General features: G+C 27.5%; 451 protein-coding genes, 3 pseudogenes, 6 riboswitches and 4 other annotated features (2 of these 464 cut by a window edge). Of the genes and pseudogenes, 83 read left to right on the plus strand and 371 right to left on the minus strand.

Annotated elements, in window-relative coordinates:
- Together ACN6I1_RS06950 and ACN6I1_RS06955 are read left to right on the plus strand one after the other, a co-directional pair.
- Positions 1-197, plus strand: partial view of an N-acetylmannosamine-6-phosphate 2-epimerase gene (locus ACN6I1_RS06950; protein ID WP_419743243.1) — the final stretch only. 448 nt of this gene lie to the left of the window's left edge; only the last 197 of its 645 coding nucleotides appear in the window; its start codon lies off the left edge, out of view; it ends in the stop codon at positions 195-197.
- 99 nt (positions 198-296) lie between these two features.
- Positions 297-1097: a MurR/RpiR family transcriptional regulator gene (locus tag ACN6I1_RS06955; protein ID WP_419743244.1), complete on the plus strand. Its 801-nt coding sequence runs from the start codon at positions 297-299 to the stop codon at positions 1095-1097.
- Between the two features lie 69 nt (positions 1098-1166).
- On the opposite strand, the gene ACN6I1_RS06960 is transcribed toward ACN6I1_RS06955, so the two are convergent.
- The 3 genes from ACN6I1_RS06960 to ACN6I1_RS06970 all read right to left on the minus strand — a co-directional run bounded on the left by ACN6I1_RS06960 (position 1167) and on the right by ACN6I1_RS06970 (position 2536).
- Positions 1167-1328, minus strand: a complete 162-nt coding sequence (locus ACN6I1_RS06960) for a hypothetical protein (protein ID WP_419743245.1) — start codon at positions 1326-1328, stop codon at positions 1167-1169.
- Between the two features lie 93 nt (positions 1329-1421).
- Positions 1422-1967, minus strand: coding sequence for a GNAT family N-acetyltransferase (locus ACN6I1_RS06965; RefSeq protein ID WP_419743246.1), 546 nt, complete (start codon positions 1965-1967; stop codon positions 1422-1424).
- 62 nt (positions 1968-2029) lie between these two features.
- Positions 2030-2536: a hypothetical protein gene (locus ACN6I1_RS06970; RefSeq protein ID WP_419743247.1), complete on the minus strand. Its 507-nt coding sequence runs from the start codon at positions 2534-2536 to the stop codon at positions 2030-2032.
- Between the two features lie 333 nt (positions 2537-2869).
- Between ACN6I1_RS06970 and ACN6I1_RS06975 the strand changes: the two genes are divergently transcribed.
- The gene (locus ACN6I1_RS06975; protein ID WP_419743248.1) at positions 2870-3352 is read left to right on the plus strand and encodes a DUF2975 domain-containing protein; all 483 of its coding nucleotides are present in this window, start codon (positions 2870-2872) and stop codon (positions 3350-3352) included.
- 10 nt (positions 3353-3362) lie between these two features.
- Positions 3363-3575, plus strand: a complete 213-nt coding sequence (locus ACN6I1_RS06980; protein ID WP_419743249.1) for a helix-turn-helix domain-containing protein — start codon at positions 3363-3365, stop codon at positions 3573-3575.
- Between the two features lie 127 nt (positions 3576-3702).
- Here ACN6I1_RS06980 and ACN6I1_RS06985 read toward each other — a convergent pair whose 3' ends face one another.
- The 14 genes from ACN6I1_RS06985 to ACN6I1_RS07050 form a co-directional block, all read right to left on the minus strand.
- On the minus strand, positions 3703-4176 hold the full coding sequence (locus tag ACN6I1_RS06985) for an ASCH domain-containing protein (protein WP_419743250.1): 474 nt from the start codon (positions 4174-4176) through the stop codon (positions 3703-3705).
- A gap of 295 nt (positions 4177-4471) precedes the next feature.
- Positions 4472-4948 (minus strand): GNAT family N-acetyltransferase, encoded by a 477-nt coding sequence (locus ACN6I1_RS06990; RefSeq protein ID WP_419743251.1) that lies wholly within the window; start codon positions 4946-4948, stop codon positions 4472-4474.
- Positions 4949-4984: 36 nt separating this feature from the next.
- Positions 4985-5755, minus strand: coding sequence for a class I SAM-dependent methyltransferase (locus tag ACN6I1_RS06995; protein ID WP_419743252.1), 771 nt, complete (start codon positions 5753-5755; stop codon positions 4985-4987).
- 37 nt (positions 5756-5792) lie between these two features.
- Complete coding sequence (locus tag ACN6I1_RS07000; protein ID WP_419743253.1) at positions 5793-6020, minus strand: hypothetical protein; 228 nt, start codon at positions 6018-6020, stop codon at positions 5793-5795.
- Between the two features lie 26 nt (positions 6021-6046).
- Complete coding sequence (locus ACN6I1_RS07005) at positions 6047-6889, minus strand: class I SAM-dependent methyltransferase (RefSeq protein WP_419743254.1); 843 nt, start codon at positions 6887-6889, stop codon at positions 6047-6049.
- Positions 6882-7688, minus strand: a complete 807-nt coding sequence (locus ACN6I1_RS07010; RefSeq protein ID WP_419743255.1) for a nucleoside phosphorylase — start codon at positions 7686-7688, stop codon at positions 6882-6884. The genes ACN6I1_RS07005 and ACN6I1_RS07010 overlap by 8 nt, the downstream gene beginning before the upstream one ends.
- Positions 7689-7742: 54 nt before the next feature.
- Positions 7743-8390 (minus strand): class I SAM-dependent methyltransferase, encoded by a 648-nt coding sequence (locus ACN6I1_RS07015; protein ID WP_419743256.1) that lies wholly within the window; start codon positions 8388-8390, stop codon positions 7743-7745.
- A 27-nt stretch (positions 8391-8417) separates the two neighbouring features.
- Positions 8418-8987 (minus strand): GNAT family N-acetyltransferase, encoded by a 570-nt coding sequence (locus ACN6I1_RS07020; RefSeq protein WP_025163062.1) that lies wholly within the window; start codon positions 8985-8987, stop codon positions 8418-8420.
- A 152-nt stretch (positions 8988-9139) separates the two neighbouring features.
- Positions 9140-9601: a 6,7-dimethyl-8-ribityllumazine synthase gene (gene ribE, locus ACN6I1_RS07025; protein ID WP_021429252.1), complete on the minus strand. Its 462-nt coding sequence runs from the start codon at positions 9599-9601 to the stop codon at positions 9140-9142.
- 38 nt (positions 9602-9639) lie between these two features.
- Positions 9640-10836 carry a bifunctional 3,4-dihydroxy-2-butanone-4-phosphate synthase/GTP cyclohydrolase II gene (locus tag ACN6I1_RS07030; RefSeq protein ID WP_419743257.1) on the minus strand — a complete coding sequence of 399 codons (1197 nt, stop codon included), beginning with the start codon at positions 10834-10836 and terminating at the stop codon, positions 9640-9642.
- 21 nt (positions 10837-10857) lie between these two features.
- The gene (gene ribE / locus ACN6I1_RS07035) at positions 10858-11511 is read right to left on the minus strand and encodes a riboflavin synthase (protein ID WP_419743258.1); all 654 of its coding nucleotides are present in this window, start codon (positions 11509-11511) and stop codon (positions 10858-10860) included.
- Positions 11512-12609 carry a bifunctional diaminohydroxyphosphoribosylaminopyrimidine deaminase/5-amino-6-(5-phosphoribosylamino)uracil reductase RibD gene (gene ribD / locus ACN6I1_RS07040; protein WP_419743259.1) on the minus strand — a complete coding sequence of 366 codons (1098 nt, stop codon included), beginning with the start codon at positions 12607-12609 and terminating at the stop codon, positions 11512-11514.
- Positions 12610-12790: 181 nt separating this feature from the next.
- Positions 12791-12907: riboswitch (FMN riboswitch) on the minus strand.
- Between the two features lie 59 nt (positions 12908-12966).
- On the minus strand, positions 12967-14433 hold the full coding sequence (locus tag ACN6I1_RS07045) for a glycosyltransferase (protein ID WP_419743260.1): 1467 nt from the start codon (positions 14431-14433) through the stop codon (positions 12967-12969).
- 115 nt (positions 14434-14548) lie between these two features.
- On the minus strand, positions 14549-14974 hold the full coding sequence (locus tag ACN6I1_RS07050; protein ID WP_025163057.1) for a hypothetical protein: 426 nt from the start codon (positions 14972-14974) through the stop codon (positions 14549-14551).
- A 163-nt stretch (positions 14975-15137) separates the two neighbouring features.
- Here ACN6I1_RS07050 and glsA point away from each other — a divergent pair, with 163 nt between their 5' ends.
- Complete coding sequence (glsA, locus tag ACN6I1_RS07055; protein ID WP_419743261.1) at positions 15138-16067, plus strand: glutaminase A; 930 nt, start codon at positions 15138-15140, stop codon at positions 16065-16067.
- 48 nt (positions 16068-16115) lie between these two features.
- On the opposite strand, the gene ACN6I1_RS07060 is transcribed toward glsA, so the two are convergent.
- The 5 genes from ACN6I1_RS07060 to ACN6I1_RS07080 form a co-directional block, all read right to left on the minus strand.
- Entirely contained in the window at positions 16116-17639 is a 1524-nt protein-coding gene (locus ACN6I1_RS07060; protein WP_021433044.1) for a YfcC family protein, read from the minus strand.
- A 148-nt stretch (positions 17640-17787) separates the two neighbouring features.
- Positions 17788-18903, minus strand: coding sequence for a hypothetical protein (locus ACN6I1_RS07065; protein WP_419743262.1), 1116 nt, complete (start codon positions 18901-18903; stop codon positions 17788-17790).
- Positions 18904-18924: 21 nt separating this feature from the next.
- Positions 18925-19266, minus strand: coding sequence for a hypothetical protein (locus tag ACN6I1_RS07070; protein WP_021429244.1), 342 nt, complete (start codon positions 19264-19266; stop codon positions 18925-18927).
- 241 nt (positions 19267-19507) lie between these two features.
- Positions 19508-20194 carry a sporulation protein gene (locus ACN6I1_RS07075; protein ID WP_419743263.1) on the minus strand — a complete coding sequence of 229 codons (687 nt, stop codon included), beginning with the start codon at positions 20192-20194 and terminating at the stop codon, positions 19508-19510.
- Between the two features lie 563 nt (positions 20195-20757).
- Positions 20758-21954 carry a S41 family peptidase gene (locus tag ACN6I1_RS07080; protein WP_419743264.1) on the minus strand — a complete coding sequence of 399 codons (1197 nt, stop codon included), beginning with the start codon at positions 21952-21954 and terminating at the stop codon, positions 20758-20760.
- 507 nt (positions 21955-22461) lie between these two features.
- Between ACN6I1_RS07080 and ACN6I1_RS07085 the strand changes: the two genes are divergently transcribed.
- Both ACN6I1_RS07085 and nhaA read left to right on the plus strand, forming a co-directional pair.
- Positions 22462-22779 (plus strand): hypothetical protein, encoded by a 318-nt coding sequence (locus ACN6I1_RS07085; RefSeq protein WP_021433050.1) that lies wholly within the window; start codon positions 22462-22464, stop codon positions 22777-22779.
- 396 nt (positions 22780-23175) lie between these two features.
- On the plus strand, positions 23176-24309 hold the full coding sequence (gene nhaA / locus ACN6I1_RS07090) for a Na+/H+ antiporter NhaA (protein ID WP_419743297.1): 1134 nt from the start codon (positions 23176-23178) through the stop codon (positions 24307-24309).
- A gap of 48 nt (positions 24310-24357) precedes the next feature.
- Here the strand turns inward: nhaA and splB are convergent, their stop codons facing one another.
- The 21 genes from splB to ACN6I1_RS07195 form a co-directional block, all read right to left on the minus strand.
- Entirely contained in the window at positions 24358-25380 is a 1023-nt protein-coding gene (splB, locus tag ACN6I1_RS07095) for a spore photoproduct lyase (protein ID WP_419743265.1), read from the minus strand.
- A gap of 128 nt (positions 25381-25508) precedes the next feature.
- Entirely contained in the window at positions 25509-25751 is a 243-nt protein-coding gene (locus ACN6I1_RS07100) for a small, acid-soluble spore protein, alpha/beta type (protein ID WP_419743266.1), read from the minus strand.
- 141 nt (positions 25752-25892) lie between these two features.
- A complete protein-coding gene (fsa, locus tag ACN6I1_RS07105) occupies positions 25893-26537 on the minus strand; it encodes a fructose-6-phosphate aldolase (RefSeq protein WP_419743267.1) in 645 nt (214 codons plus the stop codon).
- 21 nt (positions 26538-26558) lie between these two features.
- Entirely contained in the window at positions 26559-27842 is a 1284-nt protein-coding gene (locus ACN6I1_RS07110) for a NupC/NupG family nucleoside CNT transporter (RefSeq protein WP_035116088.1), read from the minus strand.
- A gap of 129 nt (positions 27843-27971) precedes the next feature.
- Complete coding sequence (locus ACN6I1_RS07115; RefSeq protein ID WP_419743268.1) at positions 27972-28793, minus strand: purine-nucleoside phosphorylase; 822 nt, start codon at positions 28791-28793, stop codon at positions 27972-27974.
- A 63-nt stretch (positions 28794-28856) separates the two neighbouring features.
- Complete coding sequence (gene deoC, locus ACN6I1_RS07120; RefSeq protein WP_419743269.1) at positions 28857-29522, minus strand: deoxyribose-phosphate aldolase; 666 nt, start codon at positions 29520-29522, stop codon at positions 28857-28859.
- A 39-nt stretch (positions 29523-29561) separates the two neighbouring features.
- Positions 29562-30866, minus strand: coding sequence for a pyrimidine-nucleoside phosphorylase (locus ACN6I1_RS07125; RefSeq protein ID WP_419743270.1), 1305 nt, complete (start codon positions 30864-30866; stop codon positions 29562-29564).
- A gap of 12 nt (positions 30867-30878) precedes the next feature.
- Positions 30879-31943 carry a BMP family ABC transporter substrate-binding protein gene (locus ACN6I1_RS07130; protein WP_195946067.1) on the minus strand — a complete coding sequence of 355 codons (1065 nt, stop codon included), beginning with the start codon at positions 31941-31943 and terminating at the stop codon, positions 30879-30881.
- Between the two features lie 168 nt (positions 31944-32111).
- Positions 32112-32861: a response regulator transcription factor gene (locus ACN6I1_RS07135; RefSeq protein WP_419743271.1), complete on the minus strand. Its 750-nt coding sequence runs from the start codon at positions 32859-32861 to the stop codon at positions 32112-32114.
- A 9-nt stretch (positions 32862-32870) separates the two neighbouring features.
- On the minus strand, positions 32871-34583 hold the full coding sequence (locus ACN6I1_RS07140) for a cache domain-containing sensor histidine kinase (protein WP_419743272.1): 1713 nt from the start codon (positions 34581-34583) through the stop codon (positions 32871-32873).
- A gap of 145 nt (positions 34584-34728) precedes the next feature.
- The gene (locus ACN6I1_RS07145; RefSeq protein ID WP_419743273.1) at positions 34729-35385 is read right to left on the minus strand and encodes a 4Fe-4S binding protein; all 657 of its coding nucleotides are present in this window, start codon (positions 35383-35385) and stop codon (positions 34729-34731) included.
- A gap of 98 nt (positions 35386-35483) precedes the next feature.
- The gene (locus ACN6I1_RS07150; RefSeq protein WP_419743274.1) at positions 35484-36188 is read right to left on the minus strand and encodes a C40 family peptidase; all 705 of its coding nucleotides are present in this window, start codon (positions 36186-36188) and stop codon (positions 35484-35486) included.
- 98 nt (positions 36189-36286) lie between these two features.
- Complete coding sequence (locus ACN6I1_RS07155) at positions 36287-37036, minus strand: alpha/beta hydrolase (RefSeq protein WP_419743275.1); 750 nt, start codon at positions 37034-37036, stop codon at positions 36287-36289.
- Between the two features lie 131 nt (positions 37037-37167).
- A complete protein-coding gene (locus ACN6I1_RS07160; RefSeq protein WP_419743276.1) occupies positions 37168-38445 on the minus strand; it encodes a ClC family H(+)/Cl(-) exchange transporter in 1278 nt (425 codons plus the stop codon).
- 674 nt (positions 38446-39119) lie between these two features.
- The gene (locus ACN6I1_RS07165; RefSeq protein ID WP_419743277.1) at positions 39120-40445 is read right to left on the minus strand and encodes a sensor histidine kinase; all 1326 of its coding nucleotides are present in this window, start codon (positions 40443-40445) and stop codon (positions 39120-39122) included.
- A 186-nt stretch (positions 40446-40631) separates the two neighbouring features.
- Complete coding sequence (locus ACN6I1_RS07170) at positions 40632-41828, minus strand: NupC/NupG family nucleoside CNT transporter (RefSeq protein WP_419743278.1); 1197 nt, start codon at positions 41826-41828, stop codon at positions 40632-40634.
- Positions 41829-42061: 233 nt separating this feature from the next.
- Entirely contained in the window at positions 42062-42388 is a 327-nt protein-coding gene (locus tag ACN6I1_RS07175) for a hypothetical protein (protein WP_021430476.1), read from the minus strand.
- A gap of 139 nt (positions 42389-42527) precedes the next feature.
- A complete protein-coding gene (locus ACN6I1_RS07180) occupies positions 42528-43232 on the minus strand; it encodes a YczE/YyaS/YitT family protein (protein WP_419743279.1) in 705 nt (234 codons plus the stop codon).
- A gap of 23 nt (positions 43233-43255) precedes the next feature.
- Positions 43256-43996 carry an elongation factor P 5-aminopentanone reductase gene (gene ymfI / locus ACN6I1_RS07185; RefSeq protein WP_419743280.1) on the minus strand — a complete coding sequence of 247 codons (741 nt, stop codon included), beginning with the start codon at positions 43994-43996 and terminating at the stop codon, positions 43256-43258.
- Positions 43997-44132: 136 nt separating this feature from the next.
- A complete protein-coding gene (locus tag ACN6I1_RS07190) occupies positions 44133-44849 on the minus strand; it encodes an SDR family NAD(P)-dependent oxidoreductase (protein WP_419743281.1) in 717 nt (238 codons plus the stop codon).
- Between the two features lie 46 nt (positions 44850-44895).
- Complete coding sequence (locus ACN6I1_RS07195) at positions 44896-45615, minus strand: SDR family oxidoreductase (protein ID WP_419743282.1); 720 nt, start codon at positions 45613-45615, stop codon at positions 44896-44898.
- A gap of 140 nt (positions 45616-45755) precedes the next feature.
- On the opposite strand from ACN6I1_RS07195, the gene ACN6I1_RS07200 reads away from it, so the two are divergent.
- Positions 45756-46103, plus strand: coding sequence for a winged helix-turn-helix transcriptional regulator (locus tag ACN6I1_RS07200; RefSeq protein WP_025163093.1), 348 nt, complete (start codon positions 45756-45758; stop codon positions 46101-46103).
- 22 nt (positions 46104-46125) lie between these two features.
- Here the strand turns inward: ACN6I1_RS07200 and ACN6I1_RS07205 are convergent, their stop codons facing one another.
- From ACN6I1_RS07205 to ACN6I1_RS07225, 5 genes are all read right to left on the minus strand, one after another.
- Positions 46126-47103: an HD domain-containing protein gene (locus ACN6I1_RS07205; protein WP_419743283.1), complete on the minus strand. Its 978-nt coding sequence runs from the start codon at positions 47101-47103 to the stop codon at positions 46126-46128.
- 85 nt (positions 47104-47188) lie between these two features.
- The gene (locus ACN6I1_RS07210; RefSeq protein ID WP_419743284.1) at positions 47189-50758 is read right to left on the minus strand and encodes an AAA family ATPase; all 3570 of its coding nucleotides are present in this window, start codon (positions 50756-50758) and stop codon (positions 47189-47191) included.
- A 21-nt stretch (positions 50759-50779) separates the two neighbouring features.
- Positions 50780-51685, minus strand: a complete 906-nt coding sequence (locus ACN6I1_RS07215) for an HD domain-containing protein (RefSeq protein ID WP_419741421.1) — start codon at positions 51683-51685, stop codon at positions 50780-50782.
- A 179-nt stretch (positions 51686-51864) separates the two neighbouring features.
- Positions 51865-52770, minus strand: a complete 906-nt coding sequence (locus ACN6I1_RS07220) for a DUF4097 family beta strand repeat-containing protein (protein WP_419741422.1) — start codon at positions 52768-52770, stop codon at positions 51865-51867.
- Positions 52771-53048: 278 nt separating this feature from the next.
- Positions 53049-53318 (minus strand): ArsR/SmtB family transcription factor, encoded by a 270-nt coding sequence (locus tag ACN6I1_RS07225; protein ID WP_021430732.1) that lies wholly within the window; start codon positions 53316-53318, stop codon positions 53049-53051.
- 159 nt (positions 53319-53477) lie between these two features.
- Here ACN6I1_RS07225 and ACN6I1_RS07230 point away from each other — a divergent pair, with 159 nt between their 5' ends.
- Entirely contained in the window at positions 53478-54014 is a 537-nt protein-coding gene (locus ACN6I1_RS07230; RefSeq protein ID WP_419741423.1) for a deoxycytidylate deaminase, read from the plus strand.
- Between the two features lie 42 nt (positions 54015-54056).
- Here the strand turns inward: ACN6I1_RS07230 and surE are convergent, their stop codons facing one another.
- The 9 genes from surE to ACN6I1_RS07275 form a co-directional block, all read right to left on the minus strand.
- Positions 54057-54815 (minus strand): 5'/3'-nucleotidase SurE, encoded by a 759-nt coding sequence (gene surE, locus ACN6I1_RS07235; protein ID WP_148550379.1) that lies wholly within the window; start codon positions 54813-54815, stop codon positions 54057-54059.
- Positions 54816-54830: 15 nt separating this feature from the next.
- The gene (locus ACN6I1_RS07240) at positions 54831-55703 is read right to left on the minus strand and encodes a MurR/RpiR family transcriptional regulator (protein WP_021430735.1); all 873 of its coding nucleotides are present in this window, start codon (positions 55701-55703) and stop codon (positions 54831-54833) included.
- Positions 55704-55834: 131 nt separating this feature from the next.
- Entirely contained in the window at positions 55835-57085 is a 1251-nt protein-coding gene (gene gltS, locus ACN6I1_RS07245; RefSeq protein ID WP_419741424.1) for a sodium/glutamate symporter, read from the minus strand.
- A gap of 241 nt (positions 57086-57326) precedes the next feature.
- Positions 57327-57866: a 2-oxoacid:acceptor oxidoreductase family protein gene (locus tag ACN6I1_RS07250; RefSeq protein ID WP_021430737.1), complete on the minus strand. Its 540-nt coding sequence runs from the start codon at positions 57864-57866 to the stop codon at positions 57327-57329.
- A gap of 18 nt (positions 57867-57884) precedes the next feature.
- Positions 57885-58697, minus strand: coding sequence for a 2-oxoacid:ferredoxin oxidoreductase subunit beta (locus tag ACN6I1_RS07255; protein WP_021430738.1), 813 nt, complete (start codon positions 58695-58697; stop codon positions 57885-57887).
- A complete protein-coding gene (locus tag ACN6I1_RS07260; RefSeq protein WP_053831970.1) occupies positions 58679-59827 on the minus strand; it encodes a 2-oxoacid:acceptor oxidoreductase subunit alpha in 1149 nt (382 codons plus the stop codon). The genes ACN6I1_RS07255 and ACN6I1_RS07260 overlap by 19 nt, the downstream gene beginning before the upstream one ends.
- An 18-nt stretch (positions 59828-59845) precedes the next feature.
- Positions 59846-60043 carry a 4Fe-4S dicluster domain-containing protein gene (locus ACN6I1_RS07265; RefSeq protein WP_021430740.1) on the minus strand — a complete coding sequence of 66 codons (198 nt, stop codon included), beginning with the start codon at positions 60041-60043 and terminating at the stop codon, positions 59846-59848.
- A 405-nt stretch (positions 60044-60448) separates the two neighbouring features.
- Positions 60449-61033, minus strand: coding sequence for a tRNA (mnm(5)s(2)U34)-methyltransferase (locus ACN6I1_RS07270; protein WP_021431386.1), 585 nt, complete (start codon positions 61031-61033; stop codon positions 60449-60451).
- Positions 61034-61048: 15 nt separating this feature from the next.
- The gene (locus ACN6I1_RS07275) at positions 61049-61765 is read right to left on the minus strand and encodes a pseudouridine synthase (protein WP_025162463.1); all 717 of its coding nucleotides are present in this window, start codon (positions 61763-61765) and stop codon (positions 61049-61051) included.
- A 155-nt stretch (positions 61766-61920) separates the two neighbouring features.
- On the opposite strand from ACN6I1_RS07275, the gene ACN6I1_RS07280 reads away from it, so the two are divergent.
- A complete protein-coding gene (locus ACN6I1_RS07280; protein WP_419741425.1) occupies positions 61921-63015 on the plus strand; it encodes an AI-2E family transporter in 1095 nt (364 codons plus the stop codon).
- A 43-nt stretch (positions 63016-63058) separates the two neighbouring features.
- Here the strand turns inward: ACN6I1_RS07280 and ACN6I1_RS07285 are convergent, their stop codons facing one another.
- The 5 genes from ACN6I1_RS07285 to ACN6I1_RS07305 all read right to left on the minus strand — a co-directional run bounded on the left by ACN6I1_RS07285 (position 63059) and on the right by ACN6I1_RS07305 (position 68054).
- A complete protein-coding gene (locus ACN6I1_RS07285) occupies positions 63059-63670 on the minus strand; it encodes a hypothetical protein (protein WP_025162465.1) in 612 nt (203 codons plus the stop codon).
- 115 nt (positions 63671-63785) lie between these two features.
- The gene (locus ACN6I1_RS07290; RefSeq protein ID WP_419741426.1) at positions 63786-65156 is read right to left on the minus strand and encodes an MATE family efflux transporter; all 1371 of its coding nucleotides are present in this window, start codon (positions 65154-65156) and stop codon (positions 63786-63788) included.
- Positions 65157-65169: 13 nt separating this feature from the next.
- Positions 65170-65589: a MarR family winged helix-turn-helix transcriptional regulator gene (locus ACN6I1_RS07295; RefSeq protein ID WP_419741427.1), complete on the minus strand. Its 420-nt coding sequence runs from the start codon at positions 65587-65589 to the stop codon at positions 65170-65172.
- 141 nt (positions 65590-65730) lie between these two features.
- Complete coding sequence (locus tag ACN6I1_RS07300) at positions 65731-67380, minus strand: hypothetical protein (RefSeq protein WP_419741428.1); 1650 nt, start codon at positions 67378-67380, stop codon at positions 65731-65733.
- Positions 67381-67490: 110 nt separating this feature from the next.
- Positions 67491-68054, minus strand: a complete 564-nt coding sequence (locus ACN6I1_RS07305; protein ID WP_021431393.1) for a hypothetical protein — start codon at positions 68052-68054, stop codon at positions 67491-67493.
- 381 nt (positions 68055-68435) lie between these two features.
- Between ACN6I1_RS07305 and ACN6I1_RS07310 the strand changes: the two genes are divergently transcribed.
- The gene (locus tag ACN6I1_RS07310) at positions 68436-68600 is read left to right on the plus strand and encodes a hypothetical protein (RefSeq protein WP_021431394.1); all 165 of its coding nucleotides are present in this window, start codon (positions 68436-68438) and stop codon (positions 68598-68600) included.
- Between the two features lie 19 nt (positions 68601-68619).
- Here ACN6I1_RS07310 and ACN6I1_RS07315 read toward each other — a convergent pair whose 3' ends face one another.
- Positions 68620-69180: a TVP38/TMEM64 family protein gene (locus tag ACN6I1_RS07315; RefSeq protein WP_053831962.1), complete on the minus strand. Its 561-nt coding sequence runs from the start codon at positions 69178-69180 to the stop codon at positions 68620-68622.
- A gap of 265 nt (positions 69181-69445) precedes the next feature.
- Here ACN6I1_RS07315 and ACN6I1_RS07320 point away from each other — a divergent pair, with 265 nt between their 5' ends.
- From ACN6I1_RS07320 to ACN6I1_RS07350, 7 genes are all read left to right on the plus strand, one after another.
- A complete protein-coding gene (locus ACN6I1_RS07320) occupies positions 69446-70306 on the plus strand; it encodes a YitT family protein (RefSeq protein WP_114543828.1) in 861 nt (286 codons plus the stop codon).
- 57 nt (positions 70307-70363) lie between these two features.
- Entirely contained in the window at positions 70364-70756 is a 393-nt protein-coding gene (locus ACN6I1_RS07325) for a lecithin retinol acyltransferase family protein (protein ID WP_419741429.1), read from the plus strand.
- 352 nt (positions 70757-71108) lie between these two features.
- Positions 71109-72512: an alanine/glycine:cation symporter family protein gene (locus tag ACN6I1_RS07330; RefSeq protein WP_419741430.1), complete on the plus strand. Its 1404-nt coding sequence runs from the start codon at positions 71109-71111 to the stop codon at positions 72510-72512.
- Between the two features lie 105 nt (positions 72513-72617).
- On the plus strand, positions 72618-73442 hold the full coding sequence (locus ACN6I1_RS07335) for an alpha/beta fold hydrolase (RefSeq protein WP_419741431.1): 825 nt from the start codon (positions 72618-72620) through the stop codon (positions 73440-73442).
- Between the two features lie 107 nt (positions 73443-73549).
- The gene (locus ACN6I1_RS07340) at positions 73550-74410 is read left to right on the plus strand and encodes an SDR family oxidoreductase (RefSeq protein WP_419741432.1); all 861 of its coding nucleotides are present in this window, start codon (positions 73550-73552) and stop codon (positions 74408-74410) included.
- Positions 74411-74695: 285 nt separating this feature from the next.
- The gene (locus ACN6I1_RS07345) at positions 74696-74911 is read left to right on the plus strand and encodes a hypothetical protein (RefSeq protein ID WP_419741433.1); all 216 of its coding nucleotides are present in this window, start codon (positions 74696-74698) and stop codon (positions 74909-74911) included.
- The gene (locus tag ACN6I1_RS07350; RefSeq protein WP_419741434.1) at positions 74911-75261 is read left to right on the plus strand and encodes a hypothetical protein; all 351 of its coding nucleotides are present in this window, start codon (positions 74911-74913) and stop codon (positions 75259-75261) included. The genes ACN6I1_RS07345 and ACN6I1_RS07350 overlap by 1 nt, the downstream gene beginning before the upstream one ends.
- Positions 75262-75294: 33 nt before the next feature.
- On the opposite strand, the gene ACN6I1_RS07355 is transcribed toward ACN6I1_RS07350, so the two are convergent.
- The 10 genes from ACN6I1_RS07355 to ACN6I1_RS07400 form a co-directional block, all read right to left on the minus strand.
- The gene (locus tag ACN6I1_RS07355; protein WP_419741435.1) at positions 75295-75879 is read right to left on the minus strand and encodes a hypothetical protein; all 585 of its coding nucleotides are present in this window, start codon (positions 75877-75879) and stop codon (positions 75295-75297) included.
- Positions 75880-76480: 601 nt separating this feature from the next.
- Positions 76481-77740 (minus strand): DUF4041 domain-containing protein, encoded by a 1260-nt coding sequence (locus tag ACN6I1_RS07360; protein ID WP_025162472.1) that lies wholly within the window; start codon positions 77738-77740, stop codon positions 76481-76483.
- 192 nt (positions 77741-77932) lie between these two features.
- Positions 77933-78538: a hypothetical protein gene (locus tag ACN6I1_RS07365; protein ID WP_419741436.1), complete on the minus strand. Its 606-nt coding sequence runs from the start codon at positions 78536-78538 to the stop codon at positions 77933-77935.
- Between the two features lie 362 nt (positions 78539-78900).
- The gene (locus ACN6I1_RS07370) at positions 78901-79410 is read right to left on the minus strand and encodes a hypothetical protein (RefSeq protein WP_021431401.1); all 510 of its coding nucleotides are present in this window, start codon (positions 79408-79410) and stop codon (positions 78901-78903) included.
- Between the two features lie 381 nt (positions 79411-79791).
- Positions 79792-81420, minus strand: a complete 1629-nt coding sequence (locus tag ACN6I1_RS07375; protein ID WP_419741437.1) for an ABC-F family ATP-binding cassette domain-containing protein — start codon at positions 81418-81420, stop codon at positions 79792-79794.
- Between the two features lie 175 nt (positions 81421-81595).
- Complete coding sequence (locus tag ACN6I1_RS07380; protein ID WP_142729689.1) at positions 81596-82612, minus strand: molybdopterin-binding protein; 1017 nt, start codon at positions 82610-82612, stop codon at positions 81596-81598.
- Positions 82613-82622: 10 nt separating this feature from the next.
- Positions 82623-83198, minus strand: a complete 576-nt coding sequence (gene mocA / locus ACN6I1_RS07385; protein WP_419741438.1) for a molybdenum cofactor cytidylyltransferase — start codon at positions 83196-83198, stop codon at positions 82623-82625.
- Between the two features lies 1 nt (position 83199).
- Positions 83200-83910 (minus strand): selenium cofactor biosynthesis protein YqeC, encoded by a 711-nt coding sequence (gene yqeC / locus ACN6I1_RS07390; RefSeq protein WP_419741439.1) that lies wholly within the window; start codon positions 83908-83910, stop codon positions 83200-83202.
- A 15-nt stretch (positions 83911-83925) separates the two neighbouring features.
- A complete protein-coding gene (locus tag ACN6I1_RS07395) occupies positions 83926-85092 on the minus strand; it encodes a MalY/PatB family protein (RefSeq protein ID WP_419741440.1) in 1167 nt (388 codons plus the stop codon).
- Positions 85093-85293: 201 nt separating this feature from the next.
- A complete protein-coding gene (locus ACN6I1_RS07400; protein ID WP_021431419.1) occupies positions 85294-86487 on the minus strand; it encodes a pyridoxal phosphate-dependent aminotransferase in 1194 nt (397 codons plus the stop codon).
- A gap of 245 nt (positions 86488-86732) precedes the next feature.
- Here ACN6I1_RS07400 and ACN6I1_RS07405 point away from each other — a divergent pair, with 245 nt between their 5' ends.
- On the plus strand, positions 86733-87578 hold the full coding sequence (locus ACN6I1_RS07405) for a sulfurtransferase (protein WP_220797475.1): 846 nt from the start codon (positions 86733-86735) through the stop codon (positions 87576-87578).
- 54 nt (positions 87579-87632) lie between these two features.
- Here the strand turns inward: ACN6I1_RS07405 and ACN6I1_RS07410 are convergent, their stop codons facing one another.
- From ACN6I1_RS07410 to ACN6I1_RS07505, 20 genes are all read right to left on the minus strand, one after another.
- Complete coding sequence (locus tag ACN6I1_RS07410) at positions 87633-87926, minus strand: hypothetical protein (RefSeq protein ID WP_247011127.1); 294 nt, start codon at positions 87924-87926, stop codon at positions 87633-87635.
- A 78-nt stretch (positions 87927-88004) separates the two neighbouring features.
- Positions 88005-88811 (minus strand): aminoglycoside N(3)-acetyltransferase, encoded by an 807-nt coding sequence (locus ACN6I1_RS07415; RefSeq protein WP_419741441.1) that lies wholly within the window; start codon positions 88809-88811, stop codon positions 88005-88007.
- Between the two features lie 119 nt (positions 88812-88930).
- Complete coding sequence (locus ACN6I1_RS07420) at positions 88931-91195, minus strand: xanthine dehydrogenase family protein molybdopterin-binding subunit (RefSeq protein WP_419743298.1); 2265 nt, start codon at positions 91193-91195, stop codon at positions 88931-88933.
- A gap of 3 nt (positions 91196-91198) precedes the next feature.
- Entirely contained in the window at positions 91199-91648 is a 450-nt protein-coding gene (locus tag ACN6I1_RS07425) for a (2Fe-2S)-binding protein (RefSeq protein ID WP_419741442.1), read from the minus strand.
- A complete protein-coding gene (locus tag ACN6I1_RS07430; protein ID WP_419741443.1) occupies positions 91642-92433 on the minus strand; it encodes an FAD binding domain-containing protein in 792 nt (263 codons plus the stop codon). Before ACN6I1_RS07430 ends, ACN6I1_RS07425 begins: the two co-directional genes overlap by 7 nt.
- A gap of 174 nt (positions 92434-92607) precedes the next feature.
- Complete coding sequence (locus ACN6I1_RS07435; RefSeq protein WP_419741444.1) at positions 92608-93843, minus strand: cation:proton antiporter; 1236 nt, start codon at positions 93841-93843, stop codon at positions 92608-92610.
- Between the two features lie 86 nt (positions 93844-93929).
- Positions 93930-95279, minus strand: coding sequence for a uracil-xanthine permease family protein (locus ACN6I1_RS07440; RefSeq protein WP_220797480.1), 1350 nt, complete (start codon positions 95277-95279; stop codon positions 93930-93932).
- 242 nt (positions 95280-95521) lie between these two features.
- Entirely contained in the window at positions 95522-95683 is a 162-nt protein-coding gene (locus tag ACN6I1_RS07445; protein ID WP_021431304.1) for a hypothetical protein, read from the minus strand.
- 23 nt (positions 95684-95706) lie between these two features.
- Positions 95707-95889, minus strand: coding sequence for a hypothetical protein (locus ACN6I1_RS07450; RefSeq protein ID WP_021433114.1), 183 nt, complete (start codon positions 95887-95889; stop codon positions 95707-95709).
- A gap of 422 nt (positions 95890-96311) precedes the next feature.
- The gene (locus ACN6I1_RS07455; RefSeq protein ID WP_195946027.1) at positions 96312-97373 is read right to left on the minus strand and encodes a lysylphosphatidylglycerol synthase transmembrane domain-containing protein; all 1062 of its coding nucleotides are present in this window, start codon (positions 97371-97373) and stop codon (positions 96312-96314) included.
- A gap of 121 nt (positions 97374-97494) precedes the next feature.
- Positions 97495-98139 carry a peptidylprolyl isomerase gene (locus ACN6I1_RS07460; RefSeq protein WP_419741445.1) on the minus strand — a complete coding sequence of 215 codons (645 nt, stop codon included), beginning with the start codon at positions 98137-98139 and terminating at the stop codon, positions 97495-97497.
- Positions 98140-98151: 12 nt separating this feature from the next.
- Entirely contained in the window at positions 98152-99162 is a 1011-nt protein-coding gene (locus ACN6I1_RS07465; RefSeq protein WP_419741446.1) for an acyltransferase family protein, read from the minus strand.
- Between the two features lie 18 nt (positions 99163-99180).
- Positions 99181-100002 carry an alpha/beta hydrolase gene (locus ACN6I1_RS07470; protein ID WP_419741447.1) on the minus strand — a complete coding sequence of 274 codons (822 nt, stop codon included), beginning with the start codon at positions 100000-100002 and terminating at the stop codon, positions 99181-99183.
- Between the two features lie 66 nt (positions 100003-100068).
- Positions 100069-100698, minus strand: a complete 630-nt coding sequence (locus ACN6I1_RS07475) for a DUF4397 domain-containing protein (protein ID WP_419741448.1) — start codon at positions 100696-100698, stop codon at positions 100069-100071.
- A gap of 409 nt (positions 100699-101107) precedes the next feature.
- Complete coding sequence (locus ACN6I1_RS07480) at positions 101108-101404, minus strand: hypothetical protein (protein ID WP_021433120.1); 297 nt, start codon at positions 101402-101404, stop codon at positions 101108-101110.
- Positions 101405-101556: 152 nt separating this feature from the next.
- Positions 101557-102501: an alpha/beta hydrolase gene (locus tag ACN6I1_RS07485; protein ID WP_419741449.1), complete on the minus strand. Its 945-nt coding sequence runs from the start codon at positions 102499-102501 to the stop codon at positions 101557-101559.
- Between the two features lie 167 nt (positions 102502-102668).
- On the minus strand, positions 102669-102887 hold the full coding sequence (locus ACN6I1_RS07490) for a hypothetical protein (RefSeq protein ID WP_419741450.1): 219 nt from the start codon (positions 102885-102887) through the stop codon (positions 102669-102671).
- Positions 102888-102993: 106 nt separating this feature from the next.
- Complete coding sequence (locus ACN6I1_RS07495; protein WP_419741451.1) at positions 102994-104409, minus strand: YfcC family protein; 1416 nt, start codon at positions 104407-104409, stop codon at positions 102994-102996.
- Between the two features lie 212 nt (positions 104410-104621).
- Positions 104622-105419: a Cof-type HAD-IIB family hydrolase gene (locus tag ACN6I1_RS07500; protein WP_419741452.1), complete on the minus strand. Its 798-nt coding sequence runs from the start codon at positions 105417-105419 to the stop codon at positions 104622-104624.
- Between the two features lie 114 nt (positions 105420-105533).
- Positions 105534-106127 (minus strand): DUF3793 family protein, encoded by a 594-nt coding sequence (locus ACN6I1_RS07505; protein ID WP_021433124.1) that lies wholly within the window; start codon positions 106125-106127, stop codon positions 105534-105536.
- A 205-nt stretch (positions 106128-106332) separates the two neighbouring features.
- Between ACN6I1_RS07505 and ACN6I1_RS07510 the strand changes: the two genes are divergently transcribed.
- Positions 106333-107409 (plus strand): M24 family metallopeptidase, encoded by a 1077-nt coding sequence (locus ACN6I1_RS07510; protein WP_419741453.1) that lies wholly within the window; start codon positions 106333-106335, stop codon positions 107407-107409.
- A gap of 130 nt (positions 107410-107539) precedes the next feature.
- Here the strand turns inward: ACN6I1_RS07510 and yiaY are convergent, their stop codons facing one another.
- Positions 107540-108709, minus strand: coding sequence for an L-threonine dehydrogenase (yiaY, locus tag ACN6I1_RS07515; protein WP_419741454.1), 1170 nt, complete (start codon positions 108707-108709; stop codon positions 107540-107542).
- A 206-nt stretch (positions 108710-108915) separates the two neighbouring features.
- Here yiaY and ACN6I1_RS07520 point away from each other — a divergent pair, with 206 nt between their 5' ends.
- Positions 108916-109323: a GtrA family protein gene (locus ACN6I1_RS07520; protein WP_021433127.1), complete on the plus strand. Its 408-nt coding sequence runs from the start codon at positions 108916-108918 to the stop codon at positions 109321-109323.
- 33 nt (positions 109324-109356) lie between these two features.
- On the opposite strand, the gene moaA is transcribed toward ACN6I1_RS07520, so the two are convergent.
- From moaA to alr, 4 genes are all read right to left on the minus strand, one after another.
- Positions 109357-110313, minus strand: a complete 957-nt coding sequence (gene moaA, locus ACN6I1_RS07525) for a GTP 3',8-cyclase MoaA (RefSeq protein WP_419741455.1) — start codon at positions 110311-110313, stop codon at positions 109357-109359.
- Positions 110297-110797, minus strand: coding sequence for a MogA/MoaB family molybdenum cofactor biosynthesis protein (locus tag ACN6I1_RS07530; protein WP_419741456.1), 501 nt, complete (start codon positions 110795-110797; stop codon positions 110297-110299). Before ACN6I1_RS07530 ends, moaA begins: the two co-directional genes overlap by 17 nt.
- Positions 110798-110928: 131 nt before the next feature.
- The gene (locus ACN6I1_RS07535) at positions 110929-111858 is read right to left on the minus strand and encodes a S66 peptidase family protein (protein WP_419741457.1); all 930 of its coding nucleotides are present in this window, start codon (positions 111856-111858) and stop codon (positions 110929-110931) included.
- Between the two features lie 2 nt (positions 111859-111860).
- Positions 111861-113000, minus strand: coding sequence for an alanine racemase (gene alr, locus ACN6I1_RS07540; protein ID WP_419741458.1), 1140 nt, complete (start codon positions 112998-113000; stop codon positions 111861-111863).
- A gap of 137 nt (positions 113001-113137) precedes the next feature.
- Between alr and ACN6I1_RS07545 the strand changes: the two genes are divergently transcribed.
- Complete coding sequence (locus ACN6I1_RS07545; protein ID WP_419741459.1) at positions 113138-113935, plus strand: M55 family metallopeptidase; 798 nt, start codon at positions 113138-113140, stop codon at positions 113933-113935.
- A gap of 24 nt (positions 113936-113959) precedes the next feature.
- Here the strand turns inward: ACN6I1_RS07545 and ACN6I1_RS07550 are convergent, their stop codons facing one another.
- The 3 genes from ACN6I1_RS07550 to ACN6I1_RS07560 form a co-directional block, all read right to left on the minus strand.
- Positions 113960-114514 carry a flavodoxin domain-containing protein gene (locus ACN6I1_RS07550; RefSeq protein ID WP_419741460.1) on the minus strand — a complete coding sequence of 185 codons (555 nt, stop codon included), beginning with the start codon at positions 114512-114514 and terminating at the stop codon, positions 113960-113962.
- Between the two features lie 67 nt (positions 114515-114581).
- Positions 114582-115805 (minus strand): MDR family MFS transporter, encoded by a 1224-nt coding sequence (locus tag ACN6I1_RS07555; RefSeq protein ID WP_419741461.1) that lies wholly within the window; start codon positions 115803-115805, stop codon positions 114582-114584.
- 172 nt (positions 115806-115977) lie between these two features.
- Positions 115978-116874, minus strand: coding sequence for a DMT family transporter (locus tag ACN6I1_RS07560; protein ID WP_419743299.1), 897 nt, complete (start codon positions 116872-116874; stop codon positions 115978-115980).
- 270 nt (positions 116875-117144) lie between these two features.
- Here ACN6I1_RS07560 and ACN6I1_RS07565 point away from each other — a divergent pair, with 270 nt between their 5' ends.
- Both ACN6I1_RS07565 and ACN6I1_RS07570 read left to right on the plus strand, forming a co-directional pair.
- Positions 117145-117528, plus strand: a complete 384-nt coding sequence (locus ACN6I1_RS07565) for a hypothetical protein (protein ID WP_419741462.1) — start codon at positions 117145-117147, stop codon at positions 117526-117528.
- A 125-nt stretch (positions 117529-117653) separates the two neighbouring features.
- On the plus strand, positions 117654-118217 hold the full coding sequence (locus ACN6I1_RS07570; protein ID WP_025162627.1) for a manganese efflux pump MntP family protein: 564 nt from the start codon (positions 117654-117656) through the stop codon (positions 118215-118217).
- A gap of 49 nt (positions 118218-118266) precedes the next feature.
- Here ACN6I1_RS07570 and ACN6I1_RS07575 read toward each other — a convergent pair whose 3' ends face one another.
- From ACN6I1_RS07575 to ACN6I1_RS07595, 5 genes are all read right to left on the minus strand, one after another.
- Positions 118267-120057, minus strand: coding sequence for an ABC transporter ATP-binding protein (locus tag ACN6I1_RS07575; protein ID WP_419741463.1), 1791 nt, complete (start codon positions 120055-120057; stop codon positions 118267-118269).
- Positions 120058-120073: 16 nt separating this feature from the next.
- The gene (locus tag ACN6I1_RS07580) at positions 120074-121786 is read right to left on the minus strand and encodes an ABC transporter ATP-binding protein (protein WP_419741464.1); all 1713 of its coding nucleotides are present in this window, start codon (positions 121784-121786) and stop codon (positions 120074-120076) included.
- Positions 121787-121909: 123 nt separating this feature from the next.
- A complete protein-coding gene (locus ACN6I1_RS07585; RefSeq protein ID WP_021431338.1) occupies positions 121910-122047 on the minus strand; it encodes a hypothetical protein in 138 nt (45 codons plus the stop codon).
- Positions 122048-122118: 71 nt separating this feature from the next.
- Entirely contained in the window at positions 122119-123243 is a 1125-nt protein-coding gene (locus ACN6I1_RS07590) for a putative manganese transporter (RefSeq protein WP_419741465.1), read from the minus strand.
- A 204-nt stretch (positions 123244-123447) separates the two neighbouring features.
- Complete coding sequence (locus tag ACN6I1_RS07595) at positions 123448-124080, minus strand: hypothetical protein (RefSeq protein ID WP_035115854.1); 633 nt, start codon at positions 124078-124080, stop codon at positions 123448-123450.
- 214 nt (positions 124081-124294) lie between these two features.
- Here ACN6I1_RS07595 and ACN6I1_RS07600 point away from each other — a divergent pair, with 214 nt between their 5' ends.
- A complete protein-coding gene (locus ACN6I1_RS07600; protein ID WP_419741466.1) occupies positions 124295-125521 on the plus strand; it encodes a sodium/glutamate symporter in 1227 nt (408 codons plus the stop codon).
- 93 nt (positions 125522-125614) lie between these two features.
- Complete coding sequence (locus tag ACN6I1_RS07605) at positions 125615-125860, plus strand: hypothetical protein (RefSeq protein ID WP_419741467.1); 246 nt, start codon at positions 125615-125617, stop codon at positions 125858-125860.
- Positions 125861-125879: 19 nt separating this feature from the next.
- Here the strand turns inward: ACN6I1_RS07605 and ACN6I1_RS07610 are convergent, their stop codons facing one another.
- On the minus strand, positions 125880-126254 hold the full coding sequence (locus ACN6I1_RS07610) for a hypothetical protein (RefSeq protein WP_419741468.1): 375 nt from the start codon (positions 126252-126254) through the stop codon (positions 125880-125882).
- Between the two features lie 176 nt (positions 126255-126430).
- Between ACN6I1_RS07610 and ACN6I1_RS07615 the strand changes: the two genes are divergently transcribed.
- Positions 126431-127015: a hypothetical protein gene (locus ACN6I1_RS07615; RefSeq protein ID WP_419741469.1), complete on the plus strand. Its 585-nt coding sequence runs from the start codon at positions 126431-126433 to the stop codon at positions 127013-127015.
- 38 nt (positions 127016-127053) lie between these two features.
- Here the strand turns inward: ACN6I1_RS07615 and ACN6I1_RS07620 are convergent, their stop codons facing one another.
- From ACN6I1_RS07620 to ACN6I1_RS07650, 7 genes are all read right to left on the minus strand, one after another.
- Positions 127054-127233, minus strand: a complete 180-nt coding sequence (locus ACN6I1_RS07620; protein WP_419741470.1) for a hypothetical protein — start codon at positions 127231-127233, stop codon at positions 127054-127056.
- A 498-nt stretch (positions 127234-127731) separates the two neighbouring features.
- Positions 127732-127954, minus strand: a binding site (T-box leader).
- Between the two features lie 65 nt (positions 127955-128019).
- Positions 128020-128880 carry an FxLYD domain-containing protein gene (locus tag ACN6I1_RS07625; RefSeq protein WP_419741471.1) on the minus strand — a complete coding sequence of 287 codons (861 nt, stop codon included), beginning with the start codon at positions 128878-128880 and terminating at the stop codon, positions 128020-128022.
- A gap of 119 nt (positions 128881-128999) precedes the next feature.
- A complete protein-coding gene (locus tag ACN6I1_RS07630; protein ID WP_419741472.1) occupies positions 129000-129689 on the minus strand; it encodes a radical SAM protein in 690 nt (229 codons plus the stop codon).
- Positions 129682-130269: an ECF transporter S component gene (locus ACN6I1_RS07635; protein ID WP_419741473.1), complete on the minus strand. Its 588-nt coding sequence runs from the start codon at positions 130267-130269 to the stop codon at positions 129682-129684. The genes ACN6I1_RS07630 and ACN6I1_RS07635 overlap by 8 nt, the downstream gene beginning before the upstream one ends.
- Positions 130270-131238, minus strand: a complete 969-nt coding sequence (locus ACN6I1_RS07640; RefSeq protein WP_419741474.1) for a nucleoside hydrolase — start codon at positions 131236-131238, stop codon at positions 130270-130272.
- A 99-nt stretch (positions 131239-131337) separates the two neighbouring features.
- Positions 131338-131382, minus strand: a riboswitch (PreQ1 riboswitch).
- A 453-nt stretch (positions 131383-131835) separates the two neighbouring features.
- Positions 131836-132522, minus strand: a complete 687-nt coding sequence (locus ACN6I1_RS07645; RefSeq protein ID WP_419741475.1) for a hypothetical protein — start codon at positions 132520-132522, stop codon at positions 131836-131838.
- Entirely contained in the window at positions 132443-132799 is a 357-nt protein-coding gene (locus tag ACN6I1_RS07650) for a hypothetical protein (protein ID WP_419741476.1), read from the minus strand. The genes ACN6I1_RS07645 and ACN6I1_RS07650 overlap by 80 nt, the downstream gene beginning before the upstream one ends.
- Before the next feature lie 890 nt (positions 132800-133689).
- On the opposite strand from ACN6I1_RS07650, the gene ACN6I1_RS07655 reads away from it, so the two are divergent.
- Positions 133690-133947, plus strand: coding sequence for a hypothetical protein (locus tag ACN6I1_RS07655; protein WP_419741477.1), 258 nt, complete (start codon positions 133690-133692; stop codon positions 133945-133947).
- Positions 133948-134174: 227 nt separating this feature from the next.
- On the opposite strand, the gene ACN6I1_RS07660 is transcribed toward ACN6I1_RS07655, so the two are convergent.
- The 4 genes from ACN6I1_RS07660 to ACN6I1_RS07675 form a co-directional block, all read right to left on the minus strand.
- Complete coding sequence (locus ACN6I1_RS07660; RefSeq protein WP_419741478.1) at positions 134175-134354, minus strand: hypothetical protein; 180 nt, start codon at positions 134352-134354, stop codon at positions 134175-134177.
- A 251-nt stretch (positions 134355-134605) separates the two neighbouring features.
- On the minus strand, positions 134606-134827 hold the full coding sequence (locus tag ACN6I1_RS07665; protein ID WP_419741479.1) for a hypothetical protein: 222 nt from the start codon (positions 134825-134827) through the stop codon (positions 134606-134608).
- Positions 134828-134830: 3 nt separating this feature from the next.
- Positions 134831-135430: a hypothetical protein gene (locus tag ACN6I1_RS07670; RefSeq protein ID WP_419741480.1), complete on the minus strand. Its 600-nt coding sequence runs from the start codon at positions 135428-135430 to the stop codon at positions 134831-134833.
- A gap of 270 nt (positions 135431-135700) precedes the next feature.
- Positions 135701-136078, minus strand: a complete 378-nt coding sequence (locus tag ACN6I1_RS07675) for an NUMOD3 domain-containing DNA-binding protein (RefSeq protein ID WP_419741481.1) — start codon at positions 136076-136078, stop codon at positions 135701-135703.
- 387 nt (positions 136079-136465) lie between these two features.
- On the opposite strand from ACN6I1_RS07675, the gene ACN6I1_RS07680 reads away from it, so the two are divergent.
- From ACN6I1_RS07680 to ACN6I1_RS07695, 4 genes are all read left to right on the plus strand, one after another.
- The gene (locus ACN6I1_RS07680; RefSeq protein WP_419741482.1) at positions 136466-136921 is read left to right on the plus strand and encodes a hypothetical protein; all 456 of its coding nucleotides are present in this window, start codon (positions 136466-136468) and stop codon (positions 136919-136921) included.
- A gap of 162 nt (positions 136922-137083) precedes the next feature.
- A complete protein-coding gene (locus ACN6I1_RS07685) occupies positions 137084-137539 on the plus strand; it encodes a hypothetical protein (protein WP_419741483.1) in 456 nt (151 codons plus the stop codon).
- Positions 137540-137633: 94 nt separating this feature from the next.
- Positions 137634-137957 carry a hypothetical protein gene (locus ACN6I1_RS07690; RefSeq protein ID WP_419741484.1) on the plus strand — a complete coding sequence of 108 codons (324 nt, stop codon included), beginning with the start codon at positions 137634-137636 and terminating at the stop codon, positions 137955-137957.
- Between the two features lie 867 nt (positions 137958-138824).
- The gene (locus tag ACN6I1_RS07695; protein WP_419741485.1) at positions 138825-139277 is read left to right on the plus strand and encodes a hypothetical protein; all 453 of its coding nucleotides are present in this window, start codon (positions 138825-138827) and stop codon (positions 139275-139277) included.
- 56 nt (positions 139278-139333) lie between these two features.
- On the opposite strand, the gene ACN6I1_RS07700 is transcribed toward ACN6I1_RS07695, so the two are convergent.
- The 8 genes from ACN6I1_RS07700 to ACN6I1_RS07735 all read right to left on the minus strand — a co-directional run bounded on the left by ACN6I1_RS07700 (position 139334) and on the right by ACN6I1_RS07735 (position 146089).
- The gene (locus tag ACN6I1_RS07700) at positions 139334-140677 is read right to left on the minus strand and encodes a TldD/PmbA family protein (RefSeq protein WP_419741486.1); all 1344 of its coding nucleotides are present in this window, start codon (positions 140675-140677) and stop codon (positions 139334-139336) included.
- A gap of 2 nt (positions 140678-140679) precedes the next feature.
- Positions 140680-142071: a TldD/PmbA family protein gene (locus tag ACN6I1_RS07705; protein ID WP_419741487.1), complete on the minus strand. Its 1392-nt coding sequence runs from the start codon at positions 142069-142071 to the stop codon at positions 140680-140682.
- 318 nt (positions 142072-142389) lie between these two features.
- Entirely contained in the window at positions 142390-143013 is a 624-nt protein-coding gene (locus ACN6I1_RS07710; protein ID WP_419741488.1) for a DUF4004 family protein, read from the minus strand.
- Between the two features lie 10 nt (positions 143014-143023).
- Positions 143024-143746 carry a polymer-forming cytoskeletal protein gene (locus ACN6I1_RS07715; protein ID WP_419741489.1) on the minus strand — a complete coding sequence of 241 codons (723 nt, stop codon included), beginning with the start codon at positions 143744-143746 and terminating at the stop codon, positions 143024-143026.
- A 21-nt stretch (positions 143747-143767) separates the two neighbouring features.
- Positions 143768-144451 (minus strand): polymer-forming cytoskeletal protein, encoded by a 684-nt coding sequence (locus ACN6I1_RS07720; protein ID WP_085281841.1) that lies wholly within the window; start codon positions 144449-144451, stop codon positions 143768-143770.
- A 116-nt stretch (positions 144452-144567) separates the two neighbouring features.
- Positions 144568-144948: a DUF134 domain-containing protein gene (locus ACN6I1_RS07725; protein ID WP_053831902.1), complete on the minus strand. Its 381-nt coding sequence runs from the start codon at positions 144946-144948 to the stop codon at positions 144568-144570.
- A gap of 87 nt (positions 144949-145035) precedes the next feature.
- Positions 145036-145506 carry a methylated-DNA--[protein]-cysteine S-methyltransferase gene (locus ACN6I1_RS07730; RefSeq protein WP_053831901.1) on the minus strand — a complete coding sequence of 157 codons (471 nt, stop codon included), beginning with the start codon at positions 145504-145506 and terminating at the stop codon, positions 145036-145038.
- Between the two features lie 28 nt (positions 145507-145534).
- Positions 145535-146089 carry a helix-turn-helix domain-containing protein gene (locus ACN6I1_RS07735; RefSeq protein WP_419741490.1) on the minus strand — a complete coding sequence of 185 codons (555 nt, stop codon included), beginning with the start codon at positions 146087-146089 and terminating at the stop codon, positions 145535-145537.
- A 200-nt stretch (positions 146090-146289) separates the two neighbouring features.
- Between ACN6I1_RS07735 and ACN6I1_RS07740 the strand changes: the two genes are divergently transcribed.
- Positions 146290-147402, plus strand: coding sequence for an alanine racemase (locus ACN6I1_RS07740; RefSeq protein WP_419741491.1), 1113 nt, complete (start codon positions 146290-146292; stop codon positions 147400-147402).
- 70 nt (positions 147403-147472) lie between these two features.
- On the opposite strand, the gene ACN6I1_RS07745 is transcribed toward ACN6I1_RS07740, so the two are convergent.
- The 11 genes from ACN6I1_RS07745 to lysA form a co-directional block, all read right to left on the minus strand.
- Positions 147473-148684, minus strand: coding sequence for an NAD(P)/FAD-dependent oxidoreductase (locus ACN6I1_RS07745; RefSeq protein WP_419741492.1), 1212 nt, complete (start codon positions 148682-148684; stop codon positions 147473-147475).
- Between the two features lie 107 nt (positions 148685-148791).
- Entirely contained in the window at positions 148792-149904 is a 1113-nt protein-coding gene (locus ACN6I1_RS07750) for an NADH:flavin oxidoreductase (protein WP_419741493.1), read from the minus strand.
- A gap of 160 nt (positions 149905-150064) precedes the next feature.
- A complete protein-coding gene (locus tag ACN6I1_RS07755; RefSeq protein WP_419741494.1) occupies positions 150065-150583 on the minus strand; it encodes an ECF transporter S component in 519 nt (172 codons plus the stop codon).
- Between the two features lie 11 nt (positions 150584-150594).
- Positions 150595-151185, minus strand: a complete 591-nt coding sequence (locus ACN6I1_RS07760; protein WP_419741495.1) for a class I SAM-dependent methyltransferase — start codon at positions 151183-151185, stop codon at positions 150595-150597.
- A 132-nt stretch (positions 151186-151317) separates the two neighbouring features.
- On the minus strand, positions 151318-152397 hold the full coding sequence (locus tag ACN6I1_RS07765; protein WP_419741496.1) for a M24 family metallopeptidase: 1080 nt from the start codon (positions 152395-152397) through the stop codon (positions 151318-151320).
- Positions 152398-152584: 187 nt separating this feature from the next.
- Complete coding sequence (locus tag ACN6I1_RS07770; protein WP_419741497.1) at positions 152585-152965, minus strand: DUF2809 domain-containing protein; 381 nt, start codon at positions 152963-152965, stop codon at positions 152585-152587.
- Positions 152966-153073: 108 nt separating this feature from the next.
- Positions 153074-153571 (minus strand): N-acetyltransferase family protein, encoded by a 498-nt coding sequence (locus tag ACN6I1_RS07775; RefSeq protein WP_419741498.1) that lies wholly within the window; start codon positions 153569-153571, stop codon positions 153074-153076.
- A 242-nt stretch (positions 153572-153813) separates the two neighbouring features.
- Positions 153814-153975, minus strand: coding sequence for a hypothetical protein (locus tag ACN6I1_RS07780; protein ID WP_158088024.1), 162 nt, complete (start codon positions 153973-153975; stop codon positions 153814-153816).
- A gap of 129 nt (positions 153976-154104) precedes the next feature.
- Positions 154105-154842 (minus strand): TIGR02206 family membrane protein, encoded by a 738-nt coding sequence (locus tag ACN6I1_RS07785; protein WP_419741499.1) that lies wholly within the window; start codon positions 154840-154842, stop codon positions 154105-154107.
- A gap of 228 nt (positions 154843-155070) precedes the next feature.
- Complete coding sequence (locus ACN6I1_RS07790) at positions 155071-156321, minus strand: dicarboxylate/amino acid:cation symporter (RefSeq protein ID WP_419741500.1); 1251 nt, start codon at positions 156319-156321, stop codon at positions 155071-155073.
- A gap of 36 nt (positions 156322-156357) precedes the next feature.
- Positions 156358-157656 (minus strand): diaminopimelate decarboxylase, encoded by a 1299-nt coding sequence (gene lysA / locus ACN6I1_RS07795; protein WP_419741501.1) that lies wholly within the window; start codon positions 157654-157656, stop codon positions 156358-156360.
- A 108-nt stretch (positions 157657-157764) separates the two neighbouring features.
- Positions 157765-157942: riboswitch (Lysine riboswitch) on the minus strand.
- Between the two features lie 403 nt (positions 157943-158345).
- On the opposite strand from lysA, the gene ACN6I1_RS07800 reads away from it, so the two are divergent.
- Positions 158346-159611, plus strand: coding sequence for an SLC13 family permease (locus ACN6I1_RS07800; protein ID WP_419741502.1), 1266 nt, complete (start codon positions 158346-158348; stop codon positions 159609-159611).
- Positions 159612-159633: 22 nt separating this feature from the next.
- Entirely contained in the window at positions 159634-160107 is a 474-nt protein-coding gene (locus tag ACN6I1_RS07805) for a hypothetical protein (protein WP_419741503.1), read from the plus strand.
- Between the two features lie 67 nt (positions 160108-160174).
- On the opposite strand, the gene ACN6I1_RS07810 is transcribed toward ACN6I1_RS07805, so the two are convergent.
- The 6 genes from ACN6I1_RS07810 to ACN6I1_RS07835 form a co-directional block, all read right to left on the minus strand.
- Complete coding sequence (locus ACN6I1_RS07810) at positions 160175-160597, minus strand: hypothetical protein (protein WP_419741504.1); 423 nt, start codon at positions 160595-160597, stop codon at positions 160175-160177.
- A 209-nt stretch (positions 160598-160806) separates the two neighbouring features.
- Complete coding sequence (locus ACN6I1_RS07815; RefSeq protein WP_419741505.1) at positions 160807-161538, minus strand: CPBP family intramembrane glutamic endopeptidase; 732 nt, start codon at positions 161536-161538, stop codon at positions 160807-160809.
- 349 nt (positions 161539-161887) lie between these two features.
- Positions 161888-162667, minus strand: coding sequence for a CPBP family intramembrane glutamic endopeptidase (locus ACN6I1_RS07820; RefSeq protein ID WP_419741506.1), 780 nt, complete (start codon positions 162665-162667; stop codon positions 161888-161890).
- Between the two features lie 323 nt (positions 162668-162990).
- Positions 162991-163563, minus strand: coding sequence for an NAD(P)H-dependent oxidoreductase (locus ACN6I1_RS07825; RefSeq protein ID WP_419741507.1), 573 nt, complete (start codon positions 163561-163563; stop codon positions 162991-162993).
- Between the two features lie 69 nt (positions 163564-163632).
- Positions 163633-165042, minus strand: coding sequence for an MATE family efflux transporter (locus tag ACN6I1_RS07830; protein ID WP_419741508.1), 1410 nt, complete (start codon positions 165040-165042; stop codon positions 163633-163635).
- A 176-nt stretch (positions 165043-165218) separates the two neighbouring features.
- Positions 165219-165548 (minus strand): hypothetical protein, encoded by a 330-nt coding sequence (locus tag ACN6I1_RS07835; protein ID WP_021431384.1) that lies wholly within the window; start codon positions 165546-165548, stop codon positions 165219-165221.
- Between the two features lie 153 nt (positions 165549-165701).
- Here ACN6I1_RS07835 and ACN6I1_RS07840 point away from each other — a divergent pair, with 153 nt between their 5' ends.
- Positions 165702-166664 (plus strand): calcium/sodium antiporter, encoded by a 963-nt coding sequence (locus tag ACN6I1_RS07840; protein ID WP_419741509.1) that lies wholly within the window; start codon positions 165702-165704, stop codon positions 166662-166664.
- Between the two features lie 40 nt (positions 166665-166704).
- On the opposite strand, the gene ACN6I1_RS07845 is transcribed toward ACN6I1_RS07840, so the two are convergent.
- Positions 166705-167091: a DUF4870 domain-containing protein gene (locus tag ACN6I1_RS07845; RefSeq protein WP_419741510.1), complete on the minus strand. Its 387-nt coding sequence runs from the start codon at positions 167089-167091 to the stop codon at positions 166705-166707.
- Positions 167092-167243: 152 nt separating this feature from the next.
- On the opposite strand from ACN6I1_RS07845, the gene ACN6I1_RS07850 reads away from it, so the two are divergent.
- The gene (locus tag ACN6I1_RS07850; RefSeq protein ID WP_419741511.1) at positions 167244-167753 is read left to right on the plus strand and encodes a thioredoxin family protein; all 510 of its coding nucleotides are present in this window, start codon (positions 167244-167246) and stop codon (positions 167751-167753) included.
- A gap of 42 nt (positions 167754-167795) precedes the next feature.
- Here the strand turns inward: ACN6I1_RS07850 and ACN6I1_RS07855 are convergent, their stop codons facing one another.
- Positions 167796-169166 carry an MATE family efflux transporter gene (locus tag ACN6I1_RS07855; RefSeq protein WP_419741512.1) on the minus strand — a complete coding sequence of 457 codons (1371 nt, stop codon included), beginning with the start codon at positions 169164-169166 and terminating at the stop codon, positions 167796-167798.
- A gap of 86 nt (positions 169167-169252) precedes the next feature.
- On the opposite strand from ACN6I1_RS07855, the gene ACN6I1_RS07860 reads away from it, so the two are divergent.
- Positions 169253-170086 carry a MerR family transcriptional regulator gene (locus tag ACN6I1_RS07860; protein WP_419741513.1) on the plus strand — a complete coding sequence of 278 codons (834 nt, stop codon included), beginning with the start codon at positions 169253-169255 and terminating at the stop codon, positions 170084-170086.
- 31 nt (positions 170087-170117) lie between these two features.
- Here ACN6I1_RS07860 and ACN6I1_RS07865 read toward each other — a convergent pair whose 3' ends face one another.
- The 3 genes from ACN6I1_RS07865 to ACN6I1_RS07875 form a co-directional block, all read right to left on the minus strand.
- Positions 170118-170336, minus strand: a complete 219-nt coding sequence (locus ACN6I1_RS07865) for a hypothetical protein (RefSeq protein WP_419741514.1) — start codon at positions 170334-170336, stop codon at positions 170118-170120.
- Between the two features lie 27 nt (positions 170337-170363).
- The gene (clpB, locus tag ACN6I1_RS07870) at positions 170364-172967 is read right to left on the minus strand and encodes an ATP-dependent chaperone ClpB (RefSeq protein ID WP_419741515.1); all 2604 of its coding nucleotides are present in this window, start codon (positions 172965-172967) and stop codon (positions 170364-170366) included.
- A gap of 243 nt (positions 172968-173210) precedes the next feature.
- Positions 173211-174713 carry an ATP-binding protein gene (locus tag ACN6I1_RS07875; RefSeq protein ID WP_419741516.1) on the minus strand — a complete coding sequence of 501 codons (1503 nt, stop codon included), beginning with the start codon at positions 174711-174713 and terminating at the stop codon, positions 173211-173213.
- Between the two features lie 315 nt (positions 174714-175028).
- On the opposite strand from ACN6I1_RS07875, the gene ACN6I1_RS07880 reads away from it, so the two are divergent.
- The gene (locus ACN6I1_RS07880) at positions 175029-176693 is read left to right on the plus strand and encodes a glutamine--tRNA ligase/YqeY domain fusion protein (RefSeq protein ID WP_419741517.1); all 1665 of its coding nucleotides are present in this window, start codon (positions 175029-175031) and stop codon (positions 176691-176693) included.
- A gap of 80 nt (positions 176694-176773) precedes the next feature.
- On the opposite strand, the gene uvsE is transcribed toward ACN6I1_RS07880, so the two are convergent.
- From uvsE to ACN6I1_RS07910, 6 genes are all read right to left on the minus strand, one after another.
- Positions 176774-177733, minus strand: a complete 960-nt coding sequence (gene uvsE, locus ACN6I1_RS07885) for a UV DNA damage repair endonuclease UvsE (RefSeq protein WP_419741518.1) — start codon at positions 177731-177733, stop codon at positions 176774-176776.
- Positions 177734-177855: 122 nt separating this feature from the next.
- Positions 177856-179406: a nitrite/sulfite reductase gene (locus tag ACN6I1_RS07890; protein ID WP_419741519.1), complete on the minus strand. Its 1551-nt coding sequence runs from the start codon at positions 179404-179406 to the stop codon at positions 177856-177858.
- Between the two features lie 201 nt (positions 179407-179607).
- On the minus strand, positions 179608-181110 hold the full coding sequence (gene panF, locus ACN6I1_RS07895; protein WP_029878225.1) for a sodium/pantothenate symporter: 1503 nt from the start codon (positions 181108-181110) through the stop codon (positions 179608-179610).
- Positions 181110-181430, minus strand: coding sequence for a YhdT family protein (locus ACN6I1_RS07900; RefSeq protein WP_419741520.1), 321 nt, complete (start codon positions 181428-181430; stop codon positions 181110-181112). Before ACN6I1_RS07900 ends, panF begins: the two co-directional genes overlap by 1 nt.
- A gap of 214 nt (positions 181431-181644) precedes the next feature.
- A complete protein-coding gene (locus ACN6I1_RS07905; protein WP_419741521.1) occupies positions 181645-182586 on the minus strand; it encodes a 4Fe-4S binding protein in 942 nt (313 codons plus the stop codon).
- Between the two features lies 1 nt (position 182587).
- Entirely contained in the window at positions 182588-184228 is a 1641-nt protein-coding gene (locus ACN6I1_RS07910; RefSeq protein WP_419741522.1) for an FAD-dependent oxidoreductase, read from the minus strand.
- A gap of 158 nt (positions 184229-184386) precedes the next feature.
- On the opposite strand from ACN6I1_RS07910, the gene ACN6I1_RS07915 reads away from it, so the two are divergent.
- Positions 184387-185265: a LysR family transcriptional regulator gene (locus tag ACN6I1_RS07915; protein ID WP_419741523.1), complete on the plus strand. Its 879-nt coding sequence runs from the start codon at positions 184387-184389 to the stop codon at positions 185263-185265.
- Positions 185266-185416: 151 nt separating this feature from the next.
- On the opposite strand, the gene ACN6I1_RS07920 is transcribed toward ACN6I1_RS07915, so the two are convergent.
- The 7 genes from ACN6I1_RS07920 to ACN6I1_RS07950 form a co-directional block, all read right to left on the minus strand.
- Positions 185417-186544, minus strand: coding sequence for an XRE family transcriptional regulator (locus ACN6I1_RS07920; RefSeq protein WP_419741524.1), 1128 nt, complete (start codon positions 186542-186544; stop codon positions 185417-185419).
- A gap of 21 nt (positions 186545-186565) precedes the next feature.
- The gene (locus tag ACN6I1_RS07925; RefSeq protein WP_419741525.1) at positions 186566-189730 is read right to left on the minus strand and encodes a DEAD/DEAH box helicase; all 3165 of its coding nucleotides are present in this window, start codon (positions 189728-189730) and stop codon (positions 186566-186568) included.
- A 209-nt stretch (positions 189731-189939) separates the two neighbouring features.
- Positions 189940-190233: a hypothetical protein gene (locus ACN6I1_RS07930; protein ID WP_419741526.1), complete on the minus strand. Its 294-nt coding sequence runs from the start codon at positions 190231-190233 to the stop codon at positions 189940-189942.
- 88 nt (positions 190234-190321) lie between these two features.
- Positions 190322-190498, minus strand: a complete 177-nt coding sequence (locus ACN6I1_RS07935) for a hypothetical protein (RefSeq protein WP_021430791.1) — start codon at positions 190496-190498, stop codon at positions 190322-190324.
- Between the two features lie 77 nt (positions 190499-190575).
- Positions 190576-191373, minus strand: a complete 798-nt coding sequence (locus ACN6I1_RS07940) for an ABC transporter permease (RefSeq protein WP_419741527.1) — start codon at positions 191371-191373, stop codon at positions 190576-190578.
- Positions 191367-192068 carry an ABC transporter ATP-binding protein gene (locus tag ACN6I1_RS07945; protein WP_148550281.1) on the minus strand — a complete coding sequence of 234 codons (702 nt, stop codon included), beginning with the start codon at positions 192066-192068 and terminating at the stop codon, positions 191367-191369. The genes ACN6I1_RS07940 and ACN6I1_RS07945 overlap by 7 nt, the downstream gene beginning before the upstream one ends.
- A 1-nt stretch (position 192069) precedes the next feature.
- Positions 192070-192435: a GntR family transcriptional regulator gene (locus ACN6I1_RS07950; RefSeq protein ID WP_419741528.1), complete on the minus strand. Its 366-nt coding sequence runs from the start codon at positions 192433-192435 to the stop codon at positions 192070-192072.
- A gap of 189 nt (positions 192436-192624) precedes the next feature.
- Here ACN6I1_RS07950 and ACN6I1_RS07955 point away from each other — a divergent pair, with 189 nt between their 5' ends.
- Positions 192625-193110 (plus strand): FUSC family protein, encoded by a 486-nt coding sequence (locus tag ACN6I1_RS07955; protein ID WP_419741529.1) that lies wholly within the window; start codon positions 192625-192627, stop codon positions 193108-193110.
- A 26-nt stretch (positions 193111-193136) separates the two neighbouring features.
- Here ACN6I1_RS07955 and ACN6I1_RS07960 read toward each other — a convergent pair whose 3' ends face one another.
- The gene (locus ACN6I1_RS07960; protein WP_419741530.1) at positions 193137-193946 is read right to left on the minus strand and encodes an HAD family hydrolase; all 810 of its coding nucleotides are present in this window, start codon (positions 193944-193946) and stop codon (positions 193137-193139) included.
- 190 nt (positions 193947-194136) lie between these two features.
- On the opposite strand from ACN6I1_RS07960, the gene ACN6I1_RS07965 reads away from it, so the two are divergent.
- Positions 194137-194745, plus strand: coding sequence for a class I SAM-dependent methyltransferase (locus tag ACN6I1_RS07965; RefSeq protein ID WP_085281880.1), 609 nt, complete (start codon positions 194137-194139; stop codon positions 194743-194745).
- Between the two features lie 36 nt (positions 194746-194781).
- Here the strand turns inward: ACN6I1_RS07965 and ACN6I1_RS07970 are convergent, their stop codons facing one another.
- From ACN6I1_RS07970 to hcp (ACN6I1_RS08010), 9 genes are all read right to left on the minus strand, one after another.
- On the minus strand, positions 194782-196473 hold the full coding sequence (locus ACN6I1_RS07970) for an immunoglobulin-like domain-containing protein (RefSeq protein WP_419741531.1): 1692 nt from the start codon (positions 196471-196473) through the stop codon (positions 194782-194784).
- 25 nt (positions 196474-196498) lie between these two features.
- Positions 196499-198910 carry a glycosyl hydrolase family 18 protein gene (locus ACN6I1_RS07975; RefSeq protein WP_419741532.1) on the minus strand — a complete coding sequence of 804 codons (2412 nt, stop codon included), beginning with the start codon at positions 198908-198910 and terminating at the stop codon, positions 196499-196501.
- Positions 198911-199103: 193 nt separating this feature from the next.
- A riboswitch (cyclic di-GMP riboswitch) is annotated at positions 199104-199194 on the minus strand.
- 102 nt (positions 199195-199296) lie between these two features.
- The gene (locus ACN6I1_RS07980) at positions 199297-199971 is read right to left on the minus strand and encodes an LPXTG cell wall anchor domain-containing protein (RefSeq protein WP_283593586.1); all 675 of its coding nucleotides are present in this window, start codon (positions 199969-199971) and stop codon (positions 199297-199299) included.
- Between the two features lie 184 nt (positions 199972-200155).
- The gene (gene hcp, locus ACN6I1_RS07985; protein ID WP_419741533.1) at positions 200156-201883 is read right to left on the minus strand and encodes a hydroxylamine reductase; all 1728 of its coding nucleotides are present in this window, start codon (positions 201881-201883) and stop codon (positions 200156-200158) included.
- Between the two features lie 95 nt (positions 201884-201978).
- Positions 201979-202614 carry a hypothetical protein gene (locus tag ACN6I1_RS07990; protein WP_419741534.1) on the minus strand — a complete coding sequence of 212 codons (636 nt, stop codon included), beginning with the start codon at positions 202612-202614 and terminating at the stop codon, positions 201979-201981.
- Between the two features lie 199 nt (positions 202615-202813).
- A complete protein-coding gene (locus ACN6I1_RS07995; protein ID WP_025163153.1) occupies positions 202814-202999 on the minus strand; it encodes a DUF1858 domain-containing protein in 186 nt (61 codons plus the stop codon).
- A 22-nt stretch (positions 203000-203021) separates the two neighbouring features.
- Positions 203022-203210 carry a ferredoxin gene (locus ACN6I1_RS08000; protein ID WP_419741535.1) on the minus strand — a complete coding sequence of 63 codons (189 nt, stop codon included), beginning with the start codon at positions 203208-203210 and terminating at the stop codon, positions 203022-203024.
- Positions 203211-203330: 120 nt separating this feature from the next.
- Positions 203331-205007, minus strand: coding sequence for a hydroxylamine reductase (hcp, locus tag ACN6I1_RS08005; RefSeq protein ID WP_419741536.1), 1677 nt, complete (start codon positions 205005-205007; stop codon positions 203331-203333).
- 154 nt (positions 205008-205161) lie between these two features.
- Positions 205162-206799, minus strand: a complete 1638-nt coding sequence (gene hcp, locus ACN6I1_RS08010; RefSeq protein ID WP_419741537.1) for a hydroxylamine reductase — start codon at positions 206797-206799, stop codon at positions 205162-205164.
- 206 nt (positions 206800-207005) lie between these two features.
- Between hcp (ACN6I1_RS08010) and ACN6I1_RS08015 the strand changes: the two genes are divergently transcribed.
- Together ACN6I1_RS08015 and ACN6I1_RS08020 are read left to right on the plus strand one after the other, a co-directional pair.
- Positions 207006-207401: an RrF2 family transcriptional regulator gene (locus ACN6I1_RS08015; protein ID WP_419741538.1), complete on the plus strand. Its 396-nt coding sequence runs from the start codon at positions 207006-207008 to the stop codon at positions 207399-207401.
- A gap of 22 nt (positions 207402-207423) precedes the next feature.
- The gene (locus tag ACN6I1_RS08020; protein WP_419741539.1) at positions 207424-207864 is read left to right on the plus strand and encodes a GNAT family N-acetyltransferase; all 441 of its coding nucleotides are present in this window, start codon (positions 207424-207426) and stop codon (positions 207862-207864) included.
- Between the two features lie 80 nt (positions 207865-207944).
- Here the strand turns inward: ACN6I1_RS08020 and ade (ACN6I1_RS08025) are convergent, their stop codons facing one another.
- Together ade (ACN6I1_RS08025) and ACN6I1_RS08030 are read right to left on the minus strand one after the other, a co-directional pair.
- The gene (gene ade / locus ACN6I1_RS08025; RefSeq protein ID WP_419741540.1) at positions 207945-209648 is read right to left on the minus strand and encodes an adenine deaminase; all 1704 of its coding nucleotides are present in this window, start codon (positions 209646-209648) and stop codon (positions 207945-207947) included.
- 222 nt (positions 209649-209870) lie between these two features.
- On the minus strand, positions 209871-210374 hold the full coding sequence (locus ACN6I1_RS08030) for a thioredoxin family protein (protein ID WP_419741541.1): 504 nt from the start codon (positions 210372-210374) through the stop codon (positions 209871-209873).
- 234 nt (positions 210375-210608) lie between these two features.
- Here ACN6I1_RS08030 and ACN6I1_RS08035 point away from each other — a divergent pair, with 234 nt between their 5' ends.
- Entirely contained in the window at positions 210609-211634 is a 1026-nt protein-coding gene (locus ACN6I1_RS08035) for a YdcF family protein (protein WP_419741542.1), read from the plus strand.
- Between the two features lie 207 nt (positions 211635-211841).
- Here ACN6I1_RS08035 and ACN6I1_RS08040 read toward each other — a convergent pair whose 3' ends face one another.
- The 5 genes from ACN6I1_RS08040 to ACN6I1_RS08060 all read right to left on the minus strand — a co-directional run bounded on the left by ACN6I1_RS08040 (position 211842) and on the right by ACN6I1_RS08060 (position 218498).
- Positions 211842-212360: an FmdE family protein gene (locus ACN6I1_RS08040; protein WP_419741543.1), complete on the minus strand. Its 519-nt coding sequence runs from the start codon at positions 212358-212360 to the stop codon at positions 211842-211844.
- Positions 212361-212520: 160 nt separating this feature from the next.
- A complete protein-coding gene (locus ACN6I1_RS08045; RefSeq protein WP_021430452.1) occupies positions 212521-213849 on the minus strand; it encodes an APC family permease in 1329 nt (442 codons plus the stop codon).
- A 43-nt stretch (positions 213850-213892) separates the two neighbouring features.
- Complete coding sequence (locus tag ACN6I1_RS08050) at positions 213893-214630, minus strand: gamma-glutamyl-gamma-aminobutyrate hydrolase family protein (RefSeq protein WP_419741544.1); 738 nt, start codon at positions 214628-214630, stop codon at positions 213893-213895.
- A gap of 267 nt (positions 214631-214897) precedes the next feature.
- Positions 214898-216907 (minus strand): sigma 54-interacting transcriptional regulator, encoded by a 2010-nt coding sequence (locus tag ACN6I1_RS08055; protein WP_419741545.1) that lies wholly within the window; start codon positions 216905-216907, stop codon positions 214898-214900.
- A 118-nt stretch (positions 216908-217025) separates the two neighbouring features.
- Entirely contained in the window at positions 217026-218498 is a 1473-nt protein-coding gene (locus tag ACN6I1_RS08060) for a protein adenylyltransferase SelO (RefSeq protein WP_419741546.1), read from the minus strand.
- A 211-nt stretch (positions 218499-218709) separates the two neighbouring features.
- Positions 218710-218815: riboswitch (TPP riboswitch) on the plus strand.
- Between the two features lie 117 nt (positions 218816-218932).
- Between ACN6I1_RS08060 and ACN6I1_RS08065 the strand changes: the two are divergent.
- Positions 218933-219241: pseudogene (locus tag ACN6I1_RS08065) on the plus strand (phosphomethylpyrimidine synthase ThiC); the annotation flags it as partial.
- Entirely contained in the window at positions 219240-219512 is a 273-nt protein-coding gene (locus ACN6I1_RS08070; protein WP_419741547.1) for a hypothetical protein, read from the plus strand. The pseudogene ACN6I1_RS08065 and the gene ACN6I1_RS08070, both read left to right, overlap by 2 nt.
- Positions 219513-219559: 47 nt before the next feature.
- On the opposite strand, the gene ACN6I1_RS08075 is transcribed toward ACN6I1_RS08070, so the two are convergent.
- The 7 genes from ACN6I1_RS08075 to ACN6I1_RS08105 form a co-directional block, all read right to left on the minus strand.
- Positions 219560-220267, minus strand: coding sequence for a TraX family protein (locus ACN6I1_RS08075; RefSeq protein WP_419741548.1), 708 nt, complete (start codon positions 220265-220267; stop codon positions 219560-219562).
- 167 nt (positions 220268-220434) lie between these two features.
- Positions 220435-220953, minus strand: a complete 519-nt coding sequence (locus tag ACN6I1_RS08080; RefSeq protein WP_419741549.1) for a hypothetical protein — start codon at positions 220951-220953, stop codon at positions 220435-220437.
- 171 nt (positions 220954-221124) lie between these two features.
- The gene (locus ACN6I1_RS08085; protein WP_419741550.1) at positions 221125-222534 is read right to left on the minus strand and encodes a VWA-like domain-containing protein; all 1410 of its coding nucleotides are present in this window, start codon (positions 222532-222534) and stop codon (positions 221125-221127) included.
- A gap of 3 nt (positions 222535-222537) precedes the next feature.
- Complete coding sequence (locus tag ACN6I1_RS08090) at positions 222538-223665, minus strand: ATP-binding protein (protein WP_419741551.1); 1128 nt, start codon at positions 223663-223665, stop codon at positions 222538-222540.
- 12 nt (positions 223666-223677) lie between these two features.
- A complete protein-coding gene (locus ACN6I1_RS08095) occupies positions 223678-224481 on the minus strand; it encodes a hypothetical protein (protein WP_419741552.1) in 804 nt (267 codons plus the stop codon).
- Between the two features lie 202 nt (positions 224482-224683).
- Positions 224684-225475 (minus strand): pyrroline-5-carboxylate reductase, encoded by a 792-nt coding sequence (gene proC / locus ACN6I1_RS08100; protein WP_278548380.1) that lies wholly within the window; start codon positions 225473-225475, stop codon positions 224684-224686.
- Between the two features lie 67 nt (positions 225476-225542).
- A complete protein-coding gene (locus tag ACN6I1_RS08105) occupies positions 225543-225971 on the minus strand; it encodes an N-acetyltransferase (protein ID WP_419741553.1) in 429 nt (142 codons plus the stop codon).
- A gap of 149 nt (positions 225972-226120) precedes the next feature.
- Here ACN6I1_RS08105 and ACN6I1_RS08110 point away from each other — a divergent pair, with 149 nt between their 5' ends.
- A complete protein-coding gene (locus ACN6I1_RS08110; protein WP_419741554.1) occupies positions 226121-227095 on the plus strand; it encodes an aromatic acid exporter family protein in 975 nt (324 codons plus the stop codon).
- Between the two features lie 77 nt (positions 227096-227172).
- Here ACN6I1_RS08110 and pepI read toward each other — a convergent pair whose 3' ends face one another.
- The 3 genes from pepI to ACN6I1_RS08125 all read right to left on the minus strand — a co-directional run bounded on the left by pepI (position 227173) and on the right by ACN6I1_RS08125 (position 229891).
- The gene (gene pepI / locus ACN6I1_RS08115) at positions 227173-228054 is read right to left on the minus strand and encodes a proline iminopeptidase (protein ID WP_419741555.1); all 882 of its coding nucleotides are present in this window, start codon (positions 228052-228054) and stop codon (positions 227173-227175) included.
- Between the two features lie 276 nt (positions 228055-228330).
- Positions 228331-229071: an OmpA/MotB family protein gene (locus ACN6I1_RS08120; RefSeq protein ID WP_419741556.1), complete on the minus strand. Its 741-nt coding sequence runs from the start codon at positions 229069-229071 to the stop codon at positions 228331-228333.
- Positions 229064-229891 carry a motility protein A gene (locus ACN6I1_RS08125; RefSeq protein WP_053831845.1) on the minus strand — a complete coding sequence of 276 codons (828 nt, stop codon included), beginning with the start codon at positions 229889-229891 and terminating at the stop codon, positions 229064-229066. Before ACN6I1_RS08125 ends, ACN6I1_RS08120 begins: the two co-directional genes overlap by 8 nt.
- Before the next feature lie 221 nt (positions 229892-230112).
- Here ACN6I1_RS08125 and ACN6I1_RS08130 point away from each other — a divergent pair, with 221 nt between their 5' ends.
- Positions 230113-230550 carry a hypothetical protein gene (locus ACN6I1_RS08130; RefSeq protein WP_419741557.1) on the plus strand — a complete coding sequence of 146 codons (438 nt, stop codon included), beginning with the start codon at positions 230113-230115 and terminating at the stop codon, positions 230548-230550.
- Positions 230551-230663: 113 nt separating this feature from the next.
- On the opposite strand, the gene ACN6I1_RS08135 is transcribed toward ACN6I1_RS08130, so the two are convergent.
- A complete protein-coding gene (locus ACN6I1_RS08135) occupies positions 230664-233258 on the minus strand; it encodes a hypothetical protein (protein WP_419743300.1) in 2595 nt (864 codons plus the stop codon).
- A gap of 161 nt (positions 233259-233419) precedes the next feature.
- Positions 233420-234502 (minus strand): glycosyltransferase, encoded by a 1083-nt coding sequence (locus ACN6I1_RS08140; RefSeq protein WP_419741558.1) that lies wholly within the window; start codon positions 234500-234502, stop codon positions 233420-233422.
- Between the two features lie 122 nt (positions 234503-234624).
- On the opposite strand from ACN6I1_RS08140, the gene ACN6I1_RS08145 reads away from it, so the two are divergent.
- Both ACN6I1_RS08145 and ACN6I1_RS08150 read left to right on the plus strand, forming a co-directional pair.
- Positions 234625-236463, plus strand: coding sequence for a glycosyltransferase (locus tag ACN6I1_RS08145; RefSeq protein ID WP_419741559.1), 1839 nt, complete (start codon positions 234625-234627; stop codon positions 236461-236463).
- 15 nt (positions 236464-236478) lie between these two features.
- Positions 236479-237549, plus strand: a complete 1071-nt coding sequence (locus ACN6I1_RS08150) for a polysaccharide pyruvyl transferase family protein (RefSeq protein WP_419741560.1) — start codon at positions 236479-236481, stop codon at positions 237547-237549.
- Positions 237550-237597: 48 nt separating this feature from the next.
- On the opposite strand, the gene ACN6I1_RS08155 is transcribed toward ACN6I1_RS08150, so the two are convergent.
- Positions 237598-238344 (minus strand): glycosyltransferase family A protein, encoded by a 747-nt coding sequence (locus ACN6I1_RS08155; protein ID WP_419741561.1) that lies wholly within the window; start codon positions 238342-238344, stop codon positions 237598-237600.
- A 163-nt stretch (positions 238345-238507) separates the two neighbouring features.
- Between ACN6I1_RS08155 and ACN6I1_RS08160 the strand changes: the two genes are divergently transcribed.
- The 3 genes from ACN6I1_RS08160 to ACN6I1_RS08170 are packed head-to-tail and all read left to right on the plus strand — an operon-like array spanning position 238508 to position 241543.
- Positions 238508-239530 carry a polysaccharide biosynthesis protein gene (locus ACN6I1_RS08160; RefSeq protein ID WP_419741562.1) on the plus strand — a complete coding sequence of 341 codons (1023 nt, stop codon included), beginning with the start codon at positions 238508-238510 and terminating at the stop codon, positions 239528-239530.
- A gap of 22 nt (positions 239531-239552) precedes the next feature.
- Positions 239553-240674, plus strand: coding sequence for a non-hydrolyzing UDP-N-acetylglucosamine 2-epimerase (gene wecB, locus ACN6I1_RS08165; RefSeq protein WP_419741563.1), 1122 nt, complete (start codon positions 239553-239555; stop codon positions 240672-240674).
- A gap of 11 nt (positions 240675-240685) precedes the next feature.
- Positions 240686-241543 carry a dTDP-4-dehydrorhamnose reductase family protein gene (locus ACN6I1_RS08170; protein WP_419741564.1) on the plus strand — a complete coding sequence of 286 codons (858 nt, stop codon included), beginning with the start codon at positions 240686-240688 and terminating at the stop codon, positions 241541-241543.
- A 77-nt stretch (positions 241544-241620) separates the two neighbouring features.
- On the opposite strand, the gene ACN6I1_RS08175 is transcribed toward ACN6I1_RS08170, so the two are convergent.
- Positions 241621-242820: an MFS transporter gene (locus ACN6I1_RS08175; RefSeq protein ID WP_419741565.1), complete on the minus strand. Its 1200-nt coding sequence runs from the start codon at positions 242818-242820 to the stop codon at positions 241621-241623.
- A gap of 200 nt (positions 242821-243020) precedes the next feature.
- Here ACN6I1_RS08175 and ACN6I1_RS08180 point away from each other — a divergent pair, with 200 nt between their 5' ends.
- Entirely contained in the window at positions 243021-243713 is a 693-nt protein-coding gene (locus tag ACN6I1_RS08180) for a glycosyltransferase (protein WP_419741566.1), read from the plus strand.
- A 53-nt stretch (positions 243714-243766) separates the two neighbouring features.
- On the opposite strand, the gene ACN6I1_RS08185 is transcribed toward ACN6I1_RS08180, so the two are convergent.
- From ACN6I1_RS08185 to ACN6I1_RS08315, 27 genes are all read right to left on the minus strand, one after another.
- Positions 243767-244147 (minus strand): DUF3139 domain-containing protein, encoded by a 381-nt coding sequence (locus ACN6I1_RS08185; protein WP_419741567.1) that lies wholly within the window; start codon positions 244145-244147, stop codon positions 243767-243769.
- An 83-nt stretch (positions 244148-244230) separates the two neighbouring features.
- Positions 244231-244899, minus strand: a complete 669-nt coding sequence (locus ACN6I1_RS08190; protein ID WP_419741568.1) for a hypothetical protein — start codon at positions 244897-244899, stop codon at positions 244231-244233.
- A 232-nt stretch (positions 244900-245131) separates the two neighbouring features.
- Entirely contained in the window at positions 245132-246550 is a 1419-nt protein-coding gene (locus tag ACN6I1_RS08195; protein WP_419741569.1) for a GHKL domain-containing protein, read from the minus strand.
- Positions 246544-247257 carry a LytR/AlgR family response regulator transcription factor gene (locus ACN6I1_RS08200; protein ID WP_419743301.1) on the minus strand — a complete coding sequence of 238 codons (714 nt, stop codon included), beginning with the start codon at positions 247255-247257 and terminating at the stop codon, positions 246544-246546. The genes ACN6I1_RS08195 and ACN6I1_RS08200 overlap by 7 nt, the downstream gene beginning before the upstream one ends.
- Before the next feature lie 36 nt (positions 247258-247293).
- Complete coding sequence (locus ACN6I1_RS08205; RefSeq protein WP_419741570.1) at positions 247294-248898, minus strand: hypothetical protein; 1605 nt, start codon at positions 248896-248898, stop codon at positions 247294-247296.
- 3 nt (positions 248899-248901) lie between these two features.
- Positions 248902-249678: an ABC transporter ATP-binding protein gene (locus tag ACN6I1_RS08210; protein ID WP_419741571.1), complete on the minus strand. Its 777-nt coding sequence runs from the start codon at positions 249676-249678 to the stop codon at positions 248902-248904.
- Positions 249679-249868: 190 nt separating this feature from the next.
- Positions 249869-250798, minus strand: coding sequence for a carbohydrate kinase family protein (locus tag ACN6I1_RS08215; RefSeq protein ID WP_419741572.1), 930 nt, complete (start codon positions 250796-250798; stop codon positions 249869-249871).
- A 34-nt stretch (positions 250799-250832) separates the two neighbouring features.
- Positions 250833-252215: an MFS transporter gene (locus ACN6I1_RS08220; protein ID WP_419741573.1), complete on the minus strand. Its 1383-nt coding sequence runs from the start codon at positions 252213-252215 to the stop codon at positions 250833-250835.
- Between the two features lie 42 nt (positions 252216-252257).
- Positions 252258-253301 (minus strand): NAD(P)-dependent alcohol dehydrogenase, encoded by a 1044-nt coding sequence (locus tag ACN6I1_RS08225; protein ID WP_419741574.1) that lies wholly within the window; start codon positions 253299-253301, stop codon positions 252258-252260.
- Between the two features lie 165 nt (positions 253302-253466).
- Positions 253467-254588 (minus strand): ROK family transcriptional regulator, encoded by a 1122-nt coding sequence (locus tag ACN6I1_RS08230; protein WP_021431019.1) that lies wholly within the window; start codon positions 254586-254588, stop codon positions 253467-253469.
- Between the two features lie 305 nt (positions 254589-254893).
- Positions 254894-256462 carry an ABC-F family ATP-binding cassette domain-containing protein gene (locus tag ACN6I1_RS08235; protein WP_419741575.1) on the minus strand — a complete coding sequence of 523 codons (1569 nt, stop codon included), beginning with the start codon at positions 256460-256462 and terminating at the stop codon, positions 254894-254896.
- A gap of 162 nt (positions 256463-256624) precedes the next feature.
- Positions 256625-256900 (minus strand): CD3324 family protein, encoded by a 276-nt coding sequence (locus ACN6I1_RS08240; RefSeq protein WP_419741576.1) that lies wholly within the window; start codon positions 256898-256900, stop codon positions 256625-256627.
- Positions 256901-257260: 360 nt separating this feature from the next.
- Positions 257261-257497 carry a hypothetical protein gene (locus ACN6I1_RS08245; protein ID WP_021431022.1) on the minus strand — a complete coding sequence of 79 codons (237 nt, stop codon included), beginning with the start codon at positions 257495-257497 and terminating at the stop codon, positions 257261-257263.
- A 255-nt stretch (positions 257498-257752) separates the two neighbouring features.
- On the minus strand, positions 257753-258433 hold the full coding sequence (locus tag ACN6I1_RS08250; protein ID WP_419743302.1) for an ABC transporter ATP-binding protein: 681 nt from the start codon (positions 258431-258433) through the stop codon (positions 257753-257755).
- Positions 258434-258446: 13 nt separating this feature from the next.
- Positions 258447-260990: an ABC transporter permease gene (locus ACN6I1_RS08255; RefSeq protein ID WP_419741577.1), complete on the minus strand. Its 2544-nt coding sequence runs from the start codon at positions 260988-260990 to the stop codon at positions 258447-258449.
- 168 nt (positions 260991-261158) lie between these two features.
- Positions 261159-262496: a GHKL domain-containing protein gene (locus tag ACN6I1_RS08260; protein ID WP_419741578.1), complete on the minus strand. Its 1338-nt coding sequence runs from the start codon at positions 262494-262496 to the stop codon at positions 261159-261161.
- Complete coding sequence (locus ACN6I1_RS08265; protein ID WP_419741579.1) at positions 262490-263200, minus strand: LytR/AlgR family response regulator transcription factor; 711 nt, start codon at positions 263198-263200, stop codon at positions 262490-262492. The genes ACN6I1_RS08260 and ACN6I1_RS08265 overlap by 7 nt, the downstream gene beginning before the upstream one ends.
- 175 nt (positions 263201-263375) lie before the next feature.
- A complete protein-coding gene (locus tag ACN6I1_RS08270) occupies positions 263376-264185 on the minus strand; it encodes a nitroreductase family protein (protein WP_419741580.1) in 810 nt (269 codons plus the stop codon).
- An 81-nt stretch (positions 264186-264266) separates the two neighbouring features.
- The gene (locus ACN6I1_RS08275; RefSeq protein WP_419741581.1) at positions 264267-265397 is read right to left on the minus strand and encodes a M20 family metallopeptidase; all 1131 of its coding nucleotides are present in this window, start codon (positions 265395-265397) and stop codon (positions 264267-264269) included.
- Positions 265398-265553: 156 nt separating this feature from the next.
- Positions 265554-265759, minus strand: a binding site (T-box leader).
- 105 nt (positions 265760-265864) lie between these two features.
- On the minus strand, positions 265865-267187 hold the full coding sequence (locus ACN6I1_RS08280; RefSeq protein ID WP_419741582.1) for an FAD-dependent oxidoreductase: 1323 nt from the start codon (positions 267185-267187) through the stop codon (positions 265865-265867).
- Between the two features lie 155 nt (positions 267188-267342).
- Positions 267343-267684, minus strand: a complete 342-nt coding sequence (locus tag ACN6I1_RS08285) for a DUF3955 domain-containing protein (RefSeq protein ID WP_419741583.1) — start codon at positions 267682-267684, stop codon at positions 267343-267345.
- A gap of 352 nt (positions 267685-268036) precedes the next feature.
- Positions 268037-269407: an MATE family efflux transporter gene (locus tag ACN6I1_RS08290; protein WP_419741584.1), complete on the minus strand. Its 1371-nt coding sequence runs from the start codon at positions 269405-269407 to the stop codon at positions 268037-268039.
- Between the two features lie 76 nt (positions 269408-269483).
- Positions 269484-269927 (minus strand): MarR family winged helix-turn-helix transcriptional regulator, encoded by a 444-nt coding sequence (locus tag ACN6I1_RS08295; RefSeq protein ID WP_419741585.1) that lies wholly within the window; start codon positions 269925-269927, stop codon positions 269484-269486.
- 163 nt (positions 269928-270090) lie between these two features.
- Entirely contained in the window at positions 270091-271023 is a 933-nt protein-coding gene (locus ACN6I1_RS08300; RefSeq protein ID WP_419741586.1) for an alpha/beta hydrolase, read from the minus strand.
- Positions 271024-271102: 79 nt separating this feature from the next.
- Positions 271103-273346: a glycoside hydrolase family 3 C-terminal domain-containing protein gene (locus ACN6I1_RS08305; RefSeq protein WP_419741587.1), complete on the minus strand. Its 2244-nt coding sequence runs from the start codon at positions 273344-273346 to the stop codon at positions 271103-271105.
- 255 nt (positions 273347-273601) lie between these two features.
- Entirely contained in the window at positions 273602-276097 is a 2496-nt protein-coding gene (locus ACN6I1_RS08310; RefSeq protein ID WP_419741588.1) for a GH39 family glycosyl hydrolase, read from the minus strand.
- Positions 276098-276357: 260 nt separating this feature from the next.
- On the minus strand, positions 276358-276666 hold the full coding sequence (locus ACN6I1_RS08315; RefSeq protein WP_419741589.1) for a hypothetical protein: 309 nt from the start codon (positions 276664-276666) through the stop codon (positions 276358-276360).
- Between the two features lie 209 nt (positions 276667-276875).
- On the opposite strand from ACN6I1_RS08315, the gene ACN6I1_RS08320 reads away from it, so the two are divergent.
- Complete coding sequence (locus ACN6I1_RS08320; RefSeq protein ID WP_419741590.1) at positions 276876-277739, plus strand: YitT family protein; 864 nt, start codon at positions 276876-276878, stop codon at positions 277737-277739.
- Positions 277740-277785: 46 nt separating this feature from the next.
- On the opposite strand, the gene ACN6I1_RS08325 is transcribed toward ACN6I1_RS08320, so the two are convergent.
- From ACN6I1_RS08325 to glpT, 4 genes are all read right to left on the minus strand, one after another.
- Positions 277786-280023 carry an FtsX-like permease family protein gene (locus ACN6I1_RS08325; RefSeq protein WP_419741591.1) on the minus strand — a complete coding sequence of 746 codons (2238 nt, stop codon included), beginning with the start codon at positions 280021-280023 and terminating at the stop codon, positions 277786-277788.
- Complete coding sequence (locus tag ACN6I1_RS08330; RefSeq protein ID WP_021431037.1) at positions 280023-280721, minus strand: ABC transporter ATP-binding protein; 699 nt, start codon at positions 280719-280721, stop codon at positions 280023-280025. The genes ACN6I1_RS08325 and ACN6I1_RS08330 overlap by 1 nt, the downstream gene beginning before the upstream one ends.
- A complete protein-coding gene (locus tag ACN6I1_RS08335; RefSeq protein ID WP_419741592.1) occupies positions 280721-281347 on the minus strand; it encodes a TetR/AcrR family transcriptional regulator in 627 nt (208 codons plus the stop codon). The genes ACN6I1_RS08330 and ACN6I1_RS08335 overlap by 1 nt, the downstream gene beginning before the upstream one ends.
- Before the next feature lie 180 nt (positions 281348-281527).
- Positions 281528-282856 (minus strand): glycerol-3-phosphate transporter, encoded by a 1329-nt coding sequence (gene glpT, locus ACN6I1_RS08340; protein WP_419741593.1) that lies wholly within the window; start codon positions 282854-282856, stop codon positions 281528-281530.
- Positions 282857-283159: 303 nt separating this feature from the next.
- Here glpT and ACN6I1_RS08345 point away from each other — a divergent pair, with 303 nt between their 5' ends.
- Positions 283160-283834: a hypothetical protein gene (locus tag ACN6I1_RS08345; RefSeq protein WP_021433291.1), complete on the plus strand. Its 675-nt coding sequence runs from the start codon at positions 283160-283162 to the stop codon at positions 283832-283834.
- Between the two features lie 99 nt (positions 283835-283933).
- On the opposite strand, the gene ACN6I1_RS08350 is transcribed toward ACN6I1_RS08345, so the two are convergent.
- A complete protein-coding gene (locus ACN6I1_RS08350) occupies positions 283934-284407 on the minus strand; it encodes a hypothetical protein (protein WP_220795867.1) in 474 nt (157 codons plus the stop codon).
- A gap of 98 nt (positions 284408-284505) precedes the next feature.
- Positions 284506-285951, minus strand: coding sequence for a DEAD/DEAH box helicase (locus ACN6I1_RS08355; protein WP_021433293.1), 1446 nt, complete (start codon positions 285949-285951; stop codon positions 284506-284508).
- 400 nt (positions 285952-286351) lie between these two features.
- Between ACN6I1_RS08355 and ACN6I1_RS08360 the strand changes: the two genes are divergently transcribed.
- Positions 286352-287071, plus strand: a complete 720-nt coding sequence (locus ACN6I1_RS08360; protein WP_419741594.1) for a glycosyltransferase family A protein — start codon at positions 286352-286354, stop codon at positions 287069-287071.
- A 34-nt stretch (positions 287072-287105) separates the two neighbouring features.
- On the opposite strand, the gene fsa (ACN6I1_RS08365) is transcribed toward ACN6I1_RS08360, so the two are convergent.
- The 18 genes from fsa (ACN6I1_RS08365) to ftcD form a co-directional block, all read right to left on the minus strand.
- Positions 287106-287747, minus strand: coding sequence for a fructose-6-phosphate aldolase (fsa, locus tag ACN6I1_RS08365; RefSeq protein WP_419741595.1), 642 nt, complete (start codon positions 287745-287747; stop codon positions 287106-287108).
- 28 nt (positions 287748-287775) lie between these two features.
- Positions 287776-288171 carry a D-ribose pyranase gene (gene rbsD / locus ACN6I1_RS08370; RefSeq protein ID WP_419741596.1) on the minus strand — a complete coding sequence of 132 codons (396 nt, stop codon included), beginning with the start codon at positions 288169-288171 and terminating at the stop codon, positions 287776-287778.
- 41 nt (positions 288172-288212) lie between these two features.
- Positions 288213-289121 (minus strand): ribokinase, encoded by a 909-nt coding sequence (rbsK, locus tag ACN6I1_RS08375; protein WP_419741597.1) that lies wholly within the window; start codon positions 289119-289121, stop codon positions 288213-288215.
- 84 nt (positions 289122-289205) lie between these two features.
- Positions 289206-290039, minus strand: coding sequence for an MIP/aquaporin family protein (locus tag ACN6I1_RS08380; protein ID WP_419741598.1), 834 nt, complete (start codon positions 290037-290039; stop codon positions 289206-289208).
- A gap of 178 nt (positions 290040-290217) precedes the next feature.
- The gene (locus ACN6I1_RS08385; protein WP_419741599.1) at positions 290218-291243 is read right to left on the minus strand and encodes a LacI family DNA-binding transcriptional regulator; all 1026 of its coding nucleotides are present in this window, start codon (positions 291241-291243) and stop codon (positions 290218-290220) included.
- Between the two features lie 224 nt (positions 291244-291467).
- On the minus strand, positions 291468-291950 hold the full coding sequence (locus ACN6I1_RS08390; protein ID WP_419741600.1) for a prolyl-tRNA synthetase associated domain-containing protein: 483 nt from the start codon (positions 291948-291950) through the stop codon (positions 291468-291470).
- A 268-nt stretch (positions 291951-292218) separates the two neighbouring features.
- Positions 292219-294024: an adenine deaminase gene (gene ade / locus ACN6I1_RS08395; protein WP_419741601.1), complete on the minus strand. Its 1806-nt coding sequence runs from the start codon at positions 294022-294024 to the stop codon at positions 292219-292221.
- 2 nt (positions 294025-294026) lie between these two features.
- Positions 294027-294299, minus strand: a complete 273-nt coding sequence (locus ACN6I1_RS08400; RefSeq protein ID WP_220795875.1) for a EutN/CcmL family microcompartment protein — start codon at positions 294297-294299, stop codon at positions 294027-294029.
- Positions 294300-294301: 2 nt separating this feature from the next.
- A complete protein-coding gene (locus ACN6I1_RS08405; RefSeq protein WP_220795876.1) occupies positions 294302-294694 on the minus strand; it encodes a hypothetical protein in 393 nt (130 codons plus the stop codon).
- A 4-nt stretch (positions 294695-294698) separates the two neighbouring features.
- Complete coding sequence (locus ACN6I1_RS08410) at positions 294699-294977, minus strand: BMC domain-containing protein (RefSeq protein WP_270659173.1); 279 nt, start codon at positions 294975-294977, stop codon at positions 294699-294701.
- A gap of 15 nt (positions 294978-294992) precedes the next feature.
- Positions 294993-295343: a BMC domain-containing protein gene (locus ACN6I1_RS08415; protein ID WP_021431054.1), complete on the minus strand. Its 351-nt coding sequence runs from the start codon at positions 295341-295343 to the stop codon at positions 294993-294995.
- 11 nt (positions 295344-295354) lie between these two features.
- Positions 295355-295666: a hypothetical protein gene (locus ACN6I1_RS08420; protein ID WP_419741602.1), complete on the minus strand. Its 312-nt coding sequence runs from the start codon at positions 295664-295666 to the stop codon at positions 295355-295357.
- Between the two features lie 11 nt (positions 295667-295677).
- A complete protein-coding gene (locus ACN6I1_RS08425) occupies positions 295678-295938 on the minus strand; it encodes a BMC domain-containing protein (RefSeq protein ID WP_021431056.1) in 261 nt (86 codons plus the stop codon).
- A 27-nt stretch (positions 295939-295965) separates the two neighbouring features.
- Complete coding sequence (locus ACN6I1_RS08430; protein WP_419741603.1) at positions 295966-297306, minus strand: UbiD family decarboxylase; 1341 nt, start codon at positions 297304-297306, stop codon at positions 295966-295968.
- Between the two features lies 1 nt (position 297307).
- Entirely contained in the window at positions 297308-297862 is a 555-nt protein-coding gene (locus ACN6I1_RS08435; protein WP_419741604.1) for a UbiX family flavin prenyltransferase, read from the minus strand.
- Positions 297863-298047: 185 nt separating this feature from the next.
- Positions 298048-298659: a cysteine hydrolase family protein gene (locus tag ACN6I1_RS08440; protein ID WP_021431060.1), complete on the minus strand. Its 612-nt coding sequence runs from the start codon at positions 298657-298659 to the stop codon at positions 298048-298050.
- Positions 298660-298829: 170 nt separating this feature from the next.
- Positions 298830-300374, minus strand: coding sequence for a dihydroorotase (locus tag ACN6I1_RS08445; protein WP_419741605.1), 1545 nt, complete (start codon positions 300372-300374; stop codon positions 298830-298832).
- Positions 300375-300389: 15 nt separating this feature from the next.
- Positions 300390-301331 (minus strand): glutamate formimidoyltransferase, encoded by a 942-nt coding sequence (ftcD, locus tag ACN6I1_RS08450; protein WP_419741606.1) that lies wholly within the window; start codon positions 301329-301331, stop codon positions 300390-300392.
- Between the two features lie 219 nt (positions 301332-301550).
- On the opposite strand from ftcD, the gene ACN6I1_RS08455 reads away from it, so the two are divergent.
- The 3 genes from ACN6I1_RS08455 (at position 301551) to gltS (ACN6I1_RS08465) (ending at position 305062) form a co-directional block, all read left to right on the plus strand.
- Positions 301551-302243, plus strand: coding sequence for a cyclase family protein (locus ACN6I1_RS08455; RefSeq protein WP_419741607.1), 693 nt, complete (start codon positions 301551-301553; stop codon positions 302241-302243).
- Positions 302244-302285: 42 nt separating this feature from the next.
- Positions 302286-303620, plus strand: a complete 1335-nt coding sequence (locus ACN6I1_RS08460; protein WP_419741608.1) for a uracil-xanthine permease family protein — start codon at positions 302286-302288, stop codon at positions 303618-303620.
- A gap of 176 nt (positions 303621-303796) precedes the next feature.
- The gene (gltS, locus tag ACN6I1_RS08465) at positions 303797-305062 is read left to right on the plus strand and encodes a sodium/glutamate symporter (protein WP_419741609.1); all 1266 of its coding nucleotides are present in this window, start codon (positions 303797-303799) and stop codon (positions 305060-305062) included.
- A gap of 109 nt (positions 305063-305171) precedes the next feature.
- Here gltS (ACN6I1_RS08465) and ACN6I1_RS08470 read toward each other — a convergent pair whose 3' ends face one another.
- Both ACN6I1_RS08470 and ACN6I1_RS08475 read right to left on the minus strand, forming a co-directional pair.
- Positions 305172-305582 carry an FxLYD domain-containing protein gene (locus ACN6I1_RS08470; protein ID WP_419741610.1) on the minus strand — a complete coding sequence of 137 codons (411 nt, stop codon included), beginning with the start codon at positions 305580-305582 and terminating at the stop codon, positions 305172-305174.
- Positions 305583-305672: 90 nt separating this feature from the next.
- A complete protein-coding gene (locus ACN6I1_RS08475; protein WP_419741611.1) occupies positions 305673-306794 on the minus strand; it encodes a serine/threonine-protein kinase in 1122 nt (373 codons plus the stop codon).
- A gap of 75 nt (positions 306795-306869) precedes the next feature.
- Between ACN6I1_RS08475 and ACN6I1_RS08480 the strand changes: the two genes are divergently transcribed.
- The gene (locus ACN6I1_RS08480) at positions 306870-307310 is read left to right on the plus strand and encodes a hypothetical protein (protein WP_052169199.1); all 441 of its coding nucleotides are present in this window, start codon (positions 306870-306872) and stop codon (positions 307308-307310) included.
- A gap of 66 nt (positions 307311-307376) precedes the next feature.
- Here the strand turns inward: ACN6I1_RS08480 and ACN6I1_RS08485 are convergent, their stop codons facing one another.
- From ACN6I1_RS08485 to ACN6I1_RS08520, 8 genes are all read right to left on the minus strand, one after another.
- The gene (locus ACN6I1_RS08485) at positions 307377-308054 is read right to left on the minus strand and encodes a YczE/YyaS/YitT family protein (RefSeq protein ID WP_419741612.1); all 678 of its coding nucleotides are present in this window, start codon (positions 308052-308054) and stop codon (positions 307377-307379) included.
- Positions 308055-308402: 348 nt separating this feature from the next.
- Positions 308403-310565: a sensor histidine kinase gene (locus ACN6I1_RS08490; protein WP_419741613.1), complete on the minus strand. Its 2163-nt coding sequence runs from the start codon at positions 310563-310565 to the stop codon at positions 308403-308405.
- Positions 310540-311241: a response regulator transcription factor gene (locus ACN6I1_RS08495; RefSeq protein ID WP_207745025.1), complete on the minus strand. Its 702-nt coding sequence runs from the start codon at positions 311239-311241 to the stop codon at positions 310540-310542. Before ACN6I1_RS08495 ends, ACN6I1_RS08490 begins: the two co-directional genes overlap by 26 nt.
- A 254-nt stretch (positions 311242-311495) precedes the next feature.
- Entirely contained in the window at positions 311496-312209 is a 714-nt protein-coding gene (locus ACN6I1_RS08500; protein WP_419741614.1) for an ion channel, read from the minus strand.
- A 126-nt stretch (positions 312210-312335) separates the two neighbouring features.
- Positions 312336-312473, minus strand: coding sequence for a hypothetical protein (locus tag ACN6I1_RS08505; protein WP_419741615.1), 138 nt, complete (start codon positions 312471-312473; stop codon positions 312336-312338).
- A gap of 211 nt (positions 312474-312684) precedes the next feature.
- The gene (locus ACN6I1_RS08510) at positions 312685-313008 is read right to left on the minus strand and encodes a DUF2325 domain-containing protein (RefSeq protein WP_021433326.1); all 324 of its coding nucleotides are present in this window, start codon (positions 313006-313008) and stop codon (positions 312685-312687) included.
- Between the two features lie 17 nt (positions 313009-313025).
- Complete coding sequence (gene feoB / locus ACN6I1_RS08515; RefSeq protein WP_419741616.1) at positions 313026-314930, minus strand: ferrous iron transport protein B; 1905 nt, start codon at positions 314928-314930, stop codon at positions 313026-313028.
- A gap of 20 nt (positions 314931-314950) precedes the next feature.
- Positions 314951-315169 (minus strand): FeoA family protein, encoded by a 219-nt coding sequence (locus tag ACN6I1_RS08520; protein ID WP_419741617.1) that lies wholly within the window; start codon positions 315167-315169, stop codon positions 314951-314953.
- A 205-nt stretch (positions 315170-315374) separates the two neighbouring features.
- Between ACN6I1_RS08520 and ACN6I1_RS08525 the strand changes: the two genes are divergently transcribed.
- Positions 315375-315722, plus strand: coding sequence for a hypothetical protein (locus ACN6I1_RS08525; protein ID WP_419741618.1), 348 nt, complete (start codon positions 315375-315377; stop codon positions 315720-315722).
- Positions 315723-315804: 82 nt separating this feature from the next.
- Here ACN6I1_RS08525 and ACN6I1_RS08530 read toward each other — a convergent pair whose 3' ends face one another.
- Entirely contained in the window at positions 315805-317118 is a 1314-nt protein-coding gene (locus ACN6I1_RS08530) for a Na+/H+ antiporter NhaC family protein (protein WP_419741619.1), read from the minus strand.
- Between the two features lie 83 nt (positions 317119-317201).
- Positions 317202-317454 (minus strand) — a binding site (T-box leader).
- A gap of 64 nt (positions 317455-317518) precedes the next feature.
- The gene (locus ACN6I1_RS08535) at positions 317519-318232 is read right to left on the minus strand and encodes a M48 family metallopeptidase (protein WP_419741620.1); all 714 of its coding nucleotides are present in this window, start codon (positions 318230-318232) and stop codon (positions 317519-317521) included.
- A gap of 231 nt (positions 318233-318463) precedes the next feature.
- Here ACN6I1_RS08535 and ACN6I1_RS08540 point away from each other — a divergent pair, with 231 nt between their 5' ends.
- Positions 318464-319069: a superoxide dismutase gene (locus tag ACN6I1_RS08540; protein ID WP_021433332.1), complete on the plus strand. Its 606-nt coding sequence runs from the start codon at positions 318464-318466 to the stop codon at positions 319067-319069.
- A gap of 50 nt (positions 319070-319119) precedes the next feature.
- Here the strand turns inward: ACN6I1_RS08540 and ACN6I1_RS08545 are convergent, their stop codons facing one another.
- The 13 genes from ACN6I1_RS08545 to ACN6I1_RS08605 form a co-directional block, all read right to left on the minus strand.
- Entirely contained in the window at positions 319120-319464 is a 345-nt protein-coding gene (locus ACN6I1_RS08545; RefSeq protein WP_419741621.1) for a PqqD family protein, read from the minus strand.
- Positions 319454-321379: an OPT family oligopeptide transporter gene (locus ACN6I1_RS08550; protein ID WP_419741622.1), complete on the minus strand. Its 1926-nt coding sequence runs from the start codon at positions 321377-321379 to the stop codon at positions 319454-319456. The genes ACN6I1_RS08545 and ACN6I1_RS08550 overlap by 11 nt, the downstream gene beginning before the upstream one ends.
- A 172-nt stretch (positions 321380-321551) precedes the next feature.
- Positions 321552-321896: a PqqD family protein gene (locus ACN6I1_RS08555; RefSeq protein WP_419741623.1), complete on the minus strand. Its 345-nt coding sequence runs from the start codon at positions 321894-321896 to the stop codon at positions 321552-321554.
- Positions 321886-323808 carry an OPT family oligopeptide transporter gene (locus tag ACN6I1_RS08560; RefSeq protein WP_278548315.1) on the minus strand — a complete coding sequence of 641 codons (1923 nt, stop codon included), beginning with the start codon at positions 323806-323808 and terminating at the stop codon, positions 321886-321888. The genes ACN6I1_RS08555 and ACN6I1_RS08560 overlap by 11 nt, the downstream gene beginning before the upstream one ends.
- A 293-nt stretch (positions 323809-324101) precedes the next feature.
- Complete coding sequence (locus ACN6I1_RS08565) at positions 324102-325406, minus strand: Na+/H+ antiporter family protein (protein ID WP_148550167.1); 1305 nt, start codon at positions 325404-325406, stop codon at positions 324102-324104.
- A 212-nt stretch (positions 325407-325618) separates the two neighbouring features.
- On the minus strand, positions 325619-325819 hold the full coding sequence (locus ACN6I1_RS08570) for a cold-shock protein (protein ID WP_021431086.1): 201 nt from the start codon (positions 325817-325819) through the stop codon (positions 325619-325621).
- 128 nt (positions 325820-325947) lie between these two features.
- Positions 325948-326223, minus strand: coding sequence for a hypothetical protein (locus ACN6I1_RS08575; RefSeq protein ID WP_021433338.1), 276 nt, complete (start codon positions 326221-326223; stop codon positions 325948-325950).
- Positions 326224-326326: 103 nt separating this feature from the next.
- Entirely contained in the window at positions 326327-327421 is a 1095-nt protein-coding gene (locus tag ACN6I1_RS08580) for a ComEC/Rec2 family competence protein (RefSeq protein ID WP_419741624.1), read from the minus strand.
- Positions 327422-327562: 141 nt separating this feature from the next.
- Positions 327563-327874, minus strand: coding sequence for a DUF2752 domain-containing protein (locus ACN6I1_RS08585; protein WP_416389366.1), 312 nt, complete (start codon positions 327872-327874; stop codon positions 327563-327565).
- The gene (locus tag ACN6I1_RS08590; protein WP_419741625.1) at positions 327846-328469 is read right to left on the minus strand and encodes a double zinc ribbon domain-containing protein; all 624 of its coding nucleotides are present in this window, start codon (positions 328467-328469) and stop codon (positions 327846-327848) included. The genes ACN6I1_RS08585 and ACN6I1_RS08590 overlap by 29 nt, the downstream gene beginning before the upstream one ends.
- A gap of 86 nt (positions 328470-328555) precedes the next feature.
- Positions 328556-330538: a GTP-binding protein gene (locus ACN6I1_RS08595; RefSeq protein ID WP_419741626.1), complete on the minus strand. Its 1983-nt coding sequence runs from the start codon at positions 330536-330538 to the stop codon at positions 328556-328558.
- Positions 330539-330633: 95 nt separating this feature from the next.
- Positions 330634-330804, minus strand: coding sequence for a hypothetical protein (locus tag ACN6I1_RS08600; protein ID WP_021431092.1), 171 nt, complete (start codon positions 330802-330804; stop codon positions 330634-330636).
- A gap of 131 nt (positions 330805-330935) precedes the next feature.
- Positions 330936-332273: a DUF389 domain-containing protein gene (locus tag ACN6I1_RS08605; protein WP_419741627.1), complete on the minus strand. Its 1338-nt coding sequence runs from the start codon at positions 332271-332273 to the stop codon at positions 330936-330938.
- A 165-nt stretch (positions 332274-332438) separates the two neighbouring features.
- On the opposite strand from ACN6I1_RS08605, the gene ACN6I1_RS08610 reads away from it, so the two are divergent.
- On the plus strand, positions 332439-332714 hold the full coding sequence (locus ACN6I1_RS08610; RefSeq protein WP_419741628.1) for a hypothetical protein: 276 nt from the start codon (positions 332439-332441) through the stop codon (positions 332712-332714).
- 55 nt (positions 332715-332769) lie between these two features.
- Here the strand turns inward: ACN6I1_RS08610 and ACN6I1_RS08615 are convergent, their stop codons facing one another.
- From ACN6I1_RS08615 to ACN6I1_RS08645, 7 genes are all read right to left on the minus strand, one after another.
- Positions 332770-333612, minus strand: a complete 843-nt coding sequence (locus ACN6I1_RS08615; protein ID WP_419741629.1) for a DegV family protein — start codon at positions 333610-333612, stop codon at positions 332770-332772.
- Between the two features lie 202 nt (positions 333613-333814).
- Positions 333815-335020 carry a tyrosine--tRNA ligase gene (tyrS, locus tag ACN6I1_RS08620; RefSeq protein WP_419741630.1) on the minus strand — a complete coding sequence of 402 codons (1206 nt, stop codon included), beginning with the start codon at positions 335018-335020 and terminating at the stop codon, positions 333815-333817.
- 97 nt (positions 335021-335117) lie between these two features.
- Positions 335118-335378, minus strand: a binding site (T-box leader).
- A gap of 87 nt (positions 335379-335465) precedes the next feature.
- Positions 335466-335606 (minus strand): hypothetical protein, encoded by a 141-nt coding sequence (locus tag ACN6I1_RS08625; RefSeq protein WP_419741631.1) that lies wholly within the window; start codon positions 335604-335606, stop codon positions 335466-335468.
- Between the two features lies 1 nt (position 335607).
- Positions 335608-335931 (minus strand): heavy metal-binding domain-containing protein, encoded by a 324-nt coding sequence (locus ACN6I1_RS08630; protein ID WP_419741632.1) that lies wholly within the window; start codon positions 335929-335931, stop codon positions 335608-335610.
- Between the two features lie 173 nt (positions 335932-336104).
- Positions 336105-337607 carry a glycine betaine uptake BCCT transporter gene (locus tag ACN6I1_RS08635; RefSeq protein WP_419741633.1) on the minus strand — a complete coding sequence of 501 codons (1503 nt, stop codon included), beginning with the start codon at positions 337605-337607 and terminating at the stop codon, positions 336105-336107.
- A 39-nt stretch (positions 337608-337646) separates the two neighbouring features.
- Positions 337647-338954: a betaine reductase selenoprotein B gene (gene grdH, locus ACN6I1_RS08640; protein ID WP_419741634.1), complete on the minus strand. Its 1308-nt coding sequence runs from the start codon at positions 338952-338954 to the stop codon at positions 337647-337649.
- 17 nt (positions 338955-338971) lie between these two features.
- Positions 338972-340297 carry a glycine/sarcosine/betaine reductase component B subunit gene (locus ACN6I1_RS08645; RefSeq protein ID WP_419741635.1) on the minus strand — a complete coding sequence of 442 codons (1326 nt, stop codon included), beginning with the start codon at positions 340295-340297 and terminating at the stop codon, positions 338972-338974.
- A 173-nt stretch (positions 340298-340470) separates the two neighbouring features.
- On the opposite strand from ACN6I1_RS08645, the gene ACN6I1_RS08650 reads away from it, so the two are divergent.
- Together ACN6I1_RS08650 and ACN6I1_RS08655 are read left to right on the plus strand one after the other, a co-directional pair.
- The gene (locus ACN6I1_RS08650) at positions 340471-340776 is read left to right on the plus strand and encodes a PucR family transcriptional regulator ligand-binding domain-containing protein (RefSeq protein ID WP_021431102.1); all 306 of its coding nucleotides are present in this window, start codon (positions 340471-340473) and stop codon (positions 340774-340776) included.
- A 57-nt stretch (positions 340777-340833) separates the two neighbouring features.
- Positions 340834-341616, plus strand: coding sequence for a PucR family transcriptional regulator (locus ACN6I1_RS08655; RefSeq protein ID WP_419741636.1), 783 nt, complete (start codon positions 340834-340836; stop codon positions 341614-341616).
- Positions 341617-341658: 42 nt separating this feature from the next.
- On the opposite strand, the gene ACN6I1_RS08660 is transcribed toward ACN6I1_RS08655, so the two are convergent.
- The 9 genes and pseudogenes from ACN6I1_RS08660 to mutS all read right to left on the minus strand — a co-directional run bounded on the left by ACN6I1_RS08660 (position 341659) and on the right by mutS (position 355339).
- Positions 341659-343233: an AbgT family transporter gene (locus ACN6I1_RS08660; protein ID WP_419741637.1), complete on the minus strand. Its 1575-nt coding sequence runs from the start codon at positions 343231-343233 to the stop codon at positions 341659-341661.
- A gap of 237 nt (positions 343234-343470) precedes the next feature.
- Positions 343471-344286 (minus strand): Mrp/NBP35 family ATP-binding protein, encoded by an 816-nt coding sequence (locus ACN6I1_RS08665; RefSeq protein ID WP_025161868.1) that lies wholly within the window; start codon positions 344284-344286, stop codon positions 343471-343473.
- A gap of 164 nt (positions 344287-344450) precedes the next feature.
- Positions 344451-345221: a DUF3226 domain-containing protein gene (locus tag ACN6I1_RS08670; RefSeq protein ID WP_419741638.1), complete on the minus strand. Its 771-nt coding sequence runs from the start codon at positions 345219-345221 to the stop codon at positions 344451-344453.
- On the minus strand, positions 345221-346258 hold the full coding sequence (locus ACN6I1_RS08675) for an AAA family ATPase (protein WP_419741639.1): 1038 nt from the start codon (positions 346256-346258) through the stop codon (positions 345221-345223). The genes ACN6I1_RS08670 and ACN6I1_RS08675 overlap by 1 nt, the downstream gene beginning before the upstream one ends.
- 150 nt (positions 346259-346408) lie before the next feature.
- A complete protein-coding gene (gene cdr, locus ACN6I1_RS08680) occupies positions 346409-348898 on the minus strand; it encodes a CoA-disulfide reductase (RefSeq protein WP_419741640.1) in 2490 nt (829 codons plus the stop codon).
- A 223-nt stretch (positions 348899-349121) separates the two neighbouring features.
- Positions 349122-349421: an RNA chaperone Hfq gene (gene hfq / locus ACN6I1_RS08685; protein WP_021433361.1), complete on the minus strand. Its 300-nt coding sequence runs from the start codon at positions 349419-349421 to the stop codon at positions 349122-349124.
- A gap of 57 nt (positions 349422-349478) precedes the next feature.
- Positions 349479-350420, minus strand: coding sequence for a tRNA (adenosine(37)-N6)-dimethylallyltransferase MiaA (gene miaA, locus ACN6I1_RS08690; protein ID WP_419741641.1), 942 nt, complete (start codon positions 350418-350420; stop codon positions 349479-349481).
- 16 nt (positions 350421-350436) lie between these two features.
- Positions 350437-352482: pseudogene (mutL, locus tag ACN6I1_RS08695) on the minus strand (DNA mismatch repair endonuclease MutL).
- 61 nt (positions 352483-352543) lie between these two features.
- Positions 352544-355339, minus strand: a complete 2796-nt coding sequence (gene mutS, locus ACN6I1_RS08700) for a DNA mismatch repair protein MutS (RefSeq protein WP_419741642.1) — start codon at positions 355337-355339, stop codon at positions 352544-352546.
- Positions 355340-355568: 229 nt separating this feature from the next.
- On the opposite strand from mutS, the gene ACN6I1_RS08705 reads away from it, so the two are divergent.
- On the plus strand, positions 355569-356051 hold the full coding sequence (locus ACN6I1_RS08705) for a hypothetical protein (protein WP_419741643.1): 483 nt from the start codon (positions 355569-355571) through the stop codon (positions 356049-356051).
- 118 nt (positions 356052-356169) lie between these two features.
- On the opposite strand, the gene ACN6I1_RS08710 is transcribed toward ACN6I1_RS08705, so the two are convergent.
- The 3 genes from ACN6I1_RS08710 to rbr form a co-directional block, all read right to left on the minus strand.
- Complete coding sequence (locus ACN6I1_RS08710) at positions 356170-357807, minus strand: ABC transporter substrate-binding protein (protein WP_419741644.1); 1638 nt, start codon at positions 357805-357807, stop codon at positions 356170-356172.
- Between the two features lie 150 nt (positions 357808-357957).
- Complete coding sequence (locus ACN6I1_RS08715; protein WP_419741645.1) at positions 357958-359115, minus strand: amidohydrolase; 1158 nt, start codon at positions 359113-359115, stop codon at positions 357958-357960.
- A gap of 27 nt (positions 359116-359142) precedes the next feature.
- On the minus strand, positions 359143-359679 hold the full coding sequence (gene rbr / locus ACN6I1_RS08720; protein ID WP_419741646.1) for a rubrerythrin: 537 nt from the start codon (positions 359677-359679) through the stop codon (positions 359143-359145).
- A 137-nt stretch (positions 359680-359816) separates the two neighbouring features.
- On the opposite strand from rbr, the gene ACN6I1_RS08725 reads away from it, so the two are divergent.
- On the plus strand, positions 359817-360422 hold the full coding sequence (locus ACN6I1_RS08725) for a peptidylprolyl isomerase (protein WP_419741647.1): 606 nt from the start codon (positions 359817-359819) through the stop codon (positions 360420-360422).
- Between the two features lie 180 nt (positions 360423-360602).
- On the opposite strand, the gene ACN6I1_RS08730 is transcribed toward ACN6I1_RS08725, so the two are convergent.
- Positions 360603-361697, minus strand: coding sequence for a hypothetical protein (locus ACN6I1_RS08730; RefSeq protein ID WP_419741648.1), 1095 nt, complete (start codon positions 361695-361697; stop codon positions 360603-360605).
- 215 nt (positions 361698-361912) lie between these two features.
- Here ACN6I1_RS08730 and ACN6I1_RS08735 point away from each other — a divergent pair, with 215 nt between their 5' ends.
- Positions 361913-362521: an NUDIX hydrolase gene (locus ACN6I1_RS08735; protein WP_419741649.1), complete on the plus strand. Its 609-nt coding sequence runs from the start codon at positions 361913-361915 to the stop codon at positions 362519-362521.
- Between the two features lie 44 nt (positions 362522-362565).
- Here the strand turns inward: ACN6I1_RS08735 and gltA are convergent, their stop codons facing one another.
- From gltA to miaB, 3 genes are all read right to left on the minus strand, one after another.
- Positions 362566-363966, minus strand: a complete 1401-nt coding sequence (gene gltA, locus ACN6I1_RS08740) for an NADPH-dependent glutamate synthase (RefSeq protein ID WP_021431121.1) — start codon at positions 363964-363966, stop codon at positions 362566-362568.
- A gap of 2 nt (positions 363967-363968) precedes the next feature.
- Entirely contained in the window at positions 363969-364859 is an 891-nt protein-coding gene (locus ACN6I1_RS08745; RefSeq protein WP_419741650.1) for a sulfide/dihydroorotate dehydrogenase-like FAD/NAD-binding protein, read from the minus strand.
- A 202-nt stretch (positions 364860-365061) separates the two neighbouring features.
- A complete protein-coding gene (gene miaB, locus ACN6I1_RS08750) occupies positions 365062-366495 on the minus strand; it encodes a tRNA (N6-isopentenyl adenosine(37)-C2)-methylthiotransferase MiaB (RefSeq protein WP_035118451.1) in 1434 nt (477 codons plus the stop codon).
- 192 nt (positions 366496-366687) lie between these two features.
- On the opposite strand from miaB, the gene ACN6I1_RS08755 reads away from it, so the two are divergent.
- Both ACN6I1_RS08755 and ACN6I1_RS08760 read left to right on the plus strand, forming a co-directional pair.
- The gene (locus tag ACN6I1_RS08755) at positions 366688-367338 is read left to right on the plus strand and encodes a DUF421 domain-containing protein (protein WP_419741651.1); all 651 of its coding nucleotides are present in this window, start codon (positions 366688-366690) and stop codon (positions 367336-367338) included.
- An 18-nt stretch (positions 367339-367356) separates the two neighbouring features.
- The gene (locus tag ACN6I1_RS08760; protein WP_419741652.1) at positions 367357-367737 is read left to right on the plus strand and encodes a DUF4363 family protein; all 381 of its coding nucleotides are present in this window, start codon (positions 367357-367359) and stop codon (positions 367735-367737) included.
- A gap of 124 nt (positions 367738-367861) precedes the next feature.
- On the opposite strand, the gene proC (ACN6I1_RS08765) is transcribed toward ACN6I1_RS08760, so the two are convergent.
- The 6 genes from proC (ACN6I1_RS08765) to ACN6I1_RS08790 all read right to left on the minus strand — a co-directional run bounded on the left by proC (ACN6I1_RS08765) (position 367862) and on the right by ACN6I1_RS08790 (position 375397).
- Entirely contained in the window at positions 367862-368668 is an 807-nt protein-coding gene (gene proC / locus ACN6I1_RS08765) for a pyrroline-5-carboxylate reductase (protein WP_419741653.1), read from the minus strand.
- 115 nt (positions 368669-368783) lie between these two features.
- Positions 368784-371153, minus strand: coding sequence for a trans-4-hydroxy-L-proline dehydratase (gene hypD / locus ACN6I1_RS08770; protein WP_419741654.1), 2370 nt, complete (start codon positions 371151-371153; stop codon positions 368784-368786).
- A 4-nt stretch (positions 371154-371157) separates the two neighbouring features.
- Positions 371158-372069, minus strand: a complete 912-nt coding sequence (locus tag ACN6I1_RS08775) for a trans-4-hydroxy-L-proline dehydratase activase (protein WP_220796958.1) — start codon at positions 372067-372069, stop codon at positions 371158-371160.
- A 20-nt stretch (positions 372070-372089) separates the two neighbouring features.
- The gene (locus ACN6I1_RS08780; RefSeq protein ID WP_220796957.1) at positions 372090-372653 is read right to left on the minus strand and encodes a helix-turn-helix domain-containing protein; all 564 of its coding nucleotides are present in this window, start codon (positions 372651-372653) and stop codon (positions 372090-372092) included.
- A 150-nt stretch (positions 372654-372803) separates the two neighbouring features.
- Positions 372804-373961 (minus strand): MFS transporter, encoded by a 1158-nt coding sequence (locus ACN6I1_RS08785; protein WP_419741655.1) that lies wholly within the window; start codon positions 373959-373961, stop codon positions 372804-372806.
- Between the two features lie 188 nt (positions 373962-374149).
- The gene (locus ACN6I1_RS08790; RefSeq protein WP_419741656.1) at positions 374150-375397 is read right to left on the minus strand and encodes a dicarboxylate/amino acid:cation symporter; all 1248 of its coding nucleotides are present in this window, start codon (positions 375395-375397) and stop codon (positions 374150-374152) included.
- A gap of 211 nt (positions 375398-375608) precedes the next feature.
- On the opposite strand from ACN6I1_RS08790, the gene ACN6I1_RS08795 reads away from it, so the two are divergent.
- Positions 375609-376493: a helix-turn-helix domain-containing protein gene (locus ACN6I1_RS08795; protein ID WP_419741657.1), complete on the plus strand. Its 885-nt coding sequence runs from the start codon at positions 375609-375611 to the stop codon at positions 376491-376493.
- 38 nt (positions 376494-376531) lie between these two features.
- Here ACN6I1_RS08795 and ACN6I1_RS08800 read toward each other — a convergent pair whose 3' ends face one another.
- The 7 genes from ACN6I1_RS08800 to ACN6I1_RS08830 form a co-directional block, all read right to left on the minus strand.
- The gene (locus ACN6I1_RS08800) at positions 376532-377497 is read right to left on the minus strand and encodes an ornithine cyclodeaminase family protein (RefSeq protein ID WP_419741658.1); all 966 of its coding nucleotides are present in this window, start codon (positions 377495-377497) and stop codon (positions 376532-376534) included.
- 103 nt (positions 377498-377600) lie between these two features.
- Positions 377601-379892 carry an SH3 domain-containing protein gene (locus tag ACN6I1_RS08805; protein ID WP_419741659.1) on the minus strand — a complete coding sequence of 764 codons (2292 nt, stop codon included), beginning with the start codon at positions 379890-379892 and terminating at the stop codon, positions 377601-377603.
- 163 nt (positions 379893-380055) lie between these two features.
- Complete coding sequence (locus ACN6I1_RS08810; protein WP_419741660.1) at positions 380056-380730, minus strand: copper homeostasis protein CutC; 675 nt, start codon at positions 380728-380730, stop codon at positions 380056-380058.
- Positions 380730-381752, minus strand: coding sequence for a hypothetical protein (locus ACN6I1_RS08815; protein ID WP_419741661.1), 1023 nt, complete (start codon positions 381750-381752; stop codon positions 380730-380732). Before ACN6I1_RS08815 ends, ACN6I1_RS08810 begins: the two co-directional genes overlap by 1 nt.
- Before the next feature lie 19 nt (positions 381753-381771).
- Positions 381772-382722 carry a N(4)-(beta-N-acetylglucosaminyl)-L-asparaginase gene (locus tag ACN6I1_RS08820; protein WP_419741662.1) on the minus strand — a complete coding sequence of 317 codons (951 nt, stop codon included), beginning with the start codon at positions 382720-382722 and terminating at the stop codon, positions 381772-381774.
- 129 nt (positions 382723-382851) lie between these two features.
- Positions 382852-383178: a PTS sugar transporter subunit IIB gene (locus ACN6I1_RS08825; RefSeq protein ID WP_021431139.1), complete on the minus strand. Its 327-nt coding sequence runs from the start codon at positions 383176-383178 to the stop codon at positions 382852-382854.
- Between the two features lie 49 nt (positions 383179-383227).
- Positions 383228-383542, minus strand: coding sequence for a PTS lactose/cellobiose transporter subunit IIA (locus tag ACN6I1_RS08830; RefSeq protein WP_195946768.1), 315 nt, complete (start codon positions 383540-383542; stop codon positions 383228-383230).
- Between the two features lie 349 nt (positions 383543-383891).
- Between ACN6I1_RS08830 and ACN6I1_RS08835 the strand changes: the two genes are divergently transcribed.
- Entirely contained in the window at positions 383892-384815 is a 924-nt protein-coding gene (locus tag ACN6I1_RS08835) for a hypothetical protein (protein WP_419741663.1), read from the plus strand.
- A 42-nt stretch (positions 384816-384857) separates the two neighbouring features.
- Here the strand turns inward: ACN6I1_RS08835 and ACN6I1_RS08840 are convergent, their stop codons facing one another.
- The 12 genes from ACN6I1_RS08840 to ACN6I1_RS08895 form a co-directional block, all read right to left on the minus strand.
- Complete coding sequence (locus ACN6I1_RS08840; RefSeq protein ID WP_021431142.1) at positions 384858-385184, minus strand: PTS lactose/cellobiose transporter subunit IIA; 327 nt, start codon at positions 385182-385184, stop codon at positions 384858-384860.
- A gap of 2 nt (positions 385185-385186) precedes the next feature.
- Positions 385187-385936 carry a carbohydrate deacetylase gene (locus tag ACN6I1_RS08845; RefSeq protein ID WP_419741664.1) on the minus strand — a complete coding sequence of 250 codons (750 nt, stop codon included), beginning with the start codon at positions 385934-385936 and terminating at the stop codon, positions 385187-385189.
- Between the two features lie 191 nt (positions 385937-386127).
- On the minus strand, positions 386128-386436 hold the full coding sequence (locus ACN6I1_RS08850) for a GIY-YIG nuclease family protein (RefSeq protein ID WP_053831408.1): 309 nt from the start codon (positions 386434-386436) through the stop codon (positions 386128-386130).
- Between the two features lie 45 nt (positions 386437-386481).
- Positions 386482-387219 carry a tRNA pseudouridine(38-40) synthase TruA gene (gene truA, locus ACN6I1_RS08855; protein WP_148550122.1) on the minus strand — a complete coding sequence of 246 codons (738 nt, stop codon included), beginning with the start codon at positions 387217-387219 and terminating at the stop codon, positions 386482-386484.
- Positions 387220-387232: 13 nt separating this feature from the next.
- Complete coding sequence (locus ACN6I1_RS08860) at positions 387233-388654, minus strand: sensor histidine kinase (RefSeq protein ID WP_419741665.1); 1422 nt, start codon at positions 388652-388654, stop codon at positions 387233-387235.
- Positions 388654-389355: a cell wall metabolism DNA-binding response regulator WalR gene (gene walR / locus ACN6I1_RS08865; RefSeq protein WP_419741666.1), complete on the minus strand. Its 702-nt coding sequence runs from the start codon at positions 389353-389355 to the stop codon at positions 388654-388656. Before walR ends, ACN6I1_RS08860 begins: the two co-directional genes overlap by 1 nt.
- 19 nt (positions 389356-389374) lie before the next feature.
- A complete protein-coding gene (locus tag ACN6I1_RS08870) occupies positions 389375-390745 on the minus strand; it encodes a hypothetical protein (protein WP_419741667.1) in 1371 nt (456 codons plus the stop codon).
- Positions 390746-391372, minus strand: a complete 627-nt coding sequence (locus ACN6I1_RS08875) for an HD domain-containing protein (RefSeq protein WP_419741668.1) — start codon at positions 391370-391372, stop codon at positions 390746-390748.
- A gap of 75 nt (positions 391373-391447) precedes the next feature.
- Positions 391448-391846 (minus strand): hypothetical protein, encoded by a 399-nt coding sequence (locus ACN6I1_RS08880; protein WP_085281987.1) that lies wholly within the window; start codon positions 391844-391846, stop codon positions 391448-391450.
- Between the two features lie 57 nt (positions 391847-391903).
- Complete coding sequence (locus ACN6I1_RS08885) at positions 391904-393061, minus strand: THUMP domain-containing class I SAM-dependent RNA methyltransferase (protein WP_419741669.1); 1158 nt, start codon at positions 393059-393061, stop codon at positions 391904-391906.
- Positions 393062-393070: 9 nt separating this feature from the next.
- Positions 393071-393880 (minus strand): ATP-dependent sacrificial sulfur transferase LarE, encoded by an 810-nt coding sequence (larE, locus tag ACN6I1_RS08890; protein ID WP_419741670.1) that lies wholly within the window; start codon positions 393878-393880, stop codon positions 393071-393073.
- A gap of 217 nt (positions 393881-394097) precedes the next feature.
- The gene (locus tag ACN6I1_RS08895) at positions 394098-394616 is read right to left on the minus strand and encodes a hypothetical protein (RefSeq protein WP_035117439.1); all 519 of its coding nucleotides are present in this window, start codon (positions 394614-394616) and stop codon (positions 394098-394100) included.
- A gap of 214 nt (positions 394617-394830) precedes the next feature.
- Here ACN6I1_RS08895 and ACN6I1_RS08900 point away from each other — a divergent pair, with 214 nt between their 5' ends.
- Positions 394831-395070, plus strand: a complete 240-nt coding sequence (locus ACN6I1_RS08900; protein WP_419741671.1) for a hypothetical protein — start codon at positions 394831-394833, stop codon at positions 395068-395070.
- 25 nt (positions 395071-395095) lie between these two features.
- Here the strand turns inward: ACN6I1_RS08900 and ACN6I1_RS08905 are convergent, their stop codons facing one another.
- The 7 genes from ACN6I1_RS08905 to ACN6I1_RS08935 all read right to left on the minus strand — a co-directional run bounded on the left by ACN6I1_RS08905 (position 395096) and on the right by ACN6I1_RS08935 (position 403941).
- The gene (locus ACN6I1_RS08905) at positions 395096-395740 is read right to left on the minus strand and encodes an ABC-2 transporter permease (protein ID WP_419741672.1); all 645 of its coding nucleotides are present in this window, start codon (positions 395738-395740) and stop codon (positions 395096-395098) included.
- Positions 395741-395742: 2 nt separating this feature from the next.
- Entirely contained in the window at positions 395743-396597 is an 855-nt protein-coding gene (locus tag ACN6I1_RS08910; RefSeq protein WP_419741673.1) for an ABC transporter ATP-binding protein, read from the minus strand.
- A 12-nt stretch (positions 396598-396609) separates the two neighbouring features.
- Complete coding sequence (locus ACN6I1_RS08915; RefSeq protein ID WP_419741674.1) at positions 396610-396984, minus strand: GntR family transcriptional regulator; 375 nt, start codon at positions 396982-396984, stop codon at positions 396610-396612.
- A gap of 147 nt (positions 396985-397131) precedes the next feature.
- A complete protein-coding gene (locus ACN6I1_RS08920) occupies positions 397132-397491 on the minus strand; it encodes an arsenate reductase family protein (RefSeq protein WP_077175981.1) in 360 nt (119 codons plus the stop codon).
- 79 nt (positions 397492-397570) lie between these two features.
- Positions 397571-398875: a hypothetical protein gene (locus tag ACN6I1_RS08925; protein ID WP_021431159.1), complete on the minus strand. Its 1305-nt coding sequence runs from the start codon at positions 398873-398875 to the stop codon at positions 397571-397573.
- A 66-nt stretch (positions 398876-398941) separates the two neighbouring features.
- Positions 398942-399493 carry a GNAT family N-acetyltransferase gene (locus tag ACN6I1_RS08930; protein WP_170182746.1) on the minus strand — a complete coding sequence of 184 codons (552 nt, stop codon included), beginning with the start codon at positions 399491-399493 and terminating at the stop codon, positions 398942-398944.
- A 206-nt stretch (positions 399494-399699) separates the two neighbouring features.
- Positions 399700-403941 (minus strand): acyl-CoA dehydratase activase-related protein, encoded by a 4242-nt coding sequence (locus tag ACN6I1_RS08935; protein ID WP_419741675.1) that lies wholly within the window; start codon positions 403939-403941, stop codon positions 399700-399702.
- A gap of 204 nt (positions 403942-404145) precedes the next feature.
- Between ACN6I1_RS08935 and ACN6I1_RS08940 the strand changes: the two genes are divergently transcribed.
- Both ACN6I1_RS08940 and ACN6I1_RS08945 read left to right on the plus strand, forming a co-directional pair.
- A complete protein-coding gene (locus ACN6I1_RS08940) occupies positions 404146-405420 on the plus strand; it encodes an amidohydrolase family protein (RefSeq protein WP_419741676.1) in 1275 nt (424 codons plus the stop codon).
- A gap of 102 nt (positions 405421-405522) precedes the next feature.
- A complete protein-coding gene (locus ACN6I1_RS08945; RefSeq protein ID WP_021431163.1) occupies positions 405523-405732 on the plus strand; it encodes a cold-shock protein in 210 nt (69 codons plus the stop codon).
- 67 nt (positions 405733-405799) lie between these two features.
- On the opposite strand, the gene ACN6I1_RS08950 is transcribed toward ACN6I1_RS08945, so the two are convergent.
- The 12 genes from ACN6I1_RS08950 to ACN6I1_RS09005 all read right to left on the minus strand — a co-directional run bounded on the left by ACN6I1_RS08950 (position 405800) and on the right by ACN6I1_RS09005 (position 418992).
- Positions 405800-406465: a coiled-coil domain-containing protein gene (locus ACN6I1_RS08950; RefSeq protein ID WP_419741677.1), complete on the minus strand. Its 666-nt coding sequence runs from the start codon at positions 406463-406465 to the stop codon at positions 405800-405802.
- 209 nt (positions 406466-406674) lie between these two features.
- A complete protein-coding gene (locus ACN6I1_RS08955) occupies positions 406675-408066 on the minus strand; it encodes an FAD-binding oxidoreductase (RefSeq protein WP_142730030.1) in 1392 nt (463 codons plus the stop codon).
- Positions 408067-408084: 18 nt separating this feature from the next.
- The gene (locus ACN6I1_RS08960) at positions 408085-409314 is read right to left on the minus strand and encodes an electron transfer flavoprotein subunit alpha/FixB family protein (protein ID WP_021431166.1); all 1230 of its coding nucleotides are present in this window, start codon (positions 409312-409314) and stop codon (positions 408085-408087) included.
- 13 nt (positions 409315-409327) lie between these two features.
- Positions 409328-410110: an electron transfer flavoprotein subunit beta/FixA family protein gene (locus tag ACN6I1_RS08965; protein ID WP_085282011.1), complete on the minus strand. Its 783-nt coding sequence runs from the start codon at positions 410108-410110 to the stop codon at positions 409328-409330.
- A gap of 13 nt (positions 410111-410123) precedes the next feature.
- Positions 410124-411395, minus strand: coding sequence for a nickel-dependent lactate racemase (larA, locus tag ACN6I1_RS08970; protein ID WP_419741678.1), 1272 nt, complete (start codon positions 411393-411395; stop codon positions 410124-410126).
- Positions 411396-411660: 265 nt separating this feature from the next.
- Positions 411661-412356, minus strand: coding sequence for a FadR/GntR family transcriptional regulator (locus tag ACN6I1_RS08975; protein WP_021431169.1), 696 nt, complete (start codon positions 412354-412356; stop codon positions 411661-411663).
- 150 nt (positions 412357-412506) lie between these two features.
- Positions 412507-413751, minus strand: a complete 1245-nt coding sequence (locus tag ACN6I1_RS08980; RefSeq protein ID WP_025162934.1) for a sensor histidine kinase — start codon at positions 413749-413751, stop codon at positions 412507-412509.
- On the minus strand, positions 413738-414406 hold the full coding sequence (locus ACN6I1_RS08985; RefSeq protein ID WP_021431171.1) for a response regulator transcription factor: 669 nt from the start codon (positions 414404-414406) through the stop codon (positions 413738-413740). Before ACN6I1_RS08985 ends, ACN6I1_RS08980 begins: the two co-directional genes overlap by 14 nt.
- Before the next feature lie 176 nt (positions 414407-414582).
- Complete coding sequence (locus ACN6I1_RS08990; protein WP_419741679.1) at positions 414583-416460, minus strand: FtsX-like permease family protein; 1878 nt, start codon at positions 416458-416460, stop codon at positions 414583-414585.
- A complete protein-coding gene (locus ACN6I1_RS08995; RefSeq protein WP_021433416.1) occupies positions 416447-417202 on the minus strand; it encodes an ABC transporter ATP-binding protein in 756 nt (251 codons plus the stop codon). Before ACN6I1_RS08995 ends, ACN6I1_RS08990 begins: the two co-directional genes overlap by 14 nt.
- Positions 417203-417304: 102 nt before the next feature.
- Positions 417305-418318 (minus strand): sensor histidine kinase, encoded by a 1014-nt coding sequence (locus tag ACN6I1_RS09000; protein WP_419741680.1) that lies wholly within the window; start codon positions 418316-418318, stop codon positions 417305-417307.
- Positions 418315-418992, minus strand: a complete 678-nt coding sequence (locus ACN6I1_RS09005; RefSeq protein ID WP_021431175.1) for a response regulator transcription factor — start codon at positions 418990-418992, stop codon at positions 418315-418317. Before ACN6I1_RS09005 ends, ACN6I1_RS09000 begins: the two co-directional genes overlap by 4 nt.
- 142 nt (positions 418993-419134) lie before the next feature.
- Between ACN6I1_RS09005 and ACN6I1_RS09010 the strand changes: the two genes are divergently transcribed.
- Complete coding sequence (locus ACN6I1_RS09010; RefSeq protein WP_419741681.1) at positions 419135-419974, plus strand: hypothetical protein; 840 nt, start codon at positions 419135-419137, stop codon at positions 419972-419974.
- A gap of 177 nt (positions 419975-420151) precedes the next feature.
- The gene (locus tag ACN6I1_RS09015; protein WP_419741682.1) at positions 420152-420613 is read left to right on the plus strand and encodes a hypothetical protein; all 462 of its coding nucleotides are present in this window, start codon (positions 420152-420154) and stop codon (positions 420611-420613) included.
- Between the two features lie 48 nt (positions 420614-420661).
- Here the strand turns inward: ACN6I1_RS09015 and ACN6I1_RS09020 are convergent, their stop codons facing one another.
- The 13 genes and pseudogenes from ACN6I1_RS09020 to ACN6I1_RS09080 all read right to left on the minus strand — a co-directional run bounded on the left by ACN6I1_RS09020 (position 420662) and on the right by ACN6I1_RS09080 (position 434558).
- The gene (locus ACN6I1_RS09020; RefSeq protein ID WP_419741683.1) at positions 420662-421618 is read right to left on the minus strand and encodes an ABC transporter ATP-binding protein; all 957 of its coding nucleotides are present in this window, start codon (positions 421616-421618) and stop codon (positions 420662-420664) included.
- Positions 421599-422588 (minus strand): ABC transporter ATP-binding protein, encoded by a 990-nt coding sequence (locus ACN6I1_RS09025; RefSeq protein ID WP_419741684.1) that lies wholly within the window; start codon positions 422586-422588, stop codon positions 421599-421601. Before ACN6I1_RS09025 ends, ACN6I1_RS09020 begins: the two co-directional genes overlap by 20 nt.
- Positions 422589-422597: 9 nt before the next feature.
- Positions 422598-423443, minus strand: coding sequence for an ABC transporter permease (locus tag ACN6I1_RS09030; RefSeq protein WP_419741685.1), 846 nt, complete (start codon positions 423441-423443; stop codon positions 422598-422600).
- Positions 423444-423457: 14 nt separating this feature from the next.
- Positions 423458-424402 (minus strand): ABC transporter permease, encoded by a 945-nt coding sequence (locus tag ACN6I1_RS09035; RefSeq protein WP_150843047.1) that lies wholly within the window; start codon positions 424400-424402, stop codon positions 423458-423460.
- A gap of 79 nt (positions 424403-424481) precedes the next feature.
- The gene (locus ACN6I1_RS09040; RefSeq protein ID WP_419741686.1) at positions 424482-426068 is read right to left on the minus strand and encodes an ABC transporter substrate-binding protein; all 1587 of its coding nucleotides are present in this window, start codon (positions 426066-426068) and stop codon (positions 424482-424484) included.
- Between the two features lie 207 nt (positions 426069-426275).
- Entirely contained in the window at positions 426276-427616 is a 1341-nt protein-coding gene (locus ACN6I1_RS09045) for a Na+/H+ antiporter NhaC family protein (protein WP_419741687.1), read from the minus strand.
- 242 nt (positions 427617-427858) lie between these two features.
- Positions 427859-428371 (minus strand): ECF transporter S component, encoded by a 513-nt coding sequence (locus ACN6I1_RS09050; protein ID WP_419741688.1) that lies wholly within the window; start codon positions 428369-428371, stop codon positions 427859-427861.
- 212 nt (positions 428372-428583) lie between these two features.
- Positions 428584-431082, minus strand: a complete 2499-nt coding sequence (locus ACN6I1_RS09055) for a heavy metal translocating P-type ATPase (RefSeq protein WP_419741689.1) — start codon at positions 431080-431082, stop codon at positions 428584-428586.
- 21 nt (positions 431083-431103) lie between these two features.
- Positions 431104-431241 (minus strand): annotated as a pseudogene (locus ACN6I1_RS09060) (cation transporter); the annotation flags it as partial.
- A gap of 256 nt (positions 431242-431497) precedes the next feature.
- The gene (locus ACN6I1_RS09065) at positions 431498-432316 is read right to left on the minus strand and encodes a MerR family transcriptional regulator (RefSeq protein ID WP_021431186.1); all 819 of its coding nucleotides are present in this window, start codon (positions 432314-432316) and stop codon (positions 431498-431500) included.
- Between the two features lie 173 nt (positions 432317-432489).
- Positions 432490-432759: a hypothetical protein gene (locus tag ACN6I1_RS09070; RefSeq protein WP_170075141.1), complete on the minus strand. Its 270-nt coding sequence runs from the start codon at positions 432757-432759 to the stop codon at positions 432490-432492.
- A gap of 99 nt (positions 432760-432858) precedes the next feature.
- The gene (locus ACN6I1_RS09075; protein WP_419741690.1) at positions 432859-434208 is read right to left on the minus strand and encodes an MATE family efflux transporter; all 1350 of its coding nucleotides are present in this window, start codon (positions 434206-434208) and stop codon (positions 432859-432861) included.
- Between the two features lie 143 nt (positions 434209-434351).
- Complete coding sequence (locus ACN6I1_RS09080) at positions 434352-434558, minus strand: DUF378 domain-containing protein (RefSeq protein WP_021431189.1); 207 nt, start codon at positions 434556-434558, stop codon at positions 434352-434354.
- Positions 434559-434711: 153 nt separating this feature from the next.
- Between ACN6I1_RS09080 and ACN6I1_RS09085 the strand changes: the two genes are divergently transcribed.
- Both ACN6I1_RS09085 and ACN6I1_RS09090 read left to right on the plus strand, forming a co-directional pair.
- Positions 434712-435629: a CPBP family intramembrane glutamic endopeptidase gene (locus ACN6I1_RS09085; RefSeq protein ID WP_419741691.1), complete on the plus strand. Its 918-nt coding sequence runs from the start codon at positions 434712-434714 to the stop codon at positions 435627-435629.
- Positions 435630-435692: 63 nt separating this feature from the next.
- Positions 435693-436031 carry a DUF1622 domain-containing protein gene (locus ACN6I1_RS09090; RefSeq protein ID WP_419741692.1) on the plus strand — a complete coding sequence of 113 codons (339 nt, stop codon included), beginning with the start codon at positions 435693-435695 and terminating at the stop codon, positions 436029-436031.
- A 67-nt stretch (positions 436032-436098) separates the two neighbouring features.
- On the opposite strand, the gene ACN6I1_RS09095 is transcribed toward ACN6I1_RS09090, so the two are convergent.
- The 11 genes from ACN6I1_RS09095 to ACN6I1_RS09145 all read right to left on the minus strand — a co-directional run bounded on the left by ACN6I1_RS09095 (position 436099) and on the right by ACN6I1_RS09145 (position 447981).
- The gene (locus tag ACN6I1_RS09095; protein WP_419741693.1) at positions 436099-436872 is read right to left on the minus strand and encodes an EFR1 family ferrodoxin; all 774 of its coding nucleotides are present in this window, start codon (positions 436870-436872) and stop codon (positions 436099-436101) included.
- Positions 436873-436895: 23 nt separating this feature from the next.
- A complete protein-coding gene (locus tag ACN6I1_RS09100; protein ID WP_419741694.1) occupies positions 436896-437330 on the minus strand; it encodes a MarR family winged helix-turn-helix transcriptional regulator in 435 nt (144 codons plus the stop codon).
- A gap of 249 nt (positions 437331-437579) precedes the next feature.
- Entirely contained in the window at positions 437580-439253 is a 1674-nt protein-coding gene (locus ACN6I1_RS09105; RefSeq protein ID WP_419741695.1) for a MutS-related protein, read from the minus strand.
- Between the two features lie 88 nt (positions 439254-439341).
- On the minus strand, positions 439342-440718 hold the full coding sequence (locus ACN6I1_RS09110) for an ATP-binding protein (RefSeq protein ID WP_419741696.1): 1377 nt from the start codon (positions 440716-440718) through the stop codon (positions 439342-439344).
- 121 nt (positions 440719-440839) lie between these two features.
- Positions 440840-441304 carry an LURP-one-related/scramblase family protein gene (locus ACN6I1_RS09115; RefSeq protein WP_419741697.1) on the minus strand — a complete coding sequence of 155 codons (465 nt, stop codon included), beginning with the start codon at positions 441302-441304 and terminating at the stop codon, positions 440840-440842.
- A 25-nt stretch (positions 441305-441329) separates the two neighbouring features.
- Positions 441330-442022 carry a response regulator transcription factor gene (locus ACN6I1_RS09120; protein WP_419741698.1) on the minus strand — a complete coding sequence of 231 codons (693 nt, stop codon included), beginning with the start codon at positions 442020-442022 and terminating at the stop codon, positions 441330-441332.
- A gap of 46 nt (positions 442023-442068) precedes the next feature.
- Positions 442069-442779, minus strand: coding sequence for an ABC transporter permease (locus tag ACN6I1_RS09125; protein WP_419741699.1), 711 nt, complete (start codon positions 442777-442779; stop codon positions 442069-442071).
- 2 nt (positions 442780-442781) lie between these two features.
- A complete protein-coding gene (locus ACN6I1_RS09130) occupies positions 442782-443690 on the minus strand; it encodes an ATP-binding cassette domain-containing protein (RefSeq protein ID WP_419741700.1) in 909 nt (302 codons plus the stop codon).
- A gap of 121 nt (positions 443691-443811) precedes the next feature.
- Positions 443812-445050 (minus strand): MFS transporter, encoded by a 1239-nt coding sequence (locus tag ACN6I1_RS09135; RefSeq protein ID WP_419741701.1) that lies wholly within the window; start codon positions 445048-445050, stop codon positions 443812-443814.
- Between the two features lie 143 nt (positions 445051-445193).
- On the minus strand, positions 445194-446561 hold the full coding sequence (locus tag ACN6I1_RS09140; RefSeq protein ID WP_035117502.1) for a GTP pyrophosphokinase: 1368 nt from the start codon (positions 446559-446561) through the stop codon (positions 445194-445196).
- Between the two features lie 94 nt (positions 446562-446655).
- Positions 446656-447981: an MATE family efflux transporter gene (locus ACN6I1_RS09145; protein WP_419741702.1), complete on the minus strand. Its 1326-nt coding sequence runs from the start codon at positions 447979-447981 to the stop codon at positions 446656-446658.
- Positions 447982-448094: 113 nt separating this feature from the next.
- Between ACN6I1_RS09145 and ACN6I1_RS09150 the strand changes: the two genes are divergently transcribed.
- Positions 448095-448904: a MerR family transcriptional regulator gene (locus ACN6I1_RS09150; protein WP_419741703.1), complete on the plus strand. Its 810-nt coding sequence runs from the start codon at positions 448095-448097 to the stop codon at positions 448902-448904.
- A gap of 27 nt (positions 448905-448931) precedes the next feature.
- Here ACN6I1_RS09150 and ACN6I1_RS09155 read toward each other — a convergent pair whose 3' ends face one another.
- The 8 genes from ACN6I1_RS09155 to ACN6I1_RS09190 form a co-directional block, all read right to left on the minus strand.
- The gene (locus ACN6I1_RS09155; protein WP_419741704.1) at positions 448932-449687 is read right to left on the minus strand and encodes an ABC transporter ATP-binding protein; all 756 of its coding nucleotides are present in this window, start codon (positions 449685-449687) and stop codon (positions 448932-448934) included.
- 4 nt (positions 449688-449691) lie between these two features.
- Complete coding sequence (locus ACN6I1_RS09160) at positions 449692-450723, minus strand: FecCD family ABC transporter permease (RefSeq protein WP_038285294.1); 1032 nt, start codon at positions 450721-450723, stop codon at positions 449692-449694.
- Entirely contained in the window at positions 450701-451618 is a 918-nt protein-coding gene (locus ACN6I1_RS09165; protein ID WP_332841799.1) for an ABC transporter substrate-binding protein, read from the minus strand. The genes ACN6I1_RS09160 and ACN6I1_RS09165 overlap by 23 nt, the downstream gene beginning before the upstream one ends.
- An 11-nt stretch (positions 451619-451629) precedes the next feature.
- Positions 451630-452139: an ATP:cob(I)alamin adenosyltransferase gene (locus tag ACN6I1_RS09170; protein WP_419741705.1), complete on the minus strand. Its 510-nt coding sequence runs from the start codon at positions 452137-452139 to the stop codon at positions 451630-451632.
- A 243-nt stretch (positions 452140-452382) separates the two neighbouring features.
- A riboswitch (cobalamin riboswitch) is annotated at positions 452383-452555 on the minus strand.
- Between the two features lie 81 nt (positions 452556-452636).
- On the minus strand, positions 452637-453356 hold the full coding sequence (locus ACN6I1_RS09175) for a hypothetical protein (RefSeq protein ID WP_419741706.1): 720 nt from the start codon (positions 453354-453356) through the stop codon (positions 452637-452639).
- The gene (locus ACN6I1_RS09180) at positions 453356-454030 is read right to left on the minus strand and encodes a hypothetical protein (RefSeq protein ID WP_419741707.1); all 675 of its coding nucleotides are present in this window, start codon (positions 454028-454030) and stop codon (positions 453356-453358) included. Before ACN6I1_RS09180 ends, ACN6I1_RS09175 begins: the two co-directional genes overlap by 1 nt.
- Positions 454031-454172: 142 nt before the next feature.
- Positions 454173-454844 carry a PspA/IM30 family protein gene (locus ACN6I1_RS09185; RefSeq protein ID WP_035117514.1) on the minus strand — a complete coding sequence of 224 codons (672 nt, stop codon included), beginning with the start codon at positions 454842-454844 and terminating at the stop codon, positions 454173-454175.
- A 129-nt stretch (positions 454845-454973) separates the two neighbouring features.
- A complete protein-coding gene (locus ACN6I1_RS09190) occupies positions 454974-455771 on the minus strand; it encodes a RelA/SpoT domain-containing protein (RefSeq protein ID WP_419741708.1) in 798 nt (265 codons plus the stop codon).
- A gap of 158 nt (positions 455772-455929) precedes the next feature.
- Here ACN6I1_RS09190 and ACN6I1_RS09195 point away from each other — a divergent pair, with 158 nt between their 5' ends.
- Positions 455930-456787: a GGDEF domain-containing protein gene (locus tag ACN6I1_RS09195; RefSeq protein WP_419743303.1), complete on the plus strand. Its 858-nt coding sequence runs from the start codon at positions 455930-455932 to the stop codon at positions 456785-456787.
- A 41-nt stretch (positions 456788-456828) separates the two neighbouring features.
- On the opposite strand, the gene ACN6I1_RS09200 is transcribed toward ACN6I1_RS09195, so the two are convergent.
- The 4 genes from ACN6I1_RS09200 to ACN6I1_RS09215 all read right to left on the minus strand — a co-directional run.
- On the minus strand, positions 456829-458145 hold the full coding sequence (locus ACN6I1_RS09200) for a sensor histidine kinase (protein WP_419741709.1): 1317 nt from the start codon (positions 458143-458145) through the stop codon (positions 456829-456831).
- A 22-nt stretch (positions 458146-458167) separates the two neighbouring features.
- The gene (locus ACN6I1_RS09205; RefSeq protein ID WP_419741710.1) at positions 458168-458881 is read right to left on the minus strand and encodes a LytR/AlgR family response regulator transcription factor; all 714 of its coding nucleotides are present in this window, start codon (positions 458879-458881) and stop codon (positions 458168-458170) included.
- A gap of 160 nt (positions 458882-459041) precedes the next feature.
- The gene (locus ACN6I1_RS09210) at positions 459042-460220 is read right to left on the minus strand and encodes a PAS domain-containing sensor histidine kinase (RefSeq protein WP_226892011.1); all 1179 of its coding nucleotides are present in this window, start codon (positions 460218-460220) and stop codon (positions 459042-459044) included.
- 120 nt (positions 460221-460340) lie between these two features.
- Positions 460341-461373: the 3' portion of a PLP-dependent aminotransferase family protein gene (locus ACN6I1_RS09215; protein WP_419741711.1), read on the minus strand. Its footprint extends 428 nt past the window's final position; only the last 1033 of its 1461 coding nucleotides appear in the window; its start codon lies beyond the right edge, outside the window — the gene reads right to left on this strand; the stop codon is at positions 460341-460343.

Here is a 461373-nt window from a genome sequence, read left to right on the forward strand (position 1 = left end):
TGAATAATTTTGAAGTACTATCTACATTAATTGAGAAATGTAAAATTCCAGTTATAGCAGAAGGTAACTTTGATACTCCTGAAAAAGCTAGAAAAGCGTTAGAAATGGGAGCTTATTCTGTAGTAGTTGGAAGTGCTATCACAAGACCTCAACTTATAACTAAGAGATTTGCTGAAGAAGTTAATAAAGCATTATAAAAATACTTATATAAAGAGATAGAAATCTATTAGATTTCTATCTCTTTTTTAAAAATAATGATATTATATATGTATATTACTGTTTTTGGAGGGTTTTAATTGAATATTATATGCGAGATACAACAAAAGTATAATAACTTTTCTGATAAGGAAAAAGATATTGCTGACTATATTTTGAATCAGTCTGATATGATAAAAAATATAAATATTACTGAATTGGCAAAACTAATAGGTACTTCGGGATCTACGATTACTAGATTTTCTAAAAAAATTGGTTGCGATAGCTTTGTTGATATGAAAATGAAGATTAATTCAAGCACTTCTGATAATGAAGCTGCAAATAGTGATAATATATTTTCGAATGTATATATACACTATAATGAAGTAATAGAAAGAACAAATTCACTTATAGATAAGTCTGCTATATTCAATATAGTTGAAGAAATCAAAAATGCTAATAAAATATATCTGTACGGAGTTGGTAGCTCTGGTTTAACTGCCACTGAGATGATGCAACGATTAATTAGGATGGGTTTTAACATACACTGTATATCTGACTCTCATATGATGATTATCAACAGTTCAATAGCATGTCCTGGGGACCTTGTTTTAGGTCTATCTATATCAGGAGAAACAAAAGAAGTTGTAAATGCTTTAAAGGTCTCAAAAAAAAATGGAGCAAAAACAGCTTGTATTACTAGCTTTGATAAAAGCTCTATAACTGAGTTTTCTGATATAATTTTAAAAGTATATAACACACGTTTTACAGGTATGCATAAATTTATTAATTCTCAGTTTTCTACAATGTATCTTCTAGACTTAATTTCTACAGTATTGCTAGAAGATCAAAAACTAGAAGAAAAAATGCAAATAACAATTGATGCAATAATAAATTCATAAGAATTATATATTTGTATAATAAAAAGGTGTAGTCTTTATTTTAAACTACACCTTTTTATTATATTTTTCCTATTTAAGATTATCTATTTTTTCTTCTATTGATGTAAGTCTTTCATTTACTAGTCTTCTATCAGATATAACCTTTTTTATTAATTTATAAATTACTATAGGAATTGCTATAATTAAAATTGTATTAAATATTTGAAAAAATAATTCATATGTAAAACCCATAATATATTGCTCCTTTTTTATTTTAAATAAACCCCATTATTGGAATAATTCCCCTATGAATTATATCATATTATAAATTCATTTAAAAACTGATTATTTTCTTAAAATAGCAAATATATTTAAATCTTGTTGCTTATCTCTAAAATTAGCATATTTCTTTAATAATCCTTCACGCTCAAACCCTAAGTTTAATAATAACTTTTCAGAATGCTTATTTTCAGGGTAAACAATAGCTTCTATTCTTTCCAATTCCATGAATTCAAATCCGTATTTCAAAATAGCACAAATCGCTTCAGTTGCATAACCTTTATTCCAAAATGCTTCACCAAGTTCATACCCTACTTCTGCTCTAAAATGATTTTTATTCCAACAATGAAAACCGCATGTTCCAATAATTCTATTTGTTTCTTTAAGTTCTATTCCCCATCTGATAGACTTTTGATCCTCAAATGCTTTATGAAATTTCAAAATAAGATCTTCTGCTTCAGATAAATTCTCCATTGGGTATTTTCCGTAATATTTAGTAACTATTTCTGAAGATAGTATTTCAAATAAATCATTAATATCTTTAGTTTCTAACTTTCTAAGTATAAGTCTTTCAGTTTCTATTATTGGAAATTTGCAACTAATTTCATTCACCTATATTCCCCCTCTAAGTATTTATTGTTTAACTAAATAGCTCTATCTATAATTTAACCACTTTATATATTAGTATTTTCTTTCTTCAACTGTTGTAATATTTTATAACCATCACTTGTATGGCCTACATAAGGATTATAGAAATACTTTATTGGCAAAATAGTTAATAAAAATTGAAATGCACTGAATATAAATAATGCATTAAATACTAGCATTAGAATAAATGGTAAGCTTACATTTACTAGACAAGTGTATAGCAAAATTGAAACTATTAATGTTGTCAGAGGACCTCCTAAAATCATGCAAATTACCTTAATTTTGCTGTTTACTTTAGTCCAATTAACATAGCCATATGACACATCTACTATAGACTTGTATCCATTTAGATTTATTACTAATCTATTTACTTTTATTTGCTTATTTAAATTAGAGTTTCCTATATTAACAGTTACATTTTCATTTGAAAAAATCAAAGCTGGGATTACATGCCCTAACTCATGAATTAAAGTTAATATGGGCATAAATATAATATAAACTAATGGATATACTATAAAATCTATAAATTCCATAACATCCCCCTTCCTTAATATTCCATGACTTCACCATAAATTAATTATAATTATTGTTTTCAATTGATTTAATTAGTGTATCAATATCATTAGTATATGAACTCTATCCAACATTATTATATAAATTTACCAAATCATTTTTATTAAATTTAATATCATCTTTTAATATTACGTTATTCATAATCTCCTCCTAATCCTCATTTTTTAATTTTAAAATATAAGAATATTTATCTTATTACGAAACTTTGCTCCAACTTTTTATTGACAAACAATAATATATTATTGTTAAGGAATAATAGTAGTGTTATAATAAAATAAAAGGGGGCATTTTTCATGTTAAATAATTCAAGAAAAACAAAGAATACGCTATATTATGCATTAACAGTATCAATTTTTATGTGGGGGATAATACTTATACTTAGTCTATTTGGGGGAATTCCATATATTTTAGAAAGCTTAGGAAATGCAAATAAGTTAGTATCTGCAATAAGTATATTTTTAGTAGGAGTATCTTATTTTATTATGTTTATTATATTATTAAAAATAGTAGATAGCTCTGGAGTAAACATTTTTATAGCAGAAAATACAAAAAGATTTAGAAAATTAGGATATTTACTATTTCTAAACTTAGCACTAAATTATATCTGTATGTTATGTAATGGTGTAACAGGAATGAGGATAATAGATTTATTCCCAGGAATTTTTATTACACCACAAATGGCTATATATTTTATATTATCTCTTTTATGCTTTGTTATTGGAGATACTATTAATGAAGCAACAACAATAAAAAATGAAAATGATTTAACTGTATAAGAGAAATACAATGGCTATAATAATTAACTTAGATATAATAATGGCTAAAAGAAAAATTGCACTTAAAGATTTAGCAAAAAAAATTGATATTACAAATGCAAACTTATCTATATTAAAAAATAACAAAGCCAAAGCAATTAGATTTTCAACTTTAAATGAACTTTGTAAAGTACTCGAATGTCAGCCTGGTGATATTATAGAATATATCGATGACGATATGTAAGCTTTTATTTTTTTGTATATTATGATTTTAATATATTTCGTACTAAAAAGCATTCTTAAAGAGGTATATTATTAGCCCTCTTTAAGAATGCTTTATTTTTTCATCACACTTTTTGACATGCCGGGTTTTATTTATATACTACTTCAAATTCCTCAAATACAACTAACATATCCTCTGTAAACTCCACATTTAATGCTTCTAGTTCTCTTTTAAAGAAATTTATGTGTACTTCTCTCCAGTATCTTAAAGATTTGTCTCCCTCTCCTTCTATATTTGCAAGTCTTTCATCTATATCTTTAAATGGTAATATAAAAACCTCTTTTATTCTTATAACACATTTTGAAGTACCATTCCAATCTGTAACAACGCTATATTCATCTTTTTTGGGTATTGGTTCATTATCTACCTTATATAAATTATAAAGTGATGTAGTCCCTTTTTTTACTCCATCTAATACTAAATCTGCTAGCTTATTAGCACTTTTTTCATTATCACAAAAATGCCATGAATCATAAACTTTATTACTAATCTTACTACACTCCCCTATGGAGTTTAGATAGTTTTCCCACATATCTTTTACTGATTTATCTTCATTCTTCATATTTTAACCTCTTATTATTTTTTATTTTTATATTTGTACATATTTCCTATCCATCTAATCCCTAATAAATGTAATTTACTGAATTTTCCTCCATAGTTATAAGATTTATCCAATGTTGTGTAGCTATTCCATATGTTATTGCAGCTATTGCATATATTGCTTTAATACTGTTTTATAGACCAAAATGCATATTACTGCGTAAACATAATCTTGAATGTATAAAGTAATTTATGACCTTAAAATCTAAAAATGAATTCTAAGGTCATTTTTTACTGGTAATATTCAAATAACTTATTTAGACTTTTACATATAAAAAGCTTTTAAGCTTTTCAATATATTCCTCTCTTGCAAACTCTAACTTTTCTAATAATTTTATACTAGGTTCATTGAGTGGATCAACTAGTGCTACAGTTTCATAATCTTGAAAGCTTTTATCAATATATAATAATACTTCTGACAGTATTTCAAATGCATATCCTTTTCTTTGATGTTTAGGCGCTATTGTATAACCTAGAGTTATTGTTTTATCCTTAATGCTAAAAAATATATCCCCAACAATTACATTAGAAGTTTTATTAACTATGGCAAAGTTACCAGTGTCTACTCCAAATACCTTGTACTTTTCCTTATTTATTAAATATTCTATGTAGAGCTTTGAAGTGTCATCCCAACGTTGATACTTACTGCATTCTTTATTATTTCTATACTCATATAAAATATCTAAGTCATCAGTAGTTAAATTTCTAATAGCTAATCTATCACTAGTTAACAAATGCTTTCCTCCTAAAAATAAAAACGATGTGATTAATTATAATTTTATTGCTTTAGTTGCAATAAATGTATCAATATGATTATCTAATAATCCATCTCCTAATTTATCTTCATAAAAACCACTAATTACAAAGCCAACATCTATTTGACCACCTATTTGACTTTGTAAAGAATGCCCAAATTCTAATGTATCTTTTGTTTCTATTCTTTCTTCTAACTGGTCCTTTGGAAGCTGTTCTATATCAGAATATGGTATGCTGTTTCTTACAATAAGTTTATTATTTTTTTCCCATTCGTATAAATCAAATATATATGAAATAGGATTTGCAAATCCTGATATTAATACTCCCCCTGGCTTTAAAACTCTATAACACTCAGCCCATACCTTTTCCACATTGTCAACAAAACAGTTGGAAACTGCATGGAATATAAAGTCAAAAGTTTCATTATCAAATCTTGATAAATCCCTCATATCCCCTTGTTCAAGGTTTATATTTAAATCATCTCTATTAGCTACCATTTTATCTTTTGATAATTGTTCTTTGCTGTTATCTAAAACAGTTACATTAGCTCCAAGCGCTGAAAATATAGGTCCTTGCTGCCCTCCTCCAGATGCCAGGCATAATAGATTTTTTCCTGATACATCTCCAATCCAATTTTTAGGAACAGCTTTTGTTGGTGTTAATAATATTGTGTACTCTCCTTTTTTAGCCCTTTCAATATCGCTGGAACTTACGGGTATTGTCCATTTGTTTCCTATTTTAACTTCATTATCCCAAGCAAGTTCATTGTGTTTTCTTATATCCATATGTACCCCCTACTATTTGTTAATACAATTATATTCTCTAAATCATTAAATATATAAAAATAATTAGAATCAAAATTCCTATAAACATTTGAAGCTTCTTATTGTTCTTATAATTCATCAATGTCATAATACTTAACAACGTTATAAATAATAAGGCTATGAGCATTATAGGTATTTCCATCAGCCCAAATAATTTTAAAATTACTAATAACATTGAAACTAATGAAATTATTGATGCTAAGTTAGATAAAAATTCTTTTTTCATATGAATACCCCTTTAATATAATTGACTTAAACGCTTTTTCTACCTATATATAAACAATGTTTACTATATCCTATTAAGTTGGTATTCTCACAAGTATCTAAGTGATAGTTCATCCATAAATCAAACTCTTCACGTGAAAGACTATTTATACTCAGCCTAAGCATATCTGCTATTCCATCAGTAGCTAGATGCTTAATTTTTTGAATTGAATTATTCGCCATTAAATTTTCAATATCATCATATGTAGAAAAGTAAAAGCAAGCATCAGGGTCATTATATTCCACACCTGTATTAACTATATTTTGAAGTCCTATGTCATTTATATCTTCTTTATCTCTTTTTACCATATCTACAAAGTGTGCAAATTTACTTATATATGAAACAGCTATAAAACCTCCTGGTTTTAAAACTCTTAAACATTCTTTTATACATTTCACTCTATCTTCTTTCTTTGTAAGATGATAGATGGGTCCTAAACATAAAATAGAATTATAAGTTGAATCTTCAAACCTACTTAAATCTAAAGCATTGCCTTGGATAGCTTCCATTTTCAAATGTACATCTAGAAGCTTATTTTTCATAATTTCTACGTGCTTTTCTGATAATTCTAATGCAGTTACATCACATCCATTTTCAGCAAAATAAAATGAATATCTACCAGTTGCTGCTCCTACTTCCAAAACCTTTTCTCCTTTAGAGATAAATTTATCTAAATAAGTAGTTGTTGTTATAAACTCTATACTATGAGAGTTATCCTTAATTAATCGACTATCTTCATCGTAATCATCATAATAATCTTTGATTTTTGCTTCTAAGCTATTCATACTAATAACATCATCCTCTTTTAAAAGTATATTAATTTTATTCATTTAAATTAACACTTAAACTTGAAAGTTGTCTATTGTAGCCAATGCACCATGCTAACTCCATAGCAAGTGTAGCAATTCTATCCTTTTGTAACGGATTGGCCTCATTTGATAGACTTCTTGCATCCCATTCTTCACAATCTAAATTATCTGCTGCGTAGAAAAAATGAAATATATCTTTTTCTCTAAATTGAGCAAGAGCTGCAAGTGCTGAACATTCCATATCTACACAAATACATCCTTGTGATTTTCTCAATTTAACCTTATCATGTGTCTCTCTATATATGCCATCTGTTGTCCACACTTTTCCTATATGGTATTTTAAATTATAATGATCTAGTATATTTTCAAATACATCTACATATTTTGGATTTACATCTATTTCATTTGAATGTGGTGCATAATGAAAACTAGTACCCTCATCTCTCATAGCTTTATTAGGTATGATTATGGAACAGTCATCTATAGATGAATCCAGTACACCGCAAGTACCAAAAACAATTAATTTTTCAGCACCCATTGCAAAAATATCTTCTATTACTGCAACACAGCCTGGAGCACCAACATAAGATGTAAATAAAGCAACTTCAAGACCCTTGTAATTTACTTTGTAAATAGGAATTTCCATATTTGCTATATAAGTTGAAGTAATTTTAACAGCATTGAGTTCATTTACCAATCTATCAAATGTAAATTTTGAAAAACATGATACTGCAATTTTAGGAAATCCATCAATTGGTTTAATAATATCAAAAGCATTAATTATAGCAGATTTATTTTTATCGAACTCTTTAAGTATCATATATTCCTCCTGAATTCTTATTTGTATAATATCAAACTTTTAAGTAATACTAATCTATTCTATCTTTTTACCTATATACTCTATTGTATGATGATAATGATTGCCTATTTCTTCATCTATATCTAGTTCCATACCTGAACTTACAGATAATGCCTCTAACCCTTTAAAAAGTTCTAAAACTTCATCTGAATTATCATAATAATATCTATAGCAATCATAGTCATCAAAGTATAAAGTATTTTTCTCTCCACAAGATTTATCTAAGTTTTTAATATAATAATCATCTAATGTTGAAAATGCAGTAAAATATACAATTCCATTAGGTTTTAATCCTTTTTTTATATTATTAATAATTAAATCAATCTCACTTTTTTTAAAGAAATTTAGTACCCATGAAACTATTATTAGAGAATATGAACCTTCACTTATATCAAAATTTCTAATATCCATTACCTTTGCTTTTGTATTTAAGTTTAATTGACTAGACTTTTGTATATACTTATTTATATTTTGATGAGAAATATCAATTGCTTCAACATCAAAACCTATCTCTGAAAAAAAGAGTGAATTTCTGCCGCACCCTGTTCCTAAGTCTAAAACCTTGCCTTTCTCAATTAATCCTAAATATTCTATAAGTTTATGTTCAGGCTCATCTCCATATAATTCTTTTATTGATTTATACAGCTCTATCCAATTCACCATAAAATCCTCCTAGTTTTAAAATATAATTTAATTAAGTTTATTTTCTAAAATCGATATTATATATGGTGATTTGAATTCATTAGCTAATATGTCCATGTATACTTCATCATACTTGTTGCAACCAATAATCTTAGCTTCTCTTAATCTTCCCGCTTCTTTAAAGCCAATTTTACTATAACATTTTATTGCTTGCTTATTAAATGAGTATACTTTAAGAAATATATTATTCAAATTTAGCAAATTAAATCCGAAATCTAATAATAAACTTAATGCTTCTTTTCCATATCCATTTCCCCAATTATCCTTATCTCCTATAAATATACCGACCTCACCAATTCTATTTATATAATCTAAACTTGGGAACCCCACATTTCCAATAACTTCATTTGTTTCTTTAAGTATAATAGCAAAATTAAACTGTGATTTTGACAATCTCTCTAATGCATTCTTTTCAGATTCTTCATCAATTAACATACTTGCAAATGTCATACCTATAGCAACATCCATATCATTTACCCATTCTGCATATTTAACATAATCTTCTTTATCAATTGGAGATAAATATATCTTTTTACCGATTAGCTTTTTTAAATACATACGCATTCCCTCTTTTCAATTTGTGTTACTATAAAATATTAAACTAAATAAATATATATCCTTTCAAGTATATAATTTATATATAAAAATTATTTGTTAACGTAACAAAATAGCTAAACCGTAAATAATGGTTTAGCTATTTTTATATTTTATTAAATTAATTTTAGTAAATTAGCCATCTCAATAGCTGTAACTGCTGCATCATATCCCTTGTTTCCAGCTTTAGTCCCAGCTCTTTCTATAGCTTGTTCTATTGTATCAGTGGTTAAAACTCCAAATATTACAGGTAACTCCTCACTCAGTGATACAGATGAAATTCCCTTAGAAGCTTCTGCACATACATAATCAAAATGAGGTGTTGATCCTTTTATAACAGCTCCCAAGCATATAATAGCATCATACTTTTTAGACTGTGCCATTTTTTTAGCAACTAATGGAATTTCAAAAGCCCCAGGAACCCAAGAAACTTCAATATTATCTTCGTCTACTCCATGTCTTTTTAATCCATCTAACGCCCCACCTAATAATTTAGATACTATAAACTCATTAAATCTACCAACAACTATCCCTATTTTAATATCTTTAGCTACTAAGTTACCTTCTATTATTCTCATATACATATCTCCTTTAGTTTAATTTATGTAATTTGAAATTATGCTAATAAATGCCCTAGCTTTTCTTTCTTTGTTTTTAAATAAAATTCATTAACATCATTATGATTCATTTGTATAGGTACTCTTTCTACTATATCTATCCCATGTTCACTTAAATCATTTATTTTTCTTGGATTATTTGTCATTAACCTAAGTTTTCTAGCTCCTAAATCTTTAAGTATTTGAGCACCTATAAAATACTCCCTCATATCTGCTTTGAATCCTAGTTTTAAATTTGCATCTACTGTGTCAAACCCCTCATCTTGTAAGGCATATACTCTTAGTTTATTTATTAGACCTATCCCTCTACCTTCTTGTCTTAAATATAATAATATCCCTTTACCTTCTTTTGCTATTGCTTTCATAGCTGCATCATATTGTTCTCCACAATCACAACGTTTAGAGCCTAATACATCTCCTGTTAAACATTCAGAGTGAACTCTTGTCAATACTTCATCACCTGGTAAAATATCTCCCATTACTAAAGCTACATGATGCTCTCCATTTAACTTATTTATAAATCCATACATTTTGAAATCTCCATATTTTGTTGGCATATTTGTTTCAACAACTCTTTCTATATGGCATTCATTACTTTTTCTATATTCAACTAAGTCTTTTATAGTTATAATTTTAAGATTATGTATTTTACAAAATTCTATTAACTCATCAGTTCTAGCCATAGTTCCATCCTTACTCATAATTTCACATATTACTCCTCCTGGTTTTAACCCAGCTAACCTAGCTAAATCAACAGCTGCTTCTGTATGTCCATTTCTTACTAAAACTCCACCTTTTCTAGCTTTTAGCGGAAATATATGTCCTGGTCTTCTAAAGTCATTTGGAGTAGCTTCTTTTTCTAATACCTTTTGTATAGTTAAAGCTCTTTCATATGCTGATATACCAGTTGTTGTGTCTATATGATCTATACTTACAGTAAAAGCAGTTTCATGATTATCAGTGTTGTCTTTTACCATTTGAGGTATATTTAGTCTTTTTAAATATTCCTCAGTAAGTGGCATACAGATAAGCCCCTTACCATAAGTTGCCATGAAGTTTATAGCTTCAGGAGTTACCTTTTCTGCGGCCATTAACAAATCTCCCTCATTTTCTCTATCTTCATCATCTATAACTACAACTATCTTACCATCCTTTATATCTTCTATTGCCTCTTCAATGTGATTAAATTTATACATTTTTTATACCTCCAATTTATTTTAAATAAATCCATTTTCTTTAAGAAAAATTTCATTTATATTGTTAACTTGTTGTTTGTTAGGCTTATTAATTCCTAATAGTTTTTCAACATATTTGCCTATAATGTCACATTCTAGATTTACGCTATCTCCAATATTTTTGCTTGATAATATAGTTTGATGTAGTGTATGTGGTATTATAGAAACCTTAAATACATCATCATCTACATATGCTATTGTTAGGCTTATTCCATCAATAGTTATAGACCCTTTATATACAATGTATCTAAGTATATCTACTGAAGTTTTTATGGTTATCCAAATTGCACTATCTTCCCTTTTTAAATCTTTTATATATCCTATCCCATCTATATGTCCACTAACTAAATGACCTCCTAGTCTAGTGCTTAAACTCAATGCCCTTTCTAAATTTACCTTACTTCCTATTTTTAAAGTATTTAAATTACTTTTTCTAATAGTTTCTGCCATTACATCGGCTTCAAATGTTCCTTTGTTTATATTTGTTACAGTTAGACAAACGCCATTTGTACAAATGCTATCTCCTATTTCAGTTGTCTCTAAAACTTTATTACAATTAATAATAAGCTTAGATGACTTAACTCCATTTTTTATGTGCGTTATAGTACCGATTTCCTCAACTATTCCCGTAAACAATTAATCGTCACTTCCTTTCAAATATCCCTCTATTAAAATATCTGAACCTACTTGTTTATACTCTAATTTATGAAGTTTAAATGCTTCTTTTATATCATCTACTCCTTGTCCTCCAATAGGAGTTTTAGATCTTTCTCCTCCTAGGATAATAGGGGCTACATATACTTGAATTTTATCAACTATATTTTCATTCACTGCTGAAAAATTTAAGCTTGATCCTCCTTCAATTAAAATGCTATCTATATTTAATTCTCCTAATTTATTTATCATTTCTTTTAAATCAACTAAGTTATTTTTTAAATTAATAGTTAATATTTCAACACCTTTATCCTCTAGTAATTTCATTACATTTCTATTTGCATGTTTTGTAGTTACTACAATAGTTCTAATTAATTTTGAACTAGATACAATTTTTGAATCTATAGGTATTTTAAGTGTTGTGTCTACTATAATCCTTATTGGATTTTTACCGTTTTCTAACCTACAATCTAACATTGGATTATCTTTTATAACAGTATTTATTCCAACTAATATACTCATTACTTCACTTCTTAACTTATGTACGTATCTTCTTGACTCATCACAGCTTATCCATTTTGATTGACCTGTAGTTGTTGATATTTTTCCATCTAAACTCATGGCAACTTTCATAACTACAAATGGTTTTTTATTTTTTATATATTTTAAAAAAACTTCATTTAATTTTTTATTTTCTTCATCTAAAACTCCAACTTTAACTTCAATACCTGCATCTCTAAGTTTTTTAACTCCATTGCCTTGCACTAACGGATTTGGATCTACAGATGCTATAACAACTTTATTTATTTTGCTTTCTATAATTTTATCTACACAAGGAGGCGTTTTACCAAAATGAGAACAAGGTTCTAAATTTACATACATCGTTGATCCATTTAAGCTCTCTCTTGAATTTTCAATTGCATTTATCTCTGCGTGTTTTCCTCCATACTTTTCATGATAACCTGTACCTACAATTTTGTTATCTTTAACTATAACTGCTCCAACCATAGGATTAGGATTTACTTTTCCTATTCCTTTTCTTGCAAGGTTAATAGCTAAACCCATATAATATTCATCCATTATATTCTCCTTTCACATCTTGTGATTTATAAAAGAAAATAATAAAAGCCCTGAGTTTAAAACTCAGGGCTTTTGTATCATAAAAATACACATATTAAATTAATTAAAAAAGCTCTGAAATATAAAATATTTCAGAGCTTACAAATCAAAATAATAGTATATGCTTATATACATTACAATACATTATCTTCTTTCATCCAGACTTTACTGTCGGCTTCGGAGTTTCACCGAATCATGCCATTTACGGCTCGCGGGCTTTACCGCCGGTAGGGAATTTCACCCTGCCCTGAAGATTATTCAATTCTAATTAGATAATAATTCTTATATGTTAAATTGTCAACCTATAAAATTAATTTTTTAATTAAAGGACTTATGAATATATATATTGCTATCTACTATATTGTTATTTTTTATTAATGCATATTTATAATCATTTATAAAGTTTGAGTTCTCATTTTTTATAATTCTTACTTCTTTACAATTAGTGTTATTTGCTATGTTTACAATGTTTACAGTAAAAAATTTTTCATTCGTATTTGATAGCAATTCTATTATTTTTTTCTGGCTTAATGTTGAACAAATTTCACCTATATCAACCATAATAATATATTTACTTTTACATTTTTCTATTAATAAATTTAAGTCTTTATCATCGGAATAGATTATTTGGGCACCTATATTTTTTAATTCAGTTATTTCTAAACACTTGTTGCTAGTTATTATAGTAAAATTAGATACTATTTCATTGAAACTTTTTATTGTATTAATAATGCTAGTTTCATACTTATCTATTATCATTAAGGCACTTAATAAGTTATTATTAGGAGTACTTGCTTGTTCTAGATTTTTTTTCATTTCCTTTATGTCATATATTTTTTCGAAATTGTTATGTGGATATTCGTAAGTATTTCCTACTGGGCAATTTATATACTCATTTAAACACTCTATTGCTTTGCTTATTTTACCACATTCAATATATGCTAAGCACTCCATAAAATATAAATCTTTAAAATTTGGAATTGACAATCTAATTTTTTCTATAAATTTTATAGACTCATAAAATTGTTTTTCATTTGAATATGCCTTTACTATATTCAGAATTAAATATGGGTAAAACACATAATTATATTTCAACTCCATAAGGTCTAAAGATTTTTCATAAGACTCTATCGCACTTTTAAAGTCTGTAATTCTTGCGTATTCATTCCCTAAAACATAAAAATAATAGGCATCTTTTTCTTCTTCTGTGTATGTATTTAAAATCCCCATGTTTCTTTTATATTTAGACTCTATATTAACCTTATTTGGGTCATATCCATAATGATAAATTTTAATATCTATATTTTCAATACACTTATCTTTATTATGTTTTTGAATACAATTAGCTATTTGTTCATGTACCTTCCCTCTAAATCTATACTTTCTTTTATTTTTAAAAAATCTAAAAACTACATATTCTCCTACTTCAGTTCCGTTGATTATATTTGTTAGTCTAAAAAAATATCCCTCTGCTAATTTTTTGCTACTTAATAATGCTTTCAATTTTCCCAAATCTTCTTTTGAGATTTCTTCATCGGCATCTAAAAATAATATATAATCTTTGGTAGCATACTCTAAAGATACATTTCTAGCTTCACTAAAATCATTGTTCCATTTATGGTTTATTACCTTTACATTGTAGTTACTACATATATTTAAAGTTTCATCACTTGATCCTGTATCCACAATTATAATTTCATCTGCTATTGACTCTATACTATCTAAACATCTCTTTATGTTTTTTTCCTCATTTTTGACTATCATACAAACACTCAAACTCTTCAATCTATCCACTCCCAATTATAAATTTAATAAAAAGTTACTTTTATAAAGATACAATTTACTTTATTGATTTTAAAAAAAGAGGCTTACCATAATTAATATGATAAACCTCTGAAATTTATAAATCTTTCCCAGTAAAGTCCTTACTTGCACTTGTTAAAAAACCTATAGATGAAAATAATAAATTTTTAATTAATATTAGAGATGGATTATTTACATTAATATCTAATACATAAGCACATATGGTAACAATCATCGCCATTACAGCAAAAGTTCCTACCACTAAAACTTTAGTCTTTAATAACTTAGGACTAGAAGTGCATGTTTTGGTTGATCGCTCTAGTATATATCCTGCAATAGAAGAAAATGCTGTTCGTATAGTAACTAAGTTTCCAGTAGCGTCTAGTTCAGTATCGAAAATTGATATACACACAACTACAAATGAAATTAATCCTAGAATTATTAAATATTTACATGCTATTCCTAGTTCATTAAAAAATTCTTTTATTTCCTCTAAAATAATTTTTATTACTCTTTTTATCATATTAATCACCATCATAACTATTTAAATATAGTTACTTATTATAATATGTCTTTAAAATAAGCATTGTTACTTAATTGGAATCAATATCCATTTTAGTTTTATTTTAATTTTTTTGGGTAATTAAATATTAGTTATAAATTTCATAAAAAAGGAAGCGATTTTAATGTTTGGTTTACTAGAAGGCCTAGTTGAGAAAAATAAGGAGTATATAAAAGATGGTGATGTTGCTAATTACATACCTGCCCTTTCTAAGGTAGATAAAAATCAACTAGGAATAGCTATTATAGATTTGACAAAAGATGGCTATAAAGATTATTTTGCTGGAGATTATACTACTAACTTTGCAATTGAAAGTACATCTAAAGTTATTACACTTATAATGGCTATGATGGATCATTCTCCTGAATATGTTTTTCAAAAAATTGGTACGGAGCCCAGTGGTTTTCCATTTAATTCAATACTTAATATGAATATAAATAATAAAGATGTTCCGTCTAACCCTTTTATAAATGCTGGTGCAATAGTAGTTAATTCTTTAATTAAAGGGAAAGATAGTGAAGAAAAAACTGATAGAATTTTAAGTTTTACTAGAAAATTAGCTAATAATGATTTTATAGATATAAATGAAGAAGTTTACTTATCTGAAAAAAGAACAGGTGATATAAACAGATCTTTAGGTTATTATCTTAAAGGTAAAAATGTAATTGCAGGAGATGTTGATGATATTTTGGACTCATACTTTAAACAATGTTCTATGTCTGTTTGTGCCCTAGATTTAGCTAAAATAGGATCTGTTCTAGCTAATAAAGGTGTTTGCCCTTGGAATAACAAAAGATTAATACCTGAAGATATCTGTACAATCGTTAAATCAATAATGGTTACATGTGGTTTATACGATGAATCAGGTTCATTTGCCGTTCACATAGGTGTCCCTGCTAAGTCTGGTGTTGGAGGAGGTATTTTAGCAACAGTTCCTAATAGAATGGGTATTGGTATATTTGGCCCATCTCTTGATTCAAAAGGAAATAGTATCGCTGGAATTAAGTTACTACAAGAACTATCTAAAACTTTAGATTTAGATATATTTGAATAAATAAAAAAGCAACCTAATATCTATTAGGTTGCTTTTTTATTTTTTATTCTATATAAATGATCCTATACAAAGCAATGCTATTGATAGTACCATTATTATTCCAACAAGCGGCATAACAAACTTCAACCATTTGTCATAAGTTACATTTACCATAGCAAGTGATGCTAATATTAAACCAGTTGGTGTTATTATACCAATTAAACCTTGACCAAACATATAAGCTGTTACTATTATATCTCTGTTAACACCTACTACATCTGCTAAAGGTGCCATTATAGGCATTGATAAAACCGCAAGTCCTGAAGATGAATTTATAAAGAATCCTAATACTATATAAACTAAATACATTACTCCAGAGAATGCTATTCCACCCATACTTGATACGACAGTACTTAATGAGTATAATATAGTATCACTTATAAGTCCTCCGTCCATTATAATTGTAACTCCTCTAGCAAGTGCTACAATAAGTGCTACTCCTAATAAATCAGCTGCTCCTTGTACGAAGTTTGATACAAATTCACTTTCTTTTTGTTTTGATAATGGAACCATTATAAATGTTACTGCAAAGAATAGTGCTGTCATTTCCATGAACCACCATCCTAATTCTTTAACTCCATAAATCATTACTATGAAAGATAAACCAAATATTAATAACATTAATTTTTTTCTAAATGTAAATTCTACTTCAACGTCTCCACTTTCACTAGCTAAAAACCTTTTCTCTATTTCTTCTTTTTGAGCGTAGATTAAAGATTTTGTAGGATCTTTTTTTACCTTTTCTCCATATTTGATTATGTATATTAAAGTAACTACAAGAGCTATAACTAATGCTAAAATTCTAAGAGGCATACCTTGTGTAAAACTTACGCCTGCTATATTAGAAGCTATTATAGTTGAGAATGGATTTACTGTAGCTGCCATTGTACCTATACATGACCCTAAGAAAATTGTAGCGATGGCAACTATAGCATCATATCCAGCAGCTATGAATATAGGTACTACTATAGGATAAAAGGCTATTGTTTCTTCTGCTAATCCAAATGTAGTCCCTCCTAGAGCAACAAGAGATGCTATAATTACAATCATCCATTTTTCTTTTCCTTTTAATGCTTTAGATAGTGCATTTATCCCTGCTGTAAATGCTCCTGTACTATTTATAACTCCAACTAATCCCCCTATAACTAATACGAAAGCTATTATATCAATAGAATCATATAATCCTTGTATCGGAGCTTTTAAAAATGTTGTTATAGCCCCAAATATTGTTGTTTTTTCTTTAGCTAATTTTTCATATGTATTTGGTATTGCAACTGGCTTTGAAATAGCCCCACTAGTAAACTGTTTTAAGTTTACATTTACTCCTAATTTATTTAGTGTTTCCTGAGTTCCAGCATATTGATTAGATTCTCCATTTGGAAGCTCCACAATAAATTTTGAGCTATTAGTGTCATAGCTAAGTTTTGCATATTTTCCTGATGGTATTATGTAAGTTAACCCCATAACTACAAGCATTACAATTAGAATTACAGTATACGCTGTAGGAAATGAAAACTTTTTCTTGTTCTTCATAAAATTACCTCCTTTTTTTCTTGTTAATAAGATAATATCACTACTTTGATAATTTTTAAATAACCTAATTTTATTTCTGAATTTTTTAAATATTTTCCTAGTAATTGGAAATATAAAAATAGCCACTTTATAGTGAAAGTGGCTATTTTTATATTTCCAATTTTTCAGTAAGTCTGTAATTGTTATTATTTAATGATCTTTCTAAGCTTCCTGAATATTCAAAAACAGTTTCGAAATTTGAATTTTTATCTAAATATTTAGTTCTTATGTCATTTGATTTTATAACAGCTTCTATTTTTCCATAATTTATATCTGAATTTGTCGTTGAGTTTATAATCCTTATAGCTCCAACCAAAAAATCTTTACTTAATTGTAAGCTTTTAGGATCTCCATTATTGCTAGGAACTTTAAACTCATACATATTAGTAATTGTTTTCGAATTTAAACTAGATATATCTGTAGTCAACGTTATAGATTGAGCTAAGTTATTATCATTTTTTATTCCAAAACTATTTATATTATTTTTTTCTGAAGTTTTTTCACTTATCATTGTCTTTAAATTATTAGCTTTTGCAAAATCTTCAGTGTATTTTTTAAGACTTTCCTTTAAAGTTGTTCTTTCCTTTTTGTAATCTTCATATGTTATTTTTCTATTTTTTGAAACTGATTCTATTCTTTTATACACTTTTTCAAGTTTAAAGTGTATTTCTTTTTTTGTAAAATCAAAGTCTACATTATCAAATGATTTAAGTGTTTTATTTAGATTTTCATTATTTATTTCACTATTATTTAACACATCCATACACTTTGATAAACTTATATTATTTATGTTTTTTGTAGCTGTTAATAAATCATATAGTGCCTGTACTGATGCATCATTTTTAGCTACATTTCCATCTTCATCCTTAAATATATTTCCTTCAATTTGAATTGTATAATTTTTTTTATCAGCTACAGTGTTTATCATTATATACTCTTGTTCTATTTTGTCTGATACTTCTCGTGTTGCTAAATTTAAAATTATAGTTTGATTGTCTGGAGTTAACTGAGGTTTAAATTCTGACAACTCTGAGTTTATTTTTTTCATTAAATCTTGAGCTTGTTCATACGTTAAGCCCTTAATTTCTTCATTGTTTATTTTATTTAACTGAGAACTAGCACCATCTATACTCTTTTTAAGATTTTCGTTTTTTGTTGCAGAACAACCAACTACTGCCATTGACAGTAGTGCTGTTAAACCTAAAATAATTATTTTTCTTTTCAACTTTTTATCCAACCTCCAAATTTATACTGAGTATAACCATAGTTTATCTACCCATTTTATACTAGTATCATTATTTTTTAAATTCTTACATAGTAACAAAATAACTTGTTCATCTCGATCAAACAACTCATAAATTATTTCATTAGGTTTATGTTTATCATGTATTTTATCAACGTACTCTACTCTTTCTCTAAAAAGTTTTGGCAATGTGTAATGTATATTTAATAGTTGTTCTGCTAAAACAACTATATCTTCTCTTTCTAAGCCCTTTACCAATATATGTTCTGGTATGTACTGCTTATATATATTAAATACTTTATCCATTATTAAATCTTTAAATTTTAAAAAAACATTTCCACTCAAAATTAGCTCTCCCCTTTATATGAATATCTATTTCTCTCTGACATCGTCATTTAATTATATACACATTTTTTATCTTTTTCAATCAATATAATTCATTTTATCTTGCTAATATATATGTTCGTCCTAAATAAAAAAAAAGAAAAAATACCAGTAATAAATATCTGGTATTGTATTGTGTATTTCAATATTAAATTTATATTTTTTGACATGGAAGTTTTTCTTCCTATACTATATGTTTATGCTAAATTTTAAATTTAATAACAGAATATATTTTATTAGTTAAATAATTTAAATCATTTATATATTTATATTCAAATATAACTTTTATATTTTGATTTAAATATACTTCTATAAACTCATTTTTTTGCTTAAAAAAAATTTCAATATCATTTTCATTTTGATCCAAAGCTTCTTTCAATTTTCTGAATTTAAAGCACTGAATAAATGGTAAATTATCATATTTGTTTTCTGTATATTTATTCTCTACTTCTATTAAAGAAAACCCTAAATTTTCTATAACATAAATTGTATTTTCTATGTATTTTGGAGGTAATATATCTATATAATATTTTTCTTCTAATTTATTTTTACCATTTTCTTTTAAACATGTCTTTATCCATATATGACTTTTGTGTATTGATACTGGAACTTTTTTATTTACCTTAAATTTAAATGGAACTTTTACTAATCCACCCTCAGTTATACTTTTGTCTAAATTTATTTCTACCTTTTGTAAAACTACTTTTTTTCCGCCTATATTTTTATATTTATCTTTAATATAGTTAGTTTTTATATATATTTTTATATCATGTAATTTTTTATTTAAATCCAAACCACTTAAAACGCAAACTCCTTCTATATCTTCATCTGGATATATTTCTCTTGAGTTTATAAATGTTTTTAATTTAATTTCATTTAAATTACTCATGTACTCCCCCTATTTAAAAATACTCTTTACTATATTATTAATTATATTTTCCTCTAAAATATGCTTATTTAAGCAAAATAAAAGGATATATATAGAACTTTAAAGTCCAACATATAATCCCTTATTTTATTTCGGTATAATAAATTTATTTAACAAATAATAATTTTTAACTGTATAATATATCCCGCCTAAAACTTATATTATTTACATAAAAAAGCTAGCTATAGGTGCAACAGCAGTAACAACAAATGCTATTATTATTAAAAATATAGCAACTCTTTTCATTCCTAAGTTTTTTGATTTTTTTTCTTGTTTTATCATTTTAACCTATCCTTTCAGTTATAACGTTAATTTGTACATTTTATTATACAACTTACAAATATATTAATCAAAAAAATTTTGTATTTAAATTAATCCAATTTTAATTCAAACATAATAATTTATTAAAAAACATTTATATTTACTCTACACTATTAATATAGTATTATTCTATACTATTTTAAAAAAACCTTTATATTTATAGTGTTAAAATTAATATTTTTAACTTTCATAAAACTTATATTCTAATTTATATGCTCAAGTTCTAAAACTTTATCTATACACTTGTCATCTTTTAAATTTTTAGTTCTCTCACAATTATTCACCTTAAAATCAGGCGTAGTTTTAACTTCCTCATCACATATTCCATATTTATTTAAATACATACCACTAGCCATTCTAACTACCAAGCCGCTATTTTTTAATTCAAACAAAGCAGGATCTAATCCTCCTCCGTCTCCTCCAGTGGTACCTCCTATTAAAGTTGCAAATTTAGATTCTTTACAAAACATAGCAAAGAATTCTGATGATGAATATACCTTTTTATCCGTAAGTAAATAAATATTACCTTTAAAATTCAAATTATTACTAGCTTTTATTGTATAAGACGTATTTTCAAATCCATCGAATTTATTAAAAACTTCTTGTGGCGCATTTTTTCTTATACTCTGAGGTAATTTATCAATAGGGTTTAATTTTATTTTTCTTTCATCCGTATAATTTTTTATTAATTCACTTTTATTTCTATAAGCTCTATAACCGCTTATTTTAATATCATCATTTATAAGCTTAGAAACAATGCCTTGCCAATAACTATCACTTCCGCCTTTATTTCCTCTTATATCTATAATTAAAGCCCTGTAATTGTCTAGTGTTTTTATATAATCTCCAATCATATTTAAATCATTTTTCATAGAACCATGTTGTGGTGCCATAGATGGTAAATACATATATCCAACACTACCATTTACTGCATCTTGTAAAACTAATTCTTTTTTTAAAAAACTACCATCACAAATTTTAACTTCTGATTTTATATTATCGTATCTTTCTATAACTTTTTTATCATTAAGAAAATCATACCAATTGTTTTTCGAATATGCTTTTTTAAACATTTCATATCTTTTTTTATTATTTATTACCTCGGTATGCTTATTTCCTAATTCTGATAATATATCTGACATCTCAGCTACAAATTCATCATCATTTGTAGTATTTTTAATTCTCTTTATATATGCATTCTTGTTAGATATCCAGTCTTTTCCACTTAATCTTGTATTTACATCTAAATATGGATATCCTTCTTTTATTGTATTATACATATACTTAAAATCACTTACTTTCTCAGTTGTAGATAATTGATCCGATTTACTGTATACCTTATTTCCAAAGATAACTATAGATCCAAAAACAATTATTAAAAATAATAATTTCTTTTTCATTTAATTCACTTCCTTATTGCACTAATAACCTTAAACATTGTAACATCCCTTTCTAACAAAATCTAGGTTGCTATTTAATCATTTAAAAAGTTATTTAAATTATGTTAAAATTTATATTTTTTAATATAATCCTTAGTATGCTCTATTTTTCAATAAAATTATGTACATATTTAGTTAAAAAAAATACTACCATAAAATTATGGTAGCACTTAATAAAAGAGTAGTTATATAATATTTTTTCAGATTTTATTTACCCTATTAATTAATGTAATTTTCAAAATCAATAGATATTATATTATATTATAATTAGAAAAATTATGCAATATTTATATGAATTTTTTTATTTATTTATTAAAATTTAACATATATTTTGTTTAACCCTTAACATATAAGTATTATAATTTATATAGTAGGATATTTTTAATCAATTTCATATATACTTCATGTTTAAATATTAAACTAATACTAACCATTTACTAAGTCTAACTTTTAACAGGAGGTCCTAAAATGAAAATTAACTTTTTACCAAGAACTAAATTAGGACAATATAGCGTAATAATTATGGCTTTAACTCTAATATTTTTTATAGTTGGTTCTTTAATGTCTTGGGATTTTTCTTATTATGGATTTAAGTTTATAGCAAAAAATCAAATTCATATAGCTGTATTATTTATTATATTCATCCTGGGAGTCCTAGCTTGTGCTTTAGGTTTTATAGCTATAGATAAAAAAAGAGATAAATCAATTTTAGTACTTATCTCTATAATATTAGGAATAAATAATATTGTTGGATTCTTTAGTTTTATTGCACATATATTTATATAATAATAAAAGTATAGTCTATATAAAAAGTTTATAGCCTATACTTTTATTATTTTAGTTTAAATTTTATTAATAAATTCATATAAAAATTTTTTACGAATAAAATTATCATAAGCTTTTTAGTATATAATTCGCACCACTTCGAACTATATATATGTTAATAATAATTAAGTAAACTTCATATGTTAGTTTTTTTAATATTTTTATGAAAACGTTTCTTTTTATTTTTTTATTCTAAGCTTCATGTTGTTGACAACATATCTATGTAAGAGTAGTATACCTTAATGTAATGTTAATTATATATATGTTTTTAAAACTATTAGGGGGGGATAATTAATTTTATGAAATCTAATATGAAAAATATAGTATCTTCTGAGGTGTTTACCAGGAAGCTTACTTATATGTGCAACTATAATTTCTATAACCTTAGCAAATAGTCCATTTTCATCTGTTTATCATCATCTATTGGGAGAATTTAAATTTTTAGGCCACTTTAATATACATATGTTAGTAAATGATTTTTTAATGACTATATTCTTTTTATTAGTAGGACTCGAAATAAAACATGAGTTACTATATGGAAATTTATCTAGCTTCAAAAAAGCTTCTTTTCCTATATTTTCAGCATTGGGTGGAGTGATTGTTCCAGCAATTATATTTATGGTATTTAATAAAGGTACTCAATTTGAAGCTGGTGTTGGAATTCCAATTTCAACTGATATAGCTTTTGCTGTAGGTATTTTTATGATACTAAAAAACAAATTAAATCCAGCTTTAAAAATATTCTTACTTTCTTTAGCTGTTGTAGATGATTTAATTTCTATATTTGTAATTGGGTTTTTGTATTCTTCTAATATAAATTTCAAAATTTTATATTTAGCATTGTTTTTTACTTGTATTCTAATGTACATGAACATAAGACTTAGAATCAATAAAATTTATCCATATTTGATAATTGGATTTTTTATATGGGGACTTATATATTTAAGTGGTGTTCACGCTACTATAAGTGGTGTTTTAATTGCAATATCAATTCCATCTACTAAGCTTAGAAATGAAAAAAAACCTATTTCATATAAGTTAGAACATAAATTAAGTCCATTGTGCAATTTATTTATACTACCGCTATTCGCTTTAGCAAATACTGCAATAACCCTAAATTTAAATATAGATATTTCCAGTAGTGATACTTTAATCAAAGGAATTATAGCTGGACTATCAATAGGAAAACCGTTAGGTATAATGACATTTGCATTTATATCAACAATGCTCGGTCTTACAGAAAAGCCTAAGGGCTCAACTTGGTTATCAATCTTCTCTGTATCAATACTTGCTGGTGTAGGCTTTACAATGTCTATATTCATCTCAGAAATAGCTTTTGCTAATAACCCTGAGTTTGTAAGTATTGCTAAAATTTCTATATTGTTAGCATCCTTAATTTCAATAATTTCAACTTATATAATAGCTACTTTTGCTAGCAAAAACACTGCGTTTAACAAAAACTATACATTTAAACATAAAAAGACTGCTTAAAATAAAAGGCTTGAAACGATAATTTGTTTCAAGCCTTTTGTTTTTTCGCTATATAATATACTTAATTTCACTTTTAGGAAATTCATTTAGTATGTTCTCTTTAAAAAATTCTTTCATTTCTAATAACTGTTCTTTTGTGTATACGTATTTACCATATCCAAATTGTCCATATTTAAACGTTCTGTGATCATCAACCATTGGAAGAGTAGTTTCTGGGAAAATTTCTATTATCCTATTTTTTGCTTTAGTCGTATATCGATGAGAAATAACTTCAAAAGTCAGTGTTTCATGATAATTTTCAGGTAATGTATCTTTTATATGTTTTATTAATTTTTTATAGTCATCTTTCCAGTTTTCGTATAAAAAAACTGGTGCAATTATAAATCCTATTTTATACCCAGCTTTAGCTGCTTTTGCAGCAGCTTCAATTCTTTTATTAGAAGATGCAGTATAATGCTCATAAGAATCTATTATTTTAGGCGTGTTTATACTAAATCTTATTTCTGTATGATTATTATGATTTATATTTAAAAGACTGTCTATATCGCTATATTTAGTTACAAATCTAAACCTTCCTTTATCTTCTTTTCCAAAAAATTCTATTACAAGCTTTAGTGAATTTGTATAAGGTTCTAATGGAATTGGGTCTGACGTTGCAGCTCCCTCGAATATAGTTATCTCTGGCTCTCTTTCATTAATATACTTTTTAGTTTGATTTAATACATCATCCATGTTTACAAAAACTTTTACAAATGGTTTATCTCCTAATTGTGTATTTAAATAACAATATTCACACCTACCCATACATCCACTTACAATTGGCAATTGATAGTGTGCTGAAGGTTTACATGTTTGAAACTTTAAGCTGCTTCTTTTTCCAACAACTAAAGTTTCTTTTCCTGATCTGTATTGTTCAAATAAATTTTCTCCTGGAATGTTGCTCTTTACCCTATTTGATGTTAATTGTATAATTTCTACATTTTTATTGTCTTTCACCATGTCATAAATTTTTTTTCCAATGTATGTATCTATTGAGCCTTTTTCAAATATAACTCTTCTAGGATTAAACATTTTTTCACCTCTCAAAATTAATTATTTCTTATAGCTTCTCCAATTTTAATTAAAGTAAAAGATTACATGTTAATAATTAATAATAAAGTATATAAAAATATTTAGTAACCGTGATTTTATTAATTAACTTATTTTTTTTTGTTCATTTTCATAAGAATTTCTTCACCTTTAGAAACTAATGATTTAGTCATAGCTCCTCCAACTTGTTCTCCAGCAAGAACATTTTTAGATATTCCTTCTATAGTATTTTGAGGTGCATTACTTTCAACTTTACCACTTAGCATATTATAGTTATATCCAAGTTCATTAGCTATTTCCATTTTAAACATATTTAAAGCTTGTTTTGCATTGCTGTTTATTGTTTTACTCATTAAAATACATCCTTTCATTTGTTTTACTTATACAATAGGATGCACTTAATTTTAAATATAATTCAATGGATTATGTTTAAAATTAAATCTAAAAAAGACTCCTATATAGGAGCCTTTTAACATTGTAAACAAAATTTCATATTATTTTCCTTGTTTTTCATAGTCACTTAAAAACTTAGCTATTCCTATGTCTGTTAAAGGATGTTTAGCCATTTGTTCTAAAACTTTAAATGGTATAGTCGCTATATCAGACCCTGCCATAGCACACTCTGATACATGTATTGGATTTCTTATACTTGCAGAAATTATTTCTGTTTGCATATTATGGACTTCAAATATGTTTGCTATTTCACTTATAAGTTCTACTCCTATAGCACCTATATCATCTAATCTCCCTACAAATGGACTTACATAAGTTGCCCCTGCTTTAGCTGCAAGTAATGCTTGTTGTGATGAGAATATTAATGTAACATTTGTTTTTATTCCTTTTTCAGTTAATATCTTAACTGCCTTTAATCCCTCTATACACATAGGTATTTTTATAACTATGTTTTTATGTAGTTTAACTAATTCCATAGCTTCTTCAACCATTGTATCACACTCTAAACTTATTACTTCCGCACTTATAGGTCCATCCACTATACTACATATTTCATTTATAACTTCTTGAAGATCTCTTCCTTCTTTAGCTATAAGAGATGGATTTGTTGTTACACCATCTATTATACCCCAAGTATTAGCTTCCTTTATTTCATCTATATTAGCTGTATCTATAAATATTTTCATTTTTATATCTCCTTTTAATTTTTATAAAGCTACTATTGCACCTACTATTAATGCACTTAAAACACTTACACAGAATCCACCTATCATACCTCTAAATGCTAATTCTGCTAGTTGCCCTCTTTTTTCAGGACAAAATACTGATATACCTGATATACAAATTCCCATACTAGATATATTTGCAAAACCTGTTAAAGATATTGCCATCATTAATCCTGTTCTATAGTCAAGAGTGTTTAATATTTGTCCTAATTCTCCAAAAGCAACAAATTCATTTAAAGCTAATTTACTTCCTAATAATTGTCCTGCTGTTAATATACTTTCTTTTGGTATTCCCATGAAAAATCCTATAGGTGCAAATACATAAGATAATATACCTTCTAATGATAACCCTACGATTGAAAGTCCTCCATTAACTAATGCAACTAAAGCTATTATAGCTATTAATGATGCTCCAATTCCAAGTGCCATATGCATTCCATCAGTAGCACCTTGAGATATCGCTTCCATTATATTACTATTATTTCCTTTATTATCTATTGTTACCTCATCACTATTTATTGTAGTTGCAGCACATTCTACAACAGCAATAGTGCCTGTTCCATTTTCAGTTTCTACTGTTTCACTACTTACTTTTTCAACTTCATATACTTTTTCTGGAAGTATTATCTTAGATATTATTATACTTCCTAAAGGAACTAAAGCTCCTCCTATCAATAAATATTGCATTGGAATTCCAAGACCTGCATATCCACCAAGAACAGTAGCTGACATACTACCCATTCCTGATATTAGAACTAACATTATCTCACTTTCAGTCATACCAGATAAATATTTACTTACAAGTATAGGTGACTCTGTCTGCCCTAAAAACATATTTGCAACTGCCACGAAACTTTCTACTTTACTTGTTCCTAATACTTTTTCTATTGCTCCTCCTATAAGCTTAACAACAAAACCTATAAGACCTATATAATAAAGTGCTGCTACAAGCGCAGATATAAATATTATATTACCTAAAACTTGAATACCAAATATCATTCCTGTTGGTGCACCTGCATCTGCTAAAGGTCCAAATACAAATCCAAGACCTTGTGCTCCATAACTTAATACTTTTGTTACAACGTCTGATATTTTTTCTATACCCATTCTTCCTAAAGGAAACTTTAATAATAGAAATGCTAAAACTACTTGAATTCCTAAAGCTTTTAATATCATCTTTTTATTGACATCTTTTTTATTTGGAGATACTAAATATAATCCTCCTAATAAAAGAGCTATCCCTACTATATTTAACACTATTGCCATTTTAATCGCCCTCGTTTTTCTATATGATAAGTTTTTTGATTGGTATGATTCTAATCAGATACTATTTATATTTTTAAATTTCAATAGTATCTGATTAACTTTATGTGTTAGTTTTTAATTTGACGTTAATTATATTTCATGAACTATGCTTTTTACTAAACTTAAGAATTGTTCTTTTACTCTTTGAGTCGTTTCTATTACTTCCTCATGATTTAAAGGTTGGTCAAGTATTCCTGCTGCCATGTTAGTTATACAAGATACCCCTATAACATTTAATTTACTGTGAGATGCAACTATTACTTCTGGTACTGTTGACATTCCAACTGCATCAGCTCCTAATATTTGAGCCATTCTTACTTCAGCAGGTGTTTCATATGTTGGTCCAGTGAAGAACGCATATACACCTTCTTTTATATCAATATTTAATTTTTTTGCACATTCTCTAGCTAATTCAGCATATTTTGGAGTATATGCAGTTGACATATCTGGGAATCTTACTCCTAGTCTATCATCATTTTTACCTATTAAAGGATTGTTTCCTCCTAGATTTAAATGATCTTTTATTATCATTAAATCTCCAGGATTAAAGTCTTTATTAGCTCCTCCTGCAGCATTTGTTACAAATACAGTTTCAACTCCAAGAGCTTTCATAACCCTTACAGGGAATGTTGTTTCTTGCATTTTATATCCTTCATAAAAATGGAATCTACCTTGCATAGCTACAACATCTTTTCCTTCTAATTTACCTATTACTAGCTGTCCTTTATGTCCTTCAACTGTTGAAACAGGAAAGTTTGGTATTTCATCATAACTAATTATTACAGGATTTTCTATTTCATCTCCTAAAACACCTAAGCCTGATCCTAGTATAAGACCTATAGTTGGATTTGAATCTATTTTAGATTTTATATAATTTGCACTTTCTGTTATTTTTTCATATAAGTTGTTCATTATATATACCTCACTTTTCTATTTATGTTTGATTTTTAAAACGTTTTCTTGTTATGTAAATTTTTAATATCCTGTTACTTCTTCATTATTTATTATTTTTATTATAGAACTTGTCCCAAGTCTTTTAGCTCCATTGTCTATAAATCTTTGTGCAGTTTCTAAATCTTTTATTCCTCCTGCAGCTTTTATTAGTACATCATTACCTACATTTTCTCTAAATAAAACTATATCTTCTAATGTAGCTCCTCCTGTACTAAATCCTGTTGAAGTTTTTATAAAATCAGCCTTAGCTTCAGTTACGCACTTACACATTTGTATTTTTTCCTCTTCACTTAAAAGGCATGTTTCGATTATTACCTTTAATACTTTATCTTTACAAGCTTCTTTTATAGACTTTATTTCATTTGTAATTTCTTCAAATTTTTTCTCTTTTAACATTCCTAAGTTGATTACCATATCAACTTCATCTGCTCCATTATTTATAGCATCCTTTGTTTCAAACACTTTTACAGCTGTAGTATTGTATCCATTTGGGAATCCAATTACTGTGCAAACTTTCATATTATCCCCTACAAACTCTTTTGCTTGCTTTACAAATGATGGAGGAATGCACACAGATGCCACGTCATATTTCATTGCATCTTCACAAATTATTTTAATATCTTCCCAAGTAGATGTCTGCTTCAATAAAGTATGATCTACAGTGCTTAAAATCATTTTTTTATCCATGTTTACTCTCCTTATGTCTATTGTTTTTATTGAATTTAATTATTCTATTATTTCATGTATTATAAAGCTTTTTACTGGTTTTTCATTTCTTATATCATAAGCCTCTTGTAATTGTTCTTCAGCTTTTTCAAACTTCTCTTCATCACTTGAATATAAAGTTGCTAAAACATCCCCTACTTTTACAGAGTCACCCATTTTCTTTTCAAGTATTATTCCTGCTCCATAGTCTAATTCATCATCTTTAGTGTGTCTTCCTGCACCTGTAAGTAATGATGCTATTCCTACTTTTTCTGCATTCAAATCATATACATATCCTTCTTTAGTTGCCTTTACTTGATGTACTAATGGTGCTATTTCAAATAATTCAGGATTCTCTATAACTTTTTGATCTCCGCCTTGAAGAGTTGCTAGTTCTTTTAATTTGTTAAGAGCTGAACCATCTTTTAATACGTTTTCAAGTTTTTCTCTTCCTTTTTTAACGTCTGGTTCTATATCTCCTATTTTTAGCATTTGAGCCCCTAATTGTAAGCATAATTCTCTTAAATCTTCAGGTCCTTCGCCTTTTAAAACTTCTATAACTTCTTTTAGTTCAAGTGCATTTCCTATTGCATATCCTAGAGGTTCTCCATTTAATGTTATAGCTGCTGATGTTTTTCTACCTAAACTATTTCCTATGTTTACCATAGCAGTAGCAAGTTCTTTTGCATCTTCTGCAGTTTTCATAAATGCTCCCTCACCATACTTAACATCTAATAATATAGCATCAGATCCTGAAGCAATTTTTTTACTCATTATACTTGCAGCTATTAAAGGTATACTATCAACAGTTGCAGTTACGTCTCTCAATGCATATATTTTTTTATCTGCTGGAACTAAGTTTTGAGTTTGCCCAGCTATAACTAACCCTGCATTTTTAACCATGTCTTTAAATTTATCTTCATCAACTGATATGTTAAATCCAGGTATAGATTCTAATTTATCTAATGTTCCACCTGTATGTCCTAGCCCTCTACCTGATAGTTTTGCAACCTTACCTCCAGCTGCACATACCATAGGAACTAAAATTAAAGATGTTTTGTCTCCAACTCCCCCAGTACTATGCTTATCTAATTTAATTCCCTCTATCATACTTAAATCTACTACATCCCCTGAGTTAACCATAGCCATAGTAAGGTTTGCTGTTTCTTCTTTAGTGAATCCATTTAAATATATTGCCATCAATAATGCTGATGCTTGATAATCTGGTATTTCACCATTAGTATATTTTTCTATAAAAAACTCTATTTCTTCTTTAGATAATTCCTTTTTATCTCTTTTTTTAGATATGATATCGTATACTCTCATTTTAATATCCCCTTATCTATTAGTTTTATAGTTGTTTAACTTAATCCAGGAATTCAATTGTTCAGAGCTCTTAGGTATTATTATGTTTTTATTTATTATGTCATTTTTAATTAATTCTACATTTTTAATAGTATTTTTTTTAATTTCAACGCTTGACCCTTCTCTTGTATAATCAATTACATTTTCTCCAAGGCCAATCGTGTGTACGCCTGAACTCCATGAATTATTTTTAATATTTTTTACTTCTTGGTATATAATGTCATTTGCATATCTTGTAGCAGTTGCTACTATATGTTCAGGAGCAAAAGAATTTTGATTTCCGTCTACTCCAAATGCATACTTATTAACTTGCTTTGCTGCTAAAAAAACTCCTATTCCAGATTGTCCTGCTAATTGTTGAATATAAACAGCTCCTTTATTATACATAGAAAGTGCAATTTCTTTTGCTTTTGCAGGGTCTGAAAAATCTCCTACTACAGCTTTCATAACATTTACATCAGGATTTACATATTTAACTCCAGCTTCAAATCCAATGGCACCTTCATTTAAATACTCTAAATCTTTTCCTAGTATAATTCCAACTGACTTATTTTCACTATCAGATAGCTCAAGTCCTGCAATAACTCCATTTAAAAATGTTTGTTGTTCCCATTTTGTGCTTATAGAACTAACGTTCGGTAGTTCTAATTTAGAATCAATTATAGTAAATTTTTGATTTGGAAACTCTTTCGAAACCTTTTCAACAGCACTTTCTTGCTCTCCTCCAACAGAAATAATTAAATCGTAATCTTTTAGCCTAGCATACTCTCTAGCAAATTTTTCATAATCATTCTTACTTTTTGATTGAGTGTAATCAAACTCTATCCCTAATTCTTCTTGAGCTCTTAATATTCCATCATAGCATAAGTCATTAAAAGCCTTATCTCCTAAACCAGCTTCATTAAAGATAATTGCTATCTTTGTGTTTTCATTACTTTTAACCTCTGATTTAGTTTCTTTGCTTTCTTGTTTATAAGCAATTATCATAATTAATAGTAAACCAGTTAATATAACAAGTTTTTTATAGTTTAATTTCATTTATTAATTATTCCCTTCTGCTTTAATAATATTATATTAAATAAAACGTTTTCACTCTATAAACCCTATTGATATAAAGTTTTAATTTTTTGATATATTTGTATATCTATGTCTAAATATATTGACATTTTTTGCACTATATTGACATAGATATACATTATTCTTTAACTATCTATCATCCTCAGGTGATATTCCTTTAAATTTTTTATAACTTCTTGAAAAATAACTTGCATTTGTATATCCAACTTCTATTGCAATTTGAGAAATTTTCATATCGGTATTCTTTATTAGACTTTCCGCTTTTTTCATTCTATAGTTAGTTAAGTAAGAGCTAAAGTTTTCTCCAACTTCTTCCTTAAATAACCTTGAAAAATATTCATGTGATAAGAATACATAGTTAGATATATCTTGAAGAGATATGTGCTGTTTATAGTTTTTATGTATATAATCAATTGATTTTTTTATAGTTTTTGAATAGCCATCCTTACTTTCACTTAAGGTACTATCTTTTTGTAATCTACTTACTTTGTTCTTTTCTAATTCTTTCACAGACTCATTTACTTTATCTAAAATTTCTTTTAATTCTTTTGGCCTAATATCTGATTTTACTAAATACTCATACACTCCACAACTTATAGCTTCTTTTGCATAAGAAAATTCAGCATAATTTGTAAGTAATATAACATAAATATCTGGAAAAACTTCTTTTATTTTTTTTGTAAGTTCTATCCCTCCCATTATTGGCATTTTTATGTCACTTATAATTACTTTAGGTTTTAGGTTTAATGCTAATTCATATGCTTCTTTTCCATTTGATGCGCTTGCTAGAACATTAAATTCATCGGAAATATTTGAAATAGTATATGCTATCCAATCTCTTATAGGTGCTTCATCTTCTACTACTATTATATCTAACATATTTACCTCCTAATTTGGCAGTATAAAAGTAATTTTAGTTCCTTTACCTTCTAAACTATCTATCTTTAATCCATAGTCTTGTCCATAATTTAATTGTATTCTTTCATGTACATTTATAACTCCAACGCTATTTACACTAGCTTCTTTATTTAAAACATGATCTAATTTATCTTTAGACATACCTATTCCATTGTCTTCTATAATTATTCGTATACTATCTTTTAGACTATAACCTTTTATATTTATATCCCCTTTATTATTTTCCTTTTCCATGCTGTATAATATTGCATTCTCTACGATAGGCTGAAGTATAAATGATGGTATTTTATAATCTTTTATATTTTCATCAAATTCATATTCTACATCAAAACAATTAGGGTATCTCATCTTTTGTAGCTCTACATAATTTTTTATATTTTCTAACTCCTCTTCCAATGTAATCATTTCACTCGCTCTAGGTAAAATACTTCTAAGTAGTTTTGTAAACCTATAAAGCATTTCTTCAGCTACTTCTGTTTTATTCATTGAAACTAAAAATCTTATACCACTTAATGTATTGTATAAAAAATGCGGATTTATTTGAGCCTGTAAAAAGCTTAGTTCAGCTACCCTTTTTTGTTTTTCATACTTCTTAATATCTTCTATTGATTCATGTAACCGTTTTACCATGCTGTTAAAAGAGCTTTGAAGTTGACCTATCTCATCATCTCTATCAACCTCTACTTCTACCTCTAAATTACCTTTCATAACATATTCCATCTTATCCTTTATCTTTAAAATAGGATTTGTTATCCAAACTGATATTTTATATGTAATTATTAGTGCCGGAATGCTTATTAATGCGATTATATAAAGTGTCCTTTGAGCAATTTTATTAGATACTTGCGACATTATATTCGAAGGTATAACTTGAATGATTTTCCATCCATATGAGTCTATATTAGATTTAATTTCGATATTACTTGAGTTCATATTATGGGAATTTTTATTAGATTTATATTTTGTTCCTATTAATCGTTTATCTTTACTTGAAATTATATTGTCTGTAGAATCCACTATATAAACTGAGGTTCCTTTTTCCAAAAGATCTGAATATCTATCATATAGCATTGTTTCGCTTATATCTATAATTAAAACTCCTAAAGTTTCATTAGTTATAAAATCTTTTATAACTCTACCCATTTTTAATATATTCTTATATGGTCCAATCCCATTTTCATCTCTATATGTATTTATAAGAACTGTATTTCCATTTGCTTTTACTATTTTTTCATACCATTCTTGATTTTTAATATTTTCTAAATTATACTTATTTTTAGAGTATGTTCCATAGCTCAAACCGTTTTCTCCAACTATGTATAACTCTGGCTTCATATTAAACTTTCCATATTTAAAAATTTGATCCATTAATAAGCCTTCCACATAATCGTAATTTTCTTTGTTTACTATGTCATCTTGATGCTTGTCTTTTGGGTTAGATAATATATCTATTAGCTTGTTATCTGCGACAATATTATTCCCTATACTTTCTACATTTGAAAGCAATATTGAAATATTATTAGATACCTCATCTAATACTTGCAATCTCATTACTTGTATTTCTTCTTGGACAATCTTATTACTATCATTTATAACCCAGGCACTAATAATTCCTGTTATAAATACAATCAAAACAAATATCAATAAAAATAGCTTAAATGTAATGCTATTTGTTTTTATCATAATCACTCCTTTTCTCTTAGATTTCCAACTAATAATTTTATCTTATGTGACTATTTAAATCAATATTTTTATATTTAAAAACAAATATACAAAAATAAGCATATTAAAACTTTATCTCAAGTTTATATGCTTATTTTTGTATATTTTATTTATTTTTTCTATCAAGCTCTAACTTAATAGAATCTTTTGGACATTTATAAACACATTTTTGACAGAATATACAGTCAGAATCTTCTACTAATCCTTCTTTATATTCCTTTGGTGAAATTCCCATTGGGCATGCTTTTGCACATAGACCACAGCTTACACAACTATTATTGACTTCTAAGTTTACTTTTCTGCCTTTTATTTTTGCTACAACTGCTGATAAAGTCCCCATTGGACAAAAATTACACCATGTTCTCTGATTATAGAAAAGACCTAAAATAATTCCTATTATAGATGTTATCACTATTATTTTGTAAAATACAAATCCTATTCCATATAGATTTCCCCAATTTTTATATAATCCCATTGAGAAATTAAATATTATAAACAATCCCATAAATCCTCTAAATAATTTACTTTTTAAAAATTTAGGGACTTTCTTTTTAGGTGAAACCTTAGATAGAACATTCTCATAGAAATTACCTCTTGGACAATAATTTCCACACCAATAACGTCCTTTTCCTGAAAATGCAACTGCAATTGGTGCAACCATACATATTATAGCTATAATAGCAAATCTCATATCAAATAATGATAGTATTAAAAAAGTTAAAAATATTAAGTATCCATACTTTTTATAAAGTTCTTTAACCATATTTCTCCTCCTAGTTAAATTTAATTTATCTTATGAATACATAATATAATTATTTGATATTTTTTTCTGTGACTTTGTAACATTTCTTATTTTTTATACTAAGGTCTTCTTGCTCCTTTATAATGTGTTTCATAGTAACCTGTTAATTTTGACTTTTTAATTCCAGCCTTTTCATTTGCAGCATGTACAAATTCATTGTTTCCTACATACATACCTACATGACTTACTCTCCCTTTTCCCATAGTATCAAAGAATACTAAATCTCCTACTTGTAAGTCTTTTTTATCTACAGCTTTTCCAAATTTACTTTGTTCATATGAAGTTCTTGGTATATCTTTTCCTAATGCATTTTTATAAACATATTGAACTAATCCTGAACAATCAAAAGAGTTAGGTCCAGTAGCACCCCATACATATCTATTTCCTACTTTGCTTTCTATTAACTCAACAGCTTTATCCATATTATTAGATGTATTTGTATTTGTATTATTTTTTTCTGGTGGTTTAACTGTATTCACTAATGAATTTTCTACATTAGTTTTATTTGAAGTTTGATTGCAATTGTTAATCTTATCTCTGTTTATATTACTTTGCAGTGTTTGCAATGAATCTAAACTATTTTCATCTTGATTATTGTTGCAATGACAACTGCACTTGCAATTGTTTGTTGGAATATTTTCTATTGCATTTTCTAAAATTAAATTAAATAAATCAAATTTATTATTAAACTCATTTTTATTATTTGTATTTGCTTGATTTACTGCATTTAAAAGCTTAATTGTGACTAATTGGCTTACATCCATTCTAAATCTCCTTGTTCTATATTTTTTTAAAATAACAAAAAATAACCATATATATTTAATACGGTTATTTTTTAATTTTATTTAGTTTTAATTTATATTTACTTTATAGCTTCTACAAATTTAATAATCTCGTTAGATGTAATATCTATTTGATCTTTATTCCCTATTAAAGATTTCCCATCACCTTTTTGTTGTCCATAATCTCCAAATCCAGCATGATTCCCTCCTGGAATTTCAATAAATTTAGAGTTTACAGGCATTAATTTTTTTGCATCTTTTACCTTATTTAAATCTGCAACTTTATCATTACTTCCCCATAAAGACAATACATTTATTCCACTTTTTGTAAAATCCTTATTATCTTTAGGATATGATGCTAACAGCACTAAACCCTTTATTTTACTGTCTTTTAATGCATAATCAGAAGCCATAACCCCACCTAATGAGTGTCCTCCTATAACCCATGAATTTATATCTGGGTACTCATCTAATATATTCTTAGCTTTATTAGGTGATAAAATTGCTAAATTGAATTTCATTTTACTTAATATAACTGGATATCCTTTAGACGCTATCTCTTTAGCCATAGGTGAATATGCACTATTTTCTACTTTAGCTCCTGGATAAAACACAAACCCAACTTTCTTTTTATTTGATTTAGGATTAAATAAAATATCCCCATTTTTCTCAATTTTGATATTCACATTAGAATCTGACTTTAATGATTCTCTCGCATATGATTGCGATTTATAATAAGAACTTGTGTAAATAAAAAATATACCTACTAGTATGGTTAAAGTAGCAACTATACTAATACTAATCTTAAATTTTAGAGATTTCTTTTTCATTATTCTGCTCCTTTTTTAATTTTCATTTTAATCCTATAATATATTCTTAGTTTTGTCTATATGATAGTTGTTTATATCAAACATTTCAAAACAAATAAAAAATGCTAATAGAATAATTCCATTAGCACTTTTTATTTGTTTTGAATTTTTATTTTATTCTCAAGTAAAGAATCATAAATAGGTGGGCAATTTAATAAATTTGCAACCATATAAGCAACTCCACAAACAACTATGCTAGGCCCTAATTGAGTAAATGCACCACTCATTTCAAATACTAGTATTAGTCCAGTAATCGGAGCTCTTACAACTGAAGCAAACATTCCTGCCATTGATAGTATTATTATATTATTTATTAAATTTGTATCTATTCCTACTAGGAATATACTTGATTTTGCAAATATAATTCCAACCAAACTACCTAAAGTTAATATAGGAAATAATATTCCTCCAGGTGTATTTGGAGCAAAACTTATAAGTGAAAATATGTATTTAGATGCTAAAAGAATTATAGCCATTTTTATAGTTACTCCGCTAGAAAATAAATGGTTTATAAGGTTATCTCCTCCACCTAGCACTTGTGGTAAAAATATACCAAATAAAATTGCAAACATAAATGAAATTATCATTTTATATCTTGTTTTACAGTTTATATTAGAAAAAATATCTATAGTTTTAAGTAATCCTTTATTGTATATAACTCCACAAACGCCAATTACAATACCTAAAATAACTAAAAGTATATAATATTTAGACGGAATAGATATAAGCTTATTTATTTTTAAAGTATGTTGTTCTCCAAAAAATAGCCAAGTTACTAAATCTGAACTTACACATGCTGCTATAGATGTTACAAATATCATCGGAGAAAAGCTTTTATGTACTTCCTCTAAAACAAACATAACTCCTGCAAATGGAGCATTAAAAGCTGCTGCGATACCTGCTCCCGCTCCACTTGAATATAAATAATTGCTTTCTAATTTATCTAATTTTAACTTAGATGATATCCCATGTGCAAAGCTTGCAGCAAGTTGAATCGATGGTCCTTCTATTCCTAATGATAAGCCCGCACCCATAGCTAATACTCCATTTATAAACTTGCTTTTTAAAATTTTAAAAGAATGTATTATATTTAATTTTCCTTTTAAGCAACCTTCAATTTGTGGAATACCACTGCCTGATATCATAGGCTCCTTCTCTACTGAATATCCAACCATGTATCCAATAATAGCAAACACTAGTATTCCTAAAATTGTATATGCTAAATTCTCTGACATAAGGTGGTAAGCATTTAAACTTATTTTCTGAGCATAACTTGTACAAAGTCTATACATAGACACTATAAACCCTCCACATCCACCTATTAATATACTTTTTAGGATAACTTTTAAATTATCTTTAGTATTTTTCATTGTATCACCTCAAAATAATATTACCCCTCATTTGAGTATATCTAACTATAAAGTTTAATTTGAATTTTATGTTCCAATTTATTTTTAAATTTTAAAATAATAAAAAATAGATTTATCATTAATAACAATAATAAAATCTAATTTTTAAATGTAGTGAAAAAAATATTAGAAGTAAGTATCTTTAAAAGAGAACTACCGTTTGGTGAGATTGGCAATTGATTTTACTTTGAACACATCTTTGAGATGAACCTACATCTGCCTTAGACGCATATAATATAAATATTTTAAAAGAAATACTTTTCAAATTAAAATAAAACATCTATATTATTAGTGACTCATGATAAAAATTTTGCAAAATCAGTTGGATATAAAATCATTACTATGGAAAATGGATGTATACAAATTTAATTTTTACAATTAAAAGGATATTGTGATTTTTAGTCTAATATATCTAATATAATAGTTAATTAGATTTAATAATATCAATTAAATTTAAATGTAGGGGGCTATTTCATGGTAGTTTTTACTTTATTTTTATTTTTATTTTTTTTATTTTATATGTATTGTTTAAAAAACGAAAAACTAATACTTCAATATGAAACTTTGGATTCTAATTATTAATTTTTAAAAAATAAAAGACTATATAATAGATTTTCTATTATATAGTCTTTTATTTAGTTGGTATTAGTTATATGTTTTGCAAATGGTACTTTAATGTTAAATTCAGTTTCCATATTGTCACTTTCTACATCTATAGAGCACTTATACCCTTCTAATAACTTTTTAATTGAATATAGTCCATATCCTCTATTTTCGCCTTTAGATGAATATGCCATTTCAAATATTTTTTTAGTATCTTTTATTTTTGAACCATTATTCTTAATGCAAATATTATAATAACTTTCTTCTTCGTAAATATCTACATGAACGTATTTGTAATCTTTTTCAGAAAATTTCAGTTCATCAATTGCATTATCTATTATATTTAAAAGTATAGAACTTATTTCTGAATCTGTTAATTCTATATTTTCTAGTATACTATCAATACACGCAGTCAAATCTATATTATATTTAGATGCTCTTAATTTTTTAGTATTTAATATAGCATCTATGCAGTGATTGCCCGTCACAAAATCGACAGATACATTACTATCATAATCTGCCATGCTTAAAATATATCTTCTTGCATCTTCAATTTTACCACTTGTAACTTGCATAAGAATTATTTGCAAATGATTCATATAATCATGTCTTTGAATTCTCAGTGCATCTACACTATCTTCCATTTGTTTTAAGTTTTTTTCCATTAAACTTTTTTCTAGTTCATTTAGAGCTTTTCTTTTATCATAATTTATTACCATAAAAATTAAGACAATCAGTATTAATATTAATGATAGCACTACAAAAATCCTTGCTATAATTTCTGCATCGTAGTGCATTCCACTCACACTGTATAAAATTAAAATTAAAATTCCAATTATAGCCATTATTAATACACTTACATATAAAAGTACTTGCTGCGCATACTTATTTTTTTCAGATATATTTTTTAAGTCCACAGTTTGTTTAAAATATTTATATTTTATTAACTTCATAAAAATAGCCATAAATAAAATAGCCATATAACAGGCTAATATCCTTAATATTGAATTATTCAATATAAAATCAAGATTTATTCCCATAACATTTATAAGAGTAATTGTTATTACTTCTGATGTCATTCTTATTCCTAATACTATAGCAGTTATAATAAATGATTGAGCTATATTTAGATTACTAAAAAACTTTACAATTATGGCTGAAGCAACAAATAGTAAAACATTACTAACTCCTAAAGGAACTATTTTATCCAAAAAATACCAAATAAACACATATAAAAATGACATATATACTATATCTTTCCGTTTAATATCTTTAATTGCTATTCCAATAGAATAAAACATAACTAAAGCTTCTGGGATACCCATTAAAATTATATTTGAAATACTTATATTAATCACCCCTTGCACAAGCCTCTATTTATCATCATTTTTTTACATTTATCTACATTTTCATATTAACATATCTATAATATTTTTACTACAATTTAAATATAAGTTTATAACTTTCTTTTGTAGTTTCTTTTCTAAATTAAATGTTTTTTCAAAAACAAAAAAAAGATTTGAGTTTCCTCAAATCTTTTTTTATTAGAATAATAATATTAAACCAACTATCATAGCTGATAAAGTACTAACTAAGAAACCACCTATCATACCTTTAAATGCTATGTTAGATATCTCTGTTCTTCTTTCAGGACAAAATACTGATATCCCTGATATGCAAATACCTATACTTGATATATTTGCAAATCCTGCTAAAGATATTGATATAACTAGAGCAGTTCTAGGATCAAGAGTTTTAATTATTTGTCCTAAGTCCCCAAATGCTATGAATTCATTTAATACCATTTTGCTTCCTAGTAATTGTCCCGCTGTTAATACATTAGAAGGATCTAGTCCCATTAATAATCCAAGTGGAGCAAATACATATGATAATATTTGTTGTAAAGATAATCCTATTACACCTAACCCACCATTAACTAAAGCAACTAATCCTGTTATAGCTATTAATGCTGCTCCTATACCAAATGCCATTTGCATACCGTTAGTAGCACCTTCTGATATAGCAGACATTATGTTTGTATGCGCACCTTTTCTATCCATTTCTACCTTTTTAACAACTTCTTCATGTTGAGTTTCAGGTATTAATAGTTTAGAAACTATTATACTACTTATTGGAACTAACGCTCCTGCTATAAGTAAGTTTTCCATAGGTATTCCCATTCCTACATATCCCATTAAAACAGTAGCTGACATACTTCCCATACCAGATACTAAAACTAACATAAGTTCACTTGTAGTCATTAAATGTAAGTATTTACTTACAAGTATTGGAGATTCTGTTTGACCTAAGAACATATTAGCAACTGCAACGAAACTTTCTACTGCACTTGTTCCTAGTACCTTTTGTATTGCACCACCAATTATTTTAACTATAAAGTTTATAATTCCTAAGTAATAAAGAGCTCCAACTAATGCTCCTATAAATACTATGTTACCAAGAACTGATATTGCAAATATGAATCCACTTTTTCCATCAGCTAATGGCCCAAATACGAAAGTTAAACCTTCCATTCCATAACCTAATACATTAGTTACAAAGTCAGAAACTACTTGTACAACAGTTCTACCTATAGGGAATTTTACTAGGAAAAAGGCAAGTACAAATTGTATTAGTAAAGCCTTTCCTATCAATTTCTTGTTTACCGACGATTTGTCAGAAGATGCTAGGTAAAGTCCAGCTAATAACACTATGATTCCTAAAATGTTTAAAATTATTGACATAGCTTTCTCCTTTTTCTTTAGTTTTCTCAATAATATATTATACACTATTTTCGACATTTTTCTACCACTTTTTGATTATTTTTACAATTTAATTTATTTATGTGGTTTAATTAATCATTTATACTACTTATTCTCTGCATTTTTGAGGTTTTTATTTATACTTTATGTAAAAATGGGATATCATAAATATCCCATTTTAACTTTTAAGCTTCCAGCTTATTTTAACTATATTCTCAATGTTTTTTTTGATCTATTGCTAATCTATTTGCTGCAAATAAATTTATATTAGAAAAAGCATCAACGCTAACATTTGGCTTGTATATAATTATATCTCTACAAGCTATATATTTATGATGGTGTATAACACTTACATTAGAAATTAATCGGCTTATATTATTATCTAGTAAATAATCTACTATTCTACCTAAATTCATTTCAGATGTATTTTTAACGTAAAAATTTTTAGTATTTGTATCAAAAATCAATATATTTGGAGTGTTATTTATATCATTACATACTTGAAAACTTTTTTCATCTTTTATTGGTATACATATTTTCAATGTAATTCCTCCTTATTTTTAATTCTTTGCTATAATATATGAAGATTTTTTATCAAAGGTGTTATTTTTTCTACAAATTACTTTAATTTTCACGCGCCAAAAATACAAATAAAAAAAGAAAGCATAGCTTTCTTTTTAATTAATGTGAATTTTCATCTACATTTGTCTGATTTATACATTCTTTGTAAGAGTCATTAAAAAGTCTATACTTTATATACTTTATATCATCTAGTATATATCTATGTTTTATACTATTTGTGTCAAACTTACAAATTTTAAATGAATATTCTATAAATAATCCAAATACCAAGGTGGTTATTACCGTCCCTATCCCAATACTTCCACCTAGTATAAATCCAAATATAAGAGCAAACATTTCTATACATGTTTTGATTGTTTTAACTGGTCTTTTTGTTTTTTTGTGAAGTGCTACCATTAATCCATCCCTTGGTCCACTTCCATAACCAGCTCCTATATAAATTACACAACCAATTCCTATAATAAACATCCCTATAAATAACATTATAAATCCAATAACTATATTTGTTGATACAGGGATTATATTATTTATCATAAAAAAGTCCATAAATATTCCAATTAAAAACATATTTAAAATTGTTCCGACACCTAAATTTTCACCTAAAAACATATCTACGATAACAACTATTATTCCAAGTAGCATACTTGCCTGCCCCATAGTAATTCCTAAATTTTTTGATAATCCATGATGAAATGCATCCCAAGGTGATAATCCTAAATTGGCCTGTATAGTTAAAACTATTCCAATTGAACAAACAAATAAACCTATAACTAACCGTATAAAGTTTTTCATTCCATGCTTCATTATATTCGCTCCTCTATTTTGATTTAAACTATAACAAAACCTCCATTAGGACTTATAATTTGTCCTGTTAAAAAATCTGAATTGCTACTTGCTAAAAATAATGCACACTGTGCTATATCATTAGGTGTGCCAAGCCTCATTAAAGGTGTTTCTTCTTTTAGCATTTCAAGAGTATCATCTGATATATTGTCTAACATATCTGTTTTTATAACTCCTGGAGCAATACAATTTACTTGAATATTTGAAGGACCTAACTCTTTTGCTAGCGCCTTAGTCATTCCAATTATAGCAGCTTTACTAGTAGAGTAATGAACCTCATAAGATCCACCAACCATTCCCCATATAGACGATATATTTATTATTTTTCCACTCATTTGAGGTATCATATATTGTAAAGCTTTTTGAGTTGTGAAAAAAACACTATTTAGATTTGTGTTTATTACCTCACTCCATTCTTCATAGCTTATATCTGTAAATAAATTGGTTCTACTAATGCCTGCGTTATTAACTAAAACGTCTATACTTTCAAATCTTCCAATGCAATAGTTTACCATGAAATTTACTTCTTCTTTTTTTGAAACATCTGCTTTGTATGTATCTACTGATAATCCTCTGCTTTTCAAATCGTTATATAATTCTAAAGCTTCTTTTTCTGAATTATTATAATTTATTAAAACATTATAATCATTTTCAGCAAATAAAGTAGCTATAGCTTTGCCTATACCTCTAGATGCACCTGTAACTAATGCCGTTTTTTTACTCATTAATCTCTCCCTTTCTCATAAAATTTCAATATTCAATCACTATTATATATGAATACCTATTATAATAAAAGAAATATAGTATAAGTATTAAAAAAACATACTAAAGCCAAAATAAGAATTTGGCTTTAGTATGTTTTTAGTCATATATCATTTTTTTAGTCATGCCACCATCAACAATTATATTACATCCGTTTATAAAGTCATTTTCATAATGTGTTAAAAATAAGCATGTATTTACTATGTCTTTTGGTTTACCTACTCTTCCTGATGGATGAATTTTATGATCACTTTCACTTAATCCCTCATAGTCCTGAGTTTCTATCCATCCAGGACTTATTGCATTAACTGTTATTGGAGTATTCGATAATGATATAGCCATTGTATTAGTTAAAGATATAAGCCCTCCCTTTGAAGCTCCATAACTTTCCCATCCAGATTCATTTTGATTAAATCTAGTAGAAGATATATTTACTATTCTTCCATAACTTTCATTTTGATTGGCTTTTATAAATTCTTGAGAGCATATAAAACTTCCTCTTAAATTAACATCTATAACTTCATCAAATTCATTTAAAGTTATGTCATATATAGATTTGTTAAACCTGCTTATAGCTCCATTATTTATTAATACATGAATATTTTTATATTTTTTTACGACATCTTTAAATACATCTCCAATTCTTTCTTCATCTTTTAAATCTGCCTTGTAAAAAATTATATTCTTATTATCAAAGTTATATTCTTCAATATCTATTGCAATAACTAATGCATTTAACTTTGCATACTCTGTGGCAATAGCTCTTCCGATACCATTACTTGCCCCTGTAACTACTACAACTTTATTAGTATACATATACTCCCTCCCCACTTTGAATAGTTTACATAATTTAATTATTTTATTAATCCTCTTGTTTAGTCTTTGCTATAACAATTTCTCTTATACATACATCTTGAGGCTGGTTATAAGCAAATTCTACACAACTTGCTATTTTTTCTGGATCAAGACCTGCTTCTATAGTTTTTTTCCATTCATTGTAATTATCTTTTATATTCACATCTGTTGTATGTGATAAAAGAGGAGTTTCTACAACACCTGGAGCTATAGTTATAACCCTTACATTTGAACTTGCAACTTCTTTTCTCATATTTTCTGTTATTGCATGTACTGCAAATTTTGTACCACAATAAACTGAGTGATTATCAAATGTCTTTCTTCCCGCTATAGAGCTTATATTAATTATTGTACCTTCATTTCTAGAAACCATATCATTTAATACAATATTAGTTCCTGTAAGTATACCCTTTATATTTACATCTATCATATTGCTCCATTCTTCATAACTTTGTGTATTAGGCTCTCCAAGTAGCATTATACCTGCACAGTTAACCAAGCAATCAACTTTTCCAAATTTTTCTTCAGCTTCTTTTATAGCTTCTTTCATTTTTTCTATATTTGTTACATCCACTGATTTACATAAAGAATTAGGTAAGTTTAATTCTTCCATTTTATCAAGTCTTCTAGATAATAATAGTACCGGATGACCATTATTAGATAATTTTTTTGCTATTTCTCTTCCTATTCCTGAACTTGCTCCTGTTATTACAGCTAATTTTTTCATACATAACCTCCATATAACTATTTTTATTATGGAATAATTATATATTCTTTGATATTATATTGTAAGTACGCACATAATTGTTATATAGTGAACTAGAAGTAACTATTGTGCATTTTCAACAGATTCATCGGAGGAAATTTATGAAAAAATCTATATTAACATGTGAAATAGAAATAACATTAAATGCTATTGGTGGTAAATGGAAACCTTTAATACTTTATTATTTAATAGAAGAAGGAACTAAAAGGTTTGGTGAAATTCAATCATTTATTTGTAAGGTATCTCATAAAACTTTAACTACCCAATTAAGAGAATTAGAATCTGATGGATTAATATCTAGAACAGTTTATCCAGAGGTTCCTCCTAGAGTTGAATATAGTATAACAGATAAAGGTATGAGTTTATACCCAATACTTGAGGCAATGTGCGAGTGGGGAGAAAAAAACTTAACTGATAAATATGAACTTATAAACCCTCAGTGTAAATAATTATAAAGGTGTATAAACACCTTTATAATATTTCTATATAAACACCCTTTTCCATCTTTGCTTTTGCCTTTGTATTTATAAGTTCTACACTATTATCCAGCTCTGATAACGAATATACTTTCCCTCGTATACCCACTCCGGGGTCTATAAGTCTTGTTTTCCCTTTTATAAATATATCGTACTTATCTTCATTTATCCTAAGTTTTACATTTTTGTTTAATGATTTCATTAGACTTTTTATTTTATTATTTTCAGATCTGTTAAGTATGTCTATTACCTCATTATCTGTTTTTAATATATCTTTTAAATTCAACTCATTCTCATCAATTGCAATTTTTATTGCTTTAGATAGCTTATCATAAGAATATCCATTTATGGGATTCATAAAGAAATCTATAACCTCTGTATAGTATAGCTCTAAAAACCATCTAGCTGATTCTATATCATTTGTAACAATTTCTCCATTTACTACTTGTATATTTTTTAAAAACTCATCTATTTCACTTTTCTTTGTAAATCCATATTTATACATATCTCTTAAAGTATAATCAACTCTATCTGCACATAATTTAGGTGCTTTTCTTTCTAGTATAGTCCATTGCTCTTCATTTTCTAATATCTCTTTAAAGTTATATCCATACTTATTTAATATATATGGAATTTTAGAATTTATTACAACTTCATCAAATATAAGTTCATGATAATCTTCATCACTATTATTAAATACAAAATCTATTACATGTGAAAATGCAGTATGTGATATATCGTGAAGCAATCCCGCTATTTGCTCTTTTAAACTTCCCCCTAATAACCTGATTAATAACATAACACCAATTGAATGTTCGAATCTATTTACATTTAATTCTTCTTTAATTAAATACGTAGCCCCTACTTGATGTATATGTTTTAATCTTTGTACTGCATCGCAATTTATAAGTTCTATCAAAACATCCTCTAATTCAAATTCTCCATATATGTAATCTACTATCTTATTTTCCATATAACCCTCCTTAATAACGTCTTATAGCTTTTTATATTATATCATATAAAATAAAAATACTAGGTTTTACCCTAGTATTTTTATTCTATATACGACTTATAAGTTTATGTTTTAATAACTTAAATTCATTTTCATCTATCACATTTAAATCTAATAGATTTTTTAATTTTAATAGTTCATCTATTTGAGATACTTCTGAGTATTTTTCAATTTTTTTATCTCTACTAGGAATTATATCTAATTCAATTGAATTTATTTTATTTTCTTCTTCAATATGTTTTTGATTTAGATTTTTATCAATGAATTCTTTTTTTCCTTTTTCTATATCTCCTTTTTCTATAGTATTTATATCCTTTGGATTTACTTTATTATCATATACTCTACAACTTTGAATTCTTACAAGAGTATCTATATAACTTTTTACCATAAAAGCATTTTTTAAAAGTATATTTTTATTATTATACAATTCATTCATTGTATTTTTCAGCGTTTCATAACTTTCTTCATTTAAAATAAATCCTTTATTGTCCAAAGTATCTAAACATATTTCATAAAGTTCTTCTTCATTATATCCATTAAAATCTAAATATAAAGGAAATCTGTAGTTAAGTGATTGATTTTCTAATAATATTTTATCAATTCCAACTTTATTACCTGATATAACTAGTATTATTTTACTTTTATTTTTATCTATAAACTTGATAAGCATAGATACTATTTCATTATAATTATATTCATTAATAAGTAAATCAAACTTATCTATTAAAACTACTTTACCTATAGACTTATTTAATATATCTTCTAGATCCATCCCACTGTTTATACTAGATACTATCTCATCTTTATCTATTTCAACTATACTTTTAGCTTTTATAAGACCTTTGCTAAAATACATTTCAGATAAAATGCTTAAAACTCTTTTTTTACCTGTACCTGTATCTCCAGTAAAGATAATATTTTTATATTTATTTATTCTACTTCTCTTTCCTAGCTTTTCTCTTTTTTCTTCTATTTTCATTAGTTTATACTGACTTCTTAAAAATTCTTTAGCTTTACAATTTCCTTTTAAGTTGCATAGTTTTTCTTCTAAATCAAAAGTGTTTTCATAGTCTGACATGTTTATCTTTTCTATATCTTTAACCGTTATTAAATTCATTTCATAAACACTTATGTCTTCTTCAGCTATTCTAATACTTTGATTTCTAATCAAACTTTCAACATAATTTCTTACCATTCTACCATTGCCTGACTGTGAATCAGCCTCTTCATATATAGCCTCAAAACTTGTTTTTAAAGATGTATACGCATTTTTAGATAACTTAAATCCTTTATTCTCAATTAATTTTATAGCCATTTCTAGCAACTCATTTGGATTATAATCCTTAAAAACTGTCCATATAGGAAATCTTGACTTAAGACCTATATTAACATCAAAAAAGTCTTCCATTTCTTCTTCATATCCAGCAAGTATAACAACTACGTCTTTTCCGTAGTCTTCGATTAATTTAAGTAATGTTTCTATAGCCTCTCTTCCTAGTGAATCATTAGCTAATGTATAAGCTTCATCTATAAAAAGCACTCCACCTATAGCTTCTTTAAACTTCTCTTCTGTCTTTTTAGATGTTTGTCCTGGCAGTTCAGATACAAAGCTAGATCTATCTGTCTCAACTAGTTGTCCTACTTTTAAAAGTCCCATACTATTTAGCATCTCTGCAACTAATCTAGCAATACTAGTTTTTCCTGTACCAGGATTTCCTGCGAACACCATATTTAAATTTTGTTCAATTTTTGTACTTACTCCTGCTGATTTTCGCTTTTCTTGAGCTACAATTAGTTTATATTGGCTTCTTAATAAGTTTTTAACTTCTGTTAATCCAACTATTGAACTTAATTTTTCCTCAAGATCAAATTTAGTCTTTGCTTTAAAGTTAAAGTTATCTCTCTCTAATAAATCTATTTGTTTAGATTTATCTGTTAGATATTTTTTAGAAGCATCTAATATAGCATTTTCAACTATATTTCTAACAAACCTTGCGTTTCCTAAATCATTTTTACCATTTATTTGATTTTTTGCAAATAAATCAATTAGATCATGCTTTACATTTTTTGCAATTCTATATCCCTTTGATTTGGCAATATTTAATGCAATTTCGTACATTTGAGTAGGAGTATAATCCTCAAAATGAATAATATTTGGGAATCTTGATTTAAGACCTGAGTTAAATGTTAAAAATTCTTCCATATCTTTCTCATACCCAGCTAAAATCACAACTAAATCATCTCTATTGTCTTCTACTCCCTTAAGTAAAGCATCAACAATTTCTTTTCCTACTTTATCATCATCACTTTCACATAATGAGTATGCTTCATCTATAAATAAAACGCCTCCTATAGCAGAGTTTATTATATCTATAGTTCTTTTTGCTGTATCAGCTATATTTTCTGTAACAAAGTCAGCTTTACTAACTTCTCTGTATATTCCTTTTGATAAAATCCCTAGAGAATTTAAATATTCAAATGTTATTCTTGCAGCGTTAGTTTTACCAGTACCTGCATTTCCTGCAAAAATCATATTTAAAGATATATTAGATGTCTTAAGTCCTAAACGTTCTCTTATTTTTTGAACTTTATAATTGTTCTTCACATTATTTAAAAATATTTTTAAATCTTCTATCCCTATTATAGAATTTAATTTATACTCAGCTTCTTCTACTGTAGGCATTGAATATTCATTTAAATTCAATTCTTCATCATTTATTTTACAGTATATGTCATTGTCTTTAACATATATAAGCGCATCAGTTATAGTTTTTAATCTCTCTTCTCTTATTAAATTTGTTAATGGCTTGCATAGTTTATAAGAAACATATTCACTTATTCCAAAATTTGAATCCTTTTGATATGTTTCTTGAAGGAATCTGCATATTCCAAAATATTCATCACCCTTGTCATCTTCATTTATATCTAATGTTATTTTAATATTAAATTCTTTTTCTACATTTCTAATAGTTTTTAATACTTCTCTTTTTACCACTTTATTTCTTTCATTTCTGTTTAATGGTTTTGTATGTAGAATTTTATCGACATTCCATTTGAATTGTTCATTAAAATATTTATCTATTTCAAATTCTTCATTGTTGCTAATATATACTAAAAATTTATTATGACAAACAATTTTATCTATAGTACCTGATTCCTCATTATCTGCTTTAACTAAAAATTTGTTTTTTATGATATAATCATCATTTAAGTTTAAGCATGAATTTGGATATAAGCTTGATAATACTTTTAGAATTTCTCCGCTTGCTTTTTCTATATTTTTAAACATTACACAAGCTGAATCTGAACTTAATTTTTCATACAAATCTGTTAAAAAAGCATTATACCCTAAATTAAAATTATATGATCCTAAGTCAATTTCATCTACTTGTGGATTATCTAATAAGTCGGTACCTTTTAAATTTTCAAATATTCGTCTTATACTAGTTTTTTTTGCGGTTTCCTTTTCTCCAACTAAAACTAAAATACCTTTTTCATTTTTTGAAAACTTATAGTTAAAGTAGTTACATAAATCTTTAATAAATTCATTTTGCCCTATAAGTTCTTTTTCTAGGCTTTTTTGTATCTCTGTAAATTTTTCATTTATATTTATCATTTTTATCCCCTTTCTAAGAGTTTATAGATATAATCGCGTGTCTAATCTTCTATCATAATCAGACCAGCCATCATTTTGTGATTTTTCTTTAATCTGATTAATTTTATTCATAGTTGCATCTATCCCATCTGCAAAGTTTATTATAAACGACTCTTCCATGTTACATTCTCTAGGAGATCCATATTCAAGTTTTCCATGATGTTGTATTATACACCCTTTAACTCTTCTTATAAAATCTTCACTAAACTCATAACTTATTTCATTTATAGCTTTATCTATCATTTGAACACCTATTGCTATATGTCCTTCTAACTCACCTTGCAAAGTATACTTAAATGGACCTTTGTAATCTAATTCATAAAGTTTACCTATATCATGAAGTTTCGCTCCTAATATCGATATCTCTTTATTCTTACAATTATATCTATCACAAAGTATCTTGGATAAGTACATAACTCCAAGAGTATGCTCTGCTAAACCTCCTATGTAGTTATGATGCATTGATACCCCACCTATTCCCTTTTTAAACTTGTCCAAAAATTCTTCATCTTTAAAAAAGTAATCATTTAAGACTTTAGCTTCTTCAGATTTTATAAATTCATCACTTATGTCTTCTATCTCTTTTAAAATATCTTGAATAGGTCTCTTTACTTTTGGTAAATAGTCATCTAATTCATAATCAGACTCTATTATCCTTACGCTTTTAACTTCATCCATAGTTGGTTCTTTTTTACTCTCTATCTCTATAACTTGACCTGGTTTTAACCTAAATTTATTAGATATTCTAGCTTTAATTTCTTCACTTCTATCTGTAAGTATATACGTTGTCATATTGCTATCTTTATGTATTTTTTTCATTACCATTAATGATGTTTTAAAATTTTTATTTATATCTATATCCTTTAGAAATTCCTTTTTATGAGTCATGTTATCCTCCTTTTAAATCATATGTATTTTAAGTTATTTTAAAGTTATTATTTACAAAATATATAAAGTATATTAATTCGTCTACATTTTATAATTTATCCAATATTTCCAGTAAGTATAATTTAATTAGCATAAAAAAAGTACTTAAATCTATTTATTGATTTAAGTACTTTTTTTATCTATTTAAATTTTAAATTTATATTTCCAGAGTTACATTTTAAATTCATATTAAATTCGGATTTATTGTCTTTTGTAAACTTTCTACTTTTACCTTCATCATTTATAATTATATTCCCACTATAAGTCTTCAAATTATAGTTATATTCAGCTTCATTTTTATCTATATCAAGCTCAATATTTCCTAAATTATTAGAAACATTAATATTGCCTAAAATTTCACCTTTAAATTTAGTATGTCCCAAATTATTACTCAGTTCTAAATTCTCCTTTATACTACTGTTTAATATATTTATGTTTCCCATATTACTCTTAAATTTGGAATCTAGGCTATCTAATTCATTTACATTTATGCTCCCTGTTGCAGTTATAATATTTAATTTTTCTACTTTGCATTTATCTATGTTTATATTTCCTGTATCACAACTTAAATCCATATTATCTACATTGAGTTCATTTAAGTGTATGTTAGATATATTTGACGATGCACTTAAATTATTTAATTTTGACCCTTTAGGTATATATATCCTGATACTACTATCTTTATTCTTTTTATAGTATTCTAAATTGTATGTATCACTTTTAATTTTTTCTTCTTTTATACTCAAAGTTTCATTTTCTACTTTATATTTTATGTTTATATAATCCTTTTTATATTTTAAATCTAATTTATACTGATCTGATGGTATGATTTCAATACTATTTAAATCTGTTTCTATATTTATATTTTTAAATTCTTCTATTTGCTTACTATCAACTAAATATTCTTCACTAGTAGAATTATCGCTATCGATAATTTTTTTATTTTCTATAAATACATTTTTGTTAAAAGCATACCCCATTCCAGTAAATATAAATCCAACTCCAATAGCAAGTACACATACCTTAACTATAGTTTTTATTTTCATATTTACAACTCCTTTGTTAATTTGTATCCAAAATATTTAATAAAATATATTTTAAATTTTAATTAATATTAATTTTAGAATTTTATTTTATCCAATTTATACTTTAATATATCCTAAAATATATTTAATAAAATTTAATCATTCTTTTTAACATACCTATTACTTTATATATTCCATTAATATTATTTTATTACAGTTAAACAAAATAATTGTAAATGCATGAGTAAAGTTTAATAATATAAAAATATAACTGTCTCAATTTTGAGGCAGTTATATTTTTACTTTAAAATTTCTTCTATTATATTTTCGTTTAACACATTCTTTAAAGTTTCTTTATTTATATCATAATAATTCCATTTTCCTTGAGAAATTTTGACTATAAGATTATTATCAAGTAACAATTTTAAATGATATGACAGTTTTGACTGAGAAAGTTCAAACTCATCTACTAATTTACACACACAAGTGCTACCTTTTTTATTTAAAGTTCTAAGTATCTCTAACCTTTTTTTATCAGCTAGAGCTTTAAATATCTCTTCATAACTCATATACTATATTCCTCCAAATAGTTTTTCTTTATATATATTATAACACTTATTTACTAAAACTTATATTGTACACTCAATAATTTACAAAATAAGATATTTATTTATAGATTTATACGTTTATGGTATTATTATAATATCACGTTTTAGAAGGAGGCTTTTATGAGGATACTATTTACAGAGTGGGCTATGAATATAGCTGAGCAAACTAAAGTTAGAAGTACTTGTGTATCTAGGCAAGTAGGGGCAGTTATATGCATGGATAAGCAAATAATAAGTACAGGTTATAATGGAGCTCCTTCTGGGGCTATTCACTGTACAGATATAGGATATTGTGAGAGAAGAAAAAGAGGTATACCTTCAGGCCAAGGTCTTGAATTATGTAGAGCTGGTCATGCAGAGGCTAATGCCATTACACAATGTGCTAAAAATGGAACTAGTTGTAATGGTGCAGTTTTATATGTAACAACTCAACCTTGCGTGTTTTGTTGTATAGCATTAATACAAGCTGGTATTAAAAAGGTTGTATTTAAAGGAGAGTACCCTACTGGACTAGGCCTTCAACTTTTAGAAGAGTCTGGTGTTGAGTATATAAAATATGAAGATGAACTAGAAAGTGAAAGAAAATCTGTTGAATTAAAACAACTAAGCGAATTCAAAAGAATAGAAGAATTTTTGTCAAAGCCAAAAAAATATTAAAAATAGGTGTACAATGATTTCGAAATCATTGTACACCTATTTTTATAATAAATTTATATTGTTTAAAACATCAATTTTTTTATAGTTAGTCATATCTATATTTATTGGAGTTATAGAAATATATCCTTCGTCTATAGCTTGTATATCACTATCTTTTTCTTGATCAAGCTTTCTTACTTGCCCACCAATCCAAACATATCTTTTTCCATAAGGGCTTTTTCTTTCCTCTATTACATTGTCGTACTCCCTTATACCCAATTTAGTTATTTTATACCCTTGAATTTCACTATCTGGTATATTTATATTTAAGATACAATCAGTAAATATATCCATGTTACTTGTTAAGTTTTGGACTATGCTTTTTACATAAATAGATGCATTTTTGTAATTATCTTTTGATACATCAAACCCATCATATGATATAGATATTGATGGTTTTTTCTGTATAAGTCCTTCAATGGCTGCTGAAACAGTCCCTGAGTAAATTACATCCGTACCTAAATTAGCTCCATTGTTTATCCCACTTAAAACTAAATCAATTTCAATATCTTTTAAAATGGTTTCAATGCCTACCTTAACACAGTCAGCAGGTGTTCCGCTTATAGAGTATGATTTTATGTTGTCTGATATATGTTCTTCTTTAATCATTATAGGATCATGAATTGTTATGGCATGACCCGTAGCACTTCTTTGAGTATGAGGAGCTACTATATAAACATTAGCTATATCACTTATAGTTTTAGCAAGTTCTAGAATTCCATCAGCATAAATACCATCATCGTTAGTGATTAATATATTCATATATACCTCCTAATTTTATTCGTAGACAGAAAACTTCTCCCAAATTTTTTCTAAATCATCAAAGTATTCTTTTATATCATCTTTTTCTTTCATTCCTATAGATACTACAAGAGCATTCGATAAACTAAGTGCTGGGACAAGAGAATCAACAAATGATGCCATATTGCTTTTTACTAAAAGTGTTGTATCTGCAACCGTAGCAATTGGAGCAAATAGACTATCTGTCATAGATATAATATGTGCACCCTTACTTCTTGCATAATCTACTACTTGATAGCTTTTCTTTGAATATCTAGGGAAGCTTATTGCAACAACAACATCTTCTTCTGTTATTCTTACAACCTGTTCAAACGCATCTCCCATATCCATCCTTATAATATGAACATTATCTAATATGATGTCTAAATAAAAACCTAAGTATTGAGCTATACTAAACGAACTTCTCATACCTAGTATATATATTTTTCTAGCATTTAAAAGCTTATCAGAAGCTTGTTGGAACATTCTTTCATCTAAGTTTTCTAAAGTATCCTTTATATTGTCTATATCACTTTTTAAAACTTTACTTAAAATCTTGCAGTCATCTGAATACTCCTGATTCATTTCTACTCTTTGTACAGTTGTTAACTTATTTTTTATAAGTTCCTGAAGAGCATCTTGTAGTTTTGGATATCCTGAAAATCCTAAAGCATTTGCAAATCTTACTACAGTAGACTCACTTACTCCAACTTCTTCTCCAAGTTTAGATGCAGTCATAAATGCAACTTTATCATAACTTGATATTAAATATTGGGCTATAAGTTTTTGACCCTTACTAAGTCTTGGATATTGCTTTTGAATGTCATCAATTAGTTGTTTGCTATCTTTAAAATCTTTAGTTTCGTTCATTTTTTTCTCCTCATAATTACTAATGATTTATTTATATTAAGCTATAAGCCTTTTTTACATTTCACATAACTATATTATACCATCTTTTACTACATTTTTTAAATAATATATAAGTTTTTTCCATTATTTATTTATAGCAAATTTATAAATGTAGTTATAACTGCAGAATTGAAGAATTCTATAAATAAAGCTCCAACCAATGGTAAAATAAAAAACGCACTTTGACAAGGCCCAAACTTACTTGCAACTGATTCCATATTGGCTATTCCATTTGGAGTAGCTCCCATTCCAAACCCACAGTGTCCTGCAGCTAATACTGCTGCTGTATAATCTTTTCCCATTATTCTAAATGTTACAAAATATGCAAATAAAATCATTAAAATAGTTTGTATACTTAATAAGATTATTATAGGTACTGCTAAATCTACAAGCTCCCAAAGTTTTAAACTACACATTGCCATTGATAAAAATAAAGATAAGCAAATACCACCAATACTAGAAAGTTCATTTTCAGGAGTTTTCCATACTCCTTTTACATCTGATAAGTTTCTCATTATAGCTGCAATTAACATAGCACCTATATAACTCGGCATAGTAATTCCTACACCCGAAAATCCTGCTGAAATTAAAGTGCCTAATCCCATAGCTACTATAATTTGTATAGCTCCACTTACTAAACTTTGCTCAGACAGTTTAGGCAAGTTAACTTCACATGCGCTTGCATCAGAGTCTAATCCTGCAGCTTCTAATTCTATTAAGTTATCATACTCATCATCTTTGTTTCCTAAATTATATTTTTCTACTAATCTGTTTGCAATAGGTCCACCTATAATACTTCCAGCAACTAATCCAAATGTTGCACATGCCATAGCTATACTAAGAGCTCCATTCAATCCCTGAGCCTCCATAAGAGGTCCAAATGCACCAGAAGATCCATGTCCACCTGTCATTGAAACTGATCCTGCTATAAGTCCAAGTAAAGGATTAACACCTATAGCTTTTGCCGATAAAACCCCAATTATATCTTGAGCCAGTACTAATAAAACTGCAACAATTAAAAACTTTATTACCCCTAACCCACCTTTTTTTAGAGCTTTAAAACTTGCTGTGAATCCTACTGTTGTAAAAAAGGCTGTCATTAAAATCCCTTGTAACGTCGTATCAAACACTATAGCAATTACACCTGTCTGTCTTAAAACAAATGATATAATCGCAAAAGAAAATCCACCTACAACTGGTGCTGGTATACAATATTTTTGCAATATACTAACCTTAGATTTGATAAAAGATCCTATAAGAAGTACTATTGTTGTAAATGCAAGACTTTGAACCATATCTAAATTCATTGTCATCATCCCTAATTCTTTTGAAAATTCAAACATACGCATCCCTCCTAAATTATATAAAAAATAACTAAATACCTTTTGAAAAATAATTGCAATATTAAAAAATAAATTTTAAATGATTTGCGATATTTTTTTACTTCTTTTGATTTTATTTTCTGAAAATTAACGTTATTTTTTTTCGTATTTCAAATTATAACATAAATCGTTTTGAAATACGAAATCTTTTTAATATTTTTTGTTTTTTAATGAAAAGAGAAAGGAAGATTCCTTTCTCTTTTTAATATGCATAACTAACTAATGATCTCCCTAGTTCGAAAGCGTTTTCATTAAGTTCTTCTGTTCCTTTCGGAACTCTAGCTAATATAGCTTTTTTTAACATTTCCTTATCTACACCTTCTATTGTTTCACTTATAACACCTAGTGCTACAATGTTAGCTACCATAATTTTTCCTAATTTTTCCTTACTACTATCTATGATAGGAACTTTAATTACTTTTGCATTTTTTGTGTCTATATTTTTTTCATCCACAGTAGAATCTATAATAATAATTCCATCATTTTTTATAGTATGTGAATACTCATCAAAGGATTTTTGAGTTAAACTCAATAATATATCAGCTTCTCTGACCTTTGGAAAATTAATTTCTCCATCACTGATTATAACTTCAGCTTTACTTGCTCCACCTCTAGCTTCGGGACCATATGATTGAGTTTGAACAGAGTTTAAGTTTGATAATATAGCTCCTTCTGCAAGTATTATACCAGCTAAAATCAGTCCTTGTCCTCCTGATCCACTAAGTCTTATCTCTTTTCTCATATTCATTTCTCCTTATAATCATTTCACCCTATTTATTATTTTTTTATATTCCTCTGTATACTCTGGCATTTTTTCACTTTTAAATACACCAAAGAATTGTTTATTTTCAAGTTTTTCTTCAGGCAATTTATCTTTTAGTGCTATATCAACATAATTATCTTTTAAAATATTCATTAGTGCTACAGCTGAGCCCTTTTTATTTTTTCTACCATAGTAAGTAGGGCACAAACTCATACCCTCTATAATAGAAAATCCCTTGTGAATTATACCTTTTTTTATGTATTCTATCATTTGTTTTGCATGATATGCAGTTCCTCTAGCTACAAATGTAGCCCCTGCACCCTTAGATAACTCACATATATCAAACGGTTTATCAATATTACCATAAGGCGCTGTTGTAGCAAAGTCATTAGTATTAGTAGTTGGAGAGTACTGGCCTCCAGTCATACCGTATATATTATTATTAAAAACAATTGTAGTTATATCTATGTTCCTTCTGCACGCATGTATAAGGTGATTACCACCTATCGCTGTACAGTCTCCATCTCCAGTTACAACAATTACATGCATATCTGGATTTGCAAATTTTACACCTGTAGCAAACGGTATAGCTCTACCGTGTGTTGTATGCAAAGTATTAAAGTCTAAATATCCAGATGCCCTAGATGAACATCCTATACCTGATACTACACATACGTTATCCTTATCTAAACCTAATTCATCTATAGCAACCGCAATAGATCTCATAAGGATACCATGTCCACATCCAGGACACCATATATGCGGTAACCTATTTGCTCTAAAATTATTTTCTACAACGCTACTTGGCATTTTACCACCTCCATAACCTTATCAACTATATCTTCCGGTGTTATAATTTCTCCATTATATTTATTAATTCCAACTATATTACAATCACTATCGCAAACTCTTTGAACCTCTTGTATCATTTGTCCATAATTCAGTTCAGGAACATATATATTTTGTACGTGTTTGCTTAATTCTTTAACCTTTTCTTCAGGGAATGGCCAAACTGTTTTTATAGTAAATAATCCAGCTTTAACCCCTTTGCTTCTTAATGTATCAACTGCATCTTTTGTACATCTACTCATACATCCAAAAGTTATAAATAACTCTTCGCAATCGTCCATCTTGTATTGTTCATAAAGTAATATATCGTCTAAGTTTTTGTTAATTTTATCCATTAATCTATCCATAAGTTTTTTTGTTTGTGCTGTGCTATTTGTTGGGAATCCTGTTTCATCGTGCATAAGACCTGTTACGTGATATCTGTATCCATCTGAGAAGTTTGCCATTGGCGGCACTAGAGTTGTTTGATCATATATTTTGTATTCATCTTTGTTTGCTTTAACTTTTTTTCTATCATATATTTCAAGTTCATTTTCAGTAGGTAATTCAACCTTTTCTCTCATATGTCCTATAACTTCATCTAATAACAATATTACAGGAGTTCTATATTTTTCTGAAAAATTGAATGCCTTAACTGTTAAATCAAAGGTATCTCTAACACTCGTTGGAGATAATGCTATTATTGGATGATCTCCATGAGTTCCCCACTTAGCTTGCATTAAATCTGCTTGTGCTGGAGATGTCGGAAGTCCAGTACTAGGACCGCATCTTTGTACATTTACTATAACACATGGAATTTCTGCAAGTGATGCATATCCTATATTTTCTTGTTTAAGTGAAAACCCTGGTCCACTAGTTGCTGTCATCGATTTGAGTCCTGTTAAGGAAGCCCCAATCGTTGCTGCCATGGATGCAATTTCGTCTTCCATTTGTATAAATTTGCCACCAACTTTTGGTAACATATATGATGAAATTTCAGCTACTTCGGTAGATGGTGTTATCGGATAACCTGCAAAGAATTTCATCCCAGCATATAATGCACCATGTACACAAGCTTCATTTCCTTGTAACAATTTTACTTTTTTATGCATAACTCTCTACCCCCCTTATTATTTTTCATCCTTAGATATATAAATAGCATAATCTGGACATCTAAGTTCACATAATCCACAAAGTATACATTTTTCTATATCTTCTACAGAGATTATATTGTTCTCTAATTTTAAAACTTTTTTAGGACAGTATTCTACACAAATACCGCAACCTTTACACCAATTAGTATCTATTGTAAGTTTTCCTTTTTCCAAACTTATCCCCCCCTACAACTTTTACTTTCTCTTTAATAGTAGCTATTTTTTCTGCCAATTGCAATTATTATTTCATTTTCACGATTTTTTCTATATTTTTGCAATTTTACTATGCAAACTTTCATACTTATAGCTCTATATTATTATATTTTTTAAAATTGAATTATAATCAAAGTATAAGTTCATTGATATTATCCAATTGTTATATACTTAACTTTCTGCACTTAAATGTCCTTCTAAAACGTAAAAAAGAATTTTTTTTATATATACTTTCAATATAAATCTAAAATAATAGCTTTTTTCTAAGATTTTGTAATTTTTTTTCAAAAATATATTGTATACATATAAAAAAAAATAAAAAAGCAATGAGGTTAGAAGCTTCTAACTCATTACTTTTTTATTTTTTTATATGTAGTTATTCTTTTTTTCTATCATTATTAATCTTGGAGGATGATTTATTTGATTTACAAAGTTACAGTTTAGTACACTATATTCACTTTGATCTAGTTTACTTACATATCCAAATACTTCATCACACTCTTCCATACCACCTTCGTGTCCTGTATAAATAGCTATACTTACAATCCCATTAGGTTTTAACAATTCTAAGCTTTTCTTAATAGCTTCTAATGTTGTTTCTGGTTTTGTTATAACTTGATGTTTAGCTCTTGGCAAATATCCCAAGTTAAACATAACACAACTTACCTCTTTATTTACATACATGTCCATATTTTGATGCCCATCTAAAATTAAATTTACTCTATCTATAAGATCTGCTTTTTCCAATCTTTTTTTTGTACTTTTTATAGCTTCTTCTTGAACATCAAAACTATATACCAACCCATTTTCTCCTACTTTTTCTGCAAGATATTTTGTATCATATCCATTTCCCATAGTAGCATCAATTACTATATCGCCTTCTTTTATAACATCTTCTAATAGCACCTTATTTAAGTCAGTTACTTTAGTTAAATATTTTACTTTCATCATTTCACTTCAATCCTTTTACTTTAATTTCTTTAAATAATTTACCTCGTCATTAGTTAAATATCTGTATTGCCCTATCTCCACATCCTTTAATACAATTTTACCCATAGCTTTTCTTCTTAGGTTCATAACAGGGTGATTTATAGCTCTGCACATTTTTCTTACCTGTCTATTTCTACCTTCATGTATTTTTATTTCACAAACAGCGTAATTTTTTTCAATATTTTTTTTAACTATTTTTATCTTAGCAGGAGCTGTTTTGTAATCTTCTATATATAATCCTTTTTCAAAATTGTTAATTTCAGATTCATTTGGAATTCCTTTTACTGTCGCAACATAAGTTTTATCAACTTCATGCTTAGGATGAGTCAATTTATATGTCAAATCCCCATCATTAGTTAACAGTAGTAATCCACTTGTTTCATAGTCTAACCTTCCAATTGGATAGACTCTAGCTCCCACACCTTTTACTAAGTCTATAACACTTTTTCTGTCAAATTGATCTTTTACAGTTGTAACATATCCTTCAGGTTTATTTAGCATAATATATACTAATTCTTCTTCTAATCCAATTGTCTTTCCATCTACTTCTACCTTATCTTCAGCTTCATTTATTTGAAATGATAATTCATTTACTATTTTTCCATTTACTTTAACACGATTTTCAATTATTAACTCTTCTGCTTTTCTTCTTGATGCAATTCCGCAAGATGCTATATATTTATTAATTCTCATAATTATCTCCTTAATTTCTTTATTTCTTCACATTAGATTATTATACTATATTTTTTTTAATAAAATAAAATAAATTTACCTTTTTATATTATTTTATTTTATTAATTGGAAAAATTAATAATAATATACAAGTACTAATAAAAGAGGTGTGTGATTTGATTTCAAGAGATAATATTAAATATTGTATATTTGTAGCCTTCATATCTATATTAATTTATAAGGCTATAGATAACCCTGCAGTTTTTATATCTAGTATAAACGACTTGTTTAAGTTTTTAAGTCCTTTTTTATTAGCTGTATTAATGTGTTTACTTTTAAATCCTGTTATTATGTTTTTAGAAAAAAAATTCAAGATGCCAAGGCTTTTAAATATATTTATTTCATATTTTTTTATATTTTTATTTTTTTGCTTTTGTATAAATTTAATAATGCCTTCATTGATAGATACATTGAACACTTTAATAACAGAAATACCAAACTATACGCTAAAGATAGATGCACTTTTAAATAAATATGTTTCTAATAATCATTCATTTGATAGCATTTTGCCTCATATACAAGCTCATTTAGATTCAGCTTTAAAACACGCTGTCAAAATGTTAAATACAATTTCTTCAGATTTTTTAATATATATTTTTAGCATAACATCTATAATTTTCAATATTATAATGGGTATTATCTTATCTATTTATATACTTTGTGATAAAGAAAATATTTTAAAAAATGTAAAAAACTTATTATATTCAACTTTTTCAAAAAAAAGAGCCACTGCAATAATTGAATTTTTTGATATAATAAATAAAATTTTCTATCATTATATCATAGGTAGTTTAATTGTTTCTTTAGTTGTAGGAATAATAACATTCATAGGATTTAGATTCTTTATAAATATAAAAGGTAGTTTATTCTTATCTTTTATAGTATTCATAACTAATATGATTCCTTATTTCGGCCCATTTATAGGAGCTTTACTTCCAATACTTATGACTTTATCATATAGCCCTATAAAAGCTCTTTGGGTTGCTATATTTTTACTTGTTCTCCAACAAGTAGATGGTAATATAATTGCTCCAAAAATCATGGGCGAATTTGTAGGACTTCATCCCCTTTGGATAATATGCGCTGTATTAATAGGTGGTGCTTTATTCGGATTGATAGGAGTTTTCTTATCCGTTCCAGTAGCAGCTGTAATAAAAACATATTTAGATAAATACATTGAAAAAAGTTTAAACATACCAAAATCTGAATAGTAAAAAATAAAAACGTCTAAAGTTAAGTTTAGACGTTTTTTAATTATAAATATTTTATTAAATTTTCTAGTTTTATATCAACTATTTTTACATTTTCATTAATAGACATCAATCTTTTTTCATCAAAATTCTTATCTTGTGATATTAACAAAACTTCAGGTACTTCATAAAAAGGTATTGTTGAATTCAAAACTTTTACATGCAAGTTTTTATATTTGCTCATTTTAAATACCTCTGTTAATTTGATATCTATAAGTTTTTGTTTTAATTTATTATCTTTATCTATATATTCAATGTATATATCATATTTATCTTTATCTACTGTTACATTTCTATAAAATCTTTTTATTTCATAGCCTGAAGATTCCATCTTTAAAACTATCTCTGAGCCTAGTATAACTTTTAAAAGTTCTTTTCCTTTATATGTTTTGCCTCCATTTAAATAATAAATTCCTGAACTATCTTTATACTCCCCATAAACTACATTGCATGGATATTTTTTAAGAGTAAACTCTCTACACATTCTTCTTAGAGTTTTTTTGTGAGGAGATTTCATTATTTTCCTTTTTTTAGAAAAAAACTTATTAAATTGTTGCTCTGTTGCACATCTAACTTGGCTCATTAAAACCAGTATCTCCTTTTCCATACTTACCATTATGCTATTCTCCTTGATGTATATTGTGACAAGTCTTAATTTATTATATTAAACACATGCAATAAAATTTACACTTTAATAAAAAAAAGCATAGACATGTGTCTATGCTTTTACTTTATATTGTTATTTCTTGTTCTTTTACTTCAACTTTTTTATAACTTTTTAATTCTCTATATAATATAATTGTAGTTATAGCTGTTGCTAAAAAGTCTGCAACTGGCTGTGCATACCAAACCCCATCTAAACCAAAGAATTTTGGTAATATTATTATCATAGGTATTAATATGATAACCTGTCTAAGCAAACTAAGAACCATAGCCATTTTAGCTTTTCCTACAGATTGTATATAATTAGATCCTGTTATAGATATTCCTATTATAGGCATCATTAATAAGTATATTCTAGCGCCTTTTACTGATATTTCCATAAGTTTAGGATCTTTATTAAACATACCTACCATAACTTCTGGTATAGTTTGAATTATTAGCCATCCTGTTGTAAGTATTACTATAGCAGCTAAAGCTGATAGTTTAAATGTTTTATTAGCTCTATCATACTGCTTAGCACCAAAGTTAAATCCGATTATAGGCTGAGCTCCTTGGTTTAATCCAAATATAGGCATTAAAAATATCATAGAAATAGATGATATAGTAGCCATTGCACCTATAGCTAAATCCCCTCCATAAGTTTTTAATGCATTATTTGATATAACTTGAACTAAACTTGCAGCTATTTGCATTGCAAAGGGTGCAGATCCTATAGCAAATATCTTTTTAACTAAAGAACTATCTAGTTTCAAACTTGATTTATGGAATTTTAAATTGGATTTTCCGCTTACATAATATAAGAATCCCCATGTAGCCGTTACTATTTGTGATACAACTGTTGCAATAGCAGCTCCTTGTATACCTAAGTTGAATCCAAATATTAAAATAGCATCTAATACAACATTTGTTAAACATCCAACTATCATTATAGTTGCTGCTAATCTAGGACTTCCATCACCCCTTATAGTATTATTTAATGTATATCCTAACATATTAAACATACTTCCAGCTAAGATTATGTATATATAATCTTTAGCATATTGAAGTGTGGCTTCACTTGCTCCAAACACTTTAAGTATCGTATCTCCAAACATAATTCCTACTATACTAATTATAAGTCCAATAATAATAGATAATTTTATAGCATTTCCTATAATTTTTTCAGCATCTTCTTTTTTACCTTGCCCTAGCTTTATAGATATATTAGTTGTAGCACCTATACCTACCAGCATAGCAAATGCTAGCATTATTGTCATTATCGGTAAGCACACTCCAACTCCAGTTATTGCAAGTGGGCCTACTCCAGGTATGTTCCCAATAAATATTCTGTCTACTACGTTATATAATGCATTTACTAGCATTCCTATAATAGCAGGTACAGAATATGTTAATAAAAGTCTTGGTATTGAGTGATTTCTCAATTCTTGTTCATTTTTCATAAATTGTCCTCCTTTATATTGTCATACATATTTTTTGTAAAAGTCTCCTAACTAACTTATTTTCTTCTTCCGTTAAATTAGCCGTCATATAAACTTCCCACTTTGATAAAACTTCATATATACTTCCTTTTACACTTTTTCCTTTATCAGTTAAATGTAATTTATAAGCTCTTTTATCAATTTCATCTTTCTCTCGCGTTAAAAAACCTTCTTCTTCTAACTTTTTTATAGCCCTTGCGGTTGTTCCTTTATCTATATTAAGAGTTTCTGCAAGGTCTTCTTGACTTCTTCCATCGCCTCTATATAGTTCTAATAAAAACATAAATTGACCAGCCCCAACTCCCAATCCACTTAACTCTTTAGATATAAAAGATCCACCTCTTCTATGAATCTGAGATATATATCTTCCAATATAATTACAATCCTTTTTCACATTAAATTCCCCCTATCATAAAGATAGCATCAATTTAGTTGCAATAACAACTAAATTAGTATACTATAAAATAGTTGTTATTGCAACTATTTTTGCAAAAATAAAAAACTACATAAATATGTAGTTTTTTATTTGTTATCTTTACTTTTCGGGTTTACTTTCTTCAGCTTTCGCCTGATTTATACTAATATTATCAAATTCAATTAATTCTATCAACCCTTTTTGAGCTTTATCATATCCAATTTTTACATTGTCGCCTTCTTTTGTTAAAGGAACTTCATGAGAAACTTTAGAAGTTACAACAAATATAGAGTCATTCATTCCTTCTATTGTAAGGTAATATGCAGTATTACCATCTATTACATCTGAATTTATTCTTTGCACTATCCCTGTAGTTACTTGTTTTGTATCATCATTTGCAAGTTCTACGGTATTTCCTTTTGATTTTAACTGTTCTCTATAGCTTCTAAAAGCATCTTCTTTATTGTCACCTATTCCAACTATATTAAAATCTTCTACGGAAACAAAGGCAACCATCTTAACTAATCCTGCCTTATCTTTTAAAGACATTACATATGTAGGTTTCCCTAATATATTATAAACAACAGGGAATGTTGCCTCATAATTTTTTTCTTGTACCTTACCTGTTGCAGATACCATAGCTGCGGTTTCTGTTGCTCCTGGTTGTTTATAAAGCTTAGCTTCTTTAGTCCTAGTATCAACTAACATAAATCCTATAGTTGAATCATCTCCTCCTGCAGAAGTTATACCTGTATACCAATATGATTTTCCATCTTCACCATATACTAATGATGTTCCTTCAGTAGCTACTAATACACCTTTTTCTGATATGACAGCATTTAAAAATCCACTTACAAATTTACCCCAATCATTTATTTGCTTAACTATAAATTCTTCTGGTTGTATTCTATCTATCCACTTTGGAGCATTCTTTATATCATAACTTTTAACTTCGCCAGTTTGAGTATCTACAGTTGCTATCCCTATGGCGTTTTGACCTCCATATCCAACAGCATTTTCATATAATGAAACTACCCAATAAGGTTTTCCCTTATCATCTACTTCTAATGTAAAATCTGTCATACCTACATTAGTATATCCTTTTAAATACATGTGTCTTCTTAAATCTTGATGTAAGTAAGCTTCAGGTTGATATACTATTTTTATAGGTTTTCCATCAACTTCTTGAACAAGTCTAACATCTTGTGGATTTGTAGCCGATACCCTTACATATCCGCTTGTCCCGTTTATATTTGTAATCCATTTTATTGCATCTCTATGTACTAATGGTGCTACCCAACATAATTCTCCATCTACATTTTGAATATGAAACTTTCCAAGTTTCGATACACTACCTATAGCAGGGACTTCTCCTAACTTTTTATCCCCTAATTTCATAGCCATATCTTCGTCTACTAGCCTAATTTCATTTGCATTCACAGGGCTTACATCTTTTGCAAAGTTACTTTCTTTAACATCTCCTAGTAAATTTCTATATGCTTTTGAGTGTAATACCGGTGATGATGTTAAAAATGGCACTACTATAATGTAAGCTATTAACACTGCAGCTATTGAGAAATTTCGTTTAGCTAACTTTGATGTTTGCTCTCCTTTGTCAAACATCATATCAAGTACTCCAGCTATTACGAAAAATATAACTAGTGTTGAAAATAGCGAGGTAAAATCTAATCTAAGTACAGGTAATTTTATTATTGCATATATAGCTACCATTACCAACGCTATTCCATACGTTTTTAAAATTTTTTTCATTTATTACTCCTTCCTAATTTTTAAAATATTTGTAATATTTGTTAATATTAATTATAACCATTTTTTGTAAAAAAATAAATACTCCTTAAAATTATAAGGAGTATTTTTCTTTACACACTACTTAAACTATATTCAAATATTTTTTCTTTTGCTCTATATTCACTTAATAATCCTTCATACTCAAGTGTCAAATCCTTATGATTAAAGAAGTCATTTGGCTTAATTGCACATGATGGCTTCTCAAATAAGTTTATCCCACTATCTTCTAACATATCTGCTACAAAGTGAGAGCACACATATTTATTCTCAGCTTCTCTAGGTTTGTTTCTAGATAAATATAAAAGTGCTAACACATCATAATCATACTTATCTCTGTTTGCACTTATATTTAATATATTTTTATATAAATTGTTATATTGTTCATTAGTTACATATAATGAGTATACTCTACATCTAGTATTCGTTTTTATAGCGTATAAACCTTCATTTATATTTTCCTCTACAAATCCAGCAAATAAAGGTGTTTTTGGATTTAATCTTCCAAATGAATACATAGGTCTTAAATACTCATTAAGAGCTATAGATACGTGTGCATAAGGAGTTTTAGATATACTTTTGATTAAGTAAGAAAGAGCAGTTCCTGTATATGTTGTTACTATATATACCTTCTGCATTATTTAACCCCCCAATGTCTTGGCTTATAATAATATTTATGATAACTACTCTATTTTATCACCATTTTAATCAAACTTCAAATATTGTTTTTGTAACTTTTTAATTTTTAATGTATTTATATTAAAAATATTAAACTTCAAAATAATTGTTATAAATTGTATTTAAAGTTAATTTTTAATGTAAAATATAAAATTCAATTTTATTTATTCCTTTGTTTTATAAATTAACTTATCTTTTTTAAGACTTTGTCTAAACCTGTCTCATTTTTAATCAACTTTAATATAATATAGTATACTACTTTTAAAAAACGTTTTTCATTATTTTTTTAATTTAATTGAAATTTTACTTTATTTTTTAAAATTTTATTAGGAGGCATTATAATGAAGCTTACACAAGAACAATTAATACTTAAAAGAGATAATAGATGTATAGAGTGCGGATGCAAATTAAATGGTTTATCATACTCTACTTACTTTGAACAAAATACAAACGTGAAAAATTTCAAATCTAACTTATGTCCGAATTGTTTATCAAATAAAAAATAGACTATACTTTTGTATAGTCTTATTTTACGCTATTTATTCTTTTGTTAACTTTATTTCCTAAAATCCAAAACACCAAAACTAATATTATTAATGATGCAATTTTTAAAGGATCTGTTATAAAAGTTTTTATATCATTTCCTATGTAACTTATAACTAAAAACATAATAAATTTACCAAGTATCATTCCTGGTACAAAATTACTAAATTTCATCTTTGATATTCCAGCAGTTATAGTTATTAAAAAATCAGGTATAAAAGGACATAAATAAACGATAAACATCATGCTAAACCCCTGTCTTTTTACCCACTTCTTAAATTTCTCTACTTTTTCGTTATTTATTTTTTTAATTAGCTTAGAATCTGAAAATTTCTTGCAAATCAAAAATAAAACTATCGATCCTATAACTGATCCAATCCAAGACACCGAAAATCCAAGTCCTATTCCTAAAACAAACGCATTAGCTCCTACTATAGCAACCAGTGGTAATGCCGGTATAAAAGTTTCTACTATTATTATTATAAATCCTACTGCAGCCACTAATAATTTATATTCTTGTAAGCTATATATTATTTGTTCCATATATTAGCACCTACCTAATTTAGACTTTATCTATAAGTTTTTAATTTTTTTATATAATTAAATTTATATTTTTTATACTTATTATTATATTCAAAGTTATTATATATATTTAATAAAATCATATTTAAAAATATTTTTTAATATTAATTTATTATTTCAAATCATTTTAAAATTCCCACTAATGGAAAACATATTCCCTTTATAAGTAAGTTTTTGTTATACTATACTCTATGGAATTATGCCAAATATTTTTGCGAGGTGTTTTATGGAGAAAAACGTTTTTAAGGATTTTTTATTACAGTCTTTAGGACTGGTGGTTGGATGTATTTTTATGAGTATAGGAATAAACATGTTTTTTAAACCCTATACAATTGCACCTGGAGGACTTAGCGGTCTTTCATTAGTATTAGGAAAACTTACAGGTCTTCCTATACCTGTTGTAATGCTTGCTATAGGTATTCCTTTAGTAATATTTTCAATTAAGATCTTGGGAGTTAAAGATTCTATAAAAACTCTTATTGGAATGACTGTGTTTTCTATAGTATTAGGTGTTACATCATCGCTATCTAATTTTGATGTAACAAAAGATGTATTATTATGTTCTATATCTGGTGCATTATGTCTTGGTATTGGGCTTGGTATAGTACTAAAAATGGATGCTTCTACAGGAGGAACAGATCTTATTGCACTTATGCTAAATAGAGCTTTCCCAAGTGTACCTCTTTCAAAGTTTATGGTTATATTAGATGGTATGGTTGTTATATCTGCTGGGATTGCTAGTAAAAACTTAGAAACTGCACTTTACTCAGGAGTAGCACTTTATATCATAGTTAAAATAGTTGATGCCATAGTTTCTGGACTTAATTACTCAAAAGCATTTATGATTATATCTAATGAATCTGATATTTTAAGAGATGGTATAACAAAAGAACTTGATAGAGGTGTAACTTTCCTTCAAGGTAAAGGAGGATATACTAATGAAGATAAAAATGTTTTATTAGTAGTCGTTTCTAAAAAACAAGAAGTGCATCTAAAAAAAGTAATAAAAAATATAGATCCATCAGCATTCATAATTGTTAGTGATGTTCATGAAGTTTTAGGTCAAGGATTCAAATCAATAGCATAGTAACATTCTCCTCTTAAAATCATAATTTACTTATATATGATTTTAGGAGGATTTTTTATGTCTAATGCTAATTATGGAGACCTAATATGTTCAGATCATGGATTATATAAGCATTTTGGCATATATATAAATGAAGATTGCGTTATACATTATGATGGAAAGATAGATGATAAATTTTTACGTAAGATGTGTATTAGAAAAACTAATATGGATAGATTTTTAGCCGGTAATGAAGACTTTAAAGTTTGTAAGTTTAAAAATAATTTTACAGAACCTTGTGAGGTTGTACAAAGAGCTAATTCTCGTATTGGAGAGCAAAACTTCAATATAATTTTTAATAACTGCGAACATTTTGGCCATTGGTGTAAAACTGGAGTTAGTAAGTCCAATCAAGTTGATTTTATAATTTTAATTATAATTTTCACTATATTATTAAATTACTCTTTATAGATATAAAGAGTTTTTCTATTAATAAATTTATTTATTTTTACTTTATTTATATAAATTGCAATTTATATTGCAGATAAAAATAAACAGATATACAATATAATTGAAATACCTTTTTATATTTAATTTTTCAATATCATTTCAAATTTAATCTTTAAACTAAATTCTTAAATTTTCAATACTTAATTATAAGATTTTATTAAAAAACACATATTGCTTTAAATCATTGTGTTATCACAGAATTTTTCTATTTTTTGATTCATAACTACATATTGAAAAATTCTTTGATATATATTGTGCGTACTTTTTATTTAAAATAGTATGCAAAATAAAATAGCAAAGGGGTTGTGTTATATTGGAGTTACTAACAAAAATCGTAGAATCTGTAAATGGTGTTTTGTGGGATAAGAATATTTTGCTATTCTTGCTTGTCGGAACAGGTGTATGGTACACATTCCAATTAAAGTTCATCCAAATTAGAGGTTTTGGAGAAGGTTTTAGAAGAACTTTTGGTGGCTTATTTAAAAGGGGTGAAAAAGCTGATAAAGATGGAATGTCTCAATTTCAATCTTTATCAACTGCAATAGCTGCTCAAGTAGGTACAGGTAACTTAGCAGGTGCCGCTACTGCAATAGCTGTTGGAGGCCCTGGTGCAATATTTTGGATGTGGGTCAGTGCATTTTTCGGTATGGCAACAATTTATGCCGAAGCAACAATGGCTCAAAAATACAAAAGAATAGGTGCAGATGGTACAGTAACAGGTGGTCCTGTTTACTATATAGAAGCCGCATTTAAAGGTAAATTCGGCAAAGTTCTAGCTAGCTTTTTTGCTGTGTTTATCATATTAGCATTAGGATTTATGGGAAATGCAGTTCAATCTAACTCTATAGCAGATGCTTTTGATACAGCCTTTGGTATAAGTCCAGTTGTTGTAGGTATAATTTTAGCAATACTGTCAGTTTTAATATTCTCTGGTGGAATAACTAGAATAGCAAAAGTTACAGAAACAATAGTTCCAATTATGGCATTATTTTATATTATAGGTGCGTTAATTGTAATATTAGTTAATTTCAAAAACATTCCTTTAGCTTTTGAAGAAATATTTGTAGGAGCTTTTGCACCTCAAGCAATAGCAGGTGGTGTTGTAGGAGCTACTATTCAAAAAGCTATGAGTAAAGGTGTAGCTCGTGGATTATTCTCTAATGAAGCTGGTATGGGTTCTACTCCTCATGCTCATGCAGTTGCAAAAGTTGACTATCCTTCAGAACAAGGATTTGTTGCTATGATGGGAGTATTTATAGATACTTTTGTTATATTAAATTTAACTGCTTTAGTTATAATTACAACACGTTCAGTTACTCCAGATGGATCCCTTATAGGAACTGCTCTTACTCAAGCTGGATTCTCATCAGTGTTTGGTAAGTTCGGAGATATATTTATAGCTATTTGTATGTTCTTCTTTGCATTCTCTACTATAATTGGATGGTACTTCTTCGGAGAAGCTAATATAAAATATTTATTTGGTACAAAAGCTGTTAAGATATACGTAGTACTTGTAGCTATTTGTGTTTTCCTTGGTACATTAGGTGAAGTGTCAATAGTATGGACAATGTCAGATATGTTTAATGGATTGATGGTTATACCTAACTTAATTGGTCTATTGGCTCTTACTGGAGTTGTTAAGTCTGTTCATAACGATTATATCCGTATAAACGGTGGAATTAGTAGTAAAAAGAAAAAGAAAAATCCTACCGCATAGGTTTATATAATAAAAGGCACTCTAATTGAGTGCTTTTTTTAATTCATTAACAAATATATACAAACTCCCATAATATATAAGGACAACATCTACGGGAGGTATATTATGAAATATTTTATTAAAGTCGAAAAAAATGTAAGGTTATTTCTTGAGGATATAAATAAGGATTCAGAAAAAGCAATATTATTTGTTCACGGTTGGCCTTTGAACCACCGTATGTATGAATATATAATTGAAAACTTTGCACAAAAAGGTTATAGATGTATAGCTATAGACCTTAGAGGTTATGGAAAATCTGATAAACCTTCATCAGGTTATGATTATGATAGAATGGCTAAAGATATAAGACATATAATTGAAGCTCTCAAACTAGAAAACATCACTTTAATGGGTCATTCTATGGGTGGTGCAATCTGTTCACGATATATGGCTAAATTTAATGGTTACGGAATTTCTAAGCTCTGCTTACTTAGTGCTGCCGTTCCTAAATGGGTAAAATCTATTAGTTGGCCCTATGGATATACTATAGATCAAGTAAACAGTATTATAGATAATTTTAAAAATGATAGACCTCAGGCAATAAGAACTACATCTGAATCATTTTTCTATAAATTCACTAGTCAAGGAATACTGGATTGGTTTTTTGATATGTGTTTAGAAGCTGCTGGTTGGTCTAGCGTAAATTCACTGTATGCACTTAGAGATGAAGAACTATTTAATGATTTATCCAAGATAAAGGTACCTACTTTAATATTGCATGGTATACATGACACCGTGTGTCCATATTCTTTTGCTGAATATATGAGGGATACCATAGAAAATGCTACTCTAGTTTCTTTGACCGATGGAGGTCATGGAGCTTTTTATGAGTGTAGAGATGATATAAATAAATCTCTTGAAGCTTTTATAAATATCGATCATATTAAATAAATTTTTCATATATACGATCAATTAAAGTACTAATAACTAAGTAGGAATAATTTATACTCACATGGAAATCATATTCGTATACTAAATTTTAAAAGGAGAATAAGATTATGGTTTTTCCAACTTCATTTCCAAAGCAACATCAAGATTGTCAACCAGGACTTGAGTATAAGATGTCACCAAGTCCTATATATGACAGTCCATTATATAATAAAACAAATGATAAATTAAAAGATAAAGTGGCTATCATTAGCGGTGGAGATAGCGGAATAGGAAGAGCAGTTTCTATTGCTTTTGCAAAATCAGGATGCGATATAAGCATAATATACTATAACGAAGATGATGATGCTATGGTCACAAAGAAAAAGGTTGAAGACGAAGGTCGAAAATGTCTTTTAATTAAAGGCGACATAAAAGAAAGTAAGTTTTGTAAAGAGGCTGTAGATACTACTTTAAAAGAATATAAAAAAATAAATATATTAATAAATAATTCAGCAGTACAATACACACAACAAAACTTAACTGATATAGATGATGAACAATTTGATAAAACTTTTAAAACTAATGTCTATGGAGCATTTTATCTAACAAAAGCTGTACTACCCCATTTACAATGTGGTGATAGTATAATAAATACAACATCTGTAGTTGCATATCATGGACATGAAACACTATTAGACTACTCTATGACTAAGGGAGCATTAACAACATTTACTAGATCTTTATCTATGCAATTAGCAACAAAAGGAATAAGAGTTAATGCCGTCGCTCCAGGACCTATATGGACTCCATTGATACCTTCAAGTTTTTCTGAACAAGAGGTTGCAAAATTCGGTAGTAATAATCCTATGAAAAGAGCTGGTCAACCAATAGAGTGTTCAGGTGCTTATGTATTTTTGGCAAGTGAAGAGGCTTCTTTTATAACAGGTCAAACTATACATATAAACGGCGGAGAAATAATAAACGGATAGTTATAATAATTTTCATAAAAAACACTCATCCTACCTATAACTCCCCTTAATTAATACATTATTAATTAAGCTGTATTTATCTTAATAAAAAATAAGTGCTATAATTTTTAAGTTATATCACTTATTTTTTATTAAAAATTTTAATCATTTTATTTACTGTCACAACTCTTTCACATTCTTTTAGTAAGTATTATCTCTTAAACTTTTATTACCTATTTTAAAATTGTTCCAAAGTTGCTAAATTTATTTGATATACTTAATTATAGAAAGAAGGGGTTTTTCGATATGAAAAATAATTACGGACATTGGATTTCATTGTCTTTTCAATTTTTAGATACGAGCAAAACTATTATAGAAGAAACCATTGCTTCTGAAAACAAATGGTGTATTATAGATGATAAACCCATTGATTTTTATGATTACCTTGAGAAAACTAAATGGAGCGATTTCAATACTCTTGTTCCTTCTATATTCTTATTTTACATGGCCTTGAGTTATTAATGAAAGGATTAATATCTTACTACGATGATGATATTCCTAAGAACCATAAGGTTTCATCACTTCTTAATACTCTTAAATCAAATAATATAGATAACGAGTTAATATCTATTTTAGAAAAATATGTAGGAGAAAATCCATCTAATAGTATTATAAAAGAATTCATTGAAATTAATAACAACTTTAATTCTAATAATATCCATATCAATATTAGATATCCTGAAGGTAAACAAGGAGAAACAGATTTTTCCCCTCTTAGATATCAAACTGAGGATATAATACCTAAATTAGAAAGTATAGTTTTAAATATAGATACCATTAAAGATAAATCTCTAAAAATAGTTAGAAAATAATAAGAATACTCACTTAAATAGTGAGTATTCTTATTATTTACTTTGTTCTTCTATAATCTTCATTATTAATGGAATCACTGTTGTTGCTACTTTAACTCCTTTTGTACCCACCCATCCCATACAAGCTTTTAGTTTTCTCCATTTACTTGATTTTGGTATATCTTCTTTGCCAATTTCTTCTATTTCTTTAATTTTATTCATTATTTCCTTTATTTCTTCTTCTCCTAATGCTTCATCTTCTTCTATTATATTCCTAGCATTATCAAACATAACCTTTAAGTCTACTGTATTTGCAATGTTGTTGCTATTGTTATTGGTAATATTTGCACTATCTTTAATGTTTGCCGTATTATTTAGCGATAAATTCAAACCTTTCTGTTTTTCCATATCAAAGTCATATCTTAACTTAGCTTGGTATACTTCTAATGATCCTTTTAAAGAAATAAGCTTATCCTTATCACTTCTATCATTCCATCCCCATGCATCAAGTTTTGCATATTTTGAGTATTTATTAAACATAGTTCCATATATATTTTTCATCTCTGATATATTTCCATCTTTTAATACATCATCACACTTTTTTATATCTTCGTTTATTACTCTTATAAGTTCTTCCAACCAATTCCCCACCTTTTCTATATAATAAAATCTTTTTAGTTATATTTTACCATTAAAAGTGTTAGTTAATCAAAAGTCTATATAAATAAAAAATACACTAGCAAATCATTTGGTTTTGAGTAATTTCATCAATTTCTAAGTATAAGCTTATATCTACAATCAAAAACAAACTTGTCTTTTATTTAATATTTATTTAATATTGTTATAATATTTTAATTACATAAAAAAAGAACTTACTATGTTATGTAACATACTAAGTTCTTTTAAATAATTCTTAGCAATTATTTATTTACATCTCCGTACATTTCTTTTAATTGCTTTTGTATTTATATATTATCTAAATACTCATTAATATTAATTTTTTATTCATTATTCCATTTACAATTATCTCTATTATTCTATTTGTACGAGTTTGTATTACCTCTTGTTTATGAGAATTAAATAATAATCTACTTAGAATTTTTCTAACCATTTATTTGCAAAAAATATAGATTCTAGGTCTAAGTGGTTAATTTAATCCTCAAACAGTAAAATGTTGTCTCTTGATAAAATTAACATCCATTAATAACAAATGTATTATTAAATATACTTTATTTAATATTTATGAATAACACAGATTACCTAATGATTTTCTATATTCTTCTGCTTCTGCTAGTTTGGTAAATTCAACCGGCTTGTCAAATTCTGTTTTAACAACTTCTTCAATTTCATTTAGACTAACTTTAAAAAATTCTTTTCTTGGATTGACTTTATTAACTTGGTTATCTACAAATCTTTTATGTAGCTTATTTTCCAAAGTTGGTGCGTCATCTGAAAATATCATTGCATGAATATCAAAGTTAAATGGGACAGATGCACTTCCTAATTCTCTAACTCTATCGTTAGGGTCTAACCTTCTTGTCATACCTATTTTATACACATCTTCACCAAATGAACCTATGTTAGATATAATATACACATATCCAGCCCTAGTATTTTTTTCTCTATTCATAACATCTTCTTTAGATAATTTCACTTCATTTAATTTATTTTCAAGTTCTATTAGTTTTTGTATTAACTTATCTTTTTCTTCATCAGTAGCGCTCTCTATCTTTGTGTTTAAATCGTTAATAGCATTTTTAAAGTGTATTTCCTCTTTTTCTATTTTCTTCTTTTCTGCTTCTATTTCTTTTAACACTCTAGCTTCTTCTTTCATTCTTTCTTTTATAGCTTGTTGTTCTTCTTTTTCTTCTTGTTTTTTACACTCATATTCATATTTTAAATATAATTCTTCTATCTTTAATTTTAAATATTCATTAGTTATTGATACTTTTTGCATATCAGTTAAAGAATTTATTTCTTTGTATATTTTATTTATTCTCTCTACACTCTTTTCTACATTAGTAAATTTAACCTTAGATATAATATTATCACATTCATTGTTAAATGCTCTAAGTGATAATTTCACTGTATCTAATATAAATTCTTTTCCTTTTTTCTTATCCCCTTCTACTAAGTAGTCTGTTGAATGATTAGTTGCAATTCTTTGTCTTACTAAACCCTTCTGCTCTCCTCTAATATTATCTAGCCTTATTTTATACACTTGGGAAGACTCTAGGCCATATTTAGGTTCATAAAACCCATAAGATTGAAGCTCTTGTTCATCTTTCAAATTCACTAATGTAGACTTCAATTCATAGATTTGTTTTTCAAGAGATGATACTTCAGAACTAGTTTTAATCTTCTTTTGTTCTAAATTTTCTAATTCTTTTTTTACATCTAAGTATTTAGTTTGTTCTTCTGTTAATCTAATATCCTTTAGTTTACTTTTTAATTCTTCAACTTCTTTTTTATATTTCTTGCCTTTAAAAAAATCAAACATACATGCACTCTCCTTCACCTATCATTATCTCTAATGATGCTAATAAATTAATTCAAATCTGTTGACACCAATAATATATGTATTTGAGAATAAAAAATTGAGATATATGTCTAAATTACATCTCAATCGGCTAAAATTTATATATATGTGGTTAATCAACATCACAATATATTATTAGATATAAATTTTTATTTATTTAGAACTCAGGTATTCCATTTTCCCATCAGAACCAATATATATGTAGTCAATACTTGTATTTACGCTATAATCATCTTTTGCAATTGTATTATGAATGTTTCTAAGTATATTTAATGCTTCTTCCTTACTTGGTTGTCCTTCTTTCCATAGCATATCAAAGACTTGCCTTGGTCTATATTTAGAATTTCCACTTTCAAATGCAACAAATGATACAAGTTCTTCTTTTGTTAACTCTACCTTTACATTTGCAAAATTGTAAAGAGGACTAATTATATTTAAAACTATGCTTCCTTCTTTGTTCAGCCCTCCAACTAATACATTAGATATATCATTGTTTATTTTGTGAAGTTCTTTACTCTTAGTAGATATAATCTTACAAATATCATCTATGCAATATTTTTTTAAATCTATTGACTGTATATATTCGATTATACCTCCACAAGACTTCCCTGAACCTGCAAATCCAATGAATGAATTGTCATTTAATACTGCTATTTTTCTAACGTTTTCATCAACTATATTATTATTATAGTCAAGCATTCTTTTATCACCTGATATCAATAAATAATTAGGTGTAATTATAGACATAACTAAACTCATATTGTGTTTCCTTTCTATATTAAATCAGTAAATATTATACCATATTTTTACATAATTAAGATGCTAACTGTCGAATAATTAAAAATAGAGTACATTTTGTAATGAGCCCCCATTCATTTATCGCTACATTATTAATCCTTTATGATTGTCCCTAGTACTCTATAATCATCTTTATAAATGTATTTATATAATATGAAACAAGACCAGCAAAATTTGCTGGTCTTGTTTCATATTATATAAATACTATAGATTATACAAATATTAATTATTTAATTACCTAATATAACCTTATGAGTATTTAGGTAATCTTTTTTATTATGTACACTTTTAATAGATTTATTTTAAATGTTTATCGCTCCTAATTACATACTAAGAAGCTTTTCTTCTATATATTCATTAAATGGTTTTCCTGCTATTGTTACTGGACCTTCCCCAAATAAATCTACTGTAATATTAAAGAAATTGATTATTAATTTATTTTCATCAATATAATATTCATCCACATGTCCTGGAATAAATATTACCTCATATTCTTCCTTACTTAATTTATCTTGCATATAGTCTAAATTAAGCTGCTTTACTGGTGCTATCATCATATTTGTAAATTCCAAATCTTCAAGCATCCACATATGTTTATTCCAGTATCTACTTTCTTTTTTTGTTGGTTTATTCAGAAGCTCTCTGTTTGAAATTGCAGAAAGTACCTTTCTTACAGATTCCTTTGTAAAGTCTTCATCATATAGATATTTCATATCAGTTTCATCCGCTAGTCCTATAAAAAATGAATCTGCTATCTTTTCCTTTTGATGTACTGAATCCCAAATATAAAGCATCATTTCTAAAATTTCACGTTTAATTACAATTTTAGCCAAGTTAAATCCCCCTTTTTTCTTTAAATATTTTTTTATCTGCGAACTACTCTCCACTTAAATTAACCTTCAGTTTCTGTTCCCAGTAGCCCCCCTAATTGGCTTGTGAATAGAAACAACTCTGATTGAATGTTTTGCAGTTTTGAAAGTTCTACCATATTACCAGTATATCACAAAATCAGGAATATTACCTCTTTCTATAATTTTTTAACCAATATTATACCATAATTTTACAACAATTCTAAAAAAATACCTCCTATATTTGAAAAAGTAGAACATTGACGTTCTTCATTTTATCAAATATAAAAGGTATTCCAAAACCTATATTATTAAGTTTTAATACTAGCTAATACACATTAAGTGCCTTTAAATAATCATTAGCAATTATTTCTTTGTATCTCCGTACATTTCTTTTAATTGCTTTTGTATTTCTTTATTATCTAAATACTCATCAAGAGTAGTTTTTCTATCCATTATTCCGTTAGGAGTTATCTCTATTATTCTATTTGCAAGAGTTTGTATCATCTCTTGGTCATGAGAGTTAAATACTAATACTCCTGAGAACTTCTCTAAACCTTTATTTACAGAAGTTATAGATTCTAAGTCTAAGTGGTTAGTTGGATCATCTAATACTAAAACGTTAGCGTTTGATAACATTAACTTAGATAACATACATCTAACTTTTTCTCCTCCAGATAAAACTTGAGCTTCTTTTAAAGCTTCTTCTCCAGAGAATAACATTCTACCTAAGAATCCTCTTATGAAACTTTCACTCTTTTCTTCAGAGTATTGTCTTAACCAGTCAACTAATGAGTATTCTACACCATCAAAGTATTTATTGTGGTTTTTAGGAAGGTAACTTTGAGAAGTTGTTACTCCCCATTTGAAATCTCCACTATCAGCTGTATCTTCTCCCATTATTATGTTGAATAATGTAGTTATAGCTATCTCATCTCCTAAGAATGCTACTTTATCTTCTCTATCTAATCTAAAAGATACGTTGTCTAATACTTTAACACCATCTACAGTCTTAGTTAAGTTGTTTACTTCTAAAACTTCGTTTCCTATTTCTCTTTCAGGAGTGAATCCTACATAAGGATATCTTCTTCTTGATGGTTGTATATCTTCTACTTCTAACTTATCTAATTGTTTCTTTCTAGAAGTTGCTTGTTTAGCTTTAGAAGCATTTGAACTGAATCTTGCGATGAACTCTTTTAATTGAGCTATTTTTTCTTCAGCTTTTTTGTTTTGATCTTTAGCTAATTGTAATGCTAATTGGCTTGACTCATACCAGAAGTCATAGTTACCAACATACATTTGTATTTTACCAAAGTCAACGTCAACTATGTTTGTACATATTTGGTTTAAGAAGTGTCTATCATGTGATACAACTATAACTATAGAATCTTCTAAATCCATTATGAAGTTGTTTAACCAGTTTATTGATTGGAAGTCTAAGTGGTTTGTAGGCTCATCCATTATTAGTATTTCTGGCTTACCGAATAAAGCTTGAGCTAATAATACCTTAACTTTATCTCCACCTGTTAATTCCTTCATTTGCTTGTAATGTACGTCTTTAGCTATACCAAGACCCATTAATAATTTTTCTGCAGTTGTTTCTGCATCCCATCCATCAAGTTCAGCAAATTCACCTTCAAGTTCAGCAGCTTTTATCCCATCTTCTTCTGAGAAGTCTGGCTTCATGTATAATTCATCTTTTTCTTTCATTATTTCGTATAGTCTAGCATGTCCCATTATAACAACATCTAAAACTGTGTTTTCTTCGTATTTGAAGTGGTCCTGTCTAAGAACTGACATTCTTTCTTTTTCAGTTATAGATACATTTCCAGTATTTGCTTCTATATCACCAGCTAATATTTTAAGGAAAGTTGATTTTCCTGCACCATTAGCTCCTATTATCCCGTAACAATTTCCTTTAGTGAATTTTAAGTTAACATCTTTGAATAACTCTTTATCACCAAATCTAAGTCCTACATTAGTAACTTGTAACATTCGCATATTTCCTTTCTACTACTAAAATTTATAAAATTTTACAACTCTTCTAATGATATAACAAAATTGTAACTTAGTCAACTCTATAGAATCAATAAGTTTATTCTGTATAAGTTGAAATTACACAAAAAATATAGAAAGGTATCTATTTAAGAGCCCTTTCTATGTTTTATATCTATTTAGCAAAGTTACAAGCAGGATATGTACATATATCGCAGCTCATGCAAAGGCCTCCATGCCCATATCTTGCTATATCTTCTTTTGTTAATTTCTCATCTATTAAAATTCTCGGTAATACAACATCTAAAACAGTAGTTTTCGCATACATCGCGCACCCTGGTATCCCAAGAATCGCTGTATCTTTTTTATAACTTAGTAAAAACATAGCCCCAGGAAGTATCGGTGAACCATATGTTACAATCTCAGCTCCAGACATTTTTATAGCTGCCGGAGTTAAGTCATCTGGGTCTACACTCATTCCCCCTGTGCAAAGTATAATATCTGCACCTTGATTTAAAAAGTTATCTATTGCATCTTTAATCATTTCCGTGTTATCTGGACAAACTATCTGTCCTAATACTTCGCACCCATAAGAATCCATTTTATCTTTCATTATAGGTCCAAATTTATCTACAATTCTCTTGTAATAAACTTCATTACCTGTAGTTACTATTCCTACTTTCTTTTTCTTAAATGGAACAACTTTTATTAATTTTTCGTCTCCTACAACAAGTTTAGCTTTATCTAGCTTCTCTTGCTCTACCATTAAAGGTATAACTCTTGTTCCTGCAACTTTAAGACCCTTATGTACTTTATAATTATTATGTAAAGTTGACATCATTATATCATCAATACAGTTTAGCTTGAATAGTCTTTCAATATCTATTTTCAAAAGACCATCAACTGTAGATATAAAGTCTATTTTTCCTTCTTTGATTTCACTGAATTCTAAATTTTCGCCTGCAGTTAAATCTTTTAAGAATATAGCTCCATCATTTTCATGCACCATACCTTCAGTAGTTTCAAATACATATAGATGATCTTTTCCTAATGATAAAAGTTTTTCTATATCTTCTTCTTTTACTACATGACCTTTTTTAAATGCTCTTCCCTTAAATTCACCAGGTATTATTTGTGTTATATCATGACATAACACATGTCCTATGGCATCAACTGTTTTTATTTGTTTCATATACCCTCCCCTAGTTGCCTTTTAATTTTTTTAAGTTTTCATAATCTAATTTTGTATCCACATCTAAAAGTGTGTATTTACTTACATTTACATACTTTATTTTATCATATTCATTAATAACTTTTTTACCTTTTTCATCATTTTTTAAACTTAATAAATTTTTATTTAGACATGTTGGAAATATAACTGGATTTCCAGTTTTATCCTCACATCTTGGTATAACTATATATTCTTTATTCCTTTCAAATTCATTAATAAGTTCTTTTATGTCATCATTATTTATTAATGGCTGATCTCCCACAAAAAACATATATCCATCACATTTATCAATATTTTTTATACCTAACTTTATAGATTCACTTTGACCTATCTGCGCATTATAATTTAATACAAATTTAAATTTATGTTTTTTTGCAATTTTTAAAACTTCTTCATACTGACTGACCACTATAACTTCTTTAAAGTCACATTTTTCTAATGCTTCAAATGTATTTTCTATTATTGTCTTTCCATTGAAATCCATTAATAATTTATTTTTTCCCATTCTTTTGGAAAATCCAGAAGCCATTACTATAGCACTAACCATATTAACCTTCCTCATAAAAGTTTTTGATTAAACTTCCATATATTATTTTTATATTTTCATCTTCTTTTTTTATCATTCTAATAAGCTTCTCAGCTAATTCTTCCCTTTTTTCATTATCTACTTTATTTATAAATAAGATTTTTTCTCCAACTGAATTTTTAAATAATCCATTTATATTTAGCACTATGTTTTTAAGGTTTTCTAAAGTGATTCTATTTCCTACTTTTCCACAAATCTTTAAAAATTCATCTAATCTATGTATGTATTTATCATTTATATACATATCGTATGCAGTTATATCTAAAACCCCAATGTTTTTAGTTGTCTTAGGATGAACTAAAGGCTCATCATATCTCCATCCCTTTAATTTTTTTCTTTTTGATCCATCCCCTTCAATCAAACTTATATCAAATTTATTTATAAATCCATCTAGTTCCTTATAGTTTAGTCCAACTACTTTATTTTCTTCATTTATATATTTACCACAAAGAGTAATACCTTTATCCAAGATAAAGGTATTACTCTTATCAGTTAGTATAATATTGTTATAGTCACTTGATTTTGGAATATATATTTTTGTTGTCGTAGTTAGTAAAACACTACATTCACTAGAGAGCTGTTTGCTTAAATAAGTTATTAAAGAGGTTTTACCTCCAGCTCCAACAACTGTTATAACATCATTTTTCTTTATCTCTAGTAATTTTTCTAGCATACTTACCTCCAAAAGTTACATATTATCTACTGCATTTTTCAACCTATCTAAAGCTTCTTTAACCGTAGATATCGGGCATCCTATGTTCATTCTCATAAACCCACTTCCACCTTTTCCAAAAGCTGTTCCATTACTTAGTGCTAATTTAGCTTCCTCAAGGAAAAATCTTTCTAACTCATCATCCGATAATCCTAATTCTCTACAGTCTAACCAAGTTAAGAATGTTCCTTCTTGTTTTATTACTTTAATTTTAGGTATATTTTCATTTGCAAATTTTAATACATAGTTGTAGTTACTTTCTATATATTCAAGTAACTCTTCAAGCCATGTTTCACCTTTATTGTATGCCGCAATTAAAGCCTCCGCACCTAAAACATTAGGAGTTGTACTGAATAGTTCTTTATATCTATTTCTTAATTTTTCATCAGTTATAATAGCATTTGAAACATACAATCCAGCTAAGTTAAACGTTTTGCTAGGTGCTGTTAAAGTCACTATATTGTCTTTATAATAAGGTGCTACTGTTGTCAATGAAGTATGTTTATATCCCTTAAATACTAAATCTGAATGTATTTCATCACTTATTATAAACACTTTATAACTTTCACATATTTCAACTATTTTTTCTAGTTCTTCTTTAGTCCATACCCTTCCTATTGGATTATGAGGATTGCATAGTATAAGAACTTTAACACCTGTAGCTATTTTATTTTCAAACTCATCAAAATCTATTTCATATCTATTATTTTTTATAAATAATTCACTTTGAACTACATCACATTTATTTTCATTTAATACTCTAAAAAATGAATGGTAAACAGGAGATTGAACTAATACCTTATCATTTTCTTTTATTAAAATTTTCAGTAAGAAGTTTATAGCAGTTACAACTCCTGGAGTATATACTACATCTTCAACATTTATCTCTACATTATGTCTATCTCTCATCCATTTTACAACAGATTCATAGTACCCATTAACTGTATCATATCCTAAATTCCCTGTAGATAGTTTATTTTGTAATGCTTTAGTTATTTCATCACAAGTTTTAAAATCCATGTCTGCAATCCACATAGGAATTATATCATCTTCATTTGTGTTGAAATTTTCTTTGTATTTATCATATTTAACGGCATTTGTTCCAAGTCTATTTACTCCCTCATTAAAACTATCTTTATACATACTAATCCCTCCCTAAATTTTATTTTGCATATTCTAAATTTTATATTAATCTTATAAGTTTTTCAAGTTTCATAAGAGTTTATATATTGTTTTTCCTCAGCTAATAGTATTTTTTCTATTTGAAAATTTATAGACCAAATAGATATATAAAATCAAAAAGACCTATACTTTTAGTATAGGCCTTTTCTTTGCATTTATTTATTATCTATCTAATTTTAGGTAAGCTTCTAATCCTTCTTTTAATATCTTAGCTGCTTTTGATAAGTCTTCTTTATTTAATATATAAGCAAGTCTTATCTCGTCAACTCCAAGACCTTTAGTCTTATAGAATCCTTCAGCAGGACAAGGCATTACTGTCTCTCCATCGATTTCAAAATCGCTTAGCATCCATTTAACAAAATCATCAGCACTCTTAACTGGTAACTTAGCTACTATATAGAATGCTCCTGTTGGTTTTTTACATATAACACCAGGAACTTTTACAAGCTCATTGTATAAAACATCTCTTCTTTCTCTATACTCTTCATTTACTTCTGTTAAGTAAGAATTTGGAGTTTTGTAAAGTTCTACTGCTCCAATTTGCTCTAATGTAGGAACTGATAATCTAGCTTGACAAAGTTTTAATATTTCACCCATAAATTCTTTGTTTTTAGAAGCTAAAGAACCTATTCTAGATCCACATGCACTATATCTTTTAGATACACTGTCTACTATTATAACTCTATCTTCTACTTCTTTAACATTTCCTAAACTAGTGTAGTCTCCCTCATATACAAACTCTCTATAAACTTCATCTGCTATTATCCATAATTCATGTTCTTTAGCTATATCAGATATCATGTCTATTTCTTCTTTAGTATAAACTACTCCACTTGGGTTTCCTGGATTTGAGAATAATATAGCACGAGTATTTCCATCTATCTTAGATACGATTTCCTCTTTAGAAGGTAAGTGGAATCCGTTTTCAGCAAAAGTAGTTATTGGCTTTATTTCAACTCCAACTGCATTTGCAAAACTATTATAGTTTGAATAGAATGGTTCAGGTACTAATATATTGTCCCCTTCATTACATATAGTTAACATTGTAAAGAATAAAGCTTCACTACCACCGTTTAATATTAATATATCTTCTAAATCAAAGTTTATATCATATTCTCTGTAGTATTTTTGTATTGCTTCTCTAAGTTCATGTAAACCTTCTGATAAAGCGTACTCTAAAACTTCTTCTTTGTTGTTAGCTATTGCCTCGAAAAAGTTTTCCGGAGTTTTAATATCTGGTTGTCCTATATTTAAATGATATACTTTTTTCCCTTGTTTTTTAGCTTGTGCTGCATAAGTTAATAGCTCCATTATAGTTGAAGCTTCTACTGATTTTATTCTTGAAGAAAATTTCATATTTTTGCCTCCTAATTGTCCCTTTAATTATATTGATGTATGTGGTATACAATATTTCTTCTTTACCCATATTCTAACATATTAAAACAAATTAGTTAAACGTTTTTTTCAGATATTAAAAAGTTATTATTTTCTGTATTTTAAGTAAATTTCATAAACTATTGAAAATTACTCAATCTAAGTATATATTATTTACATAAGTTGTGAAAACAATTACATAAATTTTAATATTTTGGAGGGTGTTTATGACAAACTTAGTTAATGCTAAATGGTTAAAAGAAAATTTAAATAATGAAAATCTAGTTATTGTCGATTGTAGATTTGACTTAATGGATAAAGAATATGGTAAAAAAAGTTATGAAAAAAATCATATAAAAGGTGCAGTTAGAATTGATATAGAAACTGAGTTATCTAGTAAAGTTCAAGAACATGGAGGTAGACATCCACTTCCTACTGTAGACGAATTAAAAAGCACTTTTGAAAACTTAGGTATAAATAATGATTCAGTAGTTGTTTGCTATGATGAAGGTGATTTAGCTGGTCCATCTAGACTATGGTGGACTTTAAAATATCTAGGCCATGATAAGGTATATGTTTTAGACGGTGGAATAAATGCATTCATTGAAATTGGTGGAGATACTAATAATGAAGTTCCTACAGTTTCTAAAAATGGAGAGTTTGTAGTTAATGTAAATGATTCAATGAGAGTTGATATGAACTATGTAAAAGAAAGATTATATAAAGACGGGGTTGCTATAATAGACTCTAGAGAACATAAAAGATACCTAGGTGAATTTGAACCTGTAGATAGAAAAGCTGGTCATATTCCTAGTGCGATGAATTATTTTTGGATGGATATATTAGAAAAAAATGGTGATAGCGTAAATATAAAATCTGTAGAAGATTTAAAAAAACACTTTGAAAAGTTGAATGAATTTGACGAGGTTATAGTTTATTGCGGATCTGGTATAACTGCTTGTCCTAACAGTTTAGCACTTAGCGAAAGTGGAATAAAGCATAAAGTTTACTCTGGAAGTTTTAGTGATTGGGTAAGCTATGATGATAATGATGTAAATACTACAGTTCAATAATAAAAATAAAAAGGATGTTTCAAGTTTTATTGAAATCATCCTTTTTATTTTTATTTATACATTTTTAACAAGTTCTCTTTCAGCTTCTTTTTTATCCATGTATTCATTTAATCTTTTTTCTGCTATAACTTTTATTTCATCAAAACTCATTTTATTTTCCTTATTTTTAACTATCTCCATCCCAATTTCAAGCAACTCTTGATCCGTAAATTTACTTTGTATGTACTCCTCTATTCTTGGTATATCTTTAGGCTCTATATCTTTGTATACTTGTGTCATAGCTATTAAGCTATTAACTAAATTAAAATCTGTTACTAAACTTAGTTTGCTTAAGTCTAAATTTTTCATACATATCCCCCATTTTCTTCTTGATAATACTATTATATCATATTATTAACACAATTTTCTTAATATTGCATATTTTCATCAACTAGTTCTAGATAAAAATTTCGTAGCAAAATCTACACACTCTCTCTGAGACATCAATTTACAATTAGCATTTCCTATTTTATAATTTATGACCTTGTGATTGTTTTCAAAAACTTCCCCAATATATCCAAAGCAATCAGAATCTACTTCTAAATCTTTGAATTCTTTCCATACTCTAACTCCATTTTCTAGTATAGGTGCTCCTGATATAAATGTTTCTCTACAATTACTTCTATACTCACTTAAATGAAATGATGTGTTATTTTCATAAGGTACTCCTAAAAGTAACACATACCCGTCTAAATCATAAATTCTAGCTAATGGTGATTTTTTTGATAATCCATATTCTAAACTATGGTTATTTGTTATAAATTCTTTATCTTTTCCATAAGCACTAAATGAAACTTGCGGATGATTACTTCTTGTTACTCCTTCATAACTTATAAAAGTTTGTGCTATTATTCCCATTCCTCTACATGGAGTTGTTAATTTATTAAAAGCAGGCATTTCATTTTTTATAATTTCATGCCAACTTTCAGGAACAGGAGGATTGCACCAATACCCAGGGTCAGAATAGTCTCCAGTATGACTAGGCATAACTATATTGCCATTTTCTCCTACAGCCTCTAAAAGAGCATCTATAACAGATATAGGGCCTCCACAAACCCATCCAATCGAACTTAGAGATGAGTGTACTATAATAGTCATCCCGTTTTTAACTCCCATCGCTTTTAGATCTTTAAGTAAACTTGTTTTTGTATTTATTTTTACACTTGTTTTAATTATATTCTCTTCATTACTCATAATATCCCTCATTTAAATTTTCAATTTATTATAAATTCGATAAAAACAATTTCAAACCTTTTAATATATAGTTAATTTTATATAATCAATAAAAAAAGTTAGGATAATTATCCTAACTTTTATTTATTCATTTCCATAAATACTTTCTCAGGTGTTATAGGAAGCGTGTTAACTCTAACTCCACAAGCATTATATACAGATTCTTGTATAGCTGGTAGAGGTGTGTTTATAACAACTTCTCCTACTGATTTAGCTCCAAATGGACCTGTTGGTTCATTAGTTTCTACAAAATCTACAATGACATTTCCGACATCACATCTAGCAGGTATTTTGTATTGCATAAATGTATTTGTATCCATATGTCCGTCATCTGTATGTCTAACCTCTTCAAACATAGCCATTCCTATACCTTGAACTATACCACCTTCAACCTGTATCTTTGCTAAGTTTTTATTTATAACAGTACCACAATCTACAACAGCAACATAATCAATAACTTCATATTTACCTGTTTCTAAATCCATCTCTGTTTCAACAAACCCAGCTATAAATGGAGGAGGTGATACTTCGCTACCATGAGATGCATAGCCTACTAACTGTTCTTTTTCTGGTCCAACTGTAAAATCAACCGCTATATCAAATACTGATATTCTATTGTGCTCACTATATACATACTCACCGTCAAATTCAGTATATTCTTTGTCTATTCCCAGTCTCTTAGCCCCTATATCTATTATCTTGTCACGAAGTATGTTGGAAGCTTTAACAACAGCCATTCCTGTGACATAAGTTGTAGATGATGCATAAGATCCCGGATCATATGGTACTACATCAGTGTCAGCTGATATAACAGTAATTTTATCCATTGTAGTTTCTAATATTTCACATGCCATTTGTGCTAATATAGTGTCACTTCCAGTTCCCATATCTGTAGACCCTACCATTAATGTGTAATTGCCATCATCATTTAATTTTATTTCCACACTAGCTGTATCAATACCTGCTATACCTGATCCTTGCATAGTAAGTCCCATTCCAATACTTCTAACTTTTCCATTTTCTAATTTTTTCGAAGGATATTTTTCATCCCATTTTATAAGTTCTTTACCTTTATTTATACATTTTACTAAATCTACACTATTTAAAGTTTTATCATAAGCAAAGCTAGTTTCTCCTTCTTTTACTATATTTTTAAGTCTTATTTCTGTAGGATCCATATTTAATTTATGTGCTAACATGTTTATAGTTGATTCTACTGCAAAACACCCTTGTGTAGCCCCATACCCTCTAAGCGCTCCAGCTGGCATTTTATTTGTATATACTACATTTCCTTTGAATCTAGATGCTGTAAGCTTATTGTACATAGGCATAGTTTTTTCTCCTACTAGCCCAAAAGTTGTTGAAGCATGTTCTCCATATGCTCCCGTATCAGATAAAGCATCTATATCTATAACTTTTATTATTCCGTCTTTTGTTGCTCCAATCTTTACATCTAGTTTCATTGCATGTCTACTTGTAGAACAGTTAAATGTTTCTTTTCTATCATAAATTATTTTTGCAGGTTTTCCTGTTTTTAAAGTTACAATTGCAGAGAATATTTCAACACATGCAGTTTGTTTTCCTCCAAATCCTCCGCCGATTCTAGGCTTTATAACTCTTATTTTACTTGAAGGTATATTCAATGCTCTTGATAAGTGTCTTCTTACATGAAATGGAATTTGTGTAGAACTTACTACAACTAATCTACCTGTATGGTCTAAATAGTTGTATGCTCTATACGTTTCCATCATTGCATGCGCTTGAGCTTGTGTATAATATGTTTCTTCGATTACAACATCACACTTTTCAAATTCTTCTTCTATATTTCCCTTTTCATACAAATGTTTTGATACTATATTTCTTTCTCTTTCCATGCCTATGTCAAAATTGCAGTGTCTGTCTTCATCATGAACTAACATTTCATTGTCAATTGCATCTTCCATATCTATTATAGGCTTTAAAACTTCATATTCAACTTTTATCATTTTCATAGCTTTTACTGCAGTTTTTTCATCTATAGCTGCAATTATAGCTACTTCATCGCCAGCATATCTAACTATATCTTCAAGTATCAATCTATCATATGGTGATGGTTCTGGGTATGATTGTCCAGCTAGTGTAAATCTATTGTTAGGTACATCTTTATAGGTTAATACACACTCTACACCATCAACCATTAAAGCCCTAGACGTATCAATATTTTTTATCTTTGCATAAGCATGAGGACTTCTTAAAATTTTAACAACTAGTGCATCTTTTGCTGCTAAATCATCAGTATATACAGGCTTACCTGTAGCTATAGACATTCCATCTATTTTATGTATTCCTTTTCCAACTATTTTCATCATTTATTTTACCCCCAGATAACTTTTGATTGCTCTTAATTGTCCCATATATCCTGTACATCTGCATAAATTACCAGTTAGATAGTGTATTATCTCCTCTTCTGTAGGATTACTTAATTCTTCTTTCATAGCTATAACTGTCATTATAAATCCAGGAGAGCAGAATCCACATTGTTCCGCACCTTCGTTAACTAATATTTTTGCAAATTCACTAGCTTCTTTTTCTAAGCCTTCTATAGTTGTAATTTCTTTATTTAATGCTCTAACTGTTAAAGTTGCACATGATAATGTAGGTCTTTTATTTATCCATACAGAGCAAAGCCCACAACATCCTGTGTCACAGCCTCTTTTAACACTTAAATTTCCTAATTTTCTTAAGCTATCTACTAAATATTCTTCTGGCTCTATATCAACTTTTCTCTTTTTCCCATTTACATTAAGTTCTACTAACATTTTGTAACCTCCATGATTGCTCTTTTGACTAATACTTTGCTTATTTGTTCTCTATATTCTTTAGATGCTCTCATATTTGTTCCAAATTCAATATCATTTTTTATTAAATCTATAGCTTTTTCTATATTTTCATCATTTAATTGATTATTAGATAAAAATTGACTAGCTTCTATAGCTACTTTTGCTCTTTGAGGTCTTGCGCCTATACATATCTTAAATTCATTATCTAATTTAGATACAGATACATTTAGTATTGGATAATCACTTTTAGCATTTCTCATAGACTTATAAACTGCATTTTTATTATTTTTATTTATATATATTTTAGTTAATATGTCTTTTTCATAATTCTTATTTAAAAACTCATCTAAACTTATTCTTCCACCTTTAAACGTTTCTACTTCTGTATCTAAACAAAGAAGCGCTACTATTAAATCAGAAAATCCATATTTTGAAAATACGCTACCTCCAACTGTAACTACATTTCTAAATTGAACCCCTATTATATCTCTAACTGAATCAGTTAATATTTTAAAATTATTTTTTATAATATCGTTAGTTTCTAAACTTCTTAAAGTCGTCATAGCTCCAATTTCTATAAAATTGTCATCTTCTTTTATATAATCTAAATTAAGGTTGGAAAGTTCAATTCCTGTACCTATTCTTTTTTTCCCCATTCTTAGAAATGCTGTACCTCCAAGAATTTGATTATTTTTCCTCTTAGTCAATATTGAGTATGCTTCTTCTAATGTGTTTGGCTGTACTATATCAGTAAGTGTAAACATACTGTTCCTCCCTCTTTAATTATGCAAGTTATTTTATTAATCTATATAATTTTTTTAATTATATCACACTTTATTGTTTTACTTTTATTAAAATAATTTAATTATTCCTTAAATTTAGGTATAAAAATCCATTTAAATTTTTATACCTAAATTAACCTAATAGTAAATTATATGTTATTCTTCTTCTAATAATCCTAATTTTCCAGCTATATATTTAGTTGTACTTCCCTGAATTATCAAAGTTATAAGTATTGTCATAAATACAATTGAAGAAATAATTTCATAACCAGGTATTTTCATAGTTGTAATTATACCGCAAAGAGCAGCTGGAATTACTCCCGTTTCTCTTACCCACATCATAAAAAGAATTTCATTTCTAGACCATTTAGCTTTTTTATCAAATATTGTGCATATAAGTACACTAATTGGTCTTGCTACAAAAATAAGTCCTCCAACAACAAGTAATGACGGTAATAAATATTTCATTAAAACATGTAAATTAACTTGGCTTCCTAAAATTATAAATATCATCATTCTACATACTGTTCCTAAAGTTTCTACAACATTTAGATCAGTATCGTATGATCTTTGAGTTAACCAAATTTTAAAATTTTTCTTATTTCCATTTATAATTCCCACTATGAAACATGCCATATATCCACTGCCACCTAATTTAGTAGCTACTTCATAGGAGATTATAACTGATAAAACAGATACTATAGGTGCAAATTCCCTTAATACTCCATAAGGCTTATCACTTATTAATTTTAATAGTAAAATTCCAGTAATTACACCTACTATAACTCCAAGAATAATCATTATGCTTAAATTATAAATATTTTCTTGAAACGAAAATTTACCTGATAAAATTATAGTTATTACTGCTGAAGTTAAAATAGCTCCTGTTGCATCATTAAATGCTGACTCACTTATTACAGTTTGTTTTACCTTATCTTTAATTTTTACACTATTAAAAATAGGCACTAATGTTGCAGGATCTGTAGATGCTATTATAGCACCTGCAAGTAATGCTGAAATTGAACTTATTTCAAATGATAATCCAATTATTTGTTTCATTATAAATGCTGATACTAAAACACCTAATGTTGATAATAGTAATACCGTAACTTTAACATTTTTTAAAACTTTCAAACTTATCTCTTTTCCACCTAAGTAAAGTATAAATGCTGATCCAAAAGTTAAAATTAATTGATTTTCAATTTGATATGAACTTATATCAATAAACTTAAAAAATGATGGTCCAATAATTATCCCAGCAATCAAAAATAATACAACATCAGGAATATTTATTCTCTCACTTAGCTTACTACATAATATCCCTGTTATAGCAACTATAGCAAATAGTATTAGTAAATTATTACTAGCTATTGTGTGAATTGATGTTTCCATAAAAAACCTCCTAAAATCTATTTCTAATTAAATAATATGAAATAATTTTTAGGAGGTTCACTTGTTTTAATTTTACTAATCTATATTTATGAAGCTTGTGTACTCGAATTACCAACTTCTATTTTATTGTTTACCTCGGATTTTTCTTGTGGTAACACCATATTTAAGAATATAGCTATTATAGCAACTACTATTAGTCCTGAATCCCCAAATATTAATTGTATAGGCTCTGGCATTTGAGATAAAACACCTGGAACTAATGTTAATCCTACTCCAAGACCTAATGCAACTGCAACTATTGTACTATTTCTATTATTTAAAGGTTCTGATGTTATAAGTTTTATCCCACTTACCGCAATCATTGCAAACATCATTACACTAGCTCCTCCTAATACACTAGCTGGCATTAGAGATATTAATGCTCCAAATTTAGGGAAGATAGCTGCTAATATTAAAAATCCAGCTCCTATCCCAACTACATTTCTATTTATTACTTTAGTCATCGCTATAAGCCCTACATTTTGCCCAAATGAAGTAGTTGGCATTGAGTTAAATAATGCTGCAATAGCACTTCCAAATCCATCGGCCATAACTCCACCTGATATTTCCTCATCTGTAGCATCACGTCCTACTCCTGAATGTGTAATAGCTGTTATATCCCCAACAGTTTCAACTCCAGAAACTATAAACATACATACAAATGCAAATATTGCATCTATATGAAATTCAAATCCAAATTGGAAAGGCATAGGAATAGAAATCATTGCCATGCTTGAAAGTTGAGAAAAATCTATTTTACCCATAGGTATAGCTACTATATATCCTACTATAAGTCCTATTAAAATCGAAGCTATACTAGTTATTCCTTTAGTGTATTGTTTACAAAATAAAACAGTTACTAACACTATACTTCCTAATAATAAATTTGATAATGATCCAAAATCACTTGCTCCTATTCCACCTGCGAAATAGTTAATACCTGTTGGAAGTAATGAAATTCCAATTGCTAAAACTACAGTCCCTGTAACTACTGGAGGGAAGAACTTTCTTATTCTACTTATATATGTACCAAATACAATTTCAATTAAACTACCAGCTAAACACGCTCCTAAAACACCTTCATATCCATACTTAGCTCCTACTGCTGTTGCAACAGATACAAATCCAAAACTTGTTCCCATAACTATAGGTAATTTAGCTCCAAATGGTCCTAGTTTATAACACTGAACTAATGTTACTAGCCCAGACACTAACATTGCACATTGAACTAACATAGTTTTATCATCTAAACTTAGCCCTAATGCTCCTGAAATAATAATTAATGGAGTAACATTTCCTACAAACATTGCAAGTACATGTTGAAGTCCTAATGGTATAGCCTCTTTAAGTTTAGGCCTTCCATTTAACTGATAAATCACTGAATTTTTTTCATTCATAAAAAATTTTCTCCCCCTTAATAGTCGGTATATTATAATCTAAATTCGATTTAATATTCGTGTTTATATTTTGATTATATCAGATTTAAAAGTTTTATCAACCTAAAATCCGAATTTTTATTATTTTTTTTAAAAAATAGTACGTATTTCTAACTATAAAATAATTAATATAATTTCTATCATTAAAATTTAGTAATATAATAATAAAAAAGCTTATGTATTTTAATACATAAGCTTTTTTATTATTTATTATTATCTTTATGGTCCTTATCTTTTTCATGTTTTTCATCACTTGTATTGTTCTTACTTATTATGTCATTCATAGATAAGCTTGTATTTAATATCTCTTTTGTATATTGTAAAGCATTTTCATATTGTCCATTTTTAAATCTATTTTCAGTCATATGCTTCACTCCTTAAGATTATTTTAGCATGGAGGGAAAAAATTCTTATTTGCTAATCTATTCCCTAATATATCTGCTATTTTTTTATTTTGAGAAATTTCTTCAGCAATTTCCTCTTTATTATCATTTTCTTTTAATAAGTCTTTTATTTCTTTATTGTTATCTAAATTATTTTTATCTTTATTAGTATTTTTTTTATTAGACATAATTTTACCTTCCTTTAATATCGTTTAATACTAGAATGTCCATATAACATTTATTTTAAACTTATAATTTTTTCTATAAAAAATTTACTTAGCTTGCGTCGTCACAACTTCGTCAGTTACTCAGAAAACTTTTTTAAGCTATAAATTACAATGTTGATATAACTAAGTTCCATAAGTTATCCATAGATTTTTAATAACCATAATTTCCTTAAGCGCAAAAAAAAAGAAAAGTATAAATACTTTTCTTTTTCAGTAAATTTAATACAAATCTTCTTTATCATCGTTTTTTGACTTTTTATCGTCATATAAATAGTAAATACCTAAAGTAATAATACAAATTACTAAACTCCACAATATAACTGATATAAACATTCATGTCACCTCTAATGTTGTGGTTTACTATTTATATATAATATTAGTTTTTATGAATTAATGTTACTACTACTTTCATTTTTTCTTATTTTTTTCATTTTATAATGGTATCTAATTGTAAAAATTCCACAAAATAATAATATAAAGTAATATATAAATATTCCATATAAAAATACAGAATATCCTAATAATTCTTTAGGAATTACATCTTTAAATATAGTAAAAAATGCAATTTCATTAGCCCCTACATTTCCAGGTGTTGGAACAGGAGATACAGCCATATATAAAAAAGCCTGTAATGTTAACATATGTCCATATGACTGAGAATTCAAACTTAATGATCTGTATATACAATAAGCTATACTAAAATACAAAGTCAGTTGAACTATCGTAAAAAGTAAAGATTTTATTAATGACTTTTTATCATTTAAAAATAGCTTAATTGAATAATTATACTCATCAATAAATTTATTTATACTTTCTTGCTTATCTTCTAATTTTTTAAATACTTTTATCTTTTTTAATATATTTAATGCTATATTTACTATTTTCTTAGTTTTTTTAGGACTATATATTATTAAAATCCCAAAGCTCAATGCAAATATATTCATAATCATACCAGTTGCAACTAATATAACTATAGAGTTTAGCTCTCTTTCTAAATATATATAATGATTAAACAGCAATATACCACAATATAGCGTAACTACAGTTTGAAATATAACAGTCTTATTTGCTATAACTGCAGTAGCTTTACTTACAGGAACCTTTGATTTTGTCAAAGCATAAATTTGCATCGGTTGGCTTCCTGAAGCTAACGGTGTTACTAAGTTATAATACAAACCCATTGTTCCTATATTAAATCCCAACGACTTAATTTTCGTTTTATGAATTGAATTTAATATTATCTTTAGTATATAAGCTTCTAATATTATATACATTATTATGCATAAAAATCCTAATGCTATATATTTTAAATTTATAATTTTAATAATTTTAGATAAAACATTTATATTTAGAGTCGTACACACCAAATATGTAGTCAATACAATTAAAAATAATAAAAAGGTATACTGTAATATATCTTTTTGTCTTTTAGTTAATATGTCCATAATATTTCTCCTAATCGATTTTACCCATCCTTTTATAAGTATACTATTTTTTGCTTTTATTTCAATAGTTTTAATTTTTAGCGTAAAAAATAAGAGCAGATATCTGCTCTTATTTTAACATCTATTTAATTTTTTCAGCAGGTTTATATTCTACACCTTTAGTATCAACTCTTATGCTCTCTATAACAACATTTTTCTTAGGCTTATCGTTAGAACCTACCTCTACATTATTTATTTTGTCTACAACATCCATTCCTTTTATTACTTTTCCAAAAGCGGCATATTGCTTGTCTAAGTTTTTTGCATCTTTTGTAACTATGAAAAACTGACTTCCAGCTGAGTCTGGTTGTTGACTTCTAGCCATAGATAATACGCCTTTTTCATGTTTTATATCATTTTTAAATCCATTGTCATCAAATTCTCCTTTTATAGAGTATCCAGGTCCTCCTGTCCCACTACCTTCTGGATCTCCACCTTGTATAACAAAGTCTTTTACCACTCTATGGAAAATAAGTCCATCATAAAATTTATTGTTAGCAAGTTCTATAAAGTTATTAACTGTATTTGGAGCTAAGTGTGGGTATAGTTCCGCTTCTATAGTTCCATAATCTTTAACTTTTATAGTCGCTATTGGTAGCTCTTTTGGTGGATCAATTGGTTTATTGGTATATTCTTTTTCTGATCCATCCTTTTTAGAACATCCAATCATTAATCCTAAACACAGTACTGATACTAGTAATATTATTTTTCTAGTTATTTTTTTCATCTAAATCCCCCTTTATATTTTCATTAAGTTAGCTATATAATCAAACAATTTGTTTATAGGATTAAAAATAAAATTATATATATAATTTACAAAATCTCCTGACAATAAAATCATTATTAATATAGGACTTAATATTATAACAAGATTATAAAATAAACTAATATTCCAACTTGGTATAAAATGTATTACTATAACAATTAAATATATATGAAATACATATATATTCATAGTATTTTTACCATATTTACTATACCAAAACTTTCTATTTGGAACTACATTTATAATACCTATACTAAGTATTATAGATCCTAAATAAAGTAAGCTTCTTCCTATTAAACCTTGTATCATATTTAGTTGATTAGTCTTATATGCATATGAATTATATAAGAACTTATACCCTACTACATCATACTTCGATATGTATATTGCAATTAAAATAAAAACTATTACTATAAAATAACCAATTCCTTTGCTCATATTGTTTATTTTATTAAGTTTTGTTGAATCTGTATAGTACCCCATAAGAAAAAATGGTAAAAACGCTATAGTTCTAGATATTGATAAAAAATTTTGTCCCATACTATCAAGCCCAATTAACAGTCCTAGGGCAAAACTTATAGGAACTATCCATTTTACTTTTGTTAAATATTTAATGGATATCCTCCAAAAAAATAAGCTCAGTAAATACCACAATGTCCATCCAGGATAAAATATAGAAAACATATTTTTACCTGTAACTATATAAGCTCCAATGTACCAAATTATATCAAAGAAAATATATGGTATTAAAAGCTTTTTAACCAAAACCAAATTTGACTTAACACCTTTTTTAGATAGATATCCAGATATAAATATAAATAAAGGCATATGAAATATATATATATACATATACATGCTTTTTAACGTATCATCTTGATTTATATAATATTCTATTGTATGCCCAAATACAACTGCAAACATTAAAATAACTTTAAGATTATCAATTAGATAATCTCTTTTTTCAATATTGCTACCTTTTCCCAATTCATGATCCTCTTTTCATTAGTTTAAGAAGTCTAAAATAACCTTTGAATCTTTTTTGCCATTTCCCCTTGCTATATTCAGTATATTACTATGATACATATTATCTAAAATAATCAATTTTGCTAGTTTTGATTTATTAACCTTATTTAATTTATCAACGAAGCTTACCGAACATTCAGGATTTATCAATGAGTCCAACTTGCCATGTATACAAAGTACCGGTATATCTTCATTTCCTTTTATCAAGTTTATAGGATTTACTTTATCTATATTCTGTCCTTTTGCATAATTTTTAATAATTGATTTTGCATATTTTCTAGTACATGCTCTAAAATTTAGCACTCCAGATATAGATATGAATTTTTTAAATACATGTTTGTCTATACCATACTTTTTATGAAAATAATTATTAAAAACTAGATTAGCTGCTAATTCTCCTCCCGCTGAATACCCCATAACATAAACTTTATTCCTATCACCCATAACTCTTTCATTGCTTAGGAAATGTTTAAATCCGTTAAATATATCATCTATCTGTGTTGGATATGTAAATTTAGGAACAAGTCTATATGAAATTAAAACTACATTAAATCCCTTTTTATTAAAATATTTACCTATATAAGAATATCTCTTTGGGCTTCCATGCCACCAGCTTCCTCCATGAACAAAAAATATTATAGGGCTTTTGTCATCAAAGTTAAAAAACTTATAATATTGTCTTTTATGATTTCCATAATTAGTATCATAACTTTGTATATTAGAATCTTTAATATTTGCAGTTACAATGTTATATACCAAAGGAACTTTAAGCATACTTTCTTTTAGTCTATTTTTGTTCATGTAATTTATCTCCTTATCTCTTTTAGTTAGAAGTACCTCAATAAAGTTTATTGAGGTACTTCCTAATTATTTGTTCATATAAGTTATTATATCTAAAGATTGTATAATTTCAATATCTGGTACATCCCCAATTAAATAAATTGTGTAAATTTTATTGTCTTTCAATTCAATTTTTTTACTTATTCTTATTCCATAATTACTTTCTTCCGATTCTACATTACTTTCTTCTATTGTAAAATCATATACTCCTATAGGAACTTCTGCATAATTAGTTCTTTTTCCAAAAGGAATTTCATCTATCATTTTTACCCCATTTACTGTTAAATCTATCGGCTCTGTTGTAGGTGATAAATGTGCTATTCTAAATTTTGCATTAGACTCACAAGTTTTTTCATTTGGATCTTCAAAAACTGCAAGTAGCATAAGCTTTGGCATTATCCCTGTTATAACCAAAGTGCCTACATTTCCACCTGCTATAGTTAACTCTTGTTCTAGTATTAACTTTTCACTATTTCCACATTCATATACTTTGACCGTATAATCCCCAGGAAATGTTGGTGTATATGGAACAAATTCTCTGTATCTAACATCAGAAAATACAAGTACGTCATTAATATATACATCAATTTTATCGCTATTTGCCGTAGCATTAAAAACTCTTATATATGATGCATCATTATTAACTCTTATTTTCATACATACCTCCCCCTTTAAGATATAACATAATTTATTATATGTCTTTTATACGACATATGACACTTCCACAATTAGCGTTTATTTTTTATTACCTGGGTAATAAAACCATTGTAATTACTAGGGTTAGGGCGTTTTTTATCTTTTTTTATCATATCAATGTAAGCTTTTATATTCCATTTTGTCATCTAGTGTTGTATTTGCATTTAAAATAAAAAATCAGCATCACTCATGTCGTCATTAAATTTTCCCTTTATTTTAAAAAACTTCCATTTCCCAAGACAAAATTACTTTATAGGCACATATTTCTTTGATTATTCTAGTTTTTTGATATAACATTACTTAAACGCAAAAAAACTTCTACAAATTTATACTTTGTAGAAGTTTAAAATATATAATATATTAATATTTCCTATTTAGCATCTTTATTTATTGATATTACTCTACTTTTTTTCTCACTGATTTTAGGTTTTTTCTCACATTCTTTACAACCTCTCAGCTTTTTCATAAAATTATCTACCATTTCAACTATATTGTATTTATTTGCTAGTTCAAAATTTTTACAGTATTTAGCTTTAAAGAATATTTCGTCTGGTATCCCAGTTTTATATATGCCACATATTGGTTTTCCATTTTTGAATTGTACAAAATTCTTACTTTTTAGAGTATGCTTGCACTTATGACATTTTCTAGTTTTTAATCTACCCATATTCTCCCCCCTAAGCAAAGCTTTTCTTTTGCTTTATTTATATTTTACCATAAATATCAAAATTTATATACTTCTTAAGATATTTATTTAACATAATTTTCTAATTACTATCTTTTATAAGTTTGAACTAACAAAAATACTTTTTAAAATGTTTATTGATTAGTCAATTTATTATTCTGTTTTATCCAATTTATAGTATCATTTATTACTTCATCTTTATTAATTTCATTTAACATCTCATGCCTTCCACCACTATACAATTTGAACTCAACATTTTCTATGCCTACTTTTTTATAATTCTCATATAACTTAGTTACACCTTTACCAAATTTACCAACAGGATCTTTATCTCCTGCAAATATATATATAGGTAATTTAGAATTTATTTTTTTCAAATTATTTATGTTTCTAATTTCTTTGAATAACTTAAATAAATCATAAAAATATCCATTACTAAAAACTACTCCACAATATTCATTTTTTATATATTTTTCAACTTCTTTAAAATCTCTACTAAGCCAGTCAAACTCTGATTTATTTGGTTTAAACTTTTTATTAAATCCTCCAAAAGCTAGTTTGTCTATTAAATAAGCCTTTTTCTCTCTTCCTTGAATTTTGCTCATAACTTTAGCAACTAAAAATCCTAAATCAACTTCTATTCCATGTAACCCATTTGTACCAGATAGTATTACTCCATCTATGTCTTCGCTATAATCAATTATATACTTTTGAGCTGCAAATGATCCCATACTATGACTAAATAAGAATATAGGTAATCCATTATTTTCAGTCTTTATAATTTTAGTTAATTTGTTTAAATCTTTTACTATACAATGTATGCCATCCTTTTCAGCAAGTATTCCTATTCTATTTATATTCTCTGCACTTTTTCCATGACCTCTATGATCATTTATGTAAACTATATAACCATTATCAGTCAAATAATTTGCAAATCTTTTATATCTACCAGCTTCTTCTGACATTCCATGTGAAATCTGAACAATTCCGTTTATGTTTTCTTTTTCTATTGGCTCATATTTATATACATATATGTCAGTATTTTCTTCCCCTTTAAATGTAAAATTACTTATTTTCATAAATCCCTCCACTATTACAATAATTTAAATTTTATGTATATTAAAATTATTTTATTATATTATATCATTATGTAATCAATTATTTAAACATACTTAGAATAATAATCTATAATTATAAAAATAAAAGGAATATATATTTATATATTCCTTTTAAATAATACTTTATATTATAAATCCATTCTTCCTTTGTAATCACCACTGCCATTTTTTATGTGACTTTTTCTATTCATTGTTTTCTTACTATATTTAGCTTCACCTTCAGATGCAAGTTTTGCATTAACTTCTGTTGATTCATATCCATTTATTCCCAACTCTTGTGCTATTTCTTCTTTATTTTGTTTGTAAAGTTCAACTTTTGTTAAATTTTGTTTTTTATTATTAGTCATTTTCATACTCCTTTCTAAACTATACTCATACTTATTGTGCTTATTTTCATAAATTAAATTCTAGTAAATCATTTACAAAAAAATAAAGAGCATATGCTCTTTATTTTTAAAAACCAAACTGAAGTCCTATAACTAAGAATCCAATTCCAAGTATCGTAATTGTAATTAGTAAAGGAGCTATAAATTTAAGCCATTTATCCCAAGGAACTCTAGCTACCGCTAATGCTCCCATTAAAACTCCAGACGTAGGTGTAATCATATTCATAAATCCTGATCCAAATTGAAACGCTGTTACTATTTGTTGTGATGAAACTCCTACCAAATCACCAAGTGGAGCAAGTACTGGTATTGTAAGTGATGCAAGCCCTGATGATGATGGTATTAAAATAGTTAAAGCACTTTCAAGCAGGAATGTTAAAACTATAAATATTGACTTTGGAAGTCCATTTAATAAGTTTGCTGCTGAATTTAATATACTATCTATTATAAATCCATTTTGTGCAATTATTACTATTCCACGAGCTAATGCTATTGCAAGACCTGCTGTAATTAAATCTTTTGCTCCTTCTTCAAAGGCTTCTACAATTTCAGATTGTTTTAATCCTCCAAATATCCCTGATAATATTCCCATTGCACAGAATATCATGCAGATTTCTGGTATATACCATCCTTTGGCAACTACTCCATAAACCATACCTGCCATACCAACAGTGAATGTAACTAAAACAGCTAACTCTTTTTTTGTAAATGGTTTTATATTTGAATCACCCATTACAAAATGCTCTCTATTTTTTTTATCTAGTTCGTATACAATTGATTTTTGTGGATTTTTTTTAACTTTATTGGCATGTAACATAACAAATGCGATAGATATTGCCATTATAATTACAAAAATTATACTTCTATATCCAATCCCTGATCCTGGTGCTATATTAGCCAAAGCTTGTGCTATTCCAGTTGAAAAAGGATTTATTGTTGATGCAGCTGTTCCTGCAGCTGCTCCAATAAATACCACTGCCATTCCAGTTAGGGAATCATAACCCAAACTTACCATCATAGGAATAAATATGATGTAAAAAGGAAGTGCCTCTTCGTGCATCCCAAAGGTTGTCCCTCCTAATCCAAACAAAATCATACATATTGGAATAATTAAAAACTCCAACCCTTTCATTTTGGAAATCGTATGCCCAATACCTGCTTCTATAGCTCCAGTTTTGTTTACAATTCCAAATGCTCCTCCAACTAATATTACAAACCCTACAACTTCTGCAGCATCTATAAATCCATCTATTGGAGCTTTAAATATTTCTCGTATTCCTTGTGGATTGGATTCTACTACTTTATATGTTCCTGGTACAACTACGCTTCTTCCATCAACTTCAGTCCTATCAAACTGCCCACTTGGTATTATCCAAGTTAGACCAGCCATAACGATAATCAAAGCAAAGATTATCGTGAAAGTATGTGGAATGCTAATCTTTTTCTTTTTTCTGTTGTTTTCTAAAACCTCTGATTTACTCATAATTCATCTCCCTATAATAACCCCTTTTTTTTATTTTAGATTGATAAATTTGTGACAGTCATTTACGTCAAATTCTATATTTATATAACCCTTTTCACTAAAATTATAGCATATTTTGGTAATTAATATTTGAATTTTTTATTTTTTTCTGAAATTTATAACTTTTAAACTCAATATATAAAAAAGCATAAGCTCACGCCTATGCTTTTTATTTATTTTAATAGTTCAATTATTGCTTGTGCCACACCATCTTCAGTATTTTTACAAGTTATAAAGTTTGCATTTTCTTTTACTATATCTTCAGCATTCCCCATTGCAACTCCCATGCCAGCATATTGTATCATACTTAAATCATTATGATTGTCTCCAAAAGTTATTATTTCACTCTTTTCTATATTTAAGTGCTTAGCTAAACTTTCTACAGCACTCCCTTTGTTAACTCCTTTTTTCATTACCTCTATATTGTCAAAGAAAGATTTTGTCAATTCTATATCTTGAATAGTTTTTAACTCCTCTTCTACTTTAGAAAGTAATTCTAAATTACTTTCGATAATTAAAAACTTCAAAATATTTTTTCCTATTATTTGCTCTTTTATATTTTCACTTTCAATTATATTTATATTTAAATCTTCTTGCATTTGGTATTTTCTAAGCCATTCGTTTATATATGTAGTAAATATAGTATCATCTGTAAAGCACTGATAATATATATTATTTTTTTCTAAAACATCAATTATATTGTTACATATATAATTTTCTATTTGACTTTCGTATATTATATTTCCAGTCGACTCTTTAATCAAAGCTCCATTACAACATATTATAGGGGTTTTTATTCCTAACTCTCTAGCGTACTTAATAGTTGATTCATAAATTCTCCCTGTTGCAATAGCTACATTAACCCCATTATCAGCAGCAAATTTCAAAGCTTCTTTATTTTTCTGGCTGATTTCATGCTCTCCATTTAACAAGGTTCCATCCATATCTGTTACTATCAATTTATAATTCATATTTGCCTCCTTTAAATGCCTATTTAATTTCAATTATATTATATTCTAGTATATTAATACCATTTCCTTCTTATTTTTACACTTTTGAATCAGTTTTTGATAGTAACAATTTATTTAAACTACTTTTTTTATTCTATCAAGAGATTTTTTCTCTAGCATATTTCTCATTTTTTTCCTATCTTCTAAAAATCTATTATATATTTCATCTGAAATTTCAGTATTTCCATATACTCTCCAATACTTTGTCTTCTGAAGTTCATAATTTCCATATCCCATAAATCCTACTACATCTTTTAGCGGATATCCTAAAAATATACCTATTTCATGTGGAAATTCATTTTCTTTTAACTTATCTAATAAACATTTTATATAATTATCTAGTGTATAGTAATTTGGATATCCTATAAACTTAAGAAAATTTACGCATTTTTTATTTTTTAAAGTTTCCGATAGAGCATCTTTATTTATAAATAGTATTTTTATTTCCCCATTATCCTTATAAACTATCTCATATTTTAATCTAGAACAGTTTTTGAAAAAAGATTCTATTTCTTTTATTTTATATTCTTTATTGTTGTCATTAAGTGAAATATTTAATATTTCACTAGGCTTTGATCCTAAAATTACAGGCCCTAAAAGTTCTAATATCCATTTTATGTATGACGAATCTATTCTATTTTTACATGAGTAATCACATTTTATATTCATATTAACCTCCACTTAATTGAAAATCATTATCATAATTAATTTTAACATTATTGATAATGATTTTCAATATCTTTTTAGTTATATATTAAATTTTATTATTATAATCCATTTAAATTTCATTTAATTAAATTATTTTACATTTTATATAAATTTATGTTAAAATTTACTTGTACGATATTTATACAATTAAAAGGGAGATGGATATATGAAAACTCAAAGATTAAACGCTGTTCTTGATCAAATGAAGAAAAATAGCATAGATCAAATGTTAATTAGTGATCCATATGCAATATTCTACTTAACAGGAAAAATGATACATCCAGGAGAAAGATTATTAGCATTATACATAAATGTTAATGGAAATAATAAGATGTTTATAAACGAATTATTCCCTGTTACTGAAGATTTAGGTGTTGAAATGGTTTGGTTTAACGATACTCAAAATTCAGTTGAAATCGTTTCCAACGGTTTAGATCAAGTTGGTACTATAGGTGTTGATAAAAACTGGCCTGCTAAATTCTTATTAGCTTTAATGGATTTATGTCCAAATTGTAAATTTGTAAATTCTTCTTACATAGTAGATACTTTAAGATCTTCTAAAGATGAAGAGGAAAAGGATTTAATGAGAAAGGCTTCTGCTTTAAACGATGAAGCTATGAAGAGATTAAAAGATACTATAAATGCAGATTTAACAGAAAAGCAACTTGCTAACAAATTATCTGGAATATATGAAGATTTAGGTGCTGATGGTTTCTCATTCTCTCCTATAATAGGATTTGGACCAACTGGAGCAGACCCACACGGTACTCCTGGAGATAGAAAAGTTAAAGCTGGAGACGCTATAATACTTGATATAGGTTGTGTAAAAGATAACTACTGTTCAGACATGACTAGAACAGTATTCTATAAAGAAGCTCCTGAAAAAGCTAAAGAAGTATTTGAGATAGTTTTAGAAGCTAATAAAAGAGCTATATCTTTAGTTAAACCAGGTGTTAGATTCTGTGATATAGATGCAGCTGCTAGAGATTATATAACAGAAAAAGGATACGGAAAATACTTCACTCATAGAACTGGTCACTCTATAGGTCTTGAGTGTCATGATATGGGAGATGTTTCTTCTGTTAATACTGATTGTGTTCAAGAAGGTATGATATTCTCTGTTGAGCCAGGTATATACCTACCAGGTGAATTCGGAGTTAGAATAGAAGATTTAGTTCTAGTTACAAAAGATGGTCATGAAAACTTAAATAAACATGATAAAGAATTAGTTATAGTTGGATAAATTTTAAAGCATAGACAAACATTTTGTCTATGCTTTTTTTATGCCTACATATTTATAATTTATACAAAAAAAGATTATCTTAAATTAAGCTAAGATAATCTTTTTTGATATATAATAATTTATTTAATTTTTAAGCAAGTTCAGTTGCATTCCCCATCGCTCTTGTAAGTATATCTTTTACATCTTGATGAGTTGCTTTTATTGGATTAGTTAACCCACAAGCATCTTTAAGTGCATTATCTGCTAAAATATCAAAATCTTCTACTTTAACTCCTAGCTCTTTAAGGCCTGCTGGTATATCTATATCACTTGATAATTTTCTTATAACTTCTATACAAGCTTTTGCTCCTTCTTCATCACTCATGTTCTTAGTTTCAACACCCATAAACTTAGCTACGTCCTTTAACTTAGCACTGCAAATTGTAGAGTTAAATACTTGTACTTCTGGAAGTAATATAGCATTACATACTCCATGTGGTAAATCATAAAAACCACCAAGTTGATGTGCAATTGCATGTACATATCCAAGTGAAGCTGAGTTAAATGCCATTCCTGCCAAGTATTCAGCATAAGCCATCATATCTCTTGCTTCCATGTTATTTCCATCTTCTACTGCATCTCTTAAATGGTTATTTATAAGCTCTATAGCTTTTTGAGCACAAGCATCAGTAACTGGTGTAGCTGCAGTTGATACATATGCCTCAACTGCATGAGTTAAAGCATCCATTCCTGTTGCTGCTGTTAGTGATTTGGGCATACTAACCATCAACTCTGGATCATTTACTGCAAGTATTGGCGTAACATTTTTATCAACTATAGCCATTTTTACATGTCTTTCTTCATCTGTTATTATAGAGAATACTGTCATTTCAGAAGCTGTTCCTGCTGTTGTATTTATTGAAATTAAAGGTAATTGAGGTTTAGAAGATTTATTTATTCCTTCATAATCTTTTATATTTCCTCCATTTGTTGCAACTAATGCAATTCCTTTTGCACAGTCATGAGGAGATCCTCCTCCATAAGAAATTACAAAATCACAGTCATTTTCTTTTAATATTTCAACCCCATCCATAACACTTTTTACAGTTGGATTTGGTATAGATCCTGGATAAACTACATAATCTATATTATTTTCTTCTAAAAGATCTGTTACCCCTTTGAACTCTTCACTTTTAGAAGATCTTTTTCCACATACTATAAGAGCTTTTTTAAGTCCTCTTGAAGTTATCTCTTCTGCTATTTTCTTAACGCACCCTGGTCCCATTAAACTTATATTCGGCATAAAAAATGCATAACTCATGTCTTTTCCCCCTTGTTAAACGTTTTTTTAAGCGTTATTATTTGTTTTTTATTTAACACACTATAATTATATACCACATTTTTCCTTATGTATATAGTTTTTTTGTTTTTTATATGTAAATATCATGTTATTATAAAACCAATACTATATTATGAAATATTTTTACATTCAACGACATCATTAGTCAATATTAAGGAGAAAGTGTAATGATTTTAATTTTAAAAAAGTATAAAATGAAAATTATAGAATACCTTAAGTTTAATGCTATAGGTATAACAAATTTTATAATTTCTCAAATGATTTATATTAGTTTGTATTTGTTTTTAGAAATTCACTATTTAGTAGCATATTCTATAACTAGTTTAATAAGTGTATCTGCTTCATATTTTCTAAATTCAAAGTTTACCTTTAAAGAATCTAATTATACAGCTAAAAAGTTTTTATTGTCTTCTTTAGTTTACGTATTTGAATTTTTCTTAAATATGATAATAATAATCTTATTTGTAAACATACTTCATATTAATGAGATTATAGCACCTTTATTTGCTCCAGTTTTTTCTACTCCTCCTGTCTTTTTTATGATGAGAGCTGTAATAAAAAAAGATATATATTAAATAGTAACCTATTTAATATATATCTTTAATTTTTTAACCACCTATTTGATTCATATTTCTTTTTGTATCACTCTTTTTATTCTCTATTAATTTATGTTTTTCTGGTTTTTCATATATATACTTTTCTATCAAATTAGTAAACTCACTCTCATTGTTTAAATACTTATTAATATCTAACTCTTCACTTGAATGTAAACACAATTTTACTTTCCCATTAGAAGTCATTCTTATTCTGTTACATTCACTACAAAACGAGCAACTCATAGGTGTAATTATTCCTACTTTTCCTTTAGAATTTCCAAGTTTATAATAAGATGCAACACTTTTTTCTTCATTTTGTACAGATTTTAAGTTTTCTATTTTATTTAAAGCTTCTTTTAAATTGATATATCCATTTTTAAATATTTTTAAACCTTCTCCTATAGGCATCAATTCTATAAATCTAACATCTATTTCCTTGTTTTTTGTTAAATTTATAAATTGATTTAGTTCATCATCATTTAATCCTTTTATTAAAACACAGTTTATTTTTACTTTTATGCCTAATTCCACACATCTATCAATTGATTTTAATACTTCTTTTAAGTCTCCACCTCTAGTTATTTTTTTATATTTATCTTCATCTAGGGAATCCAAACTTATATTGACTTTTTTTAATCCATTTTCTTTTAACTTATCTATTTTTTCATAAAGACCTATAGCATTTGTTGTTATACATATATCATCGATATTACAATTTTCTTTTGTGTATTTTATAAGGTCTTGTAATTTATCATAGATAAGAGGTTCTCCACCTGTAAATCTTACCTTTTTTATTCCTAATTTTGAAAATCCTTTAATTATAAATTTATAATGTTCAAAACTTAATATATCATTTATATTCTTATCAAATTCAATTTTTTTAGGCATACAATAAATACAACTTAAATTACATTTGTCGGTTAAAGAAATTCTTAAGTAGTCTATTTCTCTGTTATACTTGTCTATCATTTGCACACTCCACAGCTTCACCTTTTAGTATATCTATCCCATGTCCTATGGTATCTATTACAAATTCGATGCTTTCTATTGCTCCTTTAGGACTTCCTGGTAAATTTATTATAACCGTATTTCGTCTTATCCCACTTATGCCTCTGCTAAGCATTGCTCTTTTAGTTATTTTGCAAGATTCCATTCTTATGTATTCACTAATTCCTGGAATCTCCCTTTCAATAACTTCCTTTGTAGCTTCTGGAGTTATATCTCTTTTAGAAAATCCAGTTCCTCCATTAGTTAATATCAAATCTAAATCTAAATCACATAGTTTTATAATTTCATTTTTTAGCATTTCTTTATCGTCAGGAATCATAGTGTAATATTTAACTTCATATTCTTCTTTGCCATTTATAAAATCAGCAAGCTTCTTTCCTGTTATATCTTCTCTTTTACCCATAGAACCTTTGTCACTTAAAGTTATTATCGCTACATTAAACATATATCCACCTCTTTAAATCTCTTATGTATATACATAATTCTACCATATATTTTTTATGTTAGATAGTAACCTCTTTTAATATCTTTAAGTTAAAACAGCAGTTACATAAAATTTTATGTAACTGCTGTTTTCTATCTACTAAAATATATATTTTTATTTGTAGCATCTAATTTGCAATTTACGCCTAAAGGTATACTTATCATTGGATTACAATGTCCTGATTGCAAGTTGTATATACAAGGTTTATTGTACTTTTTAACTCTATCTGATAGTAAATCATATAACTCATAATCATCAGCTTTTTCTTTTTTGCAATCTTCAAAATCTCCAAATATAATACCTCTGCAATCTTTAAATTTATCTCCTAATTCTAATTGTGTAAGCATTCTATCTATTCTATATATTTGTTCTCCAACTTCTTCTATAAACAAAATTTTATCTTTAGTATCAATCTCATATTTAGTTCCCATAGTACTTGCTATCAATGATAAATTACCACCTATTATTTTTCCTTCTGTAACTCCCTCTACTATAGTATATAATTCTTCTCCCATAGGATTTTCTATAGCTAAGTTATCTTTCATATTAATCATATTTTTAAAAGAATTGTAAGTAAAGTCATGCCAGTTTGGTGATGTTGATGCCATTATTCCATGGTAAGTTACCAAATTACAATATTGATTAAAAACTATATGAAGTGCAGTTATATCTGAGTACCCAATAAATACTTTTGGATTTGTTTTTATAATATCATAGTTTATTTTATCAAGTATTCTAGGTGTTCCATATCCACCCCTAAGACATAAAATCCCATCAACTTTTTTGTCTTTAAACATTGTTTCTATGTCTTTAACTCTTGTATTGTCATCACCTGCTAAATATCCTTTATAGCTTAGATAGCAAGTGTCTCCCATTTTTACTTTATATCCAAAACTTTCAATAGTTTTTTTTATTTGGTCAATTTCAAAGTTTAAAGAATCCTTGCTCTCAGGTTTATACGGACTTGATGGTGCTATTATTCCTATTGTATCACCCTTTTTTAACTGTTTTGGAAATATCATAATTAATCATCCCCCATTATATAGTTTAAACTTTTTATTATTTTATTATTTTTTAAATAAACTTTATCAACTCTTCTTGAAGTTAATACAAGTATTTCATTTCTATTTGTATCACATAAGTTTGCAATCTCTAAAATATTAGGTCCATTTTTTCCATAAAAGACAACATCTTTTTCATAATCACTTTCATTTATATCACTTATATCTATAATCATTTGATCCATACAAATTTTACCTATTATATTGCATTTTTTATTATTTACATATACATAACCTTTATTTGATAGGCATCTCGGTATTCCATCTGCATATCCACACGGTATAATACCTATTTTCATATCTTTATTTGCTATGTATGAGTAATCATAACTTACACCTTCGCCTTTAAGAAGCCTTTTTACTTGTATTACTTTTGATTTAAATGTAATAGCTTCACACAAATTTAAATTTGATTTACGGCTATTATATCCATATATACTAGATCCAACCCTAACCATATCTAAATGAAAATCCTCATAAGCTACCATACCTATACTGTCACATATATGCTTTATAGGTATATCTTTATATTTTAAAATTTCATCTAATATGTTTTTAAACTTATTGAATTGTTCATAATCAGATATCTTATCTTTAAGTGCTAAATGGGAAAAAATTCCTTCCACAAATATATGATCTAAATTTATAATATCTTTTATATCTTCAATAGTAGATTCATTAATTTTAAATCCTAATCGATTAAATCCTGTATCTATTTTTATATGAATCTTGCCTTTAATATTTTTTGTCTTGCAAATATCATTAATTATATTAGCTTGCTTAGTTGAAAACACTGTAATTGTTATGTTTTTTTCAATAGCCAGCTCTAAGTAATTATCTGGAATATATCCCATTACTAAAATGGGTAAATCTATATTATTTTCTCTTAATTCAAAAGCTTCACTTATAGCTGCAACACATATATAATCTGCATTTTCTTTATCTATACTCTTACATAGTTGAACTGCTCCATGCCCATATGCATCTGCTTTAACTACTATAGCTAATTTTGTATTTTTTGAAATATATTTTTTTATCTCACATATATTTTTATTTATTATATCTAAATCAATCTCTAAATAAGTATCTCTTGTCAAATTCATAAGTTTCCTCCATTAATACGCTTTTTATATGTATATTTTAAAATTTAAATAACTATATCTATTATATGAAAATTAAAATTATTAATAGACAGTCCTCTTAATAATTTTAATTTTAATAAAGATTAGGGGGAAATCTTATGAGAGTATATATAAGTGCTGATATAGAAGGTACATGTGGAATTGTAAATTGGGATGAAACCAATCTTAATTGTGCTCATTCAGAATATCATAAAACTCAAATGACTAAAGAGGTTAAATCAGCTTGTGATGGAGCTAACAAAAATAATTGTGATTACATTTTAGTAAAAGATGCTCATGATAGCGCTAGAAATATTAATCCATCTTTACTTCCTACAAATGTAAGTTTAGTTAGAGGATGGACTAATGGTCCTCTTATTATGATGGCAGGTATCGACCCTACTTTTGATGCAACTATTTTTATAGGATATCATAGTGGAGCTAGTCAAGATGGAAACCCACTTTCTCATACAATGAATAGTTCTAAATATGATTATGTAAAGATAAATGGCGAAATCGCAACAGAATTTATGGTAAATGCATATACAAGTGCTTACTTTAATGTTCCTGTAGCATTTTTAAGTGGGGATGAACTTCTTTGCAAAAACGCTAAGAAACTAAACCCAAATATAGTAACAGTACCTGTATCAAAAGGAATAGGAAATGCATCTATTTCTATTCATCCTGATATAGCTTTAAAAAATATAAAAGAGGGTGTGGAACAAGCTCTTTCAGGTGATCTTTCTAGACATCTAATAAAGCTTCCCGATTCCTTTGATATAGAAATAAAATTTAAAAATCACTACGATGCTTATAAAGCTTCTTTCTATCCAAAATGTAAATTAATAAATACTCAAACAATATCTTTTTCAACAGATGATTATTATGAGTTTTTAAGAATGTTTTTGTTTATTTAAAGAAAGTGCTAATGATAATTAAATTTAATTATCATTAGCACTTTTATATGAATTGATTTTATCTATCAATTCTTTAATAGATTTTTTATCAGTTAAGTCTATTTTTTCTTCAAATCCCCTTAAAACAACTTTATCATCTTCTGTTAAATCTGATTTAGTCTTTTTGTCTATCATGCTTTTTAGTACTTTCATCATAAGTTTGTCTATGAAGCTTAGTGAACTATAATCTAATCCTCCTTTAAAATTGTGAAATCCAACATTTTTTTCTTCTATATTTTTAAAGTTATTTTTTATTAATGATTCTTTTCTATTTTCACTTATACTTTCCATTCCAACTGAAAAAATATAAATATTCTTATCTTTTATTTTATTATAATTTTGGTCAATAAAGTTTAATCCATTTATTTTTCCCCTATATATGCCACCTCCAAATATTATAGTTTCATATTCGTCTAAATGTTTTGACCTTATATCGGAAATTTCATATAAATCTGCATCTAACTTCAAAGCAATCCATCCTGCATATTTTTTTGTACTACCATATTTAGTTTTATATATTACTGCAATTTTTTTACTCATATAAACACCTCATCTTACAGTTATTTCTTCTTATATATACTTATATGACTCATTTGTTCATTTTCCTTTAATTATTTTTCATACTCTTTTTTATCATCATCATCGTAATCATTCCAAAAGTAGCAACTGTTGCAACAATCATCCATCCTACAAATATATTGTATTTTTCTATCATATCACCCATAATCATAGGTCCTATTGCAAATCCAATCCCTGATATTAAAGGTAGTATCGAACTTATTCTTCCTCTATGTGATGCTGGAGTGTTATTCGCAATAAACGTTCCTTGATTTATAACTATTAAAATTTCTCCTATTGTCATTAAAAATACACCTATAAAAAATAAAACTACGGTATTTACTATTCCAAACATAAAAAATGCAATTGCATAAAATAACCCTCCAATAGACATAGCTTTTAATACATTCATTTTTGTTGTTAAAGATGTAATTATAGGTGTAAATACTATAACTACTACTCCATTTATTCCACCTAGCAATCCATAAAGTTTTGCTCCATTTGATCCAAATAAATCTTCTAACTGTATCGGCAATGCAAATCCCCACTGTGAATATGAAAAATAGTACATCAATACTCCTAAAGAAAAGAATATTAGTGTAGGTCTTTGAATCAAAACCTTAAATGCAGAACCTTCTACCTTTTGTTCTAAATCACTTAAAATCTCTTCGTTTTCATAATTTTCATCATTTATTTTTCGTTCTTTTACAAATAAAATTATTAAGACTAATGCTATTAAAGTTGTAATTCCATCTCCTATAAATATAAGTGGTAAGTAATTTTCATATAAAAGTCCCCCTAATATAGGTCCTATGCAAAACCCTATATTGCTTCCCATGTATAAAAGAGAATACGAAGCCTTTCTATTTTTATATGTTGTTATATCTGCATTTAAAGCTTCAAATGCAGGTGATGAAATTGAATATAGACAAGATGACAAAATCATTATTTTTGCCATTGTTATCGAAGGTTTCATAAACCCACAAGCTATAAGTGTTAAGGCTCCAAGAAACTGACAAATAATTATAACTTTTCTTCTTCCTATCGTATCTGCTAATTTCCCTCCAAATATCATTGCAGGTGCTTGAAATGCAGATAGTATTGTTATAAACATACCTGCTTCAGATAATGATAACCCAATTTTTTGAGTTAAAATCAAAGCCATTAAAGGATGTACAAAAGCCCCTAAACTATTTACAATCCTTCCAATAAACAAAACATATACTTCTTTTGACAAGCCCTCGTATGTTTTTAATAAATTATTAATTCCCATAGCATTCCTCCTCACAAATTGTTTTATACTATATAATTATATTACTTCTAGCTCATATAAAACCACTTTTAAAATAAACCATTCTAATAAATTTGTAATTTTCCAAATATTATAAAAATAAAATAAGTCATATTAAAATATTCAATCTATTTAATATGACTTATCTAATGTTTTATTCAGCTTCATTAAGCTCTAACGAATCTTCTGTTTTAAATAAAAATGCTAATTTTGTTTCTGCACAAATAATAGCTATGAATATAAATAAACTTCCCAAAATCATTCTAAGCGTTATTATTTCCTTTGCTATTATTACAGAAAAAAGCATTCCAAATATTGCTTCAGTGGATAATAATATTGCTGTTTTAGTTCCATCAACTTTAGTTTGGCATATAGTTTGCCCAAGAAAACATATAGTTGTATTGAATACACCTAAAAATAGCACAGATCCTATAGTTGAACTGTTTATAGTAGTACTTGATTCTCCTGCAAAAACCTGTAATATCAACGATAGTAAAAATGCTGTTGCCATTTGTATACATGTAAGTACGACAGGATCGTGTTTTTTTGTAAATTCACTAGTTAAAAATATATGCATAGCAAACCCTACTGCACATATTAATGTTAGTCCATCTCCAAAACTTATACGAAAATCTGACTCCAATGAAATTATTCCTATTCCTATAAGTGCAATTAAACTACTTATAATTCCTATTTTTTCTATCTTTCGTTTATATAAAATACATCCTGCAAATGGTACCATTACAACATTTGCAGCTGTTAAAAATGCACTTTTTGCTGAAGTTGTATATTTCAATCCAAACGTCTGAAAAGAAAATGCTATAAATAAAAATATACCAAGTAATACCCCTGAAATAATATCTTTTTTATTTATATTTCTAAGTTTTTTAAAGAATATTACACTTATTAAAAGTGCACCTATAAAAAACCTACCTGTCATTAATTGAAATGGAGTAAGTCCATTTTCCAACCCAAGCTGAGTTGCTACAAATCCACTTCCCCAAATCAGAGATACTAATAATAATCCAATTTCTCCACTATACTTTTTTATAAAAACCCCCTCCTTTTTTACCCACTCATATTATTATATTATTTATTTAGCACTTTTTCTATAATCTATAAAAACTTTATGTATAAATTTTCATAATTGTAAAAAATTTCGCCTATTTATATAATTAGATTAAAATTATTCATATTTTTGATGTGTGTAATATTTTAGAAAATATAAAACTTTCGACGTTTTTTGCTATCTATTTACATATTTTGGCACGAGTGCTAAGATTTAATTATTAAATCAATTATTCTTAAGGAGATGTTAAAGATGACTGTTAAAAATGAAGTAAAACACATAGAAGACGAATTAAAAAAAGATGTAGAATGTTTAAAATCTAAACATGAAGATAAAAAAGAACTTAGGCATGAAAATCATGAAGAACATAAATTTGCTAAAGAATTAAAGCATCAAATGAAGAAAGAAGAAAAAGAGTTAGAAAAAGAATGTAAAAAAGAATCTAAGGAAATAAACAGCGAAATAAAAAAAGAAGAACATGATGATCACAAGTTTGCTAAAGAATTAAAACATGAAATGAAAAAAGAAGAAAGAGAACTAGAAAAAGAAGAAAGTAAAATAATAAAAGATGAAAATAAAGAAATAAAAAAAATAGATAAAGAAATAAAAAAAGAATTAAAACAATTAGAGAAATAGTTTAAAAAGCGTACCTTACAAATAGTAAAGTACGCTTTTTTTTAAAACTTGGACTATTTGCATATATATCCCTATATATATTAATATTGAACTATTTTATTTTAATATATATAGGGAGGATTTTCATGAGCATAACTTTCATATTAATGACTTCTGTTGCACTATCTATGGATGCATTCACTGTATCATTGTCTAAAGGTATGTGTATAAAAAAATTAGATTTTAAACTTGCTCTTAAAATTGCATTTTCTTTTGGATTATTTCAAGCTTTAATGCCTCTTATCGGTTGGAAAATAGGGATTGGATTTTCTGAATATATAAAGTCTATTGACCACGTAATAGCATTAATTTTGCTATGTTTTCTAGGTCTAAATATGATTTTTTCAAAAGATGATGGTTCTAAGTCATCTAAACTAAGTAATTTTGATATATTTATTTTAGCTATAGCTACTAGCATAGATGCTCTTGCAGTAGGCATTAGTTTTTCATTTTTAAATATTTCAATACTGCCTATAATACTTTGCATAGGCATAATAACATTCATACTTTGTTTTTTAGGTGTATTAATAGGAAATAAGGTGGGGAATTTTCTAGGAAGTTTTGCTAAATTTTCAGGAGGAATAATACTTATTTTAATAGGTTTTAATATTTTTAACGAACATACTGGTTTTTTAAATTATTTCTTTTAATTACATATTTTAAGTTTTAAGGTGACATCTAGAAGATCTAAATGTCACCTTAATTCATGTTGTCTCCGTTTAGTGAGCATATACTATCGTAGTAAATGCCTTTTTTATTCATTAATTGCTCATGCGTTCCACTTTCAGCTATTACCCCTTTATCTACTACCATTATGTTATCGCAATATCTTATAGTACTTAATCTATGTGCTATTATTATACTGGTTTTGTCTTTCATCGCATATTTTATAGCTTCTTGTATTTTTCTTTCTGTATTAGTATCTATACTACTTGTAGCCTCATCTAAAATCAATATTGGTGATTCTTTTAGTATAGCTCTTGATATACTTATTAATTGTTTTTGGCCGATACTTAAACTATCTCCGCCTTCTTCTATCCATGTATCATAATTGTTTTTTAATTTCATTATGAAACTATGTGAATTAGAGATTTTACATGCATCAATTACATCTTCTTTTGTAGCATCTAACTTTGAATACTTTATATTGTCTAAAATTGTTCCATTGAATAAGTATATATCTTGTAATACAATTGATAACGAGTTATTAAAGTATTCTTTATCATAATCGTTAATATCATATCCTCCTATTAAAATCTTTCCTTTATCATGCTCATATAATCTATTTATAAGATTTATAATCGTTGTTTTGCCACTTCCAGTTGTACCTATTATGGCATTGCTTGTTCCATCTTTAATTTTAAAGTTTAAATCCTTTAATATATAATCACCTTTTCCATATTTAAACCATACATTTTTAAATTCTATATCCCCTTTTAACATATTTTTACTTTTAACACCTTTAATTACATGTTTTTCTTTTACCTGTTCATCTAATATTTCAAAAACTCTTTCGCATCCAGCTATTGATATCTGAAATGTATTAAATAAATTTGCAAGTTCATTTAAAGGCCTAGTAAATTGCTTTGTATAACTTAAAAACGTAGCTATAGTTCCTACAGTTATTATATTCTTTATTGAAAGGTATGCCCCTACTACTGAAATAAGCGTAAATGATATGTTTGTAATAACATTCATCATAGGCATAAGGAGCGAACTATATATCTGTGCTTTTAAAGATTCTTTTAAAAGCCTATCATTTATTTCATTAAAGCTTTCTACTGAGTCCTCTTCATAGTTAAAAGATTTTATCACATTCATATTTTTTATATTTTCTTCTATATGTGAATTTAATAACCCTAATTCTATTTGTTGGTTTTTAAAAAATGACTTACTTCTTCTCGCAATAAATTTACTTAGTATAATAACCAGAGGCATTGTAATTACACTTAATATTGTAAGCTGAGGACTTAATATAAACATCATAATTACGGTTCCAAAAATAGTTATAATAGATGTAATTATCTGAGCTATTGAACTTGATATTCCACTACTTACATTATCAATATCATTAGTTATCCTACTCATTAAATCTCCATTTTTATGTTCATCAAAATATGCAATAGGCAATGTTTGGAGCTTTGAAAAAACAGATGATCGTATTTTTTTTATAACCCTTTGAGACATATTTATTATTATAAATTCCTTAAATAAACTTACAACTGAGTCAATTAGATAAAAACTAATTAAAGCTCCCAATGTTATTTTAAATATAGATTTTCCAAGTACATTCATATCTATTATATCTATGCACTTTCCTATTAAAAGCGGTATTAATATAACAATTAAACAATCTAAAAAAACTAAAATACTTATTAGTATTAATGTTTTTTTCTCATTATTAAAATATTTTAAAAGTCTTAAAATTGTCTTTCTCGTATTTTTAGGTTTCTTCCTTGGCGTAAATCTACTTTCAATCTTACTTTTCATTGATTACCCACCACCCTTATACATCTGGCGATATTTGAGAGTTGTATATTTCTTTATACATATCACATTGTTTTAATAGACTGCTATGATTATCAAAACCAACTATTTTCCCATTTTCTAAAACTATTATTTTATCCATATCTAATATAGAACTAATCTTTTGAGAAACAACTATGTATGTAGTATTATCTAGGTAGTTTTTTATATTATTTTTAATTCTATTTTCAGTTTTTATGTCCATAGCACTAAATGAATCATCTAAAATTAAAATTTTAGGGTTTTTTATTAATGCTCTAGCTATACAGACTCTTTGCTTTTGCCCTCCTGATAAATTGGCTCCATTTTCCCCAACCATTTGTTCATACCCACTTTCAAAACTATTTATAAATTCATCACATTCACATATTTTACATACGTCTATAACCTCATCTAATGAAGCTTTTCTATTTCCCATTTTTATATTATTAATTATAGTTTTATTAAACAAAGTACTTTTCTGTGGAACTAATCCAATATGCTCTCTTAAGTTTTTGCTATCCAAGTCATTTATATCATTTCCATCTATATTTAAAATTCCTTTGTCTATTTTATAAAATTTCATTATTAAACTTATTAAAGTTGTTTTTCCGCTTCCTGTTGGTCCAATTATTCCTATATGTTCTCCTTGATTTATTTTGAAACTTATATCGTTTAATACTTTCTCATTATCAGTATATGAAAAATTCACATTTTTAAATTCTAAACTACCACTGATATCTATTTTTATATTTCCTCTCTTATCTATATCATTTTGAGTATCTAAAACTTCTATAACTCTTTCACTAGACGCTTTTGCTCTTATAAACACATTAAAAATATGAGCTATCATAAGTAATGAGGTCAATATTCGCCCTATATAATTTATATAAGCTACAATAACCCCTACTTCAATTTCATTTTTTAAAATTAATTTTGATCCTAAGTATAATATAGCTGCTATTATTATATTTGAAATTAAAGTTATTGTCGGTTTAAATACAGCACTAATTTTCATAGCTTTTTCAGTTACTTCTAATAAATCCATGTTCACATTTTCAAATTTTTCTTCTTCATACTTTACCCTATTAAATAACTTAACGATTCTTATGTTACATAGATATTGCCTTAAATTTGAATTTAAATTATCTAAAGATATTTGAACTTTCTTAAAATAAGGTGTTCCTATATTTAAATTTATGATAATTATTCCAAATATAATAATTATACCAACTAATAACACTATTGAAAGTTTTAAATTTAGCTTCATGGCTAATATAAAACTGCCTATGCAAAGTATAGGTGCTTTTATTATTATTCTCATTAAGCCATTTACAAATTGTTGTATTTGGTTAATATCATTAGTGCTCCTAGTTATTAAAGATCCTTTAGTTATTTTATCTATATTCTCAAATGAATATGAATTTATATGTTCAAATACATCGCTCCTTAAATCTCTAGCAAATTTTTGAGATACATTTGTTGAAATTATACTTCTTAAAATAGCAAAAACGGCTCCTGCTATTGTTATCGCTACCATTAAAAATCCTTTGTTTATCAGATAATTCATATCTTTATTTGCTATACCTATGTCTATAATGTTAGCCAATATCGTAGGTTGCATCAAATCACAAATAGCTTCAAAGCTAACCAACACTATACCTAAAACAAATAAAGCAAAATATTTTTTCATATAAACCATAAAGTGTCTCACAAGCCCACCTCCCCAATATATTTATATGTACTTTATACTATTTATTATATCCATTTTACGTTTTATAATAAATCATACATTTTAAAATAATAAAAAAGCTATCTCATAATCATGAGATAGCTTCTATTTTTTATTTGATAAAAAATATCCAATCCATATTCCAAGTGCTAAAGTAATAAGTGTTGTAAAATTTATTCTTGTAAATAATACTCCAGCTAAAACCCCAATCGCTATTCCTACAATCATACAATTATTTTTCATATATTCCTCCATAATAAAACCTATATTATAGAATATGAATATATGATTATAAATTAACCATAAACTTTTTTCTATATGAAATAAATTAATAATCCTACTATAATTGATGGAATTGTTGTTATTATAGTTGCCCATAAAGCAGACTTTTTATCCATAGCTAATAAAGGAAATAATGCATCTCCATCTTGAGATATACTATTTGCAACTAATGCTGCAAAAGGTAAGCTTCCTTTTAAATAAAATGACATAACTACAATTTGAACGCCACATCCTGGTACAATTCCAAGTGCAGCTCCAGCAAATACACTTATAACCCCTGCTCCTAATATTAAGTTTACTAGTGCTTCTTCTCCTCCAGCCATAAGTATAATTAAATCATATAATACATATGCTACAAAGATCCAAACAATTACAAATGATATTTCACTTACAGAGTGTATTAAAGTTTCTTTTAACGACATAAGTTTATGTTCATTTTCTTCAAAATTTTCATTTTCAATAACCTTTTTAGTCATTATCATATATATAAAAGATGCTACTATACCTACTATAGCTATTATCTCTTCAAATGAATGCATAACTTCTATAAACCCAAACTCTAAACCTGAATGCGCTAGTATCATAAATATACATCCAGTTATAAGCAGTAATAAATATATTTTATATCCTATTCCATGAACTATTTCATGTGCTAGATGGTAAAATCTTCTACTTTTTTGAATATCACATGAATTAGAGTTTGATGTTCTTGAATAATTATTAGATTTACTTTTATCCAAATTAGACTTACATTTATGTAGTTCTAGCTTTTCTTCGGTTTTAAAATAATCAACTATGTATCCAGTTAAAATACCAACTAAAAAACTTATAATCGTTACTAAAATATATGCTTTAAAATCAGTTGTCATCATTAAAAATGCACTATCTCCCATACTAGCAATTAAACTTGCTATTATTGTTCCAAAAGTTACCTTATTACTTATAAATAATGGCATTAAAACTATACTTCCCCCACATCCAGGAAGAGCTCCTAACAAAGCTCCAAATAGCGGTTGTAATTTTTTATTTTTACTTATTATTTCTACAAAACTTCCGCTTGTTTTATAGTTTATAAATCCAAATAATAATATAGACATGCTGACTAGTGATCCTACATGTAAGAAAGTCTCTTCAGCACTGTTTATCAATATACTCATAAATCATCCTCCGAAAATTTTATATTTTAAATTATACTACTTTATTTTTCATTTGTAAATGATTATCTATATCATTTATATTTTACCTATATTTAATTTATGTCCAATGCATTTCATGTTAATCATCTTTTATTGAATATTAGTATTTAATAAAGTATTTATAATAATTTTCTCACAAAAAAATAAAAAAGTAAAATAGACAAGCTATTTTACTTTTTTATTTTTTTGATCTATGATTGTTTTAGTTGTGTCTATATCTTTTGCTATACATCTTTGTGTATTTAATCTTTCTCCTACTAACATAGTAGACATTAATGTTTTTAACTCTTCTACTAATTTGTGGAACTCTTCTGTATTTTCTAAATTTTTCTCTTTATCTATTATTGTTTCTGTAGTATCATTTCCTTTTACTGCATCTACTTCTTCATTTAATTTTTCTTCATTTAGCATAGTGTTAACTAAACCTTTAGCTTCATCTGCTAATTTTTCAATTTCTTCCATGCTTATATGTTCATCTTCTTTTTGATCTATTATAGTTTTAGTTGTATCTATATCTTTTGCTATACATCTTTGTGTATTTAATCTTTCACTTACTAATAATTCTCCACCTACACCCTTTAAATTTTCAACTAAATTAGTTAAAGACTTATGTAGTTTTCTCATTTCTTGTTCATCAAGTTCTCTTTTTTCTTCCTTTGGTTCTATTATTGTCTTAGTTGTATCTATATCTTTTGCTATACATCTTTGAGAATTTAACCTTTCACTTACTAGCATAGTATCCATTATGCCTTTTAATTCATCCTTAAACTCTTTTAATAATTCATTTATTTTTTTCATATTTACCACCCCGCAAAATATTTTTATATTATATATATTACCCTATTTTACCATAATAAAACAAGATTTTATTTAAAATTTTACCATTTAAATTAATTGTCGATTATTGTAGCCCGTTTTTCGCTATTTTTATATGTTTTACTATATTTTTTTAAATATACTTTCATTAATTCCAAGTTACATTCATATAATTTTCTCTAGGAGGTGCTTTGATTTGAATGTAAATCTAAATTTGATATCTACCTTATCTATAGCTATAGTCTTTTTCATAATTGGTACTTTCTTAAAAGATAAAATTAAATTTTTTTCAAAATTTTGTATACCATCACCAGTTATAGGAGGATTGCTTTTTACACTTTTGTCATTATTATTAAGAATTTTCAATATTGTAAATATTAGTGTATCTCAAAATTTTATATCTATATTTATGACTGTTTTTTTCACAATTTTAGGGCTCAATGCTAGCTTTAAACTTGTAAGAAAAGGAGGTAGCTTGCTATTTAAGTATTGGATTCTCTGTGGCTTTTTAGCACTTTCTCAAAATATAATAGCAGTTTCGATAGCTAAAATCACTAATATTCATCCATTAATAGCTCTTATGTGCGGAACTATTTCAATGGAAGGCGGACATGGAAATGCAGCCGCATTTGGAAGTACTATCGAAAAAATGGGAATAAACGGCGCTGTAACCATAGGTCTAGCTTCTGCAACTTTAGGTATAATAATAGGAGGACTTTTAGGTGCTCCAGTGGCCCGATATCTAATTGAGAAACATAATTTAAAACCTAAGTTTAATCCATACCCTAAGTTATATAATAAAAAATTTAATTTCTTAACTAAAAACTTTTTAACCAGAAATTCTAAGTCTAATATTTTTACAACAATAAACTTTTTTGAACACACGTTAGTTATTCTTCTGTGTTTAAACTTTGGAAACTTAATTGCAAAAACAATATATTTAAAAACATCTATTGTTATACCAAGTGTTGTAGGTTGTATGATTGTTGCTTGTATATTTAGAAATTTTAATGATAAAGTTAAATTAGTAGATTTAAATTTTTATATATTAGATTTTGCAAGTGATATTGCACTTTCAATGTTTTTAATAATAGCCCTTATGAGTATAAACCTATTAGATTTAGCTACTATTGCAGGCCCTATGCTTTTAATAATTTTTGCTCAGGTTATATTCATATTAATTTACTCAATTTTTGTATGTTTTAAAGTGTTAGGAAAAAATTTTGATGCAGCAGTAATGATATCAGGTATTATAGGTCATGGAATAGGAAATACACCTAATGCATTAGCTAACATAAATTCTGTTACCCATAAATATGGTCCATCTGAAAAAGCATCATTGATAGTCCCTTTAGTAGGAGCATTCTTGTTGGATATTTTTTCACTTCCATGCATAATAATTTTTATAAATCTTTTTAAATAAATTACATACTAATTCGTAACATTTGTTACAGATTTTTTTATTTGTTTCATATATAATAGTCTACATAATTTATAACTTAGGAGGATTTTTTTTATGTCTTGCGGATGTGCAAATACAAATAAGAATGATGGAAAGCAAGTTGTTGATTTAGTTAGAAGTAAAGATAAGGCTGATTTTCCATTAAGAACGCCACATAAAATTGTTTGTTCTAATTGTGAAAATACATTTATCATGAACACACATGTTGATAAATGTGATCATTGCAACATGACTTACGGTGTTACACCTTGTAGTTCTATGAATAAAGAAAATATTAAAGCAGCTGGTATAAATTATTAAAACTCCCATTTAGGGAGTTTTATTTAAATTGGTTTTCGTTTAAATTTTCATCTTCATTATCAATTTTATTTATAAATTTACTCATTTCTTCATTTGATACATGTTCTTCATTGTCATAACTTAGTCTATTACTATTAAATTCTTCTATTTTAGATTTTAATTCATAGTCTTTATTTTCTTCTTCTATATTATCTAATCCATATCCATAATCATCATAGTCATACTCTTCTTGCTTTGCTTTAGCTTTTTTATAGACCATTGTAGCTCCTATAGTTGCTGCTCCTATTCCTAACGCTGTAAGTGTTGTTATTTTTGCAGCTTTATGTCTTTTAGTCTTTCTCTCCAATTCTTTTTTCTCTTCTTTTATATTTTTATATATTTTTTTAGCTATCATATAAAAAACTCCCTTCATATATTTTTGTTATAACTTTAATCCATATTAGTATTTGGAATTATTTTAAAAAAACACAATTAATTATTGTTATATTAGGAAATTTTATGCTATACATATTTTTTTAATTGTTTTAATATATTATTAGTAATACATTAAAACATAAAGGAGGTTTCATTTTGTTATTTTATAAAAAAGAAGTTCCTAGATACTTAATTTTAACTACAAACATACTTATATTATTATATACAGTTTCCTTAATATACTTTATTTTCTTTGGAGAATCATTTCAAATCGCACCATGTTTTTGTTCTTTAATGCTAACTGTATTTATAAGGTTTACAACTAAAAAATTTATTAACGTAATATCCCCTATTTTAATCTTTTCAATACTTATATTTATTTTATTTTCATCATACTTGGGTTCTTGTTTCGATTTTTATGGAATAGTAAATCATTATGATGATATAATGCATTCTCTATCAGGTGTTTTAGCCATTTTATTTGCATATGATGCCTTTGCGCTACTAAATTCTAGTTCAAATTCAATATTTGACAGAAGAGTTATTATTGTATTTGTATTTTGTTTCAGTATGGCTATAGCTGGGTTATGGGAAATATCTGAGTTTTTAATAGATAGCTTTTTTGCAACAAACATGCAAGTTGGCGGACTTGCTGATACAATGCATGATATGATAGACGCTTTTATTGCTTCAATTATAACAATACCTTTATACGAATCATTTTATAAAAAATACAAATAAACAAAAATAAACCTCACTGAAGTGAGGTTTATTTTTGTTTATTTGTATTCCCCGTCTGCATATTTCTTTAAAATATCTACAAATCCCATTATTTCTAAATTTGCATCAGTTCCATTCATTATTTGATTATAATACCAATTTGCAAATTCTGGATCTGCTAAAGTTTCATTTAATTTTACAAAATCTAACTTTCCATAGTTTTGATTATTCTCTTTCATTAGTACCCTCTCCTTAAAATAATATTATTTAACTTATATATATATTTGTTATTCATGTTTATTTATTACTTTATTATATTCATCCCTTTTATTATTTACTTGTAAAAGTTTTTTATAAATCTTTTTTGTAAACTAATTACAATTTTATTTACTAATTAATACAGTTTAATCATTTTAATTGATTTTTATTCACAATAAAGGTTTTCACATTTGTTTTTGGGTACAACAAGTAACCCTGTTTCAATATTTTTACATTTTTTTAATTAAATCTATTTTCTCAGGAATTAATCTTTTTTGATATTTTTAATTTTAATTATTTATAATATTATATTTACGTGTTTTAGTATACTTTTTTCTTCTTCCATGGTAGAATATAGTTGTGTAATTGTACCCATTTTTACATTTTATTGCAATTTTATCTTGTTTTAATTAATAGTTTTTACTTATTACTGTAATTAATTGTAGCTAAGTAATAAAAAAAGACCCTCGTACCCTTAAAAAAGGGACGAAAGTCTTGTTATCCGCGTTGCCACCCTAGTTGTTTATATTTATAAAAATATAAACCTCCTCAGTCCTGTAACGTAGGTTTACGACTAATCTTACTATTATTTCGGACTAGTAGCTCCGGAATGGATTCAAAAACCATTGTAATGAGTTCTCACCAACCACTCACTCTCTGAATACAAACTTGCTTTTTACTATTTTCCTTCTTAGCTATATTCTTTATTCTATTTATAAATATTATAGTACATATATAATCAAATTTCAATATAAATTTTTATTTTTTTATTTTAATAGTATTACTTCATTTAATTTTAAATTTACTTCTACAGTTGTATTGTCTTTTACATCATCGTAAATATATCCTATTACCTCTAATTTTTTTGCATCATTAGCATGTACGGAACTTAAACTTACATCTTGAGATTTTTTTATTACTTCATATGAATCTAAATACGTTACATTAGTGTACTCATTTTCATCATTTAACTCTGCAACTTCTAAAACTACACTTCCTATGTCCTTGTCTGAAATATTTTTTATTGTAATTTTAGAGCTATATCCACCATTAACTTCACTTACAATTTCTGGTTTAGATATACCTAATATATCATATTTTGCATCTTTTACAATTCTTTCCCTTGTAGTTGATATATCCACTTTATTAGTTTCTAAGTCTATACTTACAAGTTTATTTCCTAAATTATATGAGTACCCTGTAACTTTAATATCTTTAGCATATTTTTTATGTGCAGCTTGTATATATGCACTTTCATTTGGTTTTAATGTGATTTTGCATAAAGCTTCTGTTTTTGCCAATGCGGTATTTTCCTTATCGTACTCTCTGAATGTTAACTCTATATTTCGAATATTAAAGTCACTTGTATTTGTAACTTTAGTTTTTGTATCTATAAGATTAAGTTCTTCACTATTCCCACTTTTACTTTCATTTATTATTTCTGTTTTACCTATTTTCAGTACTTTAGCATTTTTTTCATTTATATCAATGTTTACACTCTCAGATTCTATTTTTTTATTTATATTATTATCAGTAATACTTTCATTTGATGAGCACCCTGAAAGCATGCTAACTGTAACCATTAACATTGTACATATTATTGATGTCTTATTTATAATGTTGTTCATATATTAGCACCTCAGTTCTTCGTCTTTGTTATTATATTATACTATATATGAACTTAGTTCCATATTTTTTTAAAAATTTTTCATATTATTGTAACATTTTTTCCAAATTCATACATATTTTATTCACCAACTCCAAAATCAGTATTATTATAAAGCACTTCTATTTTTTCATTTTCATCTAAGAATTTGTACTTTTCTTTAAACCAAGTAACTAATTCTTCATCTCTTTTTATGCTAGAAGTATTATTTATAAATACATTTATAGTAGCATGTTCAAAGTTATTTAAAACTATATCCATATCCCTATCTATCATTTCTTTAGTTTGACCTTTTATTCCTACCATCATACAAGGTGAATCAAAGTAAGCTTTTAACTCATCTACAGTTTTAAACTTAGCATTTTTCTTTAAAAAGTTATTTCTAAAATTATAATCGAAACTTTCTACTCCAGTTTTAAATATTATAGGTATATTAAAAAAGCTTCTCATTTCGTCTAATCTATTTTTATAACACCAGTGACTTTCTAAAAATAACTTTTCTATATTTTTTTCGATTATAATACTTTTGATTCTATCTAAAGTATCTTTAGGAAGTTCAAAACAACTTCCTGAGTTTATAACTTCTAATACTTTATATTTTCCAGTCACATTTTCTAATACTTCAAAATTCAATCTATTCATATCGTCTTCATCATTGTCATTATCTAGAGTATAATCACAAAATGAACATTTACCCCATACACAAGGAAATCCTTTCAGCAGTACTATTTCACGTTTATTTTTATTATTGATTTCACTATATCTATCCATTGTTTATCTCCATATAACTATTTTTAAATTTTAATTTATTTATTATATTTTGTGGAACTAATGAAACTGCATATTTTACAATTATAACCGCTATAAATTTATCTGTATAGTCAGTTAAAACCTGTGTTAAAAATACTCCTACAATCTTATTAACTCCAAATGCGGATAAAATTTGTACTATATATGATGACCCTGATGAGGTTACTCCTCCAAATACAAACGCTGCTATTATAGCACTTAATATAGAAGTTGGAACTGAAAAAACCATTACTCCTATAAATATTTTACCACCTTTTAAAAAGCCTTTTTTGAACATAATTCCAGATATTAATCCCGTTGATATTTGAACTGGCATAAAAAATAACGAGTACATGTCAAACGTCATTCCACTTACAAAACTACCTAAAACTCCTGTTAAAACGGCATATCTAGGTCCTAGTATACAAGCTATAAATATAGTTCCAATTGAATCTAAGTATATAGGTAATCTTAATGTCAGTGCTATAAATGCACCAACTACATTTAATACAATGCCTAAAGCGATTATGGTTACTTGATATGTAGATAGAGATTTTTTCATTTAAAGTAATCCCCCTATCAATTCAATTTTATCTATATATTTAGGAAACAACCTTTTTAAAAACATACGCATGAATTTTTTTTCATCAACTTCCGTAAGCACTATACTATTATTATCTCTTTTGTAAAAATCAAAAGAATCTACTATACTCTGACCCATAGCTATTCCACTTTCAACTATTTCTGTGTATGATTCAAATCCATCACACAAACTTCTATCTATAAAATACGCTACAGCTAATGGATCATTTATAACACATCCAATTATGCCTTCTTGCTTCCAATGAAAATCAATATAAAATCTTGTTATTTGTGTTATATATTCAGATAAATTTTTATCTAACCTATTTATGAATTCAATAATATTTGGTGTTAATACTATTTTCCTAGTTACATCTAGACCTATCATATGAATTTTCTTAGGTAAATTTTTGTAAACATATTCAGCTGCATGTGGGTCAACCCAATAATTAAACTCTGCAACAGGTGAACAATTGCCATGTATTCTAAATGCTCCGCCCATAGATATGAATTCATCTAAGTTTTTAAAAGCATCTTTTTCTTTCATAAGTGCTTTAGCAATATTCGTTAATGGTCCAAGAGCTATTATAGATACATTTTTATTATTCTTTAGTGTTTCTATAATAAAATCTACTCCACCATATTTCATAAACTTTTTAGGTACTTTTCCATAGAAATTTTCTCCCACACCGTCTTCTCCATGTGTGTCTTGTGCTGTTACAAGTTCTCTTTTTAGGGGATTTTCTTCTCCAACATATACATCTATGTTTTTATCAGAAAACCTATGAAGTGTGTATAGAGCATTTTCAGCTCCCATCTTAGCAGGTACATTCCCGCTGCAAGTCGTTATGCCCAGTATTTCTAATTCTGGTGAATTTATAGCTAATAATAAAGCTAATGAATCATCAATACCTGGGTCACAGTCAATTATTACTTTTCTTTTTTGCATAACAAATGCCTCCTTAAAAAAATTATTAATAAGGAGAACCTTACAACTTTTAATTTAAAGTCATAGCTAAGGATATGTCTTATATACTGCCACTATATAATTACCTTAGTTTTTTATACTTGGAGGTTCTCGAACAAGTCCTAGGTAGTCTTTTACTATCTAGAGTTTTCAATGCTTTCGCATTTTATTTTGAAGTTTTGTCTAGTTTTAAGTCTAGTCTTTTAAAGTTATCCACAACTAGACTGATAAATTTTATTCTACAATAAATAATTAATTAATTCAACTTTTAATATTTAATCTACTTAATAAATACTATCAAATAATAAATTTTTAAGATTAATTCACAACTTAGAAATACTAGGTTTGTCCCCTAGTATTTTTTTATAAAATTTATTTTTTATATATATAGACATGCAACTTTTAATAATTGTTTTTCATATGCTATAACATGCGAAGCGAACATGTAGCAAGTGTAACGCAGTTAACTTAGTGTAATGTGAGTGTAGTGTTTATGTTAGCTCATAGCATCCTGTCCATAATATGTTCTATTTTAAATATATATGAAAAATATAAAGGAGAGTGTCTACTCTCCTATTTTTATGCTGCATTTTCTTCCTCTATATTAACTTTTAGCTCTGGAGGTAAATTTGTTATCAATGCTTTATAACTATCATTACCTTTAATTAAATGTAGAGCTGTATATCTTTTAAAGTTAAGTAAATCATCTACACAATATCCATGTACTGCAAATTCCTTCTCTAAAGACTCAAAAGCTTCTTTATCTACACCAGCTATTAAAGTATAAGTTGTGTTAGCTCCTTTTAAAGATGCTCTAGCTTCTTTTGATAATCCTTCTAAATTATGAAGTGTTAGTATATATTTTAATTTGAACTTAGCACTTTGCACAAATGTTTTAGTTAATATTTTCTGAGCTGTTGGAACTTGGAACACTTCATCTATAATAACAGTTACTTTTTTAGGATCTTTGTATTTACTTCCTCTTATCTTTGTAGCCAACCAAATCTTTTGAATAAAGAATGTAGTTAATACATCTATAGAAGTTTCATCATCAAAATCTTTATCCCTCATTCTTATAATTATAACTTTACCTTCATCTATAGCTTTAACAAAATCTATATTATCAGTAGGATCCTTACTGAACATAGCATCTATAACATCATTTTCTCTAAATAAATCTATTCTATCAATGATACCTTCTATATTTATTATCTTTCGTACCACATAATTGTGATGGTTTATCTTTTGTTTCTTTAGAATATTCATCTAATTCCTTAAGAGCTATTACACTATCTTCTAATTTATCATATAACTCTTTGCTTAACCTATTTATATATTCGTGTCTAACAGTGTGTATTTGTAATATCCTTAGTATATCTTTCATGCTTGAAGAGTTAAAGCAAAATGCTATTCTAGCTGCAGCTCCTATGTATTTCCTCATTTTAGGAGCTAACTGTTTATCATCATCATTCATTATATTTATTAACTCTAGTAAATTACTGGTTTTCCTTCTTGCAATCTTAGATACTTCATAGGCATCCATTTCTGGAGTTATTTTATATTCATTGTAAGAGAGAGCCTGTACGCACTTATATACAGATAAGTCTATCTGCAGGAGTTATTGCTCTTATTACATCTGAAAACTCTGTATTTCTTATGATTGCCTAGAATTTAAATATACATATTTAAATTCTTTTTCTTTTGATTTTTTAGAAGCTATGAACTTAAAAAGCAAGGACTAATTAAAATTATAATCAGTACTTGCTTTTTAAATGTGTCTTAATATTAGACTTAATATAAATATACTACATGCTATGATTAGTATCTGTGTTTCTTTTTTCATACTTTAATTTTTTAATGCCAATTATTAAAAGAAACATTTTACAAAAACTTTTCTATTATGACTTTAATTAAGTCTAAAACGCTTGCTAATAGAATCATTTCTGCAGTTATCAATTGTATATTGATTTTAAATTTTTGTTTCTTTTTATTAGGCATCCTTTCACACCCTTTTTAATATAATATTCTACTACCTATTCATTTATTCCTGCAAATATAAAAAATCACCTACATTATGTAAGTGATTTTTGAGAGAAATTGTATATATTGTTTTATTTCTTCATGGAAATTGCTTTATGTGTAAAACATTTTTACTATTAAACCTAAACTTAGATTATGTAATTTTTTATTTATTATTCTTACAACTTAGAAATAAAAAATTATTATTTTTGTTATTTTTATAACATTCTTGAAGGATATAGGATATTTAGGTAGAAATAATATATATATTAAATTTATACATAAGGGGGAATTTAAATGAAAAAAATAATTTTATCACTAGGGGTTTTATCGGCTTTAGCTTTACCAATAAACTCATTTGCTTCAACTCAACAACCTTAAACTGAAAGTATCGCTCCAAAGGCTGGGATAAGTATGTACTCAATCTATGGGCCGTATGAGCCTGATTTACAAGGTTTCATAAATTATGCTTATGTTACTGCTGATGAATTAAATGTAAGATATTCACCTGTAAATGGTACTGTTATTGATTCACTTTCATATGGAACTAAGGTTAGAGTTCAGTCTATGAGAATGATTAATGGAACAGCTTGGGTCTATATAGCCTTTAATCATAGTGGAAGTTGGGATGCTAGAGGTTGGGTATCTCTTGATTACCTAAGATATCAATAAAAATTAATAAGTAAGTTAACTATAACTATATTTTTAAACTTAACGACACGATACTCGCTATGTACTAATCGTAATATTTAGAGTTGAATTACCTCAAACGTGTAAAGAACTTCGATTTAATACCGTATAAGACATTTTAACTTATTTAGGTCACTCTTATTGCAATTGGAGTGACCTTTTACTTTATCATAAATAAAAGTACCTATGATTTATGGAGTTAAAATTCATTATATTAATTCTAAATATTTTGAGTTCACATAGCCAAAGCCTTTATTTCCTTTGAATCGATGTAGTCCTACCCATCCTTTTAAGCAATATCCTAAATCCACTATATCACCTTTTTGGAGTTTGCAGATTATAGCTGGCTCAGAAACACCATCAATCAATCCATCTATCGTATCTAACATTTAATTCTGATGCAGTTACTATAGCTTTTCTACCTTGATATTCTCCATTAGGGAATTGTTGGCTTGGCGGAACACTACTTCCTCCGCCACTTTCAATATATGATACTCCTAAGTATTTACTTATCTCTTATAATCTTTACTATTTTCCCTGAACCATCATATATAGCTTCATGTACATAACAATAACCTTTTTTCATATAATACTTTTGCTTCCAAAACCGTTGATTTTCTTTAACTGCATTATCTTCTAATTAATAACAACAGATTATTTGCTCTAACTCTTTTACATTATCTAGCTTACGAACAAATACAAACTCTAATGAAGGAATGAATGCTATCTCAATTTTTTTAGTTTCTTTATTAGCAACTAACTTAAGAGCTATTCTTTTTCCTATTAAAAAATCTTTAGTGGCTTTTATAATATCATTGTTAAATAAATTCTTTTTAAGGGTTCTTTTAAGATATGTTAACACCTCCTATCTTTTTAATGTCTTTTTATCTTTGCCTTTATTTTTAATTACAGTTGTACCGAAATACCTAACCTGGTCCATACTATGGTCATGATCTTTTACAACTTTATCTTCACCCTTTTTACAAGCTTCATAATCCCATACATAAGAACTAAATTCTTTAAAGATTTCATTACAACTTTCATCAAATAATATTTTGTATTGTCCAAGTAAACTAGCTACAAGTCTTATTCCGTCAAGAACGCTATTTTTAACAGGAAATACTTTAAATTTATCTCTTATTAGCTGAGCTTTAAAATAAGCTGCAGAAGGGTCTAATACTACATATTTAATTTTATAATCCTTTGTGAATTCTTTTAAATCATTAGAAAAGTCCAAGTCTGTTTTTTGAACACCTGTGTCTCTTCCAGAGTAGTAATATTCTTTAATCATTACATGCTTATCATCAAAAGTTTTCCCCCACAATCCAAACACTGTAGCATTTTGAGTACCATAGTCACATGAAATATAATACTCTTTATATTTGTAATCAGAAGCTTTAACAACATGCTTCTCTTTATCAAACATAGAGTAGTATATAATACCTTCTGCTACTACCCATAACAAATTGTTATTCTATAGTTCTTGGAGTTTCCTCGCATTACAGTATATCAATTCATACTCAGTTCAGACTATCTCATATCCCTCGACTTTACGTTAGGGACTCGGATTTCGTGGATATTTCTTCATATAAAAAGACACTCTATGAGTGTGTTTTACTTGGCTTACTTTATCTAGTCGTTAAACCTTCCTAAAGTTTCCTCTAGGATTGGTAATTGATTAGCTTGTTAATCTATATATTTAAATGTATACCCACCCGCTTTTTTAGATACACCTCTACACACTTCTACACACTTTACTTATATTAGATCTGTCTATATTAATATCCCTTGAACATTCGCTAATACTTTCATAAACCTTTTTAGTTTCTATGCATAATATTTTACTTTTATTAACGTTCTCTTTTATTTTATTTATTGTATCTTGAGTATGATGCTTATTGTAAAAAGGATTTTCTTCTCCTTTGTACTTTCCTTTTCTGGCTTTAAATATCTTTATTTTTGTTTCATCACTCAATTTTTTATTTTTATGTACTTTAGATATTAACTGTTTATGCTTTTCATTTTTCTTGCAACCTTTAGAGTATTGGTTGCCTTTCAGATGTAAATTGTATTGATGTGCTTCTGTCATATCCAATGCTTTTATTATAACCATTTCTATAAGAATCGTATTCCATTATATAAAAATGTTCTAAATCCAAAGCTTCCATAATATCATCTGTTTCTATTTCATCAATTGTTTTGAAAATAAAAGCTTCTTTACCATAGAAATCATATGCATTTTGCAACTTTCCATTGTAAATTTAACTTTCATATCAATCTCCTAACTTTTTTGAATATCTATTTTTAAAACTGCAAATAATATATTTAACCTTCTGAGTAATATCATCGTGATAAACACATTTTTACCTATAAAGGCTAGATTTTTTCTAGCCTTCTTATTTTTTGCAAATCTAATTCTCTACTACACTTCTTTTGTTAAATTTTTCATCATTATAGTTTATTGATACTACACATACTATTCTAGAAAGGATGTGTAGATATGCTTTTTAAAAAATTAAGTATCGTTTTAGCTATAACTTTAATTTTATTTACAAGCAATATAACCTTTACTCATGCTCTTATAGTTACCGCCCCAGATTCAGTTAGCAATCAATATATTCAAGACTTAGAAAGAGTCGATAATGATATGTACCTGTTAACTAAAGCTGTCATTATGGGAAACTATAAAGAGAATGAGATTAATAAAAGCATTAAATTTATAGAAACTTTAATTAATGACTTAAATATAAAAGTTTCAAAACTTCCTCAAGAAGATACTGATTCTATACTAGCCATTCAATCTATACTAAATTTTTATAAAATATCTTTGATGAAAATACAATCATATTTAGAAACTAAAGATCCTGACAATTTAATTGATGCTATTAATGCATTTTCACTAGCTTCTAGCGCTTCAAAAGAACTAGAAAAAATTATAGGTGGAGCGGGAAAATAAAATCCCGCTTTTTTAATTTATATAGTTCGTGATATAACTGCTTCTAACATATATACTAATAATATTTCTTTTACATTCAATATCCTAAAAATCATTATATTTTTTAATATCCTATATTTTGAATGTTTCTACATATACTACTGATAAAAAAGGATGTGCATTATGTATTTAAAGAAGCTAAGTATTCTATTTTTTATGACTGTACTTATTTTTTCAAGTAGTATAAATACTGCTTCTGCTCTTAGCTCTCCACCATATGATCCATATGTTAAATCCATTGGTCGAGATTTAGATTTTTTAGATGGTAACATGTATATATTGATAAAATCCATTTCTTCAGAAAACTTTGATACAAATGAAGCTAGAAGACAAATTAGTTTTATAAATTCATTAATATATGACCTAACTGAAAAAGCTTCTGGTTTATCCAAAGAACAATCTGATGTTGTTGCAGCTTTACAAGCTATATTAGGTTTTTATAAATTATCTATAATAGAAGCTGATAGATATCTGTATTCAAAAAACTCGGATGATTTAATCAGTTCTATAAACGCTTTCTCAATGGGATATACTTCTTCAGTTAATTTGAGAAAAATAGTATTTAGAGCGGGAAAATAATATCCCGCTTTTATATTTAGTTAATTTTTGCTATTTTGATTATCGAATATTTATCTTTTTACTAGTTAAACTATACTAGAAAGGTGGTTTAATTATGAAAAAGAAAATAATTGCACTTTTATTGGTTTCATGCTTTTTATTAAGTGTATCTAGTAATACTGTTCATGCTCTTAACGTATTTAAAGAAGGTATATATAAGGTTGCAGATTTAAATTTTTCACAAGACAATCAATATATGGTTCAAAATGTTTCTCAAACTGAAGGTGCTTATCTTCAAGTATTCGATGAAAATCAGGTTTTAGTTCAATCTATTAGATTTCAACCAAACTCTGAAAAATTTAATTTAGTTAAAATTACACCTGAGTTTAGAATAGTAATAGTCGGAGGAGGTTCTATTTATATTTATCCCACTAAATAAAAATGCTGATTAACATACTAGATTAAAGATGCTCTTATAGAGCATCTTTATCGTTTTCTTTTCTAACAAACTCACCTAATATTTAATTTAGTTTCCTGTCTCATAATATTTATTATCTATAGCTATAGGCTAAAAAATGTATAGAATCAAAATTTTAGATGATTTAATTTGTTCAACAAATGCTTTTTCAATGGGCTATACCGCTTCTGTTAACTTAAGAAATATAATGTTTAGGTAAGTAAATTAATTTTTTAATTATATATTTTATAAATTTTTTATTACAATAAAAAAGCACTACCTATAAGGAGCGCTTTCAATCATAATCTAAGTTATGTTTTTGTTTTAGTATTATTTGCATTATTGTTTAAATTTCTAAATAAATCTTATTAATAAACTAATTATAAATATAATAAATGCAATTATCAATATTTTAGATTCTTTCTTCATAATTTAAAAATTAAGTGCCCATTTAAAAAGAAACATTTTATAAAAATTTTTCTATTATCACTTTTAGAAGATCTAAAATGCTTGCTAATAGAATTAATTGAGCAGTTACTAGCTGAATATTCATTTTATTTTTTTGTTTCTTCTTATTATTAGGCATCCTTTCACACTCTTTTTAATATATATATTCAATTATATTTTTATTTATTCATTCAAATTAATTCATAAAAAGTTTTATATAAACAATACAATTTGTTAAGTTTTTACAACATTATATTATTTCAATATTTACATATAATATTTAATAAATTCTATAAATTCATTTTATACAAATTATACTATTTTTAATATTTTTAGAAAATCATGAGTAAATATGAAAATAAAAAGTAATCTTAGACTTATAATATAAAAAGAGGTGGACATATGAATTTCAAAAAAATTAAAATTATAATAATCATGACTTTAACTATTTTAACTTGTAATTTAAATTTTGTTTCAGCATTTGAATGTTTAACCCCTAGTTCTATCTCTCAAGACTTGATTAAAGATTTAGATTTAATAGATAATAATATGTATATGCTCATGAATACCATATTAAAAGATCAACTTAATGAAGATTCTGCAAAACAACAAATTAGAATTTTAGATGCATTGATTAAAAACTTGAATTCAAAATCATCTTCACTATCAAAGAAAGATGATACTACAATTTTAGCTGTTAAGGCCATTTTAAGTTTTTATAACCTTTCTTTAATAAAATCTGAAGACTTTTTAAAAACCGAAGACCGAGATGATTTAATCAATGCTGTAAGTGCTTTTTCAGTTGGTTATAATTCTTCTACTACTTTAAGAAAAATTATAAGTGACTCAAAGTAACCCTAATATATTTTTATAAAAAAAGCACTTAATTTATTAAGTGCTTTTTATTTTACTTATTTTCCTGCTATAGATAATGACTTAATTATAACAGATGGTGATCCAATATTACTTAATGGGAATTTCAAATCATTTCCTATATTTTCAATATCTTTAATTAATTCAAAAAAGTTTCCTGCAACAGTTATTTGTTCTATAGGATAAGATTTTTCTCCCTTTGTTATATAATACCCTTTTGCAGCTAAAGAAAAATCTCCTGTAATTGAATTTGCTCCTGAGTGAAGACCTGCAAAGTCAGTTACTATTATACCTTCATTTACTTCTTTTACAAGTTCTTCGAAAGTTGATTTCCCTTTATCTATATAGAAATTAGTTGGGTCAACACTTACAACTGATGAGTACGATGACTTAAACCCATTTCCTGTAGTTTTTGTATTTGCTTTGTGTGCAGTTTTTAAGTTATGAAGTAAAGTTATTAGTTTTCCATCTTTAACTATATCTTTTTTATAGGTTGCAACTCCTTCATCGTCAAATGGTGTTGATGATAATCCATTGTCTAATAATGGATTATCTACTATTGTAACAATATCAGAAGCTATATTACTACCTTCTTTATCTTTAAGTAATGACATTCCCCTTTGGGCACTTTCTGCACTAAACACATCACTAAATGTTTCAAGTAAAGATGACATAGCTTCATTATTTATTATAGTTTTATAGTTACCTGATTCTATAGATTTAGCCCCAACTTTAGAAAATGCCTCATTTACTGCATCTGATGCAATTTTCTTAGTGTCTATATCTTTTATATCTTCAACTAATTGATATCCCATTCCATCTTGCTTTTGATTACTATCTTCTATAACTGGAATTACATATGCCATAAGTAAGTTACTCTTATTACTTAGATTAAGATTTTTGGTATTACTAATTAAGCTTCTTGATGAACTGTATGATACTTTGCATCCACTTAAATTAATAACCTTATTACTGTAATTTTTTGTTTGTCTTTCTAAATCTATAGCTATTTCAATCAATTCAGCAGGATCTATATTTTCTAGTTTTTCTGAGTAAGTTTTAACCCCACTATAACTTTCATCACCTTTATATATAAACTGTACATCTGTGTTTTCTATAGATACAGCTCCTTCTTTTGCCTTTTTCACTAACATATCTATGGCTTCTTCATCTAAAATTTCAGTATACGAATATCCCATCTTACCATTTATTAATCCTCTAAATGAAAGCCCTATATACTTATCAATATTATATTTCTCTAATTCAAATTCATAAACAGATATACTTATATTTTCTCCATCAGAATAATAAACTTCGCAATCTGTAAAACCTTCTTGATTAGCTCTTTCAAATAACTGATCTTTAAATATATTAAATTCCATAATTACTCCTCCGATCTTCCACCTACAGTAATTTCTTTAACTCTTATCATAGGCTGACCTACATTTGTTGGTATACTACCTGAAGATGAACCACACATACCTTGAGCTTGCTTTAGGTTATCAGACACCATATCTATATTCATAAGTACTTCACTACCTTTTCCAATTAAGCTTGCTCCTCTTACAGGTTCTTTAATCTCTCCATTTTTAACAAGGTAACCTTCAGCTACTGCAAAGTTAAACTCACCTGTTACTGGATTTACAGATCCTCCACCCATTTTTTTTGCATAAAGTCCATTATCAATTGATTTTATTATGTCGGCTTCTTTATCCTCTCCAGCTGCTATGTATGTATTTGTCATTCTTGAAGTTGGTGCATACTTGTAACTTTGTCTTCTAGAACTTCCTGTAGCTTCCATGTTCATTCTTCTACCATTTAACTTATCTATCATATATGAATTTAAAATACCATTTTTGATCAATGTATTTTTTTGAGTTAAATTTCCTTCATCATCCACATTGCTAGATCCCCAGTGATTAGCTAATGTTCCATCATCAATTGCTGTAACTTTTGAAGATGCAATTTGTTCACCTAATTTACCAGAAAATACAGAGTTTCCTTTTGCTACTGATGTAGCTTCTAATGAGTGTCCACATGCTTCGTGGAATATTACTCCCCCAAATCCATTATCTATTGCAACAGGCATTTTACCAGCAGGGCAGTTTTTAGCATGTAACATAGTATATGCTGTTCTAGCAGATTCTTTTCCATAATACTCTGGATCTACTTCTTCAAACATTTCAAATCCCATAGCTCTTCCAGGACCTTCAAACCCAGTTTGATTCTCGCTTCCTTTTGATGCAATAGCACTAATACCAAGTCTCGTTCTTATACGTCTATCTTCTACATATATACCTTCAGTATTAGCTACTAGTATTTTTTGATCTTTATCTAAATAAGTTACATTTACTTGAGAAATATCGGTGCTATAATCTTTTGCACTTTTATATGCTTCCTTCATTACTTTTATTTTGTCTTTATAATCTATTAAATTTGGATATAATTTTATGGGATGCATATCTTTGTACTTTATACTATTATTTAATACTATAGTTTTTTCTTCATTTAAATTTCCTAGTGCTAGTGCTGCTTTATACGCTGTATCTAATAATGAAGAAATTGAATTGTCATTAGTGTATGCATAAACACTTTTCAATCCTTTAAAAATCCTAATTCCTATTCCATAACTTCTTCCACCTAGTGCATTTTCAACTTTGTTATCTATTATACCTATTGAGTTACTTATCGTATCTTCTTCAAATATTTCTGCAAAATCTCCACCTGTTATCAAACACTTTGATAATATTTTAGAGGCTACTTCTTTTGAAATCATATTATTCCTCCCATTTTTTTACTATTAATTTAATAATATCATAGTTTACACTCAATCTAAATCACGTGAAAAAAATTATATGAAAAATTCGATTCTCTCATGTCGCTCAAATTTCATATCGTCAACGTCCACTCGGTAAACTCGTGTCCCGTTACTCAAACGACTTCGTCCTTGCTCAAAAAACTTTTTTACTCTCATAAAATAATATATCGATTTAACTACTTTCCATAAATTATACCAATTTCTTAGTAAGTGTAATTTACTTAAGCGTAAAAAATGACCTATAATTAGGTCATCTTTTTATATTTATATACTAATTTAAACTAATTTTAAGCTTATATTGCTAATTTCTTTTACTATATCCACTTCTAAAATCTTTTTTATACTTTTATCTATATATATGTTATTTTCGCCTTCACATCCTATGACAAATGGAATCCCTAGTTTTCTATATAGATAAATTTTTCCGTTGCTATTGAATATCTCAGAAAATTTTTCATCTAGCATCTCCGTTATGCTTTTTAATTCATCCATAGTTATAACCGATGTTACTATATTTTTCTCTATAATTGATAAAATTAAAAGTTCCTTCTTCTCTATTATATTTTTATTTATATATAGAGATTCAAAAACTTCTTTCGAATAATTTGAAATAACATTTTTCTCTATTAAATAATCTATATTAAATTGTTTATTATCTTTTTTTTCTGTAAACATATTTGCAATATCATCTAATGATACTCCTTCTTTCATAGAAAGTATCAAGTTTATTCTTTCTATTATTTTATCTTTTGGAAAAAATGTTTCTTGTCCTGTAAATGTTGATTTTTTTATAAACCACTCTTCGGGTATAATATTCTTTCGTTTCCATCTATATAATTGCCCATAAGATATACCTGTTTCTATTAATAAGTCTTTTTTTGAAATTAATTTTTCTTCCATAATCACTATCCTAACCTATCTTTATATGTTTTCCAACTTTGCAATCACAACCAATTTCTAAATTATCATTATACTCTATTATATTAATATCACAATTGCTAATTAAGTCAATAGAATTTCCATTTAATTGATTTGCTCTTGTATTTTTAATTTTAATTGAATCTCCTTCAATTATATCACACTGCAATTTACCCATAGATCCATACCCAAGAGAAAATTTGACTTTTCCAAATCCAATATTTTTAGGTTTGTCTACCTCTATATAAGTAGCTCCTATTTCCTTACATTTACTTATTCCCTTTGGAAATATAAATATATTTTCTCCTGTTAACAATCCTTCACAATTAATTCGTCCATATATATTTATATCTTCACCTTCTATATTTTCTTTTACTATTAAATCCCCATATACTTTCATACAAATTGAATTTAGATTTTTATTAACTTTTAAATCCCCTCTTATTGTAACATTGTTACACTCAAGTGCGCCAAAAACACATAAATCTCCATTTACAACTAAATTTTCAATCTTACAATCTCCATCTATAACTGTATCTCCATTTACCTTCATTTCTTTTGAATACACATTTCCACTGAATCTAGCATCTCCATTTACTTTTAGTATATCAGTGCTTATATTTCCACTTGAAGTAGCACTTCCCATTACTTTTATTTTTTCATAGCTACCTTCACTTATATATCCAGCTCCTGCTATTGTTATATTATTGTTCATCCGCTTCCTCCTAATATATATTTACTTTTCGCATTTTATTATTTTTTCCACTTTAGAACTTGGGTCTATTTCAATACTTTCTGAGTATTCAACTTCATTTATATAAGAATTTGAACCTATTTTTACATTTTTACCTTTGACATTATCAATACAACAACTCTCTAAAAATATTTCATCAGCCTCTATTATCTTGGCTTCTAGTTTGTTTTCTTTAAACTTTTTAGGTAAAAATAATTTAAATAAAGATTTTGAACTATTATGATTATATATACTCACCTTATATGCTCCAATCTCATTACAAACCGACAATCCTTGTAAATTAATCTCAATGTTTTCACAGTTAATAAAACTTTTATTATTTAATGATCCGTTTAAAACTACAGACTCACATTCTATATCATTTTTCACGGTAAAACTTCCATCACAATTTAACTCATTTCCTTTAAACCCACCGTCTACATTAATTAACCCACTCACATGTGTATTCAAAGCATTTACATTTCCTTTTACTTTTAAGATGCCCGATATACTAATATTTTCAGAATTTATATTTCCATCAATATTTGCACTTCCTGATATTTTTAATTTGACACATTTAATATCGTTATTTATTTTACCTTTTCCTGAAATCTTAACTTCTTGAAATTCACCACCACCGCATGAGCTATATCCATTTATATTTAATATTTTATTATTACAATCCATTTTAGCACTCCTTTGTAACATTGTTTTATTGTTATAGGTTGAGTATAACGAAACAATGTTACATTGTCAACAATCTTATTTTTAAAATTTAAAAAATAAAAAGTTACTAGTAAATACTAGTAACTTTTTTTATAAAATCCAGCTTCTTTTGCACTCATAACTTTATTGCTCAAACATAATGGGCATGCTATTTTATCTTCATACCCATTAATTTTGTATATAGTCCCGCAAACAGCACATCTAAATGTAAAATATAATGTATCTTCTTCTTTAATTTCTTCTTCTATAACTATTTTTATGCAGTTATTATAATAAATTTCCTTTGCAATTTTATACCTTGCATTATTTAATATATTTTCAAATTCATCTATCTTTAAATTCATTTTTTTAGCGCATAACTTAGGTTTTAAATCTTCTATATCTCTAAGTTTTATTGCTTCAATTTCCTTTTTGCTAAGTTTGAGGTCTACAGTACAAATGTCTTTTTCGATTTCCATAATGATTTTCATCCCCTATAAAAATTTTAATTTAGCAAATATACTTTATAGTATGTATATTTTTATAATAGGGTGATTAATGTATGTTTACTCATTTGTAACTTTATTCTCGTGGTTTATCAACCATTCTTTTTTTTCAAGTCCCCCTGCATATCCTACAAGTTTTTTATTAGATCCCACAACTCTATGACAAGGTATAACTATACTTATCTTATTTTTATTGTTAGCATTTCCTACAGCTCTGCAAGCTTTGTCGTTTCCTATTCTACTTGCTAATTCTTTATAAGATATAGTTTCTCCATATGGTATTTTAGTAAGCTCATTCCATACCTTATTTTGAAAATCCGTTCCATTTATTTTTATATTTAAATCAAATAATTTCCTTGTTCCTTTAAAATATTCATCTAACTGCTTCTTAACTTCTTTTATATAGCCATGTTCATCACTTTGTTTCTTTTCATCTTCATTAAAATCTAAGGTTACTAAAGAACTTTCATCAACTACTATTCTTAAATTTCCAATAGGTGATTTATAATATCCATAATACAATTTTTCCATATCAAAATACCTCCATTTATAATTTTTATTAAAAACTTGGTGGTGTTACTGCAAATATAATTTTAGAAGTTTTTTCATAACTGTTTACCCATTTATGTCTCATGTGAGGAAGTATTTTTACACTATCACCCTTATATAAAGTTATAATTTCCTTTTCTAAATGTAGATCTACTGTCCCATCTAAAACTATAGCAACCTCTTCTCCTATATGATCCATTAATTCCTCTGAAGTTTGTGTACTTGGAGTTAGATCCATAGACATAAGCTGTATATCTCCATTAGAGCTAGGAGACAGCATCTCATACATTAAGTTATTATTTTCTGGAAATGTAAGTTTTACCCTTTTATCCTTCCTTACTACTAATTGCTCGCTATTTTTATTTTCTTTAAAAAAGTTAAATAGAGGAACTTCTAATGCCTTTGCTATCATTTTTAAAGTATTTATAGATGGATTTGACAATCCTCTTTCTATCTGACTAAGCATTGACGGTGTTACTCCTGCAATCTGTGCAACCTCTTTTATAGTCATTTGCTTTTGATTCCTATATTCTATTATTTTTTCTCCTATGTTAACATCGCTCATATGTATTCTCCGTTTATTTATTATTTTAACTTTAGATTATATTAATTGTGTTTAAATTTCAAGACATATATTTCTTTTTGTTTTTTTGAAATTTTGTTTGACTTTATCATTATCCTTTGATATAAATTAAATATAAGTTAATTTTATTTAAATAAATTAAACTACACTTAATTTTTTATTAATTAAAGGAGATTTTAAATATGAAAATAAATGAATTGTCTACACCAAACTTTATATTAGATTTAGATGCATTAGAAAATAATCTAAAAATAGTTCAAGACCTTTGTAACAAAAATAATAAAGAGCTTTGGCCTATGACAAAAACTCATAAATCAACTAAGTTAGCTCAAATGCAAATAGATTTTGGTGCTAAAGGACTTTTAGTTGGCACAATTGATGAAGCAGAAGCTTTTGTAGAGTCAGGAATTACAGCAATAACATTTCCTTATCCAATAGCAAACGTTTCTAACATTAAAAAAGCTATAGAACTATCTAAAAAAGCAAGAATAATACTTAGCTTTGATAATGTTGAATCTGCTAAATTATGGAACGATGAATTAGTCAAAGAAGATATGAATATGGAATATTTCATATTAATAAATTCAGGACTTAATAGATTAGGTGTTACTCCTGAGAATTCACCTAATTTAGCTAAAGAATTATCTCAATTTAAAAACTTAAAATTGATAGGAATAAGTACACATCCTGGTCATGTTTATGCAGTATCTTCACCTGAAGAAGTATCACCTATATCTAAGCAAGAAGTTGAGCGTATGAGTACAGCTAAACAACTTTTACAATCTAATGGCTTTGAAATAGATGTAGTTGCATCTGGAAGCACGCCTACATTCTTTGATGTAGTAAGCGATCCTAGTCTTGATGTTTTAAGACCTGGTAACTATCCATTCTACGATAATATACAATTATCATTAGATATATGTAAAGAAGATGATTGTTCTTTAACAGCTCTTGGAACTATAATATCTAGGCCAAGTGAAGATTTATTTATAGTTGATGTAGGAAGTAAGTGTTTAGGCCTTGATAAAGGAGCTCACGGAAGTGCGTTAATAACAGGATTTGGAAAAGTTAAAGGACATGATGAACTTAATATAATAGGTCTTTCAGAAGAAGTTGGAAAAATTCAAATAATAGGAGACACTACATTAAAGGTTGGAGATAAAATTCAAATAATACCTAACCATTCTTGTTCTTGTGCTAATATGACTAGCTATCTTGTTGGTTATAGAGGTGAAGACGTAGTAGAGATAATAGATATTGATGTAAGAGGAAATGCTAAAAAGCCTATATTGTAATATAAATTATAAGTGAAATCAAAATATGACAGATAGTATATACTATCTGCCATATTTTTTCTTTTTATATCTAGTTGTCAAATCTGCTTATTTCAAATAATCTCATATCTTCATCAACTTCATTTTTATAAAGTTTGCTAAGCATAATACCACCAAGAATAGCAAATAATATTCCATTTGCTCCATACCCTAAGCAGTACCATAAGTTTTTATGTTTAGGATCTGGCCCTATAAATCCCAAGTTATCTTTAGTTGTAGCAAAACATCCACAATACTTATACTCAACTTCAATATCTTTTATATCTTTAAACATAGACTTAAGTCTTTGTTCTAGTATTTCATATTTTTCTTGTGCTAGTTTATTGTCATCAATATATTTAAACTCTACATCTTCGCCACCTATAATCATTCTGTTATCTACAGTAGTTCTTAAATAATTATATGGATCACAATTATCCCTTATCAAAATATTATCTTTCCATCCATGTATGATTTCAATTGGTTTGGTAGCTATATTAAATGTAGTGTATTTAGTTGAAAAATTTCTTTTAGTAAATAAAGTAGTGTTGTATCCTGTAGCAACAATTATTTTATTTGCCTTAATTTTATATCCATAACAAGTTTCTATTTCTACTCCATCATTTATATAATTTATAGTTTTTGCCTCTGTATTTTCATATACATTTAGACCATTTTTTTGACTTACTTCAATTAGTTGGTTTGTAAATTTATATGGATCAATTTCAGCCCCTCCATTTTTTGATATTATTCCAGCTTTAAGATCAAAGCTATATGGATTATTGCTTTTATCTATATACTCTACATTAAGTCCATGTTCTTTTCTTTGTTTAAACTCGCTTTCTATAGCTTTTATTTCACTTTGCTTAGATGTATATAATAGAGTATCTCTTTTTATATAATTACAAAAATTTCCATGCTCATTTATAAAATTTTCTATTTCATCTAATGCTTTTAATCCTAACTTATACGCTTTTATTGCATCCTTTAAACATAGAGCTTCTTTAAGTTCAGATAAATTATCATCAAGTTCATATTGTAGTAAAGATGTTGTAACACTTGTACTTAAGTGTCCAATTCTTCCCTTTTCAATTAGTGTAGTATTTATATTATTTTTATTTAAATAATACGCACATATAGCTCCAGTTACGCCACCACCAACTATTAGTACATCTGTTTCTATATTTTTTGTTAAATATTTATATTGTCTATCTGTATTATTTATATTTGTAAAAATCGGACTTCCTTTTACATATTCTTGCATAATTTCACTCCTACTTTTTAATTATTATTTTAGTTTATCCTTAATCATTTTTTAAATTCCTAAAATAAATCTAAAGTAGGATAATCATTTCTTTTTGTTAAGCGAAATTAAAGACCTCTTATATTTAAGATGCATCTCTTACCAGGAGTATTGTAACATTGATTACAAGATACGCATTTAGTTCTTTTTCTTTCTCCACTTTCCCATTTACTTATTAAATCAGGTTCTGCAGTTAATGGTCTAGATAGTGAAAAATATTGTGCATAATCTTTATTTAATATATCTTCCATTATATCTAAATTTCTATTTCCGCCTATAAGTATCACCGGTATGTTTACTAACTCAGATAGTTTTTTAGCATAATCTTTAAAGTAAGATTCTCTATCCTTTGAAACAACGATTTTTGTTCTTGCTGCACCTAAATTATTTTCTGTTACTTCTTTTATAGACTCATTCCCACCTGTTACTTCTATAGCATCAATTCCTAAATCAGCTAACTTTTTTGCTACATATAAGCTATCCTCTTGTGTTAATCCACCTTCACTTACATAATCAGCTGAATTTAACTTTATTAATATAGGGAAATTTTCACCTACTGCAGCTCTCATAGACTTATATATTTCAAAGACTATTCTTCCTCTATTTTCTATACTCCCTCCATACTCATCTTCTCTCTTATTATAGTATGAAGATAAAAATTGGCTTAGTAAATACCCGTGACCGCAATGAATTTCAACTCCATCGAACCCTGATTCTTTTACCCTTTTAGCTGCATTTGCATATGAATTTATTAAATAATTTATTTCTTCTTTAGATATTTCTTTTGCCCATGTTCCAGTATTTTCATTTTTAATAGTTGAAGGTCCCCAAATAGTTCTTTCTCCAACATTAAAATTAGTCATAAATCCACCATAAACTATTTGCATTATTATATTAGATCCTAAATTATGAATTTTTTGTGTGAAATCTTTATACTCTGGTATAAATGAATCATCATATATACCCATCATTCCTGGATTTGGCTGTTCATCCTTAGTAACAAATGCATATCCAGTTATTATAGTTCCTACACCTCCTTTTGCTAATTCTTCATATATAGATATTAATTCAGGAGTTAAATGACCTTTCTCATCTGCTAAGTCTTCCCATAAAGCTCCCCTTAAAAATCTATTTTTCATTTCCATATTCAATATTTTGGTTTTATCAAAAAGTGTCTTCATTTCTTCCTCCTAAAATTTTATTTGTATTGATTTAATATGTAAATTATTATAGGCCGTTTACTTTTTTAATAAAAGTACGCACTTTTTCGTAAGCGTTAAAGTATATATATTCTAAAATAAAAAAGTACCTCTATAATTATAGATGTACTTTTTTATTTTATTAAGCTAAAGCCTTTGAAATTTCAGGATTTTTAATCATAAATTTAACTATAATTGGTATAAAGATTATTTGTATTAACATACCTGGTATAGCTTGTGCTATATTGCCAAATACAAATAACATAGGATTTACTTGTGGAGCTATAGTTAATGAAACTAAATACGCTCCTAGTACCGCAAATAATCTACCACCTATCATAGCGCCTACCAACGATATATATATTTTTTTAGTTTTATTAAATAAAAAACCAGTTATAATTCCATATGCAAAAAGTTCGAATACCATTATAGGCATAACTGGTATTATAGGTGGCATACCAGTCATGATACCACTTAATATAGGTGTAACTATTCCAACTATTCCTCCACAAACTGGCCCTAATAAAAAACCTGCAATTAATACTGGTATATGCATAGGTAAAAATACTTGACCTCCTAAGCTAATCGTATGAAATACCATAGGTAAAATTATTCCAAACGCAATAAAAAGACCTGATAAAACTACATTTTTACTTTTCATTTTAAATCCCCCTAATATCTTTTTATAACTAAGTAATAAATCTCATTATCTTCAAAAGCATCTACTACTTTAAGTCCTGCTTTTTCAAATAAACACCTTTGCTCAATAACTGATATTAATCTATCTTCACTTACACACTCATTTTTTTCCTTATGCATATTGTTTAAAAACGCTCTACTGTTTGAATGTGCTATTATAAGTTGTCCACTTTTTTCCAAATTTTTTTCAACTAGTTTTTTAATAGTATTTGTTTTATCTTTTAAATGCGGAAACATAGAGTATAAAACAATACTATCATAGGTTTCATTTATTACAGCTTTCTCTACATCTACTAATTCAAAAGATACCTTTTCAATATCTCTAAATTTTTCTCTAGATACGTTAAGCATTTCACTTGAAATATCTACACCCTTTATATATCCATTTGGGTTTAATGATTTTAAAAAAGGTATTAATACCCCTGTCCCTGTTCCTATATCCAATACTTTACTATTATCAGTTATGTTTAATTTTGATAATAGTGTATTGATTTTTTCCTCATTCACTTCAATTATACTATCCCATTCTTTAGCTATTTGGTTAAAAAACTCTACTTGATTCATTTTATCCCCCTTTTAAAATACAAAAAAAGCCATGAAGGCTAAAAGCCTTCATGACTTCATTTTCAAATGTTTATTTACTATAAGTATAGTGATTTTAATTTATGCTTGTCAATTTAAAAATCCAAAAAAATTTTATTTATCCAATATCATTAATTCCTTAGGAAATTTAGTTAATATTTGAGGTCCTTCTTTTGTTACTAAAACAGTATCCTCAATTCTAATTCCTCCCCATCCTGGGAAATATACCCCAGGTTCCATAGTTACAACGCAGCCTTCTTTAAGAGTTTTTGTACCATAATTACCTAAGAAAGGTTCTTCATGTAAACCTCTACCTATACCGTGTCCTAACCCTCTATAATAATATTGTTCATACTCCTTAACAACTTCTCTAATTTTAGCATCTGGAACTGTTGCATGAACACCATCTTTCATATTCTCTATTCCTACAAGTTGAGCTGCTTTTATTAACTCATATAATTCTATCTGCTTTTGATTTGCTTCACCAACTATAAAAGTTCTTGTAGTATCAGATCTATATCCATTGTACATTGCCCCATAATCTATAAGCAATAAATCTCCTCTTTCAATCTTTTTATCGCTTGGTTTTCCATGAAGCAGAGATGTTTTTGCTCCTGATATTAATATCGTATCAAATCCTAAATTATGCGCTCCATTCATTTTCATAAAATATTCCAATTTAGCTGCTAATTCTCTTTCTGTAACTCCAACCTTTATATGTGGAATTAATTCTTCTAATGCTTTATCTGCTATTTCACAAGCTTTTTTTATATTATCTATTTCTTCTTGATTTTTAACATATCTTAATTCTTCTATAAGCCCATCTGAACACACTAAATTTATTTCACTTTTATCTAGCTGAGATTTAAAAGCTTCATATTTTTCAAATGTTAAACTAGATCCTTCAAACCCTAATGTTTTTATATTATTTTTTAAGCATACATCTTCAACTGCTTTACCTATGTTTCTGTCAAACAAATGCCAATTAACTAATTCAAACCCTTTACAAAGACTTTCTGCCAACTCCATATATCTAGTATCAGTTATCAAAAAATTTCCTTTTTTAGATATAATTGCAAATGCATCTTCATCATTATAATTTGATATGTAATTAACATTTTGATCATTAGTTAAATAAATTGCATCTAAATTTTTTTCCTCTAGTAATTTAACTAATTTTTCTATCTTATTCATATCGCAGTCCCCCTTTTTTAGCTATACTTAAATTGTATATTTTTTATGTGCTAATTGTCAATCTCATTGTGTAACGTTTTCATAAGAATGAAATATATTTGATTTTAGATATTCACCATGAATTTTTCATAAATGTGACACATACTGAACATCTAAATATCAATTTTATACTTTATAAAATATTTTATTATCTCTTATCACATAAAAAATAATCTAATAAACATCCAATAACTATACCTAAACTATAGCTGATTAAGTCTTCAAATAAAAAACCATGTCCTAATACCAACCCTCCAAGAGTTGTAGCTCTTATATTGTTTATCCATTCAGCTTGGTATAATTGACTTGTTTCTATAGAAAAAGAAAAAATTATAGCTAGTGTTAAAGTTTTTACTAATTTTAATTTTGGAATTAAAAATCTCAATCCAAAATATACCATCATAGCCCATAACATATCTCCTACAAAGGGAGCAATAGCTTTAGGAAAGATATTCATGTATTTTCTTGATAATAGTCCCATAATCATTATAAACATTGTGATTACTAGGTACCTTAACCTTTTTTTCATTTTGCTTACTCCTGAATTAGATTTACCTAAATAGTATTTTATAATAAAATAAGGTTAATATAAGTTTACCTTATTTTAACCTTATTTTACATTTTATTTTAGTAACCTCTATAATAAAACTTTTTCAAACTCTACCCTATATGTTTGAAAATCTAGTTTTTCATGTAGTTTTATAGATGCTAAATTATTTATACCAGTTCCCGATCTTAAAACTTTCGCTCCATTTATTTTACATTGTCCTTCTACATGTTCAATTAAAAAACTTGCAATTCCTTTATTTTTATAGCTATCAATAATTAAAATATCATTAATCTCTGCTATTGATATATCATAGTCCTTAATATCATAAAAGCTAACCCAACAATATCCTATTTTCTTTACTCCATCTTGAACTATTAGCCCTAATGCTCTAGTTTCTTTTAAACTTTTTGTTAAAGCTTTTAAAAATTTACTGGGATTCTCTGTTGAAAACCACTTAGATCTATAACTATCATATCCGCATTCAGCTATCCATTTACTTTCGCATTTAAAGTTAATTTTACAATGACTTTGTAATATAAAATCCTTATCGCTTTCCAAATCTATATTTCTTATAGAATATTTCATTATTCATCCTCCCATATTGGATTTACCTACTCGATGGTTTAAGCTTGTACCAATTTATAACTTTTTAAACTTTTATATATTTAAATTCTATGTATATTAATTCTATGTATATTAATATCAAAAAAATACTACTTTATTGCTAAGCTATATAAATAAAAAAAGTAGAAGCATAATGCTCCTACTTTTTTAAGTTTATTTTTAATTCCCTTATCTTTCCCTAAATCTAGTTAAGTTAGCAAATACTATTTCACATCATTATTACTATATTTTATAACACTAAATCCAAGTAACGCTAGTCCTAATAGCATTATTGCAACCATGTATTGTGCTGAAAGTAAATAAAATAAAGTTAAAAAAGCAAAAAAATGTAGTAATAATATAATTGCATTTTTTATTTCTTGCATGACCATTCTCCTAATAATAAGTGTAGTTAATATTATCTATTCTAAATTTAGTATAATTGTGAAAAAATCTTTTCTCCATACTCTAAGTATATACTAAAATTTTTTTTCTATAGGCTTATATTTTGGTTTTTATATTTTTATTAATTCCATTTCATAGCATTCTTCTACTACAGATTCTTTTTTCTTATTTAGAACAAAATACTCTAAACTTAAAATCGAATTAAATATCATCATAACTATAAATCCATATAAAATTGGATTTAATTTATTACCTATTCCAATTGGAGATGACTTCATATATGCATAATTTGAATTTATTAAATTATTTATATTAAACATAGCTATATGATATAAGTTAGTTATAATAAATACTTTCTTAAAATCTGATTTACTCATACCTATCTTTTTTACAGTTAGTAAATATATAGATCCCCAAAGCAACAAAATATGTCCTATAAAATATGAAAATTGAGTCATATGAGGAAAAACAAATGGATCAAGCCCTGGAAATAATAGTGCTGAAATCGCTCCAAATACGCCCCAGTATGATCCCATTTTCATCATGAAATCTTTTTTAAATATCATACCAATGGAGATCAAAATTATAGCTATCCTACAATGAAATAGAGGCAATCCTTCCTGTACAAAATGGTAATTTCCTCTAAAGTACCATAAATATAATGTTATTTGTTGAATTAATAGCGCTATTCCTATAAATAATTCAAATAATCTATTTTCTCTTTTCTTATTAATGATAGTTACTATCCCAAGCAAAGTTATCCCTAACAGTATTAAATGTATAACTCCAAAGTTAGAAAAGTTATTTCTTTCTATTGAAGTTCTAAAAAAATAATGAAGTTTATTCATAAATGTCTCCTTAATCTAATTTTATCCCTTCAATATTATAAATACATAAAATACATTTATCAAATGTCAATTTTGTAAGAATTAAAAACTTTTTTGTTACATGGTGTATGTAATAATTTAATATCCTAATAATCTATATATAAATTTTAATATAAAAGTACCCTTATATTTTTAAAGCCTCTATTAAATAATAGAGGCTTTAAATTCATATATAAGTTTATTTTTATTTTAGCTTAACTTTGTTTTCATCCATTCTTTTCCTTCTACCAGTCTAGCGACCATCATAGAACATACTGTGTTACCAGTTGAGTTTAAAACTGTAGCTGGTGCATCTATTATAGTACTAATTACCGCTATTATAGGAAGTACTTCTGGAGAGAATCCATATACACTTAATATTAACATTTCTCCCATCATACCTCCTCCTGGAATCGCACCCATAACCGCTCCAACTAAGAAAGATACTGATACTATAGAAATTATTGCAGATATACTAGTTATATCCCTTCCAAATAATCCAAATAAGAAAGTTATTTTTAAAACTCCACCTATTACAGATCCATCTTTGTGTATGTTTGCACCTAGAGGTATTACAGTTTCTGCTATATCATTTGGTACTCCCATTTTTTTACTAGCATCTAAATTAACCGGTATTGATGCTGCACTAGAGCAAGTTGCTAAAGCCGTAACTGTAGGTGCTATAGCATTTTTCCAAAACACTTCAACTCCATGTTTTCCTCCAGCTATATAAGCATATAATGTGAATATCCCTGCATAGCATATAGCTGCTAGAATTATATATAATACAAAGACTTTAGCATATCCTGATAATATTTGTGGTCCTAATTCTCCTATTACACTTGCAAAATAACATCCTAATCCTATAGGCGCTAACTTCATTATTAAGTTTACTAATTTCATCATAACTGCAGCACCTGCTTGAGTGAAGGTAGCTATAGGTTTTGCAATCTCTCCTGCCATAGCTGTTGCTATACCTACTAAAATTGAGAATATAATAAGTTGTAGCATATTTGCTTTTGATAATAAATCTTTAAAATCACTTACTGTAACTGTGTTTACAAGTTGCTGTAATAATCCAACTTTTTCTGTATCTACTTTTTCTACCGAACTTTGCATTAAATTTGCAAACATATCTGGATTTAATCCTTTTGTTGGATTGATAATTATAACTCCAATTATACCTATAATAGATGATATTATAGCAGTCATTGCAAATACTAAAACTATATTTTTTAATATTTTTCCTAATCTTTTCATTTCTCCCATATTAGAAATTGCTGAAGTTACACTAAAAAATACTAATGGTACTAATGTCATGAATAATAAATTTAAAAATAAGTCTCCTACTGGCTTAAATATGGCTGCCTTAGCGCCCATTATAGCTCCGACGATTCCCCCTAATATAATTGCTAAAATTAAGATTATTGATGATTTGTAATTCTTCCAAAATGACTTCATTATTTTCTCCTTTGTGTCTTATTTAATTTTTTACCTTTAGTCAGCGATTTCTAATCTTAAAAGATCTTCAAAGCTTTCTCTTTTGCATATTAATTTACTTTTGCCATCTTTAACAGATACTACTGCAGGCTTTATTATTTTATTGTAGTTTGATGACATTGAATATCCATACGCTCCAGTTGATGACATTATTAATATATCTCCACTTGCTATATCCATAACATCAACATCTGTTATTAGTATATCACCACTTTCGCAACATTTACCAGCTATTGTAACTTTATTATTTTTTTCTATACCCATTTTATTGCCAATTGAACATTCATAACCTGCCTGATATAATGATGGTCTTATATTGTCTGTCATTCCACCATCAACACTTACATATGTTCTTACATCTTTTATATCCTTTATAGATCCAACTGTGTATATTGTGCTACCTCCATTTGCAACTATTGATCTTCCTGGCTCTATTATTAATATTGGAACACTTATATTTATATCTTTACATACATCGTCAACTTTTTTTATTATTGCACTGCAAAACTCTTTTATTGTTTTAGGTTCATCACTCTCTGTATAATAAACACCTACACCTCCTCCTAAGTCAACTTCCTCTATGTTTATGTTATGTTGTTGTTTTATTTCTTTTACTAGGTTCATCATTATTTCAACTTCATCTAAGTATGGCTCTACGTCAAAAATTTGAGATCCTATATGAGCATGTAATCCTACTAGGTTTATATTTTCATATTTCTTAATATTTTCTAATGCATCTTGTAAATCTCCATTTGATAATGCAAATCCAAACTTTGAATCAATTTGTCCTGTTTTTATATAATCGTGAGTATGTGCTTCTATTCCTGGTGTTATTCTAAAATATATAGATTGAATTTTATTTTTTTGCTCACAAATGTTCTGTAATAACTCTAATTCATAGTAATTATCTACAACAAATCTCCCAACTCCAAGATTTACTCCCATTTCAATTTCATCTATTGTTTTATTATTTCCATGAAATAATACTTTTTCCATAGGAAAACCTGACTTATGCGTTGTGAAAAGTTCACCACCTGATACTACATCAAGATATAAGCCTTCTTCAGATATTAATTTACACATATACATTGGTAAAAATGCTTTACCTGCATATGCAACTCTGTTTTTATTTTCATTGACCTTGAAATGTTTTATATATTCTTTACAATTGTTTCTAACTAACTCCTCATCAAATACATAAAGTGGTGTTTTATACGTTTCTCTAAGTTCTTTACATCCAACTCCACCTATATATAATTCATTTCCTTTTACTGACATAGTACCTTGTAATTTCATATCTTAAGTCCTCCTATTTTGTATTAATCATTTTTTATAAACAAAAACCCCCCTTAAGTTTCACTTAAGGGGGATTAAAATTTAGCTAGAAATATATAGCATCTATTCCTTAAATGTAGCTCAACACAATTTAATATTGTGACAGTTATGCATATATTATATACATCCCCAGGTACATAGCCTTAAAGCATCAGCTACATCCTTCGGCAACAATCCCTTTCCCAATAATTCTTCGTTGCTTAACTCATTATTGGTACTGATTATTATCGCGACCTCTACAATTCGTATTCAATTTATTTATATGTAATTTTACATACCTAATTTATAATTGTCAACAATTTTATTTTATTTAAACTTTAATTTTATGTAATATTATTTCAAAATCAGCATTAAATAAATAAACTCGTACTAACATTTTAAATAATACGAGTACGAGTTTTTATTTATTATATATATATTTAATTAAGATATCAACTAATTTTTAATATTCTTATGTAAAATTCAAAATATTACTTAATTTTATTAATTAAACTTTTAATTTTAAATTAATAGCACTTAATAATATTTAGAAAACTTACTATTTTCTTTGTTTTAAAAGAACTTTCCTTTTTTTTAACACATTTAAGTTTTTTCAACTATACTCTACTTATAGGTTTTAATATCTTTATTATTATAAGGGGGCGATATTAGTGCTTATTAAACAAGTAATAGCTATCATCATATTTTTAGTGGTTATGTTAGCTATTATTTCAGAAAAAGTAAATAGAGCTATTGCAGCGATGGCAGGAGCTTTACTTATGATTATATTTAACATATTGTCAGTTGAGCAAGGCCTGCATCATATCGATTTTAATACAATTGGGGTTTTAATAGGCATGATGCTATTTGTTTCTGTTGTCAAAAATTCAGGTGTGTTTGAATACATAGCTATATTTTCAGCTAAAAAATCAAAGGGAGATCCTTGGAAAATTATGCTATGTTTTGTAATATTAACCGCTGTTTTATCAGCTGTTTTAGATAATGTTACCACCGTTTTATTGATAGGGCCAATGACTATAGTTATAACTCAAATTCTAAATATAAATCCAACTCCATTTTTAGTAACTCAAATTCTAGCATCTAATATAGGAGGTACTGCAACCCTAATAGGAGATCCACCTAATATAATGATAGGTAGTGCAGCAAATCTAAGTTTTGCAGACTTTATAATAAACTTAGGTCCTATAGTTCTAATCATTTTGTTTTTAACTATCTTGTGTTTTAAATTTATGTTTAAAAAACAACTTTTTGTAGATGATAAAGCAAAAGAAAAAATTTTAAATTTAGATGAAAAAAAAGCAATTAAAGATAAGCCACTGCTTATAAAGAGTATTATTATGATTATATTTATTTTACTTGGATTTATTCTACACAATGTTTTAAACCTTGAATCTAGTATAGTCGCTTTGACAGGAGCTACTATAATGATGTTTATAGGCAAACAAGATGTTGATGAAATCCTTTCCAGTATTGAGTGGTCAACTATAGCGTTTTTCGGAGGATTATTTGTAATAGTTGGAGGACTTGTTGAGGTTGGAATAATAAATAATATTGCTCAATATTTAATAAGTGCAACAAGTGGTCATTTAGTTCTTACAATGCTAGTTATACTTTGGTTGTCAGCTATAATTTCATCATTCTTAGATAATATACCTTTTGTAGCTACTTTGATTCCACTTATACTAACTATGCAAGGCCAAGGTATAGATGTAATGCCAATATGGTGGGCAACTTCTCTAGGCGCTTGCCTAGGTGGTAATGGTACATTAATAGGAGCTTCTGCTAATATAGTTCTTGCTAATGTAGGTCAAAAAAATGGATACCCTATAAGTTTTAAAGAATATTTTAAAATAGGATTTCCACTTATGATACTTTCAATACTAATCTCAACTATTTATTTACTAATCCGATTTTAAATAAATTTTAGGAGGAATACTAATGAATATTTTAGATAATGCTTATGGAGACACTATAGAAGCTCGACTTAGATATATAGGTGCAACCGATATAAAAAAAATCCATGGAATATTATATTTTATAGAGTTTGAAATTGATGATAATTTAAAAGTTTCTTACTCATATAATATAAATTCCAAAAATAAATACTATCTTCAAAGAATAAAACCCTATCCAATTCCAGAGGGAATCTTTGATAAGGAGTATGAAATAGTTTCTTTTATAGAAAAAGATATTAAGAAATTCATGAATGCTAAAAAAAGTAATAACTTTGAGCTTTTTTTAAAAATTACAGATGAACTAAATACAATTAGTTTTGACATAGAAGAGCTTTTTTTAAATTACAATATAGATAAAATGGATTTAGAAAAATTAAAATATGAACTTGATAATATATTAAATTTATTTAAAAACTCTAAAAATAGATCTCCTAAAATAGATATATTAGATAAATAAATTATATATAAAAAAGGTAGATTGAATTTGACTTTCAATCTACCTTTTTATTTTTTATTAATTATGTTTAATTTGAAGCATCTTTAACTTTAAACTGATTTATTATATTCATAGTAAAACCGATCATTATAGATATAACTAATCTTACAGGTATAAATACACATATTGATATTACTATTGATTTAATTAAGTATAAAAAAGTAAAACTATATCCTGTACTTAGTAGTAATATATCAAAAAGCGTGGTTACTATTAAAATATTTAAATACATATGTACATTTTTAAATTTTTCTTTTTTAGTCATAATCACAAGATATAACACAGGTATAAGTACCATTGATAAAGATGACACTATTATGAATATAATATTTCTGATACTTAAATCTAAATTATTTAAATTTAAAAAATATAAAAGATAAAAAGTTATATTTGATATTCCTATATGTTTAAAATAATTTTGCATCAAATTCTTTATAATACTACTTTTCATTTCATCACCTCTTTAAAATATACTAAAAAAATAGTTTTTATATTACAATTTAAATTAAAGTAATTACAATATATTATAAAGATTATCAAATCATATTAATAAATAGTTGATGAATTAAGTAAATACTTTAATGCTGTATATGTTTAATTTAAGTAAACTCAAAAAAATAGCTATATAAAATATATGTAGCTATTTTTTTGAGTTTTAATTTATTTTAAAAGTAATGCAGGTAAAAATAAGCACCAATCATTTAATACATGCACAAATGTTGAAATCCAAATATTTTTAGTTTTTATATATGGGAATGTAAGTACTAGTCTTGCCATACTAATTCCTATAACAGCTTGAATAATATTCCAGTTATATGTTTTTAAATGTATAGCCCCAAAAATAATAGCAGATAAAATCCAAGCTATAGTTACTGCTTGTTTTCTAGAAAGTTTTAGATTTTTAGTTGCAAATTGTAAAATAACTAAAAATGGAATAATAGTAATTAATTCTTCTCCAAAAAGCATAGGTATTAATTTAACCGCAAACATTATATTTTCAAATGTTGAGTTTCCATTAAGAGAACCTACAGCTGGATTAGCTGCTGCTCCTGCAAACTTTGTTAGTAAAAACCCAGATATTAAGCTAACTATTAAATTAACTATTAACACTCCAAATACTAAAAAAACATCTTTAAAATAAATTTTTCTGAAAATCTTAGTCCAATTAGATTTAACAACAATAGCAAAAGCACTTAATGGAATAATTATATTTATGAATGGATGCATAAATCTTGGTAAAAAACCAGATCCCACTTCAAAAAATACAATACTTCCAATACATACTATCAAAAGAAACCAGCTTTGCAACGCTGTAAAATTCATTGGATTTCCATTATAAAATGGGAAGTCATCATTTTTATTTTCAAATCTAAAAAAATCATTTTTTTTCATATTATTTTCTCCTTTTTAATTTCATTTATATAGTTTTTACAATTTTTTCATATATAAAAGACTTTTTATTATTTTACAATACTTGGTATATTATAAAATTATTGTTGAACTTTACCTATTTACATAAATCATTAAATAATTTAATTTCTAAATTTTTTTCATTTATCTTCTCCTCTCAATTGTTTATAAGTTTAATTTAACTAATTAAACTTTCTAAAACCTTTCTATATTATTTCTATTTTCTGTACTTTTTATTTTTCATAAAAAAATGATTCCTATTGAGTATAGAAATCATTTAATTAATGCTATTTTAATTTTCAAAATATCCTTTGCTAACAATACAATAATCTTATCTAATATTTTTTAAAGAATCTCTTTTAGTTACAAATAACATAATAATTATTAAAAATACTATTACAAAACTGCATACGATACCAGCTTCAGGCCCAAATGCTCCACCTGTAATAACTTCATTTCCTACTAAATTCAAGTCAACTATAGTTCCTGTCCCTACTTCATTTCCACTAACTTGGAATCCAAATATATTTCCTTGGGCAAAATTCCATGCGCTATGAATTCCGCAAACAACCCATAGGTTTCCAGTATTTATAACTATTAATCCCAGTAAAATTCCAACCAATACAATATTTATCATAGCTACATAATTTATACTAGGATTCTCAGAATGTATCAAACCAAAGAATACAGATGATACTATTAAACCTATTATGATATTATATCTAGCACCTATTACGTTCATTAGCCATCCTCTCATTAGTATTTCTTCTGTAGCACCTTGCAGCAACCATCCTACTAACATTATTGAAATATTTAATAATGCCGCTGTCCCTACTGCTTGTGTTGACTTAGTTTCAACTGTTATAAATCCTAATATATATAGTATAAATACTACAGTGCTCATCATAAGAAATCCTATAAGTAGTCCTAATGCATATTTTGAAATCCAATGCTCTCTATAAAATCCTAAAGTTTTTATTTCTCTTCCTTCTATAGCTAATACCCAAATAAATAACATTGATGATATCAATCCAAATACAAGCAGCTGAACAAATTGAATTATTAAATTTTGATTTTCTATAAACACACTACTCTTTGATATTGATCTCAACATAGGTCCAAATATTAATTGTCCAGTAGCCGCTCCTCATTTAAAAAGTAAATATGCTACTAACATGGATAAGAAGAAATTAAGAAGTACTCTGCTTTTTCTTGCCTCTTCTGCAAGTCTGGTTTTTTCTATCATTAAACATTCCTCCTTATTTTACTTTTGATTTGAGTTAGTATATATATTCTCTATGTTAAAGCTACTTTATACATAATTTAATTGTTTAATATTTTATTTGCTAAAATATTAAAATTTTTATAAATTTTTAAACATTATAATAACCTTGGAATTAAAAGATAAGAAGTTTTAATTCCAAGGTTATTATTTTAATAAAAATACTTTTCTATATTGATTAAGAATTCATTTTTATCGCACTTATCATCATTTGCTAAATTATTATTAATCCATTTAACATTTTCAATCCCACATATGTTTAATGTAGATTTAATTATTGTGTTTTCTATAGGATTGCCTAATTCATTTTTAATATATTCTGTATCACTTTCAGATGTAGTTATAAGTACCCCTTTGTTTATATGATTCAATTTTCCCTTAGGTCTTTTATTTACTTCTTCAAAAGCAAACTCTTTTATAAATACTTTGTCAAAAAAACCTTTAAGCATTGCAGGTACATTATTCCACCATATAGGAAATATAAATACTATTTCATCACTTTCTTTTAAAATATTTTGATATTTTTTAACTAATTTATCATCAGACTCCCCTTTTGTGTATAATTTAACTTCCTCTGATGTCATAACAGGATTAAAGTTATCTTCATATAAATCAATTATGTTATAGTTTTTGCCACATTTTTCAATGCCTTTAATTACATTCTCCATTATATTTTTGTTAAATGAATTTTTATCTGGATTAGATATTATTATTGCAGTGTTCATATTTTAATTCCTTTCGTCTTTAGTTAGTTTTTATATTATTATTTATAAATTTTTATATTTATATTCACATTATAAAACTTCTACTAAATCGTCTTTTCTTCCATACAAATCTCGTTTTCTATAAATAAAATATCCTATAATCCACCTTATACAAACATCTAATCCCATTGCTATCCATACACACTCAATATCTAAATTTGTAAAATATACAATTATAACCGTAAGTGGAACTCTTATTCCCCATATACCTATGCCCGATATAGTCATAGGTAATTTTGTAAATCCAGATCCTCTTAATGCTCCATTTATTACTCCTCCCAAATTTCCAGATAACTGTATAAGCCCCATAACTATTAAATATTTAGATGCTATATTTATAAGTTGTGTATCATTTGTTAGTACTAGCATTAATTTTTCCGGGAAGAATATTAATGGTATTGATGTTATAATTGTTATAATTATAGTTGATTTAAAAAGTTCTTTCATATATTGTTTTCCTAATTCTTCATTTTTAGCTCCCACACATTGACCTACAAAAGCAGTGGCTGCAATTGCAAATGCATTTGATGGCATAAAAGATATAGATTCAGCTTGAAGCCCTAGTTGATAAGCTGCAAGCGTAACTTCTCCATAATTTAATATGGCTCTTGTTAAAATAATAGTAGATAATTGCCAAAATGAATTTTCTAATGATATAGGTATTCCTATCCTATATACATTTTTTATTTGCTCTACATCTGGCTTAAGTTCTTTTATAAATAATTTTATATCAAACTTAATTTTCTCTACTTTTTCTCCAAAATATACATATCCATTTTTTCTGTTGAACATTAAATATGCTCCATAAAAACACGCTATGAAATAACCACTAAAAGTCCCTATAGCAGCACCTTGAACCCCTAAACTTGGCATATTAAAGTTTCCAAATATAAATAAATATCCTATAAATATACTAGTAATATTCATAGACATAGCTATTTGCATAGATATTCTTGCTTTATTCATTGATTGCAAACTAGATGTGCATATAAGCATTATACTCATAAAATATAATGACCATGATGATGTTTTAAGACACTTAGATGCTATATGCATAAGATCACTGCTTGGATTGAATATAGATAATACAAACTCCGTATTAAAAAATATGAATTGTTGAATTATAATAATTAAAATGCTAAGACCTATAATTGTTTGTTTTATTATATATTTTATTTCTTTTGTGTTTTTCGATCCATATGCTTGTGCTACAAACACTGCACTCCCCATGGTTATTCCTCTTAAAATTGCCCATGTTATATTTATTATTCTATTACTTAAACTAAAGGCACTTATAGATACCGGATCTAATCTCCCCATCATTCCTGTTAAGCAAAAACCAGCTGTCATTTGCAAAATACTTTCTAAAACAATCGGTAAAACCATTATTTGTATAGTTTTTCTGATTTCCCTTTGACTAAGTTTACTGCATTCCTCCATAACATCCCCCCAATACTAAATTCAAATTATAATAAATATTATATCAATATTTTTTGTTTATGTACTCATAGCATTAAATTTATATTTAAAATTTAATTATTACAAAAAAAATAGATATACCAAAATAACTTAATACATAATATTTACGTAAAAATTATTTTGGTATATCTTTAAAATCAACTATGGTTATTTTCTCTAAGACCTCTTCTATATCTTCTGTAACTCATCATGTCTATAGCAACAAAACTAGTTCCTACTCCTATCATTATTGCTCCTGGTATATGCCCTGTTATAACTCCTACTAAAACTCCTATTAATGCTCCTGTTGTGATATATATAGCAATTTTAGCAAATTTATTGAACTTTAAAGGTATATAAACCGCCATTCTAGTATATAAGAAAGCTCCTACTATTAAACCTACCACTGATAATATTATGGTTTCTTGCATATTTCCTAAAGTCAGTCCTAGCCCTAATCCTATTAGAATACATCCAAGGGTTACCATCGCAATTCTCCTTTTTATCTTTTTTTATATTATATTCTTGTACATTTCAAAAGTTGCTAAGTTTCAATATATAATTTGTGCAAGTGTTTTATATTCATATTTGGTATGATATACTATTTCTTATGATAATTTAGTTTCAAAAGGAGGTTTTTTATGTCATTTTTAATTTTAATAATAGGATTTGCACTTCTTATAAAAGGAGCTGATATTTTTGTAGAGGGCGCATCTTCTGTAGCTAAGAGGTTTAATGTTCCTCCTATGCTTATAGGTCTTACTATCGTTGCTATGGGTACAAGTGCTCCTGAGGCTGCTGTAAGTATATCATCTTCGATTGCCGGTCAAAACGATATGAGTATAGCTAATGTTGTTGGATCTAACTTTTTTAATATACTGATTGTTTTAGGTGTATCTGCTATAATTGCAAAATTACCTGTTGAAAAAAATACAATAAAAAAAGACACACCTTTTTTAGTATTTATAAGTGCATTACTTATTATTTTAGGTATTAATTTTAAGATAAGTAGATTTGATGGTTTAGTTTTATTGTTATTATTTGTATTTTTCTTAGTAAATATGATTAAATCAAATCTAGGTCAAAAAAGCTCAGATGTATCAGCTGGTGAAAGCGCTATAGCTATAGAAGCTGTAGAGGTGACTGAATCTGAAATTTCATCCTTGCCTAAAACTATAGTAATTTGTTTAATAGGTATTGTTGGTATCGTATTGGGTGGTGATTTAGTCGTAGATTCTGCAACTAAGATTGCAACCGCTTTTGGTATGAGTGCAAACTTAGTTGGTCTTACTATTGTTGCTATGGGTACATCTTTACCAGAATTTGTAACGTCTGTTATAGCTGTTAGAAAAGGTGAAACTGAAATTGCAATAGGAAATGTAATAGGGTCTAATATATTCAATATATTATTAGTCTTAGGTCTAGCTGCTGTAATTCACCCTATGGCTATTAGTATGTTTGCTTTAATTGATACTATATTTATGACTTTAATAACAGTTTTACTTTACATATTTATGAAGAAAAACAATTGTTTAAATAAGACTCATGGTTTTATATTTATTGCGATCTACATAGCTTACATGGCCTATACTATAGTCCGTTAAAGAAATAAAAAAAGAATGCAAGTTAACTTGCATTCTTTTTTTATTTCTTTAAGTTTTCAACACTTTTTGTTTTTAACTTTTCTATTATTTTAAAACTTAAAGGATATTTAAATTCTTTATGTCTGTAATATTGTATAATTGCTATTATAAATGTAATTAAGTAAATAATAGACATTGCAGGTATTAAATAAGCCGCTTTCTTTACTATACATACTAATAATAAAATTGCAAATTCATATATTACAAATGATATATAAAAATCAATAAGTTTTAATCCATTCTTCTTTACAAATTCAGATTCTTTCCCATATATCTTCCATGCAGCGTATGCTATTATAACCCCAATTATATTAAGCATCATAACAGCTGCTGTCATTACCATCATAGTAATGCTTTCATTTTTTGTAGATCTTTGATTTTCTGTCATAATACATTTCCTTTCATTAATAATTTATATATTATATTTTGAACCATTTATCAAAAATCGTCAACTTTTTATTGAAATTCTATATTCATTTACTATTTTAAATTATTTAGATATAATGCTTATAAGTAAAGTTTACATATTGGAGGTATATTATGGCAATAGAAATGAACATAAAAGAGTTATATGATGTTGGAGAAAGCTTTGAAAGCTGTGTTGGAAAAGGATCAAAATTTGAAAGATGTAGAATTCCTAAAAACACATCAAGAATCCACTTAAACGAAGTTACTATAAATAAAATAGCTAGCTATCCAAACAAGGTTAATATACTTGTTTCAGGGGAAATATGGTGTCCAGATTTTCAACTTAATGTGTCAGTTTTAAAAAAGTTTGTTGATATAAATGATAACTTTGATATATCTGTTATAACTATGGCTAGAGGTAAAAAATTTATGAGTGAAGCCTTGAACATAGAAAAAGAAAACTTTAAAGGTCCAACAATTGCATTTTTAGATGAAAATTTTAATGTTATAGGCGTATTTGAAGAACGCCCTCACGAAGTAAAAGAAGTTGGTGACTTTGAAGAAATAAAAATTGATTATTATAAAGGTAAGTATTTATTAGATACAGCTAATGACTACTTACATATATTAAATATAAAATAAAAAACTACTAGATAGAGTTTTCTATCTAGTAGTTTTTTATTTTTAAATAACATTTTTTGCATTTTCATAAATCTCAACATCTTCATATTTTTCATTTTCTTGAATTTTAGATTTATTTTTTTGAAGTATTTTTCTAGCAATTACAAGTACTATTGCTTCAGATAAAAGTGTAGTAAACCATATACCTGTACCTCCAAATATAGACGTCATTAATATTAAACTTAAAGTTATTACTACTAATCCTCGCCCTAATGAGATTACACTTGCATGTATGGCTTTTCCTGTTGAAACACAAAATCCTGATATTATTACATTATATCCCATAATCAAATATGCTACTGAAGATATTCTTAAAGTTTTTACAGTATAATTAAATAGTGTTATATCTGATTTATCAATAAATATAGATACTATTTGATTTGCAAATATTAAAACTAATAAAAATGCTATCACTGAAGCCTTTGTTATATAGCTTAAGCTCATTTTTAAAAGACTAAGCACTGATTTATTATCTTCCATACCATAATAGTAACTACATATTGGTTGTAATCCTTGAGATATTCCTAGCATAGTTGTAAGAACTAACGTTGTTACATAGCAGATTACACTATAACTAACTAAAGCATTTTCACCTATTAACATTAATATACTTTGATTGAATAGTAATATAACTACAGCTAAACTTGCCTCTGTCATAGAATCTGGAATACCTATTAACACAATTCTTTTTATAAAAGTAAAATCAAATTTAAATTTGCAAAATCTTAGTTTCCCTCTTCTTCTTAAAAAATGAGCTAAGAAAAACGTCACTGAAAATACTCTAGCAATTCCAGTTGCTAAAGCTGCTCCTTCAACGCCCCACCCCCATTTAAGTACAAATATATAGTCTAAAACTATATTAGTTATTGCTGAAATTACAACTCCTATTGTAGATAAATGAGGATATCCATCACATTTTATAAGTAACTCAAGTCCATAAGAAACTAAATAAAAAGTAGTAAATAATATAATATTACCTAAATATCCTTTAACTAAAGGCAATGTACTTTCTGTCGCTCCTAAAAATATAGATATCCTTTCTAGGTTAGCTAAACTAAATACAATAATAAATATAGATATAATAGCTAGTACTACAGTATTAAGTGTAAAATATTCACTCGCTTTTTTATTATCACCTTTACCAAGAGTCATAGATACAACAGTTGATGCACCAGTTGATAACAAAACTGACACAGCAAATAAAGTATTTATAAATGGTGTTGATATATTAACAGCTGCCAAGGCTTCGCTTCCAACCCCTTTGCTGACAAAAGCTCCATCTACCATAGAGTATAGTGAAAATACCCACATAGATGCTACTGATGGTATTACATATTGTTTAAATTGAGTTTTTAAATCTTTTACATTTTTCATAATTATTGCCTCCCTCCACCTAATTGAATATAAACTATGGTATAATACTCAAGTCAACAATTTTATTTCAAAATGGGGTGATTTTTTTGAAAAGAAAATATTATAAAACTGGAGAATTATCAAAAATCTATAATTTAGGTAGAGATTCCCTTAAATATTATGAAAAGTTAGGTCTCTTAAATCCAGGTAGAGATACAAATTCTTACAGAATGTACACTATAAAAGATATATGCAATTTAAATTTAATAAAAGAACTTAGAAGCCTTGATTTTTCTATGCAAAGGATAAAAGAGTACTTAGAAAATAGAAATGTTAAAACTACTAAAAAAATGTTACAAGAAGAGATACAACTTATAGATCAAAAGCTAGACGAACTGACTATACACAAAGAAAGCTTAAATAAAAGGCTAAGCTCTATTGATAATACACTAGATCATACAAATTTTAATAGAATTGAACTTTTATACATGAATAAAAGAAAAGCTCTTACAGTTAATTCAAATGTTAGCTTTGATGAAAATGTAGATTACCTAATTCAAAGGTTAAATGAAAAATTTGATGATAAATTCTACGTATTAGGAAATAGCAATTTTGGAGCAGTATTTGATACAAAAAGTGTTTCAAATGGAATTTTTAATAATTATAAATCTATATTTTGTTTACTTGATGATAACGCTACCAATTTTAATTTAACAATAGAAGAGGGTTACTATGTAACTTATACATATAAAGGCGATTATAAAAAAACAGCAAAAATAATCCCTATGCTATTTAAATTTATAGAGTTTAATAACTATACTATTCTTGGAGATCCTATAGAAATTTATAAAATAGATATTTATGAAACATCTGTAGAAGATGAGTACGTTACTCAAGTTCAAATTCCAGTTCAATTAGTAAGTGATTTATATGAATTCTAAAAAAAGGGTATATTATCTATACCCTTTTTTGTTACGGAATTAAAGTATCAATTCCATTTATATATTCTTCATCTTCTATTGAGGAAATAGAGCTTAAGTTTATATTAACTCCAGCTTTAAGTTTTACTAATTTACAAGGAAGTAATCTATTGCTATCAAGTTTATCACTTAAAAACTTTTCTATAAATTCAGTAGTATTTGAATAATCAGCTTCATATTCACTTCCATCTTTCATCATAATTTTTATCATAAGTTGCCTCCATAACCAATTTGAAACTTACGCTCTTTCTTGTACTGTTATTTCTACATTGTCATCATTTCCATCTATAAGTATATGACATCCATTATAAACTTTACCAGCTATCATCATTTTAGCTATTTTTGTTTCTAATACATTTCCAATATATCGCTTAAGTGGTCTAGCTCCATAAATAGGATCATAACCTTCTTTTATCAATACATCTTTAGCACTATCCGTTATACTTAAAGTTATATGCTTATCAACTAATCGTCTTCTTAAATCATCTAAGAATATGTCTATAATTCTTCTAATGCCTTCTTTATCAAGAGGTTTAAACATTATAATATCATCAACTCTATTTAAAAACTCAGGTTTAAATCTTCTCTTCAGTTCATTCATTACCATTTCTTTAGTAGACTCTTTTATTTCACCTGAATCTTCTAATAGATATGAACTACCTATATTTGAAGTCATTATTATTATTGTATTTTTAAAATCAACTGTTTTACCTTTATTATCAGTAAGTCTTCCATCATCTAATATTTGAAGGAATAAGTTAAATACATCTTCATGCGCTTTCTCTATTTCATCAAATAGTAATACTGAATATGGATTTCTTCTTACAGCTTCTGTTAATTGGCCTCCTTCTTCGTATCCTACATATCCTGGAGGCGGTCCTATAAGTCTTGATACTGCATGTTTTTCCATATATTCTGACATATCAATTCTAATTATATTTTCTTCACTATCAAATAAATTTCTAGCTAAAGTTTTTGCAAGTTCTGTTTTACCAACACCTGTAGGTCCTAAGAATATAAATGATCCTATTGGTTTATTTTCATCTTTAAGTCCTGCTCTGTGACGAATAACAGCATTACTTACAGCCGTTACAGCTTCATCTTGTCCTATAACACGAGTTTTTAACTCTTCTTCTAATCTTAGTAATTTTTCTTTTTCGCTTTCAACTAACTTAGTTATAGGTATATTTGTCCATTTAGAGATTACTTCTGCAATTTCTTCTTCTGTAACCTCTTCTTTTAATAAAGATGTTTGATTGTCATCTTCCATTTTTTCTTCGGCTTCTTTAATTTCGTTTTCAAGCTTTGGAATTATACCATATTTAAGCTCTGCAGCTTTATTTAAATCATATTCTCTCTCATATCTTTCTACATCTCCTCTAGCCTCATCAAGTTTAGCCTTAAGGTTTCTAACATTCATTATATGTGACTTTTCTTTTTCATATATAGCTGTTAAATCATCATTTTTAGACTTAAGTTCAGCTAATTCATCTTGAAGTTTTTCAAGTCTTCTTTTACTTGCTTCATCCTCTTCTTTAAGAAGTGCTTCTCTTTCAGTCTCTAATGTAAATATTTTTCTTCTAACTATATCTAACTCAGTTGGTAGTGAGTCAATTTCACTACGAATCATAGCACTTGCTTCGTCTATTAAGTCTATAGCTTTATCTGGCAAATATCTATCTTGTATATATCTATCTGATAATTTTGCTGCTGCAACTATTGCAGAGTCATGAATTCTAATACCATGATGAATTTCAAATTTTTCTTTTAATCCACGAAGTATAGAAATTGTATCACCTACACTAGGTTCATCCGCTATAACTGGTTGGAATCTTCTCTCTAATGCTTTATCTTTTTCTATATACTGTCTATATTCATCAAAAGTAGTAGCGCCTATACAATTTAGTTCTCCACGAGCTAACATTGGTTTTATTAAGTTTCCTGCATCCATAGCACCATCTGTTTTTCCTGCTCCTACTATTGTGTGTATCTCATCTATAAATAAAATTATTTTCCCTTCAGCACCTTGAACTTCTTTAAGCACTGCTTTTAATCTTTCTTCAAATTCACCTCTATATTTAGCACCTGCTATTAATGATCCCATATCAAGCGCAAATATAATTTTATCTTTAAGTCCTTCAGGTACGTCTCCTCTGACTATTCTTTCTGCTAAGCCTTCTACTATAGCAGTTTTCCCAACACCTGGCTCACCTATTAAAACAGGATTATTTTTTGTTCTTCTTGAAAGTATTCTTATAACTCTTCTTATCTCTTCATCACGACCTATAACTGGGTCTAATTTATTTTTTTTAGCTAAATTTATTAAGTTTGTACCATATCTAGCTAATGCGTCATATGTACCCTCTGGATCTTGGGTTTCTACTCTTTGATTTCCTCTAACTTTTGATAATACTTCTAAAAAGCTGTTTTTATTTATATTGTATTGTTTAAATATTTTACCTATATTTGAACGTGATTCTAATTCAATTATAGCTAAAAATAAATGCTCAACACTTATATACAAATCATTGAATTCTTTTGAAATTTCTTCTGATTTTATTAATACTTCATTTAACTTTCTTGTAGCTACTACACCTTGTGAACTAGCTGCCTCACCTTGAATTTGAGGTAGTTTTAAAAGTTCAGTTTTTACACTTGCTTTTAGGCCTTCTACAGATATACCCATTTTCTCTATTATTCTAGGTATTAATCCATCTTCTTGGTCTATTAATGAATAAAGTAAATGTATTGTATCTACTTGTTGGTTATGATTTTTAACAGCTTCACTAAAAGCATCATTTAAGCTTTTTTGGACTCTTTGTGTCATTTTATCTGCTTCCATAAAAAACTCCTCCAAACTTTTAAATTTAATTTACTATAACTTATACCACTATAAATTTATAGTAAACATTTACCATTAATTTAAATATATTCTTATTTTTCTTTAATTTTTTTAAATTGAAAAATATTTTTTAATGTATTCCTTTATATTATTATTAGCTTTAATTTATTTCATAATTCACATTAAAATTATTACAACTCTTATTAAATAAAAAAGTGGATAATCTTAAAAGATTATCCACTTTTATGCATATATATCAGAAAATTCAACTTCAATTTTTTGCACGAAATTGGCCTTTAAATTACAGTCATCTATTAGTTCTAGTTTATGGCTGTATAAATTGCAAGGCATATCTATTATAAACTCACTGCCTTGTCCTAGTTCACTTTCAACATCTATATTTCCACCATGTAACTCAACTAAAGACTTAACTAAAGACAGACCTATCCCACTTCCAACTTTAGTATCTATACTTTCATGTTTAACTTGTTTAAATCTATCAAACACTTTATATAAATCTTTTTTAGGTATTCCAATACCTTCATCTTTAACTCTTAATTGAATCTTATCTTTTAAGTCTTTTATAGTTACCTGTATTGCTTTCCCTTTTCTATTAAATTTAAATGCATTTGATAATAAATTTAATACTATCCTCTCCATTTTATCTAAATCAAACCCGATAACTTTTTCTTCCACATCTGTATCAAATATTATATCCATTTCATTTTGATTTGCAAAATCACTTACAGAATCACAAATACTCTCAACAAAATTAACTATGTCATAATTTTTAGGGTTAAATTCTACATCTTCATAAGTTAACTTAGTTGAGTCAATCAAATTGTCTACTAGTTTCAATAGTCTATATCCATTTTGTTTTATTATATTTAAATACTTATCGTCTCTATCATTTGTTTTGTTATTTATTATATCGTATCGGTAATTTAACATTTGAACTGAACTAAATATTAAGTTTAATGGTGTTCTTAATTCATGTGCTGTATTGGCTAATGCTTCTGAACGTGCTCTTTCTAATGCTTCTTCATGTTCTTTTCTCTCCGTTATATCTCTTGCTATTCCTATGATTCCAATTACATCTCCACCGTCTGATATTATAGGTGTTTTTATGATTTCTAAATAAATTTTCTTCCCATTTTTCAATATAACGTTTTCATAATACATTTTAGTAGATCTAGTGTCTACAACCTCTAAATCATTATCTCTATAACTTTCAAAATTTTGACTAATCACAGGTAAATCTTTATAACTTTTACCTATTATATCATTTCTATCTAATTCTACTAGCTCCGTTGCATAACTTTTATTACAACCTACTATATTCCCATCTATGTCTTTATAAAATATATAATCCGGTATCGTGTCTATTAGTAATTGTACGGTTCTTAAATGCTGTATCTCTTTATTTTCTACAAGCCATAATACATATTTATCATCTTTTACATATGATATTTCAACTTTATACCATCCATCTAAATAAGAAATATATGAATCTTCATCTATTTTACCTTCTTCTAAATTTTTATCTAAAATAGAAGGTATAATATCATTTATACTTTTTTCTTTGATATTTTCTTCATCTAGATCCACAAGTTTACAAAGTTTATCATTAAAGTCTTCTATTATAAAGTCTGTAAAAATTCCTTCTTCATTTTTTATAGCTTGTCCATATATACATGGCAATGGACACAATTTTAAAATTTCACTACAAAGTTTAAAGTTTAGCATTCCCCCACCCCTAACAAAATTACTCTATATAAATTATAACAAACTTGTTTATATATTTCATTATTAAATTGTTAATATTGTTTATATTTTGTTAATAAGTCTGTGGATTATTTTTTAAATGACTTTTTTTATAATTGTAATTTAATATTTATTTTAATTTTTGTATATAAAAACATTTTCCTGTAATATTTTTCACTATAATTGTAAGAAATTAACTACTAATCCTTTATTTTTTTCTCAATTTGAATTAAAATTATTAATAATAGTAATTATATAATAATAATAATACAAATTTAATAGATAAGAGGTACGAATATGTCAAATGAAAATAAGTCATCAAACTTTATAAGAAACATAATAGTTAATGATTTAGAATCTAAAAAACATGATACTATCATAACTCGTTTCCCACCTGAGCCAAATGGATATTTACATATTGGTCATGCTAAATCTATATGTTTAAACTTTGGTTTAGCTAAGGAGTTTAATGGAAATGTAAATTTAAGATTCGATGATACAAATCCAGTAAAAGAAGATGTAGAGTATGTAAACTCTATAAAAGAAGACGTTCAGTGGTTAGGCTTTGATTGGACTAACTTATACTTTGCTTCAAATTATTTTGAACAAATGTATGAAAGAGCTGTTCTTCTTATAAAAAAAGGTAAAGCTTATGTATGCGACTTAAACGCAGAGCAAATGAGAGAGTATAGAGGTTCTTTAACAGAACCAGGAAAAGAAAGTCCTTATAGAAATAGATCTATAGAGGAAAATCTTGAATTATTTGAAAAAATGAAAAACGGAGAATTTGGAGATGGAGAAAAAGTTTTAAGAGCTAAAATAGATATGTCTTCTCCTAACATCAATTTAAGAGACCCTGCTATATACAGAATATCTCATTCTCATCACCATAATACTGGTGATAAATGGTGTATATATCCAATGTATGCTTTCGCTCATCCATTAGAAGATGCTATAGAGGGTATAACTCATTCTCTATGTTCGTTAGAATTTGAAGATCAAAGACCACTTTATGATTGGGTTGTAGCTGAGTGTGAAATGCCAGAAGTTCCTCGCCAAATAGAATTTGCTAGACTTAATCTTACAAATACTGTTATGAGTAAAAGAAAACTTAAACAACTTGTTGATGAAGGTGTAACTGATGGTTGGGATGATCCTCGTATGCCTACTATAGCTGGTCTTAGAAGAAGAGGTTACACTCCAGAAGCTATTAGAAACTTCTGTAATGAAATAGGTGTGGCTAAAGCAGATTCTACAGTAGATAGCCAAATGTTAGACTATTTTGTAAGAGAAGACTTACAGCCTAAAGCGCCTCTTGCTATGGGTGTTTTAAAGCCTTTAAAACTAGTTATAACTAACTATCCAGAAGGTCAAGTTGAAATGCTTGAAATAGAAAACAATGCTAAAGATGAAACTAAGGGTAAAAGATTAGTTCCATTCTCTAGAGAAATATATATAGAACAAGACGACTTTATGATTGAACCAGTTAAAAAATACTTTAGATTATTCCCTGGTAATGAAGTTAGATTAAAGGGAGCTTACTTTGTTAAGTGTAATGACTTCATAACTGATGAAAATGGAAATGTAACTGAAATCCACTGTACATATGATCCAGAGACTAAGAGTGGTTCTGGCTTCACTGGCCGTAAAGTTAAAGCTACTATACACTGGGTAGATGCAAATAGTGCTGTTCCTTGTGAGTTTAGATTATTTGAGCCATTAATCTTAGATGATGCTCCTGAAAATGAAGGTAAGCACTTCTTAGAGCAAATAAACCCTAATTCTCTTGAGATAGTTCAAGGTTTTGCTGAAAAAACTGCTATAGAAAATGCTAAGCCTCAAGATAAGTTCCAATTTGTAAGACATGGATTCTTCAATGTAGATTCTAAATATACTACTGATGAAAAGCTAGTATTTAATAGAGTAGTTCCATTAAAGAGTTCATTTAAACCGAATAAATAATATAACTAAAAAGCTGAGTTAAAATACTTTTTATTAAGTATTTCACTCAGCTCTTTTTATAATAATATATGTATAGTAATTTATATTTCTATAGTTGTTTCATCTATAAATTTAATATTTTCATCTAAATCCCTTATATCATTTACTAGCTTTTTTAATGCTAGATCTTTCTTTTTAGCTTCTATCATAACATCGAAATCTCTGTCTACTTCATCTTTCGCTAGGTATATAAAATTCAAAAAATCTTTTGCATTTATGAAATCTGCATGTTTTCTATCTTTTTCAAATTCTCTAGGACTTGAAAAATGTATTTTAGGTGGTAAAATTTCGTTATTCCAAGTATTAAAAATGTCTTTTAATATATACTTAATTTCATCTCCGTTATTTTTACAAATATGATGGTGAATATCAAGAACCATAGGTAATTTTGTTTCTTTACATATATTTAAAACATCTTGTGCTGTAAATATTTTATCGTCATTTTCCAATATTAATCTACTTACAACTTCATTTGGAAAATATTTTAGGTTATTTATAAACCTTTCTATGCTTTCTTCTTTTCCTCCTTGAGAACTCCCGATATGTATAACCATTTTTCCTTCTTTATAATTTATATCTTCAAATATCTGACTTTGAAATGTTAGACTTTTTATAGTATTTTCCACAACATTTTCTTTTATGCTATTGATTACATTAAACTGATCTGGATGAGAATCTATTCTCAGATTATTTTTCCTGATTATATTCCCTATATATTCAAAATCTTTTTTAAAATATTTCCTATACTCAAATGTTACGTCTGGATGAGTTCCAAGTGGTATCAAATTTGAAGTTATCCTATAAAAATGTATTTGATTTTCTATATTATAATTTAATATTTTTTCTAAGTCATATATATTTGATCTAGTTACTTCCTTTAGCTTATTTAGCTTGTCTGCCTCTGTATTGATCTTAGAGTATCTAGAGTATGTTACAGTGCTTGAAGAGGTCACTTTGGGCAAATTTAAAGCTATAGCTACATATCCAAGTCTAACTTTCATATAATTGCTCCTTTAATCTGTATAATATAAAATTAGTTTTTTCTTTATATTATATAATATTCTACAAATTAATAAAAATATTAAATAAAAAAGTGAACTCTAATATTAGAGTTCACTTTTTATTATAATAAATATTTATTTACTATAGTGTTTAATTCGTCTTCATTTTTTTCTATAAATTCATAAAATTCTAAGTTAGATTTAGCTATAGCTTCTGATATATCGAATAATAAGTTTGGAACTTCTCTTCTTAATACATCTCCGTATATTTTTCCTAATCTAGTTTCCTCAAAAGTAGCACATCCACCTATATGAAGTTCATAAGCATCTTCTGTCTTATCTCCAACTCTTTTCTTTTTACCAGCAAAACCAATAGGTGCAACTTGGTGAGTTGAACAAGAGTTAGGACATCCTGATATATGGATTCTTGGTAAAGTGTCACTATTATAATTTTTTTCTTCTAAAGTTTTGATTATTTCCTCTAAAGTTTCTTGACTTTCAGCTATACCCATTTGGCAAATAGGAACACCTATACAAGCTGTACTTTGTTGTATTTTATATTTACCTGTTATATCCTTAGTTAAATCTAAAACTTTTTTAGCTTCTTCTCCATTTAGATTTCTTATATAAAGACCTTCACTCATAGCTAATCTTATTTCAATATCATCCATATCATTTACAGTCTCTATTATTTTGTCTAAATCAGAAACTTTTAATTGCCCATTTACAGGGTGTACATAAACAGCGTATAATCCCTCTTGTCTTTGAGAAACTAAACGATCATCTTTGACCTCTATAGAAATTCCTTTTTTATCATATACTTTTTGAGTTACATTTAAATCTAAATTACATTTTTCTTTTGCTTCTTTTAAATGTTTTTTATAGCATTCTAATAAAGCATCTTTACCCATTTCCATAAGCATGTATCTTGTACGAGCTTTGTTTTTATTTTCATAATTACCTTTTTCTATAAATAAATTAGTCATAGCCTCTACATGATATAATACATCCTTTGGCTCTACTAACTCATCGTATTCACAACCTTTGATAGGATTTTTACCCATTCCTCCAGCTATGTATACTTTGAAGTATTCTTTTCCATCTTTTTTAACTGCCATAAATCCTAAATCATTTATTGTAGCTTTTGATTCATCTTTAGGTGAACTTGAAAAAGATACTTTTAATTTTCTAGGTAGTTTATAAGTAGTTATTTTACTCATAAAGTGCTCATTAACTTTTGTTGCATAAGGTGTTACATCAAAGATATCTTCTGGATCTACTCCTGATAAAGGTGATATAGCAACGTTTCTTGGGAAGTTACCTCCACCACCTCTTGTATACATATCTTTATGTATACCTTCTTCCATGATATCACAAACTTCGTCTATTGTTAGTCCATGAAGTTGTATTGCTTGACGAGTTGTAAGGTGTAATTGTTCTAAATTATATTTATGAGCAAAATATTGCACTAATTTTAATTGTTCAAGATTTAATATACCTGAAGCCACTCTAAGTCTTATCATAAAGTGTTCTCCATCACGGTGCGCATAAACACCCATTCCACCAGATGCATGTTTAAAGTCCATTTTTGACATTTCTTTATTTAAGAAATTGTGTCCCTTTACTCTGAATTCTGGTATTTCATCTAATAATATTTGTTTATAACTTTCCATATTTGACTCCTTTATAATGACTTTTTATCGCCTTTTATTTAACATATTTATTTTACGACATTTTTCCTTAAATTAGAAATTGATTCTTCCTATTATAATCATTAATATTTTCAATGGTTTATAAATTTATGCAATAATTAAGAAAATAAAATTTTCTATAAATTCAAAAAAGAGACACCATATAAGATGTCCCTTTTAAATTTATTTTTTATAAACTCCCCAAAATATTTTTATTGTCTCATTGGTTGGTGGTTTTGTGAAACTAGATACAATAATAAATGATACTAATGAAATTATAAGAGGTAAAACTATAGTGTGCATACCTAATGGTCTTACCCATATATAGCTAAATAAAATATAACTCCCTATACCTGTTATTATAGATGCTAATGCTCCACTTGCATTTGCCTTTTTCCAATATAGCCCCAGTATAATAGGCCATAAAAATGTAGCTATTATTCCTGCATTTGCATATAAATTTAGCCATACTATCAAATCTGGAGGATTTATTGCTACTATGTAAATTATTATACCTAATGTAGATGTTACTAATAAACTTATAGTTCCAGTTTTTTTAGCATCTTTTTTTATTTTAGGGTTTATGTAATTAGTATATATATCATTAACTATAGCTCCTGATGCTACTAATAATTGTGAATCAACAGTAGACATTATAGATGCTAATGGACCTGCTAGTAAAATTCCCGCAATTACCGGCGGAAATAATTGAGTTGTTATAGTAGGAATGACTAAATCTCCAGACTCAATACCCACTACAAGAGTACTTGAAAATGCACCAACTAAATGCATCCCTAATAATAAAATCATAGATACGATTGTCCCATACTTGATTCCATCATGTAAACTTTTTGTATCTTTATAACTCATAGCCCTCTGAGATACTGAAGGAATTCCTACTACTGCAAAACCAACAAGTATCCAAAATGATGTTACCCATGCTATACTCATATTTCCCGGAGTTACTCCAAATGGAGTTATAAGTCCTTCATTTACACTTTGCATATTACTTACTATATTAGATATTCCCCCTCCTGCTATAACAGTTCCTACAAATATAGCTATAGTGGCTACTGTCATTATAACACCTTGAATTGTATCAGAAATAGTTACCGCTCTAAATCCTCCTACTACAGTATGTACTATAACCGTTAATCCAAAAGCTGTAAGTGCAACTTTGTAATCTAATCCAACTGCACCTTGCAAAAGTCTAGCTGCTCCAACCCACTGAGCTGCCATTGCCGCTATAAAAAATACTACTATAGATAGAGATGTAAGTATTACTACCGCATCAGATTTATATCTTGCTCTTAAAAAATCAGTGATTGTCACTGCATTTATTTTCCTAGCTATTATAGCAAACTTTTTTCCAAGTACTGCTAATGTAAAATATCCAGTTGGCATTTGAGCCATAGATAAAAATACCCATCCTAATCCTTGGGTATACGCTGTTCCTGGTCCTCCTATAAAGCTTCCAGCACTCAAATATGTTGTAACTAGTGTCATAGCTAGAACAAAACCTCCTAAGTCCCGTCCTCCTGTCATGTATTCATCCATGAATCCTTTTTCGCCATTGTGTTTATTTTTAGCTCTATTTACAAATTTCATAGAATAAAATCCTACTATAAATATAACTATAAAATATATAAGAATAGGCAATAGTACTTGAAAATTTATGTGTTTCATTACTTATATTCCTTTCTATACTCTTCTATCTCTTCTTCACTTAATGCATCTAAAGGCATGTTTTTAAAAAATTTATTTATCATAATTACAGTTAAAGCTGAAAATAATATTCCTCCAGCTATACAACTCATAAAGAACCAAGTTGGAAACCCAAATATATATGTATATTCTTTAACTGGCTTAGATCCTAATCCATATCCAAACCCAAACCACCATACTAAGTTTACAATTCCTAATGCTAATCCCATTAAAGCTTCCTTGTTGCACTGTTTATATCTAGGATCTTCTTCAAATTCAAAATTTTCTTTATTTTTATTCATATGAAAACAATCTCCTTATCATCGTTATTTAATTAATATATCCAAAATAAACTTTTATTATTGTTATATGTTTTTTAGTATACAATGTACATAAAAAATATACAGTATAAAAAGAAATCTGTCTATAAAATATAAAAATTTCAATATACTTATAACAAAAAAAGTAAAAAAATAACTTACAAACTATAAGTTTGCAAGTTATTTTTTCACTTTTTTAGCAAGTAGCTCCTCCAACTATATGAAGTTCTGCTTCCAATATTTCTTCTTTTCTATCTAGTATATCATTTGATAAAACTTGAGCTTCCATGTTTTCAACTCCAATTCTATCAATCATATCTCCAAAACGTTCACCAGTTTTTCCTTGTTCTCTATATATAAGTATTGATTTTTCTAGTATAACCATCATTTCATTTTCAGTATAAACTCCAGTTATTGGAGTACCAGGTCTTGAAGTTTTACCCCATTTACCACCTAGGTATATTTTTAATCCTTTTTTACCTTCTTCTATTGCATCGAAATGACATTTACCTATACACAATCCACAGTTATTACATTTTTCTCTATCTATAAATGCTTTACCATCTACTATAGATATAGCTCCTACCTTACAAGTTTCTTTAGGCATACACTTTTTACATCCTGAACACATATCTTCATCAAACTCTGGTACAAATTGTCCCACTATCCCAAAATCATTTAAACTTGGCTTTACACAATTGTTTGGACATCCACCTACTCCAATTTTAAACTTATGTGGCAATTTAACATCATACCATTTTTCATAAAATTCTTTATGAAGAGTTGTACCTATCCCTTGAGTATCACAAAGTCCAAATGTACATACACTTCCTTTACATGGAACTATAGGTCTAACTCTTGAACCAGTTCCTCCAGATACTAAATTATCTTTTTTCAAATATTCCTTAGTAGCTTCTATATCTTCATATTTTATACCAGGTATTTCTAATGTTAGTCTTGAAGTTAATGAAATATCTCCATTTCCATACTTCTTAGCTATTTCAGCTACATTTATTAGTTGTTCTGCTGTTATAGCTCCATTTTCAGTTATAACTCTACATGAAAAATGCTGACCATCATTATTTGATAAAAAACCTTCGCCCTTAACTTTTTTTCTCATTTTCTCTGTTAATTTCATATTAATTTACCCCCACTTCAACATTTAATTCCTTATTTAAAGCTAATCCACCTTCTAATACCTGTACATCTTTATATCCAAAGTGTTTCATTCTGTTGTATGCTAAATAGGCTCTTTTTCCCCTAGCACATACTAAAAGTATTTTATCATCTAATTCAAATCCATCTATCTTACCATTAAGTTGTGTTAAATCTATATATGTAACTCCTTCTAATTGAGGTGTTTTATTTACATCTGCTAACTTATAACTTTCTTGATTATTCAAAAACTCTTCATATCTAAGAGTTTTTAAGTCTCCATCTATTTTATTTAAAAGTATATTAGCTGCATGTCCTACTGGATGAATAGCAGTAGAAAATGGAGGTGCATATGCTAAATCTAAATTTTGTAAATCATTTATAGTTGCATTAAATGTTATAGCCGTTGAAATTACGTCTATATGCTTATCTACATTTCCTTCCCCAAAAACTTGTGCTCCTAATACCTTTTTATTATCTTTATCTGATATAAGTTTTATAATTATCATTTTAGAATCTGGATAATAGTGTGCTTTATCATCTATCGGAACTAAAACACTTTCAACGTTATACCCTAAATTTAATGCATCTTTTTCTGTTAGCCCTGTTCTTGCTGCATTTAAATTTAGTAACTTTACTATACCCGTTCCTAAAACACCATTAAATTCTGTTTTTTTGCCAGCTAAAGTTTTAGCTAAACATCTTCCTTCTTTGTTTGCAGATGACCCCATAGGAGACCATTCAGGCTTTCCACTTAATATATTCTTTACTGTTACACAATCTCCAACTGCATATATATCCTCATCATTTGTTTGCATGTACTCGTTAACTTTTATAGTTTTATTTGCCTCAAGCTCTAATCCACAAGTTTCAGCTATATTGCTGTTAGCTCTTATACCTACAGACATTACAATCATATCTGCTTTCATAGCTCTTTTATCTGTTCTTACTTTACTTACCTTTTCATCTCCTTCTATAGAAGTTAATCTTTCCCCTGTTAAAACCATTATTCCATTTTCTATAAGTTCATTTTCAACATATGAACTTACCTCATCATCAAACCCTGGCATTATGTGGTCCATCGCTTCAACTAATGTTGTTTTAACACCCATTTCATGCAGATTTTCAGCTACTTCAAGTCCTATAAATCCTCCTCCTACAACTACTGCTCTTTTTACATTATTTGTTTCTACTACTTCTCTAACAGCAACTGCATCATCTGGTGTTCTCATATAATAAACACCTTCTAAGTCTATGCCTTCAATCGGAGGCTTAATAGGATCCGCTCCTGTTGCTATAACTAACTTGTCATAATTAAAGATTATTTCTTCTTTATTTTGAATATCAAAAGCTTTTACAATCTTTTTATATCTATCTATCTCTAATGCCTCTACACTAGTTTTAACTTCTACTTGAGTTAAATCCGAGAAACTTTTAGGCGTATTTACAATTAAATCTGATTTATCTTCTATAACTCCACCAACATAATATGGAAGTCCACAACCTGCATAAGATATATTTTCCCCTTTTGTAATTAAAGTTACATCAAAATCTCTATTTTCTCTCTTTAGTTTAGCTGCAGTTTTTGTTCCTGCTGCTACCCCCCCAATAACTAACACATTCATGTATATCCCTCCAAGTTTATATTAATTATTATTTTAACAATTTATTCTTACTTAAAGTGTATCAACCAAGTATTATAATGTAAAATTATAAAAAATTATTGATTTATAAATTTAACTTATAGTACACTTTTTATATAAACTGTGTATTGGGGGATACCATGATAGATTTTAGATTAAAAACATTTATAGATTTATGCGAGACTAAAAGTTATACAAAAACTGCAAAAAGACTTTGTATTACTCAACCTGCTGTCAGCCAGCATATAAAGTATATAGAATCACAATACAATATTAAATTATTTAACTATATAGGCAAAACATTAATACTAACTAAAGTTGGACAAGAATTCTTAGATTCTATTTTAAAACTAAGAACTATGTCTTTATCTATTCAAAATAACTTAAAAAAATCTAATTATTCAGCTAAGCCTTTATCATTTGGAGCAACTAGAAGTATTGGAGAATTTGTAATGCCAAATGTTATAAAAAATTATTTATCTCAAAATTCTTATTCAAATTTATCAATGATTGTAGATAATACGAAAAATCTTTTAGATATGTTAAAAAGAGGTTTATTAGAGTTTTGTTTCATCGAGGGACATTTTAACAAAGCTGATTATGAAACCTACTTAATGAGCTACGAAGATTTTGTTTTTGTAGCCTCTCCTAAAAACCCTATCTGTCATAAATCTAATATTAAAGTTGAAGATTTATTTTCAGAAAACCTCATAATAAGAGAACAGGGTTCTGGAAGTAGAGATATTTTTGAAATGTGGCTATTTGAAAGAAACTATACAACTAAAAATTTTTCAAAATTATTACAAATTGGAAATATAAACATAATAAAAGAATTAGTTAAAGATAACTACGGAATATCTATAATTTACAAAGTTGCTGTACTTGAAGAAATAAAAAATAAAGAATTAGTTGTTTTAGATGTCGATTCAATGAATTTGTCTCATGAGTTTAATTTTATATTTTTAAAAGAGTCTATATATGCTGAGGAATACATAGAATTTTACAATAAGATTAATTAATATAAAGGATTTATTTACAAAAGGAATAAAACCTATGATTTTAGGTGGAGTAACAGGGCTATCAGTTGCTATAATTTCTATGGTTTATGTACTTATAGTATTTTAAATAAATTTTAAAGGGCTATATTAAAAAATTAATATAGCCCTTTTTTTATTTTCTAAAGTTAACTTTTTTTACATTATCTTTATTGCTCTTATTTATACTTTTAGATAAAGTCCCTTCTTTTAATCCAAGTAACTCTTCTACATCTTTTGGATATATACTAAGACCATAATTTATTAGGTTATTCATAAACAGACCTTCATTCATAATCTTACCTTCTATTAGCATATCAAATGATTTTTTTAAAAGAATTGGATGCGAAGACTTTATATTACTATCTAATGGCTCTTTCTTGCTCCATCCATTTTTATCCATTTCGTTCATTAAGTACATATATTTTTTATAACTTATTTTTCCTAATTGGTAACCTCTAAGAATCATAGCCCATATAGGAACTATCCATTTGCTTTTTAATTCTATAAAATCTTCTAACTCTTGAGTTCCTTCTAGATCATTTAAAAATGAGTCTTTAGGCATTAAAAATGCACAAGCAAACTCATCTTTCGAGAATTTCTTAGATTGTATATTTGCTTCATTAGCTACTATATAAGCTAGTTCATATGCTAAATCATAATTTCTTATAGAAGCTGATTTCTTATCATTTCCTAGAGCTATAAAATATCTGCTTTCTTTATCTATACTTTGTTTTTGGCTAAATGCAAGAGCGCCTTTTTTATCTATGTTAGTGTCAGATATAAAAATTCCATTTATCTCAAGCAAGTTAACCATATTACCTATAGGTCCATTGTCCAAGTTGAAATATTCTCTTGTTTTTTCAGCTAGTACTTCTATGTCATCGTTTCTATTTAAATTATTTGGTAAATTCATTTCTGGGAACTTTATATATCCTTGTATAAAATTAAGCACCCTGTGAGTCATAACTAATTTTTCTTTTAATGCTATATCTTCTACTCTAGGTAAAGTTGACTCAGTTCTAATATGTGTATTTTCAACTACTACGTTAACTTTATCTTTTTCACTAAAGTAATCCTTTGGAAAACTTAAAGCATTAGCTAATTTCATTTCATTTTCTAGTGTTGGCTTATACTTGTCAGCTTCAAAAGCTAATATATCCTTTTTATTGATTTTAGTTTCGCTAGCCACCATATCTACTGTTTTAGCTCTATACGTCCTAGCATTTTTTAATTTTTTTCCATTAAATATATTTTTACTCATGTCATTTTTACCTTTCTTAAATTATGTCAATAAATCTAAAATTTCATCATTCGATAAATTTTTAAAAGTGTTTGAATCAGATAATTCATTTCCTATTATATCATCTATCATTTTAAGTTTATCATCTTGAAGTTTTATAATTTTTTCTTCTATAGTTCCTTTAGCTATCAACTTTATAACTTCAACAACCTGTTTTTGCCCTAACCTGTGAGCTCTATCGCTAGCTTGATTTTCAACAGATACATTCCACCATGGATCAAAGTGAATTACTTTATTTGCAGAAGTTAGGTTTAATCCAGTTCCTCCTGCTTTTAGTGAAATTAAAAATACTTTTTTATTATTATTTTCATTAAAGTCATTCACAAGTTCAATTCTATCTTTAGCTTTAGTTTGTCCATCTAAATAATTATATTCTATATTTTCTTTGTCTAATATATATGCTAAATTTTTAAGCACACTTGTAAATTGAGAGAATACCAAAATTTTATCATCATTTGATATACTATCTTTTACTATTTCTACACATGCGTTTATTTTTGAACTTTTTCCTTTATAATCACTAACTATCAAACTTGGATCCAAACATAGTTGTCTTAACTTCGTCAAATATGCTAAAACAGTTATTTTATCATTACTTTCATATTTATCTTGTAACTTTCTTTGAATTTCATCAACATATGTTTTGTATATTTTACGTTGTTCTTTTCCTAATTCAACTAAAAATTTTGTTTCTATTTTGTCTGGCAATTCTGTAATTACCTGTTTTTTAGTCCTTCTTAAAATAAAAGGTTTTATAAGTTTCTTTAATCTAATTAAATTACTTTCATCTTTTATAAAAATAGAACTAAATTTATTTAAATTGTATAAATAACCAGGCATTATAAAATCAAAAATAGACCACAGTTCTGCTAAGTTATTTTCAACAGGTGTTCCTGTAAGGGCAAACTTACATTTAGCTTTTATATTTTTAACAGCATCGGTTGTTATAGATGTTGGATTTTTAATATTTTGTGCTTCATCTATAATCAAGCAGTCAAAATTAATATCTTCATACTTATCATTATCATTTCTTAAGGAACCGTATGTAGTTAATAAAACATCAAAACTTTCAATATTATTTATTATACTTTCTCTTTCTTTTTTATTTCCATGAACTATGCCTATTCTTAAGATTGGAGCAAATTTTTCAAACTCACTTTTCCAGTTATGTATAAGAGATGTTGGAGTAATCACCATGCTTTTAGCTTCGTTTTGAGACAATAAAAAAGTTATTGTTTGTATTGTTTTACCAAGCCCCATTTCATCAGCTAAAACACCTCCAAAGCCGCAAGATTCTAAGCTTTTAAACCACTTAAAACCTTCAACTTGATAATCTCTTAAATCAGCATTTAAACTTTTCGGCACTTCATAATTTTCATCTTTTATATTATTGAATTTATCTACTGTATTTTTTGTATTTTCAATACCTTCTATATATGGGATTTTCTTTTCTATTAAAAGATTATTTATATACATTGCTTTACTTTTATGCACATTCATCTCTTTAATGCTATTAGTAAATCCTAAGCTTTCCATAAGCTTAAATAACTCTTTTGTTTGATCATCTTCTAGATTTATAAAATTTCCATTTTTAAGTTTATAAAATCGCTTATTTGCCTTAAAAGATTTTAAAATTTCCTTATATTCTCTTTCATCTACATCTTCTATTTTAAACTTAAATTCAAGATAGTGGTTTATCTCCTCTCCTAAACCTACTTTTATATTGGAGGAGTTATAGACTTTCTTTTCCTTAAATTTATCTGAATAGTATACTTGTCCAATATTTTTTAACCTATTAATTTCTGTAGTTAAAAAATCATATAGATGAGAGTCTGTACCTCTAAACACATATTTATCTTTTTCTCTTTCAAAATAATTTGTGTACAGCCTATATACAGCTTCTTCTTCTTTCTCAATATCTCTTATAACAAATTTGCCCTCTTTTTCACCTTCATAGTTCATTTTTACATCACAGATAATTCTTGAATCGTCTAAGTCGAAGTAATAATTCACTGTTAAGTCTTTAGTTATATTGTTTATAATACTTTCATCCATATTCAAATTATTAGATATTTCTTTTAACTTAGGGATTAAATTAGTTAAACATTCGCTAATTTCATCGTCCTCAAACTCTATGGATTTATTATCATTTAATAATTCATATAATTTTTTATAATATATTCCATTAGACCCTGAAATTAAATATATATTACCTTCATAAAAGACTACATCTCCTTTTTTTGATAAAGGAACAGGTAAATTATCATTATTAAATATAACTATTTTATCTCCTACCTTTTTAATTTCTACATCAATTGGTACATATCCATTTATTATCTGAGGATTATATGTTTTTCTATTATAGTTAAACGTAAATTCTTTATATTTAAGCTTTTCCATTAACCTTTTTAGTAAACTAGGATTTAATATCATATATCTATTTTTTCTTGAGTTTATATTATCTACTAAACTTAGTCCGTAGTCTTCTATAAACTGCGCTAATTCTTCATCATCTTCAAAGTAACTACTCTTGGGATCATATATAAAATCTTTTCCATACATTATTGAATTTCCATCTACTCTTGAAGTTGCAAATTGTTTAAAGTCTTTTAGAGTGTACAGTTTGTCATTACCTATCTTAAATTCAACCTCTAAAGTTTGATTTAAATAACTAGTTATGTCTACTTCCAAATTTACTTTCTCTTTTGGAATTACTTTAAAATAATTCAGTAAATCTTTATTTATAAATCTTGTATTTACTTTCGGTCTAGTTTGTTCTTTTATATCCATAGTCTTTAATTTTAAATTGTTTACTATATTAGATTTTAAATTGTCAATTTCCTTTAATGTTATACATGCTATATGCTTACATATAAAGTGATTGTTAAGAGTTGTATTTTGATTAAAATCCTCACATGTGCATCCTCTGCTTATAATTTTCTTATCATTTAAGTCTATTATTAAAAAACTATTATAAATTTCTCTTTGATATTTTGATGCTACTGTACCGTATAAACTTATTTTATATTCCTCTTTCGAAAAAAAGCTTTCTTCTATATATCCTTGTTTATAATAGTCTCTAGATCTATCTAGTCTATATCTGTCTATATTTTGTAGTAAAACTTCATTTACTATTTTAAAATCCATTTACTCACCTAATTTCTTTTAAGTCATAACCTTTATTATATATTTTTTAGTGAAAATAATAAAGACTGTAGTTTATTTTTTTAACTACAGTCTTTATATTAATTGTTTTTATATTCAAAACATCCTATTAGTTTACTAATTTTTTTAATAGTCTTAAATTAGGCAAAAAAATACACACTTGATTGTTAAGTGTGTATTTTTTCGCTATATTAATTTAATTCATTATTTTGCATTTGTTTTTTTGCATAAGCATTTTTATCCGCCATTCCCTTAGCACCCACACTTGATGAGAATTGAGAGTTTGGTTCAACACTATCTTGCATATTCATTTCAGATACACTTTGTAAATTAGGTTGAGCATTATTTTGCATGTTTGGTTGAGCATTGTTTTGCATATTCATCTCAGATACGCTTTGCATATTAGGTTGAGCATTATTTTGCATGTTTGGCTGAGCATTGTTTTGCATAGAATTTAATGATTGATTTTTCATAGAATTTTTCATTTTAAATAGTCCCTTTCTTGTTGCTTATTTTGTTCCTTATTATCATGTACTATTTTATTTTTTTAATTCGACAAAATTCAACTTTACATTAATTACTTATTTGCTTAGTTAATGCTCCTTGTCTTTTTGAAGCCATTTTTTTATCAACAGTTTGACTTTCCTCTAATTGAGACTCAAACTCTGAGTTTCGTTGTGAATGATTCACCATAGATTGAAAATTTTGAGCTTCATTTTTATATTCATCATATTTTTTGGACTTTTTCATATAATCACCCTTTCTTAATTTACTTAAGATTAGGTTATGATTTTTTAAAATTTTTAAACGATATAAAATTTACCTTATTAGTCTAAATTAAGTTTTTTACTTAAAGTATAGTTAAGACTAATAAATAAAATAATAACTATAAATATGTTTTCTAAAATTCCTATTGTAGTCACTTTTGTAAAAGCTTGAATGAACTCTAGGTTTGAAATATTTATTGATGGTGTAAAATTATTAACAAAATCATAAATAAAACTTATAATTTTTCCTATTACAAAGAATGATATTATACTAACTACCGTCTTATGTTTAGTGAAAATGGGTAATTGAGCTATTGCTATCGAGTTGTAAATAACAAATATAACTATAGAAATTGCACTTAAAGTTAATCCTATTACACTAGCAATTATTATAATATCTTGATTATTTTTAACTAATTCTTTTCCTGAAATCATTATATTACTTATAGAAAATGTCGTTCCATCTCCAAATAATCCTCCGATATCAGTAAATAGTGCATTTGAGTATATAATTATTGCCATTGAACTAACTATTATAGTTAATAAAACCCATATTAAGGCAGATATATATTTTGATAATATAAGACTGCTACTTTTTACAGGAAGTGTAAACATTAAATATCCTTCATCTCCTAGTAAGTTCTTTTTAAATCGTTTAACTATAATTACTATAGTTAGGGTTGTTATTGCTATAAATAGTCCACCTATGACCATATTTATTATCCCTTGTGCCTCTATAAAAACATCTTTTCTTATAAATATAGAGTTTAACGTTGTTATTGCTAGTATTGCAATGTACATAGGTACAAAAAATTTAGCAGTTGATTTTAATTCATATTTTAATAACTTTCCTAACATTTAAATTCCTCCCTAAATAAAGTATCTATAGACATTCCTTTTTCTTCTCTAATTTCATCTACATTCCCTTTTAATAAAATCTTTCCTTTAGAAATTATAATAACTTCATCACAAATATTTTCAATCTCATTTATAAGGTGTGTTGCAATTAAAAGAGTTGAATCTTCATTAAAGTTTTTAAGTATAGTTTTTATTATATAAGCTCTGGATGCTGGATCAACTCCTCCTATTGGTTCGTCAAGTATATATAATTTTGCATTCCTTGACATTACTAATATTAACCCTACTTTTTCCTTAGTCCCTTTAGACATAGATTTTATTTTTTCATTTTCTTCTAAATTTAAATTTTTTATCATTTCTTTTGCCTTATTTATATCAAAGTCTTTATAAAAATCACTAAATAATTTTAAAAGTTCTTTTACAGTCATATCTTCATTTAAATAGTTTCTATCCGGTAAATAAGATACAATTTCTTTAGTTTTTACAGAGGGCTTCGATCCATTTATTAAAATATTTCCTTGATCACATTGTGTTAACCCATTTAGTAACTTTATCATTGTAGTTTTACCACTTCCATTCGGTCCCAGTAAACCTACTATTTTTCCTTTAGGTATACTTAAATTAAATTCTTCTAATACTTGTTTCTTACCATACTTTTTATATACATCATTAAACTCAGCTATATTTTGACTCATATTAATCCTCCATTATGTTATTTTTTACAATCTCTACAATTTCATTTTTTTTGTATCCTAATTGTATTAACTTTTCTTTTAGTGAATTTATTTCTCTGTCTGCTATTTCTTTTCTCATAAATTTAATTTTTTCTTCATCATTTGTCACAAATCTACCACTTGTTCTTTGACTATGCAGTAACCCTTCCCTTTCTAATTCAGCTAGAGCCCTTTGCATAGTGTTTGGATTTACTTCTGCTTCTGATGCCATCTCTCTTACAGAACTTAGTTTAGAACCTATTTCAAATTCACCAGATATAATTTTCAACTTTAATATATCAATTAGCTGCAAATATATAGGTTTGTTATTATCAAATTCCCAAGTCAAATTGTATCACTTCCTTATTGTATTAATCACTTAATACAATAATATATGTTTTTACTTTAATATGCAACCTTTTTAATATATTTCTATAAAAATATATATAAGATAACCTGTCTTATACTATTTTTTACTATTTATTCCATGTAAAATTTCGTTAAATATAATACATACTATATTAAAAGAGAGGTGAGAATGTTGCCAACTATAGGCTATAGAAATATAAAAACAGGAATAGCCGTATTTTTAAGCATAGTTATATATTCTCTGTTAGATAGAACTGATTACTTCTATGTTTGTGTTGCAACTATATTATGTATGGGAAATACTATTGAAAGCTCTATAAATGCTGGCAAACATCGTATAATAGGTACTCTAATAGGTGGGTTATTTAGTGTGTTACTTATATGGTTAGTTAATTTCACTTCAATAAAATATACAAATCCGATTTTACTTGGTATAGGAATATCGACCGTTATACACCTATGTAATATGTTCAAAGCTCAAGAAGCTTGTAGTTTAGGTTGTGTAGTATTTTTAAGTATAATGATAAACTACACTAATGAAAATGCTATTTCTTATGTATTCTTAAGAACTTTTGATACTTTAATGGGTGTATTTATTGCCTTTTTAATAAATACGACTATAAAACCTTATGATACAAAAAATAATGAGGGTTAAATAACCCTCATTATTTTTAATTTATATTATGCTAATTCCTTAGCTTGTAAAACTTCTTCTTGTATAGTCTTTGTTACGCCACATTCTTCATTTGTGTATTTAGTTTCAAAGTTTGCAATTTCTTTTACATCATCATGTCCATTTTTCATCGCATAACTATAATAAGCACTCTTCATCATCTCTAAGTCATTTAAATGATCACCAAAGACCATAGTTTCTTTATAATCGATATCAAACATGTCTTGCACTTTTTTAATCGCAAGCCCTTTATTTGTTCCATAACTAGACATGTCTAACCAATATTTTCCTGAAGGAGTTAATGTTACACCCTCGATACTCGCATTTTTAAATATTGAATAACTATTAGTTTCGGCATCAGTTAAATCAAACATATTAACTTTAAATATTCCATCTTCCACATCTAATAACGAATCTACCTTTGTAACTGGCACATTCATAGGAAAAAGTATATTTAACTGTTCTAGTGCCTCTTCATCTTCTAAATACAACCCTTTAGTCCCACATAACATAGGATATGCATTGTCTACTTCACGCCCAAGTTCTACCAATTGCTTTATGGTACCCTTTTCCAGAAACTTTGAATATATACATTCATCTTTATAGTATATTCCTGTTCCATTTTCACAAATAAATAATAGTTCCTTTTTATAATCATCAAATTGATAAGATATATCTAAATAGTTTCTTCCTGTAGATATAGCAAACATTACATCTTTTTCTTTTAAAGCCCTTATGGTCTCTTTAAAATCTTTTGGAATTTCATGATTACTATTTAGTAATGTCCCATCCATATCCGTTGCTATTAATTTAACCATCTAATCCCTCCTATTGTATAATAAACTTTATAAAAATCGTCGTTCACAATTTTTAATTTATATATTACTCTTATATTATACATAAAATCTACAAAAACTAAAAGTCATGTGCATAATATTATAAATATTATGTATAATGTTATTTATGTTTTGATTTTAAAATTTAACTAAATTTGAAAGAGGAAGTTTTATGGATGAAAAATTTTATGAAGATTTATTAAACATAAATACTATGGGTGAAAAACTTTGGGATTCCAGTGTTACCCACTACCACCCATATCAAGCTACGTCATATATTGCACTTGATATATTATTTAAAACATACAATATGGATAAAACGGATAATGTAGTTGATTTTGGATGCGGAAAAGGTAGACTTATATTCTATCTTAATAGTTTTTTCAAATGTAATGCTACAGGTATAGAAATGGATGAAACTTATTATCAGGATTGCCTAATCAATAAAGAAAATTACTTAGACAAACATAAGCGACTTTCTAGTCAAATAGATTTTAATTGTATTTTGGGTCAAGATTACCAAATTAAATCTGTAGAAAACAAATTCTATTTTTTCAATCCATTTTCCGTTACTATCTTTAGAAAAATAGTAAATAATATTTTAGATTCTTATGAAAAAACTCCAAGAGTCATAGATTTAATACTATATTATCCTTCAGAAGATTATATATATTTTCTAGAAAATAACACTGGATTTTTGCTTTATGAAGAGGTCAAACTTCATGGATTGTATGAAAAGGACTGTTGTGAAAGATTTTTAATTTATAGGATGTATGCGTAAAAATAGCTGAAATTTATTCAGCTATTTTTTGTTTATCTATTTAATTAACTCCCAAGTATCATCGCTTCCTGGAGTTGTGTTTGTCCACCATTTAGCCTTATATGTGTGCCCATTATATCTTACAAGCTCTCCTCCTTGGCAAACCAATCCTTCATAATAATCTATGCTTCCATCTTCATTTGGAGTCACTATTTTTTTCCATGCTTGAGATTTATCTGGATCTTCACCTTTTACCCACCATTTAGCTACATATTTCTCTCCTTTAAATACAACTGAATCTCCCTCTAGATATATTTTATTTGAATCATATGTATCTTGTGATGGATCTGGCTTTTCTTTAACTATTATTGTTCTTTGTTTATTAGTTGTTAAGCCTTCACTATCTTCTACAGAATAATTTATTTTGTAATCTCCAGCTTTAGTTGTATCAACTTTCCCTTCTACTTTTATCTTAGATGTTAAATCTCCATCTTCTCTATCTGCAGCACTTACCCCTTCTAATTCATCAAACTTATCTCCTACATATATAGTTTTATTATCTATTCCATGTAGTGTAGGTGCTTGATTTTTTTGAGGATCTCCTGGTTCTGCACCCTCCCCAAAAGTTTTGTATATATCTGTGAACTGATATTGACTTGTCACTCCTTTGTTACTTTCTAACATAGCATCCCTATTCATTGACCAGAAAGATGTCATTCCTAATCCTTTTTCTATAGAGTGGTCAACAACTAACTTAGCCCAATCAGTTCCAAATATAGGGTGAGCTTCTCCTTCAAATCCAATAGACGAAGTTGTCCCTACTTTTTTATATGCTTCACTATCTGTTAAAGATATATTTGCGTATTTTTTAAAGTACTGTTGTACTTGATTTTTAGTATTATCAATAGCTCTTATAGAAGCTGTTCCATAATTTTCACCTGGTAGTAAAGTTCCATTTCCATAACACATAGTCATTATATTTACAAGTTCTATATCTACTCCTTGAGATAGATATGCCTCTAAAACATCCAGTTGAACTGATGTTAATCCACTTGGTAAAACAGGTAATGTTAATACTACATCCACTCCTGTTTCATCTTGAACTTTCTTTATAGCTTTAGCATTTGTTATGTTTAAGGCTTTACTTTGAGCTGCTCCTCCTTCAATATCTAAATCTATTCTTGTTAATCCATAACCATCTACAATTTCTTTATATGTATTGTATAAGACATTTACATCTTGAGTTTGCTCCCAAAATGTAACCCCATTTAATCCTCCAAATGCTACCGTTACATCTCCTCCAATATCTCTTAATTCTTTAATAGATTGTTTCATACCTTGATATTGTGTATTGTCATTATTATCTTCATTTAAAACAGAGAATCCACCCCATCCCCATTTCACCTTATTATTTTCAATTTTACCCGTTGATTGTATAAATCCTAAATTGAAGAATTTTACTCCACTATCTTCAGTTATTCTTTTTAAGTTTACAGTCCCATTATTTGTGTATCCAGGTTTTGTTATCCATGCAACCATGTCAACATAAGGTGCATTAACTTGGGTTGGCCACTCAATACCTTGACCTACTCCAAAATTAACACTCTTATTTGAATAACTTATATTCGTAGATTTTTTTTCTTGTGCATTAACCTTTATTCCATCATACATTGAAATTCCTGATGCCATAACCATAGATAGCATTAATGTGAATACTATTTTTTTATTTAATTTTTTTAAGTGTTTCATATTTATTCTCCCCTTTAATAATTATTTATTTTATAAATTCCCAAGAATCATCACTACCTGGTACTGTGTTTGTCCACCATTTAGCCTTGTATACGTGATTATTATATTTTACATGCTCTCCACCATTACAAATCATACCTTCATAATAATCTATAGTTCCATCTTCATTTGGAGTTATTACCTTTTCCCATGCTTGAGATTTGTCTGGGTCTTCTCCTTTTATCCACCATTTAGCTATATACTTTTCGCCTTTAAATACAACTGAATCCCCTGCTAAGTATATTTTATTTGGGTCATATGTATCTTGTGATGGCTCCTCACCTTTTTTTACTACCGTTATAACTCTCTCTTTTTCTACTTTTGAACCTTTGCTGTCTTCAACTGAATAGACTAGCTTATAACTACCCTCTTTATTCGTATCCACAGAACCAATAACATTTATTTTATTTGTTATATCTCCGTCTTCATTATCCGTAGCTGTTACCCCTGCTAATTTATCAAATGAATCCCCTATGTTTATAGTCTTATTATCTACACCATGTATTACAGGAGCTTGATTTCCTGGAGGTTGTACTTCTCCTGAATCATCTAGAATTGATTGTCTATACATATCTATACCATTATCAGACATTCGCTGAACAAGATCTATTCCTGATATATTTGCATCTCCCTTTAATTTAAAAGTATATGTTTTTCCAGGTTCTATATTTTTACCTTCCCAAACAGACTGTAAATCTACTATTGTATACCCATTTTCATAAGTGACATTTCCAGCCATGTGATCGCCTGCTTTTAAAGCTTTATCACTTTTTATATATAATTTAGGAGCTTTTATAGTTTCAGCACCTTTTTCTACTGAGGCTAAAACATCCTGTGACTCTTGTAATACTTCATTATTTTTTATAGCTATCTCATATCCATTTTTATCTTCACCCCATTGTTCTTCATACGGGCTTATTGATGTTTTAACATCTAATTTTGAAAAAGTTATTTCATTTTGTGGTAATTTTCCACTTCCGAAAAGTCCCTCTTTAGATGCTTTTGTCAATTCATCTCTTTTACTAGAATCCGTTTTAGCATCTTGAGAGGCCATCCATCCTATCATACCTCCAAGGTTATTATCATTTACATATTTTGTTTTTTCTGTTATTGATTTTACATTATCATATGTAAAAAGCTTTCCAGTACTTTCATCATAAAGATACGGTGCTTTTGCTGTATCATCCCAATATTCTTTTAGTCCTGGATACTTTGATTTTAATTTATCTAAACTTCTGTATGACCACACTCCGCCCATGCGTCCTCCATCTCCTGACGCTAATGGAGCTTCATTTATAGCTCCTCTTGATGGTGTCTGATCTGCATCTTTTGTAGTTATTGAAGCCTTGTTAAAAATTCCTGGCAAAGAATTGTTACTACCTTTTTCAACTTTATCCCAGCCCCTACTATAATAAGCTGCTCCTATTACAATTTTATCTTTTTCAGCTCCTTTATCTACTAGGTAATCAACAGTCTCATCTATCGATAAATTATTACCCTTTATAGGGTCACTTCCGTTTGGATAAAGCGCTGTTTGATGACCGCTATATTCATCCCATGCTCCCCTCATGTCATAGGTCATTATATTTGCAAAATCTACAATGTTAAAAAGATTTTCTACATCTATGCCTAAATCGACTTTGCTCTTAGGTGCAGGTATTGCTACAGATAGTTCATAATCTTTACTTAGTTTACTACTTTGTTTATCAAGTTCTGTTCTGAATTCTTGTAAAAGTTTTATATAATTTTCTTTATCTGCTTTAGTTGCATTAGGTGTTCCTTCATCATTTTTGTTGTCTACCAAATCAGGTTGCCTAACATCACATGGGTATTCCCAGTCAATATCTACAAAATCCATGTTTGTGTACTCAATAAATTTCAGTACATTTTTAACTAAATTTGCTCTTTTATCTGGATTTGCAGCTACTTCAGAAAAATCACCTGATTTTGACCATCCTCCAAGAGAGACTCCTATTTTTAAATTTGGATTTTTTGCTTTTAATTCTTGAAATGCACTTAATACACCAGCATTAGCAGCTCCCCATTGAACACCATCTTGACCTACAGGTGCTCCAACAGCAGCATCTTTATCTGTAAACTTTAAATTTCCACTTGAATCAAAATCTAAAAAAGCAAAATTCAAATGAGTTAATTTATCTGCTGGTATATCCTTTGGATAAAAGTTTTCCTGTCCTCCCCAAATTGACCAGTCTCCATAATATATAACATTTCTTTTTTGATTATGGCTAACTGTGTTTTTAGAATGATTCGCAGTTTGTTCTTGTGCACTTACAATTATGCTATCACTTGAATATAACCCTTGTGTTATAAGCATAGACATCATTATAGCTACTAGCACTTTACTTCTACGTTTCCTTAATCTTTTTAAATTTTTCATTCTTTCCCTCCAATTGGGCTATACTAGGTTAATCTTAATATAAAAACTAGACGCTTATAATCTCACACTCTTATGCATCTTATTAACCTTTGTTTTTTACTTAACAAAAAAAACCACTCCTAAAGAGTAGTTTAATGGTATAGTTAATAAGACATATAATAATGCCGTATAAAAACAAAAAGTATGTATACTCTTTGGCAACTGGCTGGCATAATATGTATAAACATACCTTAGCCCCTATAGCTTTGCGTCATTAGATTTCCCTAATTTTGCCTATTAAGTTTTTTTAAACAGATAATATTCACTATTTAGTGATTATTATCTGTTTAATTCACTGTAATTATAGCAGACATTTTTATGATGTACAACATAATTTTTATTATTTATTATTTGTTATTCTTATTTTTTCTTTTTTTAAGAATAAATATAGATAAACCTAAAATTAAAACTATTCCTAAAATAGATATTATCATTATATTTTGTACATTTGGAATTTTTGCTTTTACATGTATGTTTTCTAAGTTTGATAAGTTTAAATTCCAATTATAATTATAGATTCCATCTTTTTTTGAGTTTGAATTCGCATTCGATTCTACTAATTCTATAGGTGTATTTAAGTTAAAATTCAAATCAAATCCTGATCCAAATAAATTTAACATTCCTAGCTCTTCTTGACTCATGTTTTTGCTTATATAATCTTTTAATTTTATATTTATATCGTATGTGTTAGATAAAAAGCTATCTTCTTTTTTTACACTTACTAAATCTCCAAACTTTTCAATTCCCTTACTATTGTTTTGTTTTAAGTCAGCAATATTTCCTAAGTTTTCAGTTATTTTATATCCTGTTTTCCCTGATTCTTTTATTTTCTCAACATTATCGTAATTTGATTTTAATTCTTGCTCATTTATACCATCCATTAAATAATCACTACTTAAAATTTGTGCTGTAACACTTGCATTTCCTTTTTTATCTATATTAAGGGTTATATCTGAATTTACACATCCAGTTAGCATAAATATAGATACAATCATACATATAGAAATAAATATTTTTTTCATATGATTTCCTCCAAATATTAATTTATATAACTATATTAACATATTGTGTAAAAAAATATTTATTTCTACATATAAAGTTTATTATTTTGTCTTGAATTTTAAATTTAGATGAATAATTATTATTCCTGAACTTTTTTATTAAAATAAAAGTATAGCCTACTCAATGTAGACTATACTTAAAAAATTATCCTAAAAACATTTTTAAATCATCTTCAACATTTGTTATTCCACCTATGCCAAAGTTTTCAACTAATACTTTAGCTACATTTGGTGATAAAAACGCTGGTAATGTTGGTCCTAAGTGTATATTTTTTACCCCTAGGTATAATAGTGATAATAATACTATTACTGCTTTTTGTTCATACCATGCTATATTAAATGCTATTGGTAATTCGTTTATATCTTGTAATTCAAATACTTCTTTAAGTTTTAATGCAATAAGCGCTAATGAATATGAGTCATTACATTGTCCTGCATCTAATACTCTAGGTATTCCGTTTATATCTCCTAAGTTTAGCTTATTGTATTTATATTTTGCACATCCTGCAGTTAAAATCACTGTATCTTTTGGTAGTGCCTCTGCAAATTCTGTATAGTAGTTTCTTGATTTAGCTCTTCCGTCACATCCTGCCATAACGAAGAATTTCTTTATTGCTCCGCTTTTAACTGCATCTACTACTGCATCTGCTAATACAAATACTTGGTTATGCGCAAATCCTCCAATTATTTCTCCTCTTTCTATTTCTGTAGGAGGTTGACAGCTTTTAGCCTGTTCTATTATTTCCGAGAAGTCTTTATCGTCTTCACTCTTACCTTTTATGTGCTTAACCCCTGCAAATCCAGCGGCTCCTGTAGTGTATATTCTATCTTTGTAAGTATCTTTTGGTGGTACTATACAGTTTGTAGTCATTAATATTGGTCCGTTAAAACTTTCAAACTCTTCTTTTTGTTTCCACCAAGCATTTCCGTAATTTCCTGCAAAGTGAGAATATTTTTTAAATGCTGGATAGTAGTGTGCTGGAAGCATTTCTGAGTGAGTATATACATCTACTCCAGTTCCTTCTGTTTGTTTTAATAATAGTTCTAAGTCTTTTAAATCATGTCCTGATATAAGTATTCCTGGGTTATTTCTAACTCCTATATCAACCTTAGTTATTTCTGGATGTCCATAAGTTCCCGTATTTGCACTATCAAGTAAAGCCATTCCGTCTACTCCAACTTTACCAGTTTCTAAAGTTAGTGCTATTAACTCATCTACACTTAAGCTATCATCTAAAGTCTTAGCTAAAGTTGCTTGCATAAAAGCATTTATTTTTTCATCATCATATCCTAATGCATTAGCATGCTTCATGTATGCTGATAAGCCTTTTAATCCATATATTATTAATTCTCTTAAGCTTCTTATATCTTCATCTTTAGTTGCTAAGACTCCGACTTTAGTTGACTTTTCATCTAATAATTTATTTATATTATCAAGAGTTAACTCTTTTCCACTTCCTAATATTGCATCTTTAATTTTACTTAATATACTTATCTTAACATCCATTTCTGCATTTGAACTTGCATTCCATAATGCAGCTTCTGATAAATTAGACTTATTGCTTAATTGCGATAATAAATCTTCTTTTGTTTTTAATGTTTCTTTTACTCTTGCATAAAATACTTCATCATCGAAGTTTGCATTAGTTATAGTCGTAAATAAATTTATAGTTATTAAATGATTTACATTGCTGCTTACTTTTTTACCTTCTTTTCTAAGTCTTGTTGTAACCTCTGATAATCCCTTAGTTGTATATATTAAAAGATCCTGCATTCTAGCTAAATCTGGTGATTTTCCACATACTCCAAATTTTGTACATCCTGTACACCCAGCTGTTTCTTGACATTGAAAACAAAACATTTTATTTTCCATAATAGTTCCTCCAATTTTATAAATGTTTATTTTATATACACATTATATAGTGTAATTTATTTTGAATCTGTAACATAAGTTACTATTTTTAATTTTTATATTTTTTTGATTACATAATCCTCATCATCAGTTTTTGTATATTCAAAATTATTGTTTACGGTATTCACAAATGATATTATCCATAAATCTCTAAGATTATAAAATATATTAACATCTACATTCTCATTTTCCCATATTTCCTTATGCACACATATTCTTCTTTTCCACCTTACAACATCATCTTCTAAAGTAATTACTTCATTTACTCTATCACATGGCATTCCATCTAATATATAATCATTTATACTATTATATATTTCTTTTGCATTAGTAATATTTTTTACAGAACTTAATTCCTTACCAGCTTTTACCCCTTGATTTCTATAAATATTTTCTATTTTTTTCAATGATCCTGGATTATCTTCTAAAATTTTAGATGTCCACGATGCCATCCTTCCTTCTGATGAGTGTATTTTTTCTTGTAGCCATCCATGTATATTTCCTGTATCAATAATGTCTTCTAATTTTTTGTTTTCTAATTTTTCTCCATACTTTAAATTTATTTGTTTATTTAACTTTTCTATGTCCAGTCCTTCAGCCTCTGCTAACTTTATTATTTCGCTTTCTAACTCTTCAAACCAAATTATTTTATTAAATAACCAATAGTGAATTTTTCCTAAAAATAAGCTCATAATAAAACCTCCTATTATTTATCGAAACTTCTTTTTAAATAAGTATTTTAAATACACTTTTTAAATTTTATTTTTCTTAACTTTCTATATTTAGATTATATAGTATTTAATTTTTATTTTCTGTAACGCTGGTTACACTATTTAATATAATTTATACTAAAGAAAAGGATTACCAAATAAGTTGGTAACCCTTTTGTAATTATGCTTCATTTAATTCTTTTAATATTTTTTCTAAATCTAATCCATGGATCTCACATGCTTGCTCTAACTTTTCCATTTGAGCGGAAGGGCATCCTATGCAGCCCATCCCATAATTCATAAGTATTTGTGCTGCATTAGGTTTAGCTTTTATTATATCTGCTATTATAGTATCTTTAGTTATCATATTAATCTCTCCTTTGTATAAATTATTTTATGCTTATAACAGAAACAGGACAACCATCTCTAGCATCCTTTGCTGAATCTAATACTTCTTCAGGTATATCTTCTTTTATAGGCACTGATATATTGTCGTCATCCATACTAAATACATCTGGGCAAGTCCCTGCACACGCTTGACATCCTATACAACCATCTCTATCTACAAATGCTTTCATATTTTTATCTCCTTTTATTTTAATTTTAAAATAGTATTTTTTAAATTTTTAATATTATATTGTATATATTATAAACTTTATCTAAATAAATTTACGTAACTCCAGTTACATTCAATTAATTTACTTAGATGGAACTTCTAAGCAAGATGCTAAATCTTTATCTGGAGTACTTATAATTTGTAAATTAAATGTGTCTACCAAATATTGAAGTACGTTAGGACTTAAAAATGCAGGTACTGATGGTCCTAAGTATATTCCTTTTATTCCTAGAGACAATAAAGCTAGTAAATCCGCTACTGCTTTTTGTTCATACCAAGATAAAATTATGGATAGTGGTAAACTATTTACATCAGTGTCAAAAGCATCAGCTAATGCTAAAGCAATTCTTACAGCTGAGTAGGCATCATTGCATTGCCCTACATCTAAAAGTCTTGGTAATCCAGCAACTTCTCCAAAATCTAATTTATTAAATCTATACTTACCACAAGCTAGCGTAAGTATTATGCAGTCTTTAGGTACTTTTTGAGCAAATTCTGTATAGTAATTTCTTCCAGGTCTTGCTCCATCACACCCTCCAATTAAGAAGAAATGTCTTAATTTACCTGATTTTACAGCATCAATTATAGCTGGAGCATTACTTAAAGTGGCATTATGACCAAATCCAACTAGAATTTCGTGTGGCTCTTGATCTTCTTTAAATCCACCTAATTCTAATGTCTTATTTATAATCTCACTAAAATCTTTTTCTCCATCATCATTTTTGCCTATGTATTTTACTCCATCCCATCCAACTACACTCGTAGTAAATATTCTATCCTTATATGAATCTCTAGGCTTCATAAGACAGTTTGTAGTCATTAAAATACACCCTGGTATATTATCAAACTCTTTTTGCTGATCTTGCCAAGCACCACCAAAATTTCCTGCTAAATGAGGATATTTATTAAGTTCTGGGTACCCATGACATGGTATCATTTCTCCATGAGTATAAATGTTTATTCCTTTTCCTTCAGTTTGTTTTAAAATCATTTCTAAATCTTTTAAATCATGTCCTGAAACTATAATAAATGGACCTTTTTTAATATGAACATTTACTTTATGAGGAGAAGGATTTTTATATATAGTTGTGTTTGCCTCATCTAGTTTTTGCATAACTGCAACGCTCATATCACCAGTTCTTAGAGTCCATGTTATTAAGTCATTAACAGATAATTTATCATCTGTTGTCGCAGCTAATGCTCTAAAGTAAAATTCATCAACTTGATCATTAAAATATCCTAATTCTCTAGCTTGATGTCCATATGCAGATATTCCTTTTAAACCGTATATGATTGTTTGTCTTAAACTTCTTATATCTGGATCTAAATTTTGATTATACATTATACCTGCACGCTTAGCATCTTTTAACATTTGGTCCCTAGTATCACTTAGGTTATATTCAGCTTGTTCACAGCAATTAGAACAACTTGAAACTCTACTTCTTAGACTTTGTTTTATTTCTTGTGATTGTCTAAGCATTTTTTCATGAATATCTCCATCAAAATTTACATTAGTAAGAGTGGTAAATAAAGAGTTTTCAACAAAGCTTACAATTTCCTTATCTATCTTTTCACCTTTATCTATTAACTCTTTTGCGTAACAACTTATTCCTTTAATTTGATATATTAACAAGTCTTGAAGAGCTGCAATTTCTGGTGTTTTACTACAAACGCCTACCTTAGTACAGCCCTTACCACCAGCAGTCTGCTCACATTGATAACAAAACATGGGGTATTCCATAGCCATATTATTTTCCATAAAAATTCCTCCTTGTGAAATTTCAACAACATTGTTAGTATTTCACAAATTTTTTAAAATATAGCTATATAATTAATATTTTAACCTTATAACTTATTATATTTATAAAAAAGGATGGCTTTACTTATTGTAGAGCCATCCTTTTTCTATAAAATTATCCTAAAAACATTTTTAAATCATCTTCAACATTTGTTATTCCACCTATGCCAAAGTTTTCAACTAATACTTTAGCTACATTTGGTGATAAGAACGCTGGTAATGTTGGTCCTAAGTGTATATTTTTTACTCCTAGGTATAATAGAGATAGTAATACTATTACTGCTTTTTGTTCATACCATGCTATATTAAATGCTATTGGTAATTCGTTTATATCTTGTAATTCAAATACTTCTTTAAGTTTTAATGCAATAAGTGCTAATGAGTATGAGTCATTACATTGTCCTGCATCTAATACTCTAGGTATTCCATTTATATCTCCTAAGTTTAGCTTATTGTATTTATATTTTGCACATCCTGCAGTTAAAATCACTGTATCTTTTGGTAGTGACTCTGCAAATTCTGTATAGTAGTTTCTTGATTTAGCTCTTCCGTCACATCCTGCCATAACGAAGAATTTCTTTATTGCTCCGCTTTTAACTGCATCTACTACTGCATCTGCTAATGCAAATACTTGATTATGCGCAAATCCTCCAATTATTTCTCCTCTTTCTATTTCTGTAGGAGGTTGACAGCTTTTAGCCTGTTCTATTATTTCCGAGAAGTCTTTATCGTCTTCACTCTTACCTTTTATGTGCTTAACCCCTGCAAATCCAGCAGCTCCTGTAGTATATATTCTTTCTTTGTAACTATCTTTTGGTGGTACTATACAGTTTGTAGTCATTAATATTGGTCCGTTAAAGCTTTCAAACTCTTCTTTTTGCTTCCACCAAGCATTTCCGTAATTTCCTGCAAAGTGAGAATATTTTTTAAATGCTGGATAGTAGTGTGCTGGAAGCATTTCTGAGTGAGTATATACATCTACTCCAGTTCCCTCTGTTTGTTTTAATAATAGTTCTAAGTCTTTTAAATCATGTCCTGATATAAGTATTCCTGGGTTATTTCTAACTCCTATATCAACCTTAGTTATTTCTGGGTGTCCATAAGTTCCTGTGTTTGCACTATCAAGTAAAGCCATTCCGTCTACTCCAACTTTACCAGTTTCTAAAGTTAATCCTATTAATTCATCTACACTTAAGTTTTCATTCAAAGTCTTAGCTAAAGTTGCTTGCATAAAAGCATTTATTTTTTCATCATCATATCCTAATGCATTAGCATGCTTCATGTATGCTGCTAGACCTTTTAATCCATATATTATTAATTCTCTTAAGCTTCTTATATCTTCATCTTTAGTTGCTAAAACTCCAACCTTAGTTGACTTTTCATCCATTTCTTCATTTGAGTTTGCAGTCCATAATGCAGCTTCTGATAAATTTTCTTTATTATTTAATTTAGATAATAATGCTTCTTTTGTTTCTAAAGTTTCTTTTACTCTTATATAGAATATTTCATCATCAAAATTTGCATTTGTTATAGTAGTAAATAAATTTATAGTTATTAAGTGATCTACTTCACCACTTACTTCTTTTCCTTCTTCTCTAAGTCTTGTTGTAACTTCTGATAATCCTTTAGTTACGTATATTAATAAGTCCTGCATTCTAGCTAAATCTGGCGATTTTCCACAAACTCCAAATTTTGTACATCCTGTACAGCCTGCTGTTTCTTGACATTGAAAACAAAACATTTTATTTTCCATAATTATTCCTCCAATTTTTAAATGTTTATTTCATATACACATTATATTCTTTATTTTTCTTTTTATCTGTAACATATGTTACATTTTCATTAATTTTATAAAATAAAAATTTATTTAATTTAAATTTTGTATTTACTCTTGTGTTTAATAGTATTTAATTAATATAATAATACTACTATATTAAATTATAAAAAAAGGAGTGAATTATGTACTTATCAAAATTTACTGACTATAGCTTTAGAATACTTATTTATTTAGGTAACCATCCAAATGAACTTTTTACAGTAGATGAACTATCCGATATTCTTGGTTTATCTACTCATCATATAAAAAAAATTGTATATAAATTAGCAAAAAACAACTATATATTATCCACAAAAGGACGTAACGGTGGAATAAAACTAGTTATGGATCCAAAAGATATAAACTTAGGACAACTGCTAGATATAACAGAAGACAATTTGAATATAGTAGAATGTTTTTCTAAAGAAAACAATACTTGTAAACTTACAAAACGTTGCAAATTAAAACCTATTTTAAACGAAGCTTTAATATCATTTAAAAATAAATTAAGTGAATACACTTTACAAGATATTCTTTAAAAATTTTTAGGAGGTTATATTTATGTATAAAGTAAAACATTTTAAGGATTTAGATGTAAATGAATTTTATGAAATAGCAAAAGCTAGATATGAGGTATTCGGATGTGAACAGAAAATTTTCCAAGAAAATGACTTCGACGATGTTGACAAAAACTGTTATCATATATTTCTTGAAGAAGAAAATGTAGTAATTGCTTATGCTAGGATAATTCCAAAGCCATTTAGTCCATATACAGATACATCTATAGGACGTGTGTTAGTTTTGAAAGACCATAGAGGTAAAAAGATTGCCCAAGAAATGATGGGCCATGCTATAAACTTTATAAAAACAGAACTAAATGAAAATAATATAACGCTTTCGGCTCAAGAATATATTAAAAATCTATATTCTTCACTTGGGTTTAAAGAAATTTCAGATACATATGATGAGTGTGGAATTCCTCACATTAAAATGAGACTCTAAGATTTATAAAAGGGCTGTATCAAAGTTTTAAATTACTTTTATACAGCCTTTTGTTAATTGTATATTATAATTGCTATTTTTTATATTTCCATAAATTTAAAATTATCTACATCAAACAAACCCTTATCAGTAATCTTTATATGTGGAATTACTGGAAGTGCTAAAAATGCTAAAGTCATAAATGGTTCAATATCTTTACTAACATTTAACTTTTCGTATGCTATAGATAGCATATTCTCTAAATTTTCACTTACATAGTTTATATCTTTGTCACTCATAAGACCTGCTATAGGTAAACTTAAACTTCCTAAAATTTCATTATTAGAAGATATAGATAAACCGCCTCCAATTTTTTTAATTTCATCAACAGCGTTAATAATATCTTCATCATTATCTCCAACAACAATTATATTGTGAGAATCATGTGCTACAGTAGACGCTATTGCTCCATTTTTCAATTTAAAGTTTTCTACAAGCCCTAATCCTATGCTCTTTTTATTAGTATGTCTTTCAATTACTACAAGTTTTAATATATCCACATTTTGATTAAATTTAAATACTCCATTTTCAACATCTACTTTTCTTATAAGTTTCTCTGTTACTAGATTATGTGGAAGTAGACCTATAACATTAGCTATATCTTTTTCTAGATTTATTTTTAAATCTTCTTTAGTAAGCTTATCTATATTTACAGTATTTGTAACATTTGAATTTTCTATTTCTCTAGTTTCAAACAATGCTTTTTTATCTTTTCCAACTAACTTACCATCTTTATAAACTTCTAATACATTAAACTCTTCTAAATTATCTACAACAACTATATCAGCTATATATCCTGGTGCAATAGCTCCTATATTTTGTAAATTATAACAATTTGCAACATTTATAGTCGCCATTTTTATAGCTATAATAGGATCTATATTGTTTTTAATTGCTAATCTTATATTATTATCTATATGTCCATTTTTAAGTATATCTTGTGGATGTTTGTCGTCTGTACAGAATAAACATCTTTGATAGTTGTTAATGTTAACCCCTTTTATTAAAGTCTCTAAATTTCTAGCAGCTGAACCTTCTCTAATCATTACATACATGCCTAGACTTATTTTTTCAATCATTTCCTCAACGGTTGAGCATTCATGATCTGTGCTTATTCCACTTAATATGTATCCATTTAATCCTTCATTACTTATATTTGGTATATGCCCATCTATATATTTTTTATATCTTTTTGCTAATTCTAATTTATCTGTAACTATCTTATCTTGATTAATAACGCCTGGATAGTTCATCATCTCCCCAAGTCCAAGTATTCTCTCATGATTTATATACTTTTCTAAATCTTTAGCTTCTAATCTAGCTCCTGAATTTTCAAAATCCGTTGCTGGAACGCAAGATGGTAGCATAGAATAAACACATAAAGGTAACTCTTCACTTGATTTTAGTATGTATTCTATTCCTTCTAGCCCACAAACATTAGCTATTTCATGAGGATCTGTTATTATAGTTGTTGTCCCCATTGGCACTATAGCTTTTGCAAACTCTGCTGGAGAAACCATGGATGACTCTATATGAACGTGAGGATCTATAAATCCTGGAGTTATGTATTTTCCATTTAAATCTATATTGTTTATTCCATCGTAACTTCCTATACCGACTACTATACCTTTTTCTATTGCAACATCAGCTTTTACTATTTCATGAGAAAATACATTGACTATATTTGCATTTTTTAAAACTAACTCTGATTTTTTATTTTTTATACTGTAATCTATTAACCCCATTTATGTCCTCCCTATACTTAATACCTTTAATTTATTAAAGCAAAAAGGCTTTAAAGTTTTTATTTCTAAATAAATTATTCTAATAATACACGTTTTATTTTTAATTGTCTATATAAAACTTAAATAATTTGTCAAATTTTCAGAAAAAGTTAAATTTTGTTTAAATTTTCAAAAGCTATCGTAAAATTCAAATTAATTTTTATACGATAGCTTTTTGTTTTCCTATTCTAGACTATTTAGAAAATCAATTATAGTTTGTTCCATATAACTTCCTTGTCTGTATAATTTTTTAGTCTTTATTTTTTCTACTTGATTGTCTCCAAATTCAACACTCCTAACATTACTTGGAAATTCTATAAATGATCCAAACTTTTCAAAATTACTGTCTAAATATATAAATATAGGTATTTTTACCCTACCATCATCACTGTGTTCTTTTATTATATCTTCATGCCCTTCTCTGCTTTGCAGTTTTAATCTTATCTTTGGATTTAGCTTTGTTATATAATCTATTACAGTTAAGTTTATTTGACAATCAGGACACCATAATTCTGAAAATCCAAGTATGTTAATTTCTTTATCAATTGATTTTATTTTTTCTATAGTATCTTGTGTTATTTTCATACTATCTCTATAATCTTTAGCTTTTTCTTGGTGTGCTAAGTCGGACTTGTAAAATTCTTGTTCAAAGCTATACCCTGACTCAAATAACTCTTTTAAACTCATTTAGTTTTCCTCCTAAAATTACTTGTTTTATTTATTAAAATATATGAAATAAAATTTTTTATTTTAGTATTTTTTTAATCAAAAATTTTACTAAATTTTATTTTTTTAAATATATTACATTATAAATGTCTAAAAAAACACCCTATATCCTAACTTACAAATTTGTAATTACAAAATTCTTTAATTTCATTGTAAAATAATATTTATTAAAACTTTTTTAGAAAGGATTTTTATATGTATATTTATATATTAATAATTTTAGCTTCTTTTTTATATGGAATTTTTCTATTCAGACAAGATAGTAGAAATTTCTTTGCAGGTATTTTATTAACTTTCGGTTCTTTAGGATTTTTATTTTTATTAGTTATGTATTTATCAGATATGTTCGATACAATCAGGTTACTAAGTATTTTTGCCGTTTATGCAGTCATACCATTATCTATAATTGGGATTGGTTTTTTTCTTATAAAAAATGGATATATAATGAAGCACAAAGAGGGTAGACGTTTAGCAAATTTACTATCCTTAATTTTAGGAGTAAATATTTTACTTATAGTTTCTTTAAGCTTACTTTTAATATTTCACGGATCTAAGTTAAATACCTATGCATATGCAACTATACTTACAATAATTTTGTTAGCAATATATTTTGGATTTTTATTCTTTAGTTACTTGGTTTACTCATATGCTTATCAAATGCTACCTGTAAATAAAAATTTAGACTATGTAATAGTCTTAGGGTCAGGTCTTATAGGAGATAAAGTTCCTCCTTTATTAAAAAGTAGACTTGATAAAGGTATTGAAATTTATAGTCAACAATTATCAAAAGGAAATCACACAAAAATAGTTGTCTCAGGTGGTCAAGGTTCTGATGAGATAGTTCCTGAAGCCGTTGCTATGAAAAAATATCTTGTATCACAAGGTATATCCGAGTTAGATATTTTAGTTGAAGATAAATCTACTACTACTTATGAAAACATGAAGTTTTCAAAAAATATAATGAATAATATATCTAAAAATTACTCATGTATATTTGTATCAAATAATTATCATGTTTTCAGAGCATCAATTTATGCAAGAAAAGCAGGACTAAAAGCAAATGGAGTTGGAGCGCCTACTGCATTTTATTTTTTACCTAGTGCATTAATTCGTGAATATATAGCTATTATAGTACTTTATAAAAAAATCAATTTACTAGCTATTGCATTTATCTTAATAGTAGTTGCATATTCTTTTATACCATTTCTTTATAATATGTAAATAGAAAAGATAGATTTGAAATTTCAAATCTATCTTTTTTATTTATATTTATTTATTAAACTTTTTTATAATTAAATATTTTTCATCATTAATTTTTATACTTTGCTCATATATAAATATGCAACTATTGCTAATAACAAGTTTATAGTTAAAAATGTTATAGTTCTATATAATAAATTTCCTGTAAAGTATCCAAAAACTTACTGGCTAAAAAAATCTTTTATAATCACTATAACAATCTATACAAACTTTTTTTCCACCTTGAAGGCGTATGAATTGTTCTGATGCTTTTTCTCCGCATATTTCACAAATTTCTGATACAAAAATCCTTGCCTTTTCTGGAATTTCTATATTAGTCTCCATAAATTCAAATAAATCCATTGGATTAGAGTTTAGTAAATATTTCTTATACTCATCTCTGTCTAAATTATTCGGTTTTAACTTTAAGACCAATCTTACAGATTTTTTATTTTTTCTATTGTAAAAGTGATATACACTTTTGCCTCTAAGTCTTATTAATAAGTTTCCCTTCCCTATTGTACAACCTAACATAACTTGAATAGCATCTAATCCACAAGCATCATTTTCAGCTATACAGACTATTTCTTCATCATTTAAAAAGTCAATGTCTAAATATTTTTGTGCAGCTTTTGATACTGCGTACCCAATTGCAAGACCTGGACACTCATGTCCATGAAATTCAACTACTTCTTCCCAAGTTTTCATAAAGTTACCTCCCCTAAAACTAAATAAAGTGTAATATAATTAATTTAATTATATTACACTTTATTTATATACTCAATTTATCTAAATAGCGTTTTTCAATTTATTCACAATAAATTTAACCCTATGTCGTATTTTTTGACATAGGGTTAATATATATAATTTAATCTCTTATAATTTCTTTATTTCCATTACATTTTTTTGAATACACTTTGCTCATATAAAAATAAATTGGAACTACTACTATCATTCCTCCAAGACCCCATACTATTTTCATAGGAGAGTCAATTCCAGCTTTTACTAATAATATTAAACTTACTATAACTGCAAATATTGGAACAAATGCTCCTCCAGGTATTTTAAAGTTTATTTCTTTACCTGCATATTTTTTTCTAAATATTAAAACAGCTAAGCAAGTAGGTATATATTGAATAAATCTAGATACAACACTAATTTGTGATAAAGTTGTAAATGAACCTGACCAAGCTATTATTAAAGTACCTATAACAGATACTATTATAGCTATATATGGAGCTTCATTTTTATTAGTTTTACCCATAGATTTTGGCATTAATCCTTGGTCAACTAAAGCTTTAGCTGATCTTGGTGTAAATATAGATGATGCAATATTTATACCACCGACAGAAATTATTGTACCAACTGTAATTATATATCCACCTACAGGACCCATAATCTTAGTAGCTGCATCAGCAACTGGGTTAGCTGCACCTCTTAATCCTTCTCCTAAAACACCTATACTTATAGCTAATACAAGTACATATACTACAGAAACAACAAACATTACCATAACCAAAGCTTTTGGTACATTTTTCTTAGGGTCTTCCATTTCTTTTGCTGCAACAGCTAAAGACTCAAATCCTGTAAATGCATAAAATAATAATATACTTACAGCAACAAACGCTGATGAAGTCGTTTGCCCTTGAGGTATTATTAAAAATGGTTTAAAGTTTGCACCTTTTATAAAAAATATTCCTACAGCTATAAATAATATTAATGGAACTAATTTTCCTACAGTCATTATATTATTTAACTTTTTAGATTGCTTCATTCCCATTAAGTTTATAGCTCCAAGTCCTATTACTAAAACTCCAATTATTATGTTTTTAGTTAATGGATCAGCTGCTTGAGGCCATACTGAAGATAATGTAACTGCAAAGAAATTTGCCATAGTAGCCCATGCAATCATACTTACTATCCATTTCATAAATCCAACTTCAAATCCGATAAAGTCACCAAATGCTTCTTTAGCATAAAGGTAAGGTCCTCCATCTTCGTCAAACCAGCTTCCTGCTTCTGCAAAGCATAGTGCAATAGATACCGCTAAAATCATACAAAATCCTAAAATTAATATACTTGCTGGACCTATATTTGAATAAGCTTCACCTGGAAGCCCAAATATACCAGAACCTATAATTGCATTTATACCTAGTAATACAATACTCCAAAACCCTAATTTCATACTTTTCTCCACTTTAATTCCTCCCAGTGTATTTATATTATGCTAAAATTTATTTTTACTTTGATGCTTCTTTTACTAATGCCATAAATATTTTTTGCATTTTTGAGCAATCTTTAGTCATCATTTCTGGATGCCATTGTATTCCTATCACAAAATCTTCGCCTTCTTTTTCTATAGCTTCAACTAAACCATCTTTTGCAGTCGCAGATACGATATATCCTGGAGCTATATTTTTTACTCCTAAGTGGTGGAAACTATTTACTAATACTTCTTTTTCTCCTAATATTTCATATAATCTTGTACCTTCTTTAATTTGAGCTGTATGAGTAGGTACATTTGATAAATGTTCTTGATTATGTTTTATATAAGAACCTTCAATTAAAGATAAGTCTTGGTATAAATCTCCGCCCTCACATACATTCAATATTTGTTCACCTCTACAGATGCCTAATATTGGCTTTTTCATTTCTAATGCAAATTTTAATAATTTCATATCAAAAGTATCTCTCTTTGGCATTATCCCACCTAATTTTATATGTGGTTCTTCATTCCACATTAAAGGATTCACATCGTGCCCCCCAGATAGAATTAGTGCATCTATATTAGATACTTGCTCCTTTATTAGTTCATCATCATAGACCATTGGAACTATATATGGTGTAGCTTTACACATAGCTACAGATTGAACATAGTCATTGTTCACATAAGCTCTTTCGTATCCCGGAAACATACCGCCTTCATCGACTAATAAGCTTCCTGATATACCAACTACTGGATATTTCTTGTTTGTCATTTCATTCACTCCTATAATTTAAATTTTAAAATAAAAAAATGCTACTGCCTTTTTATAAAGCAAGTAGCATGCCAAAACTATTTTTATTTAAATTTTAAATTTAAATAAAAGAAATCGTTATCAATTTAGTTAGTGTTTTTAACTGTTTCATTATTTAAACTATTTTTATTAATAAAATTTTTTTACTAATGATATCTTTTAAATTTAATAGATTCCTTCAACTTAATAGGTTAATTAGGAATTTTTATTTTCCTATTTCAGTGCCTATTAAAGACTATCTAATATACAAATTCCTTTTTCGCTTAGTTCACTTCCTCTTCTTCCTACTTCAGAGTTTATTAAGTCTAATTCTTTCAATATACTTAAAATACCTCTAACCTCACCTTCAGTTATAATCATGCCTTCCTCGTTTAATCTATTAACGATTGTATTTCTTCCCACACATTTATTTAATAAATTTTCTTCTCTTATAAGACTCATAACTTTTCTTGATTTATCTATATTTGTTTTATCTTTTAAAATCTTAATTTCTTGACTATAATCAATTTTCATATTAGTAAGATTATGTGGTAAATCGCAAGTTTTAACTTTATCATCCGTACACATTATATCAATGTACATAGCTGTGTTTTTTAGCTCTCTAATATTTCCTGGCCATGGATATTTATTTAAAATTTCTTTAGCTTCATCACTTATATGCCTTTTCTTTTTCATAAAATAATTTAGCATCATAGATATATCTTCTTTTCTTTCTCTTAAAGACGGAATATTTATAGGTAATACATTTATCCTATAATATAGATCGGCTCTAAATTTCTCTTGTCTTATCATTTCTAATAAATTTTTATTGGTTGCAGCTATAACTCTAACATCAATATCAATTACACTTTCTCCTCCAACTCTCATAACTTGATTTTCTTGGAGAACTCTAAGCAGTTTAGTTTGTAAATATATTGGCATGTCCCCTATTTCATCTAAAAATATAGTTCCGTTATGAGCTTGTTCAAACAAACCTTTTTTCCCACCTTTTAAAGCTCCTGTAAATGCACCTTCTTCATATCCAAACAATTCACTTTCTAATAAATTTTCTGGCATAGCTGCGCAGTTTATAGCTATAAATGGCTGTTTAGATCTTAATGATTCATTATGTATAGATTGTGCCATTAACTCTTTTCCCGTTCCACTTTCCCCTGTAATTAAAACTGTATAATCTGATTTTGAAATCTTTTTACCTAAATCTTTTGATTTTTTCATCTTGATTGATTCAGTTTTTATATCATTAAAATTATATCTAGCAACTTGTCCCTTATCTCTTAACTTTTTACTTAAGTTTTGTTCTAACTTTTTTATATAAGTTATTTCTTGAATACAGTAATACGACCCTGTAACTTTTCCAAAACTTTCTATATCATATTTGTTTATATTTAAATATTTGTTTTTATACTTTATAACTTCATCTTTTATTTTATCTAAATCAAAAATAAATTTAATATCTTTGCTTTTTATTTCACTTATTTTTTTACCTACTAGCGAATCTTCAATATCTAATATATTTTTTAAACTTTGATTGCAAATTAATATCTCTTCTTTATTTGATATGACAGCCATTCCATTACTAGATAAATTTATTATTGAGCTCAGCTCTTCGTTTTTTATAGTAAGTTCTTTATATTTAGTGTTTACTCCAGAATATAAACTAATTACCTCATCTGAGTATTTCATTAGTCTTTCTGTAACATCTTTATCATCTATATTTAATTTAGCTATTATTTGTAAAAATGTAGAACTATCTATGTGTCTATGCCCAAGATCAATTACTTCATCAATATAACTAGGAACTAAGTTAACTTCTCCTGGAGTAACTGCAACCTTTATATCCTTATATTCTTTATTTGAATCATAAGGTATGAAATTTAAATGATTTATACCTACATTATATAAAGTAGATATTGTTTCAAGCACAGTAGATTCATTATCATTTACAACTAATACATCAATTCCTTCGGGTAAAGAAAATAACTTATAAACATCTTTTTGCTTTATACTTCTATTTATTTTTATTATTTTTTTAGTATCTTTAACATATTCTTTTATCCTTAAAGCTCTATTGTCTATCATTGCAAGAACTACATCACCTTTAATTATTTCCTTATTTGATAATTTGTTAAGGTAATAGTTTTTAATTTTCACTTTATCTTTAAAAATCAACTCTATATTTTCATTTAAAAATAATTCTAATTTTGACATCCCATCTGTCACTACAGCTATAGTTTTCATTAAGTAAACTCCTTTTAACTTTTACGTAGTATTGTTATCCTTATTATATTATAAAAACAAATAAAAACCATATTGATTATTTTCATCAATATGGTTTTTATTTGTTTTTAATAATTTATTATGTTCCACAATAAGTTCTATAAGCACAACTTGAAGGCTTAGGCAATTTTGCATATTCCTCTTGATCTTTAGAATGTTCATATGGTTTTTCAAGTACAGTTATAAGTTTTTTAAAGAAAGTAAAATCACCTTTATCAGCAGCTTCTAAAGCTTCTTCTACTCTATGATTTCTTGGTATTACTGCTGGATTTGATTTTTTCATTAACTTAAAAACTTCATCTTGAGAATTTTCTTGTCTTTTTAATCTTTCTTTCCATAAGTTGTACCAAGATTTAAATTCTTCACTATCAAACATTCCTTTTTTATTAATATTATTAAATGTTAATGCTATAAAAGTGTTAGTAAAATCTTCACTATATTTTTCCATAATACTAAGTAAATCTTCTATCAATGCTTTGTCTTGTAATTCTTCATCGAATAATCCTAATTTGAATCTCATATTTTTAATCCAATTTAAATAATAAATTTCTGAGAAATCAGAAATAGCATCTTGCGCAATTTTTATAGCTTCATTTTTATCATCACTTATTAACGGCAATAGAGTTTCAGCAAATCTACATAAATTCCATTCAGCCATATTTGGTTGATTTTCATATGAATATCTTCCATATCTATCAATAGAGCTAAAAACAGTATCTGGATTATAATTATCCATAAATGCACAAGGTCCATAGTCAATACTCTCTCCACTTATAGTCATATTATCAGTATTCATAACCCCATGGATAAATCCAATACTTTGCCATTTAGCAACAAGTTTAGCATGAGCATTTATCACTTCTTTAAGTAAGTTAATATATTTATCTTCATCATGTTTTATATGTGAGTAATGTCTATTGATTGTATAATCAGCCAACTCTCTAACTAAGTTGACTCCTCCATAATTTAGAGCATATTCAAATGTTCCAAATCTAATATGACTAGAAGCTACACGTGTTAAAATTGCTCCTTTTTTTATATTTTCACGAATCACAGATTCTCCAGTTTTTATTACTGCTAGACTTCGAGTTGTTGGAACTCCAAGACCGTACATAGCTTCACTTATTATATATTCACGAAGCATCGGCCCAAGAACAGCTCTACCATCTCCTCCTCTAGAGTAAGGTGTTTTACCAGAGCCTTTAAGCTGAATATCAAATCTATTTCCTGATGGATTTATTTGCTCTCCTATCAGCAATGCTCTCCCATCTCCTAGCATTGTAAAATGTCCAAATTGATGTCCTGCATATGCTTGAGCTATAAAAGCACCTTCGTCTATCTTTTTATTTCCTGAAAGTAATTCTACTCCATCCTTACTTTTAAGGTTATCTATATTTAACCCTAAAAATTTAGCTAAAGAATCATTTAGAATAACTAAGCTAGGTGAAGGTACTGGATTTAAATTTATTTTGCTATAAAAAAAGTCTGGTAAATTCATGTAACTATTATTTAAATTCCATCCTGTTTCTATATTTTTTTTATTATTTTCCATTTTTTCTCCTTACTATAAATAATTAATTTTATAAATATAAGATACCCTTATTTACAGTTTTAAATTAGATATTTTAAATTTTCTAAATAAACTAAAAATATGTAATTTATGTTTTTATAAATTAAAAGCTTTCAAAAAAACCTTTACATAGTAATTTTTTAAGACTATAATGATTTTGAAGTTGCAAATTTATTATTATTTAAAATTAAATATATTTAACTAGGGGTGCCACTTTTGGCTGAGAGATGGATTTATACCATTAACCCTTTGAACCTGAAGTAGTTAGAACTACCGTAGGAAAGTTATTTTCTTCAAGATTATGATTATGACTATATTTTTTAGTCTATTTTATAATATTTCGTAAAGAAGCTTTATCTTATGGTAAAGCTTCTTTTTTATTTTTTAATAAAATATAAAGTAAAGGGGATTTAAAAATGAATTACACAACTCAAATGGATGCTGCTAAAAAAGGTATTACTACAAAGGAAATGGAAATAGTAGCTAAAAAAGAAAATATGGATATAGAAGTTTTAAAAAACTTAATTGCAAATGGACAAATAGTCATTCCAGCTAATAAAAATCATAAGTCTTTAAACCCTGAAGGTGTTGGGAAAAACCTAAGAACAAAAATTAATGTAAACTTGGGTATATCTAAGGATTGCTATGACATTGATGAAGAAATGAAAAAAGTTCAATTAGCTTTAGATATGAACGCTGAGGCTATAATGGATTTAAGCTCTTTTGAAAATAAGAGGTACAACTTGTAAAAAAATAGTATATCTTCTTAAAAATGCAGGTGCAAAAGAAATTCATTATAGAGTCGCTTCGCCTATAGTTACATCCCCTTGTTGTTTAGGTATAAATACATCAAAATCTGAACTTATAGGTTCAGCTATGACTTTAAATGAAATTGCAAATTTCATAGGTTCTGATAGCTTGGGGTATCTAAGTATATCAGGATTTTTAAATGTACTACCTAAAAATAAAACTACATGTTTAAAATGTTTTTTATAATTATGTAAATAAAAAAGGAAGTAATTTAAATTACTTCCTTTTTAAAATTAATTAGCTATTAATTTTGCTAAAGATACAATTACAATTAGATGTATTGGATAGAACCAATAAAACATCCATTTTATAAACTTATTGCTTAATCCTAACTTACCATTGTACATAAGTATCGGAATTATTGCAAATACCATCATCCATTGATAATCCCATAATGTTGCTGCTTCTATAAAATTTGGACCCATTGCACTCATCAAAACAAATAATCCCATTGCAATGTATAATATAGACATAATAAGTTTTTTATCTCTAAAGAAATAAAATATTAATACCATAGCTACTCCAAATATAGACGACTCAGTAAATAACCCACCTATAACCATGAATACAATAGCTAGTAAAGCTCCTATTACTCTCTTAGTTAACTCATTTTCTTTATTTTTAGCTGTATCTATTCCTACAAGCATTACTAAAGCGCATCCTATTGATAAGAAAATATTGTTATGAATTCCAATTAAAAAATCTACCCCTATCATAACTACTCCCATTGAAAAAACTCTAGTTATATATTTAGTCCTGCTTCTCGTATAGAAAAATCCTTCTACTATCAGATAAAAGAATATTGGTGATGCTAATTTACCTAAGTATCCAAACCATATAGGAATGTCAACACCAGCAGGGCTAAAATAAGTATATATATGATCCATCGCCATAAATATAATTGCCATAATTTTTAGTGTAAAGCTACTGAACTTTTGCATATTTTTTCTCCTTTGATTTCTACTTCATATGTTAATTCTTTTGTATATTCGTATATAAGATTATCATAAGTATATTTTTATTAATATTTATATATCTTTCATAAACATTACATTTTTGAAAGAAAAAAACATGTTGAAATATTCAACATGTTTTTCTTTATTAATATTTATAAAATGGAAAAATATTCAACTATATATGAATACATTTGATCTCCTAATGTTACATAGTAATATGCTGGAGTAAGATAATCAGATTCAAACAATTTTTTTGCGTCAGGATTATTTTTATCTAATTGTCTTAATAAGTTTTGCTGTTGTCTCAAACTTATTATATAACTATCAGCTATAAATTGAATTTGCTCTGAGAAATACAAATCAGCAAAAGAATTCTTATAATTAACTCTATGAGTTTCTAAATCATTTCTTACTGAATTAAGCTCTGTTAAATATGCACTTATATACTTATTTGCATGTTTTAAACCCTCCGAATCTAAATCAGCCTTAATATTGATTGTACTCATATTTTCTCTAATTCTCTTTAACTCCTCAAGTTCATTAATTAGTTGTTCTTTACCTTGCAAGTTTTCCACTTTAGGATAATATCTACCTTCTGCAAATGTAATTTGTGAAGAAAAGGGTGTTATAAAAATACTAACTAAAATAATAATAAGTAACTTTTTAATCATATATATGTCTACTCCTTTATAAATGCTATTTATTTTAATATTGCCCAAAGTTTATATATATCATGCTCAAGTTTGATTCGTAATAGTTTATCCACAAATATTAATTAAATATATTTTACTTAATATTAAAAAATAAAGCACATCGATTTTTTATCAATGTGCTTTAATAACTTACAATGTTGGAGCTTGATTATTCATTGAGTATCCATCATCTCTAACATCATTCATATCAATAGTTTCTTCCTTAACTTTAACCTTACTAAGTTTTTTAACTGCTCCATAAGGCTCTTTTAAAGACAATTTATCTCCTCTTCCAGATATAACCCATAAAATTTTATATCCTATAGGAATTGTCTGTAATCTATCTTCACCTTTGCCATCTGTAAAATACACCAATAAGTTAACTTTTTTATTATTAGCATACCTAAACACTGGCGAAAACTTAGTTCCACCTCTTATTTTAAGTCTATCTTTTATATCTTTATAAGATTTAACTTTATAAGTTCTTTTAATTTCATTATCGCATTCAATTATAGTAATTTCTTGATTGTAATTTTTAACTATGTTAAGTACTTCCTTAATAGCTTGCTTAAATTCTTCATCGCTAATGCTTCCACTTATATCAAGTGCAACTGCTATTTCTGCTTTATGCCCTCTAAGTTCGCCTCTTAAGTCCAATCTATTTGGCTGTCTTCTATTTCGTCTTGTTATAGTCTTCTTTTTATTACTTTCAACTGTTCCCATCAATTTTTTTAAATATAAATTCCATGGTAATTCACCTTTACTATTTTTAAGAGCTGATATAATTTCTTCTAAATAGTCTGGAAGTTTTCCTTTTTGAGCATTATTAACAAATTTTTCAGTAAATTCTTTAAAAGTTCTTTCTTCGATATCTTCTGAGTCTTCCCATATATCATGAGTATGTTCAGGACTAAATTCAGTTTCTATATCTTCTCCTACATTACTATCATCTACTTCACCTTCATCATCTTGTTCCATCAAGTTAAGTTCAGTCTGAATATTTTCAACATAATATTCAAATGTTTCATATGGCTCAAGCTTCATAGAATATTTTACATTTACTGATTCTAAAGTTGTAGCATATGGAGGTAGGTTATTTAAAAACTTATTTACTACTATATCCATAGCCATGTTTATAGCTAATGTGCTGTAATTTCCTTTTAGCTTTTTAGCTCTTAGTAAATGCATTGATACTACGTGAAGAATTTCATGTTTTATTGTACTTTCCATTTGTCTCATGTTCAGGTTTAAAAATATTAAAGGATTAAAATATATAATATACTTTGCACCTTTAAAGTTTACAGCAGTGGGACTACTGATATCAAATCTTATTTCCCTTCCCATCTGAAATAAAAAATATCCATAGAAGTTATCTTTATCTTCCATGATGCTTAAGCTAACTTTATCTACAAGTTTAAAAAATTCATTTTTAAAGTCTTTTGGTACATCTAGCTCAAATTTTTCGCCTTTACGGTTAGCTTTTAACATAGAAAATTGATTAATTATTTCATTTGCTCTATAATAAAGACCTTCTGTTTGTTTAATAAAATAATTTTCCATGCTCTATCCCCTTATTAGACTATAAGATTCAAAATATAGTTCTATAAATCTTTCATTTTCTATAGCTATTTTATATAATTCAGGGTAACTACTCTTAATGTCTTTCATAATTCCAACCATTAAATCTATAGGATATAATTTTAAAAACTCAATTAATCTATCTATATAAACTTTTGAATCATTATTATCTTTTATACTTAACTCTAGCTTTTTTAAGATATTCATAGCTGATAGGTACAATCTTGTATGATTTTCATTTTTTACTTTTTCTATAATTTCTGAATCTAATGTTTCTCCTAAAAAAACATCTTCATATGATACTAAAGGACTACAATCTGATTCAATGAAGCTTATAAACTCTTCAGCTATAACTTTTCCTACATTTCCTTTTATTACATTTAAAAATACAGATCTAGGTATTAAATCTTTTTGTTCTTTAAAAATCGTATAACTTTTAGAAACTCTCTCATAACTTCTAGGAGTTGCTCTAACATCTTCATCATTTATTTTATGAAGATACTCAGGGAAAGTAGATATAAATTCTATTACTTTATCTTCTATACCCTCTCGTATTGCCCAGTTTATCCACTGTGTATGATCCGCTTCCATATTTAGCCATACAAATCTATTCTCTTGAGCCGCATCCATATCCACAACCTGATAATCAAAGTCTGAACCATATTTGCTTGAGGGATTCATTGCAGCTAATATTTTAACTTCATCATCTAACTTATATCCATTTATTTCTCTATTTAGTATAAGATTCATAAGTTCTTGTTGTACCGTATGTTCACATCTATTTATCTCATCTATAAATAAGAGAACCGTTCTTCCTTTAGCTATCTGTTCATCAATTTCCCTTAATTTATTATGAACTGCATATATTGTAGTTTTCTTTTCTATATTTTCTCCATTTGAGTTAAGTACTACATAAGATTCTACTGTTGGAAGCCCTCCTATTTCACCTTCTTTAAGTAAGTTTCCATCTATAACAATTAAACTCCAATCATTTTCTTTAGCAACCTTCTTTGCTAATGCAGTTTTTCCTATACCACTTTCTCCAACTACTAAAGGCACTTCCCCTGTAGCTAATACTAAATTAACACTCTTTATTGTATCTATAAAATTCATACTGTCTCTCTCCTAAATCATCTTTAATTTTTCATCTACAGCTATTTTTTTTGCTGTTTTGCTTCCATATTTATAAATAAACATTATCTTATCTATTTTGAAATTTTCACTATTTCGATCTATAACATTACAATTTAAAAAGTCTCTTACATACTTTTCTTCAACATCTTCATTTGATAATACTTGTTTTAGAATCTCTTCTAATTCATATTCTGATATTTCTCTTGAAATATATTTTATCACTAAAATATTTATTTTTAAAAATGCTAACATTTTATCCTTGTCTAAATCTGTTATGAATGTAATAGCAGCTTCATTTTGTTTAATTGCTATAGATTGTGCTTCATAAGTAGGTGTATTTATATACTTTAATGCACCGTAACTTTCTTTTACTGCTTCTATCTGAGCACTTTCACAAGGATTTTTTATATATTTTATTGAATCATAATCTTTTTTAACTGCTAGTAACTGTAATTCTTCACTTGGATTTTTTATATATTGAATTGCCCACCCTGATTGATTTAAGGCTAATTTTAAAATTTTTTCTGTTGGATTTTTTATATAATCTAATAAGCTCCATCCAGAATTTATAGCTTTAATCATCATATCTTCACTTGGATTTTCTATATATTTAATTGCTCTAATATTATTATCTATAGCTGCTTGTTGAATTTCTATATTTGGATTTTTTATATGAGCTAAAGCCAAACCATTTTTTTTAACTGCAAGCAACTTCATTTCCTCTGTTGGATTATTTATAGTTGATATAATATTAGGGTTATTATCTATCATTTTTAAAATTTTCGCTTCTTCCATATTATGCCTTTCCTTTATATGATTAATTTTATATATATTTATTTCTCATTATATTAATATACTTTTTTCGTGAATTTAAACAGAATATTTGTACAAATTTAAAATAAAATTCCCTAAAGTTATATTAGCCTTAGGGAAAATGTTTGTAAATAAAATTTATTTATTTTATATATGTTTTTAATTTACTTATTATATTTAGTTTTTATTTTCCTTCGATTGCATCTATTGCATCAACTATAGCTCCTCTAAATCCTTTTTTCTCTAGTGTAGTTACTCCTAATATAGTCGTTCCACCAGGAGAACACACTGCATCTTTCATCGCTCCAGGATGTTCTCCTGTTTCTATTTGAAGTTTACCAGTTCCTAAAATCATCTTGCTAGCTAATTTATAAGATGCTTCACGTGTTAATCCGTGTTTAACAGCAGCATCTGATAATGCTTCTATAAACATACTTGCAAATGCAGGTCCACATCCACTAATCGTTCCCGCTATAGACAGTTGATTACTATCAACGAATTCTAACAGTGCTATTTTTGAAAATATTTCATTTATAAGTTTATATTCTTCATCAGTTAAAGAATGACGCTTTTCTGCAACTATAATACCTTCTCCTATTGATACAGGCGTATTTGGTATTGTGCTTAAATGTGATGTTCCTGGAAGTAATAACTCTTCATATTTATCAAATGTATATCCTGCTGCTACAGAAATAACTATTTTATCCTTTAAATTTTCCTTTATAGGTTCAATTATTGATGGTATAACATTAGGTTTAACCGCAATAACAACTATGTCACTTTCATTTACTAATTCTTGAGATGTTTTACATGCATTCATACCATTTGCTTGAGTACTTTTACATAGATTATCCCAATTTCTTGCACAAGCATAAATTTGATTAGGCTTAACAACGTTTTTTATAATAAGACCTTCTGCCAAAGCCTTTGCCATATTTCCAAAACCAATAAAACCTATTTTAGTATTTGCTATCATATCGTTCCTCCAAGTTGTATAGTATGTCTTTTATATTTATATCTGTATTTTAATATAATACCACAATCTATATTTTATTTTCCATTATGTATTCTGTGTATCCAGAGTCTTCATTTAATCCTTCTTCAATTATTTTAAATCCTTTTCTAGTATAAAACTCTACTGATTTTTGGTTTTCTTTGTATACTGCTAGAGTAAGCTTTTTGTATTTTTCAATCGAATAATCTATTAATTTGCTTCCTATACCCATGCCTTGAAATTTTACATCAACAAATAACGCTCCTATAAATTCATTATTTATAATACTTATAAATCCTCTTATTTCTCCATCTTCTTCATATACAAAGGTATCTGCTATAGGCATATATACATCTTTTACAACCTTATAATTATTTTCCCAGTATCCTCTGGATATAAAGTTATGAGCTCTCACAGTGCTTTCTAGCCATATATCCATGATTTTATCTGTATCTATATTTGTTAATTTTCTAATCATATAATCTACTACTCCTTTAAATATTACTTATAGTTAAACTTTATCATTAATTATCAAACAAATAAATACATATTAGCTTGTTTTGTATTAAACTATATAAATTTTGTGATAAAATGTACATTGTAGATTTATCCAAAGGAGGTTTATACTTGAATAGAATTAATACACTTAAAATAATAAAATTATCCTTAGGAAGTTCCTTAGCCATATTTATTGCTTGGTTATTAAATTTAGAGTATTCAATGGTAGCTGGAGTTATAGTATTGCTTACAGTGAAAAATACTAAAAAAGAAACGCTTAAAGGTACTATTGGAAAAATATATGGATTTTTCCTATGCACAATTTTTTCATACTTATGTTTTAATACTTTAGGATACCATTTAGTTTCATTTTCAATATTTATATTTATAATTATATTTATTTGTTTTTTATTAAAAATTCAAGATGTTATTGCTATGTGCGTGGTTATTGCCTCTCATTACTTCATGAAAGGCGATATTTCTACTAGCTTAATTTTAAACGAAGCTGGAATATTTGTTATAGGTGCTGGAATAGGCGTTATTATAAATATGTATATTCCCACAAACATAAACAAAATCTATGAAGGCCAAAGAAAACTACAAAATGAAGTAAGTACCGTACTTATAGATATAGCAGACATTATCGTGAATCCCAACAAAGAAAATAAATATACTTTGGATTTAAATACTCTAAATACACTTATTAACAGCAGTATTTCTGAGGCTTATGACAATATTAATAATAGTTTATTAAGTGATACTAAGTTTTTTCTAGATCACATGGATATTATTAAAAGTCAGAGAGATATATTAGAAAACTTGTATACTCATGTATCACAATTGAGTTGTGCTCCTCCACAAGCACATATTTTATCTGCTTTTATACATAAAATAGGTCATGCTTCATTTGAATCAGAAACTGTAAATCAACTTCTTGATGAGTTAAATAGATTAATGATTAGTATGAAAAATGAGCCACTGCCTATAAGTAGAAGTGAGTTTGAAAATAGAGCTATTTTATTTTTGTGTCTAACTGAATTAAAACAATTTCTGATTAATCGTAAACAAGCACAAATACTTAGAGATAGTAATTATTATAAATAATTTTTATCTGTTGTTTTATAGATAATAAAAAATAGATTAAGCATATATGCTTAATCTATTTTTTATTATCTATAATTTTAGTCATTTTTATCCAACCATTTAGTTAAAACATCTATATATTTATCGTTTTCCTCAACAAAAGGCATATGTCTTGAGTACTGGAATAATTCCCATTCACTATTAGGTATTTTATCATACATAGTCTTTGCAATATATGGTGAACATAAATCTCTAGATCCACTAGTTATTAAACAAGGTTCTTTTATTTCATCTAATCTATCTGTGAACTCATATCCAGAAAGAGTTCCTGTAGGCGAAAATTCATTTTGACCCCATCCTACAACATATGCTTCAGAACCTGATTTCTTAGGTCTTCTTAAACACTCAGGATCATTTTCAGTTACCTTACCTGCACAGTGCATTTCCATAAACTTATCTAGTGCATTATTGTATTCCTCGCTAGAATAATCTCCAGAATTTACTGCATCAAGTAATGCTTGTTGGTCAGCTTTGTTCATATATGAAATTCTTCTTTTTTGTTCTTCTTCCCACAGTTTTGCAGAAGAAAGTGTAGATGAAAGAATATATGATTTAATTCCCTTTGGTTTATACTCTATAGCATACCAAATAGCTTGCATTCCACCCCAAGATTGTCCTAATAAGTGAATCTCTTCAAGGCCTAAATGTTTTCTAAGTTCAATAAGCTCTTTTATCCAAGTATCAGCATTAAATAGTTCTGGATGCCCTTCTACAAATGAGTTTCCACATCCAATTTGGTCATACATTATTACCTGTCTACCAGTTTCAGCTATTTTGTCTAATACCTCAAAATAATTGTGTGTAGAACCTGGCCCTCCATGAAGTAGCACTAATGGTTTCTTTCCTTCTGTTGATTCTCCTACTATACGATAGTACGTTTTAAAACCTTCAAAAGGCATGTACCCTTCAGTTATTTTCATGTTAATCCCCTCCAATTTGTCATTAAGATAATAATAATTTCTTTCAGTAATACGTTTTCATATCCTCTTCTTTTTCAATATCCACTAAATGCACTAACACATTTTTATTTTCCTTTACAAATAGTATAACATATAATTTTCATAAGATTTTGTATAAAATATAAAACCTACTAAATTAATATTTTTTAAAATATTAATTTAGTAGGTTTTACTAATAATTCTAGCTATTTAATTTCAATTAGTTTTTTAACTAAATTCAGTTTAATTTATATAAACTTACTTTTTATTATTTTCAACTTCATTATATTTCGAGTTCATAATTAATAAATCTACTCTTCTATTAGTTGCTTTACCTTCATTTGTACTATTTTCAGCTTTTGGTCTATATTCTCCATATCCAGTAGCAGATAATCTATCTGGTTCTATATCTGCTTTATCAATTAAAATTTGTGCAACATTGCTAGCTCTCATTACAGATAAATCCCAGTTGGATTTATACGCATTATTATGTACAGGTACTGAATCTGTATGTCCTTCAACTTTTATGAAGTTATCGCTTCCCATAGATTGATTTATAATTTTACTAATTTTTATAAGCTTATCAACTTGCTCTGGCCTTACTTCTGCTTTACCGCTATCAAAGAATAATGAATCTTTAAAGCTAATAACTAGTCCTCTTTTTTCTATAGTTGTACTTACACTATCTGAAAGATTATTTTCTTTTAAATATTTATCTATATTCTCTTTTACTTTTTTTAATTTTTCATTTTCAATTAGTCCATTGCCTACTTCTCCACCCATTTTACTACCAGTGTCTGCAATAGCACTACCATCTCCCATAGCTTCATTTAAAGCTGTTGTTAATTTTTCATACTTTCCTTTATCTATACTACTCATGGCATACATTATTATAAAGAAAATCATTAATAATGTTATAAAATCTGCATAAGAAAGCAACCAACGTTCATGGTTTTCATGTTCTTGTTCCTCTTCTTCATACATTTTTCTTTTATGCACTTTGTTGTTCCTCCTTATTTAACTCACTATTTTGAGTCCCAAAATACCTATTTTCTAATTTATTTTGATCTTTTGTATTTAGAAATCCTTTAAGTGTATCCCTTAAAGTTGTTGGGCTTACATTATCTTGAATCAATGAAATAGCTTCTATTATGATAAACTTTTCAAGTTGTTCATCTTTAGCCAAGTTTTTAAGTCTAGTTGCTATTGGAAGAAATATTAAGTTTGCACTACCAAGACCGTAAAGTGTTGCTAAGAATGCGGCAGATATACTTCCTCCTAATGCATTCATATCTGCTTTAGCTAATCCTCCAAGAACATGAACCAATCCTAAAACAGTACCAACTATACCCATAGTAGGCGCAGTTCCTCCTGCTGAGTCAAACATAGATGCTCCAGTTTTGTGTCTCTTAGAGCTCATAGCAGCTTCTATTTCTAGCATATTTCTAATATCTTCAGGCTTAACACCATCAACTGCTGATTGAAGTCCCTTTTTAATAAAAGGATTCATATTTTCATCTTCCTGTAATTCTTCTTCAAGTCCTAAAAAACCATCTTTTCTTACTTTATGTAATACATGGTCAAAATAAAAAATTAATTCAATTAAATCTGTTGATTTTCTAGTAAACGCTACACGTAAAATACCACCTATATTTTTTAACTGTTTTAAAGTGAAAGATGTTCCTAAAGATCCAAATGTTCCTCCAAAAACAATTACAAATGAAGTCCATGAAATAAGTGCTGTTGCATGACCTCCTTCACCTATAAACCCTAATATTAAAGCACCAAAACCTAGTATTAAAAAAATTAATCCAGACATAATTTGTTATTCCTCCTTTTTCATCATAAATTAAGAGTTTTGCCCTCATTTATTAATTATACTTTCGGCTTTTTTTATCATATATTAAGTAAAGTTTTTGTTAAATTTTTACACAAGATTAACTTAATACTTTTTATGAATTAAATATTTTTTTAATTTTTTATATAAAATGATATAATTTTTATATAATACTAAAAAGTTTAGCTTAGGAGATTTACATTATGAAAAATGAAATTAAAAATAACGATAATTGTATTGAATATGGTTGGAACGACGCTCTAATTTTAGACAAAATCCAAGAGCTTTTAAATGTTACAGATATAGATGAATTAGAACTTGACGAAAATACAATTGAAAATTTAAAAAATGAATTAATCCAAAATATTTCTTTTGAAGAAATCAACCAATCTGGTTACATAATTGCTAAAAATATTGAAGAACTTAATGTACTCCCACAAGAAGGTATAAAAGACTATATTTTAAGATTAAAAAACTACTTAAATAATACTACACTAAATTGTATAAAAGCCGAGTTTCAAGGAATTGAATTTGAAGTTTATAAAACCTCTTCTATCGATGACGCTTTTAAAGAATATTATTCAAAATATGATGAATCTTATGGTATATCTCAAATGCTTTCAGATTTAGGATTAAAATAGATAATTCTTATCAAACATATGTAACTTAGACAAAAATAAATCCTATAGGTAAGTTTAATAATCTACTCTATAGGATTTATTTTTATAGTTATTTAATTTTAGTTTGCATAAATTTAATCTATAAATAAATATGCTAAATTGCTATTTACATATCCACGTACGCTTGTATTTCCAGAGCTAGTGTAGTAAAAATTAGCTTGACTAAAGTTATAAATTGGATCAAATGAATCATCTATAAGTTTCGCCTTAAATCTTATTATACATTCTTGTTCTGGATACATAGTTCCTAAATATATTCCACATAATATATTCTCATCCATAGCTACACATCCATTTATACTCATACTACATGGTACATATTGTAAACTTGCAGGTAAAAAATTTGAAACTATAACACTTTGCAAAGTACTACTTCCTATATTTTTTGCTTTTATTTCAAATATTACTTGGTCGCATAGCTTTGCAGAAGTTGGGAATATAAATTGAGTTAAAATAAGTTGAGGATCCTCAACAGAAAGAGTCTTATCTGCCATTGCATTTATATTTACTATTGATACTGGATCTCCTACAACAGGTAAAAATTCCATAGTTATTATGCTAGTATTTCTATAGTCTATAATTGATGCTATACCTTTAACTGTTATAGAAACTGTTTTATTTTTTCCACTTAGAATTGGACCTAATCTTATTCCTGCTACTAAATCCCCACTTATAATATTTCCATCTACTTTTATTTCTATAACTTGTAGTTGCGGCGGGAATACAGTAGTAAATAAAGTAGACAAAGAATCTAGTTTACCACTATTTAATATTTCAATATTATAAATAGCAGTTTCTCCTATTTGTATTGAAGTAGTACTAACATTATTAACTGCGGACACTTCTGGATTGATAACAATAACTTGAATTGTAACCTCTACAGTAATATATGCTGATATAGATATTCTAGCTTTAGCTTCTTTTATAACATTATTAATTTCTCTTGTAGTAAAAATTACAGGCTTATTATAGTCATAAGTTGCAGTTATTTCAGTTGATATTGTTCCATTTGGAGGAACACTAATTATTTTAACATCAAAGTTTATCACTGTTGTTTCTCCAACATCTAAATCCCCTATATTTACACCATCTATTATATTTCCAGCTTTAGGAATTCCATTTATTTTCAAATTGTTCATATACTGCAGATTAGGGCCTAGCGGGTCTGTTACAATGATGTTATCTAAAAATATTTTACCATCATTTGTTACATTTATAGTATAAGTCAAAATTTCACCTACAACTGCAATGGTTTTGTTTACTTCAGCAGTAATAGCTAAACTTGTTATTGTAGATCTAATAGAAACTTCATTAGAGTATTCTATTTTGTTAGTTAGAATTCTTCCATATGGTGGTATATAGTCAAACGTTACATTGGCCGTATTATTAATTTCTGTTTCATCTTTAGCCAATACCTTGCATTTATATGTCACAACCTTAGTATGACCTATATTAACTGAATCTATCTCAATTCCAGTTATTGGAGAAACACTAATAGGTTGTTCAATTCCATCTATTGTAACACTTCCATCTATAAAGCTTAGCTCAGGAGGGATTGTGTCTTTTACAACTGCATTTAATATATCTACATTTCCTATATTAGATATATTAACAGTATAAGTTACAATATCATTTTCTCTTACAATTGAGTTATCACTTGATAGTACTACATCTAGATCATAACTACTAGTAACAACTGCCTGCAAAGTAAGCAATGCCCATATAGTTGACATCATCTGATCACTTTGCTCCGGATCATTAGGATTTGCCTTAAAGGATCCATCTAAATTTTGTTGTTCTAATAAAACACTTGTAACATCACTAATATAATCTATTTCTTCAAACGGATTAATACTCTGCTTAATTGTATCAAATCCATATCCTGTTAATCCACTCATAAGTGCATATGTTGCTTGGTAATTAGCAACAGGACTTGAATTCCATCCTGGATTTAAAAAATAAGCTGGCTCATACCAATTGTTAGCTATATAGTCTGTTGCTAACAAAACACGGCTATCTGTTTGAGGGAGATTTAAAAAATTCATTTCTAATAGTAGGTTTCCTGTTTTTAAAATATCCAAATCTTCTTGTGGGTTGCTATATCCAGAGCCACCATTATCATTTTGTATATAATTAACCCAATCACTAAATTTATCAACTGTATTTCCATCTACTTGCAAGTTGAATTTATATAAAGGGTTTGTAGCAAGTAGAAAACCTAATCCAACATATCCTGATACATAATTATTAGCTATATCATCATAATTATTTATACTATATCCCCATCCACCATTAAACTCTTGTGAGTATTCTAAATAATTAATAATATATTGAGTTAAAGTTTTATAAGACATGCCTTTTATAAAATCAGGTCCATTATTTACTATTTTATCTGGAGATTGACTTGCACATATAGCAGATAATACAACACCTGTTGTATAGTTTATATTTCCATCTTCTTCATAATAAATACCATGATTATTTTGCTTTGCATTTGAAAATAAATACTCCAATGCACCAACTAAGTTATTATAGTATTTATATGACACATCTAATGGGTAAATCCCCTGGCTTATTGCATATTGTTCTAGTTCTAACACTACTAAAGCAGTATTTAAAATAGGATAAGAAGTACCAAAAGACTTGTTTTGATTTTGATTAAGTACCACCCATCCCAAACCCAGATCTATCCTCTGTTTTACTAAATTTTGATCAATCATATTATTGTATCACTCCTATAAAATGTCCTATTTACATAAAAATTGTCATACAATATACAATTACTTTATGACTTTGCATTTAATCTTGTTCCATAGTAAAAATCATGTGTTTAATTGATAATAACCATATATTGTTTTATTAATTTCTCTAAGTCAAAATTACTATCGCAATATGACTTTCCCCAATCAGATATTTCTTTGTATTTGTCTGGGTCTTCTAACAGATATCTTATACTACTTTCAATGTTTAATTTTTCAATTTTATGGTTAAATCCATGATCTCCAAAGTAAGTATCTAAGATTTCGTTATAATTTTCAAAACTAAATATTCCTAAATAATCTTTTATCCCAGTACAAATTATTGGTTTTGAAAAATTTAAGGCTTCAATTGCAACTCTTCCAGTTCCAACTACTATATCGCTTATTCCATAATAAGCATTTATGTTGTAAATGTTGCCTATTGTTATTATTTTATTTTTTTTGTATTCACAATTTACTTGGTTTGCATAAAAATCAATTGATTTTTTCTTTACTCCATTTCCTACTATTAATATATATATATTATCTTTAAGTAAATTTTTAGATTGATGTATGAAATTTTCAGCCAATCTTCCTTTACCGAAACTAAGTCTACTACAATACAAAATTACTTTGGCATCAATTGGAATTCCAAGTTTACATTTCAAATTATTATTTTGAATTATTTCATCACCTTTTTTAATTTTAATTCCATTATAAATTAGTGATATTTTATCCATGTCATTTCTAGAGATACTATCACATACTAATTGTTCTACGGGTTTGCTAACTGCTATTATATGTTTCGCTCTTTTACATGCATATAATAGTAGCTCTTTAGAATAGTAAAGTCCATGAATTGTTATTATATAAGGCATATTTGTTAAATCATATAATTTTCTTGCAAGAATCATACTTTCTAAGCCGTGGCAATGTATTAAATCTATTTTATATAGATTTACGAGTTTTTTTAACATTTCAATTCTAAATTCATATTCATATTGACCTACAACTTTAAAATTAATTTTACCTTTATATAGACTATTAATTTTACTTTCATTTAAAGTTGCAATTATTGTTTTTATATTAGCTTTATTTAATGTCTCACATAGTGTAACTACATGAGTTTCTGTTCCACCAACACTAAACTGATCCATAAGCATAAGTATGTTCATAAAACCACCTTTTTTTATATTTAAGTATCAATTTTTTTAAAATAATATACTATATAGTATATTGTCTAATTAAGTTAATGTTTCGAAATTATTCCAATCGACTACTAAGGAGGTTTATTTCTATGAAATTCAGTAGAATTGATGGATTAGTTAGTATAGTTATATCAAACTATAATAATGAAAACTATATACTAGAATGCTTAAATTCTATACTTAATCAATCTTATGAAAATATAGAAATTATTATTGTTGATGATAAATCAACAGATAATAGTGTATCAAAAATCAAAAATTGGATAAGGAAAAATAAAAATTCTTTTAAAAATGATAATTATATAAAGTTAATAGAACTCCCTAAAAATGTAGGTTTCTCCGGTGCCGTGACCTATGGACTATTTTTAGCTCAAGGCGAATATATAGCAATGCACGATGGAGATGATAGATCTCATAAAGATAGAATAAAAAAACAAGTCAGTTTTTTAAATGAACATAAAGAAATAAGTGCTGTTGGTACTAACTATGCAACTTTTAACAATGATGATCCTACCCCTGTGTCTGAGCCCACAGGTATAGAATTTGGAGTAGATAATATAAAAGACGTATACTCAACAGGTCTTAACTGTGTTTGTCATGGTTCTTTATTGATTAAAGGTAGCGTATTTGATAGCATTGGTGGGCTTTCTAGAAAACTTGAAGGCGCAGAAGACTATGAATTTATCACAAAATTATTGCCATTTGGAATAGATAATATAGATGAAGAACTATATTATTATAGATTACATGAAAACCAACGTTCAAAAATATATTATGATATAAATAAACTTGCCATAGATGAAAAAGATTTAAAAGTTTTAATGGTTCTAGATAGTCTAAACATAGGTGGGACAGAAACTCATGTATATAGTCTTATTAAGGAGTTTTTAAATCGAGGTATAAAAGTTTGTTTATTAGCAGACCATGGGCCTTATTCATCTGAATTCCTTAAATTAGGATGTACGATTTATAATATGGATTTCCCACTTTATGTGATAAAAGATTTAGAAACTGAAAATAGATATAAAAATAAAATAAAGCAGATAATCTTGGCTGAAAATATAAATATAATTCATGCTCATCAGTCCCCTTCCGGAGCATTATGTATCGATATAGGCAAAGAACTTGAAATCCCATGTATCTTTACTGTTCATGGACTTTACTATTACGATATTTTATATGATAGACTTAATTTATCTGACTCTGTAATAAGTGTTAGTCAACCTACTTATGATTGGTTGCTTGAATATAACGTACAATCAACTGTAATTCCAAATTCTATAGATTTTGACGATTATGTTTCTAAGTCTCCTAACCTATCCATAAAAGAAGAACTTGGCATTGACAAAGATGCATTTACTATAGTTTATTGCTCTAGAATTGCTTGGAGTAAAACAAGGGTTGCTGAAAATTTATTAAGGGTTTGTCGTGACCTAGTACGTATTGAAAATCTAAATCTACATCTAATTATAGTTGGTGATGGTCCCGATTTTAACCAATTAGTTGGTATTGCAAATAGAACTAATGCTTTATTAGGAAAAAAATATATACATCTAGTTGGTGGTAAAACAAATGTGGTTGATTATTATCTTAATGCTGATTGTATAGTAGGAACAGGTCGTGTAGCAATTGAAGCTTTTGCTTGTAAAAAGCCTATTATTGCATCTGGTAATAATGGTTATTTCGGCATACTTAGCAATGATAATATTGAAAGTGCATGGAGAGTTTATTTTGGTGACCATAAATCTATAAAATCTAATAATGCTTCATTCCTATATAACGATATTAAGTATGTATATGAAAATAAAGACGGACTTTCTGAATATGCTGAATCTTGCTATGACTGGGCTAGAAATTTCTTCGATATAAAATCTAATACAGATAGATTGATACGTGTTTATATGAATTCACTTAAAAACTTTCATTAAAATGGAGCTGGTTAAATGAAAAAATTATTATATATTGGGTGGCTTGGACAAAACAACATAGGCGATGAACTTATGTGGGATATATTCTTAGATCTATGTGAAAAACATGGTGTCTCTGAAAAATATAAAATAGTAAACAATTTTGAAGATAGTGATTTAAATAATTTGCCTACCTATGATGTTGTTGTATTAGGAGGTGGATCACTTTTACTTCCAGGCTATATAGAAATACTTTACAGAAGCTTTCAGTCTGGTTCTAAAGTATTCATTTGGGGAAGCGGATATGATTGGGCTGAAAAAGATTATATAGTATCTTTAATGGAGGAAAATACCCCTGCATATTTATTCCCTGATGATAGTGAAATTATTTTACAAGAAATAATACCTAACTGTGAATTTGTAGGTGTTAGAGGTCCTTTAACCTATAATTTGATAAAAAAATCATTTGTTGATACTAGTAAGTTAATAATTTCTGGCGATCCCGGATTTGCTTTGCAGGAACAACCTCTTGTAGATTATATGCCTATAACCACATTAGACCCATCAGATAAAATTGTTGCTGTAAACTGGGGTTCTAGTTTGAATAAGATTTATGGTAATGATGAAGATAGCGTATCTGATGAACTTTCAAAAGTATGCAATTATTTAATAGACAATGGATATAAAGTTTATCTGTATATGATGTGGGAACAAGACTTAAAACCATTTTTAGATTTTTATAAAAAAATTAAACCTAGTGACAATTTAATTGTTGATACAAATATATATAGTGGCGGTCAATTAATGAGTTTGTTAAAAAAATGTGAATTTTCTATAAACTTTAAACTTCATGGAAATATAACATCTGCTGTTGCAAATACACCTTTTATTTGCTTAGGATATAGATTTAAGTGCTTTGACTTTGTAAAATCTATTGATTGCGATAAACTTATTGTACCTACAGATTCAAAAAAATTGTATGACGATATTCTAGATTGTATAAATTATATAAATAATAACTACGATGATATAAAAAATACTATTAAACGTAATATTGATTCTTATAAAGAAAAAATAGAAATACCTTTTAGAGAAAATTTATTCTAAATTAAAATAGCAAAGTTTAAAAATTTTAAACTTTGCTATTTTTTAATTTTATTTTAAATCGAAATTTTTTAAAATTTCTTCTTTTTCATATTCAAAAATTTCTACAGTTTTTATATGAGGATAATTAAGAACCATATTAAAACTATTGCTTACATTTTTTTCATGTACAATCACTAGATAACAATGTGTATCTATTACTTCATGAGTTAATTTTGCAGCTCCCCAATGGTCAGGTTCTGTATTATGCCTAAATCCAAAATAAAAGTCATCTACATTATATACTAAAGCATAAAACGATGGCGAACCATGCTCCATCGATGCTAACCTATCCCCTTCTAGTTCATACATATATCCATTTTTGCATAATATGCATTCTAATTCTTCATAATATGGAGTTTTATACAATATATCAATATAGTCTTTACTAAACATATTATCACTATCAATTCTTATATGATAAATATAATCATATCCTTGTATTAAGCTATATATAGTTTCATCTCCATCAGGCGTAAAAATTACGTTATCTGGTAATTTATCGTATTTTGATAATGCATTAAATACTAGTTCTTCAGTTTCTTTTGTGTACCTCATTATACATTTAAAGTTTTGATTAGTTTGATTTTTTAAACTTCTTAAAGTATATTTATTAAAAATTTCAATTCTATATTCAATCCATGCTTTAGTTTGAGATAATTTTTTAGAATCATTATATACATCTTTAAATCCTGGCCAAAATGGATTTTCGGGTACATTAAATGGTATATCTATAACCATAATAATTTTCTTTTCCATATCAAGTTACCTCTTTCATATTATATAAATGTAAAAAGCTAACTAGCTTTTTATATTTATATAATATGAAATTAAAAAAATTATGCTATTATGCACACCTCAAACTTTTTCATCATAATATTAAACATAACGACATTAAAATTCATGAAATAAGGGTGAAAATATGTTTAATAATAAGACAATTTTAGTAACTGGTGGTACTGGTTCATTTGGAAATGCTTTAATAAAAAAAATTATTAATTCAAATATAAAAGAAATAAGAGTTTTTAGTAGAGATGAAAAAAAGCAAGATGATATGAGAAGATTATATAACAATGAAAAAATTAAATTTTATATTGGTGATGTAAGAGATTACGATAGTATTAATTATGCACTAAAAGGAGTTGATTATGTATTTCATGCAGCTGCTCTTAAGCAAGTTCCATCTTGCGAATTCTACCCTCTTCAAGCAGTTAAAACAAATATATTAGGAACAGAAAATGTTTTAAATGCATGTATAAGTAATGGAGTTAAAAAAGTTGTTTGTCTTAGTACTGATAAGGCCGCTTATCCTATAAATGCAATGGGTATATCAAAAGCAATGATGGAAAAAATAGCTATCTCTAAATCTAGATTATTAGACCCTCATGATACATTAATCTGTATTACTAGATATGGAAATGTCATGGCCTCTAGAGGTTCCGTAATACCTCTTTTCATAGAGCAAATAGAAAATAAAAAAGATTTAACTATAACAGATCCAAATATGACAAGATTTATGATGAGTTTAGATGATGCAGTTGAACTTGTTTTATACGCATTTGAGCATGGTAACCAAGGAGATTTATTCATACAAAAATCACCAGCTTCGACTATAGAGTGTCTATCAAAAGCTTTAATTGAAATATTTGATGCATCCGATATAAAAATTAAAACTATAGGAACAAGACACGGTGAGAAGCTATATGAAACTCTAGCTACAAGAGAAGAACTTTCAAAATCTGAGGATTGTGGTTCTTACTATAGAATATTGGCTGATAATCGAGATTTAAATTATGATAAGTATTTTATATCTGGAAAAGATCATGTCTCTTATTTAGAGGATTATAATTCTCATAACACTTATAGATTGAGTTTGGAAGAAACAAAAGATTTATTATTAAGTCTTGATTTTATAAAAAACAAACTAAATTCATTTCCTAAATAAAGCAATTGAGTGAGGTTAAATTATGATAAAAGTAATGACTATAATTGGAACTAGACCCGAAATAATAAAATTAAGTAGAGTTATAAATGAACTAGATAAATATACTAACCATATACTAGTTCATTCTGGCCAAAATTATGACTATGAACTTAATGAAGTATTTTTTAAAGATTTGGAAATAAGAAAACCAAATTATTTCTTAAATTCAGCAAAAGGTAATGCTATAGAAACAATTGCTGATATTTTAGTAAAAGTTAATGAATTATTAGATATAGAAAAACCCGATGCAATTTTAATATATGGAGATACGAATACATGCCTATCTGTAATTGCTGCTAAAAAGAAAAAGATACCAATCTTTCATATGGAGGCCGGAAATAGATGTTTTGACTTAAGAGTTCCTGAAGAAATAAACAGAAAAATCGTAGACCATTTAAGCGACATTAATTTTACACTAACAGAACATGCCAGAAAGTACCTAGAGGCTGAAGGAATACGACCAGAAACTATAATAAAATCTGGTTCTAGCATGAAAGAAGTATTTAAGTATAATATGGATAAAATTAATCATTCTTCCATATTAGAATACCTATCCTTAAACCCAAAAGATTACTTCATAGTTAGTGCCCATAGAGAAGAAAACTTAGATATAGATAATAATTTTACACAGCTTCTTACTTCATTAAATAAAATAGCAAACCATTATGATAAAAAAATAATCTTTTCTACACATCCTAGAACTCAAAAAAAAATAGACCTTATAGAAAATCTAGAGCTCGATCAAAGAATAATTTTGTTAAAACCATTAGGTTTTTTTGACTATATAAATTTACAATTGAATGCATATTGTACTTTATCTGATAGTGGTACCATAACTGAAGAATCCTCTATACTAGGATTTCCAGCAATAACTATAAGAAACTCTCACGAAAGACCTGAAGGTATGGATGAAGGTACATTAATAATGAGTGGCTTGGACTACGACACAATACAAAACTCAATAGATATTGTAGTTGGTCAGTCTAGTGATAACTGTATGAATATAGTAAAAGATTATGATACTGAAAATGTTTCAAAAAAAATTGTACGATGTATCGTAAGTTACATCGATTATATAAATAGAAATGTTTGGAATAAACACTAAGGAGGGTTTATATGCAAAAAGTATTAATATTTGGTGCCATGGGGATGGCGGGACATATGGTTGCAATGTATATATCTAAAATTAAAGAAAAATACACTGTATATAATGTTTGTCATAATTCCAAGCTAAATGAAAATAGCATACTATGTGATATAAACGACATTGATAAAATAAACAGTATAATTGATTATATAAATCCAGACGTAATTATTAACTGCATAGGCGTATTAAATAAATCCGCTGAACTAGATATTAAAAATACTATATATGTAAATACATTTTTCCCAAAACTACTAGATAGAATAGGAGAAATCAAAAATATAAAAATATTACATTTGAGTACAGATTGTGTATTTAATGGCTCTAAGGGAAATTATTCAGAGGAATCTTTTAAAGATGAAGACGGTATTTATGGATTAAGTAAAAACTTTGGAGAAATATATGGTAAGAATTCACTTACAATTAGAACTTCTATTATAGGTCCTGAATTAAAAAATGGAAGTGGTTTATTTAACTGGTTTATGCATCAAGAAGGAATTATAAAAGGTTTTACTAATGTGTATTGGAATGGAATTACAACATTAGAACTTGCAAAGGTTATAGATAAAGCATTGGATTTAAATATACAAGGTATTTATAATATAGCTAATGAAAGTAAAATTTCTAAATACAATTTATTAAATTTAATTAAAAGTGAATTTAATAAAGATAATATTGAAATAGAAAAATTCGAAGAAATTCATTGTGATAAAAGCTTAATTTCAATAAAAAAAGATTTTAACTACAAAGTAAATCCATATGAAGTTATGTTAAAAGATATGCATACTTGGATGGAAGAAAATAAAAGTTTATACAAGTTATATTTTTAATTTTTTTATACCCAATGAGTTTTATATTATATTAAACTCATTGGGTATAAATTGTAATAACATTAAAAACTTTGTAATTATATACACGCTTTTTTATGTAGTCCTAGATAAACTATAGAAACTATAATTGAAACAAAAAGTAGTCCAAAGAATAAAAAAGATTTGTTTATTTCATACACATAAGCTGATACTATAGGTCCAAACGCATATCCACATGACTCTGCTGCTCCTACAAATCCAAATACAATCCCTTTAATTCTAGGCTTATCTCCAAATTCGGATAATGAGCTTTGTAATGATGCATTCAAAAAAGTTGCACCTAAAAAATACACTATAATAATTGCAGTAAAAATAGGTATACTTCTTGTTAGTGCTAATCCTAATAAGCTTATATTCATAACAGCAAATGATAAGAACAATTGCCTTTTATTTCCTATTTTATCACTTACCCAACCCGCAATAGGCGCACCTACTCCAAATACCATTAGATATATAGATATTATTGCTGATGTGTATGATGTTGTTGCTCCTAGTACATCTCTTCCATAAAAGTGAAAAAGTGCAACAACACAACCATATATAAAATCTCCTAAAAATGCAATAGTACCCAGAACTAATATCTTATATCCAAGTTTAAATTTCCTTATTTCTAAAAATACATTATTTGATTTGCATCCTCTACTTTTTTTTGTTTTATAACAGTTACTATTTCTTTTTATTCTTAGTTTTACATATATTAAGGATATTAATATTATTATGGATGATGTATAAAATGATAAATTATAGTCTCCTGTCTTTGAAACTATAAATCCTCCTATAGCTGCTCCAATTCCTCCCCCAAAGGTAAATACAGCTGAAGCTAGCCCTGTACTTTCTCCTCTTTTTTTGAAATCTAGAGACCTTGATAATATTGAAAATGTAGCTGGTGCAGCCATACCTAATATAGCCCCCTGAATTATATATATCCATCCAGATATCAATTGAGATTTATTTAACGTATATGAAAAAGGTATAAATACCATTAGTAAAATAGCTATCATTAAAACTAATTTATCCCCTATAAAATCAGATATAACTCCAAAAGGTATTTGAACTATCGCTTTGCTAACTCCATATAAAGAAAGTATTGTTCCTATCATTACAGTGGTTACTCCTATTGAGTTTAGATACAATGGTATTATAGGAATCATAACACTATAACCTATCCCAAAAACTAACCTATAAGTACAAAATGTCCTCAGTTCTTTTTTTGTAAATAGAACGCTACTCTTTAGCATTTAAATCATTCTCCTAGAATTTAATTTTCATTATACTTTATTATATTCCTACATATAAAATCTATTCACATAGTGCTTTCTTTAGAGAATTGATTCAATAACTATACATATTTCTTCAGTAACTTTACAGTATATAACTTCATACAATAATATTAATTATTTATTTTTTAAAAACTTTATTAACAAAGGTATGGTGTAAAATGTTTAATGATATTTCAATTATAATTCCATATAAAGAAAGTACAGATGAAAGGTCTAACATTTTTGAATTTGTTATTAATAGATATAAGTCTTTAATGCCTGATGCTGAAATATGTATTGGTTGTAATGAAGGTGTGTTTAATCAAGCTAAATCGTTAAATGAGGCAATAAAAAAATCTACTAGAAAGTATCTACTTTTCATGGACAGCGATGTAATAATAAATCCCGATACTGTTACTAAATGTCTTGAGATGATAGAAATTTATGATGTAGTTTTTACACATGATTTATTGATAAGACTTACTCCTGAGTTTTCTAAACATATAATGGATAATAATATCTTAATTCTCAATCAACGCTTAGAAAATTTCGCAGGTCAATATTTCCATTATCCTTTAAACTCTATTTGTATGATAAGAAAAGAGTTATTAAATAAAACAGGTTGCTTTGATGATAGATTTGAAGGTTGGGGCCATACTGACACAGCTTTTAGAGCAGTTTTATTAGCTGCTACTCCTAATGTAACCACTTTAAAATTCCATACTATATACCATCTACATCATAGTTATAATCCTGATTTTAAAAATGATACACATTTCAATAATAACTCAAAAATTTATGAAGAAAACTACACTCCTTCTAAAATTGCTGAAACTATGAAATATTTAGCAGAGAAATACAAAAATTCATAAAAACTTATTAAAAAAGCTCTATTAAATTTAATAGAGCTTTTTTAATTACTTTATTATTTATCTAAATAAATTGGTGGATATTTTACGTTTTTAAGTTCATCATGCTTTACTAATTCATGACCGTCACTTAAGTCATGTATCTGAAATAGTACTTTGTTTATGTATAAAGCATAGTAATCATCACTATAAAAATATTGATATTTATAATTAGGATCATTTTTATAAAATACATTGTAAAGAATTCCATCATAACTTGCTATTTTTGCTTTTTCTTTCGTAATTTTATTTATATCATCTTTTGAAACCCCCTGCGCTTCCATATATTTATTAATATATTTTTCTGCTTCACTCCAAGGCTTAAAGTTATTATTATATATGTAAAACCCTGTTAATCCTATAATTGATAATAAAAAAATAGCCATATATTTTTTCATATAGACCTCCTTATTTTAATAAAAGTTCCCTTATTTAAATTCAATATAATTAACTTTAAATATGTTATAAGTTTTCTAATATACTACGACTTTGAGATATCAAAGTCATAGTTACATCTCAATCGTAAAGTTTTAATGTATTTTCCAGATTTATTAACTTTAACAACTTGAACCGGTATAACATCCTTATAAGGAAGTTCTACAAGACGATCTTCTTCATTAAATGTTTTTTCAACTTTATCAAAGAATTCTTTCTCTGTTAATTTAGTATTAGTTAACGACTTAAATACCTTGTATGTAGCTTTAATATATTTATCATTTTCGTCTAATTTCTTATTTTCAGGATATTCTTTAACCCAAAAAATATCTATTGTAGACTTTCCTTTTTTATAGTCTTCATTCATAGAGTAATATAGACTTTGAATAGATTTTGTAGGAGGACTTTCAAATCCTCCTAGCGATAATACGAAACTACCATCTGGATTAGAATCAGCAACACTAAGTCCACTATCTGTTATAGATTTTGAGATCTTTTTAGATAAACCTTGTTTAACTTCATATAATCCATCTCTGGTGTTAGTTTTTTTTGAATAAGTTTCAAAAAGTTTAATAGTTTCATTTTCTTTATTTTTTTGATTTTCAACTTTAATTGAGTTTTTTGATGAATCATTAGAGTGCATGCATCCTACCATCAAACATGTGCTTAAACTTGCAACTAATATCATCGATAATATAGATTTTTTTATTTTCATATGAGTCCTTCCTCCATTATATTTGCGCTTCTCAAATAATTATTAATTCGTATTCCATTGCTCGAAATGTTATTTTTTACTTTTCCCAAATTTTTGATATAACTATACTTCATAAGTTATCCCCAAATATTAATTAATCATAAACTTCTTGAACATAAAAAAGGACGTTACCTTCTGTTAAAAGATAACATCCTCTTTTTTAATCATCAATATATATGGCCCAACTAGTAGGTTAATCGACCCAACTGTCAGTATTTTGATTAAGTGGTATGTATATATTTATCATAAATTTATTTTTTTCATCTTCAAATAATATTTCTCCATTGTATTTTTCTAAAGATGATTTAACGCTTTGAATTCCAATTCCATGCATAAATTTATCTATTTTATCAGTTAATAATATATCTTTATAAATTTTAACACTATTAACTTTACTATTTTCACATTTAATTATAAAAAATGATTTTATTATAGTTCCTTTAATTCTAATATACTTATCAATCTTTTCATCAATTATTTTATCACATGCTTCTATTGCATTATCTAAAATGTTATCAAATATGCTAGATACATCTATCGGTTTTATAAAGTCAACTTTGGAAAAGTTTATATCACAAGTAAAGTTAATTCCTTTCTTTTTACATGATTTACTTTTTTCATTTATTATAATATCAAGTATCATGTTACCTGTATTATAAATACATTTAAACTCTTTGATTTCATCTTTTAAATTATTAATATACTCATCAACTTCCGAGCTATTATTTTTAAGATTATCTATACAACAAATATGATTATTTATATCATGATAAAGTTTTTTAACATTCATATGCGATTCTTGAATGCTCAAATAATATTTATATTGCATATCTAACTTATTTTGCATTAGCTCATTCTGAGATTTTAATTTATTTTCTTTTATAGTTCTTCTAAATATTATTATTATAATTATGCTACTAGCTATTACTAATTTTGGAGTAACCATTTGATCAAAATAATGCCATTCATCTTGGAGTACCGGTAATGACATCCTCCATTCAAACAACATCTTATTTAGATTATAATAATTTCCTATCGGATAAACTCCCATTGTATATCTTCCAACTATATTAATAATATTAGCCATTAATGCAATAAGTAAATATATATAATTTCTTTTTTCACTATTAAACAACTTTAACTTATTGTTGATAAATACAAGTATAGCGAAGGTAAATATTACCAGTATATACGAACATATTTGAACTTTGATCCCATCACCATAAGATACTAAAAGTGCTTGTTCAGATGATATAGAACTTCCAGTAAATCCAATGAATAATATTCTATATATAACTTCTTCGTATAAATCGTAATATACATTAAATAAATAAAATAAAACTACATATTTAACGTATCTTATATTGTAAAAATAATTAAAATATATAGCAAAAGCAATAAATACTATAAAGTCAGTTAAATAATTTATACTAATAGTGTAATTTTTAAATCCATTTATTAGAGATAAGAAATAAATTAATGCTACTAAAATGTAAAATACAATTTTATGATTTTTATTTCCTTCTTTTTTACAAGTTATTAACACTTTAAATATAGTAAATCGTAAAAGTATTGATAACCCTAATATTATGAAAGGTGTAAATTTCAACATATGGAATCACCAAGAAATTTTAGGAATTTAGTTTTAACATCTTTATATCTATATCTACTAACAGGTATTTCTTCTCCACTTTCCAATATTGCAATATTTGACTTTATATTTTCTACATAATTTAGATTAACTATAAAGCTCTTATGACATCTTACAAATTGATCTAAATTTAAATCTTTTTCTATTTTTTCTAAACTGTATCTTACTTCGAAATCTTTGTTTATAGTATGTATTAGCATGTCCTTTTTTTGGACTTCTATATAAGTTATTTCATTTGAATTAATCTTATATGTGTTAGCCTTGTTCTTTATTAATATATAATTTTTTTTATTTAATTTAATGTCTTTAATACAGGTTAACAAGTGTTTTTTTAACTCTTCTAAGTTTATAGGTTTCAACAAGTATCTGTAAGCTTTTACCTCATATCCCTCTTGTACATAATCTATTAAAGATGTTATAAATATTATCTCCATTTTACTTCCTGATTGTCTAATTTTTCTTGCAACATCCATCCCATTAATATTATCCATTTTTATATCTAAAAGCAAGATATCTACATCTTTTAAATTAGCTTCTAATAGTTCTTCTCCTGAGCAATATTTACTTACTTCATATTCTATATATTCTTCATCTAATATATTTTTAATGTAGTTTTCTATTAAAAGTCTCACCTCTATTTCATCTTCACAAATTGTTATTTTAATTATAATCCCCTCCCCCTATAAATTTATCTATTAAGTATTTTACCTCATATTAAAAGTCTTTTTAAATAAAATTAAGTCTACTATTAAAATAACGATTAGGTACATACTTACTGCTAATCCCCCTATAAACGAAATAAGTAAATGAATACCTGCCATAATAAGTATTAAAAACATCATTAAGTAATTCTCTACTATTCCTTCATTTTTTTTAAGAACATTAATTGGTCGAGAAAAAGGCATATCTTTATCGAGTGTTTTAAATGTGATTATCATGATAAATACTCCAACTAAAAATGTAATTATTATATGTGGTATTATACTAAATTTATAAAAATATACAAAGACTATCGATTGAATTAAATAAAGCGGAAGTATTAAATTAATCAAACAGGCTTTAACAGATGCCTTATGTACATTCATTTTATTTTTTATATTTACTGTTTTATATATGTATGATGCTTTATAGTTTTTAGAATATTTTAGAACTATCATTATTTTAGGAATTATCATTAAAGAAAAATATAAAAACATATACATGTATGAACTTATGTATTTTTCATTTTTATCAAAGATCATATATATAGGATATACATAGTAAAGTCCAATAGTTGGATAGACTTTATTTTTAAAATCTCTATCCTTTTTCATTATATTAGAAATAAAGTTGAAAAATATTCTCTCTTCTTTATCTTTACATATAATCTTGCTTAGTGTCATTGTAACATTATACTTTTTTATATTTTTACTATAGCTTTCATCACTAAGCTTTTGAAGTTTGTTTTCAAATAATGGGGTAAATCTTATATATATTAAAATTGATATTATAGGTATAACCAAAGCTAAAAAAGAAAGTATACCCAATGTTCTATTTATAGTTCCTGTTGTTATTATTTCAAATGGAGCTGCAAACCAAAAAGGTGGTAAAATATAACTTGCTATCCCTAAGTCAACATTATTGAATATATTCATGCTTTGCGATATATTAATTACAAATATATATGCAATGCTAAACACCATTGTAACTACAATCTGTATAATGCTAATTACATCTTTAAGCCTTTCTCCCTTGAATAGTTTTAATATAAGCAAATAAACTAATCCAGATATAATTACCATAAAAATATCTATAAGTAATATTTCTATTAAAAATACCAAAGAAAAAATTACCCCATACTTTATTGATGCAATTATTGCAAATCCACTTAATGACATACTTATACTTATCATATATATTAAAATATGAGTTATTTTAGATGCATTTAATGTTTTTAGACTTATACCTTTTGTAGCTAATATCCCTTTATCTTTTATATCTAGTATTACAGATGAAAAATCTGATATAAATGTTGTAATCATAAAAAACATAAACATAGAAAAGTATAAAGCCATAGCTGTGAATATATTTTGACTATTTATTATAATAATCATCATACATAATCCAATAATTGCATATACTATTTGCATTATTTTATATTGATTTGAAGATTCTTGATATTGATTATTATTTAACAAATTAGATGTTTTCCTGGAATCTATAGTTAACTTTGTACTTAGTATTAGTCTCATATCATCATAATTAACTCCTAATTTTTCATATAAAAATCTAAATTTATCAAGTATCTTTAGAGAAATAAAATTTTGCATACCCTACACCTCTTTTAATATAGATATAAATTTTTCGGCAAGTTCTTTATGTTGACTAAAGCCTGTAAGTTGATTAAATATTTGTTCTAGAGATTCTTCATGTACACGTTCTTTTAAGTCATTAAAGTTACCATCTGCAACTATTTCTCCATTATTTAATAGCACTATTCTGTCACTTATTTTTTCTACAACTTCCATAATATGTGATGAGTAAAAAATTGTCTTACCTTCTTTTTTTAAGCTTATCATAATTTCTTTTATTATCATTACACTATTTGCATCTAAACCACTTAGCGGTTCATCTAAAAATAGTATATCTGGATTGTGTATTAAACTTGAGATTATAACTACCTTTTGCTTCATCCCTTTTGAAAAAGATCCAATTCGTGAGTTATATGCATCTTGTATTCCTAAGACATCCATCAGTTCATAAGCTTTTTTATCTGCAGTATCGTATTCTAACCCATAAAGCTGTCCTGTAAATGTTAAGTACTCTCTCGCAGTTAAACATTCATACACTTCTGCCATCTCTGGTACATAGCCTATACTTTTTTTATACTTTTCATCTCCAATTGATATGTCTTCTCCAAAAACCTCAACTACACCTGTATAACCCTCAACTAGTCCTAAAATTATTTTGACAGTTGTACTTTTACCAGCTCCATTTGGACCTATATATCCTACGATACTCCCCTTATCTATTTCTAAATCTATACCTTTTAGAACTTCTTTCCCTTCGAAGTTTATTTTCAAATTTTTTATAAATATTGCCTTATCCATAACTGCTCCCCTTATTACTTTCTATTTTACATATTTTTCCAAATTATACCATATAGATTATTTTCATTCAAATTTCAAAATTGTTTCTTTTTAGATGGTCTTTTCAATTAGTAATTGAAATTGATCACATTAAAAAGAGATATTAGACTATATTTCTAATACCTCTTAATCAAATTTATAATATATATTACTACAAATATCTCTTTACTTCATCCCAGGTAGGTATAGACTCCAAAGCCCCTAACTTAGTTGTAGTGATACCGCCAACTAAGTTAGCATATTTCACAATTTCTTCAATATTTTTACTTGGTTCATTTAGTATTTGAGCCAAAACAGCTCCAATAAATGCATCTCCTGCGCCTGTAGCATCTTTCATTTCTAGTTGTTTTGTTTTTATCGATACTTTCTTTTCTTTAGTTACCAGCATAGACCCCTCTTTACCTAAGGTAATAACAAGATTCTTACATCCCAAATTTATGAGATAATCAGCAGCTCCTTCAATATTGTCTTTATTACTAATTAAATAAGCTTCTTCTTCACTTAATTTAACTATATCACTACCTTTGATAAAATCTTTGCAACAATTTATAAACATCTCTTTGTCATTTTTAAATAAGCTATCTCTATAGTTTGCATCAAAAGATATTAATTTATTATTATTTAAAGCATACTCTTTTAATTTATAATAAGTATTTTTTAGTTCTCCCTCTAAAAACGCTGTTGCACTTCCAAAATGGAATAAATCAAATTTGGCCAAATCACTTTTTATCATTTCAAAAGATAAAAATTCATCTGCACCTCTTGCAAATTCAAAGTCACGATCTCCATCTTCCTTTAATGATACAAATGCAAAAGTAGTATTCCTATCTTTTAATTTAAACATTAAATTCGTATTTATGTTATTTTTATTAAAAGTATCTTCTAAAAATCTACCAAAAGCATCATCGCCAACAGTTCCACAAAAATAAGCTTGAGCACCTAATTTTGATATTGCTGCTGCAACATTAGCAGGAGCTCCCCCTGCTTTTTTTATAAAACCTGAAGTATCAATTAAATTTTTACCTGTGTCTATAGATATAAAATCTATAAGTGCTTCTCCTATACAAATTACTTTTTTCATTTTCTATCTCCTTCAACATTTAATTCCTAACTTTTCATCTAGTTTTAAGCTCTTCAACTATATCGTTATACGTAGATTTATTTAACTTATATGCTAACAATACAATACCTGTGATAATCCACATTACACCTGGTATAGTTGTAAATGAATGTTTCATAATTGCTAGTACTACTTTATTTTGAGGTTGATTTGCAACATATCCAAATGCACCTAGTGATAAAGCTAATACAGATGTACCTAAAGCCATACCTATTTTATTTCCTAGTGAAATAAATGCATATTGAAAACCATCGTTTCTTATACCTGTTTTCCACTCACCATACTCAACACAATCTGGAATAATCGCATATATAGCAGTATTGAATCCTGAAAAGAAAAATTGAGCTAACCCCGATAATATGTAAAATATTATTGGTGATGTGCCTATGCTAAATTTATAAAGAATTATCATAGATATACCTGTGCAAATTGCAAAAATTGATGCCGCTCTCCCCTTATTTTTTGTCCATTTAAATAATAAAGGAAAACATGCTGCCCCTATTATAGATGGAATCATAATAACTAATGAATATGTGCTAAATAATTTAACGTTACCTTCTACATAAGTAAAATAATACAATGCATTTGCATTTCTTCCATATAGCGTTAATCCAAATAATAATTGACCAATAAATGCTAATATGTAAGGTTTATTTTGTAGAATTGCCTTAAGCTCAACTTTTAGAGATAGTTTTTGTTTTTGAGGAACCGCTACCACTTCTTTAGTTTTTGCAAAGCAGAATATATGACATAAGGCAAATATAATTCCATATACTATAGCAACTAATAAATAACCTTTTTGAGCATTTCCATTACCTAAATTATCTATCAATGGTACTGTAATAATATTTATAATGCTTATAGCTATCATGGCACTAACTGAACGTGATGTATTTATCTTAGCTCTTTCTTCTATATCTTGAGTCATAGCTCCACATAATGTACCATAAGGAATATTAACACAAGTGTATCCCAATACAAGAATGCAATAAGTTATTACCATATAAACTATCTTTGAGGTATCGCTCCAATCAGGATGTCCCCAAAATGTTAATACTAATACAATTGATGTTAAAGGTGCTGCAATTAATAACCATGGACGATATCTACCCCATCTTGTATTTGTTCTATCACTCAAACTTCCAATAATAGGATCATTTATAGCATCCCAAAATCTTGAAAATAGCATAAGCATAGATACAGCTGCCATACTTATCCCAAACACATCAGTATAAAAAATCATTAAAAAATTTCCTACAAACATCCAACTAAAATTACAACCTACATCTCCCATACCATAAGCAATTTTACTTATTAAAGGTACTTTGTCACTTGTACTTTTATTCTTATTTACATCTGATATTGTGTTTTCAATCATGTTATCTCCCCTTATTTAATTAAGTAATTTACTATGAATCTCTTATATTTTAATAACAGCCTTTACTATGTCACTTTTATTATTTACGCTGTAATCCATAGCTTTTTGAACTTCATCTAAAATAAATTCATCTGTTACTATTCCCTTTAAATTAACCTTTCCGTTTGCAACAGCTTCTATTGCCATTGGGTAAATATGGCGATATCTAAATACGGTTTTAAATGTAAGTTCTTTATCTAATACTAAACTCATAGGTAATGTCATTTCCCCTGTTTTACTATATCCAACTAACACTACATTAGTACCTTTTTTAGCCATATTTATACATTGAATAGTAGTTATTTCAGCACCTGCAGTTTCTATAGCTAAATCACAACCTTTGCCATCTGTTAATTTCATTATCATTTCTACAGGATCTGTTTCTTTAGAATTAATAACACCTGTTGCACCTAATTCTAAGGCTTTTTCTAATCTTTTTTCCATAATATCGACTACATATACATTAGAAACTCCCATAGCTTTTAATGCCATCATCGTTACAAGTCCTATACATCCAGACCCCATTACAACTGCTGTTTGACCAGCTTGAGCTTGTCCTTGAATCGCTGCATGAAAACCTACAGCTAAAGGTTCAATTAATGATCCTTCAATTGTGCTAACGTTTTCCGGAAGCTTAAAACATAAATCAGCTTCATGACATACATACTCTTGGAAAACCCCATCTACTGGTGGTGTAGCAAAGAATATTACATCTGGACAGAGATTATATCTTCCTGTTTTACAAAATTCACAGTGCCCACATGTTTTTCCTGGCTCAAGCGCTACTTTATCTCCAACACTTAGGTATTTTACATCTTCACCTACTTTAACTACAACGCCTCCTGGCTCATGACCTAGTACAAATGGTGGTTCTACAATATAGTCTCCTATACGACCTGTCTCGTAATAATGAAGATCTGATCCGCAAATACCTACATATTCTAATTTAACAAGAACCTCATTAGCTTTTGGTTGTGGTACTTCTTTTTCTATAAATCCCATTTTACCTATTCCATTCATTACTGCAACTTTCATTTTATTTTTCATCTGTACTCCCCTTAATATGTAATTACTTTTATAAAACATTTTATAAAAGTAATTACATTATGTCATATCTATTACTAAAAATCAATATTTTGCTAAAATTTTTTCCAAAACAAAAAATTACTATATGATAAGAATAATTTAACTTATCATATAGTAATTTTAATTTTATATTAGCGAATCAAAGAAATTATCTATAAACTTTATACCAGCACCTACTGCTGAGGCTTCTTTTTTATATTTAGCAGCACTTACATAAGAAGTATCAATCTCAAAACTATTGTATTTAGATATACTTTTATTAATATCTAAAATATAATTTTCTAGATAACCACCTACATATCCACCTAAAATTATATGGCAATCAAATACCATCCTTAAGTTAGTAACTACTATAGCAAGATTATCTAAATACTCATTCCATATACTTAAATATTTTTCATTTCCGTTTTCTAATTCTTTAAAAAATAAATCTAAATCATAATCTGAATTCTGAGATAATACATTTGCAGAACAATAAGCATCTACACATCCATTCTTACCACAATAACATGACTTACCATCTGGTCTAATTATTATATGTCCAAACTCTGCACTTTTTAAGTTATCACCCATATAAATACTATTATTCATATAGATAGCCCCTCCTACAGTATTGCTAAGAGATAAATATATACACTGCTTATTATTTAAGGTAATTTCAGCATATGCAGCGCTATTTGCATCATTTTTAAAACATGTATCATATTTTATAAACTGTATAAAGTTTTTTAAACTTATATTACTTAACTTTAGCGTATGAGAACGAGTTAGTATTAAGTTATCCTCATCTACAATTCCTGGTATAGATATACCTACACCTAATATTTTATCTATATCTACATTAGATTCTTTAATAAAATTATCTACTAATCTACCCAATGTTTCATAGTAATCTAGTGAGTCTTCATACCTACATCTAATTCTTTCTTTTTTTATCATATTCCCTTTTAGATTTAATAATACAAAGCTTATATGATTATTCGTTATGTCTACTCCTATTGAGTATTTAATATTTTCAGAAATAGAAAGTGCTTTTGCCTTTCTACCTCCAGTAGATTGATATTTCCCAACCTCAACAACAATTCCAGTCTCAATTAATTCTTTTATATTTTGTAAAACAGTAGGCATACTAAGGCCTAGCAATTTGCAAATTTCTTGTTTTGAGGTTTCATTTTGTTTATATATAAATTTAGCTATTTTAGCTTTATTTGACATTTTATAGTCTTCAATATTACTTTTCTTAATCATAAAATTCTCCCTTTGTTTTATAAAAACTTTTATAAAACTAATTATAGATTAAAGTGTATATATAATCAATAAAGCAAAATAAATTGTCGTCCTTCTTTAAGAAGAATATAATTGTAAAAATATGCTTTTGAGCATTTGAACAGAGATAAGGTGTATTCCATCATTAAGGCAGATGATTCTAATATCAACACTTATTTAAAACAGAGCCTATTATAAAAATAAATCAGTATAAAATATATAGATTTGTTGCTATGATATAATCCACATGTAAATAAAAATGTATTGACTATTTAGCCAATACATCTTTATGGGGTCTCAATTGTGGAGTATATTTTTAAGTTTTCACAGTTTAATACATCGCTTACAATATCTTTATAAAAATCACGCTCATGACATACTAAAATCAAACTTCCTTTATACTCTTTTAATGCTCTTTTAAGTTCATTTTTTGCATCTATATCTAAATGATTTGTTGGTTCATCTAAAATTAATATGTTACTTGACCTATTCATAAGTTTACATAGTCTAATCTTTGATTGCTCTCCTCCGCTTAGTATACTTATTTTACTATCTATATGCTCGTTAGTTAGCCCACATCTGGCTAGCATACTTCTAATTTCATATCTATTGCACTTATAAAATTCATTCCATATTTCTTCCAAAGCAGTATTGTCATTTTCTATTTTTATTTCTTGTTCAAAATATCCTATTTCTTGATGTTCTCCAATTTTTATATTTCCACTTATAGGTATCTTAATTCCAATTAGACTTTTTAATAATGTTGTCTTTCCTATTCCATTTGAACCAATTATAGCTATCTTTTGGCCTCTTTCCATTTTTATATTTATAGGCCTACTTAACGGCTTATCGTACCCTATAATTAAATCTTTTGTCTCAAATATAAGCTTTCCTGATTCCTTAGATTCCATAAATTTAAATTTTGGCTTTGGCTTATGTTTTGCTATTTCTATTCTATCAATTTTATCTAGTTTTTTTTGTCTAGACTTTGCCATGCCACTTGTTGATGCCCTTGATTTATTTTTTGCAATATATTTTTCAAGCTTAGAAATTTCCTCTTGCTGTCTATTGTAAGCGCCCCTTAATTGAAGTTTATTGGCTTCATATACCTTCATAAAACTTTTATAATTACCTACATATCTTGTTAGTGATTTATTTTCAAGATGACATATTATATTTACAACACTATTTAAAAAATCTAAATCATGAGATATTAATATAAATGCATTTTCATAAGATTGTAGATATTTTTTTAACCATTCTATATGCTTTTCATCTAAATAGTTTGTAGGTTCATCTAATAGTAATATATCTGGCTTCTCTAAAAGTAATTTTGCTAATAATACTTTCGTTCTTTGACCTCCACTTAATTTTGAAACATCTTTGTCTAAGCCAATATCTCTAAGGCCTAAACCAAGTGCTACTGATTCTACTTTTGAATCTATACTATAAAATTCATTCTTAATTAAAATTTCTTGTAGATCATTAGTTTTTTCAATAGCTTTCGTAATTTCTCCCATATCCATTGAAGCCATTTGATTATATATATTATTAAGTTTACATTCCATATCAAATAGATTATGAAATGCTTCCTTTAAAGTATCTCTTATAGATTTTCCTTCTTTAAGATGAGTGTGTTGGTCTAAATATCCAACATTTATTTTGCTACTCCAATGTATATTTCCACTATCAGGTATTATTTTATTGGTGATTATATTCATAAAAGTTGACTTACCTTCACCATTTGCTCCCACAAGTCCTACATGTTCTCCTTTTAATAATCTAAAATCTATACCTTTAAATATATCTCTATCTCCAAACCCATGGCTAATATTTTCAACTGTTAAAATGCTCATTTTCATTCCTCGTTTCTTGCATTAATTTTCATATTAAAATCATAACATTTTAAAATATAGTAACCAAGTTTATAAATACTTCTGTAATAATATAGACTTTTTAAGTTATACAAATAGAAAGTGTCTCAAATAATTATAAACATCATTTGAAACACTTTCTATTTATATAATTTGTTTTTCTTGTCTAATAATTCTTCTAATACTATTTTCAGTAAGGTAGTATTGCTTAGTAAGTTCTTTAATAGATATACCTTCTTTATGCTTGTTAAAAATCTCTATATTTCTTTTCTTTAAATTATTCTTACTTCCACTATTTTCTCCCCAAGATTTTTTATTACTAGGCTTTCTAGGTATATATAAATATCCACCATCTATATATTCTTGAATTAATTCAATAACATCTTCAGGTAATATATTTTGTGCTTTTTCGTATTTCATGATTCTCGCTCCTATTTACTTTTTAGTTCGTAAATAATTAAGCAAAGACTGCACAAAACAACTTAACCGAATTTAATCTCGGCTCCGAACAAAGTTTAGTTCTGTATATATATTACAGTCTTTGCGCAGAGCCAGGAGCAATAACTAGTACTGGTTTATTTTGCATAAGATAACACCCCTTTATATTAATTTATATTTTTATATTATGCATAGAATACATCACATAAATTATATCATCTGTATTGATAGTATTCAAAGGTCATAAATAATTCTGTATTAAATTTGACCAAGACTGTATTATAAACAAAAGAAAAGCACTGATCTAAAGCCTAAGTCTTAAAATCAGTGCTTCTTAGAAAATTAATCTACTAACTTCCAAAATCCTGTTTTAGGTGTTACAAATAATTCATTCCCATCAAACTCTTTATATTCAGTGCATCCTCTTTTTAATATTTTTTGTACTATAAAACTAGATTCAGCCATTCCCGAATGTATCAACATTTTTGCTAATTTTCCAAATCTCATCTCTCCATTTTCTTCTAATATATCTATTATCTTAGCTTGAATTTCCTGTATTTGCTGTTTAGTATACTCCATGGTCTATCTCCTTTAATCTTATCTTTATATATATATTAACAAAATACCTATACAAATTAAAGTTTAAAGTTCTAACTAATCCCGACCTACTAGAAAGTTCTCTAAATTCCTAATCTTTTGAGTCACCTATATTATAAACTGGAATATTTAAATTTTTGGAATCTGAATAAACAAATAAATTTAAATAAATTTATAGGGAGTCGTAAATACGCCTCCCCTTCTCTTTCTGTTATTTTAGTATATACACTTTAACTATTATCTAATTTTTTCTATACTTTTTACTTTTCCATCGCCTATAGTTACAACTATATCAGCCATTTTTGCTATTTTTTCATCATGAGTTATCATGACTAAAGTTTGATTAAATTCCTTTACACTCATGCAAAGCATGTCCATAACTTCTTTACTAGTTTTACTATCTAAGTTTCCTGTAGGTTCATCCGCAAATATTATAGAAGGTTTGTTCGCAAGTGCTCTAGCTATTGCTACTCTTTGTTGTTGACCTCCTGAAAGTTCATTTGGAAATTTATTAATTTGACTTGAAATACCTAACTTTTTTATTAAAGTATTTATGTAATCTTTGTCTTCTTTTTTTCCATCTACAGATACCGTAAGAACTATATTGTCATAAACGTTTATAACTGGTATTAGATTAAAGCTTTGAAATATAAATCCAAATTCTTCTCTTCTTATCTTTGATAGTTTATCATCTGATAACTTAGATATATCTTCTCCATCTAATATAACTTCTCCACTTGTTATACTATCAAGACCAGCTATACAATGAAGTATAGTACTTTTACCACTTCCACTAGGACCTATTATTGCTGTAAATTTTCCTTTTTCAACAGATATGTTAATATTTTTTAATGCCTCTAATTTATTCTCCCCTTTACCATAAGTCTTACTTAAATTTATTATATCTACTATACTCATCTCAACCTCACCTCTACTCTTCATTTCTAAGACCTTCTACTATACTTAATTTTGAAACTCTATTGTTTGCTAAATATCCAGCAACTACACATATAAGTATTGCTGCTACCCCAAACTGAAGTATTTCTACTGCAGGAATATTAAATTCATATGCTTGTTTAATTCCTAACCCTTTAGAAAAAGTTTCATTTGCTCTTTGCATGTTTTTATAAGTATCATAGCTAGAAAATATTCCCGCTATAATTGAACTCAAAATTCCATATATAATGCTTTCTTTTAGTATCATTTTCTTAATATTTTTCATACTCATTCCAATAGATCTTAGTGTTGAAATTTCTTTAACTCTAATCATTATGCTTGTAGTAACTATACAAACTATATTTATAGATGATATAACCATTGTAAGTACTACACTCACCAATACCTCTTTTTTAAGTTTTTCATTTCCTTCAGTAGATATCTTTCTATTTTCATACTTACTTTCCATTTCTTTAAATCTATTTTCATTTATTATTTCTTTTACATTTGAAACTACTACTTCTTCTTTATCCTTTTGCAATTTTATATATATATTATTAAAACCTTTTTTACCTGTTATCTGCTTAAAACTATTTTTATCTAATATAACTTGGAAATTTGAGTCTTTTCCTCCTTCAGCGTTTAAAACATAGTCAGGTTTTAATAATCCTACAACTTTAATTTTTTGATTAACATATTTTACTTCTTCACCATTAATTAAGGGAATTCTAGCTTCAATAATATCTCCTACTTTTAATTTTTTTAATGTACTTAAATCAGTTGATATAGCTTCCCCTGAGTAAAAGTAGTTAGATACTATTGCATTTTTTATATCACCGTCTTCCCTTAGGTTATCTATTCTTCCATCCTCTAGGTATTTTTCTAGTTTTTTAAGAGTACTTTTATCATATCCTTTTATAGCTATTCCTATTTCTAAGTTTGATTCATCCTTATCTAGAGAATTATATTGTTTGTAATAGTCGCTTATATTTTCTTTATTTGAATTTAAGTATCCTGTAACATTCATACTCCTAGTTAAATTGCTAACTCCATCTATATCAGATATCTTACTTACCTCATCATCTGTGTATTCATTAAAATATTCACTTGAGTTGTTATAATTGTGACTAAGTATTATGTCACTTTCTCCCATTTCTGAAATAATTGGGCTAAGACTATCTACATTCTTATCATATTGTCTAAATGCAACCATATTAGTTATAAACAAGAAACCTGTCATACTTATTGAAAATATTGATAAAATTGTTCTTGTTTTGTATCTCCATATATTTTTGTATGCCATATACCCTGTAATTCCAAATACTTTTCTTATGAACTTATGATAAAATTTATCTTTTTTTACTGACTTTGAACTATTAGTACTTCTAATAGCTTCTATTGGGGATATCTTTCCACACTTATAAATAATAAAAATACTAGATATAGCTACTGAGATCACTGCCATACTTAAAGGCTCTATTATACTTCCTTTACTTATATAAACACTTATAGGTTCATTGTATATACTTCTAAGACCTACATACGATGCTAGTGTTCCAAGTAAAAAGCCTACCGCTAGTCCAATAATTAACACTAAAAAACTTTGAATACATATCATGAACCTTACATTTTTTTTAGTCATACCTATTGATCTTAACATTCCTATTTGTCTCGTCATATCTATTAAGATAATATTAAATATGTTGTATATGACTAGCGTCGCTGCAACCATAGGAATCAACTTATTAGTAAGCTTAATATCTTCACCTCTACACATCTCATAATTTTGTATAGCTTCATTTAGTTGCACATTTATCATGAAATTTTCGTCATCTAATTTATATTTGGCTATTACTTTATCTGCCATATCTATACTAGTGATAAATTTAAGTACCCCTGAATGACTTATTAGTTTTTTAGGTAAAATACTTTGATTTTCTGTGTATTTAGTAAAAGCTTTAACTTTATAGTATAAATTTTCATCATAAAATCCATCTGGCTTTTTCAATATTCCAACTAACTTAAATGACTTCTCTTTACTATAAATCTGATTTTGATTATTTTCATCTATATAATTTTTAATAATATTAAAATCAATACTTTGCCCTAAATCATCGCTTAACCCCATCTCTTTAAGCGCTTTCTCTTCTACTATTATTTCATTTTCATTTTTAGGTTCATGCCCTTTTATAAACTTATAACCATACGAATCTATAAAACCGTTACTATAAGAGTTTAAACTTATAGATACTCCTTTATTACTTACTGCATTACCTAGGTTTATAACATCATTGATAATTTTTATATTCTTATCATTTTTTAATCGATCTACAGTTTCTAAATTAATATTGCTGTACTCTACATGATAATCACTAAAGTTTTTATACGCTTCTTTTATATCATGTTTATTCTTAGATTCTGGAACTACATTAAGTGCAAATACTAATATAACAGCTAATGCAATACTAGTTATTAATGATAAAGTTCTCCCCTTTTGCTTTTTTAAGTATGCTATAGCTAATCTAAAACTTACTCTCATCATTTCCCTCCCGTTTTTCATATGTAATTGTTTCGAGGGCACATAAAAAAATGTTACCTTCTTTATCATCAAAGGTAACATTTCTAAAATTCGTATTCAATATAAGTCCGACAAGTGGTATTTTTTTACCGACAACTATCATGTTAATCGAATATGTTTATTAAATTTTTAATCGAACGGTATATGAATACTAGTTATAAATTTAAACTCATTATTCTTAATTTTTAATTCTCCATTATACTTTTTTATTGAAGATTTTATACTATCCAAACCTATTCCATGAAGAAATTTATCTTTTTTAGAAGTTAAAATCTTATTATTTTTAATTATTACTTTATTTGTTTTGCTGTTTTCACATCTTACTACATAATAGCTCTTTATAAAAGTGCCTTTTATAGTTATATATTTTTCTATATTATTATCATCAATTTTATTACATGCTTCTATTGCGTTATCGATCAAATTTGAAAATATACTACTTATGTCAATCATATCTATGAATTCACATTTACTAAAATCTATGCCTACACTAAAATCTATATTATTTTTTATACAGTCTTTACTTTTTTCATATAATATAATATCTAATAAAGCATTTCCTGTATTATAAACATTTTTATTATTTTTCACTTCATCTTCGATATTGTTAATATATTCATTTACGTCTTCACTACTATTTTTTAGTGATCTTATGTTTTCCATATGATTATTCATATCATGGTATACTTGTTTCATTTTTTCTTGTGATTCCTTAACCATTAAGTAATATTTATATTGCATATCTGATTTTTCGTTTACAATTGCTCTTTTTGCTTTTTCTTTTTCTGATTTTATAGAGTTAATAAATATAGATATCAATATTATATTTATTATGAATAAAATATAGGGGAATGTACTTTGCATAAAACCTGAAATTACAATAGTATCTAAAAGATGAGTATATTCTATATTATTCTTTACTACTATTGAATATAAATCCCCTATTTTTTCATCTGATATATTTAAAAATAAAATTATAACTACATTAACTGGTATTGTTAAAATAATACATATATAATACTTTTTATCATTATATATCTTTTGTAGTCTATCAAAAAAATAGATGCCTGTAAAAATAATAATAAAGTTTATTGCAATATCTAATATTATCATGTGAATAGCTTCATACTTAAGTGAGCACTGTAAAATCCAATATATACTACACTCTATAAAAATATAAAATAGACTATACATAAGAGAGTTAATAATAGATTCTTTCATATCAATTTTATAAGTAATTTTACATATCAATGATAAAATTGATATTATTACTATTAAAATCTGTAATACAACAACTCCAAAAGGCATACCATCTTTAATTAAAGCTATTAATAATATTAAAATTAATATAAAGCGCATATTAGTTTTGATGTTATAGGCATAACCTCTTTTATTCATCAACATAAAAAATAAAACTATAAATATAACCATATTTATCCTAGCTAGAACATAATAAAAATCTAACATAATTGCTCCTCTATCAACTCAAAGAATTTCTCTTTAGTTTCCTTAAATCTATATCTACTTACAGGTACTTCTTCACTAGTTTCAAGTATGGCAACATATTGTTTTATAGATTTTACGTGATCTAAATTAACTAAAAAACTCTTGTGGCATCTAAAGAATCTACTACAATCTATATCCTTCTCAAAATTGCTCATTGTTCCCTTTGTTTTATAAGTTTTAGTTAATGTATGTATAGTTATATTTTCTTTTTGAACTTCTATATAAGTTATTTCATTTATATCTAATTTAATTTGATTGCCATGTTCTTTTACTATAATATATTTATTTTTTATCTCTACTTCTTTAATACAGTTTATTATATTGTCTTTTAAGTTTTCATATTTTACTGGCTTTACTAAATACCTATAAGCTCTTACCTCATAGCCTTCTAGTGCATATTCTATCAACGATGTAATAAATATAATTTCTACCTTATTGTCTAAAAACCTAATTTTTCTAGCTGTATCCATCCCATTAATTTCCCCTAATTGTATATCTAGTAAAACTATATCAAAATCTTTAGAGTAATTTTCAAGTAGTTCTTCTCCTGAACTAAATATATCTAATTTATATTGTAACGAAAGACTTTTAAACACTTCATTGATATACCCTTCTAGTAACTCTTGTTGATCTTTTTCATCTTCACAAATTGCTATCCTAATCATAATACCCCCTTATGTCTTATAGAAGATTTCAACTTATCTATATACTTACACTTTAGGATAACATTTTTAAATCATTTTTATCAATACTCAAGTATAGATAGTATTACTTAAGCATAAAAAACCATACTGAATAAAATTCAGTATGGTTTTTTATGCTTAAGTAAATCTAAAGTTTTTATATACTACAATATCCTATAATTTCATAGTCCTCAGGTATATTATAATCTTTATCTATTTTATCTAAATTCCATTTTAAATCAAATAAAGTTGTTTCTATTATTAACCCGAAATACAACATAGCTATTCCAGCGTCTATACCTCTCTCGTAATTGCTAGTAAAATCACCTTTTTTAACTGCTAGTATAATTTTCCCTCCATCTATTATAAATCTCCATGGTTGTCTATTAAGAGTTGATGGTGCCATTCTAGCGTAACTAAATGCATCAAGAAGCCCTCTTTCTTCTAGCTCATCTATACTTGTATTTATTCCCCATTTATCCATATATACAATTTTTTCTACTCCTAATCTTTCTGATCCACTCTTATTTTTAATGTTTTTATCAATTCCATAACCTAACGCTATAATCGCAGTTACCTCTTTATTTGATGAAATAGATAATTTTTCTTTTATAATATCACTATCATTGAAAGTTACCCAACATGAGTCAATATCTAAATCCCTAGCTTTTAAGATTAATCTTTCTCCTATATATCCGCTATTTTCAATATATCCCTGTTTAACATCTGATAGTATAACAGCGTAAATAGGAGCTTTTATCATATGCCCATTATATCCAGCTACATTTTTTAATTTTTCATAAGTTTCCCTACTATCAAATATTTTTAATTCTATATTTACTTCAGGTAATAATCTTTTAGATTTTTTTATGTAACTTTGTATTTCATTAAAACATTCTGCTTCTATAGCTTTCTCTTTAAAATCTCTTACTGACTTTCCATCTAGTATAAGTTTTTTGTAATTCATATAGATCCCCCTTTTAAATTCATTTATATACTTATACCCACTTTCTATTTAATATAATTATTTTTTCAGAAATTTCTTAAATTAACCATTTAAATTTACTTTACTCATTAAAACATCATATCCTGTATATGCAAGTGCTAAAGTTCCTATAAGTAGTCTTTCATGTGCAAAAGGTGTTATAGTAGCATCTGCCATGTTTACACTATGACCTGTTACATTATAATTAGATATTCCTATATAAGGATGTATTGTAGGTGTTTTATGGCTTACATTTCCTATATCACTTGAACCTGTATCTTTTGCTGTATAAATATCTTTTATCCCAAGCATTCTTAAGTTTTCGCTAAAAGCCTCTGACAAATTTTTATTAGTTTTTAAATTATCATTAGGTAATTCATATCTTGTCATATCTAGGTTTGAACCCGTCATAAGAGCAGCTCCTTGTGCAATATTTTTTACTTTTACTAATACATCCTCTAGTATTTCTTTTGTAGATGCTCTAAAGTAAAATTGAGCTACAGCTTTGTCTGGGACAATATTTGCAGCTACGCCTCCATTAGTTATAATTCCATGTATTCTAACATCTGGAGTTACATGTTGTCGTAAAGCATCAATTCCATTAAATAACTGAATAACACTATTTAAAGCATTTATCCCCTCTTGCGGACAAGAAGCCGCATGTGCAGTTTTTCCTGTATAAGTAAATTGTAATGGATAAAGCGCCATAGATGTCCCACTTTCTATAGTTTTATCTGATGGATGAACCATCATTGCAACATCTAGTTCATCAAATACTCCCTGTTCTGCAAAAACAACTTTAGCTCCATTAGTTTCTTCAGCAGGAGTTCCATATACTATAATCTTACCTCCAATCTCATTTAAAACTTTACTTAGAATAATACCTGCACCTGCTGACATTGCCCCTATCATGTTATGTCCACATCCATGTCCTATTTCTGGCAATGCATCATATTCACATAAATACCCTATAGTTGGCCCTTCTTTGTTACTATCATAAGTTGCTCTAAATGCAGTTTTTATACCTAAAAATTCTGTTTCTATTTCAAAGTTATGCTCTTGTAAAAAAGAAGTCAATTTTTCTACAGCCTTGTACTCCTCATTCCCAAGCTCTGGATTATGGTATATAAAATCACTAATTTCACATAGTTCTTTATGTATTTCTTTTCCTTTTTCAAATAATATAGACTTCATATCTTACCTCCTGTTTAATTTTATATTTAATAAAATAAAAAGCCTCTTAGCAATATGCTAAGAGGCGAATTTACGCGGTACCACTCTTATTGGTAAATTTATTAATATTAGAATAATAACAATCTTGATAATAAAAAAAGCCCCTTGGAATAAAATCCAAGAGGCGAACTATCTCCGCGTTACCACTCTTATTGGTAATAAACTTACCCACTCAATCTCTTAAGGCGAGCAACCTACTGCAATACTTAGTTTCCTGCAGTCTTCTCCAAAGTTCTTTTCACATAAATATCAGTATTTAGCTTCCACCATCCTAAACTCTCTATAAAATCAATTTACACTACTCTCTTTTTCATCGAATTTTCATATTTTTCATTCATTTTATAGTATTGTATAGTATTGGATTCGTAATGTCAATATTTTATTTACTTATAACTTTTATACTTCATACTTCTTTCACTAAATTAATATTATTTAATACTTTGTTTAAATTTAAATATATTATAAGGATCATACATCTGCTTTACTTCTTCAAGTCTACACTTATTTTTACCATAATATTCATTCATGTAATTTTTAAGAGGATAATAAGGAAAGTTAATATAAGATCCTTCTGTAATACAGTAAATAGTTTCAATATTAGATTTTACCCACTCTTTATTTATTTCTTTATAGCAATTATTTTTAAATACTGTATCAATATGCAATATATAAAAACTATCTCTATAGTAAAAAGCTGTGTCAAATTTTTCTACTTCGCTTATCTTTCCACCTAATCCATATAAATTTAAGCTGATGAATTCACTACCTTCAGGTATTGGTTGATTTACTATTTCTACTAAACTTTCTAATGTACAATAATCATAAAATTGGTTAACAAACCTTCCATAGTTTTCAAAATATTGATATTGAGAATATGAAGAACCGATATAAAGCATAGCTTGTAAGAAAGATACATAATTATATGTTAAATCAAAACCTTTAATTTTACTAAACGGTACTAATAATTCATATAATTCACCTGGAGATCCATACAGTAGACCTCTACAATTTATGTTTACTCCACTTTCTGGGGATTTGTATATACTTCCCCTCATATTGATTTCAGGTACAGTACTAGTAATAAAGTTTTGCCAAATATCTAAAAATTCAATTTGAGTAGATTTACTTGGATTTGTAATGTTAAATTCAAATGCTGTTACATTATTTACTTTTGGAGGTAACTTAAACTTCATAGAAACAACAACTCCAAAATTACCTCCGCCTCCTCCTTTGCATGCCCAAAACAAATCGGAATTAGTATATTTATTTGCTGTTATTAATTCACCTTTATAATTTACTAGTGTCAACTCCAATAAACTATCACAAGTGAGCCCATATTTTCTACTTGAGTAACCCCATCCGCCTCCTAGTACTAGTCCACTTATACAAACTGTTGGACATGCGCCTCCTGGAAATGGATAACCTTTCCCACCTATAAATGTGTATAATTGCCCTAATTGAATTCCATTTTGTACAGTGAAAGTATTTTTTTCATAATCTACTTTTATACTGTTTAAGTTACTTATATCTATAACAATTACACCATTACCTACCGAAAATCCCTCGTAGTGATGTCCTCCGCCTCTTATTCGTATTTCTAATCTTTTTTCTACACTATAAACTACAGCCTTTTGAACATCCTCTATAGTTTTACAGTATATAATTTTCTCTGGATATTTATTTATAGCTCTGTTCCAAACTAGCCTAGCCTGACTATAATAGCTATCTCCAGGAGTTATTATTTCTGCCATTTCAATCACCTAAAATATTTAGATTTGGATAATACATACAAGTATTACTCTTATATATATATGTTATCAATATATTTTTTGTGACTTTTTTCGACTTTTACTTTGACTACTTTTCATCCTTAAAATACATATGAAAAGTAGTTTATGTTTTTTTATTAAGAAATAATATTTCTGCTTACCATAGATATAGCTCCTGCATCTAAAGAACTATAATACGAACATATTAAAAACAAATAAGATGCTGCCAGTAATATAAGTGCTATAGATACTCCAAATGCTATCTTATCTATCTTTTTGGGGTTATGAAATAAATTCCAAGTACTCATAATAGGTAAAACGATAATAGATATTGATATTAATAAAAATCCAATTGGAATAAAACCAAAAGGTTCTACTAGTGTGCCATCTGGAGCTACTTCAGACCCAATAATACCATAAGAAACAAAGCATATAACTCCTAAAATAAATGGAATCATTGTAAATAAATATTTTCTCATAATTTTTTCATCCTTTTTTATAATTTTTTAGATTTAATTCTTAACTAGTTTTGAATTTATATTAAGAGTATAGCAAATCATTTATCGTTTTTCAATATATTTTTATTGAATTTTATATTTTTTTTAATGTTATACAATAAATTATTATCGTTTTAATATAAAATGATTGTTAAACAAACTCCAAACACAACTTATAGATACACTGACCCCATTGTATATAATTAAATAAAAGAACCGCCTTTGAATCATACTATAAGTATAATTTCAAAGGCGGTTCTTTTATTTATATAAGCATTTATTGCAATCAAAAGCTATTCAAATGAATTAAATTTTTTATTATATTTTACTTTACTTATACTTGGTAAGTTGCATCTATAATTTTACTTTCTTTTGATAATTTTTTTGATAAAATTATAAAATAAGTTACACATAATATAATTTGTACAATTGTAGACATTGGTGTAGCAAGACCTACTCTAAATAATGATACAGGTATTATTTTACTCATAATATATGATACAGGTATCCTTACTCCAAAAGCACCTATTATTCCTTGTACCATTACAAAAGTTGTTTTTCCACATCCATTAAAATAGCCTACCATACTAAACATGATTGCAGTTAAAAGGCAATCTATTCCATACGCTTTCATATATTCCCAAGCTGCTAAAACTACAGCTTTATCCTTAGAGAACATACCTGCAAGTATATTTCCATGGAAAAATGTAATATAAAACATTACAATACCACAACACAATGAAGATGAAATAGCATAAACAAGGACTTTTTTTGCCCTATCGTATTTTTTAGCTCCGTAGTTTTGTGCCACAAATGCAGATACCCCTTGAGAAAAAGATGATGGTATTAGCATTATAAATCCAACAAGTTTTTCTGCAACACCAATTCCTGCTGATGGAATTACTCCCATTGAGTTACCTATGATCATAATTACAAGAAAAGACATATGTACAAGCCCATCTTGTAATGCTATTGGAGTTCCATATTTGATTATCTTTGAAGTTAAATTTTTATGAAACTTTATACTTTTCCTAGAAAACTCAAAAGGAAGTCCTCGTTTTCTAATAATAATTACCGATAATATAACACTAATTGCCTGTGCCATTATAGTCGCTAGCGCAGCACCCATAACAGCCATTTTAAATATTCCAACAAATATTAAATCCCCTATAATATTTGTCACACATGCAATTCCTACTGTGATAAGTGGAGTTTTCGAATCACCTAACCCCCTAAATACGCCTCCTATAATATTGTAAGCAATTATAAAAACAGACCCTGCAGCACAAATTTTAATATATATTACTGTACTATCAAAGGCCTCTTTTGGGGTATGCATAAAAGTTGAAATAGGTGAAGCAAAAGTAACAGTTAAAATAGTTATGACTATGGCTATGATAGCAAAAATTGAAATACCACTTCCTACAACATCTCCAGCTTCTTTTGATTTACCTTCTCCAAGCTTTTGACCTATAAGTATTGTAATACCCATCGTTAATCCTGTAATTATTACAGTTATAGTCATCATTACTTGGCTTCCAGTTGAAACTGCCGATACATCTGCTGCATTTCCAAATTGACCTACTATAAGCAAATCAACTGCCCCATACATTGTTTGCAAAAACAATGCAAGCAGTATAGGTATAGTAAATTTTAATAAAGGAGAAAATATTTTTCCCTCCGTAAAATTAGATATTTTTGACATATATCATCCTCCTCTTTTTATGTTTTGTGCAAAACAATATTTATTTAAATATAACCGTTGTTTAAAATCCAAACGTTTATTCTAGACTATTTCTTATTTTATTAAGTACATTTTGAAATACTTTTATCTCTTCTTCCGTTATGTTTTCTGATAACTTATTTTCTATTAAATCAATTGCATCAGATATTTTTTCATAAATCTTTATAGACTTTTCTGTTAAAACTATTTTTTTTAATCGTCCATCTTCCTTAACAAGCATTCTTTCTATTAAACCACTCTTTTCCATATTGTTTAGCATTAAACTAATTGATGAACGTTTTAAGTCAAATACACTCTCTAAGTCCTTTTGAAATACGTCTTTATCCTTACCTTCATTACATATAAAATCTATTACATAAGCCTGTGATATGGTTAAATTATCATCAATTGCACTTATTACAGAAGCATCCATTTTTCTTGAAATTATGTGATTAATTTTACTAATATCAAGACCTAACTTAAGCTTTTCTTTATTTATCATATAAACACCTCAATATAAATTTGTTTTGTACAAAACAATATTAACTATTCTTACTCTTTATGTCAATAAAATATTATTAAATTTTTAAGTGATGTCTTATATTTTTTTAATATTTTAATTATATAAAAAGCCCATATCTTAAATCAAGATGTGGGCTTTCTTTCTATCCTTTTATAAATTCTACAACTTCTTCTATTAATGCATCCGCTTGAGGACAGTTTCCTGTATTATCTATAAATGCATGTCTAGTATTTTTATATAAACTAAATTTTACTTCATTCCCTGCTTTTTCTAATTTTTCAGCATATTTTAATGAACTTTCATGTAAGAAATCTAAGTCTCCAACAACTATAAAAGCACTAGCTAAATTGCTTAAATCATCACAATGCATTGGTGAAACATACTTGTCTGTAGGCTTAGTTTTTTTCTTTAAATACCATTCGAGAATTACTTCACTAAATGTTTTTGCCATTTTATCGCTATTATCCACCTCCATAGATTGTAAATCTGTTGCTGGATAAAGTAATATCTGCTTAGCTATGTTAAACTCTTTTCTATCTCTAGCCATTATAGAAATAACAGCTGAATAGTTTCCTCCTGCACTATCTCCTGATACTATAACATTATCTGTATCTATATTTAATTCATCTTTATTTTCAATAGCCCATTTTATAGCTTCATAACAATCTTCTAGCCCTGTTGGATATGGATTTTCTGGTGCTAATCCATAATCTACTGATATCACTAAAGTATCAGCCTTATCTGATATAACTTTGCAGTAATCATGAACTGCATCTATAGACCCCGCAAACCATCCACCACCATGTATGAATATCATTACTGACCTTTTTTTATCTTCATCAGGCTTATAGATTCTTATTCTAATATCATTTTTATACCCTTTGATATTTTTATCTTCAACTATTATAGGTCTAGTGCTTATATCTTTACTCAAACCACCCATCATTGATCTTAATTTTTTTACATTCGATTTCATCCATAACTTCCCTACAAAAGTAGGCATTTTTATATAATCACCGGCAAATCCTTCATTTTCAATTTCTATAAACTCAAAATTTTTCTCAGTATATTTCATAAGCATCCGCTCCTTATTTGGATATCTAATTACAGTCAAATATTACTTTGACAAACTAATTTTTCACTTGTAATTTTAGCTATTTGTTTATACTTTCAATTATTTTATCTACCATCTGTTGCCCACCATCAGGATTAAAAGTAGCTAAAGCTCTAAGCGGCATGAACTTCATCATTTCTTCAAACATATTACCTTCGCCCAGGCCACTTGTATCTCCACCTAAACTTTGTATCATTGCATTCATTATCTGTTCAACTTCAGGAAGATGCGCTATGTCTCCTAAAGCTGTATTTTTATTAACAATAGTTTTAATAGGTGCTGTAGTATTTACTGTTATTACCTCTTCTAAAACTATTTCTCTTGAAGACTTTCCTATTAAAATTTCAAATTCTCCACTTTCTACATACCAATCACTTAAATCAACATTATAGTATGCGAAACTTCTCTTATTTAATGTAAATTTAACTTCTGTTTCTTCTCCTGGCTCTAATCCTACCTTTTCAAATCCTTTTAACTCTTTTTCTGGTCTTGTTACACTACTTTCTTTATCTCTTATGTATAACTGGACTATTTCTTTTCCAAACACATCCCCTATATTTTTTATCTTTACACTTACAGTCACTTTTTCAGTATCATCTATTTCATTTTTACTTATTTTTAAATTACTATACTCAAAGTTTGTATAGCTTAGTCCATATCCAAATGGGAATAATACATCCATTTCTTTTTTATCGTAATATCTATATCCTACAAATATTCCTTCTTTGTATTCTACTTTATCTACTTCTCCCGGGAAATTTAGGTAAGATGGATTATCAGATAATTTAAGTGGAAATGTTTCTGCTAACTTACCACTTGGATTAACCTCTCCATATAATATATCACATACAGCTTTACCACTAGCTTGCCCTGTTAAGTAAGCTTCAAGTATTGCTTTTACATCACTTACAAAAGGCATTTCTATTGGAGATCCATTACTTAAAACTACTACTATGTTTTCATTTACACATTTCAATTTTTTTACTAAATCATATTGATTTTCAGGTATATTTAAATGTGTTCTATCAAATCCTTCCGACTCATATCTTTCTGGAAGACCAATAAATAAAATAACTTTATCGGCTTCTATAGCCAATTTCTTAGCTTCTTCTGCTAACTCATAAATAGTATCATCTATGCTTAAATCATAGCCTCTAGCGTACCTTACATTTTCAAATCCTGCGAAGTTTACTATTTCTTCATATATATTATCCACTTTAGTTGGATTTATATGAGAACTTCCTCCACCTTGGTATCTAACATTAGTCGCAAGCTCACCTATAACCGCTACTTTTTCTTCTTTTTTAAGAGGAAGTATTTTTTCTTCGTTCTTAAGAAGCACCATGCATTCTCCAGCTATTTTTCTAGCTAATTCATGATGATTTTCTTTGCTGTATATAGCATTTTCGCTTTTATTTTCTACTGCTTTAAATGTTATATTTAATATTCTTTCTACTGCTTTGTCTAAAACTTCTTCACTTAATCTATTGCTTTTAACTGCTTCAACTATTAAAGCATCTCCCTTACCACCGTCAGCTGGCATTTGAAGTTCTAGCCCTGAATATAAACCTTTATCTCTATCATTTACTGCACCCCAGTCAGACACAACCAATCCTTCAAATCCCCACTCATTTCTTAAAATCTCTGTAAGTAATCTATAGTTTTCAGAGCAATACTCTCCATTCAACTTGTTATATGCACACATTACAGTCCATGGCTGTGCTTCTTTTACAGCAGTTTCAAAACTTGCTAAGTATATTTCTCTTAAAGTCCTTTCATCAACTATTGTATCTATAGTCATCCTTCTATGTTCTTGGTTGTTAGCCGCAAAGTGCTTTAAAGATGTTCCAACTCCCTGACTTTGTGTCCCTTGTATTTGATTCTTAGCCATTTCACTACTTAAATATGGATCTTCTGAATAATATTCAAAATTCCTACCACACAAAGGCGACCTTTTTATATTGGTACCTGGCCCTAATACTATTGATACATTCTCAGATTGACATTCTTCTCCTATAGCCATCCCAAGCTCTTTTACTAAATCTCTATCAAATGAACAAGCAAGTGCTGATGCGGTTGGAAAGCAAGTAGCCTCTACGCTTTCATTTATCCCTAGATGGTCAGCTCCTTCTGATTGCTTTCTTAGACCATGAGGTCCATCAGTCATCATTATTGATGGTATATTTAGTCGCTCTATTGGCTTAGTGTTCCAGAAATTTAAACCTGAGCATAATGATGCTTTTTCTTCTAATGTCATTTGTTTTATTAATTCTTTAATGTTCATTGCTAAATTCCCCCTGTTATTTTTAATTTATAATTTTTTAATCTTATTTTTTAACTATCATAAAAAATATTATGTAATTTTAGAATATTTCTTATTTATAATTTTATATTTTTAAAAAATAAATTTCGATTTAATTTTTAATTAATATTAGGTCAAATCTTAACTTATTTTTATAAAAAACAATCTAAGGAAAATATTTTCCATTAAAAAATCACTGCAAATAGATTAAAAATCAACCCTTTGCAGTGATTTGTATTAATATATTAGGTGCATAGTATAAAATTTAACTTCATGAGATTCTAAATTATCATTTATAATATAGTTATTGTTTATAAATTTGTTGTACTTCTTTATTTCTATCATTGAAGTATTATTTATATATGCTATATCCTCTTCATCTAAGTGCTTAGGACTCCCCATATTGACCCAAGTATCAAAAGCTGAACCATATTCTTTACTAATTTTATACTCTTTAAATAAATACTCTCCAGGTTCAATATTTTCAAGCCTCAATGTAATATCTTTTTCTATATTATTAAACACATTATACCTATCTATTTTACTTATTTGAGAAATATCTCCTCCAGAATAAATATTGTCAAAGTGACAATATTTATAAATCATAATTTGATAGGTATCATATTTTTTTGTAACAATATACCCATCACCAATATCTATTAATTCATTTCCTAACTTATTTAAAAGTTCATAGGCATAAAAAGCAGATTTTTTAATTCCATTGTTTGCTATAAGTCCTAACCCACCATGAAATACATCTTCATCTATTCTAAACTCTTCTAATAAATCAGTAGCCGCCCAATATCCAAAGCCATCTAATTCATCTAAATTTTCAATAATATTTTTAGTAATATAACTAGCCTTGTATAAAATGTCATTAGTAAAATCTCTATGTGATGGGGTTGAATTCCATTCTGTCATATATATACTAGTTTTTTCTAATTCGAGCTTTTTCAAAGTATCCTTAATTTTATTTATTAAGAATTTAAGATAATTTTCATTTTTATTAATACATATTTTAACCTCATTGCCTAATAAATAATCAGTTATTCCTTCATCTAAGTAATCTATCGGATAACTATGGAAAGTTATAAAATCTGGTCTACAATTATTTTCTATACAATAATCCAAGTGTTTTTCTAACCAATTATTGTTTAAAATGTTGTACCCTAATATAGAGGGGCCTCCTACTTTAAATTTGCTATTTACAGACTTTATAGTATTGTAAGTTTCTTTAAAAAACTCATCATAATACCCTTCTTTATCAAATCCAAAAACTAAATCTATATCAGGCTCATTCCAAACCTCAAAATACCAAGAACTAACTTCATCAACCCCATATTTGTTTACACAGTGTCTAATAAATTTTTCAACTAATAAATTCCATAGTTTAATATCTTTAGGTTCACTAATAATACTTTTTGTATAAAAAATTGACTTGTCTATATTAAGTGCAAGCTTAGATGGCATGAATCCAAGTTCTACAAAAGGCTTTAAATTTATACTTAATAGAAAATCAAAAAGTCTATCTATATATGTAAAATTGAATCTAGGCTTATTATTTTCTTCACCATAAACCATCATACTATCATCAAAGATTCCATGAAATCTAATGTATTTAAATCCAATCTTACTTTGAATCTCTCTTAGGTGTTCTTGTACATCTTTCATCAAACCTTCTTTAGCTTTTCCTATTGTTATTAGTTTTTTCCAGGTATGATCTATTCTATTAATAGTTTTGCTTAAATCAACATCTATAACATTTTCAACCTTATCTATTATTTCTAAATCTTTTGTATCTTCTTGAACTTTTAAATATTTAAAAATAAAATCTATTTGCCTATTTGTATTAAACTCTAAATAATTAATACCTCTATCTGTCTTACTATTTTTTATTTCATTGATATTACAAAATTTTTTCCTATAGTTACTAGGTGTTTCTTTGTATATATTCTTAAATAAACTTGTAAATGATTTTACATTTGCAAAACCATTATTTAAAGCTATATCAGTAATATTATAGTCGGTATTAACTAAATCTTTCATTGCATGTTCTAACCTTATAGAATTAAGATAGGTTAGAAAATTTACTCCCATATGTTTTTCAAAAAATTTACTAAAATATTGAGGAGATAAGTACTCCATGCTAGATACACTATTTAGACTTATATCTTCTTTATAGTTTTGTTGCATATGTGAAATTACTCTATTCAACCTATCTAAATGTTTATAATTTTTATTTTCTGTTTTTATTTTTGTACTATTCTTAAATCTGTTTATTAGTATGTATACTAACTCATTTAGCAATGAGTTTATTTTTATGTTATATCCGTTGCTTTGTTTTAAATAGTTATATGTTATTTCTGATAGTATTTTTCTAATTAATATAAATCTTTTATCATCTTTGGTATATTCAAATGATTTACAGTTTAGGTTTATTCTATCAATATCTTCATATAAATCATTAAATGATGATAGGTCTATTTGAATTGCTATTACTATATTATTTTTTTCAGACTTTATTGAATGTATTTCTTTTGAGTTTATTATTATTAAATCATCTTCTTGTAGATTATACTTTTTCCCATCCACTAATAAATCTACTTCCCCATTTGCCACTAATAATATTTCTATACTTTCATGCCAGTGACTTTGAACAACATCTACTTCATGAATAAATATATTTACTGGTAATGATTTATTAAACTTTATAGTTTCGTATATATATCTCATTATTTACCTCACTATTTATATGATATAAAAATTATATTCTATTAGTTTGTTTAATTTAATCTTACCATATTACTATTTATTTTTATAATCATAAATACTACGTTAGTTAGTTTAGCATGTTCTCATCAAATAAAAAATATTAATATCTTTATCAATGTATTTTTATATTTCAATATTGAATACTCATATAAAATATAAAACCAAAAAACAGATTTCTCTGCCTTTTGGTTTTATACTTTATAGATGTAATTATTTGTTACTTAAAAATATCCTTTTTTAATACCTTCTTTATATTGTTTTTCTCTATACTCCCTATTATAAGCTTTATCTTTAAACTCATTAACTTTATTGATATCAAAGAAACTTTCCTTAAGCTCTCTTCCTCCTGTGATAGTTATAATAGAACAACGTTCCACTTCATTAGAATCTGATAACTCTACACAATAATGCTTAAGTTCATCTTTAATAGCACTCATATACTCACTTACTCTCGGGATATAATATTTAAAATTATGATTATCTAAAAATTCTACGAGTTCCTCTCGAGTATTAAAACTATAGTTCTTCATATGTATCTCCTTTTTAAAATTATGTTTATATATTTATTATCTCTTCTTTTTTTATAATTATTAAATATTCCACATTTAATTATCATATGCGTATATATTTTTATCTATATTAGCATTTTATACAAAATTTCATGATATACTTAAATATGTGGAAATTGTTGTAAAATTAATCAAAACGTTTCCAAGTTTAAAAAGGATGGTGATGGGAATTGATTTTAAAAGATAAGAAATACAAGTATCTTTTTGAACTTATAATTTTAGCATTAGGATGTTTTATAATGTCTGTCGGACTTAATATGTTCTTAGAGCCATATATGATAGCGTCAGGGGGACTTACAGGTCTTGCAATAGTCCTTAAAAATATTTTTAATACTCCTTTATGGCTTATAAACTTAGTTTTTAATATACCTCTGTTTATATTTGGAGTTAAGATTCTTGGTAAAAAAGATGCTATAAAAACTTTGATAGGAATTTTATTACTTACATTTTTCTTAAAGGTTACAGAACCACTAACTTCAGCTTTTCAAACTAATGATATATTATTATCATCAATTGCAGGTGGTATAGTTGTTGGTATAAGTCTTGGAATGTTGTTTAGAATAGATGCATCTACTGGCGGAACAGAACTTGCTTGTCTTATTTTAAATAAGATTTTTCCATTTATATCTATTTCTGTATTCATGTTTATAATAGATGGATTAGTAATAGTTTTAGCAGGGCTTGTTTCTAAAAATATTCAAATAGCTCTATATGCTATAATATCTTTATACATTTCAGTCAAAATTTGTGACACCATTGTTGAGGGATTTGATTTTTCTAAATCTTTTATAATTATAACTGATAATCCAGATGAGATTTCTGATTCAATCATGAAAAATCTAGAAAGAGGAGTTACTTTTTTAGAAGGTCGTGGAGGATATTCCAAACAAAAGAAAGATGTTTTATTAGTGGTAGTCTCTCGACGCGAAGAAGTTATTTTACGAAAACTTGTTAATGAAATTGATCCTTTAGCCTTTGTTATAATAAATAACGCTTATGAAGTACTTGGAGAAGGATTTACAAGAAAAGTTTAGTATAAGATACTAAAGCCATGAAGATATTAATCTTCATGGCTTTTTATTAATCTTTTTGTGTTTTTAAAGCTTCACTTAAAGCTATTTTTTCAATTTTTTTGGAACATATAGATTTAGATATCTCAAAGGTAAGAGCTATTATCACAAAACCTATAAGTATATAGGGTAAATTAATTTTAGCCTCTAGTGCTATATCGAGCGCCTCAAATATTTTAAATATTAAATTTATTATAATATATCCAATAGGGACTCCTACAATATATCCAATTATTACATAAATCCTTGACCCATTTAACATCATTGAGTTTATTTCTTTTTTCTTATACCCAAAGACCTTCATAAGGGCTATATGATTTTTATTTTCTTCTATACTTGTAGACGCAATTATATATACTATAATTATACCTATAATAAAGGCTACAACTGCGATTCCATATATAAATGCTTCCATTAAATCCATATAATCTGCTAGCATATCTTTCATATTACTAGGAGTATTTACCATATACACTGAATCTTTATCTAATTTAATAGGTGTTTTTGAAATAATTGCACTATGATCTCCTTTTTTAAGTCCCATCATTTTATTGAAGTTATCTATTGAAGTAAATACATAGTCGCCTGAATTTGTTTTGGCAATATCAGTAATTTTTATAGAATACTTTTTGTCATCAAGTATATTTATAAAAGATAGTTTATCACCAATATCTAATTTATATTTTTTTGCCATTTTAGAAGAAATAATAAATTTATTATCATTAATATTTATTTCTTTTCCATATTTATCTTTTAAACTTACCATTTGTGAGTTTTTACTTACTCCTAATAACTCAAATTTATCTTTTAGAGTACTATCGATTGCAAATCTAATTCCCGATATCTCCTCTGAACCTAAAGGAGGTTTATCTGTTGTAGGCTGTTTCAATAAATATTCATAGTTGTAGCTAAACACATCATTACTATCTTGATTAATTGCATAATCCATTGAACATTTAGCAATAAATCCATACATCAAAAATACCGTAGCTATAGCAACTCCAGTTACCAAAAATACTAATCTAGGTATTGAGCGTAATTGTTCTCTTATAGCAAACTTTGTCTTAAATCTGAATTTACTTAAGTTGATTTTTCTTTCAATTTTATTTACTTTTTTACTCTTAATTTCATTGTTCATTAATAATACTGGTGATGATTTCAATATCTTATTAATAGATATGTAACTTCCTACAACAGTAAACAATACGCATAAAATTATTCCTAATATGAAATACACAGGGCTATACGATAATTTTTCAACTGGTATTGGGAAAAATTCAAGAAATAAGTCAAATATATATTTTTGTACTATAAGTCCAATTGTACCTCCAATCACCCCACCAGTTAACGAAAGTATTATAGGGTAGTTTAGATAGTGCCTCATTATTTCTTTTTTTCTATACCCCAATGCATATAATGTACCAATACCTGCCATTTCATTTTTTATCATTCTTCCTAAAACAATGCTTATTAACACAACTGTTATAAGTAATATTATTGTAGGTAGCACAATTGAGTATGTACTTATGGCAATAACTTCTATATCTAATACTGATATCTTTAAGTTATTTTTAGCATATACCCAGTCAATTATATTTACTCCATCTTCATTCAAGTAAGTTTTTAAGTTTTTAGATATGTCATATATATTTTGATTTTCATTGTTGTATTTTACTGAATATAAATATGTACCATTTTGAATATCCTTTTCATTTATTATACCTATCCCAAATTTATTTGGATTATTTATAATATCGCCTTCTTTTTCAAGTATATAAGCATAATTTGGTATCCCAATAAATCCTGAAATTTTATAATAAGAATCTCCTATTCGATAATTATCTCCAATATTTAATTTATTTGATTTAGCAAACTGAGGATCTAAGGCTATTTCTCCAACCTTTGGCATAGAACCTTCTAAAACTGCAGTAGTATTTACTTTTTCATTTGGAGTGAATAATCTTAATGTTTTCCCATTTTCTTTATACTCTTTTACAATTGTTTCATCCATTTTTAAATTAAACTTATCTTCCAACTTGTTTATATCATTAATTTGGTTTAAAGTATAAAATTCTAAGTCTTCTTGAACATTTTTTGTTACATATTCATCTTTATTATATCTTAAGTTTTGAGCTGTAAGGTTCAGTGCAACAAATAAAAAAACCGATAGTATTAACATATACAGCATACCTAAGTATTTTCCCATATTTTCTTTCATTACACGTAATATGCTTTTATTTAGCTTCATTACCACTGAACCTCCCTCGCATCAGCCGGGTTGTTGTTAGTAATAGAATCCGTAACCTCACCACTTCTAAATTTATATATTTTATTTGCCATAGCACTTATTGAAGCGTTATGTGTGATTATTAAAATTGTAGTATTGAATTTTCTATTTATATCTTGTATAAGAGAAAGTACATCTATTGCAGACTTATAATCTAGTGCACCTGTTAGTTCATCACAAAATAATATCGCTGGATTTTTTATTACGGCTCTAGCAATTGCAACACGTTGTTGCTCCCCACCAGATAGTTCTTTTGGAAATCTATTTTTTTTATTCATTAATCCTACTGCCTCTAGCACTTCATTAATATCAAGAGGTGATTTACTTATATTTTCTATTATTTCTATATTTTCTAATACTGTTAAATGAGGCATTAAATTGTATGATTGAAATATAAATCCTGTTTTTTCACGTCTATATTCTACTAGTTCAGAATCTGATAGTTTAGTAATATCAACTCCATCTACAATTGCCTCCCCACTATCTGATTTATCTAAACCTCCAAGAATATTCATTAAAGTAGATTTTCCACTTCCTGATGGCCCTAATATTACTCCTATATCTCCTTTTTCAATTGATATATTTGTATTTTTTAATGCTATAGTTTCGATATCCTCTGTTTTGTATGACTTGCATAAGTTACTAGTTTTAATAAACATTAGTTTTCTCCCTTATAGTATAATTTTTTATAAAAATTTATATAGTCTTCTACTTCTTCAAATAACCTTTTTAAATCTTCTTCATAGTTTTCATATGATAATTTATCCATCCATTTCATTGATAGTCCATCAAATGTAAGTTCAATGGCCCTTACCGCCATATCAATATTTAAATCATCTCTAAATTTTGTTTTATCATAATCACCTATAAAGTTTAATACTATTTGGTTTCTATTTTTAAGCATATCTTCTAGCCATTTTTGTGCTACTTGTGAATCATCTGTATACAATGTTTGAAAGAATTTAAAAATATATGGATTTTTCTTAAGTATTTCAAACTTAATATGTGCAGCCTGTTTATATATTTCAAAAAAATCATTTTCATTATTTTCTTTTTGTTTAAATGCTTCATCTTTAATTATATCTATTTGATAATTGCAAATATATAAGTATAATCTTTCTTTATTTTTAAAGTATTGAAATATTGAACCTTTTGAAATACCCGCTTTTAATACTATGTTATCTACTGTTGCACGTCTATACCCTTTATTTGCAAACTCTTCTATAGCCGAATTTATTATCCTAAGTCTCTTTTCCTCACTTAGATTTTCAAATGTCTTATTCAATATTATTCCTCCTTCTTCCTTCGTATGACTAAGTTAGTCATACTTATATATTATTGAATATGACTAACTTAGTCAACTTTTATGTAGATTAATAAAAATAAAAAAATTAAGGCTATAATCTTTTTAGATTATAGCCTTAATTATGCTATGAACATCTACTAAATCTTAATTTATATATAACTAAGCATTAGATTTTTCTTTTATATTATGAGTATTCCATGTAAATGATAAAAACACTATTGCTAAGATTGAAGATGCTATTAACATTATAAATCCTCCATCCCAATTAAATTTATCAACTACTATACCCATTGCTAGTTCAGCTAAAACTTGTCCTCCCATATAGCCAAATAAACCGGTAAACCCAGCCGCAGTTCCTGCTGCTTTTTTAGGTACAAGGTCTAGTGCACTTACTCCTATTAACATAACAGGACCATAAATTAATGCTCCTATTGATGCCAATGCACAATTTATAGCAAATGGACTTGAGCTTTTCCAATATACAGCCGTCGCTATAGCTACCCCCACCATACATATAACTCCCATTGGAGCACGTCTACCATGGAATATATGATCACTAATCCATCCAACTATAATAGTTCCAGGTATAGCCGCATATTCAAACAATGCAAATGCTATAGAAGAGTCTTTTGGGTTAAAGTGTCTCACTTCTTGTAAATATGTAGGAACCCAGCTTATAACCCCATATCTAACCAAATATACGAAAACGTTTGCAATAGCTATACACCATAAAAGCTTATTGTTTAATACATACTTAAATAAAATTTCTTTAGCAGTAAGCTCTTCTTCAGCATCTTTAACTTCAACCTCGTACTCTGGGTAATCATCTTTAAATTCTTCAATTGGTGGTAATCCAACAGATTGTGGAGTATCTCTTGCAAATATAATATATACTAGTCCACCTACAATTGCTATTATTGCTGGTAAGTAAAAAATACCTTTCCATGTTCCAAATAGTGATACCCCAATTAATGCAATTGTAGCTATAAATCCTCCACCTACATTATGTGCAGTGTTCCAAATTGACATTTTAACACCACGTTCACTATCTGAAAACCAGTGAGTCATTATTCTTCCACATGGAGGCCATCCCATTCCTTGAAACCATCCATTTAACAACATTAAAACAAACATAAAAGCAATATTAGTTGTATTTGGTAAAAACAAGTTTACTACACCTGATAATATAAGCCCTATTGCCAAGAAGTATCTTGGATTAGATCTATCGGATACATTTCCCATTACAAATTTACTAATACCATAAGATAGTCCAAGTGCCGATGCAACAAATCCTATCTCAACTTTTGTAAACCCCTGTTCTAAAAGATATACTTTAGATAAAGCAAAGTTACTTCTTACAAAATAGTATATAAGGTATCCTACATAAATACTAATAAACATCTGGATACGATATTTTTTATAAGCTGAATCTATTTCTTTTTCTGGCAGCCTGCTTATATATGGAGCTGGCTTTAAAAATTTTAACATTAAAAATCCCCCTTTTTACGCTAAAAAAGCCAAGCTAAGCCTATGTTAATATTGTTAAAATAGTAACATCCTAAGGCTTGTGCTTGACTCCTATTCTCTAACGCACGTTATATATTGTAATTTTTCTAACTTTATGTCCTCACTATAAAAGGTATCACATGATGATTCGTTTTTCAACATTTTTTTACAAATATACATATTAAATATTCATAATAAATTTATTTCGTTAAAATATAGCAAATTTAACATACCTAATTTATAATTAATGATAAAATATTTAAATTATTAAGGAGGCTTTTATCTATGAAGCAACGACCAAAATCCATAGATGGTACACTTAGAAAATCGTTTTTACGTGTTCCTGAGGTTATTAGAGAATGTAGTGGTATAAATATTTTTGGAAAACGAATAAAATCACTTGTTTTTTCAACTGACTTGGCTATTATAAAAAATGTAAATGCGGACGCAGTAATAGCTGTATATCCATTTACTCCTCAGCCAATAATTACACAATCTATTATTATGGCTTCTGATATCCCTGTTTTCGCAGGAGTTGGCGGCGGTCTTACAAAAGGAATACGCTCAATAATGTTAGGCACTAACGCTGAATTACAAGGTGCCATTGGTGTCGTTGTTAATGCTCCTACAACAAACGGTGTAGTTAGAGCTTTATCTAATGCACTAGATATACCTGTTGTTGTTACTATTGTAAACGATGATACAAACATTCAGGAAAGAATAGATGCTGGAGCAACTATTTTTAATGTTTCAGCTTCTTCTGACACTCCTAGAATAGTTGCAAAAATTAGAGAATCTTATCCTGATTTTCCAATAATAGCGACAGGTGGTCCAACTGATGAAAGTATAAGAAAAACAATAGCCGCTGGGGCAAATGCAATCACTTGGACTCCACCTTCTGTTGCTGAGTTATTTAAAGATGTTATGACTTCTTATAGGGAAAATGCAAATTCTCATTAGTATATAATTTTCGTAATTTATCAATTTCAATCAAAATAATAAGAGGTACCCCAAGAATTGCATATGCATATCTACTGGATACCTCTTATTATTTTTAAATTAAAATGCGCATTCTATAAAGTTTATATTTCTATATTCTACAGCCATTGGTACAAATCTAATATTACCAGATTGACAAGCTATTCTAAATCCTTGAATGCTCCTACGATCACTTCTATCCACTATCATAAAGAAATTAGAAGGATTAAATCCTCTTCTCATTACTATTCTAACTATTGCCATCCTTCTACAATTACCTATAGTAAACTGCCCTCCCTCAGGTGATATAAAAGTTTCAGGTGATTGCGCTGGATCAGGCATAATAAAATCTACTTCTGTATCTATCTCTAAATCGCTATTATCATCGTAAACCTCGTAATTTTCAAAATTCATAGAAGGCTCAAGTAAACTAGCAACTTCTAAGTATTCATTTTTAATATCCACATCAGGTCGTACATTTTGTAACTCTCTAAGATATACAGCCATAAACTTCCAATAATTATCCCAATATTCTTGCCAATAATTTCTTTCCATTGTTGATTCTCCTTTTTATGATATAAATATTGTTCTATATATCATATGAAAATTTCAAACAATGGTTCTTATTTATTCGAAGCAATTTATTTTTCAAATTACATATCTGCTCTAGTTACTTTTCTTGGTCTACCTTTTATATTTTTAGTTTGTAGTGCTTTTAACACCATCTCACCTTTGTTGTTTAATATTTCAACATAAGTAGATATATCAAGTACACTTATAACTCCAATGTCTTCTGCGTTCATACCTTCGATGCTACAAAGTGTACCTACTATATCAACAGGTCTCATCTTAGTTTTTTTACCCGCATTTATATGAATCTTCATTATTTCTTGGCTTAGATTAGCACCTTTGTCTTCTTTAACTTTTTGTCTTTGCTCTAATTTTTTGTCAAATTCAGGCTTCAAACTCATTACAAGTCTTTTACTTGGTTTCATTTTCATTGTTAATTCCTTACCTGTATAAGAGTATATCTCAAACATACGTCTTTCATCAGATTTCATAACAAAAGTAATAGCTCTTCCCTCTTTACCTGCACGACCTGTTCTACCTATTCTATGAACATAGCTTTCTCTTAAAACAGGTACATCATAATTTATTACATGAGTGATATTATCTATATCTATACCTCTAGCCGCTACATCTGTTGCTATTAAGTATCTAAAATATCCTTTTTTAAAGTTATTCATTACTTTAATTCTCTCATCTTGTTCCATTCCTCCATGTATTTTATCACATGGATATTTAAGTTTTCTTAATTCATTGTATAAAGACTCTACCTTAACTTGTGTATTACAAAAAATAACACAGCTATCTGGGTTTTCTATTGTTGTTACATCTTTTAATAAATTTAATTTTCCTGTTTCTTCTATGTTATATCCATCTTGTTGTATTCTATCAACAGTTAATGTTTTTGCTTCAATTTCTATTGTCACATGATTTTTCATATATTTTTTTGATAATCTATTTATATCATCTGGCATAGTTGCTGAAAATAGCATAGTCACACGATTCTTAGGTAGTAATGAAATTATCTCTTCTACTTGTTCTAAAAATCCCATACTAAGCATCTCATCAGCTTCATCTAGTACAAGATATTTTATGTTATCAGTTATAAAGTTGCCTTCTTTTATATGGTCTATTGTTCTACCTGGAGTTCCTACTACTATATGAGTCTTTTGTTTTAACTCTTTTGCTTGTAATGAAAAAGATGATTTACCATAAAGTGCTGGCACTTTTATTCTTTTAAATCTTCCTATGTTAAATACATCTTCCTTAACTTGTATTGCAAGCTCTCTTGTCGGTGTAAGTATTAATGCTTGTGGTTTGTTTTCGTCCCAATCAACTAACTCACATAGTGGTATTGCAAATGTTGCTGTTTTACCACTTCCTGTTTGTGATTTTACTAATACATCTTTATTTTCTAGTGCAACTGGTATTACCTCTTGCTGAACTTTGGTTGGTGTCTTATAGTTTAGCATATTAAGTGATTTTAATATTTCATTGCTTAGTTTGTAATCTTTAAAGTTTATATTTGTCATTTATGTGTTCTTCCTTTATGTCATTTTAGTATTTTTATATAGTATTATACTTCTATTTTTCTATATTCCTTATTTTCCGTAATACTTAATATATCACAAAAATCATACTTCTCCTAATTATATATTTAATACTTAATAAAATCTATTAAAAAATGTATTTTTTGTAAATAATTCTTAGCTCTATAATTTATAAATTAACCAGAATTCCAACATATTATAACTTATTCAACATTAAAACGGTTAGTTTTTTACAAATGCAATAATCTCTAAAAGAATATGTAACTTATTTAGAATATAAATCATATTATGATTATAGACTAGCTTAATGTTATAAAATTTATATAGCTAGTTTTTAATTGAAAGTTTTTAATTATGTTTAATCCCCTGGAGGTTAATTTAATTGAAAAAAAAGTTAATTGTTACTATAAATTTTAACACAATGGATTTATCAAAAAATAGATTAACAAAAGAATGGATAGATTATAGGATTGATTTATTTATAAAATACACTTATTTTAGTTTAATTAATCAGACTTATCAAAATTTTTTAGCCTTAATATATTATGATATAAACAGCCAGGATTTAGTTTTAAACGCTCTATCTAAATACCCTAAACTTGCTGCTAATATTATATTTAGACCTATGGTTTCAACTATTGGATTTGAACAAATATGTGAAGATGACTTTGTGAAAAAATCCATAGTTGGATATGACTATTTATATTTAGTTCCTTTTGATTCTGATAATTTAATGCACCCTGAATATCTTCAAAAAATAATAGACTTTGAAGCTAAACCAGATACTCAATGTATTATAAATAGAAATGTTTATATTTATGATATTTCAACTGATACTATGCTTTCCTTTACCACTCCTGATTATCATTGTGGTTTATATGCATTAATATATGATGTTAATTCATATATTAATGGATTTCGTTATAAATACGCAGATCATGGTTCAGTAGTCCATTTAACTCATGAATATCTTTTACATGAATATGTTATGGTTTTAATACACGGGACAAATATTTTAAATTCTTTATCTGCATACCAAGGAATTCCTAGAACTCCTGAAGATTTAAAATATAAAGCTTTAAAAGATTTTAAATTAATGTAAAACAAAAAGGAGGAACTATTCGTTCCTCCTTATCTTATAACATATTTTTATAATCATCTATAAACTTTTCTATTCCTATATCTGTTAATGGATGCTTTGCCATTTGCTTTAATACATTAAATGGTATAGTAGCTATATCAGAACCAGCCATAGCACATTCTGATACATGTATTGGGTTTCTTATACTTGCTGATATTATTTCAGTGTTAATACTGTGTACCTCAAATATATTAGCTATATCACTTATAAGATCTACTCCTGTAACGCCTATATCGTCTAATCTTCCAACAAATGGGCTTACATAGGTAGCACCTGCTTTTGCTGCAAGTAATGCTTGTTGTGATGAAAATATTAAAGTAACATTAGTTTTTATATTCTTTTCTGAAAGAATCTTAACTGCCTTTAAACCTTCTATACACATTGGAAGCTTTATAACTATATTTTTATGTAACTTGACTAAGTCCAAAGCTTCTTCTACCATTTTGTCAGACTCTAAACTTATTACTTCAGCACTTATTGGTCCATCAACTATTTCACATATTTCATTTATTACTTCTTTTATATCTCTTCCTTCTTTAGCTATTAGTGAAGGGTTTGTTGTTACACCATCTAATATTCCCCAAGTTGCTGCTTCTTTTATTTCTTCTACATTTGCTGTGTCTATAAATATTTTCATAATATGTCTCCTTAATTATTATAAGTTTTTAAAATACTACTCCTGATTTTAATATTATATTTGCATATGGTGTAAATTCACCTGTTCTAACTATAGCCATAGAATCTTTAGTCACTGCTTTAAACTCTTCGTGATCTATTTTAGTTATTTTTATATCTTTAAATCTATTTTCTATTTCTTTATAAATTTTTTTACTAACTTCTTCCATTTCACAAGCTATTATAACTTCTTCTACTTTTAATTCTTCAAGTACTGTATCTAATGTATCTAAAAATGTTGGTATACCATGCTTTAGTGCTAAATCTATTCTTTCAACATTTTTAGGTATAGGAAGTCCACTATCACATATTGTTAACATATCTGTGTGTCCCATTTTTGATATTACTGATGATATTTCACTGTTTATTAAAACTGATTTTTTCATCTTAAATCTCCTTAATTTATGTACTATTTTTAATTATTTTACTAAAATTTATGATTCATAACGTCATATAAGTTCGGTATTGATGTTTGTGCCCCTATATTAGTAACACATAATGCACCTACTTTTGATGCAAAATCCATTGCTTCATCTATATCTTTGCCTTGAGAAAATGCTACTGATAATGCCCCTGTGTAACTATCTCCTGCTGCTGTTGTATCTACAGCCTCTACTTTATATGATTTTTTAAATTCTATTTTATCCTTATCTAAATAAAGACTTCCCTTTGATCCTAATGTAACTATAAGTTGTTTTACACCTTTTTCTATCATTACATTAGCAGCTTTTTTTATATCATCTTCGTTTTCTATTTTCACTCCACTTAATATTTCGAGTTCTGTTTCATTTGGAGTTAATAAATCTACATTTTTTATAATATCATCACTAAGCTTAACTGCTGGTGCTGGATTTAATATTGTAAACTTTCCTAATTCTTTTGATTTTTCTAAAGCATATTTTATAGTATCTATCGGTGTTTCAAGTTGTATTACAACTATGTTACTTTCTTTTATACCATCTATACATTTATCTATATCTGATTCTGTTAATTCGAAGTTTGCCCCTGGAGACACTACTATAGAATTTTCAGCATTTTTATCTACAGTTATAAGAGCTACCCCGCTTGGTCCTTTTTCAATTTGTACATAATCAGTTTTTACTTTATCAGCCTTTAATTGTTTTAATAAACTTTGTCCAAATCCATCATCTCCAACCTTACCTATCATGTAGACATCTCCACCAAGTCTTGATGCTGCAACTGCTTGATTAGCACCTTTTCCACCTGGTATTTCTTTAAATTTACTTCCTATTAATGTTTGCCCCTTCTTTGGCATCTCATCTACATTTACAACTAAGTCCATATTAAGACTTCCTATTACACATATCTTTTTCATGTTAAATTCTCCTTTTTGTTGTCATAAATCTGTAATATATTTTCATGTTTTTTACATATATCTTACATAATTATATCTTTTTTATTATGCAATTTCATCTATTAATTCACTAGATGTACTTTCTTCACTTTCATTTTTGCTAACTAGCTTTATTCCAACAAATGTACCTATCGTCAATCCTATCATAGTATAAAGTCTGTAATCTACAATTCCATCATACATAGCAAGGTGTATTAACCCTGATGTAACTGCTCCCATTATAGGTGCTACCACAGGTATCCATGCATATTTAAAATCTGAGCTTCCCTTACCTGGTATTGGTAGTAATAAGTGAGCTAAACGTGGTCCTAAATCTCTAGCTGGGTTTAATGCAGCTCCTGTTACTCCACCAAACGATGTTCCTACTAAAAATATTAAGCACCCAACAGCTAAAGGCTTTAACCCACTTGGAAATGTATTTGTATCCAGTCCTAATATACAAAACACCAATGCAAAAGTTACTATGTACTCACTAAAGAAGTTTGCTAAATTATTTCTTATAGTTGGTGCTGTTGCAAATATAGTTAACTTAGCTTTAGGATCATCAGTTTTTTCCCAATGATGAATAAATTGAAGATATACTAATAAACCTCCAAACATGCCTCCAGCTATTTGAGCTACAATATACCCTGGAACTAAACTCCATTCAAAATTCCCTCTAACTGCTTGCATAATTGTAACTGCTGGATTAATATGAGCTCCACTTATATCCCCAAGGCAATATATAACCATTGCAACGGTACATCCCCAGGCAATATTTATTGCTACATTTCCTGCTTGATATGATCCTGATGTTTTTAATGAATTTCCTGCTAAAACTCCACAACCAAAAAATATTAACATTGTTACACCTATGAATTCCGCTAAATATACACTCATTTTAGTTCATCATCCTTTATAATTGTTTTTTCTTTAATTCCTTTTCTTGATATCGTTTTCCAAGTTATATTTGATATAATATACTATTTTTTTCACTTTTTCAATATTTTTTCATATTTTTTTCATATTCTTCCATATTTGTTCCAGTTATATATTTTTACAGATAAAAAAACAGAGGCTACTTAGCCTCTGTTTTACTATTAGTATTTCTTAACTTTTCCGAACCTCTAAGCACAATACTTGGTTTTAATACTATATTTTGAGTAGCGTACGGTTCTTCTTCTAAAATTTTCTTTGATAAAACTTCAAAAGCTATTTTTCCCATTTCAGAAGTTTGTCTAGAAACAACACTAATGTTTAATCCTAGATATGTAAAAAATTCTAAATCATCAAATCCTAATAAAGATATATCTTCTCCTATTTTTATATCCATTTCATTTAGTGCATTTATAGCGCCCAACGTCATCATATTATTACAACTAAATATTGCCGTTACAGCTTTATTATTATTTATTATTTTCTTCGTAAGATTATACCCCGAGTCAATTTGATAATCTCCTTCGTGGATATAACTTTCATTTATTTCTAATTCATTTACCTTATGCGCTTGCTTATACCCTTCTAACCTAAGTTGAGCTGTTTCATAATCTAAAGGCCCTGTTATCACAGCAATATTTTTATGCCCTTCAGCGATTAAAGTGTCTACTCCATCAAAAGCTCCCTTTTTATTATCACTAAATATTCCATCAAAATCACAAAATATCAAATCTCTATCTATTAATATTATAGGCACTCCCAAAGAATTTAGATTTTGGACATGCTTTTTAGTAGTTTCTCTGTTTCTTATAGTTGTTGTAATTATCAGTCCACATATATTAAAGTCTTTTAATGCATCAATTATTTTCATTTCTTTTTCAATACTTTCACCACTGTCAAATGAAAATACATTATAGTTTAATTTATCAGCTTCTTCAGTTAATCCTTTAAGAATATCTGTAAAAAACATATTTGATAAATCTGGAAATACTACTGCAATATTTTTTTCTTTTTCATATATATTTTCTTGTTTTTTTATTTCTTGTATTGCATTCTTAATTAATTCCCTTGTTTCTTGTTTTACATATCCTGATTTATTTAAATATCTAGAGACTGTAGCTATAGATACACCTGATTTGCTAGCTATGTCTTTTGTCTTTATATTCATATCATCTTTCCTCAATTCCTTAGATTAATAGTTTCTATTTTTATATTTAATGTATAATTTATTTTACTATATTATATTATAAGATATTAATTTAGTAAAAATAAATATCTATTCTAAAAAACACCTACTAATAGGTAACTTCTATAAGTAAGTGTTTTTATTTTATTATTTAATATTAATATTTCCAGTTTTATCTGGTTAATCCATACTTAATTTTTTATATTTTATATATTAACCTTAACAACATTATTATCTATATAATCTAAAAACTTAATAAAATCATCTCCAGATATATTGAATGTTTCCGTATTTATAGCTGGGTGAAAGTTAAGATTTTGACCATCTAGTAAATCATTATCTATTATGACTTCTACTACACTATTTGCATCATTTATAATACTAAATGGATTTACACTCCCAGGTGTTACCTTCATTAATTCATACAATTTTTCAGGTGAATCAAATGAAAGCCTACTACTTCCAATTTGTGATTTTATTTCTTTTAAGTCTACAGCTTTATCGTGTTTTGCTACAACTAAATAATTAATACTTTTATTAGAGTTTTTTAAAAATAAGTTCTTACAATGATGCCCTGGCATATCCTTTGTGACTGCATAAAATTCATCAGCTGTAAATACTTCATCATGTTGTAAAATTTTATATTTTATGTCTAGTTCATCTAATTTATTATATATTTCTTTTTTCATAAGTTTCCCCCTGGTGTATTTATATAAGTATATTATTACATACATTTTAGTTTATTTAAACTGCCTAAATTAATAACATTCAGCTGAAATCAAATTCACTTGACAATCTCCTCTTAATGTAGCAATTGCAAAAAACTCTATCGAGTTTAGTCCATCACAACTACAATGTGGATATATAAAATTTAAATTGTTTAATTTTTAATCTAAATTGTCAAAATAATTAAATACTCAAAAAATCCTAACTAATTTTTATAGTTAGGATTTTTTACTAATTAACTATTGGACTTAAAACTTCAAAATTATTTACATCTATTAATCCCTTATCAGTAATTTTCCATTTAGGGCTAGTGGATAAAGCTAAGAAGGATAAATGCATAAATGGAGCATGTAAATTTCCACCTAAATCTTTACTTACTACATTTTCTAGTAAATCTATTTTTTCACTTACTTCACTTCCTGTAAGTTCATCTGTAATAAGTCCTCCTACATTTAATCTTAGTTCTTCTAATACTCGCCCATTATTAACAACGGCAATACCTCCGCCCATCTCTATTACCTTGTTAACTGCAACTACCATATCGTTTATATTAGTTCCAACAACAGTTATATTGTGAGTATCATGAGCTATACTCTCTGCAAATGCACCCTTTTCAAGCCCAAAACCATTAACAAAAGCTTTACCTATATTATTGTTTCTCCCATATCTTTCAATACATGCAATATGTAAAATATCATTAGTTATATCTGCTTCTACTACGTTATTTTTAGTTTTCAATTTAACTTCCATACACTCAGTCAAATTTTGATCAGGTATTGCTTTTATACATCTCGCAACAACTTCTTTTTCATTGCTTATAATTTCTATATCTTTTTCATTTATTTTACCTATTTTAACAGAATTTTTCACACTATTAGGATAAGTATATTTAGGCAAGTCTATCAATAGTTTTTTATTAGAAGCTACAAGCTTTCCTTCTATAAAAACCGCTTCTATGTCCATATCATTCAAGTCATTTATTATTGCAATATCAGCAACTTTTGATGGAGCTAGTACACCTCTATCCTCTAAGTTAAAATAAGTTGCAGGATTTATTGTCGCCATTTGTATAGCTTCAACATGGCTTACACCCTCTCTTATAGTTCTTTTTATTATTTCATTCATATGCCCTAATTCTTGTAAATCTTTTGCCACCATATCATCTGTAGCTAATATACATCTTCTTGAATCCAAATGTTCTTCTGTTATTGCTTTTATACATTCCCCCATATTCTTTTGAGTGGATCCCTCTCTCATGAATACATAAACCCCTTGTCTTAACTTTTCTATACATTCGGATTTAGTAGTTGTTTCATGACAAGAACATTTTCCACCAGTACACACTATATGTGCAGCAAGTTCATTCGAGAACAATTCCGGAGCATTACCATCTACTATTTTCCCTATACTTTTAGCATAAGTAGTCGATGCTAATAAATCTGTTATTATTTCCGGAGTATTTTTATATACATGTTTTGCATTACTAAATCCTTGAAGTTCTCCTATTCCTATTATATTTTTATAGTTTAATAAATCTTCCATATCTTTAGAGTTAACATCAACCCCAGCTGTTTCAAGACTAGGACAATCTGGAGTTAGAGCAGGTACTACAAATCTTACATAGTTTGGAACATAACTTGCTTCATCTGCCATAGCTTTCATTCCAACAGTCCCTAAGGCATTTCCTATTTCATGAGGATCTGCTATTAAAGTTGTAGTTCCTGATGGTATAGAAAACCTAGAAAATTCAGTAACTGTTAGCATGCTACTTTCAAAATGCATGTGTGAATCTATAAATCCAGGAGATAAGTACTTACCGCGAACATCTACTACTATAGTATTTTCACCTATTAAACTCTCACAATCGCCCACCATTAATATGTATTTTCCTTTTATAGCTATATCTCCTGTATATATCTCTTTAGTCAGTACATTTATAATATTCCCACCATACAGAACAATATCTGCATGGTGTTTATTACTCATAAGTGTATCTATTAACTCCTTGTACTCTATTGCTTGTTTTATATATTTCAATTTTAATCCTCCCAAACATCTATATTATCCACTATGCCTATAATAGCTGCATTTATTGATGATTGTAGTTTTTTTGTTGCATTTCTAGCCGCTGCACCTTCTGTATATATTACAAGTTCTCCAATTCCAGCTCCTACTGTGTCTACAGCTATTAGTGGTTTTCCATCTATTTCATTTTTTAAGTTCAATGGCTGAGTTATCATTAATTTACTTCCTACCAATGAATCGTCTTTTTTAGTCGCAACTACAGTTCCTATAACTTTCCCTATTTGCATTTTTATCCCCCTATTTCAATTTTTATTTTCTTTTGTTTTATATAATCTTTTGCCATTGGAGTTATTATAGTATCCTTAGATATACTTATACTTCCTTTATTTAAATTCATAATATCATTTAATGTTATTATTTCCTTCTTTACTTCATCTTTATTATTTTCATAATTAATTATTTCATTTTTATATTTAGTATGATTGTTATTTAAGAGATCAAGAATTTCTTTTATATTCTTGTGATTTGTAGGTATCATTACATATGAATTGTCGTCTATAGAATTAAATTTATTATTTGATATAAGAGTTTTGCAATTACTAGATTCTTTTTTATTATCTTTTTTTATGTTTTTACTTATTTTATTTAATATATTTTTTGTGAAATCAATTTTTTCTTTCATCTATTTAATCTCTGCTTAAAATTACTCTTTCAACTTCTGAGTGTGGTCTTGGGATAACATGTACTGAGTGAAGTTCACCTACATTTCTTGCTGCTTCTGCTCCAGCATCTACAGCAGCTTTAACTGCACCTACATCTCCACTTACCATAACAGTTACTAATCCAAATCCTATTTTTTCATATCCCATTAAAGTTACATTAGCTGATTTAACCATAGCATCTGCAGCTTCTACTGCACCTACCAAACCTTTAGTTTCTATCATTCCTAGCGCTTGACCCATAATAAATTCCTCCCGTTATCAATTATTTTCTTCGCTTTTATTTTCTATTACTTTTTTATTAATATTTTTTACTTTAAGATTTTTTTCAAATTCTTTGATTAAAACATCAATTTCTTCATGAGGTCTTGCTATTGTTTTACTTGAAACAATTTTTCCAACTTTGTTTCCTGCCTCAACACCCGCATCGATAGCGGCATTTACTGCTGCAACCTCCCCAGCTATATGTATGGTTACACTAACCGCTTTTTCAACACCTATTACTTTATCATATCCTACTAGCGTAATATCCGCTGCTTTGCTTGCAGCATCAAGAGCTGCTATCGCTGTAGTAAGTCCTACAGCTTCAATCATCCCTAGGGCTTTTCTCATATTATCCCCCCTTATTTAGCTAAATCTTTTAAACTAATCATATTTTTACATTTATTATTTGTATTTATATTTTTATCTACAACTCTATTGTGATTTAAATCTTTTAATGATTTAAATTTCATTTCTTTATTTATATGCTTTTCATTATTAAGATTATTTAAATTATTTTTTTTACTATTCTTGTATAATATACTTTTTAAAATTTCTACTTCTTTACAATTTATATTTTCAATTTTTTTATTTTCTTCTTTTTTACATATTTTTTTATTAAGTGCTTTATTTGATATATTCTTCATAACAACTTTTGTCAATAAATCTGCCACTTAACCACCACCTATAAAATTTTACTTACTTCATCATGAGGTCTAGCTATTACATTAGTGGATATTATTTCCGCTAATCTTCCTGCACTTTCTTCTCCATTTTCAACAGCTGCTTTAACAGCTGCTACATCTCCTTTTATAATTGCTGCCACTATTCCTGATCCCACCAAATCTATGTCAACTAGCTCTACATCTGCTGATTTTAACATTGTGTCCGCAGCTTGAATTGCACCTATTAAGCTTTTTACTTCTACTATTCCTAGTGCTTTCAATCATACTCACCCCTTTAACATAAGAAGTTAAAAATAATCATCTATGTTTATATTTTCATAACCTGGTATTATAGCTCTATTAAACAATTCATTGTCCAAAGGCTTTGTTGCATCAATCCCCATTTTATCGCTAAGGCCTTTATTTACATGAGAGGCTTCTAATGGACTTCCCAGTGCATTAGGTATTATAATTACATCCTCACTTGCTTGCACTCTTGAAGCTATTGCAAATTCTACATCTTTATAGTTATATATATCTACATCATCATCAACTATTACCACATGTTTTAAGTCTTTGCTACTTCCAAGTGCTGTCAGCATGGAACTTTTTCCATCTCCTTCATTTTTCTTGTTTATCTTTACAACTGCATGAAGTCTACATCCTCCGCCTATCGTTACATTAACATCTATTACATCCACTATATTTTTTAAAGCACTATATATTTCAACCTCTCTTATAAGACCATTTGATAAATGTTCTTCCCTTGAAGGAAATGCATGTTGAAAAATTGGATTATCTCTATGCATTATAGCTTTAACGTCTATAGTTGGATGATTTGATACTTCACCATAATATCCCATAAGCTCCCCGAAAGGCCCTTCTTTTATTTTTTTATTTGGATCTAAATACCCCTCGATTACAATTTCACAAAATGTTGGAACTAATATATCTACACTACTGCACTTTATAACTTCAAGTGGTTCATTTTTTAAAGAACTATAAACCTCATACTTATCTAGCCCATATTTTGAAGAACTAATTTGAGATGCTATCAAAAATTCTGCATCATATCCTAAAACTATTGCACACTCTAGCTTTTCATTATTTAATTCAGCTTTTTTAATCATATTATTCAAATGAGGAGAAGCTCCAGATACTAAAGCACTTATATTATCTTTATCATTTATTTGGAATCTTCTAACTGCCATATGTGTGTCATTAGTTTCTGGATCTTTTATTATTAGCATCCCTGCTGTTATAAAATTTGATGAATCTTTTTCATGCGATGTAGGAATCGGAAATAATTTATTTATATCTATATTTTTAGTTATAATATTTTGAGCAATAGGTCCACTTTTAACTTCTTTATATGATTTTGGATTTGCTATAGCATCCATAAATTTATAAATTCTATTTTCTTCATTTACATCCATTAACTCATTAAATATTTTTCTATTTCCGTATACTCCACCAACTAAATCTGTATCATAATTTTTTATATTTTTAAAAACTATAGGTACTTCATTATCAAAATACCTAAGTACAGCTCCTAATTCAAATTCTTTATCAACTCTCTTTTTACAAGTTTTTAGATATCCTGATTTTTCTAATTTATCTAAAGTAAATCTAAGCATTTGGCTCTCCATGTTATTCCCCCCATCTCTTAAGTAAATTATGTTCTATATCAAATTGATCTAGACACCTTCCTATAATTGATGAAACAATATCACTTATATCCTGAGGATGATTATAAAATCCTGGAGTAGGAGGCATAATAGTAACCCCTATATTAGAAAGCTTTAGCATATTTTCAAGATGAATAGAACTTAAAGGAGTTTCTCTCGGAAGTAATACTAATTTTCTTCTATCTTTAATACATACATCAGCGCATCTAGTTAATAAAGATTCGCTAAATCCATGAGCAACTGAAGCCAATGTCTTCATAGAACACGGAATAATTATCATACCATCTGTTTTAAATGATCCACTCGCTATCGGCGCTGCTAAATCATAATTTTCATAATAAAAATCAGCCATTTTTTTAAGCTCGTCTAAACTTACACCGCACTCATGCTCAACAACATATTCACCCATATTAGAAACTACCAAGTGACTCTCCACACCAAGTTCTCTTAATGCTTGTAAAATTCCTAAAGCATAAATTGCTCCACTACCACCTGAAATTCCAACAACAATTTTCATAAAATTCCCTTCCACTTCCTATCTTTTTCTCTCATACATAAAGTTATATAGTTTTGATATTATGGTCTGTGAGTGCGTGGTAGATATAGGGAATGCAGCGACATTTACAAGCATCTTCCCAGCTTGTATGAAGCAAATTCCTATATCTACCATGCACCTTGCCCAGAATATCAAAACTATTTAAACTACTCTACTTTGTTTTCTGTATCTCCGCCTCCAACCCAAGGGTCTAAGTCTTTTTCCCATGCATCTATATACTCATCTATAGTCATAACCTTTGTAAATATACTTAAATCTCTAAGCCCTGCTTCATGCATCTCATCATTTTTAGAATGAACTCCATCACTTAAAGTTATAACTTTATACGCATTATATAATGCATCACTAGCAGTACTTCTAACACATACATTAGTCCATACCCCAGTAACAACTACAGTATCTATATTTTCTTCTCTTAAATATAAATCTAGATCAGTATGTGCAAACCCACTATGTCTTCTCTTTGGAACTATATACTCTTCACCTTGTGGATAAAGTTCTTTTATAAAATCAGAACCCCACGTTCCTTTAACTGCATGAACTGGTCTAACTCTAAAATCAGCATCATTTTTTCTATGAGCTTCTTGTATATGAACTAACTGAACATCGTCTAATCCTCTAGCATTTCTTTCTCTAACCCAAGCAAAAAGCTTTTGAAGATCAGGTATTATTTTTTCTCCTCCCGGACATCTTAATGGAGCTTTCTCCCCCACAAAATCATTTAACATATCTATAACTAAAATTGCATGTCTTTTCATAATAAATCCCCCTCTTATTCTCTTTCCTCACCGAAAAAATTAAGTTTCTAAAGATTGATAGTATAGAGGGTGGGAGTTGTGACTTGCTGAAAAAGCGTTAAAGACCGCGCACTTCAGGTCTTTAGCGACAGAAGCAATTCACAACTCCCGCTCTCCACCACTAATCAACATTAGAACTTGATATTTTTATCTAACTTACTTATTGTCTGACGTTTTATAAATTTACCGAATCCCGGTTTAACCTTTATACCTTTTATATTTTTGACATGTTCAAGAATTAACTCTGGATGATCTTTTCTATAACTAACTTTATATTCTCCACTAGTTAATTCTTCAGGATTATTAAATAAAACATCATAATTATCTAAATTTCCCAAAACTCCAGCTTCTCCATCTTCATAAACTAAATTACCTCTGACTATAGTTTTAATTATTCTTCCTTTTAGTTTCATTCCTTCAAGTGGAGTGTATCCACACATAGTTACTAAATTTTCATTTTTAATAGTCCATTCTTTATTTAAATCTATTATTGCAAAGTCAGCATCTGACCCTATATTTAAAGCACCTTTCTTAGGATATAATCCATAGTGTTTAGCTGCATTAGTACTTAGTATATCAACTAATTTACTTAGTGAAATTCTGCCCTTATTATATCCTTCACTGACTATTACAGGTACCATAGTCTCAACTCCTGGTATACCTGGGAATGAAGTCCATATGTTCGTACCTTCTTTTAATTTTTCACTTTCTATTTCATATGGTGCATGGTCTGTTGCTATAAAATCTATACTTCCATCATTTATACCTTTCCAATGCTCCTCATTATCTTTTTTAGTTCTAAGAGGTGGAGCTATTTTTGCAAGTGGCCCATATTCAGTCATAGCATCTTGATAATTTAAAGTTAAGTAATGAGGACAAGATTCACTAGTTACGTCTAAACCTCTCATTTTAGCTTCTTTTACTAGCTTAGCCCCTACACCAGTACTCATATGAACTATATGAAGTCTAGCTTTACTAGATTCAGCAAAGCTAATACCTAACTCTATAGCTACCTTTTCAGCAAGCTCCATTCTAGCTTCTGCCCAAGCGGGTCCATCAAGTCTACCTTCTTCTTTAAATTTATTTACATAAAAATCACACATTGCAAAATTTTCTGCATGTATTCCTATCGGAAGCCCTGTTTCTGATACTGCTTTAAAGCATTCAAACATTTCTGGATCTGTAACTCTTGGATAAGTTGGAACAGATGGAGTCATATAAACTTTAAAAGCAACTACCCCATAATCAGCTTGTTCTTTTACATTATGCATCCAACCTTCGCGAACATCTTCTCCTGTAACTCCTCCCCACATAGCATAATCTACTACAGCTTGTGGCCCACATATACCTAGTTTTGTTTCTAATTGTTCTATACTTCTAACTGAAGGAACTGAACAACAAGGCATATCAATTATAGTAGTAACTCCTCCAGTAGCTGCTGCTGCTGTTCCTGTTAAAAAGTTTTCTCTATGAGGAAATCCTTGATACATAAAATGCGTATGTGAATCTATACAACCTGGCATTACTAAGTTTTTATTTGCATCTATAATTTCTTTTGCATCTATCATATTTATATCATCAACAAACCCTACTATTTTTTCGTCTTTTACTAATATATTAGTAAGAACCATTTCATCTCCTTGAGGTATGTTTGCATTTTTTATAATTAAATCCATAATTTAAAATCCCCCTTACATATCTATTAAATGAGTTTCTAATACTTGTTCGTTTCTAAAATCCTCTAATTGTAAATAATAGTTAAATGTGTCTAATACATAGTCTAGTTTTACAGGTCCTACTAATTGACTTCCAGTTACTATTACTCCATATCTCTCAGCTTCTCTTTTTACAAATTCAAACGCTCTATGAATAGGAGTTTGATAACAATCTAGTAAATTCATAGAAACTACTACTCCTTCTTTTTCTGGGAATTTAATTCCAACTGCCCTAACAGTACTAAATCCACCACTTGGTCCTCTTAATGCTTTAGCTATTTTTTTAGCTATCTCTACATTTTCAGTTCCAAGGAATATATTATAAGCTGTAAGCCCATTAACTTCAGCGCTCGATAATGTTGCTCCAGCTTTTTCACTTAATAATCCATCAATACTTAAATCTGGCTTTCTATTGTTATATTCTTCTTGTCTACTGCTATCATCTTTTATCTCTTTTAAAAGATCTCTAACACCTTCATATTGACCTTTTCTTATATATGCAAATGTCTTTCTTTCTTCTGTACTAGCACTTTCTCCTGCAAAGTATATAGGGACTTTACTTTCTTTATGTAGCCTTTCCCCTATTTCTTTTGATAGCTTCACACACTCTTCTATAGTTATATTTTTAAGTGGGAATATAGGCAGAGTATCTTGTGCTCCTATTCTAGGGTGAGTTCCTTTATGTTCTCTCATATCTATAAGTTCTATAGATTTTTTAGCCATATTAACTAAAGCATCTTTTACATCTTCTGGCTCTCCTATAAATGTAACAACTGTTCTGTTAAAATCTGCTTCTGGTTCATAGCTCACTAACTTTACATTTGAATTTCTAACTACGTCCACAATAGCTTCAATTACATCTTTGTCTTTTCCATTACTAAAATTTGGCACTGCTAATACATATTGTTTTTTCTCCATACACTTATCTCCTTATTTTTTTTAAATTTAATAAGTAGATAAACTATTAAAACAAGCAAATCTTCATTTATCCAAACTTATGATTAATTTTTATCTATTGAATTTTTCTGTAGTTTAAAGTAAGTTTTCTAATTTTTTTATTTACACTTGTTTATAAATTATATTTTCTAGCTATTGTGAATATAACTTATTAAATAAAGTTTTTAAGGAGGTGTTTTAATGGGATTTAAAGTAATTGATTTATCACAAGAAATTTATCAGGGTATGTCTGTTTTTCCAATGCATCAACCTACCTTTATAATGACAAATATGACTCATGAAGAAAATATGAAAAGAACTGGAAGTAAAACTTTAGGATTTTCTGCTAGAAATTTACTTATAAGTGAACATGGTGGTACTCATTCTGACGCTGTATGGGAATACAAATCCAGTGGTAAGACTATAGAAAACATGCCTCTTGATTATTTTTTTGGAAGTGCTATTTGTATAGACTTAAGCAATATTCCTTATAGTAGGTATATTGAAATTAAGGATATAGAAATTTCCTTAAAAAATTCTAACCTTCAAATTGAAAAAGGAGATATATTGCTAATGTACACTGGTCATTATGACAGAAATTTTAACACAGATAAGTGGCAATTTGAATATTCTGGACTTAGTTATGATGCAGCTAAGTACCTAGCAACATCTGGAGTAGTTAATATAGGAGTTGATGCTCCTGCAATTGATCATCCAAAAGACTTAAATTTTTCAGGACATTTAGTATGTGGAGAGTATGATATCACCAACACAGAAAATCTTTGTAATCTTGATCAATTAGTGGGTAAAAGATTTTTATATTTTGGATTACCACTTAAAATTAGAGAAGGTTCTGGGTCCCCAATAAGAGCCATCGCTCTTTTGGAAGATTAATTATTATAGCTAGCAGCAAAATTTATATTAGGAGGAGAATTTATGAGTGAAAATAGTTCTTCTCAAAAGATTAAAAATCAAAATAACTCAGGATTACTATATAGAATAGAAGATAGACCAAATTTGCAACTTTCAATCCTTCTTGGTTTTCAACATATAGTTGCAGCTTTTGGTGGAATTGTTGCAGTTCCTTTGGTCATAGGTCCTGCAATAGGTGTTGATGTTAGAACTACAGCTATGTTAGTTAGTGCTACAATATTTGTAGCAGGTCTTGCAACTATCATCCAGGCAAGAGGTATTTACAAAATTGGAGCTAAACTTCCTTGTATTATGGGTACATCTTTTACATTTGTAGGACCCGCAATAACAGTTGGTACTTCTATGGGTCTTGCAGGAATATTTGGTGCTACCATACTCGGTTCCTTTATAGAAATGATTTTGAGTAGATTTATAAAGCCTCTTATGAAATTTTTCCCACCTGTTGTTACAGGTACTGTTGTTACTTTAATAGGACTTACACTTGTTCCTGTTTCTATGGATTGGTGTGCTGGAGGTATTGGTTCTCCTACTTATGGAAGCATTACAAACATTTGTATAGCTTTAGTAGTTATGGTTATAGTCGTAGGGTTTAATATATATGGGAAAGGAGTTCTTAGCAGTTCTTCAATTTTGATAGGAATGTTTGTAGGCTACTTAGCGTGTATACCTATTGGCTTAGTTGATTTTACACCTATAAAAGAAGCAAGTTGGATAGGTTTGCCTGGAATACCTGTAATCTTAGAGCATGGAATAAAGTTTAGCCTAGCTGGAGTTGCTCCATTTATTATAGCTTATCTAGTAACTACTATAGAAACTGTAGGTTGTTTAATCGCAATAGGTGAAGCTTCAGATATTAAAACTTCTAGTGAACAATTAAGTAAAGGAGTATTGGCTGACGGTCTAGGTAGCTTTTTAGCTGGTTTTTTCGGCGTATGCCCTAATACTACATTTAGTCAAAATATCGGTCTTATTCCTATCACTAAAGTCGCAAGTCGACATGTGGTTATAATATCAGGAGTAATTATGATGTTACTTGGAATATTCCCAAAATTGGGAGCTCTAGTTGCATCTATACCTAGCCCTGTTTTAGGTGGAGCTGGAATAGTAATGTTCGGAGTTGTTGCTGCTAGCGGAATAAAAACATTAAGTAAAGTTAATATAAATAATAGAAACTTAATTATAATATCTGTTTCTATAGCTCTTGGCCTTGGAATAACTACAAGACCTGAGCTTTTAACAGTTTTACCTGAATCTTTGAAATTATTATTTGGTTCAGGAATAAGCACAGGGACTATATTTGCAGTAATGCTAAATATACTTTTAAAAGATACTGAGTAAATACAATATAAAATTAATCGAAATAACTATTCCACTTCAAAAGATAGTTATTTTTTTTTACATTCAATTAAAGTTTTATTAAGAAATTTAAGAATTGTTTAAATTGTATTTACATTTTATATTATTTTATAGTATAATAATCTAATATCTAACTAAATTAAATAAGGAGTGATTTGATGGAACTTTACAAAATTAACGGAATCCTTAATCTTAATTTAAACATTGCTGCTACGATTGCATTAACATGTTTTTTAATAATTTTAGGAAAAATAGTAAAAAGACGAATCTCAATTTTAGATAGACTCTGTATACCTGGACCAGTTATAGGTGGTATATTTTTTGCACTTTTAGTTTTTTTACTTAATCAATTTAATATATTAACTATTGTATTAGACACTAGCTTACAATCTACATTTATGGTTGCTTTCTTTACTACCGTAGGTATAGGCGCAAGTTTTAACCTTATTAAAAAGGGAGGCAAGTCTGTACTGATTTACTGGATATTTTGTATAATACTTATATTTTCTCAAAATATTATAGGGTTATTAGGAGCTCTACTAACAGGACTTGACCCATTGCTTGGACTTATGTGTGGTGCTATATCTATGGGTGGTGGTCATGGAACTAGTGCAACTTTCGGTCCAACTTTAGAATCAATAGGAGTTGTAGGTGCTAATACTATAGGTCTTGCCGCTGCAACATTAGGCCTTATTTGTGGTGGATTTGTTGGAGCTCCAACCTCCAAATTTTTAATTGAGAAGTATAAATTAAAACCAAAAGATTCTCTTTCAAACAACTTACATAATCATATCGAAATTGAAGACGATATCAATAGTGAAATTGCAATAGCATCTGATTCTAAAGTATCATCAAAATTGGATTCTTCAGAATTTATTAAACATATCTTTATATTGACTACGTGTATGTCATTAGGATATGTTGTTAGCAATTTTATAGGTAAAATAACAGGTTATGCATTACCTGAGTATGTAGGTGGTATTTTAGTTGCTATGTTATTTAGAAATAGTAATGATAAATTTAAATTTGTAGATGTTGACTATTCATGTTTCGAACTTTTAGGTGATATAAGTTTAAATTTATTTTTAACTATGGCCCTTATGAGTATTAAGCTTTGGGAATTAAAAACGCTTGGATTACCTATGTTGATTATAGTTTTAATGCAAGTATTATTTATAGTTTTATTTACTATATTTGTAATGTTTAAATTATTAGGTAAGGATTATGATGCAGCCGTAATGGTTGGTGGCTTTATAGGGCATGAACTTGGTGCTACTCCAAATGCACTTGCTAACTTGAATTCAATATGTAGTAGATATGGTTACTCAGAAAAAGCATTTTTCACGATACCAATTGTCTGCGCTTTTTTAATTGATCTAGTTGCAATACCTACTATAATAATGTTTATAAATATACTATCTTAAAATCTTACTTTAATAATAGATCTAAGTTTTTATTTTATATATATTTTTAAAATTATAATTTTTCTAACTTAAAAAAGAGTTGCCTTTAATTGATGGCAACTCTTTTTTATTAAAATGCACTTGATTTAGCTGTTATCTCATACTTATCAAAATTATTTCTAGAACATAATATTTCTACTTTTCTTTTCTCTTTAGGCATAATGTCTGTCTCATTAGTAAACGAACTTTCAATAACCGTTCCTTCTTTATCTATTAATTTATAATCAAACTGTAAATAATCTATTTTTTCATTACTTTTGTTTTCAAATGTTCCTACTATTTTAGTAGTAAATTGATCTTTTTCTACTTCCCAAGACATGTCTTTAGCTAAGTCTTGCACTTTGCTATCATTCTTAACAGTATCTTCTTTTACTTGATTTACAGCTTTATCCACGCTAGACACTCCAGCTGTAAACATAGCTGCACACCCTCCTATAACAACTACAATACCTATTAATATACCTACTATAACTTTTTTCATAATAAAACCTCCAATAAATAATTACTTGTTGTTTTTATTATAAAATTTATATTTAATTTATTGGTGTGCTATTAGCATACACATTTTTTATTATTTCAGTAACTCAAGACCCAAGCCAAAAATCATAAAAAGTATAAAGCTATAAATTATATATCCAAATATACTAAAATACCTTTCTTTACTTCGTATCATAGGTAACTTACTCTTTATATTTAAAAAGTTAGTGTATAATAAAAATAATGATAATAATAATCCTATTACAAGTATATTTTCTATAAATGTTGTTGTACTATCTACGAAAACTATACCAGTGATCAAAAATAAATACCATAAAATAGCTAACATCATATTCAACTTATTTCTAGATCTAAATCCCGGTAATATATCCCATAAGCTGTTTCTTTTTTTAGTATTAATATTTAAAGTCTTTGTATCATTATCTATTTTTTTATTTATCTCATATGTTTTTTTTATTTCTTTATAACTTGTATTAATTAACTCTTTTAAATCTTCTTCTAGATCTTCTACACTTTGGTATCTTTCATCAGCAGATATTTTCGTACATTTTTTTATTATATCTTTTAATTTTCCATGGTTTTCTATTTCTTTTGTATGCTTGCCTGTAGTCAATACATTCATCATGATGCCAATAGCATATATATCACTTCTACAATCTGTTTGATCAAATCCAAATTGTTCTGGAGATGCATACCCCTTTGTTCCCAAAAAAGTCGTGTCCATATTTTCTCCGTATTTGTATAGTCTTGCTATATCAAAATCTATTAGTTTTAATACTCCATCATTGCTTATCATTATATTGGCAGGTTTTATATCTCTATGAATTATGCAAGGGTTCAAATTGTGAATTTTTTTAAGAGCATTACATAATTCAATCATGTATTTTACTACAATATCCTCACTTATCATTTCCTCTTTTTTTAAAATTTCTTGCAAAGTATGTCCACTTATAAACTCTTCAATTATTATTAATTTATCTTCATATTCAAAAGCTTCATATATTCTAGCCATATTATTACTTTCTATATGAGTTAAATTTTCATATACTTCTATCGTATACTCTTTTAATACACGTTTTATATAAAACTTTTCATCTAAAGTACTTTGAACTAAAAATATTTCACTTTTTCTACTTTTATGTATAGATTTTAATTCTTCATATATTGATATCTTGTATTCTGCATCTATATTCAATATTTTTGCACCTCTTTTATTGATTTTATTTCCATAGAATTATATCATATTAATATGCGAGGTGGAATTATTTATATGAATAATAATAAAACAGTTGAACTTATGAGTGTTTTAAATAATATAGAAAATGAATCTTGTCTAGATGAGTTTATCAAAATTGCCAAGGAAAATTTTTCTGATTTAAGCTTGCCTAGCTTTTTTGAAAGCATATGCAAAGAAAAAAATATAAGCAAGAGTTTACTTATAAAAAATGCTGAAATCGATAGGACATATGGATATCAAATTTTAAACGGAAGTAAAAAACCAAGTAGAGATAAAATTATTCAACTATGTTTATCTGCTAAATTAAACTTAGAAGAAAGCAATAAAGCTCTTAAATTAGGAAATGTAGGAGAATTATATCCTAAAAATCCTAGAGATAGTATTTTAATATTTGGAATTAATAAAAGCCTAAGCATCTCTAAAATTGATGAATTACTTTATAATAGAAATTTTGGAACTCTTTTAGATATTTAATTTTCTGAACAAAAAAACTCTTTCCTAGTAATTTCACTTTAACTAAGAAAGAGTTTTTTTATTATATTATATGTTAAAGTCCTCAACACTATTTCTTACAGGTTCCTCATTTAAAATAAAGTTAACTAATTTTTCTCCATACGGAAGGCATGTTTGAATAAATGGACCTGTTATAAGCATCGCTATAACCGTTCCAAGTCCTACTGTACCTCCTAATAAATAGCCTGCAATCAAAAACGTAGCATCAATTCCCATTCTTATCCAGCGATATTCTAATTTCATTTTATCTTTTATAATAAACGGTATTATATCATTTGGTGCCATTCCTACCTTAGTAGATGAAAGAATAGAAAATCCTACAGATATGATAAAACACCCTAACCCTACTAAAATTACTTTTCCAATATAACTATAGTGTTGAATTGGAAAATATGTAACAACGTTTACAGCCATATCAATAATTGGCCCAACTCCAATAACACATATTAAGGTACCTATTTTGATATGATTTTTCTGAACTAAAAATATTATTGTAAATAATACAATTAAGATTATTCTATTTGCAGTTCCCGTAGTAGCGTTTACCCCAATGCTATTTAATGCACACGCTAATCCTTGTGTAAAAACTGTAAATGGATCTGAGCCTATATTTGTTTTTAAATATAAAGCTACTCCAAATTGAATTATACTCATTCCTATAAAAAATAATGTTAACCTTTTCACAGAGCTTAAAAGTTTATTCATCCATATACCCCCTAAGTATGTCTACTATTCCAATTGACTTTAAGTTAATTACTTGGTTACTTGATTTATTGACTTTTACAGAATAATATAATTTCAAAAATATGTCAATAAAGTTTGTTATTTTTTACTCATTCTTAAGAGTAATAATATTTCTTATTGTCTTTTTTCTTACCTTTAAACCTTTGGTATCACTATGATTTAATCGCTGTTCAAAAATTATTTTTTAAAATAAAATTTTTTATATATTTTTAAAATCCATTTTAAAAATATGTAAGTTTAATAATTTAAAAGCTGTAAATCATGCTTACTCTTTAAACATAATTTACAGCTCTATAACAAATTTCACATCTATTTTTTTAAAGTTATAACTACCTTAAATAAATCTCCATCAGTACTAACATTAAATGTTCCACCTTGAAGCTCAACAAAACTCTTTGCGATGGCAAGCCCTAACCCACTACCTTCTGTGTTCCTCGATTTATCTCCTCTTACAAACCTTTCAACTAAATCTTCTACATCAAAATCAATCTCTTGAGCTGTCATATTTTTAAAGCTTATTTTTACAACTTCAGCTTCACTCATTATATCAATATACACTCTAGAATACTCCATCGCATACTTACTTATATTTATTAACAGGTTTTCAAATACTCTAAACGTTCTTTGACTATCTAATTTCAATATTAATTTTTCTTCTGGAAAATTTGTTCTTATTTTTAAATTCGAAGCTTTTATTTTATCATCTACTTCAACTAATGTTTGTTTCATCAAAGATACTACATCTACATCTATAATATTTAAATGTACATTACCACTATTAACTTTACTAACCTCAAATAAATCTTCTATCAATATTCTTAATCTTTCAGATTTTCTATCCAATGTGTCTATATAAATTTTTCGTTTTTCTTCAGTTAAATTCTCATCTTTTAATAAATCAACATAAGTTATTATAGATGTTAATGGAGTTTTTAAATCATGACTTACATTAGAAATCAACTCTGTCTTCATTTTTTGACTTTTAACTTCTTCATCTACAGCTTTTTTAAATCCAACTTGAATATTATCAATTTCATTTTTCAATACATTAAAAGTTCCTAAATTATCATTTAATTCTGTATCTAAGTTGCCATTTGCAATTTCTTTTGTTATATCTAGTAATTTATTGTAATCCCTATTTATGGAAAGATATTTTTTCTTTATAATAAAGTATAAAACTAAAGTGTATATAGGAACTAATATTAATCCAAAAAACCAAGTACACGATATTAAACTTACTACAATTAAATTAAGAATTAATATAGATACTATTTTCTTTTTATTGTTTCTTCCTAGTTCTATATCAAACATCCATTTTTTTGTTTTTCTTAATTTTTTATTTATATATTTTGTACCTTTATAAATTAATGAATTGTCTTTTAAGTATGTTGTATTTCTAGTTTTTATAATATGTTTTAACAATATTATCCCTGTAAACATTACTGTAAATAAAGCTACCCAGTAAATCAGATTGATTAAATAATTAATTATATTATTTATATCTGTTGTAAATTGTAATTGAGTAAAGCTTATTATTGATTTATTCATTACCGTTTTTATTATAAGTAAATCAGAAGCCAAATAGGCATAAATAAATGATAAGTAAACTAAAAACGCCACTACTTCTACTGGTATTTTTGTCATTTTTTCAAGTATTTTTAACTCTTTAATTTCCTTATATGGAATAATTATTGCAACCAAAATAACAAATACAATTCCTATATTTATAAAAATTCTAGAAGCCATAGTGTACGAATGCTCTTGCTCACTTATTTTTTTATAATGTATATTATCCACATATTTTAAATCTTCAGGTATTCCATATACAAACTTCATATTTTTTATAGGCTTCAATTCATAAATATCTTCGCCTAAATATACAGATGTTTTTTTATTTTGGTTTAAATTAGATTCAATAGTTCTTTCATCTGCTCCATGTAGTTTGTTAATCTTCATATTTCCTTTATCGTCAAAATCAATAGATATATAAAAATCATATTTATCTTTTAAATTTTCTTGAATCTTCTTTTCATTACTATCTAGTAAATCTAAATTTCCACTTGGACTTTTTTTAGTTAAATTTTTAGACTTATCAACAACATAATAATCTAAATTTTTTAAATCTGTATTTAAGTTTTCAGCGAAATCATTTATCTCGCTATCAAACTCATTTCTTATTTCCTTTGTATATTCATCCTCATTAGTATATGCACCCGACTTTAACTCTAACATAAGATCTGCAGGTCTAGATTTTTCATTATTTTCATCATAAATTTTATAGTAAAGTCCATATGTAGATTCTATTAACTCTCTTGAGAAATCATCATTATATTCATATATATTATATCCAAAATGATTACTATACTTTTTTATACTTTGATAAGATAATACCATCCCTATTGACGCTATTAATATCGTCATTATAATTATTAATTTTATATATAGTTTATTGTTTTTCAATTTTGTATCCAACGCCCCACACCACCTTCAAATATTTTGGATTTTTAGGGTTCATTTCTATTTTTTCTCTTATATTCCTTACATGAACCATTATTGTGTCTGTATTTACAGCTCTTTCTTTCCATACTTTCTCATATATTTCGTCTGCGGAAAATACCCTTCCTGGGTTTTTCATAAGCAAAGTAAGTATTTTAAACTCTATAGGAGTTGTTTTTACAAAGTTCCCATCAACACAAACTTCCTTTGTATTCACATTAAGTTCTAAACCACCTATAGTATGTATGTTTTCATTTGGTATATTTTTTTCAACTAAATTTAAAAACTTTCTGTACCTTCTAAGTTGAGAATTTACTCTAGCTAAAAGCTCTAAAGGTTTAAAAGGTTTTTCAATATAGTCATCAGCTCCTATATTTAATCCTGTTATTTTATCAATTTCTTCAGATTTTGCAGATAACATTATAACTGGAAAATCATGATTTTCTCTTAATTTCATGGTAAACTCGATTCCGTCCATTTTAGGCATCATTATGTCTACTATACTTAAATGAATAGTTTCTTTTTCTAATATACATAATCCTTCAACCCCATTATTTGCAATAAATACATTATATCCTTGATTGTTTAAATAAGCTTTTACTGCATAAGCTATATCTTGTTCATCTTCTACAACTAAAATATTAAAATTCATTTTTTCTACCCCACTTTATTATTTTTCTATATATATAATATCATAAGGCATTTTTTAATTTAACCAACTTCTTAAAACCTCCTTCTTTATCTTTATTGTACTTATATATTAACTTTAAACTTTTAAGATAATCAGTATATAAATCTAAAGATTTTCTAAAGGTTTAATTTAAACTTTATTAAAAATAAATAAGGAAGTAAAAATATATAAATTTATATATTTTTTACTTCCTTATTTATTTTAGTGTTTAGTATTTAATCTCTAGAACTAATTAATGTGAATATGCTTGGAACAAAAATACACATTAATAAATACGAAACAAACATTTCACTCGCAACTATAATTTTTAATCCAGAACCTAATATACTAACTTCATCATATCCTATTGTAAAAATCATAACACTACTAAAATATAAATAGTCAATTTTATTTTTTACCCTACTTCCATCACTTAAAAATAATCCATTACTTTCATTTACATCTATAAAAGTATAATAGTTATTATAATCCTCAAATAAATTAGCATAAAAAATTGTACTACTCAGCAAAACCAATGTTATTATTCCAAAAACAATTACAGATGACTTTAAATCATTGTAATCTTTTGGAATTCTAAATACCCAAATAATAGTTATAATAGTCCAAAGTATTATTACAATAGATAAAACAAAAAAATATATTATACCTAAAATTATTCCTCCATAGCTTGTAACCCACTGACCTAAAGTAAATCCCCTTTGTGTAAATACGTTTATATTTACATATAGCCCTATATAACCCACTATCAAAGTTGGTATTTGAACTTTTCTAACATTCCTTTTTTTCTTTACTACATAAACTTTTTTCATAAAATAAATTGCGTATATCATTAGCAGCAGTAATCCACATAAATTTACTAAATAATTTTCAGTTAAACAAATCATAATTGTGCTAATTAATAACAGTGTTAACTCTATAATCATTGTCATCTTATTATTTCTCCTGCCTAAAATAGATTTTCAAAATTAGTTTGCTCCATTGATTAAATAATATAATAAAAAAGCTGAAACCAATTAAACTAAGTTTCAGCTTTTTTATGTATCTATTGTCTCTAATTAAAAAATATTTATAAGTTCATCTCCCCAATGAACAACTCCATGAAATCCATTTTTATCTATTTTTATACCCATACCAAGTATTGCGTATATTAGCACAAATATTATTATTCCTATAACTAATTTTTTCTTATTCATAAAACCATCTCCCTAATTAAAATATATAAAAATAATCTATATTTCCCTTAATTTATAGATTTATTTATAATTATATTTTATATATTATACCAATATTTGGTAAAAAGATAGTATTTTTTCTAACTTTATTTTAATTTGTTAACTTGTTAAAATTCATATTAAATACATAGTTTTTATAATTATAGAAAAGATAAAAAGCTAGTCATATTGACTAGCTTCTACATTTTAAGTTACATTGACTACAATCTCCGATACATTTATCAATATCTTTTATACAATCATAAAAAGCTTCTTTGCTACTGTTTTTAACTTTTATAACAGGTATTTTTTTCCTTTTAGCATCTCTTATTGCAAGTTCTGCCATACTATGAGATATCGTTGACATTAATAAAACTATAGCATCTGGATTCCCAATTCTTTTTTTAAGACCAGATGGCATTTTTGTATATATTTTCGTATTATAACCTTTTTCACGTAAAAGACTTTTATAATCTTTCTCCATACATTCATGTCCACCTAAAACTAGCACACTCATAAGTTCACCTTCTTCCTTTATTGAATAACAGCTTTTAGCTTAGATTTTACATCTACTTCTTTATTTAAATTTGTTTTTTGTAGTTTTTTAAATATAATCATTCCTATTGCAAATATAATTATAGTTCCTATAATTAGTGACATTATATTTTCAATAACAACTCCTGTAGTGATTAATGTACCTATTTGGTATACATAAAATGCTCCTACCCATGCAATAAAGAATTGATATAAAAATGATACTAAAGTCATCTTAGTCCCATACTCTTTTTGCATAGTTGCAAGTGCTGCTATACAAGGAGTGTAAAGTGCACTAAATACTAAAAATCCATATGCAGTTACAGTTGTAAACATTGTAGGAAGAACCATATTTAGATCTCCATATAAAATTTCCATTGTAGCAACAACTATTTCTTTAGCTGAAAGTCCAGTTAATATAGAAACTCCTGCTCTCCAATCTCCAAACCCAAGCGGTGCAAATATAGGCGCTACCAATCCTCCAAGAGTTGCTAGAAAACTTTCATTTATTTCAGATGTAAATCCACTAAAATTAAATGATGATAATGCCCATATAACAATAGACATTGCAAACATTATAGTACACACTCTTACTAAAAATCCTTTTGATTTATTCCAAGTATTTTTAAGTAACTGGCTAACTGTAGGCATAGAATACTTCGGAAGTTCTATTATAAATGGTGAAGTTGAGTATGAGTTTTGACTTCTAGTTATAAATAAAGCTACAAATATAGCTACTATTATTCCTATTAAATATAGAGATGTTGTAACTAAAGCTGCATTTTTAGGGAAAAATATAGAAACAAACATTGCATATATAGGCAACTTCGCTCCGCAAGTCATTAATGGAGCTATAAGAGCAGTTATTTTTCTATCTTGTTCACTATCTAATGTTCTCGTTGCCATTATAGCTGGTGAAGAACATCCAAGCCCCATAACCATAGGAATAAACGTTTTTCCCGATAGTCCAACTTTTACCATAACTTTATCCATTAAAAATGCTATTCTTGACATATACCCACTATCTTCAAGTAGTGTTATACCTAAAAATAGTACAAATATTAATGGGAAAAATGGTAGTGCTCCACCAAGACCACCTATAATTCCATCTACTATTAAAGAGTAAAACCACGGACTTGAATTTGCTATCAACTCACTTACAGGCCCTTGTATGTACGTTTCTATTGCTCCTGCTGAAAATTCTTGTAATGGTCCTCCTACCCAATCAAAAGTAAATTTAAATAAGGTATATAATAGTCCTATAAATATTGGATATGCCAGTATAGGATTTAAAACTATGTCATCAATTTTATCACTTAAATTTTTCTTATTGTCATTTTCAGTTCTTATACATTTACTTAACGATTTTTCTAATTCTTTATAGGTCTTATATTCTTCATGTGGATATTCTTTATATATAACTAACGATTTAGAACTCTCTAAAATGACTTTTTCAAGAATATCACCATTAACTTTTTTCTTTGCTATCATAGGAACTATCTTTACTCCAAGTTCTTTTTCAAGCTTTTCATGATCGATTTTTATGCCCTTTGCATTTGCCATATCTACCATATTTAAAATTATTACTATAGGCTTATTGTATTTCATAAGCTGCGTTGTTAAGTATAAGTTTCTTGATAAATTAGCTGCATCAACTACATTTACTATTACATCAACATTTTCTTCATCTAAGTAGTTTTTAGATATTTTTTCTTCATTAGAAAAAGTATCCATTGCATAAATTCCTGGCAAATCTACAATATTTATATTTTTTCCAAAATGCCCTTCTCTTTTTTCTATCGTAACGCCCGGCCAATTCCCAACTTTTTGACTAAGACCAGTTATTGCATTAAATACAGTAGTTTTCCCAACGTTAGGATTACCAACCAATGCTACATTAATCATAATTAAATCCCCCTGTAATGCTATTTTATTTTTATATATTCAGCTTCTCTTTTTCTTAAAGCTATATCAAATCCCCTAAAGTTCACTATAATTGGATCTCCTAATGGAGCTACTTTTTTCACAGTAATTTTAGTCCCTTCTATACATCCTAAAGCTAATAACCTTTTAGTGAAATCATTTTCACCAAATACATAATCTACGATTCCACTACTTCCTATCGAAAGTTTATTTACATTCACAAAACCATCCCCTTTTTAATATCGTTTTTCACTTGTTTTATTATTTCATTTGAAAATAATTATCACATATTTAAATAATACCACTCTTGATAATGATTTTCAATAACTTTTAATATTTTTTATTTTTTTAATTTCCTTATTAGTTTGTATATACATTCATGCTATAATATTATTATAATTTTACATTTTAGAAAGGAAATTTTTTATGCATACAGCAGATACAAAAGTTGAATTAGATTTAGCTTTAAAAAATAGAGAAAACAAAATTACTGTAACTGATAAAAGAATTGTAAAAGGATTAAAAGTTCTTGATAACGTAAATATAAAAGATTCTGATAGAAATAGATGTAAATACAGCTTAAGAAATAAAAGTGCCGATTCAGCCTTTATGGGCTCTATAGGATTTGCCCCTATGATTGCTGGCATGGCTAATATTTCATTTTTACAAGGAATGGGTGTTATTTCAAGTGTCGGACTTCATGAAACTTTAGTTATATTTGCTGATTATAATATTAAATTCAAAAATAATACCATTATATTAACTAAAATATAATTTTTATAATGAAAATTAAAAAGAAGTTAGCACAAGATAAGTAATTTTATGAGCTAACTTCTTTTTACAATTTTATCCTAATTTATATATTTTCTTTTAAGCTACTTTTTTTCACTACAACTTGTGAGAAAGTAATTGCTGCTATTCCACAAATAAACATTAATCCTGGATAATAAAGATATTTTATTATTTCAACTGGTGATATTCCCGCTATACCTGCTGCCGTTAACAGCTGAGCTCCATAAGGTATTACACCTTGCCAGCATGATGAAAATATATCTAATATACTAGCTGTTTTTCTTGGATCAATATCATATTTTTCAGCTATATCTTTTGCTAGCGGTCCTGCTGTTACAATTGCTATTGTGTTATTAGCAGTACATAAGTCTATAACACTTACTAATGCTGCTATTCCAAACTCTGCACCTTTCTTACTTTTTATTTTGCTAGTTATGAAATGTAGTATATAATCAATTCCACCATTAAACTTAATTAATGATACAACTCCTCCAACTACAATTACTAATAAACTAAGTTCATACATTCCACCTAAGCCTTCTGATATAGCACCTATAAACCCTAAAACACCAAATGAATTAGAAAATATTCCCACAGCTCCTGCAAATAATATTCCACCTCCAAGCAAAACAAATACATTTACACCTATTAAAGCTCCTGCTAAAACTAATATATAAGGTAAAACTTTTATAATATCATACTCATAAGATTGAGTTGCTACATTCCCATATCCAAGTGTTACTACTGTTAAAATTATAGCTGTTGCAATAGCTGCTGGTAACACTATTAAAAAGTTCATTTTAAATTTATCTTTTAACTCACATCCCTGTGTTCTTACTGCTGCTATCGTTGTATCTGATATCATCGATAGGTTATCTCCAAACATAGCTCCTCCAACAACTGCTCCTATTACTAACGGAACTGGAATGCCAGTTTTTTGAGCTACGCCTAGAGCAATCGGTGCTAATGCAGCTATAGTCCCAACTGATGTTCCCATAGATATTGATATAAAGCATCCTATAATAAATAATCCTGCTACTAAAAGATTTGATGGTAATATTGATAAACTTAAATTTACAGTTGAGTCAACCCCACCCATGGCCTTTGCTACACTTGAAAAAGCTCCAGCTAATAAAAATATAATAACCATTAATATAATATTTGTATCTCCTGCACCTTTACAAAATACATTCATCTTAGTTTCTAAATTTTCTTTTTTATTAAATAATAAAGCTATACCTCCTGCAATTAAGAAAGCTACTAATGCTGGCATCTTATAAAAATCCCCAGTTATAATTCCACTTCCTACAAACAATACTAAAAATACACCTAATGGTAATAACGCTAATGGATTACCTCTTTTTACTTCTTTTTTCATTGTTTAATCTCCCTTCATTTTTTATTGTTTTAACATAACCTCAATTTTGGGAATAAAAAAACTCCCGAGCCTAAGAACTTAATCTTAGGAACGAGAGTTGAATTCGTGTTACCATCCTAATTTATTTGTATTTCGCAATACAAACCTCATCAAGTACGCCAAAATTTTGGTTATACTCTATCACTGTAACGGGTGAACCCGTTGTAGCCTAAATCATAAAGATCTCGGTACACAGCTCCAAGGCCATTTTCACTTTAATATCCTTTGCTTTTTCTCACCAACAAAAGCTCTCTGTAAAAGTATTCTTAAAGTTACTTTCCTTTTCTTCGCCTTTAATTTTATTTATATTTTACATATTATACACTTTATTATACTTTGTCAACTATTTTTATAGAATTTTCTAAAAATTCATTCGCACTCCATTATTTTTTAGCCATTTAACTCTTTCCTTATAATCCGGTAAAATTCTTTCCACAGCTAAATAAAAGTCCTTAGAATGGTTTCTATGCTCCATATGGCACATTTCATGTACAACTATGTAATCAATTATTTGTATAGGCATCATAGAACATCTTAAATTAAATAGTATTTCATTTTTATAAGTGCAACTAGCCCATCTTGACTTCTGATCTTTAATTTTTATAGAGGTTACTGTATCTTCAAAAAAGAGCTTATAATAGTCTACTCTTTCTTTAACAATACCTAATGTTTCATCAGTATACCAATTTTTTAAAGCACGTTGTATAACATCTTTATTATTGGAGTTTGATCTAACTATTAATTTATTATTTTCTAAACTAACACTAGTTCCAATTGTGCTTTTATCTACCAAAATTTCTAATATGTACTCATTACCTAAATATAAAAATATATCTCCACTTTCATAACTTCTTATATATCGATTATTATCTAGAACTTCAATTTCGTCTAATTTTTTTATTATCCAATCAGATTTATTTTTTACTTTATCAACTATAAAGGTTTTGTCCAAACCATTAGGCGCAATTACATTAATAATCCCATCTCTTTTAATTTCTAGACTCATCGTTTTCCTTTTTCTATAAATTATATTAAATTTTATTTCTCTATTTTTATGCATGAATGTCACTTCCATAACTTATCTCCTTACAACTAGATTTTAATTGTTACCAATTATTAATTCTAAAAATATAATTTTCTAATTTGTTTAATTTAATAATATAATTACATAAATATAATAAAAAGTAAAATTTTAATATTGCTAAAACTTATTCTTAAAAATGATAATGGTTATTTTTATTAAATTAGTTTATATATTGAACTTAAGGGAATATATATATTATACTAATAAAAAGGGGTGTTTTAAATGTATGATAAAATAGAGTTAGGATATAAATTTAATGAATTAGAACCATATATAGATGCTAAAACTGTAGAAATACACTATGGTAAACATCTACAAACTTATGTAAATAATTTAAATAATCTTTTAAAAGGCTATGAAGATATTTTTGATGGAAAAAGTTTAGAGGAATTGCTAAAAAATGTGTCTGACTTACCAGAAGAAATTAGACAAGGAGTTATAAACCAAGGTGGTGGAGTTTATAATCACAACTTATATTTTTCAATTCTATCTCCTAAAGCTTCTCTAGTTCCAGAAGGTAACTTACTAGAAAAAATAAACCAAACTTTTGGAAATGTTGACAATTTAAAGGATGAATTAAGTAAAAAAGCTATAGCGCAATTTGGATCAGGTTATGCGTCTTTACTTATGGATAGAAATAAAAATTTATTTATAAAGTCTACATCAAACCAAGACACAAACCTTCAAGATGGTTTAGTCCCTATACTTACAATTGATGTTTGGGAGCATGCTTATTATCTAAAATATCAAAATCTTAGAGCTGACTATGTAAATAACATATGGAATATAATAGATTGGAAAAAAGTTTCAAATCTTTACAATTCATAATATAAAAAGAGGATATCTTAATAGTAAATATTAAGATATCCTCTTCTTTTTTAATCAATTTTTTCAATGTAATGACAGTTAACATCAATGTGATTTAAAAATAAAAGTAATCTCTCATACAGAGGGTGTGATTCTTCTCCATATTTTTCTTCTAATTTTATTCCTAATTCTTCTACATTTTTTTCACCATCAATTTGTAAGAATATAAAACTGCCATATTCATCTAATTCCATCTTTTTATACATAGGAATTTTAAATTTTAATTTTCTAAAAAAGTTCTGAACCTTATGATCTTGTTTTTCAAGTATAGTTACTATACCATCAGAACTTACTTCATATTCAATATTCTCACTTTTTTTAAAAACTAAATTTAAAACTTCTTCATTATTTTTCATTGTTTTTTACCTTAGATGTTATTATTGGCCATGCAGTAAGTCCTACTAATACTATTAAAAGTATTATTGCCATCATATTTCCAGATGCAAATCCACTTGGTCCTGCACTCTTTATAACACCTGATACTTGTAGTATTATACCTATTAGACCTATTATAGATCCTCCTGCTACAAGTCCTGATGATAAACTTATACCATTTGAAACTTTAACTTCTTTTTCTTTTTCTTCTTTAGAAGTTTTTTCAACAAATACACGGATTAATGCTCCTATTAATATTATAGAAGTTGTTGCTATTGGTAAGTAGAATCCTATTGCAACTGTCATTATTGGTAAATCTAAGAAGTATAAAACTATTGCCATAAACACTCCAACAATTATCATAACCCAAGGTAATTGCCCTGACATTATTCCTGAAGTAAGTGTTGATATTAAGTTTGCTTGAGGTAATGCAAATGGAGGATTATCCCCTGTAACTACAAGTTGGTTAGAAAGTAATATTGTTGTACCAACAACAACTATTACACCTACTATACCTGCTATTGCAAAATATTTTTGCATTTCACTTTTATTACCACCTATTATGTAAGTAACTTTTTGAGATTGGTTATATCCTCCAGCTACTGATATAGATACAACTATAAATGTACCAAATAATAATAATGATTTATTATCTGCTTGTCCACTCCATCCCATTATAACGAATACTAATGTTGCTATAACTAAAGATGCTATTGTCATACCAGATACTGGTAAGTTTGATGTTCCTATTGTTCCTGTTAAACGTCCTGCAACTATAACAAATAATGCAGCTAAAACTATTGAAACTATTGCTCCAACAATTGCCATCGCAATACTTCCTGAAACTAAAAATGCTCCTATAACTGCAACTACTATTCCACCTAATAATATCATTGTTTGAAGAGTAGTACTTCCTTCTCCCTCAGCTGATGAAGATTTAGCATTCATTGTTTCTTTAACAGATGCTATTATAGTTGGTATAAGTTTTATTGCTCCTATTATACCTCCGCAAAGCATCATACCAGCTCCTATGTATTTTACATAGTTACCAGCTATATCATTTACACCCATTTGATTTATAGGCATTGAAGGATCGTTCCATACTTTAGCTCCTTCTCCTGCTAAATCAGTGAAGTATCCTATTAAAGGCATTATTCCAAAGTGAGATAATAAAGATCCTGCAAACATAGTTAATGCAACTTCAAGACCTACTATAAATCCTATACCTAAAAGTAGTGGGTTAACCTCTACTTCAAATTTACACTTATAAAACTTATCACCTATAAAACTTATTACATTGTTAGCTACATTTAAGAATGATCCTGTTAATACTGTTATAATACCACTTATTCCAAATCCAATTCCCATGTATTTCATTGAGTCTCCACCTGCATCTGATGCTACAAGTGTCTCGCATATAGCCATTGATTCTGGATACATAAGCTTTCCATGTTCTTCAATTATTAAATAATTGTAAACAAGTGATGAAACTCCTATCCCAAATAGAACTCCACCTACTCCTACAACAAATCCTTCTAAAAATGTCACTTGGCTACCTATTAATAAAATAGCAGGTAGTACAAATATCATACCACTAGCAACTGATTCTCCACCACTTGCCATACCTTGTACTATATTCTTTCCTAGAATACCTTTTCCTTTAGCGAAAGCTGCTATAAATGCTGACCCGATTATAGATCCAGGTATACCAGCTGCAACTGTAAGTCCTGCTTTCATACCTGAGTATGCTGTAGACGCTGCAAAAACAACTGCTAAAACAATACCAATTATAAGTACTGCCATGTTTGCACCTGTTTTAGACTTGTCTGTTACATAGGGTACATAATCTTTGCCTGATACGCCCCCGTAAGCCTCTTTAGGTAATTTTTTACTCATTAAATTTCACCATCCTTTTGTTTGATTAAACTCATTATACCACAATATTTTGAAATCTAACTTTTTTAGAATTTTAACTTTATTAAAACTATTCAAATTCGACATTTTTTTTAGATTTTTCTGTTTTTTGCAAAAAAATAGAGTTAACTATTTAGTTAACTCTATTACTTATTTATTTTACTTTTTCAATGTAATGACAATTTACTTCAATGTGATTTAGAAATAAAAGTAGTCGTTCATAAAGAGGATGTGATTCTTCTCCATATTTTGATTCTAAAATCTCACCTAACTCTTTAACATTTTTATTTCCATCAACTTGCAAGAATATAAAACTACCATATTCATCAAGTTCTATATTTTTATACATAGGAATTTTAAATCTTAATTTTCTAAAAACTCTTTGAATCTTATGATCTTGTTTTTCTTGTATAGCCACTATGCCATTATCATTTACTTTATACTCTATATTTTCATTTTTTTTAAAGACTAAATTTAAAACATCTTCATTATTTTTCATTATTCTTAACCTTAGATGATACAATCGGCAATGCAGTGCATACTACTAATACTACTAGTAATATTACTGCCATCATGTTTCCAGCTGCAAATCCACTTGGTCCTGCACTCTTTATAACACCTGTTACTTGTAATATTATACCTATTAATCCTATTATAGATCCTCCTGCTACAAGTCCTGATGATAAACTTATACCATTTGAAACTTTACCTTCTTTTTCTTGTTCAGATTTAGAAGTTTTTTCAACAAATACACGGATTAATGCTCCTACTAATATTATAGAAGTTGTTGCTATTGGTAAGTAGAATCCGATTGCAACTGTCATTATTGGTAATCCTAGGAAGTATAAAACTATTGCCATGAATACTCCAACAATTATCATAACCCAAGGTAATTGACCTGACATTATTCCTGATGTCAATGTTGACATTAAGTTTGCTTGAGGTAATGCAAATGGAGGATTATCTCCTGTTATTGTAAGTTGGTTTGAAAGTAATAATATTGTTCCAACAACAACTATTACCCCTACTATACCAGCTATTGTGAAATATTTTTGCATTTCACTCTTGCTTCCACCTATGATATAAGTAACCTTTTGAGATTGGCTATATCCACCAGCTATAGCTATAGAAACTACTATAAACGTACCAAATAGTAATAATGATTTATTATCTGCTTGACCTTTCCATCCCATTATAACAAACACTAAAGTTAATATAACTAAAGATGCTATTGTCATACCAGATACTGGTAAGTTTGATGTTCCTATTGTTCCTGTTAAACGTCCTGCAACTATAACGAATAATCCAGCTAATAATACTGACGCTATAGCTCCAACTATTGCCATTGTTACACTTCCAGATATAATGAATCCTGCTACAAATGCTATTACTATTCCACCTAATAATATTATAGTTTGAAGAGCCGAGCTTCCTTCTCCATCATTAGATGATTTAGCTTTCATAGTTTCTTGAACTGATGCTATTATAGTTGGTATAAGTTTTACTGCTCCTATTATACCTCCACAAAGCATCATACCTGCTCCTATGTATTTTACATAGTTACCACCTATATCATTTACTCCCATTTGACTTATAGCCATTGAAGAGTTATTCCAAACATTAGCCCCTTCTCCTGCCATTTCAGTAAAGTAAGATATTAATGGTGTTATACCAAAGTTTGCTAATATAGAACCAGCAAACATTGTTAAAGATACTTCAAGTCCTACTATAAACCCTATACCTAAAAGTAATGGGTTAACTTCAACTTCGAACTTATATTTATAGAATTTGCTTCCTATAAAGCTTATTACATTATTTGTTACATTTAAGAATGACCCTGTTAATACTGTTATAATACCACTTATTCCAAATCCAATTCCCATGTACTTCATTGAATCTCCACCTGCATCTGATGCTACAAGTGTTTCGCATATAGCCATTGATTCTGGGTACATAAGTTTTCCATGTTCTTCTATTATTAAATAGTTATAAACAAGTGATGAAACTCCTATACCAAATAGAACTCCACCTACTCCCACTGCTAATCCTTCTAGGAAGCTAACTTGGCTACCTATTAGTAATATAGCTGGTAAAACGAAAATCATACCACTAGCAACTGATTCCCCACCACTTGCCATACCTTGTACTATGTTTTTTCCTAGAATACCTTTTCCACTAGCAAATGCTGCAATAAATGCTGATCCTATTATAGACCCCGGTATACCAGCTGCAACTGTAAGTCCTGCCTTCATACCTGAATATGCTGTAGATGCTGCGAATATAGTTGCTAAAAGAATACCTATAATTAATACAGCAACGTTTGCACCTGTTTTTGATTTGTCTGTTATGTAAGGTACATAGTCTTTTCCATGTATCCCTCCATATGCTTCTTTAGACAGTTTTTTGCTCATTTATTTCACCTTCCTTTTTTTAACTAAATCGATTATATCATATTTTTACAAAATTCGCTCAATTTTTTAAATTTTTAATAGTATTTTTTGTTAAATTTTTTTAACATATCTTTAAATTGTGAAACTTCAATAAAATCAAACGAAATTTTATTTTCTAATATGATCATCTTTTACTATTAAATTTAAATTATTATTTATATAATAATTTGCACTTTAATTTCTATTTTATACATTATTTGTATAAATCTTAAATTTACATAAAAAAAACTAGTCATATGACTAGTTTTTATAAATTATAATATCATTGCTCCTATTAATCCAAATATCAATAGTGGTATATTATAATGCAAAAATGTAGGAACACAAGTATCCCAAATATGATCATGCTGTTTATCTACATTAAGACCTGCTGTAGGTCCTAGTGTGCTGTCTGATGCTGGCGACCCTGCATCTCCCAAAGCTCCAGCAACTCCTATTAATAAAATTATAGCTGGAATACTAAATCCTAAACTAATACCTAATGGACAATAAATAGCTGCTATTATCGGTAAAGTTCCAAATGAACTTCCTATTCCCATAGTTACTAATAGTCCTACTAAAAGCATAATTAAAGCTCCTATGAACTTGCTATTTCCAACTATTCCAGACACAGATGCTACTAACGTCTCCACTTGCCCTGTTTCTCTAAGAACACTTGCATACCCTGCTGCTACAAGCATTATAAATGCTATAAGGCCCATCATTTTTATTCCCCCATCAACTAACTCATCTATTTCACTAAATTTAATAGCTTTAGTAACAAATAATACTATTATAGCGCATAACCCTCCAAGTGGTAGTGATCCAGTTAGAATTTGAACTACAAATGCAGTTATAGCCCCTAAAAGTGCACACCAGTGTTTAGTTGTCATTTTTTCGTCAATTTGATTTTCTTCTAACCCTTCAATTTTCACATCTTTATAATCTCTAGGTTTTCTATATGTTATAAATACAGCTACTAGCAAACCTAAAATCATACCAATTGCAGGTATCCACATTACGCCTGTAACCATATTAGTAGTTGTATCTATTCCATTGGCTATCATTTGATCTCTTATAATGTTTTGGAAAATCAATCCAAAGCCAACTGGTATTGCAATGTACGGTGTTTTAAGACCAAATGTTAGTGCACATGCAACTGCCCTTCTATCAATTTTTAATTTATTCATAAGTGATAATAATGATGGTATTAATATTGGTATAAATGCTATATGAACTGGAATAAGATTTTGAGAAAAACATGATATGAATGCTATTAATAAGATTAGTGTAATTTTTTTGTCCTTAACTACCTGAGATATTTTTTTTGCTAGAATTGATGCTAGTCCTGTTTTACTTACAGCTACAGCCAAGGCTCCTAGTAATATGTAACTTAAGGCAGTTTCTGCATTTCCACCCATTCCACCTACTAAAGTAGTCATGGTGTCACTTAAAGACATCCCAGAAAAAACCCCAGCAACTATGGCTGCTACAATAATTGATAAAAAAACATTAAACTTAAACAAACAAAGTACAATCATCACAGCAATAGAAATTACTACTGGATTAAAAAACTCCATATAAAAATCCCCCTTTATTAAGTTAAAATCTTTTATATATTAAAATTTTTCAGAATTTAACCTTTGAAATAATTATATGCTAATTTGTTATGTTTTTGTTAAGTTTTTGTAAACAAAAAAATTTCTTAAGATTACATATATTTTAAAATTATTTTAATTATTGACAAAAAAAATTCTCTCATACGAGAGAATTTTTTTTAGACAATCTATAATTATAATATAGTTATGTTTTCTGCTTGAGGACCTCTAGCACCTTCAACTATATTAAAGCTTACTTTTTGACCTTCTTCTAAAGTTTTGAATCCGTCTCTTTGTATAGCTGAGAAATGAGCGAATACATCATCTCCACCTTCTACAGATATGAATCCAAATCCTTTTTCACTATTAAACCATTTTACTATTCCATTAGTCATTGAAATGTTCTCCTAAATACCTACATGAAGTTTTTAACTCCATTTATTTAAATCAGTAATTCTTTAATCACTGTACTACTTATTATACCACTTATTTTAAAAATGTATACACTTTTTTTAAATTTTTTTTAATTTCTATAATTTAAAAGTTTTATATTTATACTATCTGATATACATTGATCTTCTCCTATATTGTCAAAGAACTCTTGTATATCCTCATATTCTGTATCTTCATTAATAACTAATTTATACTCACTATCATCTTCAAATCCAAAAACTATAGCATTGCTTTCTTCACAAAACCATAAAAGATCTTCTGTTATATGGCAAAGACCTACAAAATCAACTTTGTGAGCTTCTCCTTGTTGTCTAAATTCAAATTTTAATTCTGTTATATCAATCATATTTCCTCCTGATGCTAGCCCTAGCGTCTAAATATATATTTAATTTTTTCTTAATATAATATATCAATAATAACTAAATACTTCAATTATTATTTCATATTAATTAGTGACAAGAATCACATGGATCAAGTTTCCCCGACTCTTTTATCGTTCCTGAAAGTATGTTTTTGCTTCTACTCAAAGTTGTACATTTACTAGTTGTGTGATATGACTTACCATTTGGCGTCCAATATACTTTTTCTTCTTTTAAACTATTGCTATTTATATTTCCTGGGTTATTATTTGAATACCCCTTATCACTTCCACTTTTATAACTACCTTTTGCACAATCAATTTTTAATCCATCTCCAGTAGATATAGCAACTATATTCCCACACTCATCACTTCGATGTACTTCAATATTTTCTTGTTTCAACTTCTCCATGGTTTCTTTATGTGGATGTCCATATTTATTATCCTTACCTACCATTATAACTGCATATTCTGGGGATACCTTATCTAAAAAAGATTTTGTTGTACTGCTATGAGAACCGTGATGCCCAACTTTTAATAAATCTACATCTTCAGTATTTATTTTTGATTCTATTTCAGATTCCGCATCTCCCATTAATAATATTTTATCATTCCCATTTATATATTCAAGAACTATAGAATTGTTATTTGGATCGTCTGTATTTGCAACTGATAAAACTTTAAACTTTGACGTTCCTAAATCAAACTCGCTATTTAACAAAGGTACACTAGGATATATTCCTTTGTTTGCAATAGCTTCTATAAAATCTCTATATGTTTTTGTATTTGCATCTCCATTACTTACATAAACATTTTTTACTGGTATTGAGTTTATAACTGCATCAAGTCCTCCAATATGATCTGCATGAGGATGTGTAGCAAATACATATTCAAGTTCTTTTATTCCTGATTTTTTCAGATATTCTACAACTCTTCCTTCATCATCATTATCTCCACCATCTATAAGTGCTGATTTGTCTCCTTGTTTTATAAGTATAGCATCACTATTTCCAGTATCTATAAAGTGTATTTCCGATTGTGATTTATTATCTGATTCATAAGACTTTACCTGTGTTTCATTTTTAACTTCCTTTAAATTCTCACTTTGACACCCTGATGTAAATATAATTGCAATAAATAAAACAATAAATATTGCTACTTTTTGTATTTTTTTATACCTTTTCATACATTCTCCTTTTTTTATAATCTTTACTGTATAATATTGTAACATATAGATTATGGGTAACAATATAAATTAAATTTACCTCAATAAACGCAACTGTTGATTAATTACAAAAAAAAGCATATAGTTATCAACTACATGCTTTCACTTTCTATTTATTTTTTTTAATTCACACTTTAATATATTTAATATATCTTTCAAAATTAAATATATTGGGACAATAATCAAAATAATCATATAATTATAATTTATAGCTCTTTTTATATTTAATCTGGATAAATTAAAAAAAGCTCTAGTCATTCCACATCCAAAACATTTTATTTCAAATAAGTTATACCATAAACAAAAACTTCTACTTTCTATATAGCTAATTGGAATTAAGTATATTATTGCAATTATAAAAATGTATACTAAAAGTCTAATTATTTTACCATTGAAGTGGTTCGCCATTCTCATCTGTTATTTTATCTATTATTATAAAAATCAAATCAACAATTACCCAAATCCCACTAATTATAGTAGTTATTCCACACGTTACAATCCCGCCTAAAGTTAATGCTAGTAAAATAAATCCTTCAGTATTATCTCCTACATAGAACCTGTGTATTCCCATAGTTCCAAATAATATACATAAAATTACAGCCATTAATTTACTCTTTGTTCCTTTTATATTGGCTACTGAAAATCTTTTTTTGAGTTCTACTCCACAGTGAACACATATGTCTGCCTTTTCATCAGTTTCTTTCCCACATGCATAACAATATGAATTCCCTCCACCCCTTTTTACTCCACATTTAGTACAAATAGATGACTCATAATCCATTTCATTTGCACAGTTTCTACAATATATTTTTCGATTAATACAATCCTTAATTTTAGGTATATAAGGCTTATTCAATTCATTTCCACAACTTATACAAAACTTTGAATCTTCATTTACTTCATTTCCACAAAATTTACAAAATTTATTTCCTTTGCCTATAGAAACTCCACAATCTACACATATACTAGCATTTTCTTTTAGTTCATTTCCACAGTTCTTACAATACAATAATAATCCCCCCCTAATATTTAAGCTTTAAAACTTCTATATTATATTGATTACTATCATATTATATTCTTGTAATAAAATCTTTTTTATAGACAATGCATAAATTCTTTCGCATCTTTTCCTTTTATCGTATAACTTTCTCCCTTTGAACAAAATATAGAATTCGACGTATATTCAGCATCTCTATCTTTGTCATATTCTTTGTTGAGAATTACTTCACTTTCATTATGACATACATCATATCCATCAAATATAAATACAATACTTCCACTACCTTTGCTAAAACTAATGATTTCTATCGGATAATCCATTAACTTGGCAACAGGCCCTCTACCTTCTATTGTACAAATATCGTCACTTATTATAGGGTTATTAAATTCGCCATTCATTTTTTGTATATCTGAAATTACCCTACCTATATATTCATGACCTACTTCTATTTTAAATTTATAAAAAGGCTCTAATATTTCATTTTCAACTTGTTCTAGACCTTGCCTTAATGCTCTTAAAGTAGCTTGTCTAAAGTCACCTCCACTAGTATGTTTGTTATGAGCTCTTCCAGTAATCAAAGTAACTTCAATATCTGTTATAGGATAACCACCTAAAACTCCATTATGTTCTTTTTCAAATATATGTGTTTTAACTAGGTTTTGATGCCCTTGATTTAAATTATCTGGATGTGCAATGCTTTTAAAGTTAATTCCACTATTTCGCATTCCAGGTTCTATAATTAATTGTACTTCAGCATAATGACCTAATGGCTCGAAATGCCCATATCCTATTGTTTTTTCTTTTACAGTTTCTTTATATAATATTTCACTTTTCCCAAAATCAATATTTAAACCAAATCTACTTTTTAAAATTTCCTTTAAAACCTCTAATTGAATTTCCCCCATTATATTTACTTGTATTTGTTTTAAACTTTCATTCCATACTATATTCAAAGAAGGTTCTTCATTCTGTAAAATTTGGAAAATACTCAAAACTTCTTTTACATTTAAACTTTTATCAAACATAACTTTTGAAGTTAATGTAGGTACCATATCTAATTCACAATCGACTTCATAAAAATCACTTGAAAAATTTTTATACAAAGCAGCTCCTGGATTTGCATTGCTTAAACCCTCAACTCCAAAAATTTGACCTGCTTCAACTTCATTAATACTTTCAAACTTATTAGAATTATATATTCTAATGCTATTAATTTTTTCAGTATGTATATCACCATCTACAATATATGAAATTTCATCTTTTACTTTCATTTTACCTCTAATAGCTTTTACATACGTTATTCTCTTTCTACTCTCATCATACTTTACTTTATAAACTTTCCCTATAAAATCTTCATCATTTTTGTATTCCGTATAAGTTAATAAATCAAGCTTTTCTAAAAATTCCTGTATTCCTATATCATGAAGGGCAGAACCTCTCAATATAGGGTATATCTCACACTTTTTTATTTTTTCTTTCAACTTATATATCCATATTTTTTCATCATAATCATTATTTAAATATCTTTCAATTAGTTCTTCATCACTTTCAGCTATAAATTCAATTAACTCTTCACTTAATGTTATATCGCTTCCGTCTATCTTTAATTTATCACTTAAATCCACAGCATTTTCAGTTAGTTTTGATTTAATATCGCTTAATAAAAGTTCTGCATCAATACCACTTCTATCAATTTTATTTATAAATAAAAAAATAGGAACTCTATGTTTTTTTAATAGCCTAAATACAGTTTTAGTGTGTACTTGAACTTTTTCTACAGCACTTATTATTACAACTGCATAATCCATTATCCTTATAGACCTTTCCATCTCTGGTGAAAAATCTATATGACCTGGAGTATCTATCAAATTATAACTTGATCCATTAAAATAAAATTTTCCTTGTTCAGAAAATATAGTTATACCTCTTTGTTTTTCTATTTCATGATTATCTAAAAAAGTGTTTTTATCATCTACTCTTCCTCTATTTTTAATTGATTTTGTGTGATATAAAACTTGCTCACAAAATGTAGTTTTACCTGCATCTACATGAGCTACTACTCCTATAGTTTTTTTCATTTATTCCTCCTAAGAACAATAATTTTTATATTAAAGTAAAAAAGGCTCTTCAAAAATATTTTTATAACTATTTTGAAGTAGCCTTTTTAAATAAATTATTTTATTTTTGATGAAATACATTTACCTCCGCATTCTAAACAAATACAATCAGGTTCTTTATTCTGTGTAATTTGTATAGATACAGATCTACATTTATCACATTTTAATTTATAAACGCTACCACTTTTTAAAAGTGGATCAACTAAGCTTTCTTGATTTTCACTCATTTTACCCCAACTCCCAAAATATATTTTACTTTTCTAACTATAGCATATTTCTATATATCTCTCTATAAGAAAACAAACATATATTTTAAAAATCATCTACAATTATTATTTATTGCTTGTTATTGTTAAAATTATCTATTAATTTCATTATCTGGTTTTACATCCTCTGGATTACGTTGTTCTACATAGACTTTTACATCCGGTTGACCAGTTCTTGCTTTAAACCATTTTTCAATATTCTCTGTATTATTTGCTAAGTTTTCATCACTGCTATATAGCTCAAGTGCAGGAATTTCTTTAGATTTATCTTTTTCTCCAATTAAATATCCTACATATACTTCATTTACTTGAGGATATATAGCCTTTAACTCTTTTGCAATTTCACTTGTACCCATTTCAGATTCCTTAATTTGTTTTTCTACTTCATTTTTATTTTTAGACTGGTCATCTATTATAAAATCACTACTTTTATTTTTAATTTCATTTATGTATTTATCAATATCTGAAATTTTACTTTCATCTTGCTTTACAACTAATTTTTTATTTTCAAATCCATAATTACTTAAACTTTGTTGTAATTCTTTTAAATGCTTACTAGAGATTCTTTCCCCTACTACAACTAATGTAATCGTATCATTTTTTTCGCTTATTTTTTTACTTACAACATATTGATTGCCTAATTCTTCTCTTATAAATTTATCTAAATTACTTTCATCTAGAGTTTCTTTTATCATACTAACAGCAGAGAACATACTTGGTATTATAACAATTATTGATGCTATAATTATAAATTTTTTAACTTTTCTTTCTTTTGTATCACATATGTTTATTCTTGTTGGAATATTCAATGCTTTTGTAACTATTACAGTGGCTATTGTTATAAAAAATCCATTTATAAAAAACAAATACCCTGCTCCAAAAAACATTCCATATTGTTTTGTAGCTAGCCCATATCCAGCTGTACAAAGTGGCGGCATAAGGGCAGTTGCTATTGCAACTCCAGGTATAACATTGCTAGCTTTATTACGAGTTATACCTATCATACCTGCTATCCCCCCCACAAAAGCTATTATAACATCCCAAATAGTAGGACTAGTTCTTGATAATATTTCACTTCCGGCTGTTATTATTGGCGTAATTGAAAAATAAAGTGTAGATGTTACTATACTTATTACAATTGAAATTATTAAAATTTTGAAAGCTTCTCTTAAAAGCTTCACATTATATGTACCTACACCATATCCTATTCCTATAATTGAACCCATTAATGGAGATATTAACATTGCCCCTATAATAACTGCAGTCGCATTCATATTTAGTCCAACAGATGCTATTATTATTGCACAAATTAAGATTATAAAATTTGCTCCATGAACATTCATTCCCTCTAATATATTTTCATGTATTTCTTCATGAGTAGCTTGATTTCTTGTAAATTCATATATGAATTTCTCTTTATTTATTTTCATTTATTTGCCTCCTACAAAGTATATATATAATTATGTCACTTAACCTCGTTTTTAATTTACTACAATAGGAAAATTTATACAAGTTTATGCATTAATGTTGTAATTTTTAGTAAATAGTTATATAAATAAAAAACCTTGTTAATACTAGTAGTCGGAGGTAATTTAATGGAAGAATTTATAAATTTTTTAGATAGTAATTTATACCTTAACGGTTTTAAAATGATTGAACTAAGTGGTAATAAAATTCTTATATTTAAATCTTTTAGTAAGTATTCTAAATGTATTTATATAGATATTGTCGATGATATAATACAAGTAAAAATAGATAAAATTTTCGATGTCTATGGATTTTACAATGGAATTGAACGTTTAATGATTCCTAAAAATTATTTTAACGATATGAAAAGTTCATTAAACTATATTCAAAAAAATTGCAGATAAAAAAGACCTCTAAATTAAGAGGTCTTTTTCTTTATTATTATAATATTATAATTCCTTATTTTAAACATGCTATACCTAAAACACTAGGTCCTGAGTGGCATGAAACACAAGCTCCTATTCTGAAAGGATATACATTTCTTGGCTCTAACTCTTCTTTTACTTTTTCCATAAATTTCTTATGTTCGTTTACATCATCACCATATCCAACATAGACATCTTTGTCTGAGAAATCTTCACCAATTTCTGATCTAAGTTGTTCTATTAATGAAGGTATTATTTTCTTGCTACCTCTTACTTGAGTCTTTTGCTTAACTAAACCATCTTCTATTTTTAATATTGGTTTTATATTAAGTAAAGTTCCTATAGCAGCTTTAGTTCCTGATATTCTTCCACCTTTTTGTAAGTAGTCTAATGAATCAACAGAGAAAAATACATTTACCTTTTCCTTTTCTTCTTCTAATTTATTCATTATTTGTTCTATATCATATCCTTCAGTTGCCATTTTAGCAGCTTCACCTATTAAAATTCCACCGCCTATAGAAAGTCCATATGTATCAAATATATAAACCTCTCCCTCAATATCATTTTTAGCTATCATAGCTGATTGATATGTTCCAGATGCAGCAGATGAACCCGCTAAGTATAAAACTTTCTTACCTTCATTTATGTACTTTTCAAAAGTTTCTTTAAATGTAGCATATGTAATTTGAGATGTAGATGGTATATTCTCACTACTTCTTAGTAATTTGTAAAATTCATCTTCACCTATGTCTACTCCTGCTTTATACTCTTTTCCTTCAAATATTATAGTTGTTGGCAGTACCTCTATATCATATTTTTTCATTATATTCTCGGGTACATCATTCATTGTATCACATAGTATTTTTATATTACTCATTATATAAACTCCCTTTGTAAAAAGTAACTTAATTTCATTCTAAAATAATTATACATGTATATGAGTTTAATATCAAACTTTATTAATGTTTTAATATGTATTATTTTAAACTATTAACTTACTAAATTAACATAAATTATAAAAAACTTCTAGACTTTTTGATTTTAAAAAGTCTAGAAGTTTTAAATAAATATTTAAATTATTATTTTAAACATATTTTAATAAATTTTTTCTTTCCTACTTGCACTATCATAGTATCATTTATGTTTATATTCTTTATATCATCTAGTTTCTCATTATTAACTTTAACCCCGCCTTGTGTTATAAGTCTTCTAACTTCACTTTTACTGCTTACTAATTTACTTTTAACTAACTCATCTATCAAATCAAATTCAGATTTTAATACTTCTATAGTTTTTATATCATTAGGTATTTGACCTTTTTGGAAAACTTCTTTAAATCTATTTTCAGCCTCAATAGCTTTTTCTTCTTCATGGTATAGTTTAACTATTTCTTTAGCTAGGTTCATTTTTATATCTCTAGGATTTACTCTATTTTCTTCTAGGTCTAACTTAATCTTATCTACTATATCAGGATGAATGTCTGTTACTAATTCAAAGTATTTTATTATAAGTTCATCAGGTATAGTCATAGCTTTTTCATACATTATATTAGCTTGTTCATCTATTCCAATGTAATTTCCTAAACTTTTACTCATTTTATCTTTACCATCTAATCCTTCAAGTAGTGGCATAAATATAGTTACTTGAGGTTCTTGATTAAATTCTTTTTGTAACGATCTTCCCATTAATACATTAAATCTTTGATCAGTTCCTCCTAATTCTATATCCGCTTTTATCTCAACTGAATCAAATCCTTGCATTAGAGGGTAGAAAAATTCATGTAGAGATATTGGAGTTTGACTTTCATATCTTTTTTTAAAGTCTTCTCTTTCAAGCATTCTAGCTACTGTAGTAGTAGCGGCTAAACTTATAGCTTCCTCAAAACTTAACTTTGATAACCACTTACTATTAAAAACAATTTCTGTTTTTTCTTTATCTAGCACTTTTAAAATTTGTTCTTCATACGTCTTAGCATTTTCTAATACTTGCTCTGTACTAAGAGCCTTTCTAGCCTTAGATTTTCCTGTAGGATCTCCTATTTTACCTGTAAAATCTCCTATAATTATAATTACTTTATGACCTAGGTCCTGTAACTGTTTCATCTTTCTCAGTACAACAGTGTGTCCTAAGTGTATATCCGGTGCACTAGGGTCTAATCCTAGTTTAACCACCATAGGTTTATTTTCTTTTTGAGATTTTTCTAATTTATTTTTAAGGTCTTCTATTCCTATTATTTCATCTACACCTTTAGATATTATTCTTATTTGTTCATCTATGCTTTTCATAATTAATCCTCCTTAAAATTTTATATAAATTAATTTTTAAGGATGGGAGCTTAAATATTATACGGCGCCAATACAATAAAAAAACTCCCGTCCTTATAAAAAGGACGAGAGTATTACTCACGTGTTACCACCTTAATTCATCATTATCTCGCAATAATGACCTCTTCAAGTACGCCAACTTATTGGGATACTCTAGCACTATAACGTGTGCAAAATCCGGCAACTGCCTACTGGTTGTTATCTTTCGGAGTGCAGCTCAGAGATGTATTCAAGCTAAATTATCTTTTGCCCCTCTCACCAACCGGGTACTCTCTGTAAAGATTATATTAACCTTACTCTTTCTCGTCAAAGCTTTTTTTATAATTACTTATTTTTATAATATGACTTTTTAATATATTTTGTCAATACTTTTTAAAAATATTCATAATTATTGAAATTTATAAATTTAATAATCATCATACTTATCCCAGTCTTCTTCTTGTTTCTCTTTTTTTCTTTCTATAACCTTTAGGATAAGTAATATTATACTTCCAACTATGATAGATACATATGCACATATGACTATCATTCCTATAAAATATAACAATTTATTTGTCTTCCTCTATAACTACAGCAGTTCCATAAGCCAGCATCTCTGCTGCTCCTTGCATAACTGCTGCTGATGTTAATCTAAATCCTATTATAGCATTAGCTCCTTTGTTTTCTGCATCTTCAACCATTCTTCCTATAGCTACTTTTCTAGCTTCTTCTAGCATTTCATCATATCCTTTTAACTCACCACCAACTATTTGCTTAAAACTTGCTCCAATATCTTTTCCTATATGTTTTGCCCTTATTGTACTTCCTTTAACTAATCCAACAACTTCTATAATTTTTTTCCCTGGAACATTTTCAATTGTTAATACCTGCATATCAATACCTCCTTTTAGTTACCACTAACTTATATATATTATATTTTTTACTTCATACATTAATTCTAGCATATTATGGAAACGTCAATATTTATAATGTTTTTTTATAAAACAGAGCTACTCCATTTCGAAGTAGCTCTAATCTATTATTTACTAATTTCCTTTTCTTCTTTTTAATTTAGATTTTCTTTTCTGAGTTCTTTAACTAATGCAATGCATGCTAATATCATTATAAATATAAATGGAAATGCAGCAATTAGAGATGAAGTCTGAAGTGCATTTAGACCTCCCGTTAATAAAAGTACTACCGCTAAAAACGATTGTAACAGACCTAACATTATTTTTTTTCTGTTACTTGGATTTAAATCTCCCTGTGATGTAAACATTCCTAAAACAAATGTGGCTGAATTTGCTGATGTTATAAAGAATGTAATTAGAAGTATTATTGTTATAATAGATATTATAAACCCAAAGTTATAATTACTAAGTACTGAAAAAAATGCAGTAGATACATCTGATGCTATATTTTCAATTGCTGGAAGTCCTAATCCTTTTCCAAAAGATAGATTAATTCCTAGGTTCCCAAATATTGCAAAGAATATAAAAGATGCAATTGCTGGAGCTCCCATAACCCCAACTATAAATTCTCTTATAGTTCTTCCTTTAGAAATCCTTGCTATAAAAGTTCCAACAAAAGGAGCCCAAGCTATCCACCATGCCCAATAAAATACCGTCCACTTATTTGTCCAAGTATTGTCTGCATATGCGCCTATTGCTAAACTATCTGATAATATATTTTGGGCATAGCTTCCTAGTGAATTTGTAAAACTATTTATTATTTCTAATGTAGGCCCTACTAAAAAGGCTGCAGAAGTTACTATAAGCGCTAGTATTAAATTTAAGTCGGATACTTTTTTTATTCCTTTGTCTACACCAGACACAGCTGTAGCTATAAATACAAAAGTTGTTATAGCAATTATAATTATTTGAGTAATAGCGTTATTAGGCACATTAAACAGATAACTAAGTCCACTATTTATTTGCATAGTTCCAAGTCCTAAAGATGTGGCTATACCTGCTATAGTTGCAAATACAGCAAGCACATCTATTGTTATTCCTATCCATCCATTTATCTTTTTTCCTATTACAGGTTCTAATATTGAACTTATCAACCCTGATTTTCCTTTCCTAAACTGAAAGTACGCAAGAGACAATCCAATTATACTGTACCCTGCCCAAGGGTGTATTCCCCAATGAAGAAATGATGATTTTATTGCAAAATCAGCAGCTTCTATGCTTCCAGGTGCTATGTTGCCTTTTGGTGAAACAAAATGAGATAATGGTTCTGCTACTCCCCAAAATATTAGACCAATACCCATTCCAGCTCCAAATAGCATTGCAAACCATGAGGAAGTTGAGTACTCTGGTTTAGAATCATCTGGTCCTAATTTTATATTTCCATATTTGCTTAAAGCTAACCATATTGCAAATATTACAAACAATAGCATTGATATTAAATATAACCACCCAAACTTATTCGTTAAAAAACTTAACGTTTCATCCGCAGCCTTTGAAAAGCTTGCACTTGATAATACTGCCCATAAACACATAGGCAATACTATCAATAATGAAATATAAAATACTCTATTATCATCTTTTTTAACTGTATTCTTCATATTTATCCTCCTAATTTTTATTTTTTATGTTGATAAATATTAGTTTTTGAATACAGTTTGTTCTTCTATATCTATAGTTAACGCTTTTAATGCTGTACCTACCATCTTATATCTTAGTTTAAATTGTTCAGCTTTAGATTTTGAAGGATCTCCAAGAGGATATGGTATTGATATTGTAGGTACTATTCTATTTGATCCTACAGTTTTTGCAACAGGTATTAAATTGCACATTTGGACAATTGGAAAACCTGCTTTTTCAAATTCTTTTACCATCGTTGCTCCACAACGAGTACAAGTACCTCATGTAGAAACCATTATGATAGCATCAACTTTAGCTTCTTGTAGATAAGGAATTATTTCATTTGCCATCTTTGCAGCTTCTGCTTGAGTAGTACCAGTCCCAACTGTTGAATAAAAGTATTCATGCAATTTACCTATTACGCCTTCCTTTTCATAAGTTTTAAGAGCATCTATAGGTGTTATTACATCTGGATCATCATCAGCTACAGTTGGATCAAATCCTGCATGTATTGTTTTATAAACGCCACTTTTCAAATCATCAGTGCTTGATATATCATATCTTCCCCATCTAGTAGCTGATGCTGATTGTATTTTATCTGGATTATCAACAGGCACTATTCCACCCGTATTTACTAATGCTATTGTTGCTTTACTTAATTCTTTAATAGCTGGAGCTATTGCCACTTTATCTATTTTAGGTATAGGTAGCTCTGTTTCATAACTTTCATTATTTAATTTCTTTATAATCATTTCAACAGATCTATCAGCTGCCATTTTTTCATCTTCAATCCAAACTTGATGTCTATTTCCTCTTCCGAAATAACCTTCTGTTTGTGAATCTAATATAGTTTCATTTCTTAATATTTTGTTAGATATCTTTGCCATATCAGCTAAATCATGTCTCATTTTACCAGCACTATTTCCGCCCTTTAAAATGTACATATATTTTTTAAACATATCAACCCCTGGATTTTCTTCATGCATTGAAGTAACTACAGGTTTATTTAGTTTCTCTTTTACCGCTTTACATATTTGTCCACATGCAACTCCATATCTTCCTGCTTGAAATGCTGGCCCAGCTATGAATATATCAAAGTCTTTATCTTTTAAAAATTCAATTATAACTGCTACTGCTTCATCTGTATTGGATCCCATAAAGTTATCCCCACATATTATAGTATGAGTAACAATAGTATCTTCTAATAGTTTCTCCATCTGAATTGAAGGCCCTATAACCCCTTCTTTTATTTGTGGTTTAAAATCAGCTTTGTCTTCTCCTCCTATTTGCCCGAAAAATTGATTTAGGTATACTATAGCCTTTTTCATATTTTTACCCCCTATTTTTAGAATTCCTTCATTGTTTTAGTTGACCAGCCTAACACTTGGTCTCCACAGAACATAGCATTGTTTTCCATTATAATCGATCCATCCTCTCTTACTGAAGGACCTAGTATTTCATCATCACTCCATCCTCCTGATAATCCATCTCTTGATAATGACTCTAACTCTCCTATAACTTTTTCCATCGGAGGTAAATCGATAAGTTCAGAAACATTTCCACAAGATACTATTGCATCTAGCTTTTCATCTAATGTAACTAAAGGTTGTGAGTTTCCATCTCTTCCCGTGCATTCATTCGTAAGTCCAACTACTTTTACTCCAACATCTTCTAGTGCAACTATACAACCTACAAAATCAGCGTCTGGATTTCCATATCCTTCTTCTGCAACTATTGCTCCATCTGCGCCTAATGTCTTAGCAATTTGCGCTACATATATAGCAGATCGTTCCTTTTGCTCTAATGATACATTTAAGTTAGATAATATAACCCCTAAAAAGTTCAAGCTTTTTCCATGTTCTTTATATAATCTTTTTATTACTGGTGCATTTTGTATATCATAAGTGGACCATTTTGATGAACATGGCATAAAGCTTCCTGATACTACAGCTCCATCTAATATTTCATTCGGATGCATTAATGTTGGCACCAAATGATTTGTGTTCCATCCATAAGTCAAATCATTATATCCATCTTCTTCCATTTGAGATTGTAATTGCATAACAAACACTACACTAGGAAGTCCATTAACTTTTTCACTTCTTTTTGTAATTCCCTCAAGTTCATAAACTTCTACTTCTTCAGGCTCTAATTCTTGTACACACTTTGCTATATATTCAGCTAACTTATGACCTGCAACTCTTAAAGCATCATTTTTCTTTTGCTGCTCATTTTTTTCAAAATCTTCATTTGTGTCAGCAACTAATACTATATTTTTAATTTTAGAGAAGTAAGTATACTTTGCACCTTTTCCTCCCATATCTATTAATCCATCTTGAAATCCTCCCCAATGTTTGCCTACAACTAGTACACTACAATCTTTTAAAGCATGTGTTTTGCCATGACCGCAATTTTCTAAATCACCTGTAAAACCTGGGAATAATGCTCTATTATCTACTTTAACTCTAGGTTCTATTGCTTCTTTTACAGGACATAATCTTATCATTTCTCCAGGGTTTACAATATGTAAATCCGCATCTGTTATTCTTTCATCTTCTTTAATAAAGTTTAAGAGTTCCTCTTTATTTAATCTTAAAATACCATTTTTATAACTTGTCTCATTGCTAAATTCTATACTTTTTACATAAAAGTTACCTATTTCCAATTTCACAATTATTCCCCCTTCTGATTTATTACTTTGATTAAATGATAATATATTTTTAACAATCTTAGTTTGTAAAATTTATAATAATACATTTGAATTTTTTGTATTTTTCACAATTTTAACAAATATTTTAAAATTTCTGTTAAAATATTATTAAATATAGTATTGGGGGTATTTCAATGGGTATATCAGTTAGAGATGCGTTAAAGCTCGATATTTTTAAAGATAGCAAAGTAATAGCTGGCCATAAAGGTTTAGATAGAATTATCAATAGAGTATCTGTTTTTGATTGTCCTATAGAAGTTAATAGGGATAAATTAGTCTTGAAAGAAGGTGATTTTTTTATAAGTAATTTTTTCCCATTTAAAGATGATGAAGATTATGCTTTATATGCGTTAAAATTTATAGATTCATGTGGATGTGCTTGTTTTTGCATAACAAATGAATATTTAAACAGTTTTACACAAAAACTAATAGAAGTTTGAAATGATATTAATTTTCCTATAGTTACTATAGACTATACTACTTCCTATGGTGATGTAATGAATGAAATTATGTCACTTATATTAGAAAAACAAAAAAACATTATACTAGAAATGAGAATATCTTCACTACTAGAAAGCAATTTATCTAATAGCGATATCCACAATACATTAAAATCTATAAATTATTCTTTTTTAAAATATGTAACTGCCATATACTGTTATTCAGAAAATATAAATGATAGCTGGAATAAAAATTTAATAGATTTGTTATCAAAAAATAAGGCAACTACATGTTTACCATTTAAGAATGGTTTATTGCTATTAATAACTTACAATAGTATATCCAAATCCGAGTTAAACAAAATGTTAGATTTTTATATTAATCATATAAAATATAATATTAATGATTCTATAATAGGAATTAGTGATAATTACATACCTATAGCATCCTGTAAAAATGCAATAAATCAAGCATTAATTTCTTCTAGTTCTTACTCAATATCTAACGAAAAAATAATTAAATATAATTCACTAGGTATATATTCATTGCTTATGTGCTGTAAAGACTTAGATGAGGCTAAAGAACTATATTCCAATATAATGAAACCTATTTTAGACTATGATAAAGCAAATAAATCCTTCCTTTTAGAAACTCTAATAAGCTTCGTCAACCATGATGGCGATTATAAAAAAGTTTCTAGTGAATTATTTCAGCATGAAAATACAATTCGATACAGAATTTTAAAGGTTAAATCAATATTAAATCTAGATAAATCAAATATTGAGTTTTATGAAAAAATTTCAATAGGTGTGAAACTTCATAGGATATATAATATATAAAAAAGAGCTGTTTCATTTATGAAACAGCTCTTTTTATTTAATTTAAAACCCTACCGGTATCCCTAAACTCATCCATACTACAAATAGTAATGTCCAAGCTATTAAAAATGTCATAGAATATGGTAACATCAACGATATAACCGTACCAATTCCCGTATCTTTCTTATATGATTGCATAAATACTATAACCATCGCAAAGTAACTCATAAGCGGAGATATTATATTTGTAGAACTATCTGCGATTCTATATGCAGTTTGCACTACATCTGCACCTATTCCAAGTTTTAAAAACATTGGTATAAATACAGGAGCCATTATAGCCCACTTAGCTGATGCAGATCCCATAAACAGATTTATAAATCCTGTTATTATTATAAATCCAACAAGTAATGGTATTGAACCTATATTTATAGACTGTAAGAACTCTGCTCCTCTTACGGCAATTATAGTTCCTAAATTTGTATATTCAAAGTATTTTATAAATTGAGCTGCAACGAATGCTAAACATAAGTATCCACCCATTGAGCTCATTGCTTTACTCATATGTGCTGCAACTTCTTTTTCATTTTTTACAGTTTTAGCAATTTTACCGTAAACCACTGATGGTACAAAGAACAATAATGCTATTATTGGTATTAGACCATTCATTAAAGTTGAGTGATCAACTATAGAATCTAGGAAACTTGCTTTATCTAGGTTTCTTAAAAATGAATTAGGCATTGCAACAAGAATAACTAACCCAATTACCATAAATAATAAAGTAAAGTTTGCAGCTTTCATTGCTTTAGCTTCTTCAGGTTTTATAGTTTGTAAGTCACTAGCTCTTGACATTCCAGCTGAATCTTTTGCCATTTTAGAATCATATTTACCTAATTTAGGTTCTATAATTTTTGTAGTTATTATAGTCCCTAATATTGTTATTAAAAATGTAGATGCTACCATAAAGAAATAGTTCGCAGTTGCACTTATACTAACTGTAGGATCAAGTATGTGTGCTGCCTCATTTGTTATTCCTGCAAGCATAGGATCTACTGTCCCAATTAATAAGTTTGCACTAAATCCTCCTGAAACTCCAGCAAATGCTGCTGCTATTCCTGCAAGCGGATGCCTTCCATAAGCCATAAAAACTAAAGCTCCAAGTGGAATTAATATAACATATCCTGCATCTGATGCCATATTTGACATTATTCCTAAGAAAACCATAGTTGGAACTATTAATTTTGATGGTGTTACACTAACTATTTTTTTAAGTAATGTTCCTATATACCCTGAACTTTCAGCTAGTCCTATTCCTAACATTCCAACTAAAACAACTCCAAGTGGTGCAAATGAAGTGAAGTTTGTTACAGCATTTTCTAACATGTATTTAAAACCTTCACCATTTAATAAACTAACTGCTGTTATAGTTTGTTTCTCTACTTCCATTGTTTCTCTATTTATAAGTTCGGCTGTTACACTTAACCCCATACTAGCTGCTATTGCAGATATAATAGCGATTGCAACACAAAGCATTGCAAATAAAGTAACTGGATGTGGTAATTTATTACCTATGTACTCTATCCCATCTAGAGACTTCATCAAAAAACTCTTTTTTTCTTTAACTGCTGATTTACTCATATTACGCCCCCTTTATTTTTTTATGTATTATTCTTTTTTTATAATAGTATCACATTGTTATATTAAAAACAATATAATTTTCCAAATATTCTTTATTTTTACAATATTTTATTTTTTAAAAACAAATTATCTCATTTTTATACATTTTTAAATTTCTAAAATATCAAAATTCAAATATAATTTTAAATAGCATAAAAAAGCGACCTTTAAACAAGGTCGCTTTTTTATATTAATATTCTATTTTATATTTTCTACTATTCCAGTTAGTATATTGTTTAACTCGTCACTTATATCATCAACACCATTGTGTGTTATATTAACAATTTCCTTAGTCATTGGAAGTTCTCCTAAAAGTTTTAAGTTCATTTCTTTTAAGAATTCTTCTGTTTCTTCTCCATCAAATAACTTTATCTTTTTATCACAATCTGGACATTGAATATAACTCATATTTTCAACAACACCTAATACTTTTATATTAAGCATCTTAGCCATATTTACAGCTTTTGCCACTATCATAGATATCATATCTTGAGGAACCGAAACCATAACAACTCCATTTAAAGGTATGTTTTGCATTACTGTAAGTGGAACATCTCCTGTCCCTGGAGGCATATCTATTAATAGATAATCTAGTTCTTCCCACATTACATCTTTATAAAACTGTTTTACTGTGTTGCTAATTATAGGTCCTTTCCATACTATAGCTTGATTTTCTTCTCCAACCATAAAGTTTATCGACATTGTCTTTATGTTATCTTTAGTTACTATAGGATATATATCTTTTCCATTTGGTGAAGTTGCTCTTTCATCTTGAACTCCCATAAGTCTTGGAATACTTGGACCTGTTATATCTGCATCTAATATACCAACCTTATATCCCATTTTATTTAATTTTTTTGCAATAAGAGCTGTTACAGTAGATTTTCCAACTCCACCTTTTCCACTCATTACGCCTATTATATTTTTTATTTTATTATTAGGATTATTTTCTATTGTACAAGTTTCTTGCTTATTACAATTTCCTTTAGATGGACATGAATTACAATTTCCCATTTACGTTACCTCTCTTTTCTTTTGTCTACTTTATTAATTATAGTAAAATATGTATAAAATCATACACATTAAAGATCTTAATTTAATTATAAATCAAACTATTCTCAATTAATATATACCCCACATAAAAATAATAAATCACAAATAAAAAAAATTATTATATTTTAAAAATTTATTATATTCACAATAAATTCATAAAACTTTCTAATATCTTCACAATATTTAATACTTTCTTCACTTATCCAATCATCACGTCTTATTGAACTTTGATTTGCACTTCCTGGCTGAAAAACATTAGCTATACAGCCTACCCTTACTTTATTTTCACTAGAAATGCTCCAATTATATTTATGTCTTTCATCTATATTTTTAATATAATCATTGACTTGTTCTATAAGGTCCTTATAAACTATACCAGCGCCATCTAGTAATAGATTCTCTAAAGTTCCTTTACTTTCATTATCAGGAAAGAAATAATTATATAAATTAATTTTTTCTCCTTTTATATTTATTTCTTCATCTAAAAAATCTTGTTTACATATAATCATGTCTTTTTTCTTATCTTTAAATTTTTCATTAAATGTGTCTTTAGCTATCTTTTGGTCTGCATCAAAAATTGCACATATACTCTTTATCTGGTTTAACTCAGATTTGCTCATATTACTAATATATAAATCAATTTCTTTTATAAGTCTTCCTTCTCCATTTGTACAAATAATTACAATTATAACTTTCTGATTTGTAAAATATGATGGTATCGGTACATATCTTTCAATTCTATCTTTAACAAAAGGGTATGTTCTAGGTATTTTTCTTTTCCATATTTCAGGTAGATTATCTATACTTCTAATTTCTTTAAAACCATTCAGATCTAGAATCTTAGCTACACAGTTAGCATCATGAACTCCTTCTACGAAAAATAAAATATTTTTCATCATCTCACATCCTGACCTAATATAGTTCTTATATCTTTTAGTTTACTACCTGAAAATCTAGTTGTGTACGCATATTCATTTACAGATTCTATTCTAAAACAAGCTAAATCATCTATCTTATTTTCTATTCCATCGATCATTGAATCAATAACTTCTAAACTATGAGTAGTACAAATAAGCTGAACTTTATATTCTATACATGCTTTTACAAACCAATCAAAAACTTCTTTTATCATGTCTTTGTATATAGCCGTCTCTATTTCGTCTATAAGTAATATACCACCTTTTGAACTAATTATAGCTGATGCTAATGTTATTACTTTTTTTACCCCATCTCCAAAGCTAGATAATGGCATTAGTTTAAACTTTTTGTGATTTACATATATGGCTGACGTATTCATGTGCTCATTTGGTAAAACTTCAAACCCTATTATATTTTCATCAAACTTTCTAAGTAATTCAATTATCTTATCTTTGTCTCCATCTTTTATAATTTCTATAGTTGTATTTAATGAATTTTCTCTAAAATGGTCATAGGGCGTTATGTATACCATTTTTATAGTCTTATAACTTCCACTAAATCTTAATTGTTTATTTTCTTGAATATATATTTCTTTATTAACTAATTGTTGGTTATTCTGCTTAAGACTTACTACCCCTTCAAAAACCTTACTTTCAAAGTTCCTTTCCATATCATTGAAATCAATTATATCACTTAAGTTTCCTTGTATTTTAAATTCATGTTCACATTGATTTATAATTGAATCAATATGTATACTCCTATTTTCATTTTGACCTTTAGGAAACATCTCTAAAAAGAGTTCAAATTTAGATACATTATTACTATCTCTTTTAGCTGCATTGACTAACATATTTCTTACACTATCTGGATTCTCTAACAGTGATATAGCTTCTAAAATAGAAGTTTTACCACTGTTGTTATCACCAACAATTATATTTATTGTAAGCAAATCTTCTAATTCTAAGTCTTTTACACCTCTGAAATTCTTAATATTTAAGTAACTTAAATAATTCATTTAACCACATCTCTCTTTTTATATAATCTAATAAATTATATAAATTTATATTACTTAATATAACTTAAATACATAGTTTCTAAGTTTTAAATATTAAATAACAAAATTAAAGGGAGCAATTTAAATCACTCCCTTTTTATTATTATTAAATTATATAAATAAGTTTAATCCAGAATCTTCAGCTGCTCCTAAGTATGCTGCAACTCCACCTAAATCTACGCCATCTATAAGTTCCTCTTTTTTAATTCCCATTAAATCCATACTCATAGAACAAGCAACTAGTTTAACACCCATATTTATAGCATTATTTATTAATGTATCGATATCATCAACATTATGCTTTTTCATTATTTCATTTATCATTTTTGGCCCCATTCCGCCCATGTTCATCTTTGATAAAGGAAGTTTATTTGTGTTGCTTGGTAACATCATATCAAACATTTTTTCCATAGTATCTTTTTGAACTTTTACTTTTTCTTTTCTCTTTAATACATTAAGTCCCCAGAATGTGAAAAACATTGTAACTTCTTTACCCATTGATGCTGCACCTGTAGCTATTATAAATGATGCTATAGCCTTATCTAAATCTCCACTAAATACTACCATTGTTGCTCCATCTTTTCCAACTTGATTAGTTAAAGAGCATGAAGCTTTTGCATTAACAGGATTTTCTCCTTTTTGTATATATGCTACATAAGCTTTTTTATCTTTATTAAACTCAGCTTTTAATAATGAGTTTCCTGTTGTTTCACACCATGCTTTTATATCTTTACTAAAAGCAACATCACTTGCTTTTACTTCTATTATATCTCCGCTTTCCATCTTTGAAACTTCTTCAAAAACTCTTCTTATTGGCCCTGGGCATTGAAGTCCACAAGCATCTAATTTAATATTTGCTTTTATATTATCATTCATAACTGCAACCTCTTCATTTATTAACTGATTATTTTCATTAAATTCAACATTATTTTTTTGATTTTCAACAGCTTTTTTAGCTCTTTTTATAGACGAGTAAGTCTTAATTCCACCATCTATATTAAAACATTTATATCCTCTTTGTGTTAATATTCTGCAAGCAATATATCCTCTTAATCCAACTTGGCAAGTAACATAAATATTTTTATCCTTTGGTATTTCATCTATTCTTTTTCTTAATGACCCAAGAGGTATATTAATAGAACCTTCAATCATTCCTGTTGCTAACTCAAACTCATCCCTTACATCTAAAACTATATCTCCTCTATCTAAAATTTCGTCAACCTCATGATATTGTATAGTTTTTATATCCCCTTCTATGATATTTGATGCATAATATCCTAGCATATTAACAGGGTCTTTAGCTGAATTATATGGGGGTGCATAACATGGTTCTACATCTTGTAAGTCAAATACAGTTAAATTAGCCTTTATTGCAGTAGCTAAGATATCTATGCGTTTTTCTACACCTTCAATACCTACACCTTGAGCTCCATATATTTTACCTGTCTTTTTATCAAATATCATTTTATAAGCTATAGGAAATGCTCCTGGATAGTATCCAGCACTTGAGTTTGGGTGAATATGCACAACTTCATAATCTATTCCTAGTCTCTTCAATATTTTTTCATTATTTCCAGTTGTAGCTACTGTATAATCAAATATCTTTGCTACAGATGATCCTAATGTTCCTTTATATTTAATGCTTTTCCCACATATATTGTCAGCAACTAATCTTCCCTGTCTGTTAGCTGGCCACGCTAATGGTATCATTGTAGGTTTTCTGTTTACAAAGTCTAGAATTTCTACAGCATCACCTAATGCATATATATTCTCATCTGAAGTTTTCATATATTCATCAACAACTATAGCTCCTCTTTCATTTAGTTTTAATCCTGCATCTTTAGCTATTGATGTTTCAGGTCTAACTCCTATAGATAAAATTATTAAATCTGTTTCTATTTCTTTGCCACTGTTTAATGCTACTATTTTACCATTGTTTTTGAATTCTTTTACCCCATCATCTAAAATTAAATTTATACCATTATCTATTAAATGCTCGTGTATAGTGCTTACCATTTCTACATCAAGAGGCGCCATAACTTGAGAACTAGCTTCAACTAGAGTTACATCTATACCTCTTTCAACCAAGTTTTCAGCCATTTCTATGCCAATAAATCCTCCACCTATTACAACAGCATTTTTAGTGCTATCTTTATCTACATAAGCCTTTATTTTGTCTGTATCAGGTATATTTCTTAATGTAAATAAATTATTACAATCATTTATTCCACTTATAGGAGGTTTTATCGGACTTGCCCCTGGGGATAAAACCAATACATCATAACTTTCATCATATGTTTCTCCTGTTTTATGATTTTTAACAGTTACTTTTTTATTTTCTTTATCTATTTCAATAACTTCACTTAAATTTCTTATATCCATATTAAATTTATCACTCATAACTTCAACAGTTTGAACTATAAGCTTTTCTCTTTCTGTTATAATCTCGCCTATATAATATGGAAGTCCACAGTTTGCAAAAGATATATATTCACCTTTTTCAAACATAATTATTTCAAAATCTTCCTCTAACCTTCTAAGCCTTGCAGCTGTTGATGCCCCACCTGCAACTCCACCTACTACTATAACTTTTTTAGACATATTAAAATCTCCTTTTTATTTTATATTCACCAATGTATATATTATTTTTTGTTAAAGTAATAACTTTAGTTTTTATAATTTTATAATTTATAATTTTATAATTTATAATTTTATTATATTTAAAATAGGAGTATAGTTCTGTGACTTTATCACATATAAAACCAAATAAAAAAAGACTTGAGAGCTTTAAATACTCTCAAGTCTTTTTTTATTTTATACTCAATTATTTGTTTTCTTGATAATTTTTGTTGTATCCTTGATTATTATTATTGTTATTGTTATATCCTTGGTTGTTATTATTGTTAAAGTTTATTTGTTTTCCTGGTATTATAGTAGATACTGCATGCTTATATATAAGATTTTGCTGCTTGTTTTCTCCTTCTAATAATACTATGTAGCTATCAAATCCCTTAACGTGCCCCTTAACTTGAACTCCATTCATTAAAAATATTGTTACAGGTATTCTTTCTTTTCTTGCATTATTTAAGAATAAGTCCTGTAAGTTTAATACTGTATTTTTCATTAGATTAATACCCTCCAAAATGATTTATCAAATTTATTATATATATTATATTCTATATTACACAACATTTACCTTTTTTTCAATATAACTAATTACATCGTCTAAAAGTATTTTTTCATCATTGTAGTTATCTAAATCAAACCACTTAGCATTTTCATATCTCCTAAACCATGTTAGTTGTCTTTTAGCATACCTTCTTGAATCCCTTTTTATTATTTCTATGGCTTCTTCATAAGTGTATTCATTATTTAGATATTTAATTATTTCTTTGTAGCCTATTCCTTGCATAGATACTAGATCACTTGAGTACCCCATATTTAAAAGAGTTTTAACTTCATCCTCAAGACCTTGGCTTATCATTATGTCAACTCGTTTGTTAATCCTTCTATATAGATGTTCTCTATCTCTATTTAAAACTATTATTATTGGTTCATACTTTTCATTTAATTTTAAATCATTGCTAAAGTCACTCATTTTTTTGCCACTCATACAAACTTCAATGGCTCTTATAACTCTTTTTGTGTTATTTTTATGGATTCTATTTGCAGCTTCTTCATCAAGAGACTTTAACTTTTCATACATGTAGTCGATTCCATTTTCTTCAAGCTCTACTCTTAATGTTTCTCTTAACTCATTGTCTGCATCTGATTTTGCAAAATCCATACTATATATAAGAGAATTTAAATAAAGGCCTGTCCCACCAGTTACAAGCGGTGATTTTCCATTTTTTACAATTTGATTTATATAATCATTAGCTCTTTCTTGAAATTCAGATACAGAAAAACTATAGTCCGGAGTAACCTCATCTATTAAATAATGTTTTACTCCATTCATCTCATCTTCTGTAACTTTTGCACTTCCCACATCCATATATTTATATATTTGCATAGAATCTGCTGATATTATTTCCATATTCATTTTTTTAGCTAATTGTATTGATAAGTTTGTTTTTCCAACTGCAGTTGGCCCTGTCAGTATGACTAAAGGTATCTTTTTCATCTGCTCCCCTTCTTTCTTACATAATTCGTTTAAACATTTTTTCAATCTCAGTTTTTGATATTTCTACAAATATCGGTCTACCATGAGGTCATGTAAAAGGGTTTTTACACATTTCAATTTGATTTAATAAACTGTTTATTTCTTCATCGTATATACTATCATTAGCTTTTATAGCTGCTTTACAAGCCATCGATGCGAATTTTTCACCTTTTAACTCATAATTATTTTTTATTTCATCTATGTTATCAATTATATCTAAAACAAATTTTTCAGATTCCGGTGTTCCAAATATAGTAGGTACACATCTTATCATTATATGATTTTTACCAAATATCTCTATTTCAAAACCAAATTTCATAAATAAATCTATATTATTTTCAACTTGTAGCATATCTGTCGTTGCTAATTCTAAAACAATTGGATCTAATAACATTTGCATGTTAATATCCATATTGTAAAATTTATCCATATATTTTTCAAATAACACTCTTTCATGTGCTGCATGTTGGTCTAGCAAGTACATATGACTTCCTTTTTGAAGTATTATATATGTTTTAAATATAGTACCTATAACTATATATTCATTTAATGAAAATTTATTTTTATCACTATTACGAAACTCTACTTGTTCATTTTTTTCTGTATATACACTTTCAGATTCTTTTATTAAACTTTCACTAATTATAGGTTTGTTCTTTAAAGTATCATATTCATTACTTTTTAAACTTTTATTTTCTTCTTTTTTTTCTAATTCTACTAAATCATTAAAACTATAAACTTTATTCAAATCTATTGTCTCATCTATTAATACAATTTCATCTTTATCGCTTTTGTTTATTTTATTATTTAAATCTTTAGTATTAATGTTCTTTTCCAATTCTTTTCTTTCGTCTAACTCTTCAAATGTATATGTCTGACTTTTATATTCTTTCTCTAAGTTGTTTAATATGCCTTGATTTATATTTTCTGAGCTAATTTGATTTTTATTATGAGTCAAACTGTTATCCAAATTATTAACCTTTTTTAAATCTCTATTTTCAACATTATCATAAGTTTCATATTTTCCTATCAAGTTAGACCTAATTAATGACTTTCTTATATACTCTTTAAGTTCTACATATATTTGTTGTTCATTTTCAAACTTCAACTCTAATTTTGTAGGATGTATATTTACATCTATTTTAGATGGGTTTATTTCTATATTTAAAAAACAAACTGCATGTTTATTTATAGGTATTAAAGATTTATAACCTTCACTTATAGCATCTAATATAATTTTACTTTTAACATAACGTTTATTTATATATATATGTTGAAGGTTTTTATTAGCTCTATAAACATTATTGTTTCCGATATATCCACTTACCTTAAAAAACTGACTTTCATGATTTAACTCTATTAAATTTTCAGTTATATCTTTTCCATAAATACTTCTTATAGTGTTTATAAGCTTACCATCCCCAGGGGAATTTAACATAGTTTTTTTATTATTTATATATTTAATACTAACCTTAGGATTACCTATAACTAGCTTGTTTATTAAATCACTAATATTTATAGTTTCTGCATGCGTTGATTTCAGAAACTTTTGTCTAACAGGAGTGTTAAAAAATAAATCCTTAGCTATAATCGTGGTTCCATTATTAGTTCCTATTGGTTCTTTTGATATAATTTTTCCGCCTTCTACTGTAATTTTAGTTCCTACTGGCTCATCTTTATGCTTTGTAATCATTTCAATTTTAGCAACTGATGCAATAGATGCTAAAGCTTCTCCTCTAAATCCTAAAGAGTATAGATCATATAAATCATCTATTTGTTTTATCTTACTAGTTGCATGTCTTAAAAAACTTTTTTCAACTTCGCTAGATTCAATTCCATTTCCATTATCAGTTATTCTAATTAATTTTTTACCACCATCTTCTATTTCAACTATAATTTTAGAACTTTGAGCATCTATCGAATTTTCAACCAGTTCTTTAACTACAGAAGATGGTCTCTCTACAACCTCACCAGCTTGCAGTTGATTTATAGTAACTTCATCTAATATATTAATTCGAGCCATATATTCACCTCATTTCATAGATAAAAATTCATATATTTTTAATAAATCCTATTTAATTGACTTATTTAGCCTTTTTAGCCTTATTTTGTAGGCTATATAAAGCATTCATCGCATCTAATGGAGTCATATTTAAAATATCTAATTTTTTAATTTCTTCCACTAAGCTTTCATCATAAACAGAACCAAAAGATATTTGAGTAACTGCAACCTCATCTTCTACAGCATTTTCTTTAAGTTCTTTATTTTCTTTTCTAAGCTTATTTATTTCACTTTTTAGCTTTCCTATATTCAAATTATAGTCATTTTCTTTAATACTTATATTTTCTTTGAAACTTTCATATTCATTTTGCAAAGTTTCGTATACTTTTATATTTATCTGATTTTCATTACTTTCTAATTTTTCTTTAATATTAATAGCAGTGCTTAAATCTTGTTGAATATGGTTTTTCTCTAAATCTTTTAATATTTCCTTTGATCTAGTAATAACTTTTTGTGGAAGCTTTGCAAGTTCTGCTACATATATACCATAACTCTTATCAGCTCCACCTTCTATTATTTTTCTTAAAAATACAATTCCATCATTGTTTTCTTGAACTGCTACAGAATAGTTTTTAACGTCATAAAACTCATCTTCTAATTCTACTAACTCATGATAGTGTGTAGCAAATAAAGTCTTACATTTTATATTTGCCTGAATATATTCAACTATAGACCAAGCTAAACTAATTCCATCATAAGTACTAGTGCCTCGTCCTATTTCATCTAATATAACTAAACTTTTATCTGTTGCATTTTTAAGTATTTGAGAAACTTCAGTCATTTCAACCATAAAAGTAGACTGCCCTTGAGCTAAATCATCACTAGCTCCTACTCTCGTAAATATTCTATCTAAAATAGGTATATTAGCATATTCTGCTGGAACAAATGATCCTATGTGACCCATCAATGCTATTACTGCAGTTTGTCTCATATAAGTAGATTTACCAGCCATGTTTGGACCTGTAATTATATTTATAATATTTTCACCTTGATTTAAATACGTGTCATTAGGCACAAAATTTTCTTCTCCAACTATACTTTCAACAACAGGATGACGTCCATTTTTTATATCTAATTTATTACTTTCATTAATTATAGGCTTTACATAATTATTTATATAAGCAACAGTTGCTAATGATACAAATACATCTATATTAGCTATTATCTTTGCAACTGATTGAATTCTATCTATATTTTTATATATGTTGTTTCTTATATTTACAAAAATCTCATACTCTAAATTTTTAATTTTATCTTCTGCATTTAAAATTTTATCTTCTATTTCTTTTAATTCACTAGTTATATATCTTTCCGCATTACTTAATGTTTGCTTTCTGATATATGTTTCATCTATATTTGCATTAGCTAAATTTGCTTTTGTTATTTCTATATAATATCCAAATACTTTGTTAAATCCTACTTTTAAAGATTTAACTCCCGTTTTTTCTTTTTCTCTATTTTCTATTTCCTTTATCATAAAGGCACCATTTTTAGATATATCTCTCAAAGAATTTAGTTCATCGTTAAATTCAGATTTAATTATATTTCCATCCTTTATTGTTATTGATGGATCTTCAAGTATTGCACTATCTATCAAATCATATATATCATTTAGATCATCCATATCTGAAATGTATCTTTTAAGAATGCTTGCATTTGATAAATTTATAATTTTTTTAAGTTCTGGTAATTTTTCTATAGAATTTTTTAAATGTATCATTTCTTTAGGTGTAACTTTTTCAAATGCAATTTTCCCACAAATTCTTTCTATATCATATACATTTTTCAGAGTTTCAATTAGGTCTTCCCTTAACATAAAGTCATCTTTTAACTCTTCAATAACATTAAGTCTTTTTTCAATTCGTAGTTTATTTACCAGCGGTTCTTCTACATATTTTCTAAGCATTCTTCCACCCATGGCAGTAGATGTTTTATCTAAAACATGAAGAAGTGATCCCTTCTTTGCATTTCCTCTTATAGTAGATGTTAATTCTAAGTTACTTCTTGTAAACATATCTAAAACCATATACTCTTGTGAGTTATATATATTTATATTATTTATATTAGAAGTTATTTGTTTTTGGGTATTGTAAATATAATTTAATATAATGCATAAACTAGATGATATAAGTCCGAACTCATCTAATTTTAAGTTTTTTAAATACTCAGTTGAAAAATATTTATTTAATATGTTTTCATCTAAATAACTTTCATCAAAATTTTCATTTATATATATATTACTTAAAGTAGCTATATTTCTTATTTTTTCAACTGTATTTAAATCATTTGCGATTATCTCAGTAGGATGAATTTTAGCTATTTCTTCTACTAATTTTTCTTCATTTAAATATGTTGCATTAACTTCTCCTGTACTTATGTCTGTATATGAAATACCTATTTTATCACCATCAGTGTACATGGCCAATAGATAATTATTTTTCTTATTCTCTAATAAAGCTCCTTCAAGTACTGTACCTGGAGTTATTACTCTTACTACATCTCTCTTTACTATTCCTTTTGAAGCATTTACATCTTCAACTTGTTCACATATTGCTACTTTATATCCGTTTTCAACTAATTTTGATATATAGTTTTGTGAAGAATGAAATGGTATCCCACACATAGGTGCTCTTTCATCCATACCACATTCTCTTCCTGTAAGTGCTATTTCTAAAGTTTTCGAAGCTACTATCGCATCTTCAAAAAACATTTCATAAAAATCTCCAAGCCTAAAAAACATTATGCAATCATTATATCTATTTTTAACTTCAAAGTACTGTCTCATCATAGGAGTTAATTTACTTCTATCTATATTCATACTCTTTGCCTCCTTTACATTCTACATATTATATCATATTTGGGTGTTTATACTTATATCTATATTCATATCTTTTCAATTTTTAAATTAGCTATATAATATATCACCATTTATAAATATTTGTCATATAATCTATTATAGTAAATTTTAATATAGGTATTAAATAAATTTCAACTTTATTTTATCTTTTAATTTACTATATAAAATAATTATAAGAGAGGTAATATTTATGGGTTTATGGTGTAAATCAAATAAAAAATGCGGATTTAAAAAACCTAATAAATGTAAAAAATATTACTATAATTGCAACAACTCTTCATGTGGTAACAACAATAATTCAAATATCACTCCTTGCAGTGGTAAAAAACCTGTAAGTTCTACAAACCATTATAAAAGTTATACATGCTTAGATGGAAAAGATTATTTTGTTGTAAATGAAAACTTCTATGATAATTACTATGAAAAATGTAACCACTACTATATAACTGATTGCAATCATATAACTGATCATTACTATGAATATAATGTATATCATTATGATACAAAGGATACTCACGATGAAAAGTATGTTTGCAAAGATGTAGATAAGATAGATCCAGATAATAATTGTGTAGAAAAAAATAATGGTTGTTCAGAAAAAGAAAATTGTGATTGCCACTGTGGATGTAACTGCGATTATTGCAAAAAGCATAGAGAAAACGGCAGTTGCTAGTTAAATAAAAATACTATTTCCCCTAGTGTTTTTGTTTCTAGGGGAGATAATTTTTACCTCTTATATATTATTTTTATAAAGCAAACAAACCTATTCAAATGAATAGGTTTGTTTGCTTTTATTCTTTATTTCCATTTATAAGCATAAAAAATGTTGTTGCATTTTTACTAGTACTAAACTCATCCGTATCTTTATATTTATCAATAAATTCATTTGTTATTCCTACGAAGTCAATATCTCCATTTTCATATAAATTTATATCAGCTGATCCTTCTTTTACAATTTTCGTGTTTACAGACTCTAATTTAACACTATTTTTATCCCAGTAATTTTGATTTTTATTCATTATATAAACATCATCTAATTTCCATTTAGTTAAAGTAAATGGGCCATTATATAATGTAGATTCTTTAGTTGTTCCATATTTATCCCCTTGATTTTCTACAAACTTTTCATTTTGTGGGAAAAATACTGGAAATGCCATCAACCTGTCAAAATAACTAACAGGTCTATTAAGTTTTATTTCTAAGGTATAATCATCTAATGCTTTAACACCTACGCCTTTAGCTTCTTTATTTTTTCCTATATTGTAATCTTGAGCTCCAATAATATCATACATTATAAATCCATATTGAGACGCAGTTTCTGGATTTAAGGTTCTTTTAAAAGCATATTCAAAGTCATTAGCAGTTACTTTATCTCCATTGCTCCACTTAGAGTCTTCTCTTAAATTAAAAGTCCAAGTTTTCTTATCTTCTGATGCTTCCCAACTCTTAGCAATACCTTCAACTACCTTACCATCATTGTCTACCCTTACAAGGCCTTCCATAACATTATTTGCAGCACTAAATGATAATGAATCTGTAGATCTACTCATATCTAAAGAAGGTATATCTGAAGTACTTGTTAAATTTAATTCATTTTTTCCTTCTGCACTTGCCCACTTATAAGCGTATTTTGCTCCGTATGGAATTATAGTTATTCCATCTACATAAGGTTTTTGTATATAAGCACTACTACTTTGAAAAAGAGGCATTATAAATGCATCACTCAATAAAAGTTCTTCTGCTTTAGAATATTTTTTCCAACTATCGTTAATATTTGTTGAAGTTTTTCCTTCTTCTATCAAAGAATTATATTCTTTACTATCATATCCACTATTTACTCCAAATTTTCCAGTAGTAGTAAACGTCTCTAAAAATGTTAATGGATCTGGATAATCAGCAACCCAAGAGCTATAAACTAAATCATAATCTCCTTGTGCTTCTAATTGTTGCTTTTGCTTAAATGGGACTTGCTTTATCTCTACTGTCATTCCATCTAGATTTTTTTGTAATTGACTTTGAAAAAATTCTCCTACTCTCTTACTACTTTCAACGTCTGATGTTAAAACTTCTATTGTAACTTTATCAAAATTCAATTCCTTCTTTGCTTTTTCCCAATGTTCTTTTGCTTCTTTCAAATCATATCCACTTCCCATATTACCAGCGATTTCTCTATAATCTTTACCTTCATCATTTATAGCTAACCCCTCTGGTGTATAATAATTTACTGGGTTTGATCCATTGTTCAAAATTACACTAGTTATTTCACTTTTATCAACCGCCATAGATATTGCAAGTCTTGCATCTTTATTTTTCAATAATTCACTAGAATTTATAACTTTATCCTTTTCTTGACTGCTACATCCTGCTAAGATTGATGTACTCATTAATGTAATCAGTGTCATTGTCGATACATATTTTTTTAATATCATCTAAATCCCTCCAGTTTAATATATTTTATTAACAAATAAGCTATTAGTTACATAATTTTAATCACCATTTTCTTTCAATATAATCCATCTTTAAATTAAAATAAAAAAGAAAGTGAATAGTTTTACCCTTCACTTTCTTTTTTATTTTAATTAATTTTTAGAGTAAACTACATTTCCATCTATTATGGTGTATAAAGTTTCGGTAAATATTTCCATAGGGTTCCCTGTAAATATAGCTATATCTGCATCTTTTCCAGCTTCAAGACTTCCTAATCGATCGTCAACTCCACAAATTTTAGCCGCATTTATAGTTATAGCTTTAAGCGCTTCATCTATTCCTAATCCTTTCTTAGCTGCAAATCCTGCACATATTGGCAAGTACTGAATAGGTATCACTGGATGATCTGTTGTTATTGCAACTTGAACTCCATTTTTGTTTAATTTTCCAGCTGTTTCAAATGTTCTATTTTTAAGTTCTACTTTACTTTTATTAGTTAAGCTAGGCCCAACAATCGCACTAAAACCGGAATTTTTTATGTATTGTGCAATAAGATGTCCTTCTGTACAATGATCTAATGTCATATCTAAATCAAACTCTTTTGCAATCCTAATGGCTGTAAGTATATCATCTGCTCTGTGAGCATGAGCTTTTAATGGTATTTTCTTATTTAAAACATCAATAAAACATTCTTGTTTTAAATCAATATCAAAATGTTCACCTTTCTGTTTAGCTATTTCTTTCTTGTTTTTATAATTCAAAGCATTAGTTAAAGCTTCTCTTAAAATTGCAGCCGTAGCCATTCTTGTGGATGGAGATATACTTTTCGATGAGTACACCCTTTTAGGATTTTCACCAAATGCAACTTTCATAGCTGCGTCCTCTTTTACAATCATATCGTCTATCGATGTTCCACTCGTTTTTATAAAAGCAAATTTACCCCCACATACATTAGCACTTCCTTGGCCTGTCATAACAGAGGTTATTCCACCTTCTATAGCATCCTTAAATGCCTCATCTAAAGGATTTATTGCATCTATTGCTCTTAAATGTGCTGTAAGCGGTGTTGTTGCTTCATTTATATCGTCACCTTCAAATCTTATACCTTCTTCACTTAATCCTATGTGGCAATGAGCTTCTATAATTCCTGGCATCACCCATCCACCTTGGGCATCTACAACTTCCATAATATCTAATTCATTTATATATTTATCAACATTTATTATTTTCCCATCATCTATAAGTACACATCCATTTTCATAATTTTCTCCGGTCATAGTTATAATTTTCCCATTTTTTATTAAAATCATTGAATCCTCCAAATTATAGTTTTAGTTTTATATGCAATCACATTTAATTTCGAAAAAAGATTTTGGATGTGAACATACAGGACATATTTCTAATGCTTTTTTCCCATTATGAATATGTCCACAATTCATACATCTCCATGTAACTTCTTCTTCCTTCTTAAATACACTATTATCATCTAAGTTTTTTATAAGATCTAAATATCTTTCCTCATGCTGTTTTTCAATTTTACCAACAGACTTAAAAAGATATGCTATATCATCAAATCCTTCTTCTTGAGCTTCTTTTGCAAATTTATGATACATATCTGTCCATTCGTAATTTTCTCCTTCAGCTGAGTCAATTAAATTATTTTTCGTAGAGTGTATTCCATTATTAATTAATTTAAACCATATTTTTGCATGTGCCATCTCATTATTTGCAGTTTCTTCAAAGTATTGAGCTATCTTATTATATCCTTCTTTTTTTGCTTGATTTGCATAGTAATTATATTTAGCTGTAGCCTGAGACTCTCCAGCAAATGCTACCATTAGATTTTTTACAGTTTTGCTATCTTTTAAATCCATAATTCTCCTCCTTAATATTAAGTAGTGCTTATTATCTTTAATATTAAGATTTCAATGATATTATTACTAAAAAAGAAAACCTTTTTCTTTCTGTATGATATAATTTATATAATATTAATTTTAAGGTGGTAATTTATATGAAAAATCCAATTGTTACTATGAAAATAAAAGATGGAAAATCTATAAAAATAGAACTTTTTCCAAATAAAGCTCCTGAATCTGTAAAAAACTTTATAAGTCTTATACATAAGGGGTTTTATAATAATACAGCATTTTGGAGAGTAGAAAATGATAAGTTAATTCAAGGTGGTTGCCCAGAAAATAATGGTACAGGAGTTTTAGGATATAGTATAAAAAGTGAATGTTTATCTAATGGAGTGGATAATAACTTAAAATTCACTAGAGGAACTCTTGGTTACGGTAGATTTGAGCATAATACAGAAAGTTGCCATTTTTTTATAGTTACTAAAGACACTCCTCAACTTGATAAAAATTTTGCTTCCTTTGGAAGAGTTGTAGATGGAATGGACGAGGTTGATAGAATAAGTAGAGTTGAAACTGAGTTAGAGGTTTTCTTACATAGAGCTGTTGAAAAAATATATATTGAAAATATTACTGTAGAAACATTTGGAGTTAAATACGATGAACCAACTAAACTTTTAGGCTTATCTAAAGAAGAAACTTTATCAAAATGGAATGCTACTATGGAGGAACGTAAAAAAATAGGCTATAAAGTGGTATAAAAATTCGCTTTGCTTGAGCGACTACGTCTGCGAACCACTTCATGTCGCCAACGACTTTGTCCGTTGCTCAAAAAAATTTTTACGCTCAAGGCAGAATATTTTTATCTAACTTAATGTTTTATAATCAATTAGTTGATAAGTATAGTTTATTTAAGCGCAAAAATAAGTAGCATTAGCTACTTATTTTTTATTTAATGCTATATCTTTATTTTTATAAGTTTTGTAACAGTTTAAAAACTCTCTAGTGTTAAATATGTACTTACCACTTATTTGTGTATAGTAAGCTCCTGTAGAATCATATATATCTTTTATTTTTTGCGTTAAATTTTTGTTGTAGTATCTTAGTTCTTTAAACTCTTTTTTTAACCTGTCCGCTGTTAGCCATAATTTATTACAATTTATATCTGCAAGTCTTATGTTTTCAAATGACATATTATTTTTTTGACCATCTACATATAATTCAGATAATATTTCCTGCAAGTTCTCATTTGTCAAATCATGATTAAGTTTTATGTATGTTATTGCACCCATTCCATCTCTGCCTTTTTCATTTAATTTTTCTTGGTTTATAAGTGCATTTAATGGTTGTCTTTTTATGTATACATAATTTAAATCATCTAGTATATACTCTCCTCTTATATATTTAGCTGGTTTGTATATAACTAAAATAGGGCTATATTCTCCGCCTATTTCTTCGTCATTTAAATCTGTGATTCCACTTAAATCTAGCGTATTATATTCTTTAGATATAGATCCATATCTTGACCTTTTTATAAGACTGTACATTCTAGAGTTTTTAACTTTGTATAATATATTATCTACATATGATTTGTCTAAAACTTCATTTTCATTTTGAGAATTGTTTATATAATCTAATTTTGCAGCTTCTTTTAATTCATAAATATCATCTATACTTATATCAAAATACGCTGACAATGATTTAAATTTTTCTTCTAAACTGTTGATATCTATATCAATATATTTTTGAAAATCTTCTATCTTTTCTTCTGATTTTATATTTAATAATAAAGTTCCTATGGAATGAATACTCACGTAACTTTCTTTTTCAAATAACAATTTAATAATATTATCTTTAAGTTTCTCTATATTTTGTGATATCCTTATAAAATCATTTATATCACAAATATCCATTTCATCATTATGTATAATATCTTTAGGTATCTCTATATAGTTATTTTCATCTTTTAAACATAATTTCAAATCTTTTTCTACTATTATTTTTTCTATTAATTTTGCGTTACTACCTTCTGTCATCTTATTTCTCCTTACTATATATTGTCCTAAGTATTATTATACATAAAATTCTTAGTTAGTCATATTATTTTAATTATTGTTCATTTCCAATTATGTATTTATTCCAAATATATTTTTTGTAAAAATTTATATTTTTTTAATATATTTTATGTGTATTATTTATCTTAGACTAGTATAATATTAATATATCAAAACTGAGAGTTGAGGTTTTTGCAATGAATAGCAATTTAAAAGAATTATTAAAAGATTATAAACCATATATAAATGGTCATCAAAATATGAAAAAAGCTTCTGTTTTAATTCCTATAGTAAGAAAAAATAATGAGGACTTTATACTATTTGAAGTTAGGTCAAAGACATTAAGGTCTCAACCAAATGAAATATCTTTTCCTGGAGGTATGATTGAAAAAAATGAAACTCCAATTACTGCTTGTATAAGAGAAACTTGCGAAGAACTAGGTACCATTGATAGCAATATAGAAATAGTAAGCGAACTTGATTTATTTTTAAGTCCTTCAGATATAATAATACATACTTTTGTTGGATTCATACACGACTTAGAAAGTCTAAATCCAAACATAGATGAAGTAGACCATATTTTTTTAGTTCCTTTATCTCATTTATTAGAAAATGAGCCTTTACGATATAAAAATGAAGTTAGAGTAGTTCCTAATAAAAATTTTCCCTATGACTTAATACCTAACAAAGAAAATTATAAGTTCAAATCAGGAAATTATGACTCTTTATTCTATAAATATAATGATTATGTTATCTGGGGTATAACAGGTAAAATACTTGAAAACTTTCTTAATTTAATTAAATAAATTTTAACTAAAAAGGACTCCATATAATATGGAGTCCTTTATTATTATAAAGTACAAGCATTTACTTCTTTATTTTTTAAATATTCATTTATAGCTTTTGCTGCTTTTCTACCAGCTCCCATAGCAGATATAACTGTTGCAGCTCCTGTAACTGCATCTCCTCCAGCAAAAACACCTTCTCTAGAAGTTACTCCGTTATCATCAGCTACTATACATTCCCATTTATTTATATCTAATCCTTTTGTAGTTGATGTTATAAGTGGGTTTGGAGATGTTCCAAGTGCCATTATAACTGTATCTACTTCCATTATAAAATCTGAATTTTCTATAACTTTAGGTCTTCTTCTTCCTGATGCATCAGGTTCTCCTAGCTCCATTTTTACACATACCATACCTTTAACTTCACCTTTTTCATCAACTAATATCTCAGTTGGGTTTGTTAAAGTATCAAATATTACACCTTCTTCTTTAGCATGGTGTACTTCTTCTAATCTAGCAGGAAGTTCTGCTTCACTTCTTCTATAAACTATATGAGTTTTAGATCCTAATCTAGCCGCAGTTCTCGCAGCATCCATCGCAACATTTCCTCCACCTATAACAGCAACACTTTTACCACTTCTTACAGGTGTCATATAATCTTCTTTGTATGCCTTCATTAAGTTAACTCTTGTTAAGAATTCATTTGCAGAACAAACACCATTCGCATTTTCCCCTGGTATTCCCATGAACTTAGGAAGTCCTGCTCCTGATCCTACAAATACAGCCTCAAATCCTTCTTCATTTAGTAACTCATCTATTGTTATAGTTCTACCTATTATAACATTAGTTTCTATTTTAACGCCTAAGCTTTTAATATTTTCTATCTCAGGTTTAACAACACCATCTTTAGGTAATCTAAATTCTGGTATTCCGTAAGTTAAAACGCCTCCTGGTTCATGCATAGCTTCAAATATAGTTACATCATATCCCATTTTAGCTAAATCACCAGCGCAAGCAAGTCCTGCAGGTCCACTACCTATAACAGCTACCTTTCTATTGTTAGGCTCTTCTGTTTTTGCTAAATCAAAATTTTGTTCTCTAGAGTAATCAGCAACAAATTTTTCTAATTTACCTATTGAAACAGCATCTGATTTAATTCCTAACACACATAATCCTTCACATTGATTTTCTTGAGGGCAAACTCTTCCACAAACTGCTGGAAGTGAGCTATCTTTTGCTATAACCTTAGCAGCTCCTTCAATATCCCCTTCTTTTAATTTTCCAATAAATCCTGGTATATTTACTTCAACAGGACATCCTGATACACACTTAGGTTTTTTACATTCTAAGCATCTACTTGCCTCTTTCATTGCTTCTTCTTTATTATATCCTAAACAAACTTCTTCAAAGTTTGTAACTCTAACTTCAGCTTCTTGTTGTCTAACAGGTATTTTAACTTTACTCATGATTAATTACCTCCACATCCGCATCCGCCATGATGATGCGTATCCCCTTCTTCTATTTTTAACGTAGCTCTACCTTCTTCTGTTTTGTACATAGCTTGTCTTCTCATAGACTCATCAAAATTAACTAAATGTCCATCAAATTCAGGTCCATCTACACATGCAAATTTAATTTCTCCGCCAACATTAACTCTACATGCTCCACACATACCTGTTCCATCTACCATTATAGGGTTTAAACTTACAGTTGTAGGTATATTTAACTCTTTAGTTAGCATACACATAAACTTCATCATTATCATAGGCCCTATAACTACTGCTTGATCATATTTTTTACCTTGATTTTCAACTAAGTCTTTTAAACAGTCAGTAACTCTACCGTTAAATCCATATGTACCATCATCTGTACATACATAAAGGTTTCCGGCAACTTTTTTCATCTCATCTTCAAATATTAAAAGATCTTTTGTTCTAGATCCAACTATAACATCTGCATCTATACCGTTTTCCTTAAGCCATTTAACTTGAGGATATACAGGAGCTGCTCCAACTCCACCAGCTACAAATATTATTTTTTTATTTCTTAATTCATTTATATCTTCTTCGACAAACTCACTAGGCATTCCTAGTGGCCCAACGAAGTCAGCTACGTAATCGCCTTCTTCAAAAGTTTCAAGTTGTTTAGTACTAGCTCCAACTGTTTGGAACACTATACTTACAGTACCTTCTTCATTATTATAATCAGCTATTGTAAGAGGTATTCTTTCCCCTTTTTCATCATTTTTTATAATGATAAATTGACCTGGATTAGAAGCTTTAGCTACTCTTGGAGCTTCTATGTCCATTAAATAAATACTATCTGTTAGCTGTTTCTTTTTTACAATTTTGTTTCCCATATCTCTATCTCCATTCTGCCAAATAGTTTATATTTTAATTTTAAATATTAGCCAACTTGAAGTTCAAGTTTCCCCTTATAAGTATAATTTTTTAATCAAACTTATAGGCTATATATTTAAAATCAATAATTTAATATTATATATTACATTTATATTATACAAAAAAAAACAACCTTTGTGGTTGTTTTTTGAAAATATTTTCCTATTTTTGTATTACTCCGTTTAATGAGAATGTTCTTGAGTCTAATATCTTAACATTAACAAGAGTTCCTACGATGTCTTGTACATCAGATTCAAAATTAACTAATTTATTCTGTCTAGTTCTTCCTGTAAATTTATTTTCGTCTGTTTTACTTTTTCCCTCAACTAAAACTTCAACTACTTTTCCTTCGTATGATTTATTTATTTCTGCACATACATTATTTACTTCTGCTAAAACTTTATTAAATCTTTCATGTTTTATTTCTTCAGGAATTTGATTTTCCATTTTAGCAGCAGGAGTTCCTTGTCTCTTAGAGTATATAAATGTAAATGCTGAATCATACCTAACTTTTCTTACAACATCTATAGTATCCTCTACATCTTCTTCTGTTTCGCCAGGGAATCCTATCATTAGGTCTGTAGAAAATGCTATATCTGGCACTTCCTTTTTAGCTTTTTCTATTATCTCTAAGTAATACTCCTTAGTGTAGTGTCTATTCATTATCTTAAGTAATCTAGAACTTCCACATTGAACTGGTAAGTGTAAGAATTCACAAACTTTATCACAATCTCTAATAGCATATATAACTTCATCTGATATATCTTTAGGGTGAGATGTCATAAATCTTATTCTTTCTATTCCTTCTATTTCATTTACCATTCTTAAAAGCTCATCAAATCTAATTGGATTTTCTAAAGTTTTTCCATAAGAATCAACATTTTGACCAAGTAAAGTTATTTCTTTTGTTCCATTAGCAACTAATTCTTTTATTTCATTTATTATATCCTCTGGAGTTCTACTTCTTTCTCTACCTCTTGTGTAAGGAACTATGCAATAAGTACAGAAATTGTTACATCCATACATTATGTTTACAAATGCTTTAAGCTCAAACTTTCTATTGCTTCTAAGCCCTTCTACAACTTCTCCATCTACATCCCAAACATCTATTAAAGTTTTTTCAGTATCCATAGATTTAGCTAATAATTCAGGGAATTTGTATAAGTTATGTGTCCCAAAAACTAAATCAACATGCTTATATTTAGTTTTTATTTCTTCAACAACATGACTTTGTTGCATCATACATCCACACACAGCTATTTTTAAATCTGGATTCTTTCTTTTTAAAAACTTTAACTGCCCTAAGTTTCCATATACTTTTAACTCAGCATTTTCTCTTACTGCACAAGTGTTGTATATAACTAAATCACATTCTGCAGCTGTTAAACCTTGAATATATCCCATATTATCTAACATTGCACATAATTTTTCAGAGTCATGTTCATTCATTTGACACCCAAAAGTTTGTATCATATATCTAGGTTTTCTTCCATGTATCGCATAATATCTATTTGTCGTTTCAGCTATAGCTTCTATAAATCTATCTTGCTCTTGAATTTTTTCTATAGGAACGTGTACTTGTTTTCTTTTAGCCACAACTAGCCCTCCTTAAATTACTTCGATGACATTTTGCTGTCTAATTTTTGAATTTAAAATTAATTATACCAAATTTATACTTCATTTTAAAGATGCATTTGACATTTGCTTGTATATATTTTTTATAAATACAAATAATAGTATGTGTCTATTTTAAGATTAGACATAATAAAAAATAAAGGATGGAAGCTTATGATTGTAGTTTTAATTAGAAGTATAGTTCTTTATATGGCGGTATTAATAAGTCTTAGAATTATGGGAAAAGGCGAAATTGCAGAAATGAATTCATTTGATTTGGTTATAACGCTTCTAATTGCAGAGGTTGCCGCTATTCCTATGCAAAACAATGAAATACCTATAATTTATGGAATCGCATCTCTTACTGGCTTAGTTTTTATGCAAATTATAATATCTTTTTTAACTCTAAAATTTAAAAGTATTAGATTTTTGTTAAATGGAAATCCTGCAATTTTAATAGATAAAGGAAGACTTAACTATAAAGCTTTAAAAGAAGAAAGAGTATCTATGGATGAACTTTTAGAACAATTACGAATACAAGGTTATTTCAACTTAAAAGATGTTTATTACGCAATTCTTGAAACTGATGGTAATCTTAGTATAGTACCTACTCCTAGTTACGAAAAGGTTCCTACAGAAAACTTTAAACATCTCCCATTGCCCTTAATATTAGATGGTGAAATAATCAAACAAAATCTTAAGAGTATAAATAAAAGTTCAGATTGGCTTTTATCAATCCTAAAAAAACACAATATAGATTCAGTATCAGAAACGTTAATTTGTGTATTAGATGAAAAAGATAACTTCTTTATACAGAAGAAATAATTTTTAGGAGGTGGATATATGAAATCTATTGTATTCACTATAGTTTGGACTATTACTTTAGTTATATTTGGCCTTTTTATATCTGTAAAAGCTGAGGATTTTTCTCTTAAATATACTAATGAGATGGATAAACTAGAAATGTATGTTAAGAGTGAAGACTGGGAAAAATGTGAAGAGTATACTAATAACTTAAAGGATGACTTCAAAGAAGAATCCAAGCAGTTTTTTAAATTTTTAAACCATTGTCATATAGGCGATATTGAACTAGCTTTTAATATATTATCTGATGGTATTTATTTAAAAGACGTTTCAACTTGCTTAGAACAAATAGATGTAATAAAAATTTCTCTTCATAGGTTAATTGAGTCGGAAAAACATAGTCTTGACCATATATTATAGAATAATCAATATAATTTTTTATGAGTTTAAATTAATATCTAAAAAAAGGTGAATATATAATCTTCTTGTTCAAGACTTATGTATTCACCTTAATATTTTTACTTTTTTAATATATATTTACTATTTACTTACTCATTTCTTTAGATTTTTCTATGCAATCATCAATTGCTTTTATAACTGAGTTTCTGAATCCTTCAGCTTCTAAAGTTTTAACTGCTTCTATAGTAGTTCCACCTGGAGAACATACCATATCTTTTAATTCCCCTGGATGTTTACCTGTTTCAAGTACCATTTTTGCAGAACCCATAACAGCCTGAGATACAAATGTATACGCTTGATTTCTTGGCATTCCTGCAGCAACTACTGCATCAGCCATAGCTTCTATAAACATAAACACATATGCAGGTGCTGATCCACTTGCCCCAATTACTGCATCTATTAAGTATTCATTTACTACTTCCGCCTTACCAAATGAGCTAAATATTTTCTTTACAAGATTTAGTTCTTCATCAGTTATATTTTTATTTTTACAAAGAGCACTCATTCCTTCATTTACTAAAGCTGGAGTATTAGGCATAGTTCTAATAACCTTCTTATCTGAACCTATTACATTTTCTACTGATTCTATTGTTTTACCTGCTGCTATAGTTACAATTATTTTTTCATTGTCTATTAATTCTTTAACTCCTTCTAATACTAGATCGTACACATTTGGCTTTACAGCTACAATAACTATATCACTGTTTTTTACTACTTCTTTAGAGTCATTTGTTGTATTTATTCCATATTCATCTTTAGCATTTTCAAGTGCTACTTCATTTAAATCCGATGCAAATACATTGTTAGCTTCTACTAGTTTAGATTTAACAATCCCTCCTATCATAGCCTTAGCCATGTTACCTGCCCCTATAAATCCTATTTTTTTGTTCATAAATATCTCTCCTTTTGTGTTATAAATTTATCATTTTGTTTAAATAGTTATAGGGTCTGCTTTAAGAATATAAAAATCTTAAAACATACCCTATTTAAATATTTTTTAAAATATATTAGAAGCTTTGCTCTGTTCTTCCTATTATTTCATCTTGAAGAGCTCTGCTTAAATTATTAAAGTGATCACTATATCCAGCAACTCTAACTATTAAGTCTTTATATTCATCTGGATTTTTTTGTGCTGCTAACAATACATTTTTATCAAATACATTAAATTGTATGTGGTGTCCATCCATATTGAAATAAGCTCTAACTAAGTTAGACATATTTTCTAGCCCTTCTTCTCCTTGTACTACAGCAGGAGCAAATCTTTGATTTAAAAGCGTTCCTCCTGTTTTTAAATGGTCCATTTTAGAACAAGACTTAATAACAGCAGTAGGTCCATTCGTATCTCCACCTTTTTCTGGAGATATACCTTCAGATAATGGCTTTTGACTTAATCTACCATTAGCACTAGCCCCCATAACTTCTCCAAAGTAAACATGGCATGTTGTAGGTAGCATATTTATTCTATACTCAGCTCCCATAGGAGACTTTCTTCCTGTAACTTCATTATAGAATGAATTAAATACATCTTGCATTAAATTATCTGCATAGTCATCGTCATTACCATATTTAGGGGTTTTGTTAACTACCATGTTATATATAGCTTCATATCCATTAAAATTATTTTTTAAAGCTTCTAGTAATTCGCTCATGTTAAACTTTTTCTTATCAAATACATTGTATTTTATAGAAGTTAAACTATCTGTTATAGTTCCTATCCCAACACCTTGTATATATTTTGTGTTATATCTTGCTCCACCTGCATTATAATCTTTTGCAGTTTTTATACAATCATCTACTATAACACTCATAAGTGGGGCTGGCATATGCTTTGAGTATATTCTTTCAATTACATTGTTTCCTTTTACCTTTATTTCTACAAAGTGATTTAATTGAGACTTAAATGCATTAAATAACTCTTCGTAAGATTTAAAGTTATTAGGATCACCAGTTTCTATCCCAAGCTTTTTATTTGTCATAGGGTCTATACCATTATTTAAAGTTATTTCAAGAATTTTAGGTAAATTTAAATAACCTGTAAGTATATATGCTTCCTTACCATAACATCCTGTTTCTACACAACCACTAGTTCCGCCACATCTAGCATCTTCTATTGTTTTACCTGCTTCTAATAACTCTTGAATTATTGCTTCTGTGTTATAAAATGCAGGCTGACCCCAACCTTTTCTAGAAATTTCACATGCTCTTTTTAAGAACTTACTTGGAGTTTTTTTACTAATTTGTACATTTGAACTAGGTTGTAATAATTTCATTTCATCCATTACATCTAGAATAATATAACTTACATCATTAACTCCATCTTTACCATCTTCCGTTACTCCTCCTGTATTTATATTTGCAAAGTCAGTGTATGTTCCACTTTCTTTTAGTGTAACCCCTACTTTTGGAGGTGCTGGTTGATTGTTAAATTTAATCCATAAGCATTCTAAAATTTCTTTAGCCATATCTCTATCTAATGTATCATTTTCCACATCGTTTTCATAAAAAGGATTTAAATGTTGATCAAATCTCCCTGGACTAAATGCATCCCATATATTAAGTTCCGTAGTAACACCTATGTGAACAAACCAATACATCTGAACTGCTTGATGGAATGTTTGTGGTTTATTTTCAGGTACTACCTCACAATTTTTAGCTATAGTTAATAAATCTTTTTTCTTATCTTCATCAGTTTCTTTCTCTGCTAATTGCTTAGCATATTCTGAATAACGTTTTCCATATATAATTAAAGCATCACAAGCAATAGCCATTCCCTCTAACTGAGCTTTTTTATCATACGCTTCTTTATCGTTAACAAAATCTAGTTTGCTTATTTCTACTTCAATTTCCTTCTTTAAGTCTAAAAATCCCTTTTTATATATTGTTCCCCCACAAACTGTATGCCCAGGAGCTCTTTGTTCCATAAACTCTGTAAACACTCCATTTTCATAACAATCTAACCATTCTTGTTCCATTGAATTAACTATTTTTTGTCTTATTTGTCTATTTTTCCAAAAAGGTATTATTTCATCTTCGTGAATTTTCTTTACATCATCACTCACTTTAAAAGATATAATATCTCGTTTATCCATTATATCTAGATCTTCCATTGTATGGCAGCATAATTCTGGATAAGTAGGTGTACTTTGTGGCGAATCTCCTTTTTCTCCAACTATAAGTTCTCCATCATTTATACAAAGAGTTCTATTTTCCATATAGTGTTTAAATGCTAAAGCTCTAAGTACTGGTATTTCAACACTTCCCTCATATTTTTTATATCCTTCTGTCATAAGCCTAGCTCTTTCAATAGTTATAAAAGGTTGAGTCTCTATACTTTGCTTTCTAAGTCTTTTAGTTCTTTCAAAACTTCCTCTTTCCATATGATTATCCCCCAATCTTTATTTCAAAATTATTTGCTTTGAAAATTTGTTTTATTTCCTCTAATTTCTCGTCTGAAGGTCGTTTTAAATTTTCTCCTTCATACTGCATATAAAGCTTTTTGTATTTGTGCATTCCTATATTGTGGTATGGCAATATATTAACTTTTGCAATGTTTAAAGGCTTTATAAAATCTATTATTTTTTTAATTTCTTCATTGTTATCATCTACATTAACACCTTCTATTAAAGGTATTCTTATGTTTATATTTGCTCCTTTTTCACTTAGCATCTTTAAATTATTTAGAATTAATTTATTTGATTTTTTAGTAAAAAATTCATGTTTTTCATCACTTATTAACTTTATATCGTATAAAAATGTATCCACAAATGGCAATATAACTTCATAGTTATCAAACTTTGAATGTCCACATGTATCTATTGCTACGTCTATACCTTTTTGTTTCAATGAAATTACTAGTTTTTTTATATATTCTATATCCTGAGTCATTACTTCGCCTCCAGATAAAGTAACGCCTCCACCTGACTCTTCATAAAACGCCATATCTTTTATTAATTCTTTTACTAAATCTTTTATTTCATATGTTTTCCCAACTATTTCCCTTGCATTGTTTAAGCAAAAATCTATACAAGTCTCACAATATGTGCACTTTTCTTTTTCTAATTCAATTACATCTAAACCTTTATATATAGCTTCATTAGGGCATTTCTCTATACAAGTCCCACACTTTAAACATTTTTCTTCATTATATAAAACTTCTTTTTTGTAATCCTGACTTTCTGGATTATGACACCAGATACATTCTAAAGGACACCCCTTAAAAAATACTGTAGTTCTAATTCCATCCCCATCATGCAAACTATATTTTTGTATATTCAATATGAGTGGCTTATTCATTTAATCACCTTCAAATAGTTTTAGTTATTGTTAAAAGGATTTGGAGTTGCAACAACTATCATCCTTACCATTTTATTTGTATAATTAGCCCAATTGTGATTTCTTGAAGAATTGTAGTGTATACTATCTCCAGGATATAATTCATGTTGTTCCCCATCTAAAAATAGTGTTAAAGTTCCTTCTAATACATATACAAATTCTTCTCCCTCGTGAGAATATGACTGTATATCTTCATCTGTATTATTTGGAAGAATATCTAAAAACCTAGGAAGCATAAACTTTTCCTTTAAGTCATTAGATAAATTGTACTGGATACATCCAGATGTACATATATTAAAAACTTCTTTTTCATAACTTCTAATTATTGGTCTTTTCTTAGTTCTTGGCTTTAAAAAGAAATAAGATAACTCAACTTCAAATACATCTGCAATACTCCCCAATGTGTCTGTTGCTATACTAGTTAATCCTCTCTCTAACTGAGATAAAAAACCAATAGATAAGTTAGTTTTTTCACTTAAATCTTTTAATGTCATTTTTCTTTGTGTTCTCAAGCTTTTTATCTTAGCTCCTATATGCTCATTCATATCTAACCCCTCTTTCGAAAACCATTTCCTCAATTTAAATATACTACATTGTTATAAATTTGTCTATCAATTTTTTACATATAATTAACTTTTTTTAGTTATATGAAATTTTTCATATGTAAAATTAAATATAATAAAAGCTATAGGTATTTAACCTATAGCTTTTTCATTTTTACTCTCTTTCTTCACACTACAAACAATAAACCCTAAGCAAGTTATTACTATCGATAGTATATATATAGTTTTTAATCCAAATACATCTATTCCAAATCCAACAGGTAATTTGATTAATGCAGAAGAAACCCCAATAGCCATTGATGTTAATGTTAAAGCTGTAGCTTGAATTTCACTAGAAAATTTATCTTTTATATATCCAATATATGATACTAGCATTGTTGAAAATGCTAAAGCTGTAAGTGGAGCCGTAAGTATAAATATCATTGGAGAAGTTGCAAATAAGCAAGTTATCCATCTTATTAAGAATGTAAGTATACCTATTTTAAATACTTTTTTATATCCATATTTTAAAACTAGCGAATTAATTTTTGACATAAAAAATATTTCAGGTAAAGCTGTAAATATGACTAGTATACCTATATCACCTTCACTTGCGCCTAGATCAATTAAATATAAACCTTGATAAGCATTAGTTACTTCACTAATACTTATTGTACATATAACAATAGCTAAAAGCCATAAATATGATTTATCTCTTATAAGCTCTTTTAAATCTTCTTTCATCGTTGAGCCTTTTAACTTTTCTTCTTCATCATATTTTTTGGAATCTAAAAACGGAAGTACTATTAAAGAAACCACAAATAAAATTATATATACTAAAAATATAATTCTAGAATTAGATGTTACTTTTATAAGTTGACCTGTTAAAAAACTTATAAGCGCAAAACCTACAGATCCTCCGCTTCTTATAATTCCATAATTTAAATTTTTATGTTTACAATAATCTGTAGTTATATTATCAGCTAAAGGTGATATTGCATATCTAAATGCCTCTGCTAACGTAGCTACTATAAGTAATACAAGGAATAATTTTACACTTGAGTACATCCCCATTATTAAACAATTTATAGCTACACAAATTCCAAGTATTTTTTTATCTTTTTTAGTTATATCAGTTATAATACCCCAAAGAGGAACAACCAATATCCCTATTATTGATGGTATAGATGTTATGATTCCTATTTGCGTAGCAGATAGATTTAATGATCCTTCTAAGTATGGAACTATGTACGGTATAAATGCTCCTAATCCACCATATATAAGTACATAGTATAAATAGTATTTTGTCATGTCTTGCTCCCTTCAATCTGTTAAATACACTCCATTATATCATATTTTTATAGTAAAATGATGAAAAATTCGCTTTGCTTGAGCGACTACATCTGCGAACTACTTCATGTCGCTCAAATAATAAATAAAATTGCTTAAGCGTAAAAAAGACCTAGATACAGATGAAAATCTATATCCAGATCTTTCCTCTAGTTAGACTTAGAAGTCAGCCAGTCTTTACCTTCAACTAGTCTAGCAACCATCATAGCACACACAGTGTTTCCTGCTGAGTTTAATAGTGTTGCCGGTGCATCTATAACTGTTCCTAAAACAGTAATTATAGGTAGCATTTCTGGTGAAAATCCAAATACACTTAGTATTAACATTTCTCCAATTACTCCACCACCTGGTATGGCACCTACAACGGCACCTACTAAAAATGAAACTACTAATATACTTAATAGGGTAGATGGGTTAGTTATATCCATTCCGAAAATTCCCATTAAAAATGTTATTTTTAATACTCCTCCAATTACAGATCCATCTTTATGGATATTAGCACCTAGTGGTACAACTGTTTCTGCTATATCATCTGGTACTCCCATATTTTTAGCAGAAACTAAATTAACCGGTATACATGCTGCACTTGAGCAAGTTGCCACTGCTGTAACTGTTGGACCAACTGCATTTTTCCAGAAAATACTTATACCTTCTTTTCCTCCAGCTAAATAAGCATATATTGTATAGAATCCAAAGTAATATATAACAGTTATTCCTAAATATAATAAAAATGCAGTTACATATCCCGAAAGTATTTGAGTCCCTAATTCACCTATAACAGATGCAAAGTAACATCCAAGACCTATAGGTGCATAATACATTATTATTTTTATAATGTTTCCAATAACTTCTGATCCTTCTTCCACAAACTTTGCTATACCTTTTGCCTTTTCTCCAGCCATTGCAGTTGCAAGCCCAAATAGTACTGCAAATACTATAAGTTGTAACATATTTGACTTTGAAAACAACATGTTAAAATCATTAACTGTTACAGTTTTTACAATTTGATCTAAAAAACTAACTTTTTCAGCTTCTACGATTTCTCCACTTCCTATTATAGAAGTAAACATGCTAGAATCTAATCCTTTAGTTGGGTTTAAAATTATAGCTCCTAAAATACCTATTAATGCTGCTATTAATGCTGTTGATAAAAATACTATAACAATATTACCCATTATTTTCCCTAATCTTTTCATAGTGTTCATATTTGCTATTGCTGATGAAACACTGAAAAATACAAGAGGCACTAGTGACATAAATAATAAATTTAAAAATAAGTCCCCAAAAGGCTTTAGCATGGTAGCTTTAGGTCCTAAAACTACACCTACAATTCCTCCGATTAATATTGCGCCTAGTAATATTAATGATGATTTATAATTTTTCAAAAAGTTTTTCATTTGTCTTCTCCTTTTAATACTATTGCTTTAATGCACAATGAATTTTATTATATTATTATTTTTTTACCATGTACATTGCGTAAAATGCCCTATACATTGTAAAAAGTGCTATACTATATATAGACGATTACAATTTATATTATTTACGGTATATTAAATTGTAAATATTTTTAAAGTTATTACTATTATTTGAATATGAGAGGTTGTTTTTATGGATATAAATAAAGAAAATATAGATAAGGTTGGATATCTTGATGATAATTTTAAAATATTTCATATAAAGGATATGAGAGATATAAAGTTTGACTATCATCACCATGACTTTAATAAAATTACAATTTTAATTTCTGGTGATGTAGATTATTTAGTAGAAGGAAAATCATATAAATTAAAACCTTGGGATATTTTATTTATAAATAATACTGAAATACATAAACCTATTATAAATCCTAATAAATATTATGAACGTATAGTTATATGGATAAATCCAGAATATATAGAAAAACATAATATATACGGAGATGATTTATTCACTTGTTTTAATATATCAAGTAAAAATAAATCTAACTTGTTAAGACTTAATCCAAATGACTTAGAAAATTTAAAAAGTATTTTATTTAAAATTAAAGCCGCTGAGTCTTCTGATGAATTTGGTCATATTATACTTAAAAATTCTTTATTTATACAATTTTTAGTTTTAATTAATAGACTATTTTTAAAAAGCGATGATACTTCAGAAGATGTTGAGTACGATGAAACAATTCAACAAATTTTTAGTTATATAAATGATAATTTAAATAAAGATTTATCTATAGATACTATAGCTAATAAATTTTTCATGAGCAAGTATTATCTAATGCGTAAATTTAAGTCTCAAACCGGAAGCTCTCTACATAGCTATATAGTTCAAAAAAGACTTATTTATGCTAAGTCCTTAATAAAAAAAGGATATCTTATGAGCGATGCTTGCATAGAATGTGGATTTAAGGATTATTCAAGTTTTGTCAGAGCTTTTAAAAAAGCCTATGGAGTTTCTCCTAAACATTATTTAGATAGGATAAGTGAATTCGAAAAAAATCCATTTGATATAGAATAAAAAAACATGTCTAAAGTTTAAACTTTAGACATATTTTTTTATAACTCAATATGTTGTCCTATTTTTTGCTCTAAAGATTTCTTATAAATTTTATCAGCTACTACCATATCAAACAGCCCCATTCCAACAGACTTGTACAGAGTAGTTTTTTCTTTTAAGTTCACGTTATTATTTTCTTTTAAAAATTCTCCCATGTTCTTAATATCATCTGATTTTATCAATCCTTTTTGTATCGGTACATATAAATCTCCACTTTCTTCCTTCGCAAAATCAGTGTCTACTACTACAAGATCTGCAATTTCAAGTAATGCATCTGGTAACTCTCTCATGTCAGGTTTATAAGAACCTATTGCTATTATATGTTTTCCTTTCAACAATTCTTTATCTTCTTCTATAACTGGCTGGTATGAAGTTGTTGCTGTTACTATAACTTCACTTTTTTGAACTAATTCTCTAGAAGTTTCTACTATATGTATACTAATATTTTTTAATTCTTTCTCTAGTTCATTTTTTAGATTAACTGCTTTTTCTTTTGTTCTATTATATAAGTAAACATTCTCTATATTTCTTGCTTTACATGCATATATAATTTGATAAAACCCCTGAACTCCTGTACCTATCAATCCTATATTTTTCACATCATCTCTTGTTGTATGTCTAACTCCAACACCACCTACTGCTCCAGTTCTAATCGCTGTAAGTGTTTTCCCATCCATCATACAAGCAACTTCACCTGTATTTATATCATTCACTAACATAATTCCATCGATTACAGGTTTGTTTATTTTAGCATTGTTAGGCGCAACTGTAAGTATTTTCGTACCAAATGATTCTTTCGTGAAACAAGGCATATATAAAGAAGTTAAATCATTATTCTCCACTTGTAATCTATCTGGCATATTATACTCATTGTTAGCATACATTCTATATGCATCTTCTACAGCATCCATACACTCATCTAATGTTATAGACTTTATTATATCTTGACTATTTAAATAAATCATAAAAAATCTCCTTCCTAATTTTTATTTATATAATTATATCATTTTAATAAAAAAGAGTATATAAAACTATTTTTGTCAGCTTTTATATACCCTTTTTTAATTCTTATCCTATTTTTATATAATCTCCTGATACGTATCCGTATCCTCCATTATATTTTATCTTATGCCATCCATTTTTACTTTCTACTATTTCTACTTTTGCTCCATTTGATAATGTTCCTATTTTAGAATAACCTGATCCGTAACCATTTCTTACATTTAATGAAGTTGCTATTACTACTCCTCTTTTTGTTGTAGAAGGTGGATTTGTTGTGCTTCCTCCTACTTTTATATAATCTCCCGATACGAATCCGTACCCTCCATTATATTTTATCTTATGCCATCCATTTTTACTTTCTACGATTTCTACTTTTGCTCCATTTGATAATGTTCCTATTTTTGAATAGCTTGATCCGTAACCACTTCTTACGTTTAATGAAGTTGCTGTTACTACTCCTGTATTTTTAACTGTTTCTCCTGGATTTGTTGGCGGTGTTGTGCTTCCATCCACTTTTATATAATCTCCTGATACGTATCCATACCCTCCATTATATTTTATCTTATACCATCCATTTTTACTTTCTACTATTTCTACTTTTGCTCCATTTGATAATGTTCCTATTTTTGAGTAACTTGATCCATAACCACTTCTTACATTTAATGAAGTTGCTGTTACTACTCCTGTATTTTTAACTATTTCTCCTGGATTTGTTGGCGGTGCTGTACTTCCATCCACTTTTATATAATCTCCTGATACGTATCCGTATCCTCCATTATATTTTATCTTGTGCCATCCGTCTTTGCTTTCTACTATCTCTACTTTTGCTCCATTTGATAATGTTCCTATTTTTGAATAGCTTGACCCATATCCACTTCTTACATTTAATGAAGTTGCTGTTACTACTCCTGTATTTTTAACTGTTTCTCCTGGGTTTGTTGGTGGAGTTGTACTTCCATCCACTTTTATATAATCTCCTGATACGTATCCGTATCCTCCATTATATTTTATCTTATGCCATCCGTCTTTACTTTCTACTATCTCTACTTTTGCTCCATTTGATAATGTTCCTATTTTTGAGTAACTTGCTCCATATCCACTTCTTACATTTAATGAAGTTGCTGTTACTACTCCTGTATTTTTAACTGTTTCTCCTGGATTTGTTGGTGGAGTTGTACTTTCATCTACTTTTATATAATCTCCTGATACGTATCCATATCCTCCATTATATTTTATCTTGTACCATCCATCTTTGCTTTCTACTATTTCTACTTTTGCTCCATTTGATATTGAACCTATAACTCCATAACTAGTTCCATATCCACTTCTTACATTTAACGTACTTGCTGTTACTGTTCCTGTTTTTGTTGTAGATGGTTGTTCTGGATCTACAGGTTTCTCTCCACTACCATTTATTTCTATGTTTTCTTTTAAGTATTTTTCTATTCCATTTGCAATCCCCGTAGCTAATTTATCTTGGTATGATGAACTTGCTAAATTTGCAGATTCATTTTGATTAGTTATAAACCCACTCTCAAATAAAGCTGCAGGCATATTAGTTTCTCTTAAAACAGCGAAGTTTGCACTTTTAACTCCTCTATTTCTAGCATTTGTCTCACCTATTGCCTTAGTTTGAACATCTTGAGCATATGGTTTGTGATCACTTTTATTCGTATGATAGTATGTCTCTATACCATTTGCACTAGTTGCATCTGCAGAGTTTTGATGAATTGAAACAAATACATCAGGAGCATAGCTGTTTGCCATCTTAGCTCTATCACCTAAAGATATAAATTCATCACTAGTTCTACTCATTTTTACTTCTATACCTTTAGATTCAAGTTTTTGTCTAACTTTATTTGCAACTTGTAAATTTAGTTCATCTTCATAGTTTCCATGTCCAACTGCCCCACTGTCTTCTCCACCATGTCCAGGATCAACAAAAACTTTATAGTGATCTCTATCTACTTTTGGCATAGCAGCAAAGCTATATGCTCTTATCTTATTTTGAGGAACGTATACTTCTAATATATGTACCTTGTCATCTATTTTCTGGCTTAAAAATACAGTCCCTGAATTTACAGGTGTTACAATTCCATCTTCGCTTATTTTAACTGTATCACTATCTGACATTTCCCAATTAGGATTTTTTGATAAATTTAGAGTCTCTCCTTTTCTTAAAGATACCCCATCATCTACTACAACTTCTTCATTTTTGTATTTATCCATAACCGCTGAAAACTCAGCTTCTACATTTTCATTAGCACTTACAGGAACTATACTTCCAACTGCTGTTGTTGCTGATATTATTCCGAATGTTACAATATATTTTATAAGTTTACTATTTCTTCTACTCAATTTTTCGTCTCCTCTATAATTAACATTTTGCTATCTTACATTGTTTATACGGATATATTCTAACATATTTTATACATTTTTTACAATATTTCGCATTTTTTGTCAATTAGTCAACAACAAAAAAGTATCAATTACATTTAAATATAATTGATACTTTTAATTTTTAATCATTAATAATGTTCACTAATTTTTTTAATTTTACTTTATCAATTTCTCCAAACGGGTTTTTATCGACTCTAACCGCTGTTCCAAAGTGGAAATCTTTATTGTTTGTTAACTTTTTTATTTGCTCTATATTTTCAAAATTTAAGCCGCCTCCTAATAATACATTTGCATGCTTAGATTTATTTTTCAAAGTATTTATATAATCAATGTTATCTATTATCTTTCTTTTACCTCCAGATGTTAAGATATTTGTAATTTCATTATATCTATTTATCACATCTATAGAATTAAGTAAATTTGTTTCATCTATCGCTCTATGAAATGTAATTTTCAATCCTTTAGAAGCACTTATTATAGTTTTCAGTTGATTTTCTTCTATATTATTTTCTTTATCCAACATTCCTATAACTATCCCATTAGCGCCTAGTTCTTTTACTTTTTCTATGTCTTTTAGCATTATACTTATATCTGACTCACTATACATAAAGCTTTTAGCATGATGTCTTATCATAACATTTACTGGTATATTTACACTTTTTATAACTTCATCTATTAATCCAAAACTTGGTGTAAGCCCACCTTCTGTAAGGGCACTTACAAGTTCAATTCTATCTGCTCCACATTCTTCAATACTTATAGCATCTTCTACGCTCATAGCTATAATTTCTAGCATTACTCCTCCTTATCTAATTCACAAATTATATCTGCAAATATTTTAGTATTTAATATAATATCATCTACAGTCATAGATTCATCACTACTATAATTTATTTCATTTTTTACAGTATTACCGACATCAAGTTCAATAATTATTCTTCCTTTTTCAAAATTTAAGTTATCTAAATTTAACTGTTTTTTTGAATTTTCATTAACAAATAATTCTTTTTTACCATAAAAATATTTATTTATTAATAAAAAATAGTTACTTAGTCTTTTATGTTCTATAAAATTTTCTTCTACTAAATAGTTTACTAAATTGATTAGAACATTATTTCCATATATACCAGTTTTAGCAATATCACTATTCATAAAAGATGTTATAATTACATGTGTTTCATTTATTTTAATATTTATATTTTTATATGTACTTATAATCCCTTCTTCAGAATTTGCCTTATTTTCTAAATAACATATTATATCCTCATATATATATTCCTTAGGAACTTCAATACAGCAGTATTTGATGTTTTTGTCTATTTCTACATCTTGGTGAATTCTTATATTTGCTATGTCTAAGTAATTTTGTATAGTAAATTTGTCAATTCCTTCTTCTAAACATACTACAGAGTATTTACAATCTGATTCAAATATATCTATAGTCGATTTATCTTTTTTCAAATAACATTTAATATGGTTAATTCCAGATTCACCATTAGTTGCAAATATTATCCTAACTTTTCTTTTCAATTTAATATTATATTTTTCTATAGTTTTTAGTGCATACAATAAACTCATTATGGATTGTTTATTATTCAATACGGCTATTACAAATATGTACTCATCTCCCATTCCATATTCAGCATATCCAACATCTCCATCAATATTTTTAGTTTTAAATCCTAGCTTTTTAGCAATTTCCAATGTTTTTTCTAATACCATATCTAGTTCTCTTTCAAAAGAATTTTTCTCACTCTCTATAATATCATTTATCAAGTCTCTTTTTAGTTCTTTTATTTTATCATCCATGATATTCATAAAATTCCTCAATTCTTATTTATTCTATAGGTGCTTTTATTCTTAAAGAGTATGCATCTAACCATTCTTTTGATGCTACTTTGTGAATACTTTTCCCGTTGATACGACTACTTAAATATACTGTCGGTTTATGGTTTTGAGTTGCAATAGAAAAACTAAAGATATCTATATTCGTTGCAACTCCCCATTCACCTTTATTATTCATAGCAACTACTGATAAGTCTCCAGCTTTACCTCGTCTATTTATAAGTTTTATGTCTAGTTCAAAAATAGCTTTATCACAGGCTTCCTGTGGACTTAATCCACTTTTCATAAGTCTAACTATTTCGTAAGATATGCAGCCTTTCATAAGATCTTCTCCTAAACCTGTAGCAGTTGCTCCTCCGATTTCACTGTCTACGTAAAAACCAGACCCAGATAATGGAGAATCCCCTACTCTTCCACTTTTTTTCATAAATAATCCACTAGTTGATGTTCCTGCACACATTTTACCATTGCAATCTAGAGATACCATTCCAACAGTGTCATGACCTATGTATGGACTTAACCCTTTTTCTAATATTTCTCTTTTTCTTTTATTGTAATGTTTTTCAGCTCTTTCACTTAACATATTTTTTCTTTCAAATCTATTTTTTTGAGCATATTCTTCTGCTCCTATTCCTATTAAAAAACAATTTAATTTTTCACTACTTAGTTTTCTAGCTATTGATATTGGATTTGCAAAGTTTTTTATTCCAGCAACAGCTCCAATAGATAATGTATTTCCATCCATATATGCTGCATCTAACTCTACTTCACAATTTTCATTTGGAAGACCCCCATAGCCTACTGATTTGTAAAACGGATAGTCTTCTACTATTTTTATAGCATGTTCAATTGCATCTCCTGCATCTATTCCTTTGCTTAACGCTTGTGCACTTTCATCAATTCCCTCAATTGCCATTCTCCAAGTAGCTATTATCCCCCACATATTAATCCTCCATATTTTTAATAAAAGCCCTGGTTTCCCAAGGCTTTTACTTTTAGACTAAAACTTCTAATTTTTAATGTATCTACTTTATTTTTAACCCACTTATATTCCCTTGAATTTATGCTATGATTATTTAGCTTGACGAGCTTTTATCATCTTTATAGCTGTCTTTAAAACTTTCTCTCCATTCATAGCTCCATAATCAAGACTATTTATAACATCTACTGGAGTTTTTGCATCAAATTTTTCTTGAACTTCTTTTAGCATAAATTTAACTTGAGGCCCAAGTAGTATGCAGTCTGGATTTTTTTGCTCTACTATTTTGTCTATATCAGCATACGGAAATGCTTCTACCTCTATTGGTAAATTGTGTTGATTTGCAACATTTTGCATTTTGCTTGCTAATAAACTTGTTGACATCCCTGCACTACAAAATAAGTATATTTTTTTATTCATTTTAATTTCCTCCTAAAAGTCTAATATATTTTTATTTTAATATTGTTAATTACTTATTTAATTTAAGCTCTTTTCTTAAGTCTATAATTTCTTTTACTAAATTTCTTTCACTTAAACATGTCATCAAATGATCTTGTGAGTGAATTAAAAGCATGCTTATTTCGACATTTTTCCCTTCAGCATCTTTATTTATTAAACTAGTTTGAATTTTTTGAGCTTCTAGAATTTCTTCATTTGCACTTTCCATATATTCGTCACTTTTTTTAAAGTCGCCTTTTTTAGCGCAATGTAAAGCTTCATATATATGTGATTTAGCATTTCCTGCATGAATTATAACCTTTAGTATTTTATCTTGATAATTCATATTTTCACCACCTTACTAAGGTCTTTTGTTGTTGTTAACGTTTTCTTTAAGTATATTTTACAATAGACTTTTAAAAAAGGAAATAGTAAATTGTATTTTTTTAAAAAAATTTTACAATTAATTTTTATTTTACATTTTATTTCTTATTTTTAGTTTATTTTTCAAGGGTTTTTTCTATTTTTGTCTTAATTACTAGGGTTATATATATATTATAGCGTATTTTGCATTTATGTAAAAAAAAATTTCTTTATTAATTTATATTTTTTCAATTAGTTTCAAAGCTTACGCCTATTGCATATAGATATAATGATAGGATATGCCTATTAATTAAAATATATGAGGTGTTTTTATGCAAAAAAAATGTGACTACAACTTTTGTAAACAAAAAAAATGTACATCGGAATACTGTGAATGTGACAGCTGTAACTTAAACAAAAGTTCCTCAAATTTATTTGAACTTGAAACTTTTGATTGTGACAATTATCCAGACAAAAACTATAATTGTAACACTTGCCAAAGTAGCTCTTTAAATTGTAATGAGAGCCAAATGTTTTTTTATTATGCTTGTGATTTAGACCTATATAAAAATTTGGTTGGATGCGTAGGTAGAATACTTGGTTTTAAACTTTCTAATAGCGATTGTATTTTAAGGTTAAAGGTAAAAAAAATTACTCCATGTAGTATATATGGAACTACATCTTCAGGAAAAGGTCCTATATGTATAAAATTATCAGCTATTGACTATGTTGATTTTGGTAAAGAAGTATATGTTAATCCATTGTGTAATATAAATAAGTCTGAAATATTAACATTACCTAGCGCTCAAGGTCCTAAGGGTGATAAAGGTGATGTTGGTCCTCAAGGCCCTAAGGGTGACACTGGTTCTGCTGGTCCTCAAGGTCCTAAGGGTGATACTGGTGCTGCTGGTCCTCAAGGCCCTAAGGGTGACACTGGTTCTGCTGGTCCTCAAGGCCCTAAGGGTGACACTGGTTCTGCTGGTCCTCAAGGTCCTAAGGGTGACACTGGTTCTGCTGGTCCTCAAGGTCCTAAGGGTGACACTGGTTCTACTGGTCCTCAAGGTCCTAAGGGTGATACTGGTTCCGCTGGCCCTCAAGGCTCTAAGGGTGACACTGGTTCTACTGGTCCTAAGGGTGATAAAGGTGATGTTGGTCCCCAAGGCCCTAAGGGTGAATCCGTAGAAGTTCCTAATAAGGTTAACCCTGTACCTTACAAACCTAATAAGAAAAAAATAGCTCCATCTAGTAAAAAATAATAAAAAATAAAAGCGCTTATAAATAAGCGCTTTTATTTTTTATTATTTTTCTAATTTACTATATATAAATTCATACATATCAACAAATTCTTTAGCTAATTGTAAAAAATTCATAGTTGTCATTAAATGATCTTGAGAGTGAACTAATACAACTCCCATTTCAGTTTTTTCTCCGCTAGCCTCTGCTTGAATTAACTCAGTTTGGAATCTATGAGCCTTAGTTAATGTTTCATTTGCTTCTTTTAATAATTCTCTTGCCTTTTCAAAATTGCCTAATTTAGCTTCACCTAACGCTTCATATGCTGTACTTTTAGCATCTCCTGCATGACCTATTATACCAAATGATATTTCAAAAATCTTTTCATTCATAATTAAATACCTTCACTTTCCCCTATATTATTATAATTAATTAAGTTTATATTATTATCTTCAAAAAACTGTTTTAGTTCAAATGAAGTTAATATTTCATGTTCTAATGTTCGTTGTATAGAATATGAGGTTGATTTTGATAAAAAAGCATCTACAAATGCAGGATGGCTCATTATATCCACAACTTTAAATTTTTTTATATCGTCAATGTTATTATTAAAATAATCACCACTTATATTATCCCCATAAAAACTATCTATAAGTGGAACTACTTTATCATAGCTAATTTCATATTCAAATCCACCTCTTATATGTAACTTATATTTTTCTAATATTTTTTCAATTACTGGTCTAAATTCTTCAAGTGTATGTATATGATGATGACTATCTAGATGACTTATTTTAACTCCAGCACCTATAGCTTTATCTATTTGTGAGCAAAGTTCTAGGTATACCTCATCTAAATCAAATTCCATAGCCTTTTCTTTTGTTATTCTTCTAAAGAAGTATCCACTTTCATCTACCAAAGTTTTATGTGTATCTAAAACCGGTTTATAACAACTCAAAGTCATATGAACTCCACAACCAAGCCCTTTGTTTTCATTTAAAAGCTTCACAGCTTGATTAAAACCAGGCATTCCCGCCATTATACTACAAGAAGTTACAACTCCATTTTTATAGGCCGAAATAATACCCTGATTTACACCTTCACAGTAGCCAAAATCATCTGCATTTATTATTATATTTGTCACAAATACCCCTCTCCCCTCTTCCTCTTTCTTCGGTAAAACGTTTACATATTTAAAATAACATTTTCATATGCAAAAATCAATATTATTTTTAAATTTTATTTTTAATTTTATTTTAAATTTTATTTACTTTTAGTATACAAAGTCTTTTTCAGCCTATAATTATACAACCTGCTACTTAATAATTTTTGAAATTATAATTCATCTAATACCTCTAACCTATATTTTCTATCATCCACTTTATATTTATCATATAGTAAACTAGGATTATTTATAAGCTTAGTTTTATTTAACCTTGTAAGCTTTTTCAAAAAACATTCTAGCTTCATTGCATCACTACGTGAATTGCTACTCCAGTATATTTCTAAATTTTTAAATCCTCTTGCTCTAGTATATTTCGAGTTCTTTCCTATTTTATGTTCATTAATTCTTCTTTTAATATCGCTAGTATATCCAATGTAATAAGTTTCATCTTTACAAGTTATTATATATGTGTAATACATTTTCCCTCCAAAAAATAAATTAAGCAGCTAAAAGCTGCTTAATAATTAATATTTAACAGAATATAAGTATAGACCTTTAGCTGGCGCAGTGTCTGATGCTTTACTTCTATCTTTTGCGTCCAACATAAGTTTTATATCCTCAGGAGTTTTTTTATTTAATCCAACCTCTATTAAAGCTCCTGCTATTATTCTTACCATATTGTATAAAAAGCCATTACCTTCTACAAATATGTCTATCATATCTTTATTTTTATTTATTGTTATACTGTGTATCTCTCTTACATTTGATTTCTTTTTTGATTTAGATGATGCAAAACTTGTAAAATCATGCTCTCCTACTAAATACTCACTAGCTTTTTTCATCAATTCTATATCTAACGGCTTTTCTATATAAGTACTATATTTTCTCAAAAACACATCTTGAGTTTTAGCGTTATTTATTTTATATAAATAGACTTTTTGTTTTACATTATATCTTGAATGGAATCTTTCATCAACTTCTTCAACATTTTTTATAACTATGTCCTCTGGTAAATAATTATTTAAATAATCGTTAATTTTTCTAACAGACAAACTAGAGTTTGTTTTAAAGTTAGCTACTTGATTGTAAGCGTGAACACCCATATCAGTTCTTCCTGATCCAATTATTTCGATTTTTTCATCTGCCATTTTGCTAAGTACAGCTTCAATCTTTCCTTGAATCGTATTATCATTATCTTTTAATCTTTGAAATCCTTTGTATCTTGATCCGTCGTACTCAATAGTGATTTTAATATTTCTCATTTTTATCCTCTTTCTATACAGACTCCAGTAATGTATTTTTTAATGTAAATATAATACATGTGCCTTCACCTTTTTTACTTTTTATTTTCATTTCTCCGCCATGTAATTTTACAATTTCATTACTTATAGCAAGTCCTAAACCACTACCTGCTTTATTATAATTTTCTTGGAAAAATTTATCTAATACATTTTCTAAATTATGTTCTTCTATACCTTCTCCATTATCAACAACACTAATAGTTGTATAATCTTCTTCTTGATGAACTACAATCTTTACATATCCATTTTCTTCTGTGAATTTTAAAGAGTTTTGTACTAAGTTTATAAGAACTTGTCTTAGTCTATTTTTATCTCCTTGTATCGGTCTCATTTGAGTATCTTCAACTTCACAACTTAATGAAATATTCTTTTCTTGTGACTTAACTTTCAATTGATTAACCACTCCAAAAGCTAATTGTTGAATATCTACCATATCTATTTGAAGTTTAATTCTATCAGATGATAACCTTGAAAAGTCTAAAAGTTCTTCAACAAGTTTAATAAGTCTTTCTGTTTCATCTTGAATTATTCCTAAACCTAAATCTAACTCTTCTTTTCCAATTCCTTCATACCCTAAAGTCTCACTCCATCCTTTAATAGATGTTAAAGGTGTTCTTAATTCATGTGAAATTGATGATATGAACTCTTCTTTTAACTTTTCACTTTTATCTATTTCTTTTGCCATATGTTCAAATGTTTCTGCTAATTCTCCAATTTCATCATCAATTATAGCTCTTGGTTTTAATCTTATATTGTAATTACCATGAGCTAATTCATTTGCAAACTTTTTAAGCTCGCTTAATGGATCAATCAAAGTATATGCAAATTTTAAACTTATAGATATAGCTATTAATAAAATAAATATACCTGCAAGTATTAGCCCTAAAACTATCTTAAATATAGTTCTATCAATGTAATCTAGTGAAACAGTATATCTTGCCACTCCTTCAATTTGATTATTAGATTTTAAAGGTACTGAAATACTCATAACATGTTCTCCAGTATCTTTTATTCTATATGTGCTTGTTGTTGTTTTGTTTTTTAGAGCTTCATTTACATCTTCATAATGAGCTTTATCTCTACTTCTAAATCCATATTGGTCTATTATAATGTTTTTCTTTTTATCTATTATCTCTAAAGCCATCTTTGAATCACTATCTATATCCCTTTTATCATACAAATTATTAACTTTTTGTTCAAATGAACTATCACCCATATATCCACTGTATATGCTATCAGTATTACTAGCTTGATGCATAAGTGTTCTTTTTATTGAGTCATAATAGTAATTTTGAGCATAGAATATAAATAATCCTTCAAATAGTGTTACAGTTATAATAATTATTATAAAATAATTTTTTATTATTTTTTTTCTAAGTCCTTCAAAGTGTATCACTATTGTTCTTCCTTTCTCCAACAGTAACCATATCCCCAAACCGTTTGTATAAATTTAGGTTTTGATGGGTCATCCTCTATTTTATTTCTTATTCTTCTTATGTTTACATCAACTATCTTAAAATCATATAAATAGTTAGTTCCCCATACCTCATCTAAGATTTGATCTCTACTTAAAGACTGTTTTTCGTTTGTTATTAAAAACTTAACTATTGAAAACTCTGTTGGAGTTAACTCTATATCTGAATTGTTCTTAGTTAATTTTCTTTTTTCTAAATCTAGAACGAAAGGCCCACTTTCTATTATACTTTTATTCTTTGCATTTGCCTCTCTATTGATTCGTCTTGAAAGAGCACTTACTCTCACAAGTAATTCTTTTATACTAAACGGCTTAACCATATAGTCATCCGCTCCAGATATAAAACCTTCTATTTTGTCTTCTTCTTGAGATTTAGCTGTAAGCATTATAATACCTACTGAATCAAAGTTGCTTCTTATATGCTTACATACATCTATTCCACTCATATCAGGTAACATAACATCTAATAATGCTATAGATATGTTTTTTTCATTTGTTATTTTATCTATAGCTTCTTGTCCAGTACCTGCTTCTATAACCTCATAACCTTCTCTTTTTAAATTTATGCTTACAAAACTTCTTATACCTATTTCATCTTCTAAAACTAAGATTTTTTCATTCATAATACTTCCTCCCTCTAACCTAATAAATTGGTAAAAAATACCCTTTTATTGCTTCATTTGATATATCTAATTTTTTTAATACTTCAGGACTATTTACAAGCAACATGAATGATGCTTTGTCATTTTCTAAAATTATATATCCTCCATTATTAGTATTTGAATTAGCACTTTTACTTTCTTCAACATTATTTTTATCTACCTTACTAATAGTAAATAACTTTATAGGTTCTGTATGTTGAGTATCATAATACATAAATTCAAAATATAGTTTATTGTCTTTTGGAACTTCTTCAATATATATTTTGTTGGCTAAATTATTAGGTATAAGCAATTTAAAATTATTTGAATAGTTGTAATAAACTTGACTTACAAAAACTAAGTTTGATTCTTCATTTTCTTTTCCATTCCAACTATACCAACTTACATTAGCAGATGTTTTTTTATTGTATCCTCTAGTATTATTATTGATTATAGGTATCTCCACAACGCCATCGTGATTAATATCTTCTGGAGCCATATAATATGGATTTTTTGTTTTTATATCGCTCTCATCAAATGCTTTCATCAATTTATTTCCACTTAGATACAATATTTGAGTTATATAGGATTCTCCGCCTGTAAAAGGCTTATATCCTAATATAATTGATCTTTTATCTTTTCGTACTTTTCTTATATCTATATATACATTGTCTAAACTTTTTACATCATTTATTATTATATAGTCTTTAAGTCTTATGTATTTATCGAAATAAGTTAGGCTGACTATCATTTTATGAGTGTCTGGATTTAGACTGGCTATAACCATATCAGGAGTTTCATCATTATCTAAATTCCCTATAAAAACTTTTATATCCGTATACTCACTTGAATCAGCTATCCAACTTGGATCAAATCTATATAACCTAGTTATCTTATTATTGTTAAATTGACATATATCTAAAGTACTCTTATCCCCATTTTTTGTTAATAGTATTATTTCTTTTTTTCCATCATTATCCAAATCAGAAAAATTTGCATACTCAATACTTTCACCTGTAACTAAGTACTCATCTACAATAGAATATACACTATCTTTTCCATAATTCATTATTGAAAAGCCAACTTTTACACTTCCTTCATCTATATCTTCTTTCTTTTGGAATACAACTAATTCATTTACTCCATTTTTATCTAAATCAACTTCATTTATAGAAGATACATCTGAAGAATTTTTAGGTAGTAATGGTTTTGCTCCCTTTAATGCACTTTCTATATTATATTTTAATTTTAATTTTTGTTCATTATACAAAGGCTTTCTGATTAATTGTTCAGGTGATGCTGTACTTGTAGTACATCCTACATTTAAAAATCCTGCAAATAAAATCAATACAATTAATTTAAATAGCTTCATTTATTTTTCCTCTCTAGTTTTTAAATAAGCTTTAAACTTCTCTAGATTTTCTAGCTCTTTTTCCCTAATTTCACTAGTAATATTTCCTCTTCCTAATCTATCTACCATCGATATTAAAGCAACCTCATTATAATCAATTTCTTTTAGCATCTCTTCACAACTAAAAAAAGGTAAGTTTTTATCAAAAAATAATGGTTGCATGTGATATCTAACTAATTTAGAAACTGTATATTTTAATTCTTCATCATCTGTAAGCTTGTCCAAAATTTTTTTAGAAATTTGTTCACCTTCTACATCATGATTATAAGAAGTAATCCTTCCCTTTCTAATCTTAGTAGTAGTGATCTTTCCAATATCATGAAGCAGTGCTGCCCACATAAAAGATAAACTATTTTTAGAAAATTTTTTTATTTGAGCTGCATTATCTAAAACTAATAACACATGGTTTAAAACATTTCCCTCTGGATGATATTTTGGGTTTTGATCTATTGTTTCAAGCTTTAAAAGTTTGTCTTTAAGTTCAAAAGAATACCTCTCATCTGAAAGTATTTTTTTTATATATAAAGAAGGTGTTTCATCTTCTATTAAATGATTACTAATTTCTTTAAAAGTTAATTCTTGACTCATAGTGTACACATCCTTATGTTCTTTTTTAAATTTCCAAAACAAGAGCTTATTAAAATAAGCTCTTGTTTTGAATTTTTATTCTTGTGCATTATCTATTTCATCTACAACTTTTGTTTCTTCTTCAATTTTTTCATATTCTTTATTTTTTGCTAATTCCTCATTTTTTATAACTTTATTATTTCTAGATTTGTTGTTTGAAGTATTAACTTTATTGTTTTTTGGAAATAAATTAAAATTTAGCTTAATTCCATTTTTTTTCTGATTATTATTTGAATTAGCTTTTATACCATACTTTGATTTATCTCTTTCTGGAACTAAATCATTTAATACTATTTCAGCTTCCTTATCTTCTTTATCCATAATATCATTTAATACTACTTCTTCCTTTGATACTTCTTTTACTTTGTTATGTTTATTCTTGTTAGTTCTTTTCCTTGGTTGAACTTTACTATTTTTCTTGGCTGACAATCTCATTTATATCCCCCCTTAAATTTATTACTACACTATATTTATATTTAAGAGGGCTTGTAATTATTTGTTATTATTCATATATTTAGGTGGCTTAGGTCCTATATATTGATATATATAAGTTTTTAACCTACCATTGTATAATTTTCTCTTTTTAGTAGCTTTTTTATTAAATGCATTTTCAAAGTCTTCATATGAAGTAACCATATAATAAGACCATGTTTTAAGCTCTTTAAATGCATAACCTAAATCTTTATATAGTTTTTTTACAGTTTGCTTATCTTCTAATCTTTCTCCATAAGGAGGGTTTGTCACTATAAATCCAAATTTTTCTTCGCTTTCAAAGTTTTTAGCATTAAAAACTTTGAACTCTACATATTCTTCTACACCTGCAAGTTCTGCATTTTTTTGAGCTATCATAACAGCTTCTTTATCTATATCATATCCTTGAATTTTAAAATCTACATCTGTATTCATTTTTTCAAATGCTTCTTTTCTTACATCCCACCATATATTTTTGTCCATAGTAGTCCACTTTTCAGATATAAATTCCCTATTAAGTCCAGGAGCCATATTCAGTCCTAACATAGCAGCCTCTATTACTATAGTTCCAGATCCACACATTGGATCAACAAATATTCTTCCTGGCTGCCAAGGTGTTAACTGCACCATAGCAGATGCCATAGTTTCTCTTAATGGAGCCTTTGTTGATACTTCTCTATATCCTCTTTTATGAAGTGCCATTCCACTTGTATCTAGTGTTATAGTTACTATATCTTTATGAATAAACACTTGTATTGGATATTTTTCTTTAGTTTCTGGTAACATTCCATCTTCTTGATAACTAGTTTTCAAACTTTCAACTACAGCTTTTTTTACAATTGCTTGTATATCTGAAGTGGAAAATAATTTAGATTTTATTGAAGATGCCTTTGAAACGGGGAATTCTCCACCATATGGAATGTATTTTGCCCAATTTATAGCTTTTGTGCTTTCAAATAAATCATTAAAAGTTTTAGCTTCAAACTCAGCAACTTTTAAAAGAACTCTTTCAGCAGTTCTTAGCCATATATTAGACATTGCTATTCCTTTTTCATCCGTTTTATAAGTTACTCTTCCATCTTCAGTTTTTATTATTTCATAACCTAAATTTGATATTTCATTTTTTAATATTTTTTCTATACCGAAAAAACACGGTGTTATTAATGTATAATTTTTCATGTCTTCCTCCTATTGCTTCATACTATCATTCATATTGCCCATTCGATAACCTAATAAATCTAAAGTTATATACCTAAATCCAATATCTTTAAACTTATCATGTGTAGTTTTTAATAAATTTTCACCAAAAAATTTATGTATCTCATTTTCTTCTACTTCTATTCTCGCTAAATTGCCATGCACTCTTACTCTAAATTGTTTAAATCCTAAATCCTGTAAGTATTCTTCACTTTTTTCAATCATTCTAAGCTTATCATTTGTTATAACTTCTCCATAAGGTATTCTTGTAGCTAAGCATGCAAATGCAGGCTTATTAAATGTAGGAACATTAAGTTCTTTTGATAAGCTTCTAATTTCTTTTTTCGTTAATAAACTGTCCTTTAAAGGGCTTTTTATATCTAACTCGTCCAATGCTTTTAAGCCTGGTCTGTAATCTCCTAAATCATCTAAATTTGTTCCATCTAAGACATAATTTATGTTATTATCTTTAGCTATATTTTTTATATTCGTAAATATAGTTTTTTTACAGTAGTAACATCTTTTTTCATCATTTTCGATAAATTCTTTAACATCAAAGTCATCAATTTTTATAACTATATGTTTTACACCTAATGATTTCGTAAATTCCTTAGCTTCTTCTATTTCTCTATTTGAATGCATCATAGCATGTATAGTAACTGCTGTGCATTTATCTCCTAAAACATCATGTGCCACTTTTAATAAAAAAGTACTATCTACTCCACCTGAAAATGCAATTAAAACACTTTCCATTTCTTTAAGTTTATTCTTTAGAATATTTAGCTTATTTGAAGTATCCATTCCCACATACCTCCCCCATTTTCTAATACATTTAATTATATACAATATATAGTTTTTAATCAAATATTTTAGAAGATGTGTCGATATTGTAATATTTTGTTTTTATTTGGCTTTTTAACTTTATATATGATTAAAACAAAAAAGAGTTGTCTCAATTGATAAGACAACTCTTTTTATTTATTTAACTTAAAATACTTTCTACTTTAGATATATAAATTTAATAAGTTCTTTTTCTATTTTTATGCTTTAATAATTCTTGTTTATAAAGTTCTCGCCTTTCTCTTTTTATTTGCAATTCTCTCTCTCTTCTTGCTTCTTTTTCTTTTTTAGATTTAATTGTATAAGCCCCAATCCCTTTTAAAGTTGATACAACTCCTATAGCTATAGATATCTTAGGTAGTAGTTTAACTATCTCTAAGTTAGTAAATAGCGTTTCTAACATGTTGTTATCTATAAAAGTTGGTACTAAAAAAAATGGAGTCCACGATGCTAAAATACTTAGCAATGTAGAAAAAATTGAGTTTTCTTCATCTTCAATAGCCTTAAAAGATATATAAAATGCTATCATATATATAATAGGCGGTATAATAAAAAACATTATGTCATTTGTTGCATTATTAGAATTGCTTTTTAAGTTTATATATACCATAGTATATGTAACTATTTCTATTGAAAATAGTACTGCAATTATAATTGAAAGAGATCTTATCATAGAGCTATTTTGTTTTTCCCCCATCAGCTGCCTCCCTATTTAGATTTTAAAAACAATATAGTTAACTAAAACTTTTAATTACATCTAAAATATTATCACATGATTCTGAATTTTAATACTAAAAATATCCAGTTTTTATTCAAAGTTTTTATAAAATTTATTCATATTGTAATACTTTGTTTTTATTTGAGTTTTTTACATATATATTATATTATAAACTTATCAGGGAGGGGATATTATGACTTTAGATTTTAAACATTTAAATGACCTACTTAAATGTAATAAAAATATAAAAATTGGGTTTATAGAAAATACTAATACATTAGAAATTAAAAACTTATCAAAAACACTTTTAACATTAGATCTCAAAAGCAATGATATAGAAAATAATGCTAAAATTATTTATGATACTATTACAAGCTTAGAAAATATAACTTTGTACATACCAAAAACTTATATACCAGAAAAAAAGGATTAGAATATTCTAATCCTTTTTTATATTACTATTTTATTTCTTTTGATTTATACACACGCAAACTAATTATAATTGAAATCATTAAAATTAGTAAACTTGATATAATTAGCATAAGAGGAACTCCTATATTTCCAGCTATATCCATAATTTTATACATAAATTCTTTATTATCCCAAATGCTAGTCATAATTCCAGTTGGAACAACTACTATTAATACTGTCAATATCGTAACTACCATTCTACCTTTGTTTATTCCAAATTTCAAAATAACAGGTATTATAACAGACATAGCTAATACAGACGTTACAAAACCAATTAAAATAAATATTCCTAATGTTAGATCAAGTTTTAAAATTGAATTTAAAATATAATAAATTAAAACTGATAATACCATAAAAATTGCAGAAATAATAATTCCTAAAACATATCTAGAAATTACATATTCATTTTTACTCACAGGAAGTTTAGCAATTAAGTTATCTATTCCATACGTATCCTCATATGCCATCACCTGCATCAAAAGCAAATACGTACCCATTCCAAATATCATATTAAAAAAAGCTTGATTAATCATAGCAATTCCAATCCATACAATTATTACAATCAATATAGTCTTTATAATTGAACTTAAATTATTCAAGCTCATTTTTGTAAGATTAATTATATTTTCCATAATTAACACCCCTTTGTATAATACATTAATATATCTTCTAAGTTTGCATTATCATATACTACTTCTTCACCAAATACTTCATAAGCATATTTAACATTAGATGTCATACCATTAAATCCAAAAGAATTTTCAGTATATGATATCAATTCTTTTTTTGTATCTATGTCTAACAGCTCCTTATTTCCTCTTATTATTTTGTGATTTTCTAGTATATCCTCTTTATTTCCTGAAAGAATTATATTACCTTCGTATATAAATATCAGAAAATCTGCTACTTTATCTAAGTCAGATGTTATATGAGTTGAATAAAATACTGTAGCTTCTTCTTTTTCTATATGTTCCTGTAAAATTTCAAGAAATTCATTCCTTACTAATGGATCTAAGTTCGCTGTTGGTTCATCCATTATTATCAACTTTGGATGATGCGATAGTACCATTACAAGTTCAAATTTCTTTTGTTGTCCTTTTGAAAGTTCTTTATATACTTTGTTTTCATTTAATTTAAATTGCATTATATATTTTTTATATAGCTGTTCATCCCAATTTTTATAAAATGGTTTTATTGCCTTTTTTATATTCTTCAATTTATTTTCTTGCATATAACCGGATACATCTCCTATGTACCCTATAGTTTCTTTTATTTCAAGATCATCTACTTTTCTTTCTTTACCGAATATTTTTATAGTTCCACTATCTTTTTTTAGCATATTCATAATCAACTTCATAGTTGTTGTTTTCCCAGAGCCATTAGGTCCTATAAATCCAGTTATATATCCTTTTTTTATTTCAATATCATTTATTGTTAATTTAAAATCTTCTAGTGTTTTATTTAAGTTTTTTATATCTATAGCATTCATAAATTAACCTCCTTAGACTTCTTCATATAAACTTTTAAATATCTCTATACCTTCTTCTAAAGTTATACCTACTGACTTCGCCTGTTTTATAACTATTTCAAGTTTATTTTCTATCTCATATAAAGCCGTTTCTCTTAATCTCTCTTTGTTTTGCATAGATACAAAGGTTCCTCTTCCTGCAATCGTCTCTATAAAACCTTCTTTTTCAAGTTCCTCATAAGCCCTTTTTATGGTTATAATACTTACCTTTAGTTCTTTTGCAAAATTTCTTATCGAAGGTAATCCTTCTCCTTGCTTTAGTGTAGAATCTAGAATTTGATTTTGAATTTGATTTTGAATTTGTTCATAAAGTGGAGTTGTAGATGTATTACTTATATTTATATTCAATTTCACACCTCATTTCTTTAATATAATATGTACAGTGTATATAAACTGTATATATTATATATATACAGTTTATATACACTGTTGTCAACTTTATCTTCTTTAAATTTAATAAAATAAAAAAAGAACCTTTATATAAAGGTTCTTTTTTTATTTTATTAAAAGTTTTTCTTTCCATTCATCTTCTTTGAATCCTATAAGTACATTTTTTCCATCAAATGCTATAGGTCTTTTTATAAGCATTCCATCACTAGCTAAAATTTCTAGCAATTTATCATCACTTTCACTTTTAACTATATCTTTAAGTCCAAGTTCTCTATATTTAACCCCACTAGTGTTAAAGAATTTTTTTAATTCATATGTACCTGTTTTATACATAGTTTCTAATTCTTCTTTGCTAGGAGGATTTTTTACTATTTCTATTTCCTCAAAATCTATATTATTATCATTAAGCCAAGCCTTGGCTTTCCTAACTGTAGATCATCTAGAATATCCATAAAATTTTAACATATATATCACTTTCCTTTACTGTATTTTTTATATTATTACACAGTTTTCTACATGTTAAAACATTTTATTAAAATAAAATTTAATCATTCCATGGAACAACTTCAACCTCTCCATAGCATCTATCATTTAAACGGTTAGAATACTCTCCTTTATAATTAATAATATATAAAACTACTAATTCCACGTATCTAGTACCTATTTGAAGTATATTCCACATATCTTCAACGGTTAAATTAGCTCTTTTAGTTTTTCTAGTCGGATGAACAACTTTATTTCTAAAATATGTAAATATATCAACTCCATCATTGAACTTATTATATATATACTCATTGAATAAATTTAATTCTTCTTTTCCATAATATATGCTGCACGCATCTAATAAGATTCTTATATTGTCAGAGGCTGTATTTTTTTCAAACTCTACATCAGTTAAAATTTTATTTTTTTCAACAACAACAACATAAGACAGTGTTTCTAGTGCAATTTGTAAGGATACAACATTATTTTCTATACTTATATTATCTATAGATTCTATGTACCAGTCTACTACATGCTTTAACGCTGGACCATAGTAAGAATCATGCAATTTTCTGCACATTAAGTTCATATATTTTTCAATATTATGATGATTTGCTATAGTGTCAGACCATGTAGGAACATATTTAAATGGGGTTGTTAAAGACTCCTTCCATAGCCTAAATGTATTTTGATTGTCTTTATAACCCATTACCATACATATACCTATATATCTTCCAGCTAAAAAGCTAAGCGTATCTGATATCTCATCTAATAGTTTAAATATATATGTTGACTTAAATACTTTATTATCTTTTCTTTTTATTCTTCCTATATGTGTAATTATACTACCATTTTTAAACCTTAGCTCTTCATATAGTTCTTTTTTATAATCGTATCTTTTATCAATTATTATCTCATATCCACTTATTTCAAACTCAATTCTTCCAGCAAACAATTTATCCATATACTTTATAAGGGTTCCTTGCTTTTTGTCAAAATTTACAATATGAAAATCTATGTAATCCACATATCTATTTTTTGATTTTATTATTCCACTGCTAACGTATCCATCTACATAATTTTTTTGTATATTATTTATATTAACTTGGAAAGGCTGATATCCATGGACTTCTATAATTCCCTCCAGATAATCATCTTTAAGAATTTCTAAATCTATATTTTTATGACCTAGTACTTTAGCTTCAAAATTTATACATACGGGAGGACTAATTCTATAGTAGATCCGGCCCTTACATTTATATAGCTTATCTAGGTAAATGCAAAAATTTCCTTCATGAATAACTATATCTTCATCAATTCCATATTCTAAATAAGGAGACGATATAGCTTCTTTTACTACCTTCATTTTTAGCCCACCTTCATTTTACATAGTTGTCTTAATATTATAACATATAAGACAAATAAACAACATTTATTTGTCTTGTTTCAAAATTGAATATAGTTTTAAATCTGTATACATACCTTTATGAAGCCTATCACTTCTTAATATGCCATCTAAGCGCATTCCATTTTTTATCATAACTTTTTCAGATGCAGAATTTCCTGATATACATTTAGCCTCTATTTTATTTAAGTTCATATTTTTAAACCCAAAATCTATAACACTGCAAAGAGCTTCTGTTATTATTCCTTTATTCCAATAATCACTATTTAATATATATCCAACCTCAGCTTTATTATTTAATTTACTATAACTTGAAAATCCACACATACCAATTAATTTTCCATCTTCTTTTAAAGTAACTCCCCAAGGAGTAGCCTTATCATTTTCATATCCATTTATTATCATATCTAGCATCTTCTTTGTCGTATTTATACTTTTATCAAAATCTATTAACATATATTTTGATAGATAATCATTCGATAAACATCTATGTAATTCATTGATATCATTTCTATAAATTTTTCTAAGTGTTAACCTTTCAGTATGTAAACTTGGTAAATCTCTAAATACATATATCAACAATCTATCCTCCTTATTAAATTTTTAAAATTACATATTCCAACTCTTTACAACCTTACATTATTCGCCAAATATCTTTTTAATCCCTTTATATTATAATATTAAATTTGGTAATAATACCTATTTTTTAATGTTATATAATTTATTGTTAAGTAACTTTCTAATAAATAACTAAAAAGAAGATGTAGTTTATACATCTTCTTTTTTTACATTGTTTTAAATGATGTTGACAACATAAGTTTAATCCTATTAATTTGATTTACTTCACTTGCTCCTGGGTCATAATCAATCGGAACAATATTTGCACTTTTATAAATTCGTTTAAGTTCCTTGATAACTCCCTTACCTGTTATATGATTTGGTAAACAAGCAAAAGGTTGCATACATACAATATTTCCAACTCCACTTTCTATAAGTTCTACCATTTCAGCTGTTAATAACCATCCCTCTCCCGCTTGATTTCCAATCGAAACTATCTTAGAGGCTTTATTAGCTAATGTTTCAATACTCTCTGGCATGTTAAATCTTTTACTATTTTCCAATGCATTTGAGTAATATTTTTGATACATCTCTATTGTATCTTTCATCAACTTTCCACCTAATTTTTTATATTTTTTATCTAACAAATGCTCTGATTTATAATAAGTATTATAAGCACAACTTAAGAAGAAATTCATAAGTTCTGGAACAACAACCTCTACTCCTTCAGCCTCTAAAATATCTACAATATTATTATTTGCCAGTGGGTGAAACTTAACTAAAATTTCTCCTACCAATCCAACTCTAGGTTTATCTTGTTCCTTTATAGGAAATTCATCAAATTCTTTAACTATGTTATATATATTTTCTTTAAATTTAGATAAACTAGCCTTTTTTAAACTATCCTTACAAATTTCTAGATGTTTTTGATATAGTTTATTTGCACTACCCTTATATTGTTCATACGGTCTTACTCTATATAAAACTTTCATAAGTAAATCTCCATAAATAGCTGCCATCATAACCCTATTTATAAGCCCTAATGAAAATACACTATATAAATTTCGTTTTTCTTCTCCATTTAAAGATAATGATATTACTGGAATATCACCATAACCTGCATCACTCAATGCCTTTCTCAAGAAACCAATGTAATTTGTAGCTCTACAAACACCTCCAGTTTGTGTTATCGCAACCATAGTTTTACTTAAATCATATTTTCCACTTTTAATAGCCTTAACTAATTGCCCTATAACAATTATCGCAGGATAACAAGCATCATTATTAACATATTTCAGTCCTTCTTCTATAGCTCCGTCATAGTCTTTAAGCACTTCGATGTTATATCCACAAGATTTAATTGCATGTTCTACTAACTCAAAGTGGATAGGCGACATTTGCGGCATTAGTATAGTATAATTTGATTTTGTAGATTTGTTTATTTTTCCTTTTATATATGTTTTTTTCCTTTTCTCTATCTTTAACCCATTAATATCTCTTTCTTCTATAGATGCTTTTAATGATCTTAATCTTATCTTTGCTGCCCCTAAATTGTTACCTTCATCTATTTTTATGCATGTATAAATTTTACCTTCACCATTTAAAATTTCTTGAACTTGATCAGTTGTAACTGCATCTAATCCACATCCAAAAGAATTTAATTGTACAAGTTCTATATTTTTTTCAGAATTTATAAAATTTGCAGCTCTGTAAAGCCTTGAGTGATATGTCCACTGATCAACCACTCTTAAAGGATCCTCTAACTTTCCTAAATGTGCAACACTATCCTCTGTTAAAACTGCCATATCTAATGAATTTATCAATTCTGGTATTCCATGATTTATTTCTGGATCTATATGATATGGTCTTCCTGCTAAAACAATCCCTCTTTTATTATTTTTATTTATTATTTCTACAGATTTTTCTCCCATATACCTCATATCTTCTTTAAATTTTTCATATTCTTCAAATCCTAATTCTACACTTTTATCTATCTCTGCTTTACTAATTTCTAAAAAATCTTTATCATATTTTTTTATTTTATTTAGTTCTTCTAAAAGTCGTTTCTTTAAAGAATTTTTATTGTGTATAGGTAAAAATGGGTTAATATAATTTATTTTATTTTCTTTAATCTCACTAATATTATTTTTAATTACTTCTGAGTAAGACATTACAACAGGACAATTAAAACTATTGTTGGCATTTTTAAATTCTTTACTCTCACTCCTAATACATGGATAAAATATATTTTTGATACCTTTTTTTATTAAATTTTGTATATGCCCATGAACTAGTTTTGCTGGATAACATGCAGATTCTGATGCAATAGAGTCCATCCCCTGCTCATAAACATCCTTTGAAGATGAATCTGACAAAACAACACTAAATCCTAAATTTGTAAATATAGTATGCCATAAAGGATAATCTTCATATATATTTAAAACTCTAGGAATTCCAATTTCTTTTCTTATTGCGCTTTCTGCATCCAATTTTCTATAATTAAACACTCGTTTATATTTATAATCAAATAAATTTATATCAACTTTTTCTTTTCTATATAACCCCATCCCCTTTTCACATCTATTTCCAGATATGAATTTTTCTGAGTTTCCAAAATCATTTACAGTAAGCAAGCAATTATTTGAACACCCCTTACATCTAGACGTGCTTATTTTTAAATTTATAGAGTTCATAGATTCTTTATTTAAAAGGGTTGTTATATAGTCTTCTTTATACTTTTCTTTTGCAATTATACTTGCCCCAAATGCTCCCATTATACCAGCTATATTAGGTCTTACAACTTCTCTACATGTTAAATTTTCAAATGATCTTAAAACTGCATCATTATAAAAGGTCCCTCCTTGTACAACAGGATGATTTCCAATATCTTCAGATGATTTCATTTTTATAACTTTATACAACGCATTCTTTATAACAGAATAAGAAAGCCCTGCACTTATATCTCCTACCGAATTCCCTTCTTTTTGAGCTTGTTTTACTCTAGAGTTCATAAAAACTGTGCATCTTGATCCTAAATCAACAGGATGTTTTGAAAATAATGCCTTTTTAGCAAATTCTTTTATATCTAGATTTAATGACTTAGCAAATGTTTCTAAAAAAGATCCACATCCAGATGAGCAAGCTTCATTTAAGATAATAGTTTCAATTACACCTTGATTTATTTTTAAGCACTTCATATCTTGCCCGCCTATATCTAATATAAAATCAACTTTCGGTGCGAAAAATTTAGCTCCTTTATAGTGAGCGATAGTTTCTATCTCTCCAAAATCAACTTTCAAGGCACTTTTAATTAATCCTTCTCCATATCCTGTTACTACAGAATTGACAATTTTCGCTTCACTTGGTAATTTACTGTATAGATTATTTAAAATGCCTATAGTTGATCTTAAGGGGTTCCCTTCATTACTTTTATATTCTGAAAATAATAAATTTCCACCTTCGTCTATTAATGCAACTTTTGTAGTTGTAGACCCAGCATCAATTCCTAAAAAACATTTACCTTTATAGCTTGATATATCTATTGATTTTACTATATTTTTTTTATGTCTACTTTTAAAAAGTTCATATTCTCTTTCGTTATCAAACAATGGTTTAATTTCAGAGCTAACTACATCTTCTATATCTTTTAAACTTTCTATGTTTTTTATTAAATCACTAAATAGCATATAGTCATTTTTATATGATAATGCAGCACCCATAGCTATGTACAACTGTGCATTTTCAGGAAATATTATATTTCCTTTCTCTAATTTTAGTACATCTATAAACCTATTTCTTAGTTCTGATAAAAAATATAGCGGTCCTCCTAAAAATGCAACATTACCTTTAATTTTTCTTCCACATGCCAATACACTAATTGTTTGGACAACTACAGCATGAAATATGCTAGCAGCTATATCTTCTTTCCTAGCTCCTTCATTTATAAGTGGTTGTATATCTGTTTTAGCAAATACTCCACACCTAGCGGCTATGCTATATATATTTTTATAGTCTTTGGCTAAATCATTTAGCCCTTTAGCATCAGTTTTTAATAATATTGCCATCTGATCTATAAAAGACCCTGTACCACCAGCGCATATCCCATTCATTCTCTGTTCTATACCATTAGTCAAATATATTATTTTAGCATCTTCTCCACCAAGTTCTATAACCACATCAGCTTCTGGATTATAAGTTTCAATCGCCTTTGTACTTGCTATTACTTCTTGAACAAATTCTACATTTAATTTTTTTGCTAATCTCATACCTCCAGATCCAGTTATAACAACAGATACTCTATTATCACCTACACTATCATAGGCTTCACTTAATAAACTTATAACTGAATTTTTTATATCTGATAAATGCCTTTTGTATGATTTAAATATCATATTTTTACTATCATCCAATACAATAACTTTTACTGTAGTTGATCCAATATCTATACCTATATGAAAATCATCTATCATAAAATCTCCCCCCATTATTTAGGACAAATTGATTATCACTATAAAATATGAATTTTTACTTCATCATATTACATATACTATTTTTAACTACAGTATTTAAAACCATCGCAATGCGAACTTTTTTTATATTTTACTTTTAATTATACGTATATTATAATTAAATTAACAATTTTTTTAATTTTTTTCACATATTAGGAGGTATTTATGGTTCAAATATATAAGGGGAATATATTATTTACGAAAATTAAAGATAAATTTGAAATAATAGAAAATGGTTTTATAATAGTTAAAAATGGAAAGATACTAGATTTATATAAAAACTTACCAAGTGAATATCAAAATTTTGAACTTATAGATTTTAGTAATAATTTAATAATTCCAGGAATGAATGATTTACATTGTCATGCACCTCAATTTAGAAATTTAGGAATGGCTATGGATAAAGAGTTAATACCTTGGCTTGATAATTACACATTCCCTGAAGAAGGCAAATTTAAAAGCATAGAATATTCAGATAAAGTTTATAAAGATTTTATAAAAGAGGTTTGGCGACATGGAACCACTAGAATAGCTGTTTTTGCAACTGTTCATAAAGAGTCTAGCATAAGGCTTATGGATTTATTTAAGCAAAGTGGACTTGGGGCTCTTGTGGGAAAAGTTAATATGAATATAAACTGCACAGACGACTTATTAGAAGATACAGAAAAGTCAATTTCTGATACTGAGTATATATTAGAAAATTATTATAATGCTGATAAACTGGTTAATCCTATAATTACACCAAGATTTATACCTAGCTGTAATAGTGAACTTTTAAAATCATTAGGGGATTTAGCAATTAAGTACAATGTACCTACTCAATCTCATCTATCTGAGAATTTAGGAGAAATAGATTGGGTTAAACAACTTCACCCAGAATCTGAATTTTATGGAGATGCTTATAATAGATTTAACTTATTCGGTCAAACTAAAACTTTAATGGCTCATTGTGTTTATTCTTGCGATAAAGAATTAGAACTTATGAAAAAAAATAACGTCTTTGCAGTTCACTGTCCGAATTCAAACTTAAATTTAGGAAGTGGTATTATGCCTGTTAGAAATTTTTTAGATAATGATATTAACATAGCACTTGGCTCAGATATTAGTGGAGGTCACGATTTATCTATATTCAAAGTTATGGTAAATGCTATACAATGTTCTAAACTTTTATGGGTTAATTCAAATAAGCAAGTAGATTTTTTAACTCTTTCAGAGGCTTTTTATATGGCTACAAAAGGTGGCGGAAGCTTCTTTGGAAAAGTCGGTAGTTTCGAAAAAAATTATGATTTTGATGCCTTAGTTTTAGATGATAGTAATTTAAATCCTGAAAGTTATAGTTTAATTGAAAGGTTAGAAAGATTTATATATATAGGTGATGATAGAAATATTATCCATAGATATGTACGAGGAGAAGAAATCTCAGACCCTAAATTTTATTAAATTTTACATATATTTTCTCCTATTAAAAATCTTTAACCGTAAATACTATGTTTAGATAAATTATTAATATTTTATCTAAATAAAATTTAAAGGAGTTTTTGTATGTCAAAATTCACAGGCGTAGTTAAATGGTTTGATAATGATAGGGGATATGGATTTATATCTGCTAACGATGGAAACGATGTTTTTGTTCATTTTTCTAATGTTAAGGAAAATGGCCATTGTAAGGATTTGCATGAAGGAGAAGAAGTAGGTTTTGATGTAATAGATGCTCCAAAAGGTTTATCTGCTATAAATGTTCATAAAATGTAAATAAAAAATTCTTACTGTATAATATATGTTACAGTAAGAATTTTTTTGTTGCAATCTTCGTTTTTTTCTAGTGTCTATTGTGAATTTTATCTGATATATCATTTTTTATACTATCTATCTTGTTTTTCGTATCTTCTATTTTATTTTTCGTGTCATCAACTTTATTATTAACTTTATCTTTTGTATTGTTTATATCTCTATCTATTTCATTAACTTTATCTTTGGCATTATTTACATCTTTATCTGCTTTATTTATTTTATCACTTACTTTATCTTTGGCACTATCTGCTTTATTTTTTGCTGTGCTTAACTTATCTGATGCTGAATTAACTTTATCTGTAGCATTATCTATTTTAGAATTTACTTTATGTCTAGCTGAATTAACATCTCCTCTAGCACTACTTATTTTGCTATTTGCATCATTAATTTTAGAGTCTAACCCTGCAGTTAAATCTCCTGCTGAATCCAACGCATTATTTGCATCTTTTAATGTAGATTTGGCAGAATCAACTTTATCAGAAAAACTATGTGCAAATTCAGTTAAAGAGCTTATATGCGAATCTGTATCAAGTTCATCAAATTTATCTCTTATTTTTCCTGCTACATCAATATCTACGCTACTTTCCTCAGTAGTTGTTTTTTCTTCCTTTTTTTCTTTTATATTATCATTTGAACAACCTGTTAAAATCATAGTAGAAATTAATGCAGTCATCAAAAATATTCTCTTTTTCATAATTACCTCCTTATTTACTTAGAATTCTAACCTTTTTACTATTTTATTATTTTACTATATTTTTTTCACTTTGTATACAATTAAATTAATTTTTTTTATTATTTTAATAAACTAAGTTTCATAGGCTATACACTTTTTTAGTAATCAGAATTTTCTTAAACATAAAAAAAGCCGATTATTTAAAATCGACTTTTTATTTATATGAAGTTTTAATATATTTTTCCTGGATTTAATATATTCTTAGCATCAAACGCTAATTTTATATTTTTTATTATATCCATATATGATTCACTTTGAGATTCATTTAAATATTCTTTTTTTGCATATCCAATTCCATGCTCTCCTGAAACTTGCCCTCTAAGTTCTCTAGATTTTTCATACATCTTTTCAAAAGTTTCTTTTAACTTTGTATCCCATTCAGATTTATTTAATTCATCTCTTAATATATATATGTGTAAGTTTCCATCTCCTGCATGACCAAAACTTTTAATTCTTACATTCAATGTCTCTTGAAGTTCATTCGTAAACTTTATAAATTCTGCCACTTTATCTCTTGGTACAACAACGTCACATTCATCCATTTCAGTTGTAGTAGCTTTTATAGCTTCTAAAAATGCACCCCTAGCTGACCATATAGATTCATTTCTTTCTTGAGTGTCTGAGATAAATACATCATAAGCTCCACACTCTAAACAAAGTTTTGCCACTTGGTCATATGCCTTTTCAATTTCTTCTTTACTGTTTCCATCAAATTTTAATAGTAAGTACGCATCTGATGTATTATCTGGGAATTTCTTACCTAAGAATTCTTCTGCTGCAAGTATTACATCTCTTTCCATAAATTCAATAGCAGTTGGTATACACTTAGATTTTATTATTTTTGGAACTGTCTCTATTGCTGTTCCTAAATCTGGGAACGGAATAAGTAAACTTATATCTTTTTTAGGTAATGGCAATAATTTAAGTATAGCTTTAGTTACTATTCCTAATGTCCCTTCTGATCCAACTAATAAATCTTTTATACTATAACCTGAACTGTTTTTTACAACTTTTCCTCCAACATTAATTACTTCTCCATTTGCAAGTACCACTTCTAATCCTCTTACATAGTCTCTTGTAACTCCATATTTAACAGCTCTCATTCCTCCTGCATTGGTATTTATATTTCCACCAATTGTTGCACTTTTTTCACCTGGATCTGGCGGATAAAATAAATCTCTTTCACTTACATATTGACCTATAGTCATAAGTAATACTCCAGGTTCTACTGTTAATGTTAGGTTTTCTTCATCTAACTCTATTATTTTATTCATTTGACTTAAATTTATCATTATTCCACCATAAATAGCTACAGCGGCTCCAACTAATCCAGTTCCTTGTCCTCTTGGTGTTACAGGTATATTATTTTCATATGCATATTTCATTATTTTAGAAACTTCTTCTGTGCTGTGAACATTTACTAAAACTTCAGGGTATTTTTCAACTCCTCCTAATTCATCATGAGAGTAGTCTTCATTTATTTCCTCTCCTACTAAAATATTTTCAACTCCACATACACCTTTTAAAAATTCAATATCTTTTTCATCTATTTTTTTATACATTGTATCTTCCCCCGATCCTTATTCTAATGTAGCTACAACTTCGTCCATTACTTCATAGTCATTTGTTTTTTCAAGTTCTAAATCCTTAATAAGTCTAGGTATTACATCATATACATCTCCTACAATTGCATAATGAGCTGTATCAAAAATAGGAGCTTTTTCATCTTTATTTATAGATATTATACATTCTGATCCATTCATCCCTGCAACAAACTGTATAGCCCCTGATACCCCACAAGTTATTATTAACTTAGGCTTTACAGTTCTACCACTTAATCCAATTTGTTTTTTAGCATCTATCCATCCAGATTCTACTAAAGGTCTTGTTCCTGCAACTTGCCCACCTAGTAAATCAGCTAATTTATACAGCATTTCCATGTCTTCTTTTTTCTTAATAGCTCTACTTCCAACTATTATAACTTCTGCATCTTCTATTCCTACTTCTTTAGTTTTATTGTTAATTTCTAAAACATTTATATCAGATTTTAATTTATTTTCATCTATATTGCATAAAGTAACCTTACCTGTTGGATGGTCAACTTTTTCTGGAGCTGAAAATATTTTATATCTAACTGTAGCAAACTGAGGTCTATGGTTTGGTGTATGTATATGTGCCATTATATTACCACCAAAAGCAGGTCTTATTTGGTCTAAGTCAGTATTTTCTTGAACATCCAGTATTGTACAATCTGCTGTTAATCCAGTTTTAAATCTAGCTGCAAGCCTTGGAGCTAAACTTCTACCAATTGTAGTTCCTCCAAATAGTAATATAGTTGGTTTTACTTCTTTTATAAAATTCTCTACACATGCAGTGTATGGTTCAATCTTAAATTCTTTTAGATCTTTGTAATCATATACAAAAACATTATCTACACCATAAGAAAGCAATGCATCTGTTTTGTCTTCTATATTACTTCCAACGAATATACAGTAAACCGGTTGATTTATTTTTTTTGCCATTTCTTTAGCTTTTCCTATTAATTCAAATGTTACAGGATGGATATCGCCCTCATGATGATCAACGTATACTGCTATACCCTTCCATTTATCTTTATCTATTTTTATAACTTCATCTTCTACGAATTCAAATACACCCTTTGGTCCAGTTTTTACGCATATCTTACACATTTTACATCCTGCACCAATTTCTAATTTTCCATCATTTAGCTCTATAGCACCAAAAGGACATATGTCTAATACTTTTTTCATTTCTGTAACTTTGTCTTGATTTATAACTATTTTAGCCACTTTAAATTCCCCCTTATATTAATTTTAGCTCTTTTATTTTATTTAATAATAAAGATGATACTTCTTCACCCGTCCAAGTTTCTTTTTCTACATTTGAAGTAGGTGGGAAAATTTTTAAAACTTGAGTTGGAGATCCATTTAATCCATAATTTTTTTCATCTTTGTCTTCAAAATCATTAAGGCTAATCATTGGTATTTCTCTATCTTTAGTTTCAAGTTTTAATTTAAAAGAAGGTAATCTTGGTTGGAAAATCTCTTTTTCAACTGTTATTAAACAAGGAAATTTAATTTCACAAATTTCGCGAGTATTAGGCATATCTACTTCTACTACTATACTTTTTTCTTTAGTTTCAATTAATTTTGTTACATTTGTTACATGAGGTATATTTAAAAACTCAGCTATTTCTGGTCCAACTTGCGCAGTATCTCCATCAGTTGTTTGCTTACCACAAATAATTAGATCAGTGTTCCCTAACTTTTTAATTCCTTGTGAAATTGTATATGAAGTTGCAAGTACATCAGCTCCTGCAAATTTTCTATCACTGACTAATGAACCCTCGTCAGCACCCATCATAAAGGCTTCTTGAATTACTTGTTTTGCTTGTGGTGGTCCCATACTTAAAACTTTTATTTTAGCATCATTTTCTTTTTTAATTCTTAATGCTGTTTCAAGAGCGTACAAGTCATATGGATTCATTTTAGAATCGACTCCATCTCTTTTTAAAACCCCTGTCTTTTCATCTACTTCTACTTCAGATGTTCCTGGAACTTGTTTTATACATACTAATATTTCCATATTGCTTCCCCCTTTACTTTACTATCACTGATACTCCATCAGGTATAACAGCTATTTTTGAGTTTTTACCTTTTATGTCAAAAGCCATTTTTAAAGCTTTATCAAAACTATGTGCATGTTTCATGTGCATATCTTTAATCATATTAGGGTCACATAAGTTTGTAACCATTATTACTGTAAACTTTTCTAGAATTCTTGCTAATATTTGAAACTCCCATTGGTCTGGAATAGTTTTATCTTTTGGAATTTTTCTTACTTTTTCTAATATTTCACTAGGTGAAGATGCATTTGCTACGCTATCATAAAAAGATTGACCTCCATGTCCATCATTACATGCAGATATCATAATTATTACTCCACCATCTTTGCATGTAGCCTCTGCTGCAGTCATACCTTTTACAGTTTGATATATATTTTGATCTAATGGATAACCTCCATTTGTACTAACTACAATGTCAGCATCAACTTTATCAACTTTTGATAGTTTAGTTACAAATTCACAGCCTACCTCATGAGCTTCTTTAACATCGCCTGCAAAAGCACCTATAACTTTTTTATCTTTATCTATAACTACATTTAAAATAAAGTCTAAATTAACGCTTTGCGCTGCATACAACATATCTCTATGAATTGGATTATTTTTTAGATTTCCTGTTCTAGCGTAAGGACTATCTATAAATTCAGAACAGTGATTATACATTATGGTTTTAGCAGATGCAACTCCTGGAAGTACACTTTTTCTTCCACCTGAAAAACCTGCAAAGAAGTGTGGTTCTATGAATCCTTCAGCTATTAATAAATCAGTTTCTATAATTGCTTTATTTACAATTAAATCTCCTCCAGATGGAAGCGTTCCAACTTTGACCATAGCTTGTTCATCTGTTGAAAAGTGCATAATTATTTGCTCATTATCCACTATTTCTTCTCCCATTTTATATACAAGTTCTTCTCTTGTACTCGGTCTATGAAACCCTGTTGATATTATTATTTTTATATCTATATCAGGATTTGAATTTCTTATTTTCTTAAGCATTATAGGTAACGTTATCCTACTTGGTACAGGTCTAGTGTGATCGCTAGTTATTATAACCATGCTTTTTTTCCCCTTAACTAGATCTTCTAATTTTTCACTTCCTATAGGATTATCTAAAGCTTGTTTTACTATCTCCCCTTCACTTAATTGAGATTTAAAATCATGAGCTTTGGATTGCAAAACTTTTATCATGTTTTCATCTGGTATATTTATGTTCATACCAGTTTTTGAATAAGGTACTTTTAACTCCATTTATGCCCCTCCTCTTGAAATGCAGCACTACTTAGTAGCGTATAGTTTTAGGTTTGTTTAATCGTTTTCCTGTTTTTTATCAACATTGGTATTATGGTCATACCAGTTTGTAATTTCATGATAGTAAATTTTCTAAAGATTTACAAGCATTGTTTTTATTTTAACAAAATATATATTATTATTTGATTTTCAATTTACTTTTTATTCATTTTAAAATTGATAAATATTTCCAAATAAAAAAATATAGATTTCTAAATTTAGAAATCTATATTTTTTCCATAGTAAATTTTATTAAATCTAAGTGCTCTTTCATGTATTTGTATGCACTTTCAGGATCTCTATCTATAATAGCCTCACAGATTTTTTTGTGTTGTAAATTTAAAGTTTCTTCTTCATGGTAAAATTCTACTATCTTTTGTCTTGAATTTATAATAAAATTTTCTAATAAATTTAATGATATTGTATATAAACTTTTTATCAAAAAGTTCTTACTCATGCAAGTAATTTTATAATGGATTTCTTTATCAATTTCTCCGTTATTATAAATTTCATCTTTTTTTGTCAATCTTTGTGAAATCATTTTCAACTCTTCAAGTTCTTCGTCCGTTGCTCTTATAGCTGCTAATTTAACTGCTTCTAGTTCTATCATCTGTCTTAATTCAATTATATCTTTATAGTCTCCATTGTTTAAAGTAAACATCATGGATAAAGGTTGCATTAATGATGTTTCAATTTTATTACAAATAAAATTCCCTTCACCTTGTCTACTTTCTATTATCCCCATAGTTTCTAAAACTCTAAGCGCTTCTCTTATCGATGTTCTACTTACTCCCATTTTTTGAGATAATTCACGTTCTGACATTAGCTTATCTCCGTTTTTAAGTTTTCCTTCTAATATCATATTTTGTATCTGATTTATAACTTGTTGATATATTTTTTCATTAGTTATATTATTAAACAATTCAATATCTCCTTATATTTAAATATTTCATTTATATTATACTATAAAAAAATTTGATTTGCTTAAATGACTTTTCAATATTGATATATACATTTTCAAAAAATAAAAAATGCCATTTAAAATAATTTTAAATAGCATCTTTCATTTTTTCTAATTTTCATTAAATTCTATTATAAATATAACAGAGTTTTTTCCGTTTTTTATATTGTATTTAAAACCGTGCTCTCTAAGTATTTGACTTACTATATAAAGCCCCAGTCCACTTCCTCCAGTTTTTCTATTTCTTGATTTTTCTACTCTATAAAATGGTTTAAATAATTTATCTTTATGCTTTTCATCTATTGTAATACCTGTATTTTCTATCTCTAAAATTGCATTTTCTTTCTTGTATAAACGTATTAGTAAGTCCGCATTTTCCGGTGAATACTTAATAGCATTGTTTATTAAATTATTTATAGCTTTTGCTATTCTCTCTTCATCCGCATTTATAAATATTTCACCTTGATATTTTACATCTAATTTCAATTCTTTCTCTTCAATTAAATACATTTGTCTTTTTATAAGCTTGTTTATTAAACTATTTAAATCAAATTCTTTGCTTTCAGATTTTTTTTCCAAAATTTCAAATTTAGATACCTGAATCATTTCTTCTACTAAAGTTTTTAATTCTTGAGTAGAATCATATGATTTTTGCAAGTATGTATCGCGATCTTTATATTTACCAATATTATAAATCATTCCTTCTAATTGTCCACTTATAATGGTTATTGGTGTTTTTAGTTCATGAGATATAGTTGCTATAAACTCTTTTCTTTTAGCTTCTTGCATTCTTTCACTTTCAATTATATCAATAAGAGGTTTTGTTACCCATTTTGAGAATGCATATGAGGTTATTATAGATAATACTATAGCAACCCCTATTATTATAGGCATTAAATCTAATATTACAGTAGTTGCTTCATCTACTGGTTGAAGCGGCATACTTATATCCAAATAATATGGAGTATCACTGTCTCTTATATACAAAGCTACTGTTTTTTGATAGTTTTCATAAGAGTCACTAATATTATTAGAATACGGCAAAAATGAAAGTTCTTTATTTCCATATTCAACTTTTCCATTTGAGTCTCTTAATAATACACCTACATTTTCACGCTGTGAAATTTTATATAAATGTTGTTTTAATCCCTCTAAGTCATCTCTTCTTGATCTCGCTGCTAAAACCGTCAATCTATCATTTATAGACTCCACCTTATATTTTTCATAATAAGGTGGTAATAAGAAGTATAAAATAAGATATATAGTTACTATAAGCCCTATAGACAATGTTGTTATTATTAAAAATATTTTTGTACTTATAGCTAATTCTTTCCATTTGTTTCTAATTCTTATCAAGGCTGTATCCTATTCCTTTCACTGTTTTTATATATGGAATTCCAATTTTTTTTCTTATATTTTTTATATGAGCATCTACAACTCTAGTATCCCCATAGTAATCATATCCCCATACACTATCTAATAAATTCTCTCTAGTAACTACGTGAGGATAATTCTCTATTAAAGTCTTTAGTATGTTAAATTCTTTTAATGTCAATTCTATTACTTCATTATCTAAAAATGCTTGATATGTGTTTAAATCTAAACTTAACTTTTCAAAACTTAATGTATTAGACTCATTGTATTTAGAACTTCTTCTTAAAACGGCCTCTACTCTTTTCATCAATAAAGTAAATGAAAAAGGTTTTGTTATATAATCATCGCACATTAACTCAAATCCTTTAACTTGATCACTTTCTTGATTTAATGCAGTTAAAAATATTATAGGTACATCTGAACTTTGTCTTATCATCTTACATACAGCATGTCCATCTAAATTAGGCATCATTACATCTAGTATAACCAAATCAAATTCGCCTTTTTTAAAAGCTTGTATACCCTCTATTCCATCATTCGCCGATTCTACACTATATCCTTCTGCACTTAAAAATTCTACTATCAATTCTTGTATGTTACTATCATCTTCTATTACTAATATATTTTTATTTTTCATCATAATTCTCCTCTAAATTTCAAAATCACTTATATCTATATTATAATTTGCATATGAATTTTCTATGAATATAATTTTTTCACATTATACAAAATTAGTTTATATATAAATTTTAGCATAAAAAATACGAGTATAAAAATAATTCATATCATTTTTATACTCGTATTTTACTTTCTTTACTTCGTTATACTTATATATTTTTTAGTACTTATTATATAAAAAATTAAATATATAAAACTAAATATAATTAATGATACTCCTATAAGTTCTAAACGATCTGAGTTAAACATGGAATTAACAGCATAACCTGCAACAATACCATGTATAGACCCAACTATAACAGGGAGTATAAAAAATATTCCTAACTGCTTAAACACTGCTTTATTTATATATTCTTGACTTACTCCAATTTTTCTTAAAGTATTAAACCTTTCTTTATCTATACTAGCATCTTGAATACATTTAAAATACATTATACTGCCTAGCGATACTGTAAATACAAGTGCTAAGAAACAACCTACAAAGTATACTCCATTTATAGCATAATATGCACTTTTATCAAATTGATCAGCACTATAAATTTCACTTTTTGAATTTTCTCTCATGTATTGGGCTATCGAGTTAGTGTTTTCAAAATTTTTAAGTGTAATGCCTTTAAAATATAATTCTTTTTTATTTAACTTAGTTTTTAATTTTTCATAATCATTATCATTTAAGACTAGTGTACCATTAGTTAATTGTCCCATTATATTAGAAGGTATATTTTTATTTATTTTTATTGATTCATTACTTATTTTTAAATTATCATTTATTTTAAATGCATTCATAACCCTTGTATCTACTAATAAAATTGCCTCTCCTTTTTGAGGTTTATTTTTTTCTATATCTTTTTCATGTTTTACTTTTCCATGTTTTAATAACTTTTCTATATCTGAATATTTAGCTAAATACACATCATTTATATACATACTTAAATTTGATTTGTATGGAATTAAATCTACAGTAGTTCTATACTTAACACCTTCATTACCTAAATTTATCGCCATATCCAAAGCCTTATCATCATCTTTATTTTCACTTGTATAATATATACTATATGGGTATTCATTTTCAAATCCTGACGAAAAACACGAACTCATACAAAATGCAACCATGATGCAAGTCAAACTACAAGCTATTAATATTGCAGCTTGAGCTAACGTTTTGTTATTATCTTTTATCCTAAAAATAATATTATTATAACTTACAATGTTTGTTTTTGAGTATAACCTCTTTTTATTTTTTATAATATTTCTTATAAAAATCGAGAAAAATCCTCTGAATAAAAAATGAGTTCCTATAATGGTCATAATTACCGTTGCCATTATAGCTATCGGAAATGCCACATTAGCTTCTTTATATTTTAATATTAGCAAGTACCCTAGAATAATTATTATAAATCCTACGACCCCTTTAGTATTGTTTAATTTGTTATTTTCTAATTGGTATATTTTTTTTGCATTTATAAGTTTACTTATATCTGTTTTTATTAAACAAATATATTCTTTTATAAAAACACCAATCAATATAATCAAAAATATTAGCAAAGTCTGGATTACTGAAATAAAGTTTATCTCAAAATTTATTACTTTATTTACATAAGATAGTTTAACTAAAATCATTAAAAATATCTTATTCAAAAGTATTCCAATCCCCATACCAATTATCATTGATATTAGCCCAATTATAAGTGCTTCTAATGAAAACATCAGTGCAATCTGCTTATTTTCAACACCCATAAATGTGTATATTCCAAACTCTTTTTTTCTTTGTTCTATAAAAAATTTACTTGAATAAGAAATAAAAAATATAAAGAAAAATATTAGAACAAAAGCGCACATTCCTCCTGCCATAGATACTGCATTTAAGTCTTTTATTTCAAGGAATTGTTTACTGAAAATTAAAGTTGTGAAATTGTAAAATACAGCAATTGAGAAAACCATAGAGAAAATATAAACTCCATAGTTTTTTATACTTTGTCTTATATTCATTAAACTTAGCTTAAATAAATTCACTTACTTCACCTCCCATAGAAGTTAATAAGTTCATTATTTGCTTAAAGAAATCTTTTCTATTTCCATTACTATCTATCCTAGTGTTTAGCCTACCATCTTTTATGAAAATAATTTTATCTGAGTAACTTGCTGTAAATGCATCGTGTGTAACCATTATTATAGTTACATTAAATTTTTTATTCATCTCTTTTAAACAATTTAAAAGTTCTGATGCAGATTTTGAATCTAATGCTCCTGTAGGTTCATCCGCAAATATAATAGATGGTGAAGTTATTATGGCTCTTGCTGCTGCAACTCTTTGTTTTTGTCCCCCTGATAATTCATATGGATAGCTTTTTAAATGTTTTTTTATGCCAAAGAAACTAGCTAGTTTTTCAACCTCTTTTTGTATTTTATCAGGCTTTTCGTTTGCTATAACAAGAGGTAGTGCTATATTGTCTTCTATACTCATGTTATCTAATAAATTATAGTCTTGAAATATAAAACCTATATTATCACGTCTAAACCTAGATAATTCTTTATTTTTTAAAGAATGAACATCTTCATTATCATAGTAAACTTTTCCTTCACTAGGTCTATCAATAGTAGACATTATATTTAAAAGCGTAGTTTTCCCTGCCCCAGAAGGCCCCATAATACTTATAAACTCTCCATCTTTGACCTCTAAGTTTATATTTTCTAGAATTTTAAATGTATTTTTATTATTTTTAATACTTTTATTTAAATTTATTACTTTTAACATACCTTACCCTCCAAATTGTAATTATTTTATACTTATATTGTATAAGCTAATTACCTTGTAATCTATCCATCTACATTACAGTTCAGAGGCTTAATATTACACTTATGTAACATTGAAGTAATCTGATAATTTATAGAATGTTATACATACATTACAAAATTCATTTTCCTTTGATTCTATACTTATATCATGACTTAATTTATTTAATATTTTTTTTGATATATATAACCCCATTCCTGTAGATTTGGTTATTTCGTTATGTTTGCCTACATACCCTTTATCAAATACTCTATTTATATCCTCTATTTTTATACCAATTCCATTATCCTTAATGTGAAGTTCTATTCCAATTTCCGAATTTTGTAAGTAAATTTCTACAACACCATCTTCTTTAATATATTTACATGAATTATTTATTATTTGTTCAATTATATGCATTACCCATTTTTTATCACTTAACACGTTATAATTTAAATTCCCTATTCTTAACTCTATCTTATTGTATATAAATAAATATTTATTCTTTTTTATAATTTCTTTTACTATTTTTTCTAAATTTATTTCTTCTATTAAAAAGTTGGAACTATAATCTCCACTTTTACTAATATATAAAGCTTGTTGAACTAAACTATCAATTCTTTTAAGTTCAATATTTATTTGTTTGTGTAACTCGTAATTCCCAAAATATTTATTTTCTAGCTCTTTTACTCTTTGACTAATAATTTCTAAAACCGCAATAGGAATTTTAATCTCATGTATCCATTTAGTCATATAGTCATTTATCTCTTCAATTTCTTTTTTCAAACTTTCTACTGTATTTTCATTTTCTAATAATTTATTATCTATCACTTCTTTTAGCTTATTATTTTTAAATTCGTATGTTTTATTATTATTTATATATTCAAATAAGCTTTTATAGTTTTTTATGTATGAACGATATCCAAGTACAAAGAAAGCAATACATGCAACTACAATCATTGTATCTATATATATTAAACTATTCAAAACCTTTTCTAATCTAAGATCTGCAATTATATTTATATTAACTATAACCACTATAAATGTAACTAAGTATATAGATAATTTAACTTGTTTTATATAATTTTTTAAATTCATTGTATATAATACCCCTGACCTTTTTTAGTAACTATAAAATCGCTCAAACCTATATTTTCTAAAGTTTTTCTGAGCCTATTTATATTTACAGTTAAAGTATTTTCACTTATAAACTCTTCACTATCCCATAATTCTTCTATTATTGTATCTCTACTAACTATACTTCCTTGATTGTTCATTAATATATTAATTATTTTAAACTCATTTTTACTAAGTTCAACGAACTGATCATTGAAATAAATCTTACTTTCTAAAATATTTAAAATTACATCTTTATATTTTACAATATCAACTTTTAATGAATTGTTGTATGAGTATGTTCTTCTTAATATAGCTTGTACTTTTGCAACTAATACTTGAGTTGAGAAAGGTTTTATTATATAGTCATCAGCTCCCATATTTATAGACATAACAATATCCATATCGTTATCCCTAGATGAAATAAATATTATCGGTACTTTTAATATATTTCTTATTTTATTGCACCAGTAAAATCCATCATAAAATGGTAAATTTATATCCATCAATACCAACTTAGGATTAATTGCTATAACTTCTTCTGCTATATTATCCAAATTTTTTGCTTCATGTGTCCTATATCCCCATTTACTTAAGCACATATGAATTTCTCTACTTAATGCTTTGTCATCTTCTACTAAAAAAATGTCTATCATAATACCCTCCTTTTAAAACATAATATATATTTTGCCAATTATATATTATAGCACACTTTAAAATTTCATAATTTGATATAATATTCATAGTTATGATAATATATTGTAATAAAATTTACTTAAAATAAAATGAGGTAGTAATATGATTATTTTTAATACGTTTATAGAAAGCTTTTTAAATTTAGCTAGTGTTTTAGGAGTTTTTATAGTTTTTGGTATTTTATTAAACTTAATTGAATCTAAAAATAATGAACTCATACAAAATTCACTTGGAATAAAATTTATAGTATTTACTGGTTTTATAGGAACTGTAGTTCATGAGTTAAGCCATATGCTAATGGTGTTTATATTTAACCATAAAATAGTTAAGATTGAATTATTTAGACCTTTTAAATATAAAGAAGATGGAGTCTTAGGATATGTGAAACATACTTATAATTCAAGTAATCTATATCAGCAAATTGGCAATTTTTTTATAGGTATTGCCCCTATGATTTTTGGTACTTTATTCATATGGATACTTTTAATTTTATTTTCTAATGATACATACCAAGTACTTACAAATAATATACATATTGATTTGTATATTAGATACCTTGAGTCAACTGACTATTTAAAAGTTTTTAGTCTTTTAATTAATGATACTTTATTAATATTAAAAAGCATGTTCTCTCTAAAATATTTAGCTGATTTAAAACACTTAATTATGCTATTTTTCATATATTCTATAGCCACACATATGAGTTTAAGCCTCGCTGATTTAAAAGGAAGCTTTAAAGGTTTTATAGTGTGTTTTATTTTTGTTTTTATAGTTACTCTTTTTATCAATTTATTAAATCAAGCTAATTTGTTTAAAAATATTTTTATATTTAAGTTTAATGTTTATGTTTTTTTATTTTTAACTGTAGGTTTAATTTTTTCATTATTAACACTTTTTGTATCATTTTTAATAAATATTATAAAAAATTCACTTTGTTCATAACGCCAACGACCTTAAAAATCAGGTCCGTTGCTCAAGTTATCAGCCGGAAATTATATTTATCCATAGTTCAGGATAAAGTATAATTTCCATAAGAATAAAAAGGTGAGTAATTGTTATAATATAGAAAATAATATATAATGATATTTCGTATTTTAAAGTTTAGAAAGGGTTGATATTTTGGAATTAATATTGATTTTAATAGCATGTATATTAGGATTTATGTTTATTAAATATTTATTTAAAAAGGTTATGCTATGTTTGTTCATTTTAGCTTGTTCAGGGGGAGTAAGCTTTATATACAAAATACCATATAGTGTAAGTGTTTTTTTAATTTCAGTAATAATTTATTCATTTTATTCTATTTTCTCAGAAATGAAAAATATGGGTTGTAAGCTTTTTAAATCGAGAAAATTATATTTAGATGGTTGGTCTGAAAAATTAGTAGATTTGCTATTTAGTATAAATTACATAGTCTTTATGATTACTTCTTATATGATATTTATGAGAATGAGTTTTTCTATGATAGATATATTTGAGTTAGGTACTGCATTTTTTATAACATTTTTATGTATATGGATAGTTGGTCATAGTAAAAAATTTGTTTTAAAATTTATAAGGCCTAAAGAATTTGAAATTTAAAATAAACATAAAAAAAGCAGGTATATATTATATACCTGTTTTTTATGTTTATTTTAAATTATGACATGCAACAAAATGCTCGCTATCTGTTTTAATCATAACAGGTTCCTTTTGTTCACAAATCAAAGTTTTATGTTTACATCTAGTTCTAAACCTACAACCAGATGGTGGATTTATAGGGCTCGGTACATCTCCATCTAAAACTTCTTTTTTTGTTTTTTCTCCGATAATTGGAATACTACTTAATAAAGCCTTTGTGTATGGGTGTCTAGGGTTACTGTATATATCTTCGCTGCTTCCGATTTCTACTATCTTTCCTAGATACATAACTCCAACTCTATCAGATATATGTTTTACCATAGATAAGTCATGTGCTATAAATAAGTAAGTTATCCCTAACTCTTCTTGCAAATCTTCGAGTAAATTGATAACTTGAGCTTGTACTGAAACATCTAAAGCTGATATAGGTTCATCACAAAATATAAAATCCGGCTTCACTGAAAGTGCTCTAGCAATTCCAATACGCTGCCTTTGTCCTCCACTAAACTCATGTGGATATCTGTTTGCATGCTCTTTTTTTAATCCAACTTTTTCAAGCAGATTATATACAATATCTTTTTTCTCACTCTTAGAATAATTCGTATGTATATCTAATGGTTCACAAATGATTTCCATTACATTCATATTAGGATTTAAAGATGCATATGGATCCTGAAAAATTGTTTGTGTTCGTTTTCTAAATTCTTTTAAATGCTTTTCATTTTTTTTAGATATATTTTCTCCATCAAATAAAATTTCACCATCTGTAACATCATATAATCTTATTAAAGTTCTTCCTAATGTAGATTTCCCACAACCACTTTCTCCAACCAATCCTAACGTTTCACCCTTTTTTATATAAAAACTAACATCATCTACAGCCTTAACTTCCTTTACATCTTTTTTTATTAAACCACTTTTTTGAATAAAATATTTTTTTAAATTTTTAACTTCTATTAAATTCATTTTTTCCTCCTGAATATTTCCAACAGTCTACTTTATGATTTTCATTAATTAGTTTTGTTGCAGGTCTTTCAATGCACAAGTCCATTTTTTCATTACATCTATCATAAAATGGACATCCCTTAGGAGGTTTTAGTAAATTTGGAGGTGTACCCTCTATAGATGTTAATCTTTCTTTTTTAGTGCTAACCCCTCTTGGAATTGATTTTAACAATCCTATAGTATATGGGTGCTTTGGATTTTCAAAAATCTCATCTACCGTTCCTATCTCCATTATTCTACCGCCATACATAACAACTACTCTATCACAAGTATTGTAAACTACGCCCAAATCATGTGTTATTAGCATTATAGAGCTATCTTTATCTTTATTTAAATCTTTTAAAAGATTTAGTATTTGAGCTTGTATAGTAACATCTAATGCTGTTGTTGGCTCATCAGCTATTAAAAGTTTGGGATTAGAACTTATAGCCATTGCTATACACACCCTTTGTCTCATTCCACCACTAAACTCATGAGGATACCTATTTACTCTATCTTCAGGTGAGGGTATTCCTACTTTTCTTAAAATTTCAATAGATTTTTTTCTAGCTTCATTTTTATCTAAATGTTGATGCCTAATTATAATTTCTTGTATCTGGTTTCCAACTGTTATAAGCGGATTTAGGGCAGTCATAGAATCTTGAAATATCATAGATATTTTATTGCCTCTTATTTTCCTCATATCTTTAGTACTTAATTTTAATAAATCTATTTCTTCAAAAAGTATTTCGCCATCTTTTATTTTTCCTGGTTTCTCTATAATTCTCATTATTGATTTTGATGTTATACTTTTTCCACTTCCACTTTCACCAACAATTCCAACAGTTTCTCCTTTAAATACATCAAAGCTAACATCCCTAACTGCTTCAACTTCTCCTTCTTGTGTAAAGAAAGACGTTTTCAAGTTTTTGACTTCTAATATTTTTTCCACATTTCTCACCTACCTGTCATTTGCTTTTGGATCAAATACATTTCTTAACACATCTCCAATTAAATTAAAACTAAGTACGGTCAATAATATAAACATACCTGGGAAAAATGCTAAGTAAGGCGCATCCATCAAATAACTTTGAGCATCTTTCAACATACTTCCCCATGATGCATTTGGCTGAGTTACTCCAACACCTAAAAAACTTAATGATGATTCTAACAGTATTGCGGTTGCTATATTTATAGTAGCTGAAACAATTATAGTTGGTAGTATGCTTGGAATTATATGCTTAGTTATTATTTTAAAAGAGCTTTGTCCCGACGCTTTTGCATATAATACATACTCTCTTTCTTTTACCGATAGTGTCTCTCCCCTTACAATTCTAGCAATTGACATCCATCCTAAAAATCCAATTATAAGTATTAAGTTTTTAACTGATGCCCCTAAATAAGAATTTATAACCAAAATTAAGAAAAATGTTGGAATACACATAAGAATATCTATACTTCTCATTATAAAATCATCTATTTTACCTCCAAAGTATCCACTTATAGCCCCTATAATAGTTCCTACCAATGTAGATATTATCATTGCCATAAACCCTACCATAAGTGATATTCTTCCACCATAAAGGGATCTAGTAAAATAATCTCTACCTACATCATCTGTTCCAAATAAATGTATTAGGCTCGGTCTTAAAAGCCTATTAGTCGGATCTATCTGATTAGGGTCATAAGGTGATAAAAATGCAAAAACTGAAGCGATTGTAAAAATCACAATAATTGCAATGGCTAGTATTGCTAGCTTATTTTGTTTTAAATTTATCTTTAAATTTTTAATTACTCTATCATTCATTTTACTACCCTCTCTTATGATTTAATTCTAGGATCTACCATTGCATATAGTATGTCAGCTATCAAATTCCCGATTATCAGCATAGCCGATGAAAATAAAGTTATTCCCATAACTACTGGGTAGTCATATCCAAAAATTGCATTTACTCCTAGTTGTCCCATTCCTGGCCATCCAAAGATAGTTTCTGTTATAAAGGCACCTGTAAAAATACTAGGAAGTGACATTCCAAATATAGTTATCACAGGCAATAAAGTATTTTTTAGTACATGTTTAAAAAGTATATCTTTCGTGCTAGCTCCATATGCATATTGAGTAGTGACATAATCTTGTTTTAATTGTTCTATAGTACTTGAACGAATGTATCTTATATACACTGATAAATTGTAAAAACTTAAAACCGTAACGGGTAATATTAAATGATTTATTAAATCTAAAGTTGTATCTACTCCAATAGTCCTCATACCTACACTAGGAAATATATTTAATTTTATTGAAAAAACATATATTAGCATCATCGCAAACCAAAAACTAGGTATGGAAATCCCAATATATGAAACTACATTTAACACCTTATCTATTATTGAATTTTTCTTATAACCTGATATAAGCCCTACTGGTATTGATATCATAATAGATATTACTAATGCACTTCCAGAAAGTAAAATAGTTGGTCCTAACCTTTCCAATATAAGATCTAGCACAGGCTTACTATTAACCATTGAGTATCCTAAATTTCCTTGTATAGTGTTAAATAGCCATTTAAAATATTGAACTATTATTGGATCGTTAAGTCCTAAACTTTCTCTAATTCTTTCTATATCTTCTACATTCATATCCGGTGATATGTATGCCTGTAGTGGGTCTCCTGGTGCTAAGTGCATTAATATAAATGATATTATAGTTATAAAAAACAACATTGGTATCATATTTAAAAGTCTTTTTATAATTTTTTCTTTCATACTGTCACCCCAATCTAAGCTTACTTGAAAAGAGCTGTTTCTATTATGAAACAGCTCTAAAATTTATATATCATTTTCACTACTTCTTATTTAATTTAGATAAATCTTGGAACATATATATCGGAACTAATTTAGCTTCATCTATTCCTGTGTATTGTTTATCTATAGCAACCATAGATTTAGGATATGCTATAGGGTATAATGAAACGTCTTCAACTACTTTTTGTTGAATTTCTTTATACAGTTCTCCTCTTTTAGCACTATCTGTCTCTATAGATGCTTCCTTAAATAGTTTATTTACTTCTTCATTTGAATAACCTTGTACATTATTTGACTCTTCATTTGTAAATATAGATGCATATGCCGCTGGTTCATTCCCCATAACATAACCATTTATAGCCATATCAAATGTTCTAGTAGATAAATCTTCTGTAAATAATTGACCTAAAAATGCACTTCTTTCTAGAGGCACTAAATCAACTGTTATTCCTATTTCTTTTAAGTTATTTTGTATCACTAATGCTATTGATTCTAAAGTTTTATCTCCATTAGTGTATCCTAATCTTAATTTTAAGTTTTCAGATCCTGCAGATTTTAATAATTCTTTAGCTTTATCCTTGTTATAATCATATTTTTCAACATCGTCTGTGTAATATAATGTATTTGGCGCAAATAATGAGTATGCTTTTTTAGCATATTTATCTGACCCATAAGCCGATGTCATTATTTGATCTTTGTTTATTGCATAAGCTATAGCTTGTCTTACTTCTTTTTTAGCTAAATCTTTATTTTCTTCACATAAAACTAAATTATCTACCATTCCCTCATCAAATATTTTTACATCTAAATTTTTATTCTTTGATACAGTTTCAACTTGGTCTGGTTTAACATAATTTGCTTGAACTTCTCCATTTTGAAGCGCCATAGCAGCTGAATTTCTATCTGAAATTATTCTATATGCTACAGTATCTAAGTTTGGATCTCCCAAGAAATAATCTGTATTCTTATCTAGTAATATACTTTCTCCAGATTTTACTTCTTTTATTTTATATGGTCCAGAACCTATAGGTGAATTGTTTTTTTCACTCTTAGCTATATCTTTCTCCCCTTCAAATATATGCTTTGGTATAGGTCTTAAAGAGCTTAGTGTATCTTCAAATGACATTAAAACTGATGGCAATTTAACTTCAAAATTTTGATCATCTATTTTTTTGAATTCAACAGGTTCTCCATTTACTAAAAAATCTGCTCTTCTTATTGAATTTTGATTTTTATCCATAATAGCATTATATGTATATATAATATCGTCTGTAGTTATAGGCTTTCCATCATGCCACTTTAAATTATCTCTTAATTTAACCTTATAAGTTAAATAATCATCTGATATATCAACTTTTTCAGCTAGATAGAACGTTTTCTTCTCACCTTCTATAACGTATAACGGTGAATAAATAGCATTCATAAGCGTCATTGATGCTCTATCATTGGCATACAATGGATTTGTAGTTTGCGGATTTCCCCCCGCTACTAAAGTTATAGATTTACCACTTGAAGCACTATTTGTTTTTCCCGAGTCTTTGCTTTCAGAGCCTTTAGCTGAGCAGCCTACAGTAAACAGCATCGTACTGATTAGTCCTAGCGATATTAATCGTTTTGCAATTTTCATTTTAATCCCCCTTGAAATTGTATAAATATTAGATATTAGTCCCAGGTCTATTGTATGAAAATTGTATAAATATGTAAAATCGTTATTTTCTATTTGTTGCTATTCATATATAGATAAAAACAATCACATTAAATAAGTTATTTAATATAATTTTTAGTAAAAAAATAAAAAAGGACTTAAATAAGTCCTTTTTTATTTTTTTTAATTTTAACTAGCTCTACTTTCTTTGTTAGCTTCTTTTTTAAAGCTTAATTTAGGAAACTCTACTACTAAAGAGATACTTGCAAATATTAATAGAAGTATTGGATAATATAAAAATTTAATAACTCCTATAGATGAAACTCCAGCAATTCCTACAGCCGTTAATATTTGAGCTCCATAAGGAATCATACCTTGCCAGCATGATGAAAATAAATCTAATATACTTGCAAGTTTTCTTGGATCAAGACCATACTTTTTCCCAATGTCCTTAGCTAATGGTCCTGCTGTTATTATAGTTATAGTGTTATTTGCTGTACATAAATCTATTATACTAGCAATTAAAGCTATTCCAAACTTAGCTCCAGTTGGGCTTTTTATTTTGCTTGTTACAAAATTTAATATGAAATCTATACCACCATTGTGTTTTATTAGTCCTATTACCCCACCTACTATTACTACTAATATACATAACTCTTGCATTCCAGCCATACCTTGAGATACAGCATCTATAAATTGCCACATATCTAAAGTTCCTGTAAAAATACCTATAGCTCCTGCAAATACAACCCCTCCTGCAAGAAGTACGAAAACATTCGCTCCAGCTAGAGCTCCAACTAATACTGCAACATATGGAACAACTTTTATAACTTCATAATGTCCAGCTTCAGCTGAAGCTGCTGTCCCGGCTGTCATTACAGCTATTATTATAAAACTTAGTAATGCTGCTGGAAGTATAACAAAGAAGTTCATTTTAACCTTATCTTTCATCTGACAGCCTTGTGTACTTGCCGCTGCTATAGTTGTATCTGATATCATCGATAAACTATCTCCAACCATAGATCCACCAACTATTATTGCTACTAGTAACTCTAATTGTATTCCAGTTTTTTGCGATACTCCTATAGCAATAGGTGTTAGTGCAGACACCGTCCCAACAGATGTTCCCATTGATGTAGATATAAAACATACCATTAAAAATAAACCTGGTACTAATAAATTTGGTGGTAAAATCGCTAAGCTTAAGTTAACTGTAGAGTCTACCCCTCCCATGGCTTTAGCTACACTGCCAAAAGCTCCTGCTAATAAAAATATAACAATCATTATTAGAATATTGCTATCACCTGCATTCTTTAAAAAAACGTCCATTTTATTATCTAAAGATTCTTTAGGATTAATTATAAATGCAACTACAGCTGCAATTACAAATGCTGTCAATGCTGGCATTTTATAAAAGTCTCCAGTTAAAATCCCACTACCTAAAAATAATATTAAAAATACACCTATAGGAAGTAATGCTATTGCACTTCCCTTTTTTTGATTCAGACTATTATCGTCTATATTTTCCATAATTTTTTCCTCCCTTTACATTATGAATAAGCTTCTTAACCCAACATCTATTGTATGAAAATTGTATAAATATGTAAAATTGCAAATATCTATGTACTAATTTGTAAATATAGAGAAAATCAATTATGTTAAATTTTAAACACTTTTTCCAGCAATTATAATTTCATTAAGTGTAAAAAAAAAGCAAGTGAATATTAACATTTATTCACTTGCTTTTTTATTTAATTTGTATATTTTTTATTCTAAGAATGAGCTTTAAACATTTTAACATATTTCACTTTGCTTAGAGAATATGAAAGCGGAATAGCTATTACCATACTTACTATTCCTTGTATTAAGTTAGCAGGTATAGAAGCTGCTGAAATTATAGCACTACCTTTTAATACTATTCCTGCTATAAAATATCCTATTACCATTGTTAAAGTTCCTATTCCTGTTGAAAGTACACTTTTTATAATTGTGTTATGATTTTTCATTATAATACCAACTAAATATCCTTCTAATCCTTTTATGATAAGAGTAAATATTGCCCAATGAGCATATCCACTTAATATGTCCGCAAAAGCAGAACCGATTCCTCCCGCTATCATACCTGTTATAGGTCCAAATAATATTGATGAAATGAAAATAACACTATCTCCAATATTAATATATCCATCAGTTCCTGGCATTGGTATTTGTATTGTCATAGTAGCAATACAAACTAAAGCTATCATCAGACCCTTAAGCACTGTTTTCCTTGTATCCTCATGCATATTATATACCTCCACGATCAATTTCTTATGCTTTTATTATAAAGAAACGTATTCAAACATACAATAATTATTGTACCCATACAATTTTTTTTTTGATTGTATGGATACAATGATTATCATATACATATATACTTTTACCCTAGATTTTTCATAATTAAATTTTAATTTACTTAAACGTAAAAAGAATAGCCTAATTTGGCTATTCTTTTTTATTATTTATATGCTTTAAAGTTTTTTAATCTTAATGCATTACTAACTACAGATACTGAACTTAAACTCATAGCAGCTGCTGCTATCATAGGGTTTAATAAAGGTCCTCCAAATAAATATAAAATTCCTGCTGCGACAGGTATCCCTATTGTATTATATCCAAATGCCCAGAATAAATTTTGCTTAATGTTTTTGATTGTTTCTTTACTTAATTTGATAGCTGTAGGGACATCCATAAGATCACTTTTCATTAATACAATGTTTGCAGATTCAATTGCAACATCAGTTCCACTTCCTATAGCAATACCTATATCAGCCTTAGCTAATGCAGGAGCGTCATTAATTCCATCACCTACCATTGCTACAAAATTACCTTTTTCTTGGAGTTTTTTAACTTCATTTGCTTTATCTTCTGGCAATACTTCAGCTAAAACAATATCTATACCAACTTCATTTGCTATTGCATTTGCTGTTTTTTTATTATCTCCAGTAACCATAGCAACTTGAATTCCCATTTCATGTAATCTTTTCACTGCTTTTTTACTGTTTTCTTTAACTATATCAGCAACAGCTATTATACCTGCTAGTTTATTATCAATAGATATATACATTGGAGTTTTACCTTCACTTGCTAATTTATCCGAAATTGTCTCTAACTCGCTTGTACTTATATCTTTATCATCCATAAGTTTCTTATTTCCTAAGAATATATTCTTTTTATCTATTGTTACTTCTATACCATGACCTGTTATAGAGTTAAAATTAGTTACATTTAAAATTTCTAATTTTTCTTCCTCGCCTTTTTTTACTATAGCCTCTCCAAGTGGATGTTCTGACCCTTTTTCTGCACTTGCTGCAAATTGAAGAAGTTCTTTTTCACTAACTATATTAGTAGTTACAATATCCGTTACAACAGGTTTTCCTTCTGTTATAGTTCCTGTTTTATCAAATATTATAGTATTTATTTTATGTGCAGACTCTAGTGCTTCTCCACCTTTTATTAATATACCATTTTCTGCCCCTTTACCTGTTCCAACCATTATAGCTGTCGGTGTTGCAAGTCCTAATGCACATGGGCAAGCTATAACTAATATAGATATAAAAATAGTTAAAGAAAATACTAAATCTTTTCCACCTACAAAGAACCAAAGTAATGCACTTATTGTAGCTATTGCTAGAACTGTTGGCACAAAATAACCAGATACAGTATCAGCTAATTTTGCTATAGGCGCTTTGCTTCCTTGTGCATCTTCAACTAATTTTATAATCTGAGCAAGAGCAGTATCACTTCCTACTTTTTCTGCTTTAAATTTTATATTACCATTTTTATTTATACTAGCTCCAGTTACCTTATCTCCAACTTTTTTCTCAACAGGCATACTTTCTCCTGTAAGCATAGATTCATCTACTAAAGTATGTCCTTCAATTACTATCCCATCTACAGGTATCTTACTTCCTGGTTTTACTACTATAATATCATCTTCTTCAACTTCATCAATTGGTATTTCTAACTCCTGTGAATTTTTTATTATTATAGCAGTCTTTGGCTGTAATCCCATAAGAGTTTTTATAGCTTCTGAAGTTTTTCCTTTGGATCTAGTTTCTAGATATTTCCCAAGTAATATTAGTGCTATTATTATACCAGCACTTTCGTAATATAATTGATGATCATGTCCAACTACATGCCCAATTTTTCCTGTAGCAATTTGTATAGTCGTATACATGCTATATATAAGAGCTGAAGCTGTACCTATTGCAACTAAAGAATCCATGTTTGGACTTTTAGTTATTAATGCTTTAGTTCCATTTATATAAAATTTGTATCCTGCTCCGATTATAGGTATTACTAATAATAATTGAACTAATGCATAGTTTAGTGAATTATGCATAGGGTTTATAACCTCTGGTATAGGTAATGGACCAAATGGTTTAGGCATCATCGGTCCCATAGCTATATATAATAATGGAATTGCAAATATCATTGATACTATAAGCTTATTTTTAAGAACCTTTATTTCTTTTTCTTTTCTTATTTTATCTTCATCTATATTATTGTCTTTAATTTTTTCTACAACTTTATAACCTGCTTTTTCTATAGCACCCTTAATTTGTGATAACTTTACTTTCGATCCATCATACTGTATTGTTGCTTTATCTGTTGCTATATTTACATTTACAGATTTAATACCATCTAGTTTTTTTATACCTCTTTCAACTGCTTTTGCACAAGATTGGCATGTCATCCCTTCTATTTTTATATCAATTTGCTTAGCTTCATCTACAACTTTATAGCCTGCTTTTTCTATTGCACCCTTAATTTGCGATAATTTAACTTTTGATCCATCATAAGTTATTGTTGCTTTATCTGTTGCTATATTTACATTTGCAGTTTCTATTCCATCTAATTTTTTTACACTTCTTTCAACTGCCTTTGCACAAGATTGACATGTCATTCCCTTTATTTTTATGTCAATTTTTTCAAAAATTTCTGTGTTTTTCACCTCTTCTTTTATACCATACCCTGCTTTTTCTATTGCATCCTTTAAATCCGTGAATTTAACTTTATTCGGATCATACTCTATGTCCAGTTTTTCTGTTGCTATGTTTACATTCTGATTTTCTACCCCATCTAATTTTTTAACTGCTTTCTCAACAGCTTTTGCACAAGCTGCTCAAGTCATCCCAGTTATTTTATAAGTACTTTTATTTGTATTTATACTCATTGGTTTTCACCATCCTTAAATTTAATAGTTTATAATAACATTATATACCCCCTATGGGTATTTTGAAACACTTTTTTCATAAAATTTAATTTTATATATTTTTAACTAAAATTTATAAGTAATTAGTATTTTTTATCAACTATTATTTTCTATAAACGCAAAAAAGCTGATAACCTAATAGATACCAGCATTTTTATTTCATTAATATTTCGATTTGTCCAAGCGACTTTTCTTTTCCATCCATACCAACCCTAGTCATTATATATATTTCGTGAAAATCACCTATAGTTTCAATATTATTATCTTTTATATATTTCATAATTACATCATAATATTTGCCTGAATCTTTATATGCATCATCAAAATACATAGTTAAGTATTTACCTTTGGGTATTTTTATTATTTTTTCATCTATAAAATTTTTATTCTCACCCAAGTTTATCATTACATTTTTATAAACTACATTCTGATTAAATTTCATGTCACTATACGAAGTTGTAAACGCAATTTCAGCATTTACATTTTCATAATCTTTTTCTACTTCTAATAATACTTTTCTCAAAATAATTTCAAATTCATCAGTATATCTATCTTTGCAATGATATGTTTTAAAAGTTCTTTCTTCATTCTCTTTAATAAATACAGTGTTAAGCCCTTTATCTAGTGAAATTTTTATCTTATTTTCAAGAGATTCAATTTTGTTTTTGATATTATCTAATTCTTTTAACTTTTCATAAATTATTTGTTTTTGATTTCCAAGTATATTAAAAATTGATTCTAAAGATGTGTAGTTATGTGTTACTTCCTTTATTTCTTCTAGTGGCATCCCCATAGCTTTACATTGTTTTATTAAATCTATAGTACTAAAATCTTTCATAGAATAATACCTATATCCTGTAGTTTCATTTATGTATGAAGGTTTTAATAATTCAACTTTTTCATAATGCCTAAGAGTCTGAACCGATATATTGTTTAGTTTAGCCATTTGACCAATAGATAAATATTTTCCCATTCAATCACCTCTGATATATTTTAGCATAATGCTACACTAAATCCATCTAATCTGTTAAATTTGTATTTTCTAATAACTTTACAAGTTCATTTTTGATTATTTTAGTTGATATAAAAAATACTTCTATTATGTCCTCATGTTTAGTGTATGCAACTCTAAACTTATTATTTTTTCTATTTTATTATTTTCAAAAAAAACTTATTACTTCTCGGAAATTCTGCTCGTTGAATTTGTTTTAAAGCTTTTTCTAGTTTTTTACTATCTAAATTATAAAATTGCTTATACTCAAATCCATCTTGAATCACATTAAATATATTTTGGTCAATCTTTTCAATCGTTACTTTTCTGTCCTTTTTAAAAGTGAGTAATTCAATTTTATTTCCTACATCAATTTTTTTTAAATTTTCAAATGCATATTTTCTAAAATTTTTTATATCTATCAATTTAATTTAATCCTCCATATAATTTTAATTATATAATGGTTTTACCCTTTTTTTGAAAAAATAAAAACTGAACCCTTTAATTAGAGTCCAGTTTTTTATTTATATATTAGATGCATCGCCTAAAATTATATCTTGACTTTGCTCTGATTCATTTATTACTTTCGCAGTATATTTTCTTACATTGGCCATTATATACATAACTATAAATGTTATAGATTCTGAAACTAATACACTTGACCATATTCCATTTAACCCAAATAACTTTGGTAATACAATTAAACAGATAGGTAAAAATATAATTGATCTAAATACACAAATTAAGTTTGAAAATTTAGGTATTTCAATAGCTTGATAATAAACTAATGTATTTAAGTTTATACTTCCTATTATATACGCTAAACATGCTATCTTTATACCATGATACCCAAGTTTTGCTATGTTTGGATCAGTTGTAAATATACCAACAATGCTTCTTCCAAATACATAGCATATCAATGCCGCTCCTATACTAACAACTAATGAACACTTACAATTTATCTCATAGAATTTTAACATTTTTTTAGAATCTCTTCTTCCAAAATTATAACTTATAAGAGGTTGTGCCCCAAATGTTAATCCTAGTAAAACCATATAAATGTTTGTAGTTATATAGTTTATTATACTATATGTTGATATACCTATTTCTCCCATAAAGTTTGACAGTGCTATATTGTGTAAGAATACAATGATTGAAAAACTTGCTTGTCCAAAAAATGATGGGAATCCAATATTTAAAACTTCTTTTATTGTATCTTTATTTAAAGATGTATTTCCAAAGCTTAAATACCCTCTTTTCTTTAAGAAATGAGGAAGAAGTATAGCTACTGTTACTATTTGTCCTAACCCCGTAGCTATTGCAGCTCCCTTGATTCCCATGCCTAAAGGAAATATAAATACATAATCTAATATTACATTAGTTATAGCTCCTGCAATAGTTGAAACCATCGCAAGCTTTGGTCTATTATCATTTCTTACAAAACTATTTAATACTATACCAACTAAGTTAGGCGTGCAAAAAATAGCATAATATTTAAGGTACTCAACGGCTAAAGGTTCTAATTTATCCGTTGCTCCTAACATCCTTACAATTGGACCTGTAAATACGATACAAACTATACTTGTTACTATACTTATAATTAATAATAGCTTAAATACTTGTCTAAATATATCAACTGCTTTATCTATATCTTCAGCACCTACATTCTTAGATACTAAAGCCCCTCCTCCAACTGCTAGCATACTTGCAATACCAAATAAAACTACAGTAAATGGAAGAACTATGTTTACAGCTGCTAATGCAGAGTCTCCAACACCTTGGCCAACAAAGATTCCATCTATAACGGTATATAATGACGATATAAACATTGCCAATGATGATGGGACTGCATATCTTAAAAATTCACTAACCATAATTTCCCTCCTATTATTTTTCCTAAAACACATTATAAAGTCTATACTAGGTATAGAGTCAATATAATTCAACAAATATTTTAATTCTTCTAATAAAATAAAAAATTCACACCTTCTAGTGTGAATTTTATTTATTATAAATTCTATCTATTTTTATCATCTTTTAATGTAGCTAAAGTATATAAAGAGTATAATCCAGCTACCCCTACTAATGTAAATATACTTCTACTTATCATTGAATATGTTCCTCCAAATAAGTATCCTACAAGATCAAGTTCAAATAGTCCTATAGAACCCCAGTTTAAAGCTCCTATAATAACTAATACTAATGAGATTTGTTTTAATAACATATTTATGCACTCCTTTAATTTTTTCTTTTAGTTATTATTTCCAGTATTCTTTCAATTATTCTTTTTTTCTAATTTTTAAATTTTTATCGTAAGAAAACATTCTCCATTAATTTATGATAGTATTATTATATAGCTATTTAGGAGGTGTTTTTTATGTTTATAAGAAATGAAACTTTAGTAGACAAAGCTAAAACTTCTAAAAAACTACCCAATTTTCTTTGGGCAATAATTTTAGCTTTATTATTTCTAAATATAGGTTCAATTTTAGGGTCTATAGTTATTATTCCCTTAATTTCGTTAATAAGTGGTATTCCTTTATTTTCATCTAACCCTGATTTTTTAATGCTATTAGCATCATTACTAAGCTTTATTGGTATATCTTTACTAGTATTTTTTAGAGTTTCAAAAATAGAGAAAAGAAGTATTAGATCAATTGGTTTTTCTAAATACAATTGGTTTAGAAAATATTCGATAGGATTTTTAATAGGACTAATTTTAATGAGTTTAGTCGTACTTGTTCTATATTTATTTGGATTTGTATCTTTAGAACAATCTCCTTCTCAGCCTATAGGTAAATTTGCTTTATTAAACATCTTTATTGTTTTAATAGGTTGGATAATTCAAGGGGGAACAGAGGAAATTTTAACTCGAGGGTGGCTTATGAATATTTTAGGTGCACGCTACAATATAAACATTGGTTTATTTATTTCATCTGTTCTTTTCGGACTGCTTCACCTATTTAATCCAAATGTTAATATAGTAGCCATTTTAAATATAATACTGGTTGGGTATTTGTTTGGTCTATATATCATAAAAACAAACGACCTTTGGGGTGCTTGTGGTATGCATAGTGCGTGGAATTTTGCTCAAGGCAATTTATTTGGATTTGAAGTTAGTGGATTAAATGTTTCTGTTGGAAGCTTATTTGATTTTAACTTAAATGGAAACAACCTTATATCTGGTGGAGTTTTTGGACCTGAAGCTGGTCTTGCATCTACCATTATATTAATAATAGGGATAGCTTTTATTCTTTTACTTGATAGAAAAGGCTTCTTTAATAAATATTGTTAATAATTATCTTAATCTAACTAATACTATTTATAACTGTATTTTCTTCAATTTAGGAGGATTTTTATGCTAGAAGAGTTTATGACTAAGTACATTCCTATTTTAGTAAGCATATTTGAGTTTATGGGCGTTGTAGTTATATCTATAGGAGCATTTACAGCTTTTTATTACTATATTAGAAAAGTTTTATTTAAAATAGATGTTAGCGTAAAACATCAATTTGCTACAGCTATGGCCACAGGTCTTGAATTTAAATTGGCAGCTGAGATTTTAAAAACAGTTTTAGTGAAAAACCTAGATGAACTTGTTATTTTAGGTGCTGTATTTTTACTTAGAGTGCTTATGACTGTTGTTATAGAATGGGAAATTAAACAAGATAATAATGAAAACAACAGAAAAATTTAAATAAAAAAAGTAAGTAGTTTAAATAAATTTATTTAAACTACTTACTTTTTTATCTTACGCCATAGCTTTATTTAATTTTTATATATTGATTTAAGTTATATTGATCATACTTTTTATTATTATAGCTTATTGAGTGTTTAGGACAGTTGTGTATACACCTCATACAAGCCATACAATCATTTCCAAATTTAATATTTTTATTTTTATCATATCTTATATTCGCTTTAGGGCAATTTTTTACACATTTCCCACATTTTATACAGCTATTGTCGACTGAAAAACTTTTACCTATAATTTTTGCTATAAAATTAAATAACTTAGCAAAAAAATCTATTTTTAATATACTAGTAATTTCTGTATTTTCATTTTCATAATTATTAAACTTGATATTTTTTAATAACTCATCTAACTGCTCATTCGTTTGACTTAAAATTTGATTGATCTCATCATCTGTGTTTTGAGGATATTTGCCAAAATAAAAATTTCTAGGCATTACAAAAGTTTCTTTACTAACAATGTTATATCCCTTTTTTTTCAATTTATTTTCTAATGAGTCTACCCCATGAGCATTAACTATTCCTGCTGACGTACAGAAAACTATTGCATTAGAATTATTTTTAGGAACATTTTTAACTACCCATTTTAAAAGTTTTTCAGGTACATTTGATGCATAGTTTGGTCCTCCAATTATAAGTAAATCCACATCTTTATCTAATATAGGATTTTCATCAATACTATCAATTTTAACTATATGGTTTTCATTTTTTAGTTTTTCACCTAAGTAATCTGCTACATATTTTGTATTTCCTGTTCCTGAAAAATATAATATATTAATCTTCATATATGCCTCCTAATATTTAAGTCCTATTTGTTGAGTAAATTTTCTTTCATCTTTATTAATGTAGATAAAGTGCAATCTAAAGAAGATGAATCTAATCCAGATATCATTTCATTGTGAATTTCTCTCATGATTTTTTCTAAATATAAAAATTCTTCAAAAGCTTTATTTGTAAGTTCAATATTTTTTTTCCTCTGATCATCCTTACTTTGATTTATCACTATAAATCCACTTTCTTTTAATTTAGCTAAGTTTCTACTTGTATTAGCTTTATTTATACCCATAACTTTAGCTAAATCTTCTTGAGTGATTTCATCATAATTTTTTAGTTTAAATAAAGTCATTAGAGTTAATAATTGTCCTTGCCCTAAATTTCTTTCTTTTAAAGACTCATCCATTCTTGATTTTAGTTCTTTTGATATAAAATATATTAAATCACCAAGGGGTTCATATTTTTTCATTTCTACTCCTCCATATACTAATGTACTTATTTAAAAATTATTATAATATATATTCGTTGCGCACGCAACATTTTTATTAAAATTAATACTACAAAGCTTATTTTGTAGCATTAATTTTAATAAACTCATTTACTTTTTTTATTTTTACTATAATTATAAAAACTATTGGTGTATTGCTTTTCACTTTAAATTCTATCTCACCTAATACTTAACTTATAAATTAAGTAACCATTTTAAAAATAAAATTTCTTATTTCCATTTACCAGTCTCCAAGAATTTTTTCGCTCTATAATTAGCATTTTCTACTAATTTTTTATCGTAACCCATAAATTCTAATAACTTTATAGCATTTCTAGTTTGCGCTCTTCCTCTATGAATCTTATAATCAAATTTTATATCATTATCTGTTATAGTCTCTTCAAAATGGTAGTTTTCAAATATATCATCTAGCATATATGTAAGTTCTACGTCATGTGTAGCTGCAAAACATAGTGTATTCTCGTTTCCTATATTTTTCAAAACCTCACAAGAAGACGCTATTCTTTCAACTGTATTTGTACCTCTTAAAATTTCATCTACAAAACACAAGCATGGAATGTTATTCTGTACTTGATTTAATATTCTCTTAAGAGATTTAATTTCAACTATATAATAACTTTCACTACTGTGTATATCATCTTTTAATGCCATAGACGTATATATATTGAAATATGAGGTCTTATATTCTTTAGCAAAACAAGTATATATAGTTTGAGCCATTATAGCATTTATTGCTATAGTTTTTATAAATGTTGACTTTCCAGATGCATTAGACCCTGTGATTAATACTCCTTTTGAAAAATTACCATTATTTAAAACTGGTTCTTTTACAAGTGGATGATATATATCTTTAAACTCTATATTATTGTCTTCTCTTTTTTGTGAAATTTTCAAACAAGGTTTTGTATAAAAATCTAAACTCTCTCTAAATGAAGCTATAGCAATTAGTGAATCTATAGTTCCTACATACTCATATACATTTTTTAATTCTTTTTTATTTTTTATTATTGTGTTTTTAACTTTTTCATAAGTTATTATCTCTCTTAAAAATATTAAATTTGCATATTCTGCAAATACATCCATATCGCTCATTATGCTTTTTTCCTGAATTCCTAAACTTTTTCTTTTAATATTTTTTAGTTTCTTTAAACTTTCATCTATAGAATCAATGTTTTCATCTATTTCAAAGATATTTTTTTCTTTTATTTTATTTGCTGCGTTAACCAAACTTATCATATAACTAAGTCCATTTGTATCATAGTTTTCAACTTTATTTCTCTGACTTATAAATACATTTAATACAACACAACCTACAGTTACTATTAAAAACATTGGATGTATAAATAATAGCAGTAAACTAATTGCTGGTATCCATGATAATAATGTAAATTTTAATAGGTTACTTCTACTATTATCTTCTTTATTAAATAAACAATTTGTTATATAAAGTTCATTACTTTTTCCAAGTTTGCCTAAAATAAATTGTATATCATATCTTTCTTTTTCATTTTTCTTAAAAAATTCTATAACTTTATCACGTTTTGTTAGGACTGCCTGACTGTATACTGGAGTTCTTAACATATCATATAGAACTTCTTGTCCAGCTGTAGACTGTGTGTTATTTATTTTTTTAAAAACATCATCCATATTTAAATCATTCCAAGTTATATCATCAATTATGTTTTTTTCATTTTTATTTCTAAAGTAACTAGATACATTTTTCATTTTTATCATAACTTCATCCAAATTAATAGTTTTTCCATAGTTATTTATTATATTAAATTTTATATATTCTAGTCTTTTTCTATTTTCAACAATGGAAAAAACTATTCCAACTACTACGATAACTATTATACCTACTAATACTTTCCAAACTTCCCCCATTTAACTTCTCCTTTTTAATACTGATTTAATTATATTATATAGTAATATATAACTAAAAAATAGAGGATCTTGGGTTCATCTCAAGATTTTATAATAGTCTATCTAACCTTATAGAGAACTTTGTTCCTATATCTTTTTCACTATACAATTTTAATTTTCCATTATGAAGTTTTATAATTTTTTTAGTTATTGCTAGTCCTAACCCACTTCCTCCATCTGTTTTACGTGCTTTATCAGCTCTTACAAATTCATCAAATATATTTTCTATAACATCATCTGAAATTCCACATCCGTTATCAGATATAATTATATCTATATACTTGTCACCCTTCTTTAAATCAACAGTAATAGTTGTTCCAACTTCATTATATTTTATTGCATTTATAATTATATTTCCTAAGGCCCTCTCCAACGCCTTAGTATCTATAATAGAATATATACTTTCTTCTGGTATATTCACGTCAAGTAAAAATCCATTTTCTTCTATATCTATATAATACAAAGCTACTAATTCTCTTACAAATTCGCTTATATCATGTTTTTCTAAGTTTAACTTATAACCTGGACTATCTAGTTTTGAAAAAACAAACAATTCATCAACTAAATAATTAATTCTTTTAGCTTTATTGTATATATAATCTAAGTATATCTTTTTTTCCTCTTCATTTTTTACAACGCCTTGTGATATTGCCTTTGAATATCCTAGTATTGAAGTTATTGGCGTTTTTAAGTCATGAGAAATATCTCTTATAATTCTCTTTTTACTGTCTTCGGCAATACGTCTTTCTATTTCAGATTTTTCAAGTTTATCAACAGTGTTATTAAATGATTCTTTTATTCTATTAAATTCTCTATATGAATTGAACTTAACTCCTACATTTGAATATCCTTCACTCATTTTTTTTATTTCATTTTCTAAAATTTTAAGTGGCCTAGATATCTTCTTTATAGACAATATAGATAGCAAAATAAACATTAAAAATACTATAGCTATTGTTAGTACTAAACTAAAATATATGTAAGTCTTGGATTTTTTAGTTCCATACATTTCATGCAAAAGCTTATAGTCATAATCTGGTATCTTTACAATATATAACTTATTACCTTGCTTATATGCTCTTTCTTCATACTTATAGTTTGTATTTTTTTCATTTATAAAATCTTCAATTGAGTAAAATTCTTTTTTATCTTTTTTTACACCTGTTACATTTACCACTTTACCATTTTTAACTTCTTCTACCCATCCACCTTCATTTAATACTTTTTTAATATCTATATCGTTATAATTTTCTTTAAATAAATAGTTTATTTCCCTTTTCGTTACTTCTAAATTTTTACTATTTACTACATTTCTTATTTCAAACAAAATTAAGTAAAGAAATATTATTATTCCAATTATAAATATTAATGTAGCTAAAATAGAATTTACTACAAATATACTATATAAACTTTTACCTTTTCTCAAAATAATTTTCCTTTCATACTTTTTTAATTATTATTATAAAAATACTCTATATATAAATTACTATATATAGAGTATTTTACCAATGTTTTCAATTTTGATTATATTTTTTTAGTTAATATGTTTAATGTTTATCTAAAATATCATCTATTATTACTATTAATGTTAATATAAAAGCTTCATCTTCAAAATTTATATCTATAGTATATCCATCTGTAAGTTTAAATAAATCTTTTTTTATATCAGCAATTTCATTATCACCTTTATAAATTTTATATTTCCTATCGAATAAATTTCCATTTACTATTAATTCTCCATATTTACAATTTATAGTCATTTTATCTTTTATAAAAGTTAATTTTTTATTTAAAGTAGCTACTACTTCTGAATTTTCTATAACTTCATACTTAGGTAATAATGCTAGTTTTTGTTTTACATCATATAAAGTTTTATCCTCCTTCATCATTTTGAATTGTAGCCCTACAGACATTAATTTATTATCTACAAAGAATGCATCTTCTTCTTTATCATTTTTTATCCAAAAGTCTTCCTTCAATTTAAAAAGTTTAGATTTCATATAATATTTCATAGTTTTCCTCCCAATTTATAAATATTTATTTACTTTCAAATTTATATCCTATTCCTCTTATAGTCTTTATATATTTTGGTTCTTTACTAGTATCTTCAATTTTATCTCTTATTTTACTTATTTGAACCATTATAGCATTATCTTCTGCTATATAAACTTCATCCCACACAGATTCAAATAAATTTTTTTTTGTAAAAACTTTATTTGGATTTTTCATAAATAATTCAACTATTTTTAATTCTGTTGATGTAAGAGGTATTTCTTTATTATTTTTTGTTAGCTTGAAAGCTTCTAAATCTAATTTTAAATCTCCAACTTGTATTAACTTTTCTTCAATTTCAGGTGGATTTGAATATCCATACACCCTTCTTATTTGTGCGTTAACTCTAGCAACTAATTCTAAAGGATCAAATGGCTTTGTAACATAATCGTCTGCTCCCATATCTAAAGCTAATATTTTATCGTATCCTTCAACTTTTGCTGAAATAACTATTATTGGTATATTTAACTTGCTTCTTATGTTTTGAATTAATGAATATCCATTTAAATTCGGCATCATTATATCAACAATAGCTAAATTAATATCATTTTTATCTATAATGTTAATAGCCTCGATTCCATCATAGGCCTTAAATATTTTATAATCAGAACTTCTAAAGTAAAGTTCTATTAACTCTACTATTTCTTTTTCATCATCTACGATTAAGATATTATGCATTATAATCCTCCTTTAATATTACTAGAATTATCTATTTATATTTAAATTATCTTATTTCCTTATTTTTAAAAATGTAGCTTGAAACTACCATTCCTACTAACAAGTAAACTAAACTTATTATAATATTATTAACAATATGATTATTTATATCTGCTATATTTTTTAATATATAAGTTATGCTGTATGGATTCAACTTAGTAAAATATGAACATAGTATATCAAATCCAACTATTATAAAAATGCCAACTGATATTGTATGTCTTGAACTTTTTATTAAAAGTCCTGGTATAAATAAAATTGAAATCAATCCTACTATAGGTATTAATGTAACTAAATATTTATAAATTACATCGCTAATTAATCCTAACTCTGGGATTTGGGTCAATATTGAAGTTACTATAATACTCATTATGATTTGAATTACTATAGTAATCAACACATTTATGCATATAAATACTAACTTGCCTATTAAAACTTCCGTCCTACTTATAGGATTTATAAGATATATTTTCATTCCTCCATTAGAAAATTCTTCAGTTATTACTTTAGAAATTAAAATTATAATAAATGGAGGTATTATCTTTAATGTTGATTGAACAAACATTGACATTATTTGTGATTCACTTAAAACTTCAGTCCCTGATATTTTAGTAATTGCAAAATACGCAAGTGCTGTAGATGCTAGTATCAAAATATTTACCAACAGTAAAGCAATCTTTTTATTACTTATAAATTCATTTTTTATTATACTATTCATAATTAATTCCCTCCTGTAACTTCTATAAATATGTCTTCTAAAGAACTATTGCTTAATGATACTTCATATATTGGTATATTATTATTTACAAGTTCTTTTATTACTAAGGCTATGCTAGATTCATTAGCTTGAACAATTATTCCATTTTTTTCTACTTTTTCTACCTTTACGTAATTTTTATTATTTAAAATCCTTGATGCTTCTCCTATGCTTGTAGTTTTTATAAAAAATAGATCTTTTTTAGTAGTTATGCTTTCTATGTCTGATTCTAGAATTTGCTTCCCATTTTTTATAATTATAACTTTATTACAAATCATTTCTATTTCATGTAGAATATGTGAAGATATAATAATAGTTTTTTTATGTTTAGTTACTAATTCTTTTATTAACTGTCTCATTTCGATAACCCCTTTTGGATCTAATCCATTTGTAGGTTCATCTAATAGTATTATTTTAGGATTTTTTATAAGTGCCATAGCAATACCTAGCCTTTGTTTCATTCCTAAAGAGTAATTTTTAACTTTTTCATTGCCTCTACCTCTAAGTCCTACTATTTCCAATGCTTCATCAATTTCATAACTACAAGAGTATGTATCACTAAAGTTTTTTACTATTTTTAAATTTTCATATGCCGTTAATTCAAGATATATTGCCGGACTTTCTATTATAGCTGCTACATTTTTTATAGCCTCTTTAAATTTTTTGTCTATATCATATCCATCAATATAAACTTTTCCTCCATCTTTATTAATTAATTTCAATATCATCTTCATTGTAGTACTTTTACCAGCTCCATTTGGCCCTAGAAATCCAAATATATCACCTTGGTTTACAGTAAAGCTTAAATTATCTACAACTACCTTATTACCTCGTTTTTTAGTCAGGTTTTGAACTTTTAAAATTTCCTTCACACTTATCACCTCTTAATTTAATTTGATACTCTAATTTTAAAATTGTAACCTTTCTAAAACCTTTCTAGATTATTTAATATTTTTAATTTTTTTAATAAAAAAACTAGCTTTTCAGCTAGTTTTATTTATTGCTCGTAATATTTAAACATTGTAAGTTCTTTTTACTTTTAAGTTCATTCTTATATATATAACTAAATAATATAACTGCTATTAAATAAAATATAACCGTAAAATAATAAGGAATTGTATAAGATATAGTTTCCATTAAAAAGCCACCAATTGCAATTCCTATAGCTCTACTAATATTACTAGATAATGCTATTAAACTGCTCATATTAGTCCTTTCACTTTCATGCACAATTTCCATAGATAAATTTTGAATAAGCGGCATAGCCATATTCATAAGTCCGTTTCTCATAAAAAATGCAATAGTTATAATGAATATTCCTTGTGGAAAAGCAATTGATAGTAAAAATGGAATAGATAATAATTGGCAAATTATAACTGATTTTACCTTTCCAAACTTGTTCGACATAAAAGGTATAATCATGCCTCCTATTATACACCCAAATTGTGATATTGAAAGTATAGTTCCAACAATATTATCTCCTATATCCATAGAATATTTTAAGTATACACTAAAAAATGGTACAATTATTCCAGCCCCTATTCCTATTAGGAATTGATAAACCATGAAACTTACAATCTTTTTGTTTAATATAGATGCATATCCTTTTAAACATTCTTTTAAATTTCTATGTTTTTCATACTCAGGTTCCTTCATAAAAAATATAGGAATCAAAGCTAAAGTAGCTAATATAGAAGTTATTATAAATATATACTTTATAGATTCACTTGATGTAAAATAATTATCTAGATAAGATGACATAACTCCACCTAAAAAAGAAGCCCCCATCATACCAATATTAGACATTATAAAATTCGTACTAAAAACTGATACTCGTTCCTCTTCAGATGTATTTTCAAGTATATACATACCTTCTGCTGTAGTTTTTATACTCATCCCAAAACCATTTATAATTGCCATAATTAATATTAAGTTTGAATTATTGAAGAAAACTATAAAAATAGAACCTATTGCTATACATATAAATCCTAAATTGAAACTTTTTTTCCTCCCTATTCTTTCAATTAAGTACGCACTAAAGATAGATCCTATTGCTATAGAAAATGTATTAATTGAAAGCACACTCCCTACAAACTGTTCTTTATAACCAATTTCTTTTAGGTATATCCCCACAAACATATTAAAAATTCCCATAGCAAAAGAAGCTATAAGATTTATAGTAAGAAACAACTTTATATTCTTACTTAGTTTTATCTTACAACCATTTTTCATTATATCCCCTCTTCTCATAACCTTTTTGTCTTTTCAATATAAGTGTATTTCTTTTTTTAATTTTTTTCAATATTCTTTAAATAGTTTATTATAATAAAACGACTTGGTTTAATTATATAATTAAATCAAGCCGTTTTATTGTTTTAATCTCGTATTGCATCTTTTATTTTTTTATTTAAAACTTCCCTATACTTACCACTTTTATATTTGTATTCTTTAAACGAATCTACATTTCTACATATATCATTTATTACTTTTTTAGTTATATTGTTTATACTATCTAAATTTTCCTCATATAAAATTTCTATAGAGTCTATTTCTATTAAAGTGTCCACTACTTCCATGTATATATCCTTTAATACATGTTTACTATCACTTTCAAAAGCTAATTCTAATTTTGCTTGATATTTTATAGGAACTACTTTTTCTTTTATAAATAAAATAAAGTTTTCAAAATCTTTTTTATTATTAAGTGGCTCTACTTCAAATAGAATTCTAAAGAATAAATTCCATATAAACTCACAATTTAATTTAGATATAATAAAATTCCCTAGCCTTTCACAAAATTCATCCTCAAACTCAGGTAATTTCCCAAATCTAATTTTAGAATTAAAGTCTATATCTTTTTTAGAAATTTCATTTATTCTTTTAAGTCCTTTTATTGTAGTATCTTCACTTATATCCATTCCATCTTTTTCTTTATTAAACGAATAATTTATTATTGTCTCACAAGGTTTTTTAAAATCTATTATAAATCCTATGTCAGCTTCCATTTTGTCTGCAAATGTATCATATGCAATCTTTGCTAAAAACTTTTCCATAGATTTTCTTTTGCTATCTTTGTCTTTATTATTTCCACTGAAATTTTTATAAACAGATAGTAATTGATTATCTATAAGTGTTAAATTTGTCTTTATTGAAGCAAATACATCACTTAAAAACTTATCCATCATAACATATGCATTATTCTTGTAAATAACATTATGTTCTATTTCACTCCAAAAAATATTAACCATAGATTTTATCTGAATTTCAAAATTTATTTTATTATCTCCATATAAAAACAATCCATCGATTCTATATATTTCAAATCCATTTTTTTGTTTTCTTGGTTGGTCTTTGTCTAATCTAATTCTTATATTTTCATTTTCTTCATTATAGTAATATATATGATCTTCACTTATATTGAAATATGATTTTAAAAGCTTATATATATTTCTTTCTTCCTCTATGAACCTACACTCTAATCTTACTCCAATTAAATCTGATAGATTATGTATTAACATTTTAGGTGTTTTATATTTATTTAAATATTTGTTTCTTATAATTTTTTCTCTTAAGCTATATTCACTCTTTACTCTTGAATTGACATTTAAGTATTCTTGTTCGTTAATATTTAATATGCATTCAAAATATTTTACTAGTTCTTCTGATAACATGTTCAGCGTCGGTGTTATATCATTTAACAATTCTACAGCTTCATCAATGTATTCAAATTCTCTCAAACTCATAATAAGTTCTCCTTGGCGTCTTTTTTATATAACTAAATTTTACACAAAAACTCAAGTTTAAGCAAATAACGAAATTGTAATTTTATTTAAGTTATTACTTTTTATACGCTCTAATACCTTTTCTAAAGTAAAAAGTAACGGAGAAAAATATAGTCAATAACTCAGCAATAGGTATTGCTAACCATATACCATTTAAGCCTATGAACTTAGGCAATACAGTAATTGTCGCTACTACAAATACTAAAGATCTAAGAATAGATATTATAGCAGATACCTGTCCATTCCCTATAGCTGTAAAATAACCTGACATAAAAATATTTGTTCCTATTATTAAAAATCCATATGAAAATAATTTTATACCTGATGTAGCAATAGTATAAACCTCTAAGTCATTAGTAAATATAGATATTATATACTTACCTCCAATTATAGAAATTAAAAATATAACTATAGAACTCCATCCAATTGTTACAAAACTATGTTTTAAACTTTCTTTTATTTTTTCTTTATTTTTAGCTCCAAAGTTATAACTAATCATAGGTCCTATTCCAACTGCAATTCCAAAATATACCGCTATAAAGAAATAATATATATATATTATTATCGACATTGCAGCAACACCATTTTCTCCGCTAAAAGTTAATATACTTTTATTGAATAAAAATGTAGTTATACCTGTTGATAGCTCTGTAAACATTTCTGAACTACCATTATAACAAGAATTAAATAGTTCTTTAAAATTAGCTTTTGGTTTTGTAAATTCTAAATTCGAATTATTTCCTTTGAAATAAATTATTCCTATTATACCTGAAATAGTTATGGCAATATATGTTCCTAATCCAGCACCTAAAATTCCCATATCAAACACTACTATAAATAAAAAATCAAAAACTATGTTTAAAACTAATCCTAGTGAAGACATTAAAAGAGATACTTTAGGGCTACCATCTACTCTAGCATAGTATTCAAAGTATAACTTTAACATCATTGGAATAGTCATAAGTACAGTTACAATCCCATATGTTTTTGCGTATGGATATAATATATCAGTTGTTCCTAAGAATCTAAGTATAGGATCCAAAAATATTACTCCCAAAATAGTAAGTACTACTCCTATAGAAATTAAAACTACTGTTATAAATGAAAATAACTCATTAGCTCCTTGTATGTTTTTTTCCCCAAGCTTTATGCCAACTAAAGCTCCAGATCCCGTAGCTAGCATAACTGCAATACCAAATACTACACAAGTTATAGGTATTATAATGTTTATTGATGCCAGTGCATCTGAGTTTACATATCTCGATACGAAAAATCCATCTATAGTAGTATAAAATGATAGAAATATCATTGTTATGATGGATGGAAATACATATCTTAAAAACTCCTTGTAATTTTGTTTTTTCGTAAATACTTCTTCCATTTTTTCACCTCTATATTTTTTAAATAATTGATATTACTTGACATTATTAATTGTGAAGGATATAGTAACTATATTGTCAATGGAATTTTAAAATAAAATTTGAGGTGATATATTTGAATTTTACTGTAGGCGAATTAGCAAAGTTAAATGAAATGAACAAACAAACGCTAATCTATTATGATAATATAGATTTATTTAAACCTAAAGTTGTTGATGAAAGTAACGGATATAGATACTACACTTCTGATCAATTAGAAGTTTTAGATAGTATATTAGTTTTAAGAGAACTTGGAATTCCTATAAAAGAAATTAAAGATTTTTTAATTAAAAGAGATGATAACAAAGCATTAATTCTTCTAAAAGAACAAAAAATCAAGTTGCAATCTCAACTTAAAAATTTGAAAAAAAGTATAGCAAGGCTTGAGAATAAAATAGAAACAATAGAAAGCTTAAATGAATATGATGATACAGTTTACTTTCAAGAATTGCAATCTGAATTTATCATTACACAAAAAGTAGAAGAACCTTTTCAACTTTTACAAACTGATATAGCATTTAAAAAATTATTAACTATAGTTACTAAAAATAAATATCCATACAACTATCAAGTAGGTACAATAATATCGTTAGAAAATTTACTTAGCAAAAACTATACTACTGCGCATTCCGTATTCTTCCCCTTACATAATAAATTAAGTTCTCCAAATGTTTTAAAAAAAGCTGAGGGACTTTATGCTATAACTCTTCACAAAGGAGAATATAAAGACGTAGGAAAAACTTACGAAATACTAATAGATACTATAAATAAAAATGGTTATGAAATGACAGGACCTTCTTTTGAATATGGTATTTTAGATAGCTTAACATCTTATAGTTCAAAAGATTATATAACAAAAATATCTATACCAATAAAAAAGCTTTAGCAATTTTTTAAAATCGCTAAAGCTTTTTTATTTCCATTTTTCCAAAACCTCTAACATAAATTCCTTTATGTCTATATTGTAAACTTCTTTTAAATAATCTCCATTAAAAACTTCTCTTGAACTTCCATAACAAACTATCTCTCCATGATTTAATAAACAAACTGAATCACTAAAATAATGAACTAAGTTTAAATCATGTAAAACTCCAATAACAATTTTATTATTATCTTTTGCCCATTTGGATAAATGTTCTAACAACTCAATTTGGTATTTTAAGTCTAGATGATTAGTAGGTTCATCTAATAGTATAACGTCTGGATCTTGAGCAATTGTTCTTGCTAAAAATACTCTTTGTAACTGTCCACCACTTAATTCATTTATAGTTTTATCTTTTATCTCACTTAATCCTACCTTTTCAATACAATCTAATACTATTTTTTTATCTTCTTTACTTAAAGAATTAAATACTCCCGTTGAATGTGCATACCTACCAAGTGCTACAGTTTCATATATGGTATATGGAAAATATATTTGAGTTATCTGACTCATAAGTCCTACTTTTTTTGCTAGATTTTTCCTTGAAAAATTACAAACTTCCATACCATCAATAGTTATACTTCCTTTATATTTTATAATATTAGCTATAGATTTCAAAAGCGTACTTTTTCCACATCCATTTGGTCCTACTATGCAAAGATTTTTTCCTCTTTCAACTTTAAAATTAACATTTTTTATAACATCAACGTCTTCATAACCACAATAAAGATTTTTTACTTCTAACATGTCATCACTTCTTTCCTTTGCTAAAATACACATATGCAAAGAATGGTGCACCTATAATTGCTGTAATAGCTCCTACTGGAAGCTCTGCTGGGGATACAATTGTTCTGGCAATTAAATCTGTTATAACCATAAGTGATCCTCCAAATACAAAAGACATAGGTATTACATATTTATGTTTTGATCCAAATACCCTTCTTACCATATGTGGCGCTATTAAATCTACAAACCCGATTGTTCCACTTAATGCTACTGCACTTCCCGTTAAAATGGCTGAGTGTATAAATAAATGTTTTTTAACCCTATTTGTATCTACACCTACTGCCTTTGCCTGTTCTTCTCCAAATGTTAATATATCCATTTCTTTTGTGTATCTTAAAACTCCAATAACACCTATAATTAAAAATGGAATTAAAACTCTCACATATGACCATCCCTTCATAGAGAAGCTCCCCATTTGCCAAAGACTTATACTTTTTATGTCTTCACTAAAAAGTGCTGTAAGTGTTGTTAGTAATGCATTTACAAAAAGCGAAAAAACCATACCTGCTAGTATAATTGTATTATTAGCCATAGTTTTATCTATTTTAGAAGAAAAAACTATAACTCCATATACTGTTATCAATCCACATAAAAAACCTATTAATGGCAATGTCAATTGCCCGAGAAATGGTATAGATATTCCAAGAACTATAACTAATCCAGCTCCTAAAGATGCTCCTGACGATACCCCTAAAGTATAAGGAGATGCCAATTCATTTTTAAGTATTGACTGAACTACCGATCCACTAACTGCCAAACATCCTCCAACCATAAAAGCTAATAATACTCTTGGTAGTCTAAGTGACCATATGATAGATATATCTTTTGGATCTATCCCTTCTCTTAATGGTAAATTTATAACCTTATTTAAAATTATACTCATAGTATCTAATATATGAATATTGGAACTCCCTATGGAAGTTCCAATACTGATTATAAAAAATACTAGAGGTATAGATAAAATCGCTAAAGTTTTATTTTTGTTTTGCGTACGCATCTGGATTTATGTACTCTGCCATTTGTTTTAACGCTTTTACTACATTTTGAGATGGTCTTGATGATGAATTTGTATCAATTAAGTATACTTGCCCATTTTTCACTGCATTTACATTTTTCCAGCCTTCACGCCCTTTTATATCTTTTACTGCATCTTGAACGTAATTTACATTAGTTAATATTACATCTGGATTTTTTTCTATAACTGATTCCTCACTAGGTGATATCCAAGCTTTTTGGTCAACGAAGATATTTTCTCCACCTACTAACTCAATCATTTCATTTAAAAATGTTCCATTCCCAAAGCTATATAGATTTGGAGCTGGTCCAATTTCAAAATAAACTTTCTTTTTATCTTTTATTGTTTTTCCTATTTTAGCTATTTCATTAACTTGAGATTTCATATTATCAACAATTTTTTGTCCTTTTTCTTTTGTCCCAGTTATATCAGCTATAAACATTATATCATCGTATATACCTTGTATGCTATCACTACTTGGTATATATGCAACACTTATACCAGCCTCTTTAGCCACTTTAAATGGATCTTCACTATTTCCCGTTTTATTATGTCCTGATGCTATAATCATATCTGGCTCTAAAGATACTATAGCCTCAGCATCCGGATTTGCAAAATCTATTAATTTTATATCTTTAGGTAATCCAGGTATATCAGCTGAATATTTATCAACAGCTACTAATTTATCTGCAAGTCCTAATTCAACTAGCACTTCTGTATTAGATGGAGCTGTAGATATTATTCTTTCTAATTTTTTAGGAACTGTAAAATCATTTCCCTCTCTATCTTTTACTACTATTTCTTTTTTGCCGCATCCTACGACCGCCAGCATAACTACTAAAAAAGCAGTTATTAATGTTAAAATTCTTTTTTTCATTTTCATTCTCCTTACTTATAATTTCTACTTATAAATTCAGTTTCTTGTATTCCTTCATCTTTATTAAGCTTTATAGCTAGTACAAAAAAATACCCAGATAACAGATTTGCAAAATCAAACAATAACTCATCTACATCATTTCCATTTTCTTTATATCTATGTAATAACCTTACTAGTGCTTTGCACTTTGTTCTTATAATATGTGCATAGCTTCCACAAACCCCACCTTGAGGTAAAACAAATTTATCAAAAATACCTTTTATCTCATCTTGATAAGATAGTGTTCTAGATTCTAACCATTTTAACTCATCGTTTGTTACGCTTACAAATGTTCTAAGTGATGCATTCATGTGATATACAAGTTCATTTATCTCTCTTAATTCTTTTTTTAAATTTTCATCAACTATAAAAGCTCTTAGTAATCCTATTGTACTCGATATTTCATCTGTAAATATTTCATAGTCACATCTTAAATCATCTGATTTATCATATAAAAATGGATATGCTAAATATTTTGACATTTTTTCATTCCTTTCGTGTTGATTTTACATAACAATGATATAATTCTACTTTTTTTGTCTAATTCCTTTTATTGAAACTTATTTGGAAAATAAATAATTTTCAATAAATTAATTATAAAAACTTAAGTAAAACCTATTTTTATACAAGTTTATATCCATAGTTTTTCAATTTAAAAAGGCATACTCAGAGAGTATGCCTTAATCTATTCGTGTATAATCGCCTTTATCCAACCCTCAGAAGATAATTAGCCTTTAAGCATTGGCAGGTATCCCGGCTTAGCTTCATTCTACTCTCAATCCTTCCCAATTTCTCAGTGGATACTTAGATTTCGTCAGCTTTACGGTTACTGGGGTAGCTTAGAATTTACATCTAATTCCCTATTAAGTCTATTGACACCTAATACTTACTATTTAATTTTCATATTGTTATATAGTCCATTATACAACAATATGAAATAATGTTCATTATATATTTCTAATTTAGTAAAATAAAATTACTATCTGTTTCTTCTACTTCTTATAAAATCTATTATAATGTATAAAACAATTAATGCAGTTATGATCATCACTATATCCATTATCATAGGGCTAATTCCCATTCTATACCCCATATATCTAAATGGATTATATCCTCCAAATCCAAAAAATCCTCTACCATATGCTGGTGGTATGTATGTTCTTCTACTAGATCTACCACCATAGTCATCATAATCATCATTTTTTTTATTTTTAGAATTTGAAGTATCGTTTTGATTAGATTTAGAGTTTGTATTTGGTTTAGTACTAAAACTTCCTGAATCAGGCTTTGTTGTGCTTGATTTTGGCTTTGTAGTATTATTTGAATTATTGCCAGTAGTTCCTTCATTTATTGTTGCTTCAGGTTTTGGCTTAGTGCTAAAACTCCCCGAATCAGGTTTTGTTGAACTTGGTTTTTGCTTTGTATAGCTACTACTTGATTTACTAGAGCCAGAGCTTGGTTTGCTAGAGCTAGAACTAGATTTAAAGCTACTTGAACTCGGCTTAAAACTACTACTTGATCTACTCGAACTATGCGAACTATGTGAAGAACTACCTCTAGCTACTTGATATTCAACCTTTGAAGTTTCATTTTTATTTGAAGTTGCATATGAATTTTCTATTGAAAAAGTAAATGCACAAGTTATAGAAAATATAAATACAGTTAGAAAAAGAGTTATATTTCTTTTTAATTTATTCATTATACATTTAACCCCATTTCTATGAACTTATTGTATAATCTATCCAAATTCGATGTGTCATCCCCATTTATTACTGAATCATAACTCTCTTCCCCTTTAAATTTAAAATACTCTAATAGTTGTTGATTGTCTTTATCTTTACTATCTACCAAATATACATATCTACGTAATGCTTCATCTTGTATTTCTATTAAGTATCCCTTAACATCAAACTTGAATTCTTCATCTCCATTATATAAAGTTACTATATCTGTAGATTTTGTAAATACAAATTTTTTCTTATCACAATCATACGTGTATTCTAATTCCCTACAGTTTATACATCTATTAAAATCACACTCATTTACGCAATTGATACACTTACACATTTTACATTTATCTAACTTATTTATAGACTCTCTTTTATCTCTAGTTAAATAAGACTGTATTTCATCTTCTATATTATTTTTCTTTTTAAATAGTTTAGAAAATATATTCTTATCTTCATTTTTTTCTTCTTTTTCTAAATCATTTAAAAAAGCTATATACCCTGACAAATCATCTAACTTTCTTATAAAAACTCTTTTTCTTAATTCTTCACTACTTAATATTTGCTTTAAATCATTTGCTGCAAATACTAAGTCTGTATACATTTTATCGTATTTTTTCTTTTCATTTAAAATTCTTTCGTCCATACTATACCTCCTAAAAAAATTAACAAATTAAATATTAATATAACTATATTCTATAAGTTATCCACAAATATTAGTTAAATATAACTCCCTAAGCATAAAAATAAGGTAGATAGCTTTTAACCATCTACCTTTAGTAGTATATCTATTTATTCATTTCTCTTTTTATTCTCTCTAGTTCATCTTCAACTTTAGAATCAACCACTGGTGAATCATTTATATACTCGTCAAGCATATCATCTTCACTCTTTGTTTTCATAGTTTCTAAAGCTTTACCATAACTTTCTTTTTCTTGTACTTTCTTTTCAAGTTCATCTAAGTTTATACCATGGTCATCACTTAATCCTGATAAAGTTTCATTAATCTCATTATTTATTTCTGCTACATCAAGTCTAGTAGCTAATTCTTGTTTTTTAGACTTCATTTTAGATATTTCAAGCTCTAATTCTTCTATTTTAAATTTGATTTCTTGTATTTTTTTATCTTGAGATTCTATTCTAGCTATAGTTTGATTTAATTTATCTTGCATTTCTAATTTTTGTTTTACAAAACCTTGAGCTTTTTCATTATCTTCTTTTAATAATGCTGCTTTTGTAGCTTGCTCGTATTTTTCTATTTTCTCTTCTAATGATTTTTTCTCATTTCTTATGTTATCTACTGATGCTATAAAATTTGCACATTGCTTTTTTGCATCTTGAAGTAATTTTTCTTTTTTAGTTATTGATAAATCTAACATTTCTATTGGATCTTCATGCTTTTCTATAGCTTTATTTGCCTTAGCTTCCACAACATTTTTTAATCTTTTAAAAAATCCCATTTAGATAGTCATCTCCATTCATATTTTTTATATATTTACATTTAATATACAATTTAATTTTTTATATTAATATATATAATAGCATAAATACTATATTTTTCTATAATTATTTATATTTGTTACTATTTGTTATTTTTTACTTATTATTTCTTTTAAGTTCTCTATTTCTTTATCTTTTTTCTTTATCTTCTCTTCATATTCTATTTTTACATCTTCTATACTTTTATTTAATACATTAATTAATGATGCCATTTCATCTGAACTACCTGCTATTCTATTCAGTAACATCAAATTTTGTGCTAGGACATCAGGAATCTGTTTATGTGAGTATCTAAGTTGATGGTCTATTTCCCCATAACCTTCTTCAAAAATAGTTCTTACCTGTATTTCTGCAATTATTTTTTGTGTAGTTGGATATGATTCTATTATATAATGTACTGATCTATACCCTGATAATCTTGAACATACTTCAATTCCTAGTTCTTCGAATTTTTTTGTGTTGTCACCTTCTCTAACATTAGAAACAATTTCTAATACTTTCCACATCCTAGTAATAAAACTATGTATTTCTTCCCAATCTTCTTTAAATATATGTATTACTCTTATTCCTAGTAAATCAGTTATTTCATTTTTATAGTTATCTACAGTAAAATTAAAATCATTTCCATATTTTAATCGTCTATCTTCTATCTTCCTTATTATTTTTTCAATTAAATGTTCAGGATCCTTAACTCTAGTTTTCACTGAGTGAACCTTTGGGTGACTCCTTAATATAGTAGCTATTAACTCAGCTTGAGTTTCATAGCTTTTTCTATACATCATAAAATCTTCATAAATATACTCAATTTCATCCCAATCTATATTATTTTTTATTAACTCTTTATCAGTTATTTGATATTTATCCAGGAATTCATCTTTTCTTAACATTATGCTCCCTCTCTTTTGATTTAGTTCATATTCTATTATATCTCATATTTTGTATTTTTAACTATATTATTAATCTTTAAATTTGCAAATAAATTAATAAAAACTTATAATATTTGTTAATAGTATTTTAAAGAGAGGAAGTGAGTTTTTTGAATTTCATGAAAAATAGTATAAATATACTTAATAACGTTTTTGTAATTCAAAGAATTGTAGATCCTAAGCACAAAAAGATAATAACGCTTGATAATGATATAAAAATAGATAATGATCATAAATGCTTTGAGTTTTGGAAAACTGGGGCGGCTTGTTGTAATTGCATCTCGATGCGAGCTTTAAATGAGAATTCATCTTTCTCTAAGTTAGAATATGTAGATGAGAAGCTGTATATGGTAATATCAGCACCCGTTAATGTTGAAAGTGATATTTATATTGTAGAACTTATAAAAGATGTTACAAACGATACTATGTTTTCAACTTACACCAATAAAACTGTCAACGAACTTACATCTGAAATTAATAAGCTAAATATGCTTATTGTTACTGATGAATTAACTAATATTTTTAATAGACGCTACTTAGATGAACACCTTCCATCTATATTAAAAAACTTATCTTTACCTGATTTTTCAGTTAGTTTGATAATGTTAGATATTGATAAATTTAAAAATATAAATGATACTTACGGACACTTATGTGGAGATTTTATAATTAAAGAGTTAGCAAGTTTACTTGATTCTTATATAAAAAATTTTGGTGGATGGGCCTGTCGATATGGGGGAGATGAGTTTATAGCCGTTATAGAAAACATATCTGAAAATGAAACTTATACTATAATAAATAATTTTAAAACATTTATTAGCAATAGAGAATTTTTATATGAAAATAATAAAATTAATATAACTTGCAGCTTTGGAGTTTCTTACCTTAATAACGAAAATATAACATTTAATGATGCTTTAAATTTAGTTGATACAAAACTATATAAAGCTAAAAGTTCAAGAAATTCAGTATGCTAGTCTCAATATAAAAATGCTATTTTACTTTTGAAATAGCATTTTTATATTGGAATAATAAACTTTACGGTAAAACAGTACTCTTCTATGTTAAAATCTATGACCCCATCATATTTTTCTATTGTAAGCTTTAAATTTTCAATACCAATTCCATGATTAGCTTTATCTTTTTTTAAAGTTTCTATTTTAAAACTTTTATCTAATTCAAGTGGGTGTTTATTTTTAGAGTTTTTTATAACACATATTAATTTATTATCTATAACATCGCAATATAAATGAATATACTTTTCTCTTTTATTATCATCTAAATTCACACATGCCTCTATTGCATTGTCTATTAAATTATTAAATATTATTGATATATGCATATTTTTTATATGTATATCTTTAGGTATAAATATATCATATTTTAATTTTATTCCATATTTTTTACATATTTTTATTTTGTTTTTAATAAGCGCATCCATTAAAATATGTTCACTCACAAAATAGCAATCCATTTCTTCAATTTCTTTATCTATCTCATAAATAAAGTCCACTGCTTCTTTATGTTTTTTAGATGCTATTAACTGATTTAAAGCAAACTTATGTTTTTTAATATCATGAGCAATATACCTAACTTCCTTCATATATTTTTCATATTCACTATAGTGTTTTATTTGATTTTCTAATTGATTGTTACTTACTTCAAGATTATATTTTGTGTAAGAAAGTTCTGCCTTTATCAATATATTTTGAATTATTAGCTCACTAACCAATGTATAAACTATTATATATTTAACAATCTCTATGCTACTTTCACTTATAAATATCCATTTAAAAAAATATGCTATTACAATGTTATCTATCCAATAATTTATAGTGACATAAATACAGTATTTATATTGTTTATTTAAATAAATGTATTTGTTTTTTATCCTTATATTCATAAATCTGTAATGCATTACTATAAATATAACAATAGATATAACAGATATTAAAATATCTATTATAAAATATCCATTTGATAAAACTTTTAAAGAATAATTATACTTTAAAATAAAATCAAATATGCATTTATATATTATAGCGGCTATTAAATTTGAATATAGTGCATATTTTAAAATTGTAAAACTCATTAAAATTATACTGGTTTTAACTTTTAACTTCTTTATGTATATATATATTATTAAAAGTGAGATTACTGAAAATATTATTATGTATAAAGTTGTATTGTATACCTCCATTATTGTTGTAAATAAAGGCAATAATATTATTATAATCATAGACACAATATCTTTATATGTAATTTTTATAGATCTAAAATAATTATAATATATGAAAATTATAAATCCGATTAATCCAACTATGTAAACAAACAAATTGTCCTCCTATTGTTATACGTTAATCTTTTAAATTGTAATTTATATATTTTTCTTTTAGCTCTAAAATCTTTAGCCTACTAACCATAGCTTTTTGTGAAATATCAAAAAATATTTCTCTTGAAGCTATCTTTCGTATCTTTTTTATATTAACGATATAACTTCTATGACTCCTATAAAAAAAATTTCCATCTAACTGTTTTTCTATATCTTCTAACTTTCCATAAAATGATTTAGTTTCATAGTCTCCATTAAAATCATAGTGTACGGTTATAGTTCTATTGTTTACTTCAAAGAAATATATACTATTTACATTGAATTTAACAATTTCTTTTTGCATTTTTAAAACTATAGTTCTAGTTCTTTGATTTTTTTTTACATCTAAAATAATTTTTTTTAATTTCTCTTCATTTAATGATTCTTTAAGCAAATATTCATATACATTTAGTCCATATCCCTTAATTGCATATTCTGAGTAATTAGTAAGAAAAACTATGCATACTTCTTTATCTAAGAATCTTATCTTTTTAGCAGTTTCAATTCCATCTATATCGTCCATAACTATATCCAATATAATTAAATCAAAATCTTTATCATTAATATCATCTAAAAGTTTCAGTCCTGAATCATACTCAAAAATAGTAATACTTGTATCTATTGATTTTGAAAATTTAGCTATATAACTTTTCACTGTGTCTCTGTATATTTTTTCGTCGTCACAAATAGCTATTTTCAACCTTATAACACCTTCCATTTTTTATTTGTAATATAATTACTTTTTATAATAACATTTATAATATATAGCGTAAACGATAATAAAGATAGAAACATAAATTTCCATCTTTATTATCACAGGCTTATATAAATTATTATTTTAATCATATTTTTTAACTCTATTAATATATATCGGAAAATTCTATACTCATAGGATCAAATCCACTTATTACACATGGAGTAGATACTTTATCTTTTGAATTACCATTTTTAAACGGAAGTTTTACAATAAACTCACTACCTTCATCTAAAGAAGTATTCACATCTATACTCCCCCCATATATGTTGACTAATGAGTTAGTTATATATAAACCTAATCCACTTCCTTCATTTAGTTTTACTAATCTATCATCCACATAGCTTAATTTTTCAAAAATACATTTTGTATATCTATTTGGTATCCCAACTCCATCATCTTTAACTTTTATAGTAATATAATCTTCTTCACAAGTTAATACAACTTCTATTTGCCCATTTTTCTTGTTATATTTTATTGCATTAGATAATAAGTTTAATAAAATTTTTTCAATAATATTTTCATCAAATTCCCCAATATGTTCTTCTTCATTTGTATCGAAGATTAAACTTATACCCTTTTCTTCACAAAATAGAGCAGTTTTTATACAAATATTTTCTACAAAGTAGACAATATCTCCCATTTTAAAATTGCATTTTATCTCATTTGAATCTAATTTAGTTACATAAACAAGATTATTGGTAAGCTTTAACAATCTGAAACTATTTTTTTTTATAATATCACTAATGTATTTAATTTCATCTACATCAACTTTTCGCATTGAATCAATATTAAAACTTAATAATTGTAATGAACTAGTAATTGCATTAATTGGTGTTCCTAGTTCATGATATAAATTCGAAAAGAAATCAGATTTTAATTTTTCTATTTCTTCATATATATATGCTGTATTAGTTATATCTCTGACCATTCCAACAATTCCACAAACTTGATTTTTACTATCTAACATCGGAGTTTTTGTTATTTCTATATGTTTTCTTTTTTGATTTTGCATTTCTATTTCTGTTTGATATATTCGCTTTGATTTATATATAATTACTTCTTTGTCTTTTTCTTCAAAAATTTTAGATTGTTTATTATGTCTGTATATATCTTTATCTGTTTTTCCTATGATTTGGTTAGATGTCAGTCCTAAACAATTACAAAACTCTCTATTACAATAAATATATATCCCCTTTAAGTCTTTATAAAATACTGCATTTAAAACTGACTCCCCTAATGCAAACCCTAAATCACTTTTATTTTCAGCTAAGTTATGGTTCATTTTTACCACTCATATAAACCCCCTTTAAATTTTTTAATCTATAAATTTTTTAATATTTATTACTATATTATATAAAATAAAAGTAGATTTAAGTCGCATTTGGTTGTGAAATGTATTTTTTTAGTTGTGAAATGAATTTATTGACTCTCCTATAATTTTTATTCCTTTTTCAATCTCCTCAAATGAAAGTCTCGAAAATCCCAGTCTTAATGTATCTTCACCTTTTTCATTTACATAAAATATATCTCCTGGCATAAATATAACGCCTTTTTCATAACATCTTTCCAATAATTCCCTCGAATTTATATTTTTTAGCTTTATAAAAATATGAAGTCCACCTTCACCCAGTATATATTCATTTGGTATGTATTTATTTACGCATTCATATGCATAGTTAAACTTTTCTCCATAAAACTTCTTTATTTTTTTTACATATTTTTCAAATGCTCCATTACTCAGATAGTCGTAAAGAACTGCTTGATCTAAAAATGAAACATGAATACTTCTACATCTTTTTACACTTTCAAGCCTTGAAATCACGGTTTTATCACATAATACCCATCCTATTCTAATACCTGGAAAAAGTATTTTTGAAAAACTTCCTATATATACAACTCCATTATTTAGATTATCTAAAGATGCAATTGGAAATATATGAGAGCTAGAATATAATAGTTCTTCATTGAATCCATCTTCTATTATTGGTATATTATGTTTTTTCATTAATTTATAGAATTTATATCTATTCTCTGGGTCCATAACTAGTCCTGTGGGATTATGGTATGATGGAGTTATATACGCAAACTTAGGCTTAATTCCTTTTTCTTCTAAAAAATCTAGTTTTTCTTCTAGCATGTTAAAATTTAATCCATTATTATTTATATCTATGCCTACAATATTTAACCCTAAAAATTTAAATATCTTTTTTGCTGTATTGTGAGTTGGATTTTCACATATTATATAATCACCTTTATTTGTAAATGACGATAGAATAAGCTCCAGCCCCTCTGTAAATCCATTAGTTATTAATATATCTTTATTGCTTGTATCTACCCCTTTACTATTCATATAGCTAAGTAAATAATCTATAAGCGGCTTGTATCCTTTTGCATATCCATAGTTTAAAATTTTGTGACCCTCTAGTGATAGTCTA

The sequence above is a fragment of the Paraclostridium dentum genome, from assembly GCF_048568265.1.
In the GTDB taxonomy this organism is placed as follows: Bacteria; Bacillota; Clostridia; order Peptostreptococcales; family Peptostreptococcaceae; genus Paraclostridium; species Paraclostridium dentum.

Excerpts from the sequence above, each read along its gene's own strand:
- ACN6I1_RS08965 (WP_085282011.1), bottom strand. The coding sequence starts at position 410,110 with ATGGAAATATTAGTATGTATAAAACAAGTTCCAGGAACATCTGAAGTA.
- ACN6I1_RS07910 (WP_419741522.1), bottom strand. The coding sequence starts at position 184,228 with ATGAATGTGTTAGTTATTGGGGGGGTAGCAGCAGGAACAAAAACTGCA.
- ACN6I1_RS08540 (WP_021433332.1), top strand. The coding sequence starts at position 318,464 with ATGTATGATAAAATAGAGTTAGGATATAAATTTAATGAATTAGAACCA.
- ACN6I1_RS07755 (WP_419741494.1), bottom strand. The coding sequence starts at position 150,583 with ATGAAAAGTAAAAATGTAGTTTTATCAGGTCTTTTTATTGCGTTTGGA.
- ACN6I1_RS08940 (WP_419741676.1), top strand. The coding sequence starts at position 404,146 with ATGGTTCAAATATATAAGGGGAATATATTATTTACGAAAATTAAAGAT.
- ACN6I1_RS08870 (WP_419741667.1), bottom strand. The coding sequence starts at position 390,745 with ATGAAGCTATTTAAATTAATTGTATTGATTTTATTTGCAGGATTTTTA.
- ACN6I1_RS07365 (WP_419741436.1), bottom strand. The coding sequence starts at position 78,538 with ATGAGTTTAGTTATGTCTATAATTACACCTAATTATTTATTGATATCA.
- ACN6I1_RS07530 (WP_419741456.1), bottom strand. The coding sequence starts at position 110,797 with ATGTTTAATGTAGCGATAATAACTTTAAGTGACAAAGGTTCTATGGGT.
- ACN6I1_RS08705 (WP_419741643.1), top strand. The coding sequence starts at position 355,569 with ATGGGTTTATGGTGTAAATCAAATAAAAAATGCGGATTTAAAAAACCT.
- ACN6I1_RS08345 (WP_021433291.1), top strand. The coding sequence starts at position 283,160 with ATGAAGCAACGACCAAAATCCATAGATGGTACACTTAGAAAATCGTTT.
- ACN6I1_RS08785 (WP_419741655.1), bottom strand. The coding sequence starts at position 373,961 with ATGACAAAATACTATTTATACTATGTACTTATATATGGTGGATTAGGA.
- ACN6I1_RS09135 (WP_419741701.1), bottom strand. The coding sequence starts at position 445,050 with ATGAAAAATGGTTGTAAGATAAAACTAAGTAAGAATATAAAGTTGTTT.
- ACN6I1_RS08235 (WP_419741575.1), bottom strand. The coding sequence starts at position 256,462 with ATGAGCATTTTAACAGTTGAAAATATTAGCCATGGGTTTGGAGATAGA.
- ACN6I1_RS08325 (WP_419741591.1), bottom strand. The coding sequence starts at position 280,023 with ATGAAGCTAAATAAAAGCATATTACGTGTAATGAAAGAAAATATGGGA.
- ACN6I1_RS07765 (WP_419741496.1), bottom strand. The coding sequence starts at position 152,397 with ATGAATAAGATAGAAAAATTAGTTAAATTACTAGAGGAAAAAAATTTA.
- ACN6I1_RS08560 (WP_278548315.1), bottom strand. The coding sequence starts at position 323,808 with ATGAGCAAAAAACTGTCTAAAGAAGCATATGGAGGGATACATGGAAAA.
- ACN6I1_RS08455 (WP_419741607.1), top strand. The coding sequence starts at position 301,551 with ATGGGATTTAAAGTAATTGATTTATCACAAGAAATTTATCAGGGTATG.
- uvsE (WP_419741518.1), bottom strand. The coding sequence starts at position 177,733 with ATGAAAGTTAGACTTGGATATGTAGCTATAGCTTTAAATTTGCCCAAA.
- ACN6I1_RS07020 (WP_025163062.1), bottom strand. The coding sequence starts at position 8,987 with ATGTATTTAAAAAAGCTAATCGGTAAAAAGATATATTTATCTCCAATT.
- ACN6I1_RS07450 (WP_021433114.1), bottom strand. The coding sequence starts at position 95,889 with ATGTCTAATAAAAAAAATACTAATAAAGATAAAAATAATTTAGATAAC.
- ACN6I1_RS09090 (WP_419741692.1), top strand. The coding sequence starts at position 435,693 with ATGCTAGAAGAGTTTATGACTAAGTACATTCCTATTTTAGTAAGCATA.
- ACN6I1_RS09155 (WP_419741704.1), bottom strand. The coding sequence starts at position 449,687 with ATGTTAGAAGTAAAAAATCTTTATTGTGGTTATGAAGACGTTGATGTT.
- ACN6I1_RS07605 (WP_419741467.1), top strand. The coding sequence starts at position 125,615 with ATGTCTTGCGGATGTGCAAATACAAATAAGAATGATGGAAAGCAAGTT.
- ACN6I1_RS08095 (WP_419741552.1), bottom strand. The coding sequence starts at position 224,481 with ATGGAAGAAGCGAAAATTTTAAAAATGATAGATAATAACCCTAATATT.
- ACN6I1_RS09180 (WP_419741707.1), bottom strand. The coding sequence starts at position 454,030 with ATGGACGAAAGAATTTTAAATGAAAAGAAAAAATACGATAAAATGTAT.
- ACN6I1_RS09140 (WP_035117502.1), bottom strand. The coding sequence starts at position 446,561 with ATGAGTTTGAGAGAATTTGAATACATTGATGAAGCTGTAGAATTGTTA.
- ACN6I1_RS07150 (WP_419743274.1), bottom strand. The coding sequence starts at position 36,188 with ATGGATGTAAGCCAATTAGTCACAATTAAGCTTTTAAATGCAGTAAAT.
- ACN6I1_RS08020 (WP_419741539.1), top strand. The coding sequence starts at position 207,424 with ATGTATAAAGTAAAACATTTTAAGGATTTAGATGTAAATGAATTTTAT.
- moaA (WP_419741455.1), bottom strand. The coding sequence starts at position 110,313 with ATGATAGACAAGTATAACAGAGAAATAGACTACTTAAGAATTTCTTTA.
- ACN6I1_RS07180 (WP_419743279.1), bottom strand. The coding sequence starts at position 43,232 with ATGAAGCATGGAATGAAAAACTTTATACGGTTAGTTATAGGTTTATTT.
- ACN6I1_RS08275 (WP_419741581.1), bottom strand. The coding sequence starts at position 265,397 with ATGAAGTCTATATTATTTGAAAAAGGAAAAGAAATACATAAAGAACTA.
- ACN6I1_RS08055 (WP_419741545.1), bottom strand. The coding sequence starts at position 216,907 with ATGAAAACTATAGCTGTAGTGACAGATGGGATGTCAAAATTAGAATTA.
- ACN6I1_RS07640 (WP_419741474.1), bottom strand. The coding sequence starts at position 131,238 with ATGCAAAAAAGAAAAGTAATAATTGACTGTGACCCAGGTATTGATGAT.
- ACN6I1_RS07100 (WP_419743266.1), bottom strand. The coding sequence starts at position 25,751 with ATGAGTAAAACAATAAACAGCAATGCAAAACAAGCTTTAAATATGTTT.
- ACN6I1_RS07625 (WP_419741471.1), bottom strand. The coding sequence starts at position 128,880 with ATGAACAACATTATAAATAAGACATCAATAATATGTACAATGTTAATG.
- ACN6I1_RS08815 (WP_419741661.1), bottom strand. The coding sequence starts at position 381,752 with ATGAATATCATGGATGATAAAATAAAAGAACTAAAAAGAGACTTGATA.
- ACN6I1_RS07155 (WP_419743275.1), bottom strand. The coding sequence starts at position 37,036 with ATGAAAAAGAAATCTCTAAAATTTAAGATTAGTATTAGTATAGTTGCT.
- ACN6I1_RS07545 (WP_419741459.1), top strand. The coding sequence starts at position 113,138 with ATGAGAGTATATATAAGTGCTGATATAGAAGGTACATGTGGAATTGTA.
- ACN6I1_RS07285 (WP_025162465.1), bottom strand. The coding sequence starts at position 63,670 with ATGGTAAGTATGGAAAAGGAGATACTGGTTTTAATGAGCCAAGTTAGA.
- ACN6I1_RS08650 (WP_021431102.1), top strand. The coding sequence starts at position 340,471 with ATGGGTATATCAGTTAGAGATGCGTTAAAGCTCGATATTTTTAAAGAT.
- ACN6I1_RS08710 (WP_419741644.1), bottom strand. The coding sequence starts at position 357,807 with ATGATATTAAAAAAATATGTATCGACAATGACACTGATTACATTAATG.
- ACN6I1_RS07790 (WP_419741500.1), bottom strand. The coding sequence starts at position 156,321 with ATGAAGTCATTTTGGAAGAATTACAAATCATCAATAATCTTAATTTTA.
- ACN6I1_RS07060 (WP_021433044.1), bottom strand. The coding sequence starts at position 17,639 with ATGAAGAACAAGAAAAAGTTTTCATTTCCTACAGCGTATACTGTAATT.
- ACN6I1_RS08355 (WP_021433293.1), bottom strand. The coding sequence starts at position 285,951 with ATGACAAATATAAACTTTAAAGATTACAAACTAAGCAATGAAATATTA.
- ACN6I1_RS07200 (WP_025163093.1), top strand. The coding sequence starts at position 45,756 with ATGAAAAAATCTATATTAACATGTGAAATAGAAATAACATTAAATGCT.
- ACN6I1_RS07110 (WP_035116088.1), bottom strand. The coding sequence starts at position 27,842 with ATGGCAATAGTGTTAAATATAGTAGGGATAGCTCTTTTATTAGGAGGA.
- ACN6I1_RS08415 (WP_021431054.1), bottom strand. The coding sequence starts at position 295,343 with ATGAGAAAAGCCCTAGGGATGATTGAAGCTGTAGGACTTACTACAGCG.
- ACN6I1_RS07685 (WP_419741483.1), top strand. The coding sequence starts at position 137,084 with ATGTATTTAAAGAAGCTAAGTATTCTATTTTTTATGACTGTACTTATT.
- ACN6I1_RS08255 (WP_419741577.1), bottom strand. The coding sequence starts at position 260,990 with ATGAGAGTAAGTTTTAGATTAGCTATAGCATACTTAAAAAAGCAAAAG.
- ACN6I1_RS09160 (WP_038285294.1), bottom strand. The coding sequence starts at position 450,723 with ATGCGTACGCAAAACAAAAATAAAACTTTAGCGATTTTATCTATACCT.
- ACN6I1_RS09190 (WP_419741708.1), bottom strand. The coding sequence starts at position 455,771 with ATGTTAAGAAAAGATGAATTCCTGGATAAATATCAAATAACTGATAAA.
- rbsK (WP_419741597.1), bottom strand. The coding sequence starts at position 289,121 with ATGAAAAAGATATGTGTAATAGGAAGTCTTAATATGGACTTAGTTGTA.
- ACN6I1_RS08995 (WP_021433416.1), bottom strand. The coding sequence starts at position 417,202 with ATGTTAAAAGTAATAAATTTAAATAAAAGTATTAAAAATAATAAAAAT.
- ACN6I1_RS09080 (WP_021431189.1), bottom strand. The coding sequence starts at position 434,558 with ATGTTATTAAAACAAATCTCATTAGTATTAGTTATTATAGGAGCTTTA.
- ACN6I1_RS08585 (WP_416389366.1), bottom strand. The coding sequence starts at position 327,874 with ATGAGAATGGCGAACCACTTCAATGGTAAAATAATTAGACTTTTAGTA.
- ACN6I1_RS07880 (WP_419741517.1), top strand. The coding sequence starts at position 175,029 with ATGTCAAATGAAAATAAGTCATCAAACTTTATAAGAAACATAATAGTT.
- ACN6I1_RS07220 (WP_419741422.1), bottom strand. The coding sequence starts at position 52,770 with ATGAAAATAAAAACTATAGTTAAGGTATGTGTACTTGCTATTGGAGTT.
- ACN6I1_RS07815 (WP_419741505.1), bottom strand. The coding sequence starts at position 161,538 with ATGAAAAAAAATGATTTTTTTAGATTTGAAAATAAAAATGATGACTTC.
- lysA (WP_419741501.1), bottom strand. The coding sequence starts at position 157,656 with ATGAAATTACAAGGTACTATGTCAGTAAAAGGAAATGAATTATATATA.
- ACN6I1_RS07275 (WP_025162463.1), bottom strand. The coding sequence starts at position 61,765 with ATGAGAATTAATAAATATATAGCATCTTGCGGAATTGCATCAAGAAGA.
- ACN6I1_RS07655 (WP_419741477.1), top strand. The coding sequence starts at position 133,690 with ATGTACTCAATCTATGGGCCGTATGAGCCTGATTTACAAGGTTTCATA.
- ACN6I1_RS08550 (WP_419741622.1), bottom strand. The coding sequence starts at position 321,379 with ATGAGTAAAAAATTACCTAAAGAGGCTTACGGGGGCGTATCAGGCAAA.
- ACN6I1_RS08140 (WP_419741558.1), bottom strand. The coding sequence starts at position 234,502 with ATGAACATACTTATGCTTATGGATCAGTTTAGTGTTGGTGGAACAGAA.
- ACN6I1_RS08660 (WP_419741637.1), bottom strand. The coding sequence starts at position 343,233 with ATGAGTAAATCAGCAGTTAAAGAAAAAAAGAGTTTTTTGATGAAGTCT.
- ACN6I1_RS08950 (WP_419741677.1), bottom strand. The coding sequence starts at position 406,465 with ATGAAAAAGAGAATATTTTTGATGACTGCATTAATTTCTACTATGATT.
- ACN6I1_RS08350 (WP_220795867.1), bottom strand. The coding sequence starts at position 284,407 with ATGGAAAGAAATTATTGGCAAGAATATTGGGATAATTATTGGAAGTTT.
- ACN6I1_RS08505 (WP_419741615.1), bottom strand. The coding sequence starts at position 312,473 with ATGAATAAGAAAAAATTAGTTATAGGAATAATAATATTTGTGCTAATA.
- ACN6I1_RS08170 (WP_419741564.1), top strand. The coding sequence starts at position 240,686 with ATGCAAAAAGTATTAATATTTGGTGCCATGGGGATGGCGGGACATATG.
- ACN6I1_RS08885 (WP_419741669.1), bottom strand. The coding sequence starts at position 393,061 with ATGAAAAATTATACATTAATAACACCGTGTTTTTTCGGTATAGAAAAA.
- ACN6I1_RS08735 (WP_419741649.1), top strand. The coding sequence starts at position 361,913 with ATGAATAGCAATTTAAAAGAATTATTAAAAGATTATAAACCATATATA.
- hcp (WP_419741537.1), bottom strand. The coding sequence starts at position 206,799 with ATGGAAAATAAAATGTTTTGTTTTCAATGTCAAGAAACAGCAGGCTGT.
- ACN6I1_RS08615 (WP_419741629.1), bottom strand. The coding sequence starts at position 333,612 with ATGAGTAATATAAAAATACTATGTGATACAATGAATGATGTACCCGAG.
- ACN6I1_RS07595 (WP_035115854.1), bottom strand. The coding sequence starts at position 124,080 with ATGAAAAAAATAAATGAATTATTAAAAGAGTTTAAGGATGAATTAAAA.
- ACN6I1_RS07940 (WP_419741527.1), bottom strand. The coding sequence starts at position 191,373 with ATGTTAGGAAAGTTATTAAAATATGAATTAAAATCAACTGCTAAATTT.
- ACN6I1_RS08085 (WP_419741550.1), bottom strand. The coding sequence starts at position 222,534 with ATGGAAAATTATTTTATTAAACAAACAGAAGGTCTTTATTATAGAGCA.
- ACN6I1_RS07260 (WP_053831970.1), bottom strand. The coding sequence starts at position 59,827 with ATGCATAAAAAAGTAAAATTGTTACAAGGAAATGAAGCTTGTGTACAT.
- ACN6I1_RS07680 (WP_419741482.1), top strand. The coding sequence starts at position 136,466 with ATGCTTTTTAAAAAATTAAGTATCGTTTTAGCTATAACTTTAATTTTA.
- deoC (WP_419743269.1), bottom strand. The coding sequence starts at position 29,522 with ATGGATAAAAAAATGATTTTAAGCACTGTAGATCATACTTTATTGAAG.
- hfq (WP_021433361.1), bottom strand. The coding sequence starts at position 349,421 with ATGAAAAATACAGTATTAAACTTACAGGACTTATTCTTAAATAATGCA.
- pepI (WP_419741555.1), bottom strand. The coding sequence starts at position 228,054 with ATGAAAATAACTGAAGGGTACATGCCTTTTGAAGGTTTTAAAACGTAC.
- ACN6I1_RS08500 (WP_419741614.1), bottom strand. The coding sequence starts at position 312,209 with ATGACAATGATTATAGAGTTAACACTGTTATTAATTAGCACAATTATG.
- ACN6I1_RS09120 (WP_419741698.1), bottom strand. The coding sequence starts at position 442,022 with ATGCATAATATCTTAATCGTAGATGATGAAAAAGAAATAGTAGAGTTA.
- ACN6I1_RS07925 (WP_419741525.1), bottom strand. The coding sequence starts at position 189,730 with ATGGATTTTAAAATAGTAAATGAAGTTTTACTACAAAATATAGACAGA.
- ACN6I1_RS07170 (WP_419743278.1), bottom strand. The coding sequence starts at position 41,828 with ATGTCAATAATTTTAAACATTTTAGGAATCATAGTGTTATTAGCTGGA.
- ACN6I1_RS07745 (WP_419741492.1), bottom strand. The coding sequence starts at position 148,684 with ATGCAAGAATATGTAAAAGGAAGTCCGATTTTTACAAATATAAATAAT.
- ACN6I1_RS07010 (WP_419743255.1), bottom strand. The coding sequence starts at position 7,688 with ATGATACTTAAAGAGTTCGATAAAAATAAATCTGCTATAATTAATGCT.
- ACN6I1_RS08150 (WP_419741560.1), top strand. The coding sequence starts at position 236,479 with ATGAAAAAATTATTATATATTGGGTGGCTTGGACAAAACAACATAGGC.
- ACN6I1_RS07855 (WP_419741512.1), bottom strand. The coding sequence starts at position 169,166 with ATGAAAAATGTAAAAGATTTAAAAACTCAATTTAAACAATATGTAATA.
- ACN6I1_RS08080 (WP_419741549.1), bottom strand. The coding sequence starts at position 220,953 with ATGATTAAAAAGTTACTTATTATTATTTTAGTTAGTATTTTTATAACA.
- ACN6I1_RS08910 (WP_419741673.1), bottom strand. The coding sequence starts at position 396,597 with ATGAATGCTATAGATATAAAAAACTTAAATAAAACACTAGAAGATTTT.
- ACN6I1_RS09195 (WP_419743303.1), top strand. The coding sequence starts at position 455,930 with ATGAAAAATAGTATAAATATACTTAATAACGTTTTTGTAATTCAAAGA.
- ACN6I1_RS08655 (WP_419741636.1), top strand. The coding sequence starts at position 340,834 with ATGAATGAAATTATGTCACTTATATTAGAAAAACAAAAAAACATTATA.
- ACN6I1_RS07190 (WP_419743281.1), bottom strand. The coding sequence starts at position 44,849 with ATGTATACTAATAAAGTTGTAGTAGTTACAGGGGCAAGTAATGGTATC.
- ACN6I1_RS07395 (WP_419741440.1), bottom strand. The coding sequence starts at position 85,092 with ATGTATAAAGATAGTTTTAATGAGGGAGTAAATAGACTTGGAACAAAT.
- ACN6I1_RS09105 (WP_419741695.1), bottom strand. The coding sequence starts at position 439,253 with ATGGGGGAAGTTTGGAAAGTATTAGTAGGTATAATAGTTATCGTAGTA.
- ACN6I1_RS08030 (WP_419741541.1), bottom strand. The coding sequence starts at position 210,374 with ATGAGTTTAAAAGAGTTATTTGAGTCAGGGTATAGCTTTGAACAAGAA.
- ACN6I1_RS07195 (WP_419743282.1), bottom strand. The coding sequence starts at position 45,615 with ATGAAAAAATTAGCTGTAATAACAGGAGCAAGTTCAGGAATAGGAAGA.
- ACN6I1_RS07875 (WP_419741516.1), bottom strand. The coding sequence starts at position 174,713 with ATGCTAAACTTTAAACTTTGTAGTGAAATTTTAAAATTGTGTCCATTG.
- ACN6I1_RS07495 (WP_419741451.1), bottom strand. The coding sequence starts at position 104,409 with ATGAGTAAATCAGAGGTTTTAGAAAACAACAGAAAAAAGAAAAAGATT.
- ACN6I1_RS07455 (WP_195946027.1), bottom strand. The coding sequence starts at position 97,373 with ATGGACATATTAACTAAAAGACAAAAAGATATATTACAGTATACCTTT.
- ACN6I1_RS07375 (WP_419741437.1), bottom strand. The coding sequence starts at position 81,420 with ATGTTACAAGTTACTAATGTAGGACTTAGATTTGGTGATAAAGAGTTA.
- ACN6I1_RS09050 (WP_419741688.1), bottom strand. The coding sequence starts at position 428,371 with ATGCATGAGGATACAAGGAAAACAGTGCTTAAGGGTCTGATGATAGCT.
- truA (WP_148550122.1), bottom strand. The coding sequence starts at position 387,219 with ATGAGAAATATTAAAATCACTATTGAGTACGACGGATCAAGATACAAA.
- hypD (WP_419741654.1), bottom strand. The coding sequence starts at position 371,153 with ATGGAAAGAGGAAGTTTTGAAAGAACTAAAAGACTTAGAAAGCAAAGT.
- ACN6I1_RS07520 (WP_021433127.1), top strand. The coding sequence starts at position 108,916 with ATGATTTTAATTTTAAAAAAGTATAAAATGAAAATTATAGAATACCTT.
- ACN6I1_RS08315 (WP_419741589.1), bottom strand. The coding sequence starts at position 276,666 with ATGAAGAACTATAGTTTTAATACTCGAGAGGAACTCGTAGAATTTTTA.
- rbsD (WP_419741596.1), bottom strand. The coding sequence starts at position 288,171 with ATGAAAAAATCAGTTTTAATAAACAGTGAAATATCATCAGTAATATCA.
- ACN6I1_RS07140 (WP_419743272.1), bottom strand. The coding sequence starts at position 34,583 with ATGATAAAAACAAATAGCATTACATTTAAGCTATTTTTATTGATATTT.
- ACN6I1_RS07490 (WP_419741450.1), bottom strand. The coding sequence starts at position 102,887 with ATGACTAATAATAAAAAACAAAATTTAACAAAAGTTGAACTTTACAAA.
- fsa (WP_419743267.1), bottom strand. The coding sequence starts at position 26,537 with ATGAAAATATTTATAGATACAGCTAATATAGATGAAATAAAGGAAGCT.
- ACN6I1_RS09165 (WP_332841799.1), bottom strand. The coding sequence starts at position 451,618 with ATGAAAAAAAGAATTTTAACATTAATAACTGCTTTTTTAGTAGTTATG.
- ade (WP_419741540.1), bottom strand. The coding sequence starts at position 209,648 with ATGGGGTTAATAGATTACAGTATAAAAAATAAAAAATCAGAGTTAGTT.
- ACN6I1_RS07555 (WP_419741461.1), bottom strand. The coding sequence starts at position 115,805 with ATGGGAATTAATAATTTATTAAAAACATACGAGGGCTTGTCAAAAGAA.
- ACN6I1_RS07130 (WP_195946067.1), bottom strand. The coding sequence starts at position 31,943 with ATGAAATTAAACTATAAAAAACTTGTTATATTAACTGGTTTACTATTA.
- ACN6I1_RS08830 (WP_195946768.1), bottom strand. The coding sequence starts at position 383,542 with ATGAATTATCAAGATAAAATACTAAAGGTTATAATTCATGCAGGAAAT.
- ACN6I1_RS07720 (WP_085281841.1), bottom strand. The coding sequence starts at position 144,451 with ATGGATTGTAATAATAAAATATTAAATATAAATGGATATAGCTCATGC.
- ACN6I1_RS07145 (WP_419743273.1), bottom strand. The coding sequence starts at position 35,385 with ATGGTTAAAGAACTTTATAAAAAGTATGGATACTTAATATTTTTAACT.
- yqeC (WP_419741439.1), bottom strand. The coding sequence starts at position 83,910 with ATGCTAGAAAAATTACTAGAGATAAAGAAAAATGATGTTATAACAGTT.
- ACN6I1_RS09065 (WP_021431186.1), bottom strand. The coding sequence starts at position 432,316 with ATGGGAAAATATTTATCTATTGGTCAAATGGCTAAACTAAACAATATA.
- ACN6I1_RS07995 (WP_025163153.1), bottom strand. The coding sequence starts at position 202,999 with ATGATAACTAAAGATACTATAATAGCAGATATAATAAAAGCTAAACCT.
- ACN6I1_RS08225 (WP_419741574.1), bottom strand. The coding sequence starts at position 253,301 with ATGAAAAATAAAATGAAAGTTGCAGTAATGAATGGAATAGGTAAAATG.
- ACN6I1_RS08875 (WP_419741668.1), bottom strand. The coding sequence starts at position 391,372 with ATGAGTCAAGAATTAACTTTTAAAGAAATTAGTAATCATTTAATAGAA.
- ACN6I1_RS07225 (WP_021430732.1), bottom strand. The coding sequence starts at position 53,318 with ATGAGTTATGAAGAGATATTTAAAGCTCTAGCTGATAAAAAAAGGTTA.
- ACN6I1_RS06960 (WP_419743245.1), bottom strand. The coding sequence starts at position 1,328 with ATGGGTTTTACATATGAATTATTTTTTCAAATATTTAATACAATTTTA.
- ACN6I1_RS07980 (WP_283593586.1), bottom strand. The coding sequence starts at position 199,971 with ATGAAAAAAATATTTATTTCTATATGTATGATTGTATCTATATTTATG.
- ACN6I1_RS07470 (WP_419741447.1), bottom strand. The coding sequence starts at position 100,002 with ATGAACAAAAATAGACTAAAAGAAAGTATGCTTAAAGTTCCTTTGGTA.
- ACN6I1_RS08665 (WP_025161868.1), bottom strand. The coding sequence starts at position 344,286 with ATGGGAAATTGTAATTCATGTCCATCTAAAGGAAATTGTAATAAGCAA.
- ACN6I1_RS09075 (WP_419741690.1), bottom strand. The coding sequence starts at position 434,208 with ATGGTTAGTGAATTTTTAAGATATGCAGTCCCATCATCATTGGCAATG.
- ACN6I1_RS07675 (WP_419741481.1), bottom strand. The coding sequence starts at position 136,078 with ATGGTTATAATAAAAGCATTGGATATGACAGAAGCACATCAATACAAT.
- gltS (WP_419741609.1), top strand. The coding sequence starts at position 303,797 with ATGGAACTTTACAAAATTAACGGAATCCTTAATCTTAATTTAAACATT.
- ACN6I1_RS08570 (WP_021431086.1), bottom strand. The coding sequence starts at position 325,819 with ATGACTAATGGAATAGTAAAATGGTTTAATAGTGAAAAAGGATTTGGA.
- ACN6I1_RS07775 (WP_419741498.1), bottom strand. The coding sequence starts at position 153,571 with ATGAAATATTCTATAAGAAATATAGATTTGGAAAGCGATAAGGATTTT.
- ACN6I1_RS07850 (WP_419741511.1), top strand. The coding sequence starts at position 167,244 with ATGGCAATAGAAATGAACATAAAAGAGTTATATGATGTTGGAGAAAGC.
- ACN6I1_RS07730 (WP_053831901.1), bottom strand. The coding sequence starts at position 145,506 with ATGGAAAAATTGTATTATGGATATTATAAATCACCTATTGGAAATTTA.
- ACN6I1_RS07305 (WP_021431393.1), bottom strand. The coding sequence starts at position 68,054 with ATGCAGAAGGTATATATAGTAACAACATATACAGGAACTGCTCTTTCT.
- ACN6I1_RS08495 (WP_207745025.1), bottom strand. The coding sequence starts at position 311,241 with ATGAATTTTAATATTTTAGTTGTAGAAGATGAACAAGATATAGCTTAT.
- ACN6I1_RS08935 (WP_419741675.1), bottom strand. The coding sequence starts at position 403,941 with ATGATAGATGATTTTCATATAGGTATAGATATTGGATCAACTACAGTA.
- ACN6I1_RS08060 (WP_419741546.1), bottom strand. The coding sequence starts at position 218,498 with ATGGAAAATAATAAAAAAAATATAGAAACAGGATGGAATTTAAATAAT.
- ACN6I1_RS09115 (WP_419741697.1), bottom strand. The coding sequence starts at position 441,304 with ATGAAATATTATATGAAATCTAAACTTTTTAAATTGAAGGAAGACTTT.
- ACN6I1_RS08185 (WP_419741567.1), bottom strand. The coding sequence starts at position 244,147 with ATGAAAAAATATATGGCTATTTTTTTATTATCAATTATAGGATTAACA.
- ACN6I1_RS08480 (WP_052169199.1), top strand. The coding sequence starts at position 306,870 with ATGAATAATAATAAAACAGTTGAACTTATGAGTGTTTTAAATAATATA.
- tyrS (WP_419741630.1), bottom strand. The coding sequence starts at position 335,020 with ATGAAAAGCATAGATGAACAAATAAGAATAATATCTAAAGGTGTAGAT.
- ACN6I1_RS08575 (WP_021433338.1), bottom strand. The coding sequence starts at position 326,223 with ATGATTGATATAACAGAATTAAAATTTGAATTTAGACAACAAGGAGAA.
- ACN6I1_RS07080 (WP_419743264.1), bottom strand. The coding sequence starts at position 21,954 with ATGAAAAAGAAATTATTATTTTTAATAATTGTTTTTGGATCTATAGTT.
- hcp (WP_419741533.1), bottom strand. The coding sequence starts at position 201,883 with ATGGAAAATAAAATGTTTTGTTTTCAATGTCAAGAAACAGCTGGGTGT.
- ACN6I1_RS07400 (WP_021431419.1), bottom strand. The coding sequence starts at position 86,487 with ATGAAATTTTCTTCAAGAATAAAATCAGTAGAAGCTTCAACTATAATG.
- yiaY (WP_419741454.1), bottom strand. The coding sequence starts at position 108,709 with ATGAGTTATGCATTTTTTATGCCGAATATAAGTTTAATGGGACCAGGG.
- ACN6I1_RS08925 (WP_021431159.1), bottom strand. The coding sequence starts at position 398,875 with ATGAAGGTAGTAAAAGAAGCTATATCGTCTCCTTATTTAGAATATGGA.
- ACN6I1_RS08075 (WP_419741548.1), bottom strand. The coding sequence starts at position 220,267 with ATGCAAAAGTTCAGTAGCTTTACACTAAAAATTATGGCAATTATATTT.
- ACN6I1_RS08035 (WP_419741542.1), top strand. The coding sequence starts at position 210,609 with ATGTATATTTATATATTAATAATTTTAGCTTCTTTTTTATATGGAATT.
- ACN6I1_RS07005 (WP_419743254.1), bottom strand. The coding sequence starts at position 6,889 with ATGAATAAAATTAATATACTTTTAAAAGAGGATGATGTTATTAGTATG.
- ACN6I1_RS08205 (WP_419741570.1), bottom strand. The coding sequence starts at position 248,898 with ATGCAAAATTTTATTTCTCTAAAGATACTTGATAAATTTAGATTTTTA.
- cdr (WP_419741640.1), bottom strand. The coding sequence starts at position 348,898 with ATGTCTAAAAAAGTTATAGTAGTAGGTGGAGTTGCAGGTGGGGCATCA.
- ACN6I1_RS08305 (WP_419741587.1), bottom strand. The coding sequence starts at position 273,346 with ATGAACATTAAAGAATTAATAAAACAAATGACATTAGAAGAAAAAGCA.
- ACN6I1_RS07955 (WP_419741529.1), top strand. The coding sequence starts at position 192,625 with ATGTTGCCAACTATAGGCTATAGAAATATAAAAACAGGAATAGCCGTA.
- ACN6I1_RS07050 (WP_025163057.1), bottom strand. The coding sequence starts at position 14,974 with ATGATAAAAAGAGTAATAAAAATTATTTTAGAGGAAATAAAAGAATTT.
- ACN6I1_RS08230 (WP_021431019.1), bottom strand. The coding sequence starts at position 254,588 with ATGATTAAGAAAAGTAATATTGAAGACTATAAAATGTCAAATAAAGCT.
- gltS (WP_419741424.1), bottom strand. The coding sequence starts at position 57,085 with ATGTTTGAATTTTCAAAAGAATTAGGGATGATGACAATGAATTTAGAT.
- ACN6I1_RS08470 (WP_419741610.1), bottom strand. The coding sequence starts at position 305,582 with ATGAAAAAAGTTATAGTAGGTATATTAATAGGTATTGTAGTTGTTATA.
- ACN6I1_RS08895 (WP_035117439.1), bottom strand. The coding sequence starts at position 394,616 with ATGGGGGAAAAACAAAATAGCTCTATGATAAGATCTCTTTCAATTATA.
- ACN6I1_RS08190 (WP_419741568.1), bottom strand. The coding sequence starts at position 244,899 with ATGAAAATAAAAAAATCTATATTATCGATGATATTAGTTGCAAGTTTA.
- ACN6I1_RS07970 (WP_419741531.1), bottom strand. The coding sequence starts at position 196,473 with ATGAAACACTTAAAAAAATTAAATAAAAAAATAGTATTCACATTAATG.
- ACN6I1_RS07570 (WP_025162627.1), top strand. The coding sequence starts at position 117,654 with ATGAGCATAACTTTCATATTAATGACTTCTGTTGCACTATCTATGGAT.
- ACN6I1_RS07905 (WP_419741521.1), bottom strand. The coding sequence starts at position 182,586 with ATGAAATTAACAGAGAAAATGAGAAAAAAAGTTAAGGGCGAAGGTTTT.
- ACN6I1_RS07380 (WP_142729689.1), bottom strand. The coding sequence starts at position 82,612 with ATGAAACAAATAAAAACAGTTGATGCCATAGGACATGTGTTATGTCAT.
- ACN6I1_RS08180 (WP_419741566.1), top strand. The coding sequence starts at position 243,021 with ATGTTTAATGATATTTCAATTATAATTCCATATAAAGAAAGTACAGAT.
- ACN6I1_RS07125 (WP_419743270.1), bottom strand. The coding sequence starts at position 30,866 with ATGAGAGTATACGATATCATATCTAAAAAAAGAGATAAAAAGGAATTA.
- ACN6I1_RS09175 (WP_419741706.1), bottom strand. The coding sequence starts at position 453,356 with ATGAATAAATTAAAAAGAAATATAACTCTTTTTCTAACTGTATTTATA.
- ACN6I1_RS08725 (WP_419741647.1), top strand. The coding sequence starts at position 359,817 with ATGAAAAATCCAATTGTTACTATGAAAATAAAAGATGGAAAATCTATA.
- ACN6I1_RS08510 (WP_021433326.1), bottom strand. The coding sequence starts at position 313,008 with ATGAGTGTGCTAGTTTTAGGTGGACATGAATGTATGGAGAAAGATTAT.
- ACN6I1_RS08400 (WP_220795875.1), bottom strand. The coding sequence starts at position 294,299 with ATGCAAATAGGGAAAGTTATAGGAACTGTAGTTGCGACTAAAAAAGAC.
- ACN6I1_RS08790 (WP_419741656.1), bottom strand. The coding sequence starts at position 375,397 with ATGAAAAACTTTTTGAAAAATTATAAATCATCATTAATATTACTAGGC.
- ACN6I1_RS08220 (WP_419741573.1), bottom strand. The coding sequence starts at position 252,215 with ATGATTGAAAACACAATATCAGATGTAAATAAGAATAAAAGTACAAGT.
- ACN6I1_RS08780 (WP_220796957.1), bottom strand. The coding sequence starts at position 372,653 with ATGAATGAGCATATAGGAGCTAAGATAAAAAGCTTGAGAACACAAAGA.
- ACN6I1_RS09020 (WP_419741683.1), bottom strand. The coding sequence starts at position 421,618 with ATGAATTTAATAGAAGTTAAAAATTTAAAAAAATATTTTATTCAAAAA.
- ACN6I1_RS08270 (WP_419741580.1), bottom strand. The coding sequence starts at position 264,185 with ATGAATTACAAAAAACTTATACTAGATGGAAAGTCAGTAAGAGATTTT.
- ACN6I1_RS08330 (WP_021431037.1), bottom strand. The coding sequence starts at position 280,721 with ATGTTTATTAAAACTAGTAACTTATGCAAGTCATACAAAACAGAGGAT.
- ACN6I1_RS07825 (WP_419741507.1), bottom strand. The coding sequence starts at position 163,563 with ATGAACACTGCAATAATAATATCTAATCCAGATAAAAATTCATTTAAC.
- ACN6I1_RS09170 (WP_419741705.1), bottom strand. The coding sequence starts at position 452,139 with ATGTCAAAATATTTAGCATATCCATTTTTATATGATAAATCAGATGAT.
- clpB (WP_419741515.1), bottom strand. The coding sequence starts at position 172,967 with ATGGAAGCAGATAAAATGACACAAAGAGTCCAAAAAAGCTTAAATGAT.
- ACN6I1_RS08525 (WP_419741618.1), top strand. The coding sequence starts at position 315,375 with ATGCATACAGCAGATACAAAAGTTGAATTAGATTTAGCTTTAAAAAAT.
- ACN6I1_RS08250 (WP_419743302.1), bottom strand. The coding sequence starts at position 258,433 with ATGAGTATAGTAGATATAATAAATTTAAGTAAGACTTATGGTAAAGGG.
- ACN6I1_RS09000 (WP_419741680.1), bottom strand. The coding sequence starts at position 418,318 with ATGAATTTAAAAAATTATATAAAACAAGTTAAATTATCTATATACTTA.
- ACN6I1_RS07340 (WP_419741432.1), top strand. The coding sequence starts at position 73,550 with ATGGTTTTTCCAACTTCATTTCCAAAGCAACATCAAGATTGTCAACCA.
- ACN6I1_RS07715 (WP_419741489.1), bottom strand. The coding sequence starts at position 143,746 with ATGAACAATAATATAACAATAGCAGGAGCTGGATATATAAGTGAAGGT.
- ACN6I1_RS07440 (WP_220797480.1), bottom strand. The coding sequence starts at position 95,279 with ATGAATGAAAAAAATTCAGTGATTTATCAGTTAAATGGAAGGCCTAAA.
- ACN6I1_RS07780 (WP_158088024.1), bottom strand. The coding sequence starts at position 153,975 with ATGCAAGAAATAAAAAATGCAATTATATTATTACTACATTTTTTTGCT.
- wecB (WP_419741563.1), top strand. The coding sequence starts at position 239,553 with ATGATAAAAGTAATGACTATAATTGGAACTAGACCCGAAATAATAAAA.
- ACN6I1_RS09030 (WP_419741685.1), bottom strand. The coding sequence starts at position 423,443 with ATGAATGATAGAGTAATTAAAAATTTAAAGATAAATTTAAAACAAAAT.
- ACN6I1_RS07660 (WP_419741478.1), bottom strand. The coding sequence starts at position 134,354 with ATGTTAGATACGATAGATGGATTGATTGATGGTGTTTCTGAGCCAGCT.
- ACN6I1_RS08840 (WP_021431142.1), bottom strand. The coding sequence starts at position 385,184 with ATGAATGAAAAGATTTTTGAAATATCATTTGGTATAATAGGTCATGCA.
- ACN6I1_RS07690 (WP_419741484.1), top strand. The coding sequence starts at position 137,634 with ATGAAAAAGAAAATAATTGCACTTTTATTGGTTTCATGCTTTTTATTA.
- ACN6I1_RS08130 (WP_419741557.1), top strand. The coding sequence starts at position 230,113 with ATGAAAAATGAAATTAAAAATAACGATAATTGTATTGAATATGGTTGG.
- ACN6I1_RS08380 (WP_419741598.1), bottom strand. The coding sequence starts at position 290,039 with ATGAGTGTATATTTAGCGGAATTCATAGGTGTAACAATGTTAATATTT.
- ACN6I1_RS08810 (WP_419741660.1), bottom strand. The coding sequence starts at position 380,730 with ATGCTAGAAATTATAGCTATGAGCGTAGAAGATGCTATAAGTATTGAA.
- ACN6I1_RS07610 (WP_419741468.1), bottom strand. The coding sequence starts at position 126,254 with ATGATAGCTAAAAAAATATATAAAAATATAAAAGAAGAGAAAAAAGAA.
- ACN6I1_RS08160 (WP_419741562.1), top strand. The coding sequence starts at position 238,508 with ATGTTTAATAATAAGACAATTTTAGTAACTGGTGGTACTGGTTCATTT.
- ACN6I1_RS07215 (WP_419741421.1), bottom strand. The coding sequence starts at position 51,685 with ATGACTCATAAAAAGGAATTTCTAAAGGATATAGATATAAATAAAAAT.
- ACN6I1_RS07300 (WP_419741428.1), bottom strand. The coding sequence starts at position 67,380 with ATGAAAAAAATTTTAAAAACGTATGGAATAGCGTTGGTAATGGTAGCT.
- ACN6I1_RS07445 (WP_021431304.1), bottom strand. The coding sequence starts at position 95,683 with ATGACTGAAAATAGATTTAAAAATGGACAATATGAAAATGCTTTACAA.
- ACN6I1_RS07320 (WP_114543828.1), top strand. The coding sequence starts at position 69,446 with ATGGAGAAAAACGTTTTTAAGGATTTTTTATTACAGTCTTTAGGACTG.
- ACN6I1_RS07960 (WP_419741530.1), bottom strand. The coding sequence starts at position 193,946 with ATGGTTAAATTAATAGCAACGGATATGGATGGGACATTACTAAATAGT.
- ACN6I1_RS07270 (WP_021431386.1), bottom strand. The coding sequence starts at position 61,033 with ATGATGAAAGTAAAATATTTAACTAAAGTAACTGACTTAAATAAGGTG.
- ACN6I1_RS08145 (WP_419741559.1), top strand. The coding sequence starts at position 234,625 with ATGAAATTCAGTAGAATTGATGGATTAGTTAGTATAGTTATATCAAAC.
- larA (WP_419741678.1), bottom strand. The coding sequence starts at position 411,395 with ATGGAGTTAAAAGTACCTTATTCAAAAACTGGTATGAACATAAATATA.
- ACN6I1_RS07770 (WP_419741497.1), bottom strand. The coding sequence starts at position 152,965 with ATGAAAAAAAGGTTAAGGTACCTAGTAATCACAATGTTTATAATGATT.
- ACN6I1_RS08535 (WP_419741620.1), bottom strand. The coding sequence starts at position 318,232 with ATGGAAGTGACATTCATGCATAAAAATAGAGAAATAAAATTTAATATA.
- ACN6I1_RS08310 (WP_419741588.1), bottom strand. The coding sequence starts at position 276,097 with ATGAGATATATATACGAAACTATAAAGTTTAATAAATCATTACCAGTA.
- ACN6I1_RS09085 (WP_419741691.1), top strand. The coding sequence starts at position 434,712 with ATGTTTATAAGAAATGAAACTTTAGTAGACAAAGCTAAAACTTCTAAA.
- ACN6I1_RS07480 (WP_021433120.1), bottom strand. The coding sequence starts at position 101,404 with ATGGGTAGATTAAAAACTAGAAAATGTCATAAGTGCAAGCATACTCTA.
- ACN6I1_RS09095 (WP_419741693.1), bottom strand. The coding sequence starts at position 436,872 with ATGAAGATTAATATATTATATTTTTCAGGAACAGGAAATACAAAATAT.
- ACN6I1_RS06980 (WP_419743249.1), top strand. The coding sequence starts at position 3,363 with ATGGCTATAATAATTAACTTAGATATAATAATGGCTAAAAGAAAAATT.
- ACN6I1_RS07405 (WP_220797475.1), top strand. The coding sequence starts at position 86,733 with ATGACAAACTTAGTTAATGCTAAATGGTTAAAAGAAAATTTAAATAAT.
- ACN6I1_RS07460 (WP_419741445.1), bottom strand. The coding sequence starts at position 98,139 with ATGAAAAAAATAACTAGAAAAATAATATTACTAGTATCAGTACTGTGT.
- ACN6I1_RS07900 (WP_419741520.1), bottom strand. The coding sequence starts at position 181,430 with ATGAATAAAAATAAAGAAAATTTTGAATTTGAAGAAGATCCTAGATAT.
- ACN6I1_RS07075 (WP_419743263.1), bottom strand. The coding sequence starts at position 20,194 with ATGAGTAATTTAAATGAAATTAAATTAAAAACATTTATAAACTCAAGA.
- ACN6I1_RS08155 (WP_419741561.1), bottom strand. The coding sequence starts at position 238,344 with ATGGAAAAGAAAATTATTATGGTTATAGATATACCATTTAATGTACCC.
- ACN6I1_RS09040 (WP_419741686.1), bottom strand. The coding sequence starts at position 426,068 with ATGAAAATTGCAAAACGATTAATATCGCTAGGACTAATCAGTACGATG.
- mocA (WP_419741438.1), bottom strand. The coding sequence starts at position 83,198 with ATGGTTAGTGCTATAGTAATGGCTTCTGGATTTTCCAAAAGAATGGGA.
- ACN6I1_RS07585 (WP_021431338.1), bottom strand. The coding sequence starts at position 122,047 with ATGAAAAATAATTGTATGATTGTAGGAATAGCGATTGGGGTTTTAGCT.
- ACN6I1_RS07085 (WP_021433050.1), top strand. The coding sequence starts at position 22,462 with ATGAAAATTAACTTTTTACCAAGAACTAAATTAGGACAATATAGCGTA.
- ACN6I1_RS08240 (WP_419741576.1), bottom strand. The coding sequence starts at position 256,900 with ATGAAATACGAAAAAGCACAAAATATATTACCTGAAGATGTTATTGAA.
- ACN6I1_RS08210 (WP_419741571.1), bottom strand. The coding sequence starts at position 249,678 with ATGGATAAGGCAATATTTATAAAAAATTTGAAAATAAACTTCGAAGGG.
- ACN6I1_RS07935 (WP_021430791.1), bottom strand. The coding sequence starts at position 190,498 with ATGAAAAAGTCCAAAAAATATGATGAATATAAAAATGAAGCTCAAAAT.
- ACN6I1_RS07750 (WP_419741493.1), bottom strand. The coding sequence starts at position 149,904 with ATGAAGACACTTTTTGATAAAACCAAAATATTGAATATGGAAATGAAA.
- miaA (WP_419741641.1), bottom strand. The coding sequence starts at position 350,420 with ATGAAAAAGATACCTTTAGTCATACTGACAGGGCCAACTGCAGTTGGA.
- ACN6I1_RS07590 (WP_419741465.1), bottom strand. The coding sequence starts at position 123,243 with ATGAGTATATTGATAAACAGTGCTGAAGAGACTTTCTTACATGTAGGA.
- ACN6I1_RS08905 (WP_419741672.1), bottom strand. The coding sequence starts at position 395,740 with ATGGAAAATATAATTAATCTTACAAAAATGAGCTTGAATAATTTAAGT.
- ACN6I1_RS07510 (WP_419741453.1), top strand. The coding sequence starts at position 106,333 with ATGAAAACTCAAAGATTAAACGCTGTTCTTGATCAAATGAAGAAAAAT.
- ACN6I1_RS07350 (WP_419741434.1), top strand. The coding sequence starts at position 74,911 with ATGAAAGGATTAATATCTTACTACGATGATGATATTCCTAAGAACCAT.
- ACN6I1_RS07205 (WP_419743283.1), bottom strand. The coding sequence starts at position 47,103 with ATGGAAAATAAGATAGTAGATTACATATATGGAGAATTTGAATTAGAG.
- ACN6I1_RS07735 (WP_419741490.1), bottom strand. The coding sequence starts at position 146,089 with ATGAGCGATGTTAACATAGGAGAAAAAATAATAGAATATAGGAATCAA.
- ACN6I1_RS08390 (WP_419741600.1), bottom strand. The coding sequence starts at position 291,950 with ATGAAAAAAGAAATATATAATAAATTAGATGAACTAGACATAAAATAT.
- ACN6I1_RS07830 (WP_419741508.1), bottom strand. The coding sequence starts at position 165,042 with ATGGAGGAATGCAGTAAACTTAGTCAAAGGGAAATCAGAAAAACTATA.
- ACN6I1_RS08880 (WP_085281987.1), bottom strand. The coding sequence starts at position 391,846 with ATGAGATTGTCAGCCAAGAAAAATAGTAAAGTTCAACCAAGGAAAAGA.
- gltA (WP_021431121.1), bottom strand. The coding sequence starts at position 363,966 with ATGAGTAAAGTTAAAATACCTGTTAGACAACAAGAAGCTGAAGTTAGA.
- ACN6I1_RS07290 (WP_419741426.1), bottom strand. The coding sequence starts at position 65,156 with ATGAAAAATGAACAAGAATTGAGAAATCACTCAATACCAAGACTTTTA.
- ACN6I1_RS07710 (WP_419741488.1), bottom strand. The coding sequence starts at position 143,013 with ATGGAAGAAAAATTAATTTCAAAAAAAGACTTATTAATAGAAACAGGT.
- ACN6I1_RS08460 (WP_419741608.1), top strand. The coding sequence starts at position 302,286 with ATGAGTGAAAATAGTTCTTCTCAAAAGATTAAAAATCAAAATAACTCA.
- ACN6I1_RS07945 (WP_148550281.1), bottom strand. The coding sequence starts at position 192,068 with ATGAGTCAAAATATAGCTGAGTTTAATGATGTATATAAAAAGTATGGT.
- panF (WP_029878225.1), bottom strand. The coding sequence starts at position 181,110 with ATGAAACACATAAATTTTCAAGTACTATTGCCTATTCTTATATATTTT.
- ACN6I1_RS07430 (WP_419741443.1), bottom strand. The coding sequence starts at position 92,433 with ATGTTTACACTTACTGATATAGTACAGCCAAACACATTAGAAGAAGCA.
- ACN6I1_RS07500 (WP_419741452.1), bottom strand. The coding sequence starts at position 105,419 with ATGAATTATAAATTGATAGTAACAGATATGGATGGAACCTTGTTAAAT.
- ACN6I1_RS08835 (WP_419741663.1), top strand. The coding sequence starts at position 383,892 with ATGCAAAAAAAATGTGACTACAACTTTTGTAAACAAAAAAAATGTACA.
- ACN6I1_RS09210 (WP_226892011.1), bottom strand. The coding sequence starts at position 460,220 with ATGAACCATAACTTAGCTGAAAATAAAAGTGATTTAGGGTTTGCATTA.
- ACN6I1_RS07435 (WP_419741444.1), bottom strand. The coding sequence starts at position 93,843 with ATGGAAACATCAATTCACACAATAGCTAGTAATAATTTACTAATACTA.
- ACN6I1_RS09145 (WP_419741702.1), bottom strand. The coding sequence starts at position 447,981 with ATGGAAGAAGTATTTACGAAAAAACAAAATTACAAGGAGTTTTTAAGA.
- ACN6I1_RS06970 (WP_419743247.1), bottom strand. The coding sequence starts at position 2,536 with ATGGAATTTATAGATTTTATAGTATATCCATTAGTTTATATTATATTT.
- ACN6I1_RS07310 (WP_021431394.1), top strand. The coding sequence starts at position 68,436 with ATGAAGCTTACACAAGAACAATTAATACTTAAAAGAGATAATAGATGT.
- ACN6I1_RS07420 (WP_419743298.1), bottom strand. The coding sequence starts at position 91,195 with ATGAAAATAGTTGGAAAAGGAATACATAAAATAGATGGAATGTCTATA.
- ACN6I1_RS08280 (WP_419741582.1), bottom strand. The coding sequence starts at position 267,187 with ATGGCAGAAATAATAACTCCTGGAGATAGCTATTATAGTCAGGCTAGG.
- ACN6I1_RS07890 (WP_419741519.1), bottom strand. The coding sequence starts at position 179,406 with ATGGAAAGTTATAAACAAATATTATTAGATGAAATACCAGAATTCAGA.
- ACN6I1_RS08530 (WP_419741619.1), bottom strand. The coding sequence starts at position 317,118 with ATGAAAAAAGAAGTAAAAAGAGGTAATCCATTAGCGTTATTACCATTA.
- ACN6I1_RS08260 (WP_419741578.1), bottom strand. The coding sequence starts at position 262,496 with ATGTTAGATTTTTATTATGTTCTAGCTAGGATAAATATGGTTATATTT.
- ACN6I1_RS07700 (WP_419741486.1), bottom strand. The coding sequence starts at position 140,677 with ATGGAATTTAATATATTTAAAGATCAGTTATTTGAAAGAGCTAATCAA.
- ACN6I1_RS07335 (WP_419741431.1), top strand. The coding sequence starts at position 72,618 with ATGAAATATTTTATTAAAGTCGAAAAAAATGTAAGGTTATTTCTTGAG.
- surE (WP_148550379.1), bottom strand. The coding sequence starts at position 54,815 with ATGAATATATTAATCACTAACGATGATGGTATTTATGCTGATGGAATT.
- ACN6I1_RS07805 (WP_419741503.1), top strand. The coding sequence starts at position 159,634 with ATGAATATTTTAGATAATGCTTATGGAGACACTATAGAAGCTCGACTT.
- ACN6I1_RS07650 (WP_419741476.1), bottom strand. The coding sequence starts at position 132,799 with ATGGATGCCTATGAAGTATCTAAGATTGCAAGAAGGAAAACCAGTAAT.
- ACN6I1_RS09045 (WP_419741687.1), bottom strand. The coding sequence starts at position 427,616 with ATGGAAAATATAGACGATAATAGTCTGAATCAAAAAAAGGGAAGTGCA.
- proC (WP_419741653.1), bottom strand. The coding sequence starts at position 368,668 with ATGAACAAAAAAATAGGATTTATAGGGGCAGGTAACATGGCTAAGGCT.
- ACN6I1_RS07760 (WP_419741495.1), bottom strand. The coding sequence starts at position 151,185 with ATGAATCAAGTAGAGTTTTTTAACCAAATAGCTAAAGAATGGGATAGT.
- ACN6I1_RS08795 (WP_419741657.1), top strand. The coding sequence starts at position 375,609 with ATGGATATAAATAAAGAAAATATAGATAAGGTTGGATATCTTGATGAT.
- ACN6I1_RS08760 (WP_419741652.1), top strand. The coding sequence starts at position 367,357 with ATGAAATCTATTGTATTCACTATAGTTTGGACTATTACTTTAGTTATA.
- ACN6I1_RS08730 (WP_419741648.1), bottom strand. The coding sequence starts at position 361,697 with ATGACAGAAGGTAGTAACGCAAAATTAATAGAAAAAATAATAGTAGAA.
- ACN6I1_RS07930 (WP_419741526.1), bottom strand. The coding sequence starts at position 190,233 with ATGAAAAATTCTATGAAAAATCAATCATTAAATTCTATGCAAAACAAT.
- fsa (WP_419741595.1), bottom strand. The coding sequence starts at position 287,747 with ATGAAAATATTTATAGACACAGCAAATGTAGAAGAAATAAAAGAAGCA.
- ACN6I1_RS07575 (WP_419741463.1), bottom strand. The coding sequence starts at position 120,057 with ATGAAAAGTAAGATTGAAAGTAGATTTACGCCAAGGAAGAAACCTAAA.
- ACN6I1_RS07810 (WP_419741504.1), bottom strand. The coding sequence starts at position 160,597 with ATGAAAAGTAGTATTATAAAGAATTTGATGCAAAATTATTTTAAACAT.
- ACN6I1_RS08385 (WP_419741599.1), bottom strand. The coding sequence starts at position 291,243 with ATGAATATAAAGACAAAAGACATAGCTAGCAAATCAGGTGTATCTATA.
- ACN6I1_RS08850 (WP_053831408.1), bottom strand. The coding sequence starts at position 386,436 with ATGTATTACACATATATAATAACTTGTAAAGATGAAACTTATTACATT.
- ACN6I1_RS08485 (WP_419741612.1), bottom strand. The coding sequence starts at position 308,054 with ATGAATAAACTTTTAAGCTCTGTGAAAAGGTTAACATTATTTTTTATA.
- ACN6I1_RS07115 (WP_419743268.1), bottom strand. The coding sequence starts at position 28,793 with ATGAACAACTTATATGAAAAAATAACAGAAAGTGCAAATTATATAAAA.
- ACN6I1_RS07255 (WP_021430738.1), bottom strand. The coding sequence starts at position 58,697 with ATGCCAAGTAGCGTTGTAGAAAATAATTTTAGAGCAAATAGGTTACCG.
- ACN6I1_RS08430 (WP_419741603.1), bottom strand. The coding sequence starts at position 297,306 with ATGGAGAGCCAAATGCTTAGATTTACTTTAGATAAATTAGAAAAATCA.
- ACN6I1_RS07230 (WP_419741423.1), top strand. The coding sequence starts at position 53,478 with ATGAGGATACTATTTACAGAGTGGGCTATGAATATAGCTGAGCAAACT.
- ACN6I1_RS07740 (WP_419741491.1), top strand. The coding sequence starts at position 146,290 with ATGAAAATAAATGAATTGTCTACACCAAACTTTATATTAGATTTAGAT.
- ACN6I1_RS08610 (WP_419741628.1), top strand. The coding sequence starts at position 332,439 with ATGGAAGAATTTATAAATTTTTTAGATAGTAATTTATACCTTAACGGT.
- alr (WP_419741458.1), bottom strand. The coding sequence starts at position 113,000 with ATGAATTTGACAAGAGATACTTATTTAGAGATTGATTTAGATATAATA.
- ACN6I1_RS07845 (WP_419741510.1), bottom strand. The coding sequence starts at position 167,091 with ATGACAGAAAATCAAAGATCTACAAAAAATGAAAGCATTACTATGATG.
- ribD (WP_419743259.1), bottom strand. The coding sequence starts at position 12,609 with ATGGATGAATATTATATGGGTTTAGCTATTAACCTTGCAAGAAAAGGA.
- ACN6I1_RS08300 (WP_419741586.1), bottom strand. The coding sequence starts at position 271,023 with ATGAAATATACTGAGAAAAATTTTGAGTTTATAGAAATTGAAAATGAA.
- ftcD (WP_419741606.1), bottom strand. The coding sequence starts at position 301,331 with ATGGAGAAAAAACAATATGTATTAGCAGTGCCAAATTTTAGTAATGGA.
- ACN6I1_RS07485 (WP_419741449.1), bottom strand. The coding sequence starts at position 102,501 with ATGAAAATAAGTAATTTTACATTTAAAGGGGAAGAAAATACTGACATA.
- ACN6I1_RS07475 (WP_419741448.1), bottom strand. The coding sequence starts at position 100,698 with ATGAAAATAAGAGTTAATAATGATGCATCATATATAAGAGTTTTTAAT.
- ACN6I1_RS07990 (WP_419741534.1), bottom strand. The coding sequence starts at position 202,614 with ATGAGCTTATTTTTAGGAAAAATTCACTATTGGTTATTTAATAAAATA.
- ACN6I1_RS07030 (WP_419743257.1), bottom strand. The coding sequence starts at position 10,836 with ATGTATAAATTTAATCACATTGAAGAGGCAATAGAAGATATAAAGGAT.
- ACN6I1_RS07920 (WP_419741524.1), bottom strand. The coding sequence starts at position 186,544 with ATGAGTAAAAATATATTTAATGGAAAAAAATTAAAAAATGCTAGGACG.
- ACN6I1_RS08295 (WP_419741585.1), bottom strand. The coding sequence starts at position 269,927 with ATGATAAATAAAGAAAAGCTTAAGTTAGGTCTTGATATTAGTAAAATT.
- ACN6I1_RS08405 (WP_220795876.1), bottom strand. The coding sequence starts at position 294,694 with ATGAAAGAAAAAATTGATTTCACAAAAAATATATTAAATAAAATAAGT.
- ACN6I1_RS08820 (WP_419741662.1), bottom strand. The coding sequence starts at position 382,722 with ATGTGGGGGATAATAGCTACTTGGAGAATGGCAATTGAGGGAATTGAT.
- ACN6I1_RS08605 (WP_419741627.1), bottom strand. The coding sequence starts at position 332,273 with ATGAAAATAAATAAAGAGAAATTCATATATGAATTTACAAGAAATCAA.
- ACN6I1_RS06985 (WP_419743250.1), bottom strand. The coding sequence starts at position 4,176 with ATGAAGAATGAAGATAAATCAGTAAAAGATATGTGGGAAAACTATCTA.
- ACN6I1_RS08675 (WP_419741639.1), bottom strand. The coding sequence starts at position 346,258 with ATGAATTATTTAAGTTACTTAAATATTAAGAATTTCAGAGGTGTAAAA.
- ACN6I1_RS08945 (WP_021431163.1), top strand. The coding sequence starts at position 405,523 with ATGTCAAAATTCACAGGCGTAGTTAAATGGTTTGATAATGATAGGGGA.
- ACN6I1_RS07725 (WP_053831902.1), bottom strand. The coding sequence starts at position 144,948 with ATGGAAATCGAAAAAGACATTTGTACTGTAGACCTCAAACTTAGCAAA.
- ACN6I1_RS08580 (WP_419741624.1), bottom strand. The coding sequence starts at position 327,421 with ATGAAAAGGTATAAAAAAATACAAAAAGTAGCAATATTTATTGTTTTA.
- ACN6I1_RS08595 (WP_419741626.1), bottom strand. The coding sequence starts at position 330,538 with ATGAAAAAAACTATAGGAGTAGTAGCTCATGTAGATGCAGGTAAAACT.
- glsA (WP_419743261.1), top strand. The coding sequence starts at position 15,138 with ATGTTTGGTTTACTAGAAGGCCTAGTTGAGAAAAATAAGGAGTATATA.
- feoB (WP_419741616.1), bottom strand. The coding sequence starts at position 314,930 with ATGATTAATGTAGCATTGGTTGGTAATCCTAACGTTGGGAAAACTACT.
- larE (WP_419741670.1), bottom strand. The coding sequence starts at position 393,880 with ATGGATACTTCAAATAAGCTAAATATTCTAAAGAATAAACTTAAAGAA.
- ACN6I1_RS08800 (WP_419741658.1), bottom strand. The coding sequence starts at position 377,497 with ATGATTTATTTAAATAGTCAAGATATAATAAAGTCTATAACATTAGAT.
- ACN6I1_RS07565 (WP_419741462.1), top strand. The coding sequence starts at position 117,145 with ATGACTGTTAAAAATGAAGTAAAACACATAGAAGACGAATTAAAAAAA.
- ACN6I1_RS08040 (WP_419741543.1), bottom strand. The coding sequence starts at position 212,360 with ATGAAAACTTGGGAAGAAGTAGTTGAATTTCATGGACATGAGTGTCCA.
- ACN6I1_RS08755 (WP_419741651.1), top strand. The coding sequence starts at position 366,688 with ATGATTGTAGTTTTAATTAGAAGTATAGTTCTTTATATGGCGGTATTA.
- ACN6I1_RS07535 (WP_419741457.1), bottom strand. The coding sequence starts at position 111,858 with ATGATATTTCCAAAACAGTTAAAAAAGGGTGATACAATAGGAATAATA.
- ACN6I1_RS07965 (WP_085281880.1), top strand. The coding sequence starts at position 194,137 with ATGGATGAAAAATTTTATGAAGATTTATTAAACATAAATACTATGGGT.
- ACN6I1_RS08215 (WP_419741572.1), bottom strand. The coding sequence starts at position 250,798 with ATGAAAAAAGTAATTTGTATAGGAGAAGCACTTATAGATTTTATATCT.
- ACN6I1_RS06995 (WP_419743252.1), bottom strand. The coding sequence starts at position 5,755 with ATGGATATAAGAAAACACAATGAACTTGCTTGGGATAATGAAGTTAAA.
- ACN6I1_RS07550 (WP_419741460.1), bottom strand. The coding sequence starts at position 114,514 with ATGAGTAAAAAAATTGCAGTAATATATAAAACTAAATATGGTAGTACA.
- rbr (WP_419741646.1), bottom strand. The coding sequence starts at position 359,679 with ATGGATTTAAAAGATAGCAAAACTGTAAAAAATCTAATGGTAGCATTT.
- ACN6I1_RS08015 (WP_419741538.1), top strand. The coding sequence starts at position 207,006 with ATGTACTTATCAAAATTTACTGACTATAGCTTTAGAATACTTATTTAT.
- ACN6I1_RS07835 (WP_021431384.1), bottom strand. The coding sequence starts at position 165,548 with ATGGTAACCCTTGGATGTATTCTAATAGGATTAGGGCTAGGACTGACT.
- glpT (WP_419741593.1), bottom strand. The coding sequence starts at position 282,856 with ATGTTAAAATTTTTAAAGCCAGCTCCATATATAAGCAGGCTGCCAGAA.
- ACN6I1_RS08715 (WP_419741645.1), bottom strand. The coding sequence starts at position 359,115 with ATGATTTTAATAAAAAATGGGAAAATTATAACTATGACCGGAGAAAAT.
- ACN6I1_RS08955 (WP_142730030.1), bottom strand. The coding sequence starts at position 408,066 with ATGTATAAAAAAATAGATGAAAAAGATATTGAATTTTTAAAAGGTGTA.
- ACN6I1_RS09125 (WP_419741699.1), bottom strand. The coding sequence starts at position 442,779 with ATGAATAGTATAATAAAAAATGAATTTATAAGTAATAAAAAGATTGCT.
- ACN6I1_RS07360 (WP_025162472.1), bottom strand. The coding sequence starts at position 77,740 with ATGTTTGATTTTTTTAAAGGCAAGAAATATAAAAAAGAAGTTGAAGAA.
- ACN6I1_RS08545 (WP_419741621.1), bottom strand. The coding sequence starts at position 319,464 with ATGAAAAATAATGAAGAAGTTTTAAATTTAGTTTTTAAAAAAAGTGAG.
- ACN6I1_RS08440 (WP_021431060.1), bottom strand. The coding sequence starts at position 298,659 with ATGAAAAGACATGCAATTTTAGTTATAGATATGTTAAATGATTTTGTG.
- ACN6I1_RS07785 (WP_419741499.1), bottom strand. The coding sequence starts at position 154,842 with ATGAATAAACTTCATTATTTTTTTAGAACTTCAATAGAAAGAAATAAC.
- ACN6I1_RS09185 (WP_035117514.1), bottom strand. The coding sequence starts at position 454,844 with ATGGGATTTTTTAAAAGATTAAAAAATGTTGTGGAAGCTAAGGCAAAT.
- ACN6I1_RS07975 (WP_419741532.1), bottom strand. The coding sequence starts at position 198,910 with ATGAAAAATTTAAAAAGATTAAGGAAACGTAGAAGTAAAGTGCTAGTA.
- ACN6I1_RS07705 (WP_419741487.1), bottom strand. The coding sequence starts at position 142,071 with ATGATTTCAAAAGAAGTAGCCTCTAAAATATTATCAAAGTGTTTGATA.
- ACN6I1_RS08745 (WP_419741650.1), bottom strand. The coding sequence starts at position 364,859 with ATGGGAAACAAAATTGTAAAAAAGAAACAGCTAACAGATAGTATTTAT.
- walR (WP_419741666.1), bottom strand. The coding sequence starts at position 389,355 with ATGAATGAAAAAATCTTAGTTTTAGAAGATGAAATAGGTATAAGAAGT.
- ribE (WP_021429252.1), bottom strand. The coding sequence starts at position 9,601 with ATGAGAATAATAGAAGGTAACTTAGTAGCTAAAGATATTAAAATAGGG.
- ACN6I1_RS07865 (WP_419741514.1), bottom strand. The coding sequence starts at position 170,336 with ATGATAAAAATTATGATGAAAGATGGAAGTGAATATGAAGCTGATTAT.
- ACN6I1_RS07505 (WP_021433124.1), bottom strand. The coding sequence starts at position 106,127 with ATGAATATAAAATGTGATTACTCATGTAAAAATAGAATAGATTCGTCA.
- ACN6I1_RS08985 (WP_021431171.1), bottom strand. The coding sequence starts at position 414,406 with ATGAAAAATAAAAATATATTAGTAATAGAAGATGATAGTAACATACAA.
- ACN6I1_RS07425 (WP_419741442.1), bottom strand. The coding sequence starts at position 91,648 with ATGTTAGTAGAACTTAATGTAAATGGGAAAAAGAGAAAAGTTGATATA.
- ACN6I1_RS07315 (WP_053831962.1), bottom strand. The coding sequence starts at position 69,180 with ATGGAACAAATAATATATAGCTTACAAGAATATAAATTATTAGTGGCT.
- hcp (WP_419741536.1), bottom strand. The coding sequence starts at position 205,007 with ATGGAAAATAATATGGCTATGGAATACCCCATGTTTTGTTATCAATGT.
- ACN6I1_RS08125 (WP_053831845.1), bottom strand. The coding sequence starts at position 229,891 with ATGTCTGGATTAATTTTTTTAATACTAGGTTTTGGTGCTTTAATATTA.
- ACN6I1_RS07250 (WP_021430737.1), bottom strand. The coding sequence starts at position 57,866 with ATGAGAAAAGAGATAAGACTTAGTGGATCAGGAGGACAAGGACTGATT.
- ACN6I1_RS09010 (WP_419741681.1), top strand. The coding sequence starts at position 419,135 with ATGATTATTTTTAATACGTTTATAGAAAGCTTTTTAAATTTAGCTAGT.
- ACN6I1_RS08900 (WP_419741671.1), top strand. The coding sequence starts at position 394,831 with ATGACTTTAGATTTTAAACATTTAAATGACCTACTTAAATGTAATAAA.
- ACN6I1_RS07645 (WP_419741475.1), bottom strand. The coding sequence starts at position 132,522 with ATGAATATTCTAAAGAAACAAAAGATAAACCATCACAATTATGTGGTA.
- ACN6I1_RS08175 (WP_419741565.1), bottom strand. The coding sequence starts at position 242,820 with ATGCTAAAGAGTAGCGTTCTATTTACAAAAAAAGAACTGAGGACATTT.
- ACN6I1_RS07160 (WP_419743276.1), bottom strand. The coding sequence starts at position 38,445 with ATGAAAAATACTAAAGATAATTTAAAAGTTATCCTAAAAAGTATATTA.
- ACN6I1_RS07325 (WP_419741429.1), top strand. The coding sequence starts at position 70,364 with ATGTCTAATGCTAATTATGGAGACCTAATATGTTCAGATCATGGATTA.
- ACN6I1_RS06975 (WP_419743248.1), top strand. The coding sequence starts at position 2,870 with ATGTTAAATAATTCAAGAAAAACAAAGAATACGCTATATTATGCATTA.
- ACN6I1_RS07840 (WP_419741509.1), top strand. The coding sequence starts at position 165,702 with ATGTCATTTTTAATTTTAATAATAGGATTTGCACTTCTTATAAAAGGA.
- ACN6I1_RS09035 (WP_150843047.1), bottom strand. The coding sequence starts at position 424,402 with ATGAAAGAAAAAATTATAAAAAGACTTTTAAATATGATACCAATGTTG.
- ACN6I1_RS07345 (WP_419741433.1), top strand. The coding sequence starts at position 74,696 with ATGAAAAATAATTACGGACATTGGATTTCATTGTCTTTTCAATTTTTA.
- ACN6I1_RS07210 (WP_419743284.1), bottom strand. The coding sequence starts at position 50,758 with ATGATAAATATAAATGAAAAATTTACAGAGATACAAAAAAGCCTAGAA.
- ACN6I1_RS08245 (WP_021431022.1), bottom strand. The coding sequence starts at position 257,497 with ATGGAGTATACTAAACAGCAAATACAGGAAATTCAAGCTAAGATAATA.
- ACN6I1_RS08195 (WP_419741569.1), bottom strand. The coding sequence starts at position 246,550 with ATGTTGAAATTTACACCTTTCATAATATTAGGGTTATCAATACTTTTA.
- splB (WP_419743265.1), bottom strand. The coding sequence starts at position 25,380 with ATGTTTAATCCTAGAAGAGTTATATTTGAAAAAGGCTCAATAGATACA.
- ACN6I1_RS08555 (WP_419741623.1), bottom strand. The coding sequence starts at position 321,896 with ATGAAAAATAATGAAGATGTTTTAAATTTAGTCTTTAAAAAAAATGAA.
- ACN6I1_RS08630 (WP_419741632.1), bottom strand. The coding sequence starts at position 335,931 with ATGCAGGTATTAACAATTGAAAATGTTCCAGGGAAAAAAATTATAGAA.
- ACN6I1_RS07915 (WP_419741523.1), top strand. The coding sequence starts at position 184,387 with ATGATAGATTTTAGATTAAAAACATTTATAGATTTATGCGAGACTAAA.
- ACN6I1_RS08825 (WP_021431139.1), bottom strand. The coding sequence starts at position 383,178 with ATGAATAAAAAAATATACTTATTTTGTAGTGCAGGGATGTCAACAAGT.
- ACN6I1_RS07635 (WP_419741473.1), bottom strand. The coding sequence starts at position 130,269 with ATGAAAAAATCTCTATCTACATATCAAGTAACCATAATCGCTTTAGGC.
- ACN6I1_RS07240 (WP_021430735.1), bottom strand. The coding sequence starts at position 55,703 with ATGAACGAAACTAAAGATTTTAAAGATAGCAAACAACTAATTGATGAC.
- ACN6I1_RS08435 (WP_419741604.1), bottom strand. The coding sequence starts at position 297,862 with ATGAAAATTGTTGTTGGAATTTCAGGTGGTAGTGGAGCAATTTATGCT.
- ACN6I1_RS07135 (WP_419743271.1), bottom strand. The coding sequence starts at position 32,861 with ATGTTAGATATAATAGTAGTAGAAGATGAAGCACCTATAAGAGATTGG.
- ACN6I1_RS08265 (WP_419741579.1), bottom strand. The coding sequence starts at position 263,200 with ATGATTAGGATAGCAATTTGTGAAGATGAAAAAGATCAACAAGAGTTA.
- ACN6I1_RS07410 (WP_247011127.1), bottom strand. The coding sequence starts at position 87,926 with ATGAAAAATTTAGACTTAAGCAAACTAAGTTTAGTAACAGATTTTAAT.
- ACN6I1_RS07000 (WP_419743253.1), bottom strand. The coding sequence starts at position 6,020 with ATGAAAAAAGAATTTTTATCTAACTTAGCATCAATAATTTCATTAGTT.
- ACN6I1_RS08565 (WP_148550167.1), bottom strand. The coding sequence starts at position 325,406 with ATGGAGTTTTTTAATCCAGTAGTAATTTCTATTGCTGTGATGATTGTA.
- proC (WP_278548380.1), bottom strand. The coding sequence starts at position 225,475 with ATGATAGCAAATACTAAAATAGGTTTTATTGGTTTTGGAAATATGGCA.
- ACN6I1_RS07415 (WP_419741441.1), bottom strand. The coding sequence starts at position 88,811 with ATGAGTAATGAAGAGAATATAATTAAAACAAGTGTAAAAATAAATACA.
- ACN6I1_RS08285 (WP_419741583.1), bottom strand. The coding sequence starts at position 267,684 with ATGAGAAAATATTTATTTACAATGATTCCATTTATTTTAGGAGTTATA.
- ACN6I1_RS07695 (WP_419741485.1), top strand. The coding sequence starts at position 138,825 with ATGAATTTCAAAAAAATTAAAATTATAATAATCATGACTTTAACTATT.
- ACN6I1_RS08775 (WP_220796958.1), bottom strand. The coding sequence starts at position 372,069 with ATGAATAAGCCACTCATATTGAATATACAAAAATATAGTTTGCATGAT.
- mutS (WP_419741642.1), bottom strand. The coding sequence starts at position 355,339 with ATGAATATAGATAGAAGTAAATTAACTCCTATGATGAGACAGTACTTT.
- ACN6I1_RS07630 (WP_419741472.1), bottom strand. The coding sequence starts at position 129,689 with ATGGATAGATATAGTGAAATCAATAATAAAAATAAACGTGAAATAGTA.
- ACN6I1_RS08635 (WP_419741633.1), bottom strand. The coding sequence starts at position 337,607 with ATGAAGAATACAGTTAAAAAAGATGATAATAGAGTATTTTATATTTCA.
- ymfI (WP_419743280.1), bottom strand. The coding sequence starts at position 43,996 with ATGAGTAAAAAAACGGCATTAGTTACAGGTGCATCTAGAGGTATAGGC.
- ACN6I1_RS08600 (WP_021431092.1), bottom strand. The coding sequence starts at position 330,804 with ATGAGTGAAAATCAAGAAAGCTTAGTTGATCCACTTTTAAAAAGTGGT.
- ACN6I1_RS08445 (WP_419741605.1), bottom strand. The coding sequence starts at position 300,374 with ATGGATTTAATTATAAAAAATGCAAACATACCTCAAGGAGATGAAATG.
- ACN6I1_RS09005 (WP_021431175.1), bottom strand. The coding sequence starts at position 418,992 with ATGATAGACATTTTTTTAGTAGAAGATGACAAAGCATTAAGTAGAGAA.
- ACN6I1_RS08000 (WP_419741535.1), bottom strand. The coding sequence starts at position 203,210 with ATGAAAGCATTTGTAGATAGAGATGGTTGTATAGGATGTCAAGCGTGT.
- ACN6I1_RS08290 (WP_419741584.1), bottom strand. The coding sequence starts at position 269,407 with ATGTCAAAAATATCTAATTTTACGGAGGGAAAAATATTTTCTCCTTTA.
- ACN6I1_RS08050 (WP_419741544.1), bottom strand. The coding sequence starts at position 214,630 with ATGACAAACAAGAAATATCCAGTAGTTGGTATATCAGGAAGCTTATTA.
- ACN6I1_RS08090 (WP_419741551.1), bottom strand. The coding sequence starts at position 223,665 with ATGAATTTTATAGATACAATAAAGAGTGTTAATTTAGTATTAGCTACA.
- ACN6I1_RS08670 (WP_419741638.1), bottom strand. The coding sequence starts at position 345,221 with ATGAAAAATATTTTATTTTTCGTAGAAGGAGTTCATGATGCTAACTGT.
- ACN6I1_RS08105 (WP_419741553.1), bottom strand. The coding sequence starts at position 225,971 with ATGATTAGAAAATTAACAAATATAGATACAGATAAAATCATGGATATA.
- ACN6I1_RS07015 (WP_419743256.1), bottom strand. The coding sequence starts at position 8,390 with ATGGTGAATTGGATAGAGCTGTATAAATCAATAAAAGAATTATATGGA.
- ACN6I1_RS09100 (WP_419741694.1), bottom strand. The coding sequence starts at position 437,330 with ATGAAAAAATATGAACCCCTTGGTGATTTAATATATTTTATATCAAAA.
- ACN6I1_RS07620 (WP_419741470.1), bottom strand. The coding sequence starts at position 127,233 with ATGAAAGAGAATAATCAAAACTATGGAAAGTTAGATTTTGTAAAATTA.